At 62.3% G+C, this 453,940-nt stretch carries 437 protein-coding genes, 4 tRNA genes, 1 other RNA gene, 2 pseudogenes and 2 riboswitches (2 of these 446 cut by a window edge); of the genes and pseudogenes, 169 read left to right on the forward strand and 275 right to left on the reverse strand.

The genetic code is table 11. The annotated features are described in order from the left end of the window. Positions 1 to 279, forward strand: partial view of a phosphoribosyltransferase family protein gene (locus AYX22_RS13295; RefSeq protein ID WP_242703331.1) — the end only. Its footprint begins 405 nt before the window's first position; only the last 279 of its 684 coding nucleotides appear in the window; the start codon falls outside the window, past its left edge; its stop codon occupies positions 277 to 279. A gap of 72 nt (positions 280 to 351) precedes the next feature. Here AYX22_RS13295 and AYX22_RS13300 read toward each other — a convergent pair whose 3' ends face one another. Beyond that, entirely contained in the window at positions 352 to 1,686 is a 1,335-nt protein-coding gene (locus AYX22_RS13300; RefSeq protein WP_172326041.1) for an MFS transporter, read from the reverse strand. 140 nt (positions 1,687 to 1,826) lie between these two features. On the opposite strand from AYX22_RS13300, the gene AYX22_RS13305 reads away from it, so the two are divergent. Together AYX22_RS13305 and AYX22_RS13310 are read left to right on the forward strand one after the other, a co-directional pair. Next, the gene (locus AYX22_RS13305; RefSeq protein WP_207593863.1) at positions 1,827 to 2,564 is read left to right on the forward strand and encodes a helix-turn-helix domain-containing protein; all 738 of its coding nucleotides are present in this window, start codon (positions 1,827 to 1,829) and stop codon (positions 2,562 to 2,564) included. Between the two features lie 141 nt (positions 2,565 to 2,705). Then, positions 2,706 to 3,506, forward strand: a complete 801-nt coding sequence (locus tag AYX22_RS13310) for a MoaF C-terminal domain-containing protein (RefSeq protein ID WP_207593864.1) — start codon at positions 2,706 to 2,708, stop codon at positions 3,504 to 3,506. Positions 3,507 to 3,591: 85 nt separating this feature from the next. Here AYX22_RS13310 and AYX22_RS13315 read toward each other — a convergent pair whose 3' ends face one another. Next, positions 3,592 to 5,067: an APC family permease gene (locus AYX22_RS13315; protein WP_207593865.1), complete on the reverse strand. Its 1,476-nt coding sequence runs from the start codon at positions 5,065 to 5,067 to the stop codon at positions 3,592 to 3,594. Between the two features lie 235 nt (positions 5,068 to 5,302). Between AYX22_RS13315 and AYX22_RS13320 the strand changes: the two genes are divergently transcribed. After that, a complete protein-coding gene (locus AYX22_RS13320; protein WP_207593866.1) occupies positions 5,303 to 6,277 on the forward strand; it encodes a helix-turn-helix domain-containing protein in 975 nt (324 codons plus the stop codon). 64 nt (positions 6,278 to 6,341) lie between these two features. Here AYX22_RS13320 and AYX22_RS13325 read toward each other — a convergent pair whose 3' ends face one another. From AYX22_RS13325 to AYX22_RS13350, 7 genes and pseudogenes are all read right to left on the reverse strand, one after another. Next, a complete protein-coding gene (locus AYX22_RS13325) occupies positions 6,342 to 7,610 on the reverse strand; it encodes a sulfatase-like hydrolase/transferase (RefSeq protein ID WP_242703332.1) in 1,269 nt (422 codons plus the stop codon). A gap of 167 nt (positions 7,611 to 7,777) precedes the next feature. Beyond that, a pseudogene (locus AYX22_RS24100) lies at positions 7,778 to 7,951 on the reverse strand (sulfatase-like hydrolase/transferase); the annotation flags it as partial. Then, positions 7,948 to 8,802, reverse strand: a complete 855-nt coding sequence (locus tag AYX22_RS13330; protein WP_207593867.1) for an ABC transporter ATP-binding protein — start codon at positions 8,800 to 8,802, stop codon at positions 7,948 to 7,950. The gene AYX22_RS13330 and the pseudogene AYX22_RS24100, both read right to left, overlap by 4 nt. Beyond that, positions 8,799 to 9,578, reverse strand: a complete 780-nt coding sequence (locus tag AYX22_RS13335) for an ABC transporter permease (protein WP_207593868.1) — start codon at positions 9,576 to 9,578, stop codon at positions 8,799 to 8,801. The genes AYX22_RS13330 and AYX22_RS13335 overlap by 4 nt, the downstream gene beginning before the upstream one ends. Then, positions 9,578 to 10,351 (reverse strand): ABC transporter permease subunit, encoded by a 774-nt coding sequence (locus tag AYX22_RS13340; RefSeq protein ID WP_207593869.1) that lies wholly within the window; start codon positions 10,349 to 10,351, stop codon positions 9,578 to 9,580. The genes AYX22_RS13335 and AYX22_RS13340 overlap by 1 nt, the downstream gene beginning before the upstream one ends. Before the next feature lie 26 nt (positions 10,352 to 10,377). Further along, positions 10,378 to 11,373, reverse strand: coding sequence for an ABC transporter substrate-binding protein (locus AYX22_RS13345; protein ID WP_207593870.1), 996 nt, complete (start codon positions 11,371 to 11,373; stop codon positions 10,378 to 10,380). A 58-nt stretch (positions 11,374 to 11,431) separates the two neighbouring features. Next, positions 11,432 to 13,129 (reverse strand): amidohydrolase family protein, encoded by a 1,698-nt coding sequence (locus tag AYX22_RS13350; RefSeq protein WP_207593871.1) that lies wholly within the window; start codon positions 13,127 to 13,129, stop codon positions 11,432 to 11,434. Between the two features lie 251 nt (positions 13,130 to 13,380). On the opposite strand from AYX22_RS13350, the gene AYX22_RS13355 reads away from it, so the two are divergent. After that, positions 13,381 to 13,992 (forward strand): TetR family transcriptional regulator, encoded by a 612-nt coding sequence (locus tag AYX22_RS13355; protein ID WP_207593872.1) that lies wholly within the window; start codon positions 13,381 to 13,383, stop codon positions 13,990 to 13,992. Here AYX22_RS13355 and AYX22_RS13360 read toward each other — a convergent pair. The 6 genes from AYX22_RS13360 to AYX22_RS13385 all read right to left on the reverse strand — a co-directional run bounded on the left by AYX22_RS13360 (position 13,983) and on the right by AYX22_RS13385 (position 21,576). Then, a complete protein-coding gene (locus tag AYX22_RS13360) occupies positions 13,983 to 15,344 on the reverse strand; it encodes an MFS transporter (RefSeq protein WP_207593873.1) in 1,362 nt (453 codons plus the stop codon). The genes AYX22_RS13355 and AYX22_RS13360 overlap by 10 nt on opposite strands. A 104-nt stretch (positions 15,345 to 15,448) precedes the next feature. Then, the gene (locus AYX22_RS13365) at positions 15,449 to 18,478 is read right to left on the reverse strand and encodes an SMC family ATPase (RefSeq protein WP_207593874.1); all 3,030 of its coding nucleotides are present in this window, start codon (positions 18,476 to 18,478) and stop codon (positions 15,449 to 15,451) included. After that, the gene (locus tag AYX22_RS13370; protein ID WP_207593875.1) at positions 18,475 to 19,647 is read right to left on the reverse strand and encodes an exonuclease SbcCD subunit D; all 1,173 of its coding nucleotides are present in this window, start codon (positions 19,645 to 19,647) and stop codon (positions 18,475 to 18,477) included. Before AYX22_RS13370 ends, AYX22_RS13365 begins: the two co-directional genes overlap by 4 nt. Before the next feature lie 71 nt (positions 19,648 to 19,718). Then, positions 19,719 to 20,768, reverse strand: coding sequence for an aquaporin (locus AYX22_RS13375; protein ID WP_242703333.1), 1,050 nt, complete (start codon positions 20,766 to 20,768; stop codon positions 19,719 to 19,721). An 87-nt stretch (positions 20,769 to 20,855) separates the two neighbouring features. Beyond that, positions 20,856 to 21,206: a DUF202 domain-containing protein gene (locus AYX22_RS13380; RefSeq protein WP_242703334.1), complete on the reverse strand. Its 351-nt coding sequence runs from the start codon at positions 21,204 to 21,206 to the stop codon at positions 20,856 to 20,858. Between the two features lie 13 nt (positions 21,207 to 21,219). Then, complete coding sequence (locus AYX22_RS13385) at positions 21,220 to 21,576, reverse strand: DUF202 domain-containing protein (RefSeq protein ID WP_207593876.1); 357 nt, start codon at positions 21,574 to 21,576, stop codon at positions 21,220 to 21,222. A gap of 82 nt (positions 21,577 to 21,658) precedes the next feature. Between AYX22_RS13385 and AYX22_RS13390 the strand changes: the two genes are divergently transcribed. Next, positions 21,659 to 22,729 carry an ADP-ribosylglycohydrolase family protein gene (locus tag AYX22_RS13390; RefSeq protein ID WP_207593877.1) on the forward strand — a complete coding sequence of 357 codons (1,071 nt, stop codon included), beginning with the start codon at positions 21,659 to 21,661 and terminating at the stop codon, positions 22,727 to 22,729. Positions 22,730 to 22,735: 6 nt separating this feature from the next. Here AYX22_RS13390 and AYX22_RS13395 read toward each other — a convergent pair whose 3' ends face one another. The 5 genes from AYX22_RS13395 to AYX22_RS13415 form a co-directional block, all read right to left on the reverse strand. Next, complete coding sequence (locus AYX22_RS13395) at positions 22,736 to 23,299, reverse strand: DUF4395 domain-containing protein (RefSeq protein ID WP_207593878.1); 564 nt, start codon at positions 23,297 to 23,299, stop codon at positions 22,736 to 22,738. Between the two features lie 66 nt (positions 23,300 to 23,365). After that, positions 23,366 to 24,376, reverse strand: coding sequence for an exonuclease domain-containing protein (locus tag AYX22_RS13400; RefSeq protein WP_207593879.1), 1,011 nt, complete (start codon positions 24,374 to 24,376; stop codon positions 23,366 to 23,368). Positions 24,377 to 24,471: 95 nt separating this feature from the next. Beyond that, the gene (locus AYX22_RS13405; protein ID WP_207593880.1) at positions 24,472 to 25,158 is read right to left on the reverse strand and encodes a hypothetical protein; all 687 of its coding nucleotides are present in this window, start codon (positions 25,156 to 25,158) and stop codon (positions 24,472 to 24,474) included. Continuing rightward, complete coding sequence (locus tag AYX22_RS13410; RefSeq protein ID WP_207593881.1) at positions 25,155 to 26,087, reverse strand: ABC transporter ATP-binding protein; 933 nt, start codon at positions 26,085 to 26,087, stop codon at positions 25,155 to 25,157. The genes AYX22_RS13405 and AYX22_RS13410 overlap by 4 nt, the downstream gene beginning before the upstream one ends. Beyond that, positions 26,084 to 26,485, reverse strand: a complete 402-nt coding sequence (locus AYX22_RS13415; protein WP_207593882.1) for a GntR family transcriptional regulator — start codon at positions 26,483 to 26,485, stop codon at positions 26,084 to 26,086. The genes AYX22_RS13410 and AYX22_RS13415 overlap by 4 nt, the downstream gene beginning before the upstream one ends. Before the next feature lie 131 nt (positions 26,486 to 26,616). On the opposite strand from AYX22_RS13415, the gene AYX22_RS13420 reads away from it, so the two are divergent. Next, a complete protein-coding gene (locus AYX22_RS13420) occupies positions 26,617 to 27,378 on the forward strand; it encodes a VTT domain-containing protein (RefSeq protein WP_198318480.1) in 762 nt (253 codons plus the stop codon). 66 nt (positions 27,379 to 27,444) lie between these two features. On the opposite strand, the gene rdgB is transcribed toward AYX22_RS13420, so the two are convergent. The 6 genes from rdgB to clpS form a co-directional block, all read right to left on the reverse strand. After that, positions 27,445 to 28,107 carry an RdgB/HAM1 family non-canonical purine NTP pyrophosphatase gene (gene rdgB, locus AYX22_RS13425; protein ID WP_207593883.1) on the reverse strand — a complete coding sequence of 221 codons (663 nt, stop codon included), beginning with the start codon at positions 28,105 to 28,107 and terminating at the stop codon, positions 27,445 to 27,447. After that, positions 28,104 to 28,862, reverse strand: a complete 759-nt coding sequence (gene rph, locus AYX22_RS13430; protein WP_011775233.1) for a ribonuclease PH — start codon at positions 28,860 to 28,862, stop codon at positions 28,104 to 28,106. The genes rdgB and rph overlap by 4 nt, the downstream gene beginning before the upstream one ends. 48 nt (positions 28,863 to 28,910) lie before the next feature. Continuing rightward, positions 28,911 to 29,708, reverse strand: coding sequence for an MBL fold metallo-hydrolase (locus AYX22_RS13435; protein WP_207593884.1), 798 nt, complete (start codon positions 29,706 to 29,708; stop codon positions 28,911 to 28,913). Beyond that, positions 29,705 to 30,775 carry a glutamate racemase gene (gene murI / locus AYX22_RS13440; protein WP_207593885.1) on the reverse strand — a complete coding sequence of 357 codons (1,071 nt, stop codon included), beginning with the start codon at positions 30,773 to 30,775 and terminating at the stop codon, positions 29,705 to 29,707. Before murI ends, AYX22_RS13435 begins: the two co-directional genes overlap by 4 nt. 64 nt (positions 30,776 to 30,839) lie before the next feature. After that, positions 30,840 to 31,406 carry a DUF2017 domain-containing protein gene (locus AYX22_RS13445; protein ID WP_207593886.1) on the reverse strand — a complete coding sequence of 189 codons (567 nt, stop codon included), beginning with the start codon at positions 31,404 to 31,406 and terminating at the stop codon, positions 30,840 to 30,842. Next, entirely contained in the window at positions 31,399 to 31,761 is a 363-nt protein-coding gene (gene clpS / locus AYX22_RS13450; protein WP_207593887.1) for an ATP-dependent Clp protease adapter ClpS, read from the reverse strand. Before clpS ends, AYX22_RS13445 begins: the two co-directional genes overlap by 8 nt. Positions 31,762 to 31,798: 37 nt before the next feature. On the opposite strand from clpS, the gene AYX22_RS13455 reads away from it, so the two are divergent. Continuing rightward, positions 31,799 to 33,127, forward strand: coding sequence for a nicotinate phosphoribosyltransferase (locus tag AYX22_RS13455; protein ID WP_207593888.1), 1,329 nt, complete (start codon positions 31,799 to 31,801; stop codon positions 33,125 to 33,127). Continuing rightward, positions 33,127 to 33,753 carry an isochorismatase family protein gene (locus AYX22_RS13460; protein ID WP_207593889.1) on the forward strand — a complete coding sequence of 209 codons (627 nt, stop codon included), beginning with the start codon at positions 33,127 to 33,129 and terminating at the stop codon, positions 33,751 to 33,753. The genes AYX22_RS13455 and AYX22_RS13460 overlap by 1 nt, the downstream gene beginning before the upstream one ends. 84 nt (positions 33,754 to 33,837) lie before the next feature. Here AYX22_RS13460 and AYX22_RS13465 read toward each other — a convergent pair whose 3' ends face one another. The 8 genes from AYX22_RS13465 to AYX22_RS13500 all read right to left on the reverse strand — a co-directional run bounded on the left by AYX22_RS13465 (position 33,838) and on the right by AYX22_RS13500 (position 43,336). Continuing rightward, positions 33,838 to 35,613, reverse strand: a complete 1,776-nt coding sequence (locus AYX22_RS13465; protein ID WP_089595518.1) for a DEAD/DEAH box helicase — start codon at positions 35,611 to 35,613, stop codon at positions 33,838 to 33,840. A gap of 109 nt (positions 35,614 to 35,722) precedes the next feature. Then, positions 35,723 to 36,061 (reverse strand): DUF3039 domain-containing protein, encoded by a 339-nt coding sequence (locus AYX22_RS13470; RefSeq protein WP_089595519.1) that lies wholly within the window; start codon positions 36,059 to 36,061, stop codon positions 35,723 to 35,725. Between the two features lie 8 nt (positions 36,062 to 36,069). After that, positions 36,070 to 36,852, reverse strand: a complete 783-nt coding sequence (gene nagB / locus AYX22_RS13475; RefSeq protein ID WP_089595520.1) for a glucosamine-6-phosphate deaminase — start codon at positions 36,850 to 36,852, stop codon at positions 36,070 to 36,072. An 87-nt stretch (positions 36,853 to 36,939) separates the two neighbouring features. After that, positions 36,940 to 38,511 carry a transporter gene (locus tag AYX22_RS13480; RefSeq protein WP_207593890.1) on the reverse strand — a complete coding sequence of 524 codons (1,572 nt, stop codon included), beginning with the start codon at positions 38,509 to 38,511 and terminating at the stop codon, positions 36,940 to 36,942. Beyond that, complete coding sequence (locus AYX22_RS13485) at positions 38,493 to 39,386, reverse strand: ABC transporter ATP-binding protein (RefSeq protein ID WP_207593891.1); 894 nt, start codon at positions 39,384 to 39,386, stop codon at positions 38,493 to 38,495. Before AYX22_RS13485 ends, AYX22_RS13480 begins: the two co-directional genes overlap by 19 nt. Before the next feature lie 41 nt (positions 39,387 to 39,427). Next, positions 39,428 to 40,528, reverse strand: coding sequence for an NADH:flavin oxidoreductase/NADH oxidase (locus AYX22_RS13490; protein WP_207593892.1), 1,101 nt, complete (start codon positions 40,526 to 40,528; stop codon positions 39,428 to 39,430). Beyond that, a complete protein-coding gene (locus AYX22_RS13495; protein WP_207593893.1) occupies positions 40,528 to 41,541 on the reverse strand; it encodes a tetratricopeptide repeat protein in 1,014 nt (337 codons plus the stop codon). The genes AYX22_RS13490 and AYX22_RS13495 overlap by 1 nt, the downstream gene beginning before the upstream one ends. Positions 41,542 to 41,578: 37 nt before the next feature. After that, a complete protein-coding gene (locus tag AYX22_RS13500; protein WP_207593894.1) occupies positions 41,579 to 43,336 on the reverse strand; it encodes a hypothetical protein in 1,758 nt (585 codons plus the stop codon). 202 nt (positions 43,337 to 43,538) lie between these two features. Here AYX22_RS13500 and AYX22_RS13505 point away from each other — a divergent pair, with 202 nt between their 5' ends. Further along, positions 43,539 to 44,831 carry an AI-2E family transporter gene (locus tag AYX22_RS13505; protein ID WP_207593895.1) on the forward strand — a complete coding sequence of 431 codons (1,293 nt, stop codon included), beginning with the start codon at positions 43,539 to 43,541 and terminating at the stop codon, positions 44,829 to 44,831. A 134-nt stretch (positions 44,832 to 44,965) separates the two neighbouring features. Here the strand turns inward: AYX22_RS13505 and AYX22_RS13510 are convergent, their stop codons facing one another. Further along, entirely contained in the window at positions 44,966 to 45,760 is a 795-nt protein-coding gene (locus AYX22_RS13510) for an alpha/beta hydrolase (protein ID WP_207593896.1), read from the reverse strand. An 18-nt stretch (positions 45,761 to 45,778) separates the two neighbouring features. Then, positions 45,779 to 46,123, reverse strand: a complete 345-nt coding sequence (locus tag AYX22_RS13515) for an ATP/GTP-binding protein (protein ID WP_207593897.1) — start codon at positions 46,121 to 46,123, stop codon at positions 45,779 to 45,781. A 57-nt stretch (positions 46,124 to 46,180) separates the two neighbouring features. Here AYX22_RS13515 and nucS point away from each other — a divergent pair, with 57 nt between their 5' ends. The 3 genes from nucS to AYX22_RS13530 all read left to right on the forward strand — a co-directional run bounded on the left by nucS (position 46,181) and on the right by AYX22_RS13530 (position 48,634). Beyond that, positions 46,181 to 46,876 carry an endonuclease NucS gene (gene nucS / locus AYX22_RS13520; protein WP_026540148.1) on the forward strand — a complete coding sequence of 232 codons (696 nt, stop codon included), beginning with the start codon at positions 46,181 to 46,183 and terminating at the stop codon, positions 46,874 to 46,876. A 44-nt stretch (positions 46,877 to 46,920) separates the two neighbouring features. Further along, a complete protein-coding gene (gene nagA, locus AYX22_RS13525; protein ID WP_207593898.1) occupies positions 46,921 to 48,174 on the forward strand; it encodes an N-acetylglucosamine-6-phosphate deacetylase in 1,254 nt (417 codons plus the stop codon). Between the two features lie 256 nt (positions 48,175 to 48,430). Beyond that, positions 48,431 to 48,634 (forward strand): cold-shock protein, encoded by a 204-nt coding sequence (locus AYX22_RS13530; RefSeq protein ID WP_018776337.1) that lies wholly within the window; start codon positions 48,431 to 48,433, stop codon positions 48,632 to 48,634. Positions 48,635 to 48,800: 166 nt separating this feature from the next. On the opposite strand, the gene AYX22_RS13535 is transcribed toward AYX22_RS13530, so the two are convergent. The 25 genes from AYX22_RS13535 to argS form a co-directional block, all read right to left on the reverse strand. Beyond that, on the reverse strand, positions 48,801 to 51,317 hold the full coding sequence (locus AYX22_RS13535; RefSeq protein WP_207597588.1) for a DUF2156 domain-containing protein: 2,517 nt from the start codon (positions 51,315 to 51,317) through the stop codon (positions 48,801 to 48,803). After that, complete coding sequence (locus AYX22_RS13540; RefSeq protein ID WP_207593899.1) at positions 51,299 to 52,600, reverse strand: alpha/beta hydrolase-fold protein; 1,302 nt, start codon at positions 52,598 to 52,600, stop codon at positions 51,299 to 51,301. The genes AYX22_RS13535 and AYX22_RS13540 overlap by 19 nt, the downstream gene beginning before the upstream one ends. 5 nt (positions 52,601 to 52,605) lie before the next feature. Then, positions 52,606 to 53,037 (reverse strand): DUF2550 domain-containing protein, encoded by a 432-nt coding sequence (locus tag AYX22_RS13545; protein WP_207593900.1) that lies wholly within the window; start codon positions 53,035 to 53,037, stop codon positions 52,606 to 52,608. 10 nt (positions 53,038 to 53,047) lie between these two features. Then, positions 53,048 to 53,332 carry a F0F1 ATP synthase subunit epsilon gene (locus AYX22_RS13550; protein WP_026540143.1) on the reverse strand — a complete coding sequence of 95 codons (285 nt, stop codon included), beginning with the start codon at positions 53,330 to 53,332 and terminating at the stop codon, positions 53,048 to 53,050. Between the two features lies 1 nt (position 53,333). Continuing rightward, entirely contained in the window at positions 53,334 to 54,785 is a 1,452-nt protein-coding gene (gene atpD, locus AYX22_RS13555; protein WP_089595532.1) for a F0F1 ATP synthase subunit beta, read from the reverse strand. Positions 54,786 to 54,869: 84 nt separating this feature from the next. Further along, positions 54,870 to 55,760, reverse strand: coding sequence for a F0F1 ATP synthase subunit gamma (locus AYX22_RS13560; protein WP_207593901.1), 891 nt, complete (start codon positions 55,758 to 55,760; stop codon positions 54,870 to 54,872). Between the two features lie 76 nt (positions 55,761 to 55,836). Then, entirely contained in the window at positions 55,837 to 57,474 is a 1,638-nt protein-coding gene (gene atpA, locus AYX22_RS13565) for a F0F1 ATP synthase subunit alpha (protein WP_207597589.1), read from the reverse strand. 85 nt (positions 57,475 to 57,559) lie between these two features. Continuing rightward, positions 57,560 to 58,387 (reverse strand): F0F1 ATP synthase subunit delta, encoded by an 828-nt coding sequence (locus AYX22_RS13570; protein ID WP_207593902.1) that lies wholly within the window; start codon positions 58,385 to 58,387, stop codon positions 57,560 to 57,562. Then, positions 58,387 to 58,944, reverse strand: a complete 558-nt coding sequence (locus AYX22_RS13575; RefSeq protein WP_024817283.1) for a F0F1 ATP synthase subunit B — start codon at positions 58,942 to 58,944, stop codon at positions 58,387 to 58,389. Before AYX22_RS13575 ends, AYX22_RS13570 begins: the two co-directional genes overlap by 1 nt. A gap of 51 nt (positions 58,945 to 58,995) precedes the next feature. Then, entirely contained in the window at positions 58,996 to 59,214 is a 219-nt protein-coding gene (atpE, locus tag AYX22_RS13580) for an ATP synthase F0 subunit C (protein ID WP_011775261.1), read from the reverse strand. 79 nt (positions 59,215 to 59,293) lie between these two features. Continuing rightward, the gene (atpB, locus tag AYX22_RS13585; RefSeq protein ID WP_172322239.1) at positions 59,294 to 60,094 is read right to left on the reverse strand and encodes a F0F1 ATP synthase subunit A; all 801 of its coding nucleotides are present in this window, start codon (positions 60,092 to 60,094) and stop codon (positions 59,294 to 59,296) included. A gap of 81 nt (positions 60,095 to 60,175) precedes the next feature. Further along, a complete protein-coding gene (locus AYX22_RS13590) occupies positions 60,176 to 60,511 on the reverse strand; it encodes a hypothetical protein (RefSeq protein WP_207593903.1) in 336 nt (111 codons plus the stop codon). Then, positions 60,498 to 60,989: a hypothetical protein gene (locus AYX22_RS13595; RefSeq protein ID WP_207593904.1), complete on the reverse strand. Its 492-nt coding sequence runs from the start codon at positions 60,987 to 60,989 to the stop codon at positions 60,498 to 60,500. Before AYX22_RS13595 ends, AYX22_RS13590 begins: the two co-directional genes overlap by 14 nt. A 119-nt stretch (positions 60,990 to 61,108) precedes the next feature. Continuing rightward, positions 61,109 to 62,221: an MraY family glycosyltransferase gene (locus tag AYX22_RS13600; RefSeq protein ID WP_089595539.1), complete on the reverse strand. Its 1,113-nt coding sequence runs from the start codon at positions 62,219 to 62,221 to the stop codon at positions 61,109 to 61,111. A gap of 282 nt (positions 62,222 to 62,503) precedes the next feature. Then, positions 62,504 to 63,460, reverse strand: coding sequence for a glycosyltransferase (locus AYX22_RS13605; RefSeq protein ID WP_207593905.1), 957 nt, complete (start codon positions 63,458 to 63,460; stop codon positions 62,504 to 62,506). Beyond that, positions 63,461 to 64,246 carry a WecB/TagA/CpsF family glycosyltransferase gene (locus tag AYX22_RS13610; protein WP_207593906.1) on the reverse strand — a complete coding sequence of 262 codons (786 nt, stop codon included), beginning with the start codon at positions 64,244 to 64,246 and terminating at the stop codon, positions 63,461 to 63,463. Then, positions 64,243 to 65,088, reverse strand: coding sequence for an L-threonylcarbamoyladenylate synthase (locus tag AYX22_RS13615; RefSeq protein ID WP_207593907.1), 846 nt, complete (start codon positions 65,086 to 65,088; stop codon positions 64,243 to 64,245). Before AYX22_RS13615 ends, AYX22_RS13610 begins: the two co-directional genes overlap by 4 nt. A 12-nt stretch (positions 65,089 to 65,100) precedes the next feature. Further along, on the reverse strand, positions 65,101 to 65,973 hold the full coding sequence (gene prmC / locus AYX22_RS13620; protein ID WP_207593908.1) for a peptide chain release factor N(5)-glutamine methyltransferase: 873 nt from the start codon (positions 65,971 to 65,973) through the stop codon (positions 65,101 to 65,103). Positions 65,974 to 66,006: 33 nt separating this feature from the next. Continuing rightward, positions 66,007 to 67,080, reverse strand: coding sequence for a peptide chain release factor 1 (gene prfA, locus AYX22_RS13625; protein ID WP_014922181.1), 1,074 nt, complete (start codon positions 67,078 to 67,080; stop codon positions 66,007 to 66,009). 252 nt (positions 67,081 to 67,332) lie between these two features. Then, positions 67,333 to 69,501: a transcription termination factor Rho gene (rho, locus tag AYX22_RS13630; protein WP_207593909.1), complete on the reverse strand. Its 2,169-nt coding sequence runs from the start codon at positions 69,499 to 69,501 to the stop codon at positions 67,333 to 67,335. 302 nt (positions 69,502 to 69,803) lie between these two features. Next, on the reverse strand, positions 69,804 to 70,778 hold the full coding sequence (gene thrB, locus AYX22_RS13635) for a homoserine kinase (protein ID WP_207593910.1): 975 nt from the start codon (positions 70,776 to 70,778) through the stop codon (positions 69,804 to 69,806). Between the two features lie 2 nt (positions 70,779 to 70,780). Further along, the gene (gene thrC, locus AYX22_RS13640) at positions 70,781 to 71,884 is read right to left on the reverse strand and encodes a threonine synthase (protein WP_207593911.1); all 1,104 of its coding nucleotides are present in this window, start codon (positions 71,882 to 71,884) and stop codon (positions 70,781 to 70,783) included. Next, on the reverse strand, positions 71,885 to 73,201 hold the full coding sequence (locus AYX22_RS13645) for a homoserine dehydrogenase (RefSeq protein ID WP_207593912.1): 1,317 nt from the start codon (positions 73,199 to 73,201) through the stop codon (positions 71,885 to 71,887). After that, positions 73,194 to 74,666 carry a diaminopimelate decarboxylase gene (gene lysA / locus AYX22_RS13650; protein WP_207593913.1) on the reverse strand — a complete coding sequence of 491 codons (1,473 nt, stop codon included), beginning with the start codon at positions 74,664 to 74,666 and terminating at the stop codon, positions 73,194 to 73,196. The genes AYX22_RS13645 and lysA overlap by 8 nt, the downstream gene beginning before the upstream one ends. Before the next feature lie 4 nt (positions 74,667 to 74,670). Further along, on the reverse strand, positions 74,671 to 76,335 hold the full coding sequence (gene argS / locus AYX22_RS13655) for an arginine--tRNA ligase (RefSeq protein ID WP_207593914.1): 1,665 nt from the start codon (positions 76,333 to 76,335) through the stop codon (positions 74,671 to 74,673). 217 nt (positions 76,336 to 76,552) lie between these two features. Between argS and AYX22_RS13660 the strand changes: the two genes are divergently transcribed. From AYX22_RS13660 to AYX22_RS13685, 6 genes are all read left to right on the forward strand, one after another. Further along, positions 76,553 to 77,044 (forward strand): hypothetical protein, encoded by a 492-nt coding sequence (locus tag AYX22_RS13660; RefSeq protein WP_207593915.1) that lies wholly within the window; start codon positions 76,553 to 76,555, stop codon positions 77,042 to 77,044. 4 nt (positions 77,045 to 77,048) lie between these two features. Continuing rightward, complete coding sequence (locus AYX22_RS13665; protein ID WP_207593916.1) at positions 77,049 to 77,921, forward strand: FAD:protein FMN transferase; 873 nt, start codon at positions 77,049 to 77,051, stop codon at positions 77,919 to 77,921. Beyond that, the gene (locus AYX22_RS13670) at positions 77,918 to 79,420 is read left to right on the forward strand and encodes an FAD-dependent oxidoreductase (RefSeq protein WP_207593917.1); all 1,503 of its coding nucleotides are present in this window, start codon (positions 77,918 to 77,920) and stop codon (positions 79,418 to 79,420) included. The genes AYX22_RS13665 and AYX22_RS13670 overlap by 4 nt, the downstream gene beginning before the upstream one ends. Positions 79,421 to 79,541: 121 nt before the next feature. After that, positions 79,542 to 79,614, forward strand: a tRNA-Arg gene (locus tag AYX22_RS13675). Between the two features lie 155 nt (positions 79,615 to 79,769). Next, complete coding sequence (locus AYX22_RS13680; RefSeq protein WP_242703335.1) at positions 79,770 to 80,810, forward strand: M4 family metallopeptidase; 1,041 nt, start codon at positions 79,770 to 79,772, stop codon at positions 80,808 to 80,810. Between the two features lie 78 nt (positions 80,811 to 80,888). Continuing rightward, positions 80,889 to 81,191, forward strand: a complete 303-nt coding sequence (locus AYX22_RS13685; RefSeq protein ID WP_207593918.1) for a protealysin inhibitor emfourin — start codon at positions 80,889 to 80,891, stop codon at positions 81,189 to 81,191. A gap of 29 nt (positions 81,192 to 81,220) precedes the next feature. On the opposite strand, the gene AYX22_RS13690 is transcribed toward AYX22_RS13685, so the two are convergent. Continuing rightward, positions 81,221 to 82,189 carry a helix-turn-helix domain-containing protein gene (locus AYX22_RS13690; protein WP_207593919.1) on the reverse strand — a complete coding sequence of 323 codons (969 nt, stop codon included), beginning with the start codon at positions 82,187 to 82,189 and terminating at the stop codon, positions 81,221 to 81,223. A gap of 81 nt (positions 82,190 to 82,270) precedes the next feature. Between AYX22_RS13690 and AYX22_RS13695 the strand changes: the two genes are divergently transcribed. From AYX22_RS13695 to hrpA, 3 genes are all read left to right on the forward strand, one after another. Further along, positions 82,271 to 82,441 carry a hypothetical protein gene (locus AYX22_RS13695; protein ID WP_198318235.1) on the forward strand — a complete coding sequence of 57 codons (171 nt, stop codon included), beginning with the start codon at positions 82,271 to 82,273 and terminating at the stop codon, positions 82,439 to 82,441. 193 nt (positions 82,442 to 82,634) lie between these two features. Then, the gene (locus tag AYX22_RS13700) at positions 82,635 to 83,627 is read left to right on the forward strand and encodes a WYL domain-containing protein (RefSeq protein WP_207593920.1); all 993 of its coding nucleotides are present in this window, start codon (positions 82,635 to 82,637) and stop codon (positions 83,625 to 83,627) included. A 13-nt stretch (positions 83,628 to 83,640) separates the two neighbouring features. Further along, the gene (gene hrpA, locus AYX22_RS13705) at positions 83,641 to 87,594 is read left to right on the forward strand and encodes an ATP-dependent RNA helicase HrpA (protein WP_207593921.1); all 3,954 of its coding nucleotides are present in this window, start codon (positions 83,641 to 83,643) and stop codon (positions 87,592 to 87,594) included. 60 nt (positions 87,595 to 87,654) lie between these two features. Here the strand turns inward: hrpA and AYX22_RS13710 are convergent, their stop codons facing one another. From AYX22_RS13710 to AYX22_RS13720, 3 genes are read right to left on the reverse strand one after another with little or no spacing between them, the layout of a single operon-like run. Continuing rightward, a complete protein-coding gene (locus AYX22_RS13710; RefSeq protein ID WP_207593922.1) occupies positions 87,655 to 88,083 on the reverse strand; it encodes an HIT family protein in 429 nt (142 codons plus the stop codon). Continuing rightward, on the reverse strand, positions 88,080 to 89,228 hold the full coding sequence (locus tag AYX22_RS13715; protein ID WP_242703336.1) for an NAD(P)-dependent alcohol dehydrogenase: 1,149 nt from the start codon (positions 89,226 to 89,228) through the stop codon (positions 88,080 to 88,082). Before AYX22_RS13715 ends, AYX22_RS13710 begins: the two co-directional genes overlap by 4 nt. Beyond that, the gene (locus AYX22_RS13720) at positions 89,225 to 90,133 is read right to left on the reverse strand and encodes a sulfurtransferase (RefSeq protein WP_207593923.1); all 909 of its coding nucleotides are present in this window, start codon (positions 90,131 to 90,133) and stop codon (positions 89,225 to 89,227) included. Before AYX22_RS13720 ends, AYX22_RS13715 begins: the two co-directional genes overlap by 4 nt. A 71-nt stretch (positions 90,134 to 90,204) precedes the next feature. Here AYX22_RS13720 and AYX22_RS13725 point away from each other — a divergent pair, with 71 nt between their 5' ends. Then, positions 90,205 to 91,287 (forward strand): PLP-dependent cysteine synthase family protein, encoded by a 1,083-nt coding sequence (locus tag AYX22_RS13725; protein WP_207593924.1) that lies wholly within the window; start codon positions 90,205 to 90,207, stop codon positions 91,285 to 91,287. Here AYX22_RS13725 and AYX22_RS13730 read toward each other — a convergent pair. Continuing rightward, positions 91,284 to 91,937, reverse strand: a complete 654-nt coding sequence (locus AYX22_RS13730; protein ID WP_207593925.1) for an MBL fold metallo-hydrolase — start codon at positions 91,935 to 91,937, stop codon at positions 91,284 to 91,286. The two genes, AYX22_RS13725 and AYX22_RS13730, sit on opposite strands and share 4 nt — an antisense overlap. 94 nt (positions 91,938 to 92,031) lie before the next feature. Here AYX22_RS13730 and AYX22_RS13735 point away from each other — a divergent pair, with 94 nt between their 5' ends. Then, positions 92,032 to 92,499, forward strand: a complete 468-nt coding sequence (locus tag AYX22_RS13735; RefSeq protein ID WP_207593926.1) for a Fur family transcriptional regulator — start codon at positions 92,032 to 92,034, stop codon at positions 92,497 to 92,499. Here AYX22_RS13735 and AYX22_RS13740 read toward each other — a convergent pair. The 5 genes from AYX22_RS13740 to AYX22_RS13760 all read right to left on the reverse strand — a co-directional run bounded on the left by AYX22_RS13740 (position 92,496) and on the right by AYX22_RS13760 (position 97,884). Beyond that, positions 92,496 to 93,386 carry a metal ABC transporter permease gene (locus AYX22_RS13740; RefSeq protein ID WP_207593927.1) on the reverse strand — a complete coding sequence of 297 codons (891 nt, stop codon included), beginning with the start codon at positions 93,384 to 93,386 and terminating at the stop codon, positions 92,496 to 92,498. The genes AYX22_RS13735 and AYX22_RS13740 overlap by 4 nt on opposite strands. Further along, positions 93,387 to 94,220, reverse strand: a complete 834-nt coding sequence (locus tag AYX22_RS13745) for a metal ABC transporter ATP-binding protein (protein ID WP_207593928.1) — start codon at positions 94,218 to 94,220, stop codon at positions 93,387 to 93,389. A gap of 136 nt (positions 94,221 to 94,356) precedes the next feature. Beyond that, entirely contained in the window at positions 94,357 to 95,358 is a 1,002-nt protein-coding gene (locus AYX22_RS13750; RefSeq protein WP_207593929.1) for a zinc ABC transporter substrate-binding protein, read from the reverse strand. 106 nt (positions 95,359 to 95,464) lie between these two features. Beyond that, positions 95,465 to 96,535, reverse strand: a complete 1,071-nt coding sequence (locus tag AYX22_RS13755; RefSeq protein WP_089595567.1) for a hemolysin family protein — start codon at positions 96,533 to 96,535, stop codon at positions 95,465 to 95,467. Then, positions 96,532 to 97,884: a hemolysin family protein gene (locus AYX22_RS13760; protein WP_207593930.1), complete on the reverse strand. Its 1,353-nt coding sequence runs from the start codon at positions 97,882 to 97,884 to the stop codon at positions 96,532 to 96,534. Before AYX22_RS13760 ends, AYX22_RS13755 begins: the two co-directional genes overlap by 4 nt. A gap of 489 nt (positions 97,885 to 98,373) precedes the next feature. Here AYX22_RS13760 and AYX22_RS13765 point away from each other — a divergent pair, with 489 nt between their 5' ends. The 4 genes from AYX22_RS13765 (at position 98,374) to AYX22_RS13780 (ending at position 104,457) form a co-directional block, all read left to right on the forward strand. Next, the gene (locus AYX22_RS13765) at positions 98,374 to 102,171 is read left to right on the forward strand and encodes a multifunctional oxoglutarate decarboxylase/oxoglutarate dehydrogenase thiamine pyrophosphate-binding subunit/dihydrolipoyllysine-residue succinyltransferase subunit (protein WP_207593931.1); all 3,798 of its coding nucleotides are present in this window, start codon (positions 98,374 to 98,376) and stop codon (positions 102,169 to 102,171) included. 139 nt (positions 102,172 to 102,310) lie between these two features. Continuing rightward, the gene (locus tag AYX22_RS13770) at positions 102,311 to 102,910 is read left to right on the forward strand and encodes a GDSL-type esterase/lipase family protein (RefSeq protein WP_207593932.1); all 600 of its coding nucleotides are present in this window, start codon (positions 102,311 to 102,313) and stop codon (positions 102,908 to 102,910) included. A gap of 84 nt (positions 102,911 to 102,994) precedes the next feature. After that, positions 102,995 to 103,843 carry a DUF4097 family beta strand repeat-containing protein gene (locus AYX22_RS13775; protein ID WP_207593933.1) on the forward strand — a complete coding sequence of 283 codons (849 nt, stop codon included), beginning with the start codon at positions 102,995 to 102,997 and terminating at the stop codon, positions 103,841 to 103,843. Further along, a complete protein-coding gene (locus AYX22_RS13780) occupies positions 103,843 to 104,457 on the forward strand; it encodes a PadR family transcriptional regulator (RefSeq protein WP_207593934.1) in 615 nt (204 codons plus the stop codon). The genes AYX22_RS13775 and AYX22_RS13780 overlap by 1 nt, the downstream gene beginning before the upstream one ends. A 275-nt stretch (positions 104,458 to 104,732) precedes the next feature. Here the strand turns inward: AYX22_RS13780 and rsrA are convergent, their stop codons facing one another. Together rsrA and AYX22_RS13790 are read right to left on the reverse strand one after the other, a co-directional pair. Continuing rightward, complete coding sequence (gene rsrA, locus AYX22_RS13785) at positions 104,733 to 104,993, reverse strand: mycothiol system anti-sigma-R factor (protein WP_159707456.1); 261 nt, start codon at positions 104,991 to 104,993, stop codon at positions 104,733 to 104,735. Next, entirely contained in the window at positions 104,990 to 105,694 is a 705-nt protein-coding gene (locus tag AYX22_RS13790) for a sigma-70 family RNA polymerase sigma factor (RefSeq protein ID WP_269768455.1), read from the reverse strand. Before AYX22_RS13790 ends, rsrA begins: the two co-directional genes overlap by 4 nt. A gap of 271 nt (positions 105,695 to 105,965) precedes the next feature. Here AYX22_RS13790 and AYX22_RS13795 point away from each other — a divergent pair, with 271 nt between their 5' ends. The 7 genes from AYX22_RS13795 (at position 105,966) to AYX22_RS13825 (ending at position 113,204) form a co-directional block, all read left to right on the forward strand. Next, entirely contained in the window at positions 105,966 to 106,481 is a 516-nt protein-coding gene (locus AYX22_RS13795) for a DoxX family membrane protein (protein ID WP_207593935.1), read from the forward strand. Between the two features lie 6 nt (positions 106,482 to 106,487). Next, on the forward strand, positions 106,488 to 107,858 hold the full coding sequence (gene aroA, locus AYX22_RS13800) for a 3-phosphoshikimate 1-carboxyvinyltransferase (RefSeq protein ID WP_207593936.1): 1,371 nt from the start codon (positions 106,488 to 106,490) through the stop codon (positions 107,856 to 107,858). Positions 107,859 to 107,860: 2 nt separating this feature from the next. Further along, positions 107,861 to 108,976, forward strand: a complete 1,116-nt coding sequence (locus AYX22_RS13805; RefSeq protein ID WP_207593937.1) for a ribosome small subunit-dependent GTPase A — start codon at positions 107,861 to 107,863, stop codon at positions 108,974 to 108,976. Between the two features lie 54 nt (positions 108,977 to 109,030). Continuing rightward, positions 109,031 to 109,843 (forward strand): histidinol-phosphatase, encoded by an 813-nt coding sequence (hisN, locus tag AYX22_RS13810; RefSeq protein WP_207593938.1) that lies wholly within the window; start codon positions 109,031 to 109,033, stop codon positions 109,841 to 109,843. Between the two features lie 184 nt (positions 109,844 to 110,027). Further along, a riboswitch (SAM riboswitch) is annotated at positions 110,028 to 110,141 on the forward strand. Positions 110,142 to 110,173: 32 nt separating this feature from the next. Then, positions 110,174 to 111,583, forward strand: coding sequence for an aminotransferase class V-fold PLP-dependent enzyme (locus AYX22_RS13815; RefSeq protein ID WP_207593939.1), 1,410 nt, complete (start codon positions 110,174 to 110,176; stop codon positions 111,581 to 111,583). A gap of 73 nt (positions 111,584 to 111,656) precedes the next feature. Further along, positions 111,657 to 112,481: a class I SAM-dependent methyltransferase gene (locus AYX22_RS13820; protein WP_242703634.1), complete on the forward strand. Its 825-nt coding sequence runs from the start codon at positions 111,657 to 111,659 to the stop codon at positions 112,479 to 112,481. Between the two features lie 9 nt (positions 112,482 to 112,490). Then, positions 112,491 to 113,204 carry a metal-dependent transcriptional regulator gene (locus AYX22_RS13825; protein WP_207593941.1) on the forward strand — a complete coding sequence of 238 codons (714 nt, stop codon included), beginning with the start codon at positions 112,491 to 112,493 and terminating at the stop codon, positions 113,202 to 113,204. Between the two features lie 18 nt (positions 113,205 to 113,222). Here the strand turns inward: AYX22_RS13825 and AYX22_RS13830 are convergent, their stop codons facing one another. Then, entirely contained in the window at positions 113,223 to 114,671 is a 1,449-nt protein-coding gene (locus AYX22_RS13830; RefSeq protein WP_207593942.1) for an MFS transporter, read from the reverse strand. Positions 114,672 to 114,753: 82 nt separating this feature from the next. Here AYX22_RS13830 and AYX22_RS13835 point away from each other — a divergent pair, with 82 nt between their 5' ends. Beyond that, positions 114,754 to 115,083: a hypothetical protein gene (locus AYX22_RS13835; protein WP_207597592.1), complete on the forward strand. Its 330-nt coding sequence runs from the start codon at positions 114,754 to 114,756 to the stop codon at positions 115,081 to 115,083. Positions 115,084 to 115,090: 7 nt separating this feature from the next. On the opposite strand, the gene AYX22_RS13840 is transcribed toward AYX22_RS13835, so the two are convergent. The 12 genes from AYX22_RS13840 to istA (AYX22_RS13900) form a co-directional block, all read right to left on the reverse strand. After that, entirely contained in the window at positions 115,091 to 116,074 is a 984-nt protein-coding gene (locus AYX22_RS13840) for a trypsin-like peptidase domain-containing protein (protein WP_207593943.1), read from the reverse strand. Positions 116,075 to 116,247: 173 nt separating this feature from the next. Then, positions 116,248 to 116,616: a transfer-messenger RNA gene (ssrA, locus tag AYX22_RS13845) on the reverse strand. Positions 116,617 to 116,728: 112 nt separating this feature from the next. Further along, entirely contained in the window at positions 116,729 to 117,199 is a 471-nt protein-coding gene (gene smpB / locus AYX22_RS13850; RefSeq protein ID WP_017198498.1) for an SsrA-binding protein SmpB, read from the reverse strand. Between the two features lie 77 nt (positions 117,200 to 117,276). Then, entirely contained in the window at positions 117,277 to 118,692 is a 1,416-nt protein-coding gene (locus AYX22_RS13855; protein ID WP_089595581.1) for a M23 family metallopeptidase, read from the reverse strand. Positions 118,693 to 118,747: 55 nt separating this feature from the next. Continuing rightward, positions 118,748 to 119,662, reverse strand: a complete 915-nt coding sequence (gene ftsX, locus AYX22_RS13860) for a permease-like cell division protein FtsX (protein ID WP_207593944.1) — start codon at positions 119,660 to 119,662, stop codon at positions 118,748 to 118,750. Then, positions 119,659 to 120,423 carry a cell division ATP-binding protein FtsE gene (gene ftsE / locus AYX22_RS13865; RefSeq protein WP_017198501.1) on the reverse strand — a complete coding sequence of 255 codons (765 nt, stop codon included), beginning with the start codon at positions 120,421 to 120,423 and terminating at the stop codon, positions 119,659 to 119,661. The genes ftsX and ftsE overlap by 4 nt, the downstream gene beginning before the upstream one ends. A gap of 190 nt (positions 120,424 to 120,613) precedes the next feature. Continuing rightward, positions 120,614 to 121,732 carry a peptide chain release factor 2 gene (prfB, locus tag AYX22_RS13870; RefSeq protein ID WP_207593945.1) on the reverse strand — a complete coding sequence of 373 codons (1,119 nt, stop codon included), beginning with the start codon at positions 121,730 to 121,732 and terminating at the stop codon, positions 120,614 to 120,616. Between the two features lie 76 nt (positions 121,733 to 121,808). Beyond that, positions 121,809 to 122,261: a pilus assembly protein TadG-related protein gene (locus AYX22_RS13875; protein WP_337339729.1), complete on the reverse strand. Its 453-nt coding sequence runs from the start codon at positions 122,259 to 122,261 to the stop codon at positions 121,809 to 121,811. Beyond that, positions 122,258 to 122,848 (reverse strand): hypothetical protein, encoded by a 591-nt coding sequence (locus AYX22_RS13880; RefSeq protein WP_207593946.1) that lies wholly within the window; start codon positions 122,846 to 122,848, stop codon positions 122,258 to 122,260. The genes AYX22_RS13875 and AYX22_RS13880 overlap by 4 nt, the downstream gene beginning before the upstream one ends. Beyond that, complete coding sequence (locus AYX22_RS13885) at positions 122,835 to 123,218, reverse strand: TadE/TadG family type IV pilus assembly protein (RefSeq protein WP_207597594.1); 384 nt, start codon at positions 123,216 to 123,218, stop codon at positions 122,835 to 122,837. Before AYX22_RS13885 ends, AYX22_RS13880 begins: the two co-directional genes overlap by 14 nt. Positions 123,219 to 123,663: 445 nt before the next feature. Further along, positions 123,664 to 124,452 (reverse strand): IS21-like element helper ATPase IstB, encoded by a 789-nt coding sequence (istB, locus tag AYX22_RS13895; RefSeq protein ID WP_071416162.1) that lies wholly within the window; start codon positions 124,450 to 124,452, stop codon positions 123,664 to 123,666. Continuing rightward, positions 124,449 to 126,002 (reverse strand): IS21 family transposase, encoded by a 1,554-nt coding sequence (gene istA / locus AYX22_RS13900; protein ID WP_071416161.1) that lies wholly within the window; start codon positions 126,000 to 126,002, stop codon positions 124,449 to 124,451. The genes istB (AYX22_RS13895) and istA (AYX22_RS13900) overlap by 4 nt, the downstream gene beginning before the upstream one ends. Before the next feature lie 112 nt (positions 126,003 to 126,114). Here istA (AYX22_RS13900) and AYX22_RS13905 point away from each other — a divergent pair, with 112 nt between their 5' ends. Next, the gene (locus AYX22_RS13905) at positions 126,115 to 127,515 is read left to right on the forward strand and encodes a hypothetical protein (RefSeq protein WP_207593947.1); all 1,401 of its coding nucleotides are present in this window, start codon (positions 126,115 to 126,117) and stop codon (positions 127,513 to 127,515) included. Positions 127,516 to 127,538: 23 nt separating this feature from the next. Here the strand turns inward: AYX22_RS13905 and AYX22_RS13910 are convergent, their stop codons facing one another. From AYX22_RS13910 to AYX22_RS13920, 3 genes are all read right to left on the reverse strand, one after another. Next, complete coding sequence (locus AYX22_RS13910) at positions 127,539 to 128,891, reverse strand: recombinase family protein (RefSeq protein WP_207593948.1); 1,353 nt, start codon at positions 128,889 to 128,891, stop codon at positions 127,539 to 127,541. A 125-nt stretch (positions 128,892 to 129,016) separates the two neighbouring features. Beyond that, a complete protein-coding gene (locus tag AYX22_RS13915) occupies positions 129,017 to 129,361 on the reverse strand; it encodes a hypothetical protein (protein WP_242703636.1) in 345 nt (114 codons plus the stop codon). A 91-nt stretch (positions 129,362 to 129,452) separates the two neighbouring features. Next, entirely contained in the window at positions 129,453 to 130,313 is an 861-nt protein-coding gene (locus AYX22_RS13920) for a hypothetical protein (protein WP_207593950.1), read from the reverse strand. Positions 130,314 to 130,402: 89 nt separating this feature from the next. Between AYX22_RS13920 and AYX22_RS13925 the strand changes: the two genes are divergently transcribed. After that, a complete protein-coding gene (locus tag AYX22_RS13925) occupies positions 130,403 to 130,744 on the forward strand; it encodes a hypothetical protein (protein ID WP_207593951.1) in 342 nt (113 codons plus the stop codon). 99 nt (positions 130,745 to 130,843) lie between these two features. Here the strand turns inward: AYX22_RS13925 and AYX22_RS13930 are convergent, their stop codons facing one another. Beyond that, the gene (locus AYX22_RS13930; protein WP_207593952.1) at positions 130,844 to 131,434 is read right to left on the reverse strand and encodes a hypothetical protein; all 591 of its coding nucleotides are present in this window, start codon (positions 131,432 to 131,434) and stop codon (positions 130,844 to 130,846) included. A gap of 173 nt (positions 131,435 to 131,607) precedes the next feature. Here AYX22_RS13930 and AYX22_RS13935 point away from each other — a divergent pair, with 173 nt between their 5' ends. From AYX22_RS13935 to AYX22_RS14135, 42 genes are all read left to right on the forward strand, one after another. Further along, a complete protein-coding gene (locus tag AYX22_RS13935; protein ID WP_207593953.1) occupies positions 131,608 to 131,967 on the forward strand; it encodes a helix-turn-helix domain-containing protein in 360 nt (119 codons plus the stop codon). Further along, positions 131,964 to 132,278, forward strand: a complete 315-nt coding sequence (locus AYX22_RS13940; protein ID WP_207593954.1) for a hypothetical protein — start codon at positions 131,964 to 131,966, stop codon at positions 132,276 to 132,278. Before AYX22_RS13935 ends, AYX22_RS13940 begins: the two co-directional genes overlap by 4 nt. A gap of 126 nt (positions 132,279 to 132,404) precedes the next feature. Further along, positions 132,405 to 132,638, forward strand: a complete 234-nt coding sequence (locus tag AYX22_RS13945; RefSeq protein ID WP_207593955.1) for a hypothetical protein — start codon at positions 132,405 to 132,407, stop codon at positions 132,636 to 132,638. After that, positions 132,638 to 133,231, forward strand: coding sequence for a hypothetical protein (locus tag AYX22_RS13950; protein WP_207593956.1), 594 nt, complete (start codon positions 132,638 to 132,640; stop codon positions 133,229 to 133,231). The genes AYX22_RS13945 and AYX22_RS13950 overlap by 1 nt, the downstream gene beginning before the upstream one ends. Continuing rightward, the gene (locus AYX22_RS13955) at positions 133,228 to 133,485 is read left to right on the forward strand and encodes a hypothetical protein (RefSeq protein WP_207593957.1); all 258 of its coding nucleotides are present in this window, start codon (positions 133,228 to 133,230) and stop codon (positions 133,483 to 133,485) included. Before AYX22_RS13950 ends, AYX22_RS13955 begins: the two co-directional genes overlap by 4 nt. After that, the gene (locus tag AYX22_RS13960; protein WP_207593958.1) at positions 133,482 to 133,682 is read left to right on the forward strand and encodes a hypothetical protein; all 201 of its coding nucleotides are present in this window, start codon (positions 133,482 to 133,484) and stop codon (positions 133,680 to 133,682) included. Before AYX22_RS13955 ends, AYX22_RS13960 begins: the two co-directional genes overlap by 4 nt. 22 nt (positions 133,683 to 133,704) lie before the next feature. Then, positions 133,705 to 134,028, forward strand: a complete 324-nt coding sequence (locus AYX22_RS13965; protein WP_207593959.1) for a hypothetical protein — start codon at positions 133,705 to 133,707, stop codon at positions 134,026 to 134,028. Continuing rightward, complete coding sequence (locus AYX22_RS13970) at positions 134,025 to 135,410, forward strand: ParB/RepB/Spo0J family partition protein (protein WP_207593960.1); 1,386 nt, start codon at positions 134,025 to 134,027, stop codon at positions 135,408 to 135,410. The genes AYX22_RS13965 and AYX22_RS13970 overlap by 4 nt, the downstream gene beginning before the upstream one ends. Beyond that, positions 135,397 to 135,789 (forward strand): hypothetical protein, encoded by a 393-nt coding sequence (locus AYX22_RS13975; protein ID WP_207593961.1) that lies wholly within the window; start codon positions 135,397 to 135,399, stop codon positions 135,787 to 135,789. The genes AYX22_RS13970 and AYX22_RS13975 overlap by 14 nt, the downstream gene beginning before the upstream one ends. Continuing rightward, on the forward strand, positions 135,789 to 136,085 hold the full coding sequence (locus AYX22_RS13980) for a hypothetical protein (RefSeq protein WP_207593962.1): 297 nt from the start codon (positions 135,789 to 135,791) through the stop codon (positions 136,083 to 136,085). The genes AYX22_RS13975 and AYX22_RS13980 overlap by 1 nt, the downstream gene beginning before the upstream one ends. Beyond that, positions 136,082 to 137,338, forward strand: coding sequence for a DNA polymerase III subunit beta (locus AYX22_RS13985; RefSeq protein ID WP_207593963.1), 1,257 nt, complete (start codon positions 136,082 to 136,084; stop codon positions 137,336 to 137,338). Before AYX22_RS13980 ends, AYX22_RS13985 begins: the two co-directional genes overlap by 4 nt. A gap of 119 nt (positions 137,339 to 137,457) precedes the next feature. Next, a complete protein-coding gene (locus tag AYX22_RS13990; RefSeq protein ID WP_207593964.1) occupies positions 137,458 to 137,883 on the forward strand; it encodes an ASCH domain-containing protein in 426 nt (141 codons plus the stop codon). Then, positions 137,880 to 138,227, forward strand: coding sequence for a hypothetical protein (locus tag AYX22_RS13995; RefSeq protein WP_207593965.1), 348 nt, complete (start codon positions 137,880 to 137,882; stop codon positions 138,225 to 138,227). The genes AYX22_RS13990 and AYX22_RS13995 overlap by 4 nt, the downstream gene beginning before the upstream one ends. Then, the gene (locus AYX22_RS24310; protein WP_278251929.1) at positions 138,224 to 138,349 is read left to right on the forward strand and encodes a hypothetical protein; all 126 of its coding nucleotides are present in this window, start codon (positions 138,224 to 138,226) and stop codon (positions 138,347 to 138,349) included. The genes AYX22_RS13995 and AYX22_RS24310 overlap by 4 nt, the downstream gene beginning before the upstream one ends. Then, entirely contained in the window at positions 138,346 to 138,645 is a 300-nt protein-coding gene (locus AYX22_RS14000; protein WP_207593966.1) for a hypothetical protein, read from the forward strand. Before AYX22_RS24310 ends, AYX22_RS14000 begins: the two co-directional genes overlap by 4 nt. Next, a complete protein-coding gene (locus AYX22_RS14005; protein WP_207593967.1) occupies positions 138,642 to 138,932 on the forward strand; it encodes a hypothetical protein in 291 nt (96 codons plus the stop codon). Before AYX22_RS14000 ends, AYX22_RS14005 begins: the two co-directional genes overlap by 4 nt. Further along, positions 138,929 to 139,462, forward strand: a complete 534-nt coding sequence (locus tag AYX22_RS14010) for a hypothetical protein (RefSeq protein WP_207593968.1) — start codon at positions 138,929 to 138,931, stop codon at positions 139,460 to 139,462. The genes AYX22_RS14005 and AYX22_RS14010 overlap by 4 nt, the downstream gene beginning before the upstream one ends. Before the next feature lie 62 nt (positions 139,463 to 139,524). After that, positions 139,525 to 140,010 carry a DNA N-6-adenine-methyltransferase gene (locus AYX22_RS14015; RefSeq protein ID WP_207593969.1) on the forward strand — a complete coding sequence of 162 codons (486 nt, stop codon included), beginning with the start codon at positions 139,525 to 139,527 and terminating at the stop codon, positions 140,008 to 140,010. Between the two features lie 174 nt (positions 140,011 to 140,184). Then, on the forward strand, positions 140,185 to 140,394 hold the full coding sequence (locus AYX22_RS14020) for a hypothetical protein (protein ID WP_207593970.1): 210 nt from the start codon (positions 140,185 to 140,187) through the stop codon (positions 140,392 to 140,394). Between the two features lie 189 nt (positions 140,395 to 140,583). Beyond that, positions 140,584 to 141,636, forward strand: coding sequence for a hypothetical protein (locus AYX22_RS14025; RefSeq protein ID WP_207593971.1), 1,053 nt, complete (start codon positions 140,584 to 140,586; stop codon positions 141,634 to 141,636). A gap of 2 nt (positions 141,637 to 141,638) precedes the next feature. After that, the gene (locus AYX22_RS14030) at positions 141,639 to 141,971 is read left to right on the forward strand and encodes a VRR-NUC domain-containing protein (protein WP_207593972.1); all 333 of its coding nucleotides are present in this window, start codon (positions 141,639 to 141,641) and stop codon (positions 141,969 to 141,971) included. Next, positions 141,968 to 142,720: a hypothetical protein gene (locus AYX22_RS14035; protein ID WP_207593973.1), complete on the forward strand. Its 753-nt coding sequence runs from the start codon at positions 141,968 to 141,970 to the stop codon at positions 142,718 to 142,720. Before AYX22_RS14030 ends, AYX22_RS14035 begins: the two co-directional genes overlap by 4 nt. A gap of 48 nt (positions 142,721 to 142,768) precedes the next feature. Continuing rightward, positions 142,769 to 143,128, forward strand: a complete 360-nt coding sequence (locus tag AYX22_RS14040) for a hypothetical protein (RefSeq protein ID WP_207593974.1) — start codon at positions 142,769 to 142,771, stop codon at positions 143,126 to 143,128. Between the two features lie 159 nt (positions 143,129 to 143,287). Further along, positions 143,288 to 143,980: a hypothetical protein gene (locus AYX22_RS14045; RefSeq protein WP_207593975.1), complete on the forward strand. Its 693-nt coding sequence runs from the start codon at positions 143,288 to 143,290 to the stop codon at positions 143,978 to 143,980. 396 nt (positions 143,981 to 144,376) lie between these two features. Further along, entirely contained in the window at positions 144,377 to 145,045 is a 669-nt protein-coding gene (locus tag AYX22_RS14050) for a P27 family phage terminase small subunit (protein WP_207593976.1), read from the forward strand. Then, positions 144,999 to 146,825, forward strand: coding sequence for a terminase large subunit (locus tag AYX22_RS14055; protein WP_207593977.1), 1,827 nt, complete (start codon positions 144,999 to 145,001; stop codon positions 146,823 to 146,825). Before AYX22_RS14050 ends, AYX22_RS14055 begins: the two co-directional genes overlap by 47 nt. Before the next feature lie 18 nt (positions 146,826 to 146,843). Further along, positions 146,844 to 148,160, forward strand: coding sequence for a hypothetical protein (locus tag AYX22_RS14060; RefSeq protein ID WP_207593978.1), 1,317 nt, complete (start codon positions 146,844 to 146,846; stop codon positions 148,158 to 148,160). Beyond that, entirely contained in the window at positions 148,157 to 149,431 is a 1,275-nt protein-coding gene (locus AYX22_RS14065) for a head maturation protease, ClpP-related (RefSeq protein ID WP_207593979.1), read from the forward strand. Before AYX22_RS14060 ends, AYX22_RS14065 begins: the two co-directional genes overlap by 4 nt. A gap of 2 nt (positions 149,432 to 149,433) precedes the next feature. Beyond that, positions 149,434 to 149,793 (forward strand): capsid cement protein, encoded by a 360-nt coding sequence (locus AYX22_RS14070; RefSeq protein ID WP_207593980.1) that lies wholly within the window; start codon positions 149,434 to 149,436, stop codon positions 149,791 to 149,793. Between the two features lie 17 nt (positions 149,794 to 149,810). Further along, the gene (locus tag AYX22_RS14075; RefSeq protein WP_207593981.1) at positions 149,811 to 150,719 is read left to right on the forward strand and encodes a hypothetical protein; all 909 of its coding nucleotides are present in this window, start codon (positions 149,811 to 149,813) and stop codon (positions 150,717 to 150,719) included. 2 nt (positions 150,720 to 150,721) lie between these two features. After that, complete coding sequence (locus tag AYX22_RS14080; protein WP_207593982.1) at positions 150,722 to 151,069, forward strand: hypothetical protein; 348 nt, start codon at positions 150,722 to 150,724, stop codon at positions 151,067 to 151,069. A 14-nt stretch (positions 151,070 to 151,083) separates the two neighbouring features. Next, positions 151,084 to 151,515 carry a Gp19/Gp15/Gp42 family protein gene (locus AYX22_RS14085; protein WP_207593983.1) on the forward strand — a complete coding sequence of 144 codons (432 nt, stop codon included), beginning with the start codon at positions 151,084 to 151,086 and terminating at the stop codon, positions 151,513 to 151,515. After that, the gene (locus AYX22_RS14090) at positions 151,515 to 151,865 is read left to right on the forward strand and encodes a hypothetical protein (protein WP_207593984.1); all 351 of its coding nucleotides are present in this window, start codon (positions 151,515 to 151,517) and stop codon (positions 151,863 to 151,865) included. The genes AYX22_RS14085 and AYX22_RS14090 overlap by 1 nt, the downstream gene beginning before the upstream one ends. Then, positions 151,865 to 152,137, forward strand: coding sequence for an HK97 gp10 family phage protein (locus AYX22_RS14095; RefSeq protein WP_207593985.1), 273 nt, complete (start codon positions 151,865 to 151,867; stop codon positions 152,135 to 152,137). The genes AYX22_RS14090 and AYX22_RS14095 overlap by 1 nt, the downstream gene beginning before the upstream one ends. Next, positions 152,130 to 152,573: a hypothetical protein gene (locus AYX22_RS14100; protein ID WP_207593986.1), complete on the forward strand. Its 444-nt coding sequence runs from the start codon at positions 152,130 to 152,132 to the stop codon at positions 152,571 to 152,573. Before AYX22_RS14095 ends, AYX22_RS14100 begins: the two co-directional genes overlap by 8 nt. 66 nt (positions 152,574 to 152,639) lie before the next feature. Beyond that, positions 152,640 to 153,473: an IPT/TIG domain-containing protein gene (locus AYX22_RS14105; protein WP_207593987.1), complete on the forward strand. Its 834-nt coding sequence runs from the start codon at positions 152,640 to 152,642 to the stop codon at positions 153,471 to 153,473. 93 nt (positions 153,474 to 153,566) lie between these two features. Then, on the forward strand, positions 153,567 to 153,878 hold the full coding sequence (locus tag AYX22_RS14110) for a hypothetical protein (protein WP_207593988.1): 312 nt from the start codon (positions 153,567 to 153,569) through the stop codon (positions 153,876 to 153,878). 77 nt (positions 153,879 to 153,955) lie between these two features. Further along, the gene (locus tag AYX22_RS14115) at positions 153,956 to 154,252 is read left to right on the forward strand and encodes a hypothetical protein (RefSeq protein WP_207593989.1); all 297 of its coding nucleotides are present in this window, start codon (positions 153,956 to 153,958) and stop codon (positions 154,250 to 154,252) included. A 10-nt stretch (positions 154,253 to 154,262) separates the two neighbouring features. Further along, positions 154,263 to 157,085 carry a hypothetical protein gene (locus tag AYX22_RS14120; protein WP_207593990.1) on the forward strand — a complete coding sequence of 941 codons (2,823 nt, stop codon included), beginning with the start codon at positions 154,263 to 154,265 and terminating at the stop codon, positions 157,083 to 157,085. Beyond that, positions 157,078 to 157,860, forward strand: a complete 783-nt coding sequence (locus AYX22_RS14125; RefSeq protein ID WP_207593991.1) for a hypothetical protein — start codon at positions 157,078 to 157,080, stop codon at positions 157,858 to 157,860. The genes AYX22_RS14120 and AYX22_RS14125 overlap by 8 nt, the downstream gene beginning before the upstream one ends. A 9-nt stretch (positions 157,861 to 157,869) precedes the next feature. Continuing rightward, complete coding sequence (locus tag AYX22_RS14130) at positions 157,870 to 158,940, forward strand: hypothetical protein (RefSeq protein WP_207593992.1); 1,071 nt, start codon at positions 157,870 to 157,872, stop codon at positions 158,938 to 158,940. Between the two features lie 3 nt (positions 158,941 to 158,943). After that, positions 158,944 to 159,735: a polymer-forming cytoskeletal protein gene (locus AYX22_RS14135; protein WP_207593993.1), complete on the forward strand. Its 792-nt coding sequence runs from the start codon at positions 158,944 to 158,946 to the stop codon at positions 159,733 to 159,735. Here AYX22_RS14135 and AYX22_RS14140 read toward each other — a convergent pair. Continuing rightward, positions 159,732 to 160,175: a hypothetical protein gene (locus AYX22_RS14140; RefSeq protein WP_207593994.1), complete on the reverse strand. Its 444-nt coding sequence runs from the start codon at positions 160,173 to 160,175 to the stop codon at positions 159,732 to 159,734. The two genes, AYX22_RS14135 and AYX22_RS14140, sit on opposite strands and share 4 nt — an antisense overlap. Positions 160,176 to 160,259: 84 nt before the next feature. Here AYX22_RS14140 and AYX22_RS14145 point away from each other — a divergent pair, with 84 nt between their 5' ends. From AYX22_RS14145 to AYX22_RS14170, 6 genes are all read left to right on the forward strand, one after another. Further along, positions 160,260 to 160,748 carry a hypothetical protein gene (locus AYX22_RS14145; protein ID WP_207593995.1) on the forward strand — a complete coding sequence of 163 codons (489 nt, stop codon included), beginning with the start codon at positions 160,260 to 160,262 and terminating at the stop codon, positions 160,746 to 160,748. Continuing rightward, on the forward strand, positions 160,748 to 162,226 hold the full coding sequence (locus tag AYX22_RS14150) for a polysaccharide deacetylase family protein (RefSeq protein WP_207593996.1): 1,479 nt from the start codon (positions 160,748 to 160,750) through the stop codon (positions 162,224 to 162,226). Before AYX22_RS14145 ends, AYX22_RS14150 begins: the two co-directional genes overlap by 1 nt. Before the next feature lie 8 nt (positions 162,227 to 162,234). Continuing rightward, on the forward strand, positions 162,235 to 162,564 hold the full coding sequence (locus AYX22_RS14155; protein WP_207593997.1) for a hypothetical protein: 330 nt from the start codon (positions 162,235 to 162,237) through the stop codon (positions 162,562 to 162,564). A 213-nt stretch (positions 162,565 to 162,777) separates the two neighbouring features. After that, the gene (locus AYX22_RS14160; RefSeq protein ID WP_207593998.1) at positions 162,778 to 163,167 is read left to right on the forward strand and encodes a hypothetical protein; all 390 of its coding nucleotides are present in this window, start codon (positions 162,778 to 162,780) and stop codon (positions 163,165 to 163,167) included. Next, positions 163,160 to 164,071, forward strand: coding sequence for a M23 family metallopeptidase (locus AYX22_RS14165; RefSeq protein ID WP_207593999.1), 912 nt, complete (start codon positions 163,160 to 163,162; stop codon positions 164,069 to 164,071). The genes AYX22_RS14160 and AYX22_RS14165 overlap by 8 nt, the downstream gene beginning before the upstream one ends. A gap of 2 nt (positions 164,072 to 164,073) precedes the next feature. Continuing rightward, positions 164,074 to 164,415, forward strand: coding sequence for a hypothetical protein (locus tag AYX22_RS14170; RefSeq protein WP_207594000.1), 342 nt, complete (start codon positions 164,074 to 164,076; stop codon positions 164,413 to 164,415). Between the two features lie 15 nt (positions 164,416 to 164,430). Here the strand turns inward: AYX22_RS14170 and AYX22_RS14175 are convergent, their stop codons facing one another. From AYX22_RS14175 to AYX22_RS14190, 4 genes are all read right to left on the reverse strand, one after another. Continuing rightward, positions 164,431 to 165,270 carry a type II toxin-antitoxin system death-on-curing family toxin gene (locus tag AYX22_RS14175; RefSeq protein ID WP_207594001.1) on the reverse strand — a complete coding sequence of 280 codons (840 nt, stop codon included), beginning with the start codon at positions 165,268 to 165,270 and terminating at the stop codon, positions 164,431 to 164,433. Continuing rightward, positions 165,267 to 165,434, reverse strand: a complete 168-nt coding sequence (locus AYX22_RS14180; protein WP_207594002.1) for a hypothetical protein — start codon at positions 165,432 to 165,434, stop codon at positions 165,267 to 165,269. The genes AYX22_RS14175 and AYX22_RS14180 overlap by 4 nt, the downstream gene beginning before the upstream one ends. A gap of 76 nt (positions 165,435 to 165,510) precedes the next feature. Further along, on the reverse strand, positions 165,511 to 165,801 hold the full coding sequence (locus AYX22_RS14185) for a hypothetical protein (protein WP_207594003.1): 291 nt from the start codon (positions 165,799 to 165,801) through the stop codon (positions 165,511 to 165,513). 4 nt (positions 165,802 to 165,805) lie between these two features. Beyond that, complete coding sequence (locus AYX22_RS14190; RefSeq protein WP_207594004.1) at positions 165,806 to 166,039, reverse strand: hypothetical protein; 234 nt, start codon at positions 166,037 to 166,039, stop codon at positions 165,806 to 165,808. A gap of 175 nt (positions 166,040 to 166,214) precedes the next feature. Here AYX22_RS14190 and AYX22_RS14195 point away from each other — a divergent pair, with 175 nt between their 5' ends. Together AYX22_RS14195 and AYX22_RS24315 are read left to right on the forward strand one after the other, a co-directional pair. After that, complete coding sequence (locus AYX22_RS14195; RefSeq protein ID WP_231941989.1) at positions 166,215 to 167,549, forward strand: ISL3 family transposase; 1,335 nt, start codon at positions 166,215 to 166,217, stop codon at positions 167,547 to 167,549. Positions 167,550 to 168,834: 1,285 nt separating this feature from the next. Next, positions 168,835 to 168,963 (forward strand): hypothetical protein, encoded by a 129-nt coding sequence (locus tag AYX22_RS24315; RefSeq protein ID WP_278251930.1) that lies wholly within the window; start codon positions 168,835 to 168,837, stop codon positions 168,961 to 168,963. Between the two features lie 56 nt (positions 168,964 to 169,019). On the opposite strand, the gene AYX22_RS14200 is transcribed toward AYX22_RS24315, so the two are convergent. The 4 genes from AYX22_RS14200 to AYX22_RS14215 all read right to left on the reverse strand — a co-directional run bounded on the left by AYX22_RS14200 (position 169,020) and on the right by AYX22_RS14215 (position 172,648). After that, the gene (locus tag AYX22_RS14200; protein WP_207594005.1) at positions 169,020 to 169,262 is read right to left on the reverse strand and encodes a DUF3263 domain-containing protein; all 243 of its coding nucleotides are present in this window, start codon (positions 169,260 to 169,262) and stop codon (positions 169,020 to 169,022) included. Positions 169,263 to 169,632: 370 nt separating this feature from the next. Continuing rightward, positions 169,633 to 170,574 (reverse strand): type II secretion system F family protein, encoded by a 942-nt coding sequence (locus AYX22_RS14205; RefSeq protein ID WP_207594006.1) that lies wholly within the window; start codon positions 170,572 to 170,574, stop codon positions 169,633 to 169,635. Next, a complete protein-coding gene (locus AYX22_RS14210) occupies positions 170,571 to 171,425 on the reverse strand; it encodes a type II secretion system F family protein (RefSeq protein ID WP_207594007.1) in 855 nt (284 codons plus the stop codon). Before AYX22_RS14210 ends, AYX22_RS14205 begins: the two co-directional genes overlap by 4 nt. Next, complete coding sequence (locus AYX22_RS14215) at positions 171,425 to 172,648, reverse strand: ATPase, T2SS/T4P/T4SS family (RefSeq protein ID WP_207594008.1); 1,224 nt, start codon at positions 172,646 to 172,648, stop codon at positions 171,425 to 171,427. The genes AYX22_RS14210 and AYX22_RS14215 overlap by 1 nt, the downstream gene beginning before the upstream one ends. Positions 172,649 to 172,935: 287 nt before the next feature. Here AYX22_RS14215 and AYX22_RS14220 point away from each other — a divergent pair, with 287 nt between their 5' ends. After that, positions 172,936 to 175,674 (forward strand): GH25 family lysozyme, encoded by a 2,739-nt coding sequence (locus AYX22_RS14220; RefSeq protein ID WP_207594009.1) that lies wholly within the window; start codon positions 172,936 to 172,938, stop codon positions 175,672 to 175,674. Between the two features lie 72 nt (positions 175,675 to 175,746). Here AYX22_RS14220 and AYX22_RS14225 read toward each other — a convergent pair whose 3' ends face one another. From AYX22_RS14225 to AYX22_RS14235, 3 genes are all read right to left on the reverse strand, one after another. Beyond that, a complete protein-coding gene (locus tag AYX22_RS14225) occupies positions 175,747 to 177,093 on the reverse strand; it encodes a hypothetical protein (RefSeq protein WP_207594010.1) in 1,347 nt (448 codons plus the stop codon). A 207-nt stretch (positions 177,094 to 177,300) separates the two neighbouring features. Next, complete coding sequence (locus AYX22_RS14230; RefSeq protein ID WP_207597596.1) at positions 177,301 to 177,843, reverse strand: hypothetical protein; 543 nt, start codon at positions 177,841 to 177,843, stop codon at positions 177,301 to 177,303. Between the two features lie 86 nt (positions 177,844 to 177,929). After that, a complete protein-coding gene (locus tag AYX22_RS14235; RefSeq protein ID WP_207594011.1) occupies positions 177,930 to 178,748 on the reverse strand; it encodes a hypothetical protein in 819 nt (272 codons plus the stop codon). Positions 178,749 to 179,187: 439 nt separating this feature from the next. Between AYX22_RS14235 and AYX22_RS14240 the strand changes: the two genes are divergently transcribed. Next, positions 179,188 to 182,400 carry a chitobiase/beta-hexosaminidase C-terminal domain-containing protein gene (locus AYX22_RS14240; protein WP_242703337.1) on the forward strand — a complete coding sequence of 1,071 codons (3,213 nt, stop codon included), beginning with the start codon at positions 179,188 to 179,190 and terminating at the stop codon, positions 182,398 to 182,400. 66 nt (positions 182,401 to 182,466) lie between these two features. On the opposite strand, the gene AYX22_RS14245 is transcribed toward AYX22_RS14240, so the two are convergent. From AYX22_RS14245 to AYX22_RS14290, 10 genes are all read right to left on the reverse strand, one after another. Continuing rightward, positions 182,467 to 183,423 carry a glycosyltransferase family 2 protein gene (locus tag AYX22_RS14245; RefSeq protein WP_172324334.1) on the reverse strand — a complete coding sequence of 319 codons (957 nt, stop codon included), beginning with the start codon at positions 183,421 to 183,423 and terminating at the stop codon, positions 182,467 to 182,469. A 3-nt stretch (positions 183,424 to 183,426) separates the two neighbouring features. Beyond that, the gene (locus tag AYX22_RS14250; protein WP_207594012.1) at positions 183,427 to 183,912 is read right to left on the reverse strand and encodes a GtrA family protein; all 486 of its coding nucleotides are present in this window, start codon (positions 183,910 to 183,912) and stop codon (positions 183,427 to 183,429) included. A gap of 2 nt (positions 183,913 to 183,914) precedes the next feature. Continuing rightward, positions 183,915 to 186,023, reverse strand: coding sequence for a DUF6541 family protein (locus AYX22_RS14255; protein WP_207594013.1), 2,109 nt, complete (start codon positions 186,021 to 186,023; stop codon positions 183,915 to 183,917). A 73-nt stretch (positions 186,024 to 186,096) separates the two neighbouring features. Continuing rightward, positions 186,097 to 186,828 (reverse strand): ABC transporter ATP-binding protein, encoded by a 732-nt coding sequence (locus AYX22_RS14260; protein WP_089595598.1) that lies wholly within the window; start codon positions 186,826 to 186,828, stop codon positions 186,097 to 186,099. Further along, the gene (locus AYX22_RS14265) at positions 186,829 to 187,686 is read right to left on the reverse strand and encodes an ABC transporter permease (RefSeq protein ID WP_172324331.1); all 858 of its coding nucleotides are present in this window, start codon (positions 187,684 to 187,686) and stop codon (positions 186,829 to 186,831) included. A 2-nt stretch (positions 187,687 to 187,688) separates the two neighbouring features. Further along, positions 187,689 to 189,692, reverse strand: coding sequence for a glycosyltransferase (locus AYX22_RS14270; protein ID WP_207594014.1), 2,004 nt, complete (start codon positions 189,690 to 189,692; stop codon positions 187,689 to 187,691). Beyond that, positions 189,689 to 190,873 (reverse strand): UDP-galactopyranose mutase, encoded by a 1,185-nt coding sequence (gene glf, locus AYX22_RS14275; RefSeq protein WP_207594015.1) that lies wholly within the window; start codon positions 190,871 to 190,873, stop codon positions 189,689 to 189,691. The genes AYX22_RS14270 and glf overlap by 4 nt, the downstream gene beginning before the upstream one ends. Before the next feature lie 185 nt (positions 190,874 to 191,058). Continuing rightward, positions 191,059 to 192,045, reverse strand: coding sequence for a Gfo/Idh/MocA family oxidoreductase (locus tag AYX22_RS14280; RefSeq protein WP_089595601.1), 987 nt, complete (start codon positions 192,043 to 192,045; stop codon positions 191,059 to 191,061). After that, positions 192,045 to 193,136 (reverse strand): DegT/DnrJ/EryC1/StrS family aminotransferase, encoded by a 1,092-nt coding sequence (locus tag AYX22_RS14285; RefSeq protein WP_207594016.1) that lies wholly within the window; start codon positions 193,134 to 193,136, stop codon positions 192,045 to 192,047. The genes AYX22_RS14280 and AYX22_RS14285 overlap by 1 nt, the downstream gene beginning before the upstream one ends. After that, positions 193,133 to 193,750 carry an acyltransferase gene (locus AYX22_RS14290; RefSeq protein WP_026540062.1) on the reverse strand — a complete coding sequence of 206 codons (618 nt, stop codon included), beginning with the start codon at positions 193,748 to 193,750 and terminating at the stop codon, positions 193,133 to 193,135. The genes AYX22_RS14285 and AYX22_RS14290 overlap by 4 nt, the downstream gene beginning before the upstream one ends. Positions 193,751 to 193,941: 191 nt before the next feature. On the opposite strand from AYX22_RS14290, the gene AYX22_RS14295 reads away from it, so the two are divergent. Beyond that, positions 193,942 to 198,072 carry an FtsK/SpoIIIE domain-containing protein gene (locus AYX22_RS14295; RefSeq protein ID WP_207594017.1) on the forward strand — a complete coding sequence of 1,377 codons (4,131 nt, stop codon included), beginning with the start codon at positions 193,942 to 193,944 and terminating at the stop codon, positions 198,070 to 198,072. Here AYX22_RS14295 and AYX22_RS14300 read toward each other — a convergent pair. Further along, positions 198,069 to 198,404 (reverse strand): hypothetical protein, encoded by a 336-nt coding sequence (locus AYX22_RS14300; protein WP_242703637.1) that lies wholly within the window; start codon positions 198,402 to 198,404, stop codon positions 198,069 to 198,071. The genes AYX22_RS14295 and AYX22_RS14300 overlap by 4 nt on opposite strands. 404 nt (positions 198,405 to 198,808) lie before the next feature. Here AYX22_RS14300 and AYX22_RS14305 point away from each other — a divergent pair, with 404 nt between their 5' ends. After that, complete coding sequence (locus AYX22_RS14305) at positions 198,809 to 199,057, forward strand: WhiB family transcriptional regulator (protein WP_003804966.1); 249 nt, start codon at positions 198,809 to 198,811, stop codon at positions 199,055 to 199,057. A 107-nt stretch (positions 199,058 to 199,164) separates the two neighbouring features. Here the strand turns inward: AYX22_RS14305 and AYX22_RS14310 are convergent, their stop codons facing one another. Genes AYX22_RS14310 through AYX22_RS14325 form a run of 4 tightly spaced genes read right to left on the reverse strand, consistent with a single transcriptional unit; the run spans position 199,165 to position 207,530 of the window. Beyond that, positions 199,165 to 200,634, reverse strand: coding sequence for a PAS domain-containing sensor histidine kinase (locus tag AYX22_RS14310; protein WP_207594019.1), 1,470 nt, complete (start codon positions 200,632 to 200,634; stop codon positions 199,165 to 199,167). A 30-nt stretch (positions 200,635 to 200,664) separates the two neighbouring features. Continuing rightward, positions 200,665 to 205,521 (reverse strand): NAD-glutamate dehydrogenase, encoded by a 4,857-nt coding sequence (locus AYX22_RS14315; RefSeq protein WP_207594020.1) that lies wholly within the window; start codon positions 205,519 to 205,521, stop codon positions 200,665 to 200,667. Positions 205,522 to 205,578: 57 nt separating this feature from the next. Next, positions 205,579 to 206,889: a chromosome partitioning protein gene (locus tag AYX22_RS14320; protein WP_207594021.1), complete on the reverse strand. Its 1,311-nt coding sequence runs from the start codon at positions 206,887 to 206,889 to the stop codon at positions 205,579 to 205,581. Further along, the gene (locus tag AYX22_RS14325; protein WP_207594022.1) at positions 206,886 to 207,530 is read right to left on the reverse strand and encodes an SAF domain-containing protein; all 645 of its coding nucleotides are present in this window, start codon (positions 207,528 to 207,530) and stop codon (positions 206,886 to 206,888) included. The genes AYX22_RS14320 and AYX22_RS14325 overlap by 4 nt, the downstream gene beginning before the upstream one ends. Positions 207,531 to 207,686: 156 nt before the next feature. Here AYX22_RS14325 and AYX22_RS14330 point away from each other — a divergent pair, with 156 nt between their 5' ends. After that, the gene (locus tag AYX22_RS14330; RefSeq protein ID WP_207594023.1) at positions 207,687 to 207,908 is read left to right on the forward strand and encodes a helix-turn-helix domain-containing protein; all 222 of its coding nucleotides are present in this window, start codon (positions 207,687 to 207,689) and stop codon (positions 207,906 to 207,908) included. Between the two features lie 17 nt (positions 207,909 to 207,925). Here AYX22_RS14330 and AYX22_RS14335 read toward each other — a convergent pair whose 3' ends face one another. Further along, positions 207,926 to 208,492 carry a hypothetical protein gene (locus tag AYX22_RS14335; protein ID WP_207594024.1) on the reverse strand — a complete coding sequence of 189 codons (567 nt, stop codon included), beginning with the start codon at positions 208,490 to 208,492 and terminating at the stop codon, positions 207,926 to 207,928. Positions 208,493 to 208,641: 149 nt separating this feature from the next. On the opposite strand from AYX22_RS14335, the gene AYX22_RS14340 reads away from it, so the two are divergent. Together AYX22_RS14340 and AYX22_RS14345 are read left to right on the forward strand one after the other, a co-directional pair. Beyond that, positions 208,642 to 209,409 carry a hypothetical protein gene (locus AYX22_RS14340; protein WP_207594025.1) on the forward strand — a complete coding sequence of 256 codons (768 nt, stop codon included), beginning with the start codon at positions 208,642 to 208,644 and terminating at the stop codon, positions 209,407 to 209,409. A gap of 150 nt (positions 209,410 to 209,559) precedes the next feature. Beyond that, on the forward strand, positions 209,560 to 209,982 hold the full coding sequence (locus AYX22_RS14345) for an Rv3235 family protein (protein ID WP_242703338.1): 423 nt from the start codon (positions 209,560 to 209,562) through the stop codon (positions 209,980 to 209,982). 135 nt (positions 209,983 to 210,117) lie between these two features. Here the strand turns inward: AYX22_RS14345 and secA are convergent, their stop codons facing one another. From secA to mtrA, 7 genes are all read right to left on the reverse strand, one after another. Next, entirely contained in the window at positions 210,118 to 212,859 is a 2,742-nt protein-coding gene (gene secA, locus AYX22_RS14350; protein WP_207594027.1) for a preprotein translocase subunit SecA, read from the reverse strand. 42 nt (positions 212,860 to 212,901) lie between these two features. Further along, positions 212,902 to 214,191 (reverse strand): crosslink repair DNA glycosylase YcaQ family protein, encoded by a 1,290-nt coding sequence (locus tag AYX22_RS14355; RefSeq protein ID WP_207594028.1) that lies wholly within the window; start codon positions 214,189 to 214,191, stop codon positions 212,902 to 212,904. 29 nt (positions 214,192 to 214,220) lie between these two features. Then, positions 214,221 to 214,949, reverse strand: coding sequence for a ribosome-associated translation inhibitor RaiA (gene raiA / locus AYX22_RS14360; RefSeq protein WP_207594029.1), 729 nt, complete (start codon positions 214,947 to 214,949; stop codon positions 214,221 to 214,223). A gap of 188 nt (positions 214,950 to 215,137) precedes the next feature. After that, positions 215,138 to 216,196 carry a phosphoribosyltransferase family protein gene (locus AYX22_RS24365; RefSeq protein WP_207594030.1) on the reverse strand — a complete coding sequence of 353 codons (1,059 nt, stop codon included), beginning with the start codon at positions 216,194 to 216,196 and terminating at the stop codon, positions 215,138 to 215,140. Positions 216,197 to 216,277: 81 nt separating this feature from the next. Further along, on the reverse strand, positions 216,278 to 217,990 hold the full coding sequence (locus AYX22_RS14370; protein WP_207594031.1) for an LpqB family beta-propeller domain-containing protein: 1,713 nt from the start codon (positions 217,988 to 217,990) through the stop codon (positions 216,278 to 216,280). Positions 217,991 to 217,992: 2 nt separating this feature from the next. Then, positions 217,993 to 219,798, reverse strand: a complete 1,806-nt coding sequence (gene mtrB, locus AYX22_RS14375; protein WP_242703639.1) for an MtrAB system histidine kinase MtrB — start codon at positions 219,796 to 219,798, stop codon at positions 217,993 to 217,995. Between the two features lie 199 nt (positions 219,799 to 219,997). Then, the gene (gene mtrA, locus AYX22_RS14380) at positions 219,998 to 220,672 is read right to left on the reverse strand and encodes an MtrAB system response regulator MtrA (RefSeq protein WP_014922244.1); all 675 of its coding nucleotides are present in this window, start codon (positions 220,670 to 220,672) and stop codon (positions 219,998 to 220,000) included. Positions 220,673 to 221,121: 449 nt separating this feature from the next. On the opposite strand from mtrA, the gene AYX22_RS14385 reads away from it, so the two are divergent. The 6 genes from AYX22_RS14385 (at position 221,122) to AYX22_RS14410 (ending at position 227,402) form a co-directional block, all read left to right on the forward strand. Then, positions 221,122 to 222,237, forward strand: a complete 1,116-nt coding sequence (locus tag AYX22_RS14385; protein WP_242703339.1) for a proline-rich domain-containing protein — start codon at positions 221,122 to 221,124, stop codon at positions 222,235 to 222,237. Beyond that, positions 222,234 to 222,926 (forward strand): DUF4129 domain-containing protein, encoded by a 693-nt coding sequence (locus AYX22_RS14390; RefSeq protein WP_207594034.1) that lies wholly within the window; start codon positions 222,234 to 222,236, stop codon positions 222,924 to 222,926. The genes AYX22_RS14385 and AYX22_RS14390 overlap by 4 nt, the downstream gene beginning before the upstream one ends. Then, positions 222,923 to 224,125: a DUF4350 domain-containing protein gene (locus AYX22_RS14395; protein WP_207594035.1), complete on the forward strand. Its 1,203-nt coding sequence runs from the start codon at positions 222,923 to 222,925 to the stop codon at positions 224,123 to 224,125. The genes AYX22_RS14390 and AYX22_RS14395 overlap by 4 nt, the downstream gene beginning before the upstream one ends. Then, positions 224,122 to 225,237 carry a MoxR family ATPase gene (locus AYX22_RS14400; RefSeq protein WP_207594036.1) on the forward strand — a complete coding sequence of 372 codons (1,116 nt, stop codon included), beginning with the start codon at positions 224,122 to 224,124 and terminating at the stop codon, positions 225,235 to 225,237. Before AYX22_RS14395 ends, AYX22_RS14400 begins: the two co-directional genes overlap by 4 nt. 122 nt (positions 225,238 to 225,359) lie before the next feature. After that, entirely contained in the window at positions 225,360 to 226,652 is a 1,293-nt protein-coding gene (locus AYX22_RS14405) for a DUF58 domain-containing protein (protein WP_207594037.1), read from the forward strand. A 24-nt stretch (positions 226,653 to 226,676) separates the two neighbouring features. Beyond that, a complete protein-coding gene (locus AYX22_RS14410; protein WP_207594038.1) occupies positions 226,677 to 227,402 on the forward strand; it encodes a DUF4166 domain-containing protein in 726 nt (241 codons plus the stop codon). A gap of 51 nt (positions 227,403 to 227,453) precedes the next feature. Here AYX22_RS14410 and AYX22_RS14415 read toward each other — a convergent pair whose 3' ends face one another. From AYX22_RS14415 to AYX22_RS14440, 6 genes are all read right to left on the reverse strand, one after another. Further along, entirely contained in the window at positions 227,454 to 228,488 is a 1,035-nt protein-coding gene (locus AYX22_RS14415; protein ID WP_207594039.1) for a hypothetical protein, read from the reverse strand. 3 nt (positions 228,489 to 228,491) lie between these two features. After that, positions 228,492 to 228,881 carry a chorismate mutase gene (locus AYX22_RS14420; RefSeq protein ID WP_207594040.1) on the reverse strand — a complete coding sequence of 130 codons (390 nt, stop codon included), beginning with the start codon at positions 228,879 to 228,881 and terminating at the stop codon, positions 228,492 to 228,494. Positions 228,882 to 229,006: 125 nt separating this feature from the next. After that, positions 229,007 to 230,713 (reverse strand): ABC transporter ATP-binding protein, encoded by a 1,707-nt coding sequence (locus AYX22_RS14425; protein WP_207594041.1) that lies wholly within the window; start codon positions 230,711 to 230,713, stop codon positions 229,007 to 229,009. Then, the gene (locus AYX22_RS14430) at positions 230,710 to 231,732 is read right to left on the reverse strand and encodes an ABC transporter permease (protein WP_242703340.1); all 1,023 of its coding nucleotides are present in this window, start codon (positions 231,730 to 231,732) and stop codon (positions 230,710 to 230,712) included. Before AYX22_RS14430 ends, AYX22_RS14425 begins: the two co-directional genes overlap by 4 nt. A gap of 2 nt (positions 231,733 to 231,734) precedes the next feature. After that, positions 231,735 to 232,826 carry an ABC transporter permease gene (locus AYX22_RS14435; protein ID WP_207594042.1) on the reverse strand — a complete coding sequence of 364 codons (1,092 nt, stop codon included), beginning with the start codon at positions 232,824 to 232,826 and terminating at the stop codon, positions 231,735 to 231,737. A 128-nt stretch (positions 232,827 to 232,954) separates the two neighbouring features. Beyond that, positions 232,955 to 234,583 carry an ABC transporter substrate-binding protein gene (locus AYX22_RS14440; RefSeq protein ID WP_207594043.1) on the reverse strand — a complete coding sequence of 543 codons (1,629 nt, stop codon included), beginning with the start codon at positions 234,581 to 234,583 and terminating at the stop codon, positions 232,955 to 232,957. Positions 234,584 to 234,830: 247 nt separating this feature from the next. On the opposite strand from AYX22_RS14440, the gene AYX22_RS14445 reads away from it, so the two are divergent. Continuing rightward, positions 234,831 to 235,658: a caspase family protein gene (locus AYX22_RS14445; protein WP_207594044.1), complete on the forward strand. Its 828-nt coding sequence runs from the start codon at positions 234,831 to 234,833 to the stop codon at positions 235,656 to 235,658. A gap of 37 nt (positions 235,659 to 235,695) precedes the next feature. Here AYX22_RS14445 and AYX22_RS14450 read toward each other — a convergent pair whose 3' ends face one another. From AYX22_RS14450 to AYX22_RS24115, 6 genes are all read right to left on the reverse strand, one after another. Further along, a complete protein-coding gene (locus AYX22_RS14450) occupies positions 235,696 to 237,321 on the reverse strand; it encodes a hypothetical protein (RefSeq protein ID WP_207594045.1) in 1,626 nt (541 codons plus the stop codon). A 109-nt stretch (positions 237,322 to 237,430) separates the two neighbouring features. Continuing rightward, the gene (gene mnmA, locus AYX22_RS14455; protein ID WP_242703640.1) at positions 237,431 to 238,552 is read right to left on the reverse strand and encodes a tRNA 2-thiouridine(34) synthase MnmA; all 1,122 of its coding nucleotides are present in this window, start codon (positions 238,550 to 238,552) and stop codon (positions 237,431 to 237,433) included. Between the two features lie 144 nt (positions 238,553 to 238,696). Beyond that, on the reverse strand, positions 238,697 to 239,929 hold the full coding sequence (locus AYX22_RS14460; RefSeq protein WP_207594047.1) for a cysteine desulfurase family protein: 1,233 nt from the start codon (positions 239,927 to 239,929) through the stop codon (positions 238,697 to 238,699). Between the two features lie 90 nt (positions 239,930 to 240,019). Next, entirely contained in the window at positions 240,020 to 240,697 is a 678-nt protein-coding gene (locus tag AYX22_RS14465) for a hypothetical protein (RefSeq protein WP_242703341.1), read from the reverse strand. Between the two features lie 70 nt (positions 240,698 to 240,767). After that, the gene (locus AYX22_RS24110) at positions 240,768 to 241,031 is read right to left on the reverse strand and encodes a hypothetical protein (protein WP_242703342.1); all 264 of its coding nucleotides are present in this window, start codon (positions 241,029 to 241,031) and stop codon (positions 240,768 to 240,770) included. Next, positions 241,000 to 241,695 carry a diacylglycerol kinase family protein gene (locus AYX22_RS24115; RefSeq protein ID WP_242703343.1) on the reverse strand — a complete coding sequence of 232 codons (696 nt, stop codon included), beginning with the start codon at positions 241,693 to 241,695 and terminating at the stop codon, positions 241,000 to 241,002. The genes AYX22_RS24110 and AYX22_RS24115 overlap by 32 nt, the downstream gene beginning before the upstream one ends. Before the next feature lie 120 nt (positions 241,696 to 241,815). On the opposite strand from AYX22_RS24115, the gene AYX22_RS14475 reads away from it, so the two are divergent. The 4 genes from AYX22_RS14475 (at position 241,816) to AYX22_RS14490 (ending at position 244,905) form a co-directional block, all read left to right on the forward strand. Continuing rightward, on the forward strand, positions 241,816 to 242,760 hold the full coding sequence (locus AYX22_RS14475) for a J domain-containing protein (protein ID WP_207594048.1): 945 nt from the start codon (positions 241,816 to 241,818) through the stop codon (positions 242,758 to 242,760). A 46-nt stretch (positions 242,761 to 242,806) separates the two neighbouring features. Next, positions 242,807 to 243,274: a tRNA (cytidine(34)-2'-O)-methyltransferase gene (locus AYX22_RS14480; RefSeq protein WP_207594049.1), complete on the forward strand. Its 468-nt coding sequence runs from the start codon at positions 242,807 to 242,809 to the stop codon at positions 243,272 to 243,274. Positions 243,275 to 243,464: 190 nt separating this feature from the next. Then, complete coding sequence (gene sigK, locus AYX22_RS14485) at positions 243,465 to 244,070, forward strand: ECF RNA polymerase sigma factor SigK (RefSeq protein WP_207594050.1); 606 nt, start codon at positions 243,465 to 243,467, stop codon at positions 244,068 to 244,070. Position 244,071: 1 nt separating this feature from the next. Next, a complete protein-coding gene (locus AYX22_RS14490) occupies positions 244,072 to 244,905 on the forward strand; it encodes an anti-sigma factor (protein ID WP_207594051.1) in 834 nt (277 codons plus the stop codon). Positions 244,906 to 244,988: 83 nt separating this feature from the next. Here the strand turns inward: AYX22_RS14490 and AYX22_RS14495 are convergent, their stop codons facing one another. The 6 genes and pseudogenes from AYX22_RS14495 to AYX22_RS14520 all read right to left on the reverse strand — a co-directional run bounded on the left by AYX22_RS14495 (position 244,989) and on the right by AYX22_RS14520 (position 251,556). Beyond that, on the reverse strand, positions 244,989 to 246,392 hold the full coding sequence (locus AYX22_RS14495) for a gluconate:H+ symporter (RefSeq protein ID WP_207594052.1): 1,404 nt from the start codon (positions 246,390 to 246,392) through the stop codon (positions 244,989 to 244,991). Continuing rightward, positions 246,389 to 246,933: pseudogene (locus AYX22_RS14500) on the reverse strand (gluconokinase). Before AYX22_RS14500 ends, AYX22_RS14495 begins: the two are co-directional and overlap by 4 nt. Positions 246,934 to 247,007: 74 nt before the next feature. Then, positions 247,008 to 247,787 (reverse strand): PIG-L deacetylase family protein, encoded by a 780-nt coding sequence (locus AYX22_RS14505; protein ID WP_207594053.1) that lies wholly within the window; start codon positions 247,785 to 247,787, stop codon positions 247,008 to 247,010. Between the two features lie 5 nt (positions 247,788 to 247,792). Continuing rightward, positions 247,793 to 248,746, reverse strand: coding sequence for an electron transfer flavoprotein subunit alpha/FixB family protein (locus AYX22_RS14510; RefSeq protein WP_207594054.1), 954 nt, complete (start codon positions 248,744 to 248,746; stop codon positions 247,793 to 247,795). Between the two features lie 14 nt (positions 248,747 to 248,760). After that, on the reverse strand, positions 248,761 to 249,564 hold the full coding sequence (locus tag AYX22_RS14515) for an electron transfer flavoprotein subunit beta/FixA family protein (protein ID WP_207594055.1): 804 nt from the start codon (positions 249,562 to 249,564) through the stop codon (positions 248,761 to 248,763). A 246-nt stretch (positions 249,565 to 249,810) separates the two neighbouring features. Next, positions 249,811 to 251,556 carry a trypsin-like peptidase domain-containing protein gene (locus AYX22_RS14520; protein ID WP_207594056.1) on the reverse strand — a complete coding sequence of 582 codons (1,746 nt, stop codon included), beginning with the start codon at positions 251,554 to 251,556 and terminating at the stop codon, positions 249,811 to 249,813. 321 nt (positions 251,557 to 251,877) lie between these two features. Here AYX22_RS14520 and AYX22_RS14525 point away from each other — a divergent pair, with 321 nt between their 5' ends. Continuing rightward, entirely contained in the window at positions 251,878 to 253,938 is a 2,061-nt protein-coding gene (locus AYX22_RS14525; RefSeq protein WP_207594057.1) for a TPM domain-containing protein, read from the forward strand. Positions 253,939 to 254,036: 98 nt separating this feature from the next. Beyond that, a complete protein-coding gene (locus AYX22_RS14530; RefSeq protein WP_207594058.1) occupies positions 254,037 to 254,825 on the forward strand; it encodes a PspA/IM30 family protein in 789 nt (262 codons plus the stop codon). Positions 254,826 to 254,920: 95 nt separating this feature from the next. Here AYX22_RS14530 and AYX22_RS14535 read toward each other — a convergent pair whose 3' ends face one another. The 5 genes from AYX22_RS14535 to AYX22_RS14555 all read right to left on the reverse strand — a co-directional run bounded on the left by AYX22_RS14535 (position 254,921) and on the right by AYX22_RS14555 (position 260,606). Further along, on the reverse strand, positions 254,921 to 255,721 hold the full coding sequence (locus AYX22_RS14535) for a GntR family transcriptional regulator (RefSeq protein ID WP_207594059.1): 801 nt from the start codon (positions 255,719 to 255,721) through the stop codon (positions 254,921 to 254,923). A 124-nt stretch (positions 255,722 to 255,845) separates the two neighbouring features. After that, positions 255,846 to 255,919 (reverse strand) — tRNA-Met (locus tag AYX22_RS14540). Positions 255,920 to 256,132: 213 nt separating this feature from the next. Further along, positions 256,133 to 256,206: transfer RNA gene (locus tag AYX22_RS14545), tRNA-Met, on the reverse strand. 140 nt (positions 256,207 to 256,346) lie between these two features. After that, a complete protein-coding gene (locus AYX22_RS14550) occupies positions 256,347 to 259,343 on the reverse strand; it encodes a UPF0182 family protein (RefSeq protein ID WP_207594060.1) in 2,997 nt (998 codons plus the stop codon). Between the two features lie 126 nt (positions 259,344 to 259,469). After that, the gene (locus AYX22_RS14555) at positions 259,470 to 260,606 is read right to left on the reverse strand and encodes a S16 family serine protease (RefSeq protein WP_207594061.1); all 1,137 of its coding nucleotides are present in this window, start codon (positions 260,604 to 260,606) and stop codon (positions 259,470 to 259,472) included. A 210-nt stretch (positions 260,607 to 260,816) separates the two neighbouring features. Between AYX22_RS14555 and AYX22_RS14560 the strand changes: the two genes are divergently transcribed. Further along, entirely contained in the window at positions 260,817 to 262,289 is a 1,473-nt protein-coding gene (locus AYX22_RS14560; protein ID WP_207594062.1) for a zinc-dependent metalloprotease, read from the forward strand. A gap of 59 nt (positions 262,290 to 262,348) precedes the next feature. On the opposite strand, the gene AYX22_RS14565 is transcribed toward AYX22_RS14560, so the two are convergent. The 3 genes from AYX22_RS14565 to nudC are packed head-to-tail and all read right to left on the reverse strand — an operon-like array spanning position 262,349 to position 266,075. Beyond that, the gene (locus AYX22_RS14565) at positions 262,349 to 262,957 is read right to left on the reverse strand and encodes a YgjP-like metallopeptidase domain-containing protein (RefSeq protein ID WP_207594063.1); all 609 of its coding nucleotides are present in this window, start codon (positions 262,955 to 262,957) and stop codon (positions 262,349 to 262,351) included. Continuing rightward, entirely contained in the window at positions 262,957 to 265,089 is a 2,133-nt protein-coding gene (locus tag AYX22_RS14570; RefSeq protein ID WP_207594064.1) for an ATP-dependent DNA helicase UvrD2, read from the reverse strand. Before AYX22_RS14570 ends, AYX22_RS14565 begins: the two co-directional genes overlap by 1 nt. Continuing rightward, entirely contained in the window at positions 265,086 to 266,075 is a 990-nt protein-coding gene (gene nudC / locus AYX22_RS14575) for an NAD(+) diphosphatase (protein WP_207594065.1), read from the reverse strand. The genes AYX22_RS14570 and nudC overlap by 4 nt, the downstream gene beginning before the upstream one ends. A 171-nt stretch (positions 266,076 to 266,246) precedes the next feature. On the opposite strand from nudC, the gene AYX22_RS14580 reads away from it, so the two are divergent. Beyond that, positions 266,247 to 267,530 carry a macrolide 2'-phosphotransferase gene (locus AYX22_RS14580; protein ID WP_242703344.1) on the forward strand — a complete coding sequence of 428 codons (1,284 nt, stop codon included), beginning with the start codon at positions 266,247 to 266,249 and terminating at the stop codon, positions 267,528 to 267,530. Positions 267,531 to 267,558: 28 nt separating this feature from the next. Here the strand turns inward: AYX22_RS14580 and AYX22_RS14585 are convergent, their stop codons facing one another. From AYX22_RS14585 to AYX22_RS14595, 3 genes are read right to left on the reverse strand one after another with little or no spacing between them, the layout of a single operon-like run. After that, positions 267,559 to 271,092, reverse strand: coding sequence for an ATP-dependent DNA helicase (locus AYX22_RS14585; protein ID WP_207594066.1), 3,534 nt, complete (start codon positions 271,090 to 271,092; stop codon positions 267,559 to 267,561). Beyond that, positions 271,089 to 274,439: an ATP-dependent DNA helicase gene (locus AYX22_RS14590; protein WP_207594067.1), complete on the reverse strand. Its 3,351-nt coding sequence runs from the start codon at positions 274,437 to 274,439 to the stop codon at positions 271,089 to 271,091. The genes AYX22_RS14585 and AYX22_RS14590 overlap by 4 nt, the downstream gene beginning before the upstream one ends. Further along, positions 274,436 to 274,852 carry an MGMT family protein gene (locus AYX22_RS14595; RefSeq protein WP_207594068.1) on the reverse strand — a complete coding sequence of 139 codons (417 nt, stop codon included), beginning with the start codon at positions 274,850 to 274,852 and terminating at the stop codon, positions 274,436 to 274,438. The genes AYX22_RS14590 and AYX22_RS14595 overlap by 4 nt, the downstream gene beginning before the upstream one ends. A gap of 66 nt (positions 274,853 to 274,918) precedes the next feature. On the opposite strand from AYX22_RS14595, the gene AYX22_RS14600 reads away from it, so the two are divergent. From AYX22_RS14600 to AYX22_RS14615, 4 genes are all read left to right on the forward strand, one after another. Further along, positions 274,919 to 275,629 carry a 3'-5' exonuclease gene (locus tag AYX22_RS14600; protein WP_207594069.1) on the forward strand — a complete coding sequence of 237 codons (711 nt, stop codon included), beginning with the start codon at positions 274,919 to 274,921 and terminating at the stop codon, positions 275,627 to 275,629. A 324-nt stretch (positions 275,630 to 275,953) separates the two neighbouring features. Then, positions 275,954 to 276,904: an ABC transporter substrate-binding protein gene (locus AYX22_RS14605; protein ID WP_207594070.1), complete on the forward strand. Its 951-nt coding sequence runs from the start codon at positions 275,954 to 275,956 to the stop codon at positions 276,902 to 276,904. Between the two features lie 12 nt (positions 276,905 to 276,916). Next, positions 276,917 to 277,681, forward strand: a complete 765-nt coding sequence (locus tag AYX22_RS14610; protein ID WP_089595652.1) for an amino acid ABC transporter permease — start codon at positions 276,917 to 276,919, stop codon at positions 277,679 to 277,681. Beyond that, positions 277,678 to 278,415 (forward strand): amino acid ABC transporter ATP-binding protein, encoded by a 738-nt coding sequence (locus AYX22_RS14615; protein ID WP_207594071.1) that lies wholly within the window; start codon positions 277,678 to 277,680, stop codon positions 278,413 to 278,415. Before AYX22_RS14610 ends, AYX22_RS14615 begins: the two co-directional genes overlap by 4 nt. 66 nt (positions 278,416 to 278,481) lie before the next feature. On the opposite strand, the gene AYX22_RS14620 is transcribed toward AYX22_RS14615, so the two are convergent. Continuing rightward, positions 278,482 to 279,552, reverse strand: a complete 1,071-nt coding sequence (locus AYX22_RS14620) for a glycoside hydrolase family 3 N-terminal domain-containing protein (protein ID WP_242703345.1) — start codon at positions 279,550 to 279,552, stop codon at positions 278,482 to 278,484. On the opposite strand from AYX22_RS14620, the gene AYX22_RS24120 reads away from it, so the two are divergent. After that, entirely contained in the window at positions 279,524 to 279,769 is a 246-nt protein-coding gene (locus AYX22_RS24120) for a hypothetical protein (protein WP_242703346.1), read from the forward strand. The genes AYX22_RS14620 and AYX22_RS24120 overlap by 29 nt on opposite strands. 98 nt (positions 279,770 to 279,867) lie before the next feature. On the opposite strand, the gene hemL is transcribed toward AYX22_RS24120, so the two are convergent. The 9 genes from hemL to hemE form a co-directional block, all read right to left on the reverse strand. Beyond that, positions 279,868 to 281,187 (reverse strand): glutamate-1-semialdehyde 2,1-aminomutase, encoded by a 1,320-nt coding sequence (gene hemL / locus AYX22_RS14625; RefSeq protein WP_207594073.1) that lies wholly within the window; start codon positions 281,185 to 281,187, stop codon positions 279,868 to 279,870. A gap of 117 nt (positions 281,188 to 281,304) precedes the next feature. Next, positions 281,305 to 282,417 carry an LLM class flavin-dependent oxidoreductase gene (locus tag AYX22_RS14630; RefSeq protein WP_207594074.1) on the reverse strand — a complete coding sequence of 371 codons (1,113 nt, stop codon included), beginning with the start codon at positions 282,415 to 282,417 and terminating at the stop codon, positions 281,305 to 281,307. Continuing rightward, on the reverse strand, positions 282,417 to 283,397 hold the full coding sequence (gene hemB, locus AYX22_RS14635) for a porphobilinogen synthase (protein ID WP_207594075.1): 981 nt from the start codon (positions 283,395 to 283,397) through the stop codon (positions 282,417 to 282,419). Before hemB ends, AYX22_RS14630 begins: the two co-directional genes overlap by 1 nt. After that, the gene (locus AYX22_RS14640; RefSeq protein ID WP_242703347.1) at positions 283,394 to 284,272 is read right to left on the reverse strand and encodes a uroporphyrinogen-III synthase; all 879 of its coding nucleotides are present in this window, start codon (positions 284,270 to 284,272) and stop codon (positions 283,394 to 283,396) included. The genes hemB and AYX22_RS14640 overlap by 4 nt, the downstream gene beginning before the upstream one ends. Next, complete coding sequence (gene hemC / locus AYX22_RS14645) at positions 284,259 to 285,257, reverse strand: hydroxymethylbilane synthase (protein ID WP_207594077.1); 999 nt, start codon at positions 285,255 to 285,257, stop codon at positions 284,259 to 284,261. The genes AYX22_RS14640 and hemC overlap by 14 nt, the downstream gene beginning before the upstream one ends. Then, a complete protein-coding gene (locus AYX22_RS14650) occupies positions 285,254 to 286,477 on the reverse strand; it encodes a ferrochelatase (RefSeq protein WP_207594078.1) in 1,224 nt (407 codons plus the stop codon). Before AYX22_RS14650 ends, hemC begins: the two co-directional genes overlap by 4 nt. Then, complete coding sequence (gene hemQ / locus AYX22_RS14655; RefSeq protein ID WP_207594079.1) at positions 286,474 to 287,175, reverse strand: hydrogen peroxide-dependent heme synthase; 702 nt, start codon at positions 287,173 to 287,175, stop codon at positions 286,474 to 286,476. Before hemQ ends, AYX22_RS14650 begins: the two co-directional genes overlap by 4 nt. 72 nt (positions 287,176 to 287,247) lie before the next feature. Next, a complete protein-coding gene (hemG, locus tag AYX22_RS14660) occupies positions 287,248 to 288,717 on the reverse strand; it encodes a protoporphyrinogen oxidase (RefSeq protein WP_207594080.1) in 1,470 nt (489 codons plus the stop codon). Between the two features lie 5 nt (positions 288,718 to 288,722). Further along, positions 288,723 to 289,838, reverse strand: a complete 1,116-nt coding sequence (gene hemE / locus AYX22_RS14665; protein ID WP_207594081.1) for a uroporphyrinogen decarboxylase — start codon at positions 289,836 to 289,838, stop codon at positions 288,723 to 288,725. Positions 289,839 to 289,996: 158 nt separating this feature from the next. On the opposite strand from hemE, the gene AYX22_RS14670 reads away from it, so the two are divergent. Then, the gene (locus tag AYX22_RS14670; RefSeq protein WP_207594082.1) at positions 289,997 to 291,319 is read left to right on the forward strand and encodes a glutamyl-tRNA reductase; all 1,323 of its coding nucleotides are present in this window, start codon (positions 289,997 to 289,999) and stop codon (positions 291,317 to 291,319) included. Between the two features lie 78 nt (positions 291,320 to 291,397). On the opposite strand, the gene moeB is transcribed toward AYX22_RS14670, so the two are convergent. Further along, positions 291,398 to 292,600: a molybdopterin-synthase adenylyltransferase MoeB gene (gene moeB / locus AYX22_RS14675; RefSeq protein WP_207594083.1), complete on the reverse strand. Its 1,203-nt coding sequence runs from the start codon at positions 292,598 to 292,600 to the stop codon at positions 291,398 to 291,400. 6 nt (positions 292,601 to 292,606) lie between these two features. On the opposite strand from moeB, the gene AYX22_RS14680 reads away from it, so the two are divergent. From AYX22_RS14680 to AYX22_RS14690, 3 genes are read left to right on the forward strand one after another with little or no spacing between them, the layout of a single operon-like run. After that, a complete protein-coding gene (locus tag AYX22_RS14680) occupies positions 292,607 to 293,341 on the forward strand; it encodes a TetR/AcrR family transcriptional regulator (RefSeq protein WP_207594084.1) in 735 nt (244 codons plus the stop codon). Between the two features lie 50 nt (positions 293,342 to 293,391). Further along, positions 293,392 to 293,616, forward strand: coding sequence for a DUF3107 domain-containing protein (locus AYX22_RS14685; RefSeq protein WP_026539987.1), 225 nt, complete (start codon positions 293,392 to 293,394; stop codon positions 293,614 to 293,616). A 35-nt stretch (positions 293,617 to 293,651) separates the two neighbouring features. Then, positions 293,652 to 293,954, forward strand: a complete 303-nt coding sequence (locus AYX22_RS14690) for a hypothetical protein (RefSeq protein ID WP_207594085.1) — start codon at positions 293,652 to 293,654, stop codon at positions 293,952 to 293,954. 82 nt (positions 293,955 to 294,036) lie between these two features. Here the strand turns inward: AYX22_RS14690 and AYX22_RS14695 are convergent, their stop codons facing one another. The 4 genes from AYX22_RS14695 to thiO all read right to left on the reverse strand — a co-directional run bounded on the left by AYX22_RS14695 (position 294,037) and on the right by thiO (position 296,706). Beyond that, positions 294,037 to 294,372 (reverse strand): 4a-hydroxytetrahydrobiopterin dehydratase, encoded by a 336-nt coding sequence (locus AYX22_RS14695; protein WP_207594086.1) that lies wholly within the window; start codon positions 294,370 to 294,372, stop codon positions 294,037 to 294,039. A gap of 33 nt (positions 294,373 to 294,405) precedes the next feature. Then, on the reverse strand, positions 294,406 to 295,203 hold the full coding sequence (locus AYX22_RS14700; protein ID WP_207594087.1) for a thiazole synthase: 798 nt from the start codon (positions 295,201 to 295,203) through the stop codon (positions 294,406 to 294,408). 4 nt (positions 295,204 to 295,207) lie between these two features. Continuing rightward, on the reverse strand, positions 295,208 to 295,444 hold the full coding sequence (gene thiS / locus AYX22_RS14705) for a sulfur carrier protein ThiS (RefSeq protein ID WP_207594088.1): 237 nt from the start codon (positions 295,442 to 295,444) through the stop codon (positions 295,208 to 295,210). Continuing rightward, complete coding sequence (gene thiO, locus AYX22_RS14710; RefSeq protein WP_207594089.1) at positions 295,441 to 296,706, reverse strand: glycine oxidase ThiO; 1,266 nt, start codon at positions 296,704 to 296,706, stop codon at positions 295,441 to 295,443. Before thiO ends, thiS begins: the two co-directional genes overlap by 4 nt. Then, positions 296,702 to 296,820: riboswitch (TPP riboswitch) on the reverse strand. It overlaps the preceding gene by 5 nt. Positions 296,821 to 296,847: 27 nt before the next feature. Between thiO and thiE the strand changes: the two genes are divergently transcribed. Next, positions 296,848 to 297,531 carry a thiamine phosphate synthase gene (gene thiE / locus AYX22_RS14715; RefSeq protein WP_207594090.1) on the forward strand — a complete coding sequence of 228 codons (684 nt, stop codon included), beginning with the start codon at positions 296,848 to 296,850 and terminating at the stop codon, positions 297,529 to 297,531. A 43-nt stretch (positions 297,532 to 297,574) separates the two neighbouring features. Here thiE and AYX22_RS14720 read toward each other — a convergent pair whose 3' ends face one another. Then, positions 297,575 to 298,243 carry a ferritin-like fold-containing protein gene (locus tag AYX22_RS14720; protein WP_207594091.1) on the reverse strand — a complete coding sequence of 223 codons (669 nt, stop codon included), beginning with the start codon at positions 298,241 to 298,243 and terminating at the stop codon, positions 297,575 to 297,577. A 156-nt stretch (positions 298,244 to 298,399) separates the two neighbouring features. On the opposite strand from AYX22_RS14720, the gene AYX22_RS14725 reads away from it, so the two are divergent. The 4 genes from AYX22_RS14725 (at position 298,400) to AYX22_RS14740 (ending at position 303,830) form a co-directional block, all read left to right on the forward strand. Continuing rightward, on the forward strand, positions 298,400 to 299,341 hold the full coding sequence (locus tag AYX22_RS14725) for a TM2 domain-containing protein (RefSeq protein ID WP_207594092.1): 942 nt from the start codon (positions 298,400 to 298,402) through the stop codon (positions 299,339 to 299,341). 112 nt (positions 299,342 to 299,453) lie between these two features. After that, complete coding sequence (locus AYX22_RS14730) at positions 299,454 to 300,950, forward strand: RNB domain-containing ribonuclease (RefSeq protein WP_207594093.1); 1,497 nt, start codon at positions 299,454 to 299,456, stop codon at positions 300,948 to 300,950. A gap of 277 nt (positions 300,951 to 301,227) precedes the next feature. Beyond that, the gene (locus AYX22_RS14735) at positions 301,228 to 302,943 is read left to right on the forward strand and encodes a DEAD/DEAH box helicase (RefSeq protein ID WP_207594094.1); all 1,716 of its coding nucleotides are present in this window, start codon (positions 301,228 to 301,230) and stop codon (positions 302,941 to 302,943) included. A gap of 8 nt (positions 302,944 to 302,951) precedes the next feature. Then, positions 302,952 to 303,830: a site-specific DNA-methyltransferase gene (locus AYX22_RS14740; RefSeq protein WP_207594095.1), complete on the forward strand. Its 879-nt coding sequence runs from the start codon at positions 302,952 to 302,954 to the stop codon at positions 303,828 to 303,830. 20 nt (positions 303,831 to 303,850) lie between these two features. Here AYX22_RS14740 and AYX22_RS14745 read toward each other — a convergent pair whose 3' ends face one another. Continuing rightward, the gene (locus AYX22_RS14745) at positions 303,851 to 304,459 is read right to left on the reverse strand and encodes a MarC family protein (RefSeq protein WP_207594096.1); all 609 of its coding nucleotides are present in this window, start codon (positions 304,457 to 304,459) and stop codon (positions 303,851 to 303,853) included. Positions 304,460 to 304,472: 13 nt separating this feature from the next. Further along, entirely contained in the window at positions 304,473 to 305,318 is an 846-nt protein-coding gene (locus AYX22_RS14750; RefSeq protein ID WP_207594097.1) for a PHP domain-containing protein, read from the reverse strand. 80 nt (positions 305,319 to 305,398) lie between these two features. Between AYX22_RS14750 and AYX22_RS14755 the strand changes: the two genes are divergently transcribed. Beyond that, a complete protein-coding gene (locus AYX22_RS14755; RefSeq protein ID WP_207594098.1) occupies positions 305,399 to 306,973 on the forward strand; it encodes an aminopeptidase P family protein in 1,575 nt (524 codons plus the stop codon). A 101-nt stretch (positions 306,974 to 307,074) separates the two neighbouring features. Here the strand turns inward: AYX22_RS14755 and AYX22_RS14760 are convergent, their stop codons facing one another. Further along, a complete protein-coding gene (locus AYX22_RS14760) occupies positions 307,075 to 307,899 on the reverse strand; it encodes a general stress protein (RefSeq protein ID WP_207594099.1) in 825 nt (274 codons plus the stop codon). Positions 307,900 to 307,975: 76 nt separating this feature from the next. Between AYX22_RS14760 and AYX22_RS14765 the strand changes: the two genes are divergently transcribed. The 3 genes from AYX22_RS14765 to AYX22_RS14775 are packed head-to-tail and all read left to right on the forward strand — an operon-like array spanning position 307,976 to position 311,103. Continuing rightward, positions 307,976 to 309,259: a CBS domain-containing protein gene (locus AYX22_RS14765; protein ID WP_011775428.1), complete on the forward strand. Its 1,284-nt coding sequence runs from the start codon at positions 307,976 to 307,978 to the stop codon at positions 309,257 to 309,259. Then, positions 309,240 to 309,971, forward strand: a complete 732-nt coding sequence (locus tag AYX22_RS14770; protein ID WP_207594100.1) for a DUF1003 domain-containing protein — start codon at positions 309,240 to 309,242, stop codon at positions 309,969 to 309,971. The genes AYX22_RS14765 and AYX22_RS14770 overlap by 20 nt, the downstream gene beginning before the upstream one ends. 4 nt (positions 309,972 to 309,975) lie before the next feature. Then, on the forward strand, positions 309,976 to 311,103 hold the full coding sequence (locus AYX22_RS14775; protein WP_207594101.1) for an Mrp/NBP35 family ATP-binding protein: 1,128 nt from the start codon (positions 309,976 to 309,978) through the stop codon (positions 311,101 to 311,103). A gap of 36 nt (positions 311,104 to 311,139) precedes the next feature. Here AYX22_RS14775 and AYX22_RS14780 read toward each other — a convergent pair whose 3' ends face one another. From AYX22_RS14780 to sigE, 3 genes are read right to left on the reverse strand one after another with little or no spacing between them, the layout of a single operon-like run. Then, a complete protein-coding gene (locus AYX22_RS14780) occupies positions 311,140 to 311,544 on the reverse strand; it encodes a Sec-independent protein translocase TatB (protein WP_207594102.1) in 405 nt (134 codons plus the stop codon). A 31-nt stretch (positions 311,545 to 311,575) separates the two neighbouring features. Then, positions 311,576 to 312,490, reverse strand: coding sequence for a hypothetical protein (locus tag AYX22_RS14785; protein ID WP_242703348.1), 915 nt, complete (start codon positions 312,488 to 312,490; stop codon positions 311,576 to 311,578). A 7-nt stretch (positions 312,491 to 312,497) separates the two neighbouring features. After that, on the reverse strand, positions 312,498 to 313,121 hold the full coding sequence (gene sigE / locus AYX22_RS14790; RefSeq protein ID WP_207594103.1) for an RNA polymerase sigma factor SigE: 624 nt from the start codon (positions 313,119 to 313,121) through the stop codon (positions 312,498 to 312,500). A gap of 238 nt (positions 313,122 to 313,359) precedes the next feature. On the opposite strand from sigE, the gene AYX22_RS14795 reads away from it, so the two are divergent. Then, a complete protein-coding gene (locus AYX22_RS14795) occupies positions 313,360 to 313,992 on the forward strand; it encodes an O-methyltransferase (RefSeq protein ID WP_026539968.1) in 633 nt (210 codons plus the stop codon). A gap of 63 nt (positions 313,993 to 314,055) precedes the next feature. Here the strand turns inward: AYX22_RS14795 and AYX22_RS14800 are convergent, their stop codons facing one another. The 4 genes from AYX22_RS14800 to AYX22_RS14815 form a co-directional block, all read right to left on the reverse strand. Beyond that, a complete protein-coding gene (locus AYX22_RS14800; protein ID WP_089595685.1) occupies positions 314,056 to 314,223 on the reverse strand; it encodes a DUF3117 domain-containing protein in 168 nt (55 codons plus the stop codon). A gap of 226 nt (positions 314,224 to 314,449) precedes the next feature. Then, on the reverse strand, positions 314,450 to 315,667 hold the full coding sequence (locus AYX22_RS14805; RefSeq protein ID WP_207597602.1) for a hypothetical protein: 1,218 nt from the start codon (positions 315,665 to 315,667) through the stop codon (positions 314,450 to 314,452). Between the two features lie 77 nt (positions 315,668 to 315,744). After that, positions 315,745 to 316,077 carry a DivIVA domain-containing protein gene (locus AYX22_RS14810; RefSeq protein WP_207594104.1) on the reverse strand — a complete coding sequence of 111 codons (333 nt, stop codon included), beginning with the start codon at positions 316,075 to 316,077 and terminating at the stop codon, positions 315,745 to 315,747. A 26-nt stretch (positions 316,078 to 316,103) separates the two neighbouring features. After that, complete coding sequence (locus AYX22_RS14815) at positions 316,104 to 316,943, reverse strand: TIGR00730 family Rossman fold protein (RefSeq protein WP_207594105.1); 840 nt, start codon at positions 316,941 to 316,943, stop codon at positions 316,104 to 316,106. A gap of 163 nt (positions 316,944 to 317,106) precedes the next feature. Between AYX22_RS14815 and AYX22_RS14820 the strand changes: the two genes are divergently transcribed. From AYX22_RS14820 to AYX22_RS14835, 4 genes are all read left to right on the forward strand, one after another. Next, positions 317,107 to 317,862, forward strand: a complete 756-nt coding sequence (locus AYX22_RS14820) for an amino acid ABC transporter ATP-binding protein (RefSeq protein WP_026539964.1) — start codon at positions 317,107 to 317,109, stop codon at positions 317,860 to 317,862. 75 nt (positions 317,863 to 317,937) lie between these two features. Further along, positions 317,938 to 318,813: a glutamate ABC transporter substrate-binding protein gene (locus AYX22_RS14825; RefSeq protein WP_207594106.1), complete on the forward strand. Its 876-nt coding sequence runs from the start codon at positions 317,938 to 317,940 to the stop codon at positions 318,811 to 318,813. Positions 318,814 to 318,905: 92 nt separating this feature from the next. Beyond that, complete coding sequence (locus AYX22_RS14830) at positions 318,906 to 319,556, forward strand: amino acid ABC transporter permease (RefSeq protein WP_207594107.1); 651 nt, start codon at positions 318,906 to 318,908, stop codon at positions 319,554 to 319,556. Further along, on the forward strand, positions 319,553 to 320,446 hold the full coding sequence (locus AYX22_RS14835; protein ID WP_089595690.1) for an amino acid ABC transporter permease: 894 nt from the start codon (positions 319,553 to 319,555) through the stop codon (positions 320,444 to 320,446). The genes AYX22_RS14830 and AYX22_RS14835 overlap by 4 nt, the downstream gene beginning before the upstream one ends. Positions 320,447 to 320,519: 73 nt before the next feature. On the opposite strand, the gene dapE is transcribed toward AYX22_RS14835, so the two are convergent. Beyond that, complete coding sequence (gene dapE / locus AYX22_RS14840; protein WP_207594108.1) at positions 320,520 to 321,644, reverse strand: succinyl-diaminopimelate desuccinylase; 1,125 nt, start codon at positions 321,642 to 321,644, stop codon at positions 320,520 to 320,522. Positions 321,645 to 321,729: 85 nt separating this feature from the next. Here dapE and dapD point away from each other — a divergent pair, with 85 nt between their 5' ends. Both dapD and AYX22_RS14850 read left to right on the forward strand, forming a co-directional pair. Then, positions 321,730 to 322,755, forward strand: a complete 1,026-nt coding sequence (gene dapD / locus AYX22_RS14845) for a 2,3,4,5-tetrahydropyridine-2,6-dicarboxylate N-succinyltransferase (RefSeq protein WP_207594109.1) — start codon at positions 321,730 to 321,732, stop codon at positions 322,753 to 322,755. Between the two features lie 13 nt (positions 322,756 to 322,768). Then, entirely contained in the window at positions 322,769 to 323,611 is an 843-nt protein-coding gene (locus AYX22_RS14850) for a hypothetical protein (RefSeq protein WP_207594110.1), read from the forward strand. A gap of 6 nt (positions 323,612 to 323,617) precedes the next feature. Here the strand turns inward: AYX22_RS14850 and AYX22_RS14855 are convergent, their stop codons facing one another. Both AYX22_RS14855 and AYX22_RS14860 read right to left on the reverse strand, forming a co-directional pair. Beyond that, entirely contained in the window at positions 323,618 to 324,229 is a 612-nt protein-coding gene (locus AYX22_RS14855) for a hypothetical protein (protein WP_207594111.1), read from the reverse strand. Between the two features lie 113 nt (positions 324,230 to 324,342). Continuing rightward, the gene (locus tag AYX22_RS14860; protein ID WP_207594112.1) at positions 324,343 to 324,969 is read right to left on the reverse strand and encodes a TetR family transcriptional regulator C-terminal domain-containing protein; all 627 of its coding nucleotides are present in this window, start codon (positions 324,967 to 324,969) and stop codon (positions 324,343 to 324,345) included. Between the two features lie 80 nt (positions 324,970 to 325,049). On the opposite strand from AYX22_RS14860, the gene galE reads away from it, so the two are divergent. Then, a complete protein-coding gene (gene galE, locus AYX22_RS14865; protein WP_207594113.1) occupies positions 325,050 to 326,105 on the forward strand; it encodes a UDP-glucose 4-epimerase GalE in 1,056 nt (351 codons plus the stop codon). A gap of 103 nt (positions 326,106 to 326,208) precedes the next feature. Here the strand turns inward: galE and AYX22_RS14870 are convergent, their stop codons facing one another. From AYX22_RS14870 to typA, 5 genes are all read right to left on the reverse strand, one after another. After that, a complete protein-coding gene (locus tag AYX22_RS14870; RefSeq protein WP_090818059.1) occupies positions 326,209 to 327,492 on the reverse strand; it encodes a citrate synthase in 1,284 nt (427 codons plus the stop codon). A gap of 232 nt (positions 327,493 to 327,724) precedes the next feature. Then, a complete protein-coding gene (gene dapC / locus AYX22_RS14875; RefSeq protein WP_207594114.1) occupies positions 327,725 to 328,873 on the reverse strand; it encodes a succinyldiaminopimelate transaminase in 1,149 nt (382 codons plus the stop codon). 14 nt (positions 328,874 to 328,887) lie between these two features. Further along, complete coding sequence (gene fdxA, locus AYX22_RS14880; RefSeq protein ID WP_024817464.1) at positions 328,888 to 329,214, reverse strand: ferredoxin; 327 nt, start codon at positions 329,212 to 329,214, stop codon at positions 328,888 to 328,890. Between the two features lie 319 nt (positions 329,215 to 329,533). Then, a complete protein-coding gene (locus AYX22_RS14885; RefSeq protein ID WP_207594115.1) occupies positions 329,534 to 329,950 on the reverse strand; it encodes a hypothetical protein in 417 nt (138 codons plus the stop codon). 33 nt (positions 329,951 to 329,983) lie between these two features. Then, the gene (gene typA, locus AYX22_RS14890; protein ID WP_141285905.1) at positions 329,984 to 331,900 is read right to left on the reverse strand and encodes a translational GTPase TypA; all 1,917 of its coding nucleotides are present in this window, start codon (positions 331,898 to 331,900) and stop codon (positions 329,984 to 329,986) included. A 283-nt stretch (positions 331,901 to 332,183) separates the two neighbouring features. Between typA and AYX22_RS14895 the strand changes: the two genes are divergently transcribed. Next, complete coding sequence (locus AYX22_RS14895) at positions 332,184 to 333,026, forward strand: SGNH/GDSL hydrolase family protein (protein WP_242703349.1); 843 nt, start codon at positions 332,184 to 332,186, stop codon at positions 333,024 to 333,026. Between the two features lie 174 nt (positions 333,027 to 333,200). Here AYX22_RS14895 and AYX22_RS14900 read toward each other — a convergent pair whose 3' ends face one another. From AYX22_RS14900 to AYX22_RS14925, 6 genes are all read right to left on the reverse strand, one after another. Then, positions 333,201 to 334,910, reverse strand: coding sequence for an ABC transporter ATP-binding protein (locus AYX22_RS14900; protein WP_207594117.1), 1,710 nt, complete (start codon positions 334,908 to 334,910; stop codon positions 333,201 to 333,203). Between the two features lie 10 nt (positions 334,911 to 334,920). Continuing rightward, a complete protein-coding gene (locus AYX22_RS14905) occupies positions 334,921 to 335,865 on the reverse strand; it encodes an ABC transporter permease (RefSeq protein ID WP_024817469.1) in 945 nt (314 codons plus the stop codon). Continuing rightward, positions 335,855 to 336,784 (reverse strand): ABC transporter permease, encoded by a 930-nt coding sequence (locus tag AYX22_RS14910; protein ID WP_207594118.1) that lies wholly within the window; start codon positions 336,782 to 336,784, stop codon positions 335,855 to 335,857. The genes AYX22_RS14905 and AYX22_RS14910 overlap by 11 nt, the downstream gene beginning before the upstream one ends. A 124-nt stretch (positions 336,785 to 336,908) precedes the next feature. Further along, positions 336,909 to 338,591, reverse strand: coding sequence for an ABC transporter substrate-binding protein (locus AYX22_RS14915; RefSeq protein ID WP_207594119.1), 1,683 nt, complete (start codon positions 338,589 to 338,591; stop codon positions 336,909 to 336,911). 338 nt (positions 338,592 to 338,929) lie between these two features. Continuing rightward, positions 338,930 to 339,400, reverse strand: a complete 471-nt coding sequence (locus AYX22_RS14920) for an SRPBCC domain-containing protein (protein WP_207594120.1) — start codon at positions 339,398 to 339,400, stop codon at positions 338,930 to 338,932. A 213-nt stretch (positions 339,401 to 339,613) separates the two neighbouring features. Beyond that, positions 339,614 to 339,994 carry a hypothetical protein gene (locus AYX22_RS14925; RefSeq protein WP_207594121.1) on the reverse strand — a complete coding sequence of 127 codons (381 nt, stop codon included), beginning with the start codon at positions 339,992 to 339,994 and terminating at the stop codon, positions 339,614 to 339,616. Positions 339,995 to 340,299: 305 nt separating this feature from the next. Here AYX22_RS14925 and AYX22_RS14930 point away from each other — a divergent pair, with 305 nt between their 5' ends. Then, positions 340,300 to 340,833, forward strand: coding sequence for a hypothetical protein (locus AYX22_RS14930; protein WP_207594122.1), 534 nt, complete (start codon positions 340,300 to 340,302; stop codon positions 340,831 to 340,833). A 121-nt stretch (positions 340,834 to 340,954) separates the two neighbouring features. Here the strand turns inward: AYX22_RS14930 and AYX22_RS14935 are convergent, their stop codons facing one another. Then, positions 340,955 to 341,608 carry an SDR family NAD(P)-dependent oxidoreductase gene (locus tag AYX22_RS14935; protein WP_207594123.1) on the reverse strand — a complete coding sequence of 218 codons (654 nt, stop codon included), beginning with the start codon at positions 341,606 to 341,608 and terminating at the stop codon, positions 340,955 to 340,957. Positions 341,609 to 342,192: 584 nt separating this feature from the next. On the opposite strand from AYX22_RS14935, the gene AYX22_RS14940 reads away from it, so the two are divergent. Beyond that, complete coding sequence (locus AYX22_RS14940) at positions 342,193 to 342,396, forward strand: hypothetical protein (RefSeq protein WP_207594124.1); 204 nt, start codon at positions 342,193 to 342,195, stop codon at positions 342,394 to 342,396. 740 nt (positions 342,397 to 343,136) lie between these two features. After that, positions 343,137 to 343,526: a hypothetical protein gene (locus AYX22_RS14945; RefSeq protein WP_207594125.1), complete on the forward strand. Its 390-nt coding sequence runs from the start codon at positions 343,137 to 343,139 to the stop codon at positions 343,524 to 343,526. Between the two features lie 147 nt (positions 343,527 to 343,673). Here the strand turns inward: AYX22_RS14945 and AYX22_RS14950 are convergent, their stop codons facing one another. Continuing rightward, positions 343,674 to 343,904 carry a hypothetical protein gene (locus AYX22_RS14950; RefSeq protein ID WP_207594126.1) on the reverse strand — a complete coding sequence of 77 codons (231 nt, stop codon included), beginning with the start codon at positions 343,902 to 343,904 and terminating at the stop codon, positions 343,674 to 343,676. Positions 343,905 to 344,934: 1,030 nt separating this feature from the next. Further along, positions 344,935 to 345,165 carry a helix-turn-helix domain-containing protein gene (locus tag AYX22_RS14955; RefSeq protein WP_207594127.1) on the reverse strand — a complete coding sequence of 77 codons (231 nt, stop codon included), beginning with the start codon at positions 345,163 to 345,165 and terminating at the stop codon, positions 344,935 to 344,937. 93 nt (positions 345,166 to 345,258) lie between these two features. Here AYX22_RS14955 and AYX22_RS14960 point away from each other — a divergent pair, with 93 nt between their 5' ends. Continuing rightward, positions 345,259 to 347,277, forward strand: coding sequence for an alpha/beta hydrolase (locus tag AYX22_RS14960; RefSeq protein ID WP_207594128.1), 2,019 nt, complete (start codon positions 345,259 to 345,261; stop codon positions 347,275 to 347,277). A gap of 122 nt (positions 347,278 to 347,399) precedes the next feature. Beyond that, complete coding sequence (locus AYX22_RS14965; protein ID WP_157731655.1) at positions 347,400 to 347,795, forward strand: hypothetical protein; 396 nt, start codon at positions 347,400 to 347,402, stop codon at positions 347,793 to 347,795. 404 nt (positions 347,796 to 348,199) lie between these two features. Here AYX22_RS14965 and AYX22_RS14970 read toward each other — a convergent pair whose 3' ends face one another. From AYX22_RS14970 to istA (AYX22_RS15015), 11 genes are all read right to left on the reverse strand, one after another. Next, positions 348,200 to 349,051: a hypothetical protein gene (locus AYX22_RS14970; protein WP_207594129.1), complete on the reverse strand. Its 852-nt coding sequence runs from the start codon at positions 349,049 to 349,051 to the stop codon at positions 348,200 to 348,202. A gap of 403 nt (positions 349,052 to 349,454) precedes the next feature. Beyond that, positions 349,455 to 350,285, reverse strand: a complete 831-nt coding sequence (locus tag AYX22_RS14975) for a hypothetical protein (protein ID WP_207594130.1) — start codon at positions 350,283 to 350,285, stop codon at positions 349,455 to 349,457. Positions 350,286 to 350,444: 159 nt separating this feature from the next. Next, complete coding sequence (locus tag AYX22_RS24320) at positions 350,445 to 350,579, reverse strand: hypothetical protein (RefSeq protein ID WP_278251931.1); 135 nt, start codon at positions 350,577 to 350,579, stop codon at positions 350,445 to 350,447. An 861-nt stretch (positions 350,580 to 351,440) separates the two neighbouring features. Beyond that, positions 351,441 to 351,887: a hypothetical protein gene (locus tag AYX22_RS14980; protein WP_207594131.1), complete on the reverse strand. Its 447-nt coding sequence runs from the start codon at positions 351,885 to 351,887 to the stop codon at positions 351,441 to 351,443. After that, on the reverse strand, positions 351,877 to 352,464 hold the full coding sequence (locus AYX22_RS14985) for a helix-turn-helix transcriptional regulator (protein ID WP_207594132.1): 588 nt from the start codon (positions 352,462 to 352,464) through the stop codon (positions 351,877 to 351,879). Before AYX22_RS14985 ends, AYX22_RS14980 begins: the two co-directional genes overlap by 11 nt. Next, positions 352,454 to 352,990 carry a hypothetical protein gene (locus AYX22_RS14990; RefSeq protein WP_156424646.1) on the reverse strand — a complete coding sequence of 179 codons (537 nt, stop codon included), beginning with the start codon at positions 352,988 to 352,990 and terminating at the stop codon, positions 352,454 to 352,456. Before AYX22_RS14990 ends, AYX22_RS14985 begins: the two co-directional genes overlap by 11 nt. 98 nt (positions 352,991 to 353,088) lie before the next feature. Next, positions 353,089 to 353,373, reverse strand: a complete 285-nt coding sequence (locus AYX22_RS14995) for a hypothetical protein (protein WP_207594133.1) — start codon at positions 353,371 to 353,373, stop codon at positions 353,089 to 353,091. Positions 353,374 to 353,851: 478 nt separating this feature from the next. Beyond that, on the reverse strand, positions 353,852 to 354,628 hold the full coding sequence (locus AYX22_RS15000; RefSeq protein WP_207594134.1) for a hypothetical protein: 777 nt from the start codon (positions 354,626 to 354,628) through the stop codon (positions 353,852 to 353,854). A gap of 2 nt (positions 354,629 to 354,630) precedes the next feature. Continuing rightward, the gene (locus AYX22_RS15005; protein WP_207594135.1) at positions 354,631 to 355,716 is read right to left on the reverse strand and encodes a hypothetical protein; all 1,086 of its coding nucleotides are present in this window, start codon (positions 355,714 to 355,716) and stop codon (positions 354,631 to 354,633) included. Positions 355,717 to 356,364: 648 nt separating this feature from the next. Next, the gene (gene istB, locus AYX22_RS15010; protein ID WP_071416162.1) at positions 356,365 to 357,153 is read right to left on the reverse strand and encodes an IS21-like element helper ATPase IstB; all 789 of its coding nucleotides are present in this window, start codon (positions 357,151 to 357,153) and stop codon (positions 356,365 to 356,367) included. After that, the gene (gene istA, locus AYX22_RS15015; RefSeq protein WP_071416161.1) at positions 357,150 to 358,703 is read right to left on the reverse strand and encodes an IS21 family transposase; all 1,554 of its coding nucleotides are present in this window, start codon (positions 358,701 to 358,703) and stop codon (positions 357,150 to 357,152) included. Before istA (AYX22_RS15015) ends, istB (AYX22_RS15010) begins: the two co-directional genes overlap by 4 nt. Positions 358,704 to 359,946: 1,243 nt before the next feature. On the opposite strand from istA (AYX22_RS15015), the gene AYX22_RS15020 reads away from it, so the two are divergent. The 3 genes from AYX22_RS15020 to AYX22_RS15030 all read left to right on the forward strand — a co-directional run bounded on the left by AYX22_RS15020 (position 359,947) and on the right by AYX22_RS15030 (position 361,533). Continuing rightward, positions 359,947 to 360,252 carry a hypothetical protein gene (locus AYX22_RS15020; protein ID WP_207594136.1) on the forward strand — a complete coding sequence of 102 codons (306 nt, stop codon included), beginning with the start codon at positions 359,947 to 359,949 and terminating at the stop codon, positions 360,250 to 360,252. Between the two features lie 95 nt (positions 360,253 to 360,347). Beyond that, complete coding sequence (locus AYX22_RS15025; RefSeq protein WP_207594137.1) at positions 360,348 to 360,617, forward strand: helix-turn-helix domain-containing protein; 270 nt, start codon at positions 360,348 to 360,350, stop codon at positions 360,615 to 360,617. A gap of 4 nt (positions 360,618 to 360,621) precedes the next feature. Then, positions 360,622 to 361,533, forward strand: a complete 912-nt coding sequence (locus AYX22_RS15030) for a hypothetical protein (RefSeq protein WP_207594138.1) — start codon at positions 360,622 to 360,624, stop codon at positions 361,531 to 361,533. On the opposite strand, the gene AYX22_RS15035 is transcribed toward AYX22_RS15030, so the two are convergent. The 10 genes from AYX22_RS15035 to AYX22_RS15080 form a co-directional block, all read right to left on the reverse strand. Then, the gene (locus AYX22_RS15035; RefSeq protein ID WP_207594139.1) at positions 361,530 to 362,153 is read right to left on the reverse strand and encodes a hypothetical protein; all 624 of its coding nucleotides are present in this window, start codon (positions 362,151 to 362,153) and stop codon (positions 361,530 to 361,532) included. The genes AYX22_RS15030 and AYX22_RS15035 overlap by 4 nt on opposite strands. Positions 362,154 to 362,163: 10 nt before the next feature. Next, complete coding sequence (locus tag AYX22_RS15040; protein ID WP_207594140.1) at positions 362,164 to 362,574, reverse strand: helix-turn-helix domain-containing protein; 411 nt, start codon at positions 362,572 to 362,574, stop codon at positions 362,164 to 362,166. Further along, positions 362,575 to 362,808, reverse strand: coding sequence for a hypothetical protein (locus tag AYX22_RS15045; RefSeq protein ID WP_207594141.1), 234 nt, complete (start codon positions 362,806 to 362,808; stop codon positions 362,575 to 362,577). It abuts the gene before it with no gap. Further along, a complete protein-coding gene (locus AYX22_RS15050; RefSeq protein ID WP_207594142.1) occupies positions 362,805 to 363,227 on the reverse strand; it encodes a DUF6283 family protein in 423 nt (140 codons plus the stop codon). The genes AYX22_RS15045 and AYX22_RS15050 overlap by 4 nt, the downstream gene beginning before the upstream one ends. Then, positions 363,224 to 364,165 carry a hypothetical protein gene (locus tag AYX22_RS15055; protein WP_207594143.1) on the reverse strand — a complete coding sequence of 314 codons (942 nt, stop codon included), beginning with the start codon at positions 364,163 to 364,165 and terminating at the stop codon, positions 363,224 to 363,226. The genes AYX22_RS15050 and AYX22_RS15055 overlap by 4 nt, the downstream gene beginning before the upstream one ends. After that, entirely contained in the window at positions 364,162 to 364,335 is a 174-nt protein-coding gene (locus AYX22_RS15060; RefSeq protein WP_207594144.1) for a hypothetical protein, read from the reverse strand. Before AYX22_RS15060 ends, AYX22_RS15055 begins: the two co-directional genes overlap by 4 nt. Beyond that, a complete protein-coding gene (locus tag AYX22_RS15065) occupies positions 364,332 to 364,538 on the reverse strand; it encodes a hypothetical protein (RefSeq protein ID WP_178997038.1) in 207 nt (68 codons plus the stop codon). Before AYX22_RS15065 ends, AYX22_RS15060 begins: the two co-directional genes overlap by 4 nt. Positions 364,539 to 364,836: 298 nt before the next feature. Then, on the reverse strand, positions 364,837 to 365,820 hold the full coding sequence (locus AYX22_RS15070; RefSeq protein ID WP_207594145.1) for an AAA family ATPase: 984 nt from the start codon (positions 365,818 to 365,820) through the stop codon (positions 364,837 to 364,839). Positions 365,821 to 366,006: 186 nt separating this feature from the next. Further along, on the reverse strand, positions 366,007 to 366,288 hold the full coding sequence (locus AYX22_RS15075; RefSeq protein ID WP_207594146.1) for a hypothetical protein: 282 nt from the start codon (positions 366,286 to 366,288) through the stop codon (positions 366,007 to 366,009). A gap of 247 nt (positions 366,289 to 366,535) precedes the next feature. Beyond that, positions 366,536 to 366,730, reverse strand: coding sequence for a helix-turn-helix domain-containing protein (locus AYX22_RS15080; RefSeq protein WP_207594147.1), 195 nt, complete (start codon positions 366,728 to 366,730; stop codon positions 366,536 to 366,538). 104 nt (positions 366,731 to 366,834) lie between these two features. Between AYX22_RS15080 and AYX22_RS15085 the strand changes: the two genes are divergently transcribed. Then, positions 366,835 to 367,407 (forward strand): hypothetical protein, encoded by a 573-nt coding sequence (locus AYX22_RS15085; RefSeq protein ID WP_207594148.1) that lies wholly within the window; start codon positions 366,835 to 366,837, stop codon positions 367,405 to 367,407. After that, entirely contained in the window at positions 367,385 to 368,491 is a 1,107-nt protein-coding gene (locus AYX22_RS15090; RefSeq protein WP_242703350.1) for a site-specific integrase, read from the forward strand. The genes AYX22_RS15085 and AYX22_RS15090 overlap by 23 nt, the downstream gene beginning before the upstream one ends. Positions 368,492 to 368,522: 31 nt before the next feature. Here AYX22_RS15090 and ychF read toward each other — a convergent pair whose 3' ends face one another. Next, the gene (gene ychF, locus AYX22_RS15095; protein ID WP_207594149.1) at positions 368,523 to 369,608 is read right to left on the reverse strand and encodes a redox-regulated ATPase YchF; all 1,086 of its coding nucleotides are present in this window, start codon (positions 369,606 to 369,608) and stop codon (positions 368,523 to 368,525) included. Positions 369,609 to 369,719: 111 nt separating this feature from the next. Between ychF and AYX22_RS15100 the strand changes: the two genes are divergently transcribed. Then, positions 369,720 to 370,949, forward strand: coding sequence for a DNA recombination protein RmuC (locus AYX22_RS15100; RefSeq protein ID WP_207594150.1), 1,230 nt, complete (start codon positions 369,720 to 369,722; stop codon positions 370,947 to 370,949). Positions 370,950 to 371,036: 87 nt separating this feature from the next. Here the strand turns inward: AYX22_RS15100 and AYX22_RS15105 are convergent, their stop codons facing one another. Beyond that, positions 371,037 to 372,122 (reverse strand): 4-hydroxy-3-methylbut-2-enyl diphosphate reductase, encoded by a 1,086-nt coding sequence (locus AYX22_RS15105; RefSeq protein WP_207594151.1) that lies wholly within the window; start codon positions 372,120 to 372,122, stop codon positions 371,037 to 371,039. 24 nt (positions 372,123 to 372,146) lie between these two features. After that, entirely contained in the window at positions 372,147 to 373,004 is an 858-nt protein-coding gene (locus AYX22_RS15110) for a hypothetical protein (protein WP_242703351.1), read from the reverse strand. Between the two features lie 185 nt (positions 373,005 to 373,189). Between AYX22_RS15110 and xseA the strand changes: the two genes are divergently transcribed. Continuing rightward, entirely contained in the window at positions 373,190 to 374,467 is a 1,278-nt protein-coding gene (gene xseA / locus AYX22_RS15115; protein ID WP_207594153.1) for an exodeoxyribonuclease VII large subunit, read from the forward strand. A 41-nt stretch (positions 374,468 to 374,508) separates the two neighbouring features. Beyond that, positions 374,509 to 374,760 (forward strand): exodeoxyribonuclease VII small subunit, encoded by a 252-nt coding sequence (locus AYX22_RS15120; protein ID WP_207594154.1) that lies wholly within the window; start codon positions 374,509 to 374,511, stop codon positions 374,758 to 374,760. Positions 374,761 to 374,802: 42 nt separating this feature from the next. Here the strand turns inward: AYX22_RS15120 and AYX22_RS15125 are convergent, their stop codons facing one another. The 9 genes from AYX22_RS15125 to AYX22_RS15165 form a co-directional block, all read right to left on the reverse strand. Further along, positions 374,803 to 375,657, reverse strand: coding sequence for a polyphosphate kinase 2 family protein (locus AYX22_RS15125; RefSeq protein WP_207594155.1), 855 nt, complete (start codon positions 375,655 to 375,657; stop codon positions 374,803 to 374,805). A gap of 54 nt (positions 375,658 to 375,711) precedes the next feature. Next, entirely contained in the window at positions 375,712 to 376,932 is a 1,221-nt protein-coding gene (locus AYX22_RS15130) for a pyridoxal phosphate-dependent aminotransferase (protein ID WP_207594156.1), read from the reverse strand. Between the two features lie 120 nt (positions 376,933 to 377,052). Further along, positions 377,053 to 378,009: an ABC transporter substrate-binding protein gene (locus AYX22_RS15135; protein WP_207594157.1), complete on the reverse strand. Its 957-nt coding sequence runs from the start codon at positions 378,007 to 378,009 to the stop codon at positions 377,053 to 377,055. Next, positions 378,006 to 378,749, reverse strand: a complete 744-nt coding sequence (locus tag AYX22_RS15140) for an ABC transporter permease (RefSeq protein ID WP_207594158.1) — start codon at positions 378,747 to 378,749, stop codon at positions 378,006 to 378,008. The genes AYX22_RS15135 and AYX22_RS15140 overlap by 4 nt, the downstream gene beginning before the upstream one ends. After that, on the reverse strand, positions 378,746 to 379,486 hold the full coding sequence (locus AYX22_RS15145) for an ABC transporter permease (protein WP_207594159.1): 741 nt from the start codon (positions 379,484 to 379,486) through the stop codon (positions 378,746 to 378,748). The genes AYX22_RS15140 and AYX22_RS15145 overlap by 4 nt, the downstream gene beginning before the upstream one ends. Beyond that, positions 379,486 to 380,580: an ATP-binding cassette domain-containing protein gene (locus AYX22_RS15150; RefSeq protein ID WP_278251932.1), complete on the reverse strand. Its 1,095-nt coding sequence runs from the start codon at positions 380,578 to 380,580 to the stop codon at positions 379,486 to 379,488. The genes AYX22_RS15145 and AYX22_RS15150 overlap by 1 nt, the downstream gene beginning before the upstream one ends. 154 nt (positions 380,581 to 380,734) lie before the next feature. Then, positions 380,735 to 381,904: a ribosome small subunit-dependent GTPase A gene (gene rsgA, locus AYX22_RS15155; RefSeq protein WP_207594161.1), complete on the reverse strand. Its 1,170-nt coding sequence runs from the start codon at positions 381,902 to 381,904 to the stop codon at positions 380,735 to 380,737. A 224-nt stretch (positions 381,905 to 382,128) separates the two neighbouring features. Then, positions 382,129 to 382,581: an NUDIX hydrolase gene (locus tag AYX22_RS15160; protein ID WP_207594162.1), complete on the reverse strand. Its 453-nt coding sequence runs from the start codon at positions 382,579 to 382,581 to the stop codon at positions 382,129 to 382,131. 32 nt (positions 382,582 to 382,613) lie between these two features. Continuing rightward, positions 382,614 to 384,410: a beta-galactosidase family protein gene (locus AYX22_RS15165; RefSeq protein ID WP_207594163.1), complete on the reverse strand. Its 1,797-nt coding sequence runs from the start codon at positions 384,408 to 384,410 to the stop codon at positions 382,614 to 382,616. Positions 384,411 to 384,460: 50 nt separating this feature from the next. On the opposite strand from AYX22_RS15165, the gene AYX22_RS15170 reads away from it, so the two are divergent. Next, the gene (locus AYX22_RS15170; RefSeq protein WP_207594164.1) at positions 384,461 to 385,492 is read left to right on the forward strand and encodes a pirin family protein; all 1,032 of its coding nucleotides are present in this window, start codon (positions 384,461 to 384,463) and stop codon (positions 385,490 to 385,492) included. Between the two features lie 64 nt (positions 385,493 to 385,556). Here the strand turns inward: AYX22_RS15170 and AYX22_RS15175 are convergent, their stop codons facing one another. Continuing rightward, positions 385,557 to 386,492: a BadF/BadG/BcrA/BcrD ATPase family protein gene (locus AYX22_RS15175; protein ID WP_207594165.1), complete on the reverse strand. Its 936-nt coding sequence runs from the start codon at positions 386,490 to 386,492 to the stop codon at positions 385,557 to 385,559. 41 nt (positions 386,493 to 386,533) lie between these two features. On the opposite strand from AYX22_RS15175, the gene AYX22_RS15180 reads away from it, so the two are divergent. Then, on the forward strand, positions 386,534 to 387,592 hold the full coding sequence (locus AYX22_RS15180) for a nitronate monooxygenase (RefSeq protein ID WP_207594166.1): 1,059 nt from the start codon (positions 386,534 to 386,536) through the stop codon (positions 387,590 to 387,592). On the opposite strand, the gene AYX22_RS15185 is transcribed toward AYX22_RS15180, so the two are convergent. Further along, positions 387,567 to 388,541: a LysR family transcriptional regulator gene (locus AYX22_RS15185; RefSeq protein ID WP_207597604.1), complete on the reverse strand. Its 975-nt coding sequence runs from the start codon at positions 388,539 to 388,541 to the stop codon at positions 387,567 to 387,569. The two genes, AYX22_RS15180 and AYX22_RS15185, sit on opposite strands and share 26 nt — an antisense overlap. Before the next feature lie 133 nt (positions 388,542 to 388,674). On the opposite strand from AYX22_RS15185, the gene AYX22_RS15190 reads away from it, so the two are divergent. Genes AYX22_RS15190 through AYX22_RS15200 form a run of 3 tightly spaced genes read left to right on the forward strand, consistent with a single transcriptional unit; the run spans position 388,675 to position 391,138 of the window. Continuing rightward, the gene (locus tag AYX22_RS15190) at positions 388,675 to 389,904 is read left to right on the forward strand and encodes an MFS transporter (protein WP_207594167.1); all 1,230 of its coding nucleotides are present in this window, start codon (positions 388,675 to 388,677) and stop codon (positions 389,902 to 389,904) included. A gap of 31 nt (positions 389,905 to 389,935) precedes the next feature. Continuing rightward, positions 389,936 to 390,577, forward strand: coding sequence for a TMEM175 family protein (locus tag AYX22_RS15195; RefSeq protein ID WP_207594168.1), 642 nt, complete (start codon positions 389,936 to 389,938; stop codon positions 390,575 to 390,577). A 54-nt stretch (positions 390,578 to 390,631) separates the two neighbouring features. Further along, positions 390,632 to 391,138 (forward strand): Lrp/AsnC family transcriptional regulator, encoded by a 507-nt coding sequence (locus tag AYX22_RS15200; protein ID WP_089595726.1) that lies wholly within the window; start codon positions 390,632 to 390,634, stop codon positions 391,136 to 391,138. Between the two features lie 19 nt (positions 391,139 to 391,157). On the opposite strand, the gene AYX22_RS15205 is transcribed toward AYX22_RS15200, so the two are convergent. After that, entirely contained in the window at positions 391,158 to 392,393 is a 1,236-nt protein-coding gene (locus AYX22_RS15205; RefSeq protein ID WP_207594169.1) for an MFS transporter, read from the reverse strand. A gap of 173 nt (positions 392,394 to 392,566) precedes the next feature. On the opposite strand from AYX22_RS15205, the gene AYX22_RS15210 reads away from it, so the two are divergent. From AYX22_RS15210 to zapE, 4 genes are read left to right on the forward strand one after another with little or no spacing between them, the layout of a single operon-like run. After that, positions 392,567 to 393,091 carry an Lrp/AsnC family transcriptional regulator gene (locus AYX22_RS15210; protein WP_207597605.1) on the forward strand — a complete coding sequence of 175 codons (525 nt, stop codon included), beginning with the start codon at positions 392,567 to 392,569 and terminating at the stop codon, positions 393,089 to 393,091. A 10-nt stretch (positions 393,092 to 393,101) separates the two neighbouring features. Beyond that, positions 393,102 to 393,527, forward strand: coding sequence for a DUF1761 domain-containing protein (locus tag AYX22_RS15215; protein ID WP_207594170.1), 426 nt, complete (start codon positions 393,102 to 393,104; stop codon positions 393,525 to 393,527). 10 nt (positions 393,528 to 393,537) lie between these two features. Further along, complete coding sequence (gene corA, locus AYX22_RS15220; protein WP_207594171.1) at positions 393,538 to 394,533, forward strand: magnesium/cobalt transporter CorA; 996 nt, start codon at positions 393,538 to 393,540, stop codon at positions 394,531 to 394,533. After that, a complete protein-coding gene (zapE, locus tag AYX22_RS15225; protein WP_242703352.1) occupies positions 394,530 to 395,702 on the forward strand; it encodes a cell division protein ZapE in 1,173 nt (390 codons plus the stop codon). The genes corA and zapE overlap by 4 nt, the downstream gene beginning before the upstream one ends. Before the next feature lie 35 nt (positions 395,703 to 395,737). Here the strand turns inward: zapE and AYX22_RS15230 are convergent, their stop codons facing one another. The 11 genes from AYX22_RS15230 to galU form a co-directional block, all read right to left on the reverse strand. Next, positions 395,738 to 396,268: a ferritin gene (locus tag AYX22_RS15230; RefSeq protein ID WP_207594172.1), complete on the reverse strand. Its 531-nt coding sequence runs from the start codon at positions 396,266 to 396,268 to the stop codon at positions 395,738 to 395,740. A gap of 54 nt (positions 396,269 to 396,322) precedes the next feature. Next, a complete protein-coding gene (gene crcB, locus AYX22_RS15235; RefSeq protein WP_207594173.1) occupies positions 396,323 to 396,694 on the reverse strand; it encodes a fluoride efflux transporter CrcB in 372 nt (123 codons plus the stop codon). Further along, positions 396,691 to 397,134: a CrcB family protein gene (locus tag AYX22_RS15240; protein ID WP_207594174.1), complete on the reverse strand. Its 444-nt coding sequence runs from the start codon at positions 397,132 to 397,134 to the stop codon at positions 396,691 to 396,693. Before AYX22_RS15240 ends, crcB begins: the two co-directional genes overlap by 4 nt. After that, positions 397,121 to 397,645: a universal stress protein gene (locus AYX22_RS15245; RefSeq protein ID WP_207594175.1), complete on the reverse strand. Its 525-nt coding sequence runs from the start codon at positions 397,643 to 397,645 to the stop codon at positions 397,121 to 397,123. The genes AYX22_RS15240 and AYX22_RS15245 overlap by 14 nt, the downstream gene beginning before the upstream one ends. 41 nt (positions 397,646 to 397,686) lie before the next feature. Then, entirely contained in the window at positions 397,687 to 399,399 is a 1,713-nt protein-coding gene (locus AYX22_RS15250; RefSeq protein WP_207594176.1) for an AarF/UbiB family protein, read from the reverse strand. Positions 399,400 to 399,403: 4 nt separating this feature from the next. Beyond that, a complete protein-coding gene (locus AYX22_RS15255; protein ID WP_089595737.1) occupies positions 399,404 to 399,946 on the reverse strand; it encodes a PadR family transcriptional regulator in 543 nt (180 codons plus the stop codon). A gap of 248 nt (positions 399,947 to 400,194) precedes the next feature. Beyond that, positions 400,195 to 400,267, reverse strand: a tRNA-Ala gene (locus AYX22_RS15260). Between the two features lie 38 nt (positions 400,268 to 400,305). Then, positions 400,306 to 401,106 (reverse strand): NAD(P)H-binding protein, encoded by an 801-nt coding sequence (locus tag AYX22_RS15265; RefSeq protein ID WP_207594177.1) that lies wholly within the window; start codon positions 401,104 to 401,106, stop codon positions 400,306 to 400,308. A 6-nt stretch (positions 401,107 to 401,112) separates the two neighbouring features. Then, a complete protein-coding gene (locus AYX22_RS15270) occupies positions 401,113 to 401,994 on the reverse strand; it encodes a hypothetical protein (protein ID WP_207597607.1) in 882 nt (293 codons plus the stop codon). A gap of 145 nt (positions 401,995 to 402,139) precedes the next feature. Continuing rightward, positions 402,140 to 402,751, reverse strand: coding sequence for a GNAT family protein (locus tag AYX22_RS15275; protein ID WP_207594178.1), 612 nt, complete (start codon positions 402,749 to 402,751; stop codon positions 402,140 to 402,142). A gap of 7 nt (positions 402,752 to 402,758) precedes the next feature. Beyond that, positions 402,759 to 403,664 carry a UTP--glucose-1-phosphate uridylyltransferase GalU gene (galU, locus tag AYX22_RS15280; protein ID WP_089597525.1) on the reverse strand — a complete coding sequence of 302 codons (906 nt, stop codon included), beginning with the start codon at positions 403,662 to 403,664 and terminating at the stop codon, positions 402,759 to 402,761. A gap of 128 nt (positions 403,665 to 403,792) precedes the next feature. Between galU and AYX22_RS15285 the strand changes: the two genes are divergently transcribed. The 3 genes from AYX22_RS15285 to AYX22_RS15295 all read left to right on the forward strand — a co-directional run bounded on the left by AYX22_RS15285 (position 403,793) and on the right by AYX22_RS15295 (position 405,675). Further along, complete coding sequence (locus tag AYX22_RS15285; RefSeq protein WP_207594179.1) at positions 403,793 to 404,401, forward strand: 5-formyltetrahydrofolate cyclo-ligase; 609 nt, start codon at positions 403,793 to 403,795, stop codon at positions 404,399 to 404,401. Between the two features lie 136 nt (positions 404,402 to 404,537). Next, positions 404,538 to 404,801 carry an FmdB family zinc ribbon protein gene (locus tag AYX22_RS15290; RefSeq protein ID WP_207594180.1) on the forward strand — a complete coding sequence of 88 codons (264 nt, stop codon included), beginning with the start codon at positions 404,538 to 404,540 and terminating at the stop codon, positions 404,799 to 404,801. A 70-nt stretch (positions 404,802 to 404,871) separates the two neighbouring features. Further along, entirely contained in the window at positions 404,872 to 405,675 is an 804-nt protein-coding gene (locus AYX22_RS15295; RefSeq protein ID WP_207594181.1) for an RcpC/CpaB family pilus assembly protein, read from the forward strand. Between the two features lie 26 nt (positions 405,676 to 405,701). Here AYX22_RS15295 and AYX22_RS15300 read toward each other — a convergent pair whose 3' ends face one another. The 7 genes from AYX22_RS15300 to AYX22_RS15330 form a co-directional block, all read right to left on the reverse strand. After that, positions 405,702 to 409,865 carry an AAA family ATPase gene (locus AYX22_RS15300; RefSeq protein WP_207597608.1) on the reverse strand — a complete coding sequence of 1,388 codons (4,164 nt, stop codon included), beginning with the start codon at positions 409,863 to 409,865 and terminating at the stop codon, positions 405,702 to 405,704. A 164-nt stretch (positions 409,866 to 410,029) separates the two neighbouring features. After that, positions 410,030 to 411,619, reverse strand: coding sequence for a glutamine-hydrolyzing GMP synthase (gene guaA, locus AYX22_RS15305; RefSeq protein ID WP_207594182.1), 1,590 nt, complete (start codon positions 411,617 to 411,619; stop codon positions 410,030 to 410,032). Between the two features lie 132 nt (positions 411,620 to 411,751). Beyond that, entirely contained in the window at positions 411,752 to 412,252 is a 501-nt protein-coding gene (locus tag AYX22_RS15310; protein ID WP_207594183.1) for a DUF3817 domain-containing protein, read from the reverse strand. After that, the gene (locus tag AYX22_RS15315; RefSeq protein WP_207594184.1) at positions 412,249 to 413,115 is read right to left on the reverse strand and encodes an SURF1 family cytochrome oxidase biogenesis protein; all 867 of its coding nucleotides are present in this window, start codon (positions 413,113 to 413,115) and stop codon (positions 412,249 to 412,251) included. Before AYX22_RS15315 ends, AYX22_RS15310 begins: the two co-directional genes overlap by 4 nt. 60 nt (positions 413,116 to 413,175) lie before the next feature. Then, the gene (locus AYX22_RS15320) at positions 413,176 to 413,664 is read right to left on the reverse strand and encodes a PTS sugar transporter subunit IIA (protein WP_089595745.1); all 489 of its coding nucleotides are present in this window, start codon (positions 413,662 to 413,664) and stop codon (positions 413,176 to 413,178) included. 48 nt (positions 413,665 to 413,712) lie between these two features. Beyond that, complete coding sequence (locus tag AYX22_RS15325; protein WP_207594185.1) at positions 413,713 to 415,467, reverse strand: glycerol-3-phosphate dehydrogenase/oxidase; 1,755 nt, start codon at positions 415,465 to 415,467, stop codon at positions 413,713 to 413,715. 168 nt (positions 415,468 to 415,635) lie between these two features. Continuing rightward, on the reverse strand, positions 415,636 to 416,772 hold the full coding sequence (locus AYX22_RS15330; RefSeq protein ID WP_207594186.1) for a GuaB3 family IMP dehydrogenase-related protein: 1,137 nt from the start codon (positions 416,770 to 416,772) through the stop codon (positions 415,636 to 415,638). 248 nt (positions 416,773 to 417,020) lie between these two features. On the opposite strand from AYX22_RS15330, the gene AYX22_RS15335 reads away from it, so the two are divergent. Continuing rightward, on the forward strand, positions 417,021 to 417,671 hold the full coding sequence (locus tag AYX22_RS15335; protein ID WP_207594187.1) for a hypothetical protein: 651 nt from the start codon (positions 417,021 to 417,023) through the stop codon (positions 417,669 to 417,671). Between the two features lie 3 nt (positions 417,672 to 417,674). On the opposite strand, the gene AYX22_RS15340 is transcribed toward AYX22_RS15335, so the two are convergent. The 4 genes from AYX22_RS15340 to AYX22_RS15355 form a co-directional block, all read right to left on the reverse strand. Beyond that, a complete protein-coding gene (locus AYX22_RS15340; protein ID WP_207594188.1) occupies positions 417,675 to 419,567 on the reverse strand; it encodes an ABC transporter ATP-binding protein in 1,893 nt (630 codons plus the stop codon). A gap of 105 nt (positions 419,568 to 419,672) precedes the next feature. Then, the gene (gene guaB, locus AYX22_RS15345; RefSeq protein ID WP_207594189.1) at positions 419,673 to 421,184 is read right to left on the reverse strand and encodes an IMP dehydrogenase; all 1,512 of its coding nucleotides are present in this window, start codon (positions 421,182 to 421,184) and stop codon (positions 419,673 to 419,675) included. Between the two features lie 170 nt (positions 421,185 to 421,354). Next, positions 421,355 to 423,436 (reverse strand): acyltransferase family protein, encoded by a 2,082-nt coding sequence (locus AYX22_RS15350; protein WP_207594190.1) that lies wholly within the window; start codon positions 423,434 to 423,436, stop codon positions 421,355 to 421,357. Further along, positions 423,433 to 425,490 carry an acyltransferase family protein gene (locus AYX22_RS15355; RefSeq protein ID WP_242703642.1) on the reverse strand — a complete coding sequence of 686 codons (2,058 nt, stop codon included), beginning with the start codon at positions 425,488 to 425,490 and terminating at the stop codon, positions 423,433 to 423,435. Before AYX22_RS15355 ends, AYX22_RS15350 begins: the two co-directional genes overlap by 4 nt. A gap of 227 nt (positions 425,491 to 425,717) precedes the next feature. Between AYX22_RS15355 and AYX22_RS15360 the strand changes: the two genes are divergently transcribed. Beyond that, complete coding sequence (locus tag AYX22_RS15360) at positions 425,718 to 426,695, forward strand: DUF389 domain-containing protein (RefSeq protein WP_207594192.1); 978 nt, start codon at positions 425,718 to 425,720, stop codon at positions 426,693 to 426,695. On the opposite strand, the gene AYX22_RS15365 is transcribed toward AYX22_RS15360, so the two are convergent. The 6 genes from AYX22_RS15365 to AYX22_RS15390 form a co-directional block, all read right to left on the reverse strand. Next, complete coding sequence (locus AYX22_RS15365; RefSeq protein ID WP_207594193.1) at positions 426,608 to 427,738, reverse strand: FAD-dependent oxidoreductase; 1,131 nt, start codon at positions 427,736 to 427,738, stop codon at positions 426,608 to 426,610. The two genes, AYX22_RS15360 and AYX22_RS15365, sit on opposite strands and share 88 nt — an antisense overlap. A gap of 68 nt (positions 427,739 to 427,806) precedes the next feature. Beyond that, on the reverse strand, positions 427,807 to 428,094 hold the full coding sequence (locus AYX22_RS15370) for a hypothetical protein (RefSeq protein ID WP_207594194.1): 288 nt from the start codon (positions 428,092 to 428,094) through the stop codon (positions 427,807 to 427,809). 131 nt (positions 428,095 to 428,225) lie between these two features. Next, positions 428,226 to 429,851: a LuxR C-terminal-related transcriptional regulator gene (locus AYX22_RS15375; protein ID WP_207594195.1), complete on the reverse strand. Its 1,626-nt coding sequence runs from the start codon at positions 429,849 to 429,851 to the stop codon at positions 428,226 to 428,228. Positions 429,852 to 430,035: 184 nt separating this feature from the next. Further along, positions 430,036 to 431,649, reverse strand: coding sequence for a chaperonin GroEL (gene groL / locus AYX22_RS15380; protein ID WP_089595752.1), 1,614 nt, complete (start codon positions 431,647 to 431,649; stop codon positions 430,036 to 430,038). An 86-nt stretch (positions 431,650 to 431,735) separates the two neighbouring features. After that, the gene (groES, locus tag AYX22_RS15385) at positions 431,736 to 432,032 is read right to left on the reverse strand and encodes a co-chaperone GroES (protein ID WP_011775524.1); all 297 of its coding nucleotides are present in this window, start codon (positions 432,030 to 432,032) and stop codon (positions 431,736 to 431,738) included. 193 nt (positions 432,033 to 432,225) lie between these two features. Continuing rightward, positions 432,226 to 432,588 carry a hypothetical protein gene (locus AYX22_RS15390; RefSeq protein ID WP_207594196.1) on the reverse strand — a complete coding sequence of 121 codons (363 nt, stop codon included), beginning with the start codon at positions 432,586 to 432,588 and terminating at the stop codon, positions 432,226 to 432,228. A gap of 67 nt (positions 432,589 to 432,655) precedes the next feature. Here AYX22_RS15390 and AYX22_RS15395 point away from each other — a divergent pair, with 67 nt between their 5' ends. After that, positions 432,656 to 433,885, forward strand: a complete 1,230-nt coding sequence (locus tag AYX22_RS15395) for a class I SAM-dependent methyltransferase (RefSeq protein WP_207594197.1) — start codon at positions 432,656 to 432,658, stop codon at positions 433,883 to 433,885. 4 nt (positions 433,886 to 433,889) lie between these two features. On the opposite strand, the gene AYX22_RS15400 is transcribed toward AYX22_RS15395, so the two are convergent. The 3 genes from AYX22_RS15400 to AYX22_RS15410 form a co-directional block, all read right to left on the reverse strand. Next, positions 433,890 to 434,702, reverse strand: coding sequence for a shikimate 5-dehydrogenase (locus AYX22_RS15400; RefSeq protein WP_207594198.1), 813 nt, complete (start codon positions 434,700 to 434,702; stop codon positions 433,890 to 433,892). A gap of 63 nt (positions 434,703 to 434,765) precedes the next feature. After that, positions 434,766 to 434,888: a type B 50S ribosomal protein L36 gene (gene ykgO / locus AYX22_RS15405; protein ID WP_011775528.1), complete on the reverse strand. Its 123-nt coding sequence runs from the start codon at positions 434,886 to 434,888 to the stop codon at positions 434,766 to 434,768. A gap of 36 nt (positions 434,889 to 434,924) precedes the next feature. Then, a complete protein-coding gene (locus AYX22_RS15410; protein WP_207594199.1) occupies positions 434,925 to 436,073 on the reverse strand; it encodes a GTP-binding protein in 1,149 nt (382 codons plus the stop codon). Between the two features lie 183 nt (positions 436,074 to 436,256). Between AYX22_RS15410 and AYX22_RS15415 the strand changes: the two genes are divergently transcribed. Then, the gene (locus AYX22_RS15415; protein WP_207594200.1) at positions 436,257 to 437,411 is read left to right on the forward strand and encodes a glutamate--cysteine ligase; all 1,155 of its coding nucleotides are present in this window, start codon (positions 436,257 to 436,259) and stop codon (positions 437,409 to 437,411) included. Positions 437,412 to 437,440: 29 nt separating this feature from the next. On the opposite strand, the gene tsaD is transcribed toward AYX22_RS15415, so the two are convergent. The 6 genes from tsaD to AYX22_RS15445 form a co-directional block, all read right to left on the reverse strand. After that, positions 437,441 to 438,586 (reverse strand): tRNA (adenosine(37)-N6)-threonylcarbamoyltransferase complex transferase subunit TsaD, encoded by a 1,146-nt coding sequence (tsaD, locus tag AYX22_RS15420; RefSeq protein ID WP_207594201.1) that lies wholly within the window; start codon positions 438,584 to 438,586, stop codon positions 437,441 to 437,443. Then, a complete protein-coding gene (gene rimI, locus AYX22_RS15425; RefSeq protein ID WP_089595758.1) occupies positions 438,583 to 439,080 on the reverse strand; it encodes a ribosomal protein S18-alanine N-acetyltransferase in 498 nt (165 codons plus the stop codon). The genes tsaD and rimI overlap by 4 nt, the downstream gene beginning before the upstream one ends. 13 nt (positions 439,081 to 439,093) lie before the next feature. Continuing rightward, positions 439,094 to 439,765, reverse strand: coding sequence for a tRNA (adenosine(37)-N6)-threonylcarbamoyltransferase complex dimerization subunit type 1 TsaB (gene tsaB, locus AYX22_RS15430; RefSeq protein ID WP_207594202.1), 672 nt, complete (start codon positions 439,763 to 439,765; stop codon positions 439,094 to 439,096). Further along, complete coding sequence (gene tsaE / locus AYX22_RS15435; RefSeq protein ID WP_207594203.1) at positions 439,765 to 440,349, reverse strand: tRNA (adenosine(37)-N6)-threonylcarbamoyltransferase complex ATPase subunit type 1 TsaE; 585 nt, start codon at positions 440,347 to 440,349, stop codon at positions 439,765 to 439,767. Before tsaE ends, tsaB begins: the two co-directional genes overlap by 1 nt. After that, a complete protein-coding gene (gene alr, locus AYX22_RS15440) occupies positions 440,346 to 441,599 on the reverse strand; it encodes an alanine racemase (RefSeq protein ID WP_207594204.1) in 1,254 nt (417 codons plus the stop codon). Before alr ends, tsaE begins: the two co-directional genes overlap by 4 nt. Positions 441,600 to 441,681: 82 nt before the next feature. Further along, complete coding sequence (locus AYX22_RS15445) at positions 441,682 to 442,776, reverse strand: carbohydrate kinase family protein (protein ID WP_242703353.1); 1,095 nt, start codon at positions 442,774 to 442,776, stop codon at positions 441,682 to 441,684. A gap of 65 nt (positions 442,777 to 442,841) precedes the next feature. On the opposite strand from AYX22_RS15445, the gene AYX22_RS15450 reads away from it, so the two are divergent. Next, positions 442,842 to 444,239, forward strand: a complete 1,398-nt coding sequence (locus AYX22_RS15450) for a 6-phospho-beta-glucosidase (protein ID WP_207594206.1) — start codon at positions 442,842 to 442,844, stop codon at positions 444,237 to 444,239. Here the strand turns inward: AYX22_RS15450 and AYX22_RS15455 are convergent. After that, positions 444,220 to 444,738, reverse strand: coding sequence for a GNAT family N-acetyltransferase (locus AYX22_RS15455; RefSeq protein ID WP_207594207.1), 519 nt, complete (start codon positions 444,736 to 444,738; stop codon positions 444,220 to 444,222). The genes AYX22_RS15450 and AYX22_RS15455 overlap by 20 nt on opposite strands. A 125-nt stretch (positions 444,739 to 444,863) precedes the next feature. On the opposite strand from AYX22_RS15455, the gene mshA reads away from it, so the two are divergent. After that, the gene (gene mshA, locus AYX22_RS15460; protein WP_207594208.1) at positions 444,864 to 446,108 is read left to right on the forward strand and encodes a D-inositol-3-phosphate glycosyltransferase; all 1,245 of its coding nucleotides are present in this window, start codon (positions 444,864 to 444,866) and stop codon (positions 446,106 to 446,108) included. A gap of 103 nt (positions 446,109 to 446,211) precedes the next feature. Next, entirely contained in the window at positions 446,212 to 447,900 is a 1,689-nt protein-coding gene (locus AYX22_RS15465; RefSeq protein WP_207594209.1) for a formate--tetrahydrofolate ligase, read from the forward strand. A 191-nt stretch (positions 447,901 to 448,091) separates the two neighbouring features. On the opposite strand, the gene AYX22_RS15470 is transcribed toward AYX22_RS15465, so the two are convergent. The 4 genes from AYX22_RS15470 to treY all read right to left on the reverse strand — a co-directional run. Further along, on the reverse strand, positions 448,092 to 449,177 hold the full coding sequence (locus AYX22_RS15470) for an inositol-3-phosphate synthase (RefSeq protein WP_207594210.1): 1,086 nt from the start codon (positions 449,175 to 449,177) through the stop codon (positions 448,092 to 448,094). A gap of 171 nt (positions 449,178 to 449,348) precedes the next feature. Next, a complete protein-coding gene (gene mgrA / locus AYX22_RS15475; RefSeq protein ID WP_207594211.1) occupies positions 449,349 to 450,386 on the reverse strand; it encodes an L-glyceraldehyde 3-phosphate reductase in 1,038 nt (345 codons plus the stop codon). A gap of 81 nt (positions 450,387 to 450,467) precedes the next feature. Then, entirely contained in the window at positions 450,468 to 452,237 is a 1,770-nt protein-coding gene (gene treZ, locus AYX22_RS15480; RefSeq protein WP_207597609.1) for a malto-oligosyltrehalose trehalohydrolase, read from the reverse strand. 58 nt (positions 452,238 to 452,295) lie between these two features. Continuing rightward, on the reverse strand, positions 452,296 to 453,940 hold the 3' portion of the coding sequence (gene treY, locus AYX22_RS15485) for a malto-oligosyltrehalose synthase (protein ID WP_207594212.1). Its footprint extends 668 nt past the window's final position; the window shows 1,645 of its 2,313 coding nt (coding positions 669–2,313); its start codon lies beyond the right edge, outside the window; it ends in the stop codon at positions 452,296 to 452,298.

Here is a 453,940-nt window from a genome sequence, read left to right on the forward strand (position 1 = left end):
ACTGTGGTCCTGGCCGATGACGGACTCGCCACAGGTGCAACCATGCGGGCGGCTGTGGAAGCGGTTCGTTCTGCAGGGGCGCGCACTGTCATAGCCGCAGTGCCGGTTGCATCGCTGGAGGCCTCTACGTCGTTGGCGCGGGTGTGTGACGCGGTGATAGTCCTTCACACACCCGGTAAATTCCATGCTGTCGGCGCTTTCTATGAGCGATTCGAACAACTCTCCGACCCTGATGTGGTGAGCCAGTTGGCAGGTGCTGCCGCTGGCGGCCGCAAGTAGCCGGCGTCGCACCTCACGCAAAAGCGGGTGCGGTCCGCTATGGACCGCACCCGCTTTTTCTTCTTGCAGCTTCTAGTGGTGAACGCTGTAACCCAGCGGCCGTCCACGGGTTTCCTTGGCGAGGATCACGCCAATTGCAGAGATGACGCACAGAACCATGATGTAGATGCCCACCGAGCCGGACCATTTGGTGGTGTCCAGGAGTGCCTGGGCGATGAGCGGGGCAAAGGCACCACCCAGGATGGCCCCCAATGCGTATCCAATGGAGATTCCGGAGTAGCGGACCTGGGCCGGGAACATTTCTGCGTACATGGCGGACATCGGACCGTAGGACAGTCCCAAGCCGATGGTCAGGACGAACAAAGCGGTTCCGTAGAGCACGATGTCCTTGGAATCGATCAGCACGAACATGGGGATCATCCAGGCAAAGACCAAACCATAACCGATCAAGAACGTCTTGACGCGTCCGATCTTGTCCGACAACCAACCGCCCACCATGGTGAAGATCAGCCAGCCGAACGAGGCGATGGTGGTGGCAAGCAGGACCTGCGGGGTGGGCATCTTCAATGTACGCGTGGCGTAGGAGATGAAGAAGGCGATCAGCAGATACCCGGCGGCATTGTTGGCGATGAAGATCAACGCAGCAAGGAGAACTTCCTTTTTGTTCTTGCGGAAGAGTTCGCCCAAGGGCGCCTTGCTTTCGGCCTTGCGCTGGGCGATTTCCTTGAAGACAGGGCTTTCACCCACGGCCCGGCGGATGAGGTAGCCCACCACAATCAGGACCACCGACAACAGGAATGGCACGCGCCATCCCCATGAGGCGAAATCTTCCTTGGACATTCCCGACTGGAGCAGGAACAACAGGCCGGTGGCCAGGATCATGCCGATGGGAACACCGATCTGTGGGTAGGCGCCGAAAAGCCCGCGCTTCTTGAGCGGCGCATGCTCCACAGCCATGAGTGCAGCACCGCCCCACTCACCACCGGCGGAGAACCCTTGGACTACGCGCAAGGTAATCAGCAGGATGGGAGCCCAGACGCCGATGGTTGCGTAGGTGGGCAGCATGCCGATCAGCGCAGTAGCTGCACCCATCATGACCAGCGTCATGACCAGGACGGCCTTGCGGCCCATCCTGTCGCCGAGGTGTCCGGCAACGAAAGCCCCCAAGGGACGGAAGAGGAAGCTGATGCCGATCGTGGCAAAGGACAAAAGCTGGGCGACTCCCGGGTTGGACTTCTCCAAAGGAGAGAGGAACAGCGGCGCCAGAAGGGTCGCCGTGAGCTGGGCGAAGATAAAGAAGTCGTACCACTCAATGGTGGTGCCCACCAGTGTCCCGGCCAGAACCCGGCGCTCTTCGCGCTTGCTGCTGGGTCCTGACGGAGAGTCGACAGTGGAAGTTGCGGTCATTGGAACTCCATGGGGGTGAGGGTGACTGGTCGGTGCTTGACTTGCATTAACCGACAGAACGGTCAGTTAGGAAAGAATACTACAGTCTGTGACCCAAAGCACAGCCCCCTGGAAGTTCGCGCCAACATAGGATGGGTCGCATGAATCCCCGCAGCGATGTCCACCCTCCAACGGAAGCGGCGATACCAGCTCCGCCGTCTCAAACCCTCTCCCGGGGAATCCGTGCCCTCGAGATCCTCGCTGCGGCAGACAAGCCACTCAGTATTGCCGAACTCACCGAAGCTCTGGGCGTTCACCGCTCCGTGGCCTACAGAATCCTCCGGACACTGGAAGACCATTCCCTGCTGGTACGCGACGACTCAGGACGGGTGCAGCCCGGACCCGGATTGGCCGTCCTGGCCAGCGGCGTCTCACGGAACCTTCAAACCGCGGCACTTCCCGAACTGACCCAACTCGCCAACGCCTTTCACATGACAGCCTTCGTCGCCGTATGGGACCACCAGGAATGCGTCACCCTGGTCACCGTTGAGCCACGACACTCAGGCGCTGCGCTCGCCCAACACCCCGGAAGCCGCCACCCGGTCAGCACAGGAGCTCCCGGAATAGCCATCCAATCCACCATGACCGAGGAACGCTGGCAGCAAGTCGGCTCAGGCAACCCCTACCGCCCCGAAGCCCATGAGGCGCGCCGACTCGGCTACGCCACCAGCCATGACGAGGTCATCGCCGGCCTGTCCTCCATCGCCGCCCCCATCCAGGTTCCGGGTGGACGGCCGGCCGCGATCGCCGTCGTCTACATCCGGCTCGATCAGGACGCCGACGCCGTCGGTAAAGCGCTCGCAGCCAGTGCGGCCCGGATCGAAAGCCAGCTGGCCTGAACTTTGCCCCAGGGCTGAACCTTTCTTTGCAGGTCAAGTGACGTGCCCCACAGCACAAGACGATGGCCGCGACGAAGCGAATACTCGAAAGAAGGACCGGACACGCCGTCCGGTCCTTCATTCGAGTCCAAGAAGGAACCCATGAGCCTGAATCTCCTCGACACCTCCAACTGGCTGCCACTGGACGGACTGGCCCCCGGCTTCGACGCCTACAAGGCACCCACAGTGCAGGATCTGGCAGGAAAACAGTTCTCCGTCCGCAATGACGGTGGCCCCATGACGTTCAGCTTCGACGACGAAGAGGTCCAATGGGCTGCGGCCGGCCACTCAGGAACCGCCCCTTATGAGGCCTTCCTCGTAGCCGAGGGCCTGTACTACGCCCAATGGCAGAGTCAGGACGATCCCGATCTCGCCGTTTCCCTGGTCCTGGACCTGCTGCATGGCAGGGCGCTCTACATTGGCGCCGCACTCGGCAGGGCAACAGCCTCCAGCGTCGCCGTCCACCACGATTTCCGCCCAGGAACGCTCGACGGTCACGACACCACGGGGGCGGCAATCTCAGAAAGCAACGCCCTCATTGGTCGCCGCGTTGAATGGGCGTACAGCGAATCCCACGCTTATGAGCACATCTACCTCAGCCCCACTTGGTACACATGGCAGTGCCTGGCCGGACCGGAGCGCGGATTGGCAGACACGGATTCCAACACCGTGCTACAGATCCGCCCGGGAATTTTTGTGTTCACCTGGCGCGAGAAAGTCATACCGTGCGGCTCGGTCACCATCGCCGACCACCGCGATCCCCACGCCATCAGGTCCCACGGCAGCCTCTTCGGGTGGGACGAGGCAGGCACGGAACCCGTGCACTTCACCTTCGGCGCCCGCGGACGCCTGATCAGCATCAGCCGCCACAGCCCGGAACTCGACCCTGCTGCGGAGATGTAGCCCACCGGAACAGAACATCAACGGAAGACACGGAAGCCCCGGCGAGAGGAACACTCGCCGGGGCTTCCGTAAGTTTCGCCGGGATTCAGTCCTCGGCGCCGTGGCCAATCCGGGCGTACAGTGCCGGCTGCGAGCGCCGCAGGCGCAAGCCCCAGATGACACCAACAACTCCGGGCAGCAACACCAGCATCGGAAGGACAAACGTAGCGGCCGTGGACTCGGCCTGTCCCAGCAGGACGTTGAAGTTGGTCATGATGAGCACGAAGACGATGGCCAGAAGCACGAACCCCAGCCCAGGAGCGATCACCCTGACCCACAAGCTTGCCCCGTGCTGCTGCCGGCGGAAGAAGCCGATCACAGCCACCGACACTACGGTCATCAGCAGGACGAGGCCCATCGCGCCGCTGTTGGTGAGCCAGGTGAACATGGTCAAGACGGGGTACAGCCCGCCCAGTTCGGACCCGGCGCCGGCAATGGCGAAAGCGATGGTCACGACGACGGCAATCACCGTCTGCGCCAGCGAACCGGCGAAGGGCGCCCCGCTTTCTGTCCGCACCTTGGCCAGCACCGGCGGCAGGACACGCTCGCGGCCGAGGGAGAAGAAATAGCGGGCTACTGCGTTGTGGAAGCTGACGAGTGCTGCGAAGAGGCTGGTCACGAAGAGGACCTGGGCGATGTCGCTGAGCAGTACGCCTCCGTTGGCACCAAGGAACGCGAACATCATGTCCGGCCCGCTGGCCGCCGCTGATTCGACCACAGCAGAGGGGCCGGCGCCCACGGTCATGGCCCAGGCTGATACGGCGTAGAACACTGCGATGATTCCCACGGCTGCGAACGTCGCCCTGGCAACGGTGCGCTTGGGGTCCTTGGATTCCTCACCGTAAATGGCAGCGGACTCGAAGCCCATGAAGGCAGCGATACCGAAGGACAGGACTGCTCCGATCCCGGGAACGAACAGGCTTTCGGGGCTGAACGTTGCTGCACTCATGCCTTCGGGGGCCACAGCAAGGCTGATGACGTCATACACAATGACCACCAGGAACTCCAAGGCCACCAGAACGCCCAGCACCTTGGCGGACAGGTCTACCCGGTTGACTCCCAGCCACCCAACAATGGCGATGCAGACCAGCACAGGGATCCACCAAGGAACACTGATGCCAAGCCGCGCAGACAGGAGCGAGGACACGGTGAAACCGAACAAGCCATAGATACCCACTTGCATGAGGTTGTAAGCCATGAGGGCCATCAGTGATGCTCCCACGCCGGCCGGCCTTGAGATGCCCTGCGCAATGTAGGCGTAGAACGCCCCAGCGTTGGTGACGTACCGGCTCATGGCGGCATACCCCACAGCGAAAAGCGCCAAAATTCCACCCAGAATCAGGAAAGACAGTGGCACCCCGGTGACACCGGTGACCGCGAAAGTGGTGGTGACGCCGCCTGCGAGCACGGTCAGCGGCGCCGAGGCCGCGATGATCATGAAAGTTACTGCTGGTACGCCGAGCCGCCTTTTGGTGCCTACGGCTCCGGCCGCCCTGCCCTTGACGGGGTTGTCCACGCTCATAGTGTGCTCCTGCCTCGGTGCCGCGGGAGAATGCGCGGCACGATGTCTGTCATTCCGCAATCTTCCACCGCAGAAGCATGGCGTGACTTGTCTCACACGGCAGGGTGTTTGTCGGTCCACGCATGCACGGTCCCGGCCTGGTCCCCGGTGTAGAATCGTGGGCAAGCTCACGTCCGCCCAACCGACATTCCCGCCCCAGTGGCAGCGGCGCCGCGGGCCACTGAAAGGGAGTTTGATGACCGTCGCGGCTGATACGGGCCCCGCAACCGTGGAAACCATCGTGGCGGAGTCGTTCCAGGAGTGGAGCAAGGCAATCTCCACCTCATTCGTGCCCTTGTTGGCGACGGGTCCCACCAATTCGTCCTTCCAAGGCTCAACCTTCCACGGCACTATGCGTGCACGCGTGCTGGGGCAGATCTCCGTGGTGGAGGTTACCGCCGGACCCCATACCGTCCAGCGCACACCCGAGCTGATTGCCAGGTCCACGGGCCGCTTCTTCAAACTCAGCATCCAGCTCGCTGGATCGGGCCGCCTGGTTCAGGACGAACGCGAGGCCGTGCTGCACCCGGGTGATCTCTCCATTTATGACACCTCCCGCCCTTATCAATTGACGTTCGACGACGACTTCCGCACCTTGGTGCTGATGTTCCCGCACGTTTTGCTGGACCTGCCGGCCGAGGCCATGGGCCATGTCACTGCCTTGCGCATTCCGGGCGATGAGGGCCTAGGCCAACTCATCAGCCCCTTCCTGGTAAGACTGGCCGACAATCTTGAAGCCCTGTCGGGCACCAATGGTCTCCGGCTGGTGCATAACGCGCTGGACCTCGTGACCACACTCTTCAATGGCGAGCTTGACCAGCTGATCGAGACCGGACGGGATCCGCATCTGCTGCTGCTGGGGCGTATCCACGACTACATCGAGGCGAACCTCGGTGATCCCGAACTCTCGCCCGGAACCATTGCCGCTGCCCATTACATCTCGACCCGGCACTTGCACGATCTCTTCCAGGAAATCGGTACCACCGTGGCCTCTTCCATCCGGCAACGGCGGCTCGAACGGTGCCGGCGCGACCTGAGGGACCCTGTGCTGACCGATCGCCCCGTCACCGCCATCGCAGCACGGTGGGGGTTTACCGACGCCGCCCATTTCAGCCGCATCTTCCGGGCAGCCTTCGGGAACTCCCCCACCGGCTACCGCAACAGCCACTGACGGCCGCTGGACCCACAACCCACCGGCCGTCGTCGAACTTACAACCAAGCCGACCGAATGTCCGCTAAGCAGCCGCCGTCGGGGCCGTGCCCTGGTCCGTGAGGGCTGCCATCTCTTCGAGCATGGTTCGCAAAAGCCGCTCTTCCAATCCGGCATAAGCAGGATTGCCCGCGCGGTTCAACAGCTCCCCGGGGTCTTCACGGTGATCGTACAGTTCTGTCATCCCGGTGCCGAAGTAGCGGGTCAGCCTGCCCTCAGCGGTGATGACCGTCCGCATACGGACAGGTCCCGGCAGTCCGTCCAAGCCAAATGGTTGTTCTTCCTCCACCAGGAGCGACTCCCGATGATGGTCGGTGCCCCCCTGAAGAAGGGGCACAAGCGAGCGTCCCTGTATTCCGCGGTACCCCTTGGAGCCAGTGAGCTCAAGAAGCGTGGGGGCCAAGTCCGTGCTGGAAACCAAGGCCCTGCTTCGCCGCGGGGAGGTCCCCGGAAGGTACACCACCAAGGGAACATTGGTCACGGCGCGGTAGTGGACAAAATGCTTGAGCATGAGGCCGTGGTCCCCAAAGAGATCTCCATGATCGCTGGTAAACACCACAATGGTGTCCTCCGCCAGTCCTTGGCGGTCCAGCTCATCCAGGATCCTTCCAATGTGCTCATCCATCATGGAGATCAATCCGTACTGAGCGGCCGCCGCGAACCTGTACTGTTCCTCCGAAGCCGCCCACGTCATGGTGGGATCCGCGTTGGGCTCACCGCGGCGCTCCACCATTTTCCTGATGTGGTCCGGCGAGGCAGCGTGGTCCTGTTCGAAGCCGGGCGGGAGCGGCAGGTCCTCCGGTTTATAAAGGTCTGAATAGCCTGCCGGGGGCGAGAACGGGTGATGGGGGTCCGGGAAGGACACGAACATGAAGAACGGCTGGTCCTGGCCGGCAGCATCCTTCAGGTGCTCGATGGCTTTCTCGCTCACATAGCTGGTGGGGTGCACGTCAGCCGGGACAGCCGTCTGGTACACCTGATCCCACCCGACGTACGTCCTGGACGAATTTCCCGGACCTCCCACTGTTTCGGGATCAACGCCGCGTTCCCGGGCCCAATGCACATAATGGCCGCCGGGTCGGTCCCCATGGCCGATCACAAGGTCCACGTGCTGGTATCCGTAGTAGTCGGCGGGCAGTGCAATGAAACGGGCATCGTGAGCGTCGCGGTTCTCCCACTGATCCCACCCCGGGGCAAAACCCTGACGGCGGGCGTCACTGACGACGGCGTCCAACAACATGGGGTCGGTGGCCCGGATCTCCTCGGCCTGGTGCGGTTCAAACTCCCAGCCCATGTTTTGGTGGTGCAGCTTCCCCACGCCCACGGTGCGGTAACCACCTGCCCCAAGGATCCGGGAACAGTCCGGGTCAGTGGATCAAGGGTGATGCCGTTGCAGCGGGTCCCGTGCGCAGAGGGCCACCTGCCGGTCATCAGGCTGGCACGGTTAGGCATGCATGTAGGGTTGGCCACCGTCGCATTCTCGAAAACGACGCTCTTGGCTGCGAGTGCATCCAGGTGTGGCGTCTTGACAGTGGCATTCCCCGCAAAACCCAGGTGGTCGGCCCGGAGCTGGTCCGCAATGATAAACAGGACATTGGGCCGGCGGTTGGCGGCTGTGAGCTGCCGGCCCGTCATGCGGGCCTCTTAATGAGGGACAGCACTTCGGTTCGCTGCCGGGCAAAGTCCGGCAAGGAACGCGTAGTGATTTGATCGCGTGGTGCCGGCAGGTCCACCTCCACCACCTTGAGGACGCGGGCGGGTCGGGAGCCGAGGACCACTACGCGATCCGCGAGGTAGACAGCTTCGTCGATGTCGTGGGTGACCACCAAAATAGTCATGTTGAAGTCCTTCCGGATCTTCAAGCACAGGTCCTCCAGGTCAAAGCGGGTCTGCGCGTCCACCGAGGCGAACGGCTCGTCCATGATGAGGATCTCCGGCCGATACGCCAAGGCCCGTGCGATCGCCACGCGTTGCTGCATGCCGCCGGACAACTGCCAAGGGTACTGGTTGTCGGCATGGGACAGGCCGACGGCGGCCAGCGCGCTGTCGCAGCGCTCCTTGAGTTCCGTTGCGGGCAGCTTGAGGTGCCGCAGGGGAAGGACCAGGTTCTTCCGAACTGTGAGCCATGGCATGAGCGAGCGGTTGTAGTCCTGGAAGACCAAGGCCATCTCCGGAGGCGGGCCGCTGATGGTTCGCCCATCAATTGCTGCCCGTCCGCTGCTGGCCGGGTGAAGCCCGGCCAGGCATTTCAGGAGTGTCGTCTTTCCGACCCCTGACGGACCGACGATGCAGACAACCTCGCCGGCATTCACTGTGAAGGTGAGGTCTTCGATGACTGTGTGTGACTTATCGCCACTGCCATATGTCTTGGCGAGATGCGCCACGTCCAGCCGCGGTGTGGTCGCACTGATGCGGGTCTCTGGTTGCTGTGCCATGGTGGACTTTCTGTTGGGGGTAGGAAGAATCGGGGCGTGCCGGGAGCTCATGCGGCATGCGCCAATCGACGGGAACCGATGTACCAGGACAAAACCTTGCGCTTAAGAAGGGTGAACAGGATGTTGACCAGGAATCCGATAACACCCAGAAGCAGGATGCCCGCCCACATATCAGCGGTCATGAAGCTCTGCTGCGCCAGCAAGGTCATGGCTCCGATTCCCTGCGAACTGCCCAGCATTTCGCTGGCGATCATGACGATGAAGGCCACCTGGAGGCTCACTTGCAACCCTGAGAAAATCTGGGGCATCGCCGCCGGCAGGATGACATTGAACACCCGTTCCTTTCGGCTCAGCCGGTAAACCCTGGCAACGTCCAAGAGGTCGTTGCTGACGCTCCGGATGCCGTCCACAGTGGCGATCATGGTGGGAAACAATGCCGCCAGGGCAATGCTGGTGACGCGCATTTGGGTACCGAAGCCGATAAGGGAGATGAAGATCGGTACCAGCGCCACCGGAGGAATACCGCGGAGGAAATGGATCAACGGATCAATCATCCACCGGACCGGCGGGACCAGCGCGGTGACGAACCCCACCGCGACCCCTGCCACCGCTGCGATGGCGAAGCCCAGGAACAGGTTGCCCAGGCTGAGCAGGACATCGGACTGGAAGTGGTCAAACAGCCACAGCTCCTGGAAGCGGATAAGGATGGTTTCCAACGGAGGGAAGAACGGATCAGTGGAGTTGGCGGAAAGGAACCACCACGCTGCCAACAACAGAACAGGCGCGACGGCGCCGATCACCCAATTTCGCAGTGCGACGTTTCTCATCAGGACACCACTTCCCGGTAGGACTCATGCCAGTGCAGGACCCGGCGCTCGGCCAGCCGGGTAGCACCTTGGAACAACAGACCCAGGACGCCGAGGACGATCACCAATCCGTAGAGACTGGCGTAGTCACCTGCCGCTTGCGCCTGGTAGATGCTTTGACCCAGGCCCGGGCCACCACCAAGGAGGCCTGCCACCACCGTGACCACCAGGGCGGCAGGAGCTGCCACCCGCATGGCTGTGCCGATGTAAGGCATGGCACTGGGTAAAACCACCCGTGCCAGAATTTCTCCCTCGCCCATACCGTAGGAACGGGCCGTATCCTTCGCCACGGGATCAGTCCCCTGCACACCATCCACGGTCTGCATGACGATAGGCAGCAAGCACCCGAAAACCACCAGGAAGAGCGCCATCTCAGCAGTTGGACCAAGCACCAGCACGGCAAGAGGAAGGATAACGATCGGCGGGACCGGCTTCAGGAATTCCAAGACAGCCAAGGTGGCATACCGGACGGATTCGAAGCTGCCTATCAGCAACCCGAGCGCTACGCCCGCAAAAGCCGCTACAGCCAGCGCGAGCAATGCGATGCCGATGGTGGCGGCGACGGCGGACCAGAAACTGCCCGTACCCACAATGGTCGCCAGCACAGCGAACACGGCAGTGGCCGACGGCAGGGCGTTTCCTGCCACGTTGGCCGCAGCGAGAACCTGCCAAATGACGAAGGCTGCGGCGATGCCCAGTGCACTGAAGGCATAGGGGCGGATGGATGCTCTCATGATGAATCTCCCATGTCGCTTCCGGCCTACTTTCCGAAAATTACGTCAGCCGGCAGCTTCACAGGTGCATTCAGGAAGCCAAGCTCGGCCAGGTTCTTGTTGGCGCGCTCGATGTCTTCGAGGCGCACCTCTTCAGGCCAGTAATTCACGGCACCGGATTTGACCACGTCCAGTGGAGTCTTGGTGATCTCGGCACTGAGCTGCTGTGCTTCATCGATGTGGCCGTTGGCGTAGGCGTTGGCCTTGTAGATGGCGGCTTGAAAACCTTCCAGCGCCTTTTCCTTGGACTTCACCGTGTTTGCTCCCGCTACCCAGAGGCCAATTGCGCCCTGTTCAAAGAACTCGACGCCGGGCGAGGCCAGGAGCCTGTTGCCCTCCGAGGCGGCCTTGGACGTGAACGGGGCAACGAGCGAGGCGGCGTCGACCCGTCCGGAATTGAGTGACTGCAGTGCCGAGGACGGATCGAGGACCATCCAGTTCACCTTGGCGGGATCGCCGCCGTCGTCCTTGACGAGCTTGCTGACTGTGACCTCCAACTGTGCTTTACGCGCGGGGACGCTGACGCTCTTTCCTTCCAGGTCCTTGGGCCTGGTGATGGACGAGGCCTGCTGCACCAGGAGTCCTGTGTCGTCCACGCGGTTGAGGTCCGCCCCTTCGCTGGCACCGTCCTTGTAGCCGTCGGCTGCGGCGACGATTTTGAGCGGGACGTTCTGGCTCAGTGCATTCAGGAGTGGGATGGAGGGAGTGTAGGTGAGATCAAGCTGACCACTCTGGGCAGCCGCAATGCCGGCCGGTGGATTGGCAATGACAGAAATCTCGACGTTGAGACCCTGTTCCTTGAAGTAGCCTTTGTCAGCTGCAAGGCGGATACCGGCGTCCGAACCGATGCCGATGGTACCCACCTTCAGAGTGGTGGTCCCGTCGGCAGCGGGGGCGGCGGCCGGGTCCGGGCCGGCACCGCAGGCGGCCAACGACATGGACAAAACTGCGGCCAGGGCCAAGGGAAAAGTGCGTCGTCGCATGGTGCTCCTTGAATCACGAATGGTTGGAAGTGAATTGTCTAGCTGGTTGCTTGGTGGACTAGGTTGCATGGTGGACCACACGGCCACCGCTCAGGGTGAGCCTGACCTCTGTATCGAGGAGCTTTTCAATGTCCTCGTCCTGCGGCCAGGGGTTGGACAGCAAGCACAAATCTGCTGTCATTGCAGGCATCAAAGCACCCTTGAAGTGCTCTGCGTGGTCCTGCCAAGCTGCATTGATGGTCATGGCAGCCAATGCCTGCAGCCCGGTAATCCGCTCGGCATCGCGCGGGTTGCCGGGCCGGGAACGGGTGGCCCGGCGGACGGCTGCCACCACCGTGCGCCGCCAATCGGTACTCGTGACGGGAGCATCCGAGGCAATATTGAAATGAACTCCTGCCCCCAATGCCGACTTCAGGGGCTGATGCCGGGAGAAGCGATCCTCCCCGAGAACCTGGCGCATTATGTCACCGGCCTCTTGGCGGATGAGGGGGTTGGTGCTGTATCCAATGCCGTGGGCAGCCATGGTGTGAAGAGTCCCGGAATCACCGAAGGCGCCATGGATGATGTAGTGGCGGTTCCCTGATGACATTGGACGCGCCGCGGGACCGTCAGATGCTGCGATGATTGCTTCAACGGCGGCGGCGGTGGCCGCGTCCCCTGTGGCATGGACCCCTGCTTGCAGCCCCGCGTCATTGATCAGGCGAAGAATTTTGCGCAGTTCGGCAACCCTCTGCCCGTCGGTGGCTCCTTGGATCACCAGGCTGCCGTGCGTACACGCGCTGCCATACGGCTCACTCATCCGCGCGGTGCCGCTGCGGGGAATTCCGTCCGCGAAGACCTTGACTCCCGCGATCCGCAACTGCTCCGGATCGATGCCGCGGTGGCGGTACGCATCGGCCAGTCCGCTGCGCAGGCCTGCCTCAACCGCCTGGGCATTGGCTCCCCCGGTTCCCGTGAAGAGCATCAAGACGTTGATTCTCAAGGTCAGTTCCTTCACCGCGGCGAGGTCGCCCAGCAACTCCAATGCCGCCGTCGAACCGGCACCGTCCATGAGTCCTGCACTCGCCGGCCCCAGGCCGGGATCCGTGAGTGAAGTAATACCCAGCGAGTGCAATTGCTCCTGCAATGCCAACAGAGCCGGGCGCATGATGGAAGCCGGCACGGGCGGCATTGACCGCGACAGAAGTTCCATGGCTCCGTCCTGGAGCAGGCCCGTAGGGCTGCCGTCTGCCGCCCTCACGATCACACCGCCGTCAATATCCGGCGTTTCAGTAGTGATACCAGCCCTTCGCAGCGCCTCGCGGTTGGCCAGCAACTGATGCCCCGTGCTGTCGAAGGCCACAACGGGCGTGTCGCGCCGTGAATCGAGCAATAAGCCTTCTGCCGGGCCCAGAAGCGCCTCGTCCCAGCCATGGGCCCGGACCCAGCCGTCCTCCCCCGGCTGCGCATTTTCCACGACATCAACAACGGCCGCCCAGTCCGGCGCTACCGCCGGCTCCAGGCGCACATATCCAAAAGCGGCCATAGCCGCCGATACGAAGTGCAAGTGGGCATCGTTGATGCCCGGAATGACAGCCCCACCCGCAGCATCGATAACGTGCGTCCCAGGGCCAATCAATTGGCCCACGTCGTGGCGGCCCAGCGCCGCAATGCGGCTGCCCTTCACGGCCACGGCATCACTCATGCGCTCTGGTTCCGCCACGTCCATGGTGTGGACCGAGGCATTCACGATCACCAAATCAGCGAAATCTTCCATCGGTTCTCCTCAAGTCACCGCATCGGAATGTGATGCAGACAACGTTCTTGAAAGAAGTATGTCGCTTGACTGGGTCACTTGACTAGGTTTTGGCGTAAAATTTCTTTCGGAGGACTTTTCCGCTCCCCGGCACGGCCAAAAGCTTGCTGCGGCGGATAGCGCCTACGATCGATGAGACCACTGGGTTGGTGAACCCGATCACAGGTGACCTAACACGCTCACCGGTGGCTGAATAAGAGGAAGGTGAATGGATGGCCAGGGTTCCCGCCGAGGAAAGGCGGCTGCAGTTCGTCGAAGCCGCAGCAAGGGTGATCGCCCAGGATGGCCTCGCCTCCGCGACGACACGGCGGATTGCCAGCGAAGCCGAAGCCCCGCTTGCAGCACTCCACTACTGTTTCCGCAACAAGGATGAACTCCTTGAAGAGGTGTACAACTTCCTCAGCCGGGACTACGCCAAGGCCTTGGAGCCAGTGAACGATCCCGGGATGGGACTGCGCCACATGGTGGGCGCCCACGCCAGGCGCATCTGGAGCCGCATGCTGGAAAATCCCCATGAGCAAGTCACCACGTTCGAACTGCTGCTCCGGCGCTTCCGGGTCGAAGCAGAGGACCAGCCCCAGGCCTTGCTCATGAACCGATCAATGTACGACGGTTGGGTCAGCTCAACCCTGGAATTGTTCCGTGGAGCTGCTGAAGCCGCCGGTGAACCCGTCCCCGCCAACCTGGAGGACATCACCCGCTTGTTCATTTCGGGAATCGACGGCATCAGCATGCAGCATTTGGCTGACCCCGACGACGAACGGTCTGTGCGATTGGTTGAACTCATGGCAAAGTCGCTCGCCGGAGCGCTCGACTACGACTGAGGCCGGCGCTTCATCACCAGGGACGTCACAACGCCCAGCAGCAGCAGGCCAGCCGCGGCGGCCATGGAAACGACGAATGCTGCACCCGGCCCCTGCGTCTCGGCCAGTTGCCCAGCCAGGTACGCGCCCAGAGCCGTACCAGCGACGATTCCGCTGGCGAGGGCTGTCATGACCGTTGCCATACGGCCGGCCGGTGCCACGACGCCGCCAATGCTGAAGACCGTGACCATCACAGGCCCCACCGGAATACCCAAAATCAGCAAGACAAAGACCATCGGCCAAATACCGCCGGGCAAGAGCAGCAAAAGCGACAAGGCCGACATCGCCAGCGCGGCCGCAACCCAGCGGGAGGCCAGGCTGAACCGCTGTGGCCAGAACGCGACCGACAACGCAGCCACCGCAGAGCTCAAGCCCATCACCGCGTAGAGGATCCCCGCGATTTCGGCGGTGGCGTACTGGGCAGAGAAAGCACTCAACGCATTTTGCGTCGCCCCAAAGAAGGTACCCATGCAGACCATTGCCAGCACAGGTACGGCAACCACAGCACCGGCCCAACGATTGCGGCGCTGCGGACCAGCCTGCGCGGGCTGCTCCTCGGAAGGCACGACGCCGGAAGCCGCCTTGCGAGGCGCTGGAACCACAGCATGCTGGCTGGGGTGGACGGCGAAAGCCGGCACCAACGTGATGGTCATGACCGCAGCCAGGGCAAGTGGCAACCATGGGGCCACCATGCTGGCCAGGACACCCACCAGCGCCGGGCCAAGGACAAAGGTGACCTCGTCCGCGGTGCCCTCGTAGGACAGCGCGGTATCGAGGTCTGCGCGGTTTGCTGCCACGCTCCTGCTGCCGTGGGCTGCCGAGGGGGCAAGGTTCCGGGTAGTCAAAGCCATCCACCGCACCCTGGCCATCGGGCCGACTTGCGGGCAGCTGGCACCGGCAAGGAATGACGCGATGAGGACACCGACAGCGTCGCTTGCGGAACCGTAGGCCGGCGTCAGGTAGGCCGCCGCAAGAAGTCCGGCGACCGCCAAAGCGTTCATGACTGCGGCGACCAGGAGCACGATCCGCTGCCCTGCGCGGTCGGCCAGGGAGCCGAGGACAGGGGCACCCAGGGCCGAACCAATGCCGACAGCTCCGGCAGCCATGCCACCGATGGCGTAGGACTGGCTGACGGCCGTGACGAGGGTCAGGGTTCCGACGGTGAGCATGGCCAGCGGAAGGCGGGCGAAGAGGCCCAAGGGCAGGAACCCGGGTCCTGCAAGTTCCGGGAGCCGCGCAAAACGGCCGGGCAGGCGGGAGGGGCGTGATGGTGCAGAAGACAGAGGCTGGGAAGCCACAGAAGATTTTTCCATTAATCCGGGTTCGCTAAAGGATGCGCATCGTCCCTCCTCCCGATGCGCGCGACCCGGTGTAACGGGTTAAGTCTATCGGATATGTTCCCAGCAGGAAGTATGGCCTAGGCAGGAACCAATTCGGCGATTCGCACGGTGGATCCGTGGCGGCCCTTTACCACCTGCACCTGGCTGGTGATCCGTTGTTTCATCTCGGCAACATGGCTGACCAAGCCAACTACCCTGCCGCCGTCGCGCAGTCCTTCCAGAGCATCCATCACTTGCTCCAGTGCTTGCTCGTCGAGGCTTCCAAAACCCTCGTCGACGAACAGTGTCTCGATGTCCACGCCACCAGCCTCTTGCTGGACAACATCGGCCAGGCCAAGCGCCAGGGACAACGAGGCCATGAAGGATTCGCCACCGGACAAGGTGGAGGTGTCCCGGCGCTGGCCGGTCCACTCGTCCACCACTTCCAGCCCCAGCCCGGACTTTGCACCCCGCGCTGCTTTGGCATCCGTATGCTGCAAGGTATAGCGGCCATCACTCATGGCAACGAGCCGCTCGGAGGCGGCGATGGCTACCTGTTCCAGCCGGCCGGCCAAAACGTACGTGTTCAGGCTCATCCGGTAACTGTTATCACCGGATCCCCTCACGGTGTCCGCCAACTCTGCCAGAAGCCGTGCCTTGTTCCGCGGCTCCTTGCCGGCGTCAGCGAGTTCAAGGTAGGCCTTCCGAAAACGAGACACAGCTTCGGACGACTTTCCAGCCAGGCCCGCAGCCAGAGCTGCGGCACGGGCCTTGTCCGCAGCATCCGCTGCCAGCAGTTTTACCCCGGCAAGTTCGGTCTCCGGCAGCGGAAGCTCGCCAATACTCACTTCCTTGGCTGCCAGAACCAGGTCCTCGCCGGCAAACAGTTCATCGAGGCGGGAAGATTCAGCGTCGAAATCGGCCAGGTCCTTCTCAAGACCTACAACATCGGCGGGCGGCAGGAGTTCACGACGCGCTTCTTCGGCAGATCCGAATCCGGATTCCGGCAGGACCCGGCCGAGAGAGGCGATGGCATCTTCCTGTGCCTGCACGGCACTTTCGACGTTGCGTTCGGCATCAGTTGCTGCCTGCAGCAGTGTGCGCTCGGCGGACAAGGCGTCCAACCTTTCACGCAGGCTCGGAAAGCCGCCCCTCAAACCAGCCAGTTCCTTCTCCAGGTCAGCATGCTGTTCCTCCAGCAGGGACACCTCCGAAGACGCCTGGACTGCATTGGCCAGGGACCCGGACAGTTCTTCCTCCACGAGGTCGATGCGTTGGGCAAGGGATTGCTGCCGGCTGCGCAGCGTCTCCAAGGACGCTGCTGCCTTGCGGGCCGCAGAGAGAGCCTGCTGGGCATCCGCACGCTTGGACTCAGCCTCAGCCGCATCCGCAGACCCTCCTTGGGCCTTCAGCCCGGCGAGAACCTGGGCCGCCTCGGAGACTTGCCCTGCGAGCTCTCCCACGGCTCTCTCAGTGGCGTCGAAACGCTCCTTCAGCTCTTCCTCTTCCTGGGCAAGGGAGAGGGCTGATCGTACTGCGGCAGCTGGATTCGGGTGGTCTTCGCTGCCACACACCGCACACGGTACGCCGTCTTCCAAGGCCGCAGCCAGTTCCCCAGCTGCATTGGCGAGGCGCAGCTCCCGGATGTCGAGCCACTGCTGGCGGACGTCCTGCGACGCCGACCGTGCTTGGAGATGCTTTCCGGTGATGTCCTCCAGGTCATCGGCGGCAGCCGCATACCGACCCACGATCCCTACCAACTCGGTGGCCGCGGCAGCCTCCCTTTCAAGCTCCGACAGCTTCTCAGCAACGGGTTCCAGGGGCCCGATGTGCGACTCCACTGTGGCAACCTCTTCACGGAGCTTTTCCAACGCGGAGCGCGCCGCTTCCGATGCTGCGGCATGTTCAGCCGACTCGGCGCGTTTGGCCACCATGCGTGTTGCCAATCCGTCCAATCGCTGCTCATCGGGAAGACGAGCCTCCAGCACAGCGCAGCTTGCCTTGACGACCTCCAGGGAAGCGGTGGGGTTCACAGGGTTCACGCCTGCTTCGTCCATTGTCGAGCGAATCCCGGCTGCGAGGGCTGTAGCGGCCTGGAGCTTGCGCGCTGCGGCATCAACGGCTTCCAGTTGGCCGCTGAGCACGGCGGCGCGGCGATGCCGGCTAAGCCTCTCCCTGTTCTCATGTGCACGGGGGGCAGCCAGCTCCAGCAGGATCCGCCGCTGCATTGCGGCGCCAAGACGCCCGTGACGCAACGCTTTCTCCTGGGCTTCCTGGAATTTCCCGGCGAGTCGGGCCGCCGCGGACTCCGCTTCCGTGGCCTCGTCCTGACGACGCTGCCACACGGCAACTACCTCGGCTTCCGCCTCGGCAAGCCATTCCTCGGGCTCTTGTCCTGCCGTGATGGTGGCCGCGGTGCCTGCTGAATCCCCTGGTGCGGCTTGGTGATCGTCCAGTTGCTGACGCTCCGCGGCAACCCTGTCCAGCAGCATGGTCAGTTCCGCCGTATTCTCCTGCACTGCGCCGGCCGCGACGGCAGCTTGCTGGGCGAGGTGGCGTTCGACGGATTCGAAACGTTGCGTGCCGAAGAGTTTCTGCAGGAGTTCCAGGCGGTCGCCTGCCTTGGATCTGAGGAAGGCGGCAAAGTCACCCTGTGGCAGCATAACCACCCTTGTGAATTGCTCCCGGTCCATTCCCAGGACGTCGGAGAGTTCAGCTCCTACCTCGTCATTCCTGGAGGACTTCTCTTCCCAGGTTCCATTCACCCGTTCCCGGAGGAGGGTCTTGGCCTGCTGCGTGGTGAAGCCATTGCGCCCACGGGCACTGGGACGATCCCATGCGGGCGAGCGCGTCACTTCGAAACGACGTCCCCGGGCCGAGAACTCGCACACCACGCGTGGTTCAGCACCGGGCGCCGCGTGATCGCTGCGGAGCCGTTTGCCTTCCTGACGGGCGCCTGGAACGGACCCGTACAGGGCAAAGCAGATGGCATCCAGGATGCTGGTCTTCCCGGCCCCGGTGGCGCCGTTGAGGAGGAACAGTCCCTGCGCACTGAGTTGGTCGAAGTCGATGTGCTGGGGCGTGGCGAACGGGCCAAACGCTTCGATATCCAAGCGGTGGATTCTCACAGCTCCGCCTCTTCCAACCGGACAGCTTCAAGGGCCTCTTTCAATGCGGCTTCTTCGGCATCTCCGGAACCGCGGCCCCGGACATGTTCCAGGAAGCCGCAGCAAACGTCGAGGTCATCTTCGGCCTCGGCGAGCCGGCTGCTGTAGCTCGTCCCGGCCCGGGACTCACCGCCTTCGGGGTCGAAGGCAAGGACCAGTGTGTCGGGGAAGCGGCTGCGCACCCTGTCCATCGCCTGGGCAGGCCGCACGGCATCCGTCAACGTGATCTGGCAGTAAGCACCTTCCGCCCAGGCATGTTCCCCGGATGCCAGCAGTTCCTCCAGCGGGCCGCGCAGCATGGCCAGTGGTTTGGGCGACCCCCACAGGACCTCTTCGACTCCGACGGCGCCGCCTGGGCCGATGTCCACGAGCCAGGCACCCTTATGGTGCTTGGCTTCGGAGAAGGAATAGGCCAGCGGCGAGCCGGAGTAGCGGACGTTGGGAGCCAGCTCCTGGCGCCCGTGGAGGTGGCCCAATGCGGTGTAGGCGAAGTCCTCGAAGAGATCCAACGGCACGGCTCCCAGTCCACCGATACTGAGGTCTCTCTCACTGTCCGAGGAAATGCCTCCGCTGGCGAAAGTGTGCGCAAGGACTACTGGGTAAACAGGTCCGGCTTCCCGACGGTGCCCGACATCGCGCCGAATCCGTTCCACAGCCGCCAAAGTGACGTCGAAGTGGTTGGCGGTATCGACGCCCATGCGCTCGGCCACCAGCCGGGGCTCAAGATAGGGAATGCCGTAGATGGCGACATCCCCATTGCTGCGGTCCGATCCCAGCGGAAAAACCACAGGTTCGTCCAGGTCCTCCACCCGGGTCCGTAAGTGCACTCCCCCGCGCTCCAACAGCCGGGAGGCAAAGCCCAGCCGGATGGCGGAGTCGTGGTTGCCGCTGGTCAAGACAACGGCGGCGCCTGCCTGGGTGATCCGGACAAGCGCATCATCGAGGAGTTTCACCACGTCCAGGCCCGGCAAAGCGCGGTCATACACGTCGCCGGCTATCAGGACGACGTCAACGGACCTGGCTTCGACAACCGATACCAACTGGTCCACGAAATCGCGCTGGGCTTCGAGCATGCCTACGCCGTGAAATGATCGGCCAAGGTGCCAATCCGAAGTGTGAAGTAACCGCATATTCCCAAGTTAACCGGGTGTACCGACAATAAAGCGCAGGCAAGCCGACCGCCGTCGATCCTGTCTGGTTGCTAGCCCTTTTTGCCGTCGAAGAAGTCGCGGGCGTCATCGTCGGCGGCCGCAGCAGGTGCTGGTGCAGGGTTGACGGTGTCCTTCTTCGCAGAAGCCTGCTGCTCCTTGGCGCCACTGGTTCCGGCGCCGACCTCAGTGAGGTCGTGATCGGCGTCGAAGGCAGCATTGACGTCGTCATCATGGGCGGCCTGGAAGTCCGCCGACCCGGCACCGTTGCCTTCCGCAAGACCCTGGAAGCCACGGAAGACCAGCCCGGCCAGCGCCGCGCCCAACAGCGGTGCCACCCAGAAGAGCCACAGTCCTTCGATGGCCCAGGAAGAGCTGAAGAATGCCTGTGCCGTGGCCCGCGCAGGGTTGAAGGGAAGGTTGCCCAGAACCTGGCCGAACTGAAGCAGCACAACCATGGCCAGGCCCACAGCGAAGGGAGCCAGGGCGGGAACCGCCCTGCGGCCGGCCGTCGCCCCCAGGAAGACTGCAACGAGCAGGGCAGCACCAAGGATTTCAACCATCAGGACCCCAGCCATCTGCGTTTGGGCTGCAGCATGTTCACCGTAGCCCGGCGCCACAACGTCAAAGGCGGCGCGGGCGTCCTTCAGCACGGGGACTGTGGTGACCACAAAGTAGATCAGCGCGGCACCAACAACGCTGCCGATGAGCTGCGCCGCCAGGTAGGCCACGGCGGCTACTGCCCGGATCCGACCGGCAATCAGGTTGCCCAGGGTGATGGCCGGGTTGAAGTGCCCACCGGACACATGCCCGAACGCCAGCATGGCCACTGTCACGGTGAGCCCGGCGGCGAGGGCCACGGGTACGGGCGCCCCGCTGGGGTTGGAGAAAATCCCGACACCCACCGCCACGACCACAATGAACATCGATCCCAAAGCTTCAGCCGACAACCGGGCAGTGAGCCCCGGCTGGTGTTCGGGTGTGGCCTGTACAGGAGAGGTCATGTCGAAGGTGTCCTTACGGTTGATCTGGATGCTGGCCTTGCTGGCCCCGCAGCGTGCTGCAGGCTCTGATGTACTGCTGACGGCTGCCCGGAGCGTCAAGGGCGTTGGCAAGCCTGGCCGGAAGCCGATGGCCCTTGAGCATTGTCCCAGCCGAGTCTGGGCAGTTGCTGAATCCCGCCTCCGAGCTTATCCGCCCAAGGCTATGGCCGCGATCGCCGTACCGCCAAGGCCCATCACGGCCACGGTGCTGACCAGTACCAGCCGCGCGGAAGCAGCGTTGGTTCCGGCCTGGAGCTGGCGTGAGCGAACCCACACCGCCGAGGCCAGGACGATGGTGGCGGCGGCCGCCACGAGGGCGCAGATGCCCTGGTAGTCAAGTCCAGGGAGCCCGGCGGCGGCGCTGGCGGTGGATGGCTCGGACGTCAGCCAACTCCGCCAAATGAACAGGTCAACGACCACCAACGAAATCAAGGTCCTGCGCCAGGCCAGGGTTGTTCGCTCCGGTTGGAGACCGGGATCGCGGACTTCCACACTCACAAGATGTCCTTATTCACCGGGCAACCAGGATCAGCACCGCGAAGGCGAAGGCTGCCAAAGCCACCACGATGGTCATGAACATCATCACGCGGGAGAACGGAAGGGCTTGGTCGTTGCGCATTGCCGCTTCCATCTGCCCCCACCGGCGGTAGGACAAGGCGGCCAAACCCGCTCCAACCAGCGCCAGCAAGACGCAGAGGACCAGTCGAACGGGGGTCGGCGCGATGTTGGGAGCCAACTGGTCAACAGCCACCGCCCCGGCAAGCAGGGCCAGCGAGGTGCGGATCCACGCAAGGAAGGTACGTTCGTTGGCAAGCGAGAACCTGTAATCAGGTGTCTTGCCGGTCCGTCGCCAAGCAGGTTCACGCACGCAGTCTCTCCAGGGTTTCATCGGTGCCGGGCAGCTTCCCCACCATACCAGCGGGCGTTCGCGGGCACGGTAAGTTACTGGCATGAGTGTTGAACCTTCTTCCCCTGTTGCGCCATCCTTCGAATCCCGTGTCCACGGCTCACTTTTGGGTGGAGCCCTGGGCGATTCCCTTGGTTACGCCGTGGAGTTCGATTCCATCGCAGCGATCCGCGCGCACTATGGTGCTGCCGGGCTGACCGGGTTTGGCCAGCTCGGGGACGCGAGCCACTTTTCAGACGACACCCAGATGACGCTGTACACCGTTGACGGTCTGGTGGAAGCCCTCGAATGGGCGAACGACGGTGTGGCAGCTGACGAGATCGCCTGCCTGTGGCTCGCCTACCTGCGGTGGCTCAAAACCCAGGACGTCGCTGTCGCCTCTTCCGCCCCTGTACCCCAGCCCCGGTGGATCGACGCCCAGGAAGTGCTCCGGCACCGCAGGGCACCGGGAAACGCGTGCCTGAGCGGCCTGGCAACCGGTCAGATGGGCACGGTCGCTCGCCCGGTCAATCCCGACTCCAAGGGATGCGGTACGGTGATGCGCTCGGCTCCCTTCGGACTGATTCCGCACATCTCACGGGAGGCCGTCTACAAGCTGAGCTCCGATGCCGCATCCCTGACGCATGGGCACCCTTCGGCCCGCCTCAGTGCGGCGGCTTTCAGTTTGCTGATCCATCACATCGTGGCCGGACACGACGTCCGCAGCGCTGCCAACGAGGCACTCGACTACGTGAACGGTGTTCCCACCAAGGCCCCGGAACTTGGCGAAAGGCTGGAAGCCGCCTTGCAGTTGTCTCAGCAGTCCAACGCCCTGAGCCCCGAAGACCTGACCGCAGCGCTCGGCGAGGGCTGGATCGCAGAGGAGGCACTCGCCGTCGGGCTCTACTCCGTTTTGGCCACGAGCGGCAGTTCGCCGGCGGACCATTTCCGCAACGCGATCGCAGTTGCCATCAACCACAGCGGCGACAGTGACTCCACTGGATCCATCGCCGGCAACATCCTGGGTGCCTTCTACGGTGAAGAATGCCTCCCAGGCGCCTGGCTTGAGGCTTTGGAAGCACCCGAGGTCATCCGCGGCATGGCGGGAAGGCTCCTCGCCGTCACCACTGGCTGACGGGTACTACGTGGTGCTGCGCAGCGTGATGTTGTGGCAGGCCTCGCAAATTTCGGCCGGAATGAGGCCACGGCGCTGCAGTAAGCCGAAGATCGCGCAGCCGAGGCAAAATCCGACGAACGCTTCCAAGGACGCCGCTACGATCAGAAGCGCCAGAAGGAGCCACGCGGCCGGCTCGTAGCCGATGAAGAAGAGAACGACGGCGGCACTCGTCAACGCGGCACCGATGCCTTGCGCGAAACGCTTGGGCGGACCGGCCACCAGCTTGGCGTGTCCGATCCGTGGTGCCAGAACCTTGACAGACAGCAGCGCCAACGGAGAGATCCGGGGACCAAACAGGACGCGGAGCCAGAAGCCGGCGGCAATAATCACCAAACCCCAGCCCCAGCCGGTCAGCAGGGTTGCGACGGCCAGGACCACTACCAACCCGGCCGTGATGCGGGCGGCGTATTCGTTCACGGGGTTGGGAAACGCGAAAACAGCCCGCCAACCAACCGCAGGGCGCGCAGGACGATCATGAACATCGGCTTGCCGGCGAACCGGTGCTGGAGGAAGTGCGGGCTTGGCCATGCCCCAAGGCTAGGAGCGGATCTCCCCCAGCGGGAAGCATTGTTGCGCAGTATGACCCTTTGCGGGTCAGGCACCGCCCACCATTTGCAGGAACTCGCCCTCGGACACAACCTCGATCTGCTGGCCTTTGGCATGCAGTTCCAGGACCCGCTTGGCTTTGCCAGTGAGTCGTCCGGCGCGAAGGTCGCCTGCCACAAAGCCATCGCCAACTATGAGCACGGTGGTCCTTGCCGTCACCCGGCTTTCGGGGCGTGCTCCCATGTCCGCGGCCCGCGATTTGGCTTCCGGCCGCGTGATCGCGAGATCACCCGTGAAAACCACTGTCTGCCCGAACAAAGGATGCCCCGGCTCCGCGGCGGGATTGGGCAGGGGGTTGGGCCCTTCCTCAGGCCAGGCCGACCATCCACTGGGGCCGCCAACGGCTCGTTCCAGGGCACCCTCTGCCGCACCTCGCGTTGTGGCCGCGAGCGCGGAGAGGGTCGCTTTGGAAAGGCCCTGCGCTGGGTCGAACGCCGGCTGCTGGGGGAGGTTAAGACCCAGGGAAAGGTAGAGCTCGGCGATGCTGTTGGCGTTGTTCCGCCGGGCGATGTCCACCAGGATACCGGCGCAGGCCCGGGCGTCCTCGGCGGCATCGTGATGGTTGACCAGGGGCACGCCGGCCTCCTCCGCGGCATACGGTAAGGAGTTTGACACCAGCGAGTAGCAGCGCCGGGACAGCATCACCGTGCAGACGTAGTCGTAGGCCGGTCCGGCCAGGCCTGATACTTCAAGACCGGAACGTATGACCCCGAGGTCGAAGGCTGCATTGTGCGCGGCCAGGACGTCGCCACCTATGAAGGCGCCGATTTCCGGGAAGAGTTCACCGAACCGCGGGCGGCCGGCAACGTCCTCGGCGCGGATGCCGTGGATGCGGGTGTTGTGGAACTCGAAGTGGTCGTGGTTCTCCGGTGGGCGCATCAGCCAGGACGCTTCCTCCACTACAACCCCGCCACGGACTTTGCTGAGGCCTACCGAACAGGGCGATCCCCGGAAGCCGTTGGCTGTTTCAAAGTCGATCGCCGTAAAGTCCAATGCCACTGGACAAGGTTACAGCCGAAAAAGGCCGCCCTTCCCGATTTCCGCGGTGGGGCGGCCCTTCCGGCCTGCATTGTGGTCAACGCTACATTCGGTGCCTACGGAGTGGCCCTGCGCAGGGTTGTGTAGGAACCTGCCGCGAGGACGACGCACAGGAGCGCAGCCCATCCGCTGATGGTGAGCGGCGTCTGCTGGGCGAACCAGTTTCCTATCACTCCCCACCACTGAAGCAAGGTGGACAAGGCGGCTATACCAATCAGGACCAGCCCGGTTCCAAGGGTTGAGATCAAGGTCCCGGTTGTCCCCCAGCGCTTGAAGATGGTGGCGAACCAGAATCCGATGATGAACATGAACATCATCACTATGAAGAAGAACGCTGCGGTGGAGTACCACGGCCCGTCCGTAACCCACGGGATCTTGAAGAAGTATCCGTACACACCCCAACCGTTGGTGGCCGCTTCAATGACGCCGCCCAGAAGGTACAGCCCCGTCATCCCGAGGGCAATGAGGGAAAAGAGCCCCAACGTTCCCAGGTAGAAGGCCTTGCGGCTGATGCTCAGGCCCTGGGAGAAGGGGAACACCAAGGTCATGCTTTGAATCCCCAGGACCAGGAAGTACCACAGGGGGGCCTGGCTTCCCCCGCCGTACTTGCCTTCCTGGACCGGGATCAGGGCAAAGATGGCCAGCGACATCAGGAAGGAGGCCGCAAGGATCGTCAGCGGCCAGCCGATATACGTCCACTTATTGATCAGCTGCATCCGGGCAACTGCTGCTGTCCTGCTCATCGCCTTGCCTCCATCGTGTTATCGGCGAAGTCTGCACTGCCTGTTCCTGTTGCTCCCGCCCCGGCCATGGTCTTGCGGACCACCAGTTGCTGCAGGGAAACGGGCGACAGTTCCAGGCCCAACTCCTGCGCTTCGGTTCGCTCGCGGCTGCTGAGGGCCTCATCCACCGTCACGGAAGCCAGGGACCCCAGCGTCTCGCGGTGCAGGATCCTGCGGCCGGCCAAAAATACGTCCACCTTGTCCGCGGATCCCGAAACGGTGACGGCCGAACCACGGATCTCGTCGGCATCTGCGTCCATGATGATCCGGCCCCGGTCGATGACCACCACATGCTCCAGCAGGTTGGCCACCTCGTCGATCAGGTGGGAGGACAGGATGATGGTGCGCGGGTGCTCTGCGTAGTCCTCCACCAGGCGGTCGTAGAACAACTGGCGGGCGACGGCGTCGAGCCCCAGGTATGGCTCGTCGAAGAACGTCAGTTCCGCGCGCGAGGCCAGGCCTATGATGACGCCAACGGCGGACAACTGACCCCGTGAGAGCTTCTTGATCCGACGCTTGACGGGAAGTTGGAAGTCCCCGGCCAACCGGTCGGCGAAGTCCTGGTCCCAGTTCTTGTAAAACAGGGCTGCGGATCGGAAGGCGTGCTGGGGCTGGAAGTCATCCGGATATTTCTGTGACTCCCGGATGAAACAGAGCCGGGACAGCACGGCATCGTTCTCATAAGCGCTGGCCCCAAAGACCAGCGCTTCGCCTGAGGTCGCGAAAGCCTGGGCGGTGAGGATGGACATCAATGTGGTCTTGCCCGCGCCGTTGCGTCCGAGCAATCCGTAGATGCGGTTTGCGGAGAGTCGGAGGTTGACGTTGTCCAGCGCGTTGAGGTCTTTGTAGTGCTTGATCAGGTTACGGGCCTCGACGATGGTGTCGTTCACAGGGCCGCGCTCCTTTCCTTGTCTGTCCCGGATTCCGGGGCAAGCCCGGAGCTGCGTTCAATCATGGTGTTCAGCTGCTCCGCCGAAATGCCCAACTTCCGGGCTTCCAGCACCAGCGGCTTGACGTACTGCTCCACAAACTCTTCGGTGCGGCGCGCGATCAACTGGGCGCGGGCTCCCGTGGCAACAAACATCCCTATCCCCCTGCGTTTGTAGAGAATTCCTGAATCCACCAGCACATTGACACCCTTGGCAGCGGTAGCCGGGTTGATGCGATGGAAAGCGGCAAACTCATTGGTGGAGGGCACCTGGGATTCCTCGGCCATGGTGCCGTCCACGATTCCGTTCTCGATGAGTTCGGCGATCTGCAGGAAGATCGGCTTGGTGTCATCGATCACGAGCACCTCCGCCTCACTGGTTCATTACTCATGTAACTAACCATACAAGCAGCGAAGCAAGAGTCAAGGGTTCTCCCCCGAAAATCACGACGACGGCCGTCAAGTAGGCTTGATGGGTGATCTTTTCTGCGATAAACGACCTTGCCGTATCCACTTTCGGGGGCGCGGGACCGGTTCAGCCCTCCATGGCTTCGTTCCTGCCGGACTGGTTGAACCCCGACGTGTTCCTCCGCGACTCACCGCTGGGACCGTGGGTGGTCCTCCTGGTCTGCGCCATTGTTTTTGCAGAAACAGGCCTCCTGGTGGGCTTCTTCCTGCCGGGTGATTCGATGCTGTTCACGGCGGGACTGCTGGTCTCCACCGGCGCCATCGAATTCAACCTGTGGGCCATGTGCGGCATGATCATCGTGGCTGCCATCATTGGCAACCAGACCGGCTATCTCATTGGATCGAAGGCCGGCCCGGCCATCTTCAACAAGCCGGATTCACGGCTTTTCAAGAAGGAAAATGTGGAGAGCGCCCATGCGTTCTTCGAAAAGCACGGTGGCAAGGCGCTGATCCTCGCGCGCTTCGTTCCCATCATCCGCACTTTCGTGCCGGTGATCGTGGGCGTTGCACAGATGGATAAGCGCAAGTTCTTCCTCTTCAACGTCATCGGTGCCGTCCTCTGGGGCGGCGGCGTTACACTGCTCGGCGCATGGCTTGGCCAGTTCGAGTGGGTCGGAAACAACATCGACATCATCTTCATTGTCATCGTCCTGATCTCGGTCATCCCGATCTTCATTGAAATCGGGCGTGGATTCGTGGCGAAGCGCAAGGCGGCAGCAGCAGGCACCGACCCCGTGGAAGAGTTCATCGAGGAACACGAGGGCGGCAAGCACGGCGAGCACTGAGGCTCACCGCTCAAGTACTGCAAAAGGCACCCCGCATCGCGGGGTGCCTTTTGCGTCAGGAAAACACTAGTTTGAGCCGGACTCGGACAACGCCTCCACAATTGCGGGAAGCAAAGCACGGAATGCCTGTCCGCGGTGGCTGATGGCGTTCTTCTCCCCAGAGCTCAGCTCGGCACAGCTGCGGTCCATCCCGGCCGGCTGCAGTACGGGGTCGTAGCCGAAGCCGCCTTCGCCGCGGGGTTCACGAAGGAGCGTGCCCTCCAGCTGGCCATACTCCACGGTCTCGCGGGCGATGCCATCGGGACCCGGCACAGCCAAAGCGGCAGCACAGACGAAGGCCGCTCCCCTGAACGAATCAGGAACATCGGAGAGCTGGGCCAGGAGCAGGTTCAGGTTGGCGGCATCGTCCCCGTGGGTTCCGGACCATCGGGCCGAGAAGATACCGGGAGCGCCGCCCAGGACATCAACAGCCAACCCGGAATCATCGGCAATGGCTATCAGACCTGTCGCCTCAGCCACGGCCCGGGCCTTGAGGAGTGAGTTCTCGGCAAACGTGACGCCGGTTTCCGCAACATCCGGGGCACCAGCCGCAGCAGCGTCCACCACCTGGGTATCGACGTCGAGCCCTGGAACCTGGCCCCTCAGCAGTTCGCGGAGTTCCTTCAGCTTGCCCTTGTTGTGGGTTGCCAGGACAAGCCGGGGCTCCGCCGTGGACCCTGTGGCGCTCACGGGGCCTCAGCCAGGGTTTCGCGCTGGATGGCGGACAGTTGCGTGGTGCCCAGCAAGGCGAGGTCAAGCAATGCGTTGAGCTCGTCGCGATCGAAGGGAGCACCTTCAGCCGTACCCTGGACTTCAACGAACTTCCCTGATCCGGTGACCACCACGTTCATGTCGGTCTCAGCGCGGACGTCCTCCACATAGGGCAGGTCAAGCATGGGAACGCCGTCGATGATCCCCACGGACACAGCTGCAATAGTGTCCACCAGCGGCTCGGCGTTGCGGGCGATGAGCTTGTTCTCGCGGGCGAAACGTATGGCTTCTGCAAGGGCAACGTAGGCGCCGGTGATCGCAGCGGTGCGGGTTCCGCCGTCGGCCTGCAGGACGTCACAGTCCAGGACGATCGTGTTTTCGCCGAGCGCCTTGGTGTCAATGATGGAGCGAAGGGAACGGCCGATCAGGCGTGAAATCTCATGGGTGCGTCCGCCGATCTTGCCCTTGACGGACTCACGGTCCGAGCGGGTGTTCGTGGCACGGGGAAGCATGGCGTACTCTGCGGTGACCCAGCCGCGGCCTTCACCCTTGAGCCAACGCGGCACGCCCTCCGTCAGCGAAGCTGTGCACAGGACCCGGGTGTTGCCGAACTCGATCAGTGCCGAACCTTCGGCCTGCTTGGACCAGCCGCGGGTGATGCTGATGGGACGCAGTTGGTCAGGTGTCCGGCCATCGGCGCGGATGACGGGTGTGGCTGTAGCTTCAGAAGTCATGGTTCAAGCTTAGCCAAGCCGGGGACACCTCCCGACGCCGCTCACGTGCTAGATCGTGTAGTGGACTCCAGCGACGGCGACGGCCACGTCACCGGCAAACACGGGTTTTGCTTCGGACAGCACTTTGGTTTGGGACGTCCACACGGGAATGTGGGTGAGTAGCAGCCTCTTGGCGGCCGCGTTGGTTGCTGCCTCGCCTGCCCTCTTGCCGGTGAGATGGACGTCCTTGATGTCATCGTCCCGGCCTTCCTCGAACGCTGCTTCACACAGGAACAGATCCGAGCCTTGGGCAGCATCTTCCAGCCCCTGGCACGAGTCGGTGTCACCGGAGTACGTCAGGATTTTGGTCACGGAGACGCCGTCCTTGCCAGGTTCGGTGGCCGTCACGCGCAACGCGTACGCCTCTTCCACCGGATGGTTGACGGCATACGGTGTCACCGTGAAAGGACCCACAGTGACAGGCCGGCGCTCGGCCCAGTGCGTGAAGTCGAATTCCTCATGCATGCCGGGATCCAGGTCCAGGCCATATGCCGTGGCCATCCGGTCCGCCGTAGCAGCAGGCCCCCACACCGGCAACCGGTCCCGTCCCCATCCGCCGGGCTTCCACCGGACAGCTACGTGGAGTCCGCAAAGGTCCATGCAATGGTCCGGATGAAGGTGGGTGAGGAAAATCGCGTCGATGTCTTCAAGGTCGGTGTACCGCTGGATCGCTCCCAGTGCCCCACTGCCGAGGTCCATGACGATCTTCCACTCACGTTCGCCGTCGTGCGCCGTCACCAAATAGCACGACGCCGGCGAGCCGGGACCGGGGAAGGAACCAGTGCAGCCCACGATGGTCAGCTTCACAGTCCACGCCCCAGGGGTGTGCCTGCAGTGCCGTTAAGGGCGCGGTCCGGCTGTACGAAATACGAGCGACGGGACAACCCTGTCCCTGACCGCGCGGCTTCCAGCATCTCGGGCGTGATGCGGGCCAGGCTGCCTGTGGGGTACTGCGCCGCTACATGGTCCACATGCTTCACGGAGAGCACTTCCGGCCCCAGGAAACGCCGGGCCAGTGTCTCGAATTGGGCGGCATCCCCGGTGGCAATGAACTCGTGGCTCGGCGTGGTGGACTCGGTGCGCTGGATGCCATGGGTAGCCAGGGCGCGATAAACGTCCTTGGCGGTCTCCTCGGCGCTGGAGACCAAGGTGACGTCCTCACCCATCACATAGGAGATGACACCGGTCAGCAGCGGGTAGTGGGTACATCCCAGAACCACGGTGTCCACACCGGCGTCCTTGAGCGGTTCCAAGTATTCGTTGGCGGCGGCGAGCAGGTCAGGGCCGGTGGTGATCCCGGCCTCCACAAAGTTCACGAACGCCGGGCATGCCACTGACGTGATGGTGAGGTCCGGGGCTGCAGCAAAGGTGTCCTCGTAGGCACGCGATCCCACGGTGGCCGAGGTTCCGATGACACCGATCCGGCCTGAACGCGTAGCCGAGACAGCCCGCCGTACGGCAGGCTGGATCACCTCGATGACCGGAATGCCATAGCGGGCCGTGTAGCGTTCCCGCGCGTCCCGCAGCACCGCCGCCGATGCTGAATTGCACGCGATGGTCAGCAACTTCACACCCGAGTCCACCAATTCATCCATGACGCCCAGGGCGTTGGCACGCACCTCGGCGATGGGAAGTGGACCATAGGGTCCGTTGGCCGTGTCACCGACGTAAAGGATCGATTCATTGGGGAGCTGATCGATGATGGACCGCGCGACGGTCAACCCGCCCACTCCTGAGTCGAAAATGCCGATCGGGCGCGTCCCGACAAGTTCCCCCGTAGTGATGGGGGCGTCACTGCCCAGGGCGCCGTTTGGTGAACCCGATGCTGAAGTCATAATTATTCGAGAATAAGGCTTCCCTTGGTGTGCGGCCATTACCTGTGGCCTCCGCCTCGTGTCTGATGTGTCACAAGGCGGGAGCAAGGCCCGGCCGTCCGGATCAGGATTTCGCCTGCCTTGCAGCCATCATGGCCTGCACCAGGGACTCCTGCAGCCACGTAGTGAAGTTGTAGACCAAGGCCAGGTAGCTCTCGACGTCCTCGGCCTGGCTCCAGTCCTGCATGCTGTGGATGTGTTCCGCGTCCGCTTCGTCCCGAATGTCCAGGCGTTCGGCCAGGACCAGGCGGACATCGTTCAACGCCATGGACCATCGGGTGGCGTCTTCCGGGGTCAGGACCAGCTCGTCTCTGTCCAGCCCCATGGCCGCGGCCCTGAGGGCGCCGATCTTGTTCTCCCGCACAGAGCGTTCGGTGAGTTGCCGGAACTCCAGCGAGCCGCCGTCGTCGTCCTTCATGACGTTGGGCAGAAGCCGCAGCAGGGCGCGGTCGCTGGGCTGTTTGACGTCCATGTCCAGCCCGATAAGTGCCGCCAACGGGTCTTCGTTCTGGCGTACGTCCTGCTCCAGCATGGAAATGACGTCGTCCAGCAATCCGCGCAGGAGGTCCCGCTCGGCGGGCTCGAGGAATCCGGTGATGCCCTTGAGCCCGTACTTGAATGCCTTAGCCACGCTGTCGGCCGCCCTTTCCGGGTGTTTCGTTGCCGCTCGCAGCCTTCTCCACCGTGGCCCACAGACCAAAACCGTGCATGGCCACCGCGTGCTGCTCCACTTGTTCCTTGCTGCCGTGGGCCACGATGGACCGGCCCTTCTTGTGGACCTCCAGCATGAGCTTGTGGGCTTTGGACTCGGAATAGCCGAAGTAACTCTGGAAAACAAAGCTCACGTAGCTCATCAGATTCACGGGATCATTCCAGATCACAAGGTTCCACGGGATATCAGGGGCTGTCAGGACATCGGTGGCGGACTGCTCTGCAGCTTTGGTCCGCTCATCAATGTCCGTGCCATACGCAACGCTAGGGCTCATCTGTCCATTCTATGGCGGCTCGCACTAGAGTGAATTCGTGAGTAGAGCCACGTCCTGGGATCATCCCGCAACTTCCTTGTACACAGACCACTACGAACTGACGATGCTTCAGGCCGCTTTGCATTCAGGCGCCGCGCATCGCCGTTCAGTCTTCGAAGCCTTCGCCCGGCGGCTGCCGGACGGACGGCGCTATGGCGTGGTGGGCGGCACCGGCCGCCTGCTGGAGGGGATCGCCGACTTCCGCTTCGGCGACGCCGAGCTCGCATTCCTTGAGCAGAACAAGGTGGTCAACCAGGAAACCCTGGACTATCTGGCCGACTACAAGTTCAGCGGCGACATCTGGGGTTACGCCGAAGGTGACGCCTATTTCCCCAACTCCCCCATCCTGATCGTGGAATCCACCTTCGCAGAAGCCTGCATCCTGGAGACCTACATCCTGTCCGTCCTCAACCACGACAGCGCCATTGCATCCGCCGCTTCACGCATGACCTCGGCTGCGGGCACCCGCCCGTGCATCGAGATGGGCTCCCGGCGGACCCAGGAGGAATCGGCGACGGCGGCCGCCCGCGCCGCTGTGATAGCCGGCTTCGCCAGCACCTCCAACCTGGAGGCCGGACGACGCTACGGCATCAAGACCGTGGGCACCGCGGCGCACTCCTTCACCCTCCTGCACGACACCGAGCGGGAGGCCTTCGAAGCGCAGATTGCGGCTTTCGGCCCCGGGACCTCATTGTTGGTGGACACCTACGACGTCGAGGCAGCGGTCCGCACTGCGGTGGAACTCGCCGGCGACAAACTCGGCGCCGTGCGCCTGGACTCGGGTGACCTGATTGCACAGGCCCAGTGGGTACGGCAGTTGCTCGACGACCTCGGCAACGTCAACACCAGGATCGTGGTGACTTCGGACCTCGACGAGTTCGCCATAGCCGCACTGCAGTCCGCCCCAGTGGACTCCTACGGCGTCGGCACCTCGTTGGTGACAGGCTCCGGCGCCCCCACGGCCAGCATGGTCTACAAGCTGGTCAGCCGCACCAACGATTCCGGTGATTTCATCTCCGTGGCCAAGGCCGCCAAGAACAAAACCAGCGTGGGCGGACGTAAATACGCCCTCCGCAAGCTCAATGAGCGAGGCCGCGCCACCCAGGAGGTCGTCGGCATCGGACACCGCCCCGAAGACGACGGCAACGACCGCGTGCTGCTTCACCAATTTGTCAAGAACGGCGAGGTATTGCCGGGCTGGACCGGCCCGGAGGGCGTCATTCGTGCCAAGGAACAGCACGCGGCCACCATGGCCGAACTGCCCGCCGTCGTAAACCGCCTCCAGCGCGGCGAGGCCGCCATCCCCACCGTCTACGAGGAGAACTGATGTCCCGCGCCCTGATCATCGTCGATGTCCAGAACGACTTCTGCGAGGGCGGCACGCTGGCCGTCGAAGGCGGTGCCGCCGTCGCCGGAGCCATCACCGAATACGTGGACGCCAACCAGCAGCACTTCGACCACATCGTGGCCACCCAGGATTGGCATATTGAACCGGGCGACCACTTCTCCGATGACCCCGACATGGTGGAGTCCTGGCCTCCGCACTGCCGTGCCCGGACCAAAGGTGCGGAGCTTCACGAAGACCTGGACCCCGAGTACATCCAGGCCTATTTCCGCAAAGGGCAATACACGGCGGCCTACTCCGGCTTTGAAGGTGTCCTCGCCCCCGAAGACGACGTTCCTACCGGAGACCTGAAAGCCGGGGCGGCCGTTGCCGAAGTCCTCGACGAGGATGCCATCGGCCTCGATGACTGGCTGCAAAGCCACGACGTCGAAGACGTGGTGGTGGTGGGCCTCGCCACCGACTACTGCGTCAAGTCAACAGCGCTCGATGCTGTGCAGGCCGGCTACAACACCACCGTCATCGCCGGGCTTACCGCCGGAATAGCCGACGACCTCACCGAGGCGCTGGACGAAATGGAAGCAGCCGGCGTCGACGTCGAACGTGACTGAAACTGACCTCACAGCGTGACAGCAGAAAGCCAGGGGGCGCCGCAACCGCGGCGCCCCCTGGCTTTTCTGCAGATGAAGGTCCGCCTATTTCCTGCCGATGAACCAATCCTGGAGCTTGCGCAGGCGGGCCTGCAACTGCTCCTCATTGGCCTGCGCCACCGCCGGGCCACCACACACCTCACGAAGTTTGGTGTGCACTACTCCGTGCGGGGTCCCGGTACGGGCAGCCCACGCAGCGACGTTCTTGGCCAACTCGTTCCGGAGATCCATGAGCATCCGGTGGTCAGGCACAGCGGGTGCAGCCGCAGCCGCCAGCGGTGACTGGCGTTTCTTACGCGACTGCTGATCGTGCTGGCGTTGACGCAGAAGTGTTCCCACTTGCTCGGCGTCGAGGAGCCCGGGAATACCCAGGAAGTCCAATTCATCATCGGAACCGATATCCGCTCCCGTGCCGAACTCGCCGCCATCGAAGAGGACGCGGTCAAACGACGCCTGGGAGTCCAGTGCTTCGAACTTGCCCTTGGTGAGCTCGTCTGATGCTTTGTCCTCACGGTTGGCCTCGGCCATGAGGTTCTCTTCGGGATTGAAGAGACCGTCCTCGTCCTTCTCCGGGCGGTCCAAAGCGTGATCACGCTCCGCCTCCATGGTGTTGGCGAGGATCATCAGCGGCGGCACGGACGGAAGGAAGACCGACGCCGTCTCGCCCCTCTTGCGGGCACGCACAAAACGTCCCACGGCCTGCGCGAAGAACAACGGCGTGGAGGTGGAGGTGGCGTAGACGCCGACCGACAGGCGCGGGACGTCAACGCCTTCGGACACCATGCGGACGGCCACCATCCAGCGCTGTTCTCCTGCGGAGAATTCCTCGATCTTGCTGGAGGCTTTGGAGTCATCCGAGAGAATCACCGTGGGCGACTGACCCGTGATTTTCTTGAGTTGGCCCGCGTAGGCGCGTGCGTCGTCGTGGTCCGTCGCGATGACCAGGCCGCCGGCGTCCGGCACCGTCCGCCTGACTTCGCTGAGGCGTTTGTCAGCAGCAGCCAGGACGGCGGGGATCCATTCACCGGTAGGGTTCAACGCCGTGCGCCATGCCTGCGACGTGATGTCCTTGGTGACCGCCGCTTCACCCAGCGAGGCCGCCATTTCGTCGCCGGCACTGGTGCGCCACCGCATCTGGCCCGAGTAGGCCATGAAGAGCACGGGGCGGACCACGTGGTCCCGCAGGGCATTGCCGTAGCCGTAGGTGTAATCGGCCTTGGAACGCCGGATGCCGTCCCTGTCCTCAGCGTATTCAACAAACGGAATGGGTGAGGTATCCGAGCGGAACGGAGTACCTGTCAGTGACAGGCGCCTTGCGGCCGGATCAAATGCCTCACGGAGGCCGTCGCCCCAAGAGAGCGCTTCACCGCCGTGGTGGATTTCGTCCAGGATCACCAACGTGCGCGCCGCTTCAGTCTTGGCCCGGTGCAGCATGGGCTTGCTCGCCACTTGCGCGTACGTGACGGCCACGCCAACGAAACCGCGACCGTGCTGGCCGTCGGAGTTCTTGAAGTTGGGATCGATCGCAATGCCCACCTTGGCGGCGGCATCAGCCCACTGCCGCTTCAAATGGTCCGTCGGGGCAACGATCGTGATCCGGTTGACCACGCCGCTGTCCAGCAGTGTGGTGGCAATGCGCAACGCGAAGGTGGTCTTACCGGCACCGGGCGTCGCCACGGCGAGGAAGTCCTTGGGGTTCCGGGTCATGTAGAGGTCAAGGGCCTCCTGCTGCCAGGCACGGAGCTTGGGCGCAGTTCCCCAGGCGGCCCGTTCCGGGTACGCCGGAGGAAGGGATGGACCGCCGAAAAGTGTTTCTGTCATGCTGGCTCCCCCGGCCTGATGGCAAAGACCATTACCTCCAGCCCGGCGGGAACGCCGGGCTGGAGGACACAGTAACGATCAGAAGGGACCTGTGTTCGCTTCCCACCCACTACTTGGAGTTGCCCGGGCCGCCGTTTTTTCCACCGTCGTTGCCGGGGCGGAGACCTTCATAGATTTCCTTGCACTCCGGGCAGACCGGGAACTTCTGGGGGTCCCGTCCGGGCGTCCAAACCTTGCCGCACAAGGCAATGACCGGCTCGCCGGTCAACGCCGACTCCATGATCTTTTCCTTGCGGACATAGTGGGAAAAACGCTCGCGGTCGCCGGGTTCCACTTCCTGGCGCGTTTCCTCGCGCTCAATGGTGGCAGTGGACGTTCCGGCTCCGGAAAGCTCGCGCATGGGGTCGTTTTCGAATGGATCCGGAGGAAGCGTAGTCATGCCAAACATCTTACCGTCTAGATCCCCTGCCACTCCGGCTTGTTGTCGTACGTGTGCCGATAGTAATCAGCCAACTTCAACGATGACGCGGCAGCCTCATCCACCAGGATTGTTGCGTGGGGGTGCATCTGGAGGATGGACGCGGCACAAATCGCGGCCACGGGTCCTTCCACGAAATCACGCACCGCCTGTGCCTTTTGGGCACCGGTTGCGACCAGCACCACATGCCGGGCATCCATAATGGTCCCCAGCCCCTGGGTCACTACGTGGTGGGGAACATCGTCGATGCTGTCGAAGAAGCGGGCGTTGTCCTTCCGGGTCTGCTCAATCAGTGTTTTGATCCGGGTCCGGGAGGCCAAGGATGATCCCGGCTCGTTGAAACCGATGTGACCGTCGGTGCCAACGCCCAGGATCTGGAGGTCCACACCCCCAACGGCCTTGATGGCATCCTCGTAGTCCTGGCAGGCTGCCTCCAGATCTTTGGCGGCACCGTCCGGACCGTGCACGTTCTCCGGCTTGATGTTCACCCGGTTGGTGAATTCGCGCCGGATCACCTCGCGATAGGACTCGGGGTGTCCGGCCTCGAGGCCAACATACTCGTCCAACGCGAACCCGTGAGCCTGGCTGAAGTCCAGCCCTCCGGCATCGTAGCGGCGCGCGAGTTCGTCATAGACAGGCAGCGGTGAGGACCCAGTAGCCAGGCCCAGCACAGCATTCGGCTTACGACGGACCAATGCTTCAATGGCATCGGCTGCAAGCGCACCGATCTGCTTGGTGCCAGGGAGAATGACAACTTCCATCGTCACGGCCTTTCTTGGTAACGGACTTTGAGCTATCTGACAGAGACGTTATCCCATGTCCCATCTATGGGCATGGTTGTTACGCGGCTAACGGTTCACACTGAGCTGCGCGAACATTTCCGGACCCCGCGCGTCCAACCATTTTCCACCGAGGCGGATGCCCACGATGAAAAGGATGACACCCAGAACAGGACCTGCCACCAAATTGATCCAGCCAGCCTCCGGCCCGCCGGTGAAAGCCTGGACTGCCACCAGCGCAAGTTCCGGAACCAGCAGGAGGGCCAGAAGGCCCATCCCCACCGCTTGGACGGCCAAAGTCTGGGCAACGTTTCCCGGCGGCTTCTTGAACGGGCTGTCGCCCGGCAAGGGAACGGCAATGTTGTAGCGGGCCGAAATGACTGAAGAAAGCCCCAGACCGGTGAAGAGAGTCCCGAGGGACAATCCCAGGAGGTTGGGCAGCCACTGCCACTCCCCCGTCACGAAGAGCGGCCCCACAGTGAAGAGCAGAACGATCGGAAGCGATATGGCCAGACAGGCCAAAGCCCGCCCCAGCCTGTCGTCGACTCCCCTGACGCCCGACGCGAGGTGGAGGGCAAAAGCAGTGTTGTCGTAAGAGACATCAGCGCAGATGGACCATGCCATAACGAAAGCGGTCAGCGGACCCAGAATCATGAGCAAGCCATAGCTGCCGCTCTGTGCGCCGCCGAAGTAGAACAACACAGGAAACATGGGAACAATCACCAGGGAAGCCGCATACCTCGGATCCTTCAACCAGTAGATCAGCGCCCTGGCAGCAACCGCGCCCGCCGGCGTCCCCGGGAGCAGGCCGAACAAGCCCAGCTTTCCGCCCTTCCTTGCAGTGCCTCCCGAGTATGCCGGCGTCACCAGCGCACGCTTCAGGAGCACATGCCAGCAAAGGAGGAGCACGGCAATGGTGGCCGCCGCGATCAGGAACTTCAGTCCAGCCGCAGCGGGATTACCAGAGTCGATGTCGCCGCCAAGGGACCAGGCCGCACCCAGGGGCGTCCACGACACCGTTCGGGCGAGCACCGGAAGGTAGTCGGCGCTGCCGCGGACACCATCCACCAAGCCCACCATCATGGGGCCCAACAGGATTAAGGGGATGAAGACAATGATGCTGCTGACGTCCTTGAAACGCCTCGAAGCCGCCAGGCCGGCTGTCGCCGTCGTGACCACTTTGGACAGCACGATGCACGTCAGCGCACCGAGGACGGCCCCCAGCAAGGCGCCGGTGACCGCCGGAACACTGCGCCACCAGGTTCCGACGGTTCCCAGAGCAGCAATCAAGGTAGCCAGGCCGGGAATGCCGATGAAGCCCGCAAGGGCAAGGCCCGTCAACAGTTGTTTGGAAGGTATGGCGAAGGTGGTGAACCGCGCGGGGTCCAGGGTCATGTCCGCCGCCGAAGCAACAAGCGGGATGATGGCCCACCCAAGGATTGTCGCCGCTCCACCCAATACCACTACGGTGTGGGCGATCTCCGGATCAGCCAACCGCAGTGCTATGAGGCCTCCAACCAGGAGGACCAGCAATCCCAACGCATACAGGAGCCCCAGGGCCATGCCCACCAGCTGCCACGGGCTGCGCTTGAACCCATTAAGGAGCAGGCGCCACTTGAGGCTTAGAAGGTGCGCAACCATTCCAGGCCCTCCGTCCGGTGTCCGCCGCCCACCAACTGGACGAAGCGTTCCTCCAACGTCGAGCCATCGCGGACCTCGTCCACGGAGCCCGCTGCCAGAACTCGTCCACCAGCCACCACTGCAACGTGGCTGCACATGCGCTGCACGAGGTCCATCACATGGCTGGAAACAATAACCGTACCTCCGGAGGCGACGTATCCCTCCAGGATGCCGCGGATGTTGGCAGCCGACACAGGGTCCACCGACTCAAACGGCTCGTCAAGGACAAGGAGACGCGGTGCATGGATGAGAGCGGAGGCCAAGGCGATCTTCTTGGTCATGCCGGCGGAGTAATCCACCACCAACGAACCGGCGTCGGCTTCAAGGTCAAGGGCCGCCAGCAACTCAGGAACCCGTGCACCAACAACGTCGCGGTCCATGCCGCGAAGGAGACCGGAATACGTCACCAGTTGCTCGCCCGTCAGCCTGTCAAAAAGGCGCACACCATCAGGCAGGACCCCCATGAGCTTCTTGGCCTCCAACGGGCGGGCCCATACGTCGACCCCATGGATCAAGGCTGTGCCAAAATCCGGCCTCAGCAGACCGGTGGCCATGGACAACGTGGTGGTCTTGCCTGCACCGTTGGGACCGACCATCCCGTAAAAGGATCCGGCAGGTACTTCCAGGCTGACGCCATCCACGGCGATCTTGTCGCCGAAGCGCTTGGCCAGGCCACGGATGGACAAAGCAGCCCGGGGCGCTGAAGCAGTCGGCGCCCCGGAGGCCTGGGTTGCGGGGGTCTGTCCAGGGACCTGTGGCGGTGCGGGGAATTGTGGAGTCGGGGCATCCTGAGGTGGAGCGGACGTGGGCGTGGGTTCATGGCGTGGTTCCGTCATGTGACCAGCCTAACCTCGTCGCAGCGGAGCCGGATCCGGTTCTAGAAGCCGTGGCGGGGGACGGCCCGCTGGTATTGCGGAACCCAGGGGATGTCATGGCCGAGTTCGTACGCAGCCCTCAGCCACCAATGGGGATCGCGCAGGGCCGCCCGTGCCATGAACACGCCATCCGCCCTGCCGTTGGCAACGATGTCCTCGGCCTGTGCAGCACTGGTGAGGAGCCCCACCGCACCAGTGGGGACACCGGCGTCGCGCCTTATCTGTTCGGCGAACCCGGCCTGGTAGCCAGGCACGGCCCTGATTTTCTGGTGCGCCACAGCGCCGCCGGAAGAGACATCCACGAGGTCGACGCCGCGACCGGCAGCAGCGCGGGCCAGGCGGACTGATGCCTCAGCGTCCACTCCCCCGTCAGCCCAATCGGTAGCGGAGATCCTCAACAGGAGCGGCATGGAGTCCGGGATGACGTCGCGGACCGCGTCCACCACAGTGAGCATGAGCTTGTTCCGCCCCTCCTCGTTTCCACCCCACCTGTCCGTCCGGGTGTTGATGAGGGGGCTTTGGAACTGGTGCAACAGATATCCGTGGGCGCCGTGGATCTCCACGGTGTCGAAACCGGCAGCAACGGCCCGTGAGGCCGCGGCGGCAAAGTCGTCCACCACGGCAAGGATGTCCTCTTCGCTCATGGCAGCCGGCGCGGCATAGCCGTCAAACGGCTGGGTGGCAGGTCCAACGGTGCCCCACCCGCCGTCGGACGACGGCACGGAACCTGACTGATGAGCGAACGGCCAGTACGTCGAAGCCTTGCGCCCTGCATGGGCCAGCTGCGCGCCGATCCGGCACTCCACTGCGCCATGCCGGTGGACAAAATCGACAATGCGTTCCCAGCCCGCAGCCTGCTCATCGGAGTAAAGTCCGGCGTCCAACGGGCTGATCCTGCCCACAGCGTTCACCGCCGCGGCCTCACTCATGATCAAGGCGGCTCCACCTGCGGCGAAAGAACCGAGGTGCATCAAATGCCAGTCGTTGGGGACGCCTTCTCCGGTCCCGGGATGACAGCTGTACTGGCACATGGGCGAGACCCATCCCCGGTGCGGGATGGTCAGTGAACGCAGCTGCAGCGGGGAAAACAACGCGGAAGGCACTAGAAAAGAACCCTCGCGAGTCCCTGACGGGCCTTGGCTACCCTCTCGTCCGATGTTCCGACGACCTCGAAAAGCTCGAGGAGCCGTACGCGCGCGGTCTCGCGTTCAGGACCGAAATTCCTGCCGATGAACGTAATGATGCGGCTGAAGGCGTCCTCGATGTGTCCCCCGGAAACGTCAAGGTCTGCAACGCCCAACTGGGCGTCCAGGTTGTCCGGTTCCCGGGCGGCAAGGTCACGGAGGCTCTCTGCCTCCGGAGCGGAAAGGTTCTCCAACCGGGCCATGAGTTCAACCTGGGCAAGTCCGGCTTTGGCGTCAGCGTCGGCTGGCTGTTCAAGGAGGGCTTGCTTGTAGGACGCAGCTGCTCCGGCGTAGTCACCGGCCTCGATCGCGTCGATGGCGGCCTGGTGCAGGGGCGGGAGGGGCTCAGGCCCGGCGTCTTCACCCTGGGCTGCGGCGTCCCCGATGCTACCGGTGACCCCGTTGGCGGCAGCTACCTTGAGGAGTTCGTCCACCAGGTCCTTGATCTGCGCGTCAGCGGCAGGACCTTGGAAAAGAGGAACCGGCTGGCCTTTCACCACGGCCACCGCCGTGGGGACAGCCTGCACCTGGAAAGCCTGGGCCAGCTGCGGGAAGGCGTCGACGTCGGCCGCGGCAAGAACCAACCGCCCGGCGTAACTCGCCACCACGCGCTCAGCGGAGTCAAGGACTGCGGGTGATTCCGGTGCATAGCGCGACCAGAGAAGGAAGAGAACAGGAACCTGCGCAGACAGCTGCACCAGATCCTGGAAGTTTGTTTCGGTGGCATCCACGCGAAGGGGTGCCCTGCCGGCGCCACCATTGGTTTCATCACCGTTGGGGGTGCCGCCGTCGCGCGCAGCACCGTCCGCGGAAGCGGAGGCTGGCGGCGCGGGAGGTGCGGCCGGGCGGCGCAGTGACGAGAGGTCAACGGCGCCGCGAAGGTTGAGCTGGCTGGCAGCGGCTGGAGTGGGTCGGTATCCGGGCGAACTCATACCATCCACTCTAGCCGCTGCCCTGCAGCGGAATTGCCTATTTGAAGCTTGCCCCTACCAAGCCACGGGTGGCAGCTACGAGCTTCATGGGGTCGGCAGATCCTGCCGGCGGAATGTACACCGCCACGGACTCGGCGAAGTTCAGCACCATGCCGGTAGTAGTCTCCTTACCCCCGGCAAAGACGGCGGAATCGTCTTCAAGCAGGAGTTTGTCTCCTGCCGCCTTGGGCGTGCCCTCGAAGGCGAAGTCCAGGCGACCCACCACCAGCGCACCGCCGTCGGCAGTGCGCAGCACTACGGTCTGGTTGGGCACGGGTGTGTGGGTGAACTTGAAGTTGGCGCTGGTCCCGTTCTTCACGGTGTCTGCCTGGTAGGCAAGGGCACCGGCGATGTACGGGGACGCCTGGCCGTCGGCCAGCTTGCTCCGGTTCGGGGAATCAGGCGTGGTCAGCATTTCAGCCAGAATGCCCAAGGCCTCGTTGCCGCTGTACGCCAAGCCGGTCTTGTCGGCGGCAGGCACAGGTTCGGTTCCTTCACGGGGAACCGGGAACGACGGGAAGTTGGTGCCCGGCTGGAGCGGGGCACTGCCCCAGAGCTTGTAGTTTTCGCGCGGCGAGAGCTGAACCAGCGTCAGGACCTGCGGCACAACGTTGCCCTCGCCCTGGGTCAGGGCAAAGACTGTACGCGGCCACTCGCGCTTGGTGCTGATGACGCTGCTCTGGAGCTTGGTGGCCCGGACGGGCATACGGGCTTCGTAAGCCGACACAGCGGTGCGGACCTTGTAGTTCTGCGTACGGATCTGCAGTTCCATCTTGTCAACGCGGGGAGCCAGCTTGGCTGCATCCTTGGCAGCGTCAGCAGCATCAACCGTGCTGGCAACCTGTTCCAGGATCCGCTGCAACTGGGATTCCAGCAGCACGGGGGTGCCGCCTTCACCTTCGGCAGGAGCTGCGGCAGAAGAGGTGGGGGTCGCCTCAGGCGTGGTGGTTGCCTGGGCGGCGACAGCCGTGCCGCCTACCATGACCGCGGCCAAAGCGGCAGCAATGGCGGTCACCCGGAGCGCAGGGCCCTCGGTCTCCGGACCACGACGACGGCCGGCGTCACCTGACGTCGACTGGACGGGCAGCGTGGTGGTCTCCCCGCCATCATGCGGCTCGTCGTCCTGGCCGTCCTTGCGGCGGTTGGACAGGGCTTTGGCGATGAAGGGCAAAGCCGCTCCCACCAGGATGATGATGATGCCCAGTACGATCAGCGGCACGGCCCAAGGGGTGGTGGCGTTGTTCGGGAAGGTCATGGAAATCGACGACGGCGCAGGCTGGGTTCCGTCTGCGGCTACCAGCAGGGACCACTCGCCATCAGCAGGAGGGTTCCAGGTGTAGTCCAGCTCTCCGCTGGCGTCTTCGGTGCTGACCCACAGATCGGATCCCGCCGGGGAGGGGGCCGTTGCTTCGCCGTCCACCGAGGAGGCTTCCAGTGACTTCTGGTCTGCTGACACGCCGGTCAGCGTGGTGTGGGCAGTCCCACCCACCCAGGCTTCAACGTCGTCCGGACGTCCGGTGGCGACCATGAAATTGCCTTCGCCCTGGATCTTGATCTTCACTGGCCCCTCATGAAGGGCAATCAACTTGGGGTCGATCACCGTCAACGGGGCAGCTTTGGTATCGCTGGGAACCGAGGCGGTTACGGTCTCGGAGGGGGCCCAGAAAGTCAGCTGGCCAATGCCGGCCAGCATCGTCAGCAGGCCCAGCAGCACCAGCAAGGCTGCAGTCTTCAAACGCACAGGATCACCTATCATCAGCGGTCGTTGAACTTCAAGGGTAACCGTTTTGTTATCAGAGAGTCAGATCGGGGTGATCTCCCCAACATCGGGAAAACCCCGCCATCGCGCCGCCCCCGCGGCATTCCGAGCTCCTGATAGTGTGGCGATGATCATGATAAACGGGCCTTTCAGCGCCTGAATCAGCCCTTTACCACTAATGAAAAGGCAGCAAAACCGCGTGAAAGACCACTTGGAGCCCCGTCCCACCGATGAGCCCGGGTCAAGTGCGGTGGATGCTTCCTCGGACGGCACCGCCGCAACGGTTCCGGTCCGCACCGGACGCCTCGCCGCCCTCGGGCGCAGGTTGAAGCAGCCCATTCCCGGAGCCCGCAACCGCGTACGGTTCGAAATGCCCCCCGAAGACGAAACAGATGAGGGGGCAGGCAGCCTCCGGCCGGAGGACGACCACGGCTTCGGAGCCCCGGGGCCTCGGATGTCATCCCAGCATCCCCTCTATGTGGGCTTCATGGGGACCGCCGGCGTCGGCATTGCCCTTGCAGTCTTCTACATCGCCAGCAACACCACCCAGCTCATCCTGTGGATCGTCGCCGCACTCTTCATAGCTCTGGGCCTGGACCCCGTAGTCCGCTGGCTGGAGTCCCGAAGGGTCCCCCGGCCCGCCGGCATCCTGATCTCCGTTTCAGCCCTCGTCCTGGCCGTGGCAGGGTTCTTCGCAACCCTGATCCCCACCATCGTTGAACAGGTATCGGAAATCGTTCGCCAGGCCCCCGAATGGATCCGGGGCTTCCTCGACTCGGACTTCTTCCGCAACGCCGACAGCCAGTTCGGCGTCCGTGACCGGATCACCACCGAGCTGGATAAATTCGTCAAGGATCCCGAGGCCATGGGCGGCATCTTCGGCGGCGTGGTCGGCTTCGGCTCCACGGTTGCCAACGGCCTGTTCGGCTCGCTGATCGTGCTGGTCCTGAGCCTCTACTTCCTGGCGGCCCTGCCGTCCATGAAGAAGTGGGCCTACCGCCTCGCTCCCCGGTCCCGCCGACCCCGTGTTGAAGCTCTTTCAGAGGCGATCACCGATTCCGTGGGCAACTACGTGATCGGCCAGGCCTGCGTTGCTCTCCTGAATGCGATCTTCGCTTTCATTGTGATGACCATCCTGGGCATCCCCTTCAGCGTCCTGCTTGCCTTTGTGGTGGCCCTGCTCGCCTTCATTCCGCTGGTGGGCGGCATGATCGCCGCCGTGGTGGTCATCCTGGTAGCCCTCACCGCCGGGTGGCAGACCGCCGTTATCTACGCGATCGCCTACTTCGCCTATCTGCAGTTCGAGGCGTACTTCATCTCGCCACGCATCATGCAACGTGCCGTGGCCGTTCCGGGCGCCGTGGCTGTGATCTCGGTGATCGCTGGTGGCAGCCTGCTCGGCGTCCTGGGCGCGCTGATCGCCATTCCCACGGCGGCCGCCATCATGCTGCTCATCAAGGAAGTGTTCATCATCCGCCAAGACCGGCACTGACCTCGTCCCCTGCCTGGTTCTTGTACAGATAATGCCCCCCAACCGCGAGGTTGGGGGGCATTACCCGTACAAGAACTCTTCGCTGCAGCGAACGGACTACCCGTTCGCTACCGGACTACCCGTTCGCTACCGGACTACCCGTTCGCTACCGACCCCGCCCACTCGCGGGGCAGTCCGTCAACGCCGGCACCTGCGGGAGTGACGTCGTCGACGATTTCATTCAAGACCCGCGCCGCGTACTTCTCGCCCACCCACAGGTGCTTGGCGCCATCGACGCCGACAATCCGGGCCTGCGGCACCAAGCTGAACCGCTGTGCTGCTTCGGCAGGCTGCAGGTAGTCATCGTGCTCCGGTACCAGGACCGTGAGCGGCTTGCCGGAGACGGCCCATTCCTTGAGGTGGACATCGGTGGCGCGGTGCAAGGGCGGGGAAAGCAGCACTGCACCTTCGATCTCCGGGGCCACCGGCTCCACAGCGCCATACATCAAGGCAAGTTCGGTGCCGAAGGACCAACCGACGAGCCAACGGTTAGGCAATCCCCGCTCGACAGCAAAGCGAACTGCCGCTTCTACGTCGTAACGCTCTCCGATACCTTCTTCGAAGTGGCCATCGCTGGTACCGCGCGGCGACTGGGTGCCGCGCGTGTTGAACCTGAGCACAGCCACACCGGCCAGCGCCGGGAGCCTGTAGGAGGCCTTCCGGTAGACGTGGGAATCCATGAACCCACCGTGCGTGGGCAGCGGGTGGAGGGTAATCAACGTCGCGGTGACCTCCCCTGATTCCGGCAACGCCAGCTCGCCCAGCAGCACCTTGCCGTCCTCTGTGGTGAACTCCACATTCTCGCGGCGGGCGGGAAGGACCGTGGAAGCGCGGATCTCCGAGGGGGCAGCCTGCGGGGTAAACACGAACGAGGCGGGGTCGAAAGTCATGGTTCCCAGCCTAGCGAATCAGCGGTAGCGGTACGTCCTGCCCGTCCAACAATTGGTGTGCCAGTGCCTGCGTTCGGCCAACCCGGCCGCTTGCCCGAACAGGTGGCTGTCGGACCACACCACCAGATGCGCGATGCCGGGAACGATGGCCGTGGAGCAGCCGGGGCAGATGTACTGCTTCTCCGCTTTTTTGGCTGTCATGGTCCGGACCATCCAGTCACCATCCGGAGCACTTTCCCGCCGGGCAATTCCACCCCGTGCCCTTTCAAGGTCAAGCTCAGGTACCGGCTCGGCCCATTTGCCGCCGGCATTGCCGGAGCGTGTGCTGGACGCGTTGCGACGAGGGCGGTTGGAGCGGGGCATGCTTCCATTCTGCCCCAGCCACACTGTTGCAGATGCTGAGACGGTAATGTGGGGCGGGTGCGACTCGTCATAGCCCGTTGTTCTGTTGATTACGTTGGCCGCCTCAAGGCCCACCTCCCCCTCGCCACCCGGCTTCTGCTGGTCAAGGCCGACGGCTCGGTATTGGTGCACTCGGACGGCGGCTCCTACAAGCCGCTGAACTGGATGAGCCCGCCAGCCACACTCCGGGTGACCACGCCGGAGGAGACGGACGTGGAGGAAGGCGTAGTGGAACAGTGGACTGTCCAGTCTGCCAAGACCGATGACCGCCTGATCATCAACATCTACGAGCAACTGCATGACACCTCGCACGAGCTCGGTACCGACCCCGGCCTGATCAAGGATGGGGTGGAAGCGGATCTTCAGCGGCTACTTGCGGAGCAGATCGAGACCCTCGGTACCGGCTACTCCCTCATCCGGCGCGAATACTTCACCGCAATTGGTCCGGTAGACATCCTGGCCCGGGATGCCAACGGCGCTACAGTGGCCGTTGAACTCAAACGCCGCGGCGACATTGACGGCGTCGAACAGCTGACACGGTACCTTGAGCTGCTCAACCGCGATCCCCTCCTGGCACCAGTGCGCGGCATCTTCGCCGCGCAACAGATCAAGCCCCAGGCAAAGGTCCTGGCCAACGATCGCGGGATCGCCTGCGTGACGCTGGATTATGACGCCATGCGGGGCGTGGATGACAGCGAGTCCCGGCTCTTCTAGCACTTCCCCGGGCTCATGTGCCGCAGGCCACTAGAATCGACATCATGACTGCCGCAGATCGTTTGTCCACTTCTTCCGCGCCAAGCCACCAGATCATCAAAGGCACGATTGTCAGTGACGGCGAGGTGGTGGAGGACGGCCTTGTTGCCATCGAAGGCGACAGAATCGCCTACGCCGGAGCTGCGGGTGGCTTTGATCCGGAATCATTTGAAGGTTTCCAGAGCGCTGTCCGTTTGGGAGTCCCCAGCGGCAGCTACCTGATTCCCGGACTGGTGGATGTTCACTGCCACGGTGGCAATGGCGGCGACTTCCCTGGCGGTGAAGAGGCATCGGCGCGCAAAGCCGTCGACTTCCTGCACCGTTCGGGAACAACAACGTTCCTGGCCAGCATGGTGACCGCTCCCCCGGAGGACCTCCTCCGTGGCATCCAGCTGTATGTAAAGCTCGCGGATGAAGGCCTCGTAGCCGGAATCCACCTTGAAGGCCCGTTCCTGTCCCATGCCCGCTGCGGAGCCCAGAACCCGGACTACTTGCTGGAACCGGACCTGGACCTCATGGAGGAGCTCGTTGGCGCTGCCGCCGGCAAGCTGGCCACCATGACCTATGCCCCCGAGCTTCCTGGCGCGGCCGCGCTGGTGGACCTGATGACCTCCCACGGCGTCACTCCGTCGCTGGGCCACACCGATTGCGATGACGCCACGGCAACGGCGTCACTGGCCGCCGCCCGTGAAGGGCTGGAATCAGCAGGGTTCGACGGCGTCAGCTCACTTCCCACCGTGACCCACCTTTTTAATGGGATGCCTCCACTGCACCACCGGGCGCCGGGTCCCGTTGCTGCCTGCCTGCGGATGGCGCAGGAAGGAAAGGCTGTGGTGGAGCTCATCGCCGACGGCACACATCTGGATCCCAGCACGGTAGCCACGGTCTTCCAACTTGTAGGAGCTGCCAATATTGTCCTGGTGACGGACTCCATGGCCGCCGCAGGGCTTTCGGACGGCAGCTACATGCTGGGCCCCTCCCCTGTGACCGTCAGTGATGGTGTCGCCACGCTCGACGCCACGGGGTCAATCGCAGGCGGCACCGCCACCCTCCTGGAGGTTGTCCGCAAAACCGTAGCTGCCGGCGTCGATCTTCCCGACGCCATTTGTTCCGCGACGGCGGTACCTGCGGCTGTCCTTGGACTTTCCGACGAAATAGGCGGACTGCGCCGTGGCCTGCGTGCCGACATCGTTGTTACTAACGAAGATCTTGAACTCACTGGCGTGATGCGCAACGGCCAGTGGCTGTCACAGCGCTAATTGAATGAGCCGCGTTACCTTCTTTTTACCGAAAATTTTCCAGAATTGCCCAAAAGACCGTTGACCTCCGGCAGGGCACATGAAAGTGTTGTAGCAGTCTTTGTGTAGGTGGTTTTCATGCTCGCAAGACGAGTTGCGAGCGTGAAGCTCCTGCGAATCCAACCGGCATCCCCGGACGGAATCCAAGATCTTCTCGCGGAGTAACAAAGCCGGTACGAGGTGTATCGGACTGAAGTTCCATAATGAGGAGAAATACATGGCACTGGGAACCGTCAAGTGGTTCAACGCTGAAAAGGGCTTCGGCTTTATCACCCCGGATGACTCGGATGGGGACGTTTTTGTTCACTACTCTGAGATCCAGACCGGTGGCTTCAAGACCCTCGATGAGAACCAGCGCGTTCAGTTCGAGATCGGTCAGGGCGCCAAGGGCCCCCAGGCAACCGGCGTTACCGTCGTCTAGCCTTACCTGCTGAATTCTGCTGGTTGCAGATTCAACAAACACATTGACCCCGGCTTTCGCGTCGGGGTCAATGTGTTTAAGGGGCCAATAATGTCTGATATTTCGACAACATCTGTTACTAACCATGAAGAAAGACGAACTGGCCCCGGTGAATGGGGTTGACTATTCAAGCAACGAGGGTCCGGAGCAGCCGGGCTGAATGCCGTACCGACAATCCGGGCAGATAGGCGCGGCTTAGTGCCCGCCCCATTGCCGGAAGGTGCAACGGGTCTTGGTAATACATGTACAACGTTCGGTACTCGGGCTGGAACCTCGACTTAAAAGAAGCCAATGACCTGAATCCATAAACCGGTTCCAGTGCCTGCCCGACGGCATCCAGAATTCCCGCCAGGCCCTCAGCCTGCTGTTCGATCTCGCCCTTCTCCCTGGCCAAGGGAGAACCTGACAATGAGATGACCTCTACGGAGCCACGCAGGTGCAGGATGGCCGAGGCAATCAGGAATTCCATGACTCCCGGGAAGGTGTCCCCGCGTCGCCTCATGAAGTCCAACGTCCAACTGACAACCTGGCCCTCCTCGTAGACCGGAAGCCAACTGGTGACCCCGTAGACGAACCCCGCCTCATCAACGGCAACGCAGCACAGCACGTCGTCGTCCTCCAACTCGTCCAAGCCGCCCAGAGTGAAGCCCATCTCCGGAATTTTCTTCTGGGCCGCCCACTCCTCCGAGACCTCAGTGACTTGGGCGCGCACGGCGTGCGATAGCTCCGAGTAGCGGCCCCAGCTGGCTGTTATCCCCAGTTTTTTGGCACGGTTCAGCGATGTCCTGACGTTCTGCCACTCCTTACCCCGGAATTCCAGGTCCCTGATCCGCAGGCGGGTTTCCTGGGCAACAGCCACCCGACGGAAACCCCGCGCTTGAAGCATGGGCCACAGCTCATCCGTGCAGGAGTAGAAGCACGGTATCAACGCCTGCTGGGTGCAGAACTCGAGGAAGCCCCCAGCCGTTTCCAGACGATATCGGGCAGACCCAAACGGGCCAGCCAACGTCAAGGCCACGTGACCATGGTGCTGGTAGGCCACTCCCCCAGTGCCGTCAACGTTGAACCAATACTTGTTGGGTTCCCAGAGCGCCATCCAAGACAATGAGTCACCCCCGGATTTGACCAGGGTACGGGCTCTCTGGCGGGCCTGGTGGTCGAGTCCGCCGGAATGGTGTCCACGGATGAGCAGGATCCATACGCCCACCAGCGCCACCAACCAGAACACCGTTCCGGAATACGAGAAGAGGAACACCTCCACGACATCACGTTCGGCGAAGACCTTCCGGTAGACGCCCGGCAGTGGAACGGGAAGATACTGCCTGGCCAATTCTGCAGCCAACCCCAGCAAGCCGCCGTCGCGGTCCATGCCGCCGGACGCAAACCACACCGCGGTGTAAGCGAGGCTAAGGCCCGCCCCGGTCAGGCCTACCAACCAGAAGATTCTGCGCCGGAGTCGATCCGACGACACCACCCGGAAGTGGCCACGGTAGACAAAAAGCAGCACAGCCAGCACCAGCGGCACCAAGACGAGCGGTATCAGGTGCACCACTGCCGAGTTCAGCATGGGGATGTGGGGACGCCCCTGCAGCCTGGGCATGCCGGCAAAGAGGCTAAGGTAAATCGTTGACAACGCCACCACTACCAGTTGGACCCCGATCGCGATCCCCAAGGCCAGCCGGCGTCCACGTCTCATGCCATCGGCACAAATGAGCAGCAGGACAACGGGTACCACTGCCAGCGCCAAACCGAACGGGCCCGTGTAACCTTGGCGCCCCACCTCCAAACAGGAAACATCAATGGTTCCCCCGCAGTTGCTTTCCAACTGGCTGAGAGTGGGCAAAGGATTCAGGATGACGTCCCGCAGCAATGCGAGGGGACCGGACGGACTCTTCGCTGCAGCAGTAACGATGGGACCCACCGCGAAGATTGCCATCGTCAAGGACAGAAGGTTCCGTACTTCCCTGCCCGTCGAGCGGTGCAGATGGAGATGTCCCTGGCTGCTTTGCATCCACCACCCTGCGGCCAATCCGATCAGGGCCCCCAGGAAACCCACCACCGTCTCAGCGTGCCCAACGTAGAGAACCAGGAGCAAGGAAACCGAAAGGGCCACCGTGCGCAGGCGCCGTTGCCACAGCGTAGGGAGCAGGGCGCTGGCTGCCAACGCAGTAGCCATCGCTGCCCCGTAGGGCCCAATCAGCCGGCTATCCACCATTCGCGACAGCCAGCCGTCATTTGAGTACTGCGCCACTTGGGTGACCAGGAGGAATGCCGACACGCACGCGAACTGGGCGCCCAAGAAGACACAAGCAGTCTTGAGTGACCCCAAGTGCCGCTCGGCAAGGCCCAGAAGGAACACGATCATCAGGATCGCCGTGGCATAAGCCAAGGGATTGGTGGTGAAGAACAGCGACGTCCAAATGGACCACCATTCTCCAGACCGCAGACCATCAAGTGATACGCCGGCGAAAGCAAGCCACGGCTCCGGCGGACCGGACAGGAAACTGTCCGAAACCACGGACAACAACACAAACAAGCCCAGTACCAGCAGGGTGAACGGCGTGGCCCGCACGTGCCTGCCCGCCTGCAGCACGGCCGGCTTGATCACACCCTTGAGGGCACGGCTCACCGGGACAGCTCCCAGCGGTCGGCAAGGAAACCCAAGGCTCCGGGCATTCCCCGGACAACAGCGTCCCAAGAGTGTCCTGCGTGCTGGATGGTATGTTCTTCTGCTGCGAAGCCTGCGCGCCGGGCAGCGTCAGCGAGCTCATGCATGTAGTCGGTGAATTCGTGGTCAGTTTCGCCGGCCGTGAAGTAGGCAGCACTTCCCGCATAAGTGCGTTGCTGCATCAAGGCCAAAGGCGTCCTCGACTCAAAAGCCGCTGTATCGCCGTCGAAGGAGTCCTGAATGGTCTTGTTTCGATCCTTGGCCAATGCAGGTTCCCGTTCCGCCGCGAACGCCAGCACGGTGGGGAAGAGCTCCGGGTGGGCTGTGCCCATCTGCATGGCACATGTACCCCCAAACGAGAAACCGCCCACGGCCCACAGCCGGGGGTCATCCGAGACGTCCAGCGTGGAGGTGATCCAGGCCGGAACATCCATGGAGAGATATGTGTCCGCAGGGGCAATCATGCTGTCCATGCACATGGTGTTGGCGCCGCTTGAGCCGTTCGGATCCACCACCACCGTCACCGGAGCCAGTCCGTGGTGGGCTTCGGCGAAGCGGTCGAGTTGGGAGCGGAGCTGGCCGCCCGTCAACCAGTCGGCCGGGCCACCGGGCTGTCCTGAAAAGAGCACCAGCACAGGCAGTTTGGGGCGGGGTTCGGTTTGATATGCGGGGGGAAGATAAATGTACGCTTCCCGTGCAGTGAAACCGGAAGTGGTGCCGGGGATGTCGGCCTTGCGCAGAATTCCGTGCGCCGGCATGGCCCCGGGGGCTTTCCACTCCGGGAGGGCGGGGCCGGGCTTACTACTGTCCGGACTCCGTTGAAGGCCGGCCTCCAGCGGCTGAATGCGGGCCACTGCAGTACCCAGCAAATCTCCTACCGAGTTGTTGAGCCCGAAGTAGAGATTCACTTGGACAGCACTCAGAAGAACGACTCCCAGCATCGCCAGGACGCTGAGGGAGCGGCCTTTACCGGAGTTGCGTGGAAGGCGGGCCGCGCAGAGAAGGACAGCTGCAACCGCCGGCACAGACCATGCCAGCGTCTCAAAGGGCAGGTTCTCTGAAAAAGTGGCCATGAGATCCACCAGGATCCAGTGGATCAACGCCACGATGCCGGCAGAAACGGCGAGAGAGCCCACAACGACCAGGGGCCAGGAACGTCGTCGTCGCCAGAGCAGGTACATTCCACCGGCAGCACCGCAAGCAATGCTGAACCAGAGGAACGGACCACCAACCAGGCTGACGTCGGAAAGAAAATCCATAACGCCTAGCGCCAGGTACCGACGCCGATGACCGGACCGGCCTCCAACCAGGAGGACAACCCTGCGTAAGCGTCGAAATTCATGGCGAGCATGAACTTTTGGCCTTCGTACTGCAATTCAACAACCACAACGCCGGGCTGCACCCTGACGAGTTCATCTTCCGTGGGTTGGCGGCGGCCCAGCAGTTCGAGCGAACTGCGCGTAAATCTGTGCTTGGGGATCACGCTCAAGGACATCAAGCGGAACCACTCCAGCTCATTGTCCTGATAACGACAAACCCCCATCTGCCAGCTGTTTCCAGCCGTGCAAATGGAGGCGTCTACCGTGCCCAGGGCACGCCGCAGGTTGAAGCGGCGCACCCCGAACAGGCACAGTGAAATGATCAGCAACGTAAACGCTGTTGCCAGGGCGATGAACGGAATAAGGGAATCGTCCATCAAGGTCGTGCTATCGGATCCCCGCTGTAGCCGCTTCGCCCAATTTGGCGTTGTCAGCAACAATGACCACGCGATCGTTGTCAACGGAGAAGAATCCGCCGTCGACCACTACCGCAATACGGTCACCGGAAACCGGCTGGATTGCCAGCTCGCCCTCAGCCAGGATGGCCAGAAGGGGCGAGTGGCCCGGCAGGATTCCGATTTCACCATCGCTGGTGCGGGCCTTCACCATCTTGGCCGCGCCGGACCACACGAAGTGGTCCGCTGCGACAATCTCAACCTCGAGCTCAGCCATACTACTTGGTCTGTTCCTGGATCTTGGCCCACTGACGCTCGACGTCATCCAGGCCACCGACGTTGAAGAACGCCTGCTCTGCAATGTGGTCCAGCTCGCCGTCGCAGATGGCCGTGAAGCCTTCCACGGTGTCCTTGATGGACACGGTGGAACCCTCGACGCCGGTGAACTGCTTGGCGGTGTAGGTGTTCTGGGAGAGGAACTGCTGGATACGACGTGCACGCGACACGACGATCTTGTCCTCTTCAGACAGTTCGTCAACACCAAGGATGGCGATGATGTCCTGAAGTTCCTTGTTCTTCTGCAGGATCTGCTTAACACGGACAGCCGTGTTGTAGTGGTCCTTGCCGATGTACTGGGGATCCAGGATGCGGGAAGTCGACGTCAGCGGGTCAACGGCCGGGTACAGACCACGGGATGCGATTTCACGGGAAAGTTCCGTGGTTGCGTCGAGGTGTGCGAAGGTCGTGGCCGGGGCCGGGTCGGTGTAGTCATCAGCCGGCACGTAGATGGCCTGCATCGACGTGATGGAGTGACCCTTGGTGGAGGTGATGCGCTCCTGGAGGAGGCCCATCTCGTCAGCAAGGTTGGGCTGGTAGCCCACAGCGGACGGCATACGGCCGAGCAGCGTGGAAACTTCCGAGCCTGCCTGGGTGAAGCGGAAGATGTTGTCGATGAAGAGCAACACGTCCTGGTTCTGGACATCGCGGAAGTACTCCGCCATGGTCAGGGCCGACAGGGCCACGCGCAGACGCGTTCCCGGCGGCTCATCCATCTGGCCGAACACAAGAGCGGTGTCCTTGAGGACGCCTGCCTCTTCCATTTCAACCCAGAGGTCGTTACCTTCACGGGTACGCTCGCCGACACCGGCGAATACGGAAGTACCACCGAAGTTGCGGGCAACACGGGTGATCATTTCCTGGATCAGAACGGTCTTGCCAACACCGGCGCCACCGAACAGGCCGATCTTTCCACCCTTGATGTACGGGGTGAGAAGGTCGATGACCTTGATACCGGTCTCGAGCATCTCCGTGGAGCCCTCGAGGGATGCGAAGGCCGGAGCCTTGCGGTGGATCGGCCAGTAGGCGTCAGCCTTGATCTCGGACTCTTCGACGTCCAACGGCTTGCCGAGAACGTTGAAGATGTGGCCCTTGACGCCGTCGCCGACGGGCACCGAGATCGGAGCGCCGGAGTCCTGCACGGTGGTGCCGCGGACAAGTCCGTCGGTTGCCTGCAGGGAGATGGCGCGGACGAGGTTGTCACCCAGGTGCTGGGAGGTCTCGAACGTGATGGTCTTCGTCTGGCCGTTGAGAGTGATCTCAGTGGTCAGAGCGTTGTAAATCGAGGGGATTGCGTCAGCCGGGAATTCGACGTCGACAACCGGACCAATAACACGGGCAATGCGGCCGGTGGCACCGGCCGTTGCTACGTGTTCGGTAGCAGTGGCAGTCATCTCTCTCACTTCACTCAGTAGATGGCGTGGGGTTAAGTTTATCTGTTTGTTGCAGGTGCGGCTTGGAACCGAATCCGGTGCAGGCTAAGACGCGAGGGCGTCGGCGCCGGCAACGATTTCGGAAAGCTCCTGCGTAATCTCGGCCTGGCGGGCCGTGTTGCGAAGGCGCGTGTACTTCTTGATCAAATCCGTAGCGTTGTCACCGGCCGACTTCATGGCACGCTGGCGGGCTGCGAGCTCGGAAGCAGCGGCCTGCAGCATGGCTGCGAAGATGCGGGACTCGATGTAACGCGGAAGCAGTGCGTCAAGCACCTGCTCTGTTTCCGGTTCAAACTCGTACAACGGCAACAGCTCGGATTCCGAGGTTGCTTCCTCTTCGACGACCTCCAGCGGAAGCAAACGGATAACCGTAGGCTCCTGCGTCACCATCGACTTGAAGCGGGTGTAGACGACGTGGATCTCATCCACGCCACCCTCTTCGAAGTCAGTGGAGAAGTCTTCGAGAAGTGCAGCTCCGACTTCCTGTGCTGTTTCGAATTCCGGCGCGTCCGTGCCACCGGTCCATACGCGGGCGTATGCCCGGTTGCGGAAATCGAAGTACGCCTGCGCCTTGCGGCCAACCAGGTACGCCTTGACTTCCTTGCCTTCTGCGTGAAGAAGCTCGGTGAGACCTTCAGCCTGCTTGAGCACGCTCGCGGAGTACGATCCTGCAAGGCCACGGTCCGATGTAATGATCAGGACTGCGGCACGGCGGATCTGCTCCGGCTCGGTGGTCAGCGGGTGGTCGATTTCGCTCTGAGTTGCGACAGCAGAAACGGCGCGGGTAATCGCGTTCGCGTAGGGCAGTGAAGCTGCTACGCGGGCGCGGGCCTTACCGATGCGCGAGGTAGCGATCAGTTCCATCGCCTTGAAGATCTTGCGCATCGACGTCGTCGAGCTGATCTTCTGACGGTAGACCCGAATCTGGGCTCCCATACTTATCCTTTCCTAAGTTCCCGATGTGCTGCCCTGCCGGGGCCCTTGCGGACCCCGGCAGGGCAGGTGATCGGAACTAGCGCTTCTGCTTGACGATCTTTTCCTGGTCGACGTCGCCGCCGGAGATCGCTGCGTGCTCTTCGTGGCCGGCGCCAACCAGGTGGTTGTCGCCTTCTCCGAAGAAGCCCTTCTTGAAGGAAACGATCGCTTCCTCCAAGGCTGCAGCGGTGTCGTCATCCAGGACGTTGGTCTGCGCCAGCGTGGTCAGGATGGAGGACTTGTGCGTGAGGTGCTCCAGGAACTCGGACTCGAAGCGGCTGATGTCCTCAACCGGAACGTCGTCCAGGTGACCCTTGGTGCCGGCCCAGATGGAAACAACCTGGTTCTCAACCGGGAACGGTGAGTACTGGCCCTGCTTCAGCAGTTCCATCAGGCGTGCACCACGGGTCAGCTGCTGACGCGATGCAGCATCCAGGTCCGAGGCGAACATGGCGAATGCCTGCATGTCGCGGTACTGGGCCAGGTCCAGCTTCAAGGTACCGGAGACCTTCTTCATGGACTTGACCTGTGCAGCGCCACCAACGCGGGAGACGGACACACCGACGTCAACAGCGGGGCGCTGGTTGGCGTTGAAGAGGTCCGACTGGAGGAAGATCTGGCCATCGGTGATGGAGATCACGTTGGTCGGGATGTACGCGGAGACGTCGTTTGCCTTGGTCTCGACGATCGGAAGACCGGTCATCGAACCTGCACCGAGCTCGTCGGAGAGCTTGGCACAACGCTCCAGCAGGCGGGAGTGCAAGTAGAACACGTCACCCGGGTATGCTTCGCGTCCCGGCGGACGGCGCAGCAGAAGGGACACGGCGCGGTAGGCTTCGGCCTGCTTGGACAGGTCATCGAAGATCACCAGAACGTGCTTGCCGCCGTACATCCAGTGCTGGCCGATGGCCGAACCTGCATACGGTGCCAGGTACTTGAAGCCAGCGGGGTCAGATGCCGGGGAGGCCACGATGGTGGTGTACTCCAGTGCGCCGTGGTCCTCAAGGGTCTGGCGGACGGCTGCGATGGTGGAAGCCTTCTGGCCAACACCAACGTAAACGCAGCGAACCTGCTTGGTGACATCTCCCGAAGCCCAGTTGGCCTTCTGGTTGATGATGGTGTCCACGGCGATGGCCGTCTTACCGGTCTGGCGGTCACCAATGATCAGCTGACGCTGGCCACGGCCGATCGGGATCATGGCGTCGATAGCCTTGAGGCCGGTCTGCATCGGTTCGTGAACCGACTTGCGTTCGGTAACGCCCGGAGCCTGGAGTTCCAGTGCGCGGGTGCCTTCGGCCTTGATTTCGCCAAGGTCATCAATCGGCTGGCCCAGCGGGTCGACAACGCGACCCAGGAAGGCGTCGCCAACCGGAACGGACAGGATCTCACCGGTGCGGTGAACTTCCTGGCCTTCTTCAATACCGGTGAAGTCACCGAGGATAATGACACCGATCTCGCGGACGTCAAGGTTCTGGGCCAGGCCCAGCGTGCCATCTTCGAAGCGAAGCAGCTCGTTCGCCATGACCGAGGGAAGACCCTCAACACGGGCGATGCCGTCACTTGCGGTGGTCACACGACCAACCTCTACGCGCTCTGCGTTACCGGGTTCGTAGGACGCCGCGAACTCGTTCAACGCATTACGGACGTCGTCGGCGTTGATGGTCAATTCGGCCATCTGCAGTCCCTGCTCTCCTGTTTTCGTGATCATCGTTGCTCACGATGACCGGGTTTTATATCAGTTAAGTTGTGCTTTGATCTGGCTAGCCAGCGAGCTGACGGCGGAGTTCGGTCAGGCGGGCGATGACCGAAGCGTCGAGCACTTCGTCACCTACCTGGACACGGATCCCACCGATCAGTGCGGGGTCAACATTGAGGTTGACCTTCAGTTCGCGGCCGTACAGGGCATCCAGCCCGGCCTGCAGACGGCTGGCCTGCGTTTCCGTCAACGGACGGGTAACGCTGACAGTTGCAATCCAGCGCTGCTGACGCTTGGCTGCAAGCTTGGCGAAAGACTCGACGAGCTTGCTCGGCTTGACACCGCGCGGCTGCGTAACTGCCTGGCTGATGAGAACCTTTGCTTCCTCGCTGCTGCCAGGAACAAGCTTCTCGGCCAGTGCAATCTTTGCCGCAGGGGAACCCTGCGGCTCGGACAGAGCACGTTGTACTTCGTGGCTGGAGGCGACGATCTGGTTGAAGGCAAACAGATCGTTTTCCAGCTCTTCCAGCCCCGTGATACCGGAGGCAGAAACCGCCGACTTGTTTTCAGCTACGGCAATGACAACCGTGGCGGCAAGCGTCTCGAGTGCATCGCCGATATCGCGTGCCGATGCCCAGCGTGAGCTGGCCAGTCCGCCCGCAATTTCAGCAGCATCAGCGGAGACTTTTCCGCCAACCAGCTGCTTGACCAGCGCCGACTTTTCGTCTCCAGTACGGGACGGGTCAGTCAGGGCGCGGCGCAAGCCAGCCGAGCTGTCCACCGTTCCCAGGATTCCGAAGAGGTCCTTAGCCAACTGCAGCGAGGCGAAGGGAAGCTTGGCTTCCAACTGCGCCAGTGCTGTGGTCAGCGATTCGCTCGATATACCTGCCATTACTTAGCTGCACCTGCGCTCTGGGTCTCCAGATCTGCAAGGAAGCGGTCCACAACGCGTGCGGCGCGCTGGTCGTCGGTGAGTGCTTCACCAACGATGCGGCCGGCCAGCGTGGTGGCCAGGGTGCCTACCTCGGAACGAAGCGAGACAACAGCTGCCTGGCGCTCCGACTCGATGGCAGCGTGTGCCTGCTCGGTGATGCGGGCAGACTCTGCTGCAGCCTTGGCCTTGAGGTCCGCAAGGATCTGGGCGCCTTCGGCGCGTGCTTCTTCACGGATTCGGTTGGCTTCGGCGCGGGCGTCGGTGAGCTGCTGCTTGTACTCTTCAAGAGCTGCAGAAGCTTCCGCCTGGGCCGCTTCGGCCTTTGCAATGCCACCTTCGATTGCTTCGGCGCGCTCTGCGAAGGTCTTCTCGAACATCGGGACAACAAACTTGACCACGATGTACATGAGGACCGCAAAGCCGACGAGGACAACGCCCATTTCCCAGACGTTGGGAACGAGCGGGTTGCTCTTCGCTTCGCCTTCAGTGGCGGCTGAGATGATCAGCTGATTCATATTTCACCCGTCCTATCTACTCGTGCGTCGAATTCGCTTGGGTTCTTATTATTAGGAAAGAACGAAAGCGAAGACGAGGCCGAGGATGGCAAGAGCTTCAGTCAGTGCCAGGCCAAGGAACGCGATCGGCTGCAGCACACGCTGAGCTTCCGGCTGACGTGCAACACCGTTGATGTACGCGGCGAACACGAGACCCACACCGATACCACCGCCGATGGCCGAGAGACCGTAGCCGATGAGGTTGAGGGAGCCGTTGATGGTGCCTTCCATTTTTTCTTCCTTTCAAGATGCCGCCCGTGCGGCAGGTTGTTTGGGTTGCTTCATCCCCGCAAGGGGAAGTTTTGGGAGCCTAGTGGCTGTCGGCGTGCAGGGCGCCTTCGATGTAGATCGCGGTCAACAGGGTGAACACGTAAGCCTGCAGGGCCATGATCAGTGCTTCGAGCATGTACATGGCGATTGCGCCGACGAGGACCAGGACCGATGCGCCCTTGAGCAGGACGTTCTCCTGCATGACAAGGAACTCGATGCCGGAACCGGCGAGCATGACGATCAGGTGACCGGCCAGCATCGTCGCGAACAGACGGAGGCTGTGCGTGACCGGGCGGACCAAGAAGTTGGAGATGATTTCGATCGGTACCACGATCGGGAGGATGTACCACGGGACGCCGGAAGGAACGGTGGCGAGCTTGAAGTACTTCAGGCCGTTCTTCTTGATGCCGATGATGATCCAGGTGAAATACACGATGCCGGCCATGACGTAGGCGCCGCCTACGTGTGAGAAGCTCGGCAGCTGAATCACAGGGATGGCGCCGTAGATGTTGTTCACCAAAATGAAGAAGAACAAGCTGAACAGCAGCGGGACGTACTTGATGAAGTCCTTGCCGCCGATGATGTCCTTGGCGATGCTGTTGCGGACGAAGCCGTAAGCCATCTCGCCTGCGAACTGCAGCTTGCCGGGTACCAGCTGCTGCTTACGTGCAGCGAGGATGAAGAATGTAGCGATAATGACGACCGAAAGAATCACCAGCAGCATCTGCTTGGAGAATCCGTCGTGCGCACCCCAAGGCAGGATTGCCGGCAGGTGCATTTCGTCGATTCCGGGTGGGGTGAAGGACCCCGAATCCTGGGCGGGGAGCGCAAGCGCGATCAACGCGTTTCCTCTCTGCTGTGTCCATCATTGGGCATTGGTTGGAATCCGGAAGCGTTGGACGCATCCACAATCCATGTGAAATTATTTGGCATTACTGTCCCCGTCCGTGGACGGACCGCTGTCTGCGTTGCTCTCGCCAGCAGAGGAGCTTTGCCTGGTGAGGCCGTGCATATGGGAAAGATAGAACCCTCCTGCGGCTCCCAGCAGAGCGCCAAGGAGCACAATCCAGCGGGTCCCCCACAGATTATCCAGACCCCAGCCTATCAAACTCCAGACAATGATCCCGCCAATGATGTAGCTGAAGACGGCGATGCCGGCGTTGTATCCGCCGTCGTTTCCGGCTTCTGCGGCTTCATTGGCTTTCCCACGTTGCTGGGCTGGTGCGGCCGGGCGTGAATATCGCTTACGCGGAGACATCCGGGCCACCCTTCTTCTCTTCAGGATCGTTGTAGATCTGGAGGCGGGCCTTGCTGAAACCATGGATTTCTGCTGCCTGCCAGAAGACAACCGTGACCACTGCGCCAATCAGGAACCAGCGGTGGTGGAGCCAATCCGGCGCGCCGAGCACAAACAGTACTACGGCAAAACCGACCACTTTGATGAAATACGTAGCAACAAAGAGGCCAACGGCGCCTGAAGGGTTGTTGCGGCCCACATAGTGGCCTATCAAAAGGCTGATGCCAAAGAAGAGCATCACCAGCGCGGCGCCGAACGCCGCTGAAAGCGCACCCTGACCGCCGTTCATTACGGCCGCGATCACGCAGGTGACTGCGGTGGCCGCGACTGCGGCGGAGGCGCTCAGAAGAAGTAACCGGAGCCACAACGAGGATGCCTTGCCCATGGAACCAACACCACGTTTACCGGACGGGCGTCCGGTTTCGGCGTTGGATGTCATGGGGATACCAATCCTCGTGGCACAGGTGCCATATTCTCAAAGTGGGGTTACGGGCGAGTGACTGTCCGCAGAAAGAATTCTACATGAGATAGAACTGTGACGATAACCAGGCGCCACAACTACTCCCCCGGCCGCGTCGAGTTCCGGGTGAAGTAGGGCCACGCAGTCACGGCGGCCATGACGAGAGCCGCGACCACAACCACGATGAGCACAATCTGCCATGGGAAGACGGCGAAAGCGACGCCACCGAACGCCAGGATGCACGTCCAGACATAGAGCATGACGACGGCGGCACGGTGCGAGTAGCCGAGGTCCACCAGCTTATGGTGGAGGTGTCCGCGGTCAGCCGACCATGGCGACTGACCCCTCGCAGTCCTGCGGACTACGGCCATCCCCAGATCCAGGAGGGGCAGGGACAGAACCGCAAAGGGCAGCAAAATTGGAACGATCGTGGGGATGCCGTTGGCACGGTCATAAAGGCCCGAGCCGATCTGTCCCGTGGCTACGACACCGGCTGACGCCATGAGCAGGCCGATGAGCATGGCCCCCGAGTCACCCATGAAGATCTTTGCCGGGAACCAGTTGTGCGGCAGGAACCCGATGCAACTACCCACGAGGATGGCCATCAGGAGTGTGGCAAGGTCTGAGTTGTCGGTGGACGGATTGTTCCTGTGGACCCAATAAGCCGTGAGGAAGAAGGCGCCGCCACCAATGATGGCCACTCCCGCTGCCAAACCGTCCAGTCCGTCAATGAAGTTGACGGCGTTCATGGTGGTGACAATGAGTCCCGCCGTAAGCACAATCTGAAGGATCTCAGACTCGAGGAATATCGGCTCCGGGATGAAGGGCACCACCGACATCCGGACGCCCCACAGTGCCACGATGAGAGCGGCAGCGCCCTGGCCCAGCAGCTTGATCCACCATCGGATGTCCAGGATGTCATCTGCCACCCCCACGGCGACGATCACCACAGCACCGGCCAGGATCCCCCAGGGCGCATCGTTGTGCCTGAAAATGTCCTTCACGAAGAATGAGTTGCTGGCAACTACCAGGGCGACGAAGAAACCCGCAAAGATGCCCAGCCCGCCGAGCTTGGAAATCAGGGCAGAGTGCATGTCGCGGCTGCGGATGGGACGGTACAGGCGCAGTTTGTTTCCGGCCACGCGGGCACCCCACGTTCCCGCGTAGGACACCACTGCAGCCGTGAGTGCCATCAGCAGATACATGATCATGATGCGGCTCCCGGGAGCAGCCCGCCCACTGTTCCGGAAATGGCAATGTACTGACGCTGCCGACGCGTCGGGTGAAAGCCGGTGGTTTCCGGGCACCTTGAGGTGTGGAATTCTGTGTGTGGATAAATGGAACTACTCCGTCGCCATGCCTGCACCGGCTGTGCCGAATGTTGCGGGATTTCTGTGGACTCTAGTCACGATACTAATGCCAATGGACGTGACCACCCTGTGACGCAGCCGCAAGACCCACGCCTGTTTGACCGGGTTTTAGCTGCGCCGCTGTCAGCTGGCAGGCTCTTGGACGTTCCGCAACGCGTAGATTCCCTCAAGCACCTGCGCATTGGAACGCGGTGCTTTGAGGCTGTGGCGCAGGCCCTTGAGAAGCCCGCCCAGCAGTACTTTGCGGTTGGGCGATGCAGCAATGGTGCGGGTCCAGTTGCGCAACGACGCACCGGTGAAAAGTACCTTTTCCCACGGCGCCAAGGCACTGGAACGGGTGTAGACCCACAGCTTGTTCCGAACCTCGTAGTAGAAGCGCGGTCCGGGGTCAGCACCGGCGTCACCAAAGACCTTGGTGTGGTGATTTGCCACCGATGCTTCCGTGGTCAGTGCTGTTCCCCTGCGCGAAACCCTGGCGGTGTACTCAAGGTCGTCGTTCCAGATGAAATAGTCCGCGATGGGAAGGCCGTATTTCCTGATTTCTTCGGCTCGGATCAGGACCGACACGAAGGAAGCGCTGCGGATCTGCGTGGCACCCACACGCGCAGCAGCATTGCGTGCGTTTTCGCTGGCACCCATCCGGGGCCGCATCCGGTTCATGGGGTGGTCACGGCCATCGGTCCAGACAACGCGGCTGGCGATGAAGGCCGGCGTATCTCCTGTTTCCTGCTGATACGCCGTGGAAACATGCAGTGCTTCGGCAAGCGCGCCTGGTTGCGGCTCGGTGTCGTCGTCCATGATCCAGACGTGGTCCGCACCGTGATCCAGCAGGGCGCGCTCCATGCCCACCACAAATCCACCTGCACCGCCCACATTGGCGGTGAGCGTGACGATGTCCGTAGCCAGCGGCCCCTTATACTCCCGCAGGTACTCTGCGGTCCCATCAGTGGAAGCGTTGTCCACCACGACGACGGCGTCCGGAACCCGGGTGCCGGCTGCGATGCCCGCCAGTGTGGTCTGGAGGAGTTCACGCCGGTTATAAGTCACCACGACGGCGACCACAACAGCTTGGGACGTCATTTACTTGCCTTTGGTCTTGGGTGATTGAAAACGGCGCCGGACCAGCAGGCCGGCAAGCTTCCACGGCTCAATGAAAACTCTGTAGGCAACCCGGCCCGGGTGGAGGACCAGACGCCAGGCCCATTCGAGCCCCAGGCGCCCCAGCCAGCGCGGTGCCAGTTTCTGGATACCGGCAACCTGCTCGATCGCGCCTCCAACGGCGCAGTAGGCGGCCGGCGGCAGTTCCCCCAGCCTGCGATGCAGGACATGCTCCTGGAGCGGCATCCCCAGACCCAACAGCACCAGTTGCGGCCGGAACGTGTTCAGCCAGCCCACTACGGCGTCTTCAAGGGCGTCATCCCAACCTTCGCCGGGCATGCCGTCCACCGTGGCGCCGGGAATGATGGACCGCAGGCGGGCCACCGCTTCGGTATTGGCCTCCCTGCCGGCTCCGACCACAGCGACCCGCTGCAATCCGGGAACCTTGCCGAGTTCAGGGATCCAGTCCATGGAACCCAGACGGTACGCCATGGCCCCTTCACCCAAGGGCAGACCTTGCCGCTTCCGGGAAACTCCCCACAGCAACGTGGCGGGGGCTCCATCCAGAAGGACTATGGAGCTTGCTTCGTACAGGGCGCGGACATCCGGACATGAATGAAAAAGCGTGATGCTGTGCAGGTTGTGGCCGAGCACAGTGCTTGTGGTCCCGGCAGCAATCAGCCCGCCCATGGCGTCAATGAGTTCATGGACGCGCAACGGAGTAGCGTCGACGTCGAGGACGGGGACGCGCTGGCGGTCCGGAATCATTCGGACTTGGCTTCTCGTGGGGCCGGCGGCTCCACATGGTCGTCAGGCACCGATTGCTCATCAGGCGTGGCTTCGACGTCGACGACGGCGGCCTCGGTCACCTCAACCGGCGCGTCATCCGCCGTGGGGGTCGCCGCGACAGCAACTGCCTCTTCAGGTTCTTCAACAGCGGCGGGAACAGACTCGCCATAGCCGAGGAGGGTCGGAACGATCGCACGGAGGCTTTCCAAGGAGATGGCTCCTTGGCGCACTACCCGGAACGGGGTGGCAGTTGCGTCCACAATCGTGGACGGCAGCGCGGCAGTACCTTCCACGGGCCGGAATCCGCCCTCAAGGTACACCTCTACGGATTCGGCCAGTTGCATGCGCGCTTCCGCAGCGGTCTGGGCTGCTTCCTGGCCGGTGCGGTTGGCCGATGATACGGCCAGCGGGCCCGTGAGGCCGAGGAGTTCCAAGGCAATCTGGTCATCGGGCATACGCAGGGCAACGGTGCCTTTTGTCTCGCCCAAATCCCAGTCCAACGACGGCTGGGCATGGAGGATCAGGGTCAGTCCACCGGGCCAAAATGCCTGCGCCAGCGCGCGGGCGTCGGCCGGTACGTCCGTGGCCAGGCCATCAAGGGCGTTGATCCGGGGAATCAGCACCGGAGGCGGCATCTGCCGGCTGCGTCCCTTGGAAGCCAGCAACATCGTCACAGCCAGGGGCGAAAAGGCATCCGCGGCAATGCCGTACACAGTGTCCGTCGGCAGCACGATGCACTTCTTTTCGCTGATGGCACGCTGGGCGTGCTGAAGTCCTTCGGCACGCTGGTCATCGGAAGTGCAGTTGTAGGTTGTGGTCACAGCGCTATTCTTTCACTCATCAGGGTCAGTGCTTGCCAGCACCGCGCTGGTGGCACGTTCCTTGCCGTTCAGGTCACAATGCGTGGTGACGTTGTTCCAACGTCCGGAGCGTCGCAGCATCCCGGCGATCCAGCCGGCCTGGACTTCGGCGTGTTCCATTACGAAGTAGCCGCCGGGCTTCAGGAGCCGGGCCGCGGAGGCCGCTGCCGCCGTCGGGAGTTCCATGCCGTCCGCTCCCCCACCGTACAGTGCCTCGGGAGGATCGTGGAGCGCGACTTCAGGTTCTGTGGGTATCGCCTCAGCCGGGATATACGGCGGGTTGGAGACGACGACGTCGAAGGTTCCGTTATGTTCGGGAAGCGCGTCCCTAAGGTCGCCCTGGATGAGGGTGACGCCCAGCGGCTCCAGGTTTTTCGCAGCCCAGGCATGCGCGAAAGTACTGTATTCCACGGCGTGGACGTCAGAGCCCGGTACTTCGTGGGCGATCGAGCCGGCGATCGCACCGGATCCGGTGCCAAGATCCACCACTTTGGGGTTCGGGATTCCTGCCACGTGGTCAATCACCAACTGGACTACCGATTCCGTTTCCGGCCGGGGTATGAAGACACCCGGGCCCACACGCAACTCCAAGTACCGGAAATGGGCGACGCCGGTGATGTGCTGCAGGGGGACGCGGCCGGCCCGCTCCTGCACCAGTTCCCCATAACCATCAGGTGCGGGAGCATCGCCCAACAGCATGGCCCGCAAGCGTCCCAGCCCCACACCCAGCAGGTGTTCGGCCAGCAACTCCGCGTCCACGCGCGGCGAGGGGACACCGGCGTCGGTGAGAACGGCAGTAGCCTCGCGAACCGCGTCCGCGAGGCTCTGGCCTGGGTAAAACGTCATGGATCTACTCTGCTGTTGATATGCGGCAGGGTGCTATTCGCCGATGGCATCCAGGCGTGCTTGCTCGTCCGCCTCAATGGCCGACTGGATCACGGGCTCCAAGTCGCCGTTCATGACGGCGTCAAGGTTGTACGCCTTGTACCCTGTGCGGTGGTCCGCAATGCGGTTTTCAGGGAAGTTGTACGTGCGGATGCGCTCCGAACGGTCCATAGTGCGGATCTGTGACTTCCGCTGCTCCGAGTTGGCGGCGTCGATCTGTTCCTGCTGGTGGGCCAGGAGGCGGGCACGGAGAACCCGCATGCCGGCTTCGCGGTTCTGCAGCTGGGACTTCTCGTTCTGCATGGCCACCACGATGCCCGTGGGCAAGTGAGTGATGCGCACAGCGGAGTCGGTGGTGTTCACGGACTGTCCACCCGGACCAGAGGAACGGTAAACGTCGATCTTGAGATCGTTCTGGTTGATCTCAAGCTCTTCGGGCTCGTCCACTTCAGGGAGTACCAGCACGCCGGCAGCCGAGGTGTGGATACGGCCCTGGGATTCGGTCACGGGAACGCGCTGCACACGGTGCACCCCACCTTCGAATTTCAACCGCGCGAAGACTCCCTGCGCAGGATCGTTCGAGTTGCCCTTGATGGCCACGGCAACGTCCTTGTAGCCACCAAGATCGGATTCGGTGGCCGAAATCATTTCGGTCTTCCATCCCCGCGACTCGGCGTAGCGCATGTACATTCGCAGAAGGTCACCGGCGAACAAGGCAGCTTCGTCACCACCTTCGCCACCCTTGACTTCAAGGATGACGTTGCGGGCATCGTCAGGATCACGAGGGATCAGCAGACGGCGCAGGCGCTCCTGCGCCGCGGGAATCTGCTCCTCCAACTGCACAACCTCGGCAGCGAATTCAGGATCCTCATCAGCCATCTCTTTGGCCGCTTCCAGATCATCATTGAGCCCGCGCCACTTGTTGTACGCCTCCACAATGCCCTGGAGCTGGGCAGACCGCCGCCCCAACTTCCGGGCCGCGGACTGATCGGCATAAACAGCAGGATCACTCAACTGCGCCTGAATAGCAGCGTGCTCATCAAGCAATCCCTGTACGGACTCAAACATTTTCAAACCTCTTTCGACTTCTACAAGTCTAATAACTGCACAGTGGGGTCACGCACAGCCCATCTGGGGCCCGCTGGGCCGTTTCTGACCTCACGTGGTGTCGGGCCAAGGATTCCTTAAACAAAGACCGCTCAAAATATGCCGGCCAGGGAGTGGCTTCGGGCCTGCCGGAGCCGGGTAGCTTCCGATCGTAGATCGGAAGCTACCCGGCGTAGGGGCGGGGCCGGCATATTTTGAGCGGTTAGAGCACAGCTATTTGTCGTTGTCCGACTTCGCTCCGAGTGTCGTCTTCTGAACCTGCATGAGGAACTCGACGTTGCTCTGCGTCTCCCGGATCTTGTTGGTCAGCAGCTCAAGGCTCTGCTGCTGCTCCAGGCCGGAAAGGACGCGGCGCAGCTTCCACATGATCTTGACTTCTTCAGGCGAGAGGAGGTTCTCTTCGCGGCGTGTGCCGGACGCGTTGACGTCCACGGCCGGGAAGATGCGCTTGTCTGCCAGCTGGCGGGACAGGCGGAGCTCCATGTTGCCGGTGCCCTTGAACTCTTCGAAGATGACTTCATCCATCTTGGAGCCGGTCTCCACGAGGGCCGTTGCCAGGATGGTCAGCGAACCGCCGTTTTCGATGTTGCGGGCAGCACCGAAGAAGCGCTTGGGCGGGTACAGGGCTGCGGAGTCCACACCACCGGACAGGATACGGCCCGAGGCCGGTGCTGCCAGGTTGTAGGCGCGGCCCAGGCGGGTCATGGAGTCCAGGAGGACTACAACGTCCATACCCATTTCCACGAGGCGCTTGGCGCGTTCGATGGAAAGTTCGGCAACCGTGGTGTGGTCGTCGGCGGGACGGTCGAAGGTTGAGGCAATGACCTCACCCTTGACGGTGCGCTGCATGTCCGTAACTTCTTCGGGACGTTCGTCAACCAGCACCATCATGAGGTGGACCTCAGGGTTGTTGGTGGTGATTGCATTCGCGATGGACTGCAGGATGAGCGTCTTGCCGGCCTTCGGCGGCGACACGATCAGGCCACGCTGGCCCTTGCCGATCGGGGCCACGAGGTCAATGACACGCGGGCCGATCTTCTTGGGATCAGTCTCAAGGCGGAGGCGCTCGGACGGGTACAGCGGTACGAGCTTGGCGAACTCGACGCGGTCCTTGAGCTCTTCCGGAGTCTTGCCGTTGACGGATGTGACGCGAACCAACGCGTTGAACTTCTGTCGGGCCGACTGCTGGCTGCGGTCTTCGCCGTCACGCGGTGCACGGATGGCGCCGACAACGGCGTCGCCCTTGCGGAGGTTGTACTTCTTGACCTGTGCCAGGGAGACGTAAACGTCGTTCGCCCCGGGGAGGTAGCCGGACGTACGGATGAACGCGTAGTTCTCCAGGACGTCCAGAATGCCGGCTACGGGAAGCAGGACGTCGTCCTCGGTGACCTCGACGTCGTCGACGTCCGGTCCCTGGGCGCGGCCGCGACGACGTTCGTTGCGGTCGCGGAAGCGGTCGCTGCGGGTGTTACCGTCACGGCTGTCCTGACCTCCCCGACGGTCGCTGCGGTCGTTCTGGTCGTTGCGGTCACGACGGTTGCGGCGGTTGCGGCGGTTGCCGGTGTCATCGCCATCGTTGGTGTCTTCACGGCGGCCGCGGGTGTTGTCACGGCGTTCGCGCTGCTCGCCCGAATCCGACTGTTCACGCTGCTCACGCTGTTCGTTGCGGTCGGCGCGCTGCTCACGCTGCTCGGTGCGGTCGGCACGCTGCTCACGCTGTTCCGTGCGGTCAGCACGCTGCTCCGTGCGGTCAGCGCGCTGCTCACGCTGCTCGGCCGCGGGGGCTTCTGCCGCTTCAGCAGGTGCTGCAGCAGCTTCGCCACGGCGGCGGTTGCGGGTGCGCGGCTGGCGACGCTCGGTACCGGACTCAGCCGCTTCAGATGCTGCCGGTGCTTCAGCAACCGGCGCAACTGCGGTTTCAGCGGGCGCAGCAGCGGCCTCAACAGCAGCTACTACACCATCACTGGTGGCGCGGCGGCTACGGCCACGGCCTCGACCGCGGGGGGCTTCCTGGGCCGGAGCCTCGGAGGCAGCATCGGCAACAGCACCGTTTTCGGCAGCCTTAACCTTGGTCTCCCCTGCAGCCTTGGCATCCACGGCCGGAGCTTCCTTGGCCACAGCAGTGGTTCCCTTTGCCGGGGCACTGGCCTTGGCGGGTGCCTTGGTAGTGGAGGTGCCGGCGCGATGGGCGGAAATGGCGGTCACCAGATCCCCCTTACGCATACGCGATCCCCCGGAGATGCCCAACTGGCTCGCGAGAGCCTGAAGCTGGGCGAGCTTAAGGCCTGCAAGGCCGCTGCTCTTGGTGGTTGCTGCTGTTGACGACTCAGCAGCAGAAGATGTTGTGTCCACAGCTGAAGCCAGCTCAGTGGTTTCTGTCACGAAGGATCCTTCCCCCTCGACGGCGTCCAGAGCGAGAGCTGGACGCGATGATTTGTTCTGGGCTGCAGTTCAGATCTGCAGCCGGTGATTTGGGCCGTGCCTGATGGATTGTGGCCAACAGGGCCGGATACTGATCGTCATCACTGGATCCGGTTGCCCGGACTGCCGGCTGTAGGTTCAGGGAACAGAGAGATCTCGGCACCTGAGACTGGCCGGAAAGAGACGACACCACCAACGTTGGCACAGTTGACGAAAGGTACGGCGAAACACCGAGATCCGAAATCAGGGAACTGCCCGCGGCTTTACCGGCGGTGCACTTCCACTCTAGCACCTTGAACGTCCACAGCCAGTGTCAAAACACGCCAGCCAATGTCTGGTGTGTTGGACGCCGTGTAGGACTCAATGAAATCCGCAACAGTGGAGGCTTCACGTTCCCCGTTGGCCAGCACCATCACAGTGGGGCCCGCACCGGAAACAACGGCCGCGTGGCCTGCGGCCCGAAGCGCCGCGATGAGGTCGGCGCTGGGAAGCATAGCCTGTGCACGGTAGCTCTGGTGGAGGTAGTCCTCGGTAGCAGGCAACAGGAAGGCCGGCTGCGCCGTGAGGGCGTGGATCAGCAGGGCGGCGCGTCCGGAATTCATGGCCGCCGCATGATGGCCCACGGAGGCAGGGAGCAAACCGCGTGCCGTCTCCGTGGACAACTCAAAGTCGGGGACGGCGACTACCGGAATGACTGAAGGCGCAACGTCTGCCCTGGTACTGCTGTACTGCTCGCTGTCCTGCCAGGACAGCGCCAGTCCGCCGAAAATGGCCGGTGCGACGTTGTCCGGGTGGCCCTCCATCTCGCTGGTCAGCTGCAAGATCCAATCGCGATCCTTCCGCGATTCCTCCGGTACCAAGGCATTGGCTGCGGTCACCGCCGCCACCACGGCAGAAGCTGAGGATCCGAGGCCACGTCCGTGCGGATTGACGTTGTCCGCAGTGATTTTCAGTCCGGAGTGCTGGTAGCCAAGGCGATCCAGCGCCAGATCAATGGCGCGCACCACGAGGTGGCTGGAATCCCGGGGAAGGGTTTCGGCCCCTTCACCGGAGAGCTCAAACTCGAGCTCTCCGGTGCTGAGGGTTTCCACCGTCAAGGTGTCGTAAATCGACAAGGCCAAGCCGAGGCTGTCGTAGCCGGGGCCCAGGTTGGCGCTTGTACCGGGGACCTTGACGGTCAGCCGCTGGCCTGCCGCGACGAGCGCACGATCAGTCGCGGTGGGCTGCGTTGATTCCACTCTTACTTTTCTTCCAGTCCCAGTTCTGCGGCAACGGTGACGACATCGTTCGGCACCTTGACGGGTTGAACATCGCTGCCATCGTCAGTGCGGAGGGCCCACTGCGGGTCCTTGAGTCCGTGACCGGTAACCGTGATGACGATGGTCTTCCCGGAGGGAACCTCGCCTGCAGCGTGCTTCTTGATGAGGCCTGCGACGCCGGCAGCGGAGCCGGGTTCCACGAAGACGCCCTCCTTGGCGGACAGCCAGCGGTGGGCAGCCAGGATCTCATCATCCGTAACGGCCTCAATCAGGCCACCGGATTCGTCGCGGGCGGCAACAGCGGTGTCCCAGGACGCCGGGTTGCCGATGCGGATGGCAGTCGCGATGGTGTCCGGCTCAGTGATCGGGTGTCCGGCAACAAATGGCGCCGCCCCTGCAGCCTGGAAGCCCCACATGATGGGCGTCTTGGTGGCGACAGCCGCCAAGGTCCCGTTGGCGGTCTCGAAGGGCGCGGAATATTCCTTGTAGCCCTTCCAGTAGGCGCTGATGTTGCCGGCATTACCGACAGGCAGAACATGGATGTCAGGAGCATCGCCGAGTGAGTCGACGATTTCGAAGGCACCGGTCTTCTGGCCCTGGATACGGGCGGGGTTGACGGAGTTCACCAGGAACACCGGGTAGGACTCACCCAGTTTGCGGGCAATGTCCAGGCAGTTGTCGAAGTTGCCGTCAACCTGCAGCAAGGTGGCGCCGTGCGCGATCGCCTGGCTCAATTTGCCCATGGAGATCTTGCCTTCGGGAACCAAAACGGCACACTTCAGCCCGGCCGCAGTGGCGTAGGCAGCTGCCGAGGCAGAGGTGTTACCGGTGGACGCACAGACCACTGCCTTGGCCCCGGCTTCAACTGCTGCCGTCATGGCCATGGTCATGCCACGGTCCTTGAAGGAACCCGTGGGGTTCATGCCTTCAACCTTCAGGTACACCTCTGAACCGGTGAGCTCGGAGAGCTGCCGTGCATGGACCAGGGGCGTGCCGCCCTCGCCGAGGGTAATGACCTTGGTGGCTTCCGTTACGGGCAAACGATCAGCGTATTCGCGGATTACTCCGCGCCATTGGTGAGCCACTTAGACCCCTTCTACCCGCAGTACGGATGTCACAGAATTGATGACGTCCAGGCCCTTGACGGCCTCGACGGTTGCTGCGAGTGCAGCTTCGGATGCACGGTGCGTCACGATCTTCAGCTCAGCCGATTCAACGTTCGACTCTGCGTCGCGGTGGATCGTCTGCCGCATGATCTCGATGGAGACACCGTTTTCCGCAAAGATGTGCGCAATCCGCGCCAATACGCCGGCTTGGTCAGCTACGTCCAATCCGATGTAGTAGCTGGTGTTGGATGCGTCGATGGCCAGCGCCGGGACGTGCCCCGTGGTGGTTTCCGTGCGGCCCGGGCCACCAAGGACCAGGCGCCGCGCTGCGGAGACGAGGTCACCAAGTACGGCAGAGGCGGTAGGAGTTCCGCCTGCACCCTGCCCGTAGAACATCAGTTCGCCGGCGTTCTCCGCCTCGATGAAGACTGCGTTGAAGGCGCCGCGGACGGCGGCCAGCGGGTGTTCCCGCGGCAGCAGTGTGGGGTGGACCCGCACTGAGATGCCGCCGCCGTTTTCTGCTGAGTCGATCTTCTCGGCAATCGCCAAGAGCTTGATGACGAATCCGGCTTCCTTGGCAGAGGCGATGTCCGCCGCGCTGACCTTGGTGATGCCTTCGCAGTAGACATCGTCCAGGGAAAAGCGTGTGTGGAAGGACAGGGAGGCCAGAATGGCTGCCTTCGCCGCGGCGTCGTGTCCTTCGATGTCGGCAGTGGGATCCGCTTCGGCGTATCCGAGCCGCTGGGCTTCGGCCAGTGCGTCAGAGAACTGGGCACCGGTGGTGTCCATCTGGTCAAGGATGAAGTTGGTGGTGCCGTTGACGATGCCCAGGACCCTGGTGATGCGATCGCCGGACAGGCTGTCGCGGATGGGGCGCAGGATGGGGATGGCACCTGCTACCGCGGCTTCGTAAGACAACTGGACACCGGCTTTGTCAGCCTCTTCGTACAGGGTGGGGCCGTCCTGCGCGAGCAGGGCCTTGTTGCCGGTGACAACACATGCGCCGTTCTGGATGGCCGTAAGGATCAACGAACGTGCTGGCTCAATGCCTCCCATGAGTTCGATGACCAGGTCTGCATCCTTGACCAGGGTGTCGGCATCCGTGGTGAAAAGTTCACGCGGCAGTTCGACGTCACGCGGGGCATCGATGGTGCGTACGGCGATGCCCGAAAGTTCGAGGCGGGCGCCGCTGCGGGCGGCCAGGGCGTCGGCGTCGTCAATCAGAATCCGCGCGACCTGGGCCCCAACGTTGCCACAGCCCAGCAGGGCCACCTTCAAGGTTCGCACTTCAGACATTCGCCACTCCCATGTCGCGGTTCAAGAGATCTTCTTCGGTTTCCCCGCGGACAATCAGCCGGACAGCTCCGTCGCGTACAGCGACAACGCCAGGCCTTGCCAGGTAGTTGTAGTTGCTGGAGAGGGCCCAGCAGTAGGCGCCGGTACCCGGTACTGCGAGCAAATCACCGGCTGCCACATCCGCGGGCAGATATACATCTCTAACAACTATGTCGCCGCTCTCGCAATGTTTGCCCACTACGCGGGACAGCTGGGGAGCCGCAGAGGAGTCACGGGAAGCCAGAATCGCCGAATAATCCGCGTCGTACAGCACCGGACGGGCGTTATCGCTCATGCCGCCGTCCACTGACACATAACGGCGTGGATACGTAACGTTCTTTTGACCGTCCTCACCATCAGGGGCGTCAACCCGCACGGTTTTGAGGGTGCCTACTTCATAAAGCGTGAACGTGGTGCTGCCTACGATCGCCCGTCCGGGTTCGATGGAGATGCGCGGCGGCGTGATGTCCAACCTGGCGCATGTGGAACGCACGACGGCGGCCATCGCCTCCGCGATCTCGGCCGGTGGGCGGGGTGTGTCCACCGGGGTGTACGCGATGCCATAGCCACCCCCGAGGTCCAGTTCCGGCAGGACAATGGAGTACTTGGTCTGCATGGCCGCGAGGAAACCCAGGAGCTTCTCCGCAGCGACGGCAAAACCATCCGGCTCAAAGATCTGCGAGCCGATGTGGCAGTGCAGGCCGAGCAGTTCGACGCTTGAGTAGGAGGTGGCTGCTGCCACAGCTTCCTCGGCTGCCGAAAGACCAGCTTCCTCGGTGGAGTCTTCCGCCATGGAGAGGCCAAATTTCTGGTCCTCGTGTGCGGTGGCGATGAACTCGTGGGTATGCGCGTGCACACCAGGTGTCAGGCGCAGCATGACCTTGGCAACCTCGGCGCGGCCGGAAGCTATTTTGGCAACCCGCTCGAGTTCATCGAGGCTGTCCACCACGATCCTGCCCAGCTTCATGTCCAGGGCGCGGTTGATCTCCGCGTCCGACTTGTTGTTGCCATGCAACCCCAGATTGGAGCCGTCAATTCCCGCACGTGCAGCGACAGCTAGTTCGCCGCCGGAACAGGTATCCAGGCGCAGGCCCTCTTCCGCTACCCAGCTTGCCACGGCGGTGCACAGGAAGGACTTCCCTGCGTAGTAGACGTCCACTCCCCCGCAAATATCGGCGAAGGCGGCGTCGAAGGCATCCTTGAATGCCCTTGCACGGGAGCGGAAGTCCGATTCGCTCATGACAAACAGTGGAGTTCCGAACTGTTCCTTGAGCTCACTGACGGAAAAACCGTCAACTGTGACCTCACCGGCGTCGTTCTTTCCAACTCCGGCCGCCCACAGGGGTTCCTGCAGTGCGTTGAGGTCCTCAGGTACTGCCAACCATTCGGGAGCGAGCGGAGAAGCGTGATCAGCTGCTGTGTTCATTGCCCTACATCCGTTCCGGCGCCGAAACGCCCAGCAGTTCGAGTCCGTTGGCAAGTACCTGGCTGGTGGCGTCATTGAGCCACAGGCGCGTGCGGTTCACATCAAGGACGGGATCGTCACCCTGCGGCGACACCCGGCAGGCGTCATACCAGCGGTGGTAGGCCCCGGCAATGACTTCAAGGTGGCGGGCCACACGGTGCGGCTCGCGCAGCTCAGCAGCCTTGGCCACGATGGACGGGTAGCTGCCCAGATAGGACAGCAGCTCGTTTTCCGTGGCGTGGTCCAGGAGCGATGCGTCGAATGCATCCACTCCATCAACCTGGCGTTCTACACCGGCTTCGGCAGCGTTGCGTGCCGTGCCGCGGGACCGCGCGTGGGCATACTGCACGTAAAATACCGGGTTCTCGTTGCTGTGCTTCTTCAGCAACTCCGGATCCAGCGTCAGCGGCGAGTCGGCCGGGAAACGGGCCAGGGAGTAGCGCACGGCATCCTTGCCCAGCCAGGAAATGAGGTCCTTGAGCTCAATGATGTTGCCCGCACGCTTGGACAGCTTTGCGCCGTTTACCGAGACCAGTTGGCCGATGAGAACCTCGATGTTGGCCTCGGGATCATCGCCCGCGCAGGCCGCAATGGCCTTCAGACGGTTGATGTAGCCGTGATGGTCGGCGCCGAGCAGGTAGATCTTCTCAGTGAAACCACGGTCCTTCTTGGAAAGGTAGTAGGCAGCGTCCGCGGCGAAGTAGGTCGGTTCGCCATTGGCGCGGATCATCACGCGGTCTTTGTCGTCACCGAAGTCGGTGGTGCGCAGCCACACGGCACCACCGTCGTCAAAGACGTGGCCCTGCTCGCGAAGGCGGGCAACAGCGGATTCGATCGCACCGGCGTCGTGCAGTTCCTTCTCCGAGAAGAAGACGTCGAACTCCACGCCGAAGTCCGCCAGGGTCGTTTTGATGTCCGCCATCTGTGCCTCATAGGCAGCCGAACGGATCACAGGGAGGGCGGCCTCGTCCGTCAGTTCCCGGATGCCGGGGTGGGCCTTCAGGACTTCGTCGCCGAGCTCTCGGATGTATTCACCCGGATAGCCGCCCTCAGGGACGCCGCGGCCGTGCAGCCGGGCAAGGACAGAGTTGGCGAAGACATTCATCTGCGAGCCGGCGTCGTTGATGTAGTACTCAGCGGTGACGTTTGCACCGGAGGCGCGCAGGACCCTGGCGATCGCATCGCCCAAGGCTGCCCAACGGGTGTGCCCAATGTGCAACGGTCCTGTGGGGTTCGCGGACACGAATTCCATGTTGACCACGCGTCCCGCGAGCGCCTGGTTGGTGCCGTAGCTGGATCCGGCCTCAACGATGGCCTTTGCCAAGGCACCGGCGGTGGCGGCGTCCACTGTGATGTTCAGGAAGCCGGGACCGGCTATTTCCACCCCTGTGACACCGGGGATGCCCTGGAGGTGATTGCTGAGGATCCCGGCAAATTCGCGCGGATTCATCCCGGCCTGCTTGGAGAGTTGCAGGGCGATGTTGGTGGCCCAGTCTCCATGATCCCGGTTCTTTGGTCGCTCCACTCGCACGGAATCGGGCACGGCAGATTCCGTCAAGGTAATTTCGCCGGTAGAGACGGCGTCCTTAAGGCAGGCGGATATGGCAGCAGAGAGTTCTTCGGGAGTCACGCATCTAGCCTACCGGGGGCCCGCAAAGTCGCGGAATTGAGGGTCGCTTATGTGGACAATGTGGACACAGCCAACGCACAGGAACGTATATCGGGCGCCACAGACTGAACCATTACGCTGAATTCAACGTTGTGAAGACGTAGGAGGTGGCCTCGTCCGTCATCCCGCGAGTACCAATCCCATGACCATTTCTTGTCCAGTTGAAACGAGCAGAACCATGACTACGCCACTCCGCAAGAGCATTTACTCCGGAATTGCCGGCCTTTCACTCATTGGTGCCGTGGCGGGCTGCGCGCCGTCTGCGCAGTCCCCCTCCGCTGAATCCACGCCGGCTGCCGAGAATGGCGGCCAGGCCAGCACGTCCAGCCCCACCTCTTCCTCTACCGCGTCCGGCTCCACTGCCGCGGGCACCTCGGTATACAAGGACGGAACCTACAGCGCCGACGGCACGTACACCTCGCCCAATGGCCAGGAGACCGTGGGCGTGGAATTGACGCTTGCCGGTGACCGGGTGTCCGCGGTCAACATCACCACGCACCCTTCGAACCCCAACACCAAGAAGTTCCAAGGCGAGTTCGCCAGCGGCATTTCGGCGCAGATTGTTGGCAAGAACATCGACGAACTCAATGTCTCCAAGGTGGCTGGTTCCTCCTTGACGTCCGGCGGGTTCAACGATGCCGTGAAGCAGATCAAGTCACAGGCCAAGTAGCACCATGCCGCACGCGGACTGGAGCTCCTTCAGTTTTGACGGCATCGGGACGCGGTGGGAGATTTCGACGCCGGAGGCGCTGGCACCCGCGGTGCGGCACCAACTGCTGGAAACAGTCGGTGACTATGACGCGACGTATTCGCGGTTCAGGCCGGACTCCCTGGTGTCCGGCCTGTCCCGCGAACCCGGCAGGATTACCTTGCCCGGGCATGCCGTAGCCCTCCATGAGGTCTACGCCGCCCTGTATCGGCTCAGCGGGGGCGCCATGACCCCCCTCATCGGCAGCAGTCTGGAAAGGCTTGGCTACGATCCGGGTTACACGTTGGCCCCCTCCGGAGATCCCCTGGCCCCGCCACGCTGGGAAGACGTCCTTGAGTGGACAGATACGGCACTGACCGTCACCGAAGCAGTGGTCCTGGACATTGGGGCTGCGGGGAAGGGGCAGTTGGTGGACCTGCTGGGCGGGATCCTGCAGTCAACCGGCCATTCTGAATTCCTGGTGGATGGGAGCGGCGACATGCTCCATGCGGGCACCCACCCTGTGATGGTCGCCTTGGAACATCCCTATAATCCCGGCCAGGCCATAGGCACTGTTGAGCTCCATAATTCAGCCCTCTGCGCTTCGGCTTCCAACCGGCGCGCCTGGGGCGATGGCCTGCACCACGTCCTGGACGGGACTACAGGCCGGCCCATCCACACCATGGTGGCTACCTGGACCATGGCTGCGAGCGCATTGGTGGCGGATGCGTTGGCCACTGCCTTGTTCATGCTTGAACCGGCCCAGTTGCAGGAGGAGTTCGATTTCTCCTGGCTCAGGGTGTCCTCCAGTGGTGCCGCCACATTTTCGCACCGTTTCGAGGGGAGACTGTTCACATGATTGCCGCTAAGTCCCGCGTAGACACCTGGTTGGGCCGCTTCACGATGTACCGCTTGATTCTGTGGGTGCTGGGTGCGCTCGTGGCCTACAGCATGCTCCTCAACATTCTGGGCTGGCTGACGTTCGGCCTCCCCGAGATGCTGGTGCATCTGGCGCTCTGCCTGACGGTAACGTACGCGTCCAACCGACTGCTGGCGTTGATCTTCCGCCTCCAGCCGCACACGGAGTCCTCCCTGATTACGGGATTGCTGCTCTATTTCCTGTTCTGGCCCGCCTTCGGAGTCACTGACATGACAGGCGTGGCCCTGGCCTGCGTGGTGGCCAGCGTCTCCAAATATGCGCTGGCCTTCCGTGGGCGTCACATCTTTAATCCGGCCGCGGCCGGGGCGTTCGTCACTGGCCTGACCGGGTTGAACATCGCCACGTGGTGGGCTGCGACCCCGGCAATGCTGTGGCTCCTGGTTCCCGGCGTGCTGGCTGTGCTGTACCGCACGCGAAAGATGTTGATGGCGACGGTCTTCCTGGTGGTGGCTGCCGGCATCATCACTGTGGAGCTCCTGAGCCGCAGCATGAGCTTCGGACAGGCACTGTGGCAGTCCTTGGCGCAGAGGCCTCTGCTGTTTTTCGTGGGCTTCATGCTCTCGGAGCCGCTCACCCTCCCTCCCCGCCGCTGGCAGCAGTTGGCGCTTGCCGGTGTGGTGGGTGTTGTGTTTGCGGTTCCATATAACTTCGGCTTTGTTGCCAACTCCCCCGAACTCGCTTTGTTGCTGGGCAACCTCCTGGCCTTCTTCCTGGGCCAGCGTGGCGGGGTGGAACTGACGTTCAAAGGTTCGCGTGCCCTGACCCCGGGCAGCACGGAGTTCAGGTTTGAGCCACAGCGCCCGGTGCGGTTTGCTGCAGGCCAGTACATGGAGCTCAACCTGCCGCACCGGGCTTCCGACGGCAAGGGCCGCCGGCGGGTCTTCAGTATCACCAGTGCCCCGGGCGCCCCGGAAGTGACCTTTGGAGTTGGCACGGCCGAGCCGCTGTCCACGGCAAAGAAGGCGTTGCTGGCTTTGAAACCCGGCGACAAACTCTCTGCCACGGCCGTAGGCGGGGACTTTGTTCTACCGCACGACGCCGGCAAACCGGTCCTGCTTATCGCTGCAGGAATCGGCATTACGCCGTTCCTCTCGCACCTGTCCGCTGACGCCGCGCCCCGCGACACCGTGGTGATGTACCTCGCCAAAGGTCGCGATGAGTTGGCCGGCGTGGAGCAGCTGGAAGCCTCCGGGGCCAGGGTGATCGCCAGGCTGGCGGACGGTTCCGCTCCCCCGGCGTTCATGGTCGACGCCGGTGCCGCCAGAATCGACGCGGAACGCCTTAAGGAGTTGGTCCCCGACATTGCCGATCGCGAAGTTTTCGTTTCCGGCTCACCAGCGAGCGTTGATTCGCTGCGTGCCGCTGCCCGCACTGCAGGGGCGCGCCGTATCCACGTCGATTCGTTCGCCGGGTACTGATGCGAAGGGCCGGTCCGGTGGTCCAGTGCGGGGATTGCCGCCGGTGGGTCGGGTTTTCATTTGCGGCGCAGTGACTGCTAAGCTCTAGGACGTCCCACCGGCAACGGAGGGAACCCTGGATGCCCTCGTAGCTCAGGGGATAGAGCGTCTGCCTCCGGAGCAGAAGGCCGTAGGTTCGAATCCTATCGAGGGCACAACGAATACCCCGCCAGTGAACTGGCGGGGTATTTTTGTGTTCCGGTGCCGGCTATCAGTTCGGGGCTTGCCGGACGTTCACCGCGATATTGTCGGGGGCTGCTTTTAGGCTGAATCCAGTTGGTCTTTCCGATAGCCAAAGGGGTTTGCCGTGATGTGTTCGATCGTTCCTCCGTACATGCTTCGCAGGATTGCCGCCCAGAGCGAGCCACGGCTGCGGGCCGTGGCCAGGGCGGCAAAGGAGTCGCTGCTGCACATCAAAGACCTGCAGGCCATCCGCACAGCGCCCATCCCTGCGGCGCCGCCCAGTGCCCGCCAGGCAAAGCCGGGCCCGCCCAAGCGGACCATTTTCGATGCCGAATCCACGGAGACCTTGCCCGGCCGTGTTGTCCGTAAGGAAGGCGCCGGGCCTGTCGGGGACATGGCGGCGGATGAGGCCTACGACGGCCTTGGCAGCACACACCGCCTGTATGGGGAAATCTTCGGCAGGGACTCCATCGATGATGCGGGCCTCGCCCTCGATGCCACTGTCCACTACGGAAAGCTCTACGACAACGCCTTTTGGGACGGATCGCAAATGGTCTTTGGCGATGGCGACGGCCAGATCTTCCAACGCTTCACCAAGTCCGTCAGTGTCATCGGCCACGAACTCGCCCACGGGGTGACCCAATACACGGCCAATCTTGCCTACCGGAACCAGGCCGGTGCACTCAACGAGTCCATGTCTGACGTCTTCGGTGTCCTCGTGGAGCAGTACCTGAAGCAGGAGACTGCGTCGAAAGCCAGCTGGCTCATCGGTGAGGGTCTCTTCACGGACCAGGTCCAAGGCGCTGCCCTGCGCTCCATGAAGGCGCCGGGCACCGCTTACGACGACGACGTCCTCGGCAAGGATCCCCAGCCGGACTCCATGGACACCTACGTGCGCACCAGCGCGGACAACGGTGGGGTGCACATCAACTCCGGCATCCCCAACAAGGCTTTCTACGTGGTGGCCTCGGAACTCGGTGGCAATGCGTGGGAGGCGCCCGGCCAGATTTGGTACGGTACATTGACCAGCGGCTCCCTCCCCGCGACCTGCACCTTTGGAAAGTTCGCGAAGACCACCGTGGCCACCGCCGGGGAACTTTTCGGATCCGGTTCCGCGGAGCATGACGCCGTCCTCAAGGCGTGGGAGACTGTGAAGGTCAAGGTTTAGTCGGTCGGCGGACCGGACAGCTTGGTGCGGTCCCGCTGGCTGGCTGACGAGGAAAAGTCGAACGAGAAGCAGCCGGCCATGAAGATCACCGTCCAACGCAGTGGGGGAATTGCAGCGATGACGCGCGTCTGGAGCGTGGACGCAGTCTCCCCCGATGACAAGGAACGGTGGGTTCCCATGGTTGAGGCTTGCCCATGGGAGGAAGCCAAGAGCCAGTCACGGGCGGCCAACCAACCGGACAGGTTCATGTACTCCATCAGGGCAGGCCAACGCCGGGCCACCCTCCCGGACCGCGCCGTCACCGGGCCTTGGCAGGAACTGGTGGAATGTGCCAAAGCCGAGGGCTCTGAGTCCCGCGGCCGCCTGGGAGGCAGACGCTGACAGCCAAGGGCGTAGAACGCAGCGCGTCCCTAAATAGCCTCCGCCAACTGCCCACGGAAAGCACGGCGATAACTCTGCGGGCTGGTATCCAGCACCTTGGTGAAATGGTGGCGGAGCAGCACAGAATGTCCGAACCCCGCTTCCCTGGCAATTTCGTCGATGTTCAGCTCTGTGGTCTCCAGGAGTTCCTGGGCCCTGAGCACCCGCTGCGAGTTCAGCCAGGCAGCCGGAGTAGTTCCCGTCTCTGCCCTGAAGCGGCGGGCGAAGGTCCTCGGTGACATGTGGAGGCGGGCCGCCAACTCGTTCACGCTGTGTTCCTCGTCGAGGTGCTCAACCATCCACCGGAGGAGTTCCTCCATGGGCGCGGATCCGCATCGCGGCATGGGCCGGTCAATGAACTGGGCCTGGCCGCCATCGCGGTGCGGCGGAACCACCATGTCCCGGGCAATGGCGGCAGCTACGTTGGCTCCCAACTCGACCCGAACCAAGTGGAGGCAGGCGTCGATGCCGGCCGCCGTGCCTGCGCTGGTAATGATGGTTCCATCCTGCACATAAAGGACGTTCTCGTCCACGATGGCCCCGGGGTATCGGCTGGACAGATCCTGTGAATAGTGCCAATGCGTGGTGCACCGACGCCCTTCCAGCAATCCAGCACGGGCCAGGGCGTAGGCCCCGGAGCAGATGGACATCACCCATGCGCCCCGTGCGTGGGCTGCCCGCAGAGCGTCCAGGACCGATTCGGGGACGTCCCGGTCCCGGCCGAAAGGCGCCATGATGACGAGGTCCGCATCGGCGGCTGCTTCCAAGCCCAGGTTGACGTGGAGGGACAGCCCGGACTTCATGCGGATATCCCCCGGCTCCGGCGCGCATACCCGGAAGTCGAAGGCCGGAACTCCTACGCCCCGATCCGATCTGTCAATGCCGAAAACTTCGAAAGCCGTGCCAAATTCGAAGATCGAGAAGTCGGGAACAACGATCACCGCCACTGATTTCAACATATCTCCAGTGTGGCAGAAAATTATCTAAATGGGGCATTTCTGCCACTGTTTCTTGACCTTCCACAGGAGCAGGCTGGAGGCATGGAAATCTTCGGAATCATCCTCTTCATAGTCCTCATCACCGCCGTCGCGGCCACTGTTTCAGCCTTGCTGAAGGATGGCCGCGGCCATAACCCGCCCATCCAGTCCAAGGAGCCCTGGAGCGCTTTCGACGCTCCCAGCACCCCGTACTGGAACCCCCGCATCTACTAGGACATGCAGGCTCACTGCACACCTTCGTCAAAACCAACCCCACCAGCCAACGCCGGCAACCCACATTGTCCACCCGACGCCCGCCCGTTCACGGAATTTTGCGCAGATTCCCCGAACGGCGGGCGTCTTTCTGCCTGCCACAGGTAGTGGAACTGTCGTCCGTGCCGAAGCGACATGGACTAGATTCACTTGCATGATCCAAACCTCTGCCCGCCTCCTCCAGCTGTTGTCACTGTTGCAGGTGCGCCGGGAATGGACAGGTCCGGCTCTGGCGGACCGCATGGGCGTCACCGAACGGACCGTGCGCCGCGATGTCGACAAGCTCCGTAACCTGGGATACCCCATCCATGCGTCCCCGGGGATCGCAGGCGGTTACCAACTGGGGGCCGGTGCGCAGCTGCCGCCCCTGCTGCTGGACGACAACGAAGCCCTGGCAGTTGCACTGGGGTTGAACTCCGTAGCTGCGGGACCCGTCGCCGGCATTGGCGAGGCCTCCGTTCGTGCCCTGGCAAAACTGGAACAAGTATTGCCTTCCCGGCTGCGCCCGAAGTTCGCCATGCTGAAAGCAGCAGTCACCACCCTTCCCAGCAACGCGGCCACGGTTGACCCGCAACAGCTGACGGTGGTTTCAGCCGCGATATCGGACAGGCGCCAGATCTCTTTTGATTACGTCAAGTCCGACGGTGAATCGGCACGCCGCCTCGTGGAACCCTACCGGCTGGTGGACACCGGCCGTCGTTGGTACCTGGTCGCCTGGGATGTGGAACGGGACGACTGGCGGACCTTCCGCGCGGATCGTTTTGCTTCCCTGCCGTCCGAACGCAAAAAGTACCTGCCCCGCCCCTTGCCTGCCGAAGACCTTGCAGCCTACGTGCAGCAGTCCATCACCCGTTCCCCCTACAGGTTCGACGTCGTGGTGCGGCTCCGCGCGCCGCTCGCGGAGGTGGCCGCCGTCGTCAGTTCACAGTACGCGACGCTGGCCGCTGACGGTCCGGCAGCAACCATCCTCCGTTCCGGGTGGGACAACCTTGCTGCACCGGCCGCTTACCTTGCCGCACTGGACATGGACTTCGAGATCCTGGAACCGGAGGAGTTCAGGTCATTCGCCCGCCATCTCTCCCACCGGCTCACCGCGGCGGCGGGGACTGTGACGGACACAGCGGACGGGGAACCGCGGCCACAGTAGACTGGCAGCAGCCATGACACTTCATATTTCCTACCCCGCTGAGCTGCCCGTATCCGAGCGCCGCGAGGATCTGATGGCGGCCATTGCCGCAAACCAGGTGACCATCATCGCCGGCGAGACCGGTTCCGGTAAGACCACCCAGATCCCCAAGATGTGCCTCGAACTTGGCCTTGGAGACAAGGGCCTGATCGGGCATACCCAGCCGCGCCGCCTGGCAGCCCGTACTGTCGCAGAACGCATTGCCTCGGAACTGGACGTTGAGATCGGCCAGGAGGTGGGCTTCCAGGTCCGCTTCACCGGTGAGGTCAGTGCGTCAACCAAGATCAAGCTGATGACCGACGGCATCCTCCTCGCGGAGATCCAAAGGGACAAGCTGCTGCGCAAATACAGCACCATCATCATCGACGAAGCCCATGAGCGCAGCCTCAACATCGACTTCATCCTGGGTTACATCAAGCGCATCCTCCCCCAGCGCCCGGACCTCAAGATCATCATCACCTCGGCCACCATCGATCCCCAGCGCTTTGCCAAGCACTTCGGGAGTGAGGAAGCCCCAGCGCCCATCATTGAAGTTTCCGGCCGGACGTATCCGGTGGAGATCCGCTACCGGCCGCTGTCCCAGCCTGCCGGTGGGGATGAGGACACCTCTGACGATGAACTCGAAGAGGACCGGGATCCCCTGGATGCGGTGTGCGACGCAGTGGACGAGCTCGCCAAGGAAGCTCCCGGCGACATCCTGATCTTCTTCTCCGGTGAACGCGAAATCCGCGACGCCGCCGAGGCCATTAACGGCCGCATCCAGAGCAACCGCCGCCTCGCCGGGACCGAAGTACTGCCGCTTTTTGCGCGGCTGAGCCTGCAGGAGCAGCACCGGGTCTTCAATCCGGGGGGCAAACGGCGCATCATCCTGGCTACCAACGTTGCTGAGACGTCGCTGACCGTCCCGGGCATCAAGTACGTGATCGACACCGGCACCGCACGTATTTCGCGCTACTCCCACCGGACCAAAGTCCAGCGCCTGCCGATCGAGCGCGTCTCCCAGGCGTCGGCCAACCAACGCTCAGGCCGTTGCGGGCGCGTGTCCGAAGGCATCGCCATCCGTTTGTACTCAGAGGAGGACTTTGAGTCGCGTCCGCTGTTTACGGACCCGGAAATCCTTCGAACCAACCTCGCCGCGGTCATCCTCCAGATGACCGCCATGGGCGTTGCCCGCAGTCCCAAGGACGTGGAGAACTTCCCCTTTGTGGAGCCACCGGATTCCAGGGCAATCAACGACGGCGTGACGCTCCTGCGCGAACTCGGTGCCTTGAGTTCGCCCAAGTCAGGAGACGCAGGAGCGGGTGGCCGCGGCGGCAGCGGCCTCACCGCCGTGGGACAGAAACTGGCCCAACTGCCCGTTGATCCCCGGCTTGGCCGCATGATCGTTGAGGCAGGCAAGCGTGGCTGCGTCCGCGAAGTCATGATCCTGGCCGCTGCGCTCACCATCCAGGACCCCCGCGAAAGGCCGACGGACAAGCAGCAGCTGGCCTCGGAAAAGCACGCACGCTTCCGCGATGAGATCTCGGATTTTACGGGCTTCCTCAACCTGTGGAACTACATCCAGGAAAAGCAACGCGAGCTGTCCTCCACCCAGTTCCGCAAGCTCTGCCGCAACGAGTTCATCAACTATCTGCGGGTCCGCGAGTGGCAGGACCTCTTCACCCAGCTCCGGCAGCTGGCCAAGCCACTGGGCATCGCGCTGGACAACAAGCGTGAAGCCGATCCTGTGGGCAACTACGAGGGCATCCACATCAGCCTGCTCTCGGGGTTGCTGAGCCACATTGGGCTCCTCGATGAGCGCAAGCGCGAATACGCCGGTGCGCGTGGCAGCCGCTTCGCCATCTTCCCCGGTTCGGCCTTGTTCAAGAAGTCTCCGGCTTTTGTCATGGCAGCGGAACTGGTGGAAACCAGCCGCCTGTGGGCCAGGGTCGCCGCCAAGTTCGATCCCCTGTGGGCTGAACAGGTAGCGCCCGACCTGGTGAAGCGGTCCTACAGCGAACCTCACTGGTCCTCACGGCAAGGCGCCGTCATGGCCCACGAGAAGGTCACCCTTTACGGTGTCCCGATCATTCCCAACCGCAGGGTCAACTACGGACGGGTTGATCCGGAGCTCTCCCGCGAACTGTTTATCCGGCACGCGCTGGTGGAGGGCGAGTGGAAGACCCATCACAAGTTCTTCCACCGCAACCGTGCCCTGCTCCAGGAAATCGAAGAGCTCGAGACCCGCATGCGGCGCCGCGACATCCTGGTGGACGACCAAACGCTCTTCGAGTTCTACGACGCACGCGTGGGCAAGGAAGTGGTCTCCGAGAGGCACTTTGATAAGTGGTGGAAGGACGCCCGTCAGGCCGATCCCACGCTGTTGGACTTCGACCAATCCCTGCTGATGAGCGAAGATGCAGATGACTTGGACGACTCCGCCTATCCGAAGACCTGGATGCACAAGGGATTCGAGCTCCCCTTGAGCTACGAGTTCCATCCCGTGGCGCCAGGGTCGGCGCCCAACCCATCGGACGGCGTCACTGCCGAGGTTCCCGTGTTGTTCCTCAACCAGCTGGACGACGCCCCGTTCCGTTGGCAGATTCCGGGCCAGCGGGTAGAGCTTGTCACTGCCCTGATCAAGTCGCTGCCCAAACAGGTGCGGAAGAACTTCGTCCCGGCCCCGGATGTGGCCCGGCAGGCAACCGCGGCACTGGAAACGGACTTCGACCCCGCAACCGATGAGCTGGAGCCTTCCTTGGAACTGGTGCTCCGCCGGCTCCGCGGACACGTCATACCGCCCGGTTCCTGGAACTGGAATGCCGTACCGCCGCACCTGCGCGTGAGTTTCAAGGTGGTGGACAGCAAGGGCAAAATCCTGGACGAAGGCAAGGACCTCGCTGAACTCCAGGAAAAGCTTGCCCCCGCCACTCGCCGCGCCATCGCCGAATCCCTCGGCGCCACCCCAGCCACCACGGCACCGGCCAAGGCCGGTAAGGGAGCGGGTGCCTCTGGCCTGGCGAACGGTCAAGGGGCTGCGGCCAAGGCTTCGTCCACCGGCAATCCCGACGGCGTAGTAGCCGAACGCAGCGGAATCACTGAGTGGGACTTCGGCACCGTGGAACGGCAGGTAACACGTACCGTCAAGGGCCACGCCGTCACCGGCTTCCCGGCGGTGGTCGATGAAGGCAAGTCCGTGGCCCTTCGGGTCTTCCAGACCAAGGCCGAACAGGAGGCCGCCATGCGTGGCGGCGTCATCAGGCTTCTGGCACTGCGGATTCCGCCTCCTGACCGCTACGTGCTGGAGCATCTCAGCAATATGGAAAAGCTGACCTTCAGCCAGAATCCGCACGGATCTGTCAGTGCCCTTATCGCGGACTGCGCCCTGGCCGCCATCGACAAACTGACGCCCCAGAACCTGCCGTGGGACAGGAAGTCCTTCGATGCGTTGTATGAAGTAGTCCGTGCGGAACTGATCGACACCGTGTTTACGGTGACTGCCGTCGTCGAACGCGTTCTGGCAAGTACGCGGCGCATCCAAAAGGCGCTGAAGTCCAACGCCAGCCTGCCGCTGATCAGCGCCCTCAACGACATGAAGTCCCAGCTGGAGCAGTTGGTCTTTCCTGGCTTTGTGGCACAGACGGGCTACGCACAGCTCAGCCAGTTGCCGCGATACTTGCAGGCGATCGAAAAGCGGCTCGAAAAGCTCCCCGGCAACGTGCAGCGGGACAGCTTGAACATGGCGATCGTGCAAGCGCTGGAGGATGACTATGACGATGCGGTGTCCGCCCTTCTGCCCGGACGACGCGCAGGCACTGAGTTAACCCGGGTGCGCTGGATGATCGAAGAACTGCGGGTCAGCCTCTTCGCCGTAGAACTCGGAACCGCCTACTCCGTCTCGGAGAAACGCATCCGTACGGTGCTGAACCAGGCGCTCGCCCCGGCCTAGCATCGGTCAAAAACCCGGCGGCGCTGATTCAGCACCGCCGGGTTAACTTTATCGAAGGTCTCAGTCCTGCGGGACGGCATCCCCATGCCCGGCCGAACGCAAGGCAGCACGAAGCCTCACGGCCGTGGCATCCATTGTGGCGGGATCCGGATTGTGGTCCACGTTGTGGATCTCGAAGTCTGCAGTGGAATAAGCCGGCCACACGTGGACATGCAAGTGGTCCACCTCGAAGCCTTCCATCAGAACGCCTACTCTTTTGGCGTCAAACAGGTCCTCCTGGACCTTCCCGATGCTTTGCGCAACATCCATGACCTTGGCCAGCAGCTCGGGACGCGCGTGGGTCCATGAATCAACTTCTTCACGCGGCACTACCAGCGTGTGCCCTTGCGTCAGCGGTGCAATAGTCAGGAAAGCCACCACTTCGGCGTCCTTCCAGACGAAGCGGCCCGGAATCTCCCCGTTGATGATCTTGGTGAACAGTGTGCTCATGCGTCTGCCCTTTCGGATGGGTCCTGGAGTGTTGAGGTGTCCAGCACGAAACGGTACTTCACATCACCGGCCACCATGCGGTCGTAGGCCTCGTTCAGCTGGTCGGCCCGTACCATTTCGATGTCGCTGGCAACACCGTGTTCCGCACAGAAGTCCAGCATTTCCTGAGTTTCCTCGATGCCGCCAATCAACGAGCCTGCATAGGCGAGCCGGCGACGGATGAGCAGTCCGGGGCTGACCGGCGGCATCTCATCCGCGGGAAGGCCCAGCTGGAAGAGCGCCCCGTCCAGGCGAAGCGTGCGGAAGTAGGGGTTGAGATCGTGCGGTGCAGCAACAGTGTCAATAATGACGTCGATGCTCCTGTTGGCCGCTTCCATGGCATCGGCATCCTTGGACAGGACCACGTGGTCGGCGCCCAGCTCCCGGGCAGCGTCAAACTTGGATTCAGAGGTGGTAAAAACTGTCACTTCCGCCCCCATGGCCTTGGCGATCTTCACGGCCATATGTCCCAGGCCACCCAAGCCCACCACGCCCACGGCGTCGCCTTCTTCTACATCGAAATACCGCAGCGGAGAGTACGTGGTGATCCCGGCACACAGCAAGGGGGCTGCCGCTGCCGGATCAAGGGCTTCGGGAACACGCACCACGAAGCGACGGTCCACCACTACCGACGTCGAGTAGCCGCCTTGGGTGATGGCGTCACCGTGCCGGGGGTCTGCGGCCCCATATGTACCGATGTTGCCCCGCTCGCAGTATTGCTCCAGGCCGTCAAGGCAGCTCTCGCATTCACGGCAGGAGTCCACCAGACAGCCGACGCCGACGTAGTCGCCCGGCGTGAATTCCTTCACGGCGGAGCCCACGCGGGTTACCCGGCCAACAATTTCATGGCCTGGAACCAGTGGGTATGGAGGAACCCGCCATTCTCCGCGCGTCGCATGGACGTCGGAGTGGCACAGTCCGCAAAACTCAATCGCGATCTCTACGTCATCTGCGGTGGGTGCCCTCCTCGCAAGGGTCAGGGGCACCAAGCCGCTGTCCGGGGACGTGGCACCGTACGCAGCAGCCAGGGTGGTGCTTCCGGTGTCACCGGTGTCCAGGGTGATGGGTTTGGCAAGGGGCGGGGGAACGGGGCGTCCTGGAGTCATGCTCCGACGCTACTCCCGGCAGCTGTGCTTCTGCCACTCGGCCCCACGCCGTCCCCGGAGCCTTCCTTCCACGGCTCACTGCCCACGGCCACCGGGTTGCCGGGGTTGTTGGACCACTGCGAGAAGGATCCCGGGTACAGGGCGGCTTTGTATCCGGCGATGTGCAGTGCCGCGATTTCATGGCTCGCTGTGACGCCGGATCCGCAATAGACCGCCACAGGGGACGAGCCATCCACACCCAATTCTTCGAAACGACGGCGGAGCTCTTGGGCCGGCAGGAATGTTCCGTCGGGTGCGAGGTTCCCTGTGGTGGGGGCGCTCACGGCGCCGGGGATGTGCCCTGCCCGCGGATCAATCGGCTCTACTTCGCCCCGGTAGCGCTCCCCCGCCCGGGCATCGAGCAGGACTCTGCCCTGGTGCCACTGCGCGGCTTCGGCTTCGTTGATGACCGGCAGGCGTCCTTCGCCGAGGGAAACACTTCCGGCCACGGGCCTTGCCTCACCTGTCTCCTCCGGGTGACCGCCGGCGCGCCAGGCGGCGAGGCCGCCGTCGAGCAGGTAGACAGATTCCAAGCCCGCATTTCGCAGCATCCACCAAACGCGGGCCGCGGCCATGCTTCCGCTGTTGTCGTAAGCAACCACGGTATCGCCGTCGTTGATGCCCCATTGCCGCGCGGCATCCTGGAACCGTTCGGTCGATGGCAACGGATGCCGGCCACGGCCTGGCTGCGCATGGTCGGCAAGCTCTGTGGGGAGGTCCACGAACACGGCGCCGGGCAGGTGCCCGGCCAGGTACTCGCTGTGCCCGTCCGTCCGGCCGAGCACCCAGCGGACATCCAGAAGCACGGTCCGCTCCCCTGAATCGAGGCGATTGCGCAGTTCGGGGGGACTTATCAGCGTGGACATCTTTTCTCCTTCATTCCTGCGGCACGGGCTCCGTTGCTGCCGGCGCCCGATTTCCAGCCTAGGCTTATCCGGTGAGCAATTCGTGCATTCAGGACAGGGCATGGGCCAGCGAGGCCATCCGCAAAATCGAGGCCGAGAACAACCGATCAGCGGACACGCACCTTTATGCAGTCCCCCTCCCGGACCATTGGGGCGTCCAGCTGTACCTGAAGGACGAATCAACGCACCGCTCCGGCAGCCTCAAGCACCGTCTTGCCCGGTCCTTGTTCCTCTACGGATTGGTCAACGGCTGGATCACCGAGGGCACCACCATTGTTGAGGCCTCGAGCGGCAGCACGGCAGTCTCCGAGGCCTATTTTGCCCGGCTCATCGGACTGCCTTTCATCGCGGTGATGACAAAAACCACCAGCCCGGAAAAGATCGCCCTCATCGAGGAATTCGGCGGTGCGTGCCTGCTGGTGGACCACGCCTCCGAGGTGTACGCGGTGGCCGAAGAGACCGCGAAAACCTCCGGCGGCTACTACATGGACCAATTCACGCACGCAGAACGCGCCACGGACTGGCGCGGCAACAACAACATCGCCGAGTCGATTTTCGAGCAACTCGCGCTTGAGGAACACCCCGTCCCGGAGTGGATCGTCGTGGGAGCGGGCACCGGCGGTACCAGCGCCACCATAGGCCGCTATCTTCGGTACAACCGCTACTCCACCCGCCTCGCCGTGGTGGACCCGGAAAACTCGGCCTTCTACCCCGCATGGCGCGACGGAGACGCCGCCACGGCAACGGGCCAGCCATCCAGGATCGAAGGCATTGGCCGGCCACGATCCGAGCCGAGTTTCGTGCCCGCGGTTATCGACCACATGATCCAAGTGCCGGACGCCGCCTCGGTGGCAGCCATGCGCCACCTCCGGAAACTCACGGGCCTGCATGCCGGTCCCTCCACGGGGACCAACCTGTGGGGCGTGTGGCAGTTGGTGGCCGGGATGGTCGCCGAGGGCAGACGGGGCAGCATCGTGTCGCTGATGTGTGACGGCGGGGACCGCTACGCGGGCAGCTACTACGACGCCGGATGGCTTGCGGCGAAGGGACTGGACCCCGCACCGCACGAGGCAGTACTGGAGCGGTTCCACCGCACAGGGGTGTGGACCGGCTAGACCTCTACAGAGTCGCGTGGGGCAAGACGCCGGTAGCTGGTCCCGTAGCGGGCACCGATACGGGTCACGTGGCCTTCAACAATGCCCCGCCCCAGTTCGTTAAGCAGGGCGTCGTGCACCGGGAACGCCCGGGGAGCACGGACTGAGATGACAAAATCGACAACCTCCCCCACCTTGGACCATGGAGCATGGATGGGCACCAGGAGGGTCTTGACGTCAATTCCTTCAGGGACCACGAAAGAGTCGCCAGGGTGAAACACGTTGTCATCGATCAGGTACCCGATGTTGGCCACCACCGGGATCTGGGCGTGGATCACTGCATGCTGGCCGCCGAACGTGCGCACGCTAAACCCTGCGGCGTCGAAACCGGAGTTCGGCTCAGCCGTGTGGACGCGGACTGCGACGTCGGATTCCTCACGCAGGGCTGCGGCAACCCCGGCTGGAGCATGGACCTCAAGCCCTGCGTTGCTCCGGAGCGCGGACACCAGGGCGGGCCGGTCAAAATGGTCATTGTGCTCGTGCGTAATAAGGACGGCGTGGGCGCCGGTCAACGCTTCCCCGGACTCGGAGAAGGTCCCGGGATCGATGACTAGAACGTTCCCGTCCTTCTCCAACCGGACACAGGCGTGGGTGTATTTGGTGAGCAACATGACCAAAGCCTAGGACCACCGGCTGAGAGTTTCCAAGCCTGCCCTGCTGGTAAAATTGGGGTTTGCCAGCATCCCCAGGGAAGTGAGTCCTTCAATGCCACACGGCACCAATTCCGCCACGACCGGCCCCTCGGCGCCGGCCACCAGCGGCGTCAAGGAGCAGCGCGTTACCAAGCAGCGCTTGGCCGTCAGCGCCGCACTGGACGAATTGGATGACTTCGTCAGCACCCAGGAGCTGTACCGCCTGCTGCAAAACAAGGGCATTTCAGTGTCCCTGGCCACCGCATACCGCATCCTTCAGTCGTTGGCCGACGACGGACTCATTGATGTCCTCCGCAACGGTGAAGGCGAAGCGGTTTACCGACGCTGCAACGTCACCGGCCACCACCACCACCTGCTGTGCCGCAACTGCGGCAAGGCAGTTGAAGTGGAGGCACCCGCCGTCGAGACCTGGGCAGCACGGACGGCTGCGGAACATGGCTTTACTGAAGTGGCCCACACCGTGGAAATCTTCGGCCTGTGCCCTGAGTGCACTGCCAAGAAGGCAGCCGGGACTCTCTAGAGGGCGCCTGCCGGCTGGTCCCGCGACACCCGTCCGTTGAGGCCCCTGTTGGCCCTGACCCGTCCGATCACCCTGCACACCACGTAGATCAGGAACGACAGCGTGGTGACGTACGGGCTGATGGGAATCCGGCTGCCGAGTGCCAGCAGGATTCCGCCAACGGTAGCCGTCATCGCGAAAACCACGCTCAGCACTACCACCAACTTCGGTGAGGTGGTCACCCGAAGCGCAGCTGCTGCCGGCGTAATCAGCAACGCAAGGACCAGCAGAGCGCCAACGATCTGGATGGACAGCGCCACACTGACACCCAGCAGCACCATGAACCCAATGGCCAGGCCGCGAACCGGAACCCCCCTGGCTTCCGCCATTTCGGGGTCTACGCTGGCAAAGCTCAGCGGCCGCCAGATTGCCGCCAAGGCGATCATCACCACCACTGCAGTTCCTGCAAGAACCTGCAGCTGCACGGTGTCCACGGAAACAATCTGACCGGTCAGCAGTCCGAACTTGTTGGCCGCGCGGCCCTCATAGAGGGCCAGGAACAGGATGCCCAGCCCCAGGCCGAACGGCATGATGACACCGATGATCGAGTTCTTGTCCCGCGCCCGGACGCCCATGAAGCCCAGCAGCACAGCGGCCGCCACTGAGCCGACCAAGGAGCCAAAGATGATGTCCGCACCGATCAGCAAGGCAAACGCAGCTCCGGCGAAGGACAGTTCCGAAATGCCGTGGACAGCGAAAGCCAAGTCCCGCTTCATCACGAACGTGCCCACCAACCCGCCCAACAGACCCAGTACGGCTCCAGCCCAAATGGAGTTCTGGACGAGGACCAGCAACTCGCCGTAGTTCTCGAAGTTGAAAATGGTCTGCAGAATCGTGTCGAGGTCCATCTAGAACTCCTCCCCGGCGGTTGCATGGGCATCGTCATGGAAGTGCGTGGTTGCGTCAGGGAGACCGACGACGACGATCCTTCCGTTGGCGTGGATGACCTCCACATGGCTGTTGTACAGCTCCGAAAGGACTTCCGTGGTCATGACTTCCTGGGGCGTTCCCACACGGAACTGGCCGCCGGCAAGGTAGAGGACCCGGTCAACATAGTCGATCACCGGGTTGATCTCGTGGGTCACGAAAACCACTGCACTGTTCCGCTCGTGGCATTGCTTGTTGATCAGCGAGCTGACGCCCTGCTGGTGGTGCAGATCCAGGGAGAGGAGAGGCTCGTCGCACAGCAGCACCTGCGGCTCCGTGGCCAGTGCTTGTGCCACTCTGAGCCGTTGCTGCTCGCCCCCGGAGAGTTGCCCCACTGGCACCTTCGCATAGTCGGAAGCCCCCACCAGCTCGAGTAATTCATCTATCCTCGGGTTGACCTTACCGGCCGAGAACCGCATGCCCCACCTGTGCCCGTCGATTCCCAAGCCCACCAGGTCCCGTGCGCGCAGGGGTGTGTCTGGAGCAAACGACTTTTGCTGCGGGATGTAGCCGATCCGCTTGCTGCCTCGTTCCACCGGATGGCCGCCCAGGGAGACAGTCCCTGAATGCAGTTCCTGCAGCCCAAGGAGAACCTTCAGGAAGCTGGTCTTGCCGCTGCCGTTGGGACCCAGCACAGCGAAGAACTCGCCGGGATTGATGTCGAGGTCGAGATCCCGCCAGAGCGCCCTCTTGCCGAACTGAAGGCTCGCTCCACGGAGGCTCACTACCGGTGTCAAAAGTTGTCCTCGATCCATGCGTCGCTGGGAACGCAGTCAGTGGTGCCGCTGGTATTGGCGGCCGTGCTGGTGGCAGGCAAAAGGCCCCGCAGCCATCCTGAATATCTTAGGACGTTGGCAGGGCCCTTCACCGCATAGCGGGTGTCGGGAAATGCTACTTCTTGAGTGCGGAGGAGACCGATTCCACGTTGTCGGACATCCACTGGAGGTAATCCTTGCCATCGGGCAGCGTCTCGGTGAAGTTCACCACTGGCACGCCCGCAGCTTCCGCGGCCCGCTTGACGGATTCAGTCTGCGGTCCTTCGGTCTGCTCGTTGTACGCCAGGAACCGCACGGATTTGGCAGAGACCAGGTCCGTGGTTTCCTTCAATACCGCGGCCGGGACATCTGTTTCCTCTTCAATGGCAGCGCTGTAAGCCTCCGGGGTCTTGTTTTCCAGGCCGGCAGCTTCAAGGAGGTACAGGGGCACGGGCTCGGTGACAGCTACCGGCGCATGGTCGTTTGCGGCCTTGACGGCGTCGAGTTTTCCGGTGAGGTCGGCGAGTTTGGTTTTGAAGGCTTCGGCATTGGCTGTGAAGGTCGCGGCCGATCCCGCATCCAGGATGCCGAGCTTGGCAGCAACTGCATCGGCGAGCTTGCCCATGGTGTCCAAGCTGTACCAGACGTGCTCATTGAACTCGCCGTGGTTGTGGGTGTGGCCTTCTTCACTGTGGGATTCCCCGCTGTGGGCTTCTTCTTCCGGGGCGAGCCCGGAGATTTCCACGGCGCTGATCATGTTTTCATGGCCGACTTTGGTCTCATCAGCAATTTTGTGGAGGAACTCGTCATAGCCTCCGCCGTTCTCCACCACGAGCTTGGCCTTGGAAATGACCAGCTTGTCCTGGGCACTTGCCTCATAGGAGTGCGGGTCCTGGCTGGTCTTGGTGATGATGGCGTTCACGTTGACTTTGTCCCCGCCAATGGCCTTCACGACATCCCCATAGACATTCGTCGAGGTGACTACTTCAATGGCACTTGGCGACGATGAATCGCTTGCCCCTGCTGTCCCCGCGCAGGAAGAAAGAAACAGGGCGGCAAGGGCTGCGGAAGCAGCCATGGACAGGCGGGCGGCGGAACGACGCACGAGAACCTCGGATCTACTCAAAATGAGAATCAAACACAATTACTGGCAGATTCAAGTGTAACTCTAAATGGAAATGATTCCTATTTAGAGCCAGCCGGCGCCGATCGGGGTGCGATCGGCGCCGGCCTTTTCCGTGATGCTACTTGACCTGTTGATCTCCATAGCGGCGGATACCGGTCGCCTGGGTGGCGTCGCGGATCTCACCAACCAACTGTTCAATGACGTCCTCCAGGAAGAGGACGCCCTGGGTCTCTCCGTCGGCGCCGATGACACGGGCCAGGTGCGATCCCGTCCGCTGCATGACGGACATGGCCTGCTCGATTTCGTCGTCCGGCGCAAGGTTTGCAAAGGAACGGATGCGCCCCTCGGCGATGGGATGCCGCCGGCCCTCGTCCGGGATGGACAGGATGTCCTTCACGTGCAGGTATCCGGCGAGTTCGCCGTCGTCGTCCACCATGGGGAAACGGGAGAATCCCGTGCGGCTGACCGCCTTTTCCAGGTCCACCGGAGTAGAGGCAGTCTTAAGCACCACCAATTTGTCCAAGGGAACCATGATGTGCGAAGCCGTATGCTCCGAGAACTCCAGTGCACCGCTCAACAAGCCAGTTTCGTCGTCCACCAAACCATGGCGTGTGGACTCCTGGACGATCGACTGCACTTCCTCCAGGGTGAACGAGGAGGACACCTCGTCCTTAGGCTCAATCTTCATCAGCCGCAGGATGTGGTTGGCCAGCCAGTTCAGGGTCCAGATGATGGGGTTCACCAGGCGTGCAATGAACATCAACGGCGGGGCCAACAACAGTGCCGCCTTGTCGGCTACGGAAACCGAGATGTTCTTCGGAACCATCTCGCCGAAAGTGACATGCAGGAACGTGACGAACAGCAAGGCGATCGCAAAGGCGATGATGTCCGCCAGTTCAACCGGAACGCCCACCAGCTCAAGGGGCTCGGCCAACAAGTGGTGGATGGCCGGTTCGGCAACCTGAAGGATCAACAGGGAACAGACGGTGATGCCCAGTTGTGCACAGGCAAGCATCAACGACACGTTTTCCATGGCGCGCAGTGTTGTCTGCGCGCGCTTTGATCCGGCTTCGGCCAAGGGCTCGATCTGGCTGCGGCGTGCAGACATGACGGCAAACTCGGCACCGACGAAGAAGGCGTTGCCGATCAGGAGAACAACGAGCCAGACAATTCCTACCCAGTCGCTCATACGGCCCCCGCTTCATGACGCGGATTCTCTGCGCTCTCCGGAGTGGACTCATCCGACTCCACATGATGGAAACAGATCCGGTCTATCCTTCGGCCATCCATCCTGGTCACCGTGAGCGTCCCGCCCCCCGTGTCCACGACGTCTCCCGTCCTGGCAATACGACCAAGCTGGCTCATGACATAGCCGCCCACAGTCTCATACGCGGACTCGTCGGGCACTGTGAGGTTGGGTATCTGCTCGGAAACCTCATCCGGCCGCAAGAGCCCCGGGAAGTACCAGTCGCCGGACGCGCTCTGCAGCACTCCGGGGCGGACCTTATCGTGCTCGTCAGCGACCTCACCGACGATCTCTTCCACCAGGTCTTCCAGGGTGGTGATTCCTGCGGTTCCGCCGTACTCGTCCAGTACGACGGCCAACTGCAGGTTACCCTCGCGCAATTCGGACAGCAGTGCATCCAGGTGGATGGTTTCGGGAACCTGCAGGACATCGGTCATGATCGCACCGGCCTCAAGCTTGGCCCGGCGCTCTGCCGGGACAGCCACGGCTTTCTTGACGTGCACCACGCCGCGGATATCGTCCGTGGAATCACCAATAACAGGGAAACGTGAATATCCGGTGCGCCGTGCGGCGTCGAGGATGTCGGACACAGGCTGGTCGGCGTCGATGGTTTCCATGCGGATGCGCGGTGTCATGACATCTGCCGCCGTACGCCCGGAGAAGTTCAGGGTGCGGGCAACAAAGTTGGCGGTCCCGGCGTCCAAAGTCCCCAGCTCAGCGGAGCGCCTCACCAAGGAGGCCAGCTCTGCGGGGGTCCTTGCCCCGGAGATCTCTTCCTTGGCCTCAAGGCCGAACAGATTCAGCACCTTGTTCGAGAACCCGTTAAGAACCACGATGGCCGGCTTGAAAACGGCCGTGAACATCAGCTGCGGGCGGGCAAGGCGCTTACCCAAAGGGAACGCAAGGGCGATGGCCATGTTCTTGGGAACCAGTTCGCCGATCAGCATCGACAAGAGGGTGGCGACAGCCATCGCCAGGATCAAGGCCACTGAATGCGCTGCCTCCGGACCAAGCCCCAGGGACGCAAGCGGACCCCCAAGAAGTTGCCCCAAGGACGGTTCCATGACGAAGCCGGTCAGCAGCGTGGTCAGGGTAATCCCGAGCTGGCAACTGGAAAGCTGCGTGGACAGCGATTTGAGGCACTTCAGCAGCGGCGCAGCACCATGATCGCCGTTATCAACCGCACGCTGAACGCTGGCTTGGTCCAACGCAACCAAGGAAAACTCAACTGCTACAAAGAAGCCGGTACCCAGGATCAAGGCAAAGCCGGCGAGGAGAAGAATCCATTCCACTTAGCGCATCACTCCATGAGTGGGCGCGTGCAGTGGGGAGGGCGCCTTCAGCGGGGGGATTCGCCCCGGCGGAGGCTGGTCGGGTCCCACGGACGCATGGTCCGGAGAACCACCGGCTGTGGGCGCCGGCGCGTGATGGGCATGTGAACGGGTATTGCCGGCTCGACGGGCACGCTGTGCGGAGTTGCCAGATTGGCTCCCCCGACAGTTCCCAGGCCGGCACCTAGATTTACTGTCCATAAGACTTTCAGTCTACAGTCCAGCCGCCGGGCACCTCCAACAGCAGGCCTGGCTCCGCGACAAAAAAGAAGTGTCACCCTACTAAGTCAGCCGCAACATGATTTAGGTCACCACTATTGGCAGTTAACCAACGATCCTAACTAGACTGTCAGGGGTCTGAGTTCGCGGGACCCGGACCCTGTCCCATCGTTGCGGAAAAGCAACTTTGGCCAGCGGGAAAACAACACTCATGGAAGAGGCGTATTTCAAGTGCCAGAGCAGCCCAGCCACCGTCTACCAGAGGAATTTGGCGGAAACGAGTGGCTCGTTGACGAACTGTACGAGCGGTACCAACAGGACAAGAACTCGGTCGACACCAAGTGGTGGCCGCTCTTTGAATCCTTTGCTTCTGCTGACGGCACTTCTTCCAACGGAAACTCCGCAGCTCCTTCAGCTGCCAATCCACCCACCCAAGTACTTCCCGTGGTAGCCCCGGCTGCAGCGGCTCCGGCACCGGCGCCGGCCGCTCCTGCCGCTGCCGCGGAACCGGCTGCACCGGCGGCACCCGCCCCGGCGAAAAAAGCACCGGCCACCGTTGCCCGGGACGGAGCAAAGAAGCCCGCAGCCGGAACCACGGCACAGCCCATTCCTGCACAGCTGCCCAAGAGCACCAAGGCGCCTACGGCACCTGAGGAAGATGTCGTTTCCGTCCTCCGGGGTCCGGCCAAGGCCATCGCCACCAACATGGTGACAAGCCTTGAAGTACCTACCGCCACGAGTGTCCGCGCAGTTCCCGCCAAGCTGCTCATTGACAACCGGGTGGTCATCAACTCCAACCTTGCCCGTGCCCGCGGTGGCAAGGTCTCCTTTACGCATCTCATCGGCTACGCCGTTGTCCGGGCGTTGTCCCAGTTCCCGTCGATGAACGTCTACTACGACGAAATCGACGGCAAGCCCAGTGCTGTGCAGCCCGCACACGTCAACTTCGGCATCGCCATTGACATGCCCAAGCCCGATGGCACCCGCCTCCTGATGGTTCCCAACATCAAGAAGGCCGAGACCATGGACTTCGCTGAGTTCTGGCACACCTATGAGGACCTGATCAAGCGCGCCCGTAACGGCAAGCTGACGGCAGACGACCACGCCGGCACCACGGTCTCCTTGACCAACCCCGGTGGCATCGGCACCGTGCACTCCGTGCCACGCCTCTCCAAGGGCCAGGCCGCCATCATCGGCGTCGGTGCCCTTGACTACCCCGCGGAGTTCCAGGGCGCCAGCGAGAAGATCATCGCCCAGAACGCCATCAGCAAGATCCTCACGCTGACGTCCACCTATGACCACCGTGTCATCCAGGGCGCCGGCAGCGGCGAGTTCCTCAAGCTTGTCCACCAGCTCCTGCTCGGTGCGCAGAACTTCTATGACGAGATCTTTGAAGCCCTGCGTATTCCCTACGAACCCGTCCGCTGGAGCCCGGACCTCCAGGTGGATCCTGCCGACGAGATCAACAAGGTTGCCCGCATCCAGCAGCTGATCCACTCCTACCGCGTCCGCGGTCACCTGATGGCGGACACCGATCCCCTGGAGTACGTCCAGCGCAAGCACCCGGACCTTGACGTCCTCACCTACGGCCTCACCCTGTGGGACCTGGACCGCGAATGGCCCACCGGCGGGTTCGGCGGCAAGCCGCAGCTCAAGTTCCGCGACATCCTCGGGGTCCTGCGTGACGCCTACTGCCGCACCACGGGCATCGAGTACATGCACATCCAGGAACCTGCAGAACGCAAGTGGTTCCAGGACCAGCTGGAGCACCCCTACTCCAAGCCGAGCCGTGAAGAGCAGCTGCGCATCGTTTCCAAGCTCAACGCAGCAGAAGCTTTCGAAACGTTCCTGCAGACCAAGTTCGTTGGTCAGAAGCGCTTCTCCCTGGAGGGTGGCGAGTCGCTGATTCCGTTGCTCGACGCCGTGATCTCGGACGCTGCCGACGACGGCCTGGACGAGGTTGCCATCGGCATGGCCCACCGCGGCCGCCTCAACGTGCTGACCAACATCGCCGGCAAGACCTACGCACAGGTCTTCCGCGAATTCGAAGGCACCCAGGACCCCCGCTCCGTGCAGGGCTCCGGTGACGTCAAGTACCACCTCGGTACGGAAGGCACCTTCACCTCGGACAACGGCAAGCAGACCAAGGTCTACCTCGCCGCCAACCCGTCCCACCTCGAAGCTGTGGACTCCGTCCTCGAAGGCATTGTCCGCGCCAAGCAGGACAGGCTGGATCAGGGCGAGTCGTTCCCCGTCCTGCCCATCATGGTCCACGGTGACGCCGCATTCGCCGGCCAGGGTGTTGTGGCTGAAACCCTCAACCTCTCGCAGCTGCGTGGTTACCGCACCGGCGGCACCATCCACGTGATCGTCAACAACCAGGTTGGCTTCACCACGGCGCCGTCGTCATCGCGCTCGTCCACGTACTCCACGGACGTTGCCAAGATGATCCAGGCACCGGTCTTCCACGTGAACGGCGACGACCCCGAGGCCGTGGTGCGTGTTGCCCAACTGGCCTACGAGTTCCGTCAGCGTTTCCACAAGGACGTTGTCATCGACATGGTCTGCTACCGCCGTCGCGGCCACAACGAGGGCGACGACCCCTCGATGACGCAGCCGCTCATGTACAACCTGATCGAAGCCAAGCGCTCCGTCCGCAAGCTGTACACCGAGTCGCTCATCGGCCGTGGTGATATCACCGAGGAAGAAGCAGAGCAGTTGCTCCGCGACTACCAGGAGCGCCTGGAGCGTGTCTTCGCTGAGACACACGCAGCGCAGACCTCGCCGATTCCGATCATCACGGCGGATTCCGCAGCTGTCTCGGACATCGAGCGTCCCATCGCCCAGCAGGCCGACTTCGGGACCAACTCCCCGGCGTCCACCGCCATTTCCGCTGAGACCCTTGCCCGCATCGGCAAGGCCCACCTGGAAATTCCGGATGGCTTCACGGTCCACTCCAAGCTGAAGCAGCTGCTGGAGAAGCGTGAGCAGATGTCCCGTGAGGGCGGCATCGACTGGGGCTTCGGCGAGATCGCGGCCTTTGGCTCGCTGATCATGGAGGGCGTGCCGGTCCGGTTGGCCGGACAGGACTCCCGCCGCGGTACGTTCGTGCAGCGTCACGCCGTCTTCCACGACCGCGCCAACGGCAACGAGTGGCTGCCGCTGGGCAACCTTTCCGATGACCAGGCCAAGCTGTGGATCTACGACTCCCTGCTGTCCGAATACGCAGCCATGGGCTTCGAATACGGCTACTCGGTGGAGCGCCCTGATGCCCTGGTCCTGTGGGAAGCGCAGTTCGGTGACTTCGTCAACGGCGCCCAGACCATCATTGACGAGTTCATTTCCTCGGCTGAACAGAAGTGGGGCCAGCGCTCATCGCTGGTGCTCATGCTTCCGCATGGATATGAAGGCCAGGGTCCGGACCACTCCTCTGCACGCATTGAGCGTTTCCTGCAGATGTGCGCCGAGGACAACATGATCGTGGCCAACCCCACCACCGCTGCCTCGCACTTCCACCTGTTGCGTCGCCAGGCCTACAGCCGTCCGCGCAAGCCGTTGATCATCTTCACGCCGAAGCAGCTGCTCCGCCTCAAGGGCGCCGCATCCGCCGTCGAAGACTTCACAACGGGTGGCTTCAGGCCGGTCATTGCCGATCCCGAGGTTCAGCCGGCCAACGTGGACCGCGTCATCCTGGTCTCGGGCCGGTTGTACTACGACCTCCTGTCCAACCGGCAGAAGTCCGGCGATACCTCCACTGCCATCATCCGCGTTGAGCAGCTTTACCCGCTGCCCAAGGCTGAGATTGACGCAGAATTGGCCAAGTACCCGAACGCCGACATCGTTTGGGCACAGGACGAACCTGCCAACCAGGGTCCGTGGCCGTTCATGGGCCTGAACCTGGCACCGGACCTGGACCGCAAGCTCCGCTTGGTCTCGCGTCCGGCCTCGGCCTCCACGGCTGCCGGTTCCATGAAGCGCCACGCCGCTGAGCAGGATGCCCTGATCAAGCAGGCGTTCGAACGCAAGTAAAGCGAAACTGCCCGGTCTGAGGAGTGAATGCGCCCCTCAGGCCGGGCAGTTCTGTTTAATGGGACAGGTATCCGGTTCCGGAACCGGCCGATGATCCGGCAAACCGTGCAAGGACCGTAACGAGTGTGAAGAGGTAACCGTGGAAGACAGGAAGCTGCGTATCGCAGCTGTAGGAGATGAACTGCTCGCGGGCCTGGGGGATCCCCGCGCCTTGGGCTGGCTCGGACGAGTGCTGGCCCGAACGCCCCAGGACGCCGTCGTAGTGGAGAGTTTCCCGCTCCCCTGCCCCATGGAAGGCACTGAGGGCTTGGCCGCCCGGTGGCAGGATGAAGCCGGAAGGCGCTTCAGCGACACCCACGAGAACCGCCTGGTGATCGGACTTTCGGGCCGCGACCTCGAGTTCGGCCTGTCCACGGCGCGCAGTCGATTGAACCTGGCCAACATCCTCGACGGAGCCTCGCACAGCAGCGTGGAGGTCTTCGTGGTGGGACCCCCGCCTACGCTGGACCCGGCACGAAACAAACGGCTCGCGGAACTCAACACAGCTTTCGCCGATGTCACCACGCGGCGCAACCACCACTACGTTGACACGTTCTCTCCCTTGCTCAATCATGAGCAGTGGAGGACGGACCTTGCAGCCAATGGGGGAACACCGGGCCAGGCCGGCTACGGATTGATTGCGTGGCTCGTCCTGCACCGCGGCTGGTTCCAATGGCTTAACATCGCTCAACCGGAGTAGCCACGACAGCAGACCATTGCCTCCAGGCTATTCGCGATATATCGTGATTTTATCAAACGCGATATATCGCAATTTGGAGGGATTATGTCTGAGGAACTATGGACCGTCACCGGCCCTCAAACCATTGATGTGGACGATGTCCGCTCTCTGAAACTGGGAATCGTCAAGGGCCGCTTTGACGTTATGACCCACGACCAGCCTTCTGTCCGCGTTGAAATCAGCGAAATCACCGGCGACCCCCTCACGGTAACGCTCGTGGACGGCCGTTTGGAAGTCCGTCACCAACTGCAAGGGCCGCAAGGGTGGTTTCGCAACCTGATGGGCACCGTCAACAACACCAGTACCAACTCAGTGGTTGTCGGCATCGCCCTTCCGCCCGGTGTGGATGTCGAGGCGGGAACGGTCAGCGGCGACGGACTGGTGTCCGGAATCAGCGGACGGACACGCCTGAACACCGTCTCAGGCTCCGTTATGGCAGATGGAACCAGCGGCGAGTTGCACGTGAACACCGTCAGCGGCGAGGTCATCGTCAGGAACCACGACGGCGTCCTGACCGCCAAGAGCGTCTCAGGCGAAGTGACCGCTTCGGGCAAGTTCAAGAACGTCCGGGCCAGCACTGTCAGCGGTGACCTCAGCTTCGATCTCCAGGACTATACCAACGACCTCGGGGCGAACTCCGTCTCCGGCGACCTGACCATCAGGCTTCCCTACGACGTCGGCCTGGACATTGTGGCCAAGTCAGCCAGCGGAACCGTAGTGATCGACGACCAGATGTATGCCCAACCCGGCAGCAACGTGCACACGATTGTAGGCCCGGACGAAAAGCTCATGCTGGTGCGCACCAACACGGTCTCCGGCAAGACCTACATCATGCACGGGTCAGCACCGGCACAGGACAACAACCACCCGATCCCCGGGGAAGCGGGCCTCTGATGCCTCCCGTCTTTGCACACGGAGCCCTGCGCCTGTACCTGTTGGCGTTGCTCGAAGCAGGCCCCAAGCACGGCTATGAATTGATCAAGGCCTTAGGCGACCGGTTTGGCGGGACGTACTCCCCCAGCGCAGGGACCATCTATCCGCGCCTGGGCAAGCTGGAGGAAGAGGGCTTGGTAGCCACCGAGACCGAGGGCCGCCGCACCAAATACTTCATCACCGACGCGGGCCTCGCCGAACTTGATGGCCGCAGGGACGAGTTGGCCGACGTCGAAAACACCATTTCCGCCTCCGTCAGGCGGCTCGCCGACAACTTGCGCGAAGATATCCGCACCAATATGCGGGGCCTGCGGGCGGACCTTGCGGCCACTGCTGAAGCGGCCCGCACCACCGCAACCTCAGCACCTTTCCGGAGCCGGCCCGGCGGCTACACCCCTGAGGGCCAGCGCCTGGTGAAGGAAGCCGAGCTCATGGTCCAGTCGTTCAGGGACGATATCCGGGTGGAGCTGCGCCTGCACGGTGCCTCACAACCGCTGACGCCTTTGGCACTGGAAACAGTGCGTACGGTACTGGACCAGGCGCGCATCTCGATCAGGAACTCGCTGCGCAATTGACGTGGAGTTGGCTTCTTCCGGCGCAACAACGTTCCCGGTTCGCGACCCGGCACCCGGATGTGCGAAACTGGAGGGCAGCTCTATTGAGTATCAATCATTGAAGGAGGCCAGCTATGAGCAAGCGTGCACGTAAGCGTCGTGACCGTAAGCGCGGCGGCGCGAACCACGGCAAGCGTCCCAACACCTAAGCCAGCGGCTTAGTGTCACAGGCTTAAGAGCGAGGGCCCCGGAAACCATGCGGTTTCCGGGGCCCTTGGCGTTTGCGTCCCCTGGGATCAGGCTTCTACCGGCTTGATGGAGTGAATCCTGTCCAGAATCGAGTTCTTAAGGTTCTCCGGGGCTGACTCGGTGCACGACCGTTTGACCATGGTACGGATGAGGCACTCGAGGTCATACTGCTCGGAGCACTCCTCACAGGTGTCCAGGTGCTGCTTGATCTCAGTGAGGTCCTCGCGGGTCAACGCGCCGTCGAGGTATTCGTAGATCCGCTGCATTCGCGTATCGTCGCAATCGCCCAATCCCTGGCAGTCGCTCATTTCTCTTTCTCCTGATTGTTGCTTCCGGCCGCGGCCTGGTCTTCGGTGTGGGCCCTGAAGCCCCGTTCGGTGGCGTAGTCCGCCAGCATGTCCCGCAGCATCTTCCTGCCGCGGTGCAACCGTGACATGACCGTGCCGATGGGAGTGTTCATAATTTCAGATATCTGCTTGTACGCGTAGCCCTCGACGTCCGCGAAGTAAACAGCCAGCCGGAATTCCTCCGGGATGGATTGCAATGCGTTCTTGACGTCGGAGTCCGGCAAGTGGTCCAGCGCCTCAGTTTCCGCAGACCTCAACCCCGCAGAAGTATGCGACTCAGCCTTGGCCAACTGCCAGTCCTCGATCGTGTCCGAGTTGGACTGCAGCGGCTCACGCTGCCGCTTCCGGTAGAGGTTGATATAGGTGTTGGTCAGGATGCGGTACAGCCACGCTTTGAGGTTGGTCCCTGGCTTGTACTGGTGGAAAGCCGAAAATGCCTTGGTATAGGCCTCCTGAACCAGATCCTCCGCATCCGAAGGGTTTCGTGCCATCCTCATGGCTGCCGAATACAACTGGTCCACATACTGCATGGCGTCGCGCTCGAAACGCGCACGCCGCTGCTCGGGAGTCTCCGAAGCGACATCGACGTCGGGTGCGGCCACTGCGTCTTCCGCGCCGGCCGCCTGGTACATGGCCGCTGCGGCCGGTTCCGTGGTGCTCATCGTTGCCAAGTCTACTGTCAGCCGCGGGGAATCCGGCTGTGTGCCGTACCCGCGCTCCGGTAGAACCACACGGTCCTTAACCAAAGTCAAAAAATCAACTCCGTTCACCAAGGCGGCAACACCGTGCCGCAGTCCGGTCTCCACCGCACCACTAGTTCACAACGGCCGCCGGTGGGTAAATATTCCGCAAAGGTGCAAGACTAGAGCAGACTGCACCCCTTGAACACAAGACCCATTGACATAGTGTGGCAAGCCATCCAGGAGGCAAGACATGTCTGTTATCCGTTTTCTCGCGCGGCCCATGCTCGCGTCCAGCTTCGTCGTCGCAGGCCTTGACAAGCTCAGGAACGCAGACGATACCGCCAAGCAGCTCTCGCCCGTCCTTCGACGGGCCTCGGAATCGCTGCCCTTCAAAGCCGATGAGAAGACCCTCGCGCGCGTCCTTGGAGGCGCCCAGTTGGGGGCCGGCGCATTGCTCGGGCTTGGGAAGCTCACCCGTTTTGCCGCAACGGTGCTGGCTGTCACATCGGCGTTGAACTCCTACGTCGAATGGCGATCAGCGGATATCAGCACCAAGGAAGGGCGGAGCGCACGCAAGGCCCAGTTGCTGAAGAATATTTCCCTGACAGGCGGGGTCCTTCTTGCCTCGGTTGATACCGAGGGACGCCCCAGCATTGCCTGGCGCGCGGAGCACTTGGCTGCCGACGCCAAAAAGGTGACGGGCAAGCAGATCAAGCGGGCAGACAAAGCAGTACGCAAGGCCGTAGACAACGCAGTTGGAGCATAAGGAAGCATGACGGGGACCACCGCCGCAAATACCGGACCAAGCAAAGCCGCTGCGCTGCCTCTCTGGCCGGCGCCCTACGCCAAAGGGCCCGTGGATGCCACGGTGACGGTACCTGGTTCAAAGTCGTTGACCAACCGGTTCCTGGTGTTGGCGGCTTTGGCGGATGGTCCCTCACGGCTGCGGGCTCCGCTGCATTCCCGTGATTCCGCACTCATGATCCAGGCTTTGCGGCAGTTGGGGGCCACGGTCACGGAGGTTCCCGGCGACGGCGACTACGGCCCTGACCTTGAGATCACCCCGATGGATCCCGCCGCCCCAAGCGCCGGGACAGCCATTGACTGCGGCCTCGCCGGCACGGTCATGCGGTTCGTACCTCCGCTGGCGGCCCTGCGCAAGGGAACTACCGTCTTCGACGGCGACCCCCACGCCCGCAACAGGCCGATGGGCACCATCATCGAGGCGTTGACCGCCCTCGGCGTTTCCGTGGCAGCCGAAGGCGGCAGGACGCCGTCGGCCCTTCCCTTCATGGTGGACGGCACCGGCGAAGTCCGGGGCGGCCACTTAGTGATCGATGCCAGCGCGTCATCGCAGTTTGTGTCCGCCCTGCTGTTGGTCGGCGCCCGTTTTACCGATGGCCTCCACTTGGAGCACGTCGGCAAGCCTGTACCCAGCCTGGACCACATCACCATGACCGTGGAGGTCCTCCGCAGCGTGGGCGTCACCGTGGATGACTCCGTACCCAACCACTGGCGGGTCTCCCCCGGGCCCATCCACGCCTTTGACCAAAGGATCGAGCAGGACCTTTCCAACGCCGGCCCCTTCCTGGCCGCAGCCTTGGCAACACAGGGCACAGTACGGGTCACCAATTGGCCGGCCGGCACCACCCAGGTTGGCGATATGTGGCGGACCATCCTGGCCACCATGGGAGCCAGCGTCACCATGGAGGACGGAACCCTCTCCGTGACCGGCGGACCGGTCATCAAGGGCGCCGACTTCGACGAAACCAGCGAACTCGCGCCCACCGTTGCCGCCTTGTGCGCTCTGGCTGCCGGCCCCTCGCGGTTGACGGGGATTGCCCATCTCCGTGGCCATGAAACGGACCGGCTTGCGGCACTCGTTGCTGAAATCAACTCCCTGGGCGGTGACGCCGAAGAGACCGCCGATGGCCTCATCATCCGCCCCGCGGCTCTGCACGCCGGAGTGGTCCACAGCTATGCCGACCACCGCATGGCCACTGCCGGCGCCATCCTGGGCCTCGCCGTGGAAGGCGTCCAAGTGGAAGACATCGCCACCACGTCCAAGACCATGCCGGAGTTCCCGGAAATGTGGGCCCGAATGGTGGGGACCATCTCCAGCACGGATGGGGCACAAAACTGACCATGGGCCGCGATGCACGCTCCTGGGACGAATCCGACGTCCGGATTCGACCCAACAAAAAAGGGTCCAGGCCACGGACCAAGGACAGGCCCAGCCATGACGACGCCGTCATCGGGCGGATCATCACCGTTGACCGCGGACGGTACAGGGCGATTGTGGACGAGGATTCCGCGAACGCACGCGTCGTCATCGCTGCGCGCGCCCGCGAACTGCGGCGTAACCCGGTAGTACCCGGGGACTTCGTCGCTTTAGTGGGGGACGTCTCCGGTTCGCCGGACACGCTGGCGCGGCTGGTCCGGGTGGAAGAACGACAAACCCTCCTGCGACGCAGCGCGGACGACACCGACCCCATCGAACGCGTCGTGGTGGCCAACGCCCACCAGTTGGTCATTGTTGTTGCAGCCGCCAACCCTGAACCGCGCACCGGATTCATCGACCGCGCCTTGGTGGCAGCCTACGACGCCGGCATTGAGCCGTTGCTGCTCATCACCAAGGCGGACGTCAAGGATCCGGCAGAATTGCTTGCCAACTACCTCAGCCTGGACTTCCCCGTCATCATCAGCCGCACGGCGGACTCCGAAGCAGGCGGCATCGACGCCCGCTCCGATGACGGCCTGTCCGCACGGTTGGACCGCGACGCCGTAGCCCAGTTGCGCTCCCACCTCGGCGGCAAGGTCACCGTGATGCTCGGCCACTCGGGCGTGGGCAAGTCCACCATGGTCAATGCGCTGACAGGGGCGGAGAGGGCCACCGGCGGCGTTAACGCCGTGACAGGCCGGGGCCGTCATACGTCCTCCTCCGCTTTGGCCCTGAAACTCGCCGACGCCCCGGCCGGCAGTTGGATCATCGATACCCCGGGCATCCGGTCCTTTGGCTTGGCCCATGTGGACCCTGACCGGATTCTGCATTCCTTCCCGGATCTTGAACCCGGAACTGAAGCCTGTGAGCGGGGATGCAAGCACGACGCCACGGCCATCAACTGCGGACTGGATCCGTGGGTTAACAACGGCCATGCAGGACCTTCAGGAGCAGCGCGGTTGGCCTCGTTGCGGCGGTTGCTCGGTGCCGACCCCCGGATGGAAGCAAAAGAGACCAAGGAACTGGGCACCGTCAACTGATCGTTGCGGCTTCACGTCCCCGCTGCAGCGAACGTTTCAGGATAGTTTGGTGGCATGACCCATCCCGTTTCCACCTACAACGATGACCTGCGCCTTGCCCACGTCCTCGCTGACTCAGTCGATGCCCAGACCATGGACCGCTTCAAGGCCCTGGACCTGAAGATCGAAACCAAGCCAGACCTCACACCTGTCACTGACGCCGACAAAGCAGCGGAGGAAGCCATCCGGGGTCAGCTCTCCCGGTCCCGCCCCCGGGATGCTGTCCTTGGCGAGGAGTTTGGCAGCAGCGGACACGGCTCACGGCGTTGGATCATTGATCCCATCGACGGGACCAAGAACTTTGTCCGGGGCGTACCGGTGTGGGCAACATTGATCGCATTGGTTGATGAGGGTGAACCCGTGGTTGGCGTCGTCAGTGCACCCGCCTTGGGAAAACGCTGGTGGGCTGCCAAGGACATGGGCGCCTACATGGGCCGGTCCCTTGCCGCGGCCACCCGTTTGAAGGTCTCCAACGTTTCCCGCCTGTCCGATGCCTCCTTGTCCTACTCAAGCCTGTCCGGGTGGAAGGACCGCGGAAACCTGGATGAGTTCCTGGGGCTCACAGAGGATGTATGGCGAACCCGGGCCTACGGCGATTTTTGGTCATACTGCCTGGTGGCCGAGGGTGCAGTGGACATCGCGTGCGAGCCTGAGCTGAACCTGTACGACATGGCAGCCCTCGTCCCGATCGTTACGGAGGCCGGTGGCCGTTTCACCTCCCTGGAAGGCGACGACGGTCCGTTCGGCGGCAACGCGCTGGCCACCAACTCCATCCTTCACTCGGAAGTCCTCAAGCGGCTCAACCCGGGCCTGGACGACCTGCTCTAGGCAGGTTCGTTTCAGGGCACGCACGCTGCTTTTCACCGAATATTCGACGGCGGACGCCTCCTTTTGGAGGCGTTCGCCGTTTTTTCTTCGCCAGATCGGCGATTTACAACCCGGCGTAACAAAGTGCTTAACAAAGCGAAGTGACTTTGGAGGGGCCACTGGAGGTGCCCTAACCTTTTTTACAGGTCACGAGTGCCAGCGCTAAACCCCGGTTTGCTGGCCGGCAACCCTCCATTCGCGGCGGGGTGCCCCGGGTGACGACCCGGCCGGTCCGGAACGGATGCGGCAAGCGCGGATCCCCCTCCGGGGATCCCTCTTGAGTGAGGTCCCATGAGCACAGTTACGTTCGACTCAAACATCATTCCGTCTTTCGCCGGTGAAACCCCGTCTCAGGCAGCTCCCGCTGCACGGCCACTCGCCGCCGTCACTGGCGCTGAGCTGCAGGCACCGCTGATCCAGGGCGGCCACGTCCGCTATGCGAATCTGGACTACGGCGCATCGGCTCCGGCCCTGACCATCGTCTCGGCCTACCTCAACGAGGTCCTTCCTTACTACGCCAGCGTTCACCGCGGCGCGGGTTTTGCGTCCCAGATCAGCACCTCGGTCTATGAGAATTCGCGCAGTATTGTCCGTGAGTTCGTCGGCGGGCGTCCCGACGATTCCGTGATTTTCACGCGAAACACCACAGACTCCCTGAATCTCCTGGCAGGCTGCCTTCCGCAGATTGACGGCCGTTTCTCCGGGGAAGTCCTTTATCTGGACATCGAACACCACGCCAACCTTCTTCCTTGGCAGGGTGTCCCGCACCGCAGCGTCGTAGCGGCCTCCACGTTGACCGCCACGGTGGACAAGCTCCGCGATGAATTGGCCCAAGGCGGGGTCAGCCTGCTCGCCGTCACTGGCGCCTCCAACGTGACAGGTGAAATCCTGCCGATCGCAGAACTCGCTGCACTGGCGCACGAATACGGTGCCAGGATCGTCGTGGATGCCGCCCAATTGGCACCCCACCGCCGGATCAACATCACGGAGGACGACGTTGACTACGTGGTGTTCTCCGGTCACAAGCTGTATGCCCCCTTCGGCGCAGGCGTCGTAGTGGGCCGCCCGGACTGGCTCGACGCCGGGATCCCCCACCTGGCTGGTGGCGGCGCCGTCCGTGAAGCCCGCCTCGACTCGGTGAGCTGGGCAACGGGCCCTGCCCGCCACGAAGGCGGCTCCCCCAATGTCCTGGGTGCCGCAACCCTCGCCCGGGCCACCCAGGTCCTCGCCGGGCTGGACCAGGAGGCGTGGCACGCCCATGAAGCCGCCATCCGCAGGTACCTGGTGGATGGCTTGGAGGCCATCGACGGCGTGACCGTGCACCAGATCTTCACTGACTCAGATGACACCATCGGTGTGGTCAACTTCTCCGTGGAAGGATTCGACGCCGGACTGGTGGCGGCGTATCTGGCCGCCGAGCACGGAGTTGGCCTCCGGGATGGACGCTTCTGCGCCCACCCACTGCTCAAGCGACTCGGACTTCCCTCAGGCTCCTTGCGTGCCAGCTTTGGCGTCGGCTCCCGGTTGGAGGACGCCACGAGGCTGCTCGCAGGCATCGAGGGGCTTAAGCGCAACGGGTTGGGCTGGGACTATGTGGTGGACGAGGGCCGCTGGGTACCTGCCAACGACCACCGGATCTACCCGGAATGGGCGCCCAACACGCCCGGCACTGCAGGCGCTGCTCCTTGCACTGTTGACTAAACGCGCTTTACCGCGGCTGCGGTAAATTCGTAGGGTATCTTTTGGCGACCCTGTGAAGGAGTTTTTGGTGGCATTGCCCTCTCCGGCCGCCTCCAGCGGACGGCCCGGCGTTCCCGGACCCGCCGGACCGCGTGGTCCCAAGCTCCACGCTGACCGTCGGAACGAGTTCGGCCAGAGCTTCCAGGACGGTGGCGAGCACTACGACCGAGTGCGGCCCGGTTATCCCCGGGAGTCCGTCGAATGGCTTGTTCCCCAGGGGGCCACGACTGCTGCGGATCTCGGAGCGGGTACTGGCAAGTTCACGGCCCTCCTCGTGGAGCGCGGACTGGACGTTGCCGCCGTCGACCCTTCCACCGACATGCTGGAGCAGCTGCGCAAGTCCCAGCCGCACGTCACCGCGCTGGAGGGAACAGCTGAAGCAACAGGACTGACGGACTCAGCATTCGACGTCGTCAGTGTTGCCCAGGCCTGGCATTGGTGCGACCCACTGGCCGCGAGCACCGAGATAGCCCGTATCCTCCGGCCGCACGGGACCTTGGGACTGGTCTGGAACCAGCTGGATACCGACGTGCCCTGGGTTCATCGGCTCTCGCGCATCATGCATGCCGGAGACGTCCACAAGCCAGGTTTCCGTCCACTGATCGGCCCGGAATTTTCCGGCGCGGAAAGCCACTTCACCCGCTGGTCGGATGCCTTGACGCCCGAAGACATCATGGAGCTGACCAAATCGCGGAGCTATTATCTCCGCGCCAACGACGCCACCAGGGCGAAAGTCATGGGCAACCTGGAGTGGTACCTCTACGAGCATCTGGGGCACGCACCGGGAGACAGCGTTCCACTGCCGTACGTGACGCAGACTTGGCGGGCGTTCAAGATACGCGCTGCGCGGCCACGGTAGGCTTGAGGTGTGAAGACCAGTACGCCCTCCTCCTCGATTGAGGACTACGTCAAGGTCATCTACTCGTACACAGAGTGGCAAGACAAGCCGATAACGTCCTCCCAGCTTGCCCAGCGCCTGGGTGTGGCTAATTCCTCCGTGTCTGAAATGGTCCGCAAGCTCAAGGACCAGGGACTGGTGGACCACCAGCCCTACAGCGCCATTCGCCTGACACCGGCGGGCATGCGCCTGGCATTGGCCATGGTGCGCCGGCATCGCCTCATTGAGACCTATCTGGTGGAAGAACTCGGGTACAGCTGGGATGAGGTCCACGATGAAGCTGAGATGCTGGAGCATGCAGTGTCAGATACCTTCATCGAGCGAATGTCCGACAAACTTGGCCACCCCGTCAGGGACCCGCACGGTGATCCGATCCCTTCGGCGGATGGCTCCGTTGAACTGCCGCACGCCTACCGCATGATTGAACTGGACCAAGGCCACTCCGGCCGTATCACCAGGATCAGCGACGAAAACCCGGATCTCCTCAGATACCTGGCAGCGGAAGAGATCACCCTCGACGCCCCGGTTGAAGTGGTCGGCCGCAAACCGTTCGGCGGAGCACTGGTGGTGCGGATTGGGAGCGGCACCTCAGGCCGCGAGTTCGATCTCGCCGACGAAGTCACGTCCGCACTCTGGGTCCAGAGCGCTGAAGCCCACGAGGGCTGCGTCCTTCCCGCCCGCTGACCCAACCCCGGCGGGAGCTCAGCCGGGATGCCCGGCCGCCCCGCCGTCGTCGGACGCTGCATCAGGTTGCCCGTCAGCGGCAATCGCCGCCCCCTTGGGCGGATTTCTTATCCCGACGGCGGAAGCTACTGCCCCGGTCAGGAACAGTGCCGCTGTGACCAACAGGGCGTTGTACAAACCATCGCGGCTGAAGATCGGCCCCACGATCAGTCCCGCGAAGGCAATGGTGATCAAGCCGGCAATGCGGGCAACGGCGTTGTTGACCGCCGAACCAATTCCGGCCTCCTCGGGCGGGACAGCACCAAGAATGGCGGCTGTCAGGGGCGCCACCAAGGTAGCCAATCCCACTCCGAAAACAATCTGGCCCGGCAGTACCTGTGTCCAATAATTCAACGGCTCCTGGACCGACAACGACATCAGGAAGCCCACACCACACAGCAGCGGACCCACGGTCATGAACCATCGGGGCCCGTACTTCCCTGCCAAGCCACCAAAATACGAGGCACACAGCATGAGGATGACGGTGCCAGGCAGCAGGGCGATGCCCGCCATAGTGGCAGCCATCCCCCCAACTTGCTGAAGATAGATGCCCAAAACAAAGAACCCCAGGGAAATTCCACCGTAAATGGCCAGCGTTGCCAGGTTGCCCCACCCAAAGTTGCGGATCGCGAAGAGCCTGAGTGGCAGCATGGGCTCGGCAGTCCTTGCCTCATGGAGCAGGAAAAGCACCATGGCTGCGATGCCGGCCACCAGAGGCAACCACACCTGCACGCTCCCCCAGCCCATGCGGCTCTGTTCGATGAACGCAAACACCGGGCCACCGAGGCCCACCATGGCCAGGACGGCTCCGAGGTAGTCAATATGTTTGCTCTGGTCCCTCGCGGCGTCGGATGCCCGGAGACCTGCGAGCATGGGCCAAATGGCAACGGCGGGAATGACATTGATGAAGAAGATGACCCGCCAGGAAAGCAGGTCCACCGCCATGCCGCCAATCACCGGACCCACGATGGCCGCAGCGCTGGTCCAGCCGGACCACTGGCCGATTGCTTTGGATTGGGCCGGACCGGTGAACGAGGTAATAATCATGGCCAGCGAACTGGGGACCAGGAGGGCCCCTGCAATACCCTGCAGTGCCCGCGACACCACCAGGACTTCGCCGGACCACGCCAGCCCACACAAGACCGAGGTCACCGCGAAACCCGCCAGGCCCCATTCGAGGATTCGCGCCCTGCCAAAATGGTCGGACAACGAGCCGGCCACCAGGATCAACGCACCCAAGGTCAGCAGGTACGCGTCTACTACCCATTGTTGGATGACCAGGCCGCCACCGAGCTCCCTGCCGATGGCAGGCAGTGCGAGATTGACCACAAAACCATCGAGGATGGCGATGAACGACGCCACGATCGCCACCACCAGCACGCGTTTCTGTAGCGGAGTACTCGGCAGAAGCGCGGCAGCGTCAGTCATGAGCACAGCCTACGCCCGTGAAGTCCCGTATCGTTGAGTGGTGATCAGCAGACGTGATGCCGCATTGGCCCTTGATATTTCGATGGAAATGGCACAGCGCCACGGTATTCCGTCCAGGCTTTCCGAAGCCGAACTCCGCGACATGCAAGACAATCCCCCCGCTTGGTTGGTGCAGTCGCGCGCCAACCGTACCGGCAAACGCCCCGTCTGGGTCCATCTGACCTGTGCCGTGTGCGGCTATTCCGAGGCCATTAGGCCCAAAAAGTGGTGGCCGGACTTTTCCTTCGTCTATTGCGGTAGCCACCGGAGCAGTGACCTTCCCAAGCTCTTCCTCGGGGAAGTACGCAGCGAATACGAGGGGGTCGGCAGCCGCTTCGTGGGCGTCGTCGATGTTCCGGAGAGCAAGGCCTAGCCTCCGTTCACGGCTGGACCATCTCGGAGGGCACCGCAAGAATCTGCACTGGTTTCCCCTCCCGCAGCACGGTCAGGGGGAAGGGTTGGCCAATGGCCTCTTCGAACAACAACTTCTGCAGGCTCTCGGCACTGGACACAGCCCGTCCCTGGGCGCGGAGCACGATGTCCCCGGGTTGAAGTCCGGACAGCTCCGCTGGAGACTGTGCAATCACCTCTACCACCCGCAAGCCTTCCTTCTGCCCCGTCCGTACAACGGCACTGGCATCCAGGGGAATTGGCGTGCTCACCAAGCCCAAATACGCACGGTGCACCCGGCCATCCCTCAGCAGGGACGCGATAATGCGCTGAGTGGTGGTGTTGATGGGCACGGCCAAACCCAGGCCCAATCCTGCTACCGCGGTGTTGATGCCCACGATGCGGCCGCGGGTATCGGCCAAGGCTCCGCCGGAATTCCCCGGATTCAGGGCAGCGTCGGTTTGGATCACATCCTCGATGACCCGCTGGTGTTCGCCCGCCCTGACGGGAATGGACCTGCCCAACCCACTGACGACGCCCGCAGTCACCGAGCCGGCCAGACCCAGCGGGTTTCCCACGGCGATCACCAACTGGCCCACCTTCAGGATTTCGGCATTGCCCAGCACTGCCGGAGGCGGCGTGGACTTCACGCCACGGACCACGGCGAGATCGGATAAAGGATCCGCGCCCACCAACTCCACGTCCGTGTGTCTCCCGTCGGCGAACACAGCCCGGCCGGACCGGATACCAGCCACTACATGGGCGTTCGTCAGCATGTATCCATCCCCGGTGAAGACCACGGCCGAGCCACTGCCCTTGCGGATCTGGCCCCTCCGGCCGGTGCTGGTCATCTCGATGGCGGCGACGTGGGGTGTCACAGATTCCGCAACCCGGACCACGATCTCCGAGTACGCATCCATTGCCTGCTCGTCGTCGTCAGGGTCTTGCAGTTCGAAGTCCGGTTCAGTGCTCATCACATGCCTCCTGCCACCGCTCCGCCGTGGTTCGGCGCTTATCCAGTTCAACCGCCGGCCCTTGGCTGATAGTCCTGCGGACAGTACGCCGTGGGTGAACGTGGAAGTGTCCTGCCTTGGTGCGTTCGGGCATGGAAAAACCCCCGGATCACGATGATCCGAGGGCTTTCCGTGGGTGGAGATGGGGGGAATTGAACCCCCGTCCGATGTCGTTTTGTCAGGGCTTCTCCGGGCGCAGTTCGCGTCGGATTTTCTCGGCCCCAGCCATCCTGCGAACAGGTGGCTGATCCGGGCCCAGTCATCTAAAAGTCCCGTTTACCTCAATGACGAAGGCAAACAGCAGTGGCTATCTAAATGACGCCAGGAACCGGGGCGATAGCAACCCCGGGCTGACGGACTGTCTTACTGCTTAGGCAGCGAGAGCGAAGTCAGTGCGCTTAGATTCGGCACTTATTGGTTTGCAGACAGCGTTTACGAGATAATTCTGCATCCTCGGCCCGCTTCACCTGTCGCGACTAACATCGTCGAAACCGATCATCCCCGTATTTTGTTACCAAACCCGACTGGAACATCGACCTTGTCGAATTCCCTTCGGACTACTCATCATAACGCATGCATCCGGTGGAACATTCCACGGGTGCGGTGGGCGTGGCGCTACCGGCGGTTGCGCTCCCGCAACTCACGCAGCGATTCGCGCTTGTCCTGCTGCTCACGCAGCGTTTGGCGCTTGTCATAATCCTTCTTGCCTCGGGCAATGGCGATTTCCACCTTGGCGCGGCCATCCAGGAAGTACAACTGGAGCGGCACCACGGTGAAGCCGGACTCGCGGATCTTCTGCGAGATTTTGTCCAGTTCATCGCGATGAAGCAAGAGCTTACGACGCCGGCGCGCGGCGTGGTTGGTCCAGCTCCCTTGGTGATACTCAGGGATATGGATACCTTCCATCCACAACTCGTCGTTGTAGAAGGTGCAGAAGCCGTCCACCATGGAGGCATGGCCTTCACGAAGGGACTTCACTTCTGTTCCCATGAGGGCGATGCCGGCCTCATAGGTGTCCAGGACATGGTAGTTATGCCGGGCCTTCCGATTGGTGGCCACTACCTTACGGCCACTTTCCTTGGGCACGGTAGAACTCCTTGTTAGATGCGGATTTCAACTAGTGTACGCCAGTGCCGGGGGCCTCCCGAGCACTGCCCCACACACTAGAGGAGGTTCATGGGATCCACAGCGGAACCGTTCAACCACGTTTCGAAGTGCGCATGGCAACCGGTCGAGTTACCGGTGCTTCCCGAGTAGGCGATCAGTTGGCCGGCAGAAACGCGTTGGCCGTTCGACACCACAATGCTGCTGTTGTGGTAGTAGATGGTGGTCAGCGAATTGCCCTGGACTACGCCATGGGACAGCTTCACACGCCATCCACCGCCGTCGGCTGAGTTCCATCCTGAGTTGAAGACCTCGCCTGCAGCCGCCGCGTAGACCGGAGTGCCACATGCCGCGCCAAAGTCGATGCCGGTGTGCATGTAGCCACCCGTACCGTAGAAGTCGATGGTACCCGGGGGCGTTGCGCGCCAGCCGAATCCGGAGGTGATGGGAACATAACTGGCAAAGGGGTGACGCAGTCCGAAGGCGGACGGCGATCCTGCTGCCGGTGGAACGTACGGCTGCTCTGGTGGGGCCGGACGGCCTTGGGCCGCTGCTGCGGCTGCGGCCGCTGCGGCAGCCTCTTCAGCAAGACGGCGCTGCTCCGCTTCCCAGGCTTCCCTGAGTTTCCGGTCGCGCTCTACGATTTCAGCGGCCACGGTGTTCTGCTCAGCCTTGACGCGGGCCAGATTGGCTTCGATACCCGGTTTGGCAGCCTGAAGCTGCCCATTCAGGCGCGTGGTGTCTTCAATGAGCTTGTCGACTTCGGCTTTCTTGTTCGCAGCCTCGTCCCTTGCCGATTTCTCCCGGTCAAGCGCAGCGTCTGCTTTTGCTTTGAGATCTTGGATCTCTTCTTCGACGGCTACCAGCCGTGCCTGGGAATTCACGTTCGTGGCGTTCTGCTGGGTCAGCTTGGTCATGGCGGCGTTCTGGCTGCGCATGGCCTGGTCAGCCAAGTCCATGGACTCGGTCAGGTTGCCGGACTCACTGGACCCGAACAGAAGGGCGATGTTGGTGGGAACACCACCGGACTTGTAAGCCTGGGAGGCGATCTGACCGATCAGTTTCTTGGTATCAGTGATCTTCTGTTTATCACTTTCCAACTGCTCGGTGATCTTGGCCTTGTTTTGCTGGGCAAGTTCAACCCTGGCCGCCAGAGCTTCAACTTCCTTGACCGCACTCGCCACCCGGCCCTGCGCCTCAAGCAGCGCCTGCTGGGCTCCGGGAAGGCGGCCCTGGTAGATCACCAGGTCGCCGGCAGCCTTGGCGATGTTGGCATCGACAAACTCCAGGGATGCCTGAACCCTGGCGGCTTCAGCTTCAAGTGCGGCCTGCTGGTCTTCAAGGTTGTCGGCCTGGGCAGCGGGCGCGCCCGACAGGAGGCTGACAGCCAGACCCACAGCAAGCACGGCACCCATGATCCGAGCATTGCCCGACGCAAAGCGCCGGCGCAGGGAGATCGGGTCCAACGCGGTCATCAGGAGTCCTTTTCGGTTGTCAGCATGAAGGGTGATCGGGCTTGGGCGGTCATCGCTAGACCTTCAAATACTTGCGGAGGGTCAAAAGCGAGGATATCCCAGCCAAACCCGCACCCAAGGCAATCAGCACGGGCGCGATCACCAGCACCTGGGTGGAGGAAATAAAGGGGGTGTTGAGGAACTGTGTCGACAGCTCACCATTAAGCCAGAAGTGCGCCATCAACCAGAGCGTGACCGAGGCTAGGACTGCCCCCACAACGGCAGCGATAACACCCTCCAGGATGAACGGGAGTTGGATGACTGTTTTGGATGCTCCTACGAGCCGCATGATCCCGGTTTCCCGGCGTCGGCTGAAGGCAGAAAGCCGGATGGTGGTGGTAATGAGAAGCACTGCGCAGAAGATCATGACCACGGCTACGCCCATCGCAGCAACCGACGCACCGTTCATCCAGGAGAAGATGCGCTCCAAAACCTGCCGCTGGTCGCTGACCGTCTCGACTCCCGGCTGGGAGGAGAACGTCTCGCTGATGATCTGGTACTTTTCCGGGTTCTTCATGTTGATCCGGAAGGAAGCCGGCAGCTGGTCCTCGGACACCGAATCCACAATCGGTGAATTGGAGAACTGTTCCTTAAAGTGCGTGTAAGCCTCAGCCTGGGATTCGAACTGGAAATCGTTGATGTATTGCTTGACCGCCGGCGACTCAAGCATGGCCTGCAGGTTTTCCTGCTGCTCCTGGGTGGCCGGACCCGAAGCGCAGCCCACCGCCGTCGAACCGTCGTTGCAAAGGAAGACCGCCACCTGGACTTTGTCGTACCAGTAGCCCTTCATCTGGTTGATCTGCATCTGCAGCATGCCGGCCGCACCGACGAATGTCAGGGAAACGAACGTTACCAGGACCACTGAAATGACCATGGAAAGGTTCCGGCGCAAGCCACTGCCGATTTCCCCCAGGATGAACAGGAGCCTCACAGCTGCGCCCCCTGTGCACGGTTGAGTTCCTCGCCGCTGGCATCCCGCAGGCGGCGCGATTCGCCAACCACCGGAATCATCGAGGTGTAGAGCGCCTTGGCTTCGTCCCGAATAACCTTGCCGTTCTTGAGCTCCACCACCCGGCGGCGCATTTCATTGACGATGTCGTCGTCGTGGGTTGCCATGACTACTGTGGTGCCGTTCTGGTTGATCTTGTCCAGGACTCCCATGATTCCCATCGAGGTGATGGGGTCCAGGTTGCCGGTCGGTTCGTCAGCCAGCAGGATGCCGGGACGGTTTACGACGGCGCGGGCGATGGCCACACGTTGCTGCTCGCCACCTGAAAGTTCGTGGGGCATGCGCCGCTCCTTGCCCTCCAGGCCAACAGTCTTCAGGACCTCAGGAACGGTTTCGCGGATTATTGAACGGCTCTTGCCAATCACCTGCATCGCGAAGGCAACGTTGGCGAAGACATTCTTCTGCGGGAGCAGGCGGAAGTCCTGGAACACCACGCCGATGCCGCGACGAAGCTTGGGTACACGCCAGCTCGAAATGTTGGCAACGTTCTGCCCGGCAACATACACAGACCCGGACGAGGCTTTGTCTTCCTTCAGGATCAAGCGAAGAAAAGTGGACTTGCCTGAGCCCGAAGCACCTACGAGGAAGGTGAATTCGCCGCGGTTGATCTCAAGGCTGACAGAGTCGAGCGCCGGTCGGGCATTCTGCTCGTAGACCTTGGTGACATTCTCAAATCTGATCATGGCCCTTTAGAACCCCGCCGGACATGACATAGTCGCCCAGTCCAACAGCCGGAGCGCGGGCTTTCGATGGGGGAAGTGAGAGCACCGGCCACTCGACTATACGCACGGGCAGCCCGGATTTACCGGGCTTTGGAGGGTGTGTCGCGGAATCCAGAGCGTTGGCGCGAACCGGACTCCGCCCTTCTCCGTCCTAGCCGGCTGCCGCGTTGCGGTTGCCTGTACGCCAACGGATGCCGGCGTCAATGAAGTCATCGATGTCGCCGTCCAGGACTGCTGAGGTGTTGCCTACTTCATGTTCCGTTCGCAGATCTTTGACCATCTGGTACGGGTTGAGGACGTAGGAGCGCATCTGGTCACCCCAGGACGCCTTGACGTCTCCGGCCAAGGCCTTCTTTTCCGCGTCCTCCTGTTCCTTCTTGACCAGCAGCAATCGGGACTGAAGCACGCGCATGGCAGCGGCACGGTTCTGAAGCTGTGACTTTTCGTTCTGCATCGAGACCACAATGCCCGTGGGGATGTGAGTCAACCGCACTGCCGAGTCGGTGGTGTTGACCGACTGGCCTCCGGGCCCCGAGGAACGGAAGACGTCAACACGAATTTCGTTATCCGGAATTTCGATGGAGTCCGTCTGTTCGATCAACGGAATAACTTCCACTGCCGCAAAGGACGTCTGTCGGCGGCCTTGGTTGTCGAAGGGGCTGATGCGGACCAACCGGTGTGTTCCTGCTTCGACGCTCAACGTGCCGAACGCGTACGGCGCCTTGACCTCAAACGTGGCGGATTTCAGTCCCGCCTCCTCGGCATAGGACGTATCCATCACGGTGGTGGGGTACCCGTGGCGTTCTGCCCAGCGCAGGTACATCCGCATCAGCATCTCGGCGAAATCTGCCGCGTCAACTCCACCGGCACCCGCACGGATGGTAACCACCGCTTCGCGTTCGTCGTACTCGCCTGCCAACAGCGTGGTGATTTCGAGTTCCGCCAGAGCCTTGCGAATGGACGCCAACTCCTTGGCAGCCTCCGCCATGGAGTCTTCGTCGCCCTCGTCCTGGCCGAGTTCCACCAGGACTTCAAGGTCGTCGATCCGGGAGTCCAGCTTGGAAAGACGCTCAACTTCGGACTGCCGGTGTGACAACCGCGAAGTTATCACCTGGGCAGAAGCCGGGTCATCCCAAAGGTCCGGGGCTCCGGCTTGCTCGCTCAGTTCAGCGATCTCAGCCTTTAGTGCATCAACATCGGTAACGTTCTCGATGGAGCTGTAAGTTGCGCGAAGTGCGCGGATTTCTGCGGGAAAATCTATCTCAGCCATGGTCCTCCCAGCGTACGCTATCCATCACGCTCCCCCGACGGCTCCGTTCTTTCCTGCCGGACCATGACCCGGACCGTTACTGCGTTAAAGATGAGCGGGCGACCGATCGGGCCTCAACCAGGATCCCGTCCGGCAGGAGGAAGCTGATGACCGGAGGATGGGCCACAGCGGTAAGGACCACTACGGCTGTGCCGCCGGGCTCGCTGCCAGTGCCGGCCGCCAGGGCAAGGCGGTCATGATGGGAAGAGGCGCCAGTGCCGGAGAGGTAGGAGGCTGCCCCGGACCGCACGCGCTCATCCACCAACGACGGTTCAGGGCGGCTCCCGGCCCCTATATCCCCCACCATGAAGGAGTCGGCAGCGGCAAGCGCTGCTCCGTCCGCCAGCGACAACAGTTTCTTGTGCTCCAAATAGACCGCCGAGACGGCCATGACCACTGTTGCCAGAAGGAGCGCAAGCACAACGAAGCCAATAATGAGAACGGCGATCTGGCCGTCTTCGCGGGTTTTTCCGTTGAGCAGCGTCGTCACAGGAAGCGCCCCACTGCTTGAGTGGCCGATGCACTCAACCTGGCGGCACTCAAGCCCACTGTGTCTCCAAAGGGCATCAGGGGCAAGGGAACATCGAGGGTGACCGTCACCGTCACCTTTGCTCCAGCCGACAGACAGTCCGCTCTGTCACACGACACCTCAACCCTGGCGTTGTCCGGGGTATGCCCGTAGTCCCCCAGGGCAAGGAAGACTGCCCGTTCCGCCGCCGCCCCGGCATCGGCAAGCTCATCCCGCGCCACAAACACCTTCGCGGCTTGGTCGGCGGCCCCGACCACCGCAAAAGACCCCCCTTGGATCTGTCCCACCGTCACCACGAAATAGACCACGGGAACCATGAGCAGTACAGCCAGGAACGTAAATTCCACTACGGCACTTCCCTGTTCGCCCCCAAGCGCCCCCGCGCCTGGCCCGAACCTCCTGGCGGGCACCCCGACTCGATCCCCGGCGGGCACCCCAAGGGAACCGTCAGCGGGCACCCCGGCCGGCCCGGCAGAGAGGCATAGTGCCTGGTGCATCCTTTGCCTGAAGGCTTTGAGCAGGTTCAGGCGTGGCTCAGTGTGCTGCATGACCCTTCACCTCCAGCAAGCCACGGGGACCAACCAGCCCGACAACCGGCAAGGGCGCCGTCACCGTCACCTCCAAGGTGCGGGCTCCGTCCACCATGACGTCGCTGCAAACGATGTCCCCGGAAAAGTCACTGTTCAAGGCGGAGCGAATCAACTCCGCGGTCCGTGCCCGTGCATCTGCCGGTGTCCGATCCGCCAAGGCCCCGTAACGCGCACCGGAGGCCGCGGCATCAATCAGGGTGTTGCGGACGTGCAACACCAAGGTGAGCTGGATGATCGCCATGAAGAACAGCGTCAACAGCGCGCCGACCAAGACAAAGTCGACAACGGCGGACCCGCACTCATCGGAGGCGTTCCGCCGTTGCTTTATCCGAAGCCCTGGAACAACGGCGGTGTCCGGCCGCACTCCTACTGGCCCACTTTCTCAATCGCCTGATCGAACAAGCCCTCCAAAGCAGGAGCAGCCAGGGCAAGAAGGCCAGCGACCAGGACAGCCGACATCAGTGTGAGTAGACCCTGTTCTCCCCCACTTCGATGAGATGTAGCTTGCAGGTCCAGAAGAACGACAAGATTCGCATATGATCCACCAATGAGCGACTTGACTGGAAGTATTACCCCACTCGTTTTCAACACTGGGGACACCATTACCATTCGTGTTAACAACGTTCCGGACGGAGTAAGCGTGTCAATGGCCAGTTGTTTCTGCCCATGGACGGCCACTAAAAGTGCCCGCTGGTGGCCAGTAAAACTGCCCGGTGATGGCCAACAGATCTGCCCACTGATTGGTTCGGCGGGATTGGCCATCGTGGGGTTGATCAGTTCAGTCGGGTTACTCCTTTCCCGGCGAGGGCCTGGGTGAGGCGGACGGAATCGCCGCTGGTCTGACAGACGTGGGCGTGGTGCAGCAGCCGGTCAACGGTGGCGGTTGCGAGGGTTTTGGGCATGAGCTCGTCGAATCCGGCGGGGTGGAGGTTGGAGCTGATCGCGATGGACCGTTTTTCGTAGGCTGCGTCCACGACCCGGTAGAGACCTTCGGCGGCGTCCGTGGCCACCGGCAACAGGCCAATATCGTCAATGACCACGAGCTCCGCGCGGAGAATCCTGGCCACGGCCCGGGTGACGCTGTCGTCGGTTCGGTGGGCGCGGATCAGGACGCCGAGGTCTTCGAGCCTGAACCAGGCGACCCGCATTCCGGCTTCAACGGCCTGCTGGCCGAGGGCTTCGAGGAAGAACGTCTTCCCGGTCCCGGAGGGCCCGCAGACGACGAGGTTTTCCCTGCGGGTGATCCATTCCAGGGTCCGGAGGGCCTGCTGGGTCGGGGCAGGGATGGAGGACGCTGCAGGGTCCCACGCCTCGAAGGTCTTCCCGGTCGGGAAGCCTGCTGCTTTGCGGCGGGAAGCGAGCATGGACCGGGCCCGACCGGCGGCTTCCTCGGTGAAGAGTGCTTTGATGACCTCGGTTGGTTCCCACCGCTGGGCGCGGGCGGTCGCGATCAGGTCCGGTGCCAGTGCACGGGCGTGGGGCATTTTCAGGGACCGCATAAGGGCTTCCAGGTCCGCCGGCAACGGCGGAGCGGCGGTGTTGGCTGTGGTGACGGGGCTCATCGGGCCTCCTCCGGCGTGATTTTGGTCGTGGTGTTGGTTGTGGTGTTCAGGGTCGGGTTGCCGATCGCGGCCCACGCGCCGGTTCCCTGAGTCAGGGAGGTGGCTTCGTTGGCCGCGTGGGTGGTCGTGCGGCGGATGTTGGCGTTCAGGATCGAGGCGAGGTCCTGGTGCGCGAACCGGCCATGTAGTGCGGCGTCGCCCAGGGCCCGGTCGACCTGGTCGGTGCCGGCGATTTTGGCCAGCGTGACGGCTTCTGCCATTTTCACGTTGATCCGTGCGGTCCCGGCCGCGGCGGCCTCCATCAGCCAGGTCCTGGCGCCTTCGCCGATGGCCAGGAACGCTGCCTCGTCCGCGCTGCGGGCCCTGACCTCGTAATCGCCGGGGACCCTGGTCCGGGTTCCCGGGAAGTGTTCGTCGTTGATGGCGGGACTGCCGGGCCGGGCCCGATCATGGCGGGCGACTTCGACGGGCCCTGCAGTGCCGTGGTGGACGATGATGACCTGCTCGCCGGGCCCGGTCCCGTGGGTGCGGACGAACACCCGGGCTCCGAGCAGGTGGGCCGGGACGGAGTACTGGGCGTTTTCGAAGGTGACCATTGGGGTGTTCTCCGGAACCATGCGGGCGAGTCCGAAGGCGACCGTGTGGGCGGTGTCCGGGATACGGTGCAGCCGCGGGGCTTCCTCGGCGAGCATGGCTGCGGGTTTGCGCCGCGTCGTCCGGTGCTCACGGTGATTGACCTCGTCCATGAACGCCGTGCAGGCGGCCTCGAGCTCGGCGAAGGTGGCGTATTCGTCGCGGAGGTTGGTGTCTTTGGGCACGAGGTCGGCCTTGGCGAGCTTCACGGACGCTTCCACCCCGCCTTTGGTGGCCGGGTCCGCGGGCTGGCAGGTCAGCACGGTCACCCCGTAGTGCCGGGCGAAGTCCAGGGTCTGCTGGTTCCGCACCGGGACCCCGGCAACGTGGGAGGTGGTCACGGTCTTCTCGTTGTCCGTGAGGACATAGGTCGGTGCTCCGCCGAGGATCCGGAAGCACCGGTCCAGGGCCGCGAACACGCTCGGCGCCGTCCTGTCCTTGAGCGGGATCACGATGCGGAAGCGTGAGAACGCCAGCCACGCCACGAACAGGATCGTCTTCACCCCGCCGATCCGTGGCCCGTCGCCGAAGTCGTACTGCAACCACATCCCAGGTTCAGTGATCCACGGCCGATGGACGCGGGTGTGGCCCAGCCGCCACGCGTCCTTGACCTGCGCAATCGCCCGGCGGGTGGAGCGCTCCGAACCCGCATAGCCCAGAGCGAGGAGCTTCTCGTGGGCCTTGTCAGCGCGGATCCGGCCCTTGGAGGCTTCCACCCATTCTTCGATCTTGGGCAGGAACGGGTCGGTGACCCGGCCCCGTGCCGTCGGTTCCCCGATCGGCCGGCCTGCGTCCCGGGCGGTCACGTGTTTGGCAACAGTGTGGTGCGAGCAGCCCGTGAGCTCCGCAGTGGCGCGCAACGATCCGGTCAGGTCGTAGGCAGCAAGAATTTCCATGATTTCTCCGTCAGACTTCATACAGGGCCTCTTCCTGGTTCGCTTGGTGCGCTTAGACACCGTCATCAAACCCCAGGGAGAGGCTCCCACCGCTTAAGACGCGGTCGGTTCAGTAAGGAAGTGGGCAGATCTCATGGCCACCATCGGGCAGTTTTACTGGCCGTCAGTGGGCACTTTCGTGGCCGCCTATGGGCAGTTTTTCATGGCCGCTAACATAAGCGAACCGCAAGTACAACTTGACTACTACAACGAATATGAGAAGTCGTTCTGGATGCAGCTTGGTCTGACCCAAAACAGTTTTGGCGTCTGGGAGGCGACCGTAGAAGCATCTGAAACGGCCTGGGAGTCGGCCGTTTTCGTGTCGGCGGTGGTCACACCCGAGGCCAGGCTGGCTCTGCCAGTTGTCACGTACAGCATTTGCAACCCAAGTGACGCTCTCGGTGAGACGGTTGATGCCGTCCATGAGAGATTTACGTCAATCTTCAAAAAGCAGAGAGAACGCTATCGGACTCACTTGGGTGATCCGACAGGACAAGCCAAAGCGATATACAGAGCCGCCTTCATAATTGAGGACCTACTCATCACGACGCCGCTTGCGTTGCCAGGCATACAAATCATAGGGCTCCCCTTCCGACCACAAGGCCTTGACGCCGGAGAACTTGCCACGAAAGTCGCCATGCAGCTGAAATGGAACGCACACGTAAAGCAGCCAGATTGGTCACAGCATTATGCCAACAACCACCCGGCTGCCGTAATAGTTTGCGACAAGGTCTATGCGACCGACCTCAAAGAGGCCATTGCGCTCAGCACGATCGCTAGAGACGAGACATTGGCTCTCTTGGCGCTTATGCGCGGTGCAGCAGGTAAGCCAGGCGTGGCGATTTTACAGAAGCTCGAAAATGACAAAGCCGTTGAAACGAAGTTCTCATTTGGCGGAGGTGGATATGGCGGTAACCTATTCGGCGGCCCGTTCTCTGGCGAGTCTCAGGAGGGTCTACTTGTCGAGCACTTGGCGCTAAAACACGACCCACTACTCAAGCTCTGCGTCGACCTCTACGAGGAAGCGCTCGCGGAGACGTCAGTCGACTCCCAATATTTTCGCTTGTGGTCGGTGCTTGAGACCCTTGCCCTTAATAGGGTGCCGGAAGGACAACCGGTGACACGTTTAGACGGATCACCGTGGTCTCAAGATCCACGAAATGGAACGACCTCCGCAGCAGCTCCACGTGTTTACGAACTCATCGCGAACAACATATTTCGCACACCCGTCGCAATTAATGAGCCAAGCGTTACATCCCCGGCGACGGACCTGCACGATGCGGTAACGAAGTGGTATGCGCGCCGGAACGCTACCGCTCACTACGGGAAGTTCGTTGCCGATGACGCCGTGCAGCAGAGAAAAGGGTGGTACCAGCGCGCTCTCGCAACAACCTCTTCCGATTCGGGTATGGACCAATGGATGTGGACGTTCAAAGGGATGGTCGAGATGGTACTCAAAGCCGAAATGAACCGGCTAGGCCGAAGTCTCCTGTGATCTGAACCGCGAAGAGCTGCGACTCACCATCGCGGATGCACTGTCACGTGGGCTCGTGGACGTCCCGGCGCAACTTCAATGTGGGTGATGAGGCGGGACAGTAGATCCCGTTTCGCGTCGATGGGAATGATTTCCCAGTTCTCCAAGAGATCTGGGATCAATGATGCTGGCGGCCGGGAGGCCACGACTCGGGATTCCCTAATCGAAATCTCAAGGGCGTCACGCTGGACCAGCATCTTATCCCTCAGGCGACGGTAAGTTTCCTCCGGGATAGTGCCGTCCAGCATCTTGTTGGTGAGTTGGTCAAGGCGCGTGCCCAGCTTAACCAATTGCTTCTTGAAGTGCTCGACAGCGTCGATGGCTTTGGCTTCTTGCTCCTGGGCCCGGGAGGCAAGATCGGCTTCAGCTTCGACGTTGGCAGCCACTCCTTCGAGCCATACAAGCACGTCAGTTTCAACAGTGCTGGTCATGACATAGCCGCCCGTGTGCTTCCGCTTGTTGCCGACCGCCCCACATTTGTACTTGGGACTCTTGCTGCTGCCGTACAGTCCGGCGTGCATGGTCGCTCCGCAGGTGCACCTGATCATTCCCGAGAAGAGGTACTGGGAACGTTCGCTTCGGCGATGGACCCGCCGGGTTTCCCGCCGCGCCTGGTACTCGTTCCATTCTTCCTCAGTGATCAGTGGTTCATGGGCACCTGGTATTCGCTCACCATGGTGGGTGATGTACCCTGCGCCAAAACCTTGATCCATGATCCTTCTGACAGTCCGATCGGACCAAAGGCCGTCGCTGGAGACGCCGTAGCCAGAGACGGGCCGTGTGGGTCCGTCATTGAGCCATTTCACGAGTGAGTAGACGGATTGTCCGGAGAGGTATCGCCGGTATAGGTCCGCCAAGACCGGCCCAGTGACGGGATCCGGGCTGAAGCCATCCTCTTTGGAGTACTGATACCCGAAGCGGGGTTTGCCGTTCGCGGGAATGCCGGCCTTCACCCGTCGGGCGTGGGACTCCTTCCACTGCTCCCCCATACGTTCCGACTCGAACGCGGCCAGCTCGGCGAGCATGCCCCTGGCGAACCTGCCCGACGATGTCGTGGTGTCCATAGGCTCCGTGGCGGACTCCATGCGACCGCCGATGCCCTCGACTCGATCAACAGCTATGGCCCAGTCTTTGCGATTCCTGGACACACGACTAATCTTCCAGACCACTAGCACGTCAGCTGCGCCGGCCTCGATCATGCCAATGGCTCGCTCCACTTGCCGGCGCTTCCAAAACCGCCCGGTCATATCCAAATCAGTGATCGTTTCCACGATCTCGTAACCGCTGCGCTCGCAGTGCTGTTCGATAGAGGCCATTTGCAGCTCGGGGCTGATCATCCCGTCACGCTCTTTGGACACGCGGATGTAGGCGACAGCCCGAGAGTGCGTTGTAGGTACAGATTTGAGGTGTGCCCGACTTACGTTCATTGCTCGTGCTTTCTGGAATGGAGGGTTGGTCTGTTTCAGAGTTGCTGGAGTTCAACAGCGAGGATAATTGCCCAATCCTCCGGTGCGAGATTATTGAAGCGATCTTTGAGCACGTCTTCGGTCACCCATAGCTCGTCCGCAAGTTCGGCGAACGAGCGTGACCAGCGGAGCCCTCTGACGAGCTGATCCAGGGCAACGAGCCGGCGAGCGGTTTCAGCGCAGACTTCAGATTCAACCGCGAGGGGCTGGCAGCCGATGTGACGGCGCTCTAAGTGGACCAGCTCGTGGGTAAGGGCACAGCGCCGTTCTACTTGGTCCAATGATTTGTCGAGCCAGATAGTGCTGGTGCCGTCCGTTCTTCCGGGTGCACCGTCAGGCATGGCCACCCACGAGAGGCGAACATGCGTAAGAGCTCTAAGGATCCCCCATGGATGAAACACAGTTGGGGACATTACAAGCTGGCTATGACACTCAATCTAATTGAAGACCTGAAGTGACCTGTCCATACGAGTTTGTTACGAGATCCCGCTGACCATCGCTGCCACGATTGATGAAGGACGACAGTGAGAGCTGCTGCTCGAATGAACCCACATGAGCAACTTCAGCAAGTCTGTCCAGCAAACCCCGCGCCGCCTTCCGCTGATACGCAGTGCGAGGAACAAGATGCTCAATCACAATGAGGCGAGAGTCCATAGGCCAGCGATCTTCGCTGAGGCCAGTAAACGCGAAGTACGCGTGCTCTGCGGGCCGCTTCAAGTCCTGTACACCCCGACCTCCGGCAGCCTGAACAAGGACTTCCCGCTCGGATGTCTCAATGATGGCTGTAAATTTCTGCTTGTTACCGAATCGGTCAGAAACAGTGCTTTCGGCTTTGATGTCAAAGCCTCCCTCATCCTTCAGCCAGCTACTGAGCTTTGAGGCGAACGTTCGACGGGAGCCATCACTAAGCAGGCGAACGCTGTCCAGCGCCAGGCACACATCAGCAATGCGACCAATGAGGTCGGCAGCGGAGGCCATCGGGCCGGTCGCGTATATCCGATCCGAGAATTCCAACACACCAAAATCCTGAACGATGTCATCCCATAGCGTCTTGGCTCGACTACTAAGGTCGTCGGCAGCGTAGAGAGTGCGGCGGGAGTGAGTTAGTCCGCCGTCACTAACCGCCAGCCGGGTTACGTCAGGCTGCGGCCGGACGTAGACCTCAACTGGGTCGCCATCCGAATAATAACGACCTGTTGAGACAACCAAAGTGTTGGAGTCGAACATCCGAGAGCATCCGAACTCCGCCCGCAGGCTATCCAAGGCTGGTTTGAGAATCGTGCAATCCGTCACGGTATCTCCTCTCCGTCTGGAAGCTTTACGAACTCGGGGATGTCAATTGATGGTTTTGGTCGCCAAATCTCGTCAAGGTCACAGGTTACATGCATCATCTGACAGAACTGTTGGAAGAGCAATCGCAAATGGTCGTCAGACAGGGGCGCCTGCGAGTCATCCTCCCACGGAGCTGGAGGCCACGGGGGGTTGAACGGCGCGACCGCCTGCTCGTCGCGGTGTTCACTCGTCCAGCGATGCAGGTGGGTGCCATCATGTTGCACCCCATCGCTTCTCCTATTCGTGTGCCGACCGCGTACGCACAGGCGAAACAGATTGCCAGCCGTACTTTCCGTACAGTGCAAAGCGAACGTGGCTGCATGCAGCTTCTTGTCGCATTGTTGCCCAAAGAGCACCAGCCGCCGGCCCATATTGTTGCGTACATTCAATGAGAACTCGTAAGAGGCCGCCTTCCGACGCCAGCGGATGCCGTCCGCAACGGCTAAGCCGGCCCCTCCGGCCAAGAGCGCTTCCATCATAGGAACGTCCATCTAGTGCTCAGGCCCTTCTTGAGATCCCTCGCCGCGCTCCGACCATTCGTGCTCGCGGTTCTTATGGCTCGTCGGGCCAGTGTAGGCGGCTAGGTCTTTCCAGTTGTCGGGCAAGGGAATGTTCCCATCATCAGGAACACTCAAGGGCGTCTTCTGTCCAGCGCGAGCGTTACGGCGCTCGCCGGGACGACGGATATCGATTGGCTGTTCCTGGTCACTAGTGAGTTCTGCATCTGCAAGGCCCTGATTCATGTCCACGAGGACTCGCAGCATGTCGATGGCAGCTTTCCGCGCTTTGGGCGGGAGGTTGTCGACACCTGCGGGTAATTCCTCGGCAAACGGTGGACCGGGGACGGGTTGTCCCGCGGCCATGAACGCGACTTGCTCACTGACGCCGGCCAGCCAAGCGATGGCCTTGATGGTCACTTCTGATGGCGCGGACTTGTAGGTTCCGCTCCTCACTTGGTTGAGCGTCGTGTGAGTAACCCGGTAACCCTGCTTCTGCGCAAGGATGCTCAGCTGCCGGACAGACGTCTGATGACGTTCCACGGCAGTCTCCACAAGGCTGCGGAGGCTTGGGTTCATGTTCACGGCGGCAACTCTTCCCGGCTATGCCTCGCTATTGGTAGCGGCGGCACACCATACTCTGACAAGTGACAAGTCCATCTTTGCAGGTGAGACGCGGAAATTACCGCTTATCAGTTTGACAAGTAGTGGAATATGGAACATGATCAACTTGTCATCTTGAAAAGAGGAGAGTAGAAATGAACTCAACAACGTTCCGCCGCCGCCCACCACAAGCCAAGAAGGAGGTCTGGATGGAAATCAGGGACCCGGAGTTGATCCGCCGCCGCCGCCTAGCCAAGCGATACACGCAACGCGACGTCGCCCATCTGGCTCGGCGCTCGCAAGCAGCCGTACAGCAGGTGGAGACGGGCAAGATGAAAACGATCTCCGAAGCATTCGCCATGGGCATCGCATTCGCCCTGGACTGCGACTGGGAGGACCTCTTCATTGACCACGAGCACACAGCCACGCCCAATGTGGAAGGTGGAACGCGAAACGCTTCTCACCGCACAGGCGCGCGAAACGTGACCCCTCACCCGCGCCGGATGCACGCATGAGCGGCTACAGAGCGGTTCATTCCGTGGAAGCCGTCGTCACTCGCCCGGACCATCTATTGGGCCGCGGCAGCTATACCCAACGCCACCGCGTTGGAGTGCTCGCTTGGAACGAAGAGTCGCCGTCGCTCATTTCCGTCCAGTCCGGATACGACCACGACGTGATCCAGTTCGAGGTCGAGGATCTTGACCTTGTTATCGAGCTGCTCCAGCAGACCAAAGCTCTGCTGGAAGCCGGTCCTACAGACCCCGGCGCAGCAGCATCTTCCCCCGCTGCTGCGCCGACCCCCACTTCCTCAGCGGAGAACCGCTGAGGGCAGAAAGAAGGCGGCCCAGTGCTATTCCGCCAAGAACTCACTGGACCGCCCGTAGATAACCCAAGAGCCAGGCGCCTCATCTGAAAAGAAGCCTGGCTCTCGAATCAGGAAAGAGTCTAACAAATGGTCATCAGAAGACTCCGGCAGCTACCGCCGGAAGCACGCCCGCACATCGCCGCCGCTGGCCGCGTTCTTGCCGAGGCAACCGCCCGGCTGAACAGCATGAGCCCACGTGAGATTGCCGAGGCTGCCTACACGCCCGGCGGTCCGTCACTGGAGCAGCTGGAGAAACTGGCTGAAGCCCGCCTTATGGGCCAGTCCATCCGCAGCGTGGCAGTAGCCGCTGAGGTGGCCTGATGCCTAGCAACGAAGGGGCCGACCTCCTCCCCCGCAACTCTTACTTCCACGCCGTCGATCGGCAGATGGAAACCGAGTCCTACATCTCCAAGATCATTCCTACCGAGCAGGGCCGCCGGCACAAGCTCCTGACGATCGCCATCCAGGACGCCGAGAACCTCATTGGGGCACTCAAGACCGCCAAGCACTTTGATCGCCTGGGGAACATCGAGCACGCACTCCCCCAGATCACGGACGCGCTCGCTGACGTGATTGCCAAGGCGAGGAACTTTATTTCTGACGTGGAGGTGTCAACGGCACGCTATCGAACCGCGGTTGCCACTTCCTCCAATGAGGCTGCCGGGGGGCAGTCCTCTGATCCGGCAGCTGCCGTCGAATCCCCTGACGTGCCGGCGGCCGCTGCCTCCACTCCTGCTGAGGCTGATGAGAGTATCGCCACCTTTGAATGGGTGGATCCGAGCCGGACGCCCATGCCGAAGCCCGGCCCGCATCTGGCGTCAGTGTCGATCTTTGATCCGAACGTCTCTCAGAAGGACCAGCTGGCGGCGTTGGATGCACGCGTGGCCGCACGTTGGGGCGGGGGCAGAAGATGAAGACCAGGAAGCGGCTCTTCGCTGTCATTCAGCCCATCGGGCACCGCCCGTATAAGGATCGGGCGAACCTTCACTTCCGTGACAACTCGGAGCTGACGGCGCAGCTGACGACTTACGCGCGTACTAAGTGGCCGGTGCCGCAGAAGGTCGCTGTCGATATTCATGCGAAGCAGATCATCGTGGACGGGACTCCCCGCGCGAACTTCTCGCTGCATGAGTATCGCGGTCACGGTGACCAGGGGGTGGGCGCGTGATGCGCCCGACGGCGCGGGTCGGCCGGTATCGCCGCCGCGCCTACCTTTACGGACCCTTGGTCATTCTCGGCGCCGCCTTGGTCCTCATGACCTGCCCCACGATCAACGGCGCCTATCTCGCTGGCCTGTTGATCCTGCTGGCCGGCACCGGCGGTTTCGTTCTCGAGTCAGGGCCGCAGCCCGGGCGTAGAAGATGATGACCGGCGATTGGGGGCGCCGATGACAGATAGACCACCAGGGGCCCGCCCCGGCGCCGCTCACGTACCGCAGACAGCGGACGCTGTCCCGGTCCTTACTCAGAAGGACCAGGAGAACGTCCACCGCCAGAGGCAGGAAACAGCCACCGAACAAGCGTGGCTTGGCAACCCAGTAGTCCGTGATGACGCTGCGTTGCGCCTTCTCCGCATCGAACGCACGACCACCCGCGCCCTTTCGGCGTTGCAGGATGGCGAACTCGGTGCTGCCATCAGCCGGCTACAGGCCGCGCTGACCCTTGCCCTGGCGGAGCAAGCACTTTCCACCACTTGCAAAGGACAGCCATGACACCCGAATTCAGAATGATCCCGGTCGCGGATCTTGTAGAACACCCACAGAACCCGAGAGACGATCTTGGGGATCCGCAGAAGCTGGCCGAGCTGGCCAACGACATCGCGGAGAACGGCAACACGGAGGCCTTGCACGTCTTCCCGATCACCGAGGGCGAGAACGCAGGCAAGTTCCTACTGATCGCCGGACACAGAAGAACCGAGGCCGCCCGCCTAGGCAACGTGGCCGAGCTGTACGCCCGTCTCCGCCCGGATCTGGATTCCCTTGATAAGCAGCTCGAAACGATGCTGCGGGAGAACACCCACCGTGAGGGCCTGACCCCGATCAATGAGGCGAAGGCAATTCAGGCAATGCTCGACTGTGAGGGCATGTCGGTCAAGAAGGTGGCCAAGCGGATTCACCGCTCCGAGACGTTCATCCGTTCCCGCGCCGCTATGGTCAAACTCCCGGAGTCCGCGAAGTCGGCTATCGACGCGGGCCGGATGACGCTGGAGCAGTCACAGATCTTTGACGAGTTCGCAGACGACGAAGAGGCCACGGCCGAGCTGACGAAGAACGCCGGCACCACTGACTGGGGCTTCACAGTGAATAGGCTCCGAAATGCCAAGGTCAGGAAGTTCAAAACTGCCGCGTCGGAGCAGCTCATCAAGGACCTGGGAATCAAGACGATCAGCAGCTATGACTCCTACAGCTCCAACAAGTACAGCCGCGATTACGACCGGGACAAGACACCCGGTGAGCGCGTCGCTGAGGGCCAGGTTGCGGTCCTCGGCTCTCAGGGCGACTTGGAGTGGTACCAGGTCAAGCAGACCGGGAAGAAGCAGCTGACTGAAGCGGAGATCGCGGACAAGAAGCGTTTCAAGGACATCGGAGCTGGCCTGGAGCAGGCGGATGCTTTGTGGCTGGAGCACGTGGAGCGGAAGATCAGCGCTGCTGCGGGCCACTTCGACCGGCCTGAGGACGCCCCCGCAGTGCTCGCGCTCCGGAAGTCGATGTTCGCCGGGTACAGCGCCGACCGTGCCCGGGCCACTCGGGTGCTTGGCATAGGCGTCACGGCAGAGGGCGGGATGACTGCCGATGTGGTGGCCGCTGTTGACGCGCGAGTGGACAAGCTCAAGCTGCTGCAATTGGCGTATCTCCACGCTTTCCTGCACCTCATGAAGGACAGCCTGCACAAGCCGAGCACGTGGCACTGCAAATACGAGTGGGACCGCACCTCGTTGCAGAAGTTCCTGGACACCCGGCGGGAGATCTTCGGCTACGAAGTCACGGCCTACGAGCAGGAGGCCATCGACTACTGGGACGAAAAGGAAAGGGCAGCCACAGCCGAATCCTCCGACAACGACGAAGGGTGGGATCTCGAAGATGACGACGCATAGGCACTTCCTCAAGCGCAACGCGGACAACGAGCCCATCTGTGGTTGCGGCTTCCGTCCGGAGATCCTTGATGACCCGGCGCCCGTGGGACTTCAGTGGAAGGCCAAACGTGACGTCCTCGACCACGTGGACGCCCTTGAGGGTTACCGGCCATCGGCGCCGTTCGAGGGGAACCAGGACCGTCGGTTCCCGCGTGCCGGCGTCCGGCCGGGTGCAAGCGGCCGATGGAAGCTCACCCTGTGGGACGAACCTGACGTCACCCACCCGATCCCGAAAGAGAACCAATGGCACGACACCGCCCGGGAAGCGTTCGACTACGGGCAGCTCATCATCAGCACCCACTGGAAGTCCGGCACACGCCTGAACGGTATGGCCCGCTGATGGCATGGGCCAGCACCGACCAGCGGTGGCAAGACCAGAAAGTCAGGATCTACCGCAGCAGGTACGACGAAGCCGCCAAGATCACCGCGGCACTCACCATCCGCCGGCAGAACCTCCTGACCGAGATCCTCGCCGACGACCTTGACGGCATCGACACCACCACCAAGTCCCGCCGCCTCCGCCAAACAGACGACGAACTCGACCTGGCACGCGACAACCTCCAAGCAGCCTGGGCAGCCCTCCAAGCCGAGGAAGCCCAGCACCACATTCACGAACCACGAGAGGCCAGAAGATGACAGCCACCGCCACCAGACCCACCACTACCACCGAACCGGCGCTCGCCGATCTCTCGATCACTGCCACGGGCACTGAGTGGCTTCGCAAGCTCGCGGCCGTTGGCGTGGCGGTGTCGTCACGCCCTCCGGTGCCCATCCTCAGTTTTGTCGTGCTGGAGTGCCACAGGGGCAAGGCGACGATCACGGGCTATGACTACTCGACGTCGGCTGTGGTCAAGCTGAATCACGAAGCGGTTGGGACCCTTCACAATGCCATGGCGCTCGCTCCGCATTCCTGGCTGCTGCGGACAATCCGGGTTCTGACTGAGCGCAAGCGGGACATTCCGGTGACGGTGGCTGCGAAGACGCTGCTGGGCAGGCCCATGATCACGGTGACCGCCGCCGGCTTCACCATCCCGCGTCTTCACGACGTCCCGATCTCGGAGTACCCGGTTTTGCCAGCGCATGGGGAGTTGGACTCGTTCGAGATCGATCGCCGGGACTTGGCAGGGGCATTGGACCGTGCAGCGATAGCTGTCAGCCGTGACGAGACTCTTCCGATCCTGACGGCGATCGAGGTGCAATGCCACGGCAAGTCCCTCACCGTGCAGGCAACTGACCGCTACCGGCTCTCGTCCGAGACGTTGAAGCTGTCACGCGAAGTGCAGGACTTTAAGTTCCTCCTCCAGGCCGGCACATGGAAGGCTCTGGCAAAGCACCTCAACGGCGAGAAAATTACTGTTGGCGTCCTTGTTTCGGCTGACTTCCATGGAAAGGACGGCGGTCGTTCGACCGTCCACCTGTCTTCTGGCGATTGCGCGTTCACGCTCACCGGTGTGCTTGGCGATTACCCCAAGATCAGATCCCTATTTGATCTGGACTGCGGGATGCAGCTGGACGTCAATCGTCGGGACCTGATGGACCAAGTTCTGGTCGCTCGGGAGCTGAATGATTTCAATGAACCTGCGCTGCTGAAGATCGGCCCAGGCTCCGTAACCCTCTCGCCAACGTTCTCCGAAGGAGGGAGCGAGGCAGCCACGCCGATTCTGCTTGCTGACACGACCAACATCGACGCAGCCGATACTGCCGCCTACAACCCCACCTTCCTGCTGGAGGCATTGAAAGCGATCAAGGCCGAGGTGGTGCGCTTCTCCTTCCACAACATGGTCAAGCCGACTTGCATCTCTCCCGTCGTCGCCAAGGGCGATAAGCCCAGCACGTACCGCCACTTACTGATGCCGGTACGCCTGCCCCGCACTCTGGGCGGCGAGTAGACCATGACCGAGGCAGAGGAAGACGCGATGCTGGCCCAGATGTTGAGCCGCCCGGCCAAGCTCAAGACGTGCAAGGCCTGCGACAAGGTGCAGAACGCCCAGGGCGAGTGTGATTGCTCATGACCTACATCGAAGCGCCGGCATTGAAGGCCGTCACGGTCAAGAACCCGTGGGCGTGGTGCATCCTCCACGCGGGTAAGGACGTCGAGAACCGCTCACAGTCCATCAACCACCGCGGAACGCTCTACATCCACGCCGCAAAGAAGGACGACGAAGCTGGCTACGAGAACGAGACGTTCCGCCAGGCGCGGGACGCGGCCCCCTTGGCCGTCAAGAACGCCGTCCGCCTGCAAGGTCACGTCCTCGGAACCGTGGAAGTCATTGGCTGCCACTACTCCCTGGACTGCAAAACGGCCGATGGATACTGCTCCGAATGGGCGCGGCCCGGGATGTATCACTGGGAGCTGGCCAACCCGCGTCCGCTCGCGTGCCCGTTCCCCGAGATCGGACAGCTCGGCCTCTGGAATCTGGCGGCGACTGCATGAGCCGGCCCCTGGAACTGACCATTCACCCGCCCGTACCGGCTTTCCCGCTGAGCGTTGAACCCGGTGGCAGTCTGCTCACCCAGGCCATGCGGAGCCTCCAAGCTTCCACTGAGTGGCAAACGGATCGGTTCATGGAAGCAGCACTCTCGCGGCGAAAGCGCCTCACGGACGCGGAGTTAGCTGCTGAGTTCTGGCACGCCGCCCAGGTCGCCACCTACGCCCGCGGATGCATCGACTGGGGACTTGATCTCTACAAGCCAATGTCAGCTGACAGGGCCGAAGACATCGAACACGTCTTGAGCCGATTCGCGGAGCTGCCGCACTTCGACCAGGCCGACGAATGACAACCTCAGCCGAGGCCGCGCCCGATCCTGTGCCGGTGCTGACAGCCAAGCTCGCGCAGCTCATGAAAGAGCATCCTGACTTCTACGCCCAAATCTTCCCCACCAAAAAGGACAAATCATGATCCGTAAAGAAGGCAAAGCCCGGTGGGTCTTCGAATGCCTGCCATGCGGCTACGTGTCGCCGGTGGTTCCGGATCTCCTCCGAGCCAAGGAGTGCAACTTGAGCCATAACCGCGGCAACCTGCTCAAACACTTCGGCCAAACGTTCGCGGAAGCTTTTATGCCTTTCGTGGAGCTTGTGCAGACGTTGGCAAAGGCCGACCACTTCCAGGATGACTACACCTTGGTACCGCCACCAAAGAACGTCCCGCATGATCCCAGTTTGTTGATGGACCGTCGGAAGTGGGGTGGACGATGAGCAGCCTTGTTACGGTCGCTGATCTCACAGACGAGCATCTGGGCTTCTATATGCAGATCGAGCTCACCCCTAACCCTGACGACCTATTTCCCCGCTTCCACCGCTGCATCGAGCTTGGCGAGATTCGACGCTGGGAGTATCAGGGCGAACAACGCACGGGGCTCCTTGATCTCAGCAGCAAGGCTCCCGGTATTCGTGGCACTGAGTTCCAGTTCAAAGCAGACGCCAAGGTCACCCTCATCCGGCGAGTAAGCAAGCCCCGACGCAAGAAGGAAACCACCAAATGAGCGCACATACCGTAACCGTGACAGCGGTCCCGAACATGGATGAGGACCTACCGGAAGGCCAGTACATCGACACCGTTCAGTTCACCGTCGAATGCCCTGGTGATGGTAGCTGCTACCTGTGGTGGGAATGCAAACAGTGTGACAAGGACCAGTACGAACCTACCGACGACGAATCGAACGCAGGCGCATACACCCGCCACGGCGATGAACACCAGAACATCGAAGGCGACTGGATGACGCCGAGCACCCAGTGCGCTGCGATCCACTCCGATTCGTGCAGTGACGCCCTTCAAGAGGAAGCCGAGCACGCCGGCGTTGGGACACACCAGATCGAGCTCGACTACGAGGGCGATGGCAGCTGGTCTGCTCGCCTGATTCTGTCCGACGAGCAAAAGGCCACGGTGGACGCCCGGGCGCAGGAACTGCTGGCCGAAGCTGGTAACCGCGACTGGGACAAGGCCGGTAGCTACATCCAGAATCTCTACCGCAGTGTGGCGTGGGATGAGCTCAAGAAGGAGCGGACGGCGTGACTGATTTGCGGGCCCCCCTGCTCGATGCTCACGCATCACCGCGACGCGCACCTCGAAGGGCAATGGGATCTCACCAGTCAGCCCGCGCCGAAACGACTACGTGGCTTACTCCCCACTTCGTGCACGAGGCACTTGGTGACTTTGACCTCGATCCATGCGCGGCCCCGAACTGGCCAACGGCCGGACGCCACATCATCCTCCCGGAAGACGGGTTCGCTGCTGAGTGGAGCGGCCGGGTATGGCTCAACCCGCCATATGGCAAAGAGGTGTGGCCTTGGCTGGGGAAGCTCGCGGCGCACGGAAAAGGAACAGCGTTGATCTTCGCCCGCACGGAGACGGCCGGATTCGTGGAGCAGGTCTGGAAGAAGGCGACTGCCGTCAAGTTCCTTTGGGGACGTCTTCATTTTCACTACCCGGACGGCACTCGAGCGCCCGCCAACTGTGGTGCGCCGAGTGTACTGGTCGCTTACGGAGCGATTGATGCCGAGCTCTTGGCTAGGTCCGAGTTAGCAGGTACCTATCTGCTAATCCGTGAGGACCTCTCATGACGTCCGCGATTGCAGGGGCCTTGTGCGCAAGGTGACCCGTTGTCCGAGCTGCGGCCATTATCACGGCGCGCCAGACAACCAGTGGCCGTCATGCAACGGCATCTACTACTCAGAAACAGGCGGAGTCTGCCGGTGTTCTTGCATCGGTCCCGCACCAGAACAAGAGGAAGCACGATGAGCGATCAATTTAGCCGGCGGTCGATGCCGCTGATTCAGGTAACCAGGGACGCGGAAAACGCGAAGGCCGGCGTCACGCTGGCCGAACTGGGCCAGTTCATTCAGGAGGCTGAGAGGGCTGGCATCGATCCACGTACTCCGGTACTGGTCCGGGTGGGCTTTGCTTCGCAGATCAAGCAGGTCAAGACCGGCGGCCGCACGCGATGACGAAGCAGTCAGCCCAGCGCGACATCGTGGCCTACGCGGAGTCGGTACTTGGCGAAGAGCTGACGCCATGGCAGCGCACTTTCCTTTGCGCTGCCATGGCTGGCAGGCCTTTATTCGTGGCTTACCGTCGGCCATTCACCTACACAACACTGCCGAGAACGGCGCCAACAACGAAAGAAGGTCCATCCAGTGCCATGGCTGAAGCAGGGCGACGCGGCGGCGAATCACCCCATCGTCCTCGCAGCTGTGGAAATGGACGAGGCCGATGACAGGATCCTCAACGAATGCTTCGGTTTCGTCGCCCGCTGCGCGACCCAGGCCGCAGCGTACGAACAGGACTACATCATCAGCGTCGGCACAGCCAGGCAGATGGCCGGTTCGCTCGGGCGCTACAACGAACTGATCAAGGCGGCGAAGTTCTGCGGCTACCTCACAGAGACGTCAATCACCGTGGAGGGCGAGCAGCGTAAGGCCTTCAAGCTGGTTGAGGACAATGACCTCTTCCACATGATCCTGAAGGCCGAACGCGAATGGGACAACCAAAGAAAGAAGGACACCCGAAACAATGAACTGACGTGGCGAGTAAGAGCCCGCGACGGAGACGCTTGCAGATACTGTGGCAAGTCAGTCGCCTGGGGAGACACCAAATCCGGACGCGGCGCCACGTACGACCACACCAACCCCGGCAAAGCGGCCACAGTAGACACCCTCGTTGTCTGCTGCCGCGAATGCAACGGACGCCGCCAAGACGATCCCGAAAGCACCTGGAAGACCCTCCCAGTTCCGGCAGAGCCGATCATCGGCCCAGCAACGGCCGCTTTCATCGCCAAGCACGGCACCCCGATCGAACCCACCTACACCCGCCCCCATGCACCGGCCACCAGCACCACGGCAACGGACGACACGCGCCCCGTAGAGCAGCCCACGCAGGCCGCTCCGGGACCAGATGAGGCAACGGCTCACTCCGGCCCATCCAACGAGTCACCGGCCCACACAGCCACGGCCAAGCATCCACCGGCAGCAACGGGACACCCGGCTGCAACGGGATCCAGAACCAACACCAGACCAAATCCTGACCCAGGACACAGGTATCCCGGATCTGGATTTGTCGGGACGGGTAGGGACGGGACGGGTCTGGCAGGTAAGGGCAGTGAAGGGCAGGAAGCCCCGCACTCAACCCAAGGCAAACCCAAGAACCAAACCAAAAGAAGAAGACGCCCCCGCAACCGAGGACGGAACTGAACATGCCTACCAAACGACTTTCATCGCACAACTCACCATCAGAAGATCAGCTTCAAGAGTCAGTTCTGGAACTCGCTCAATACTTCGGATACGAACTGCGCTACCACAACCCAGATAGCCGGCGCTCACAGGCTGGCTTTCCGGATCTCGTCCTTGGCAGTTTGTCCAGGAGGCGTGTCCTGTTCCGGGAGCTGAAGACTACAACGGGCCGGGTGCGTCCTGCCCAGGTCATCTGCTTGAAGATTCTCAAGATGGCCGGCCTCGATGCTGACGTGTGGCGTCCCGAGGATCTGAAGAGCGGTCGAATCCAGCGAGAACTGAGAGGGGACAAATGACCACCTGCACAACGCCGGATTGCTACCGGGTGACGTCGCTCTACCTGTGCACGGACTGCATCATTGAGCTGGATTCTCTTCTCGCCGACGTTGGACCGCTGCTTCAGTTCATCGGCGGCGCGATCGATCAGACAGCTGTGACCAGGAGCCCGGGCGCAAGTGGAGGCGGTGGCGGACACGCGAAGTCGCAGCCGGCCATGAACGTGGATGCCTACCTGCTGCGGGCATGGCTCCACCAGCTTCCGGAACGTGCCCATGCCACCGCGATGGAAAACCCAAAGGCAGGAGAGATCTTGTTCATGGCGCGGGACTGGGTTTCGAGAGCACGTGATCTGGTGTGGGGCCCTGAGGACAAGCGCGTCTATGGTCAGTGCGAGGAGCTGCTCGACGGCGAAGGTGAGAACGATGATCCGATTCCCTGCGATGGCCGGCTGGTTGCCCACCCCGATGACGTCACCGTGAAGTGCCCGTCATGTAAGACGGTCCACCAGGTCAGTGATGTCCTGGACAGGTTGAGGCTGAAGGCCAGGGGCGAGCCGATGCCACCGAGGGCAGTGCGTGAGTACCTTCAGCGGAAGACAAAGGTGGTGATCCTCAAGAAGGACTTCGAGAACTGGGTTCAGCTCGGGAGGTTGCGTTACGTCCTGGATCGCGTGACAACAACCAAGAACCCGCAGCGGGTCTACTATCCCGGCGACGTTTTGAGGGTGTTTGAGTACATGCATGGTCGGAGACGGATGCGGGTCTGAAAATGTAGTACCCTAAATCCGAGGGGACAGCTGTCCCTACAGCTTTGAGTGAAGGCCTCGACGGATACCGTCGGGGCCTTTGTCATGTCCAGCCAAGGCGGTGAGTCTGATGTGAACGGACTGAGCATTCCATCTTGGTCAGGACGGCGGGCCGGCGAAGCGCTTGCCAAGGTCAAGGCCGAAGGGCGACGACGCAGCGATGTGTGTTGCATCTGCAAGCAGAGCATTGACTACTCGCTCACCTATCCGCATAAGCAGTCGTGCAGTGTCCAACATGTGAAGTCTCGCAAGCTGTACCCGCACCTGACTTGGGAGCCAAGCAACTGGAAGCCAGCGCATCTGGACTGCAACAAGGCAGCCGGCCCGGGTGAGGACCTCAGCATGGGGATCACCTCCGAAGACTGGTGACCCTCCGGGCCTCAATAAAATCCAGCAAGGCGGATCGCCGGACACTCCCCGCCTGCTCCGTCCTCTCCCCCCGGGTCTCTCCCCCATCGGAATCGCGCCGAAAACGTTGAATTGGCGGGGAAAACGGACCCATATCTTACCCGAAAGGCCGGTTCAGCCATGGCAGCAAACCTCGGAAATTCGACCATCGTTATCTCCGCAAGAATCGGCGATGCGGAGCCATCTGACATCGGTGAAATCGAGCTGCCCGTCATCGCAGAAGAGATCCGCGCCGTGGGGAACGTTTCCATCACGGCCCGGGTACGAGTCGATGAGGCCGAGCTGAGGAATCGGCTGGCACAGTTCGCCGCAGCGGTAACTGACGAGATGGTTTCAGCAGCATCACCGGGCGTGGATACCCAAACGCGGCAACGCATGATCGGTTTCGCCTTGGAAATTGACCCCCCAACGCCGGAGTTCGCCGCTGCCCTGGCTGATTCAAAGCGGCGGGCCGCTGAGACGCACATGCTGTATCTCTTGGACACTCCAGAACATGTGATCATCGGTGCCCGTCAGGAAGGCAAAACGCGGCTGGCTCTGAAATGGCTGGACGATGCCCCCGACAATGTCACGCGGGTGTTGGTCGTCAAAGACGGTCGCCAAGCAGAACAGCTCAACCTGGACCGCGGCCGACCGCGCAGGCACCCCAGCATCATTGGTTACAAAACGCTCATCAATCAGGGCGCACGCAAGGGTGTGGAGTACGGCGTTGACGAAACTGATCTGATCCTGAGTGACCTGCTGGGCCTGAAGGCGGCACCTCGCCTGCTGACGGTCTGCCACGCTGACACCTGGCAGACCGACAAGTCATAACATGCACGATCGCCGCGCTTTCAGGGAGGCGCACGAGGGTGGCGAGTCCATCAGAAGCATCAGCCGGTCCCGTGAGGCATCCAGGAACGCAGTACGCCGCGGGCTGCGTTCCGGCGCCCGTGACAGCTACTATCGGCCCTCGGCGATCGAAGACGCGGAACCGGCAGTCAGGGAGGTGCTGGCCGACTATCCACACATGAGCGTCGCGGACGTTGCCCTCCTGATCGACTGGAGGAAATCCCGGAGGCAACTCTCCGATCTTGTGGCCCGCTTGAGGCCCCGGTCGGCGTCTGAGTGGCCCGCGGTTCAGGCACGTTCTTTGGATTCGATCGCCGTTGGCACCCTATCCGCAAAGCCGCTCAGCTGCGGCTCGATGAAACTCGGGGAGTTGAAGCTATGACCGCTCGCGAGCAGGAAAGCTCTCCTGAACTTATAGAAGCACCCGAGCACCTTCCCGAGCCTGTGGCCGACGTCTGGCGAGAAATCGTCGCCAGCAACGACCTGGCCGGAAAAGTGGATCGCGCCGCGCTGGAAACCTTCTGCACCCTCATGGCTCGCCTCCGAGAAGCCAGGGACAGGATTGAAGAAGAGGGCATGGTGGTCACAGATCCCCGCGGCCGAGTCATTCCTCACCCGGCGCTCGCCGTGGAACGCGCCACGGCGGAGCAGATCCGTGCGTGGGGTGACAGGTTTGCGCCGCTGGTAAAGCCAGTCAGGAAGCGAGGCTACATAGCTGACGCAACCGCTCAGTCCATCGCGGAAGCCAAACACTTGGAGGGGCCTCGGTTCGCCGGTCCAGTGGCTGCTTTGAAGACGCTCGCCTGGATGGTCGATGAAGCCCAGCGCGACAGCATGGAAGCCCTCCAAAAGGCCATGACAACGACTGTGCCGCAGTACCTCAAGGCTTGCGCCGAGCTACAAGTAACTCCTGCTTCCGTGCCCTCGGGCGTCGGGGTGGTGGCTCCAGCACCTACGGAGGGCGAAGAGCCGGCCGAAGGCGAAAAGTCGGGGGTAGCAAGTGTCTCAGACCTCCAAGCTCGCGCCAGGGCACGCCGATCCGGTTAGCGGCCCGAACGCGGTAGACCCGGGCGACTACTACCGCCAGATCTGCCATGTTCCGGAGCCGGATCAGTCCGGAGCCAAGCGGAAGAAGATCTACGGATACGCCGAGCCGCGGATCTGCACCCCACCGCTGCGTGCTCTGACTCCGGACACGACGCTTGGCTATGACGTCATCGACTTCGCTCGTGACGTGCTGGGCGTCGACCTGTATCCGTGGCAGAAGGTGCTGCTCTGCAGGATGCTGGAGCTGCTCCCCGACGGCTCACTGAGGTTCCGTACCGCCGTCGTGCTGATCGCCCGCCAGAACGGCAAGAGCACCCTCTCACAAGTGCTGGCGCTCTGGTTCATGATCGTCTGGGGCTGGCCCTTGGTCATGGGCACCGCCCAAGACCTCGAAACGGCAGAGGAAGTATGGCAAGGCGCCGTTGACCTCGTTGAAGAGGATGACGAGCTATCCAAGCTGCTCAAAAAGGTCGTCAAGGTCAATGGCAAAAAGGCGCTTGAACTAAAAGCCCAGGACCCCAAGGGCAAGGCCACCGACAAAACCGGCAGTCGCTACAAGGTCAAGGCCGCCAACCGGCGCGCCGGGCGCGGTTTCACCGGCAATCTGATCATGCTCGATGAGTTGCGCGAGCATCAGAACTGGGAAGCTTGGGGCGCGATCACCAAGACGACCATGGCGCAGGCCGAGGCGTTGATTCTGGCGCTATCCAACGCCGGCGATATGACGTCAATCGTCCTGAAGTATTTGCGAAAGATGGCACACGAAGCCATCGGCGACCCGGACGGCATCTGCGAGGAGATCGGAGCCTCGGGGCCAACCGCGCTCGACGTCGCTGACCTCGTTGAGGGCGATGAAGATGATCTCGACGAAGATGAACTGGCCGAATTTGAACAGGACGAGGACACTCTCGGTCTGTGGGAATGGTCGGCCCCTCCTGGTTGCGACAAACGGGACCGTCAAGGGTGGGCCCAAGGCAACCCATCGCTCAACTGGAACCCCGGATTCACCGAGCGCACCATTGCGGCCGCCTGCCGGACCGATCCTGAGTGGGTTTTCCGCACGGAAGTGCTTTGCCAGTGGTCCGAAGGCACGCTGCTGGGTCCATTTCCGCCCGGTTCATGGGACAAGGGCAAGAACCCGCTGATTGTCTTGGATGACGGGACTAAAGGTGTCGCTGAAGAACACCGCATCGTCCCGGGTTCGCCCGTATGGGCCGGAATTGACCAGTCACACGACCGGTCAATGACTTATGTGGCCTTCGGAGGCTACAGGGCAGACGGCAAAGCCCAGGTTGAGATCGTTGCGGGGCGTCACGGGTCGGACTGGGTCAAGAAGTGGCTCATGGACGACCATCGCCGCCCTCGAATCAGGTCCGTGGCTGGTCAGTCAAAGGGAGCCCCGATCTCGCCACTGATGGAAAGCCTGACCGAGGACACAGAGTTCACGATCCCCGTCACCGAGTGGTCCGGCAGCGACCTGACCAGTGGTTGGGCTGACGTTTTTGACTCTGTAAGGGACGTGACAGTTTTCCACAACCCACAGCCACCACTAGACACAGCTGCGGCAACTGCCGTGGTGAAGGTATTCAGCGGGGGCGCTTCCATCCCTGATCACCGCGCATCCCCTGCCGAGGTCGCACCGCTGATGGCCTTCACCGCAGCGAAATGGCTGATGGGACGCCGGGAAATTGCCCCTCCTCCCCCGCCACCACCACCTGTGGCCGTCAAGGCTGAGGAAGCAACTCACGTGGCAGACAACGTCGCCCACATCGGGTTCTAACGAAAGGAGCAAGCCAGTATGAAGTGGTGGAAGTCGGCAAGCTCACGGAAGAACCAAGCCAGCCAAGCGACCGCGGCCCCGGTAACGGAATTCGGCCACGCCACCAGCGCAACAGAATGGTGGTCGGAACTCGACGGCGAGGAAACACCAGAGCTTAGGTGGCCTCACAACATCGAGGTGTACGACCGGATGCGCCGGCAGGACGCCCAGGTCATCTCCGTGCTGAGGGCGATGACGCTGCCGATCCGCCGAACGAAGTGGCGGATCGACCCGAACGGCGCCCGCCCTGAGGTCGCACGGCAGGTCGCGGATGATCTGGGGCTGCCGCTGGTCGGTGCGGAGAACGAACCGGTTCTACGGACACGTGACCGGTTCGCATGGTCGGAGCACCTGCGCCTTTCGCTGTTGATGCTCCCGTTCGGTCATTCTGTGTTTGAGCAGCAGTACCGCATCGACGAGGCAGGTTGGGCGCGTCTTCGGAAGCTCGGTTGGCGCCCCCCAAAGACCATCTCACGTGTGGATGTAGCGCCGGACGGTGGACTGGTCGCAATCCATCAACACAACGCCAAGAAGCCGATGGGCGTCGAACGGCTTGTGGTCTACGTCAACGAACGCGAAGGCGGGAACTGGCTGGGCCAGTCAATTCTGCGGCCGGCGTACAAAGACTGGCTGCTGAAGGACAGGGCGTTGCGCGTGCAAGCGCAGACACTCGACCGCAACGGAATGGGCATCCCCATCTACAAGGGGGCAAAGCTCCCGGACTCTGTCACGGGAGAAGACCGGATCACCCGTGAAAAACAGGACCTGGACGCGGGGCTCAAGCTCGCCAAAGGAATCCGCTCTGGTGACAATTCGGGTGGGTCCATCCCCAACGAAGCTGAATTGGAACTCAAGGGTGTCACCGGAACCCTTCCTGACGCTGACAAGCCAATCCGCTACTACGACGAGCAGATAGCACGCGCCGTACTGGCCCACTTCCTGAACCTTGGCACAGAGACAGGCTCATGGGCACTCGGTTCAACGTTCGCTGACTTCTTCACCCTGTCGTTGCAGACACTCGCGATGCAGATCGCGGACACCACAACTCAGCACGTGATCGAAGACATTGTGGACGTCAATTGGGGACCGAACGAGCCAGCACCGCGTCTGGTCTTTGAAGAAATCGGCTCCCGTCACGCAGCGACGGCCGAGGCAATCAAGATGCTTATCGACTGTGGCGCCATCAAGGCCGATCAGAAACTCGACGACTTCCTGCGCACCGTCTACGGGCTGCCTGGATCTGATCCGGCTACAGCTAGGGAACCCATGCCCCGAACCACAACGGAGAACAAATGACTATCCACATGCTCAAGCCCTCCGCAGCGCAAAAGCCGTGGTTTCGTATGGAAGCCCCAGCCGACAGCAACGCGGCCGACGTGTACATCTACGAAATGATCGACAGCTGGTGGGGCGTCGATGCAGCGCAGTTCGTCCGCGAAATCGCTGCCCTCGACGTCGAGACCATCAACCTCTGGGTCAATTCCCCAGGCGGTTCGGTCTACGACGGTGTGGCCATCATGAACGCGCTCCGCCGGCACAAAGCAACCGTTGTAGCCACGGTGGACGGCATGGCAGCGTCGGCCGCGTCCTTCATCATCCAGGCAGCCGATGAAGTGGTCATGGGCCAAGGCGCGGAGCTCATGATCCACGACGCTTGGACATTCGCCTGGGGCAACGCCGAAGCCTTGCAAAAGGCAGCAGGAGACCTCGACCGCATCTCATCCACTATCGCCGGGATCTACGCAGAGAGGGCTGGCGGGAGCGTCGAGGAATGGCGCGAAGCCATGAGAGCCGAGACCTGGTACACCGCAGACGAAGCGGTGGCCGCGGGTCTCGCTGATCGAGTGGCCAAAGCCGCTACAAAGCCAAACACCGAGGATGCAAGCAACCGCTTCGACCTCTCCATCTTTGCCCACGCCGGCCGCCGGAACGCACCGGCACCGGCAGTCAACAGCCGCCACGAACGCCGGCCCAAGCTCCTCAGCTTGGTCAACGGCTCGGCACTCACCGCGGCAGCCCACATGGTCGAAAAGGCCATCCCGAAACCTCCGGCCGAGCCGAAGGACAGCACCACCCCCAAAGAGAAAGGAACCGACCCAATGTCGGCAAAACTGAACCAGGGGCTCCGTGAGCGGCTCGGCATCTCCGCCGACGCGGAACTCAACGAAGACGAACTTCTGGACGCCGTGGACGAGGCGCTGGCTGAGCAGGTAACCGAACCGGCTCCTGCCGCGTCTGCTGCCCACGCTCCGGGCACCGTGGTGCTGGACGCGGCTCAGTACGAGGAACTCCGCAACGATGCCGCGGACGGGCGGATGGCTCGCCAGCAGCAGCTCGCTGACGAACGTTCCGCGCTCGTGAATGTGGCCGTGCAGGACGGGCGTATCCCGCCGGCACGACGCGAGCATTGGCTCAACTCTCTCGCCGCTGACCCGGGCGTCGCTGAAACTCTGGCGAGCCTTGAGAAGGGCCTCATCCCCGTGGCCAGCCTGGGCTACACGGGCGGCGTGGAGGAATCCACCGATGAAGCCGTTGCCTACGATCACATCTTCCCGAAGGGGGCCTAATCATGGGTCAGTACCTGCCCTTATTCCGCCCAGGCCAAACGGTGACCTTCGGTGTAACCACCGCTGTCACCGGTGGCCATCCTGTCGAGGTCGGCTCTGCTGACCGCTCTGTTGCTCCCGCTGGAGCAGCATCCACGAAAGTGGTGGGCGTTGCCGGTCATGATGCCGCTGTCGGCGACAAGGTGACTGTCGAGGTCAACAAGACAGTTCACTTGCTCACTGCTTCTGGAGCGGTCACGCGCGGCCAGCGGCTGGAAGCTGCTGGCGCTGGCAAGGTTCGCACCTTGGCCGCCGGCACGGCGTACTACATCGCGCTCACCTCTGCTGCTGACGGCGCTGCCGTCGAAGCTCTTGAACTCTAAGAAAGGACGGTAGTCAGATGAGGACTTACCCCCTCACTCCGAGCCAGCTCTCGGAAGCGACGGCAGCCCAGCTGATCGCATTTACACAGTCCCCTACCCAGCTGGCCCGTCGCCTCGGCGAGATCCTGACGGCCCAGCAGTTCGTGGGCCTGTTCCTGCTTCAGGGCCGGTACAAGGTCCAGGGTGGCGCCATTGCGGTTCCGTCCAACGAGAAGATCCGCACCGAGCGGGGTGCTGAGAAGGTCGCGCCCGGCGCCGAGTACAAGCTGACGCCGTTGAGCGCCGAGCAGTACGAGATCTACACGACCCAGAAGGACGGCATCGCAACTGAAGTCGTCGATGAGGAAGTAGGCCGTAGCCTGCGTCAGCCCATCGATGACGCGATGCTCTTCCTCCAGACTGAACTGGTGTTCAGCGCCAACGAGCTGGCATTGGGCGTCATTCAGTCCTCGGTCACGCAGACGCTGACGGCCGGCGCTACCTGGTCCAACGGCAAGCAGATCCTCAAGGACGCGCTGCGTGTCCAGGCAGCAGCCCGACGCCTCAAGCTCGGCTACGCCCTCGACACGGTTGTGTTGAACGGCGAGCAGTACGCGGAGGTCATCCCGGAACTGCTCGACGTCCTCCCGGACAACGACAACACAGCGTTGACTGGGGACTTCCCGACTATCGCCGGGCTGACATGGATCGCCAGTGATGACGATGAGTTCTCGGATCCGCTGTTTGTGGACCGTCGGCGTCTGGGCGGCATCGGGCGCGAAGACATCCCCTCGCCGGAGTACAAGCCGGTCGGCGGCGATACGGGCGTCGAGATCGCGTCTTTCCGTGAGAAGTCGGATAAGACGCGGATTCAGGCCCGCAACCCGCACGTCCCGGTCGTAGCGAACCCGCTCGCCGGCTTCCACCTCACCGGAACGGGGGCCTAACCATGGCTACGTACAAGGTAACGGCTCCGGTCGTGAAGGTTGCCGTCGGCCCGGCTGACGGCAACCGCATCGCACGCTTCATTGACCGCGGAGGAATCATCCCCGACGGCGTCGATCAGGGCCTCTTGGACCAGCTGGTGAAGTTGGGACGGATCGAACAGGTCGCGGATGAGCCCGCCAACGACACCGCAGAAGAAGATGCTGCACGTGCAGCTGCTGCAAAGGCGGCCGTGGATGCCAAGGCTGACGAAGAAGCCAAGGTGGCGGCGAAGGCAAAGGCTGACGCGGATGCAAAAGCAGCTGCTGATGCCAAGGCTGCTGCTTCGTCTAAGACAACGGCAACAAAGTAAGAGGGGTGGGCGCCATGGCTGACGATCTGGCAGACATACCGACGATCGAAAAGGCGTGGCGCCCACTCAATACTGCCGAAAAGCCAAAGGCTGAGTACTACCTGGGCATGGCGTCACGTGCGATCCGTCGCCGCTGGCCTGATGTGGACCAGCGCATCGCGAACGATGCAGACAGGCTTACAGCTGAGGACGTGTCTGACGTTGTAGTGCAGATGGTCCTCAGCGCGGTGGACAGACCGCCCGTGCGGGGCGCTAAGTCCTTCTCCGAAGGCGTCGGTCCCATGTCGCGATCAGCAACCCTGCTGGCCGGAAGCACGAACCCATCGGAGATCGAGGCATGGATGGCGGAAGTATTCGAAGGGCGCAGCATCGCCCTTCCCGTATTCCACTCGCCGCCGTCCGGGAACTACGAAGGCCTCTTTATCTGGCCGGAAGGGCGGTGCTGATGTTTCCTTTGGCAAATGGGCAAATGGTGATCAGGGAGCGTCGCCGCCAAATAACCGACCCATACTCGCAGGACAGCACGCTGGCCGACTGGTCAGACCCGCTGGAACTCACGCTGGAGGGCGTTGCAATTGCCCCGTCTTCCAGCGTCGAGTCGAACGCTGTTGACCGCAACCCGGTAGTAACGCAAATGAGTATCTACTGTGGGCCCGATGAGGACATTCTGGCGGGTGATCGCATACGCGACGGAGCTACGCTCTGGGACGTTCAGGGCGAGGTCGCCAATTGGAAAAACGCTCTCACTGGCTGGGCTCCAGGCGCCGAATTTCGCGTCAAGAAAGTGACTGGCTGATGGAGTTCAACGACAAGTTTTTTGAGGAGATCGGCAAATCAGCCGGCGTGACGCAGATGTGCCGTGACGTCGCTGACAAGGTCCTGGCCGCGGCCCAAGCCTCCGCTCCTGTGGATGAGGGCGACTACCGTGACGGGCTGCACGTCGAGGAGAAGACGGTGGAGAAACGCAACGTTGCTCTCGTCGTCGGCAGTGACCCGAAGACCATGCTCATCGAGTCCAAGACCGGCAACCTCGCCCGGGCGCTGAACCAGGTGAAGAAGAGTGGCTGACCGCGTCATCTACTCCGATCTTGAGCTGTTCCTCACCGGGTTTATCCGGCGCGAGCTTGCGGCGATGCCTGGGCAGCCGTTCCCGGGCGGCTTCATTTCGAATGAGTTCTGGGTGAATAACCCTGCCGCCCCGAAACCTGCACCGCCGTTCCAGATCATCGTCAGGGACGACAGCGGACCCCGAACCAGCAGGGTCACCAAGTCCCCCACCGTGGGAATCACCATCCTTGGCTCGGACACGGTCAACAAGATTGTCATCACGAACCTGGGGCACACGGTCTTCGCCATCATGGAGGGCTGCGCCCGCGTGGAGCCTGGCAACCCGGTTGCCGCTGTGCTGGACGCCACCGGCCCCTACAAGGTCGTGGACGAATCCGGGCAGCCCCGCCGGTACATGACTTTCGAGCTGTCCGTCGTGGGAACGCCCTTCCCGTAAGCATTACCCAAACCAATCAACCAGCCATTCACGCCTGTGGATGGTTTTTCTATTTGGAGGCAAATAATGGCTGCTGATGAACTCGGCAACGACGTTTCTGCCGTTGGTGTACCGGTAACCGGTCACATCGGCTTCGCACCTGAGGGCACGACTGGCCCGACCCCGTCCGCTGGCGCTTCCCGCTCCTACGTCCTGCCCGCAGAGTACAAGGTCCCGGGCCTGTTGACGGAGGACGGCGGCTTCGAGTGGACGCTGGAGCCTGACGGTGACCCCATCGTGTTCTACCAGGAGGGCTACTCGCTCCCCACCGGCATCGCCACCGCCGAGCTGGTCCTCAAGCTGGCCCAGACGGACGAGATTGTCCGTTCGATCATCCGCGGCAAGACCGCTGACGAGAACGGCTACATGACCGTTGACGCCGGTGGCCACGCGGTGCAGTACTCGGTGTTCACTGAGGAGATCTTCAAGAACGGTGTCATCCGCCGTCGCTGGGCTCCGAAGGTCAGCATCAAGTCCGTCAAGGAAGACAAGAGCGAACGCGGCAACGTGCTCGGCTACGAAGTCACCCTGACGATCCACCGCTCCCCGCTGGTGGGCAACGAGCACTTTGGTGAGTGGCTGCTCCCGGCTGGCAGCCCCGCAGCTGCGGCTCCTGCCATTACCGCTGTTGAGGGTGACCCCGATCCGGCTGGCGCTGGTGAGCTGATCACCATCACGGGCACGGGCTTCTTCACCGCCACTGCCGTGACTGTAGGCGGCACGCCGGTGACGGACTTCGACGTCGATTCGGACACGCAGATCACCGCCGTCATGCCTGCCGGTGCTGCTGGATCCGCTCCGGTGATCGTGACCAACCCGCTCGGCTCCTCGGCCGCAAAGGCATATACCCGCGACGTTTAGTCGCCCAACAACCTGTGGTCCTGCGCTCCGTGATGGGTGGGCGCAGGACCACAGCACCAACCCATCACCACCCATCGGATAGCGAGACAAAACATGACTGCTCCCAAAGCTTCCGCAGTAAAGCCGCGTTTCCTCGTGGTCGAGGACAAGCTGATGTGCCAGACCACCGAGGGCGAAATCGCGCTTCCGCTGCGCTTCAAAACCAAGCTCCTCCGCCAGTTCGGCAGCCTGGACCAGATGGACGCGTTCTTCCTGATCCTGGACGAAATCGCCGGCGAGGAAACCGTAGCCACCGTCGATGAGCTCGACATCATGGAGACCACCGAGATCATGGTCGAGTTCTTCAAGGTCTTCGAGAGCAAGGTGCAGGCGACCATGGGGGAATTGCAGGGCTCCTTGAAGTAGTCGAGGAGCACCGCCCCGCGCTCACTTACGACTTCCGCCACCGCCTCCACTGTTCCATCGAGGACATCGGAGGATCGGTGGGCTACCGCGAAGCCATTGACCTGATAGCCCAGCTCCGCACGGAGATGGGCTCGCACCTGTTCGCTTCCATGAGCGGCTGGGCTTTCCCGATGGACCGGGAAGGTTTCCACACGGCCCTGCTGCTCACCAGGGTCGTCAACGCGTTTGCATCCCGAGGTGACCCGCAGTTCAAACTGCAATGGCCCTGGGACGACGTCAAGACTCCCGAAGCGGAGCAGGTCACCCCCGAAGAGCGCGAGCACCTGACATCACAACTGAATCAGAGCAGCGCCTTCGGTCAACTACGCACATAGAGGAGGGCGGATGACTGCTGAGGTTGGGTCCGGCCAGGTAGCCATCTTCCCCACTTTCCGGGGGTTCCGCAGCAAGACCAATGCTGAAATGTCCGGCGCTGGCCGCGATGGCGGGAAGACGTTCAATTCCGCTTTCAACGTCGGCGCCGGCGACCCCGGGCAAGCCCTCATCAAGAAACTCAACGCCCAGATAGCGTCCGGCTCCAAGGCCTTGTCCAGTGCCCGCCTTGCCGAGCAGGACGCCGCCGGCAAGGTCCGTGTTGCTGAGACGGCACTGGCTGAGGCCCGCGCTAAGGGCGGCGAAACCAGCTCACGCGCCGTAGCTGCTGAGGAGCGGCTGGCGACGGCCCAGCGCAAGCTGGTGGACGCCCAGGCCAAGACCCGCCAGTCCACAGACCAGCTCAAAGACTCACAAGCCAAACTGGCAGACGCCACCGGCGCGGCAGGTAACTCCGGCGAACAGTCCGGATCCCGCTTCCTACGCGGCTGGCAATCGGTCAAGCAGAAGCTTTCCTCCACCGTCCGCGGCGCCGTGGATGAAGCAGGCGACGCGGCAAAGAAGTCCGCTGATGGTGCTGGCAAGAAGTCCGGCGGCGCTTTCAGCTCCGGGTTCAAGGGTGCCATGGGCGCCCTGGCCGGCGTCTTCGCTGTGGATAAGGTCTCAAGCTTCTTCTCCAGCGCTGTCCAAGGCGCCGGTGAGCTCGAACAGTCCGCCGGAGCAATCCAGTCTGTCTTCAAGGGCAGCGCTTCGGACATGCTCAAATGGTCCACCCAGGCACAGAACTCCGTAGGCCTGACGCAGAACGAGTTCAACGAACTCGGAACCCTGATCGGTGCGCAGCTGAAAAACGGCGGCACCGCCATGGACCAGCTCGCCCCGAAAACAAACGAGCTGATCGGCCTCGGCGCTGACCTCTCATCCATGTTCGGCGGAACATCACGTGAAGCCATCGAGGCCCTGTCATCAGCACTCAAGGGCGAACGGGACCCCATCGAGCGCTACGGCGTCTCGCTGACACAGGCGAAGATCGACGCTGAAGCCCTCGCCATGGGCGCCCAGAAGGTTGACGGCGCTTTCAGCAACCAGGCTCAGCAGGCAGCAACCCTGTCGCTGATCATGAAGCAGACCTCCGACGCGCAGGGCAACTTCGCCAAGGAATCGGACACCCTGGCAGGGCAGCAGCAGCGCGCCTCGGCCGGCTGGAAGAACATCACCACCTCCATCGGTGGTCTGTTCCTCCCGATCCTGACCAAGGCGTTTGGCTTCATCAACACCAGCGTCCTGCCCACCATCCAGAACCTTGTGGACAGGCTGGGCGCCGGCGGCCTTGCCGGGATCTTCCCTCAGCTTGGTGGATTCATCACCGAGTTCACCGGTGGCATCCGCGCCTTCGGTGCTGCCTGGAAGGCCAACGACGGAGACATAACCTCCAACGGCTTCCCGGGCTTCATGGAGATACTGGCCAACGGTCTCAGGACAGTGACCGGGTTGCTGGGGCCGCTGTTCCAGCACTTCGCCTCCGTGTTCGGCGGCCTGGCGCCTACAGTGCTGCAGTTCCTCTCGGCGTTCTCACCAGTTGGGCTGATCTTCGAAGCGCTCATGCCGGTCCTGCCGCAGATTGCGTCTCTGCTCAGCAGCCTGGCAACCGTCATCAGTGCCGTGCTCACGCAGGCAATGGTGCAGCTGGCGCCGCTGGTGCAGCAGCTGGTCACCATGTTGGCGGAGAACTTCGTCAGCATGATGCCGCTCGTGACATCACTGTTCACGCTGTTCGAACAGGTCCTGGCAGCGATCATCCCCGTGGTGATGGGGCTTCTGGCGGCCATCCTGCCGCTGGTCACGACCTTGCTGACGCAGCTGGCGCCGATCTTCACGCAACTGATCACGGCTGTGCTGCCCCCGCTGATTTCGATCATCGGGAACATCGTCACGGCCATCGCTCCGCTGATCACCACCATTGCCAGCCTGCTGATTCCGATCATCCAGGCACTGATGCCCATTATCGTCACCGTTTTCGGTGTCATCGTGAGCATCATCACCGCGGCCATGCAGATCGTGCAGGGCATCATTGAGGTTGTCACCGGGATCATCTCGGGGAACTGGGCGCAGGTCTGGTCCGGGATCCTGAACATCGTTGGTGGCGTCTTCAATCTGGTCATCAGCATCATCTCTGGTGCGATTCAACTGGTGATGTCGGTAGTGATCAACGGGCTGAATGCTCTGGTGGGATTCTTCTCCGCAGCGTTCACGGGCATCGTCAACTATGTCGTGACCTCGTTCATGTCCATCGTCACCGGCGCCCAGGGGATGCTCAACGACCTACTGGGCTTCTTCGGTGGGATCGGCGACGCTGTCCTTGGGGCCCTGGGCAACATCGGCAACCTGTTGCTCGACTCCGGAAAGGCCCTGATCCAAGGCTTCATTGACGGCATCATGGGCATGGCCGGCGCCATCGGGGACGCTGTCGGCGGGGTCCTGGAGGGTGTTGCGGACTTCTTCCCGCATTCGCCCGCCAAGCGCGGCCCGTTCTCCGGATCCGGGTACACCACCCATTCCGGCAAGGCGTTGGCAGGCGACTTCGCCAAGGGCATCGTCAGTGAACAGGACAAGGTCAACGCGGCCGCGAACACCATCATGACCGCGGCGTCATTGACCAGTTCACCGACCACGGCCGGCGGGCAGCGTGCCTCCCAGCCGGCCACGGGCGCTTCCGCTTTGGCTGGCGCACAAGTCACCGTGCACATGCCCATCAGGGATCAGATGACCCCTGATTCGGTGGCGCGGGCGTTCGATAACCAGTTCAACTACAAACTGAGGACAGTGAATGCTTGACGAACTGTACGTGGTGGTTGATGGGCTGGAGTTCCACGGCCGGCCAGGTTTGGGCCCGTTCACGATCACCAAGGACGGCCTAGACGGTTGGACTGACAGCGTCCCGCTGCGAGGCGAGAAACTGGCATGGCCACAAGGTCACGGCTCGCTGGTCCTACCGCGCTACCAGGAGTCGCGGTCCGTGACAATCACTGGCGCGATTCTGGGGAAGAACCTGGCTGACCGTGAGATCCAGATGAACACCTTGTCCGGGTTGCTCGCTTACGGGCAACTCGGGCGGGTGCAAGTCACTAAGGGCGGACTCACGCAGTGGACTGATGCTTCCCGCGACAGCCTCAGCATCGATGAGATCCGGGGCAGCAACAATGCTGTGTTCCAGTTGCAGCTCTGGTGCCCTGACCCGCGGAAGTTTGGTGAACCACGGGGCCCGTTCGTGGCGTCCGTGGGCTCAAATGCCCTCAACGTGCACCACAAGGGCAACGCTGGGGCAACCGCAGTCTTCGAGGTGGCAGGCAACATGCCTGGCGGTTACATCCTCACCATTAAAGGGCAGGTCTTCACGGTCACCCAGCCCCTCATCCCCGGCCAGCCGCACACGGTGGACTACGGAGACGGGAGGGTGCGGATCAACGGGGCAGTCATCCACGGCGGCATCGGATACGGCTTCACCCCGCTTGTGACGCCAGGCCTGCCCACGGCGGTATCAATCGCACCGCGGCCCCCGTTCGCTGGCACGGCCACAGCAACGCTGACGCTTTTCGATACCTACATCTAGGAGGCCCGTGTGTGGAAGTACTACTCCATCAGCACGGCCAACTGGGCTGACAAGATCGAGCTCCCAGCGATGGCGTTTAACGGTGGGCGTGCGCTGAACACGGGCAGCCGAGGGTCAGCAACATTCAAGGTCAAGGAGCCGGCCGTTGCAGAGGTCTTGAGCTTGTCTTCCATCCAGCTGATGGAACGTGCTTTGGTGGCCACCTGGAATGAGAACGCAGTCTATGCAGGCTTCCTTGTGGACGCTGACGAAGATCAAGACGCGGGAACACTGACCGTGCAGCACGAGGACATATGGTGGATACTGGCCCGCCGATACCTGCTCTCAATTCGAGGTAACGGGGATCAGTCAGCCCCGCCGATCAGGTGGAGCAACGTCACGCTTGCCTCGTTGGCGAATCTCATCGTGAACAAGCTCCTCACGGGCGACCCGGTATCCCGCTACAACCTGCCCGTCATCACCACCGCAACAGAAGCCGGCAGCGAGAGCCGGGAGTACTTCGGTTACGAATTCCTCAACGGCGCCGCAGCACTGGACGACATCATCACAGCTGACGGCGGCCCGAACGTGGAGTTCGACTGCAACTGGAACGGGCCCAGCCTTGAATGGGTGATGCGCTCCGGTCTCCTCAACGCCGGGCTGTGGGAATGGGACTCCACCGCGGCGAGGACCGAAGTGCACAAGCTGAAACTTCAGACCAACGCCCAGAACATGGTCAACAAGGTCATTGGCACCGGTGAAGGCTCCGAACGTGACCGGCTGGTGCGCGATGCAGCTGACTTCAGCCGGCCTATCCCGGCGCTTGAGCGCGTCACGAACTTCGGCAGCAAGACCATCGAGGAACTACAGGCACGCACCACGTCCGGCTTGCTGGCCAGCAACGACCCGACGCAGCAGCTCAGCTTCAGCATCCCCACCACGGGCACAGTTTCCGTGGCTGACCTCCGACTAGGCGGCACAGCGCGGGTGAAGTCTTCCGGCTTCTACTACCTTGACGCCGGTTGGCATGACTGGCGCCTCATCTCCTTCGACTTCGACAAGGACTGGATCAACCTCCAGTTCCAGCAGATAGGCGGTTGACCCGTGGCAGCGATCGACAACTTGGCTGATGCCATGAGGGCAATCCAGGCGCTGGTGCGAAGGGTTGAGCGCCTGGAGAACAACACGAACCAGAACCGTTCGGCTATCGGCCGTGGCGGCATGTCTGTGTATGACGGCGGCATGATCACCATTGAAAACGGCGGCCTGAAGGTGACGGGGTCAGCGGAGATCATCGGGACGCTTAACGCTAACGGCACCATCAACATGACGGGCATCTTCATCGCGTCCGGTGAGATGCAACTCAATGGAACCACGGTCGCCACCGGCGATTTCCACATTGACGGCCCGCTGATGGTGGACGGCAACACCACGTTCAACGGTGAGCTGAACATCACCGGCATCACTAATATCACCGGCGATACCACCGTGACTGGCAAGCTCGTCACAGACGGCCCAGTGGACATCAACGGACTCACCAAGATCACTGGAGACGTCGAGGTGTCCGGCGCCATGGACGTGACCGGCGACCTCACAGTGTCTGGGGAGCTCGACATCACCGGGCCGGCCACCCTCAATAGTGACCTGACCGTCGCCACAGGCAAGAAGATCACCTTGGGCGGCCTCACCTTGGAGAACACCGGCAACAACGGTGGCGCGGTCAACTTCCCCAACGGGTCCGTATCTTCCAGCGCGACGCTGGGAATGCTGATCGCTAGCGCAGTCAGAATCGAACTGGCTGCACCTACGATCAAGCTCAGCGGGCTCCCGCAAGCAACTGGCGTGTCAGCCAACCTCTACATGGACAACAACGGCGTCGTACGTGAGATTGTTTAGCGGAAATTGCTGTACTGGGTGCATAGATCGCGGCCGGCGTAGGCAGCAACAGCGACGGCGTTGTCTCCAGCTATCGAGTCCCCACCAGCCAGTGCTCCGATTTCATTTCGCGTCTTCCCTTGGGCGAGAAGTCCGCAAGCCACTCCACCCGCCTCGATGAGCTCTTCATCCGAAGGGATGACGCCGTCTCGCCAGGCATTCAAGGCTTTCTTCACGCCTGCGAGGTAGCGGCCGCGGGCGCTGTCGTCGTAGAACTCAGGCGGCAGGCTGGCCGTTGGAGTAGCCGAAACGCTCTCTGAAGGCATCGACAACAGCGGCGCGATCTTCGAAGCCGAAGCTGATTCGGTGGCGCTTGCTGTCGGCGCGACTTCCCCGGCAGGCGCAGAGCATGCCGTGAGTCCAAGCAAGCCGAGCAGGACGAGGCCCCCAATTTTTCGCATGCGCCGATTCTATCCGGCAGCCACCGACATTAATACATCCCAGGCCCCACAATCGGGGCCATTTTTATGCCCAGGAGGCAGCCCATGGCAACTGTAACCGTCAGTGGCAAGCTCTCGGATTTCGAGCTTGAACCCATCGCGGGTCTATCGCCGGAGATCGAGTTCCTGCCGAGTGAGCCCGCCGTGGGCAACGGTGGCCGCCTGTTGGCTACAAAGGCGATCCGTGTGCCGCCTGAAGCTAATGGTGACTTCACTGTGCAGCTGCACACGACAGACGACCTTCTTCCCTCCAACGTCTACTACCAGATTGTCATCCGGTGGCTCGACGGAAACGGGAGGTTCATCAAGGCGGACAACCCGAACTGGAAGCTTCAGGTCCCTGCTGGCGGTGGTGCCATTGCGGATTTGATTCGTCTTCCACTCGGCACAGGGATAGTCATCTATTCCCCGACCGAACCGCCCATATGGGCCGGGCTCTTGGGCGCGATCTGGTTCCAACTGGACCCCAATGACGCCAACAACCCCAGCAACCCCGCCAACACTGGCGACATCTACCAAGTGAGGGACGCCTAATGACGCTGATATGGGTGAAGATTGGCAACGCCAGAGGCCCTAAGGGTGATCCAGGTGTCGCCGGCCCCCCTGGTGCCGCCTGGAACAAGGCGGACGCAACAACGGCTGTTGGCGCTTACACCAATCTCCCGCTGGGCGTGACGCCTGTCTTGTCCGGGGCCGTCGCCACGTCCCTTGGCCTGCCTGTGGCTCGGCTCGGAACCGTGACGGTCACGCCGCATCGCGCTGACGGAACGCGCCGCAGTTACATGTTCGAGACGAACTACGTCAACGCGAACTCCCCTCGCGAAGTCTGGACCACTGTGCCGGATGGCTCAGGCATCATGCAGCCATGGGAGAAGCTCTGGCCGCGACCGAAAGCCCTCATCGATAATGGCGCGGCCCTTGCCGGTTCCACCATTTACACCCTGGCTGAGGGGCGCTGGTACGTCAGTGGCTCCATCGCCACGAGTGTCGGACTTCCTCCCTCTGGCTCGGGCCAGATCGCCCGTAACGGTTGGCTCACGATCAAGTACGCCACTGGCTCGTCAGATGCGAAACACTTCGAGTGGGTAACCGATGATGTCAACAACGACTACACAACCGAGCTCTGGACCGCTGCTAAGCGGTCGGGGGACGCGACGATCAAGGGGTGGCGTCAGGTCTACCCGGTCAAGGCGTCGCTGCCTTCCGCGCTGGATGCGGGGCTGCGGCATCAGATCGAGCGGGACCAGCTCCGCGCCTTAGTGAAGGGTCCCATATCTACCGCTGGCGCTACTCCTGTCGCTTTTGTGTGGGATGACTACCCGGCCACCATGAAAGCCAAAGTGATCGAGGAAGTCCGGCGTATCGGATTGAAGATCACCTTCGCCGTTTGCTCCCGCTCGCTTGACCCCGGCTTTGAGAACATCAAGGGTGTCGGTGAAGTGACCTGGTCTGACGTGAATAGTTGGGTTGTTGACGGGCTGGTTGAGATTGCGAACCACTCCGCTGACCACCAAGACGCGGCCACGGATGAAGAACTGTTCGACACTATTGTTACCGGCCTCACGGAACTCCGAGCGCATGTTCCGGCGGCAAATCCCCGCATGACTTGGGTGCAGCCATCCGTGGTCTATCCCAACTTCAATAATGGGGACTCGCCAAGTGCCTACGCCAACGAGAAGGCCGGGCAGCTCATCGCCGCTTACCACCCTTATTACACCGGGTTGCAGAAGCTCATTGGTAGTGGCGCGATTCCTATGAGTGGTGAACCGGTGCCCGGCCTTGCCCGCGTGTGGGTGGACTCCATGACAGAAGCGGACCGGAAAGCAGCCATCACTTCGCTCGCCGGGACCGGCCGCGGCATCATCATCTCCACCCATGCGAACGCTATCGATGCGGCCAGCCGTTGGACCCTCGCGGAAATGATCTCCTACCTCGAATGGCTCAAAGCCGAAGAAGTAGCCGGGCGCATCAAGGTCATGTTCCTCTCCAACTTCGCGTTCGCACGCCCGTAGGAGGCCCCATGATCGACGGAATTCCCGCGTGGGTAGGCCTCGCTTCTCCGGTGTCGGCAACGCTCGTGGTGTTCTGGCTGGTGTTCACTCACCGGCTGGTCACCCGGGCGGCGCACACCGAAATGGTGAAGGTTCTACAGGAGCACAACGCTGAAGTCATCAAGCAACGTGACCTGTGGCAGTCAGCCGCCAACTTGGCAAACAAGACCAACGGCGACCTTGCAAAAACCAACAGTGACTTCATCGAGAACGCGAAGTTCTCAGCACATGTCATGTCCGCTATCCAGGAGAACGCGGCAGGGGGTGGCGCCCATGCTGTTCAGCAAGCTACGGGCTAAGTGGACGGCCTCTCGCCAGCTTCCGCAGTTGGAACCGGTTGACCACACGTTGGCTGAAGCTGCTCTTGAGCAAGCCGTGGACGCTCATATGGCTGCTCAGGAGCAGCGAGCCGAAGCAACCCAGGTGGTCACGGATCTCCGTGAGGTGAACATCCGCAATGGATTCGCGCCAGCCATCGAAGCACAAATTATGAGGAAGTTAGGAGGGGCCACGTGAAGCGGACCATCTTCAAGGCGTTCACTTGGGCCCTGATCGGCGCAGCGGTTCTGACCACGTATTCGATGCTGGGCCTCCCGGGCTTGTACATCGGCTACGTGGCCGGTTCGTTCTGGGTGGCCCTGCCAATCATCTACTGGATCACAGCCCCGGACTGGTGGAAGACACGGACCGGCCGGGCACTCATGATGCTGCTGGCATCGTTGGCGTCCCTGTTCATCCTGATCATCACCAGCGGCCTGTTCGGCGCCACACCTTTGCGGGAAGTCTTCCGCCTCGTGATCTACAGCGCCGTTCTGGTGGCCGCCGTCCGGCTGGCCGTCCTGTTCTTCCAGCTCCGGATTGGCGCCGATTGGCACAACGACAAAAGGGGGAACGATGGTTAGGCCAGTTGACTTTCCTATCACCCAGACATTCGGGGAAAACCCCACCAAGGACATCCGACCCGGCAACCCTGACTACTGGATCATCGAACTGTTCGGCAACTATCAGCCAGATGGGCACGCGGGTTTCGATTGCGCGTGCCCAGTTGGGACTCCGGTGCGGGCCGTTGCAGACGGCATCGTACTCCACATCGGGTGGATGGGCGGAACGTACGCGGACAATCCGTGGTGGATCGCCCCGAACTTCGCCGGATACTGCGCGGTAATCGACCATGGCAGCTTCATAGGCATCTACGGCCATTGCAAGGACGGCTCCGGAAAGGTTGCCAACGGCGCTCGTGTGCGCGAAGGCCAGGTATTCATCCTGTCCGGAAACACTGGCGGCTCCACCGGCGCGCACCTCCACTTCGAGGCCCTGCCCGATGGGTACAACCTCAACGCCAAGTTCTACGGGCGCGTCAACCCAATCCCATACCTTGGCTCGGCCTCCCTCGGCCCGGCCGGTGAAACAACCCCAGCTAAGGAGGACACCTTGTCCGCAGCAGAAGTTAAGCAAATCAACGACCACACGACGCTGATGCTCAATCAGCTTGCCCTTGATGGCCAGACTGGCGGGCGAACTCGCGGCGGACTCGCTGACGTCGCTGACAAGGTAGGCGACGTCTGGGCATGGCTGCGTGGCGGCGAGGCTGGCAAGCGAGTCGCCGGGCCCATCCCGGCCATGCTCGCAGGCATCCAGGGCCAAAACGCTGGCCTGCTGGAAGCGCTCAAGCAGGTCACGAGCGCCCCCGGCTCCGCGCTGGACTTAGAGGCCGTGAAGACCGCTGCCAAGGCTGGCGCCGCCGAGGCTCTCGCGGATCTCGAAGCGACCGCCACCACCACCGTCACACTGAGCCAGGAAGGCTAAGCATGTTCACATCCATTCTCCGCACCATCGTCCCCGCCCTGTGGGGGTCGTTCATCGCATGGGCCATCGGCCTCCTGCCCGCCCTAGAGCCGCACCGCGAAGCCCTACTCGGGTACGGCACGCCACTGTCCGCCATTGTCGCAGCCGTCTTGATTGCTGCATGGTACGCGTTCTGGCGCTGGCTGGAACGGCGCCTGCCCAGCTGGTTCACACGCGCTGTCCTCGGCTCTGCCCAGCGTCCCAGTTACACCGGGACACCGACAAATTACGCGGACTCAGCCTTAGCTGAAGAGATTCGGGCAGGTCTGACCGAACTGAACCGCCGCGGAAAGCACGAATCGTAGAGATGCACTGCTGGGCTAGAAGAAGTCTGGTACGACGTCCGGGGCGGAAGGCCGAAGCACCACAGAAAGGCTTTCCTCCCAGGCAACTTCATCGTCGATAAGCAACTGGACTGTGGTCTGAGCGTCCCTGCCGGCTAACACGGTAAGGGCAAGGTAGTCAGTCCAAGGCTGAATATTGTTCGGGAACCATGGCGCTTCCCAGTGTCTCTCTACTGGGCCCGTGATGGAGCCTAATGCCCGATCCGTGAGCATTGCGCCATCGGAGTCATGCTTGTAGCGCAGCCGCACCGTAACTTCACGTCCGGCATCAACCGAGTACCAGTGAAGCCGGACCACAGCGTAGAGAAGCCCTCCAAAAGGCATCTCAGCGACAGACAGGATCTGAACAGGTAGCCGGTAATAACTGTTCGGTCGGTCCTTCGCGAGTCCCTCGACGGAGAGTCCAAGCGCTGCAAAATCCACACGATCTGAGGCTCGGAGGCTGTTCTCCTCTAACCACTCTGCGACCTTCGCAGGCTGGAATTTGGTTTTGTCACTGGCAACCAGCAAGATCATGGATTCGTAGGTAACCGTGGGCAGATCTCGCAGCTCACGATTATTGAGCCCAAGGAAGGCCTCCATGGCCAACCAGGCGGTGCGCTTGTTGCCGTCGCTGAAGCATTGAGTGCTGGCAATGCCGTGCAAGAGCACGGCGGCCTTTTCCCAAATGGTCACGTACTCTTCGTGTCCGCCATATCCAGCCGAGGGCCTGTCTGCGGCAGCATAAACACCATTCCGATCTAGAACACCGGCGCCTGGCCCTCCATTCTCGGCGTTGATTGCGATAATGGTTTCGGCGTCAAGGTACTTAGTCACTGCTCAGCCAAGCGGTCCAGTAGTTCTTTGCGTTTGGCCGCGATGCGTCGTACTAGGGCCAGCGCGTCGGACTGTTCCACGAAAGTGCGGCCTGCGTCCTCGTAGGTCCTTGCAGTTGCGAACTCTACGGGTGCGCCGTCGTCTCTGGACGTGATGGTAGCCATGGGAGCATGATAGCAACATCATCTCGACGTAAGAGAAGACCCCCACCCTTCACGGGGTGGGGGTCTTTTTGTCGTTTCAGAAGAGTTGCTTCAGGCGGGCACGAAGGGGTGGGCGCGTAAGTCTACGGAGGGTGTCCTGGTCAGTGGCGAGCTGTTCTGAGACGGTCGAGATGTGCTCCCACATTTCCCTGAGTTTGGCGCTGAGGCTGTGAACAATGTCCCAAACTTCCTGCGGGTCACCCAGGAACTTCGCTTCCCATGCAAAGAGATCACGGCTCGTGCCGAACTTAATGGCCTCGCGGGTGAAGTGCTGGACCTCCCGCTCGCGCCTCTTGATTCGCTCACGGAGATCCGTTTCTGAATCCACGGGCCTATCCGATTTCTTTCTGCGCTCGGATGCGTTCCACTATGGCAAGGGATTGGGCATGTGTTGGCCATCCGTCCTTGGCTGGCTCGTAGAGCTCTACATAGGCCATGTCGCTTTGGTAGCGGGTGTTCCAGTCGTGCACAACTTCCTGCGCGGCAAGGTGCGTTGAGTGGCTAGACATCACGGACTCACCGCCACCGTACCTGCGGAGCTTCGCCAGCCATGTCGGGCCGCTCATCCGAAAGCCTTCCGCGCTGAGGCCTCATCCGGGAACAGTCCGCATCCCCACATGCTCGACTTGCCGTCAGAAATGCGGTGATAGTAATCGGCGGGGTGCGTTTGTCGGCTCTTCGCGGTTGATGGTGAAACAGGTTCCGTGTCTTGAAATCTGAAGGGCTCGTAGCCCTGCTGTGATGGATGTTCTCTACGCATTCATCAAGAGTCAGGAGCTACGAGCCTTGAACGAGCCTACTTCGCCGCGCCCCGATGCTGCCACCGCCATTTTCAACCTGCCCGACTACCGGGTCACCGGCACCGAGGTCCTCGCCTTCGGGCAGCGACGGATCCGCGTCGTGGCCACCGCCGAGGCCGGCTGCCCGTCCTGCGGCGTGATCAGCACCCGCGTGCATTCACGCCGGTCACAACGCCTGCGTGACATCCCTGTCGCCGGCCCGGTCGAAGTGGTCTGGGCCAAGCGGAGGTTCTTCTGCGATGAGTACCTGTGCCCCCGCCGGACATTCACCGAGGAGACAGCCGAGGTACCGCGCCGGGCACGGTCCACCCGCCGGCTCCGTGAGGCCCTGGTGGCCGCCGTGATCGGTTCCGGGAGGGCCGCCGCCGAGGCTGCCTCTTCATTCGGTGTCTCGTGGTGGCTTGTCCAGCGGGCACTGGATTCCGCGGCGCTGACGCTGCCCGATGTCGATGCCCTGGCACCGCGGATGCTCGGCATCGATGAACACCGCTACCGGTCCGTGCGGTTCTTCCGCGACCCTGCCACGAAGGCCTGGAAACGCTACGAACCCTGGATGACCACCATCGTCGATCTCGACACCGGACAAGTCCTCGGGATCGTTGACGGCCGCGACAGCGAGGGGGTAGGAGACTGGCTGTTCGCCCGCCCGCTTCAGTGGCGGCTGGGCGTGCAGGTCGTTGCCATCGACCCCTCGGCGGCGTTCCGCAAGGCCCTGCGGATGTGGCTTCCACGCACCGCTGTCTCAGTCGACGCGTTCCACCTGGTCAAGCTCGGCAACGACATGCTCACCGAAGTCCGGCAACGACTCACCCAGCAGACCCATGGTCGGCGGGGGCGCTCCATCGATCCGGTCTGGGCCAACCGGCGACTGCTCCTGCGCGCCGGGGACACGCTCTCGGATCGGGCCCGGGACAGGCTCAGCAACGTGTTCGCGACCGACGATGTCACCGGGAAGCTGCAGGCCGCGTGGCTGGTCAAGGAACAGCTCCGGGCCCTGCTGACTACCGGCTCTCTTGCCGACGCTGCCGCCGCGAAGGACCGGCTGCAGGTCCTGGTCGAGCGAGCCGCGCAGCCGGAGACGAACCGGCTGTGGCGCACAATCTGCCGGTGGTGGAAAGAGATCGAAGTCCTCATTGTCACCGGTGCGACAACCGCGAAAGTGGAAGCCAACAACACCGCGATAAAACACATAAAGAGGACGGGTCGGGGATTCACCAACGCACGCAACTACAAAACCCGTATCCTGTTGCGCAGTGCCGCCAGAACAGCGGCATGAACATCCCTCACGGCAGAACGTTCACCACGAACCGTGAAGAGCCCGTTTGTCCGGGGTAGTCCGGCTCCCAACCCTCGGTCCTCAACCGCTCTACGTGAATCTGGACAGCTTCATCGAAATTACTTGCCGCAATTGGGTTTTCCTTTGTGAGGCTAACGGCCCCGCCCTGCTCCCCAGTGGTGCAGTAACCCTCGGCCCAGATATCCCAGAGTTTGACTTTTGCCGGCAGCCCAAAGTCCGTAAGTGCTTTGGAGACCTGCCCGAAGGGCTGGGCATTGAATGACACGAACGGTTTACCGGCTGAGTCAAACCTAAGAGGGCCGGTGCGAACCATCTGGCCTTCATCGTTGAGGTGCTTGTCAACGAAAAGCTTCAGCAGGGCCAGGGTTTACCCAGTCATCCAAATCATCTGGGATAACAAGCATGTGACGCTTTGAGATGGGCATACCCTATCCTCCCAAGAATCGGTACCAATTAAAAGCCTTGGCATGATTGGTGGATGCCGATCTATCCGCCGACGTCGTTCATCCTTGATGGCGTCACATACGAGTTTGAACATCCGGACCGTGTGGGACCCGTAGAGGACGTCCGCTCATGGGAACCTGGACAGCAACCCAAAGTACACGCAGTGGTTCCACTGAGGGCCGGCGGCAAAGTTGGAGTTTACGCACTGGCCACCCATTGGAATCGAACACAGGTTAGCGTGCAGTGGTTCGATGACGACAAGGAAAGCCTCACCGCGTGGTTGCCGAAGGACAATATACGTCCAGTCACCAATTCGGAGTGGGATATCGACGAGTACAACCGATGCCCCGAATGGCTACGTTCCATCCAGTGGGGGAAACGGGCCCCAGGCTTCCTACCTGAGTAAGAGAATAAGACTCCACGCCAGCACAAAGGCATGACAGTTCTTTGTGGATAAGCCTGTGGACTACGAAAGACACGCCCAAGTTCGAGATACATTTTTCGGGCTGGGGAAACCTCGGAAACCTCTACATTCCGCGGTGTGCAGGCCTACACGAACCTATGCAAAACGCACTAAACCGACCTATTTCGCTCGCATAGGATGACACACTCTCGCCCGCTTGTGTCAGGCGCAATCGGTAAGATCTTAAACACAAAGACCGGCTCCCCTTCGACGTCGCCAAACAGTGGAGGGGAAACCGGTCTACAGAGTAACGGGATGCCCGCTGCTCCTTTTGATCGTACCTAGATGCGAGTCTTTGACGCAATCAAGGCCGATCATCCACAGGGGCAGCGGCTCCCTCTTCCTAAGGAGACCAGAATGCCCACGCGCAAAGCCAAAGCCCGTCGTAAAGACCATCCGGAGCACAGCCGCTGGTACATCGTGAAAGAGGTGTTCCGCCTGGTCAGGGTGATCCTTCCGATCATCCTTGATGACCTTCTCCGGTAGACCTCGTCGCGGCTGGCCCACCGATCAAGACTTTCGGATGGGCCGGCTGCCCCGAACTAGCGAGCGAGCAGGCGTGAGGGAACTTGCCTGCGTCGGGCTGGAAGTTTCAGCCTTAGCCTGGCCACGACCGCAGGGCGGTACGCAACAGCAGACTCTGTCCGGAGGATCCGGTTCATTTCCTGCCAGAAGCGGGTCGGCGTCATGCCGAAGCGTTCCATGGCCGCCGTGTCCAGAGAGCCCGCATACTTGAAGTCTTCCCCAGCGAGGTTGATCATGGCTTTTTCGTGGTCGGTGAGCATCCAGACAAACCTACGCGCAGGGGCCGACAAGAAAGAGGCCTTGGGTCAAAGCCGTACCCGCGACCCCAAGGGGGAGATTAGAGCTTAGTCACTAGAGTAATCATGACCCAGCCAGGCACATCCCCTCGATCCCGGTCCTCGGCACAGGACAGTCCCCTGAACGCGACCGCCATAACCCACGAGCTGCTGACGACGCTCAGGAAGGAGGTGGCGGACAGTCTTCTTGTAATGCGGTTCATTGTTCTCCCCAGGATGAATGGATCGGCGGACGGATATGGCGTGAAGTGATGCGGTGGATTCGGTGGACCGTGCTGCATCCATGGACTGGACTGCCTCGACGGATAAAACCTGGGCGTTCTTGACGGCTGGCTTACAGGCTGATTTCCAGCGCAGCCATGGCCGGGAAGGCAGCGAAGACGACTGTCAGCGGGAGCACCCCGAAAACGAGGGGAACCATCATGGCAATTTCTTTCCTGCCTGCGGACTCCATGAGCTCGCGTTTTGCGGCGTCGCGGACGTCCGCGGCCTGCGCCCGGAGGACATCGGCCAAGGGCGTCCCCCGTTCCACCGCGACCACCAGCCCGTCAAAAAACCTGACCAAGGGCGGCAGCTCCGACCTCATGGAGAACGCGTGGAGTGCCTCCGAAAGTGACTTGCCGGACCTGGCATCAGCGAGGACCAGACCAAACTCTGCAGAAAGTTCCCCACTGGAACTGCGGCTTACCCTGTCCATGGCGCCCATGGCGCTCTCGCCTGCAGCAACGGCGAGCGCCATCAACTCCGCGAGACTGGGAAATTCGGACAGCATCGCCGATTCCCGCTTTTTGATCCGTTGTCCCAGAACATAGTCACGGAGCATGTACCCCCCTGCTGCACCAGTGACGACACAAACAACAAGGAAAGCCGGGCTGAACTGCCCTGCGGCGGCGCTTATCACGACGACAAGTACCGCCACTACGAAACCTGCGCCGGCCCACAGGAGCTGCTCGGCCCGGAAGTCCAGGGTGGATTTGGAAGAGCCAGCACGCGCCAACCTCTTTCCCAGCGCCGCAGACCCGATATTGAACCGGGACATATACGTGATGGCGTCACCAATGATGGGACGCACTATCCTCTCCAGCGGGCCGAACGGTGTGAGGTTATAGGTTGGTGTGCGCAGGAGCCGGGATTCCAGGTTCCGTGACCTCAACTGGGCCTCTATACGGTCCGAAAAGGTGTTTCCGCGCATGAAGGGGAGCCGCACCAGGATCAGCCAGCAACCCGCCCCTAGAAGCAGCCCGTAGAGCACGGCGAACGCGGTGGTAGTGGTCATCGAAGCACCCGCCGATCCTCAGGCAACGCCCCAACCCGCAGCATCACCGAGTAGCTGACAACGGATACCAGCAGCCCACCGAGCAAGACCATGGCTCCTGTGGCCGAGTTGTAGGCCAGCATCGCTTCAGGCCGGCTGGCCATGACAACCAGGACCACCCAAGGCGCCGCTACCGCAAGCCGTGCTGCATTGATGGTCCATGACTGTCGGGCTTCAAGCTCACTTCGCGTGCGCGCGCTGTCTCTCAGGAACTCGGAAAGAGTGCCAAGCATCCGGCCGAGATCCGAACCACCAACCTCGCGGGTCATTCTGAGTGCCTCGATAATACGATCCGCCACAGGATCGGCCAGCCGTGCCTTCAGCCTGTTCAGGGCAGCCTCAAACTGTCCGCCGGATCTGTAGTCCGCCCCAAAGTCCAGGAACAGCATGCGAAGTTCTTCCGGTCCCTTGTACCCCAATTGGATCAGCGCTTCCGGCAGGGCGAGACCGGCACGTATGGCTGAGCGTAAGTGGTCCACGATGTCCGGCCACAGGAGTCGAAGTGCGGCCCGACGTTTGCGCGCCCGCCAACGGACCGCTGCGAAAGGAACCCACGAAGCAAAGAGGGAAAAGCAGGCTGCAACCGGAGGCGATCCCGTGACGACGTAGAACACCAGCAAGGCGAAGAGACCGAAGCCTGCGCACGTGAGAAGAAGGCCTCCACCCGTGACTTTCTCGATTCCGGCTGAGGTGAGCAGCAGCTCAAGGCGCCCGGGGCCTGTCTCCTTCACTTCTACCTGCGGTTGTACCCACGAGGACCACCAGATGAGGAACACCCCAAGGCCGCAGAGGATGCCAAGAAGGGGCGCCATCAGTTCAGCTCCAATAGGGCGGCGACGTCGAATCCTGCCCGGGCGAACTTCTCCGCGGCAGGCATGGAGTTGGCCCGTGGCAGCAGTTGCGCGCCGACCATGCCGAACACACCCGAGGATTCGATGATTCCATTTTCGACCCTCCGTCCAAGGGAGAGGATCTCAGTCACCTGCCTCCTGCCCGTGGAGTGGCGGCTGCAGTGCACCACGAGGTCGATGCAGGATGCGACTGTGGGCACTACGAAAGCACTGGAAATATTTGCTCCTGCCAGAAGCGGGAGCGTGCAAATCTTGGTCACTGCGTCGTGTGCGGAATTCGCATGGACGGTGCACATGCCTGGCAAGCCGGAGTTAAGCGCAATCAGCATGTCGAGGCTCTCCGCTTCACGAACCTCCCCCACGACCAGCCTGTCCGGGCGCATCCTCAAGGCTTCCTTGACCAACCGCCGCAGCGGAATTTCGCCTCCTCCTTCCAGGTTGGGTTGCCGGCACTGAAGTCCCACGACGTCGCGCAGCGGGAGTTGCAGTTCGAAGATCTCTTCCACCGTAATGACACGTTCACGGGAACCAATGTGTGCAGCAAGGCAGTTCAACATTGTGGTCTTCCCGGCCTGGGTGGCACCCGATACGAGGATATTGAGACCGCTGGCCACAGCTGCTCCAAGGAACCGGGCCGCCTGCGGCGTAAGGCTTCCCAGCTCGACCAAATGCTCCAGGCGGCTTGCCCGGGCAATGAACTTCCGAATGTTGACGGCCCAGTGCTTCCGGGTGATGTCCGGGATGGCGACGTGCAACCGCGAACCATCAGGAAGGGCGGCATCGACGAACGGCGATGAAAGATCCAGCCTGCGCCCCGAACTCTTGAGCATTCGTTCTACAAGGTCCCTGACCTGCTGCTCGGTAAGGCTCATGCCCGTCAGTTCCGATTCACCGTTGCGGGCAACATAGATTTCGTGCGGTGCATTGATCCAGACCTCTTCAATCGCGGCATCGTCCAGGAGTGGCTGCAATGGCCCGAAGCCTGCCACCGCATCGAAGATGTGCCGCCGGGCAGTCTCAAGGTGGCCGAGGGAAGGAAGGGGGCCCAAAAGCGCACGTTCGTCGTAGTCGTTCACTGCCGCTTCCACCAGAAGCCTGACATCCGAAGCCTGCTCGAGGGGATCCAATCCTCTGCGCCGGATGAGCTCCCTGACTTCTCCCTCGACGATCCTTACAGCATCCACTTCTTCCCCCACCGCCCACGAAGTTTGATAAACGAGAGGAACATCTCGCCTCATTCACGCTAAGGGAGCCCCCACACCCCTTCAACCCAGAGGAGCGGGCATGTGGATAACTGTGGATCAGCAGTCACGTCAGCAACCCAAATCCCACTAGTCACTCCAGTTTCAGGATGTTATGGTAAAGCCCGTTAGGAGCTGGCCTTTGGTCTCATGCGCAAGCGCCCGCCCCGGAGCTTGGCCGCAAGCCACCCCATGCGCCGCTGAGCCGCGGTACAGGGCCGGATATAAAGATGAAAAGACGTTCAAGTGACCTGTCCCGCCGGACTCCGCTGGCCCGGGTCGGCCTGGCGCTGACGATCGCCCTGGCAGCGGGCAGTTGCCTTGGATCTCCCGCCTGGGCGGAAACGACCGGACCACGCCCAGCTCCTCTACCGGAGACCCAGTCAGCAACCCCAGTGCCGGAACCAGCAGGTACCGGTGCCCCGGCACCATCCCCCGGCAGCCCGACTCCCGCGGAGACCCAGGTGCCCGGGCAGCAGCAGCCGTTGCCCGCCGTCGGGCCTTCACCTGCAACAGTGCCGCTGCCGGCAGCCGGGTCAACGAACGATTCCCAAGCGCAGCCGCCCTCAACGATGGCCATGCCCGGCAACGCCCCGAACGCTGAAGCGATGAAGGCGGCTATGCTGGCAGCCATCCCGGCGGGCGGCGCAGAAATGGGCCAACGGTCTCCCCGGGTGCTGGCAGCCAAGCAGGGCAAAGACGCTTCGGGAGCGTCGGGGTCACGGGCAGTAGGAGGCACAGTCAACGCCGCCGTCCCCTTGGCCGCCGATCCGGGCCATTGGCGGCCCACTATCGGCATTGCAGGACAGGATGTCAGTGCCCACCAAGGAAACGTGAACTGGCAAAGCCAGTGGAACCAAGGATCCCGTTGGGCGTACGTCAAGGCATCCGAAGGCAATTACTACCTCAACGAGAACTACACACAGCAGTACAACGGATCCCGCAATGTGGGCATGGTGCGGGGTGCCTATCACTTCGCCATCCCCAACTGGTCATCAGGTGCTGATCAAGCACGGTACTTCGTAGCGAACGGTGGTGGCTGGACGGCTGACGGGTACACCCTCCCGCCGGTCCTGGACATCGAATACAACCCCTATGCCGGGCGAACCATCAACGGGTTCTACTTCGGGAACACCTGCTATGACATGTCCAAGGCGCAGTTGGGGCAATGGGCAGCTGACTTTGGGAACACCGTAAAGGCCCTGACCGGCCGCTTCCCGGTCATCTACAGCACCACCGATTGGTGGAACACCTGCGTTGGCAACACGACGTTCGGCAGCTATCCACTCTGGATTGCTTCCTATTGGAACAATCCCACCAACTCACCCGGCTCCATGCCGGTCAGTTGGAGCAACTACACCATGTGGCAGTACAGCAGCACCGGCCCCTTCGAAGGCGATTCAAACATCTTCAACGGCAGCTACGACCAGCTGCGGACCTTTGCCCGCGGGGTTTCATATCCTTCCAATCCGTCCATTAAGTCAGCCGCAGACATCCTGACCACCAGCGCGGCAGGACGTTTGGACGCTTTCCCGGCGAATGGGGCCGGCAGAATCACCGGCCCTGTGGCCATCGGCTCGGGATGGTCCGGCGCGAAGGCGCTCTACGTGGTGGACTGGAACCAGGACGGAGTCCAGGACATCCTCTCCCAGTGGTCCGACGGGACGCTGAAGGTCTTCCGGGGAGCTCCCGGGGGTTCTTTCTACGCGCCCATCCAAGTGGGTTCCGGCTGGCAGGAAATGTCCCTGACCGTAGGCTGGTGGAACGTCAAGGATGCCTATCCCGGAGTGATCGGCCAGGACTATCGGGGGAACCTGTACAGATACTCGAACAGTGGCGGCGGCGGACTCGGGAACGGTGTCCTGATAGGAACCGGGTTCAGCGGACACCAACTGAACCAGATCGACTTCGACGGCGACGGCAACCAGGACATTGTCACACGCACAACGGACGGCACCCTGCGGCTTTTCCGCTCCAACGGTGTGGGCAGCTTCATCAGCGAGCCAGGTCGGGTCATTGGTTCGGGCTGGGGTGGCATGACGGCAGTGAGCTCAGCAATCAACTTCAATGGAGCGGACTCGCAGGGACTCCACGCCCGGGCCTCGAACGGAGACCTCTACTATTACCCCGCCGGTTCCGGATCGTGGGGTAACCGCAGCCTTATCGGCGTGGGGTGGAACGATGCAAGCCTCATCAGCGGTGCAGCACTGGACGTGGAGTCCACCCTTGGGATTGACCAAGAGGACATCGTGGCAGTCCGCCCCGATGCCAATCTCTACCGCTACCCGGGAACCGGCACCACTGCATTGTTGCCCGAAGACCTCATTGGCACTGGCTGGGCGGGGTTGAAGGCGGGCTTCGTCACAGACTGGAACGGCGACGGCGCCTTGGACATCGTGGCGCAGTGGTCCGACGGGCGCTTGAACGTCTATCCCGGCAGGAACGGCAGCGGCTTTGGAGCCGCGATCTCACTGGGGAGCAACTGGAAAGACTGGACGCTGAGTGTCGGCACGTGGAAGAAAGCTGACGCACATCCCGGAATTGTGGGATATGACGCCACGGGCCGGTTGTACTACTTCAACAATCCCACCGGAAGAACCGTTTCCACCGGTGTATCCATTGGCGTCGGCTGGACGGGCCTGGAGATCACACACGTGGACTTCGACAAGGACTCCAATGCCGACCTCCTCGTCAAAACGGGCACCGGCGATCTCAAGCTGTACCGATCCAACGGGTCCGGGAACTTTATCCAGGAATCCGCCGGCGTTGTGGGCACGGGCTGGAATGTAATGTCAGATTTTGCAGCGATTCGTGGTTTCGCAGGTGCCGGTTCGCTGGGCATCATCGGGAAGACCACCGTCGGGGACCTGCGATACTACCCCGTGGGCGCCAACAGGTCGTGGGGAACACCAACCAAGATTGGTACGGGCTGGAGCAACCTGACAATTCTGGCACCGGCTGCCAGGTAGCGGCCGGGGTCATAAAGTGATGGCGGGCCTGCCCGAGGATTCCTCGGGCGGGCCCGCCAACTTTCGCACACTTTAGGCAAGCAAGGCATTCATCGCATTGACAAGCGTCGTCTCCACACCATTGGTACCCGCTTTGAAATGGGCCAAATGTCCATACACCGTCATTGAGCCACCGGCAATTCCCGGGAAATCAGGCTCCCATCCACCCTCATAGCTGCCCAGCGGCATGAACGGTGGAAAGAATTCATTGCTTGGGATATAGCAGCATGATTCATTTGCATAACCTCCAACAATAACTCCGTTGTTCCCGCCATTCCTGCTCCGGAAGTAGGCTGCGTACCCGCTGACGAGCTCCCCACCAATCATGGCAATTTTTAATTGCGGGCTTCCGTTGAATTTCCATACCTGGAAGGGTGACGGCACAGCCGTTTCAATACTGTTGCTGTCGATCCGCCCGATCATGACCTGCGCATGGCGCTGGTACCACTGGGGTTGGCCGTTGGGGTTGGCGAGCCGGGCTACATAGGAAGCGCGGACTGCGGCCAGGTTTCCTGCTGTTGGGGTTATATCCAGCGGCAACTGGACCTCCTGGTACCGCGTGACCATGGGGCCGCTCAGCGCACGCCCGGCCGATTGCATGTTTGAGTGCACCGTGGCACCCAACGCGTCCCCGTGCTGATCCCGTAGTTGCCAACTGCGGACTCCACCCGGGTCCTGGTCACCGGCCGGCCCCTGAACGAACATTGCAAAACAATTCGGGTTCCGGTTCTCAATATAATTGCAGGCACCTGCGGCGAAATCACCATCAAAAAGTGTCCGAAGCCCAGCACTGATGGGGTGGCATCCATAGCTGAAAATCACTGCAGCCGGCGTACCATTGCCCCGCCTGGCCACCAGAATCGGCACGGCAGTCTCGGTGTATGGCAACCCAACCCGGTTGGCGGAAAAATTCTGGGTCGAAACTTTATAGTCGAAAGTCACCGCCGTTTCATCCGCATCCAGCGCCTCCTGGGCAAGGTTGACTATGGTGTCTTCAAGATCGGCACTGTAGGAACGCACCAAACCCAGGTCCGCGAGCCCATACGCCATGAAGGGGTGAAGGGTATCAATCAATGCGGGTCCATTATGCGTATGGGTTGCCTGGATCAGGATGTCGCTGCTGGACCACGAGGTAAGGTCAATGATCCTGTCACGGATCCTTTGATGCATGGCCCGCGGCAAAGCCAGGACGTCCAGGCTGATAATGATGTGGGGGTGGGCGTCTTCCCAGATAAGAATCGCCCGTGCATACAACGGCTCAAACGGTGAGCTGCTGGTGGCCTCGCGTCCACCGTCAGTCGAACCATATCCGGCCATGTAGGGATTGGTGCTCAGCGACGGCGTTATGTCAGCGCTTGCAGTTCCAATTCTGAACGCCATAAAAGATCACTCCTTGATTGTGCGCAACGGGTGATCTTTGTTTTCTCTGCAACAAAGTCCGTTTCCCGGATACGCTGAACAGCCAATACGTGAGACCACTTTCATTAGACCATGTGATCCCGCAATTTTGTGTGGTTGGAAGGGATGGATATCGGCCTCTATAAGTGGCGTCCCGGCCTTGTAAATCCTGCCGGGGCCCACCCATATTCAGCTTTGCAGGGGTACTGCCGTCTTCAGCCACCTGGTGAGCTGGGCAGCCTGCGGAGCCAACGGAGCCAGCGTCAAAGCGCCCTTGACTACGGGTATGCCGTACGCGGCGAGTGAAGCTGCAAGTGTCCTGTGATCCGTGCGTGTGCAGGCCCTGATAATGAGCAGGCACAAAGCGGAGTCCTGTCCAGGCGCCGCCCCGGCCGCAACAGCCGCGTTGACGGCTGCCCGTTCTTCCGGAGTCAGGAGGTGCGGGCCGTTTCCGACGTAGACCACTTGGCAGTCAGTGACGTGCATGTACCGGGTGGAAGCCCAGACTTCCTCGAGGCTCGAAAATTTGCCAATGAGGCTGCCATCTGCCGCTGTACACGTGAACTGGTACCGGATCAGAGGTTCCGGACGCTCAATGGGGACCTTGTCGTCGCTCGCGATAACCGGTGCCATATCGAGTGCGGCTGGTTGGGAAGTATCTACTTTGGTTCCTGAACAACCGGCCAGGGCAAGACCTGCCACACCGAGTTGAAGAACACTGCGCCTGCGCATGTTCACCGAGGGATCCCCACTTCATTCGGATGCTCCCCAGCTCCGCATGCATTGGTTATTCGCCCCAAGCCGTTTCCGGCTGCGTCTTAGTACATCTTCCCCCAAATTCCGCATTTGTCACTAGTAAACTTCTGGCCCGGCTTCAGTTCCACTGCGTTACCCGCCTCTGCAAGGCCACCGTTGGCAACAACGGAGCCGTCCTGGCTCGTGACGGACCATGCGCAACCGCCCGTCTCGACGGCCGGTTTAATCAACTGCCATCGCCCCGGCTCTTGGTTCTCGCCCGCCACGTGGGTCCCATCTCCCACCCTGGCGCCCCCTGCCCAAGCGGCAATGATCTTTCCCTGTGGAGCGTCCGGACAGAATTCCGCCGCTGCCAGCAACGTCGCCCTACTTGCTTCGGCAAATCCGCCTGGCCCGGTTTCATCACTGATCCTTGTGCAGAGGCGAAGGATATCCAGCATGGTGTCCAGCCCGTCACCGGCTGCCACGCCTTGCGGCGCAGCTGTCGAAATGGCTTCAGCTTCCCGAGGCGTGGGCTCAAACTGCCCGTCCCCCTCGAACGTGACGCCACACGAATCCATGCGGGTGTAATTGGTGGCAGCCCAAACTTCCGCCAAGCTCGACAATTGGACTTCGGGCGATGCGTCAAGGCTCGTGCAGAGGTAGGAAAAGCGGCCCGGTTCGTCGTCGCCCGCTGCCGGGGCAACGCCGCTCGGTTCGCTGCTTCCCGGAGCAGTTTCGCTGCTTCCCGGAGCGGACGACGGCGGCTGGCCGGGCCCGGCGGTGGCGCTGGCATTGCTGGTCGCCGGCGAACCGGTTCCAGCGGGTGGCTCGGACGACGGCACAGTGCAGGCGGCCAGCGCCATCACTATCGGCACCGCCATCAGGAACAGTCTGCGCATTGTGACCTCCACCTCAATCGTGCGGTGCAGCCGTTGTGCGGTCAAGACGGACGGCTCGCGGGGCCCAAGGTGGACCTCTTCCGGACTTTGGTAGTGACAAATGTGAAAATTGGTGGAAGATGGACGTAGACGCAGCCGGAAACGGCGTGGGGCGAATAACCAATGCATGCGGAGCTGGGGAGCATCCGAATGAAGTGGGGATCCCTCGGTGGACACGCGCAAACGCAGTGTTCTTCAGCTTGGTTTGGCATGTCTTGCCTTCGCCGGTCGCTCAAGAACCTTTTCCAAAACTCCCCGTCACCTTGCATCCCGCAGGGCGGCCGGCAGTCGGCAACACCACAAACTCACGGCAGTCCTGGCCACAGCCAGCCTCGCAACGGCGGCACTTACCGGTGTGCTGACTGCAGGCCCGGCTTTTGCTGATCAGGCACGTCAAACCGTGGCTACCGGTCTCACCAAAGCTGCCGGCACCGTTGTAGACCCGGACGGACGCTTATGGGTTTCCGATGCACGCGCAGGATTCTGCCGCATAACAGAGGCGTCCGGCGCCACCGCCGGTAGCCTCGAAACCAGCACTTGCCTGGGCGGGACGCTGCCCGGTCACGACAGCGGTCCGGCCCTGGCCGGTACACCCGCCATGATCGATCCGTCGCCTGCCAGCCACGGCGATGGTGATGAAATCGCCTTCATTCCGGATGCCGCCGTCGGAAGTTCCGACGTCGTACGCGCGCTCTGGAACCCTGATGGTGGTGTCTTCGAATACGACGGCGCGCTGACCATCTTCGACGGGGACCTGCGCCCGAACGCCGTCAGCGACGGCCCGGACGGCAATATCTACCTGTCGTTCGCCAACGCGCGGTCAATCGTCAAGATCGTGAATCCTACGGCACTGCACCCGAGCATCGAGTCCATCGCGTCCGTCAATTCCAGTTCCCTCAGCCTTGCGGCGACGCACCGCAACAGCGCGGGCAACGTCGTGGTGTACGTTGCCGAAACCTCTGGCCTGACAGTCTTTACCGCCCCCGACGACGGCGTACTGACCAACTATGTCCCAGCACCCCTCTATAACGTCGGCAAGCCGACGGCCATCTACTATGACTGGCAGTCGCCCCTGGTCCTCTACACAGGAACCGGCGGCGGAACCACCACAGCCGACGTCGGCAAGGACACCATCACCCGCATCGATCTGAGCACGGACACGGTCAACAACCAGTGGGCCCTCGGCTTCAGCAAGGTCGGCGGCCTGGCCATGCGTGACGGCAAACTCCTGGTGATGGAAGATCCGGGACAACTGGATCCTGCCAAACCCGCTGAGCGAGGAAGGCTGCTCACCTTGGGTGGTGTTGTTCCCTCCATCGTCAGCGGTCCGACTGCGGCCAACGGAACCCAGGCAGCAAACCCGGCGTTCACCAACGACTCCACACCAACCTTCACTGTCGCCTCTACGCCTCCGGGCGGGGCCCTTGAATGCAGTCTTCAACTAAGCACAGCGACGCCGGTTTGGCAGGTATGTACCGGCGGAACCTTTACACCGTCAACTGCTCTGGCCAACGGCGCCTACACGTTCTCGGTGAGGGCCGCACCAACAGGCCTTCCTGTTTCACGGGCCTTCACGGTCGATGTCACCGCACCCGCCGCTCCGGTCATTACCTCACCCACGGCCGGTGCAACCGTCAACGGCTCGCCTGTCCTGGGTGTCACCTCCGACCCTGATTCGGCCCTGTCCTGCTCGGTGGATTCCACCACGACGTACACAGCCTGCACCAACGGCCAGGTGCTCACCTTGGCAACCGCAGGTCAGCACGTGCTGCGCGTCAGGGCCACGGACATGGCCGGCAACGTCAGCCCGGTGGCGTCGGTGACAGTCACCGCCGACCTGACTCCACCACAGGTCTCCATCAGTTCGCCGGCAGAGGGAGCAACGGTGGGCATCTCGCCGTCGTTCACCTTCGCGTCAACGGCCACGGATATTGCGGGGTTCCGGTGCAAGCTCGGCTCCAACGCCTACACTGCATGCACCTCGCCCAAGGCTTACACCAACGTTCCCAGTGGTCCCGTCACCTTCACGGTGGAAGCGAGGGACAACGCTGGAAACACGTCCACTGCCAGCAGGAATGTGACGGTGTTTGCTGCGGACACAGCACCACCAGTGGTTTCCGTGGACCCGGCTGGAGGCACCTATGGAGCCGGGAAGTCCATCACGTTGTCGGCCAACGAAGCAGCCACCATCTACGTCACCAAGGATGGCACAGTGCCTACGACGTCGAGTCCCGTGTACTCGGGCCCGATTCCGTTGACGTCGCTGACCCTGAAGTACTTCGCGCGGGACACTGCAGGAAATTCCTCGGCTGTGGCCACGCAGACGTACATACTCGACAACACCGCTCCAACCCTGACCGTGGCACCAGCAGCCGGAGGATATGCCTCGGGACAACTTGTCACCATGTCCTCGAGCGAACCGGGCAACATCTTCTACACTACCGATGGCACCACCCCTGCCACGGCCGCCTCGGGAAGCACCAAGGCCTACACAGCGCCCTTTGCCCTCACGGGCAACACCACCGTGAAGGCCCTTGCTGTTGACGCCTATGGAAACGCCTCTGCGGTGACCACACGGGCCTACACCGTACTGGATACGACACCTCCCGTGGTTACGGTGACCCCGCCTGCGGGCAGCTATCCCGCCAACCAGCAGATCACGCTGGCGGCGAATGAGGTTGGTGCGAGTATCTACTTCACCACCAATGGCACGAATCCGACCGCTACAGCCGCCAACAAGTACTCCACGGCCATCACCCTCACAGCAGCGATGACTCTGAAGTACTTTGCAGTGGACACATCCAACAACAGTTCGGCAATCGTCACCCAGGCCTACACCGTGACAGCGCCACCGGCGAACACCTGGAAGGACTACACCGGAGATGCAAAGAACGACGTCGTGGCGCGCGACAACGCCGGCACGCTCTGGCTGTACCCGGGGAATGGAGCCGGAGGTTGGTTGGCCCAACGCTCGCTCGGCACCGGGTGGAACTCGTTGAATGCCATTGTCCCCACCAAGGACTTCAACGGGGACGGACGCAGCGACGTCCTGGCCAGGGATACCAACGGCGTTCTGTGGCTCTACCCTGGAAATGGATCAGGAGGCCTCCAGACCCGCGTTCAAGCAGGCACAGGCTGGTCCGGCATGACGCTGATCCTGGCGCCGGGCGACTTCAACGGCGACGGGAAGGCAGACGTCCTCGCTAGGGACTCCGCCGGAATACTGTGGCTCTACCGGGGCAACGGTACTGGCGGCTTCGCCTCAAGCGCCCAGGTGGGTACCGGGTGGAACTCCATGAATGCCATCCTCAGTACCGGGGACTTCAACGGCGACAGCAAGACCGATGTCCTTGCCCGGGACACGTCAGGCATTCTCTGGCTCTACCCCGGCAACGGTACCGGAGGCTGGCTTAGCCGGGTCCAGGTGGGAAGCGGATGGAGTGGCATGACCGCCATCCTCGGGCCGGGCGACTTCAACGGCGACGGCAAAAATGACGTCCTCGCCCGTGATGCCGGCGGCAACTTGTTCCTGTATCCCGGCAACGGGACTTCTGGATGGCTCTCCCGGAGCCAGGTCGGCTGGGGCTGGGGAGGATTCACGTCCCTGCCGTAGGAAGGCAAAACAGGGAGGGGCCCGGACGCCAACGCGTCCGGGCCCCTCCCCTGTTTCAACGAATGCCTAGGTACGTTCCTTCATGGGATGCATAGTGGGCCTGTTGGGGCTCGCCTGGATATCCAATTGCAGGGATACCAGCAGCATCTGGACGCCCAGCACAAAGGGAACCACAGCGAGCATCACCGAACCCGCCGTCGGCGAACCCACGCTTGCGGCAAGTACCCAGATTCCGGCCACCAGGCCCATGACGATCAAGGCAATGCCTGCGATCAGCAGGAGGGCAACAGCGGAGAAGGACCACACCATGTACTTCCACCACACACGGCGCCAGAAGCCGCCAAAGAGCATGGCAAGAAGTTCAGGAATGACCTTGCGGAGCTTGATGCTGGAGACCTCGTTGCCGTAAACAGCTGGAATCGGCACATCAACGATCGGAACATCAAGAATGTTGAGGTGGATCAGGAGGTCGTTTTCGAAGCTGTAGCGCGCCGCCACCTTGTTCATGGGAAGACGGCGGAGGACCTCCGTGCGAATGGCGGTGTAGCCGTTCTGCGGATCGAAGATGTGCCAGTAACCGGAAGCGAGCTTCGTCATGAAGGACAACACGATGTTGCCGAAAATCCTGTAGCCGGGCATGCCCGCGAACGACTCACCCGAAAAGAAACGGTTGGCCTTGGCGAATCCGTAGCCATCGACCACCGGATCAAGAAGCTGCGGCAGGTAGTCGGGATCCATCTGGGCATCGCCAGCCATGACCACGTTGATGTCGGAGCCCAATTCCATCGCGGCTTTGTGGGCCGTGAGGACTGCGCCTCCCACGCCTTGGTTGACTTCATGGCGAATCAAGGTGACCCGGCCGTCGTCGGCCCGACGTGCTGCCCCCGACGTGTCGTCCGGGCTGCAGTCATCAACAATGACAATGTCATCAACAAAATCAGGCATCGTTTCGATGACCTGTGCGATGTGGTTTTCTTCTTTGTAGGCCGGTACTACCGCGGCAATTCGAACGCCTCGATACATCGATTATCCTTCGCTGCTGTTTGGTGTGAGTTTCTGTGTTGGCGCGTCGGTGCCCGACTGGCCATCTGACTGTTCGCTGCCGCTGGTCGGTTGCTTCTTTTGCGGGAAGACCCAGTGCTTGTAAATGAAGTAGTTCCACCCCATGGTCACAATGGTCGCAACCACCTTGCCTATCACGTAGCCGGCGCCGATGAACTGGAAAAGCTCAACGATGCCCATCACGGCAAGCGTGTTGAAAACCAAAAGCCCTGAGTAGCGAAGTACGCCACCCAAAGCTGTTCCACCGCCGTTGAACGCAAAATGCCGCTGCAGGAAGTAGTTGAAGAAAAAGCTGCCCCAGAAGCCCGCACCGGTCGCCAGCCACAGCGGCCAGCCGAAGACCTGGAAGCACAGGGCCAGCAGCCCCAGATCCAAGAGGAAGCTCAGGCCGCCGATCAGCAGGAACTTGAACAAACTGGACGCCAGGAACTTGGAGATGAATGCCTTCATGATCAGCAGATCCTTCCTAGCGGTGCTATTCCATCAGGGTTCCGGTTCTCAAGGATTCCCGATACGCCGTCGAGCTGGAGCCGGTCCTTCGCTGCGGCGTCGAATGCTTCCTTACCGCCAGGCAGTTGCGACCAGTCAATCTTGTACAACGCAGCATTACCTTCACGCACTACCAGCTGAAGATACGGAATCGAGTCAGGCTGCGTCAGCCCGGCCTTGGGTTCGTCCCACGCCCGGATCCTGCCATCAGCAATGTAGACCCATTCGATACCCAGTTCAGCAGCTGCGTCGCGGACCTCGGAGTCAGTGGCAAGCTCGGGGAGCTTTTGGAGCACCAGCAATTGGCGGTTGGTCGGAAGGATCTCGAAGTGGCGGATCATCGGCATCCGGTTACCCAGCGCGTACATCCATACTGACCCGTCGCAGGAATCGTTCAGAACCGTGGCATCCTCTGGCACATACTGATCGATTTTGCTGAGGAGTCCAACCTCGGATGCACTCAACGTAGCCCCATCCACCTTGGTATTGATGTTGATGCGTTGGGCGTTTTGCTTGAAGTACGGAATGGCCGCAATACCACTGACAAGGAGTACCGCTGCCGCGGCAACTGCGGTCACCACGTGGCTGGGCCTGCGCCCGGCTTTGATTCCGTCCGTAGTGGAGTTGGCCGAGCGGCTGCGTACCTTCGCCACCAGCCAGGCGATGGCTTCAGCCAACTGCGCCACTCCCAAACCCGCAAGGGGCACAAGGAGCATCACCAAGATTCCGAAGATACGCCACTGGTCGTCGTAGAACGGTGCCGTCAGAGTCATGAAGCGTGGGTTGTCGGTACCCATGGTGTAGACCGAGAGGAAGGCGAAAGCGAGGACCGGTCCGAAGTACCACCACATGCGGATCCTGAGGACCACGGCCAGGCAGCCAAGGGCCACAAGGGCCGTCAGGATCGGCATTGCCATTGAACCGTGGTTCAGGAAAATGATGTTCTGGATAGCGCCGTTGCGGTCAGTGTCCGCGGCCCAAACCTGTTTGGAGACGCGCTCGGATTCCTTCAGCATCTGGGCGATGATCGGCCACCCGAGGACGACTGCCAGAGCACCGGAGACCGCAAGGTAGACCGTGATGCCGAGGATCCTGCCCTTGCGGCGGATCAGGGCGGAAAGGAACCAGAAGATCAGAACGGGCAGGACGACGAAGGCCAGTGAGGGATGGACTGCTATGAGTCCGACTGCGCCAAAAGCGATGCCGGGGATCCAGAACTTCTGCCGCTCCAGGGCCCCCTTCACTGCCAGCAGGGCGAACGGCCCAACCAGCAGCATTCCGGCAAAGAAAGGAATCAGCGGGCCACGCCACAGGAGGTCGTAAGGGTAGACCGTGAACCAACCGGCAACGGCCGCCGCGGCCGCCAGAGCAATCGGGCGGCGGGTGACCAGCATGGTCAAGGCCATGGTGCTCAACGGCAGTTGAACTGCCATCATCACCAGGACAAAGACGTTCAGAAACACCGGGATGCTGACACTGCTCATCGGCCAGAACAGCGACAACACTGCGTGGAAGGCAATCGGGTAGCTCCGGATGGGAGCCTCAGGAATGGTGGTGTCGTAATAGGCAAAGTTGCCTGCGATACTCGGATCCCACTCGTGGTTCACGGAGATCAGTCGGATCATGTTGGCGTGCCAGGGAATGTCCCAGTCCTGGTTGATGCCTTGGAGACCTTCGGTGCCCACAATCCAAGACACAGCGGCAACCGCACCGCCAGCAACCAAACCGGCCAGGAGGATCCACCACGATCCCTTAAAAAGCTGCTTGCCAAAGACAGACGGCTGGTCAACGGTTCCGAACTTATCCGGGAAATAGCGCCGCAGAGTCAGGCGCAGGGCAAACAGGAGCGCACAAAGTACCAGCAGGACGGCAGTCACCGGGAGCAACTGCCAGCTGAGACCCAGCGCATTTCCCATGACGCCGATGACAGTCAGGACGCCCATTCCGAGCAAGGGCGCTACAACGGGCAGGAGAACCCGGCGGACGCCCAACGCTTCTCCCAGGATCCAACCCGGGCCCCACCACAACACAACGATCAGGAGTACACACAAAAGCAGCGGGCCGATACCCATTCCTACGATCGCCTTTCTTAGATGCTTCCACCAGCCATCCGTTGACAGACGACTCTTTGCAATTGGATGCGGGTTAGTTGCGTTCCCGCAGCCACGCCACAGCTTGGTCAGCCGGACCCTCGAACTGGACCGTGCCCGAAGACAACACCACTCCCCGGTCGCAGATCCGCGAAATCATGTCGAGGTCGTGACTGACCACCACCAAAGTGCGGCCTTCATCAGAGAGCTGCTTGATCTTAGCCAGGCACTTCCTCTGGAAAGGCTCGTCGCCCACGGCAAGGATTTCGTCAACGAGGAAAATATCCGGTTGGGTATGGACAGCTACCGCAAACGCAAGCCTGAGGAACATACCCGAGGAATAAAACTTGACCTCGGTGTCAATGAACTGTTCGATCTCGGAGAAGGCAACGATGTCGTCGAACTTTTCCTGGATCTCCTGCTCCGTCATCCCCAGGATGGCTGCATTGAGATAGACGTTTTCACGACCTGATAGATCCGGGTGAAAGCCTGCTCCCACCTCGATCAGGCCTGCGACCCTGCCCTTGGTGCGAACGGTCCCTTGGTCGGGCAGGATGACACCCGAGATCAGCTTCAGAAGCGTGGACTTGCCGGAGCCGTTGAAGCCCAACAATGCCACGGTCTCCCCCGGCTGGATCTCAAAACTGACGTCGTGCAGGGCGTCGAATTTCTTGGTGAGATCCCCCTTTCGCCCCTTGGCGAGCCACACCAGCGTTTCCTTCATGGAGTGCGAGTGGCGGAGGTTGAAAGTTTTCTTCAAGCCCTTGACGATTACTGCTGCACCCATTTAGACCTCCTGCGCAAAGTGGCCCTCGAGCCGTCGGAAGACGATCTGGCCAATAACAAGGAACAGTGCCGCCATGCCCAACCCGATGAAGCCGGTCACCAGGAGGTGCGGAGGCAATTCGACAGGCTGATTGACTGTTGGATACCAAAACGCCCAGTGAAACAGTTCCACCGCAACGGTAATGGGGTTGAGCTGGTAGATCGTCAATACCCAAGGCGCAGCCAGGCGGCGGATCATGGTCCAGTCGTACAAGACCGGCGAAGTCCATGTCACGATCATCATCAGCATGTCCACGATGTTCTCGGCATCCCGGAAGAACACATTGATGGCACCGGCCAACAGGCCAAGGCCTGTTGCCGTAACGGCCACAATGACAAAACCAAGAAGGGCACCGAAGAGCTGCATGATGTCCGGATGCCACCCGCTCAGCAGTGCTGCAGCCAGCAGGACAATCAATTGCGGCAGGAAGTGGACCGCAGCCACCCATACGGATGCCACTGGGAACAGCTCACGCGGAAGATAGATCTTCTTTACCAGCGCCGCATTCGAGACGATGGATCGGGTGGCATTCGAAAATGCCTCCGAGAAGAAGTTGATGACAATGACACCGGAGAACATGTAAAGCGCGTAGTTGGGAATTTGATCCCCAACCCGCAACACGATGCCCAAGGCAAAAAACAGGACCACATACTGGACCAGCGGCTTAACGTAGGACCACGCCAAACCCAGGACCGAGCCACGGTAGCGGACCCGGAGTTCCTTGCGGACAATCAGCTTAAGGAGGTACCGCCGGCGGTAGACGTCCAACAACCCGGCGCCCACCCCCGGAACAGCATACGTATCAGTGGAGTTCGACATCGCTACTTGCTGGGCTCCGACGCTTCAAAGGTTTCCCGCCAGGAGTCCATCGAAGTGATCTCTGGAAGGGCTTCCTGATACTGGGTCCGCAGGGTCTCCCAGTTCGAGAAGAGCTGGGCGTGGAGTTTTGCTGATTCCACCACAAGCTGGCGCGCCAGCTTGGGGTCGCGCAAGTGCCAGGAAGCTCCTGTGCCATCTGCATTGGAGACGACTGCACTGTCCAAGTGCGCAAGGCTCCACCATTTGCCATCCTGGTGCGCCACCTGTGCCTCGGGGTTCTCCTTGGCGGAGTCGCGCACGGGGGCAAGGGTTTGCTTCAGGACGGTCTTGACGGCCCAAGGAAGCAGACCAAGGGCACCGGGCTGCTTGTATGACTGCGGCTTCTTGGGGGGACGCTTCCGGAAGACCTCCGGGAAGGCCCCGGGATCCGTCTTCACCTGGGAGTCCTGGAATTCCTCGCGCATTGCACGGAGCTTGGGCATGGTGGTGGGCAGCTGCTGGTGCAGGTTACCCGGCCCCGCAAGGACATCCCTGAGGGCCATGATCCGCGCCTGCTCGGGGTAGTACTGCATGGACACCAAGTGCTTGACATCCGTGTTCAGGCTTTCGCGCAGGATGCGTCCGCCCTTGGGGAACGGCGAGTGCAGGAGCGTGGCGATAAGCCGGTTGCGCTCATGGTAGTAGGCCTGCCAGTCAACAGAGTCGTCCTTGTCGGCCCAGGAGACGTGCCATACAGCCGCCCCGGGAAGAGTGACAGTCGGGAATCCGGCCGCACGGGCGCGAAGTGAATACTCCGCGTCATCCCACTTGATGAAGACGGGAAGGGAAAGTCCAATGGTTTCCACCACGGTCTTCGGGATAAGGCACATCCACCAACCGTTGTAGTCAGCATCCCAGCGCCTGTGCAGCTGAGGGGTGGACCGCAAGCCCGCAGAAGAGAAGTCGTGGTTGCCGAGGCCTTCCACCGGACCCCAAAGGAAGCGGTAGAAGTTGACGACCTCCGAGTAGGCATGCAGGACAGACTTGTTGTACATGTCGAACATGTGCCCGCCGACAATGGTTGGCTTGCGGCAGAGGTCAGCGAACGCCACTGCCCGCATGACGCCCTCCGTCTCAAGCTCAATGTCGTCGTCCAGCAGCATCACGTAGTCGCTCTTATCGGAAACGACCATCTCGTACATGTTGCGGGCGAAGCCGCCTGAACCGCCCAGGTTGCCCTGGTTGATGACGCGGAGCTGGTCACCCATCGATTCTGCGACTGCGTCGAATCCGGCTTCGTCGGCGACCTTTTTGTTGCCTTGGTCCACGATGATCAGCTCGGCGAGGATCTCCCTCAGGCCGGCGTCGGCGTCAATCGACTTGATGGTTTCAAGGCAGTAGTCAGCGCGGTTGAACGTCGTAACACCGAGCGTGACGCGGCCCTGGGGGCGGCCTTCATCCGGGACTGCCCAGTGGGCGCTCTTCAGCGTCATTCCGTCGCCACCGGCAATGAGGTCGAACCAGTACCAGCCACCGTCGCCGAACGGCGCCAGGGTCAACTCAAAGTCGTTGCTGGCTGCGCCTTCCACGAGAATGGAATCAACTCGCTGCGAGGCACCACGGGCGTTGGAACGGTAGACAATGACTGTTCCTTCGCCCTCAGTCTCAAGATGCAGGACTGTCTTCGTGGCAACGGTCCACTTCCGCCAGTAGCTGGCAGGAAAAGCATTGAAATAGGAACCGAAGGAAAGCCGCTCACCACGGCGAACCTGCACGGAACCGCGGTCCAGGATGTCCTCCGGGTGCAGCTTCCGTGTCATGCCAACAGCCTGCACGACGGCGCCGCTGTCGCCGTCGTCCTTTTTCACCTTGCTGGTGTCCGGGTCGACATACAGCGGAAGAGTGTCGAGGTCGCGGTTAGCGGGGAAAACCACACGCTGAACGATTCGCAGGCTTTCTTTGGCCGGTGCCAGGTCATCCGTGGTGGTCATCGCCGTCATCTGACTTTCGTTCGTAGTAGCCGTCATGCGTCCACTCCCCCGCTTTCAAGCTTGGCGCCGCCAGTGAAGTGCGGCTTGATCTTGTTATCGAACATGGACAAGGCGGAGCCAATGGCCATATGCATGTCGAGGTACTTGTAGGTTCCCAAACGCCCGCCGAAGAGGACGGACTTCTCGCCCCGGGCGAGGTCGCGGTATGCGAGCAGTTTCTGGCGGTCGTCAGAGGTGTTGACCGGGTAGTACGGCTCGTCGCCCTTTTCCGCAAAGCGCGAGAACTCACGCATGATGACCGTTGCGTCCTTGGTGTAGTCACGCTCAGGGTGGAAGTGCCGGAATTCGTGTATGCGCGTGTAGGCGGCATCGGCGTCCGGGTAGTTCATCACGGAACAGCCCTGGAAGTCCTCAATGGGAAGTACTTCTTCTTCAAGGTCGATGGTGCGCCACGACAGGTCGCCTTCGGCGTAGTCGAAGTAGCGGTCCACCGGGCCGGTGTAGATGACCGGCACCTGGCCCAGAACAGAAGACCTGCCGAACTCGCCGTCGTCGAAGAAGTCCGTATTCAGGACAACCTCGACGTTGGGGTGATCGGCCATACGCTCGATCCAGGCTGTGTAGCCGTCAACCGGAAGACCCTCGTAAGTGTCATTGAAGTACCGGTTGTCGTAGTTGTAGCGCACAGGGAGCCGGGAAATAATCTCGGCCGGCAGGTCCTTGGGATCCGTCTGCCACTGCTTGCCTGTGTAGTGCTTGATAAACGCCTCGTACAGCGGGCGGCCAATCAGCTGGATGCCTTTGTCATTGAGGTTCTGCGGATCGGTCCCGGCCAATTCACCGGCCTGTTCCGCGATGAGGGCCTTCGCTTCGGTCGGGCTCATAGCCGAACGGAAGAACTGGTTGATGGTGCCCAGGTTGATGGGCATCGGGTAAACCTCGCCTTTGTGGCTGGTGTACACCTTGTGCTGGTAGCTCGTGAACTTGGTGAAGCGGTTCACATATTCCCAAACGCGTTCATTCGACGTGTGGAAGAGGTGTGCACCGTAGCGGTGGACCTCGATTCCCGTCTGCGCTTCGTTCTCGCTGTAGGCGTTTCCTCCAATATGGTGGCGGCGATCAAGCACCGCCACCTTCAGCCCCAACTCGGTAGCGGCGCGTTCTGCAATGGTCAGGCCAAAGAAACCCGAGCCGACGACGACGAGATCAGCGTTCACAAACTCTCCTGTGTATTGGCGTGCGGGCACAGAAATGCCCACGTCTACTGGTCAAGGCTACCCGACATGACGCGGGTTCCCGTATCCGGGGCGGTGCACGGCGGTGAGGTGCCACGCCAGGAAACGGCAAGGGGAGGTTGGCCAGCGGCCAACCTCCCCTTGGTGCCTTGCTTGGTCTGAAGTGCTCAGAGAGTGATGACTGAGCCGGATTTCGCGGATTCCAAAACAGCCTCCGCGACCCTCAGTGTCTCGAGCCCTTCCGCCATGGTGACAATGTTCAACGACTTTCCGAGAACTGCATCACGGAAGGCCTCGTGCTCCATTTTGAGGGGTTCACGCTTCGCCAAGGCAAAGCGTGTCGATGAACCCTCCGAAACACCGCGGAACGCCGCCACGGAATCCCAGTCCGTTTGGAACGTACCGTTCTCCACGAATGTGAGGTCCGCGGAAATGGTGTCGGCAATGAACGCGCCACGTTCACCAAGAACCACGGTGGTGCGTTCCTTCATGGGCGACAACCAGTTGACAATGTGGTTCGTCACAACGCCACTCTTAAGGTGACCGATGGCCGTCACCATATCTTCATGCTCGCGGCCACTGCGCGATGTGGTGTGGGCAACGACGTTGACGAAGTTGCTCTGGGCCAGCCAGGCTGTGAGGTCGATGTCATGGGTGGCCAGGTCTTTGACCACCCCGACATCGGCGATACGGGCCGGGAAAGGCCCCTGCCGCCTCGTGCTGATCTGGTAGACATCGCCCAGGTCACCGTTCTCCAACCGGTCCCGCAGGCTCTGCAGCGAGGGATTGAACCGTTCAATGTGCCCTACGGCACCGATGAGCCCCTTGGATTCAAAGGCTTCCGCGATGCGTCGTCCCGACTCGGAATCGTTCGCGATCGGCTTCTCTACGAGGCAGTGAACACCTGCCTCTGCAAGCTGCAGCGCCACTTCCTCGTGCAGGATGGTGGGCACTGCTGCCACAGCCATGTCAATGCCCTGTGCGATGAGTTCCTCAACGGTGTTGAAAACCGTCAGGCCGTCGGCGACGTTGTGGGGGTCGCCGAAGGAATCGGCAACAGCAACAAGGTCAACACCTTCAAGTTCACGAATGACACGGGCGTGGTGACGCCCCATCATTCCCAGTCCAATGAGGCCTGCGCGCAGATTCGCCACTAGCTACCCGCCTTGGCGACAGCGTTGACGGCGGCAACAATCCGGTCAAGGTCATCCTGGCTCAATGACGGGTGCACCGGAAGGGAGAGCACGCTTGCTGCCGCCTCTTCGGTGACGGGGAGGTCATCCGAGGTCTGGAAAGGCGCAAGACGGTGGTTGGGAATCGGGTAGTAGACCCCGCAGCCAACGTTGTATTCCTCGCGCAGTGCCTTGGCAAAACCGTCACGGTCCTCAGCGATGCGGATCGTGTACTGGTGGTAAACGTGTTCGTAACCTTCAGCGACCTTAGGCGTGACAACGCCTTCGATGTTCGCGTCAAAGAAGGCAGCATTTTCCTGGCGGGTCTTGGTCCAGCCGTTGACCTTGGTCAGCTGGACGCGGCCGATGGCGGCATGGATGTTGGTCATACGGCAGTTGAAGCCAACCAGTTCGTTCTCGTACTGGCGTTCCATGCCCTGGTTGCGGAGCAACCGGAGGCGGCGCTCCACGTCGGCCAGACCGGTGCTGACCATGCCACCCTCACCCGACGTCATGTTCTTGGTGGGGTAAAGGCTGAACATGGCGAAGTCGCCGAACGTGCCGACCTTGCGTCCGTTAACTGCTGCGCCATGGGCCTGGGCAGCGTCCTCGAAGACCTTGACGCCGTGCTTTGAGGCAAGCGCGCCAATTGCGTCGACGTTGAATGGGTGTCCGTAAAGGTGCACAGGCATGATGGCCGCTGTACGGTCTGTGATTTTTGCTTCGACCGAAGCCGGGTCCAGCGTGTAGTGGTCGGGATCAACGTCAGCGAAAACCGGGGTGGCACCAGTCAGTGCCACCGAGTTGGCCGTCGCCGCGAAAGTAAACGACGGAACGATGACCTCGTCTCCAGCGCCGATGCCGGCAGCCAGCAGGCCCAGGTGAAGACCCGAGGTGCCGGAGTTGACGGCGACGGCGGCCCTGCCATCGAGGAGGACCTGGGAGAATTCCTCCTCGAAAGAGGCTACCTCCGCGCCCTGGGCGAGTTGGCCGGAAGCCAACACGGCATCAACGGCCTTGCGCTCTTCATCGCCGATGATGGGTTTGGCCGGGGGAATGAATTCGGGGCTCATGCCTCTACCTCTCGAAGGGTCTCGTTCTGTTCAACATACGTTGCGCCGGTTTCCGGACACACCCAGTTCTCTCCGCTGCGCTGCAGCGGGAAACCGGCTTTGCCGACCCACCCGTGACGCTTGGCCGGAACTCCGACCATCAGGGCAAAATCCGGGACATCTTTAGCCACGACCGCGCCGGCGGCAACTGTGGCCCACCGTCCAATGGTCACGGGAGCAACGCACACGGCACGGGCACCGATTGATGCGCCTTCGCGAATGGTGACGCCAACGGGCTCCCAATCGTGAGCGCTCTTCAAGCTGCCGTCTGGGCCGACAGCACGGGGGTAGGTGTCGTTGGTCAGCACAACAGCCGGGCCAATGAACACACCGGCTTCAAGTTCCGCGGGCTCGTAAACAAGTGCGTAGTTCTGGACTTTGCAGTTGTCCCCCATCTTTACCCCGGTGCCGATATAGGCACCTCGTCCCACGATGCAATTGACGCCTAACTCGGCCTGCTCGCGGACTTGGGCAAGATGCCAAATCTTTGATCCATCACCAATTACCGCCTTGTCTGAAACATCGGCGCTCTCCGCAACCACTATCACCGGTGAAGGTCCTTCCTCATTGAGCACACGCGACAACGAGATTCATCTTAGCTGAGACACCATGCCGCGGCGTCAAGGGCCACCCGTGAAGATCGCCCGGGTTTGTCCACATACGCCTTATCCGAGGCTGCAGTACGGCGTGAAGGCCTCTAGCGTCAAGGGCAGCGGCCTACTCTGTTTGGGCAGGCGCGTGACTGATCACGGGAAGACGGAAAACCATGACTTTGGAATGCACGTTGGTGAGGGGCCCGGCGGCCGCGGAGCTCTCGGCTCCGGAGGAATTGACCATCCGGGTCCCTCCAGGCACCCCCGGAGCCCAACTTCAGTCGATTCTTGGGGAGGAGCGCGGGACTGGTCGATTGGCAGTGGATGGAAGGGATATAGCCGACCTGACGGTCGGCCGGCCTCCACTGGTGTCGGGTGCAATACTCGTCGACGGCCCCGCACCGCACCACGCCTCCGAGCCAGCGTCCCTGCCGCTCATGCTGCTTGCTCATTCTGGCCCCAGCGCCGGAGCTGTCTTCCGTATTCATCGCGGCCGCTTCCGGATAGGCCGCGGAGTCACGGAGATTTCCGTGCCGGATCCAGGCATGTCCAGGGAGCACGCCGTGCTGGATGTTTCCAGTACTGCACTGACCCTGAGTGGCGTCGCAGCCGTCAACCCGGTCCTCGTGGATGGACGCCCGTCGCGGCGCACGTCCGTGACGTCGGAATCAACCATCCTGTGCGGCAACAGCGTGTTCTCTGTCTCCACGGAGAGAGGTCCCCTCCCCGAAATTTCCAACGATGCCGGACGGTCCGTGGAGGAACCACTTGAGGTGCCGCATGCCGGACGGCAGGGAAGCCGCACGGCGATCATCCTGGCCGCCGGGCTGCCGTTGATCGCAGGCGTTGGACTGGCCATTGCCACAGGAATGTGGATGTATCTGGGATTCACCGCCATCTCCGCGGTCAGTCTCCTGATCCCGTTCATCACCGGACGGAAGAGCCGCCGGGAATGTGGATTGGCTGTGGCCCGCGCTGCTCAGGAGGATCTCGGCCGCCGGCAACGTTGCTCTCCCTCCGCGGCGGAACTGGTGCTGGCTATCTGCGGCACGGCCGCCCTGCAGGTTCAGGACGAAGCACGAGGCCAAGCCGGTTCATCGTTGTCCCCATCGCCCACAAATACCCACGGGAAAACCGTAGGCGCAGATTCCGGCAGCTGGATCCGGCTGGGCACAGCCAATGCACAGGCAAACATCCGGTTGGTACCTGACGATCCGATGTTCAGCGCACCAGACATCGGATCAGCCGCAGTGACATTGGACCCTGGACTTCCTACGGTGGCACTTGACGGACCTCCTGACCACGTTGATTCCCTGCTCCGATTCATGCTGATGCAGATGGCCGGCTACCCCCGGGCTGCGGAGTCACCGGTCATTATCGTTGGGACGGTCGGAAGGCTGCCCCTAAGCGCCAGGTTCCTCGCGAAGGTAACTCTTACGACCCAGCACGAGGTGGCCCTCACGGCCATGCAGCAACTAAGCGGCAGCGCCCATGGAAGGCTGGTCATCATCGATGAACCGGCAGGTTGGGACAAGGGCGCGTTGTCGTCTCTCCTGGTTGCCGGACGCCGGAACGGGTGGCAAGTGGTCCATTGCGGCCCATCTGCTGATCACCCCGACCCCTTTGTCGAGCTTTCCACGTCAGGGACCACCGGGACACTGACCGTGGCCGGCGAGCGCCGGTCATTCGTCCCAGACCTCGTCCCAATCAGCGTTTTCGATACGTTCTGCCGCACTATTGCTTCGCGGGTCCACCAGGAACGTGTCGACGCGCGGCAGCCCGTTCCTGAGCAGTGCACATTGGCTACTTTTCTTCCCTTCGGAACCCGAAGAGTTCTTCTTCGCTGGGAAGACAATGCACGATTGCCTGGACTAAGGGCAGTGTTGGGCCAGGGACGTCAGGGACCCGTGACTTTTGACTTTAAGCGCGACGGACCACACCTCCTGGTGGCGGGTACCACGGGCTCAGGAAAATCCGAGCTCCTGAGGACCCTCGTCGCTTCCATGGCGTTGACGTACTCCCCCGATCACACAACATTCCTCTTTGTCGATTTTAAAGGCGGCTCAGGATTACGGCCGCTCGCCGGCTTGCCTCACTGCGTAGGCCTCTTGACCGATCTGGGTGGGCGTCAGTTGGATCGCGCACTTGCTTCGCTCCGGGGAGAAATCAGGTACCGCGAGGAATTGTTCGCTGCGGCTGACGTCACGGACCTGGACCAATACCACCTTGCTGCGTCGAGCACGTGTCCTGCAGTTCCGCATTTGGTTTTGGTCATCGACGAGTTCCGCATGCTGATTGACGAAGCTCCCGGCGCCCTCCGCGAGCTCATGCGGGTCGCCACCATCGGCCGATCCCTTGGTGTCCATCTGGTGATGGCAACCCAGAGGCCTCAAGGAGCATTGACCGCCGACATCCGGGCGAACGTCGCGTCGAGTATCGCCCTTCGAGTGCAGTCAGAGGCGGAGTCCGTGGATATCATCAATTCAAAGGTGGCCGCCTCCATCAGGGCAGACACTCCGGGAAGGGCCTACCTGGTCCGGGCCTCAGGCAAGCCGGAAGAATTCCAGGCCGCGTCCCTCTCGGTTTCCCACGATGCCAGAGCCTCCGATGGCCCTGTTGATGGATCTCCTCAGCTGGTCCACTCAGCCTCCCAGATACTCAACAACGGCTCACGCCATGAGGTCCTACCGTCCCGGCCCTTGGCCGGACATCGGGATGCCCTCCCGGATGCCGGTGTCGGGCGGCTTGTTTTGGCTGTCCAGGACGCGTGGCGCCGCCAAGGGAGTTCACTCCCGCGACATCCCGTGGCGGCACCCCTGCCGTCCGCGATTGCGTGGAGTGGTGGACTTTCCCTGGCGGATGCCTCTTATGTTCCCGAAACTGCTGAAGCAGTGCCATGGCGTGTTGGGCCGCTGGCGTTGGTTGACAGACCCACACGGCAGGTTGTGGAGCCTTTGCAATGGTTGCCGGCCGAGCACGGACATCTGGCCATGATCGGAAGTGCTTCAAGCGGCATGCACGCCTGCTTCAGGGCAGTCTCGGCCATGCTGGCCATGCAAGGACCCCAGCCTTATCCCTTTGTTCTGGATGCGGCGGGAATAATGGCCGACCTCGTTGGCCAGGAACGGGTAGGTGCGCTCGTCGGTCTGCACCAACTGCCGCTTGCAGCGCGTGTGCTACAGCGTCTTGTCGAGGAAATGGACTTTCGACGCACCAGCAACGACGCCGGGAGGACCGCCAAGCCTCTGACTTTGATCATCACGGGGTGGTGCTCATGGGCCACCGCCTTCCGGGCCGGGACCTCAGCCTGGGCAGAGAGCCTCCTGCAGGACATTGTGAGGGACGGCCGTCCTCTCGGCATCACGGTGATGATTTGTGGCGACCGGGAATTGGTCAGTTCACGTTTCTTTGCCGCGATACAAAACCGGGCTTATTTTCCGTCAGGCTCCACGGAGGAAGCCCGGTTTCACTGGCCCCGCCTTCCAGAGGTGGAGCCAATTCCAGGGCGCGCCGTCGCCGCGGGCAACTTCGTCGACGGAGATACAGTGGTTACCCAGTTTCGCGGGGCTCCCGACGAGGGGCACTGGCCGTTCGCCCCTCCCCCACAAGGGAAACCGCCCTTCCGTCTGCGGCCGCTTCCCGATCGCCTGGACGAACAGGAATTTCGTGTTGGGCTCAAGTCCTCGTCTGCCCTGTTGATGACTGCCGGGCAGGAATCGGGGAACGCTCTATGGATCGGCGTTGGAGGGGACGAAGCGATGCCAGTTTCCCTGCCTCTCCGGCTGCACGGTGTCAGCATCATCCTCGGCGGCCATCGATCAGGGAAGAGCACGGCTTTGGCATCACTCCGTCGCCTGAATCCTTCAGTTGCCTGGGTTGTGCCGGCACTTGGAACATCCGCGGACTCTTTCCGGGCCTCGGCCACACAAGAAAACTTTGAGCTGGCCCCGGAGAGCGTCGTGTTGGTGGACGACGCGGACTCTCTTGACACCCAAGGGCGCCAAGCCCTCACTGCTTTGGTGGGTAAAGTCCGAGGCATCGTGATGACAGCCACTCCCGGGCCCGCACTGACGCAACAACTGCCACTCGCCCGGGAAGTCCAGACCTTCCGAATGGGTGTGGTCCTGGCGCCGGGATCGGCACACGATGGCGAACTCCTGGGAGTACGGCTGGAAACAGACCGCCCAGCCCGCCCAGGGCGTGGCTATGTGGTGGACGGAGGAGAAGTGCAGCCGTTTCAAGCAGTCCTCACAACGGACTTCCCACCGATTGCCACCGATTGTTCCCCCACGGAGGCGGGCTAGAGGACTCCAGAGGTACCGCCTGTGCGCGACACGTAGGCAATCACGTCCCTATGGAAAAGAAAGACAATGGCCGCAACGGCCGGGATGATCATAGCCAGGCCTGGCAGAACCAGCCCACCGGTCATGGTGGGGAAGCCGATGGTGAGAACAAACAACTGGGCCACCAATGCAGCGGCCCGGGTCCATCGGTATCCACGGAACAAGTAATGGCCCACCGCGAACAACCACACCGAGAAGGCAAGGAGCAGCCCCAGCGTAAAAACGGCTCCCCAAAAAGTCAGGACAGGGGCGCCAGTCAGCAATTCGTACGCGTACCAGGCGGCGGCGCCCATGAGCGCTAGGGCTTCCAACAGGACAACAGCAGAAATCACTGCCACACCCCTTGGCCGGCGGCTGCCGGTCGGGCCGCTCTTTTCTCGGTGCGCCTGCGCATCGGAATCTTCTCCCGGCTCCGGTCCGGAGGCGGGTTGGGCAGGGTTTACGGGAGGTCTTGACACACTGGCACACTACCGGACATAGTCATCTAGCAGTGAGGGCACTGGCGGCTGATGTGATGCATCGCTCACAGATTCCGGGCATTTCGACCACTAACACCCCTTGTTTACAAGGCGTTAACATGAAACGCTTGACTCAGACGACCAAGGGGGCCCATGCGGGCCCCTTTCCTTTGGAGCCTCTCGTGAATGTTTTCACAAAAGGCCCTATCTAGTTCTCACGAATGGAGTGACTGATCAGCATGGATTGGCGTAATCGCGCAGCCTGCCTCGACAAGGACCCGGAGCTCTTCTTCCCAGTCGGCAACACGGGACCAGCACTTCTGCAAATCGAGGAAGCCAAAAGCGTCTGCCGCCGCTGCCCCGTAGTGGACACCTGCCTGCAGTGGGCGCTGGAGTCCGGACAAGACGCCGGCGTTTGGGGCGGTATGAGTGAAGACGAGCGTCGGGCTCTCAAGCGTCGCGCTGCCCGCGCGCGCCGCGCTTCCTAGACCTCAAAAATAATAAGGAAGGCCGCTGACCATTGGTCAGCGGCCTTCCTTATTTAAGCATGAATGTCGGAGCGCTCCCCAGTGTCACTGGGGAGCGCTCCGACCCCTTAGGTGCGGGCCAAATTCAACACGATCTCGACGGCGGTTCCCCCACCGTCGCGATGGCTCCACTGGATTGATCCACCGAGTTCGCTCGTCACCAATGTGCGCACAATCTGTAAACCCAAGCCTTCGGTGTATTGACCGTCCGGCAGACCAACGCCGTCGTCGGCAATGGTCACGGTCAAAAATTCGTCATTTCCGTCTCCATCAGCCCGATCAGCCAAGAGCCATACCGTTCCTGTGCGCCCTTCAAGACCGTGCTCCACGGCATTGGTGACCAACTCGTTGATAACCAGGGCCAAAGGAGTCGCGAAGTCGCTGGGCAACTCGCCAAACATCCCTGAACGTTCCGTTCGTACTTGCTGGGACGGAGATGCCACCTCGGCAGACAACCGGAACTGCCGTCCGATCAACTCATCAAAATCAACGCTCTGCGTCAGCCCCTGGGACAGGGTTTCGTGGACAAGTGCGATGGTGGCCACGCGCCGCATCGCTTGCTCCAAGCCCTGCTTCGCTTCGTCACTGACCATACGGCGGGATTGCATTCGCAGCAGTGCTGCCACAGTCTGAAGATTGTTTTTCACCCGGTGATGGATTTCCCGGATGGTGGCATCTTTGGTAACGAGTTCCATTTCCCTGCGCCGCAGTTCCGAGACATCGCGGCACAGGACGAGGGCACCGAAACGGTGTTGCTCGTCGCGCAAAGGAATGGCCCGGAGGGAAAGGCTGACCCCACGCGACTCAATCTCACTGCGCCAAGGCATCCGACCAGTGACAACCAAGGGCAGTGTCTCATCCACCATCCGGCGGTCTTTGAGGAGCCCGGCAGTCACTTCCGCCAAGGACCGACCCTCCAGCGATTCAACTTCCCCGAGTCGCCTGAAGGCTGACACCCCGTTGGGGCTCGCGTACTGCACGATGCCTTCGGCGTCCAGCCTGATGAGGCCATCCCCCACACGTGGCGCCCCACGGCGGGATCCAGTGGGCGATGCGAAGTCGGGCCACAGTCCCAAAGTTCCCATGCGCAGAAGGTCATAGGCACACTGACGATACGTCAACTCCAGCCTTGAGGGCATCCGGGAGCTGGAGAGATCCATGTGGGATGTCACTACGGCCAGCGTCCTGCCGTTTCGCACCATGGGAACAGCTTCGACACGCAGTGCCATCTCGCTGCTCCAGCTCGTTTCGCTGGAACGTTCGATCGCGCGGCTGTTCCATGCCTTTTCCACCAGCGGGCGAAGATCGGAACGAATGCCCTCCCCCACGAAGTCCGCGTGAAACACCGTATGTGATGTCGACGGACGGACGTGGGCGAGGGCAATGTAACCGAACTCCGGGTGCGGGAACCACAATGCGAGGTCCGCGAATGCCAAGTCGGCGACCATCTGCCAGTCACCGACGAGGAGGTGCAGCCATTCGGCATCTCCAGGCCCGAAATCAGCGTGTTCCCTGATGGGGTCTGTAAAGATTGCCACTGCACCTCCATTTGCAACGCCGGGATTCCCCTAGCGTCGAACGATTGACCTCAAGAGCCTTAATGCTACCGACAGTGAAGCCATGTCGTCGGCTTCGAGCGCGTTGACCTCGTCAAACATGGTCTTGGCCCGGCCCAGTTGCTCGGCATTCTGTCCTTCCCACGCCTTCAGGCGATCTTCAGCCGAGGTGCCGGCCTCCGTCGACTCAAGGACCGACGTTGTCATATCCGCGACCGTTGAGTACAGGTCATCACGAAGGGCGGCCCTGGCCAACGCCTGCCAGCGGTCATCACGCGGCAGGGAACTGATCCGTTCCAGCAGCGAATCGACATGGAAGCGGTTGAACACGGTGTAGTAGACGTGAGCCACGTCTTCGACACTGCCGCCACCGGTCTGGGCAATCCGCGCGATATCCAACAGCGCGTAACTCTCGAACAACTCCGCCCACCTGTGGGCAAGGTGTTCGGGCAAGTCCCAGCCACGTGCCTTCTCAAGCCACCCTGAGATGCGGGTTTTGTCCTCGCCCCGGAGGTAGTCCAGCAGCTTGGCCCGCAACGGGGCCATCATCGGCTTGAACGATTCCACCACGGTTGAGATCGGTTGGGATGCGATCCCTTGCCCAAGAACCCATCGCACAGCCCTGTCCAGCAGACGGCGGATGTCCAGGTGGACTTCACTCCAGTGTTCTGTCGGGAAGGAGGCTGGGAGCGCGTTCAACTCCGCCACCATGGGATCGAGGTCGTAAATTTCGCGCAGCGCCACAAATGCCTTGGCAACTGCTACCTCATTTGCCGATGTTTCTTCGATGGCCCGGAAGGCGAACGTGATACCACCCAGGTTGATGATGTCATTGGCCACGACGGTGGCGATGATTTCGCGGCGCAGCGGGTGGGTGTCCAGCTCGGCGTCGAACTTCTCGCGCAATTGCTTCGGGAAGTAGTTACGGATGGTGTCCGCAAACCAGGGATCGTCAGCAAGGTTGCTGTCCCGCAGTGCTGCACCGAGTTCGATCTTGGCGTAGGCCGCCAGAACTGCCAGTTCCGGGGACGTCAAACCTTGGCCCTGCTCCAACCTTGAACGAAGCGTCTCCGTGGTGGGCAAGGCTTCGAGATCACGCTTGAGATCGGCGGACTTCTCCAACCAGTCCATCAGCCGCTCGTAGCTTGGACTCCACTCGGCAACCCGGGTCCGGTCATTCAGCAGCAGGATATTTTGGTCGATGTTGTCCTGAAGGACGAGTCGCCCCACCTCATCGGTCATATCTGCCAGGAAAGCAGCCCGTTCATCGGCCTCAAGCTTGCCGGCGGCCACCATTCGATCCACAAAAATCTTGATGTTCACTTCATGGTCGGAGCAGTCCACCCCGGCTGAGTTGTCGATGGCATCCGTATTGAGGATGACTCCTTGCAGTGCGGCTTCAATACGCCCACGCTGCGTCAATCCAAGGTTTCCACCTTCTCCCACAACCTTGACCCGCAGGTCGCGCCCATCCACACGGATGGCGTCGTTGGCTTTGTCGCCAACGGCCGCGTGGGTCTCCGTGCTGGCCTTGACGTAAGTGCCGATGCCGCCGTTATAGAGGAGATCAGCGGGCGCCAGCAAGATCGCGCGAAGCAGCTCCGGCGGGCTCAGCTGCGTGGTGCCTTCGGGGAGGCCCAGTGCTTTTCGGACCTGGTCAGAGACGGGGATGGTCTTCGCATGGCGCGCGTAGACGCCTCCACCTTCACTGATCAGTGACCGGTCATAGTCATCCCAGGAAGACCGGGGCAGTTCAAATAGCCGCTGCCGTTCCGCGAAGGATGCCGCGGCGTCGGGTGTGGGATCGAGGAAGATATGGCGATGGTCGAATGCGGCCAGCAGACGGATGTGCCGGGACAGCAGCATCCCATTGCCGAAGACGTCGCCGGACATGTCGCCGACGCCAACTACCGTGAACTCTTCGGTCTGGGTATCCAGATCGAGTTCACTGAAGTGCCTCTTGACTGATTCCCACGCCCCGCGTGCCGTAATACCCATGGCCTTGTGGTCGTAGCCCACCGACCCGCCGGAGGCAAAGGCATCGCCCAACCAGAATCCGTACTCGGCCGCGAGTCCGTTGGCGGTGTCGGAGAAGGTGGCGGTTCCCTTGTCGGCTGCCACCACCAGGTAGGAATCATCGCCATCGTGGCGAACAACGTCCGACGGCGGGACAAGCCTTTCGCCGTCCGCTGACGTCACGAGGTTGTCGGTGATGTCCAGCAAACCCCGGATGAAGGTCTTGTAGCTCTCAATACCTTCGGCCATCCATGCTGCCCGGTCAACTGCCGGGTTGGGCAGCTTCTTCGCGAAGAACCCACCCTTGGCACCCGTAGGAACGATCACGGCGTTCTTGACTGTCTGGGCCTTCACCAAGCCCAGGATTTCCGTGCGGAAGTCTTCCCGACGGTCCGACCAGCGGAGACCGCCGCGGGCTACCTTCCCAAAGCGCAGGTGCACGCCTTCAACCCTGGGTGAGTAAACCCAGATCTCGTACATGGGGCGGGGGAAGGGCAATCCGTCGATCGACGTTGGATCCAGCTTGAAGCTGAGGTATTCCTTGTTTTGGAAGTAGTTGGTCCGCAGGGTGGACTCAATCAGGTTCACGAAGGTACGCAGCACGCGGTCAGCGTCCAGTGTTGCCACCTGTTCAATGGACTCGGCGAGGGCTACCCGTGCTGCAGCCTGGCGTTCCGGCCGAAGATCCTCCGGAACAGTGGGGTCGAAGCGCGCAGAGAAGAGTGCGTTAAGTCCGCGGGCAACGTCGGGGTTGCCCAGAAGAGTGTCCGCGATGAAACCGAACGAATTGGTGTTGCCCATTTGCCGCATGTATTTGGCGTAGGCACGGAGGACCACAACTTGGCGCCAGTGCATGCCCTCACGCAGCACCAGCCGGTCAAAGTTGTCCGACTCGACGGATCCTGTGACGGCTGCTCCAAAGGAATCACCCAGAAGTTCCCCCGTAGCGAGCGGATCGACGCCGGCGGGGTATTTAAGCCCGAGGTCGTAGAGGAAGAAGTCGCGGTGATCTGCGGTTTCGATCTCGAAGGGACGTTCATCCAGAACTTCAAGACCAAGATTGTGGAAGTAAGGGAGGATCTGGCTCAGGCTCTTGGGCTCCATGAGGTAGAGCTTGACGCGGGCGTCCTCCTCCAGAGCTTCTCCGGCACCTTCTGGAAGATACACGTGAACCCCAGGTTTGACATGCCTGGTTGCTTCACCGGCTCGCTCGGCCTGTGCCCCATACTTTTCGAAGCGTTCGATGTCCTCCAAGGCGTCTTCAACTTCATAGTCCACCCGGTAGCCTGCGGGGAATGCCTCTGCCCACAGGGCAGACAGCACATCGGCACTTTCTGCCGGGCGGTGCTCACGGAGGACCTCGGCGACTCCTTCGCTCCAGGAGCGGGACGCCCTCATCAGCCGGTGTTCAAGCTCAGCAACATTGACTTCCGCCAGCTCAGCGGTGCGTGGGAGGCGGATCCTGAAGAAGACACGTGCCAAGGCAGACTCAGTGATCCGGGCCTCGTAGTCGATGCTCTCGGCCTGGAACGTTTCCCGGAGTTCCTGTTCGATCCGAAGGCGAACGCTGGTGGTGTAACGATCACGGGGCAGGTACACCACCGCAGACATGAAGCGACCATAAATGTCAGGCCGGAGGAACAACTTTGTACGGCGACGTTCCTGCAACCGCTGGATACCCGTGGCAGTAGCAGCCAGGTCCGGAATCTCGATCTGGAACAGTTCGTCGCGCGGGTACGTCTCGAGGATACCCAGGAGGTCCTTGCCGGAGTGGGAGTCAATAGGGAACCCAGCGTTCCGCAGGACGGCGTCCACCTTGTCCCGGACAATAGGGATGTTGCGCACAGAACCGGTGTAGGCACTTGTTGCAAAAAGCCCGATGAATCGCCGTTCCCCATTGACGTTGCCCTGGGCGTCGAAGCTCTTGACGCCGATGTAGTCGAGGTAGGCAGGCCGGTGGACAGTCGATCGGGAATTGGCTTTGGTGATTACCAGTGCCCGCTTTTCCCGGGCGCGCTTCCGCCCGGCGTCCGTAAGGTGCTGGACCTGACGCGTGGTGTCCCCTGCGCGCAGAAGCCCAAGACCGCTGTCTTCACGCAGTTGAAGGACGTCCTCGCCGTCCTGGTCTACGAGGTCGTACTCGCGGTACCCGAGGAAGGTGAAGTTGCCGTTGTCCAGCCAGCGCAGAAGATCCTGTGCCTGCCGGAGTTCGGCGATCTGCTCGGGGTGGGATATGCCCCCAAGGGCTTCTGCCAGTTCCAGTGCTTTGCTGCGCATCTTGGGCCAGTCCTCGACTGCTGCCCTGACATCGCCGAGGACACGGTGCAGTCCTTCGATCAGTTCTGCACGGGCGTCGTCGTTGACACGGTCAATCTCCACCGCAATCCACGACTCCATGTGCGACGAGTTGTCGCCGTCGCCCAGGAGGTGCGCCACGCTTGGCAGGGCCGCAGTATCACCGCTGGAGATCCCGACGTTGGAAGGAACCCGGGAGATGTTACGGAGCTCCCCGGATACGCGGTCGCGGGTGATCACAAACAAGGGGTGCATGACAAGCCGGATCGCGCAGTTCTGGCGAACGAGTTCTGCATTTACCGAGTCCACGAGGAAAGGCATATCGTCCGTGACGATGTACACGACGCTTCGGTCCGCTTCACCGGCGATTTCGACGACGGCGTTCCCCGGCGTCCGGGACTGCGCGACTTTCTTGTGATTCGTTGCCCGCGAGATCAGCAGCTCAGGCGAATACGCACGGGCATCCTCCTCTGCGAGGTGTTCATAGTAGTCACCGAAGAACCCTTCACGGACAACTGCTGCATCGGACCGATCCTCCACGCTGGATCCTGACGACATCTACAAACGCCTCCATCACATGTTGATTGCTGCGACTCTGCAGCCCACATTTTGAGCCTAGCGCTTAAGCAAGCGGACGGCTCTGGTACTTCGGCCAAAGGAATTTCGTTTTTGCTGGACAGGCGCACAGACCAAGTCTGCTATCGCGATCCGCAGCGCAGATTCAGGCGAAGTTTCAAGGAGGACCGAGCCGGAGAGCAAAGCGGCGTCGCAGGCCACTGGATCTGCCGGGAGGTAGGCATCAATCGCCATGCCGGGCCCGTACCGGTCCCAGGCTTCCGCCAGTTGCTGCTTGGGTGCGTGCCCAACGGCCGATCTCTTCACCTTGTTCAGCACCACACGGAGGGATGCTTGTGGAACGGCTGCTTGAAGGTCCGCCAGGCCCCGGACCAGCCTCGGTACTCCGATTGCGTCGGCTGCTCCCACCGCGAACACAACGTCAGCCATTTCCAAACTCCTGAGAGTGGCTGCGTTCCGCCGCGGGGCCATGGTGTCAAAGCTCAGTTCCTCATCTGATTCGAGGCAGAATCCGGTATCAACCACCACAACATCAGATACATGTTTGGCTCGTTCAAGGACCTGCGACAGCGCAGCTGCCCTCAGTTCCGTCCATCGATCCGCGCGTGTCGTCCCAGTCAGCACCCGAAAGGAGCCCTCTTTGGTGTAGACCGGGGTCGCCACGGCCTTCAAAGCACTGGGGTCGAGCATCCCCTGGTCCGCAAGCCTGCAGGCCTGGGCCAGTCCTGCGGCTTCGTCCAACAACCCCAGCACAGCAGAAACACTGGCACCATAACTGTCAGCATCGACGAGGATGACGGATTTACCCTCTGCTGCCAATTCGGCAGCGATGTTGACCGCCAGCAATGTCCTGCCGGGTGACCCTATGGGACCCCACACAGCAAATACCAGGCCTGAACCCTCCGGGGAGTCCTCCACAGTTTCCGGAGCGGGCATCAAAAGTGGTCCGCCTCCCGCATCAGCGAAACCTGCGTCCTGGCCCGCGCCCAGGCGGCCGCGCGCGTGCTCACGACCCACAGCCTCTGATATTTTTTCCGCGAGTGCAGACGGTTCTATTCCGGAAGCCGCCACAACGACTCCGATGGAGTCCAATCGCCGTACTTCGGCCGGGTCATCCGTCAGGGCCACGATCGTAACTCCAACAGCGCCAAGCCGATCCACCAAAGTCGTGGTCAATTCCTCGCAGCCCTCGGCGACGACGGCAGCCATGGCAAGGCCGCTTTGGCAGGCAGCCATCAGCTCAGCAAGCTCTGAACAACGGCGAACCACCGTTACCGGACCATGCAGGCCCTCCAGCCCGCCCACTACGGCCTCCTGGGCAGGACCCACAGTGACTACTGGAATACTCATGGGTTGAGGCCCGCAGGGTTCCACACGACGGAGATACTGGCCTTGTTTGCTTGAGCCCCCAACAATTTGGGCATCTGCTCATCCGTCACAAGAACCAGCACTTGAGTGGTCTTCGATGCCCCCAAGGCAGCGGCGCCTGAGACCACCTGGGCGATCTCCGCACCGGGCAGAAGCAGTTGCGGCTCATCGAAGGCTCTGCTCGCACCGGGCAAGGCAACCCAGACATCCACGCGCGCTCCCCCGACCGCTTGGGCAGGAAGTTCCCCTTCCACGGAAATAGCCACCGGTTTCCTGTTCAGGGCATCAGCTTTTCCCAGGCTTTCCTTTGGAACGAGCTGGTTTTTCGCCACCCGCTGCAGGGCTACCCGACCCTCAGGCAAGCCACCCTCCACAGTGACGTACCCGGACTCGACATCATCCAGGCGCACACTGACAATTGAGAGGTCGGCCACGGCGACCACCTGGCCGACTGCGATGTCTTCGCGTGCAGTGTAGACCTGCGTAGTCCTGTCAGCCGATCCAACCAAGGCGATGACGCCGGCAATGGACACAAGCACCAGCAGAATGCCGATGAGAAGCCGCGGGTCCTTCCACGATGGCTTCTTCAGTCTTGCTGCAGCGACCACTGTAACTTGAGCCATGTTTCTGCTACCCCCCGATGAGCTAAAGGCATGGTCGATGGACCCGCCCCCTCATTCTTACCGGCCGTTTCTGCGGGACAAAAGCCATCGACCTCAAAGGGGTCGAAACTGTGGATAAACACACCAAAGGGGAGCCAACGGTGGCAAAATGGTGCCATGCCCCGATTCCTGACTCTGGCGGATGTCGCCGAACAACTCCAAATCAACTCACCACAGGCCTACGCCTTGGTGCGAAGCGGCGAGTTGAAAGCCATCCAGGTAGGAGGTCGTGGACAATGGCGCATCGAGGAGACGATGCTTGAGCAGTACATCCAGGAGCGCTACGCAGAAGCAAGCCGCATGATCCAGGAAGCAAAAACCAAGGCGAACCAGCCCTAGGGGCTGCCCCGGAGGGATTATTCTCCGCCTGCCGAACAAAGGGCTGCAACAGCACTGAACGGGACGGTCATGACTGACGCCACGTTGCCAGCCCGCCGCACTTCACCGTCGCGGACCACAGCAATATCGAAGTGGTCCCTTCCGACCCTGTCGATGACGCCGTTGACCTTGACGCCGCCTCCGGCCCGCGTGCTCAAATGAACAACCACGGCGGACCTGTCCCTGGCCAATGCCCGCAGGACTGAGGCGATCCCCGGCAACTGCCGGACCGTGGACACAGGCTTCAGGGCCAGCCTCCCCAGGCCTTGGAAGGTAAGCACAGCAGCCAAGGGCACCAGCCATTGCCGCGACCCCTCGGACAACACCAGCCACCCGGCACCCACGCGGCCCAGCACTCCGTGAATAATGTTGCCGTCAGCGAGGAAAAGCTTGAGCCCGGAGCCGGCTGCACCACGGAGGCGATCACCCAGTTCGATCCCCGCAAGCTCCATCCTGGCCCGCTCGGTGATCTCCGATTCCGCCTCCAGGGCACGCTCGGCAGAAAATTGTGCTTCCAAGTCGTCAAAGAGAGAGTCCCATCTCATGTAAGCAGACTAGGCTGCAACATATAGGCAGGGCGAATAATGCGTGATCCGGCACCCGAATTGGACAGGAAGCCCGGGACGTGCCCACAATAGGCCTAAAGATGTCAAAACGCATCAAAATGCATCAAACGAAGCTTTGGGGGCTTTGAATGGGAAGAACGTTACGGGGCGACGCCTGCCTCGCTGCAACGATTCTGGGGCTGGGGATACTGCTCGTCCAGGTGGGTGGCATGCTCCTTGCCCAGTGGCGGTCAGCCGATCACCATCATCAGAACTTCTCATTTGAGGACCTCCTCGGTATTGTCGCGAACGGCGCCGGCATAGCGCTGGTGGCATGGTGGGTCCTTTCCTTACTGCTTGCCGTCTTCGCGTCGCTGTTGCATCGGAGCGGGCGGGAGAGAGGGGCCAACACCCTTGCCAAGTTCAGCCCTGCCTTTATGCTGCGGCTTGCTGTAGCAGTGGTGAGTGTGAATCTCCTGGGCGTCACCATGGCGCAAGCATCGCCTCCACCCGCCCCCGGCTGGGCACCTACATCTGCGGGTGTGGAAACCTCTCCCCACCCGGAGTGGAGCCCGGAGCCCGCTGCCGGGCCTGTGTCTTCATCACAGACGTCCATGGCCGACACCACAACAGGTAGGGGCGATCCGCGCTGGAAGCCTCAAGCACCCGCACCTGAACCTGGGCTTCTAAGTCGCCCTTCGTCCAGGCAAGAGATCTCCCATGACGACGCCGGCGTCGTCGTGAAGGCAGGAGACTCCCTGTGGTCGCTTGCAGCATCGCGGCTTGGTCCCTTTGCCACGGACGTGGAGGTCGCGCTGATGTGGCCTAAGTGGTATGCCGCAAACCTCACCGTCATCGGCGGCGACCCTTCAGTGTTGACTCCTGGTCAGGTCTTGCGGCCACCCGCACCTGACTGACAGTACGGGTCACCCGACCCTCCGATTTGTCGGCCCACTCAGGGGCCGTATCACCGCACCAACCAAGTTCAGCGTCATCCCAGCAGAAGCCACCAGAACAGAGTGTCCCCACGCTCCTGTTCATGTAGTGAATGCCTGAGGTGTATGACCATGACCGTTGCGACTGCAAGCCGGCCCGCGGGCCGACAGAGCACCCAACGAACATTGTCCGGCTACGGTTCGAGCGGTTCGGACATCGATGTTCGGCTGGTTGCGCGCAGTATTGCGCAGGCAGCTTTGGAAGTCCTGGCCGGAACGCGTGCTGTGAGCCAGCTTTCCCGTTCCCTCGACCCTGACTGCTATGTCGCTCTTCAACATAGGGCGGCCCTCACCCGCAAGCACGCCGCCAGAGTCCGGGGGAACCTGCAACCCCACCGCAGCCCCATGGTCCGCTCCGTTCGAGCCTGCTCCATCTCCGAGGACATTTGCGAAGCAAGCATTGTGGTTGCGGAAGAACTCAGGTGCCGGGCTGTCGCCATGAGGTTGGAACGCTTGGACGGCGTGTGGCGGGTTACGGCCCTGGAGATCGGCTAGACCTGGCGAATCCATCTGCAGACAACAAAAAGGGTGGACTCCGGACTTTTAGTCCGGAGTCCACCCTTTTGAGTTACAGATATTCGTGCCTGGCAGACCACTGAAATGGCTATCGGCCCGCCGTACGGTGTTGGGTCAGCGACGCTTCTTTTTAGCCGGCTTACGCTGCTCCTGGGCCGCCGCCTTCGCTGGGTTGCCGGATCGACCGGAAGCGCGGCCTTCGATGCGTGTTTGGGTAGCACCATCTTCGCCAGGGGCCGTGTACTGCAACTGGGCCGGCTTTTCCGGTGCCTGCAGACCCGCCGCCCGGATCTGGGGTTCATGATGTTCGGTATGCGCCCCAGCGGCGGTATCGTCGGCCACAACAACGTCTTCGGCGGGTGTTACCTCCACCTCCAGGTTGTAGAGGAAGCCGATGCTCTCTTCACGGATGGCTTCCATCATGCTCTGGAACATCACAAAACCCTCGCGCTGGTACTCCACCAGGGGATCGCGCTGGGCCATCGCCCGGAGACCAATACCCTCCTTGAGGTAATCCATCTCATAGAGATGTTCCTGCCATTTCCGCCCCAGAACAGAAAGCACAACACGACGTTCGAGCTCGCGCATGCTCTCAGAGCCAATGGCCTCCTCGCGGGCCTGGTACACCAGCCGGGCATCCGAGAGGATCTCCTCTTTCAGGAACTCGGCAGTGACGCGTGACTTTCCGCCGGCTTCCTCAATGATTTCATCGGGCGTCACGGTTGCCGGGTACAACGTCTTCAGATTGGCCCAGAGCTGGTTGAAGTCCCAATCGTCGCCCGTTCCCTCTGCAGTGGCAGCCTCGATGAGGGCGTTGATGGTGTCTTCAAGGAAGTACTGGACCTTCTCGTGAAGGTCGTCGCCTTCAAGGATGCGACGGCGGTCGCCATAGATCGCTTCACGCTGCCGGTTAAGGACGTCGTCGTACTTGAGAACGTTCTTACGCTGTTCGGCGTTGCGCCCTTCCACCTGGCCCTGCGCCGACGCGATGGCGCGGGAGACGAGCTTGGATTCAAGGGCAACATCATCCGGGACCGAACTGTTCATGAGACGTTCGGCCGCACCTGAGTTGAACAACCTCATGAGGTCGTCCGTCAGCGACAGGTAGAAGCGCGATTCGCCCGGGTCACCCTGGCGCCCTGAACGGCCTCGCAACTGGTTGTCGATCCGGCGGGACTCGTGTCGCTCGGTACCCAGGACGTATAGCCCGCCAAGGTCCAAGACCTCTTCGTGTTCATCTTTGACCGCCTGCTTGGCTGCCGAAAGGGCCTCGGGCCAAGCGGCCTCGTACTCTTCCGAGTTCTCCTCGGGATCGAGCCCTCGCTTTGCCAGCTCTGCAATGGCGGTGAACTCGGCGTTTCCGCCAAGCATGATGTCAGTACCACGACCGGCCATGTTGGTGGCAACAGTGACGGCACCTTTTCGTCCGGCCTGCGCCACGATGGACGCTTCACGTGCGTGGTTCTTGGCGTTCAGTACTTCGTGCCGGATACCTTCCTTGGCCAGCAGCTTGGAGAGATACTCGCTCTTCTCAACGCTGGTGGTGCCGACCAGCACAGGTTGGCCCTTCTCGTGCCTTTCGGCGATGTCCTGGACCACGGCGTCGAACTTCACGACTTCGTTCTTGTAGACAAGGTCCGGCTGGTCGATGCGCTGCATGTCACGGTTGGTGGGGATCGGGACGACACCCAGCTTGTAGGTGCTCATGAACTCCGCGGCCTCAGTCTCGGCCGTGCCGGTCATGCCGGCAAGCTTCGAGTACATGCGGAAGTAGTTCTGCAAGGTCACGGTGGCGAGAGTCTGGTTCTCCGCCTTGATCTCGACATTTTCCTTGGCCTCAATGGCCTGGTGCATGCCTTCGTTGTAGCGGCGGCCGGCCAGGATACGGCCAGTGTGTTCGTCAACAATCAGCACCTCGCCGTCGAGGATGACGTAATCCTTGTCCCGCTTGAACAGTTCCTTCGCCTTAATGGCGTTGTTGAGGAAGCCGATCAAAGGCGTGTTGGCGGATTCGTAGAGGTTTTGGATTCCGAGGTAGTCCTCCACCTTTTCGATACCGGCTTCGAGAACGCCTACCGTGCGCTTCTTTTCATCCACCTCGTAGTCGACTTCGGGCTGCAGGCGGAGCACGACTTTGGCGAATTCGCTGTACCAGCGGTTCGTGTCGCCCTGGGCAGGACCGGAAATGATGAGCGGCGTACGGGCTTCATCGATCAGGATGGAGTCGACCTCATCCACGATCGCGAAATTGTGGCCGCGCTGAACCAGTTCGCTGCCATCCCAGGCCATGTTGTCGCGCAGGTAGTCGAAGCCGAACTCGTTGTTGGTTCCGTAGGTGATGTCCGCAGCGTACTGCTGTCGGCGGACCGCAGGATCCTGATTCGAAAGAATGCAACCGCTGGTAAGTCCCAGGAACCTGTAAACCCGGCCCATCAGCTCGGACTGGTATTCGGCGAGGTAGTCGTTGACGGTGACGACGTGGACACCCTTGCCCGCCAGCGCGTTCAGGTACGCGGGGGCAGTAGCTACGAGGGTCTTACCCTCACCGGTTTTCATTTCTGCGATGTTGCCCAGGTGGAGTGCGGCACCGCCCATCAGCTGGACATCGAAATGGCGCATGCCCAAGGTGCGGGAGGAGGCTTCCCGGACAGCGGCGAATGCTTCCGGGAGGAGAGCTTCCAGAGTCTCGCCGTCCTGGTGACGGGACCGGAGATGGTCCGTCTCCTCACGGAGTTCGGCGTCCGTGAAGGACTTGAAGGAGTCTTCCAGGGCATTGATGGAATCGGCATAGTTCCGCAATTGCTTGAGTGTCTTTTTGTCACCCGTGCGGAGAAGTTTTTCGATTAGTGATGCCACGTGAAATTGCTCCCAGTCTCATGCTGCCGAATTCTGGCTGTTTCAGTCTACGGGAGAGACCAGCGCCACGTGGCCGCGTTCCCCTCTGAGCGGACTGTCCGCATGCAGCGGCCCGCCCCGGCCATCAGCGCGGTCCGCGACAGCCTGGGTAAGAACGCCGGCGAGGTCCCCCACGGGCCACACCACTACCTCCTGCAGCCTGAGCCAGGCGCACATGAGTTCCAGTTCGGCAGCAAGCTCGACGGCGGTATCCGCCGGAGCGCCAACCTCCGCGAACGCCGAACGCACCAGGAGCTGGCCGGACGCACGGTCAGCCTTCAAGTCCACTCTTGCCACGACATCATCCCTGAGGAGGAATGGGAGAACGTAGTAGCCGAACTTACGCTTGGCCGCGGGGGTGTAGATCTCAATCCGGTAGTGGAAGCCGAACAGTTCCTCAAGACGCCGTCGCTCAAAGACCAGCGAGTCGAACGGGCTCAGCAGTGCACGCCCGACGGCCCTGCGTGGAATCCTGGCATTGACGTGTTTGTAGGTTTCCCTGTCCCAACCACGCACAGAGACCGGATGGAGGCGCCCTGCACGGACCAATCGCTGGACCGAGTCCGCTCCGGCTTTCAGGGGCGTACGGAAGTAGTCGGAAAAGCAGCGTACAGTGCCGATGCCATGTGCCTGGGCGGCCGCGTCCATCAGGCGGTCGAGCGCTTCTTCGGGAGTGCCCCCGGGCTGTGCCATGGCAGGAACAACCTTGGAGGTCAGGGTGTACTTGCGTTCGAATTGCTGTGTGCGTGAGGCGGCAGAAATCCGTCCCTGTTCAAACAGATGTTCAAGGACCCGCTTAACGATGTTCCAATTCCATCCCCAGTTGCCACGGTCAGCTTCCTCATTGTGTCCGAGCTCGGCCGTCAGTTCGGAGGCCGTCATGGGTCGTCCGGCTGTGAGTGCAGCAAGAATACGGCCTTCCATGTCCTGACGGACAAGGGGCTCAAGGTTGTGGGCGCCCACCCAGCCCCGCTTTTGCCACACCAGGAGGTCATGAAAGTGCTCCGGGCGGATAAAGCTTGCCTCGTGTGCCCAGTACTCCATCATCCTGCGGGGTTTCCGCCCGGCCATGGCATGGAGGATGCGGGGGTCGTAGTCACCCAGACGGGAGAAGAACGGCAGGTAGTGGCTTCGTGCCACCACGTTCACGGAGTCGATTTGGACAAGCTGGAGTTGGGCAAAGGTCCGGCCCACCGCCCGTGATGTCACGGGGCCGGCGGGCCGGGTCTTTGCCAATCCTTGAGCTGCCAATGCGATCCGCCGTGCCTGTGACAGGCTCAGCGAAGCGGTCATGGAAGTCCCTTCATGCAGGAAAAGTGGGCCTACTTGGCGGTGGACGCCTCATCATCGGAACGGTAAGCGTGGATCTTCTCTTCCACAGCCTCCTCGCCCGGTTCGCAGGTGGAGTCGAGGGTGATTACTCCGTAGGTCCAGCCATTGCGCCTGTAGACAACCGACGGCGCGTTGGTTTCCTTGTCCAGGAAAAGGTAGAAGTTGTGGCCAACGAGTTCCATATTGTCCACAGCGTCATCCAGTGTCAGGGAAGCTGCGGGGAAGACTTTCCGGCGGATCAGGACGGGTGAATCGCCTGCCGGAATATCGTTCTCGATCTCATAAGGAGAACGCTCGTCTGCGGTGGGAACGGATTCCTGGTGGTTGCTCGCCTCGACGTAGAGTGGTTCGCTCGCGCTGGCTGGCTCGAGTGTTGCGGTGGCCTCCCGCACGGCTTTCGGCGTGTGGCGTCCGTGGTGCACCTTTTTCCGGTCTTTCGCACGGCGAAGCCTCTCAAGAAGCTTGTTGTACGCGAGATCGAAGGCAGCGAATTTGTCAGCGGCTGTCGCCTCGGCACGGATGACGGGGCCGCGGCCCAGGACTGTCACTTCTACGGTGAGCTGGCCTGGCGTCTGGCGCGGGTTGGTTTCCTTGGAAACCTTTGCGTCGACTCGCTGGACCTTATCCCCCAGCGATTCAATCTTTGAGATTTTCTCGCCGGCGTATTCGCGAAAGCGGTCAGAAACTGTGAGATTTCGTCCGCTGATCATGAACTCCATGGTGCCCTCCAAATAACTCAGGTGACACGACAACGACGCTGGTGGGGGCTAGTCTGACGGACAGTCGAGCCCCTTTCCGAGCCGCTATCGACAGGTACATCTGTTCTTGGTACCCACAACCGACGTTAGTTCATCGCCACGCGTTATTCATCCTTTAGTCACTTATTTTTTGATTGAGTCTTAAGGACTTAACAGGGATCGCGCCTTGCACTGTTGAAAGCATAGGCTGGTGGCCTCGTGGCCGCGAGGACAACAGCCCCGCAGACCACTCCCCCCGCGGTTTCCACCGCCCTCATCGCTTCTGCAAGGGTGGCCCCGGTAGTGAGGACATCGTCCACGAGAATGCATCTCCTGCCCCTGATCTCTTTGCGAAATCGGCTTCTCACGCGCATGGATCCACGGACCCTGCTGGCCCGCGCACCTCGTCCCAGTCCTTTTTGCCCTGCGCCGGAGCCCCCTGTCCCCTTACCGGCGAGAGAATCGGCGGCCCGGGCAAGCAGGGTCTTGATGGAATCCCTGCTGATGTAGGCTGCCGGCGAACCGCGCCTCTTCTCAAGCGCGTCAAAGCTTGGGCATTCCGGCACCATGCCCCGCATCCGCAGGCAGAAAAGCAACAGGTGCAGCGGACTGAATCCCCGCATTCGGTACGCCCGGCCGCTGGTAGGAATTGGTACGAGGCACAATCCGGATTTGCCTCCGATGGCCCGTTCGACCGCTTTGCCCAGACATGGCGCCAAGACCCCGGCCAAGCGCCACTGGCCGAAGCGTTTGAAGGACAGGAGGCACTGTGCCAGCTCATCACGGTATGGGCCCGCGGCCACCACCCCGATCCTCGCTGTGCCATCCGTCTCCACCAATGCGGGCGATTCCCGTTCCGCGCGGAAGGGTTGGCTGCAGAGTTGGCGGACGCGCTTGGCGCAGCCGCCACATAACACGGTGTCCTCCGCTGAACAGCAGACACAATCCACCGGGACCAGCAGTCCCAGCAGATCGACAGCCGTACCCTGGAGCACCACCAGCAACCGGCCGAGCCCCCGTTGGTCCGGACCACGACGACGGGCCCGTACGGGATCCACCGGGTAGAGGTCCGGGTCGCGTACCCGCAGAGGCGGCCGCCCGCGTGTCCCGATATTGGGTTCGGGAGCAGCACCCTGGTCAGAGCCTCTCCCGACGACGGCGCCTGCCCCAACGACAGAGTCAGTCCCAGTCCCAATGCCTGGCGCTGTCCCCGTATCTGGTCTGATCATGTTGCAAGCCTGCGCGGACGCAGCCCTCGCCGGAAGCCACGTTGCACCCTATGTGGACATCCGGCACGATTTGACGGCAGCCTATCCGGGGAAGGCGGGTTCCGTGGGCCCTTTGAGTTGGAGCTCCCATCCGTTCCCGACCCGTTGGAACACCCCGGCCTCGGACTGCCCATAAATCTGCTCGGAGCCGTTCCCGGCACTGAGACTGGTCAGGCCGTCCCAAGGGGCCAATTGCTGCGGCTCGCCCGATTCGAGCGAAAGCAGCTCAGGAACCACGGTTCCTGTCGCCGATCCGGACATCACAGCCACTGTGGAACTGTTGACCCAGACTCCCTGGTCAGCGGATCCGGTGCTGACCAATGTGATGGGCGATGTGAGGTCCTTGGGCACGCCGTCGGCATTCCGGACTATTCCGGTGATCTGCACCGTTGACTTTCCGTTTGCTGCAGAAATGACCAGCGCCCTGGTCCCTTCCCTGGAAACCCTGAAGTCCTTCACGGTCCGCCCGGACAGCCAGGCAGGGGTGATGGTGACATTGGGAACGGCCATGCCAGGTGCAATGCCCGTCGGTTTGAAGGCCACCACTTCGGCAGCCCCGTTGGCGCCCGGCCCTGCGGTCCATACCCAGTCGTGTGGGCTGAATGATGGCCCCGTGAGCGTGCTCCTGGTAGTCAGCTGGCGCGCGGGCTGCCCGGGTTCGATTGCGTACAGAGTTGTCTTGTCACCATTGAGGAACGCGGCCGTTTGGGACACGGGGGACTCAGCCGGCGAGTGGGGACCCAATCCGGACACGGGTTGTATGTCCGGAAGCGGAGTCATCCGGTTGTTCTCATACCGCACCAAGTCGCCGTTGCTCACGGCAATCTGGCGTGCCGGAACGCTCTTGTCCACTACGGGAGGCAACACGGTGCCGTTGTCCTCAACCCGTACCAGGTCCTGATCCGCCCGCAGTTGGACGTTGATGACATCGGGCTGGTCACGGAAAGTCAATGCCAATTGGTTCTGCATCCTTTGGCGGTCCTCCGCCGAGGCATCAAACAGTTCTTTGGCAGAGAGGTCCACCTGTGCAGATCCGGACACGACCGGAACGGATTCCCGTGCGAGTTTTATGCCGGAAGGAAAGGCGCTGACAACTGCCCCCCGGAGGTACGGAGCAGGGCCGGCCAGCACGGCAGAAGTCATGGACTTGACCGTGTTCTTCTTGATGAACCAACGGTAGTCGGGCACGGCGTAGGTAAATGTGGGGTCGTAGAAGTAGATGGGGAAGGCCCCATAAATCACCTTGAACGTCTCTTCCGGTATGGCCGTCCCGTCGGGCACCTTGGAAATCCGCCATTGGCCTTCCACCTGCTCAAGAGTCAGCGGAATGGTCTCCTTGGTACCCGGCGGGAATTGCGTTGCCACGCCATCGGCATCCACCGAATAGGCGAGGTCCAATTCGTAGAGGTACTCGTTCTCCCCCGCTGCCTTGACTACCTGCGCCTCGCGAAAAACGATGGCTCGCTTGTCTGGTTTCCAGGTGACGGACTGTGCCTGCGTCAGGTACTGGCGGGCAACAGGGTAATCGTCCTCATAACCGCTGCCTGCCATGTAGAAGTCCTCGATCACAGTCTCCGGACTCGAACCCGCGCGCGGGGCCGCCGGAAAGAAGACCGGCGCATTGGGATTGCCTGCTCCCTCATCCTTGCTCTTGCCTACAGGACCGGACCGTGGAATCTGCGCACAGGAAGCCAGCAACACCATCAGCACCGCCAGGACTGCCACAACCGCCCGTGAACGCCGGAGACTTACCATGTTCAGTCCCCCTCCCCGAATGAGCCGTCATCAGCCGCAGCTTTTCCTGCAGCGGAGTGGGACGATTGCGGGGCACTTCCGGACTCTGTACCCAGGATGAGCATGTGCCGCTCACTTGCGGTGCCGGGGAATTCGATGTCAGCAGGTTCAAGCTGAAGCGGTGATTTCACGATGGTGCCACCTTGGCGAAGGGGCAGGGTCAACCGGAAATTGGAACCGGCCCCCTTGCGCCCCCAAGCCTGAAGCCAGCCGTTGTGCAGTTTGGTGTCCTCGGCGGCGATGGAGAGGCCCAAGCCGCTGCCGCCGGTGGTCCGGGCGCGTGCAGGATCTGCACGCCAGAATCGGTCGAAAACCCTTGCAGCCTCTGCCTGGGTCATTCCGATGCCGTGGTCCCTCACGGAGACTGCCACAGCGTCGTGGTTGGCCGCCACGGATATGTGAATCGGTTTGCCTTCTCCATGTTCCAGGGCGTTGAGCAGCAAATTACGGAGGATCCGGTCAATCCTCCGGGAGTCCATTTCCACCACGATGCTCTTTTGCCGGGCGTTCAGCCTAACCTCTGAGCCGTACTCTGCGGCGACAGGCGCGGCGCCGTCCATGACGTGGGAGATGACTTGGAAAATGTCCTGGGGTTCTGCATCCAAAACAGCTGCCCCGGCGTCGAAGCGGGAAATCTCCAGCAGGTCGGAAAGCAACGACTGAAAGCGCTCAACCTGGTGGTAAAGCAGCTCAGCAGACCGTTTGTTCATGGGGTCAAAGTCGTCACGGGCGTCGAAGAGGACCTCGGCAGCCATTCGGACAGTGGTGAGCGGCGTCCGCAGTTCATGCGAGACATCGGAGACAAACCGCTGCTGCATCTGCGACAAAGTGGCCAGTTGGGTGATCTGCTCTTGGAGGCTGGCAGCCATATGGTTGAACGAGGCGCCCAATCTCGCGACCTCGTCCTCGCCCTTGACCACCATGCGCTCCTGGAGCTGTCCTGCCGCAAGCTTTTCGGAGACCACGGCGGCGTGGCTGACAGGACTGACCACATTGCGTGTGACGTACCAGGCGATCGCCCCGATCATGAGGACCAGCGCTGCCCCGCCTGCCCAGAGGACGTTCTGGATTTCGTCCAACGTCTGCTGGGCGGTATTGAGGTCGTAGATGAGGTACAGCTCATAGGACGTGCCATTGAACGTCACCATGTTTCCGACCGCTATGCCGGGGCGGTCCTCATTACCGACGGGGAACTGGGTGGAGGCCCAGAACTGCTGCTTGCCGCCTTCCTGGACGGCCTTCCGCAACTCCGGCGGAATAACCCGGACCGTCAGTTGATCGGATGCACGTGACTCGACCCAGCGGTTGCGGGGCTTGGTCTGTTCAGGTTTCGCTTCAAAGACGTAGCGGCGTTGGATGACCGAACCGCGACCTTCAACGGCGGTCAAGGTGTCGTAAACCAGGGTGATGACGCTGGACTGATCGGTGACCTGCGCGCCGTCGAACGTGTCTTGAACCTGCTTGACGTTGTAGCGCGACTCGGATTCCGCTTGGGCCAGACGTTCCTGGAAAAGGTTGTTCGCGATCTGGTTGGACAGGTAGGCGCCCACGATTGCGAAGGATGTCACCGCCAGCAGCAAGGTGGTGAGGACTGTCCGGAACTCCAGTGAGCGCCGCCAGCGCCGGAGCACTGAGCGCCAGAGGTAGCGAATTCCCGGCCTGATCTGCCGGATGCCGAGGGATACCAGCCGGGAAACCCGAAGAACCAGGATGAGTCCGCGCCGCGTCCAGATCCTCGCCCGGGTAATAATCCACGGCAGGGTCCGCATGCTCCGTACCGGTGGCCCGGAGGACGCCGTTTGCTCCGGGGACGGTGAGGCGGACTCCCCACCGGACGGATCGGGGGACGGGGCAAGCGCCGGTTCGGAGGTCGTTGACTCAGCCGGTGTCATCTGGTGGACACCGGCCCCGTCCTGCCCCTGAGTATCAGGGCCCTCTCCTGCCGCGCCGGTCTTGCCGACCGGGGACTCAGGAACCTGCTTTATATCCGACACCACGCACCGTCAAAACGACCTCGGGCGCCTCCGGGTCGCGTTCAATCTTGGAGCGCAGACGCTGGACGTGGACATTGACCAACCGCGTGTCCGCGGCATGGCGGTAGCCCCAAACCTGCTCGAGGAGGAGTTCGCGGGTAAAGACCTGCCAAGGCTTCCGCGCCAGTGCCACCAGGAGATCGAACTCCAGGGGAGTCAGGGAAATCCGCTCGCCGCCGCGGGTGACCAAGTGGCCGGCGACGTCGATGGTCACGTCGGCAATGCGCAGGGTTTCGGGGGCCTTCTGATCGCCCGGGCGGAGCCGCGCACGAACACGCGCCACAAGCTCGGCGGGCTTAAAGGGCTTGGGCACGTAATCGTCGGCACCGGATTCAAGCCCCCGGACCACGTCGGAAGTATCGGACTTTGCCGTGAGCATGACGATGGGGACGTCGGACTCGCCGCGGATTTGCCGGCACACCTCGATGCCGTCGGAGCCCGGCAGCATGAGGTCCAGGAGCACCAAGTCCGGCTTGGAAGAACGGAAGACCTCCAGGGCCTGGCCGCCATCTGCGCAGAACACCGGCTCGAAGCCATCATTGCGCAAGACGATGCCAATCATCTCTGCGAGCGCTTCGTCGTCGTCAACTACCAGAATGCGTGCCTTCATAGTTATATATTCCCTTATCACCAAGTCTTTGTCCCGTTGGGCACGGCGCACGGCATGGCGCCCCAAGGGCAACTTCCACCGTACTGCACAACAGTGGCGGCCCATCTGCCATGGCTGGCCGGGCGTCAGGCTATGAGGGACGACGGCGGGACTATAGGCTGGGTGCCAAGGTCCGTATGGGGGACGTCGGATGCCGGCGCGCCGGGTCTTATGGGGAGGATATCGTGTCACAGCCAGAGCATGGCCACCATCCATCGCCGGGCAATCAGCCCGGGTGGGGGAACCAGCCGCAGTGGGGCAACCAGCCGCAGTGGGGCGGTCCCCCGGCATGGGCAGCTCCCCAGAGCGGTGGACCATATGGCCAGGGTCAACCGGCACCCGGTTGGCCACCGGTGCCTCCTTATGGACAACCCCTCTACGTCGCTCCCCCCAAGCCGGGCATAATTCCCTTGCGTCCACTGCAATTCGGCGAGATCCTGGATGGTTCGTTCCAGACAATCCGTCGCAATGCCGCTTCCATGTTTGGATCAGCACTGATCGTACAAGCACTCGGTGCGGTGTTCATCGGGATCGTCACAGTGGGCATGTTCCAGCTGTCAATGTCCTTTGAATCCGTCAGCACTGAGGCGGAATTCACCGAAGCCATGGGTCCCTTCCTGGCCATCATGGCCGGCACTTTGGGTGTCTCGGTCCTGATCGGTTTCCTTGGTTCGGTCCTTCAAGGTGTCCTGGTGGTGCCGGTGGCGCGCTCGGTCCTCAACCGGCGCACAGGCTTCAAGCAGATGTGGAAACTTGCCGGCCGAAAGATCTGGCCGCTGCTGGGCGTTGCACTCCTGCTGACACTCGGCGGGCTTTTGGCAGCAACTGCGGTGGTGGGGATTGCGGTGCTGTTGTTCACTGCCATGGGTCCCGGAGCCCTGCTCCTTGTCTTGCCTCTGGGCCTTGGATCGGTAGTGGCCTTCGTCTGGATCGGACTGAAGGTGATGCTGGCCCCCGCCGCGATCGTGGTTGAGCGGACAGGTGTCTACGGCGGACTTCTCAGGTCCTGGCAGCTGACCAGGAACAACTGGTGGCGGATCTTCGGCATCACCCTTGTGGTCGCCATCATGGTGGGCGTCATCGCCCAGATTGTCCAGATCCCGGCTTCCCTGGCAGCGGCGGCCATTGGCGAGGTGGTTACTCCCCACCCGGACGCTGAGTCGGTTGCTTCCACCCTGGTGATCACCACTGTGATTTCTTCAGCGATCGGCGCTCTGGTGGGGTCCGTGACGTTCGCTTTCCAAGCCTCGGTGTTCGCCTTGATCTATATGGATCTGCGGATGCGCCGGGATGGTTTGGACGTTGAGCTGATGCGGCTGATGGAAACCGGCGCCGATCCTGATGGCGTGCCGGGCGGCCCGCCAGCCCAAGCCGGAAACCCGGCGCAACCCGCAAACCCGGCGCAACCCGGATACCCGTCGGCCACCCTCCAAAATCCGCCGACCCAGCCCCAAGCCCCCATGTGGCCGCCGAACGGCGGGCAGTTCCCGTCTGCGCCTCCGTCCGGGCCACGGCCGCCGGCATGACCCTGAGGCTGTTGGATGCATCCACCACCGTGGCTGCCATGGAACCGCCCGTAACGCCGGACCGCGAGGAAGGTCGGCGCTGGGCGGCCGAAGAACTCTCCAAACCCCAATACCCGGACGCCCAACCTCCTTGGCTGGAGCAGTTATGGCGCGATTTCCTCGACTGGTTGTCGTCCTTGGATGGCGACGGGATGGGCCAGGGACCAGACCTTGCTGTTCCACTGATGATCGCTGTGGCGATTGCGATCATCATCGCTGCGGTTGTTGTGGTCCGGCCCAGGTTGAATGCTCGCCGAAAAGCCGCTGCAGTGGACATCTATGGGGATGACGACAGTGTGGATTCGGAAGGCTACCGGAGGCGTGCGGCAACCGCGGCCGACCACGGCAACTACCCGGCCGCCGTCGTCGACCAGTTCCGGGCGCTGGTCCGTTCCGCGGAGGAGCGTGACATCATTGACCCGCGCGCCGGGCGGACAGCTGACGAAGCGGCAGGCCAGCTTGGACAGGTGTTCGGCGCCGCGCAGTTCCGGCTGGATGCAGCCGCCCGCCTTTTTGACGCTGTGCGCTATGGCGAGCAGGGTGCAACAGCGACTGACTACGAGGATGTTCGCGGACTCGATGCCGACCTGCTGGAGATGAAGCCAGACTTTTCCGGACAGGCACACACCGGATTCGCGGTGCCGAAATGACCACATCCATGGCGAAGGACAACATGGTCCAAGGCGAAGCCGCTGCCCTCCAGCAGCCCGCCGGCAAAGGTTTTCGCGTCTGGTTCCGGAAACATCTGGCATGGATCCTCATTGGCGCACTCTTGGCCGGCTTAGTGACCTACTTGGTCGTCTCGAGTGTCTCGGGCGCCAAGGATCCGCGGCCGCTGTCCTCCCGGAATCCGGCCCCGGATGGCGCCATGGCCTTGGCCGAAATACTGGGGCGCCACGGCGTGGCAGTGACAGCTACGGACACCCTGGCGGAGACCATGGATGCCTTGGCCGACCGGGATAACGCCACGGTCCTCCTCTACGACCCCCGCGGCTTCCTCGACCGGGCACAGTTGGAAGGCATCACCGATGCCGCGGACCACGTGGTGCTGGTCAGTCCGCGCCTCAGGACCCTCAACGCACTGGAGCAGGACTTCAGGCCCGGCGGCGTGGTTCCTGAATCAGCGAAGAGTCTCGAACCCCGCTGCGACCAGGACGATGCCGCAGCGGCGGGCACGGTCTCGGCCCAGGGCTTCATCTATTCAGGACCCGTAGTTTGCTACCCAGCCGCGGGGACGGCCTCGGGTCTCTATGCGGCATCCGGCGACGGCCGGGTGGTGGTCCTTGGCAGTACGGATGTGGTTGACAACCAGCACCTCGCCTCAGAGGGCAACGCAGCCCTCGCGCTCCGCACCTTGGGCAAGGATCAAAACCTTGTCTGGTACTTGCCCGGAGTTGGTGACCTCAGCGCGACGGATTCAACACCTACCCTGAACGAGTTGGCGCCCCGGTGGTTGGCGTTTGTGGGGCCGTGGCTGGGATTCGTGGCGCTCCTGGCCATTGTTTGGCGGGGTCGACGCCTTGGCCCGCTGGTTTTTGAGCCGCTCCCCGTTGTGGTGAAGGCTGCTGAGACCGCAGAAGGCAGGGCGCGTCTCTATCAGGACTCACGGGCAGTGGGGCGCGCGGCCGAGAATCTCCGGGCGGGCACGTTGGCCCGCTTGGCGCGGCACTTCAACCTCGGGGCGGATGCCACCCCGGAGGCAATTGGGGACGCCTCAGCCAGACATGTGGAGCGGCCCGCTTCAGAAGTCAGGTCGGTGCTGCTCGATATCCGGCCGGAGAACGAAGGACAACTGGTGCAATGGGCACAACAGATCGAACGAATCGAACAGGAGGCGACCGCCCGATGAGCAGCCAGCCGAACAGCTACACAGACAGCAACAGCCAACCCACCGGTGGTGTCCCGCCCCAGCAGGATGTCCGCCACCAGGATGTGCCCCACCAGGGCTTGCCGCAGCAGGCTGTGTCGCAAGGAGGCGATCCCTCAGGGAACGGGCACCGCTCTGCGCCGGAGGACCCCGCCCGGCAGTCGCTGCTGAACGTCCGCGCCGAAGTGGGCAAAGCCGTAGTAGGCCAGGATCCTACCGTCACCGGTATGCTTATTGCGCTGCTCTGCGGGGGCCACGTCCTCTTGGAGGGTGTCCCAGGCGTGGCCAAGACCCTGTTGGTGAGGGCGTTGTCCACGGCTTTGAGCCTGGATACCAAACGTGTCCAGTTCACCCCCGACCTCATGCCGGGTGACGTCACAGGATCGTTGGTCTATGATTCCCACACGTCGGAGTTCACTTTCCGCGAAGGCCCAGTCTTCACCAACATCATGCTCGCGGATGAAATCAACCGTACCCCTCCAAAGACCCAGGCGTCCCTCCTGGAAGCCATGGAAGAGCGCCAGGTTTCCGTGGATGGCGTCTCCCGCCCGCTACCGAGCCCGTTCATCGTGGCGGCGACGCAGAACCCAGTGGAGTATGAAGGCACATATCCCCTCCCCGAGGCTCAACTTGACCGGTTCCTCCTCAAACTGACCATGCCTTTGCCCGGAAGGGCCGAGGAAATCGAGGTCATCCGGCGCCACGCAAGCGGCTTCGATCCGAGGAACCTTGCCGCAGCCGGTGTGCGTCCGGTGGCCGGCGCCGCTGAGCTTTCCGCCGCCCAGGCCGCAGTAGCCCACGTAGCAGTGGCCCCGGAAATCCTGGCGTACATCGTTGACGTTGTCCGTGCCACCAGGTCCGCGCCGTCCTTCCACCTCGGGGTCTCCCCCCGTGGTGCCACAGCGCTGCTCAATACGTCCAAGGCCTGGGCCTGGTTGTCCGGTCGGACTTTTGTCACCCCGGACGACGTCAAGGCTTTGTCTTTGCCATGCCTGCGGCACCGCGTTGGCCTTCGACCGGAAGCCCAGATGGACGGCATCCAGGTGGATGATGTCCTCGGCAGTATCCTGGCGTCCGTTCCGGTGCCGCGGTGAGTTCGGGCTTGCAGGTTGGTTCGGGCTTGCAGGTGGGTTCGGGCTTGCAGGTGAGTTCGGGCTTGCAGGTGGGTTCGGGCGCACGGATGACTTCCGACGCGCGCTTGACCGAGGCGGCCTGAATGGCCATTACGGGTCGATTCGTGGTCATTGCCTTGGCCGGCCTCATTCCGCTGGTGCTGTTTCCGACTTGGAGCACAGTCCTGTTCGTTACCGTGGGTTTGTTGCTGTTGCTGGTCCTTGACCTGCTCCTGGCTGCGTCACCGGCACGTCTCGGCTTGGAGCGCCAGCACCCGGGAAACGTGACGCTGCAGGGCCAGGTGGAGACTGTGGTGACAGTTGCCAACCCCACCCGGCGGACGCTGCGGGCGAAAGTCAGGGATGCATGGCAGCCTTCTGCCGGCGCCATCGACAATGTTCAATCCGTGGTTGTCCCCCCGGGCGAGCGGCGACGCATGAGGGTGGCCTTGGTTCCCCGGCGCCGCGGTGACCTGGACAGCCCTCATGTCACCATCAGGTCCCAAGGGCCACTCGGCCTGGCAGCCAGGCAGCGCACGCGTGTGCTTCCCGGACATCTGAGGGTCCTGCCCCCTTTCCACTCCAAGCGCCATCTGCCGTCCAAGCTCCGAAAGCTCCGGGAACTGGACGGCAGGGCCGCCGTACAGATCCGTGGAGCCGGAACGGAATTCGATTCCCTTCGCGATTACGTGCGCGGTGATGACGTCCGCTCCATCGACTGGCGGGCTACAGCGCGCCGCACCTCCGTGGTGGTGCGCACCTGGCGCCCCGAACGCGACAGGCGTGTGGTCATTGTCCTGGATACATCCCGCACCGCTGCCGCCCGAATCGAGGACGAACCCCGCCTCGATACCGGCATTGAAGCGGCGTTGCTCCTTTCCGTGCTGGCCGAACGCGGAGGGGACCGCGTTGACTTCCTCGCGTACGACCGCAGGTTGCGTGCCAGGGTCGAGTCGGCATCCAAAAGCAACTTGCTGGGCCAGCTGGTCCAGGCCATGGCCCCGTTGGAGGCAGAACTGATCGAGCTGGACTGGCAGCAGATTCCTGGACAGGTGAGGGCGGTCTCGGCGCACCGATCGCTGGTGGTGCTGTTGACAGCGCTCGACGGCGGCGCCCCCGAAGAGGGCCTGCTCCCCACGGTGGCGCAATTGTCCCGCCAACATGTGGTGGTGGTGGCATCGGTCAGGGATCCCCTGCTCGCGGCCATGAAGGAGGAAAGGACTACGGCAAGCCAGGTATTCCGGGCCGCGGCGGCTGAACGCGCCCTGTTGGAACGTGCTGCGGTCACGGCCCAGCTCCGGCAGCTGGGCGCCGAAGTGGTGGATGCCGAACCACTTGACGTCCCACCCCTGCTTGCTGACACCTATATCCGGCTCAAAGCGGCCGGCAGACTCTAGTTCCCACCTCCAGAAAGGACTGCCATGAATGCGCCCATTTACCAGCTGGCACTCGGCGATGACTTCACCAAGCTGGCTCCCGAGCTTCAGGATTACTTTTCGCTGTCAGCAGGTTCCGGATTCTACGGGATAGGCGAAGGCGTCTTTGATGTGGTGGGCTGCCGGCAAAAATGGTTGCGGCCCCTGCTTGCCCTCACGGGCAGTGAGGAAGCATTCTTTCCTGAATACGGCGAAGGCATCCGGTTCCGGATCGAGAACCACGCTCATGTGGATCCCTTTGGACGCCCAGCCCTTACAGCACGGCGGGAGATCTACTTCCCCTCAAAGACGCGGCTGTTCCACGATACGACGAGTGCCATAGTGTCCGGTCCCGGACAGGGCAGCAACAAGCAGCGGGCCCGCCTGGTGGACCACGTGGGACGGTATCGGCGGCTGGTGACGGATCTGGATGTCAGCGTCACCGCCGAGGGCAGGCTTCGTGGTGTTTCCAAAGCGAGCCGACTGCTTCTGGGGCCTTTGCGGATTCCATTGCCGGCTGCCTTGGACGCACGTGCTTACGCCGAGCAATGGTGGGACAGCTCCGAGGGCAAACACCGTATCCAGGTCAAGGTCATCCAGCCGCAGATTGGGTTGGTACTGGTCTATGCCGGACGCTTCGATTACCGGTTGGCTCCGTATCTGCCGGGAGCCGCCCCTGGTACGACCCTCCCGCGCTACGCAGAACCGGAGCGCTGGCAACAGCGGATCTGACGGGCCGCCCAGCGCCGGGCGGCCCCTCAGGCCTCTGCCAAGTGATGCCCGTCAGCCTTGCGCCATTTGGTCCAGTCCGTCGGCCACTTGGGTGAGTTTCGTCAATACGTCCATGGCCGCCGAAGGCGTGTAACCGGCAAGTCCCGTGGACGGGGTGACGCGCAGTCCAGCCAGGCCCGCTGCGGGCAGGCCAAGCTGGCGCCACGGCTTCCAGATACTCTCCACGATGTCCGAAGTCCGCGGCAGCTGGGCCTGCGGATCGTGGGTGGGCAGCGCACCGGCCCAAACACGCTTGCCGCTTTCCACGGCGGCGGCCAGCTGTTCCCACTGGCGCATGGTCAGCGCCCTCAGGGGGACGGCCAGGCCGTCTGCTCCAGCAGCCAGAATCCGTTCGATCGGCGCTTCGATCTCCGGCACGGACACCACGGCCTCGACGACGCCAGCCGCCTTAAGTGCCTCGATCACCAACCGCCAGGCCCCTGTGACCTCTTCACCGGAAACCGACCGCAGCGTTCTGTAACCGCTTGCAGTGGGGATGGTCCCGGCCATGACAGAGGCGATGTCCGGCTCGTCCACCTGGACCACAATGCCAGCGCCCGGCACTGCTCCGGAGACCCGGCGGATGTGCTCTCCCACGCCGGCGGCCAGGGACTCAGCAATGTCGCGGCGGGCGCCGTAGTCAAGCAGCGCGCGTTCTCCATTGTGCAGGTACAGATTGGCAGCAAGTGTCAGGGGACCCAATATCCGGATCTTGAACTCAGACGCGGAGACGTCCTCGGCTCCGGCTACGTCGGCCAGGATATTGATGTCCGTGGACAGTGCAGATCGTGCACGCTGGGCGTCCTTCCCAGGCCGGTCCACAAGCCGCCACCCGTGTGGCTGGACGTCGAGGGCCAGGTCCAGCAGCAGGGAGCCCGAACGGCCCACGGCGTCCGAGCCTACTCCGCGGTCCGGAAGTTCGGGCAGGAATGGAAGGTGGGGGTCACCGAGCTCGCCGCGGATGATCCGGCTTGCCTCGGCGGGATCGGTGCCTGGCCACGGTCCCAGAGCAGTTGCGCTGGCGCGCAGGTCATTCACTGGTGCCATGGATCAAGCCTGCCGGCTGGAAATCTGGTGATCCTCGGCAATTGCCTCGTGGTGGCGGATCACTTCGCTGATGATGAAGTTCAGGAATTTCTCTGCGAACGCTGGATCCAGATGGGCATCTTCGGCGAGACGGCGGAGGCGGGCAATCTGTGCCGACTCCCGGCCCGGGTCTCCGGCTGGAAGCTTGTGCGTTGCTTTGAGGATGCCTACCTTTTGGGTGGCTTTGAAACGCTCAGCGAGCAGGAAAACAAGGGTGGCGTCGATGTTGTCGATGCTGGACCGGATGGACAGCAACTCATCCATGACGGCGCGGTCCACTTGGCCGGCCAGGGAACTCGCTGCCGGGTTGAAGGAATCGGCGTCATCGGGAAGGGCATTGTTCTGCTCGGTCATGCACCCCAGTCTATGGTGCTTGCCGGTAGCGCCGCGGGTGTTACCTTCCCGTCCGGACACCAGGAAAGGCACGCCCCTGGCCACGGAACGTGCCTTTCCTTCCTTCCGGAATTCAGTTGCCTGGCCTAGCCGCCCAGCAGCGCCCGGTGGGCTTCCCGCCGTCGTGCTTGTTCGTCCGGGTCCGGCACCGGCAGGGACGCGATGAGCCTCTTGGTGTAATCGTGCTGCGGTGATCCCATCACGTGGTTGCCGATCCCCTGTTCCACCAGTTGGCCCTTGTAGAGCACGCCCACCCAGTGCGACAACATATCCACGACGGCGAGGTCGTGGCTGATGAAGAGCGCCGCAAAGCCGAACTGCTCCTGGATGTCCTTGAACAGGTCCAGGACTTTCGCCTGCACCGAAACGTCCAGGGCGGACGTCGGTTCGTCGGCGATCAGGAGACGCGGGTTCAGCGCCAGCGACCTCGCCAGGGAAGCGCGCTGCCGCTGTCCGCCGGACAGCTCGTGCGGATAGCGTTGCGCGTACGACGCCGGCAGCTGGACTGACTCGAGCAGCTCGCCGACCTTTTTCCTCGCCTCAGCCGCGCTCGGTTTGGTGTGGATCATCAAGGGCTCGGCGACGCACTCACCGATGGTGAGATGTGGGTTGAACGAGGCAGCCGGGTCCTGGAAGACGAAGCCGATCTCTTTTCGGAGAGGGCGGAAGGAGCGTTCCTTGAAGTCCAGCATCTCGTAGCCAAGTACCTTCAAGCTGCCACCCGTCACGCGGTTCAGGCCCGCAATGGCCCGGCCGATGGTGGACTTGCCGGAACCGGATTCGCCTACCAGGCCAAAGACCTCGTTCTCCGAGACCGTAAAGCTGACGTTGTCCACTGCCTTGAATCCATGCCTGCCGAAACGGCCGGGATACTCGATGGTGAGGTTCTTCGCCTCCACCAGGACCTTGCCGTCCTGATGAAGCCGGGCCCGGGCACCTTCGGAGGCTGAATGGCGTCCCAGATGCGGAACGGCGGCCAGCAGCTTCTTGGTGTAGTCCTCCCGGGGTTCCGCGAAGAGGACCCTGGAAGGGGCCTCCTCCACTACGTCTCCCTGGTACATGACCACGACCCGGTCCGCCAGGTCGGCCACCACGCCCATGTTGTGGGTGATCAGGACAATCGAGGTGCCATAGTTGTCCCGCAAATCCCGGAGGAGTTGCAGGATTTCCGCCTGCACGGTGACGTCCAGGGCAGTGGTCGGCTCGTCGGCCACGATCAGGCCCGGGTTCAGGGCAAGCGCGGCCGCGATGACAACACGTTGTTTCTGGCCGCCGGAGAACTGATGCGGATAATAGTTGACCCGTGTTTCAGGGTCCGGGATGCCCACCTTGCGCAATGCCTCGGTGGCCCGCTGTTTGGCCTCCTTGGCCGTGACGTGTTTGCCGTCCGTCGCGTGTGCCCGGATGCCTTCGGCGATCTGCCAGCCGACAGTAAAGACCGGATTCAACGCGGTGGACGGCTCCTGGAACACCATGGCAACATCCCGGCCACGGATCTTGCGAAGCGTGGATTTGCTGACGCTGATTACATTGTTGCCGTTGATCAGCACAGCCCCGGAACTGATGGCCGTTTCAGGAAGCAGGCCCAGTATGGTCTTGGCGGTCACGGTCTTGCCGGATCCCGACTCCCCCACGATCGCAACTACCTCGCCGGCTTTCACGTCAAGGCTGACATCCTTGACGGCGTGGACGTCCCCGCCGTCGGTGGCGAAGGTGACCTGGAGCCGGTCGATGGTGAGGACGGGCTGGCCGCTGCCGGCCTGGTCCGAAACGTGTCCAAGGTTGGTTGTCATGGCTTACCTGTTTCTGCCGGCGCAGACGCCGCTGTTGGTGCTGCGGGGGTTGCCGGGGTTGGTGCTGCCGGCGTCCCGCCCGCACGCTTGCGTCCACGGATCCGGGGGTCGTTGAGGTCGTTAATGCTTTCGCCAACCAACGTAAGGCCCAAGACGGTGAGCACAATGGCGATGCCCGGGAAGACACCGGTCCACCAAATCCCGGACGAGGTATCAGCCAGCGCCTTATTCAGGTCAAACCCCCATTCAGCAGCAGAGGTTGGTTCAATGCCGAAGCCCAGGAAGCCCAGCCCCGCGAGGGTGAGGATCGCCTCGGATGCGTTGAGGGTGAACATGAGCGGCAGGGTCCGCGTGGCGTTCTTGAAGATGTGACGCCCGATGATGCGCATGCTGGAAGCTCCCAGCACCTTGGCCGACTCGACGAACGGTTCAGCTTTCAGACGGATGGTCTCAGCCCGGATCACCCTGAAGTATTGCGGCACGAAGACCACCGTGATGGAGAAAGCGCAGGAGAAGATGCCACCCCAGAAGCTGGACTGGCCCCGGCTGATGACGATCGAGATGACGATGGCAAGGAGCAAGGTGGGGAACGCATAGATGGCATCTGCCACCACCACCAGGATCCGGTCCAGCCAGCCGCCGAAGTAGCCGCTGAGCAAGCCCAGGGCAACGCCGAGGAAAATCGACATGGCGACTGACACAACAATGACTGTGACAGCGGTCTGGGATCCCCAGACAACACGGGACAGGACGTCATAGCCGCTGACGGTGGTCCCGAGCAGGTGCTTGGCTCCTGGAGCTTCCTGGGTGGGGAAGGAACCGGAAGCATCGCTGAGCTGCGAGTAGCCGTAGGGGGCAAGCAGTGGCGCGAAGATACTGGTGAAGATCAGTAGTCCGGTCAGGACGAGGCCCACTATCAACATGCCGCGTTGGAGGCCAACGCTCTTCTTGTAATGGGACACGACGGGCAGCCTGGAGAAGAACGGCTGCTTGGGTGCGGTCAGTGCAGGAATGCTCATGGTCAGTACCTCACTCGGGGGTCAATGAGCGCGGCAATGATGTCCACGATGAAGTTGGTGACGGCCACAATGATGGCCAACAGCACAACTATTCCCTGGACGGCCACAAAGTCGCGGGCATTGAGGTACTGCACCAACTGGTACCCCAGCCCCTTCCATTCAAAGGTGGTTTCCGTCAGGATGGCGCCGCCCAGCATGAGGGCAATCTGCAGGCCCATCACGGTAATGATGGGAATCAACGCCGGCTTGTAAGCGTGCTTGGTCACCAACCGGAACTCGCTGACACCCCTGGAACGCCCGGCCTCGACGTAGTCCTTACCCAGTGTGCCGATGACGTTGGTGCGTACCAGGCGCAGGAAGACGCCTGCGGTGAGCAGGCCGAGGGCAAGGGCAGGGAGGACCGCATGGGAAGCGATGTCGCCCAGGGCCGTGAAGTTGCCGCTGCGGAGCGCGTCCAGCCAGTAGATACCTGATGGTGCGGCCAGGCCGCTCATGGTCAATTCCGTTCGGGTGGAGGCACGGCCTGCCACCGGGAACCATCCGAGCCACACTGAGAACGTGAGCTTGAGGAGCAGGCCTGCGAAAAAGACCGGCGTGGCATAACAAAGGATCGCAAAGAACCTCAGCAGCGCATCCGGAGTCTTATCCCGGTGCTGGGCCGCGATAAGACCGAGGGGGATACCCACCAGGAGCGCCACGATCAATGCGTTGATGGAAAGTTCAAGAGTGGCTGCCCCGAAAGTGGTCAATACTTCCACCACGGGACGCCGGTCCGTAATGGTGGTGCCGAAATTGCCCGTGAGGAGTTGGCCGATGTATTCGAAGTACTGGATCAGAATGGGGCGGTCGTAGCCGGCATCGTGGATGCGCTGGGCCAGGACATCCGGAGGAAGCCGGCCACCTTGTGATGCCGTGATGGGATCTCCAATGACCCTCATCAGGAAGAACACCAGTGTCACGAGGATGAAGACAGTGGGGATGATCAGGAAGAACCGGATCACGATGTACCTGCCCAGCCCTCCCCCGGCTTTCGACTTGCTCTTCGGAGCGACGATCCCGGGATCGGCCTCGGGTACTTCAATATGTGTTGTCATTATTACCTGTATTTCCTGCCCGTGGATTGCGCGGGATTGGCTCATGCGTGCCGGCCAAGGTGGTGGTCAGCAAAGGAGGCGGGACACCGGATCAGTGTCCCGCCTGCCTTCTGGTCTCAGTGGTGCAGTTACTTGGAAATGACACCCAGACGGAACTTGAAGGACGGATCCAGCGTCTTGTCGACGCCGTTCACGCCACTTCCGACCACAGCCACCTGTGCACCCTGGAGCAGGGGCAGCGTGGAAATGTCCTTGGCGAGCGCATTCTGGACTTCCTTGATGGTCGACTCGCGGCTGGTCTTGTCCGCATCAGTGAGCTGCTTGCTGATCAGTTCGTTCACCGTGGCGTTGTTGTAGTGGTTCTTCAGGAAGCCACCCTCAGGGAAGAACGGCGTCAGGTAGTTATCGGCATCGCTGAAGTCCGGGAACCAGCCGAATTGGAACAACGGGTATTCATCGGCACGGCTGGCCTTGCTGTAGGTGACCCACTCGGTGGACTGCAGGTTCACTGTGAAGAGGCCGGACTTCTCCAACTGCTCCTTGACCATGGCGTACTCGTCACCTGAGGATCCGCCGTAGTGGTCCGGGTTGTACTGGAGGTTCAGGGCCACGGGTTCGGTGATCCCGGCATCGGCCAGGACTTTCTTGGCCTTGTCCAGGCTGGGCTTGCCGGCATCACCATAAGCGTCCTTGAACGACTCGTTGGCACCGAGGAATCCACTCGGAACGTTGGAGTACAACGGCAGGTAGGTGCCCTTGTAAACCTGGTCGGCAATGGCCTGGCGGTCAACGAGGTTGGCCACGGCCTGGCGTACTGCGAGCGCCTTGGCCGGGTCCGCCCCCGCAGCCTTGGTTCCGTACGGCATGGTGTCGAAGTTGAACGTGATGTAGCGGATTTCGCCACCCGGGCCCGTGAGTACCTTGACCTTGGAGTCCTTGCGGAGATCGTCGATGTCCGTCGCGCTCAGGCTGCGGAAGGCAACGTCAATGGCTCCCTGTTGGATTTCCAGCTTCAGGTTGGTGGGGCTTGCGTAGTACTTGATGGTGGCTGCGTCGTTTGCGGGCTTGCCCAGGACGCCTTGGTAGTCGGCGAAGGCCTTGAAACTGACGAGCTCATTCTTCTTGTAGCTGTCAATGGTGTACTGGCCGTGGAACGCGTTGGCCTTGATGATCTCGTCGTCAGAAAGCACTTTGTCCGCCGGGAAGACTTCGTCGTCGACGATCGGCGCGGCAGGGCTGCTGAGGATCTGGCTGAACGTTTGGTCGTTGGCGTTCTTGAGCTTGAACACCACGGTGGTGGCGTCGGGCGCCGTGACGCTCTCGATGTTGGTCAGCAACGACGCCGGACCAGCGGGGTCATTGATCGCCACCTGGCGGTCAAACGAGAACTTGACGTCCTTGGAGTCCAAGGTGTGGCCATTGGCCCACTTCAATCCGGACTTGAGCTTGACCGTGTACTCGGACGGCGTCGTGAACGACGACGATTCCGCGAGGTCGGGCACGGGTTCCGCGCCGCCGGGCTTGGAATTCAAGAGGAAGGAATAGATCTGGTTCATCACCATGAACGAACCGTTGTCATAGGATCCAGCGGGGTCCAGTGACGTGACCTTGTCTGTGGTGCCGTAGGCGATGGGGCCTGCAGCAGCCGGTGCGGACGATGAGCCGCCGCCGGAGGGTCCCGTGCATGCCGTCAGGGCGAGCGCGGAAATGCCCGCCAGCGCGATAGCGCCGTGCAGGGCCTTCTTATTCAGTGCCATCTGATGAACCTTCTGTTCGATGGATTCGGCGCGCCGCCGTGGGATATTTGTGACGGCGCACACTCTTAGTGCCTCGATTCAACCAGACTTCGCAGGCCGCGAACCGTCATTTTAGTGATTTGAGACACAAAATTTACTTTCCAGTAGCTTTCTTCGAACGCCTCCCGGCCATTGCTCCGACGGATGCGCCGGAATATCGTAGGTTCCGAGTCCCCACTCACTGAAAGACCGCCCGAAGGACACGCACATGAGCAAGGCAGCACTTTGTGTAGGGATCAACAAGTTCAAATTTCTGCCCCAGGCCAGCTGGCTCAACGGCTGCGTCAACGATGCCGAAGACCTCGCAGCGATGCTCGAAAAAAACTATGGCTTCGAAGGTTCCAACATCACTGTCCTGCGGGACGCCAAAGCGGTGAAAAAGTCAGTCATGGCTGCTCTCAATGCCTTGGTGGACGCTGCCGTGGCGGGTACCGTGACCCACATTGTGTTCACCTTTTCAAGCCATGGAACCCAAGTGCCGGACACCAGCGGCGATGAAAGCGACCGCTTGGATGAGGCCTTTGCGTGCTACGACATCAACAACTCCGGTGATCGCTGGGATCCCGGCACGGTGATCACCGACGACGAACTCGCATCCTTGTTTGCCCGGCTGCCGAAGGGAGTCCTGATGGATGTTGTGCTTGATACCTGCCACAGCGGAACGGGCCTGAAGTCATTGGACCTCCTCCCCGGACGCCGTCCCCGTTTCCTGCCGGCGCCCAGCCCCCGGGCAGCCATCGCCAATGAATCCAAGGACACCCGCAGCTTGCGGGACATGGTCAAGGCGGCCAAGCTCTCCGCACCGGTTCTGATGGCAGCCTGCCGCTCAGACCAGACTGCAGCCGACGCCTTCATAGAGGGCCGGTACAACGGCGCCTTTACCTACAACTTTGTGAAGGCCCTCATGGGTGACGGTACCGTGGCGCGGGCCGACATCCTGAAGCAGGTCAGCAAGGGCCTCAAGTCCGGCGGCTTCGATCAGATCGCCCAACTGGAAGGCTCGACGGCGGCACGCAGGGCCGCGTGGGGCGCCTGACTTGGGTGCCTGGGGAAGTCCGCCGGCTGCCGAAAGCTTAGTCCCCGGTGCCATGGAACTTGTCCCGGACCCCCGATGAGGCGGCCTCCTCAGCGTCGTGGTGCTGGTCCGAACCGAACATCTGCCCTTGGCGTTCCCTGTCCATCACTGGTTTGAGGGCCGCATACACCAGCCGGCCACCGGCGTCGAAACGCAACAGCCCTCCCCCGCGGATGTCCACGAAGTCCCTCCGGGTTTTCAACCCGAGGCGGACGTATGCTTCCCGCCGGCTCATCCGGACCGTCTGGATGAACGAGGCTCCTATCTCGGAAATAATGAATCCATCCGGGGACACACGCTCAGAGGTACGTACGCGCGTGGAACTGAGGGGTGTACGCCGCTCAAGCCGCGCCGCCTCCAGGAGTCGGGGATTTTCCCAGACAAAGCGCTGCACCTCCTGGGGGTCGGAGCCGAGGGCCGAAAGCCTGATGGGGTAGCGGAGGCCCTGGTAGTTGTCCACGCCGCTGATGTTGTTCAAGGAGACCCGACGTATTCCGATGGCGGAGAACTCGTTTTGGATCGCCTCGCGGTATCCGTGATTGTCTTCGGGAACCATGTCGAGGTCGGCTGCAATGATGCCGCGGAGGAGATCCCGCCACGAGACGTCCACAGGTGGCATGTAGGAGAGTCCGCGGATCACCATCCGCAGGACCCGGGTGGCCACAATCGAGCCTGATTCGGCTTTCTGTTGCAGACCTTGGCTGTCCCCGAACCGCGCGTTCCGCTCCGACCACAGACGTTGGACGGCCCGGAGCACCGCCCCCACCACCACGGCACCCCGTGCATGCGGCTCCAGCAGTGACTGCCAGCCATCGGGCACAGCGCCAACGAAGGGCTCGCGCAGTGGCCCGCGGGCGAAGAGGTCACGCGCAAAATCAAAAAGGGAACGCATCAGGATGGCATCATCAACTGCTTGCCCGGCCTCAAACCCACCGCCGGCCGCTTCAAGCTGCCGCGCCACCACGTCGCGGGAAGAAAAGACGGAAAGGATGGCCACGATGTCGGCCAAGGCCTCGTGCATGGCCAGCTGCTCCGTGGTGGCCATGTGGTCGGCCCACGCCGGCCGGAACCCGTCCAGGATGGCATGTGTCACTTCGTGGGCGACGATGTCCCGGTAGAGGGCTGTGGGGACTTTGTATCCCATCCGATCCACCGAACCGAAGCGGATGATGTTGGTTCCCCGTTCGTAGCCGGTGTCAGTGGCAGTGATCAGATCCCGCGCTTTGAGAACCACACGCCCTTCCGGGTTCCAGGGCATGCGCCTGCCGAGCGTCGTTTCGAAGATATCCAAGGTACTCATGGCCACACCGTAGACGTGCTGTGCCAGGAAACGTGTGTCATCCAGGAGTTCACGCAAACCCGGTGCCGGAGGTTCCGAGATCAGCTGCCAGGGATCACCTTGCTGCGTCAGCGTCACCGGGGACACAGTGGTTCCACGCCACTTCCTGATATGGACGGCGTAGCGGTGGCCGGTGGGACCACGCCTGAGGCGTTCAACCGGGATACGGACCTGTGCCGTCAGTGGAGGTGCTCCCGGGGCGCCGATAGGCCCCTCGGCCAGGACCGTCACCGAGACCATCTGCCCGGCTTTGATGTCCCCCGGGCTCTTTTTTGGATATGCCACAGTCATCGCCGTCCCGAATGCGGACCCCAAACACCGCAGCGGAAGCGCTGCTTAGCCCAGTATGGAGGCGCCCCATGGCGGAGGCAATGGGTGTGGCGGGCTAGAGCTCCTAGAGGGCCACGCGCTGAAGGGAACGGGCGGCATCGATGGTTGCCTGCCCCAAAACCCGGCTGCCCTGGTAAAGGACAACTGTTTGCCCAGGAGCCACACCACGGAGCGGATCGGTCAAGGTGACAACGAGTTCGGCCCGCTGAACCCCTGAATCGTCGACAACGGTTTCCACGTGTGCTTTCGCCGGAACGGGATCCCCGTGCGCCCGTACCTGGGCATGGCAGTCGAACTCCGCACCCGTCGCAACTTCGGCGATGGGCAAGCCTGCCCACGAAACCTTGATTCCACGGATCTCGTCGATGGCAAGCAAAGCTTCGGGTCCCACCACCACTTTGTTTTCCTTGGGACGGATCTCCAGGACAAACCGGGGCTTGCCATCAGCGGCCGGAGTTCCCAGCTTCAATCCGCGGCGCTGTCCCACTGTGAAGGCGTTGGCACCGGGATGTTCGCCTACTTTGACCCCGGTCTCGTCAACGATGTCGCCGGTGGTCATGTCAATCTTTTCGGCCAGCCAGCCACGGGTGTCGCCGTCGGAGATGAAGCAGATGTCGTGGCTGTCCGGCTTGTTGGCCACGGACAGGCCCCGCCGCTCAGCTTCCGCGCGCACTTCTGCCTTGGACGGCGTGTCCGCCAGCGGGAACATGGAGTGCTTAAGCTGCTCATGGGTCAGGACACCCAGGACGTAGCTCTGGTCCTTGGCCCAATCCGCCGCGCGGTGGAGTTCCCGGTTGCCGTCGGCGTCTTCGATCACCTTGGCGTAGTGCCCGGTGCATACGGCGTCGAAGCCCAGCGCAATGGCCTTCTCCAGCAGGGCAGCAAACTTGATGCGTTCGTTGCAGCGCATGCACGGGTTTGGCGTCCGCCCTGCAGCATATTCGTCAATGAAGTCCTGGACGACGTCTTCCTTGAAGCGCTCCGAGAAATCCCACACGTAGTAAGGGATCCCCAGGACGTCGCAGGCACGCCAGGCGTCACGGGAGTCCTCGATGGTGCAGCATCCCCGGCTTCCGGTGCGCAGGGTGCCGGGCATGCGCGACAACGCGAGGTGGACTCCGACGACGTCGTGTCCTGCCTCGACGGCGCGGGCGGCGGCCACGGCAGAGTCAACTCCGCCGCTCATTGCTGCAAGTACTCGCATGCTGGCTTTCTGTGTTGGGGGCTGTGGCAACTGTTCCGGCTCAGACCAGCCGGCGTGCCCGTCCATTCTAGCTTGCAATACCACGACTGCACTAAATTCCTTGGCCCCTCCCCACCAAGGCCACCGTTACAAGGACGTTGGCGATCCCTGCCGCGCCACTGTTGCAGCCGTCTGGATGCTGGACTCGTGGCCTGCCATTCCTGCCTGCCGCGCCCGTGAGCATGCCTCGGGAAGAGCCTTCAGCAGCGCATCCACATCCGCTTCCGTAGAGCTGTGGCCCAGAGTGAAGCGCTGGGCGCCGCGGGCAGTATCCTCGTCGAGGCCCATGGCCAACAGCACGTGCGACGGGCGCGGGACTCCTGCCGTGCAGGCAGAGCCAGTAGACGATTCAACGCCTGCCAGGTCCAGGAGGAAGAGGAGCGAATCGCCTTCACACCCCGGGAACGTGAAATGGGCATTGCCCGGCAGCCGCCGCTCTCCCGCGGCACCCCGCAGCACTGCGTCGGGCACGGCAGCGCCGACGCCATCGATCAGACGGTCGCGCAACGCGCTGAGCCGTTCCCGCTCTTCCGCGAGATTCCCAGTGACTGCTTCAGCCGCGGCGGCGAAGGCAGCAATGGCCGGGGTGTCCAGGGTTCCCGAGCGGACATCACGTTCCTGGCCGCCACCGTGCTGTACCGGTGTCAATTTCACAGCCCTCCCCAGGAAGAGCGCGCCAACGCCCACTGGGCCGCCCAGCTTGTGCCCCGACACCGACATCGCGGCTAGGCCGCTTGCCCGGAAATCCACGGGGACCGAACCGAAGGCCTGCACAGCGTCGGAGTGGACCGGGATTCCATGGGGCTTTGCGAGGTCAACGATCTCCGCGACTGGTTGGATGGTGCCCACTTCATTGTTGGCCCACATGACAGTGACGAGCGCAATGGATCCGGGATCCCGCTCGATCTCCCGTTGAAGGACCTCGAGCCGCACGGTGCCGGACTCATCGACAGGTAGCCACACAACGTCCGCACCTTCATGCCGCTCGAGCCACTCCACAGTGTCAAGGACCGCATGATGTTCGACGGCGGAGCACAAGACCCGCGTCCGGCGGGGGTCCTCGTCCCGGCGGGCCCAGAACAAGCCCTTGACGGCCAAGTTGTCTGCTTCGGTTCCTCCCGAGGTGAAAATGACCTCCGAAGGATGGGCGCCAGCTGCTGCGGCCAACATTTCACGGGCATCCTCGACGGCGCGCCGGGCGCGTCGACCCGCTCCGTGCAGCGAGGACGGATTGCCGGTTCGCGCCAACTCCCGCGTCATGACGGCGAGCGCTTCTGCCGACAGGGGCGTGGTGGCAGCGTGATCGAGGTATACAGGCACCTTGCCATTCTACCGATGGGACCTGGGACGCAGTGGTCTCTTCCGCGGCCACGACCGTGCAAGACAGGCAGCAACCTGGCGGGACCCAGCTTAACCTGGCGGGACCACCACAAGCTGGGCCGCCGCTTCAGCACGCGCCTTGTCCAAGGAACCGTCATCCGGGCAAGCCACCGAAATATACACCGACGACGCCGGAACACTGAACAACCGGGCCATCACTACAGCGGCGTTCCCGCCCGTTGCGGCTGACGATTCCAAAGCAAGGAACTCCACGTTGTGCTGCGGCTCATCCGAGTCCTGTCCCCACCGCAGCGACACCGGCTTCAGGCTTTCCACCGCAATGCCGGGATCAAGGTAACGGAAGAGTTCCTTGGTGGAGGCTGCGTCATCATCCGCGACGGTCAAGGGACCCTGGTTGACGCTGACGCGGGCTGCCAGGGTGCAGCCATCAGTCTTCCGATACCGGACTTCGCCTTGGAGGCCGGAATGCACCACAGTCCACCCCGGAACTTCTTCCAGCCGCGTAGATACCGTCACCGGATCCCCCGGAGCCAACGTGTTCCCAGCTCCCAACGGCAAGTCCTTCGCCGCAACCGCTGCCGCATCATGCCCGGGCGTGATGCGCGGCGTTGCCAGCGTGGACTCCGACGGCGACGGTTTCGGCGCCGCTGGATCCGGAACGTTAACGGTGCAGCCCGCCATCACGGCGCCAGCGGCTGCCAAGGCAGCAATCCCAGCCACCCGTCGTCGAACGTTTCGCGCCACCATCGCTCCTTATCCCCCTGCCATGCCGGAGGGCATGGCATCTGCCGCGATCGAGTCTAGCCGTCAGGCCCGCCTAGGCGAGGACCCGTAGAGCACCTGGAACAATATCGACCTCCACAGGCAACGCGCCGATGCGTTCGCCGTCCGCATATGCCACCACACCCTTCGCGTCCAACCGCACCTTCCGGACACGCCTGGTCTCCACAGCGGGGTGGCTGACGTGCCTGCCGGCAAATACTTTGGGGAAGACTGCGAGGAATCGGAGCCGTGACAATGGTTTGACCACAAAGAGGTCCAAGAAGCCGTCATCGGGCGAAGCCTCGGGGGTGATCCGCATGCCGCCGCCGATACTGCCCGTTAGCCACCGAAATCAGCAACGCCGGCTGGCGCCAGGTCACGTCATCGGCAGTCACCGTATAGTCGATCCGTCGGAACGAACCCAGCTCCATGAGCATCGCCAGGTTGTAGCGGCTCTTTCCGCGCGGCCACCGCCACGAGTTGGCCCGTTCGTTGACTGCGGCATCGAACCCGGCCGAGAGAACCCCGGCAAAATAGACGGTCCGGCCATCCGCAGCGACCCGTCCGGCATCGATGGTCCGCCCGCCTGAAACCATTGCGGCCAGGATCCGGCGGCAGGCAGCGGGTGTGTCATGCAGCGGCAAACCCAGGAGCCGGGCAACATCGTTACCTGTCCCGCTGGGAACAATACCCAGGGCAACGTCCCCTCCGGTAAGCGCGTTGACCCCCAGATGGACCATGCCGTCGCCTCCCACCACCACCAGGGCGTCTACTGCAGGGCCGGAAAGGGTTCGGGCTACAAGCCGCTGCAGGGCGTCGTAACTATCCGCTTCGAGCACGACGACGTCCCGTCCGGCGGCGCGGAACTGCGCTGCAGCGTGGTCCCCGGCATTGCGGGTCCGGCCAAAGGACGCCGCAGGATTTATCGCCACGGCGATCGTCCCCGCTTTGCTGGAGGGGTTTATGGCTGCCGGTGGGGTCACAGCGTGAATTATGCCAGTCGGGAACCACACGCCCCGATACCAACGTTCACATAGTGGCTGGATAAACTGGCCACTACCGCGCCTCCCTGGAGCGCACCACCTTGAGAGAAGGGCCCGTGCTTGGCCGAGGGCAGCAGTTCGCACTATCAGGTTCTCCGTGTGTCCGTCACAGCTACGGACAAGGAGATCAAGGTCGCCTACCGCAAGGCTGCCCGAAAGGCGCACCCCGACCATGGCGGAGAAGCAGAGATGTTCCGGCGCGTGACTCTCGCCTACGAAACCCTGATCGACCCGCAGCGAAGGGCTGAGTACGATCGCAGGTACGCCAGCGGCTCCCCGGGCCGCGGTCAGCCGCAGCCCGGGGACTACACGGGCGCCACGGCGCCGGGGCCTTTCGCCACAGGCAGCGTCAGGCGACCCCAGGCCCAGCGCAACACCGCCGGTGATCCCCCTGTCTACGTCCCGGCCTTCGACGATCCCCATGAAGTGCCGCTCATTTCTGCTGCGGACGCAGCACAGCAGGTCCATGGGTTACCGCGCAAGCGCGGCATCTTTGGTGCCGAAGCGCGGATTCAACGGGAAATGCGTACCGTCCAGCTCATCAGCAGGCAGGTCCTGCCTGCCATTCCTGCGGCCCGGCTCATCAATGGTCTTCGCTCGCCGTCGGACAACAACCACATCGACCACGCTGTCCTGTCCGGATACCGGCTGGCCCTGGTGGGTTCCATGCTCCTTCCCAAGGGTGCCTACGCTTGGGATGGCCACTCACTGCGGCACGGTGGCCGATCCGTCGCTCCCCCACAGCTTGCCCATATTGTCCGGCATATGCAGGACATCTTCCCCGAACTCAACGTCACAGGATGGGTTGTCCTGCACAGTCCCGATGGCAACCTGCACGAACCGGTGATCGACCAGTATGGCAAGGGCCAGTCCAGCAACAGTGCCGTGGAAGTAGTCAACGCGGCAGGGCTGGTCAGGGGCCTGAAGCAGTTCCTGAGCTCGGGGCCGGCGCCCAACACCGTGGTGGTTCCGGTTCTGGCGCGGCTGCTGCGCGGGATGCACTAGGCGATCGTGCCGCGGGAGGCTGGTTTGGGCTGGCTAAGATGGAACAGTGTTCCGCATCCTCTTCCACACCCCTGAAATCCCGGGCAACACGGGCAACGCCATCCGCCTGGCCGCCATCACGGGAGCCGAGCTCCATTTGGTGGAGCCCCTCGGCTTCGACTTTTCCGATGCCAAGCTTCGTCGCGCCGGCCTGGATTACCACGACCTTGCGGTGGTCACCGTCCATAAGGACATCGACGCCGCGTGGGAGGCACTGCACCCCGAACGCGTCTTCGCGTACACGTCCGACGGCGAAACGTCCTATACGGATATCAGCTACCGTGAGGGCGACGTCCTGATGTTCGGGCCGGAGTCGGTTGGCCTGCCGGACTGGCTGAAACAGGACCCGCACGTCACGGCTCGAGTCCGCCTGCCCATGAAGCCCTCACTCCGTTCGCTCAACTTGGCCAACGCTGCCTCCATCGCTGTGTTCGAGGCCTGGCGCCAGAACGGGTTCGCAGGCGCCAAGGTGTAGCCCATCCAAGCGCGCCACGGCACCGAATACCTTATGCAGGCACAGTTCCTGCATCAGGACATTCGTTGAGGGAGTATTCGTGAGCGCGCTGCAGACCAGGGTGACAACGGTAGTCCGCTGTGCCGCCACGCCCGCAACACCATATGGCCGTGCTGCCGGTTTCAAACGGGACGACATATGCTGGACAGTAATGGACATCCCCAACAACCCCGGCCCCCCGGTCTTCGAGGACACAGGCACTGCAACTGACTTGAATACGCAGTTGACTGCCTTGCTCGAACTCGTGGCTGCCGGTGATCAGCCGGCTTTTGCCGAGTTCTACCGCCTGACCTCACGGCGAGTGTTTGGCATGGCCAAGCGCGTCCTGATCGACCCGGACCTGAGCGAGGATGCCACCCAGGAAGTTTTCCTCCAGGTGTGGCAGGGCGCAAGCAAATTCGATCGCGCGGCCGGAACCCCGCTGGCATGGCTTATGACCATCGCCCATCGCCGCGCCATCGACCGCGTCCGTGCCGTACAGGCCGCCACAGACCGCGAGGCCAGATACGGCGCAGCGAGCCAGGACCCCGATCGGGACCTGGTGGCAGAGGAAGCCGACACCAACCTCGAAGCTGAAGCAGTCAGCCGATGCCTCGGCACATTGACAGACACCCAGCGCGAATCCGTCCGCCTTGCTTACTACGGCGGCCTGACGTACCGGGAAGTCGCCGAGCACCTGGGCGCCGCCGTCCCCACCATCAAGTCCCGCATCCGTGACGGTTTGCTGCGCCTCAAGACCTGCTTGGGGGTGGCTTGATATGACTGAGAACACCAGTGGAGGCTTTATCCGCAGAATGTTTGCCAATGACATCGCTACCGACCTCGCCGAGGGACGCGTCCTCGAGCTGGCTGAGATCTATGCCTTGGACGCCGTCAGTGACGATGAACGGGCCATGATCGATGACTACGTCAAGGATGCTCCCGAAGGTCCCGAATTCCTGGAGCGGGTCCGCGAAGCCCGCGAGACCCTCGCAGTCAGCTTTGCCCCGGAGGAAGCGCCACCAGCCAGGCTCTTCGATAACATCATGGAACGCATCACCACGGATGCTGCCGCCCAAGCGCCTTCTGAGCCAGTGGCGCCGCCTGCCCTGCGTCCCGCCGTCGACGACCTCGCGGCCGCCAGGGCCAAGCGCGAGGAACGCCAGCGCACCGGTGGCGCACGCAGATGGATCATCGGTGCGGCCGCAGCGGCCGTGATCGCGCTTGGAGGCATCGGTGTGGGCGCCTACGTCTCGGTGCAGAACGACCCCGTAAACCAGGTGCTGCAGGCACAGGATGTCCAGCAGAAGTCCGCGCCCGTTCCCGGCGGTGGTACGGCAACCATCTCCGCGTCCTCGGCCAAGGACTCCTTCGTGGTTCTGATGGATGGCGTTGCACCCGCCCCGGAGGGCAAGGTCTACCAGCTGTGGACCCTGCCCAAGGACGGCTCCGCCCCGGTGCCACAAGGCACCATGGACGCCCAAACACTCTCCAAGCCAGCCGTTGTCAAGGGGCTGTCCTCAGCTTCGTCCGTTGCCATCACCGTGGAACCCACGGGCGGATCAAGCGCCCCCACCACAGACCCTGTCCTGGTGGTCGCGTTGAGCGCCTGACCCTGAACGGGAATTAGCACACGACGGCGGCCGTCCCACCATGGGGACGGCCGCCGTCGAGCTTTATGGAGTCGCTTTCGCAGCTATAACACGAGCGACAGAAGCATCACGAAGCCGAAGCCGACCACGGAAATCAGTGTCTCCATGACGGACCAGGTCTTGAACGTCTGCCCAACGGTGAGCCCGAACAGTTCTTTGACCAACCAGAATCCGGCGTCGTTGACGTGGGACAGGAACAGCGAGCCTGCCCCGATGGCCAGGGCCAGCAAGGCCGCGTGCGTCGGGCTCAGGCTGCTGGCAAGGGGTGCCACGATGCCGGCGGCCGTTACAGTGGCCACCGTCGCAGACCCTGTGGCGAGGCGGAGCGCCACAGCAACGATGAAGCCGAGGACCAAGACCGACATATTGGCGCCCTCCGCCCATTTCTTGACGGAGTCCCCCACGCCGGCGCCGATCAAGGTCTGCTTGAAACCGCCACCGGCACCGACAATGAGGAGGATCGCCGCGATGGGACCCAGGCTCTCGCCGAGCTTGGCCGTGATCCTGCTGCCAGTGAAGCCCACGGCGTAGCCGAAGGTAACTATGGCCAGCAGCACGGCCAGTGTCATGGCCACCAAAGGCTGGCCCACAAAGTCAAAGAAGATCCGAATGGCAGGTGCCGTCTCAGGGTTCGGCCAGATGATGCCGCCCAAAGCCTTCAGCAGCATCAGCACCACCGGGAAGATGATGGTCAGCAGCGTTACCAGGAACGATGGCTGGCGCTTGACCTCACTCAGGTCAGCCGCGTGCTGGGTGTCGATGCCACCGGCTACGGCCGGCGCGTCAACAGGCACCCACCGCGCTGCGAGTCGGGAGAAGAGCGGACCACAGATGATGACGGTGGGAATCGCCACGAGGATGCCAAGACCGAGTGTTGTTCCCAGCTCGGCCTTAACGGCGCTGATGGCAATCAGCGGCCCCGGGTGCGGCGGTACCAGTCCGTGCAGTACGGACAAGCCGGCCAGCGCAGGGATGGCGATGCGCATCAGCTTCATCTTGGACCGCTGGGTGACCAGGACGATCACCGGAAGCAGCAGCACGAGTCCGATTTCGAAGAACATGGGCAAGCCAATGATCACGGCTACCAGGGTGATCATCCAGACCAGCTTGTTGCCGCTGGCTTTGGCCAACAAGGTGTCCACCACACGGTTGGCGCCACCGGAATCGGCCAGCAGCTTGCCGAGCATGGCTCCGAGCGCGATCAGCAGCCCGACTTCCTTGAGGACACTGCCAACCCCGTCTTCGAAGTTGGTGATGACCTTGCCCAGTTCTACTCCGGAGGCCAGGCCCACGAAGGCAGATCCCAGGACAAGCGCCAGGAACGGGTGGAGCTTCAATTTCGCGATCAGTACGACGATCAGCGCAATGCCCAGTGCAGCGACCACAAGGAGTTGGGTGTCGTGCCCGCTCCATTCCTGCACTTGCATTGCGGTATCCAGGACCTTCACGAGACGGTCGATTCGGTACCGGCACCAGCAGGCCGAAGACCCAGCCGGTCAATGACCTCGTCGGCTTCTTCGGCCGGCGATGCGGAGACGCACAGCGAGATGTGGTTCTCGTCTTCCGTCGGCTCCTCCAGGGCGTCGAATTGGGATTCAAGGAGCGACGGCGGCATGAAGTGTCCATGCCTGGACGCAAGGCGATCAGAGATCTTGTCTTTGCTCCCCTGCAGGAAGACGAACACTACGCCTTCTCCGCGGAGAACATCACGATACTTTTCTTCAGCGCCGAGCACGTGATAATGGCCGGCGTTCCAGCCTCCACGTGTTCCCGGATCCAGTCCGAAATGATACCCAGCCACGGCCACCGGTCCTCATCACTGAGGGCTTGACCAGCCTGCATTTTTGCCACGTTCGCTGCGGGATGAAGGTCGTCGCCCTCGGCCAGGTCCCATCCCAATTTGCCGGCCAGAACGCCGGCTACGGTCGATTTCCCAGAACCGGAGACTCCCATAATCACCAGTACGGGTTGTTGCGCAGTCTTCGCCATCAAAGTCTGCCTTCCTCGAATAAATATGATTTAACCGAGATCAAGCATATGACACGGGTAACACCACGGCAACGTCAGAAGCCGGCGATGGTGCTCGATCCGTTGACTGACACCACGTGGAAGCCCTCAGCGCTGGTCCCGGCAGGCAGCCCGGCACGTTCTCCATTGGCCAGCATCAAGTCCCTGACAACACGCTCCATGCCGTCAATATCGGGATGCTGGCTGGCATGGACGCGGATGGCTTCCAGCTTGGCATCGACCTGGCTTGAGACATCCACAAAGTGGTTCTCCCGGGCCTCCGGACTGGAAATAAACCACAACCACGGCAACTTGTACGCGCCCAGGCCGGCCTCGGCCAGTTCCGGGTAGGCAAAGGGATTCTCCACCGCAGGATAAGCAGCCCGGGTGACGGCCTCGCCGGCCGCGAGGTGGTCCGGATGGCTCTTCTGGAGCCGATCCCAGTTACGTTCCGGGTGCATGGTCAGCACGATGTCCGGACGGATTTCCCTGATCAGTTTCACCACCTGCTTGATGACGCCATGCGTCGGTTCAAGATAGCCATCACGCTCGTGCAGATAGTGGATGTCGCTGACGCCCACCAGGGCGGCTGCCTGCTTCTGCTCCTCCGCGCGGAGCTCGATGATCCGTTCCCTGTCCACCGGATCAAATCCTCCGGCGTCGCCGTCAGTCATGATGCAGTAGCTGACCTCGACGCCGGCCGCCGTCCATGCCGCAATGGTGCCGGCGGCCCCGAAGTCGATGTCGTCAGGATGGGCAGTAAAACAAAGCACCCGCTCAACGCGCTCCAAGGAGGCGTCGAACGGGCTCTTTGCTGACGAAACGCCAGGAGACAAAGGGATCAGCCTTTCCGCTTCTTGATCTCGGCTGTGGCCTGCGGGAGAACCTTGAAGAGGTCGCCGATGATGCCGTAGTCGGCAATTTCGAAGACCGGCGATTCTGCGTCCTTGTTGATGGCCACAATGACCTTGGAGGTCTGCATGCCGGCCTTCTGCTGGATGGCTCCGGAGATGCCTGCCGAGATGTACAGCTGGGGCGAAACCGTGACACCGGTCTGGCCCACCTGGGCATCGTGCGCGATCCAGCCGGCGTCGGTAGCAGCGCGGGATGCACCCACTGCAGCACCCAATGCATCTGCAAGCTCTTCCACCGGACCGAAGTCGCCGTCAACGCCGCGGCCGCCGGCCACGACGATCCGGGCTTCGCTGAGGTCCGGACGGCCACTGACCGGTTTTTCGGACCGCGCCGCGATGCGTGCAGAGTTCGCCAAGGCGTCCGCCGGGACATCAACCGTGACAGATGCGGGAATTCCCGCTGCGCCGGCCGGTGCAGGCTCAACGTTGTTGGCCTTGACCGAAAGAACCGTCACCGAAGTGGTGGCCTTCGCCGTGGTGTTGTAAGAGCCTGCGAGAACCGACTTATGCGCGGTGCCGTCAGCCTCCACGCCCACAACGTCGGTGATAACGCCGGCGTTGAGCTTGATACCAAGCCTGCCCGCGATTTCCTTGCCCTCCGGCGAGTTGTCCAGGAGAACTGCTGTTGCTCCCGAAGCGTGCACTGCAGCGGCAAGGTAAGCGGCCTTCGGGCCCACCAGGTAGTTGTCGAGGTCGTCCGCCGACGGCTGGTAAACGGTGGCGACGCCATAGGCACCCAAGGTGGCGGCGACGTCGTCGTGCAGCTCACCGGAGAACGCGACGGCGGTCTCGCCCAGCGAACGGGCGATGGTCAGGAGTTCCAGGCTGCTCTTCTTAAGAGCTGCTCCCGGGTTATCAATGAAAACAAGTGCATTTGCCATGGTTGCGATCCCCTTTAGAGCAGCTTCTGTGCGGCGAGGAAGTCGACCAGCTTGATGCCGGCGTCGCCGTCGTCGGTGATGATGGTGCCGGCTGTCCGCGGCGGGCGGGCCTCCGCAGACTCCACCACGGTCCAGGAGCCAGCCAAGCCCACCTGCGAGGCGTCCACACCGATGTCGGCAAGCGACAGGGAGGCAATTTTCTTCTTCTTGGCCGCAAGGATGCCCTTGAAGTTGGGATAGCGCGGCTCGTTGATCTGGTCTGTCACCGAAACAACGGCAGGAAGCTGCGCTTCAACGGTCTCAGAGAAGGCGCCGGCATCACGGCGGGCCGTGACCTGGCTGCCGGCAATGTCCAGGCTGGAAGCAAAGGTGACCTGCGGGAACTGCAAGCGCTCGGCCAGCTGGGCCGGGATCAGCGACGTCTCACCATCAGTGGACGCCATGCCGGTCAGGACCAGGTCCACAGGGCGGCCGTCGGCCGAAAGGTAGCGGATGGCGGCCGCGAGGGCCAGTGAGGTGGCCGCGGCATCCGAACCGGCCAAAGCGTCATCGCTCAGGTGCACGCCCGAGTACGCACCGATCTGGAGCGACTTCTTCACCGCGTTAACGGCGCCGGACGGACCCATGCTCAAGGCGATAACCTCATTGCCGGCCTTCGGTCCGCCGCGTTCCTCGGCCAGCTGCAGCGCTGCCTCAAGTGCGTACTCATCCAGCTCGGACAAGATGCTCTCGTCACGGTCGGTTGTGTTGCCAGGTCCGGTGATGTGCCGGTCGAACTGCGCGTCCGGGACGTGCTTGACCAGAACGACAATCTTCAATGTCTCTTCCACTGTCTTCGAAGCAGCCTTCCATGCTTGTGGACGGCCAACCGCAGCAGCGTGGCCGTGAATAGCCCAGCGCGTGGGCTCGTCCTAGCTAAGCATATTGCCCGCAGAAAACCACTCCCAGCGTTAACCCCTGTTTCAGATTCCTTTGGCCGACGTTGTCGTGTGAGTGTCGGGAACGCCACGACGGCGGGCGCCACCCGTCAGGTGACGCCCGTCGTCGTACGCTGTTCCTGCCGCCTATTGCTGGGCGGCGTCGAGGGTGACCTCGACCTCCTGGGACTGTCCACCTCGCTGAATGGTGACCTTGACCTTGGCACCGGCCGGCTGCTCGCGCACAGCGGCGGTCAGCTGGTTCGGGTCGCTGACCGTGTAATCTCCGAACTTGGTCACGACGTCGCCAACCTTGATACCGGCCTTCGCTGCGGCCGAACCAGTGGTCACCGCGGCGACCTCTGCACCCACGGAGAACCCGGAATCGCTGCCCGTAGACGACTTGGAGCGAACCGACACGCCGAACTGTCCGTGACTGGCCTTGCCGGACTCGATGATTTCCTGGGCCACGCGCTTGGCGTGATTGATCGGCACGCTGAAGCCAACGCCGATGTTGCCGGTGGAGGAATCGGAGGTTCCGCTGCCCGCGGAGGCGATGGCAACGTTGACACCAATGACTTCGCCCTTGTTGTTGACAAGCGCACCACCGGAGTTGCCCGGGTTGATGGCAGCATCAGTCTGGATGACATTGATGGCAATGGATCCTTCATTTGCCGAGCGCTGGCTCTGGCCGCCGTTGGGAGGCGCGAACTGGAAGCCCTCGTCGTCGCCTTGGCTCTCGTCAGGCGTTCCCTCCGGCACAGCCGACGAAGCGACACTGATGGTCCGGTTGAGCGTAGAGACAATGCCATCCGTCACCGTACCGGTGAGGCCCAGCGGCGAACCGATGGCGACGGCGGTGTCCCCCACGTTGATCTTGGACGAGTCACCGAGTGTTGCCGGAACCAGCCCGGAAGCGTCGCTGACTTTGATCACGGCGAGGTCTGACAACGGGTCAGTGCCCACCACGGTGGCCTTGAGAACCTTGCCGTCGTTGGTCCGTACCTCAATTGCTGCGTTGGCCGTTGCGCCATCGAGCGTCACGACGTGTGTGTTCGTCAGGATGTGGCCCTGGTCATCAAGGATGATGCCGGAACCTGTTCCGCCCTCGTTGCCGCTGGTCGCCTTAATGGTAACGACACTGGGTGAGGCCTTGGCGGCCGCTGCGGTGATGACGTTGACGTCATCCTTGTTGTTCACGATGACAGTGCTCGACTGTCCGCTGCTTGACGCTGCCGGGGCCGGTTGGTCCCACAGCACGTTGCTTCCGGCCACGACGCCGCCACCGATCAAGCCCGCCGCCAGCATGCTTGCCACGAGGGTGCCGACGCCGAACGCCGGCTTGCGCTTGGTGGCGCCATTGGCGTTGGCGGGAGCGTGCGGCATTCCAGGACCATGCTGGCCCTGAGGGCTGGCTCCTCCGCCGTAGAACGGCTGGTGCTGGGGGTAGCTGGGGCGGTGGGCCGGGTCCTGCTGTGGCACGCCGTAGTACTGCGGCCGCTGCGTGTTGGCGTTGGGCTGGGCGGACGGCTGGGCCGGGGCCGCGTGCTGGCTGGCGTGCTGCCCTCCGTGCTGTGCGGTGTACTGCTGGGGTGTGTGCTGGGCCGGGGCCGCGTGCTGGCTGGCGTTCGGCGCCGGGGCGCTCTCCTGGCCGGGCTGAGCCTGTCCGGGCTGGCGCTCCTGACCTGGTTGGGACTCCGGGGCGGCATTCGACTTGAAGGCCGGCAGCGGCGTAGTGGGCTGTGCAGAGTTCTCCGCACCTGCCCCTTGTCCTGACGTCCAGGCAGGCTGCTGCTGGGTTGCGGTGGCATCACTGTGGCCGCTGGTGGTGTCCCGCGGCTCTGATGGCTCGCGATCCTCCGGTGCTGTGCCCTGCGCTGGGTTCTCCGTCATGGGTCTTCCTTTCGTCCTCGTCTCCAACAACTATGGACCCTGTAACTGGATCAAAAGCGAACGTTCGCTGGGAGCTTCCTGAAAGGCCCTCACCGCCTCTCGGAACTCCTGCTGGATTACTCTCAACGGCTGGACAATCCAGCTCAATTCTATATTTCGCTGGTGGCATATTCACTCCTGTGGACGGGCCATGGGGTGCACCATAGAATCAAGAGGAATTGCCACAGCGACCTGCGGCTTTACACCATGCGTGGGGGCGCTGAGCATTCTGTGACGATTGGTACGCCTTGTTCCAGTCGCAGACGTGCTGAAGGGTTGCACATGCGGTCAATAGTTAAACGCGTACTCGCCGTGATCGGCCTGGCTGGAATGTTGGCCTTCCCGGCCACAGCTGCCTGGGCCACCGATCCGGTGACCATTCCGTCCGGCCAGAACATCGTCGACGACGCCAACGTCCTGGGCAGCCGAAAAGGCGAGGTCCAGGAGGCCATCCAAAAAACGCTCAAGGACCACAAGTACAACCTGTACGTGGTGACGGTGGATTCCTTCACGAATCCGTCGTCACCAACAGAGTGGACCAAGGCTGTGGCCGAGAAGAAGGGCATGGGTAAGCCGGACGCCATTCTGGCGATCTCCACGGCCGGGCAGTACAACTTTGCCCTGAACTCGGGCAGCTCCATCTACTCCAAGCAGTCAGCAATCGCGCAAAACGCCGTTGTTGCCAATCTGGCAGGCGGCAAGAAGGACTACGCCCAGGCAGCCATAGACACAGCCGCTGCCATCGGCGACGCCGCGGGCGGCGGAAGCGGGACAGTGCCCAGCGGGAATGCCGGCGTCGGTGTCCTTGTCGGTGTTGGCGTGGTGGCGGCGGGTGGCGCCGGAACTTACCTCTACCTGCGCAACCGTCGCAAGAAGGGCGGCACCAAGGCTGTCAGCGCGAGCTACGGACCGCAAGGTGAACAGCTCGATCCGCTCGCAGGGCTGAGCATCCCCGAGCTGCGCCAGAAGAGCGGCTCGCTGTTGATCGAGGCGGATGACGCCATAAAGTCCAGCGAGCAGGAACTCGGATTCGCCCAGGCACAGTACGGTGATTCCGCCATTGGCAACTTCACCAAAGCCTTGGAAGAAGCCAAGGCCCACATGACGGAGTCCTTCAAGCTTCAGCAGCAGTTGGACGACCACATACCTGACACTGAGGAACAGCAGCGAAGCTGGCTCGGCGAAATCATCCGTAGGTCAGAGGCAGCACTTGCGTCCCTGCGAGACCAGAAGGCCGACTTCGACTCTTTGCGTGAGTTGGAGAAGAATGCTCCCCAAGCTTTGGCAGCAGTTTCTGCCGGAGCCAAGGCTGCAGATTCAAAGATCGCGAACGCCGAGCAATCCCTTGAGGGTCTCCGCGCCAAATACGCCGAATCTGCCTTGACCCAGGTCTCTGACAACATCCTGCAGGCAAAGGAACGCCTCGCGTTCGTACAGAATGCTGTCACCGCCGCACAGGAAAAACTGTCCAGCGGCGAGAACAGCCTTGCCGCTGTGGCAGTTCGTGCCGCCGAGGAAAGCCTGCACCAGACCAACGTGTTGATCGATGCGATTTCCAAAACGGCCGGCAGCTTGGATGAGGCACGGGCATCCCTGGAAAGCGCAGTTGCAGAGACCAGCCAGGACCTTGCCCAAGCCCGGGCCATGATCCAATCCGGCGAACATCCGGAACTTGCCGGCCCTGTGGCCGGTGTGGAGGCAGCGTTGGCGCAGGTGAAAACCGAAATCCAGGGCGGGAAGATCGATCCCATCGCGACGCTCAGCCGCGTAGAGTCTGCCCACCAGGCTCTGGATCAGTCGTTGTCTGGTATCCGTGACCAGCAGGAGCAGGCCCGCCGTGCACAAGCGTCACTGCAGCAGACCATCATGGCCGCACAAGCACAGATCAGCGCCACGTCGGACTACATCACCGCCCGACGCGGCGGCGTAGGCACGGAGGCGCGAACCAGGTTGGCCGAGGCCCAACGCAATCTCGATTACGCGCTGTCCATCTCACGCAATGATCCTGTCACTGCACTGACCTACGCCCAGCAGGCGCACTCACTTGCTGCCCAGGCGGCCCAACTTGCACAGTCCGATGTAGACCAGTTCGGCTATGCCGACCAAGGCCAAGGCTATGGACGCGGTGGCATGTTCGGCGGTGGCGGCGGCGGAGGCGGCCTCGGCGGTGCCATCCTCGGGGGTATCCTCATCAACTCCATTCTCAATGGCGGCGGAGGCGGCTGGGGCGGCGGCAATGACGGCGGAGGCGGCGGCGGGTTCTTCGGCGGCGATTCCGGTGGCGGCGGAGACTGGGGCGGCGGCGGAGGCGACTTCGGCGGCGGAGACTCCGGCAGCTTCTAGCCCGACAGACTAGGTGGGGTCCATGCCCCGCATAGAAGCGGTACAACAACTGATCACTGATTTCAGTGGCACCACTGAGCAGGACGAAAGGCAACACCATGGTTAAGCAGTCCATTTTCGGTCGGATCTCACAGCTCGCCAAGGCAAACATCAATGCTTTGCTGGACCAGGCTGAGGACCCTCAGAAGATGCTGGACCAAATGGTCCGCGACTACACGAACAACATTGCCGAGGCCGAATCAGCCGTGGCCCAGACCATCGGTAATCTCCGGATGTTGCAGGCGGACTACAACGAGGACATCAAGAACGCCCAGGACTGGGGCAACAAGGCCCTTGCGGCATCCCGGAAGGCCGACGAGTACCGCGCTGCCGGCGACACCGTGGATGCCCAGAAGTTCGACAACCTTGCCAAGGTGGCCATCCAGCGCCAGATGACCGCGGAGTCCGAGGCCAAGGCGGCTGAGCCGAGCATCGCATCCCAGACTGAGGTAGTGGACAAGCTCAAGACCGGGCTCGACCAGATGAAGGGCAAGCTGAACCAGCTCACTGCCAAGCGCAACGAACTTGTGGCACGCTCCAAGACCGCAGCCGCGCAGTCCCAGGTACACGATGCCCTCAAGAGCATTGACATCATGGATCCCACCAGCGAGGTAGGCCGCTTCGAAGAGAAGATCCGCCGCGAAGAGGCCAAGGTCCTGGGCCAGCAGGAGCTCGCCAGCTCCAGCCTCGACGCCCAGTTCAACCAGTTGGAAGACCTTGGAGAGCAGACGGAGATCGAGGCTCGCCTTGCAGCATTGAAGTCCGGCGGTTCCAAGCCGGCCATCGGCGCCGGTGCTGCCGCTACAACTGGCTCCACCGTCGACGAAGCTGACTTCGACAAGCTCTAGCTCGCATCGGGCACGTGCCCGTGATGTACTGCTGAACCAAGCCAATGGGCCGGATCCTCCAAAGGATCCGGCCCATTTTCTCTGATGGCATTTACCTAACCCGCCGCAGTTTGAACCACGGAATCCTGCCCAGGACTTACGTCGGTAGCCACTTCAGCACGGATCTCGAACCCTTTCGGGTGGAAGTAGGTCACCGTGCATTCCAGCACCTCGCCGTGTGGGCCCAACGTGGTCCGCTCCAGTCGGGGCACCATGGGGAAGCCACGGACGTTGAGCGCGTCTGCGAGGTGCTCCGGGGGCTCATGCATGGTCACGGTGATTTCCGCCCGCTGGAGCGGCTTCAGTGTCCTGTCCTGAATAACCTGATAGATGGAATTTCGTTCGGCATCCGCAAGGCTGATATGGCGCCCGATGTGCGAAGGGATGAAGATCTCCGCAATGGCATACGGCCAGCCGGCGCTTGAATACGATCGGCGGATCACCAGAACAAGGTTGTCATCAGAAACCAGCTTTGCCGGCACTGACTTGTCCTTTTCCATCCATTTGTATTCGATAAGACCTTTGACGGTCTTCATCCCCGCCGCCGTGAACGTCTCCATGAAAGGAGCCAGGCGGTTCAGCATTTTTACCGGGCGTTGGGCCATTACGAACGTTCCCTTGCCCTGCCTGCGAACCAACAGTCCTTTGACCACGAGCGTTTCTATCGCCTTCCGGACTGTGGTGCGGCTGATGCCGTACTCGTCCATCAGGGACTCTTCCGTAGGTATCCGGGATCCTGGCTCCAGCCGGCTGACTTGGTCCACCAAAACGTCAGCCACCTGCTGATAGACAGCAACGGGACTGTCCCTCTGAAGGACTTCACGGGTGAGGCCCGGCTTGACGTCTTCATTGACCATTGGGTCCGTCCCATCCCCTTTCCTGCCTCAGCAAATCCGGATCTGATGCTAGCACCCGTCATCACGCACTTCGCTTAAACAAAAGATCCGGACCAGTAAAAACTGATCCGGATCTTTTCTCCAGTTGCGGGGACAGGATTTGAACCTGTGACCTCTGGGTTATGAGCCCAGCGAGCTACCGAACTGCTCCACCCCGCGTCGCAAGATCAACTCTACCGCACCCGTCAGGGTGCTTCTGACCATATGGCGGCAATGGTGCCGCAGATCACTTCCTCGCCTTAGGGCTCCATTCCATCTGCGTTGACCACCGCTACCCCTCCCAGAGGACACGTCGGCACAGTGGATTTCACAGGATTCCGGGGAAAACAAAAGATCCGGATCAGTAAGTACTGATCCGGATCTTTTCTCCAGTTGCGGGGACAGGATTTGAACCTGTGACCTCTGGGTTATGAGCCCAGCGAGCTACCGAACTGCTCCACCCCGCGTCGCAAGAACAACATTACCGTCCGGTGAATGGGAGACCAAATCCTGGCTGCGTGATGTGCGTCTCCCCAAACTGAAAGGGCCGGTGACCGCTCCGAAAGGAGCGGGCACCGGCCCATATCAGTCGCCTTTTTCGCCAGGCCTAGCTGCTCGGAGAAGGCGACGGTGTGGCACTGGGGCTGGCTTCCGGTGTTGCCGAAGGAGTCGCCGTGGCGCCCAGACGGGTTTCCGCATCCAGGGCCTTCTTCAGTGCCTCGGACAGCTTGGTCTGCTGGGCGCCGTAAGCGGCAAAGTCGCCCTTCGCCAAGGCGGCCTGGCCGTCCGCGATCGCCTTATTGGCTTCGTCCAGCGCTGCCTTGAGGTCAGCCTTGGCATCAGTGGGACCAGCCGGCGGCGTCGTGGTGCCCGGAGGTGAGGTGGGCGTTTGGCCGTTGTTGTCGGCATCGCCGGCGGTAGCGCCGGAGTTGCCACCGAACAGTTGGTCCAAGGCCTCGTCCAAGGTTGGCGCAAAGCCGATCTTGTCACCGAAAGCCACCAGCACGCGCTGCAACGTCGGGTAGGACGTCTCACCGGTGGACTTCAGGTAGACGGGCTGCACGTACAGCAGACCGCCACCCACGGGCAGCGTCAACAGGTTGCCGTTCAGAACGTCCGAGGCCCCCTGCCGCAGGAGGTTCAGCGCCTGTGACACGGTGGGATCGGAGTTGAACTTGTTCTGTGCCTGGCCGGGCCCAGGGACTTGGGTATCGGTAGGGAGCTCCAGGAGCCGCAGTTTTCCGTAGCTCTCCCCCTTGACGCCCTTGACGTTTCCGGCATCAGAGTCCGCAGCAAGGAAGCCGTACAGGATGTTCCTCGCGCTGCCGTTGACCGTCTGTGGAATAAAGGACGATGTCAGCTGGAAGGCAGGCTTCTCCTGGTCAGGCATCTGCAGCGACATGTAGAACGGCGGCTGCTTGACGGCTTCGGAAACTGTGGGATCGTTCGGAACGCTCCAAGCATCATTGTTCTGGTAGAAGCTGTCCGGATCCGTCACGTGGTACCGGCCGAGAAGCTCACGCTGGACCTTGAAGAGATCCTCCGGGTACCGAACGTGGCTCATGAGGTCGCCCGACATCTCCGAGTAGGGCTTGATAACGGTCGGGAAGACCTTCTGCCAAGCCTTCAGGATGGGGTCCTGATCATCCCATGCATAGAGGTTTACTGAACCGTCGTAGGCATCCACAGTGGCCTTGACCGAGTTGCGGATGTAGTTGACCGAGCTGTTCGGCAAGGCAACCGTGCGGCCAGCGCTGGTCTGCGAGTCGGCAGTGGCGTTCTGCAACTGCTGCGGCTGCGAATACGGGAAGTACTGGCTGGTGGTGTAACCGTCAACAATCCACTTCACTCGACCATCGACAACGGCCGGGTACGCATTGCCGTCAACAGTCAGGTACGGGGCGAGCTTCTCGACACGTTCACGGGGATTGCGTTCGTACAGGATCTGGGACTCAGCGTTGACACCATCGGAAAGCAACAGGTCCGAAGACTGGAACTTGATGGAGTAGAGGATCCGGTTGAGCCAGTTTCCAACGTTGGGACCGCCATTGCCGCTGAAGGTGTACTGGGTCTCTCCCCCGCCTTCCCTGCCTGCCGGCCGGTCCTGCTCACGGTTCGGCGCACCATCAGGCGCTCCCACGATGGAGTACTCGGGAGAGTTCTCGCCAAAGTAGATGCGGGGCTCGTAGGTGGTGTCATTGCCGAGGACACCATTTGACGGAATGCCGGACTGCAGGAACTCCGGCTTTCCATCAGCGGTGAACTTGTTGCCCTTGGCAGCCACAACACCGTAACCGTGCGTGTAGACAATGTGCCTGTTGACCCACGTCTGCTGGTTGGCGCTCAGGCCATCCGGGTTCAGCTCGCGAACTGCGATGACTGTGTCCTGAACCTTGCCGTCAACCATGTAGCGGTCAACATTCAAGGTCTGGGGGAACTGGTAGTACGGGCGATACTGTTCCAGCTGCGCGAACGCTGAAGAAATGAGGTTCGGGTCCAGAAGGCGGATGTTCGCAGTGGTTTGCGCATCTGCAGCGAGCGCGCCAGTCGTGGCTGTGGTGGTGGCGTTGTAGGCCGAGACATCAATCTGGTCCAGGCCATACGCGGCCCGGGTCATCTTGATGTTTCGGTCTATGAATTCCTTCTCCAACGTGTTTTCCGAGGGACGTACTTGGAACTGCTGGATAACCCACGGATAGACACCGCCGGCCAGGATGGCTGTAATGACCAACATGGCGGTACCGATGACCGGCAGGCGCCAGCGTCCGATGACCGCGGCGATAATGAACAGAATGGCCACAAGCCCCGCGGCAACCGCGAGGATCGCTTTGGTGGGAACCACCGCATTGACATCCGTATACAGTGCACCGGCCCAGCGGCCGGAATTGCTCTGCACCGTGGTGTAACGGTCCAACCAAAAGTTGACACCCAGCAGGATCAGGAAAAGTGCACCGGTCACAGCGATGTGGATCTGGGCAGCGCGGCTGGTGAAAATACCGCGCTCCATCAGGCGGATGCTGCCGTAAAGGTAGTGGGTCAGGATTCCGGCGATACCGGCCACTACGGCGATGCTGATCAAGAAGCCCGTGACGAAGCCCAGGAAGGGAAGCGACATCAGGTAGAAGCTGATGTCGAGGTTGAACAGCGGATCTGTCTGCCCGAATGGCTCCTGGTTGAAGAACAGCAAGGCCTTCTGCCACTGGCTGGCCGCCGCGCTGCCGGCAAACAGGCCAAACAGGATGGGCAGGCCGATCATGACAACCCGGCGTACAGGCTCAAGCTGGGCCTGGTAGCGGTTGAGGTTATCCCGCGACTCGGCATCCGGGGCATAAACGGGGCGGGAGCGGTACGCGATCCTGATGGCGAAGAACACAGCAGCGAACATCATGGCGAAACCGATCAGGAACGTGATGATCCTGGCCAGGTTTTCGCGTATGTACACTTCGAAGAAACCAAGCTGCTGGTACCAGAGGACGTCGGTCCACACATTGGCGAAGAAAATGAACCCGACGACGGCCACTGCCACGACAATGAGCGTCGGCGTCAGGGCACCTCGTCTCAGCGGTGATCTTCCGGGCGGGTTGGAGCTGGCGGGACGGGACAAACTCTGTACCTCATTGGTGTCAGTGAACAGTCGGTATGCGAGTGGTTGACATTCTCTGCCGCTGGGATATGGCGGAGGCCGTCATATATGCCACGAGTGGCGGTGGAGCTAAGTTCCACCGCCAGTCTAGTTGTTTGTGCAGGTGGGAAGGCCCGTCGTGTCGTCTCCCGAACCGAGCCGTTCCACAGCGGCGGTGGCATCGGCCAGGGTTTCGACCTTGACCACCTGCAAACCATCGGGAACATGGCCCACGACGTCAGCGCAATTGGCGGCCGGAGCCAGGAACATGGTGGCCCCCTGCTGCCGTGCTCCGATCATCTTCTGGGCTATCCCACCGATGGGACCCACGGCGCCATCGGCTGTGATGGTTCCGGTGCCGGCGACGTGTTTGCCGCCCGTCAGGTCGCCCGGGGCGAGGTTGTCGATGATTCCCAAGGCGAACATCATTCCGGCGCTTGGTCCTCCCACGTTCTCCAAGGAAATACTGACATCGAACGGGAATGTGAAGTCACTGGCCAGGAGCACACCCAGGACATAGCGGTCGGCCGAATTCCTGGTGGGCGTAATGGTTTCCGTCACCAGAGCCCCCTTCCGCTCGACCACCACCTCGGCCGGCGCCCCTGCACCAGCAGCCAACTCGGCCTGGATCACGCTCATGGACGTAATGGCTTTGCCGTTGATGGACTTCAGGAGGTCGCCCTCCTGGATTTTCCCGGCTGAGGGTGAAGCTTCCGAGAGTCCCGCGACATTCAGCCGTTGCTCAAACGGGATATCCAGCTCCCGCAATGCGGCGGCGAACGCATTCTCCTGGGAGGTCTCCATGGCGATCTCACCCTCTTGAACCGTTTGCTCAGCGGTGGTGCCCTTGGGGTAGATCAGTTCCTCGGGATAAATGGCTTTGGAACTGTCCAACCAAGCACGGAACACGTCAAAGATAGTGGCCGGGCTCTTTGGACCGCCGGTCATGACCACGGTGGTGAGATCCAGGTTGCCATTGGCGGGAAAGGATTCGCGTCCGGAGATCTTGATAACGGGTTTATCGCCGTCTTTGCCCAAAGTGTTGAACGTAGGCCCCGCTGACTCAATCACGTAAGGAACCGGCAGGGCGGCAGCGCCAATGCCGAGTCCCAGTGCCAAAAGGCCTGAGATCACCATGATCATGAACCTGGTGTCGCGGGGCGGTGCCGAAGGCACTGAGGAGGGATCGGCGTCGGACGTTTGACGCGGATCCAATGAGCCCTCGGGGCTGGGCGAAGTTAGCATTGAGGCCTCTCTATGCCGGCATTGCGTGACCGGTTACATGGCTGTTGCCACCGAAGACGGCGGCTGCACATACCAAACATCAACACTACGCGGTCCGGCGTTGGCGGGCTGCTTTGCCTACAGCGAACGACGCCGCATCCGGGCAGACAGCGCTACGGCCGCGGGGTACGGTGAAAGAGATCACCAGCCAGTTCGACGATCGGCGGCACCATGACATCCAACCCCAACAACCCGTCCAACGACGACGACACTCCCAAGGATCCGTTGGCAGAAATGCTGCAGAACCTGATGGGCGGCCAGGGCATGGGCAACATCGATCCCGCCGAGCTTGCCAAGGCAGCCGGCCTGCCCAACGATCCCCAACTGCTCCAGCAGATGTTCGCGCAAGTCCAGGCCATGATGAGCTCCACCTCCGAGGGCCCCGTGAACTGGCAGCTTGCCCATGAGAATGCGCGACGGGTTGCAGCGGCAAGCACCGATCCCTCAGTGAACGCCGTGCAGGCCCGGGAGATCGACGAAGCCCTCAGGCTTGCGGAACTCTGGCTGGACCCCGTGACCGATCTTTCAGCAACCGGCCTGATCGGCCACGCGTGGTCGCGGGCAGAGTGGGTGGAGGCGACTCTCGGTACGTGGAAGCGCCTGACCGAACCCGTTGCCAACAGCGTCGCCAACGCCCTGTCCACTGCCCTCACCCAGCAAATGCCCGAGGAAATGAAGTCCATGATGGGCGGTGCCTCGTCGATGCTGCAGAACATGGGTGGCGCAATCTTCGGCATGCAGCTGGGGCAGGCCATCGGTGCGCTCTCGGCCGAGGTTGTCAGCTCCACCGATATCGGTGTTCCTCTGGCTGACCTGGAAATGGCGCTGTTGCCAGCCAACGTCGCCAAATTCGGTGAAGGCCTCAGCCTCCCGGAGAACGACGTCCGTCTGTTCCTTGCCGTCCGTGAAGCGGCGCACGCCAGGCTTTTCGTCCAGGTTCCGTGGTTGCGTGGCCACCTTCTGGGCGCCATTGAGGCTTACGCCCGAGGGATCCACATAGATATGTCCCGTATTGAAGACCTCGCCCGCGACCTTGATCCCAGCAACCCTGAGGGAATCCAGGAAGCGCTCTCGCAAGGTGTATTCACCCCGGAACGGACCCCGGTGCAGACGGCCGCCCTGGAGAAGCTCGAAACCGCCCTCGCCTTGGTTGAAGGCTGGGTGGACGAGCTCACCGCGGAGGCCACGGACAAGGTCCTTCCTTCTGCCACCGCCCTCCGCGAGACCGTACGTCGTCGTCGCGCCACGGGTGGCCCGGCCGAACACGCGTTCTCATCCCTTGTTGGCCTGGAGCTGCGTCCCCGCAGGCTCAGGGAGGCCGCCACGCTGTGGGCAACGCTGAAGGAAGAACGCGGCATTGCCGGCCGTGACGCTATCTGGCACCACCCGGATCTGCTGCCCACCGGTGAAGACCTGGACGATCCCAAGGGCTTCTCCGAACGCCGCCGTTTGGCCGAAGCCAGCGACAGCGAAGTTGACGATGCCCTGCAGAAGCTGCTCAGCGGCGGCTATGACACCAACGAGGCCGGGGATGCTGATGCCCCGGATGCCCCGGATGCCCCGGAAAAGGGCGATGCTGCGGGGAAGACCCCTGGCAAGGAAACCGAAGAAGATGACACGGACACTGAGGGCCCGGCCAAGTAGGCGAGCCCCCGGAGCTTTACGTAGCAACGGCCGCCACCTACCTGGTGGCCGTTGCTGCGTTAAGCCCCTGAATCCGGTGCCGGGTTCGAATCCGGCGGAAGACCCCTTGAGGTGGCAAAGGCAACACCTTCCAGAAAGGCCTTTGCGCGCTGCGTCTCGGGGTACGACTCCACCAGCTTCCAGAAGTCGGCGTTGTGCCCCGCCACCAGCAAGTGCGCGAGCTCGTGCACCAGAACGTAGTCGATAACCCACTGCGGCATGGACTGAAGCTTGTTGGAAAGCCTGATGGTGCCGTCCGCCGGAGTGGCAGAACCCCATCGCGAATTCTGGTTGCTGACCCAACGAACGGATGTCGGGACGGCCCGCCCGCCCAAATAGGTCCGCGAAAGATGCGCGGCATGCTCCGCGAGGACTTCGTCTGTCGCCGGGCGGCGACTGCCCGGGCCTGACCGTCGCTCGCCCTGCTTCTTCAGCTTGGCCAGCATGCGGTGGACCCACTCCCGTTCCTGGGATTTGGTGAAGCTGGCCGGGATGGCAACAACGGCTTTGCCATCCTCCCAAAAAGCAGCGACCGTCCTGCGCCGCCTGGCTGATCGGCGCACGACCACGGGAGCGCCGTCGTCGGTGACCAGGGGAACGTCAGCATCCGCAGCCGATCGGCGCACCATCAGAGCTCGGTGCTCTCGGTCAAGACCGCCAGGACCGCTTCGCCGTAGCGTTCGAGTTTGGACGGCCCAATTCCTGCCAAACCGGCCAACTCCTCCAATGACGATGGCTTGGCCTCGGCGATGGCAGTGAGAGTTGCATCAGTGAAAACAACATAGGCAGGGACATCGGCGGACTTCGCTTCATCCTTGCGCCATTGCCTGAGCGCATCAAAGGTTTGTTCCTCATAGGACGGCGGGCACTGGTTGCAACGTCCCACCTTGCGTTCGGCACCGCTGGCGAGCATGGTTCCGCACACCCTGCACGACGCCGGTGCGGCGGCTTTCCGGCGAGTGGGACCTGTCTTGCTGCGGGCGTTTGCGGACGCCACTGAGTTGGGGCGAAGTCCGTCAAGGAACCTCGATGGCTTGCGGTTGGCACGGCCGCCCGGTGTGCGGGCCGTTGACCAGGACAAGTTCAGATGTTCCCGTGCCCGGGTGATACCGACGTAGAGCAGTCGTCGCTCCTCATCAACGTCTTCCGGGGTGTCTGCGAAGGAGATGGGCATAAGTCCTTCGCTCAGGCCCACCAGGAACACGGCATCCCATTCCAGTCCCTTGGCGGCGTGAAGGGAAGCAAGGGTGACCCCTTGGACGGTGGGTGCGTGCTGGGCTACCGAGCGTTCCTGGAGTTCGTTGACGAATTCGGCCAGCGTGAAAGCCTCGCCACGGCTGACGGCCAGTTCATCTGCCAAAGCGACCAATGCTGCCAAGGATTCCCATCGTTCACGGAGCGCACCCCCGTTGTGCGGCGCGGCGTCGGTATAACCGAGCGACGCGACGATGTCCCGAACGATCTGCCCCAGCGGCTCCTGCGGCCCCTCGGCGACGGCCCGGGTTGCGGCGCGCAGTTGGAGGATGGCGTCGCGGACTTCCTTGCGTGCGAAGAATCGCTCTCCGCCACGAAGCTGGTATCCGATGCCGGCTGAAGCGAGTGCTTGTTCATACGCTTCGGACTGGCCGTTTGTGCGGAACAGAATCGCGATCTCGCTGGCCTTAATTCCGGTATCAAGCAGTTCCTGGATCCGGCCGGCCACCACTGCAGCCTCAGCCTCGTCATCCGGGCATTCCATGAAGCGCGGTTCGGGACCGGCCGGCCTCTGGGCCACAAGTTTAAGCGGCGGCGCCCAGGCAGCATCCGCGACGGGCCCACCGCTTCGCCGGGACCCGAGGAGGTCGTTGGCCAACTTCACCACTTGCGGGGTGGACCGGTAGTCGCGGATCAGCTTAACGACAGTAGCGTCCGGGAATTGCGCTTTGAACCCCAACAGGTGCTTGGGTGAGGCACCCGTGAAGGAGTAGATAGTCTGGCTGGCATCGCCCACCACGCATAACTCGTTCCGGCCTCCGAGCCACAGGTCCAGGAGTCGCTGTTGCAGCGGGGAGACGTCCTGGTATTCGTCCACTACGAAGTGGCGGTACTGTTCCCGGACCGTTGCCGCCACTTTTGGATCCTCTTGGAGGATACCTACTGTGATCAGGAGGACGTCTTCGAAGTCGATGACGTTCCGGTCAGTCTTGATGTCCTCGTATGCCTGGAAAACCCTGGATACCGCCGTCAGGTCAAAACCGCCGGGCGTTCCGCGGTCCTGGGCGTTTTCAAGGTAGTTGGCGGGAGTGAGCATGGACACTTTGGCCCACTCGATTTCTGCGGCCAGATCCCTGATGGTTGCGCGGTCGGTGCTGAGCCGAAGCCTGCGGGAAGCCTCCGCGATCATATTGGCCTTGTGGTCCAACAGATTCGGCAACGTACCGCCGATGGCCTGGGGCCAGAAGAACTGCAACTGCCTCAGGGCGGCTGCGTGGAACGTGCGGGCTTGGACATTCGCCACACCAAGGTCCCGAAGCCTGCTGCGCATCTCCGCAGCGGCACGCGCTGTAAAAGTTACGGCGAGCAACCGCTGCGGACTGTAAACGCCGGAGTGGACCCCGTACGCGATGCGGTGGGTGATGGCACGCGTCTTACCTGTGCCCGCTCCCGCGAGAACGCACAGGGGCCCCGTCAAGGTACTTGCTACTTCGCGCTGTTCTTCATCCAAGCCACCGAGGATGCGTTCCTCCAGTGAACCACCGGCGTCGAAAACGTCTTCGGTCACGGCTGGAGGTCTTCGATAATGCCGCCATACCAATGTTCAATCAGTGAACGCGCAATGGAGAGGCGCGAGGAAATGGTGATCTCTCCGCTGGAAACGGCTGCCTGCAGCTCTTCACGGCTGAACCAGCGCGCCCTGGTGACTTCAATGCCATCCGGCCGGGCCACCGAGTCTTCAGTGGTGGCGGTGAAGCCCAGCATCAGCGATGCGGGAAATGGCCAGGACTGTGAACCGAGGTATTGGCATGCCGACACGCGCACACCTACTTCTTCCCCGATTTCCCGGACAACCGCCTGCTCCAGCGATTCTCCAGGTTCCACGAAGCCCGCGAGCGTCGAGTAATTCCTGGCGTCTGTGGGGCCCCCACCGCCTAGGAGAAGGCGGCCGTCCGGACCCACTACCGTGACAATAATCGCGGGATCCGTCCGGGGGTAATGCTCTGAATTGTCCTTGGGGCACCGACGTACCCATCCGCCGGCCTCGATGTCCGTGGGATGGCCACATTGCGGGCAGTGCGTGTGCGTCGCGTGCCAGTTGGAGATTGCGCTGGCCTCGATGAACAGCGCAGTATCGCTGGCGTCCAATCGGCCGGCGACTTCCCTGAAACCCGCCCATTGGGCATCCGCGGGCACCGTAGCGGTGCCCGGCACCGGTGGTTCCGCCACCGTGAACAACAGGACAGGCGTTCCTTCAGGCAAGGAAGACGATTCCAACGTGATGCCCAGGTAAACAGCCGCGGTGGAACCGGGATTTGCTCCCTTGAGGGCATTCCACAGGGACGTGGCGTCCCCGAACCACAGTCCATCAGCGGTCACGAGTGCCTTGCGCTGGGAAATAACCATGGCTTGGGCCGCCCCGGAAGCCAGGAGGTCCTCCACCATGCCGGGCTTAACCCGGACCCCGGAGCCACGATCCACCATGGCAGGGCGCACTGGAAGAACGGTCTCCATCAGGTGGTTGGCCAGCGCCGGTGACTCCGTATAGCTCATGTATCTACCGTACTGATTCGTACCGACAAATAACATTTGGGAGGGTCCCCCCTTGTGGATGCACCCCGCCGGGCGTCCATCGCCTGCAAAAATGCCCTGTTTTACGGCGGATCTGAAGACTCGCCGCACTGCATCATGGCCACAGGCCCCACTCAATCTACCGTTGAGAAGGTGAGAAGAACACCGCTCGAACTGGCCGCTATAGCAACCGCGGCGGTGCCTGGCCTGGCGCCGACGGCTACAGCCTTTTCCCCCGACGACGACGCCGACTTCGACTCGGCGTTGCTGCTCGACGCGGATGGCAAACGCTGGCGCGTCCGTTCACCGCGCCATCCGGAGGCCAGCACCCGGCTGGAAACCGAATTCATGGTGCTGCGCGCCTTCGCTCCGTCCATTCGCGCAGAGTTGCCCTTCCACGTGCCAACCATTGCCGGCACTGTGCGCCAGGGCGACCTCACCACTTTTGTCTACACCCACCTGCACGGTGCGATGCTCTCCATTGACGAGCTATCTGCCGGCAGTCCCGCCCTTGCCAGGGAGATCGGCTCAGCGCTGGCTGCCATCCATGACCTCCCGTTGACCTTGGTGACCAACGCGGACCTGCCCAGCTACTCTGCCAACGAGTTCCGGCAGCGGAAGCTCAATGAACTGGACCAGGCGGCAACCACTGGCAAGATTCCTGCCACCCTGCTCCGGCGCTGGGGGCACGCCCTGGAAGACGTTGCACTGTGGCGGTTCAATACCTCGGTGGTCCACGGTGACCTCCACGAAGACAACCTCATGGTGCAGGATGACTCCGTGACTGCCCTGACGGGGTGGACCGATCTCCGGATTGGTGATCCCGCCGACGACTTCGCATGGCTGGTGGCATCTAACGAAGCGTCGTTCGTTGAGGCCGTCCTGAACCACTACACCCAGGCACGCCGTGAGAAGCCCGACGTTCATTTGCTCCGGCGGGCAGCTTTGTTGGCCGAATTCGCCTTGGCCCAGTACCTGGTCAAGGCTATGGCTGCCGGGCACCAGAGCATGACGGCGGAGGCAGAGTCAATGCTTCAGACACTCTCCGCTGACATTGACGAGCAAGCGCGGCGTGACGAAGAAGCAGCGCAGGCCGCCGAGAATGAGGCCGCTGAAATCCTGGCTGCCGATGCGCAGGCTGCCGCCACTTCAGCAGGCCAAAACCCTCCCGTCAGTGTCGTAGCGATTCCCAACGCCGAACCAACGGTTACGGTGGCAGCCATCCCCGGGACGTCTGCCACGTCCCCGGAGCGGTCTCTGGAGTCGGCGCAGGCGGGAACAACTGCCCCGGGATCAACTGCCGACGCAGAGGAAACGGAGAAGCCCGTCCAGGCCGGGGGCGGCGATTCCAACGGCACCAACGATCCGGACGACACATCCACTGCCGCCATCAGCGTGGTCAAGGTGACGCCGCTCCATACAGCAAACCGGTCCTAGCACCAATTGGCCCCAGCACCGGTCGGCCCTAGCGTCCTTGGCCGCCGGCTTCCAACGCCTTGGCAACGATTTGTTCCAGTTCGTCGGCGGTTCCCAGATCGTGTGGCCGGACCACTGAGTCATCCGCCACGTAATAGAACGCCGCGCTGACCTCTTCCAGGGGCACACCCTTGAGCCTGGCCCAGGCCAACCGGTAAACGGCCAACTGCACGGCACGTGTTGCCAACTGTTTACCCGCTGGTCGTCGGCCGGTTTTCCAGTCGATCAACTGCCAGCGGCCGTCCGCGTCGCGGAAGACGGCATCGATGCGTCCCCGGACTACGACGTCGCCAATCCGTGTCTCCACCGGCACCTCGACGAAGGCAGGCGCGCGTTGGGCCCACTCGGACTTTTTGAACGCCGCCACCATCTCGTCCAAGCCGTATGCCTCGTCGATGTGCGAATCCGAACCCGGAGCCTCATCGAGGTCAAGCATGCCCGTCGTCCCGAAGTACTCTTCAACCCACGCATGGAAGGCCGTGCCTTTACGCGCCGAAATACCCGGTTCGCGTGGCACCGGCCTGCGGAGCTGCGAAAGCACAGCAGCCGGGTCCGCGCCAAGATCCACGAAGAGTGAGGCAGAGATGTGGCTCGGGAGATGGACATCCTGGGTGGTCTTGCGTTGCTGTTGACGGTCAAGGAGCAGGTCCGCCTCCTGGGCCCATTTCGCCGCCGGGCCCGTGAGCTCAGGGGCCGGAGTTTGGTACGGTGCGCCGGCGATGAACGCGCGGACGTTGGCCGCGGCCTGGTCCATGGCTAGCCTGCGTCCAGGAGCCAGCCTAAGACGGGCGCCAGTCCTGGGATCAGACGGACCTTCCAGGGGATCGTAAGGGAACCCGGCAACTTCAAGGGTGGTGGTCAGTGGGCTTTCCTCCGGGAGTGTTTCCTCAGCCACGGATTCGGGATGAACCACCGCTGAGCCTGTCCGGCCTGCAGGCATCCCAGTACCGTCGCCTGTGGCAACACCCGGAACTCCAGCAAGAGGCGCCAAGTCGGAGAGAAAGGCGGACATACCGGCCATTCCGGAGCGCGAACCGTTCCAGGCAGCACTGGACGCCCATAAGACGAACTTTGCCCGGGTGTAGGCCACATAGGCCAGCCGCCGCTCCTCGGCCTCACCGTGATGCTGGACCTCGGCCTTGAAAACCTTCTCCGCGTCCAGCCACCCCTTTTGGTCTGGCTGGTCCAGGTCCCACTGGGGAAGGTCGGCGCGGTCGCCACGCAACGGCCAAGGCAGCGCCGCAGCCCCACTGCTCCATCGTGAATCCCTGGTGCTGGGGAATGATCCGGCATTGAGGCCAGGGACGAAGACGACATCCCACTCCAGCCCCTTCGAGGCGTGAACCGTCAGCAACTGCACAGCTTCCCGGTTGGTCTCCACAGTGGCCAGATCCAATCCGCCTTCTTCGGAGGCCGCTGCCTCCAACCACGACAAGAAGGCCAGCAGATCAATCCGTTGGGACGTCTGCAGGAATCCGGCCGCGGCATCCTGGAACGCATCAAGGTTCCGGCGGGCCTGGTGGATGCTGATTCCAGGCTTGGCGGCCACCTCGATATCCAGGAGCATGGCGCGTTCAACCTCACCAAGGAGCGTGGTGAGATCATCCCCGATGTAGCTCCGGAGGGAACGAAGTTCCGAGGCAAGGCGGGTCAGTCGTTCCAGGGCAGCGGGACTAAGGGTGCGACCATGCCCCGACGTCCAGCCGGGCTTGGGTAGGAAATCAAGGGCCTCCACCAGGCTGGAGGCATCGGTAATGTCACTTTCAACCACCACTGCGGCCGGTTCCTCGTTGTCATCCATGGGTTCGGAAGCGGTGCCCGGATTTGCCCGGCGGCGAGCCAGGAAACGCGACCAGTCGTTGAACGCCATCAAGTCTGCCGGGCCAATACGCCATCGCGCCCCGGCCAGCAGCCTCATCAGGGCATCGGAACGCCCGGGATCAGCCAACACCCGCAAGGTGGCCACCAGATCCACGATTTCCGGGGTGTCCAACAGGCCGCCAAGACCCACGATCTCGTAGGCGATTCCCTGCAGCTCGAATTCCCGGCGGAGGCATTCCATCTGCGCCCGCCTCCGGCACAGGACAGCCATGGTCGGTTTGACCGGCGTCCCGTCCTTCTCTTCCTCGAAGACTGTCCGTTTGTAGCGCCGGATATCACGGGCAATGACTGCAGCTTCGTCCTCATCGGTGCTGAAACGACCGATTACCACACTTCCGTCCACGGCGGCCGGGCTCGGGGCCAGCGCCGGGACTGAGACATTCCCGGCTGTATCCCTGCCCCCTGCCGGGCCGTCCATGGCCGCAGCCTTGTTCAACGGCGCGGCAATGGTGTTGGCTGCCTCAAGGATGTTCCTGCCATTCCGCCAAGCGGTGGTCAGGTATGAGGTCGGAGCCACTGAATACGTCTCTGCGCCGCCTATGGTGTCCGTGTACCGGACAGGGAACTCCTGGACAAAATGGAAGAGCTGCCCGGCAGAGGCACCCCTGAATCCATAAATCGACTGGTTGGGGTCCCCTACGGCTGTCACTGCGTGACCTTGCCCGAAGAGGCGGGAGAAGAGCACCAACTGGGCATGGGAGGTGTCCTGGAATTCGTCCAGGAGTACCACCTTGTACCGTGCCCGCTCCGTGGACGCTGCGAGCGGGATGTCGCTGGCGATTCGGGCAGCAAGGGCCACGAGGTCCCCAAAATCAAGGACTCCGCGTTGCCGCTTCGCTTCCTGGTAGCGCACCACCATGTCTGCCACGCTGGCGCGGGTCCGGAGCATGGCTGCCAATGATGCTGCTGCCTGGGTGGGGTTTTTGCTGGCACCAGCTACATAGGGAAGCTGCTCGAACGTCTCCACGCGCTCCAGCACCCAGTTGCGTACTGAACCCGGGTCCTGAAGGTGCTCGGCGCACTCCCCCGCCAACTGTATGACGGCGTTGACCAACGTGGACTTGGCCGCCGTGAAATGCTCGTAGTCGCCGTCGTAGGCCTCTACTACTTCGCTGGCCAGCTGCCAGGACTGTGCCCCACCCAGCAGGACGACATCGCGCTCAATGCCCAGCCGGAGCCCATAATCGGTCACAATGCCACTTGCATAGGAGTGGTAGGTGGAAACCTTCGGTTCGAGGTCGTCAGCCCCCAGGAGCCCTTCGGGGAACCCAATGCTGCCGTCATCCTCTGCCGCGATGCGCTGGAGGGTGGCCAGTTTGCTTCGGATCCGGCTGGCCAGTTCGCCGGCAGCTTTACGCGTGAACGTCACGCCAAGCACTTCCTCCGGACGGACCCACCCATTGGCAACGAGCCACACGACCCTGTCCGCCATGGTGGCTGTCTTGCCGGAGCCAGCCCCGGCGATCACCAGCCGGGGTGACAGTGAAGAGGCAATGATGTCCGACTGTTCGGCAGTGGGCAGGTTCTTCTCGCCAAGGATGCCGGCCAGCTCAGACGGAGAGAACCGGGGTTCGGGAACATGTATGCCGTCACGGGTGCCGGGCAGGGCGCCGGCAAATCCGTCCAGGAGCTCTGTTGTCATTCGGTGACCTGCTTTCCTCTGGCGCACAACGGGCAAACATCCGGGAGGCGGCACCCGTGGCCGCCATGCCCGCTCTTGCCGGGATCGTGCCGTGCTTCGAATGAGGCTCCTGCCATGAGCGCAGCAGCGTCGTTGACCAGCTCCTCCGCCCAGTTCACTGAAGGATCCAAGGGATCCTGCTGCTGCACTGCCGGCGTCTTCGCCTTGGTTCCAAGGTGGGCCAGCACCGCGCCGCCAGGTGCGAAACCACCAGCACCGGTGCGGGACCCGGCGTCGAGCGTTTCTTCGCCGGTTCCAGCGTCCCGGAAGGCACCTTTGAGCACCGCCGCCTGGTAAGCACCCAATTGCGGGTGCCTGGCAACTTCGGCCTTGCCCGGTTGACGCTTGCCGGTCTTGAGGTCCACCACCACAAGCCGGCCTTGCGAATCAACCTCCAGGCGGTCCACCTGGCCCCGGAGCACTGCCTGCCGGGTGGCAACCGCTTCGGGATCTGCCGGATCCGAGGCATCGAGGCTGACGTCGGGAAGCTCTACTTCGAAGTCGTGCTCTACGGCCAGCAGGCTCCTTCCCTCGCTGCGCATAATGAGGATGTACTGGGCCAATTTGCGCACCATCTGTTCTGCGCGTTGGAAATCGAGCTTCCCTTCCCAGTTATCCTTCATGCCCAAGGTTGGCCACCGGCGGACGAGTTCAGCCACATATTCTGACCCCGAGGCCTCGGGCAGTTCCTGGGCAATGCTGTGGACCAACGTGCCAAGGCTTCGCGCAAAATCAGTGGCGGCCTCACCACCAGCGGCTTGGACGAACCAGTCCAGCGGTGACTTATGGACAGCTTCAACTTTGGAAGGTGAGACGGAGACTGTTCCCCCCGGAGGGACAACAGGCCCGCTGGAACTCAGCGGTGCCAAACCCCACCATGTGTCCGGGTGGGCCCCCGGAACGGGTGGATCCGTGCTGGCAAGCCGGGCCAGTATCCGCGCTGCTTCCAGCCCTGTGGCGGCAACGTTGGCGGCGTCGGCAACGGACTCCTCCGACTGCGCGTGCTGCCTCAGCTCCGCGACAAGCGCCCTGAGTGTCATGGGGCGGTCCACGGGAGTGTAGTCGCGTTTGTACTGCCCGGACTCCAATGGTGCTACGTAGTCCAGGAACGCCGAGGGCTGGTCGTCTTCAGAGGAGACGGCCGTGCAGATCAAGACTTCACGGGCCCGGGAAACCGCCGTTGAAAAGCTCCTGAGTTCGTCGTACCGAATATCGCGGAGTTTGCTCAGTGGTCCCCGCCGCACGGCGTAGTCCACTCCATGCTCCACGGCGTCGGCGTAGACGGTGCTGCCAAGCAATTCACCACGCAGGCGCGTATTCGGCCAGACGCCTTCCTGGAGTCCGGCGACTATCACCACTGGCCATTCCCGTCCCGCTGCGCTGGCGGGCGTCATGATCTCCACGCACGCCTCAAGCTGGGCTCGTGCCGCAAGAGTGTCCATGGGAAGTTCCTGGTTCAACAGATAGTCCAGGAACTGCTCGGGACCGGATCCGGGTAATTGGTCCACGAAGCGTTCGGCCGTATGGAACAGGGCCATCATGGCGTCGAGGTCGCGATCCGCACGTGCGCCGGCGTTGCCACCCTCCAGCGCCATTTCCGCCCAGCGCGACGACAAACCGGTGGCCTGCCACAAAGCCCACAAGACTGACTCCGCATTGGCACCGGGCTCGGCAGCGGCCGTGGCACCCGCCGCGATCATGCGGGCAAGACGGCGGGCGGCGCTGCCTTCAATGCCCAATGACGCCAGCGCTCCGGGTTCAAGCAGCGCTTCCACCAGGAGGGCATCGCTGGACCTGCCGCCTCCACCCAGGAGTTCCTCGCGCCTGAGTGACTGCCTAAGCCTGCGCAATTCGATGGCAGTGGCTCCGCCGACGCGGGATGTCAACAGCGAAACAGCCATCTCCGGCGTCAACTTGGCCGGGTCCAGGACAACCGCGAAGGCCTCCAGAAGAGGACGCACAGCTACTTCGTCCCGGACGGCCGAGTCTGCCACTGGAACCCGCACCGGTATTCCCTGGCCACTAAGGTAGCGCTGCATCTGTGAAATTTGTCCACCGTTCCGCACGATCACGGCGATGTCACTGAACTCCCGGTTCTCCCTCAGTTGGGCTTCCAGAATCCGCTGGGCTACGTAACGCAGCTCATGCACAGCGGATGGCAGCACATGCCCTTCCACCCTGCCATCACGGGAAGGCGGCTCACCTGCATTGCCCGGACCTGGCAGTTGCTCAAGCCGCCTGGCCAGCTGACCGCCGGAACGCTGTGAAATACGTGCCGCGACGCGCGTCCAGGCCTCTGCTACCACGGGGAGGTGCCGGTGGGTGAACCACAAAGGACGTTCAGTGACCGCGCCCTGGGTGCCTCCCAGCAGCGAAGGCAACTCGGCCACAAGGTCAGGACGGGCACCGCGGAAGCCCTGCACTACGGTATCCGGGGAGTAGGTGACCACGACGTCCTTGCCCTCCGATATATCGGCGAGGAGTTCAAAAATCGCAGGATTGGATTCCTGGGCGTCGTCCACGAGGATCAGCTGAAGGCGTTCACGTTCCGCGGCCAGGAATGCCGGCGAATCCTGGAAGATCTGGCGCGCCGTAGTGATGATTCCTGCGGGGTCAAAAGCCTCGGGCATGCGGAGGTCCAGAACGTCCCGGTATTCGCTGTACAGCTCGGCTGCGGCCATCCAATCGGGACGACCGCATTCGTAGGCGAGACCCACCAAATCCTCTGCGGTACGGCCGGACTCAATGATGCGGTCGAACAACTGGCGGATCTCGTGGCGGAAGCCCCGGGTGGGAAGGGCAGCACTGAGATCCTCCGGCCAGGGCAGCTGGAAACCCGGCCGCGCATGGCCTTCAAGGAGTTCTTTGATGATGAGGTCCTGCTCCGGACCTGAGAGGAGCTTTGGGGGCCTGGCCAGGGGTATGACGCCTTCGGCCTTCGCCCGCCGAATGACGTCGAAGGCGTACGACGCCCAGGTGCGCGCCGGCGTCGTACTGAGACTGCGGTCCAACCGTCCGGTGAAGGTGTCGCGCAAAGCTGCGGCGGCGTGGCGCCCCGGGGCGAGTATGAGGATCTGCTCCGAATTCAGCCCGTCTTCACGGACCCGGCGCACTGCGGATTCCACAAGCACTGTTGACTTGCCCGTGCCCGGACCTCCGGGCACAAGCACGGGGCCGCTCCCCTGCCGGAGGGAAACAACCGCCTGCTGGTCCGGGGACAAGACAGGTGCCGCATAGTGGGTCTCGCGCGGAGGCAGCAGGCGAAGAGCGGCCGGTGATTGGCGGGTTCTGGCGGGAGTGGCGGTCACACAGTCATTTCATCATCGGGCACCGACAATTTATGGAGTTGACGCTCCAACTGGTCAGAGATCACATCAAGTTGATCGAAGTCGGCGTCCGAAGGCGCCCATCGCGCCGTGGTCAGGTCAACCCGCCAACGGCCTTCCCCGGTCCTGAGGAAGGCCTCGTAGGCGCCATGCAGCGGCGTGGATTCCTGCAGGTAATGCTTCAAGGCATCGACCTCGTGGCCGGGAGGCGCTTCCCCGCTGGCCCGAAGGACACGCCACCAAGCCACGGAGCTTCCGTAGTGGCTCATGACTGCGCCGACCTGACGCGGTCCGCCGGCACCCAGGAGCTCTGCCACGTCGCCGTAGGAGACCGCCGATCCCGACGGCACGAGGTCCACCACCGCAAGAACCGCCGTCACATACTCCATCCGCATGTGTTCAGGGTAACGGCAGGAGTGTCGCGCCCAAAGACTGTCGGACCCAGCCGGTAACTTGAAATCATGAGCTCCTGGAACACCCTCTCCCGTGCCGCATTCGACCTCGAGACCACCGGGAAGAACTCGCGGTCGGCACGGATAGTCACGGCTTCGATCACCGTTGTGGATGCCCACGGAGAGCTCATTGCCGAACACGAATGGCTGGCGGATCCGGGCGTTGAGATCCCCCTCGAGGCCAGTGAAGTGCATGGCGTGACCACCGAGAGGGCCCGCGCGGAAGGCCGCCCCGCAGCGGAGGTTACTCGCGAGGTTGCTGCGGTTCTCCAGGAACTTTTCGACGCCGGCACTCCCGTCATCGCTTTCAACGCCAGTTACGACTTCACGGTACTGGCGGCCGAGTCCGCGCGTTATGGCGTACCGCAACTGAGCCGGTTCCCGGTGCTGGACCCCTACGTGATGAACAAGCAAGTGGACCGCTACCGCAAGGGCAAGCGCACCCTTACTGCCCTGTGCGAGGAATACGGCGTGGACCTGACCAACGCGCACACCTCTGCCGCGGATGCACTCGCCACTCTCCGTGTCCTGGACGCGATGGCCGGCAAGTTCCCCAAGCTGCACATGCCGGCAACCACCCTCCACCAACTGCAAGTAGACTGGGCGGCATCGCAGGCCGCCGATTTCCAGCAGTATTTGCGGCGCAGCAAACCCACTGCGGTCATTGAGGGCGAGTGGCCGGTTCTGCCGCCCGAGGACGCCAGCCGCGGCGGTTTCTAAGCCGGGGAGATCCCTTCGAGGCTTCGCCCTGCGACGCATGTCACATGATTCTCGGGAACTCGCGTTTTAGCCTCAGTTGCGCGCGGATTCCACAAGCCAGAGCAGCGTCGGAATAGTACGGCGCTCGATGATGCCCGGGCGGGAACAATATTCGGCGTAATCGAGCGTGAGCCACCATTTCTTCGATTCACCATGCTCCGGTGGGCTGGTGACATAATTAAGTTTGGCGGGTTGAAGTCTGCTAAGGCAGCAAACCTTCTTTCGGTTGCCACATTCCCCGCCCACCGTGAATCGTCTCCGTGACCCGATGAAAGTGATTTCTTTATGAAATTCAAAGCCCCTAAGTGGCTGTCTGTTGCCCCCGTGGCCGCAGCCCTGGTGATTTCCCTGGCAGCATGCGGCGGTGGAACTTCCGAGCCCAGCGGTTCGCCCACCGATGCACTGGCCGGCAGCGACCAGAAATCGCTCGACACGTTCACTACGGCTGAGGTGACGCCGCTGGACAAGATCGACAAGTCCAAGCTGGGCCTCATCACCGACGACACCCTGCGGGTGGGCACCCTCTCCGACGCCCCGCCGAACATCTTCATTGACCCTTCGGGCAAGTTCACCGGCTACGACAATGAGCTCTTGCGCGCCATTGGCGACAAGCTGGGCCTCAAGGTTGAGTTCGCCTCCACTGACTTCTCAGCACTCCTGTCCCAGGTAGGCAACAAGCAGTTCGACGTCGGATCCTCCTCGATCTCCACCACGGACGCCCGCCGCAAGACGGTCGGTTTCACCAACGGCTACGACTTCGGCTACATGGCCATCGTCACCAAAAGCGACTCCAAGGTCACCGGCTTCGCCGACGTCAAGGAAGGACTCCGCATCGGCGTTGTCCAGGGCACCGTCCAGGATGACTACATGACGAACACGCTCAAGATCGAGCCGGTCCGCTTCCCTGACTACAACACGGTCTACGGCAACGTGAAGAACGGCCAGATCGATGCTTGGGTTGCTCCTTCCCAGCAGGCAGAGGGCCAGGTCAAGGAGGGCGACAACACCAAGATCGCCGAGAAGGTTGTCAACACCCAGAACTTCACTGCCTACGCCGTGAACAAGGACAACCAGCCACTGATCGACGCCTTGAACTCGGGCCTGGATGCTGTCATTGCTGACGGCACGTGGGCCAAGCTCACGGCCGAGTGGTACAAGGACCGTCCGACTGCTGCCGAGCAGACCCCCCAGGGCTGGAAGCCGGGCAGCAAGGCCGTCCAGCTCCCCGCCAAGTAACCAGGGCGTTCCATGGATATCCTCAATCAACTGGCCGAGACCTTCTTTGACTGGGAGGCAATGGGCGAAGTCCTCCCCAAGATGTTCGCCGTCGGCCTGCCCAATACCATTGTCCTGGCCGTCGTCTCGGGCATCATCGGGACCGCGCTGGGGATGCTGCTCGCCCTGATGGGGATTTCCCGGAACGCAGCAGCACGGTGGGTAGCCCGCATTTACACGGACATTCTCCGCGGGCTTCCTCCGGTGCTGACCATTCTGGTGATCGGGTTCGGTTTCGGCCCCATCATTCGTGAACTGACGGGCTCCACCAGCCCGTACCCCATGGCCATCGCGGCGTTGTCCTTGATGTCCGGCGCGTACATCGGCGAGATCTTCCGTTCCGGCATCCAGAGCGTGGACAAGGGACAACTCGAAGCGACCCGCGCCCTCGGGTTCAGTTACGGCTCATCCATGCGCCTCGTAGTGGTGCCCCAGGGAATCCGCAGGGTCCTTCCTGCCTTGGTCAACCAGTTCATCGCATTGATCAAAGAATCCTCGTTGGTGTTCATGCTGGGTCTTCTTGCCACAGAGCGTGAGATCTTCCAGATCGGCAAGGATGCCGCCGCCAACAGCGGCAACCTTTCCCCGTATGTCGCTGCAGCCATCTTCTACCTCGCGCTGACCATCCCGCTCACGCACTTCGTGAACTGGATTGATGCCCGCATGCGCTCCGGCCGGCCGGAGAAGAAGGAACCGGACGAGGCAGCAGCAGTGGTAGGAAAGGGAGCCCAGGCATGAGTGAATTCGCTTCAGGAACGTTAACGGCGAAGAACATCCATTTGTCCTTCGGCAGCAACCACGTGTTGCGGGGCATTGACCTGCACGTCGAGAAGGGCACAACGGCCTCCGTGATCGGCCCCTCGGGCTCGGGCAAGTCAACGCTCCTGCGCGTAATGAACCGGCTCATCGAGCCGGACCAGGGGGACATCCTGCTGGATGGACGCTCTGTCCTCAAGGACAACCCGGACGAATTGCGGCGCCGCATTGGCATGGTCTTCCAGCAGTTCAACCTTTTCCCCCACAAGACGGTGGCGGAGAACATTTCGCTGGCCCTGCGCAAGCTCCGTGGCATGTCCAAGGAACAGGCCCGCGATGAAGCACTGGCCCAGTTGGACCTGGTGGGCTTGAAGCACAAGGCAGACGCGCGGCCAGCCAACCTCTCAGGTGGACAGCAGCAACGTGTAGCGATTGCCCGCGCGCTGGCCATGAAGCCCGAGGTCATGTTCTTCGATGAAGCCACCTCCGCACTGGACCCGGAGCTCGTCAAGGGCGTCCTTGCCCTGATGACGGATCTGGCCCAAGGCGGCATGACCATGGTGGTGGTGACCCACGAGATGGGCTTCTCCCGCAATGTCTCCGACGTAGTGACCTTTATGGACGCTGGTGTAGTGGTGGAGTCCGGCCCCCCGGAGCAGCTTTTCACCAATCCGCAAACGGAACGCCTGCAGGGCTTCCTGTCGGACGTCCTTTAGCCAAGACAACCACAAGTCTTGAGAACCCCGCCTTCGTTTCGAAGGCGGGGTTCTTTACTGTGATCATTACCCTGCTTTGACCCGCAGCACTGTCAGGGCGGCAGCATCCACCTTGGCGCGGAAGGAGGCATCTGCTGTGGCTTTCTTCACCACGGCCTGGTGCATGGCAGGAATGCTCGCAGGATCTGCACACACCAGCATGGTTCCACCGGCCGCGAAGAAATTCAGGGCGCGGTCCGCATCGGACCAGGCGCCCAATTGCGCGGCACTGCAGAGGTCGTCGGATAGGACAATCCCCGTGAAGCCGGCGTCTGAACGCAGCATCGTCTCCATCACCGTAGGCGAGAAGGGTGCGATGTTCGAGGGGTCAATCTTGTCGTAGTAGGCATTCGATACCATGACCCACTGCGTGCCTGATGCGATGGCAGCGTGGAACGGTTCCAGGGCGGGATCGTTCCGGGTGGTGGAGGTATCCCTGACATCGCTGGTGACATCCGTGTTGGGGACTACCCTGCCCAGGCCGGGGAAGTGCTTCACTACAGGGGCGACGCCCGCGTCCTTCATGCCATCGGCAAAGGCATTGCCCAGGGTCGACACTGTGCCCGGTGCATAGCCGTACTCACGTTGGAAGTGGCCAATCGGAGCATTGGACGGCGCAAACTCCGGGCTGGTGACTGTGTCCAGCACGGGCGCAAGATTGACGTTGACGCCGGCGCTTCGCAGCTCCTTGCCCCAGGTTGCAGCATCGGCGCGGAGCTTTGACTCCCCTGCCCCTGCCTGCACCAACGCTGTGGGAATTGTTGAGAACCCCGGACCCGAAAGAACCTGGACATACCCGCCCTCCTGGTCGGTCGCTACGAAGAGGGGCAAACCGCCGGTGGTGGCGGTGGAAACCGTTCCCGTCAACGACGACACGACGGCAGCGGTGGCAGCACTGCCTGCCTTGCTGCGCCCGCTCAAGTAGACGTTGCCCGCGTGGTATTCCTTCAACGCCTGCATGGTTCCTGGCTCGGCGCCGGTGGCCTTGGCCGCCACCATGAACAGTTGGCCTACCCTTTGTTCAAGACTGAGCGCCGCCAACTGTTGCTCCGCGGCCGTAGGAGCGCTGGTGGCAGGCGCAGCGGAGGGCGGAGGCACCGTGGATGGCTTTGTTGGCGCCGCTGATGTGGTGGCTGGCTGCGGAGTGCCCGGCGGTGAAGAGGCAGAAGCCGACGGCGTCGCTTCCGTTGCGGGTGGGACGGTGCCTCCGCTGCCGCTTGAGCAGCCGGACGCCATGGCGACCAAAGCTCCAGCCGTCGCGATGCTTACACCGAAGGATGCAATTGTCTGGGTCTTGCGCATGGTAAACCGTTAGTTCGTTGGGGGTGGGTTTCCACCTACGAGCCTACCCCTTGCGGACACAGCAATGCCCCGGGCAAGTGCCTTCCGCACCAGCCCGGGGCATCAGCAGGGTCAGGCCGTGGCGCCGGCAGCAGCCTGTGCAGCTGCGGGAAGCGCCTCGAAAATACGGTTCATTGCTGCGTCGTCATGGGCAGCAGACAGGAACCATGCTTCGAAGACGGACGGCGGCAGGTAAACGCCCGAGTCCAGCATGGAGTGGAAGAACGGTGCGTAGCGGAAGCTCTCCTGAGCCTGCGCGTCGTCGTAATTGTGCACGCCGTGGGCCGAGGTACCAAAGGCGACCGAGAACAGGTTCCCTGCCCGCTGGATTGAGTGGTCAACGCCTGCAGCATCCAGAGCTGACGAAAGTGCCGCGGAGAGTTCCAGCGAGCGGGCATCAACGTAGGCGTAGACCTCCGGTGTTGCATGGGTCAGCGTGGCTACGCCGGCCGCCATGGCCACGGGGTTTCCGGACAGCGTGCCGGCCTGGTAGACCGGGCCAACGGGAGCAAGGTAGTCCATGACGTCGGCACGGCCGCCGAGTGCCGCCGTCGGCATTCCGCCGCCGATGACTTTGCCGAAGGTGAGCAGGTCAGGCGCCCACCCTTCCTGGCGGCCTGTCAGGCCCCAGTAGCCGGAGTAGCCAGTGCGGAACCCGGTCAGGACTTCATCCACGATCAGGAGGGCCCCGTGCTCCTTGGTGATGCGGGACAGCCCTGCGTTGAACCCCTCTCCCGGTGTGACAACGCCCATGTTGGCGGGAGCCGCTTCCGTGATCACTGCGGCAATGTTGTTACCGTGCGTGGCGAAGGCAGCCTCAACTGCGGCGAGATCGTTGTAAGGCAGGACCAAGGTTTCAGCTGCTGTTGCCTCGGTGACGCCGGCCGAGCCTGGAAGGGCCAGGGTGGCAACACCGGAACCTGCGGCCGCCAGCAAACCGTCCAAGTGGCCGTGGTAGCAGCCAGCGAACTTGATGACCAGGTTGCGGCCGGTGAAGCCACGGGCGAGGCGTACGGCGGTCATGGTCGCCTCGGTGCCGGTGGACACCATGCGCAGGCGCTCAACGGCGGATACGCGGTCCTTGACGATCTCGGCCAGGTTGGCCTCATCCGGAGTGGAAGCACCGAAGGACAGGCCGCGGTCCACGGCGGCGTGCACGGCGTCGAGTACGGCAGGGTGGGCATGGCCCAGCAGCGCAGGGCCCCAGGAGCAGACAAGGTCCACGTACTCCTTGCCGTCGGCGTCCGTGAGGTAGGCGCCCTTGGCCGAAACCATGAACTTCGGGTTGCCACCGACGGATCCAAAGGCACGGACCGGGGAGTTCACGCCACCAGGCATGAGGGACCGGGCGCGGTCGAAGAGCTGATCGGACACAGGGGTGTTGGAAGTCATGGTTCCTATTCTTTCAGTGATTCAGGAGCAGCCGGTCTGTGATTCAGGAGCAGCCGGTCAGTGATTCAGGAGCAGCCGGTCTGCGATTCAGGAGCAGCCGGTCTGCGTCGTGTGCGCCTATTCGGAAGCAAGCAGCCGGGCAACCCGCGGGGCCACCTCGGTGCCATAGAGCTCAATGCAACGCATCATGGATTGGTGGGGCAGGGTCCCGTTGCTGTACTTCAGGTCGAAGCGGTCCACACCCAGGGTGCGTTTGAGGAGGACGATCTTCTGCGCAACGGTTTCCGGCGAACCCACGTAGAGGGCGCCTTCGGGGCCGCACATGGCCTCGAATTCACCGCGGTTTCCAGGACCCCAGCCGCGCTCAGCGCCGATCCTGTTGCGCTGGTCCAGCCAATGCGGGAAGAGCTCCTCCCGGGCGGCCTCATCCGTATCGGCAATGAAGCCCGGCGAGTGCGTTGCGATCTGGCGCATCGGGTGTCCGTACTTCGCCATCGCATCGCGGTAGAGGTTCACCAGCGGGGCAAAGCGGCGGGGTTCTCCCCCGATGATGGCGAAAATGATCGGGTAGCCGTATTCGGCACAGCGCAGCACGGACTCGGGTGTTCCGCCTACGCCAATCCAGGCCGGCAGCAAATGGTGCTGCAATTTCGGGTACACCTGGAGTCCATTGACATTGGGCCGGGTACGGCCCTCCCAGTGGACCGGCTTCTGGGCACGAACCTTGTCGAAGAGCTCCAGCTTCTCCTCGAAAAGGACCTCGTAGTCAGCCAGGTCGAGGCCGAAGAGCGGGAAGGATTCAATGAACGAGCCCCGGCCCAGCATGACTTCAGCCCTGCCGTTGGACAGCGCATCCACAGTGGAGAAGCGCTGGAAAACTCGAATGGGATCATCCGAGCTCAGCACCGTAACAGCCGAGCCGAGACGAATCCGGGATGTCACTGCGGCGGCGGCTGCAAGGAAGACCTCGGGTGCGGAGACTGCGAAGTCCCGGCGATGGTGTTCCCCTACCCCGAAGGCATGGATCCCGACGGCGTCGGCCAACTTCGCTTCTTCGAGCAACTCGCGGAGGACGCGGGCGTGTTCTTTGGGGTTCCCGTCAGCGTCGACGCCGGCATCGCCAAAAGTGTTCAGCCCCAGGAGGATGTGGTTGGCAGCTACCGGCGCGGCGGGGTCGGACGGCCCGCCGCGATCCGGGGAGGCGCCGGGGTCGGAGGGAACGGATGTCATCAGGACTCCTTCAGCCAGCCTGCCAGTTCGGAGGCCCAATAGGTCAGCACGGTATCGGCTCCGGCACGCTTGATTCCCAGGACGGATTCGGTGATGGCACCGCGCCTGTCGATCCAGCCGTTGGCCGCAGCAGCTTCGATCATGGCGTACTCGCCGGAGATTTGGTAGGCCGAGACAGGTACCGGGCTCATGGCTGCGACGTCGGCCAGGATATCCAGGTAGCTCATGGCCGGCTTTACCATCACCATGTCGGCACCCTCTTCAAGGTCCAGTTCCACCTCCAGGATGGCTTCCCGGCGGTTTGCTGCGTCCATCTGGTAGGTCCGACGATCGCCCTTGAGCTGGGAATCGACTGCTTCACGGAACGGGCCGTAGAACGCCGACGCATACTTGGCTGCGTAGGCAAGGACCGCGGTGTTCTTGTGGCCGGATTCCTCCAACGCCTGACGGATGACAGCGATCTGGCCATCCATCATGCCTGAGGGTCCCAGTACATGGGCCCCCGCATCGGCCTGGGCTACAGCCATCTGTCCGTAGATCTCCAGGGTGGCGTCGTTGTCCCCATAGCCATCGGCATCGAGGACCCCGCAGTGGCCATGGTCCGTGAACTCGTCCAGGCAAACGTCGCCCATGATGACCAAGTCATCCCCCACCTCAGCCTTGACGTCGCGGATGGCCTTGTTCAGGACGCCTTCCGGGTCGAGTGAGGCCGTGCCCTGCGCATCGCGGACGGAGGGGACGCCAAACAGCATGATGCCGCCCACTCCAAGCTCCACAGCTTCGGATGCAGCGCGTTTCAGGGAATCAGTGGTGTGCTGGACCACACCCGGCATGGAGCTGATGGGGCTTGGTTCGGTGAGGCCCTCCCGGATGAACGCCGGGAGGATCAGGTCTGCAGGTGCCAGCCGGTTCTCTGCGGTGAGCCTGCGCATGGCGGGAGTGGTGCGCAGACGGCGGGGACGATGGTTTGGAAAGCTCATTGCGGGTTCCCTTCGTTGGCGAAAACAGATTCCAAGGCGGCCACGATGCCGTCCGGGGTTGGTTCTTTGGCTGTGGCGGCCACGGTGAGGCCAAGACGCGAGGCCTCACCCGCCGTCGGACGCCCGATGGCAATCAAGTGGCACCTGCCTAGCGGCGGCAAGGTTTGGGCGATGCGGCGTGCGGCGCTGGGCGAAGCAGCCACCACGGCGTCCACAGTGCCTGCCTTGAGGCCGGCCCGTGCTTCTTCCGGGCTGAGCATTGGCAGCACGCTGTCCTCGGAAACCTCGACGGCGGGCGGCAGTTCCGCCGTCAGGCGACGTCCCGTCCCGGCCGGGTAGTCCACGGTGTGGTAGGCAACCACGGAGGTCACGTCAGCACCTTTTGACGCCAGGCCTTCCCGAAGGCCGGGTGCCGCGATATCTGCTTGGGGCAGGAGCACCCGGACCGGCGCGGGCTCCCACAGTTCCACCAGTCCGTCAGCAGACTGACGCTCCGTCGGCGCCAGGTGGACGGAGAGGCCAATGGATTCCAGGACCCGCAACGAGGACGGCCCGATGGTCGCCACCCGGGTGGCTGCCGGAACGAGGGCTGCCGGGGTTGTGCCCCGCTCTGCAGCCTTCTCAAGTAGGACTCGGGCACTGGTGATGCTGCTGATCACCAACCAATCGAATTCACCGGCAGCCAGGCGGTCGAGGGAATCGTCCAGGGGTGCCTGGTCTTTTGCCCGTTCAAAATCGATCAGGGGCAGCACCAAGGGTGCGGCGCCGAGGCTGGTCAGCAACGACGCCAGCGGCTTGGCACGGTCGGCGCTCCTGGTGATCAGGATGCGCCGACCGGTTAGCCCTCGTGGATCCTGCGGTTCAGGACGCGGCAAGGTCCGCGATCTCCGCGGCACCGGCAGCGAGCAACAACTCAGCCACCTCGATGCCGAGCAACGTGGCGCCGACTTCCGTGAGGCCATCGGTGGCTTTTTTCTCACGAACGGTCTTGGTGCCATCCACAGCGCAGACCACTGCCTCCAGGTGCAGCATGCTGCCCTTGCGGAAGGCGTAGGCACCCACCGGAGCAGCGCAGCCGGCTTCGAGCCTGGCCAACACGGCACGCTCGGCTGTCACCGCCAGCCGGGTGTCGTCGTCGTTTAATGCCGCCAAGGCCTGGGCCAGCACGCCGTTTGAACCCGCGGTGGACCCTGGCTGGCGCGGAGCATCCCCAGTTCGGCATTCGATGGCCAACGCACCTTGCCCGGGTGCGGGCAACATGACGTTGGTTTCGAAGAACTCACTGACGGTGTCCAGCCGGTCCATTCGTTCCAATCCAGCGGCGGCCAAAACCACTGCGTCGAGGTCGCAGGACTTACCCGGCACAACCTCATCCGTGATGTTGCCCGGGAGGCCGGGAACCCGGCCGAGGCGGGTATCGACGTTGCCGCGGATGTCCAAGACCTCGATATCGGGCCGGGCTGCCCGGAGTTGGGCAGCGCGGCGTGGTGAGCCTGTACCTACTTTGGCACCGCCCGGCAGCTCAGAGAGCGTCATCCCGTCCCGTGCGCAGAGAACATCACGGACATCCACCCGCTTGGGTGTTGCAGCGATGCTCAGGCCAAGGGCTGCGCCGGTGGGCAGGTCCTTGAGGGAGTGCACCGCGACATCGCACGTGTCAGCCAGCAGCGCGTCACGCAAGGCGGCGACGAACACACCTGTTCCGCCCATCTGGGAAAGGGAACCGGTTTTGACGTCGCCCTCGGTCTTGATGTGAACCAGCTCTACCGGGAAGCCGCCAACCGCGGACAACTTGTCCGCCGTCTGCTGCGTCTGCGTCAGTGCCAGCTTGCTGGCCCTGGTGCCGATGCGAACGGTCACTTGGCAGCCTCCGCAGCCGGGTAGGCGTCGTGGCCGATGCCCACCGTGGTGCCAACCTCTGAAATAGCGGGCTTCGCTCCACGGAAGTTCTCGCAGCAGTTGGGGCGGCAAACGTCGTACCACGGTCCGAGGTCCGTGACGTGGGGGCGCTCGGCGATGTTGTTCTCCACCGTGCGTTCGCAGATCAGGTCCACCAGGCCGGACACGAACGCCGCGTGCGTACCCGGGGTGGGAACACGGGTTGCTTCAATGCCCAGGTTCTTGCAGGTTTCCAGGGCTTCGGTGTCGAGGTCCCAGGCAACTTCCATGTGATCGCTGACGAAACCGAGGGGAACAATGACGACGCCGCGGACGCCATCGGGGGCGATTTCCTCAAGGTGGTCGTTGATGTCCGGCTCAAGCCACGGGATGTGCGGGGCGCCGGACCGGGACTGGTACACCAAGTCCCAGGCGACGTGGGGGGCCACGACATCCATGATGGCCTTGGCATTGGCCAGGTGCTGCGCAGCATAAGCCGAACCTTCGGCGAATTCGCGGGGCTCGTCCTCCGACCTGCCAGCGGCTTCGGCATCCCGCGTAGGGATGGAGTGCGTAGCGAACAATACGCGGATCTTTGAATCGGGATCTGACTCACCGGCAGCGGCAAGCTTGCCACGGATCTCTTCCAAGCCCGCAGACGTACCCTCCAGGAAGGGCTGGACGACGCCGGGGTGGTCGAAGTACTGGCGGATCTTGTCCACCTGGAGCTTGCCGTCCAATCCTGTTTCCGTCAGTGCAACGCCGATGTCTTCGCGGTACTGGCGGCAGCTGGAGTAACAGGAGTAGATGCTGGTGGTGAGCATCAGGAGCCGGCGATGTCCGGCGTCGTAAGCGTCCTGGAGTACAGGAGCGATGTAAGGATCCCAGTTGCGGTTACCCCAAAGGACCGGCAGTTCGATGTCGCGGCGGGCCAGCTCGGCCTCAATGGCGGCCTTCAGCTCACGGTTCTGCTGGTTGATGGGGCTGATGCCGCCGAAGGCGCGGTAGTGGTGGGATACCTCTTCCAGTCGCTCATCCGGGATGCCACGGCCACGGGTGACGTTGCGCAGGAACGGGATGACGTCGTCCTGCCCTTCAGGTCCGCCAAAGGAAGCGAGCAGCACGGCATCATAGTGCTTGGCTTCCTGGCGCCCACGCTCAGTGACGGCGTTCGTTGCGGTGGAGACAGCGGGGCTGGTCATGCGAGAACCTCGGCAATCTCGGCAGCCGTGACCCGGCGGCCGGTGTAGAAGGGGATTTCTTCGCGAACATGGTGGCGGGCTTCCGTGGCCCGCAGGTGGCGCATCAGGTCTACCAGGTCCACCAGTTCAGGTGCTTCGAGGCCAAGGATCCATTCCCAGTCACCCAGCGCGAAGGAGGACACAGTATTGGAGATGACCTGCGGGAATTCGCGTCCCAGCAGGCCGTGGTCGCGGAGCATCTTGCCGCGTTCGTCCGTCGGAAGCAGGTACCACTCGTAGGAGCGGACGAACGGGTAGACGCAGAGCCAGGTGCTCGGTTCGACGCCGCGGGCGTATGCCGGCACGTGGCTCTTGGAGAACTCGGCTTCGCGGTGCACGCCCATGGCAGACCAAACGATGTCGGTGCCGGCGAAAAGCTTGCTGCGGCGGATGGAGCGGACGGCGGCCTGCAGGTCCTCCGGCTTGGGCCCGTGGAGCCACACCATGATGTCCGCATCCGAGCGCATCGCCGAGACGTCGTAGCTGCCGCGGAGGATCACTCCACCCTCAGCGAGCTTCTCCGCAAGGGCGTCGAATTCCTGGGCAGCATCGCCGCTGCGCAGGACGTCGGCCGATCGCTTGAAGACCGTCCACAGCGTGTAGAACTGTTCTTCGGTTTCAGCAGTTTTAGTGACAGATTCGGCAGAAGTGTGGCTCATGGTTCAAGTTTGCCCCGTGCCAGCCCCTAAGTCGAAACGGATCAGTTCTACAACACGTAGAAGTGATGCAAATCACAGTTTTGAGGCATTCTCGGCTACGGCTGCGGCGAGCTGTGTCCGGGTGTCGGCCACCACGGCAGCCAGGCCATTCCCCGCCAACCAGCCTCCAACCACCGTCAAACCGGAGGCCGCGGCACACACAGCGCGCACGTGCCCGACCCGCTGTTTATGACCGACGGCGGCGAACGGCAAGGCTCCGGCCCACCGCACCACATCCCAATCCACGATGTCCGCCCGGGAGACCGGCACCGTCAACAACGCGGAGGCATCCATCAGCGCCGCGGCAAGGAGTGCCTCATCATCCAGGATGATGTCCGCTCCCCCGGCAGCTTCTTCACGCCGGCCATAGGACAGGCGCAGGACATGCGTCCCCGGCCCGGCTTCGCCCGCCAACCAGTCCCATTTGGCTGTCGCGTGGGTCAACGCCTTGGCCTTGATTCCGGGAGTTTGTGGTGCCACCAAAATTCCGGTCCCGCGGGGCCTGCTGTCAAGCTCGGGAAGGTCCACCACCATGGTCACGAGGCTCACCAGCGGTCCGGGTGCCGGACGCAAGCCGGACAGTTCCGGCAAGGACTGCTCAAGAAGCCCGACGGCGGCCGGGCCGTCGAGCGCAACCACCAACCGGCCGGCGTCGTACGTGGAACCTCCGGCGGTGACCCGCCAGCCGTCCGGGGTCTTGGCCACTGCGTCGGCGCGCTTTCCGGTCATCAGCCCGACGCCGCGTCCGCGCAGGTCCGCCACGAGCGCAGTCACCAGCGAATGCATGCCACCTTGCAAACCGGCGACGGCGGATCCAGCCTTGGCCGGGCCGGATGCGGAGCCAGCGGCGGCCCTGCGCTGGGCCGCCACAGCGGCGGCCAGTGAGCCATGCTGACGAATGCCCGCCCGCAGGCCTGGCGCAACCATGTCCACATCCAGAAGACCGGGGTCGGCCGAATGGACACCGCCCACCACCGGGGAAACCAGCCGGTCAAGGACCCTCTTGCCCATACGGCTCCGCACAAGCGCGGAAACACTGGTGACCTCCGAGGACGTACCAAAGGACGCGGGAAGCCAGGTGTCCAACGAGGCACGGATGGCTCCTGCGAGTCCCAGGGAACGGCGGACTTCCGGATCCCAGGGATTGGCGGGGATGCCCAGGATTCCCGTTTTGGGTAGTTCCTGCGGCCCGTCGGGTAATTGCACCCAGGCACCTCCGGGGTGCGGGGAAACGATTTTGTCCGCCAGGCCCAGCTCTCCGGCGAGATTGGCAACAGCCGGCGACCGGGTGGCAAACGATTCCGCCCCACTGTCAAGCTGCAGCCCGGCAACGACATGGCTTCCCACGCAGCCGCCCCAGGCGTCGCCCGCTTCCAGGATGGTGACGGCAAAGCCGGCCATGGCAAGTTCACGGGCAGCAATCAGGCCTGAGACGCCGCCGCCCACCACAACGGCGGACGGCCTGTCGGCCGGTGGCTTTGGCGTTGGGTGTCCCCCGCGCATCGGCACTACTCCGAAGGGATGGAGTGGATGAGTTCCACGACGCGGGTCAGGACGGTGGGGTCCGTTTCCGGAGGCACTCCGTGGCCCAGGTTCAGCACATGGCCCGGCGCGTGGGCTCCGGCCGCAATGACCTCACGGACATGGGCTTCAAGGACCTCCCACGGAGCGGAGAGAAGTGCGGGATCGATGTTTCCCTGCAGCGGAACGGTGCCACCCAAGCGGCGGTTGGCCTCATCCAAGGGGAGTCGGTAGTCCACGCCCACCACGTCCACTCCGACATCGCGCATCGCGACCAGGAGCTCGGACGTCCCCGTGCCGAAATGAATCAAGGGAGCACCCAGGCCACGGACATGATCCAGCGCCCGGGCGGACGCCGGCGCGACGTACTTGGTGTAATCAGCCAGGCCCAGTGAGCCTGCCCACGAGTCGAAGAGCTGCGCAGCCGAAGCACCCGCTTCGAGCTGGGCCTGGAGGAACATTCCGGAGGTGTCGGCGGCCCAGTTGGCCAGTGCCGCCCAGGTTTCAGGATCGGCGTGCATCATGGTCCGGGGTCCGAGGTGGTCCCGGGACGGCTTGCCTTCAACCATGTAGGCCGCCAAGGTGAAGGGGGCGCCGGCGAACCCGATAAGCGGGGTTTTCCCGAGTTCAGCAACAGTCAGGCGGACGGCTTCGCGGATGGGTTCCAGCGCCTCCCACGTCAGCGTGGGCAGGGCCGCTACATCAGCGGCCGTGCGGACAGGTTTGTCCAGGACCGGTCCAACACCGGGGACGATGTCCACGCCCACACCGGCCAGCTTCAGCGGAATCACGATGTCGGAGAAGAAAATGGCCGCATCAACATCATGGCGGCGAACCGGCTGGAGCGTGATTTCCGCCGCAAGTTCTGGTCGCAGGCAGGAGTCCAGCATCGCCACGCCTTCGCGTACCTTCAGGTACTCGGGCAGGGAACGGCCTGCTTGACGCATGAACCACACAGGCCTGCGGGACGGCGTGCCGCCGCGGTAGGCGGTAATCAACGGCGAGTCCGAGGTCCGGCCGTCCTTCAGCGGGTGGTTGGCGTCGAGGGTTCCCGCGGGGGCGTTGGAGGCCGTACTCTTGGATGCTGCCGAGCTAGAAGTCATGCCTTCGATTGTGCCGAAAATCCGGTGCAAAAGATAACGACAAGCTGTCACGTTGAGCGCCTCCCGGGCCTTTGTGGCGGCGATCACTCCCCTGCGTGTGGATCGCCACGGTGCCATATTGTTCTACCGGGCTACGAAAAAGCTATGATTGGGGTGCTGTGGTTCTTTTCTCATTGGTGGCGACACACGCCGACATCGACCTCGAAACTGTCGCTCAGTTGAGCAACGGTTCCTCTGAGCTTGCCTCGGCAGCTCTGACGGACTCCCCGGTGGTTTCCGGGGCCGTGGTCCTGGCGACGTGCAACCGCTATGAGGTTTACGGCGAAACGGCCAACGGGGCGGACCTCGAAGCAGCCCGCTCCGCCCTCGTTTCCCAGATCAGTGAACTGAGCGGCCTGAACGAGCAACTCGTCTCCCGTTCCTTTGCTACCCACACCGGCCCTGACGTCACCCGCCACCTCTTTGCCGTGAGCGCCGGGCTGGACTCCGCCGTCGTGGGCGAACGCGAAATCGCCGGCCAGGTCCGCCGGGCACTGATTACAGCCCAGCAGGAAGGCACCGCGAGCTCCGGCCTCGTCCGGCTTTTCCAGGCGGCTTCCAAGACCGCCAAGGATGTTGGCGCGCAAACCGCCCTCGGTTCCCGGGGCCTCTCGATCGTGTCCGTCGCCCTGGACCTCGCAACCGATCTCGCCGAGAACGATGACTGGTCCACCAAGAAGGTCGTGGTCTTCGGTACCGGGGCATACGCAGGCGCCACGATGTCCCTTCTCCGGGAACGCGGCTGTACTGATATCTCCGTCTACTCGTCGTCCGGCCGCGCCGAAGGTTTCGTCGCCACCCGCGGTGGAACAGCGCTCGACGCCGACACTCTCCCAGCCGCTGTTGCCGCAGCTGACGTCATGATCGGCTGCAGCGGATCGGACAACCGTGTGGAGGCCGCAGACCTCGCCCGTGTCCGTGCACAGTCGGGCAAGCCGTTGATCGCCATCGACCTTGCCCTCACCCATGATTTCGATCCCGCTGTGGGCGAACTCGACGGCGTTGAGCTCTTGACGCTTGAGTCCGTTCGGCTCGCCGCACCCCAGGAACAAGCAGAGTCGCTGTCCCAGGCAAGTGCAATCGTCACCGGCGCTGCCGCGTCCTTTGAATCCGAACGCGAAGCGCGTTCCGTGGACACGGCCATCGTGGCGCTTCGCCGCCACACCATGAACGTCCTGGACGCCGAGATGGAAAAGGTCCGCGCCCGCCACGGTTGCACGGCCGCCGCCGAAGAAGTGGAGTTCGCACTCCGCCGCATGGTCAAGCAGCTCCTCCACATCCCCACAGTCCGTGCACGCGAACTTGCCGCCAACGGACAGCAGGATGACTACGTCGCAGCCCTCGAGGCACTCTACGGAATCCAGGTGGAACAGCCCCAGGCTGCAACCCCGGCCGCCGAATGCCCCGTGGACCACCAGCAGCTCCGCTCAGAGAGCGCCTGAGCAGACGGGGCCGTGCCCTCGAGCCCCAGGCATCCGCTCATGTGGGACTGCCAGGCACGGCTGGGGGCGAAAAACGACCTAGTAAACGGGTTTCGCCGGCTCGACGTCGCGCACCCAGGCGAGGATACCGCCGTCGAGGTGGCTGACCCGCGTGTAACCCGCTTTCCGCGCAGCCTCCAACACAGCAGCCGAGCGCGTGCCGGCCTTGCAGTGGAAAACGATGTCCTTGTCCTGGGGCAACTCCACCCACGCTTCACCCGAGAGAATACGGCCCTGCGGGATGAGGACTGAACCGTCAATACTGACGATGCTGTGCTCCCCCGATTCCCGGACATCCACCAAGTCGAAGTCCCGCTCCCCCGCCTCCCGCTCTGCGAGCATCGCTGCAAGGTCCTTCGCGGACACAGTGTGTTCCTGGTCGGTTGCTGCCAAAGGCGTCACACCGCAGAAAGCTTCGTAGTCCGTCAGCTCCGTGATGGGTTCGGCTTCCGGGTCCTTGGATACCCTGATCTCGCGCCAGCTGCCGCCAAGTGCGTCAAAAAGCGCTACCCGTCCCAGCAGTGAACGCCCGACGCCGGTGATCAGCTTCACGGCTTCGGTCACCATGAGCGAACCAACCGCTGCGCATAACATGCCGAACACTCCGCCCTCGCCGCAGGAAGGCACCGAACCGGCGGGAGGAGCTTCAGGGTAGAGGTCCCGGTAAGTGGGTCCGTGCTCGGCCCAAAACACGCTGACCTGGCCGTCGAAGCGGAATATGGAGCCCCAGACATAGGGCTTGCCGAGGATGGCGGCGGCGTCGTTGACCAGGTAACGCGTGGCGAAGTTGTCCGCGCCATCGAGGATGAGGTCGTACTGCGCAAACAACTCCAAGGCGTTGGATGAGTCCAGCCGGATGTCGTGCAGGACGACGTTGACCAGCGGATTAAGTTCGTTGATGGCGTTGCGGGCCGACTCGATCTTGGGGATGCCCACGTCCTTCACGCCATGGATGACCTGGCGCTGCAGGTTGCTGAGGTCCACTACGTCGTCGTCAACGATTCCGAGTGTGCCAACGCCGGCCGCAGCCAAGTACAACAATGCCGGAGAACCAAGTCCGCCGGCGCCTATGACCAGCACTTTGGCATTCTTAAGCCTGCGTTGGCCCAGGGCACCGATTTCGGGAATGATGAGATGCCGGGAGTATCGCTCCACTTCGGCCGGCGTGAGTTCGACGGCCGGTTCAACAAGGGGCGGCAGGACAGCGGGCGCAGCAGGGCGGGCAGCAACAATTGAGGCCATACCCCAATGTATGCCTGCCGATGCCGCCCGGTCATATTACCCACCGGTAGAGTGGTCATAACTGCAAAGGAAAGGCGGCAGACTGTGGCTGACGGCACAAGGGCACACGATGGGGCACCGGCCAAGCAGGAACGGGCTGTTTCAACGCGTTCACCAAGGTTGCCGCGCGACGAGCGCCGTGCGCAGTTGCTGAATGCGGCGTTGGAAGTTTTTGTCTCCAACGGATTCCATGGTGCCGCCATGGACGAGATCGCCGAGGCTGCCCACGTGAGCAAGCCGGTGCTGTACCAGCACTTTCCGTCCAAGCGTGAGCTCTACATGGCCCTTTTGGACAGCCACCTGGCCGCGCTGACTGAACTGATGCTCAGCGCCTTGAACTCCACCTCGGACAACAAGGAACGCGTGAAGGCCGTGATGCGGGCCTACTACCGGTTCATCGCTGATGACGACCAAGCCCACCGGCTCGTCTTCGAATCTGACCTCATCAACGATCCCGATGTCAGTTCCCGTTTGGAGACGTTCAACAAAACATTCGCTGATGCGGTGGCCCATGTTATTGCCGAGGACACCAAGCTGCCTCCCTTGGAGGCGCAGCTCCTGGGCCGTGGTCTGGCCGGGATGGCGCAGGTCAGCGCACGCTACTGGCTTGAAACGGACGGAAACCTTGACCTCGATGTGGCCAGTGATCTGATCTATCGTTTAGCTTGGCGCGGAATCAGTCGATTCCCCAAAGAGTCCTAGGCTACAAATAGAGGACTGACTTAATACTTGATTGGCTTGGAGGCCTTGCTGTGGAAGTAAAGATCGGCATTCAGAACGTTGGCCGTGAAATCGTGCTCGAATCCGCTTTGGATGCAGACGCGGTGGCCAAGATCGTGGCAGAGGCCGTGTCCAAGGGCTCGGAATTGCGCCTGACCGATGAAAAGGGCCGCCAGATCATCGTTCCCGGCAGCGTCCTGGGATACGTGGAGATCGGCGCAGAGGAAGTCCGCCGCGTCGGCTTCGGTGCCCTCTAGGCCCTCCGCATAACGCAGTCCGCAAAGGAGTCTTCATGCTTTCACTCGTCGTGGTGGTTCTGGCCACCATAGCCACCGGTTTCATCGTGTGGGCCAACGACAAGAGGCACGGCAAGTACGGCATCGCTTTGCCGGCCGGTGTTTCGGTGGCTGTGGGCACCCTGGGCTGGATTGCGTTCATCAGTGCCGGCCTGGGCTACCAGCCCGGGGCAACCTGGATTCCCTGGGTCTTGCCGATCGTCCTGGGAACTGCCGCCGCCGCAGCGGTGGTGGTCTTCCTGGGCCGGACCCGCACCCGGCACGATACTGCGGCGCTCACCAAGGCGCTCAAGCTCTAGCAGCAACAAGAACACACGACAGTGACCGCCGCCCTCGGGCGACGGTCACTGTCGCTTAAAGCCTTGTCACAATGGTTCGGGTTCAGGGTTCCGGATACCGCTCCGGCTGGGCGGTTGCACCCAGCGCCGCTGCGGCTTCACTCACGGAAGCCGCAGCGGTGATGTCGCGTTGGGTGACTTTTCCGCCTGCGTCGTGGGACAGGTACCGCAGGTGGACCCTGTTGTAGCGCCATTCCAGATCCGGATGGTGGTTTTGGTGTTCGGCGATTTCTCCGATCGCTGCAATGAGGGCCAGCGCTTCGGCCGCCGTCGGAGTTTTATAGACGGTTACCAGGCCGCCCTGGTACTTCCAGTGGCGTAGCTCCCGGAGGGCATCGTCGACATCCGCCTGGGTCAGATGGTCATGGTTCCCTGCCACTGCTGCTCCTTCTCCCGGAGACCCGGCGGACACTTAGAGAAACTCTGCCCGGCCCTCCATGGCCGACGACGCCAAAGCGTGCTCACGCCTCGGAATCCGTCCTGCCTGCTTGGCCAGCCTACCGGCGATCACGGCGTGCTTGAAGGCCTCACCCATTTGCACCGGGTTCTGCGCCCGGGTGACAGCGGTGGCCAGAAGCACGGCGTCGCAGCCCAATTCCATGGCGAGGGCGGCATCGGAGGCGGTTCCTATTCCGGCATCGAGCACCACGGGTACTGAGGCCCGGGACACGATGAGTTCAATGTTGTGCGGGTTCAGGATCCCCAGACCGGTTCCGATCGGCGAGCCCAGGGGCATCACTGCGGTGGCACCCAGGTTTTCGAGGCGCAGTGCCAGGACGGGATCATCGTTGGTATAGGCGAAGACTTTGAATCCACGATTCACCAGCTGTTCCGTTGCCTCGACGAGTTCCACTGCGTCTGGAAGGAGCGTGTGTTCATCGGCGATGACTTCCAGCTTCACCCAGTCGGTTTCCAGTGCCTCGCGTGCCAGTTCAGCGGTCATCACGGCGTCTCTGGCAGTAAAGCAACCGGCGGTGTTGGGCAGCACCCGGATTCCGTGGTCCACCAGGAGTTGGAAGAGGGATCCTGTTTCAGCGGGTGAGTAGCGCCTCATGGCTACTGTGGTGAGCTCAGTCCCGGACGCCAGGAGCGCAGCGCCTAGACCGTCCAGGCTCGGGGCACCTCCCGTCCCCATGATCAGGCGGGATCCGAAGTGGACGCCGTCGATCACCAAGGCGTCAGTAATGACCTCTGTGTTTGCTGTCGTCATGATGTCAGCCTCCTTGGACTGCGGTAACAAGTTCGAGTTCATCCCCGTCGGCGAGCGCCGTTGCGGACCATTGGCTGCGTGGCACCACCTCGGAATTGCGGGCGACGGCGACGCCCAGCTTGCCACCGTCGGCTGCCTGTCCGCGGTGGTCCAGGGCGCGGCCGGTGACGGCCGTGACCAGGGTGCTGACTGAAGCATCCTCCGGCACGGCGTGATCGGATCCGTTGAGTTTGATGTTCATGCTGTTTCCTTGCTGGGAGCGTGTGCCGGCGTAAGCGCCCGCGCTGTGGATGAAGTGGCCGCGAAGCGGTCCGGGGAAAATGATGCCCACCGGGGGTCCGACGTGCCGTTGATCAGCCCGCCCACGATCCGTGCGGCCGCGGGCGTCAGGAGGACACCATGCCGGAAGAATCCTGTGGCGATCACCAGACCATCAACATCCCCCCGGGGGCCAACGACCCGTCCAAGCAGCGGTGCGTTGTCCGGAGTGCCGGGGCGGGCCCGGGCCGTTGCTTCGAGCAGCTCAAGTTCCGCCACTGCGGGGACCAGGGCCTGGGCGTCCCGCAATAACTGGTAGACGCCCCCGGCTGAGACCGCGTTGGACGCTGCCGACAGTCCGTCCTCGCGCTGGGTGGCCCCGATGACTACAGTGCCGTCGTCCCGGGGCACGATGTAGACGGGCACTCCACGGACCATCCCACGGACGGTGGAGGTGAGCAGGGGCCGGAGGTGTTCAGGCACCCGAAGCCTGAGGATGTCGCCATATACCGGCCGCAGGGAAAGGTTAAGCCCGTCGGGGAGCCCTTCCAGGTCTGCCGCACCCAGCCCGTTGGCGACCACCGTTTCGGTGGAGTGGACAGCGGCGCCGGACTCGAGTTCCACTCCTGAGACCCGCCCTCCGTCCCAGAGCAAGCGGCGCGCCGTGGAAGTCACGGCAAACCCATCGTCGGCGCCCGAAACCCACGTGTAGTCGCTGGCCGCGTGGCGTGCCAGTCCCGAGAGCAGGCATGCCGCCAGCTTGCGGGGATCGACCTGATGGTCGGCGGGAACGTCGAAGGCACTGGAAATTTGGGGGCTGAGGAGGGGTTCGCGATCCCGGGCGTCGCGCAGGGACAACGGCTCGACCCCCAGGCCCGCAGCAAGCTGTACAGCACGGAGGTCTGCCAGTGCCCTGCGGTCCGCGGCATCGGCACCCACGGCAAGTGTCGGCGTCGTGCGGTATCCGGTGTCTTCCCCTCCGCGGGGCAGGCTTGCCGCGAAAGACGGCCACAGCCTGGACGATTCGAGCATCAACTCCAGGAGATCTTCCTCCTGGTAGTGAAATTCGCTCACGGGGGCAAGCATTCCGGCGGCAGCAAACGTAGCCCCCGAAGCCGGTGCGGGGTCGATCACCACCACGGAGCGGCCAAGTCGCCGCGCTTCGCGGGCGATGCCCAGCCCGATGACGCCGCCGCCAATGACGGCCACGTCGGCCTGGAGCGGGGTTTGGCGGGGAACTGCCATTGCGCGTTTCCTTCCCTACGCCGGTACTAGCCGGATCAGGTCAAGCGGTCGGCTCTTAAGCCCTCTCAGCCGGACAGTCATATGACGAACGTCGCGGCTCCCGCAGTACGTGCCCAGTTTAGAGGAACTACTCTGGGTTCCATGACCCAGACTGATGCCCTCGCCACCGCCCGCTTGTATCTGTGCACCGATGCGCGGAAACGGCAAGGCGATTTTGAAGACTTTGTGGACGCCGCGTTCGAGGGCGGTGTGGACATCATCCAGCTGCGCGACAAGACCCTCGAAGCTGCCGAGGAATTGGAGTTGCTGGCGGTCCTGCACGGAGTTGCGCAACGTCATGGACGGCTGTGGGCTGTCAACGATCGAGCCGACGTTGCCAGTGTTTCCGGGGCTCCGGTGTTCCACATCGGGCAAAAGGACCTCCCGTTGAAGGTGGCCCGGACATTGCTTCCGGAGTCCGTCACGATCGGTCTTTCCACCCACTCCCCCGAGCAGGTGAATGCCGCCATCGCGGCATCACCGGGACAGGGGGGCCTGGACTACTTCTGTGTAGGACCCGTCTGGGCGACACCCACCAAACCCGGCCGCGAAGCCGTGGGACTGGACTTGGTCACATATGCCGCAGAAGCGAGCAAGCGTGCAGTCGAGACCACCGACGGCGCCGTGAACCTGCCATGGTTCGCCATCGGAGGGATCGATCTCAGCAACGTAGAGCAGGTGCGGGCCGCAGGAGCCACCCGGATCGTCGTGGTCCGCGCCATCACCGAGGCTTCGGATCCGACGACGGCAGCCAAGTCGCTGCTGGAGGCGCTGGACGCAGCCTGAGCCTGGCCGTTGGAGCCTTTCAGGCATAAGCCCGGTCATACCGCTAGGCAGTGAGGCCCAGCGCCGTCATCCGGCGGGCATGACGCCCGGCGAGCTCGCCTGTCAGTCTTTTAATTGCGGCGCGGGCATCGCCACCACTTTTTAGTGCCGGCCCCAACTGTGGGTGCTCAGTCCCTACCCTCTGCGCCTGTGTCAGCGCTTCCCCCACCAGCCGCCGGCCCCACAACGCCAGCCGTGAGGCCAGTCGTGGGTCATCGGCCAAGGCCCGCCGCAGCAGGACACGAAGTACCTCGGTTGCCTGGTCGGGGGAGGCAACCCGGTCCACGAACTGCTGCGTTGTACCATCGAGGAAAGTGGCGACAGCCCGGTAGAAGTCCGAGGAAACGGTGTCGATGACGTATGCCTTCATCACGGATTCGAACCAGTCCCCGGGCTTGGTGCGTTCATGGAAGTGGTCAAAGGAACGCTGGAACGGCAGCATGGCTTCCTCCGGATCAAGGCCCATTTCAGCGAGCCGATCGCTCAGCAGCGCGAAGTTTCCGTACGCACCGACGGCAATTTTTGCCAGCACTGAACGGTCATGGAGTGTGGGGGCGTATCGGGAATCGAACGAAAGCCGGCCGAAAGCCGACAACTCGCCGTAGGCCATGGCGCCCAGGAGTTCCGCGGCGAGTTGTCCGGCAGAAGGTGCGACGTCCGTCGAAGTGCCCATAATCCAAGACTATCCCCGGCTCTCCACACCCCGCCCGCGGAGATTGCCTTCAGCAGCGTTGGTCCCACTAGGCTGACTGGAAGTGAGTTGACTGTCTGGCCTGCCCGCAGGCCGCGTGTCCTCCTCCTCGCACCCACTCCCCCCGAAGGATGATCAATGACTAATCCGAGCTACCCGCCCGCGCCCCACAACGGGAACGGTGCCCCACCAGTTCCCCCTGCACCCGGTGCTTTCGACGCCCAGTACCAAGGCGGACCCCAGACGTACCAGTCCGGCCCGGATTCCAGCCCTTATGGTGTTCCCGGCACGGGTACTCCGGCCAAGTCCTTCATGGTCACGTGGATCCTCTCCTTGCTCCTTGGTGGCCTCGGTGTTGACCGCTTTTACTTGGGAAAGATCGGGACCGGCATTGCCAAACTGCTCACTGCGGGCGGACTCGGCATCTGGTCCATCGTGGACCTCATCATCACGCTGACCGGCAACGCACGTGATAAGGAAGGCCGCCCGCTGCAGGGTTATCCGGAAAACAAGAAGAAGGCCTGGATCATCACGCTCGTTGTCTGGTTCGCCGGCCTGGTTGTTGGGATCGTGTCCACGGTGTTGTCTTTGACGCTGGTGGCTGCCGCGGTCCAGGGACAGGCCACGCCTGTCCCTGCCGCACCGTCAGCTTCACAGGAGGCCACTGCCCCTTCCCAAGGCACCGCCACCGATGGCAACGCTTTCGAGGTCACGGTGTCAGAGGGCAACACCGTTAAGGTCACCGTCCTTAACTCCGGATACGCTACCGAAATCCCGGAGATGGCTTACATGAAGCCGCTCAACGGCGGGTTCCTCCTGCTGGAGGTTTCCTGGGAGACCATCGCCGGATCCAGCTTCGCCGCGCCCAGCAACTTCGATGCCTTCGATGCTGACGGCAACGAGGGCGACCGGATCTTCCTTGACAACGGTCTGGGCGGTCTCGTCTCCGGCGATGTCGCAGCCGGAGACGTACAGCAGGGCGTCATCGCCTTCGACATCAAGAATGGTCCCACCACAGTGGTGATCAACAATGACTTCGGAGACAAGGCAGCCACCTTCACTTTGACACCGGCAAGCTAACCGCCTGTTTGGTCAGAACCAGCTTTACCGAAAGCCCGTTGCCCCTTGGGGCAGCGGGCTTTTGCGTGCGGCTGCCAAGACTATCCGCCGGTTTCGGGCTACCCTGATTTTCGTGTCACATCATCGGATAGCACCCAACGTCGACGATTCGTCGGACCAGCTCGCTGAAGCACTTGCGGCCTTGAGGACGGAACTGGAACTCCCCACCGCGTACCCTGCCGAGGCAGTACAAGAGGCAGAGCGGGCCGTGGAAAACCTCAGGCTGCCGGATCAGGACCTGCGGGAGATCCCCTTCGTCACCATTGATCCCGCTACCTCGACTGACTTGGACCAGGCCCTGTTCATTGAACGTTCCGGAGACGGCTACAAGGTCCTCTACGCCATCGCCGACGTGCCGTCCTTTGTGGCTCCCGGAGGAGCCTTGGATGCCGAGACCCGGCTACGCGGACAAACGTTCTATGCACCTGACGGCCGGATCCCACTGCACCCCGAGGTCATCAGTGAAAACGCCGGAAGCCTGCTGGCCGAACAGGACTGCAGTGCCTTTGTGTGGAACTTCGAACTCGGCGCTGATGCAGAGGTCATGTCCGTGACCGTTGCCCGGGCTGCTGTCCGCAGCCGGGCCAAGCTGAGCTACAAAGGCGCCCAACAGCAGATCGACGACGGCACCGCCCCGCCTGTTCTTCAGCTCCTCAAGGAAGTGGGACTGAAGCGCGTCGAGCTGGAACGGTTGCGCGGCGGCGCAAGCCTCAACATGCCGGAACAGGAAATCGTCCAGGCGACCGACGGCGGCGGGTACAGGATCGTTGCAGCCCCGTCTTTGCCGGTGGAAGACTGGAACGCACAGATCTCTCTGATGACCGGAATGGCTGCCGCACAACTGATGCTGGAAGGCAAAGTTGGCATCCTCCGCACGATGCCCGCCCCGGACGAACGCTCACTGCAGCATTTCAAGCGGCAAACCACTGCGCTGGGCAAACCGTGGGATGGCCAGGTCAGCTACGGCGAGTACTTGCGCACCTTGGATGCGTCCGACCCCCAACAGCTGGCCATCCTGCACTCGGCCGGGACGCTGTTCAGGGGCGCCGGTTACACGCCCTTCGACGGCGAGGTGCCTGACACAGTGATCCAAGCGGCCATCGGGGCTCCCTATGCCCACACCACAGCACCGCTGCGACGCCTGATTGACAGATTCGTCCTGGTCATCTGCGAGGCCCTCAGTAACCACAAGGACATTCCGCGGTGGGCCCGTGACGCACTGCCCTCGTTGCCGGAGATCATGGCAGCCTCGGACCAAGTGGCCGGTCGGCTTGAGCGTGCGGCTCTGGACACGGTGGAAGCAGCACTGGTAGCCAACCACGTGGGCCAGGAGTTCGATGCCGTGGTGATTTCAGGGTCCAAGCCTGCCAATGGAAACAGCAACGGCAACCGAGGCAATGGCAATAAAGCCAACGGAAACGGGAGCGGTCCGTATGGGGTCGTCCAGATCGCGGAACCGGCCGTCACCGCACGCTGCGACGGCGAATTGGAGTCCGGAACCAAAGTGCGGGTACGCCTTGTCACGGCGGATATTGCCAGCCGGGAAATCAGGTTCGAGCTGCAGCACTGACCCCGGTGAACCCATGATCCGGGCTTTATGGCTCCCAGAGGATAGACTGGGCCTGTAGTAATGGATGCCCGGTCGTTGATTCAGTTAATTTTTGAAGTCAACAAGCCCGCCCCTACGCGATCTTGAGATGTACCAACTGGTCACCAGTGCCAGTACTTAGATAGCCCGCGATCGGCTTCCACTGGATATGCTTGCGCGCCAGTTCGTGCTCCGGTACGGCTTCGCCGCCCCCGTTGAGCACGCAGCGCCAATGCCTAAATGAATAAGGAAACTCCCTGTGAGTGAATTGCACACCCATGAAGTCCTGACCGACCCCACCGGAACCGAAATTCTTGAACCCGAGGAAACGATCGTCTCGGATGAAAAGCCCCACGAGATCGAAGAAAAGTCCTTCGCCGACTACAACGTCCGCGCTGACATTGTTGAGTCCTTGGCCGATGCCGGGATCACGCACCCCTTCCCCATCCAGGCGATGACCCTGCCAGTGGCCCTGAGCGGCCACGACATCATCGGCCAGGCCAAGACGGGTACCGGTAAGACGTTGGGCTTCGGCATTCCTGCGCTCCAGCGTGTAGCCGGCCGCGACGACGCCGGCTATGAGAAGCTTGCCGTCCCGGGTGCACCCCAGGCCTTGGTGATCGTTCCCACGCGTGAACTCGCGGTGCAGGTTGCCAACGACCTCCAGACCGCGTCACGCAAGCGCAACGCCCGCATCGCCACCATTTATGGTGGCCGCGCTTACGAGCCCCAGGTCGATGCCCTGCAGAAGGGCGTCGAGATCGTGGTCGGTACCCCCGGGCGTCTGATCGACCTTTACAAGCAGAAGCACCTGAGCTTGAAGAACGTCAAGATGGTGATCCTTGATGAGGCTGACGAAATGCTGGACCTCGGCTTCCTTCCGGACGTTGAGACCCTGATCGCCGGCACCCCCGCCGTTCGGCAGACGCTGCTCTTCTCCGCGACGATGCCCGGCCCGGTGATCGCGATGGCACGCCGTTACATGACGCAGCCCACCCACATCCGTGCTGCGGATCCGGACGACGAAGGCCTGACCAAGCGCGACATCCGTCAGCTGATCTACCGTGCGCACAGCATGGACAAGTCTGAAGTAGTGGCCCGCATCCTCCAGGCTCGCGGCCGCGGACGGACCATTATCTTCACCAAGACCAAGCGCACTGCTGCCAAGGTTGCCGAGGAACTCGTCGACCGCGGTTTTGCCGCTGCCGCCATCCACGGAGACCTCGGCCAGGGTGCCCGCGAGCAGGCTCTCCGTGCTTTCCGCAACAACAAGGTCGATGTCCTGGTGGCCACTGACGTTGCCGCCCGCGGCATCGACGTTGATGACGTCACGCACGTGATCAACTACCAGTGTGTTGAAGACGAAAAGATCTACCTGCACCGCGTTGGGCGTACCGGCCGCGCGGGTAACAAGGGCACCGCTGTCACGTTCGTCGACTGGGACGATATGCCGCGCTGGGGCCTGATCAACAAGGCACTCGGACTGAGCGTTCCGGAACCGGTGGAGACGTACTCGTCCTCGCCGCACTTGTACGCGGATCTCGACATCCCCGAGGGCACCAAGGGCAGGTTGCCCCGCAACAAGCGGGTCCTCGCCGGCGTCGACGCGGAGGTTCTTGAGGATCTCGGCGAGACCGGCAAGAAGAACGCGCGTTCCGGTTCAGGCCGCGATGGCGGTCGAGACAGCGGACGGGGTCGCGACGGCGGACGAGACAGCGGCCGCGGACGGCAAGCCAAATCCAACGACTCGGACTCCAGCGAATCCAAGGGCGACGGCGGCCGCAACCGTACGCGCCGCCGTCGTACCTCCGACACCGAAGCAGCCCCGGCTGCCGGTGCGTCGGAAACCCGCACTGCCACTGCCGACAACGCAGACAAGCCTGCCCGGACGCGTCGTACCCGCACGCGCCGCCGCAACGGCGAAGTGGTTTCCGGTGAGACCGCAGCTGCCCAGTCCGGCAGCACCGAGGGCTAAAACCCTCAATGACTGAAACTGTTTGGGCGCCGGACGGCGGCAATGTGGTGGTGCACGCGGACAACGCGGAATTCCTCCCTACGCTGCCGGACGGCGCCTTCACACTCATTTACGTCGACCCGCCCTTCAACACAGGCCGGGTACAGCGCCGCCAGGAAACCCGCATGGTCCGGAACGCGGACGGCGACGGCGATCGCGTCGGTTTCAAGGGGCGTTCCTACGACACCATCAAGGGTGCCCTTCACAGCTACGACGACGCCTTCAGCGATTACTGGTCCTTCCTGGAGCCCAAACTCGTCGAGGCGTGGCGGCTCTTGTCAGACGACGGCACCCTGTACCTGCACCTCGATTACCGGGAGGTGCACTACGCCAAGGTGATGCTGGACGCCATATTCGGCAGGGAGTGTTTCCTCAACGAGATCATCTGGGCCTACGACTACGGCGCGCGCGCCAAGAACCGCTGGCCCACCAAGCACGACAACATTCTGGTGTATGTAAAGAACCCCACGAAGTACCACTTCGACAACGCAGAGGTGGACCGGGAACCGTACATGGCCCCCGGCCTGGTGACTCCTGCCAAGCGCGAGCTCGGCAAGCTGCCCACTGATGTTTGGTGGCACACCATCGTTTCCCCTACCGGCCGTGAGAAGACCGGCTACCCTACCCAGAAACCCGAAGGCCTGGTCCGGAGGATCGTTTCCGCATCCAGCCGCGAAGGTGACTGGTGCCTCGATTTCTTTGCCGGATCAGGGACCCTCGGAGCCGTTGCAGCGAAGCTCGGCCGCAACTTTGTGTGTGTCGACCAGAACGAACAGGCCATCGAGGTCATGCGGAAACGGCTGGGCAGCAAGGCTGTGTTCCACGAGATCCAGCCAACCGGCCTTTAGCCCGCAATACCAAAGCGTGCTCAGGCGACGCCCTTCACGAAGGCCGTCACGGAGTCCGCGATCATCTGCACGGCAATGGCCGACAGAAGCAGGCCGGCAATCCGGGTGACAAGCTCGACGCCGTTTTCACCCAGCACGCGCTGCACGACACCCGCGAAGCGCATCGCCAGGTACAACGAGCCCAGTACCACGGCAATGCCCAGCCCCACAGCCAAGTACTCTGACAGCTGGCTGGACTGCTGAACGAAGACCATCACGGCAACGATCGCACCAGGTCCAGCCATGAGTGGCGTCCCCAAAGGAACAAACGCCACATTTTTGTACTTGGCCGCATTTTCCTCGCCGCTGGTGGAACCGGTCAGCAGCTGCAGGGCAATGAGCACCAGCAGCAGGCCACCCGCGCCCTGCAAGGCCGCCAGCGAGATATGCATGTAATTGAGGATTGACTGGCCGAAGATGGCGAACACCACAATGACGCCGGTGGCCACCAGCAGTGCTTGGAAAGCGGAGCGGTTCCGGTCCCTCGCCGTCATCTGGGCCGTCAAGGACATAAAGATCGGGACGGTACCCGGTGGGTCCATAATCACGAACAAGGTGACGATCACCGAGGCGAGCAGCTGCAAATCCACTAAAGGACCCCTCTCAACGAACCACCGTGCTGCCTGTTGCCATCTCCTCAATCCGGGCCAACACCGCGGGCGAGGTGGTGTTCTCACCCAACAGGTTCGGTTTCCCCGCTCCGTGGTAATCGGAAGATCCAGTGATGAGCAGGCCATGCTCTGCAGCCAACATGCGCAGGAAGTCGCGCCCCTCCTCGGGGTTGTCACGATGTTCAACCTCAAGGCCCATCAGGCCGGCATCAATCATCTCCCGGTAGGTCCGATCCCCCACGATGCGTCCTCTCGACGACGCCACGGGATGGGCGAATACGGGAACGCCGCCTGCGGCACGGACAAGCTCGACGGCGACCGCCGGGTTGGGTGCGTAGTGCTGAACGAAGTATCGCGAGTGTGAGGTGAGGATGGAAGTGAAGGCCTCCGAACGGTCGGCCACTACGCCGGCAGCGACCAAGGCATCCGCAATGTGGGGACGCCCCACGGTGGCGCCCGGAGCTACGTGATGGATGACGTCGTCCCAGGTCAAAGGGTAGTCCTCGGACAACAGGGTGACCATATGCTCCGCACGGGTAAGGCGGGCATCCTTGGACTTGGTGATTTCCTCCAGCAGACCCGCATGGGCGGGGTCATGCAGGTAGCTCAGCAAGTGGACACTGATGCCCTGTTCCGTCCGGCAGGAGATCTCCATTCCCGGAACAAAGGCGATGCCATGGTCGCGGGCGGCTGCTGCGGCCGGATCCCAGCCATCCGTGGAGTCATGGTCGGTCAGCGCCACCGCATCCAAGCCTGCCGCCACAGCGGAAATGATCACCCCGGCGGGTGTCTCGGTTCCGTCGGAAACATTGGAGTGCGCATGCAGGTCTATCCTCACTTTCCCAGCCTAGGGGATGCGGGCGGGCTTGGCGGGTTGCGCCGTTGGCCTCCTCAACGAACTGGTGGGACGATGTAACGGTGAACGATGCCGAAAACACCCAAAACTCGTCCTCCCAGCCGCTGCAGGAGCGTGTCAACAACCGCTCGCAACGGCCCACATCCGATGCCTTCAAGGCATTCATGGCCAGCAACTGGGCGCCCGCCCCGCAGGTGATCCCTGCGCGTGACGCCGTCGCAGACCACGCCGCCCGCCGCCGTCGTACTATTTCAGAACAGTTCAAAGGCGAACGTCTGGTCATCCCGGCAGGTCCTTTGAAGGTCCGGTCCAACGACTGCGACTACCGTTTCCGCCCGCACTCGGGATTCGCCCACCTCACCGGTTTGGGTTTGGACCACGAGCCTGACGCCGTCCTCATCCTGGAGCCGGTGGCTGAAGGAAAGGGCGACGACGGCGGTCACCATACCGCCACGCTGTACTTCCGCCCCTTGGCCGGCCGCGATACCGAACAGTTTTATGCGGACTCCCGCGCAGGCGAGTTCTGGATCGGCGCCCGCCCCACCCTGGCCGAGTTCGAAGCCCGGCTTGGCCTGCCCACCGCGCACATCTCCGAACTGGAAATGGCCATCACCAAGAACGTGGGTGCACCCGAAATCGGCGGCATTTCCATTCGTTTGGTCCGCAAGGTGGACGAGAACATCGACGCCCTGGTGGACACCGCCCGGTACAACACTGCCAAAGATCCCGAAACGCTTGACCTCGGTGAACTGGATGCCTTGGATGAAAAGCTCAGCGAAGCACTCTCCGAACTGCGCCTGATCAAGGACGAGTGGGAAATTGAGCAGATGAAGATCGCCGTCGCTGCAACCGTGGAGGGGTTCGCCGACGTCGTCCGTGCCCTCCCCCGCGCCCTGACACACAACCGCGGTGAGCGTGTTGTGGAAGGTGCTTTCTTTGCCCGCGCCCGTGAGGAAGGCAACGAGCTCGGCTATGACACCATTGCAGCGTCCGGCAACAACGCCACGGTCCTCCACTGGAACCGCAACTCCGGCACCGTCAACGCCGGCGAACTCCTGCTCCTGGATGCCGGGGTGGAAGCCGATTCCCTGTACACCGCAGATGTCACCCGCACCCTGCCTGCCACCGGAACGTTCACCGATGTCCAGCGCAAGATCTACGAAGCCGTGCTGGACGCCGCCGACGCCGGATTCGCAGCAGCCCAGCCGGGCGTGAAGTTCCGCGACATCCATACGGCCGCCACCACGGTCCTGGCCGAGCGCCTCGCTGAGTGGGGCCTGTTGCCCGTTTCCGTGGAAGAGGCCATCAGCCCCGAAGGCCAGCAGCACCGCCGTTGGATGCCGCACGGTACCAGCCACCACCTTGGCCTTGACGTCCACGACTGCGCCCAGGCCAAGCGCGAGCTCTACCTCGATGGGATCCTCACCGAGGGCATGGTGTTCACCATCGAACCGGGCCTCTACTTCAAGAACGAGGACCTTGCCATTCCGGAGGAGTACCGCGGGATCGGCGTCCGGATCGAAGACGACATCCTCATGACCGCAGACGGCCCCGTGAACCTCAGCGCCGCTTTGCCGCGCAAGGCAGAGGACGTCGAGTCATGGATGGCCGGCATCTACCAGGACGCGCAGGGCTAAGCGGCTCCGCTGTCAACCACGACCACAGCAAAAAGGGAAGGCTACCGGGGATCCGGTGGCCTTCCCTTTTTGCTGGTCAGCTGAAATCAGTCGCAGGGAGCCTACTGCTTGGACGAACCCTCGGAGCCGGGCTGTTGTCCGTCCTCCTGCGGCGCGTTCTGCGGTGCGTTCTGGCCATCGGTGACGCGAACGCCGTACTGCGGACGGCCGTCAGGGAGGTCCGGGTAGCGAACGGCCGCGGGTGCCGGCTGGGGAGCAGGCGCCGGGTTTCCGGCGGGCGCGTTCTGGCCCTCCGGAACGCCCGCGGTGGATTCGGGTCCGCGCTGGCCATAGGGGTCGTTCCAGGTGGAAGGCCGCTCAGGCGCCTGACCGGGCTGGTGAAGCGGGGCGTTCTGTGGGTTGTAGTTGGCGGGCTGCGCCGTGGCTGCCTGCGACGGGTTCATGGGCAGCTGCTGGAGCAGTCGGCGGGCTTCGTGGGCTGCTTCAACGGCAACAATGACGTCATAGTTGGTGGCCACCACCTGGCTGGTGGAGGTGAAGTCACGCTTTCCGCGTTGGGTGGCGTACGTGACGATCCCGAACAGCATGAAGAACGCAGCACCCATCAGCACTGAAGTGATGATGGAGAACGGCCCACCTGCCGGTGTGAAGAAGGAGAGCATCACGCCGACAAAGAGGCCAAACCACATGCCGCTCAAAGCACCGGACAATGCCACCCTCGGATAACTCAGCCGGCCAGTCACCCGCTCTACCATCTTGAGGTCGTTGCCCACGATCGACACAAGCTGCACAGGGAACTGCTGGTCCGCGAGGTAATCCACCGCCTTTTGGGCATCCAAATACGAGGTGTATGAGCCCACCGTGTCACCTTGCGGGACGCTGCGGGCTTCCTCAACGGCTTTGGGGGCACCAAAAATGTTAGACATAGCCCCATTGTGTCTCATGGACATGTGAACAGGCTGGAATTCAGCTAAAAGAGAGCAGACTCGGTAGCCTGTAAACATGAGCACACATCCTTCACGCGTCTTTGTCGCGCGCCTGCTCGGTTTGGACGTCTTCGACCCATTGGGCGATCGTCTGGGCCGGTTGCGCGACGTCGTGGTGCTCTCCCGCGGGACCCGCGGGGCGCCGCACGTGGTGGGCATCGTGGTGGAGGTGCCGGGGAAAAAGCGTGTCTTTGTCCCCATGACCCGGATTACGTCCATTGACCAGACGCAGATCATTTGCACCGGCCTGGTTAATTTGCGCCGCTTCGAGCAGCGGGGCGCCGAAACGCTGGTGGTTGCCGAGATGTTCGACCGCCGTGTGACCCTTGCCGACGGCAGCGGCGATGCCACCATCGAGGACATCGCCATGGACCAGCACCGGTCCAAGGACTGGTTTGTCAGCAAGCTGTTCGTCCGCCGTGGACACTCACTCTCACCGTTTGGCAGGCTCCGCCGCAACGAGACGTTGATCATCGATTGGGCCGACGCCCAAACCGGCGCCCACAACGAGCCCCAGGCTGCCACCCAGTTCGTTGCCACGCACGAAGACCTTAAACCCGCCGACTTTGCCGAAGCCCTTCAGGAGATGAGCGATAAGCGGCGTTTTGAAGTGGCCAGCGAGCTCCAGGATGAGCGTTTGGCAGACGTCCTCCAGGAACTGCCGGAGGATGACCAGGTGGAGATTCTCTCCGCCCTCGACGTGGAGAGGGCCGCAGACGTCCTCGAAGAGATGGACCCTGATGACGCCGCCGACCTCCTCGCCGAGCTTCCCTCGGCCCAGGCGGAAGAGTTGCTGCAACTCATGGAACCCCAGGAAGCCGAAGACGTCCGACGCCTCCTGGAGTACGACGAAGACACCGCCGGCGGCCTCATGACTCCAGTCCCGGTCATCCTGCCCCCGGAAGCAACCGTGGCCGAAGCGTTGGCCCACGTCCGCCGTGAGGAGCTCTCCCCCGCCCTGGCATCATCAATCTTCATCGCGCGGCCTCCCTTGGAGACACCCACGGGGCGTTTCCTGGGGGTCGTGCACATCCAGCAGCTCCTGCGTTTCCCGCCGCCCGAACCGCTGGGCAACCTCGTTGACAAGAATCTTGAACCCCTTTCGGACCAAGCCCACATCAGCGAAGTCGCCCGGACTCTTGCCACGTACAACCTTAATTCCCTTCCAGTCGTAGACGACGACGGCCGCCTTGTGGGGGCGGTGACTGTTGATGACGTGCTGGATCACCTGTTGCCGGATGACTGGCGCGCCCACGAGGACGACGCCCCTATAAGGAAACTTGGAGGCCGCATTGGCTGATAACAACGCCGCACGATCCCCCAAGTCGGCAGGACGCGCAACCAGCAGCCTCGACACCCCACTGAGTGGCCGGCAACGGATCCTGCCAAAGTTCTCTCCCAACCCGGATGCTTTCGGCAACGCAACCGAAGGCTTCGCGCGGTTTATGGGCACGCCGACGTTCCTCGTCTACATGACGGTGTTCTGTGTGTTCTGGCTTGCGTGGAACTCTTTCGCCCCCACAGACTGGCAATTCGACCGCATGGAGCTGGGCTTCACCCTGCTGACGCTGATGTTGTCTCTCCAAGCCTCGTATGCGGCACCACTCCTGCTGCTGGCCCAGAACCGGCAGGATGACCGGGACCGTGTCTCACTCCAGCAGGACCGCCAGCGTGCCGAACGCAATCTCTCCGACACCGAGTACCTGACACGGGAGCTGGCGTCTCTCCGCATCGCCCTGCGTGAGGTAGCCACCCGTGATTATGTCCGGACTGAACTCCGGAGCCTCCTGGAGGACATCATCGATGCCCAGGAAGAGCTCCGCGAAAGCGAATCCGCCGCGGACGGCACTGAGTCTCCTGGCGAGAAGGTCAAGGAGAAGCTGAAGGAGAAACGCGACAAGTCCCGTAGCCCCCGCACACAGCAGATACCCAAGGTCCGCCAGCCGCGGGCCACAGGACCGCAGCACTCCACTGCAAAACCGTCGCCTGAAACCCCTGAAAGCCGAGCCTGACCCTATGAGCACCGCATCTGCCGAGGCGCTGCATGCTGCCCTGGCTACAGTCATCGATCCCGAACTCCGCCGCCCCATCACGGAGCTGGGAATGGTGGAATCGGTGTCTTGCGACGACGCCGGCACAGTCCGTGTCGCCGTCCTTTTGACTATTGCCGGCTGCCCCCTTCGCGAAACCATCACTCAGGACGCCTCTGCGGCTTTGTCGCAGGTGGAGGGCGTCACGTCCGTGGACGTGGAGCTGAAAGTCATGTCCCCGGCACAGCGGGAAGCGCTCAAGGAACAGCTCCGCGGTCCAGGCGGCCAGCGCGGCATACCCTTCACCAAGCCGGGCTCCCTGACCAAGGTCTACGCCGTAGCCAGCGGAAAAGGCGGTGTGGGGAAGTCCTCGGTCACCGTCAATTTGGCCTGCGCATTGGCCGCGCAGGGTCTTCGGGTAGGCATCGTTGATGCCGATGTCCACGGGTTCTCAGTGCCCGCTTTGATGGGTATCACCCAAAAGCCCACCCAGGTGGATGACATGATCCTGCCGCCGGTGGCCTACGGCGTGAAGGTCATCTCCATTGGCATGTTCGTAGCAGGCAACCAGCCGGTAGCCTGGCGCGGTCCCATGCTGCACAGGGCCTTGGAACAATTCCTCACGGACGTCTATTTTGGCGACCTCGATGCCCTCTTCCTCGATCTGCCACCCGGCACAGGCGACATCGCCATTTCCGTTGCCCAGCTGCTCCCCAATGCCGAGATTTTGGTGGTGACCACGCCGCAAGCCGCTGCCGCGGACGTCGCCGAGCGCGCTGGAACCATCGCCACCCAGACGGGCCAGAAAGTGGCCGGCGTCATCGAGAACATGTCATTCCTGGAAATGCCCGACGGCGGCAGGATGGAATTGTTCGGAAGTGGCGGCGGCGCTATCCTGGCCGGGCGGCTGAGCGCTGCCGTTGGCAGCGAGGTTCCTTTGTTGGGCCAGATTCCCTTGGATATCCGGCTGCGGGAAGGCGGTGACGCCGGGAAACCCGTGGTCCTGGCTGCCCCCGAAACTGCGGCCGCGAAGGCTATGCAGGACGTGGCCTCGGCTTTGGCCTCACGACCCCGCGGACTGTCAGGCCTGTCACTGGGGATCGAACCGCGCTGACGCTTAGCGCTTGCGGGCGCGGCACTATCAATCGGGTCAGGTGGCTTCGGAATCGAAGGGGGCAGCTTCGCCCTCAGCCAGCCGCTCGATGACCCGGGCGGGGGCCTTTGGCTTGGTCTCCACCGATGCAGCCGCAGCAGCAGCTGTTGCGGCAACGGCAGGTGCTCCAGCGCTCACGGGCTTGGTCTCATCATCCAGCAGTGCATCCTTGATGATGCGCCGGGGATCATATTGCCGGGGATCATATTTCTTCCAGTCGACGTCATCGATATCGATGCCGACTTCTTCCTTGATCTGCTCCCGGGCACCCGACGCCATCCGGCGGACTTCCTTGACCAGGTTGGCAAGCTTTTGAGTGTATTCGGGCAAACGGCTGGGACCGATGACGAGTACGCCGATAATCAGAAGGAGTACGAACTCCGGGCCGTTGATTCCAAGCACGCTACGAAGATTACCTTGTCTGTGGTGCCGCTCATAAACCGGCGGGTCGGAGAAGGGTCTGGAGCCCGCGCAGCAGCCTCGCGTACCAGGCTTCGGCCCCTTCGCTGGGCTGATCAGCCGCCATGGATTCGCCTGCCCGGACGATTTCAGGTACCGCGTCATCCGCAGTGTCTGCGGGAAGGTCCGAAGCATAACTGATCACTGCAGCGGGCATGGTGTACACGGCCTTCCACGGGCTCCCCTGCGTGACAGAAAGCCGTGCCGACGTCGTTGGTCCCTGGGCCGGCTGGTCAGCCGGCAGATGCTCCTCCACAATGATGGCGTAGTGGCCGTTGCTTTCCAGCCTCATTTCCACCGCCGGGTGCCCGTTGTGCATAGTGCCGTGGGCCGAGACCACGGTGAAGCCCATTCCCGCCAACTCAGGGCACGCCCACCCTTCTTCCCGCAGAGCGTCCAGCTGGGCAGAGCTCAAGCTGACAGTGCTGCCGGCCCGGAATACAGGTCCCGCCATGCTTTCCACCGGGTTCCCTGTCCACGCTCCGGCAAGGGCGCCGACGTCGCTGGTTCCGGCACGGACCTGCGGGATGTCGTCACCGGCCACCACGTACGCGGACACCCCCAGGGCACCGGCGCTGACAGCCAAGGTGCCGGCTGCGACGCCCGCGACGCGAAGTCCCCGGCGGATGCCGTTGGAGGAAGTCCGGGCGGCAAATTCCTGGCCCGTCTCGTTGGCAAGGCGCTCAGTATGCTGGATCAGCCGCGCGGCAAGGTCCTGGCTGGCTTCGGGCACTGAAGCACCCCGAAGACGTTCCAGGTACTGCCGTTCCCGGCGAAGGGCGTTACTGCAATCGGCGCATACCTGAACATGGTCCGGGTTGCGGGTATGGCGCAGGGCAGCCAGTTTGCGCCGGGACAACAGTCCCGGACGACGAGGATGTCGAGGCATCGACGTCCTAAAGGATGCTTGCGATGCGCGGCATCTTCAGGCGCGGCTTGCGGGCCTCGGCCGGACGGGGATCGCGGTGGGCGAGTTTCTCCCGCAGCATGGTCCTGCCGCGGTGGATACGGGACCTTACGGTTCCCAGCTTGACGCCCAGCGCCTCTGCAACCTCGTCATAGGAAAGGCCTTCGAGATCGCACAGCACGACGGCGGCGCGGAAGTCCGGCGGCAGTTCTTCCAATGCACGCTGGACATCCAGGTCAAGGTTGTTGTGTTCGAAGCTCTGCTCCGGACCGGGCTCGCGGCCGGGCAGGCGGGACTCGGCATCCTCAGCCAGGGCATCGAAACGGATCCTGCTCTTGCGCCGGGCCTGGTCCAGGAACAGGTTGGTGGTAATGCGGTGCAACCAGCCGTCCAATGTTCCCGGCTTGAAATTCTCCAACGACCGGAACACCCGGACAAAGACCTCCTGGGTGAGGTCCTCGGCGTCGAACTTGTTGCCTGTCAGGCGATAGGCGAGGCGATATACCTTGGCGGAGTGGTTGGCCACCACTTCCTCCCAGCTGGGCATGACCCAGTCGGCAACGCCGTCAATGCTTTCCGATGTTTGGACTGGCGCAGCATGCAATGCCGGCATCGTCCACTCCCCTCAAACTGTGGTTCACCGAATCCTTCGGCGCCGGCCACCTCATGGATGATCGGACCATTATCATCCCAAGGTTGTCTGGGAATTTCCTGACTGGCGCAGGTTTTTCCCGCAGGGCTGAAGAGGGGGCTGGACACAGCTGCAGGACGGCTGCCCAACAGCGGGTTTACGCGTGCTTACACAGTAGTCTTGGTACAAACACCCCTACCCGCGGAAAGCGAAACCCTTCATGAGTGCCGACAAGTCAAGCAGCTGGTCCTATGCAGAAGATCTGCCTGCTGAGGATGACGTCTTGTTGCGCGCCAGGGAGCGGTCTTTCGAGCTTGGAGTCACACCCATCAGCCCCGGTGTGGGCGCGGTGCTCACGGTCCTCGCTGCCGCCTCCAAGGCACAGACAGTGGTCGAAGTTGGCTCGGGAGCCGGAGTGTCCGGCGTCTGCCTGCTCCGCGGACTGAGCCCCCAGGCAGTCCTGACCACCATCGACGTTGACGTTGAACACCTCAAAGCGGCCAGGGAAGCGTTCCTGGAATCCGGCAGCCCTGCCAACCGCACCCGTACCATTTCAGGGCGTGCGGCCGACGTCTTGCCGCGATTGACGGACTCGGCCTATGACCTCGTCTTTATCGACGCCGACAAGCCCAACTTCCCCAAGTACGTGGAACAGGCCATCCGCCTCCTCAAGTCCGGCGGCACGCTGGTGATCAACGACGCCCTGGACAAGGACCGGGTGGCCAACCCGGCCGCACGCGATTCCACCACTGTGGTGCTCCGCCAGATCGGCAAGGCAATCCGCGACGACGATCGGCTGGCGTCGGCGATGCTGCCCACCGGTGATGGACTGCTGGTGGCCGTCAAGAGGTAGGGCGCCAGCCTTCCTTAAACCAAAAAGCAGGGCCCCGGCTCAGCCGGGCCCTGCTTGGTAAATCTATCCAGTCACGCCTACGAGGCATTCCTTGAGGTTCTCCGCCTCAGCGGCGTTGAGCTCGACCACAAGCCGTCCCCCGCCTTCGAGCGGCACACGCATGATCAGGCTGCGTCCCTCTTTGGTCACTTCCATCGGGCCGTCGCCAGTACGTGGTTTCATCGCCGCCATTAGGAAAATCCCCTCCATTTGTCCCAAGTCACGCCCAACCCGGCCGGGCTGGATCCGCGTCGCAATTGCAGCCGGCGGCAACGCTTGGGAGGCCGCCTTGGCCGGGCACTTTTAGGTGCTTTATCCTTGCTCTTGGTCCATTATCCCGTACTTAACCGTCCGTAGCGAATCAGCACGCCATTTGTCCGGCCTTTGTACATATTGCCATTCCCGGCAAAGCTGCACGTCAGGGCGGATAGTCGCCTCCCCCGGGCAGCTGGGCCCACGCCCACAGCCATACCACCCAGACAATCTGGAGCAGGATGAACATGGCCACCACGGTTCCCCGGTACGCCTTGGATTTGGACAGCAGGGCTGCACCGAGCGCCAGCGGAAACAGCGGCAGGAGCATACGGAAGGTGCTGGTTTGCGGGTGCAGGAAAACCAGCAGATAGCCCATGTAACAGGCACACCACAGCCGCAACTCCATTCCAATGGCCCGGACCGGCCTGGACATCATCACCAGCACAAACACTCCGGTGAAAACGAAGGGAGCCAGCACTCCCAGCACCGGCCCGAACAACATCCGGCCAGTATCAAACCAGGGCTTGAAGGGAACAAGGTCGTGACCACGCCACGCCGTTTCAGTACGGGTGTAGGCCGCCGGATCCCCTGTCACGGCCCAGGCAATGGCAGGCCATGCCAAGGCCGCAAGACCCGTGGCGAACACGAGGACTGCCAGTGATACCAGGCTGCGCGTCGACGTCGGGTCCGTTGCCTTGCCGGCATGTCCAGCAGTGCCAACCGCCGGCAGCGCCATAGGTGCCTCCCGGAACCGTTGCCACAACCGCCACAGGAACAGCAGCCCCAGCATGGCGGCGAACGGCACGCCGGTGGGCCTGGACAGGCACATCAGGAGCACCACGGGAATGGCCGTAAAGTAGTGGCGCCTGACCACAAGGAGCAGTGACGATGCCAGAAGCAGCAGGTTCAGCGATTCGGCATAGGGGACCTGCAGGATGGGAGAGACGGGGAACGTGGAAACGAAAATGACGCCCCACATGGCGGTACGCCGGCCCGCGAACTCCCGGAAGAGCAGGTAAATGACCAGCGGTGCACCGAGGCCCGCCAGCATTGCAATGGCCGTGAGGGCGGGCAAAGTCCCCATCCCGGTGATGGCGGACAAGCCCCGGCCCAGGAAGGGAAACAGTGCGTAGAATGCCCAGGCATTCTCCTTGACGACGCCGTTGGCGTCCACGGGAAGCTCTGCAGGATAGCCCTTGTCCGCCGCCTCCTGGTACCAGCGCCCGTCCCAAATGGTGATGAAGTTCCAGTAATCCGGCGCCGGCGGAAACCACGGGTTGATGCCTTGGTGGATGGCTGCGGCCATGAAGATACACGCGCTGACGAGCCTGGCCACCACGAAGAGCAAGGAAACCTGGAGCCACCATGGCCACACCGACATCCGTGCGGCCAGGGCTGAGGCAGAGTTCGAAATCCGTTCCGTGGGCCCTTGCCCTTCCTTGCTCCCGGTCTGTGGACTCACGGCTTGATCCGGCCGGGTTCGCCGTCCTCAAGTCGCGGCTGCGCCTGCGCGCTGAGCCGTTCGATCTCCTGGTCTTTGGCATGCAACTGGTCCCGAAGGTCATCAAGGACCTGGTCAACCTGGTCCATGCGGTATCCCCTCAACCCCAGGGCGAAACGCAGGGAATCGACGTCGGACGGCTTGGCCTTGGACGGCAGCACCACCGGAGGCAGGCCGGCTACGGGGTCGTCAAGGCCAGCGCCGATCGAGCGTCCCCGGACCATCCCGGCTCCGAGGTACAACACAGCGCCGATGAGGACAATCGCGAGAAACACCAGGAAAAAGCTCACAGGTCCATCGTGCCAGAAACGGCCGGCTATTCCGGGCGCTGGTTTCCGTTGGGAGTGGGAGGGAGCGGCGCCCCGTGCAAAACGCGGTGCACGGCGTCCGCGGGGTCATCCACCAGTTGGATCAGGTCAAGGTCCTTTTCGGACACCATTCCCTCCGCCACCAGGGTCTCCCGGATCCACTCGATCATGGGCCCCCAGAACCTGACTCCCAGAAGCACGATGGGGAACGATGTCACCTTGCGGGTCTGGACCAAGACCATGGCTTCGAACAGCTCATCGAGAGTCCCGAGGCCGCCGGGCAGGACGACGAAGCCCTGCGCGTACTTGACGAACATGGTTTTACGGGCGAAGAAATACCGGAAGTTGATGCCCAGGTCCACCCACTGGTTGAGTCCTTGCTCGAACGGCAGTTCGATGCCCAGGCCTACGGAGACCCCGTTGCCTTCCACGGCACCTTTGTTGGCCGCTTCCATGGAACCGGGACCTCCACCGGTGATCACTGCGACGCCGGCTTCGGCGAGCTTGCGTCCGACGTCCACGGCCATTTCGTAGTACTCGGTCCCAGGCTTTGTCCGTGCGGAACCGAACACGCTGACGGCCGGGCCCAGGTCAGCGAGCGCTCCGAAGCCCTCCACGAATTCGCTCTGAATCCTCAGGACACGCCAGGGATCAGTGTGGATGAACTGTCCGGCGCCACTCGTATCCAGCAAATGTTGGTCAGACATCCCCGTATCCGCTTGTTTACGGCGAAGCTCCAAGGAGCCCTTGTGCTTGGCCGGCGCGATCTCCGAGGGCAGGGGAACATGACTGGCCCTAACCTGGCCGTTGGCATCCGGGTGGGGTACTGGGTGCTGGCTGATGCTCATTGCCCAAGGCTAGCGCTTACAGCTGCCTGCTCCGTCGCTGCGACCCGGTTCTTGCATTGCAGTCTGGTATATCGCTGTGGGGCAGGTTTCTGTTCAGTCACGATCTTGGGGAAGTTGCCGTGACCGTGGTCATATTTGCTTCTTTGTTCGCTAGATTCGTCGTATGACTACTCAAGCGTCCGGCGATGCCCTCGTCTCCCTGAATGGCGTCAACAAGCATTACGGTCAACTGCACGTCCTCAAGGACATCAACCTTCAGGTCAAGAAGGGTGAGGTGGTAGTGGTAATCGGCCCCTCAGGTTCCGGTAAGTCCACACTGTGCCGTGCCATCAACCGTTTGGAAACCATCGACGACGGTGACATCGCCATCGACGGGAAGAAGCTTCCCGAAGAAGGCAAGGACCTCGCACACCTGCGTGCCGACGTCGGAATGGTCTTCCAGTCCTTCAACCTGTTCGCCCACAAGACGATTCTTGAGAACGTCACGTTGGGTCCCATCAAGGTCAAGGGGGTGGCCAAGGGCACGGCCGACAAGGAAGCCATGGCTCTCCTTGAGCGCGTTGGCGTTGGGCACCAGGCTCCCAAGCTTCCTGCCCAGCTCTCCGGTGGCCAGCAACAGCGTGTTGCCATCGCACGTGCTCTTGCCATGAAGCCTAAGGTCATGTTGTTCGACGAGCCGACGTCCGCGTTGGACCCCGAAATGATCAACGAAGTCCTTGACGTCATGATCCAGTTGGCAAAAGAAGGCATGACCATGATCGTGGTCACCCACGAGATGGGCTTTGCCCGCAAGGCTGCCGATCGTGTGGTGTTCATGGCTGACGGCCAGATTGTGGAAGACGCTACTCCCGAGGAATTCTTCACCAACCCGAAGAGCACCCGAGCCAAGGACTTCCTGTCCAAGCTTTTGACCCACTAGCTCTTGACCGCCCGCACCCAGGCCGTTAGAGACCGCACCCAGGCCGTAAGACGGCCAATCTATGAAAGGAATGTCATGAAGGCTTTCATTACCCGGAGGAAATCACTCCTGGTGGCCGCTTCCGCAGCCCTCGCCCTGTCGCTGAGCGCATGTGGCGGCGGCACCACCACCACTCCCCCGGTTGCTTCGGCGACCTTCGAGGCCGGCACCACCATGGAGAAGCTGAACAAGGCCCAGAAGATCACCATCGGCACCAAGTTTGACCAGCCGCTGTTCGGCCAGAAGGGCCTGGATGGCAAGCCTGTCGGTTTCGACGTCGAAATGGGCAAGGCGATCGCTGCCAAGCTGGGTATTCCCGCTGACAAGATCGAATGGGTAGAGACTGTCTCCCAGAACCGCGAATCGTTCATCGAGCAGGGCCGCGTTGACTTGGTCATCGCCACCTACACCATCAACGATGCCCGGAAGGAAAAGGTTGCCTTCGCCGGACCGTACTACGAAGCGGGCCAGGCACTCCTGGTGAACAAGGACGACACCTCCATCACCAAGCCTGAAGATGTCGCCGGCAAGAAGGTCTGCTCCGTCACGGGCTCCACCCCGGCAAAGACCATCGCCGAAAAGTACAACGCCGAGGTTGTTCCGGCTGCCACGTACACCGCTTGCCTGGAGCCGCTGCGCAACAAGCAGGTTGTTGCAGTAACCACGGACAACGTGATCCTCGCCGGCTACGTGGACAAGGAACCGGATGCCTTCAAGCTCGCTTCGGATGAGACCTTCACCAAGGAGCCTTACGGCATAGGCCTGAAGAAGGACGACACCGTCTTCCGCAACTGGATCAACGACCAGCTCGAGGCATTCCAGAAGGACGGCGACTACAAGAAGGCTTGGGAAGCCACTGCAGGCAAGGTCATCAAGACCACTCCTGAACTTCCTGCGATCAACCGCTACTAGTCGGGATCCGTTGACTGCCGCCGCCCAACCGGACGGCGGCAGTTGACGACTCCAGGACCCTGTTCCCTGATTAGCTGCAGCCAAAGGAAGCCATGGACGCCGTCATAACAAGCCTCCCCGAATACTGGGACGGATTTCTCCGGACCCTTTATCTTTCCGTCATTTCAGGAATCATTGCCCTCGTTGTCGGCACACTCCTGGCGGCCATGAGGGTCTCCCCCGTGGCTGCACTCCGCGGTTTCAGCATGTTCTATGTTGAAGTCGCGCGTAACACCCCGTTGACCATCATTTTCTTCTTCGCAGCCATCGTTCTCCCGCGGCTGGGCGTCAAGTTCGAGCAATTCGAAGTGGCCGCCATCATCGCGCTGAGCAGCTACACGGCAGCCTTCATCGCCGAAGCAGTCCGTTCCGGTGTCAACAGCGTGCCCGTGGGCCAAGCAGAAGCTGCCCGCAGCATCGGCATGACCTTTACCCAGGTCCTGGGCTTCATTGTCCTTCCCCAGGCCGTCCGTACCGTCGTCCCCCCGTTGATCAACATCCTGATCGCCTTGGTCAAAAACTCTTCGGTGGCCGGCGCGTTCTTCGTCCTCGAGCTTTTCGGTTACGGCCGCCAGCTCTCCAACGACTACGGTGACCAAGTCCTGTGGATCCTGCTCGGGGTGGCCTTCTTCTACCTCCTGATCACGGTGCCCTTGGGCCTTCTGGCGCACTTTGTTGAACGAAAGGTGGCGATTGCCCGATGACCTCGGTCCTGTACGACGTCCCCGGGCCCAAGGCCCGCCTTTACTCGCTCCTGGGATCCGCAGCCGGAATCCTGATCATCCTTGGTGTCCTTGCCATCGCCGTCACCACGCTGGCACAGCAGGGCATCTTCGATGCAGACCGCTGGGAAATCTTCTACGGTCCCCTGGCCCCGGATGTCTGGAGCCTGATCGGCCAAGGCATCCTCTCGACGCTGGCGGCAGCCGCGGTCGCGGCAATCATCGCCTTCCCTCTGGGCATTGCTCTCTGCCTGCTGAGGATCTCCCTGATCGCCTGGATCCGCATCCCCACCCAGGTGGTCCTTGAGTTCCTCCGCGGCATGCCCGTGGTCCTCATGATGTTGTTTGTCCTGCTGGTCTTCGCCACGGGACAGTTCCAGGCCGTCGTCGTGGGCCTGGTCCTCTACAACGCCGCCATCTTTGCCGAAATCCTCCGTGCGGGCATCCAGTCGCTGCCCAAGGGTCAACGCGAGGCCGGACTGGCCATTGGCCTGCGGAGCTTCCAGTCGCGGATGTCCATCGAGTTCCCGCAAGCTGTCCGCCGGATGCTGCCATCGCTGGTCGCCCAGCTGGTGGTCCTGCTCAAGGACACCTCGCTTGGCTACATCGTGGGCTATGAGGAACTGCTGCGGAAGATCCAGATCATGGCCGACTTCCTGGGTCCGGACTTCCTGTTCCCGGCCTTCTTCGTCGGCGCGGCCATCTACATCCTGATCAACCTGACCGTGTCACGGATTGCGATCATGATTGAGCGCCGCGGTTCCAAGAAGGCCGCCGGCGGCGTGGCTCCGCCCAGTCTCCGGACCGGGCTCGTGGTGGGCGGTAACGACCCCATCGCCAAGGATTCCATCGAAGGCCCCAACAAGGCGTAGTCCTGCACCAACTCAAGAAGGTCCGCAGCCACCAGGCTGCGGACCTTCTTTATGCTGCGGGGAAGCTCCTAAACTACGGCGCCAGCCACGTCCTGAGTGCCCGCAGGCACTCACGGATGGCATCGGCGTCGACGTGTTCGTTGTCCTTATGTGCCAGCAGCGGGTCGCCGGGTCCGAAGTTCACCGCCGGGATTCCCAGCTCGCTGAAACGCGCGACGTCGGTCCAGCCGTATTTGGGTTTGGGCTCGGCACCGACTGCGGCCACGAAGGATGCGGCCGCGGGATGGTTCAGACCGGGCCTGGCGCCGGCAGCAGCGTCGGTGCGGACGACGTCGAATCCTTCCAGGAGTTCCCGGACATGGGCCTCGGCCTGGTCCGGCGACTTGTCCGGGGCGAAGCGGTAGTTGATCTCCACCACGCACCGGTCCGGGATGACGTTGCCGGCTGTCCCGCCGTTGATCTTTACTGCGTTCAGGCTCTCGCGGTAATCGAGGCCGTCCACGTTGATGGTCTGCGGCTCGTAGGCGGCGAGCCGCGCCAGAATGGGGGCAGCACCGTGGATGGCATTGATGCCCATCCAGGCGCGGGCTGAGTGCGCCGTTTCGCCGATGGTAGTGGCCTCAAAACGGCTGGTCCCGTTGCATCCACCTTCCACCGTGCCGTGGGTCGGCTCAAGCAGGATGGCGAAGTCGCCCTGCAGCAGGTCACCGTGGTTGCGGACCAACCTGCCCAAGCCGCTCTTCACGGCTTCGACTTCCTCGTGGTCATAGAAAACGAAGGTGACATCCTTGTCCGGTTCCCGGCCGTCGTCGAACATGGTCGCCGCGAGCGCCAGCTGCACAGCGACGCCACCCTTCATGTCCGTCGTCCCACGGCCGTACAGCACACCTTCGCCCGGAACGCCGGATTCCCACGTGGCTGGAACGGTGCCCAGCGAACCCTCCACGGTGGGCAGGGGCACGGTGTCCAGATGTCCTGCCAGGATGACCCGTTCGGGACGGCCAAGCTCGGTCCGGGCAATGATGGCGTCGCCGTCGCGGACCACCGTATAGGCGGGTATGGCCCGCAAGGCGGACTCGACGGCGTCGGCGAGCTCGGTCTCATTGCCGGACACGCTGTTGAAGTCGATGATCGCGGCGGTCAGCAGGGCAACGTCCTGGCGCAGGTCGAGGAGGGCGGGGGCTGGATTCAGGGTCACCCGTCCAGCCTAATGCCCGCAAATGCGACCTTTATGGCATGAGACGGGTTTTAACCGACCTCCGGGTGCTGGATACACTTGCCCCATGACTGAAACTGCTTCCTCTGCTGTGCCCACCGACGCGCCCGCCAACCTCCGATCAGCCTACGGATTCGGCCTCGCCACCATTGCTACCTCGGCTTCCGGGGAAGCAACCGTGCTGGATGTCTGGTACCCGGCTCCCGCATTGGGCGTTGCCGCCGAGACCCTGCGCGACGTTGAGAACGCCGATCCCGCGCTCACTGCACTGGCCAACGACGGCAAGGACACCGACCGCGGTACGGAACAGAAAGTGGTTTTCGCCCAGATCGACCTCGACGCCGCCCCGGCAGACACCGCCGACGCGTACCTCCGCCTGCACCTCCTCTCGCACCGCCTGGTCAAGCCGAACAGCATCAACCTGGACGGCGTCTTCGGCAAGCTTCCCAACGTGGTGTGGACCAACTTCGGTCCGGCAGCCGTGGACGGCTTCGAACTGACCCGCGCCCGTCTTCGCAAGCGCGGCAACGTTGTGGTTTACGGCGTGGACAAGTTCCCGCGGATGGTTGACTACGTTGTCCCCACCGGTGTGCGCATTGCCGACGCCGACCGCGTCCGCTTGGGTGCACACCTGGCAGAAGGCACCACCGTGATGCACGAGGGCTTCGTGAACTTCAACGCCGGCACCCTGGGCACTTCCATGGTGGAAGGCCGTATCTCTGCCGGCGTCGTGGCCGGTGACGGCACTGATGTTGGCGGTGGAGCGTCCATCATGGGAACGCTCTCCGGTGGCGGCAAGGAAAAGATCGCCCTGGGCGAGCGTGTCCTCCTCGGTGCCAACTCCGGCGTTGGCATCAGCATCGGTGATGACTCCGTGGTGGAGGCCGGGCTGTACGTCACCGCCGGTACCCGCGTCCGCGTTCCGGGTCCCAAGGACGAGAACGGCGAGGACACCAGCAAGATCATCAAGGCCGTGGAGCTCTCCGGGGTCCCCAACCTGCTGTTCCGCCGCAACTCCACCACGGGCGGCGTGGAAGTTCTTCCGCGCAAGGGCCAGACGGTGGAGCTCAACGAGGCCCTTCACGCCAACTAGCAGGAGGACATCCGTGCGCCGGTTCCGCCGCGCCATCGTTGCGGTGCTGGCTTTGGCCCTCGTAGCAGGTGCCATCTACGCGATCGTTGCTGTGCTGCAGCGCTCCGAGACCTTGGTCACGGAGCGCTGCGTCGCCGTCGTCGGCTCTGAAAGCCACGAGCTCGCCACGGACCAGGCAGCGAATGCTTCCCTCATCACCGCCATTTCCGTCCAGCGTGGGCTGCCTCCCCGGGCTGCGAGCATTGCCCTCGCCACAGCCATGCAGGAATCCCGGATGCGGAACATCAACTACGGCGACGACGCCGGTCCCGACTCCCGCGGGCTTTTCCAGCAGCGGCCCTCGCAGGGCTGGGGCACTGAGGCTCAAGTCATGGACCCCGTCTACGCCGCCAATGCGTTCTTTGACGGCTTGGTCAAAGTCCCCGGCTACGAGTCAATGGAGATCACCCAGGCCGCCCAAGCGGTCCAACGATCGGCCTTCCCCCGCGCCTACGCGCAGCACGAAGGCATGGGCAGGGCCTTCGCTTCTGCACTTACAGGACATTCCGAGGCGGCGCTGAACTGCGAACTGCGCATGCCCGAAGCGGCCGGTGACCCTGCCGCCGTCGTCGATGAACTCACGACGGCGTTCGGCACCCAAGCGGCCACCGTTCAGGGGCGCTCGGTGCAGCTGGACATCACGGGGACGCAGGCATGGGCCGTCGCCCACTGGGCCGTGGCGAACGCCAAGACGCTGTCCATCACCCAGGTGGATGTAGGCGGCCGGGCCTGGAACCGGGAGAAGCGTGACGGATGGCAGGCCTCACCGGCTCCCTCCGGAGCGGTCACCATCACTGTCTCAGCCCCTGCCACCTGATTTTTCTCAGGCGAGGATCTCCACCACCGGCTGGACGTAGCTCCGGAAGACGTCGGGCTCGGCCAACAGCCTGTGGCTCATAATCATCGTGCTGGGTTCCAGATACCACGCACGTGGTTCGTTCAAGGGGAGCTCAATGATGGTCAATTCGAAGTCGCGGGAACTGCGCCCGACTTCCAGCAGCCTGTCTTCCACCATCTCGTTGAGGACCTGGGTCACACCGTTGGCCTCACGGGCAGCTTCGAGGTCGGCGTACTCGTCGATCCTGTCAGTGGCCCATCCCAAAGCCGAGCCGAAGTGGGCCTGCAGGACACGTTGAAGTGCCGGCGAGTTGCCGAAGGCCTTAAAGCTGGGTGGCGCCAGTTCCGAGGCGGGCTTGGGGTAGGACTTCACCAGGCTTTCCCACCAGGCTTCCCACTCGGTCTTGAGGGCGTGGATACCCCCGACGTCGGAGGTCAGGTGGCTGTGGTCGGCATGCCGGACTTTGGGGGCTGCGTGGGACAGGCTGGGTTTGCCGGCACCATCCAGTCCGGCGACGTCCCGCAGGTACAGGGCGATGAGCATCGGCCCGGACGTGTCCATGGTGATGCGCCATCCCGGGCCGCCTGACTCGTGCATCCGAATTCCTCCCTTGGCAGGTTCCCGACATCTCCCAGTCTATTCCCGTTGGGTCTGGACGGTAGGGGCGTGGGGCATTTGCCTTGTGGCGGCACTGGTTGCCGGAGAAGCCCTTAGTGGGCAGCGGGCATCCCGGCCAGGGATCCCAGATGGGCGGTGAGGACGTCGCTGCACATCTCGGCCGTCATCCATTCGGGCTGCAACAGCGCGTGCATGCACAAGCCGTCCATGGTTGCCAGGAGCCGCTCCGCCTCCGTGACGAGGGTTTGTTGGGCCTCGGCTCCCTTGGGGCTCAGGTGCATGATCAAACGCCCGACGACGGCCGCTACAGTGCGGTGGCTGCGCCCGGCTTCGGCTGCGAGGACGGGCTTGATACGGGCTGCGTGCCTGAACGCCATCCATACGCACGCATCCACCGCGAGTTCCTCGTCCAGAGGCAGGAATTGGCCCAGAAGGTTCAATACTGCAGCTTGCTGTTCCGGACTGCCCGGCGCCTCTTGCTCGACAGCTGCCATTGATGATTCAAGCCGCCCCGCGATCCGGTCAATCACAGCACCAAAGGAAAACACCAGGAGGTCGTCGCTGCTGGCAAAATAGTGCCGGACAGAGCCCACTGCCAGTCCGGCCTCATCCGCTACTTCCCTGAGCGATGCCCGTTCCAAGCCATCGCTGGCAATGATCCGGAACACGGCTTGGACAACTTCCTGGCGCCGGGCTTCGGCATCAACAATTTTGGGCACCAGTAGTTTTTAGCACGAACGTGCTTCAACACCGCTCAACACAGAGCGGCGTGGCTCCAATTTCCGCTAGCGTAGAGACCATGAAAATTCTTGTCACGGGTGGCACCGGCTATATCGGTTCCCACACCGTTTTGTCCCTTCAGGAAGCCGGCCACGACGTCGTCGTGCTTGATAACCTCGTGAACTCCAGCGAGGAATCCCTCCGCCGGGTTTCGGAGCTTACCGGCAAGACCGCGGCGTTCCACAAGGTTGACCTGGTGGATGAGCCCGCAGTTGAGGCCGTGTTCGACCAGCACCAGATCGACGCCGTGATCCACTTCGCTGGCTTGAAGGCAGTAGGAGAGTCCGTCCAGGAGCCCCTCGCCTACTACTACAACAACATCGTTGGCACCCTGAACCTGCTCCGCGCCATGGACAAGCACAATGTGCGCTCCATCGTCTTCAGCTCTTCAGCCACGGTGTACGGCGAGCACAACCCCATCCCGTACATCGAGAAGATGGAAATCGGTGCCAACAACCCGTACGGCCGCACCAAGGAACAGATCGAGGACATCCTCTCGGACCTGGGCAACGCGGACGACCGCTGGCATATCGCACTGCTGCGCTATTTCAACCCTGTGGGCGCACACCCGTCAGGCCGCATCGGCGAGGACCCCCAGGGGATTCCCAACAACCTCGTGCCGTTCATCGCCCAGGTGGCCGTGGGACGCCGCGAGAAGCTCATGGTCTTCGGCGGGGACTATGACACCCCCGACGGCACGGCACAGCGCGACTACATCCACGTGGTGGACCTGGCCGACGGCCACGTAGCAGCCCTGAACTATATCGCTGGGCGCCCGGGCGTCCGGCGCTGGAACCTTGGCTCCGGCCGCGGCTCCTCAGTACTGGAAGTGCTGCGCTCCTTTGAGAAGGCCGTCGGCCAGCCGATTCCGTACGAGATCACTGGCCGCCGTGCCGGCGACCTCCCCGCATTCTGGGCCGACGCTTCCTCCGCCCTGGCCGACCTCGGCTGGTCCACCACCAAGAACGTGGACCAAATGTGCGAGGACCACTGGCGCTGGCAGAAGAACAACCCCTACGGGTACAACGCCGCCGAGCCTGCCGCAGCCGGCAACGCCCAGGCGTCCGGCGCTTAGGCGACCAACCGCTGAGGCGACCAACGCCCCGGTAACCAACGACGGCGGCCGCCCACCTCGCGCGAGGTGGGCGGCCGCCGTCGTTATTGACGATATTGCCGTATCAGTTGGCCGGGTAGTTGCGCTCCGGCTCCCCTGTGTAGAGCTGCCGCGGGCGGCCGATCTTGGTCTGGGGGTCGTTGATCATTTCGCGCCACTGGGCAATCCAGCCCGGAAGGCGTCCGATGGCGAACAGAACGGTGAACATCTTCTCCGGGAAACCCATGGCCTTGTAGATGAGGCCGGTGTAGAAGTCGACGTTCGGGTAGAGCTTGCGCTGGATGAAGTAGTCATCAGCCAGGGCCTTCTCTTCGAGGCGCATGGCGATGTCCAGCAGTTCGTCGTTGCCGCCGAGCTTGCCGAGAACTTCGTGGGCCGTTGCCTTGATGATCTTGGCGCGGGGATCGTAGTTCTTGTAGACACGGTGTCCGAAGCCCATGAGGCGGACGCCGTCTTCCTTGTTCTTGACCTTCTCCATGTAGTCCTCGGGCTTGATGCCGTCGGCCTGGATCTGGCGGAGCATCTTCAGCACGGCCTCGTTGGCGCCACCGTGGGCAGGGCCGAAGAGGGCGTTGATGCCTGCGGACACCGAAGCGAAGAGGTTAGCGTTGGACGAACCCACCAGGCGAACGGTGGACGTGGAACAGTTCTGTTCGTGATCCGCGTGCAGGATGAGCAAGAGGTCCAGTGCCTTGACCACTACCGGATCCATTTCGTACTGCTCGGCGGGAAGGCCGAAGCTCAGTCGAAGGAAGTTCTCCACCAGGTTCATGGAGTTGTCCGGGTAGAGCATCGGCTGGCCGATGGACTTCTTGTGGGCGTAAGCGGCGATGACAGGCAGCTTGGCCATGAGGCGGATGGTGGAAACTTCCACGTGCTCCGCGTTGAACGGATCCAGCGAGTCCTGGTAGAACGTGGACAGCGCCGAAACAGCAGAGGAGAGCACCGGCATGGGGTGGGCGTCGCGCGGGAACCCACCGAAGAAGCCCTTGAGCTCTTCGTGCAGGAGCGTGTGGCGCCGGATCTTCTGATCGAATTCTTCCAACTCCGTGGGGGTGGGAAGGTTGCCGTAGATCAGCAGGTAGGAAACTTCGAGGAAGCTCGAGTGCTGCGCGAGCTGCTCAATCGGGTAACCGCGGTAGCGCAGGATGCCTGCGTCGCCGTCGATGTAGGTAATGGCCGAGGTGGTGGCCGCTGTGTTCATGAAGCCGGGGTCATAGGCAACGGCGCCCGTCTGCTTCAGCAGCTTGGAAACGTCGTAGCCTTCGTTTCCTTCTACAACCTGGATGCGCGGCAGTTCGAGTTCGCCGCCGGCATGGCGCAGTGTTGCGCTGGTGGTCTCAGTCATGGAGTCCCCTTCATGAGGCCTTTGGGCCTCTATCGAACGCTTGTCCAACCAACTTCTGGTGCCGCCGCCTTCGGCCCTACTGTTGCAGGGCTCCAACGGCCGAAGTGCTTTCTTAGAGAAGGCCACCATTGATAGTCAGTTAAAAAGCTACCGCCAGTAACCTCCCGGAACTAATCCGTACCGTCCGGTTACTGGCGGAATGACGCTGTTAGTGGTGCAAGTCACAGCATTGTTATGAGGCTGTGGCAAGCCGCTCAACTGCAGCGTCGATGCGTTCGTCGCTGCCGGTGAGGGCTACGCGGATGAAACCATTGCCGGCATCCCCATAGAAGACCCCGGGACCCACCACAATTCCGAGGTCGGCGAAGCGTGCCACCGTGTCCCAGGTGGCTTCGCCTGCCGTGGACCAAAGGTACAGCCCGGCCTTGGATTGGTGGATCTGCAGTCCGAACTTCTCCAGCGCAGGAACCATCTTTTCTCGCCTGCCGCGGTAGAGGTCCTTCTGTGTCAACACGTGGCCGGCATCACCCAAAGCAACGCGCATCGCTTCCTGCACGGGGTAGGGCACGATCATGCCCGCATGCTTCCGGCTGTTGACCAGATTGGCCATGATGGCGGAGTCTCCCGCCACGAATGCGGCACGGTAGCCGGCCAGGTTGGACTGTTTGCTCAACGAGTACACGCACAGCAGTCCGTCGGTGGAACCGCCGGTAACGCGGGGATCCAGGATGCTGGGGACAGCTTCTCCCCCGCGTTGGGCATCCCATTCGCCCCAGCCCAGCTCGGCATAACATTCGTCCGAGGCCACCACGGCGCCGAGCTCGCGGGCCTGGCCTACGATTCTGCGGAGCGACTCGACATCGCGAACGCTGCCTGTGGGATTACCCGGCGAGTTGATCCAGATCAACCGGACTTTGGCGCGGGTGGCCGGATCAAGTTCGTCCAGGTCATCAGCAGCAACAGCTGTGGCCCCTGCCAATGAGGCGCCGATGTCATACGTCGGGTAGGCAACGGTAGGCCGCACCACGACGTCCCCGGCGCTGAGGCCAAGCAAGAAGGGCAACCAAGCGACAAGCTCCTTGGAACCCACCGTAGGCATGACGTCCCTGGGGTCCAGGCCTGGCACGCCGCGTCGGCTGGCGAACCAATCCACCACAGCCTGCCGCAGGGCCTCGGTTCCGTGAACCGTGGGATAGCCGTGGGCATCCGCCGCGGCCGACAGGGCGTCGCGGATCAGTCCTGGAGTCGGATCCACCGGCGTTCCGATGGAAAGATTCACTGCGCCACCGGGATGCTTCGCCGCCGTGGCAACATACGGTGCCATGGCCTCCCAGGGGTAGTCAGGCAGGTTCAGGCCGAACGCCGGTGCCGCGGAAATCAAAGAAACTACCGCCCTTAGTGGTCTTGGTTCTGCGGGGGCAGTGCGGAGATGAACGGGTGATCCTTACCCGTGTTGCCGATCTTGGCCGCTCCACCCGGGGAACCGAGGTCATCGAAGAACTCAACGTTGGCCTTGTAGTAGTCGGCCCATTCCTCCGGGGTGTCATCCTCGTAGTAAATGGCCTCAACCGGGCACACAGGTTCACAGGCGCCACAGTCGACACATTCATCGGGGTGGATATAGAGGGAACGCTCACCTTCGTAAATGCAGTCGACAGGGCACTCTTCAATACATGCCTTGTCCTTGACATCCACACACGGCTGCGCGATTACGTACGTCACGTCCCAGACCTCTCCACGGTTTGTCCCGGCGATGGCCGGGGTAATACGGCCGGCATCATGCCGGGCACTCAACTTCCGAGCCTATTATCCAACAGTGCAATGACGCCAACCTAGCCCGCGTCTTAGTATGAAACGGTGACTCCCCCGCATTTGCCGCCCAGAGAATTCCTACTCACCGCAGAGCCAGGCATCCGGGTGGTGGTCCGCTACAGGATTGACGACGGCCTGACAGACGCTCTCGGCTACCTCCTGGACACCAGCGACAACAGTTGCACTGTACGGACCCGCACGTCCGACGTCGAAATTCCCTTGGCGATGGTCATCGCGGCGAAAGAGGTTCCACCGCCACCGCCGCGGCGGCAGGCCGTCCGGCGCGCAGGCGGCTCGCTGCCACCAGCATGACCAGGGTGACTGCAGCGATGCCGAAGACCCACACGTTGCCGGCTGCGTCGCCCAGGACCAACTGCTTGGCGGCTCCGGCTGATGAGAAGACGCCGACGGCGGCATAGGTCACCACGCCCGCTACCGCCGTCGGGATGATCGAGCGAGACCACGCTGCAAGCCACAGCTGCACTGAGGCCAACAGCAACAGTGCCGCCGCAACGCCCCACGGAACCTCGACGCCGGCCACCGGCCCTGCTTGGCGGTGCAGGGCCGTCCCTGCTGCAGCAACGAAAAGAGCCGCCAGCACGGCCGCAGCAATGCCACGAACCGTACCGGCGGCTCCTCTCTTCATTCAGCTGTTCCTGACTGTTTCAGTCAGTGCAGGCTAGGACTTGGCGCGGGCGCGGTTGGCCTTGGCGCGCTCGTTGGAGTCCAGGATGACCTTGCGGATACGGATGGCCTCCGGGGTTACCTCGACGCACTCGTCTTCGCGGGCGAATTCGAGGGACTCTTCGAGGGTGAGATCGCGCGGCGGCGTCAGGTTTTCGAAGGTGTCTGAGGAAGCGGCACGCATGTTGGTGAGCTTCTTTTCCTTGGTGATGTTGACGTCCATGTCATCAGCGCGGGAGTTCTCGCCAACAATCATGCCTTCGTAAACCTCGGAGGTGGGCTTCACGAAGAAGGAACCGCGCTCCTGCAGGTTGATCATGGCAAAGGGGGTCACAACGCCGGCGCGGTCGGCGATCATCGAACCGTTGGTACGGTATTCGATCGGTCCGGCCCACGGCTCGTAGCCTTCGGAGATGGAGGCAGCGATACCGGCGCCACGGGTGTCCGTCAGGAACCGGGTACGGAAACCAATCAGGCCACGCGCAGGGACGATGAACTCCATGCGGCACCAGCCGGTGCCGTGGTTGGCCATGTTGGTCATGCGGCCCTTGCGGGCAGCCATGAGCTGGGTGACGGCACCAAGGTATTCCTCGGGCACATCGATGGTCATGTGTTCCATCGGCTCGTGCAGCTTGCCGTCGATGGTCTTGGTGACAACCTGCGGCTTGCCCACGGTCAGCTCAAAGCCTTCGCGACGCATCTGCTCAACCAGGATGGCCAGCGCGAGCTCGCCACGGCCCTGGACTTCCCAGGCGTCGGGACGCTCGGTGGGGAGGACCTTGATGGAGACGTTACCGATCAGTTCCTTGTCCAGGCGATCCTTCACCTGGCGGGCCGTGACCTTGGCGCCCTTGACCTTGCCGGCCAGCGGCGAGGTGTTGATACCGATCGTCATGGAGATCGCGGGATCATCCACAGTGATCAGCGGCAGCGGCTGCGGGTTCTCGGCATCGGTGAGGGTTTCACCAATGGTGATTTCCTCGATACCGGCCACTGCGACGATTTCGCCCGGGCCTGCGGATTCGGCAGGAACACGCGTGAGAGCCTTGGTGGCGAGCAGTTCGGTGATCTTGACGTTCTTGAGCTCGCCGTTGGCGCGGGCCCAGGCAACGGTCTGGCCTTTGCGGAGGGTTCCGTTGTAGATGCGGAGCAGGGCGAGGCGGCCAAGGAACGGCGAAGCGTCCAGGTTGGTCACGTGTGCCTGCAGCACGCCGTCCGGGTTGTAGGTCGGAGCCGGGATGTGCTCAATGATGGTCTTGAAGAGAGGCTCGAGGTCCTCGTTCTCCGGGGCCGAGCCGTTGGCCGGCTGGTCCAGTGACGCACGGCCAACCTTGGCGGCGGCGTAGACGACGGGAACTTCGAGGACCTTGTCCAGGTCCAGGTCCGGAACTTCGTCGGCGAGGTCCGAGGCGAGGCCCAGGAGCAGGTCCATGGACTCGTGGACAACTTCGTCGATGCGGGCGTCGGGACGGTCGGTCTTGTTAACCAGGAGGATGACCGGCAGGTGCGCAGCAAGGGCCTTGCGGAGCACGAAGCGGGTCTGGGGCAGCGGGCCTTCGGAGGAGTCGACCAGAAGGACGACACCGTCAACCATGGACAGACCGCGTTCTACCTCGCCACCGAAGTCGGCGTGGCCGGGGGTGTCGATGACGTTGATGGTGATGGTCTCACCGTTGGACGACGGGCCGTTGTAGGCGACCGTGGTGTTCTTCGCGAGGATGGTGATGCCCTTTTCGCGCTCCAGGTCACCGGAGTCCATGACACGGTCCTCAACCTCACCATGGGAAGCGAAGGAGTTGGTCTGCTTGAGCATGGCGTCGACCAGCGTGGTCTTGCCGTGGTCAACGTGTGCGACGATCGCGACGTTGCGCAGATCGCTCCGCGACGCAGTGTTGGTGATGGTTTCAGACATGCGTTAATGACTCGTTTCAGTGGTGAAGTCAGCTGTTTGTATCCGCGCGCATACCTGATCGACTTGATCGGAACACACAGCGAAAAGACCCCGGGACACAGGGCACCTGCATCCAGTCTAAACGCAGTTGCATTTCCCAGCCTAAAAAGCAAGCCATTCGCCGCCTGAATGTGGCCCGGCTCACATCGTGTCACGCTTTAACAACCGCTACTCCAGATGCTGGATTTTCCTGGCTCCGTGCCCCATGATTGCTGCAGAACCAGTGCCACACGGAGAACCATCGATGCGACAATCTTCGGCCGCGTTCCGCTTGCTCGCACCATTGATCGCCGTCGGCGTTCTGGCAGTAGGCTGCGGACCCAGCCCAGCTACCCCTGTTTCCACCCCCACGCGCTCCGCCGCGCCCGGGCCCGCCCAAACGGCTGCAGCTCCGCCGCTGAGGACGGCCCCGACTCCCAGCGCCCTGGACCTGCCGGTTGGTTCTCTCTTCAAGAACCCGGCGAACAACCGCAATGAACTGGTGCTGGCCGATGTACGCCACACGGCTGTCCTGATCGGTGATTCCCAGGCCATGCCCAAAGACTCCTGGCCCCAGCAGGGCATCGCTGCCCTGGGATACAAGTTGCACGTGGTGGGCATGGGTGGCACCGGCTTCGTGGCCGCCAACGGCAAGACAGGCAACTACATCGATGCGTTGCAGCGTGGAGACTGGATACTCCCCTACGGAGATCCGCCCCTGATTGTGGTGCAAGGCGGCGGCAACGATGCCTCGCAGAAGGCTACGGATGCGCAGATCACCAGCAATGCCGAGCGTCTGCTCGCGGCCCTGAAGAAGCGCTACCCCGGGGCCACCGTGGCCATGATCGGAACCTTGGCACGCGGCGCTGACCACGGAGGCGGCCGCCGTACCGAAGTGGATGCGCTGCTGGGACGCGTTGCCGCGAAGCACGGTGTTCCCTTCGTCAGCACTGGCGACTGGCTCACCCGTTTCAACGCTGTTGGCGATCTCCAGGACGGCGTGCATCTCAAGCCGTCCGGGCACGTCAAGCTTGGCGCCGTCCTGGCCCGCGAACTCACAGCCCTGGGCCTCACGGCCCGCCCGGACAGCATCGCCCCGACGAAGTAGCCGCCGCCGCCGTCGTCCTATCGGGCGTTGTGAGGCCCGCTCTGCGTGCTTAGGGAGCGCTTTGGCGGGCAGAGCGGGCCTCACAACAAGTCTTTATGAACGGCAAGAGCCGGTGGTTTCCTTTCGGGAACCACCGGCTCTTGCGTTATCCAACCGTCAAGCGTTCGACACCGGTCAAGCCACCGCGGGCGGGAGCAGGAGCGATCCGCCAGGGATGGCATCCAGGAGTGCCTGGGTGTATGCCTCACGGGGGTTGTCGAAGACATCATCCGTGCTGCCCGTCTCCACGAGCTTGCCCTTTTCCATGACGCAGACATGGTCCGCAATCTGGCGGACCACGGCGAGGTCGTGGGTGATGAACAGGTAGGTCAGGCCAAGGTTGTCCTGGAGGTCTGCCAGCAGGTTCAGCACCTGTGCCTGCACCAGGACGTCAAGGGCCGAGACCGCTTCGTCGCAAATGATGACTTCCGGATCCAACGCCAGCGCGCGGGCAATAGCGATACGCTGCCGCTGACCGCCCGAGAGCTCGTTGGGATACCTCTGCATCATGGACTGGGGCAAAGCCACCTGGTCCAACAATTCGCGGACCTTCTTCTCGCGGCTGGCCGCATTCCCGATCTTGTGCACGCGCAGCGGCTCTTCGATGGTTCTGAAGATGTTGTACATCGGGTCCAGGGAACCGTACGGATCCTGGAAGATGGGCTGCACGCGGCGACGGAACTTGAAGAGCTCCTTGCCCTTCAACCCAGCAGTATCCACGCCGTCGAAGATGATCTGGCCCTCAGTGGGCTTCTCAAGCTGGAGGACCATCTTGGCAACAGTGGACTTGCCCGAGCCGGACTCGCCCACGATCGCCGTCGTGGTTCCGCGCTTGACGCTGAAGCTGACATCGTCAACAGCAGCGAAATCCGACGTCTGACCCAGTCCCTGACGCAATTTGTAGATCTTGCGCAGGTTCTTGATCTGGAGGACCTCGTCCTGGACCCGGCTCTGTGCGGCAGCCACGGGCGCCAAGAGATCGCCGGCCTCCACACCCTGCTCCTTGGCCACCTGGATACGACGCGATGCCAGGGAAGGCGCCGATTCAACCAGGCGACGGGTGTAGGGGTGCTGGGGATTGCGGAGGAGTTCCAGCGAGGGACCGGCTTCGACCACGTTGCCCTGGTACATCACGATCACTTTGTCAGCGCGTTCGGCGGCGAGGCCGAGGTCGTGCGTGATCAGCAACACCGAGGTGCCGAGTTCAGTGGTCATGGTGTCCAAGTGGTCCAGGATCCTGCGCTGCACCGTGACATCCAATGCCGAGGTCGGTTCATCGGCAATGAGGAGCTTGGGCTGGCAGCTCAAGCCGATGGCGATCAGGGCGCGTTGACGCATGCCGCCGGAGAATTCGTGCGGATACTGCTTGGCGCGGCGTGCAGCGTCGGGAAGTCCGGCTTCGGAGAGGACGCGGGCAACGTCTTCCGGGCCATCAGGGCGGCCGTTGGCCTTCAGGGTTTCCCGCACCTGGTAACCGATCTTCCAGACCGGGTTCAGGTTGGACATGGGGTCCTGTGGAACCATGCCGATGTGGCTGCCGCGGAGCTCGATCATCCGCTTCTCCGAAGCGTGGGCGATGTCTTCGCCGTCCAGGAGTATCTGCCCGGATGAGACGCGTCCGTTGTTGGGCAACAAACCGATGGCGGCCAGCGCCGTCGTCGATTTTCCCGACCCCGACTCCCCCACAATGGCAACAGTCTCGCCCGGCATGATGGACAGGTGCGCGTTCTTGACCGCCTTGACCTCCCCTGAGCCGGTCTTGAACGTGATGGCCAGGTCCTTGATTTCCAAGATGGGCCGTACTGGTGCCGTGGCTTCATCAATTCTGATGTCTGCAGAAGTCATGTTCGCCTCCTTAGCGCTGACGGCTCTTGGGATCAAGAGCATCGCGGACGGCGTCGCCAAGCATGATGAAGCTCAGGACGGTGATGGACAGGGCTGCTGCCGGGTAGAGCAGGATTCCCGGGTTGGTGCGGATCGAGGCGTTGGCCGCTGAGATGTCGTTACCCCACGACATCACGCTGCCGGGCAACCCGACACCCAGGAAGGACAGGGTGGCCTCAAGGACAATGAAGACGCCCAGCTCGAGGGTGGCAAGGACAATCACGGGCGCCAGGGCGTTGGGCAGCGCATGCTTGACGAGCGCACCAAACTTGGACACACCCAGCGACCGGGCCGCGGTGACGAAGTCCGCATTGCGTACTTCGATGACGGCGCCTCTGGTGATACGCGCCATCTGTGGCCATGCGAGAAGGGAAATTGTCAGCACCACAGTCCAAACGCTCCTGTTCTCACGGAACAGCGGAAGCTGCGTGATGACCAAAGCGCCGAGGATGATCGGCAGGGCGAAGAAGATATCGCCGAGACGAGCGAGAACAGAATCCAACCAGCCACCGTAGTAACCGGCCAATGCACCGAGGGTGACACCAATGATGACTACAGCGAGCACGGACAGAACGCCGACAGACAGCGAGGCCTGCGTACCGTGGATCACGCGCGAGTAAACGTCGCAACCCTGAAGTGTGAAACCGAGCGGATGGCCCGCAGTGGGACCGCCCTCGGAATTAGCCAACTGGCAGTCGTTATCGGGTGCCACGCTGGTGAAGAGGCCCGGGAACAGCGCAACGACGACTAGCAGCAGGATCAGCAGCGAGGAAACGATGAACATAGGGCGCCGGCGAAGCTTGCGCCAGGCGTCTGCCCACAGGCTGAGCGGCGCCTGATCTGTTTTCACGGCATCGGTGGCCAGAAGGGGTGTCTCCTCGACGGGAGCTACGAAGTGTTCAGTATTACTGGTCATAGCGGATCCTCGGGTCAAGCCAGGCGTACAGGAGGTCAACCAAGAGGTTGGTGATAACAAAGACCAGCACCAGAACACTCACGATCGCGACGATGGTAGGGCCTTCGCTGCGCTGGATGGCCTGGAAGAGTTTGTTACCCACTCCGGGGACGTTGAAGATACCTTCGGTAACGATGGCACCGCCCATGAGCCCACCAAGGTTGGCGCCCAGATAGGTCACGACCGGGATCAGCGAGTTCCTGAGGATGTGGGCCATCACGACGCGGGGCCGGGACAAACCCTTTGCTGTAGCCGTGCGCACGTAGTCCGCGTTCATGTTCTCGCTGACGGAAGCGCGGGTCAGCCGGAGGACATAGGCGAAGGACACCAGGCCCAGGACGACGGCAGGCAGGATCAGGTTGCCCCAGTCGGCGTTGGCGCCGACCGTCGGTTTAGCCCAGCCCAGTTGGACACCGAACACCAGCTGGAAGACGAAGCCCAAAACGAAGGTAGGTACGGCGATCACCAGGAGTGAAACAACCAGAACGGTCGAGTCGAAGAGCTTGCCCTTTTTCAGGCCTGCGAAGACACCGAAAGCGATGCCGAACACGGCTTGGATGATGAGGGCTTCAATGGCGAGCATTGCCGTCACGGGGAAAGCCCTCGCCAGCGAGTCAGCGATGGGCTGCTGGGTGAAGTCAACGCCAAGGTTGAAAGTAAACAGGTTTTTGATGAAGAGCCCGTACTGGACCCAGAACGGCTGGTCCAGATTGTACTGGGCCCTCAGGGCGTCGATGACGCTCTGAGGCGGCTGGCGATCGCCGAAAAGGGCGGCAATCGGGTCACCGGGTAGTGCGAAGACCATGTAGTAGACGAGGAGCGTGGTCCCCAGGAATACCGGGATGACCTGAAGGAGTCTACGGAGAATGAAACGAACCACGGGTCACCCCTCTCCGGTGGTGGGGCATTGGTGTGTCATGTGTGCCTTCCTGCCAAGCAAGCAAGGGGGGCCCGGCACTGTGGCCGGACCCCCTTTGCCCTAAGGCAAGTTCAGATCCTGGAGACTACTTGGCCTCGATGTCGAAGTAGCGGACTCCGCCGTTCCAGCCGGTTTCAGCTGAGACAACGTTGTTGCTCCATACGATCGGGGTCGCCCGGTACCACAGGGGCAAGCCCGGGAGTTCCTTGAACAGGATCTCCTGTGCCTCGTTGAACTTCTTGTTGGCGTCTTCCGGAGTCTTGGCTGCAAGGCCTTCCTTGAGGAGCTTGTCGAACTCGGCGTTCGAGTACTTCTCGTAGTTGGACGATGCGTTGGTTGCCCACACCGGTCCGAGGAAGTTGTACAGCGACGGGTAGTCGCCCTGCCAGCCGGCGCGGGTGAGACCCGGGAGGGACTGCGACTTGCGCAGGTCCAGAACTTCAGCGAACTTGGCGAAGGGCTGGATTTCGGCCTGGATACCAAGGTTGTTCTTGAAGGCGTTGGCAACGGCGTCAATCCATTCCTTGTTGCCACCGTCTGTGTTGGAGGCAATCAGGAGCGGCTTCGAACCGTCGTACGGCTTGATCTTCTCAGCCTGGGCCCAGAGATCCTTGGCCTTCTGAGCGTCGAACTTCAGGACATCGCTGCCCGGGATGGCGTCGTTGTAGCCGTCGAGCACGGGAGCCGTGAACTCGGTGGCCGGGGTACGCGTGCCGTTGAAGATGACCTTGGTGATCTCTTCGCGGTTGATCGCGTGGGACAGAGCCTGGCGACGCAGGAGACCGGCTTCACCCTGGAAGTTCGGGTTGTAGCCCGGGATGTTCAGCGTGGCGTTGTTGGCGTTCGGACGCGTGGAGTTACGGTCCGGGAAGTCCGTGGTGTAGGTCTTCAGTGCGTTCGACGGGACGACGTCCGTGATGTCGAGGTTGTCAGCCTGGAGATCCGTGTATGCGGGGCCCGGATCGGTGTAGAACTTGAAGGTCACGCCGCCGTTCTTGGCAGCACGCGGGCCGGTGTAGTCAGCGTTCTTGACCAGGGAGATGGACTGGTCGTGTACCCAGGCACCTTCCTTCTCGAACTTGTACGGGCCGTTGCCGATGGGGTTCTCGCCGAACTTCTTCGGGTCCTTCAGAGCCTCGGAAGGCAGCGGGTAGAAGGCGGAGTAACCAAGGCGCAGCGACCAGTCAGCCTCCGGCTGGGACAGCTTGACCGTGATGGTCTGGTCATCCGTTGCTGCCAGGCCGGACATGGTCTGGGCAGTGGGAGCCGGGGTGGAGGTCTTCTTTCCGTCGGCGCTGGTGGTCTCAGTGACCGCGCTGACGTCGGTGTAGCCTTCGATGGATTCGAAGAAGAAGCCGTTGTTCTGGAGGTTGGTGCTCAGCGCGGCGAAGTTCCAGGAATCAACGAACGTCTTGGCCGTGATGGCCTCGCCGTTGGTGAACTTGGCGCCGGTCTTGACCTTGATGGTCCAGTTCTGCGAGTCGGTTGTCTCAATCGACTCTGCCAGAGCGTTGACGGGCTTGCCGTCAGAGTCGTAGGCGCGAAGGCCTTCGAACAGCAGCTCGACGACGCGGCCACCGTACACCTCGTTGGTGTTGGCCGGAAGCAGCGGGTTCTGCGGTTCGTTGCTGTATGCGGAAATGACCTTGTTCGGGTCAGCTGCGGCAGAGCTGTTTGTGCTGGTGCCGCCACCGCCGCCGCAACCGGTCACTGCGAGGGCGATGATCGCCGCTACGCCTAGAGCTTTGGAAGTGCGCGAGAAACGCATTCCGCCTCCTATGAGTCGTGGAGTTGAGCAGGGAAAATTCGTGATTTCCCCCAGGCACAGGCACAGTTTCCTACTGTGACGTTGCCTACATGTGTGTGTAAGCCTACCCACATTGTGTCCGGATGTTGGGACATGGTGGCCAAACTGTAACCGTTCCGCAACCTACACATGCCTAAATTGGCGGGAATTTCAAGTCAAACCCTACTCGGTGGTAGCATTCGCTGTCTGACAGCAGGACAGGACGATTTTTGGGGAAAAATAGAGTCCCGGTTCCGTGGAACCGAGACTCTTTCCTCATCTATGGCGGGTCACCGACCGCCGGGTGATTGGCACCTCTGCTAGTCAGCACCCTCAGCCAGCGCTGCCAGTTGATCCGTGACCAGGCTCCAGCCCTCCTGCAGGCCAAGCTGTTCATGCTCGGCAAGCGCCTCCGGGCTACCGTGACGCGCCACAATCCGGTACAACGTTCCATCGGTGTGATCGGCAAAAGTGACCTCTCCCGTCACAGGGACGGGCCTAGGGCTGGCGGGCCGAAGGCTGCTGTCCACGGCGTTGGTAAACACCACTCGCTCTCCCGGGTCAACGACGAGGAAGGCGGCGTCCATGTGTGGCACGAAGGCCGAACCGTCCTCGCTCATGGATGTCACGAAACCGCCGCCTGCGTGCGGCTCAAATGACTCAAGCCTGCAGGAATATGGTTCGGGGATCCACCACTTCTCGAAGAGCTCCGGCGTTGTCCAGGCACTGAATACCCTGGCACGGGGCGCACGGATGACCCGTTCGACCACGAGGTCAAGATCACGGTTCACGGTTCTCCTTGAAGTTGCTGGTCTGGGCTTTGCTGCACCCGACCCATTATGGGTGTCGCGCGTACTGGGCGGGAGTGCGTCGATGGATTCGTCAGCCCCCGAAAAGCGGACAAGGCTTCTCTTGGCAGGGCGTTGTTGCCGTCATCAAAGATCAGCACGGGTTCGGGTGCCTTGGTGCCGCTGGGCATCCGACCCCGTGCCGACTGCCTACTACTAAGCGGCTGTGGCTACCCAGGCCGAACAACCATAGATGCCGGTGCCGGCGCTGCGGTTGTTGAGGCATGCCCGCACATAAACCGTGCCACTAAGCCCACTGCCTTGAGTTTGGCCAACAGAACCGTACCCAGCGCTGTTTGTCAGCGTCGCAATATAGGTGGTCCCGTTCGACACATACCTGAGCTGGGCGACTGATGATACGCCGTCCGACTTTGTGTCCTTGCTTGTCAGGACATTGCTGGACGAGTTGTAGTAGGCATATGAGCCGGTTACTGACGCCCCTGCGCTGGCTGAAGCCATAGGCGCGGTAGCAAGCATTGCGATTGCCATGGCACCCGCTGCTGCAACTCCGGAGATAGCCAACCGTGATTTACGCATGTAATAATTCCTTCCCCATTTTTTCGTGAATTATTAGCCTCACACTCGCCCCCTAACGTGGTGGCGGTCACACTGCGGAGCCGCTCTGAGTCTCAAGTGGTCGATTTCTGGTGTCAAGTCACATGACTGTCGAATCGTTCTATTGCGCCTCTGTCCACCACCCAGGCAGCAGCGGAGAAGATTGCCAGCAATTTCGCGTCACGTTTCCGTGATTCAACTCACGTACTAATCAGCAGCCGTCATGTTGCCGCTGCCATCGCTTGGGGTCATTCGACACCGGGCTTTCCCGCTTGAAAGGTCCATTGATGAAAATGTTCGGACGCTTTTCAGACCACTCAGGAGATTCCACAGTTTCTGGCGAAAACGCAGCAGCGATGCCGTCGCGACGTAACGCGGCAACCAGAAGAGGAATCTCCAAACGACCGCTCAAGAAGCTCACGGCAGCCGCCGCCATCGGCGCCGTGCTGTCATTGACCATGGTGGCAGCACCTGCCAATGCCGCCGGAACCAAGCTGTCGAGCAATATCAAGTACTGCAGCCAGTTCCCTCATAACGGATGGGGCGGCCAGCTCTATTACAGCGACGGACGCTCAAAATGTGCGCAGGTATACACCAACTACAACCTGAACGTCAGGAAGGGACCCGGCACCGGCTACGCCTACGCCGGGTGGATGCTCAGCAGTGGCAAGGTCTACGAATTTGATTGTTGGACAACCGGCACCTGGGTCGACGGTGACAACATCTGGCTCAAGCTCTATTCCAACTCCGGTCCCAGTTACGTTTCTGACCGCTATGTCTACACCGGGCCCAGCGTTACGACCTTTCTGCCGCACTGCTGAAAGGCTCTAGAAATAAGGGGTCTGGCGCCGAAGCGCCAGACCCCTTATTTACGTCGGGACAATGAATGCCAGGATTCCAGAGGTTGGTCGGAATGTCTCAGTTACAGGACCTTGGCCGAGTCTAAAAAGCGGTGCTGGGTAGATCCTTCTCGCCATCGACGATCGCGGTGACGATCCGCGCTGCAACCACGTCCGGATCAAGCCCCACTCCGAATCGCGGCGCTGACCCGGCGATCGGATGCTCGGAGAGTGCGGTACCAGTGTGGCCTGGACGGGCATCCAGGATTCGGATGCCCGTCCGGCGATACTCGCGCGCCGCTGCGACAACGAAGGACGCAAGCCCGGCCTTCGACGCCGAGTAGGCCGCCAGACCGGCCACGGGTGCCTCGGCAACAACGCCGCTCAACGTGACCACGAATGGCTCTCGTCCCTCACGTGCCGAGGCCGTGAGATAGGGCTGGCTCTGGGTAATGAGCTGGATTGGACTGATGGTGTTCACAGCGAAGAGTTCATCAACCGTGGCGGGTTCAAGGTCAGATGCGGCGCCGAAAGCGACGACCCCGGACGCCACGACAAGCCCGTCGAGGCGTCCATGCTGCGCATTCGTGTCTTTCAGGACTTCCCGGATCACGGAAGGTTCGCGCAGATCGTACCCAGCAGACTTTGACGACCGGGCGACCACAGCACCGGCGCCCTCCAACTGAGCGGCTATGCGCGAACCAAGTCCGCCAGTGGCGCCGACCACCAGCACAACCGCACCCTGAAGAGTCATCATGGGTAGATCCTAGGTCATGCGCTGCAGGCCCGGACCCGTTCACCTGTCATTGCGCACTTCTTGCCCTGAACCTGAAGATCAACCGGTCAGAAACTATACGTTGAATCTAAACTCCACCACGTTACGTAACCGGGTAACCTGTGCAGAGCCTGCCCATTTCTAGTCGGCTTCTCGCTGTCGGTCTCCGGCCTACCGGTCGTCTGTCCGCCGCGCCACTTCATCATGCTCACCCGGAGTCTTCTTCGGAATCCCTGGCGTCTGCGAAGGCTGTGTCTGGGAGACGTTCGTCAGAGACAGCGGGGCGGAGAGCGGCGTGGGCATCGCATCTCAGTATCGGAGGACGCCCTCAGTAGAATCGCTCATCGACATCCACGATGTCATAGCCAGCCGCCTTCGCCTGCTCAAAGACGGCATAGCAGGGTTGACGACTAGCGAACCCGTTCCTGCCAGTGTCTGACAGGCGTATGCATGCTAGCCGCGACAGATATCACTACTATGGCGTCGCGCAAATCGAGATCCCGGCTCGCTTGACATCTGGCAATAGCCGGGGTCATCGCGACCTGGTCCTCTGGGAGAGCACCGCAATGGCTATTCGGGCAACAATCGCGATTGGCGACGACAGATGGGCGACGCGCCCCTATGGCGTGGAGTTCGACGACGCAGTGTGTGATCGCCTGTTTGCGGTTTCCTTCATCGAGCATCTCCCTTTGCTGTCGGAGCCAGGAGCTGACGTTGTTCTTCTCCTGGGACCAAAGATGAAAGCGCAGTACGAACAGTTCTACCCGTAGATCAAGCTCACGGCGCAGCTGCGCCGCGCCAAACTGAATCTTCCGCCCCGGTATGCCGGTCAGCGGCCCCTACTTCGGTAAATGACACGGCCCCATGCCGTCAACAGCAACCTAGTCGAGGGCTCGTTAACCGATCCTTCACCGGGCAGCGATGCGTCAAGGAGACGGAAGTCCACAATAGACATTGGTATGACGAGCAGGCCGGAAAGCTGCGTTGTTCATTGACCTCGCAAAGCCAGTTGCCCTTCGGAGGCCGAATCCGCACGACCACTGATTCAGCCCTGGTCATAGACCGGATACTCGCAGACCAAAGCCCCGGATTCATCAGCTTCGATAGGCTGCGAGAAGTACCCTTTTCCTCAGCCTTCACGGAGGAGACCTCGCACGGCGAGTTTCTCGTATGGGCCGTCCTCGTTTGAGCAGCCAGCAGAACGGAAAGCACTCAATCTCGGTTTCTGCGGCCTCCAGCTGTGCCCAAGGAAGTAACGCACAGGAAGGGCCGGCAGAGGATCCCTTACCGGGCGGGCCGTTGCATGCCGTCTGGCAGAATAATGGCAGCCATTATCACCCAGGTCCTACCGGAACTACATGGTGCACTGCGTAAGCGAGCTACAACAACAGAACGGAACTCCCGGCGATGAAGCGACGGAACATTCTGCGAATATCGGCGTTGGCGCTTTCGTTTGCCGTTGCCGCCTCCACGGCATCGTGCTCAGCGCCGATTGCTCCCGTTCCGCATCATGACCAAAATGGTAGTGACATGGAAGTTCTCCCCGTCTGAAAGCGACGACCTGAGGAAGACCGACTCATCCTCGGCCATCGTGGATCTACGGCCCGACGGCACAGCGTCCATCCAGGATTTTCCTGCTGATGGCTTCTCTGACTCCGTGATCTTTGGCGAAGGGCGCTCCACTACCGGAAGATGGGAGATAGTCCCGCAGCTTGACAAGTACAGCGGCGCCCAGGGTCACCCCGGGATCCAATTGAGCCTGATCAATCCCGCCTCACCAACGAATACCCTCACAGGAGTGAACCTGGTCGTTGTTGGGGATGAGAAAGACTTCCGCATCATGATCAAGCTGAGTGAAATTTCGGAAGTGAGCATTCGGTATGTCCTGCGGCGAGACTGACAGCGCGACCAGATTGCCGGGCCGCGGACTTGACCGAACCGTTGGCGGCAGCGTGTGCTCGCTCGGTCCCGCGTGCGGCGGATCATTGCTATGGCGCCCGCTGAGGTATCCCTTAGCGGGCGCGAGCTCGTCGAATCGACCTGCGGTTCAAGAGCTGTCTCTATTGAAGAAAACAGCGGCGGCCTCGTCTGTTGCCGAAAACCGCACCGAAATGGCCCCTGCCGCAGGCACTCTCCAGACATCGCCGGTGCTAAGCAACTCGAAGGCCTTGGCATCAGGAATCAGCCTCATCTCGCCGTAAGGCTCCTGGCAGTAGTAGAGCTGAACAAGTCCCATGGTGAGGAGTTCAGAGACGACCTTCGTTGCCTCCAGGACCAAAGATTCCTCACCGGCCAGAAGGGTAAAGTGCCCGGAGTTCCGAAGGCGATTCCCACAATCCTCCATAATTCTCGACTGCCTGCCACAAAAGGATGCGCTGGCTTGCAGAAAGGTCCGGAACCGTCATAACTGGATCATACGGCCGTCTCCCTCGAAAGCGTCTGTAAGCCGATCCTTTACCGGGCGTCCCCTTCGCGATCGCCGGATATATGGTTCGCCGCCTGACGCTTCAGGCTTGTTAGGGGTTTACTGTGGCTCTTGATGTCGACGTCGTGGAAGGATGAACTGTGAATGCGCATGACCGGGTTCAGTTCGACCTCGATGAGGATGAGCGAGGGGTCCTGCGTCGAGGCCTCACGGAATGGGCTGGGCCGGCGGCCCCTACGGAAGCAATGGCCTTAGCTATGGGCTTTCGCGACGTTGGTGATTTGTTTGCCGAAGGCGAGCGAATCGCCGCGTCCATCCAGGCCGGTCGGTCCTTGACGAAAATTGATTGGCGCCGTGCCCTGCTGGCCACCGAGACTGTTTTCTCGAGCAACACTGTTGGCGCTGGGCTGGACTGGTCTACCGTCACCGGTTATCAAGACGACGAAACCATAAGGATTCTCAGGGCCATCCAACGCAAGTTGGGTGGCAGTAGAACGTGGCCCGACAATGGGCCTTCGACGATCGAGTCTCCGAAACGCGATGTGGAGTGGACAAGACCGCTGTTCCCTCCACCGGCCAGTTGGAGGGTGCCGGTGCGCCCGCAGCTGGAGCCGACTGTGGCTCTGCCTGAAGTGGCGGGGCAGGCTGACGGGCATGTCGCTGGTGTGGGATCCGTGGCAAAGCGTCAACGGACCAGGCGGATAGCTGAAGGCTTGGCGCTGGGTGTCCTTGCATACGGCGTAGTAAGAGTGCCCAACGAAAAGACAGCCCTTGAAGCGGCTTTGAACAGTGCGTGGAAGTCTTGGCCTAGAGCCGTGGACTTCGGGAACGTGCACGGTCCAGAGGCCGGGCCAGGCTTTCATGCCTCGCATCAGCAAGACTCTCACTCCGGTAGTTCGCCGGCGGCGATGCGCTCAGCAGTGACCCTGTACGCCTCAGCGATGTAGCTCTCCACATCGGTGGCAGCAATGCGCCAGACGTTCCGGCCTCCGACCTGGATGCCCCGTAGATCGCCTGACCTGAGCAACGCCCTGATCTGGTTCACTGACACATTCAGTTCCTCGGCAACCTGCTCCGTCGTCAGGAACCGGTGCTTCTTGGCATCCTCTGGCACCCATCCTAAAGTCGTCGAACACAACGAACTTCCGATTGAGCAAACAATGGTTATGCTAGTCGTTGGATTTATTGTTCTGCTTGGGGGCCTTGCATGGGAATTGCTTTTGATGACGACGCAGCCGACGCGTTGATCCGTGCCGCGAACTCTGCCGACGACGTTCTGCGCGCCGAAGGAGGCTTACTGAACGAGGCCGAGCACCAGGCAGTGCAGGACTTCAGCGGCGGCTACGGGCGTCTGTTCAAGGAAGCCTGCGGCATCAGGTCCGATGATCGCGGCAAGCTGGCAGGTGTCCTCGCGGCTCTGGCCGAGGACGTCGGCGAGGCCAAGCACAGGGCACAGCAAGAGAAAGCCCGGCAAAAGAACATGGACGCCTGGCAGCAACGCGACAACATCCGCAAACAGCACCTGCTCTCCGGGAACATCGCAGAAGCATCCGCAACAGTCGCCACCATCGTCCTGGACCCCATGCCCGAGAGCACACCGGTCCCTGCACCGGCTGTTTCAGCTGTGTTTTCTCCGCGGGACCGGCCCCGGTTCGCCGGCGGACCAGGAACTGGAACCACCTCGGCTGACCCGGGCAAGCTGCGCGGCTTCGCATCAGTATCCCGGACTGCCACGAACACCTTGAACTCACACTTTGTCGCAGTCCGGAATGCCTGGAGCAGTTTCACAGCATCGTGTTCCTGGGTGACCATCGAGACTGAATCGTTTGTTGCTGGTTTTGAGCAGCTGCTCGCCGCCAACGCAGCAGACGCCGATTGGATAGAGCAGGTCTCCACCGCATTCGAAACAGCAGGCAACGGCTCTATCGCGGACAGCATGCTCAACGGGCTCTTCATCCAGTACGCAGCACCAAACCAAGTCGGTTTGAACGACATCGGAACCATGAGTGCAGCGCAACTGAAGGTTTGGCTGGGTAATGGTGGCAGCGCCAGGCTGCGGGAACTCCTGACCCAACCAGGACTGGACCCCGTAGCCACAGCCACGTGGTGGTCTGGCCTCGGCCACACCGTCGAGCCTGCCACCGGGAAAGTCACCGTCGGTGAAGAACAGCAGCTCCTGATCGATGCTCTTCCAGATGTTATCGGAAACCTGAACGGTGTCACCGCGACCGCCCGGGACCTCGCCAACCGCAAAAAGTTGCTGCAGATGCACGACTACTGGAAGAAGTACCGCGACGAGCATGGCGGAGACGTTGATGAAGGCTCCCAGGAAGGCATGGTCAACAAAGTCTGGGAATCCCTCTACGACAGCCAGGGCAAGCCGAAAACCAATCCTCAGGATCCATCCGACATCCGGCAACTGATCAGCTTCGCTCCCTTTAGTCTCGGGACAGGTTCGGAGACCGGGTTCGGTGCATCTATTTCCGTGGGGGACCTCGACGCCGCCAAGCACATCAGCTACCAGCTCCCCGGGCTGGACACCACCATCGGCAAGGACATGGCATCAAAGACCAAGCAGGCCAATGATCAGCGGCTTGATCAACGCAAACTCGCCGGTTCCAACGGGCTGGATAAGAACCGGATTGCTGTCGTTGCCTGGATTGGTGTCGAGCCGGCCCAGGGTCTGGGTGTGTTCAGCAACGACCAAGCAAAAGTCGTGGGTCCTGCCCTTCGCAACTACGCGACAGGGGTCAACGCCGTTCACCAAAACCTCGACAACGCAGCCATGACAACAGCAGTCGGGCACTCCATGGGTTCCCTCGGGGTCATGGAGGCGGCAAAAACCGGGCTGCCTGTCGATAACCTCGTTCTCGTCGGTGACGTTGGTGCCCCTGATAACGTGACCTCCGTGAACGATCTCCATCTGAACCCCGGTGGAACTGTTTACCGGGGAAGCTACGACTGGGACCACGTAGCCGAGGTCGGGCATGGAGTCGGCTGGCAGCGTAAAAGCACCGACGACTCCGGATTCGGCGCCGTCACCTTCGGCACGGACGGCACCACAGGACCGGATGGTGCCACAGAACTCCCAACGAAAACCCACGACGGACAAACAGGCGGCAAGGACGGCATCTACGGGTACTTCGACAGGAGAACCCAGTCAAGCTATAACCAAGCCAGAATCGCCCTCGGCTTGAATGACCAACTCACGAATGCGACACGATGACAACCATGCACCGCCCCCTTAACAGGCGCATCCTTCCCGCCGCAGCCATCCTTCTAATCACCCTTGCAGGGTGCGGAACAACCCCTGGAACCAACCCACCTACCAGCACCGCGGAGCAAACCATGGACCCAGAACAAGCCCGCACAGAGTACTTCAACCTCTTCAACAAGATTCAAGCCCTCGCCCCGGGCGACTGGGATGTCGCGCCACCCTCCGAATATCAAGGGGATGTCTGCCGGCTCCCGGACGGGTCTGACGGTACCCAATTCTCAATCGATACCAGTCGAAGTCCGCTGAGCCGGGAAGAAATGGACGCTCTGCACGACAAGGTAAAAACTGTCTTCGTGTCCACGGGGTTCACTGTGAAGCAAGAATCCGATGGCGGCCCGAACTTCGTCAGACACACCGATGTGTTCGGGCCCGACAAATTCGTCATGGGGCTCACCACCGGAAAGTACGAAATAAACCTCGGCGGAAATACCCGCTGCGTTCCCGACCCGGAAGGCAAATTCCGGTAGGAAACGATGACCACCATGCACTGCCGCCGATACTGGCGCGCCCTATCCACGAGCGCCGTCCTGCCTGCCAAGAGCTCTTGGTCGCCGGCCTCGCCGGCCACCTCACGAACAACGAGATAGCCAAAACTTGGGGATCAATCCCCGCACAGTCGAAGGGCACATCCCCCGCGGCCTTCATAAAACAAGAACACATCCCGGCATGACCTACACGATCTGGTTGTGGACGCCCTGACCCGCTGATGCCCGGTGTACGAACCCTGCCCCCCAGCCCAACCTGGTGCCGCAGTCGCCCCGTCAATGTTCATGCTACGATGATGCGCTTTCTTGCAAACTGGATGGAACCGACGTGGCAACTCACTGGGCCGCCCAGACTGAGCGGGACCGCAGTCTTCTCTGTGCCACTGCTATGAAGCTTGAACCGTTAGGCTGCCCTGGCCGTCACTGGTTTTGGCCTCGCCGTCCTTGAGCTTCCCTTCTTCATCTTTTTCGTCTTTGGATTCCGGATCCGTTCCGAGCTGCTCGAACAGGCTGTCCTTGATCGCGTAGATGAACCGAAGAGGCTCGTTCCCCGCCTGCCAGTTCGCGGAAGCATTGACGAGGGTGTTCAGTTCCCGGAGCGAGTCGAAGATCTGCGGATCCTCGAAGCGGTCCAGATCTTCGAAGATCACGAACTTCGGCTTGACGGTGTCAAAGAAGGCAACGATCTCGTCAAGAAAGCTGTCAAAGTAGGTGGTCGGGCCTTCGCCCAGGGCGATTTTCGTGCCGGCAGTCGTGACCTCCGAGACGATCCGGTCGCCGATGATCCACCGTGCCGCCCACAGCGACGCCAGAACAAGGCCGAATAGCATTCCAGCCCGTACGAGGTACCCGGGCAAGTCCGCTGCGGCGTCCGGCCAGCCGGGCCCGGAACGCACCCCCAGCACCCACAGAAGCCCCAGACTCACAACACTGACAAAGAGGGCGTGCAGGAACGCCCTGAACTTGGTCGCGGGTTTGGGCCGGGCGAACCGGGATCGACGGATCGTCCCTGGTGCCAACCGGTAGACAAGTTGCTTGACCAGTCCCTTCTGGATCCGGTTGGTCAGGTCCTCGTCATCTTCATCCGGGCCGAGGGTGTTGATACTGATGCGGATAGTGTCTTTGTCGTGCTTCTTCTGAAAGTTGTCCAGCACGCTGGACTTGCCGGCTCCGTAGCGGCCGGTGAGGGCGATGTTACGGTTCCTCTTGTCGAGGACCGCCTCTTCAATGTGCCGCACGTAGATCTTGTGCTGCCACTCTTGAATTCCGGGGCGAGGCTGTGCAGCTTGATAGGCTGCTTCGGCGCCACTGGCTCCTGCAGCTGCTTCGGCGCCTCGGGCTGACTCGGACGTTCCTCGGCCACGGTTCCTCTTCCCCCAAAAGCGTTACACGTCAGTGTCCAGCTTCAGAGGCGCGGTCGGGCATGCCTCTGAAGCTGGACATCAGTGATTCTGTGAACTACTTCTTCCACTTGCCGAAGAAGTAACGCGCGACTCACACGTTGAAGCGGAACGTACCTTATATACTCGCCCGCCGTTGAGGGATGTTGGGAACCGCGAATTCTAGGGCCCAGCGGTGTTGGGTAAAGCTGCGGCGAGTAGTCCTTTTGCGGACCTCTTGCGGACTTTCTGCGGACTGGGCTCATGACTCTGCACCCAAGTTCCGCCGCAAGGTCTCGGCTGACGCCTTATGCCCAAAACCTGCCAGCTTGCCAATCCCCCACTCAACCAGCCCACGCAACCTCTCTAGCTCCTGTTCCGCCTCAAGAGCCTGCTTCCGTAGGTCGTTGCTTTCCTTGCCGACCCATTCACGTAGCAGGCGGCAGGTTGTTTCCGTGCTTTCCCAAGAGATTCGAGTCGCGGGCCACGGCTCGGCACCTGGACTCAACTGTTCCCAGTGCTTCTTCTTAGCCTTGAGTTGCCGTTCATCATCTTCCACGTGCCTAAGAATCACTTCCGGCTCCCGCGGGGCCAGCCTTTCAGCTATGGCGTAAGCGGTGTTGGCCGGCACCACCCAGGAATCCCCTTGCTGGAAGGATAAGGGGTCGCTGCGTAGATCCGCCAAGGTGAGCCCGGTAAGGTCTGCCAGTTTTTGCAAGTCTCTCAGCGCAAGCCACTTTTCTGCATGGTCGGGCAGGTGGGCAGGGGGCTCCGCGTCTCCCAAAATCTCGTCAGGTAGGGCAACCTCCAGCACCAGGCCAATCGCGGCATTGGTGCCCCAGTCGATATCAGAGGCCTTGATTAGCGGGATCCACTTTCGTTCCTCCGCCTCAAAATCTTTCGCCTCACTCCAGTGGCACTTGAGCCGCCCGTCAGGCACCCATTCTTCGCGCCCGTCAGCGTCTTCAGCCTCAAATCGAACCAGCGAGTATTTATGTTTGGGCTGATCGCCGCGCCGGTGCCGTAGGTAGGTCACGGGCTCTAAGGGATCGACCGCTCTTTTACGGTAGGCCCACAGCTCTCCAGGTTCCATGTAGCCTATTCTGCCTGAGCGGCCCTCGGATACGCTGAAGGGTCCGCGCCTACCACGGCAACGGACCCTTCAAAGCGTTTTCATCAAACCATCACGTCTGATCTGCAATTACATTAACACATCTGCACACTCACGCAAGTCGATCTGCAAAAATGTGCATTATCTGGGCCGTGGCAGGTAGTCCGGGTCTGGTTCCAGATCCTCATACGGCGACCGCACAACCACGGCGCCGCGGTCCTCCGCGTTGAGTTCAGCCATCATCTTCTGGAAACCGTCTCTATCAAACTTCGCCATGCGCCAGAGGCTACTGGCAACCACTGACATTCAGTCCCCCTGCATGTGGATATTCTCTTCTGGTGACTGAAACCAAGGCCAGCATCCTCATCCCCACAGCAGCGGCGCTCATAGGTGCACTGATAGGCGGCGGCTTTACAGCTTGTTCGGCCAATATCGCAGCGGACAGTCAACGAGACATGCAGCAGACCCAATTCCAGCAGGAGCAGTCGCGTCTTCTACGTGAGAAGCGTGCCCCTTACTATGCGGCCTATGACGCTGCCGTTAACGGATTCGCGACTAAAATGCAGACACGATATGAGTGCGAGACAGTCAAAGCCCCCACTTGCAGGTACTCGTTAGAGGATGTCCAGTCGGCTCGATATGAATTACAGGGCGCCATCAATGACATTCACGTATACGGAAGCCAAAGCATGCGGGACGCCGTAGAACGGATCGCAAATACGATGCCGACTGCCCTTACAGGTCTGACTGGGTACGTCCAGGTAGGCCCGGTTGATGCAGAGCGTTTCCGGGACGAACTTACACGGGTCCGCTCTGCCATCTGCTTTGATGTGTCGCCAGATGTTAGTGGGTGCCCCGCGCCAAGCTCCTAGCCTGTGGCTGCACAGGTCGGGCGAGTTCACTGGTTGACGGGGAAGCTCCGAGCCTTCGGCATGTCCTGCGAGAAACGTTGCCCAGGCCACGTGACGCGTCATATGTGAATACGCCTGCCTATAACAGCCCTCCGCAAATAGGGTTGCCGCCAAAAGATAGAAGGGTCCGTTCCGCTGTGGGAACGGACCCTTCTGGGGTCTATCCGAGTAAGTCTATTTGATCGGACTAGTCGGTGGTTTGCTGCGGAGGTCTCAGCGAACGACTCTAATCGGCGCTCTGGCTCTCAGAGTCTCTCAGCCATAGGTCGTCAGGGACGGCCGGCAAGAACGTCGGGCGTAGACCCAGCCTCCCTGTCATCTCCGAGATGAACTGCCGGTGATATGGATAAGATATCCGCGCGGCGGCCACGCGTAGCTCGTCATCAATATCTTGTAAATCGTCCGACTCCGAGACAGAGAAATTTACCTTATATGTGCATTTAAGAGTTACTGCTGCTTCATCATCGGAATCGAGAAGCTCCACAGTTGTACTGGTTAAACGAAGCAGTGGATAGCCTTCTGCGTTCGAGCCAGAAAATTGGAACCGCACGCGTTTGGTTCGTGGGAGATCGAACGTATTTGTCTCAACAGACATTTCATCGAGTAAGACGTTAGTAACTCGGTATTTCAGGTCATCGGGGTTCAGGGCTACGGACAGCTCTTCACTTGACATGCGTTTCCTCCTTTCGGGAACCGGGAGCAGAGGGATTCAAAGGAGCATCCCAATTGACCTCATCCCAATCGATTTCCCACGTATCTAACGCTGGCCGACGGGTAACGGCATGGAGTCCGGTGGTTTCATAGAAAGCTTCGTTGTCTTCGACCGGCACCAGGAAATCGATCGTGGCCGTGCTCACTCCGCTACGCCCTCCACGCGTTACCGTTACCGTGTCGGTGTGCATCTTTTTGCCCCGCCTCCGATTCCTGCGAGTTTTAGGGTCCCGCAGTGGAGGCACGGAGTCATCAGCGGGAACGACGAGAAGTTCAACACTGTAGCCGATAGCGCGCAGCATCTTCGCGAAGGTGGAAACTTGGACATTTCCATTCCCACTGAGGATTTGGGATACTCGACTTTCACCCACATTGAGTCGTTCTGCTAAGTCCTTTTGGGAAATTGAGCTTGCTTCCAGCGCGCGGTGAAGAACGGCCCTAACTTGCATCGCCAAACGAGCAGCGGCGAGCCCTTGCTGCCCTACAGGCGTCGACTCTCGCTCCTGGATGAGCGTTTGCGAACTCTGGCTATTTGTCATGAAGCAGATCCTCCTGCCTAACTATTCTTGTGAACTTCTTGTCCGGCTCGCGGGTTTGATTTCCATCTTTGCCCCAAAAGCATGCGAGACGAATGTGTTCATCAAATATCGGTATTTCATCCCAGTCCGGGTTCTTTGACAGGCTGAATCGGCTCGTCTTAGCTACGTAGTGGCCCTTGCCGTCAGTGTCGTAGAAAGCTGCCCGAAGCCAGCTAGCACGAAACTCCCAGACCCCTTGCTCGAGTTGATTCAACTCGTGCAGGACAGCAGGCTCACCGTTTTGAGCAAAATATTCGCAAATTACGAAGATCTCATCTATCAAATCAATCTGGTCAAGATCGGGAAGGGTCTTAGAGTGTCTATTCTCAAATTTGCCCTCCTTGAGCTCGTCCCAAGCTGTCGAAGAAGGTGACGTTACGCCGTCACTTCGCAGACCACACTCGATGACGTGCTCTGCGCCCTGAACGATCTTCCTTCGCACCACTTTACCCAATCGTAAACCCCCAAGGGAGAAACTAACAGTCACGCTTATTATGCGCGAAGCAGGGACTGTAGTGCTTACGCCGCGCAGTCATCGCCCCGCAGATCGTCCCAGGGGCCACGAGCACGCCAAACAGCAGCGGATTATGAAGCTGAGCCGGCGTCATCGGTTGACCACTTTACGAAGTCGTTCAAGCTGTCATCTGAGAGATTGGGCTCGTGCCCGTCCAAAGGGTCGCTGACGATCCCAATGGGGATACCAGGGCCCACCATGAGCCGAACGCGCTTGGGTTGCGTGCCTTCGAGGTCGAGAGTCACGTAACTGTAGCCACCAGCGTTCTGCATGGCTTGGATTGCGTTTGCCAGTTCATCGATCTTCACATTGTCCGGGATCGCTATATTTTGGCCCTGATAAATGATGTACGCCACGTTTGACTCCTTCGCTGCGCTTTTAATTGGTAGGTGTTCCGATTAGTATGCGGAACATGAGGAAAAATTGGGGGCTCATCCTGCTCGTGGTTGTTGGGCTGCCAGGATGTTCAACTGCTGCTAGTGAGTCCGCGCCGGCAGTATCTGCCCCGGCTCCTAGCCAAACTTCATCCACTGCTGTGGCACCTCTGTTAGCTTCGCCTGCTCCAACCGTGACGCTCCCGCCTGAATACTCTGACGAGAGCGCCCGGTCGAAGTTTCTCGAAGGCGTAAAGAAGAACTGGCGCGGTGACGCTATGCCCACCGATGATGCATTAGTACAAAGGGGCGCTGAGTCCTGCGCACTGTTCGGTCAAGGCCTCACGATGGGCGAGATAGGTGAACGCGGTGGTTCCACCGAAGTGGAGTGGGACAACGCGGGCGCTATCGCCGTGTACGCAAGCCGGACCTTTTGCACTGAGCACAACACAGACAACCTTTAGGGAATGATCTTCCTGAGGTTCCCGGATCCGTCCATGTAGACGTTCGGGGTGACTCCGGTCGTGGTCCCAGGGCTAGTGACTCTTAGTCCGCCTTGAACCTCCACAGCCCCTATGAGGTCGATGGCAGCGGCCTGCAACCCTGCTTTGCCACTCCTGGTGAAGACAAACGAGTTCCCAGCGGGGCCAGTGAGCTGCGGACCCGACGCCGTGCCCGACAGATAACCGCCCGCGCTAAACTGCACGCTCCCGCCGAACAATCCGGGATCGATTGTCATACCGCCTGCCTTAACCTTGCCCGTGGTCACGTTCAGATCATTCTTGAGCGTCGTCACACCCTCAACAGAAAGCGTGCTGGTGGTCTTCATCGGCCCGTTAACATTGAAGTCACCCGTAACAGTGGTGTCACCCGCAACCGTTGTCGTGCCATTCAAGTCAGTCGGGCCAGTCTGCGTGAAATGACCGGCAGAAGTGATGTCACCAGTGATCGTGGTCGGCCCGTTGATATCCGTTGGCCCGTTCAGGTTCACGTCACCTGTCGCCGTGAACGTGCCCGTCATGTTGATGACCCCAGAAGCGTTCAGCGTCCCTGAGACGGTAGCGGAACCGCTCACTGACAGCCCGCCATTTTCAATGGTGATCCCGCCGCCGCTATGCACGCGGATCCCACCGCGCCCCACGGCCATGTTGTTCTGATTCGAGGCAGCTTCCAAGGCTCGCAGGCGCCGCCACAGTTCGTCAAGGTTGCCCTGTGCCTGGTTATTGATTTTTCCCATGGCTAACCTCCAATCTGCTGGAACTGCAAGGTGATCCAGTCGCGGTCAAAGTCGAACTGGATGAGCCGCCAGTCATGCCAGCCAGCGGATAGGAAGCGCAGCCCGGAGGTCTTGAGATGTGCATTGCCGCCCAAAATAAACTGCCCGATCTTCACATCGCCGCCTGCCGGGATCTTGAAACTGATCTGCTGCACCGGCTCGTTCGCCGCGTTGAGGGCGCCTGTCACACGTGATTGGAGCTGCGCCGCGTTAGATGTGCCTGAGAAGCTAGGAACACTTTCCAAGGCTGGTGCGGTCCCGGTGAATGAGTCGGCAGCCCGGACTAGGATGTCTTCCCCGGACCCCTCACCCCTGCCGATTACCCGGTTAGTTACGTCTTCCGCCGTGGTGTCGAGTTTGAGCCCGTGAACTTCCATGTGAGTCGCTGTCGCGTCCCATTCCCACTCGCCCGAAGTCAACGAGCCGGAACGCATCACCCACCGGAACGACCCAGTGCCGCTGTCCCACTGCACATCAAAGTCGATGTCTGGTCCGCCGTCAGTGTCCATGAGTTCCTGCAAGGCATCGGCAACAGACTCAAACTTGTACCCGTAGTAAGTCCGTGAGTGAGGCCCCGCCACATCAGCGTTCATGATGAGCGGCAACGCGTACCGTGCCGCTGGTGTGCCGTTCATGCCGCGGGCAACCACCAGGTTCGCCAGAGTGGCTAGCGTCCTGTTGCTGTAAGTCATAGCCGGCGCGGACTGGGCGCCGTCGCCACGCACACTAAGCACGTGCCGGCGTTGCCACAGCCACCAAATGTCCTGATGGGTGACTGTCACGGTTTGCTCATCCTGGTCCTCTGCAACGCTTGTTATGAACCCGGCATAAACCGCGTTCCCATCCCACTCAGCAACAAGGATCCGCTCAAGCGGGGTAATGGATGCAGCCGTGACGACCTCAGCAACAGACGGATCACCGACCTTGAATGTTGCCGTGCCACCAGTGCCACCGTTGAGCCGGCGCCCACCCGTGAAGTTGAACGCAGGCAGCTCAATCTTGCCGCCCCACGTACCTGTACTAACGGAAAAATACCGCCATCCAGCCATTTGTGATTCCTCTATCTCATGATTTTGGGTACAAAAAAGCCCGCCATGAGCGGGCAAACATAGGTACTGCTATTCAGTTTTGGACTACCGTTGGTTGTGCTTCCCAAAGTCCCTAGGTCGGAAAGTTCCATCCAGAACCGCAGCCCATACTTCGACTTCTTCACCCCAGCCGTAATTGACGCCTTGGATCTTCACTCGTTTACAGACCCCGCCTTTGAACCAAGCTCGAGCAACCCCATGCGGAGTATCAAGGGATTGCTGAGTAACTCGATTCGGATCGGAATCAGCAGGCTTGACGGGGGCAATGGCGTTACGCCTCGCTAAGCGCCTACTGCTCATGTCGGATCACCCAGCCAAGAGACAGCATTCCAGCAGGTGTCAGACCAAGTTGCCCGCCTAGATGACGCATCTCTTGAGCCTGCCAAGCACTAGCCCCACCCTCGTAGACCGCACGGGCATGACACACGTAGGCAGCAACAGCAGGGATAAAACTGTCATCCCACTCATTCGCTTGCGTGTCAATGGCCAGTTGTTTCTGCCCATGGACGGCCACTAAAAGTGCCCGCTGGTGGCCAGTAAAACTGCCCGGTGATGGCCAACAGATCTGCCCACTGATTGGTTCGGCGGGATTGGCCATCGTGGGGTTGATCAGTTCAGTCGGGTTACTCCTTTCCCGGCGAGGGCCTGGGTGAGGCGGACGGAATCGCCGCTGGTCTGACAGACGTGGGCGTGGTGCAGCAGCCGGTCAACGGTGGCGGTTGCGAGGGTTTTGGGCATGAGCTCGTCGAATCCGGCGGGGTGGAGGTTGGAGCTGATCGCGATGGACCGTTTTTCGTAGGCTGCGTCCACGACCCGGTAGAGACCTTCGGCGGCGTCCGTGGCCACCGGCAACAGGCCAATATCGTCAATGACCACGAGCTCCGCGCGGAGAATCCTGGCCACGGCCCGGGTGACGCTGTCGTCGGTTCGGTGGGCGCGGATCAGGACGCCGAGGTCTTCGAGCCTGAACCAGGCGACCCGCATTCCGGCTTCAACGGCCTGCTGGCCGAGGGCTTCGAGGAAGAACGTCTTCCCGGTCCCGGAGGGCCCGCAGACGACGAGGTTTTCCCTGCGGGTGATCCATTCCAGGGTCCGGAGGGCCTGCTGGGTCGGGGCAGGGATGGAGGACGCTGCAGGGTCCCACGCCTCGAAGGTCTTCCCGGTCGGGAAGCCTGCTGCTTTGCGGCGGGAAGCGAGCATGGACCGGGCCCGACCGGCGGCTTCCTCGGTGAAGAGTGCTTTGATGACCTCGGTTGGTTCCCACCGCTGGGCGCGGGCGGTCGCGATCAGGTCCGGTGCCAGTGCACGGGCGTGGGGCATTTTCAGGGACCGCATAAGGGCTTCCAGGTCCGCCGGCAACGGCGGAGCGGCGGTGTTGGCTGTGGTGACGGGGCTCATCGGGCCTCCTCCGGCGTGATTTTGGTCGTGGTGTTGGTTGTGGTGTTCAGGGTCGGGTTGCCGATCGCGGCCCACGCGCCGGTTCCCTGAGTCAGGGAGGTGGCTTCGTTGGCCGCGTGGGTGGTCGTGCGGCGGATGTTGGCGTTCAGGATCGAGGCGAGGTCCTGGTGCGCGAACCGGCCATGTAGTGCGGCGTCGCCCAGGGCCCGGTCGACCTGGTCGGTGCCGGCGATTTTGGCCAGCGTGACGGCTTCTGCCATTTTCACGTTGATCCGTGCGGTCCCGGCCGCGGCGGCCTCCATCAGCCAGGTCCTGGCGCCTTCGCCGATGGCCAGGAACGCTGCCTCGTCCGCGCTGCGGGCCCTGACCTCGTAATCGCCGGGGACCCTGGTCCGGGTTCCCGGGAAGTGTTCGTCGTTGATGGCGGGACTGCCGGGCCGGGCCCGATCATGGCGGGCGACTTCGACGGGCCCTGCAGTGCCGTGGTGGACGATGATGACCTGCTCGCCGGGCCCGGTCCCGTGGGTGCGGACGAACACCCGGGCTCCGAGCAGGTGGGCCGGGACGGAGTACTGGGCGTTTTCGAAGGTGACCATTGGGGTGTTCTCCGGAACCATGCGGGCGAGTCCGAAGGCGACCGTGTGGGCGGTGTCCGGGATACGGTGCAGCCGCGGGGCTTCCTCGGCGAGCATGGCTGCGGGTTTGCGCCGCGTCGTCCGGTGCTCACGGTGATTGACCTCGTCCATGAACGCCGTGCAGGCGGCCTCGAGCTCGGCGAAGGTGGCGTATTCGTCGCGGAGGTTGGTGTCTTTGGGCACGAGGTCGGCCTTGGCGAGCTTCACGGACGCTTCCACCCCGCCTTTGGTGGCCGGGTCCGCGGGCTGGCAGGTCAGCACGGTCACCCCGTAGTGCCGGGCGAAGTCCAGGGTCTGCTGGTTCCGCACCGGGACCCCGGCAACGTGGGAGGTGGTCACGGTCTTCTCGTTGTCCGTGAGGACATAGGTCGGTGCTCCGCCGAGGATCCGGAAGCACCGGTCCAGGGCCGCGAACACGCTCGGCGCCGTCCTGTCCTTGAGCGGGATCACGATGCGGAAGCGTGAGAACGCCAGCCACGCCACGAACAGGATCGTCTTCACCCCGCCGATCCGTGGCCCGTCGCCGAAGTCGTACTGCAACCACATCCCAGGTTCAGTGATCCACGGCCGATGGACGCGGGTGTGGCCCAGCCGCCACGCGTCCTTGACCTGCGCAATCGCCCGGCGGGTGGAGCGCTCCGAACCCGCATAGCCCAGAGCGAGGAGCTTCTCGTGGGCCTTGTCAGCGCGGATCCGGCCCTTGGAGGCTTCCACCCATTCTTCGATCTTGGGCAGGAACGGGTCGGTGACCCGGCCCCGTGCCGTCGGTTCCCCGATCGGCCGGCCTGCGTCCCGGGCGGTCACGTGTTTGGCAACAGTGTGGTGCGAGCAGCCCGTGAGCTCCGCAGTGGCGCGCAACGATCCGGTCAGGTCGTAGGCAGCAAGAATTTCCATGATTTCTCCGTCAGACTTCATACAGGGCCTCTTCCTGGTTCGCTTGGTGCGCTTAGACACCGTCATCAAACCCCAGGGAGAGGCTCCCACCGCTTAAGACGCGGTCGGTTCAGTAAGGAAGTGGGCAGATCTCATGGCCACCATCGGGCAGTTTTACTGGCCGTCAGTGGGCACTTTCGTGGCCGCCTATGGGCAGTTTTTCATGGCCGCTAACACTTGCGGTGATTTCCATAGATTTCGCCACAATTTGCGGTCTTCTGGGGACCAGGTTCCCGATTTTGGGAGCTGTGGCACAGGAAAGTCACAGCCGTCGGCAGGCAATTCGATGAGTCCAGAACGCGCGCCAGGACTGCGATGCCGGGAATTCGGTTTGGTTGGGTTAGGTTTCGGGCCAGGCACTCTGGCCTCCTTTCAGTTGGGTCTATCCGCTTGCCGCGCACCTTAAAGCCCTCACCGGCGGGTAGGAGCAGGGCACCCCTTAGGAGGGAGGGGGTGGGGTATGCGCCCTTTATTGGTGGGCTGCTTTGCCTGCTGCGCTTCTGTTGCAGCGTTGGTGTTCTGGGCCTCTGACTATGCTTCGGTCATGGTCGTCGTGCCCTAGGTCGAACGGTTCGCCGGGATGTATGGGTGTGAGGCAGCGCCAGCAGTTGACTTCGCCGGTAGCTACCATGCGTACCCACATCTTGCGTTCAGCCTGGAACTCCCTGCCGTACCCTCGCTCAGCTTTCGTTCCTCGTGCCTTGTCGGCTGCTCTTGCATGGGTAGTGCAGCGTGAGGCTGTGGTGATTGCTGGGCATCCGGGTTGAGCGCATATCTTCTTGGCTCTGGCCATGGCGAGTCTTTGCCTTTCAGTAATGATTTGGAGAGAAGCCGGTGGACGCTGGCACTGGCTGTAATCTGTGCTTAGTTTGTTGGTGTTGATGAGGGGGAACTGTGCAGTTCAAGCGTTCTGCTGGGTTGTTCATTACAGGTGTTTGGCTCTCAATTGGCGGCACAGTTGTCAGTTGGTTTGGCGTGATGACTGGTATCTCGTCATCGAATTCATATTTCAGTAGTGGGCCGGATGCTGGTTCTGTGTTTGCGATGCTGCTTGGCGGTGCTGCCGGGCTCGCTGGTCTCATATGTTTGGCCGTGGCAGCGCACCGGGCCTTGTACAAGATCGATGCCCTCTACGTGCCGGTAAAGATGGATGGCGTGTACGTTCCCGCCCCGCAGCAGCACGTACCTAACCAGGCGCCGTATCCGCCTGCTTATCCACCTATGCATGGCCAGGGTTTCCAGCCATAATCAGGTCCTCATTGATGCAGATAGAGAGGATCCTGCTATGGCCCGTTATCGAATCACCGTTACTCAGGTGATTGAGATTGAGCAGGAGAACTTGCAAGCCGCCGCGATAGGGTTTCCTACCGTTCTTTCGAAGATTACCGATCCAGATATGCGGATGGCCCTTGCTTCTGACCCGGAGCAAGCTGCCCTTCTGTTGTCTCTCGAGCTGTATGACCAAGCACTGATGGTGTTGCCTGGCGCCCAGGTGAGGGTGCCACCAGAGTTTCACATGGAAACTATTTAGACAGTTGGAGGTTGTGCCCGTAACTGCCTTAACCCAGCTACGGACACAACCACAGAGGATCCATTCTTTGTTCGCAGGATCTATATGGTGGTCAAGTGAATAGTGATGATGCATTGCCCAAGCGCCTACGGTTCCTGACTGTGGAGCAGGTAGCTGATGAGCTATCGGTGGGAGTTCCTACGGTCCGCCAGTTGTTGAAGTCCGGTGAGTTGCGTGGGTTGCAGATCGGTGGTCGGGGAATCTGGCGTGTTGGGGCTCAGGACGTGGAGGACTTCATTGAGCACGCCTACCGGATTACGGCGGATCGAATAGCAGCGGGCGAAGTGCCAGACGATGAGCCCCCCGTTGGATCGGAGCAGAGGTAGCGGCATGGGGCCAGAACTGTCGTTCAACATGGCTTTGGCAGCTTTACTCTTAACTCTCGGGACCATCATCGTCACCCTGATGAACTTCCATAAGTCAGCGGGGCGCGTCACTGTCGAAATGAATGCTGCACTCCTCGATCCGGCTAGAAGCCTGCTATCCAACAACAAAGGAAAGTGGGGACTGGACACGCAGGATCATGGTCGAAGGGGAATTGAGCTAGCCAAGATCGTCATAGAAAATCCGGGTCGCACCGGCGCGACTATCACCGGTGTCGCGTTTCGCATTGAAGGAGCCAAAGACCCTGACCTGGCCATGGGCGTTGTCCCGCTTGAAACGAGGCACCTCGGACACACAACCACAGCCATCGGCATTCCCCACAGACTGGAGCCTTACGACCAGGTGGTCTATCTTGTGGATTTCTGGTCAGCCGTGCGGAGTACCTTTGCAGACGAACCCAACCTTCGACAATTGAACATATTGGCTACCGTCAAGGTCGCCGGACAACCCCACCCCTATACCTCCACTAATCACGGCTATTGGACTATCCGTAGGGAGTGGGCATCGGTAGTGGCGCCATATCAAAAGCAGACGGCCCAAAACGTCATCCTAGAGGCGCTGACGAACGTGTTTAGCAACTCAGGGCAGAATTCGTACCTGATCGACATTGCCTCCGAAGTCGAGCGAAGGCTTAACGCTGAAAGCTCGTCAACTGACATCACAACCACTTTGCAGAACGTACTTGGCCCCGGCGGACCGTACAACAACCGCGAGCTTCTGGGTGATTACGATGTGCTCTCACTGGTGTGGTTTGGCAATGATGTCAAGCAGCGCTTCGAAGAAATAGGGGCCAATTTGATCTGGTCAGTCCCGCTTACAGTCCCGAAGAACAGCGCGCCTGAGGAGGTAACACCTTAGGCTTCAGCGGCGATGGCTTCAATTTGTGATTCGATGTGGATGTTGCCGATTTCGTGGGGCTTTTCGAGGTGGAAGGCTAGGGAGTTTTCGAAGGCCTTGCCGAGATTGGTTTCGTTTTCGGGGCTGTCCTGGTTGAGGTACCAGAGTTCTTCGACCATTGAGCCGTAGTAGGGGTGGGCTTCGATGTAGGAGTTGGCAACGTTGACCCAGCCGGCCTCGAGTGCACGGTTGACTACGGCGGCGGCAAGAATGTTGTCGCCGGAGAGCTGTGCGCGGTCGAATAGCTGAGCGGCTTTGGCTTCGTCATCCGTTCCGAGGTTGCCTACACGGTCCTGCGCGTCACGGTATGAGATGACATCCTGCGGGCCAGGGTTCCCGGAGAGGCCGAATACCGTTTTGCGGATGTGGTTTATCCGGTTGGTGCGGGTGGCGGCTTCCTGCTTTTCGAGCTTGCTTACCTCCTTCTTGTTGCGTAGGTAGAGCGCGGCGATCTGTGCGCGTTTGCCGGCGGGGCTGAGATTGCGGTCGTTGCGGATTGATTCGAGCTGTTCCCGCTGCCCGCTGCGGAGCTTTTCGGCTGCAAGGGCTTCGGTGGTTTGGGTGATGTCGTACTTTGCCATTGTGGTTCTCCTATGCCGCTTTGGCGGCTTTGAAATGTTCGATGTCTTCGGTGGTGATGCGCCAGCGTCCGTCCAGGTTGGTGGCGTGCAGGCGTTTCTCTTGGATGGCTAGGCGTACAGCCCTGTCGGTGATGCCGAGCCGTTCGGCGGCGTCTGTGGTGCTGTACCACTTTGATTCTCGCGTGGCTTCCGGTTCGGGCGCTTGGCTGCTTCCGGTGGCGGCAGTGCGCCATGTAAGTGCCGCGAGACGTAGAGCGTTCAGGACACTATCCACTTCCGGATCCGCGCCGCGGGCATTGATACGGATTTGGTTAAGGCTGGCGTTTCTCTCAAGCCACGCTGCTACTCGGGCCGGGACGATGACGACCGGGGCGCCTACACCATGCACATAGGCCGCTGGTGGACGGATGGGCGTAGTCATTCAGCAGATCTGCCTTTCGGTTGCGTCGATGAGTTCGTTTGAGAGTCTTATGGCGTCTTCGATGGTGAGGACGGACAGGACGTGTCTGTCTCGGAAGACGATGACGGCAGGTGCTACTGTTCCGTCGGGCTTTTGGATGATGCCGGGGCGGGAGAAGGTGCGAAGCGCGCCTTCCATGTTTTGCGAGTACCGTTCGGGTCGTGCGCGGAACGGGTTGTCGTAGTGGTGGGTCATGCGGCTCCTTCTTGCCTGGCTTCGAGGATCCGCATAATGACGCTCTGTGGGTCTGCTACGGGTATCTTTCCCTTGTCCCGACCGCTGAACTTGGCTAGAAATGGGCCGATCAGTTCGGGAGCTAGTCCGAGGGGGTTTTCTTCGTGGTACTGATCCCAGGTTCCATAGCTTCGGAGCTTTGCGAGTTCATTGACGATCATGTTCACGCTGCCGGCGCATACTCTTTGGGCCATGTGGCAGCCGTAGGTTTGGCCTTCGCGGCTGATGTCCCACCAGATACGGGCAAACTCATTGACCCCTTCTACTTCGAAGCTGATCTGTTTGTGTTCGTTGGTGGTGCGGAAGGGGCATTCGTAGCAGGGTTCGGCGGCGGCTGGCTTGTCGGGGATGTCCGGGTCGACTTGTGTTCGCCTTGTCATGTCGTTCTCCGGTTGGTCGCGGCGATTTCAGTGAGGGGCAGCAGGTCGGTGAGCGGAAAGTCGATTTGTGCCACGTCACCTGACTGCTGGGCGGCGACTGCTTCTCGTTGTTTCGACGCTGAGAGGAATTGCTGGGCCGCCGTTGTGTTGATCTGGAAGCGTACGTAGGCGCCTGCCGTCTCCATTGCGGTTTTGTAGTGCACCTGGAATTCCTCTGGGTCGGGTCCCACGAGGAACGGCAGCCGCTCGGGGAATCTCGCATCTATGACTTCACGGAAGTTCTGGCACGAACTGATTGTCTGAATTCCGGCGTTACTCATTGCTGCCAGGAGTGGGCGTATCCGAGTGTCCACGGTGGTATCTGTTCCGTCTGCCAGCCGTAGAGAACTAGCCCGGTGCATAGCTTCATATGTTGGCGGTTCGCCCAGAACATTGAACATACGTTCTACGCCTGCGATACCGAACACCCAGTAGGGCGAGGTCACGTCAACGTCCGTTGCTGGGTCTCGTATGAGGTCAGAATCGAAGCTTTCGGGGGTGATGAACTCCGGTCCGGTTTCGCCCTTGATTCGGCTACTCAGAGTCTTTAAGGCTGTCTGGGAGAGGCCTGTAGGGCGTGCCTGAATGTACTCGTTGTGGCTGCTGTAGGTGGCTGCTATTTCCAGCTCCCGCGCGATAGCTAGGGTCGAGCCTGCGCATTCTGGACGTGCCCCTGTTTCGATGGGTGTCACGTATCCCATGGCTTTCGTGCTTTCGTCATGGAGGTGAATGTCCGGGGCGAATATATGGCAGGCGAAAAATCCGCCGTTCGCGATACCGCGCCAGTCAGCTATGAACTGGTCGTCATAGTTGCCGCTGGTATGTTCCCTGCCGGCGTTACTCTTCCGGAACGGGCACTCCTGGCAAGGGTTGCCGGCTGCGGGGGTGCATTCAGTCATGCTCGCCTCTCTCGCTGCTGGTACATGGATAGTTGGGCTTCTGCGGCCCTTGCACGGCGCATCCAGTGCGTGGCTTCCTGCTGGGCGTGTTCAAATTTGAGGCGGTAGGTTTCGGCCTGGGCGGGCCAATCCCATTGCTGTAGAACTTTGGGCTCGTAGTCGTAGCTCATGGTCGGCCTTTCAGGTGTTTGCGTTCGCGGTCTACGTTGGTTGCTGCTTGATTGCCCACGGGATCCTTGTGGAGCGTGGTTTTCCCGTAGTGGCGTTCGGGAGTGGTCTTCGTTGCTAAGAGCTGCTGCAAGTAGGTATTAGAGAGGTTGCGGTAGTGGATCGTTTGCCGCTTCCAGTACTCAGCTAGTTCAGCGTCGGTCATTTGTTGTTGATTCATTCCGCCGCCGCGTCCCCTCGGTTCGTTGGCTGGTTGGTGTCGATGACCTCTAAGAGCTTCACAAGCTCGCTGTGGAGGTCGGATAGGTGTTGCAGTGCCTCGGACTCGGTCAATCCCGTCGCTTTGGTCTGTGTTGAGTTGAGCAACATCGGCGGCGGAAAGAAGATCCCATTTTTGAGTGTGTGACCGTAGCCCACCGTGTCCCCACCGTGTCCCGGCACACTGGGGAGTGTCTGAGTGTGTGTGTCCCGTTCCGATTCTTTAGAACGGGACACGCTTACACTCACGCTGCGATCAGTTCTGTTGAAGGCTTAGCCCTAAAGGGCTTTATGAGGTGATGCTCGTGAGCGTTCCGGGCGCCAGGGATGATGCTTAGGTATCCGTCTGCTTCGAGGAGGGATATAGCGGCACGCTTGTTCTCGTCCTTGCCCGAAACCAACTGGTTGATCTTGCGGAAGCTGGGTGGTGTAGGTGCATCTTCTACACACTTGGAAATAGCCTCCATCAACTCGACTGGGAGGCCGTTGCTGTCAGCCTTCCTCTGCGGTGGATCGACAGTGAACAGGATCCTGTTGGAAACCGTTGAATCGATCGTCACTATGGCTGCTTCTTGCGTGCGGTCACTCTTGCGCCACTCTCCAGACATCGGACGGACCTGACCGGGCCTGTCTTTGCCAACTCGCAGGGCTACCTTGCCGATCATTCCCACGCCCACAGGACTGATGATTTCGATCATGTACGCGGCGCCTGTGAGATACGACATCTTGGCCTGAGCGCCGATAGCGAAACGCCCCCTACCCTCCGCGGACTTCGTTACGTGATCCACGACCACCACCGCGGCGCCGGTCCTGGCAGCTATCTGGCGTGGAACCTTCCGGCCCCATGCGGTCACTTCATCGTTATCAATCGACTTCACCCCGAAGACCGCGAAGGCCTCAGTTACGCCGTCAATGACAGCCAAGGTGTACTTGTTTCTCAGGAGCTGTTGCCACTCTGAGTTCTCATCGGCAAAAGATACGGGGTCTACATCGGGCCGAATGTAGTCGAGGTTGTCTTTGATGTCCTCGGGGCTAGCACCCAGCATCAAAAGGCGGGCAATTACTGATGCTGCGTCGGATTCGAAGTCGATGTACAGGCAGCGGTTGCCAGCCATGATCTGCCGTGCCGTTTCGGCTTGGGCAGTCATGCTCTTGCAGGATTCGGATTCCCCGTTGAAGGCGTGGACCATGCCGGCGTAGAGCAGGCACCTTCCATCCGTCCGGGCCATGATTGACGGCCTTAGCGGCTTGTGAGCCCCATTGAGGTATGCGGTGAGGTCTAGGGGTTTCCATGACGGGGGTGTTGGGAGCAGTTGGTCATTCGGCATTCGCTGTCCTAGTCGTCTTGTGACTGGCTTATGAGTTTGTTGTGGTGTTCGGCCCCTGCTGCTCCCAGGGGCCGAACGTTCAAGTGGTCATGCTGCTTTGAGGTTGGGGACCTCTCCCATAAGTCGGAGGATTCCGGTTAGTTGTTCCTTTTCCTCGTCAAGGCGCAGCAACTTTGCTTTGGCTTGTTCGAGGGTGAGGGTTTCGATGTGTTCGCCGTTGTCAGCAACCAGTTGTATAGAGAAGCCAGAGAAGTCCCAGGAAGCTGAGGTGCTGCCGTACTCGGGGCCGTACCAGACAGGTTCTGTGTGGTCGAAGCTGAGTTCGTATCCAGCCGGGACGGAAGTGAATTCGTGCTGCGTTGAGATCATTTGAATTGAGGCCTTTGGTAGTCAGACTGTGATGGGTTTGTATTGCGTCCTGTTCCGCTCCCCCCTCAGAGGGCGGTTCAGGGGTTTCGCGTCAGCTTGGTGGGCTGATAGCCGCGAGTATTTCGCTGGTCCGGTACAACTGCTGCGATCCGTCTTCCAACATGATCAGCACCAGGCCCGGGCCAACGAGGTCAAAAGTGATGGGGCTCGTCCCCGTGGTGCTCCTGACCGTGGTAGCCATCGAGCATCACGCGGCGCTTTGCTCGAATGCTTGGTTGATGTAGTCGCTGATGTCCGATTCGCGGAATAGTCGGCGCCCCCCGATTTTGGCGGAAGGGGGCGCTGTGCCGTTGTGGATCATCCAACGCAGTTGTGATTCCGACTTGCGTAGGCGGGCCGCAGTCTCTGAGAGCGTAAGCAAGGTGGCGATTGCCAATGTCATGGGAACCTCCTTCTCATAAGAAACACTTGTTGTTCCTTACTTGATTCCATTATGACCATTGTTTCTTGTTGTCGTCAACTATGGATTCTTGTAGGCTGTCGTACATGTCAGTTAGAGATGAGCAGATCGGCCAAAATATAGTGCGGTTGCGGGGTGAACGTTCCCAGCAATGGGTTGCAGACCGGATGCGAGAAAAGGGCTGGAAGTGGGCGCAAGCAACTGTCTGGAACGTTGAGAAAGGCGAACGTCCTTTACGCCTAGCAGAGGCAGAGGGGTTGGCGGATATCCTGGCGATTAGTGTTGAGCAGATCCTGCAAGCTCCCGATGTGCTTGGGCACGAGGATCAACTCCAAATCTGGACAAGGGACATCGAAAGCTCGTTCCTTAAGATCGCCGACCTGACAGAGGAACTGCTTGGACAACTGGAGCTGTTGGGTTATGCCCTGGAAGACCTGCCTGACAGCATGGACTCTTCGAACTACTGGGTAGATCTAGCCGTAAAGGCGCAACTCAAAACCCCCGAGCAGGCTGTGGTGAGGGGCCGTGCGGAGCGTGAAATGCAAGCTAGAGGGCTCAAACCCGTCGATGTGATTGCCGAGTTTGGCTCTGTCGAGAATTGGTTCAGCACCAGCACTTCATCTCGGGAGGGCAGAGATGGCGAGCATCCAGAAGCGTGAGAATGGTTCATGGCGAGCCCGTTACAGAGATGAAGCCGGCAAGGAACATGCGCGGCACTTCCCGCGGAAGATCGACGCTCAGCGCTGGTTGGACGAGGTAACCGCGTCCGTCGTCACTGGCAGCTATGTGGATCCGAAGTCGGGCCGCGTCACCCTAGCATCGTTCTTTGAAGATTGGTCCACTAGGCAGCTCTGGGCGGCTGGAACGTCCAAGGCCATGAGCTTAGCTGTCCGCTCGTGCACGTTCGCTGATGTGGAATTCCGCAACCTGAAACGCTCACACGTTGAGGCGTGGGTGAAGAAGATGAGTCAGGACGGTTTAGCGCCCGGAACGGTCAAGACTCGCTATAACAATGTCCGCTCTGTGCTGCGTGGTGCACGCAATGACCGAATGCTGGCTACGGACCCCGCTGACGGCGTCTCGCTGCCCCGTGCACGCAAGGCCGAGCACGCGATGAGCATTCCCTCCCCCGCGGACGTTGGCGCCCTCCTAGGGTCTGCTGAGTCGTGGTTCAAGCCGTTCGTTGCAATGTGCGCTTTTGCAGGCCTGCGCTTGGGTGAGGCAGCGGCAATCCAACTCGGAGATATTGATTTCCTGCGCCGCACGCTTGCTGTTCAGAGACAGGTCCAGCGGGCAGGCAAGGGCGAGGTGAGCATCACGTTGCCAAAATACGGTTCTGAGCGTCTGGTGCACATCCCTGATGGGCTCGTGCAGATCCTCGCCGCCCATGTGCAGCACGTCGGCGTGCATGGAGAGCAGCAATGGTTATTCAGCGGAGAGCAGGGTCTACCGCCGCATCAGAACACTTCGGGCTATTGGTGGCGCAAAACAGTAAAGGCCGCAGGTCTTGAAGCTGTGAGACTCCATGACCTGCGGCACTTCTATGCGTCAGGGTTGATTGCTGCCGGCTGCGATGTCGTCACGGTTCAGCGGGCGTTGGGCCACTCCAAGGCAACGACCACACTTAACACCTATGCGCACCTTTGGCCCACCGCCGAAGACCGAACCAGGTCTGCTGCCGGCGCCATGATGGATGACGCCCTCGGCATTTCTGCGGACTCCCTGCGGACTCAACAAGCCTGACCCCAGCAAACAGGCCGGAAAACGGGCTAAATCACACGTTGAAGCGGAACTCCACCACATCGCCGTCGGCCATCACGTACTCTTTACCTTCGATCCGGACCTTGCCGCGGGACTTTGCCTCCGCCATGGAACCGGCGTCGATCAGGTCATCGAAGGAGACAACCTCGGCCTTGATGAAGCCTCGCTGGAAGTCGGAGTGGATCACGCCGGCTGCCTGGGGAGCGGTGTCACCCTGACGGATGGTCCACGCACGGGTTTCCTTGGGGCCTGCCGTGAGGTAGGTCTGCAGGCCGAGGGTGTGGAAACCGACGCGCGCCAGCTGGTCGAGGCCGGATTCGGACTGACCGTTCATTTCCAACATTTCGCGGGCCTCTTCCTCGTCCAGTTCCACGAGGTCGGATTCCAGCTTGGCGTCAAGGAAGATTGCGTCAGCAGGGGCAACCAGGGCACGGAGTTCGTCCTGCTTCGCCGGATCGCCAAGGATGCCTTCATCCGCATTGAAGACGTAGATAAACGGCTTGGCGGTAAGAAGGCCCAGCTCCTTGAGGTGACCCATCTCCAGCTTGTCGCTCTTGATCGAGGAGAAGATGGTGTCGCCGCGTTCCAGGACAGCCTGTGCCGCCTTGATGGCTGCGAGCTCGGCAGCTTCCCGTTTCTTGATCTTGACTTCTTTTTCGATGCGCGGAATCGCGTTCTCGATGGTCTGGAGATCTGCCAGGATCAGCTCTGTGTTGATGGTCTCCATGTCGGAGCCCGGATCAACCTTGCCATCGACGTGGATGACGTCGGGATCGTCAAAGACACGGACGACCTGTGCAATGGCCTCGGCCTCGCGGATATTCGCCAGGAACTTATTGCCCAGGCCTTCGCCCTCGGATGCACCCTTCACGATGCCGGCGATGTCCACGAAGGACACCGGAGCGGGAAGCATCTTCTGGGAACCGAAGATTTCGGCCAGCTTTGCCAGGCGGGGATCCGGAAGATTCACGACTCCGACGTTGGGTTCAATCGTTGCGAACGGATAGTTCGCTGCGAGCACCTGGTTGCGGGTCAGTGCGTTGAAAAGAGTTGATTTGCCGACGTTGGGCAGTCCGACGATGCCAATAGTAAGAGCCACGAGCATTGATTCTACCCGTTGGAACCTTGTCCTTGCTTGTTACTGCCCACGATGCGCGCCCACCGCGGTGGCCTCACCAAAACTGTCGTACCCCTGTGACAAGGTTGCTGCATGGATGGATTTGGATTGGTTTTGGCCCTGCTCATGCTGTTGATCGGCGCCGCCATAGGTCTGGCAACGGGCTATGTTGTCTTTCGACGCCGGGGCGCTGGCTTGGAGGAAGACTTCGACGCCGTGTCGGCGCGCCTCTCGGAGGTGACCGCGCAGCTGGCAGCCGCCGACGCCGAACGGCGGCTTTTGTTCACGCAGAACCGCGAGTTGACGGCGTCCAGGAACTCGGATGGCAGTGTTTTACGGGCGTTGGGCCCGGTTGCTGAGAAGCTGACAGCGGTGCAGCAACAAGTCTCGCTGCTGGAACGTGACCGGGTAGAGCAATACGGCCAACTTGCCCAGCAGTTGCAGGATGCCCGGTTGTCTGACGAGCAGCTCTTGCGGTCCACACACGCCTTGGCCTCGGCCCTGCGCTCCAACAGTGCACGCGGCCAATGGGGCGAAGTACAGCTCCGCAGGGTCGTGGAGGCTTCAGGAATGCTGAGGCACGTGGACTTCCATGAACAGGTGCATTCAGGCCGGACCGAGACCACGCTTCGGCCGGACCTCGTAGTCCAATTGCCAGGTGGCAAGCAATTGGTAGTGGATGCCAAGGTCCCGCTCGCCTCTTACCTCGCAGCGCAGGAACAACTGCACGAAGACGGTGCTTTTGGGGAGTCGGTGGCACCTGCCAGCAACCATGATTCAAAGACCTTGCTGTCACAGCACGCCAAAGCGCTGAAGTCCCACATCGATGCTTTGGCGGGCAAGAAGTACTGGGACATTCCCGGCAACTCCCCTGAGTTGGTGATCTGCTTCCTCCCTGCTGAGTCCATCCTGGCGTCAGCCCTCGAGGCAGATCCCGCGCTGTTGGAGTACGCCCTGTCCCGCAATGTGGTGTTGGCGTCTCCCGGGACCCTGCTGGCGGTCCTGAAGTCGGTGGCCTTCACTTGGCGCCAGGATGTCCTCACAGACAGCGCCCACGAACTGTTCGAGCTCGCCAAGCAGCTGTACGAGCGCATGGGTACTTTGGGTGAAAATGTCGGCAAGCTGGGCAGTTCCCTGAAGACGTCCGTGGACCGCTACAACGCGATGGTGGGCACGTTGGAAGCCCGGGTCCTGCCGACCGCGCGCAAACTGAACACCATGGAAGATGCCGGCCTTGCAGCGCCGATGTCCGTTGAGGCAGTCCCCCGCGCTTTGGCAGCTCCTGAGCTTCTGGCTGAGGAGAACGAAGAGTCCGCGGCATAGCGAAACCGGCCCGCAGCACCGCTTCCCCTGTGGAAGCCGATGGCTGCGGGCCGGTTTCTTTGAGTTCGTAGTGTGGAGCGAGGGGCGTTAGGACGTTGCCCGGTTCCCGCGGCCGCCGAGCGCACGCGTCACATCGCCGGCTTTCTTCAACGTGGCCCTCAGCTCCTTGGGAAGTGAGAAGAGGAGATCTTCCTCTGCCGTCACGATTTCCTGCACTTCGCCATAGCCGTAGTCAGCCAGCAGCCGCAGGACATCCTTGACGAGTACTTCAGGGACAGAGGCACCCGAGGTCACACCGACCGTGGCGACGCCCTCGAACCAGGCTTCGTCCACTTCGTTGGCGAAGTCCACGCGGTATGAGCTCTTGGCGCCGTACTCCAAGGCAACCTCAACCAGGCGCACGGAGTTGGACGAGTTGGCTGAACCCACCACGATCACGAGGTCAGCTTGGGGGGCAATCTTCTTTATGGCCACCTGGCGGTTGGTGGTGGCATAGCAAATATCGTCGCTGGGCGGGTCCTGGAGGGTCGGGAACCGGTCCTTGAGGAGACGGACCGTCTCCATGGTTTCGTCCACGCTCAGCGTCGTTTGGGAGAGCCAGATGGTCTTCTCGGGGTCGCGCACGGTGACCTTGTCCACCTCGTGCGGGCCGTTGATGATCTGGATGTGATCCGGTGCTTCACCGGCTGTTCCTTCGACTTCCTCGTGGCCTTCGTGGCCGATCAGGAGGATGTCGTAGTCATCCTTGGCGAAGCGCACAGCCTCCTTGTGAACTTTAGTGACCAGCGGGCAGGTGGCGTCGATGGTACGGAGACCGCGGTCTTCAGCAGACTGGACCACAGCCGGAGATACACCGTGCGCGGAGAAAATGACCAAGGCGCCCTCGGGGACCTCATCTGTTTCCTCGACGAAGATGGCTCCCTGTTCCTCAAGGGAGCTGACCACATGGACGTTGTGCACGATCTGTTTGCGGACGTAGACCGGAGGCCCATAGTGCTCAAGGGCTTTTTCTACAGCAATGACTGCCCTGTCCACTCCGGCGCAATAGCCGCGCGGCGCCGCCAGCAGAACCTTCTTGGGACCCGTGACGGGTGCCGCTGCCTGTACCTCTTCCGGAGATCGCCGTCTGCGCGGCACCGTGGGCATAGGAATGGAAACTGCTGTGCTGGTCATGTCTCCATGCTACCGGCCCGGCCTTTAACTTCGGGCCGAACGTGACCCTCGTCGCCCTGAGACCACTCCCGCTATGACGCCCACCACCAGGACGGCCCCGGACACCAACGCTGCGATCCATACCCACTGGCCAAAACCGTTGCGGGCCGTGGTGAGGAACTCGTTCTTGAACAGTTCTGCCACGCCGTTGGCGCTGGCAAGGCTTCCGACCATTCCACCAGCGAGGTCTGCTCCCGCCGTCCAGAGGGCTGCCAGCGCCAATCCCCCCAGCCCAAGGAAGACCAAAGCCAGCGACCGTCGTCGTGCAGCCGCCAATGCCAGAAGGGCAGACACCAGCGCCCCGGCAGCGGCTATCCACCACAGCGGCGCGAAGGCTGCCACGCGTTCCACGAGTTGCCGGTGCGAAGGCTCCCCCAGAGAGACAAGGCTCTCCGCGGGGACATTGAGCCTGATCCGCGTAGCCTCGGCAAAATGATCACGGATCAGCCGCACAAGGGGCCCTATGTCCAACACGAGTGCTGTGGACGCCGCCGATTCTTCCGCCCGGGCGACCGTCCCAAAGTTCAGCCTGTGGCTGTTCCGTACGGTTTCCTCCCAGGCTTGCGGATAGTCACTCCACGACTGCATGCCCGTGGCCGCGTTCCGGAGCGCGTCGGCCGCCAGGGATTGGATGGGGCCGGGCAGATCCACGGAGGGCTCAAAGGTGCCCACTGCGGCCGTAGCCAAACGGTTCTGGAATTCGGGATCGTTGCCCAGCGAGCCGGCGATCCGAACGAATCCCTCTTCTTTGACAATGTTCTGGTCCACCCACGCCGCAGGAACAGCGACGGCTGTGAGCAGAAGGGCGAGGATCACTCCCAGTGCTGAAACAAAAGTACGCAACGTCGTCCTCGGGGTCGTGGGCTGTGCCACCATCCTAGGTCTGTCCACATGATCGGAAAAATGTCAGGGTCGGCATGGAAGCTATGGATAGAGTTGGAAGGCGGCCGGCAACCAAGACCGCATCCCGGAGCGAGGACACATCATGCAGCAGCAATCACGGAGACTGGAACAGGCACGGACCGCCCATGTCCGCTGAAGCGACTCCGGAATCAACATTGCCCGGGACGGCGGCCGAAACCAGCCCCGATAACCCCTGGCCGCTCCAACTGCTGTCCCGCAAGCTGAAAGCCCACATCGAGCGTGCGCCGGCGGCGTGGATCGAAGGCCAGGTTATTGAGCTGAACCGCCGGGGCGGCAACGCCTTCCTGACACTGCGTGATGTTGACGCCGAGATTTCCCTGCCGGCGTCGGTGTGGTCCACGGTGTTGGACCGTCAAAAAATACCCCTTGAACGCGGATCCCGCGTGGTCGCACTCGTCAAGGCGGATTTCTGGGTCAAAACAGGGCGCCTGAACATGTCCGTCAAGGACATCCGTCCGGTGGGCCTGGGTGACCTGCTGGCGCGGATTGAACGGCTGAGGCAAGCCCTCGCGGCCGAAGGCCTGTTCGCTGACTCCCGGAAACGCAAGCTGCCGCTGCTCCCCCACCGCATCGGCCTCATCACCGGCCGGGACTCGGACGCCAAGAAAGACGTCCTGCGTAATGCTGCGTTGCGCTGGCCGGCGGTTGAGTTCGATGTCCACGAAGTCGCTGTCCAAGGCAACACCGCTGTCTCTCAGATCATCGCAGCATTGAAGAAGCTCGACGCAGACCCTCAGGTAGACGTCATTGTCATGGCACGCGGCGGTGGGGCGTTGGAAGACCTCCTCCCGTTCAGCAACGAGGACCTCATCCGCGCAGTATCTGCCGCCACCACTCCGGTTGTCAGTGCGATCGGGCACGAAGCCGACCGACCCATCCTTGACGACGTGGCGGACCTTCGCGCGTCAACGCCCACCGATGCCGCCAAGCGGATAGTTCCTGACGTAGCCGAGGAACTGGCCATGGTCCGTCAGGCCAGGGATCACCTCCGCAGAAGCATCGGCAGGATGGTGGACCGGGAGACGGACCGCCTCCATGCCTTGAAGTCACGGCCGGTCCTGGCGACGCCGGCTTCCATGGTGGACGCCCGGGCGGATGACATCCACCGGCTGCAACGGCGCTCCCATTCGGCAGTCAACACGGCCGTCGTCCGGGCCCTGGATCAGGTCCACCACTTGCGCGCACAGGTCAGGGCCCTGTCTCCGCAAAAAACACTGGACCGCGGCTACGCCGTGGTCCAGATTGTTGGTGAGGACCAGGCCGGGCACACAGTAGTGAGCAGTCCAGAGGAAGCCCCCGACGGAACCGCACTGGCGATTCGAGTAGCCGAAGGTCGCTTCAGGGCAGTTTCCACGGGCCAAGGACACATAGTGGACCGTTGATGAACCGGTCACCATCATCATCACCGAACACAAAGGACATCATGACCGAGAACAACTCATCCGCAGCTTCACCGGAATCCCTCGACTCGTTGAGCTACGAGGAAGCCCGGGAGCAACTCATGGGCGTCGTTAGCCGCTTAGAGGCAGGGGGTGCCAGCCTGGAAGAATCCTTGGCCCTGTGGGAACGGGGCGAAGCACTGGCCAAACGCTGCGAGGACTGGCTGGAGGGCGCCCGCAAACGCCTGGCTACCGCCCGGGACGCAAGCAACGACGCCGGTGCTGCCGCGCAGTAACGCCCAAGCAGGACCGCATCGAGCAGCCCAGGGTGCGGATTCCTAGGAAGCCACCACCAAAGCGCGTTCCGCAGCGACGTCGAACTCGGCCTTGGGCCAGTCCAACTGGAGTCCTTCAAGGGCATCCAGCAGCAGCTGTTGCACTGCGATGCGCGCGTACCACTTCTTGTTCGCCGGAACCACGTGCCAAGGTGCTGTATCTGTTGACGTTTTCTCGAAAGCAACACCGTAGGCGTCCATATAGTCGTCCCAGAACGCACGTTCAGCAAGGTCGCCGCTGCTGTACTTCCAGTGTTTGCTGGGATCGTCCAAGCGGGCGACAAGCCGTTCTTTCTGCTCGTCCTTGCTGATATTGAGCATGACTTTGACGATGGTGGTGCCCTGGTCTGCGAGGCGGGCTTCGAAGTCGTTAATGGCTGCGTAACGGCGTTCCAACTCCGAATCGTCCGCCCAACCATGCACGCGATGGATCAGGACGTCCTCGTAGTGTGAGCGGTCAAAAACCCCCACCATTCCGGCTGCGGGAGATTGTTTCTCGATCCGCCACAGGAAGTCGTGCGACTTTTCCTCGTCCGTGGGCGCCTTGAACGCCGACACTTGAACGCCTTGCACGTCCATGGCACCCACCACATGGCTGACAATGCCACCCTTGCCGGCGGTATCCATCGCCTGCAGGATCAGCAGGAGCCTCTTGGGGCTGCCAAAACGGCCTTGGGCAAAGAGCTTCTCCTGCAGTTCTGCCATCTGCGCGTCCTGGGCTTCAAGCAACGCCTTGCCGTCAGCTTTCGCGCCGGGATACCCGGGGGTTGAGTCCGGGTCCACGCCGGCCAGCGAGAACCCGGGCCCGACCCTCAATACCTCAGCGGGACTCTTGGCAAATTCAACTGCAACAGCCATGGGGTGTGCCTTTCCGCAGGGCCGCGCCCTCATGGAACGACCATGGACCTCAGGCTAGTTGCCCGGGTACCTCGACAGGAAGTCCGCCATGCGGCCAATGGCCTCTTCAATGTCTTTGACGTTGGGCAGGGTGACCATCCGGAAGTGGTCCGGGCGCACCCAGTTAAAAGCCCGGCCGTGGGAAACCAGGATTTTCTGTTCCTTCAACAAATCGAGGACAAACTTTTCGTCGTCCCGGATGTGGTAGACCTCGGGGTCCAGTTTCGGGAACAGGTACAGTGCGCCCCTGGCCTGCTGGGTGCTGACACCGGGAATGGCGTTCAACAGGTCGTAGGCCTTGTTTCGCTGTTCCAGGAGCCTGCCGCCGGGCAGGATGAGGTCGTTGATGCTTTGGTATCCACCGAGGGCTGTTTGGATGGCATGTTGCGCGGGAACGTTGGCACACAAACGCATGTTGGCCAGGAGGTTGATGCCTTCGAGATAGTCGGCGGCGTCCTTCTTGGGCCCCGAGATAGCCATCCAACCGGCGCGGTATCCACAGACCCGGTAGGCCTTGGACAGGCCACTGAACGTCAGGCACAGGACGTCGTCACCGGTGAGCCCGGCGAGGTTGGTGTGGACGGCGTCCTCGTAGAGGATTTTCTCGTAGATCTCATCGGCAAAGAGCACCAGGCCGTGTTTCTCGGCGAGAGCGACGATTTTCTTGAGCGTTTCTTCCGGGTACACCGCGCCGGTGGGATTGTTGGGGTTGATGACCACAATCCCCTTGGTGCGCGGAGTGATCTTGGCTTCCATGTCCTCAAGATCGGGCTGCCAGCCGGAATCCTCGTCGCAGAGGTAATGCACGGGTCGCCCGCCGGCCAAAGCAACGGAAGCAGTCCACAGCGGATAGTCCGGTGTGGGAATCAAGACCTCATCGCCGTCTTCCAGGAGCGCCATGAGGGACATGGTGATGAGCTCGCTGACGCCGTTGCCCAGGTAGATGTCATCAACGTGGATGTTCTGGATGCCACGGGTCTGGTAGTACTGCGATACAGCGGTCCGGGCCGAGAAGATCCCGCGCGAATCGCTGTAACCCTGGGCGTTGGGCAGGTGGCGGATCATGTCCACCAAAATGGCGTCGGGCGCTTCAAAACCGAAGGGAGCCGGGTTTCCGATATTCAGTTTGAGGATCCTGTGACCCTCTGCCTCCATCTGTTGGGCGGCCTGAAGAATCGGTCCACGGATGTCGTAAAGGACATTATGAAGCTTGGTGGACTGCTTGAATTTCGCCATCCCTCAAATATGCCACACGGGTGATGGACTTCAGCTGAGACTTAACTCACAGAAACGACGACGGCGGTGACGGTCCCGCGTGGGGCCGTCACCGCCGTCGTACGCAGCTCTGGTCGGACGTTACTTGACGATGCCCTTGTCCTTCAGCCAGGCGGCTGCTGCGTCCTTGGGTGCCTGCTTCTGGTCGCCGCTGACCGCACGGTTCAGGTTGATGAGGTCATCCGTGGTCAGGATCTTGGAGACGTTGTTGAGCGCTTCCTTGGCCTTGTCCGTCATCTTGGCCTCCTTGACCAGCGGAAGTACCTGCTGGGCCTTGAAGTTGTTCTTCGGGTCTTCCAGGACCACGAGGTCGTTATCTGCGATGGACGGCGTAGTGGTGTAAATGTCCGCTACCTGCACCTTGTCCTCCAGCAGAGCCTGGAGCGTCAGGTTGCCGCCGCCGTCGCTGAAGGGCTGGAGGCCTTTGAGCTCGCAGTTGTAGTTGGCCTTCAGGCCCGGGAAGCCGTAGGCACGCGTCTCAAACGTGGCCGGAGCTGCCATGGTGAAGTCCTTGCAGACCTTGGCCAGGTCCTCGATGGATTTCAGTTGGTACTTCTCCGCAGTCGCTTTGGTGACCACCATGGCGTCCTTGGACTCGGCCTTTGCCGGTTCCAAAACCGCGAGGCCATCCGGAAGCTTGCCCGGGAGCGCTTTGTAGACGTCCTCCGCGGAAACTTCCTTGGCTTCGGTGTCCACGTAGGACAGGAGGTTGCCGGAGTAGTCCGGGACGAGGTCGATGGAGCCGTCCTGGACTGCCTTGAAGTAAATTTCGCGCGAACCGATGTTCGGCTTGGAGGTGGCGGTCAGACCCGCGGCGTTGAGCGCGCCAACGTAGATCTCGGCAATGACCTGGCTCTCGGGGAAGTCGGCCGAACCGACAACCAGCGAGCCACTGGCAGCGGATCCGCTGGGTGCCGAGGTGGACGGCGTGGCCAAGGGGCTTCCGCCACACGCGCTCAACGCGAGGGCCACACCCAGTCCGGCTGCGAGGCCGCCGAGACCACGGCGTGTAAGGGTCATGGGGACGGGGTTCTTCATGGTGTACCTCCTTGAACGGCAGCCCCGGCGGGAGCTGTGGCTGTGGGATCGTCGGACGCCTTCTGGCGGCCGCTTGAGTCGAGGGTCAGGCCTGGTGAGATGACGAGCCGCTGTACCCCGGCCAGGATCAGGTCTACGGCGATGGCGAGCCCGGCAATGAGCAGGGAACCACCCAGCATCCGGGGAAAATCCTGCAGGACGAGGCCGTCAAACAGGTAGCGCCCCAGTCCGCCCAGAGGCAGGTAGGCCACCACCGAGACGGTGGCGATGACTTGCAGGACCGCGGTGCGGATGCCACCAAACATCACCTGCAGTCCGTTGGGCACTTCCACCCGGAAGAGGATCTGAAGTTCGGTCATGCCCATGGCTCGGGCAGCATCTACCACGGTGGAATCGACGCTGGAGATCCCGGCGTACGTACCGGCCAGCAATGGCGGCACCGTGAGAATGACCAGAGCCCAGACGGGCGGCATCAAGCCGCTGCCTGCGAGCAAGGCGAACAGCACCAGCAAACCGAGGGTCGGGAGTGCACGCAGCGCACCGGCGACGGCGACCGCAACCACCCTGCCACGGCCGGTGTGCCCGATGTAAAGACCAATGGGTACGGCGATGGCCGCGGCGATCAGGAGAACGAGTCCGCTGTATTGCAGGTGTTCCATCAATCGGGTGGGGATGCCACCGCTTCCGGTCCAGTTCTTGGGGCTCGTCAGCCAGGCTATGGTCTCGGCGAAGATGTTCATGCAGAGGCCCCCGGATCCGGGCGAAGGCCAGCGTGTGGAGTGGCCGGCCCGGACTTGGGTTCGGTGAGAAGCGCAGTTCCGTCCTGCCGTGGAGTCTTTCCGCCGGCGGCACGGGTCCACGGAGTCAGGAGCCGCTCAAGAACCACCAGGACAGCGTCCATCAGCAAAGCCAGGATAAGAATGGCGATGATTCCAACCACCACAACGGTAATGAAGGTACGCTGCAGGCCGTCAGTGAACAGAACTCCGAGGTTTCCCACCCCAAGGAGTGCGGCGACGCTGACCAACGAGATGTTGCTGACCGACACCACGCGCAAGCCTGCGAACAACACCGGCAAGGACAAGGGCAGGTCAACCTGGAAGAAACGCGCCAGGGGCTTGAACCCCATGGCAACGGCAGCATTGCGGAGGTCGTCGTCCACGGAATCGAACGCATCAATGGCCGCGCGGACCAGCAGCGCCACCGCATAAATGGTCAGCGCCACCACGACGTTCAGCGGATCCAGGATCCTGGTGCCAAGGATGGTGGGCAGAATGATGAAAAGTGCCAGCGAAGGAATGGTGTACAGCAAAGAGGTAGCGGTGGTCAATATCGACCTGAGCGTGCTGTTGCGCCTGGCCAGCTGGGCCAACGGGATGGAAATCAGCAGGCCCAGGATCATGGGAATGATGGCGAGCACCATGTGCTGGCCAGCCAATCCCAGGACCATGCCACTGTTGTCGAGGAACCACTCCATCAGGTGGCGTCCTCCCTGTGGTGGCGGACTTCTTCGATGAGTGCCAGGACTTCCGGCGCCTTCAAGACTCCGGCCACGCGGCCGTCGTCGTCTACTGCCACGCCAAGACCCGACGGCGACGACAACGCCGCGTCCAGGGCGCGGCGCAGTGTGTCTCCCTTGCGGAACAGCGATCCGCCCGGGATCAAACCTGCACCGTCGCGCGGCGAGGACCATCCCAACGGGCGGGAGTCGGCGTCGACCACCAAGGCCCACTCCCCCGATGCCCGGCCCGCATGATGACCGTCGGAAGGACTAACCATGGCGACAGGGTGCAGGGTCACTGCGTCAGCTGCGGTGAAAGCCAGGTGCCTGAATCCGCGGTCGCGTCCCACGAAGGAGGCCACGAAATCGTTGGCCGGTGCCCTCAGGATTTCTTCCGGCGCAGCATACTGGGCCAGTTTCCCTCCAACGGCGAAGACCGCAACCTTATCGCCAAGAACCGTTGCTTCGTCGATGTCGTGCGTGACGAAAACAATGGTCTTGGCCAGTTCACGCTGGAGGCGCAGGAGTTCCTGTTGCAGTTCGTCACGGACCACCGGATCCACCGCGCTGAAGGGTTCGTCCATCAGCAGGACGGGCGGATCAGCAGCGAGCGCCCGGGCCACCCCGACGCGCTGCTGCTGACCACCTGAGAGTTGCGACGGATACCGCTTGCCGAGGGCCGAAGCCAATCCGACGACGTCCAGGAGTTCCACTGCGCGCTTCCGCGCATCCGCTTTGGAAACACCGTTGAGGCGCGGGACGGTGGCGATGTTGTCCAGGACGGAGCGGTGCGGCAGGAGGCCGGAAGACTGCATGACGTAGCCCATGGAGCGGCGGAGCTCAGGCGCAGGAACCTGTGAAACGTCCCTGCCCGCCACAGTGATGGTCCCGCTGGTGGGCTCCACCATCCGGTTGATCATGCGCAGGGATGTGGTCTTGCCGCAGCCCGAAGGCCCAACGAACACCGTGATGGAGCCTTTATCGATGGACATACTGAGGGCGTCCACCGCCGGCTGCCCGCCCTGGTATTGCTTGGTGACGCTCTGGAACTCAATCATGGCTTCGGCCATACCCGGGCTTACCTATCTGTGGTCGAGAACATCGGCAGAGCCACACGATCATATGCACTCTTATTACTTGGCTGCAAAGCAATCTTCACCCAGCCTAGCCAGCACCACGGGCGATGTCAGCGCCGCCACGTTTTCCGTAATGAATCGGCAATGTTCAGCGTTTCCGTCGCTTGTTGCCTTTCCCGGCCCGCTCCTCAGCTTGGTCGTGCCTGTACCGTTCCGCCGCGCGTTGGCCCCTTTCTGCCGACACCACCTTTTGATGCCACTCACGCTGGTAGGCGCGGCGGGCAGCGGCGTCATGTTTCCTGGCCAGGGCAGCCAGCTCACGTTGCAGTTTCAGGTAGCTTGCCCACCGCCGGGGATCGAGTGTTTCTTCCGCGAGCGCCTCCTGGACCGCACATCCCGGCTCGGCCTGGTGGGCGCAGTCCGCGAAGCGGCACTCGGCGAAGAGTTCTTCAAGGTCGCCGAACATCTCCTCCATCCCCTCGTCTGCGTCGAACAGGGCGAACCCGCGGACCCCGGGGGTGTCCATCAGCACAGCACCACCGGCCAACGGCACCAGCTCCCGGGACGTGGTGGTGTGCTTACCTTTGCCGTCACCGGCCCGCACCTCTCCTGTCTGTTGGACCTCACGTCCGGCGAGCGCGTTGATCAGGGTTGATTTCCCTGCCCCGGAGGGCCCCAGGAAAACCAGGGTGGCCCCTGCGGGGATGTGCTGCCTGAGTTCGTCCAGCCCGTCGCCTTGCTCCGCCGAGGTAGTCACGACATCCACGCCGGCTGCCTGCAGGATGACCTCCCCCACGACGTCGTCCGCCAACCGGGCAAGATCGGCTTTGGTGATGACCACCAGTGGCGTGGCGCCGGAATCCCAAGCGGCAACCAAGGTCCGTTCCAAGCGGTTGTGGGTCAGAGGACGGTCCACCGGAACCACTACGGCGACGATGTCGATGTTGCTGCCCAGGATCTGCTCCTCGGAAGAGGCTTCGAAGGCACGCTTGCGGCTCAGCGCCGAACGACGCGGCAAAACCTCGACGACGGCGGGCTCACCCGCTGCGTTGTGGCCGAGCCACACCCAGTCTCCGGTAGCCGGCACAAGCCCGTGGGATGGATAGGGCAGGTGGAGCAGGCCGTCGTCCGAAGCGACCAGCACCCGGTTCCTGTCCAAGCGGACCACGCGGCCCGGTCTGGCGTTTTGTTGGAGGTGGGAAGAGGCGTTGGCGCGGAAAAATCCGGCAGTTTCCTCGGTGAAGCCGTAGTCGACGGGACCACGAAGGTGCAGGGTGGAACTGCTTAAGGGGTTGCTTGAAGAAGCGAAAGTGTTCAATGGAAGCCTCTGCTGAGGCCCGGCCACCTAGCTCTGGCAGGCTGATGCCGGGACAGGAATGATGGGCTGATGACGGCGCACCGCAACTGGGAGCGGGGCGCGCAAGATCGCTGCAATCATCAAATCCACCCCCTCGGCATCCTGGCCGGCAACTGAATAGCCGACAACGTTGTACAGCGTAGCCAAGCAACCGGGGATTTGGCTAGGCCTTGCGGCAAACTGGTTTAGCTGGGTTTCCCGTCTGCCGGGCGCTCCCTGTAGAGGCGCAGCGCCGTGTCGACCAAGGAGACCCGGTTAAGTTTTTGGATGTCCTCCACGGGAATCCATGCAGCATGGGTGGTGCTTCCATCCACCTCGTGGGTCAATTCGCCGCCTACCACCGTGGCCTCGTAGACCAGCCGCAGTGCTTGGAAGTCTTTCACCGAACCATCCGGGCGGATATCGCCGGGCCAGTGGCCGACGTCGATCCCCAGCATGCCATCAATACGCGCTTCGTAGCCGGTTTCCTCGAAAACTTCCCGCTTGCAGCCGTCAACGGGGTGTTCGGCAAGATCCAGGCCTCCGCCCGGCAGCGTCCACCCTTCCTTGCCGTCTTGCTTCCAATAGGCCAGCAGGATCTTCCCGTCCCGGACAATAACGGCGTACGCGGCTGGGCGGGTATCGAACTGCAGGGTCATGGAGCCAGCATAATTCCTTGGACCAGATCCCCTTAGGGAAGTTCGGCCGCCGCGATGGGCCCGGCTTCGACGGGGCCCAGATCAGGTATTTCGCGAAGTTCGACGACGGTCCCCGGCTTCCCAAGCTCCAGCACCTTGATGCTGTTTTTGCCGGGCCTCAGCAACGGAGCGGGCGCGTAGAGGGTCACTTGTGGCCCCTTCTCCCAGTACCTGCCGAGCAGGAAGCCGTTGAGCCAGACGAAGCCCTTCCCGGAATCAGGCAGGGCGAGGTAGGTGTCGGCCGGTTCGCCAATCTCGAAGTCGGCTCCGGCCAGTCCTTCCAGGTCTTCCTGCTTCCAGTCGGCCAGGGGCACCGGTGTCTGCGTCCAATGGAACGTGTACCGCTGGTTGATGAGGACACCGCCCAGGATGCCTTTGCCGCGGCCTGTCAATGGGCCGTAGTTGATGCGACCCAGGTTCTCCACGAGGATCTCCAGCTTGGCGGGAACTCCGGTGCCGGTGACGACGAGCCCCTCAGCACCGGTGACATCGTCGAGCACACCGACGAAGTCACCGTCTACCCACACGTAGGCGCGGTCGTTCAGGCCGGTAATTTTTAGCCGGCTCTCGGTGGGATCGCCGGTTCGTCCGGGCAGGATGGCTTCGGCAGCGTATAGGACCATCCCGGCGTCGAGTCCAAGCTGCTCGAAGCTCAGCGGCTTGACGCTGCTGACGGCTCCGCTTGCTTTCCTGACCAGACCGAGCAGCGCCGGCCCCTCGGATAGGGGCAGGGACCGGGCCGGAAGTACCGGGGCGTCGGCCAGCAACTCCGCAGGGAGTTCCGGCAGCTCTTGGATGCCTTGGGCGTGGAAGAATTCCCGGCGGAAGGCGTGAAATTTGGGCGTCAGGGCGCCGTTCTCTGCGATGGGCGCGTCGGAATCGTAGCTGGTGACCGTGGGCTGGAGCATGGTGCCATCGTGGTTGCTGCCGGACGTCAGCCCAAAGTTGGTCCCGCCGTGGGCCATATAGGCGCAGAGCGAACCGCCCAGATCCAGCATCTTGCGTGCTTCCCGTGCGGCATCATCAGCGTCTCGTCGGTGGTGCAGTTCGCCCCAGTGGTCGAACCAGCCGCCCCAGAACTCAACATTAAAAAACGGCTCGCCGGGCCGGCGTCGCTGCCACGTCGTTATGGCTTCGTCGCCCCGGCTTCCCAACGTAGCAGTCGCCCACGTTCCTTCGATCGAACCGCCGTCGAGGAAGTAGTCGTTGCCGCCGTCGGCTGTGAAGAGCATCTCCGTGATGCCGCGCTCTTCCAGGACGCGCCGGTTCCAACGGATGTACTCGTGGTCGTCGCCGTAGCTGCCGTATTCGTTCTCGATCTGCACGGCGACCACGGGCCCGCCTGCTGATTCTTGACGCGATGCGACGACCGGCATGAGGTGGTCGAACCACTCCTCAACGGCCGCCGTGAAGACCGGATCCATGCATCGCAGGCCAATGCCGGGGACACCGGTCAGCCAGGCGGGAAAACCGCCGTTGTCCCACTCGGCACAAATGTAGGGACCGGGGCGGACGATGACGTCCAGTCCCTCTTCCGAAGCGAGGTCGATGAACCTCCCGAGGTCACGCCATCCGCTGAAGTCGGGGGCCCGATCGCGCTTAGGCTGGTGGAAGTTCCAGGCGACGTAGGTGTCGACGGTATTGGCGCCCATCGCCTTCAGCCGACGCAGACGGTCCTGCCAGAGATCCGGATGGATCCGAAAGTAGTGGATGGCTCCGGCGAGGATACGATACGGTTCACCCGAACGGTAAAGGATGGCGTCGTGGTAGCTCAAAAGGGCGTTGTTCACACGGAACAGATTAGCTCAATTTCCAACATTTATGCACAGGTGATGAACACATGACCAATCTTGATACTTCTCCGGCTCAGGAAGTCTGCCCGGCCGCCCACGAAGGTCAAGGGCCTTGCGTTCAGTTGTGGCCCGAACGCGAAGTCCCCCTGGGCGGTGTCCGGGCCATGAACGTCCTCCGGACGCTGCCCCAGCGTGGCCTGCCCACCGTGGGAGCGTGGTGTTTCCTGGATAGTTTCGGTCCGGACAGAGTGGCCATGAGCGTCCTCCCCCACCCGCACTGCGGACTCCAAACAGTGACGTGGCCACTCGAAGGAGCCGTCCGGCACCGTGACAGCGTGGGCAGCGATGTGGTGGTCCGGCCGGGCGAGCTGAACATCATGACAGCAGGCCACGGCATCTCACACTCCGAATTCTCCGTGCTCCCCGCGACCACCGGTACGGGATCGAGCCCCGTAGTGGAAGAACTCCCGGTGTCGCGGGGCCTGCAATTGTGGGTCGCACTGCCCGACGAACACCGCCACCGCGCGCCATCCTTCGAACAGGTCCGGGACCTGCCGGTGGCCGTGGGCGAAGGCTTCACCGCCACCGTCATGGTGGGCGAATTTGCCGGCCACCGCTCCCCTGCCACCATGTTCAGCCCGATTGTTGGGGTTGACATCACGGGCACGGGCTCCCTGGACCTCCCTTTGCGACCGGACTTCGAGCACGCCGTGTTGGTCTTGGACGGTCACCTGGTGATTGACGGTCAGGACATTGAGGCCGGGCCCCTGGCTTACCTCGGTGCCGGCAGGACCAGCCTTGCTGTGGAAGCAAAGCCGGACACCCGCTTCACGCTCCTTGGCGGCGAGCCGTTCGGCGAAGACCTGCTGATGTGGTGGAACTTTGTGGGGCGGACCCACGAAGAAGTGGAAAAGGCCCGCGAGGAATGGGAGGCGGAGGGATTGCTCGACGACGCTGCTGCCGCCGCCTCACGCTTCGGCTTCGTCCAAGGCCACGGCCCCGACGCCGGGCCGGAAGCAGGCCGCATACCCGCTCCACCACTTCCCGGAGTCAAGCTGCGCCCGAGAACCCGGGGCTGAGTTTTTGTACAGCTGATGCCCTCACTGAGACGTTCCAGGGACGTCAGCTGTACAAAATCCCCGGCTAGGACCGCTGCTCGGCCACCAATCGCGGTACGCCAAACACCGGATCCTGTTGCAGGATGCGGACGTCCACAATCCCGTCCTCTGCCAGTTTGGCTTTGAAGGCTTCCTGCAGCCGGGGGACGTTCATGCCAAGTCCGCTTCCGAGGATTACCGGACCATCCATTCCCAGCTGGCGAACGGCTTGCCGGGCGAGGTCAGCGAGGTCCCTGCCGGCCTGTTCCACCATCGCTTGGCTGATGTCGTCTCCGGCGTCCGCGGCTTCAACAACCAGCCTCGCCTGCTGTGCCCAATAGCGGCGGCCGGTGTCCGGTGAGTGGAACATGGCAATCAGCTTTCCCGGTTCATCCACTCCGCAGGAGTCCAGCAGCGCACGGCTGAGCGCATCCGGCTCCAAGCCTTGGTTCATTCGCCTCAGACTGTGTCGGACGGCTTCACGCCCCAGCCAATAGCCGCTTCCTTCGTCGCCCAGAAGGTAGCCCCAGCCACCCGCCCGGGCCTCTTCCCCGGCGTCATTCTTTCCCCACGCAGCTGAGCCCGTACCGGCAATGACGGCAACGCCCGCACTCGCGCCGCCAGCCGCCAACAGCAGGCGGGAATCATGAACCACGGTGATGTGGGCCCCGGGCGCATGGGGGGCGATCAGGTCCGCGAGCGCCTGCGCGTCTTCCTCAGTGTCGATCCCGCCGGCGCCTGCATAGACTTCGTCAATTTCACCGCCGCCGATTTTGCCGAACAGTTCGGCGAGGTTGGCTGCTGCCTGTTCCCTGCTGACGTTTTGCACGTTGGAACTTCCGGCGCTTTCATCACGGACCGGCGCGCCATTTTGGAACCGTACGCCACGGGTCTTGGTGCCGCCGATATCGAGCCCGATGACCGTTCCACTCAAGGCCTCCGATGGGGCAGGGGAATGCTGGGCAGAGTCAAGATTGTTCACCGTGAAAGACTAGCTTGGAGCGTCCGGAGGAGAAACTGTCAATGCCACATCCCCTGTTCAACACACCGTTTATTGCTGCTCCCATGGCGGGCGGAACCTCCACACCGGATTTGGCTCGGGCCGTTCACGAGGGTGGTGGTCTGGGTTTCCTCGCTGCCGGCTACAAGAGCGCCGAGGCCATGTGCGCCGAGATCGCAGCGGCCAGGTCCCTCGGCATTCCCTTCGGCATGAACGTCTTTGTACCCGACCCACGCCAGCTCCCTCCCGGCCCGGAGGCAGTGGAAAGGCTTGAGGCCTACCGGGCAGAGCTTGAGCCTGAGGCCGCCCGGTACGGCGTGGCCTTGCCTCCCTTGCGCCTTGATGACGACGACGCCTGGCAGGACAAAATCGACGCCCTCCTCGCGGACCCGGTGGAGTTCGTCAGCTTCGCTTTCGGTCTTCCTGGCAAACAGGTGGTGACCGCGCTCCAAAAGGCCGGAACAACCGTCATTTCCAGCGTGACCAGCGTCGCTGAGGCCTTGGCTGCCGCCGAAGACGGTCCGGACGCCCTCGCCGTCCAGCACACGTCCGCGGGCGGACACACGGCTGCCTTCCTGCCGGGCACTCCGGAACCAGCGGGAGCCCCGGGCGCCGGAACCCCCGCAGCCCGGACGACGGCGGAACTGGTCGCCCAGGTGCGTGCCGCCGTCGCAGTTCCCCTGATCGCGGCAGGGGCCGTCATGGACGGCCGCGGCCTACGGGAGGTGCTGGCGGCTGGGGCGTCAGCGGCCCAAATCGGGACCGCCCTGGTTCGGACCGACGAGAGCGGTGCCCGGCAGGCGCACAAGGATGCCTTGGGTGACTCCGTGTTCACACAAACCGCGATGACCCGGGCCTTCACCGGGCGCATGGCCCGAGCCCTGGTCAACGATTTCGTCCGCGACCATCAGGACGCACCGGAGGGCTACCCTGCCATCCATCACCTCACGGCACCGGTCAGGGCGGCCTCTTCCGCGGCCGGCGATCCGCAGCGGCTCAACCTCTGGGCAGGGACGGGTTGGCAGCGGGCCCGGGAAGGGTCAGCGAAGGATGTGGTCAGGGAGTTCCTGAGCGGGCTCTGACGAGTTCCGCGAGCAACTCTCCGCCCTCGGTGACCACCAGTTCACGGAAGAGCCGCACAGCGTCCGGTTCGAAGCTTCTCTCCCGCCAGGCGAGGCCGATCTGCCGAAACGCCAGGTCGGATTCGATGGCCACTTCAACCAGTCCAAGTTCGGCTTTGGGCAGGAACTGTCCCGTGCCTGAACCGGGACCGGCGGGCGGAAGGATGCTGAACCCCAGTCCGGCCGAAACCAGCCCGCGGGCCGAGGTGGATTCCTGGACTTCAAAGGCGATCCGCGGGCGGAAGCCCGCCTCCCGCAGGAGTGCCTCGCCGAGTGCCCGCAGCCCAACTCCGGCTGGAAGCGTGATGTAGGGGTCGTGGCGCAGCTCTGAAAGGTGCACGCTGGCCCGCGCGGCAAGGGGGTGCCGATAGTGCAGGACCACCCTGAGTGGCTCCCGGTAGAGCGGAAGGGAACGGATGCCTTTGCCTTCGGGCGCAATGGGTGCGGTCAGTGCGAAGTCCATCTCGCCGCTGGCCAACTGCTGCAGGCAATCGTCGCGCGGGCCTTGCCAGAGTTCGAACACCGCATGGGGGTGGAGCCCGCGGAACGCGCTGATGAGCAGTGGAAGCGTCGCCTCTCCGAACGTGTGTTGGAAGGACACACCGATCCGGCCCCTCACCACGTCAGACTCGTGCCTGACCCTGTCCAGGCCGGCCTGGAAACTCTCCAGCGCTGCTTCGATGTAGGGCAGAAGTGTTCTGGCCTCGGGGGTGAGCCGGATGCCGCGGCCGTCGCGGATCAGCAGGTCCGCTCCTACGATTGCACTGGCCCTGGCCACTGCACGGCTCACTGTCGACTGTGGAACGCCCAGGATCTCCGCTGTTTCGGTCATGTGTTCCGTGCGGCCAAGTTCCGCCAGGACAGGCAGGAGCGGAAGAAGCTGAATGAGCTGGTGGTGGTCCGGCTCCATGGTGTTCTCCCTTCCGCCTTCCGCAGCAGCCCGCCGCCGCCAAGGTGCCGGTCCCGGATTCATGCTGTGATGCATCAATTATAAGCAACCCATGCATTGGAAAGCCGAGTCACTGGCGCCCTACTCTTGCCGGGTGACCAACACCATCGCCAGCGGCAGCGCAGAAACGTGGGACGGCCATGCCAGGGGTTCCCGCGGATACAGCCGGATTCTCGCAGCGCTGGCTCTTGCCGGAGTTGCAACCTTTGCCCAGCTGTACTCGACACAGGCTGTCCTGCCCCTCATGGCCCACGACCTCAAGATCACTGCAGCCGAGGCCGCACTCAGCATTTCCCTTGCCACCGCAGGTCTTGCCATCACCGTGCTGCCGTGGTCGTTCGTGGCGGACAGGATCGGCCGCGTGCGCGCCATGGCCATTGGCATCGCCGTGGCAACGCTGCTGGGGCTGCTGGTTCCCCTGGCGCCCACCGTGCCGATGTTGATGACGCTGCGCACGTTGGAAGGCATGGCTTTGGGCGGCATCCCCGCCATTGCCATCGCGTACCTCAACGAGGAAGTGACCAAGGTCCACACGGCGTTGGCGGCCGGGACCTATGTAGCCGGAACTACGTTGGGTGGCTTGGCCGGGCGCCTGGTGGCCGGCCCAGTGGGCGAGCTCTGGGGCTGGCGTGCCGCGACCCTTGCCGTCTCCTTGCTGGCCACTGTGTCCGCTGTCTTGTTCCTGGTCCTCGTGCCCAGGCAGCGACGCTTTAGTCCAGCCCCGGCGCTGGGATTCCGGGGTGCACTCAAGACGTTGAAAGGCCACTCGAGCAATCCCAAACTGGTGTCTTTGTACCTTCAGGCCTTCCTGCTCATGGGTGGCTTCGTAGCGGTTTACAACTACCTGGGGTTTCGACTGCACGCAGATCCGTTCCGGCTCCCTGCAACTGTAGTGAGCCTGATCTTCCTTGCGTATCTGTCCGGCACTGTCAGCTCACGGTGGGCCGCTGGACTGACCACGAGGTTTGGCAGGCGCAACGTCCTGGTGGCCGGAATTGCCATCATGTCCGCGGGGCTGGCGCTGACCTTGGTGGAGAACCTGGCAGCCACCCTCGCCGGGCTGGTGATTTTCACAGGCGGCTTCTTCGCCGCCCACAGTGTTGGTTCAGGCTGGACGGGGGCCATCGCCACGACGGGCAGGGCGCAGGCGGCATCCCTGTACAACCTGTCCTACTACCTGGGCTCCAGCGTGATCGGCTGGGCCGGCGGCCTGGCCTTCCAGGCGTTTGGCTGGCCGGCCTTGGCGTTGAGCGTCATCGTCCTTTCGTGCACGACGGCGGCAGTCACCTTGATAGTGCACCGCACACCAAACCAAGCCCGCTGATTTCCAGCCGCCTGCCCCTAGAATCAGAGGCATGACACAGGTCACGAAAAGCCGGGAACTGTCGTCACCGGAGCGTTTGCAGGCGTTTACGGATGCCGTGGTGGCGATTGCTTTGACGTTGTTGATCCTCCCGCTGATGGAGAGCGTGGGTGAGCTTGCAGACCACAACGGCACCACGGCCGAATGGTTGGCCGAAGAACAGTACGCATTGCTCGGATTCGTGCTGAGCTTTGTCCTCATTGCCGTGTTCTGGGTGCACCACCACAAGCTCTTCCGCAGCGTCAAGCACGTTGACCCGGGCCTGCTGTGGCTGACTGTGGCCTGGATGTTCACCATCGTGGTGATGCCGGTCGCCACATCCCTCTCCACCCAGATGCCCTCCGACTGGGCCCAACCGCTGATCTACATCGGCACCCTGTTTGCCACCAGCCTCATGCTCCTCCTGGCCCGCGCGTACTTGCGGTCACACCCCGACCTCCACACCATGGGAGATGCGGAATCGGCGTCAGGAATTCGAGCGAGTGGCATCATTTCCGGGCTCTTCCTGGCAGCCCTGGTTCTGGCCGTAGCCATTCCGGGTGCAGGCAACTGGCCCCTGCTCCTGATGCTGCTCAGTGAGCCACTCCAACGGCTGGATCGGCGACGGGCCCGCCGCGCACGGGTAAAGCGATAGTCACCTGAAGAATTCACCGATTAGGATGGATGGAAGGCAATTTCAGGAGGATCCGTGAGCAACCCCACGAAGAATGTTCGGTCAGGCACGGGCAGCGCTGAGCCGCTGGACGCGATTGATGAACGAATCCTCGCCGCGTTGGTGGATGACGCCCGGATCTCGAACAAGCAATTGGCAGAGCTTGTGGGGATCGCCCCCTCCACGGCCCTCATGCGGACCAGGGCTCTTTCCGAACGCGGAATCATCGAAGGCTTTGAGGCCGTGTTGAGCCTGCCGGCCATCGGCCGCTCCGTCCAAGCCCTCATCGCCGTCCGTCTCCGCGCCCACGACCGCGATCAGATCGACCGTTTTACGGCCCGCGTTCCCAAGCTTCCGGCGGTGATCTCCACTTTCCACACCACCGGTTCCGTTGACTACTTGCTGCACATCGCCGTCGCCAATACCGATGACCTCCGCAACTGGCTCCTGGACAACCTCGCCACGGATCCCGTAGTGGGCCACACGGAAACCACCATGGTCTTCCAGCACATCCCGGGCAATCGCGGACCGCTGCCGGAGTAGAACGACCAGGCGGCGCAGGTCAGGAACGCACTGCGCTCCGCAGCGAGATTGCCGCCAGCGTCAGCGCCGCAACGCCGCACAGGGCCGTGAAACCCACGACGGCGGCCTGGAGCCCCAGTGCCGAGACAGCCAGTCCCAGCCCGATCACCGGAACGGCACTACCCAGGTACGTGATGACGTAGACGGTACTGATGACCTGGGCGTGGCGGGAAGCCTCAACCTTTCCGGCAACTTCGTTGAAGACCTGCCGGAAAGCGATGCCTTGACCCATGCCCGCCGTGACGCTCGCAGCCACCAGCAGCCACGGGCTTGACCATGCGGCCGCAGCGCCCACCAGGACAACCGAGACCCCCAGGACCACCAAGGCCACGGGCACAACCCAACGGCCACGGGTACCCAAAAGCTGGCTCAGCGCCGAGGCGCCCAACGTGACTCCTGCCAGCAAGCCGATCAGCGGCCGCGAATCTGCATGGACCACACCGGCGAAGTACCCCGGCGCCAATGACAGGCAGAAGCCGAACACTGCGAAGCTCAGGAACCCGGTGGCAGCTGCCATCCAGAAGGCTCCGCGGGCATCACGGGAGATGGAAGGCTTCCGTGGCGCCAGGACCTTGAGGGGCTTCGGGCCCTCCGCCGGAGCGATGGCAGGCCTGGCTTTGAGGAGCCACAGGGGAATAAGGGCAGCTATCAGCACCGCCGAATGGACGTAGTACGGGGTGCGCGTGGGGTCCGGCAAAAGTGACAGGAGGCCACCGATTGCGGGGCCTGCCGCCACACCACCTGCCGAGGAGAGCAAAGTGAATCGGGAGGCCCACTCAGGCCGCTGGGGCAACAGTTCACGCAAGGCAGCTGAGCTGGCTCCGGTCGCCAGCCCCACTGCCACTCCCTGAAGTGCCCTCCCCATGGACAAGGCAACCAGTGTGTCCGCGTTTGCAAACATCACACCACCCACCAAACCGACCAGGACAGCCAACACCAATGCCGCACGACGCCCGATGTGGTCCGACCAATGTCCTGCCACCATGAGGACACCCACCAGTGCAAGGACGTAGCTGGAGAAAGCAACTGTCACGTCCAGCGATGTCATACCAAGCCTGGCCTGCAGCAAGGGATACAACGGAGTGGCCAGGTTGGCGCCTACCAGCAGCGTAAAGATGACGACGCCGGTCAACACCAGCCTGGCGGTGGTGGAGGCATCCCATCCCCAGCGGTTGGCGGTAACCGGACGCATGCGGAGTTCGCTCAAGACAGTCATTTCCATGCCTTCGGGCTCGGTGGCCGGGCTGATTGGTTCCTTGTGGGAAGCGCAGTCCGACTAAGTATTGGTGGCAACAGAATGCAGCAGGATTGATCTGAACATGCTGCAATAGTTTGAGAATTGAGCAAAAGACTCAAACTGGAATGACCCAAGTGAGCTGGAGTGACCATTTGAACACCCTCGACCCTATGGACCTGAAGATCCTCCTGGAACTCATCAAGGATCCCCGCATCCAGATCGCCGAGTTGAGCGACACCTTGGGTATTGCGCGCAACACTGCCCAGAGCAGGGTCAAGCGCCTCCTCCGGTCCGGGGTGCTGCACGCCGCCGGACGGGAGGTAGACCTCGAAAAGGTGGGGTACGACGTCGTCGCTTTCGTGACGATCGAAGTCACCCACCGCGAACTCGACGGCGTCATTGGTGCGCTGCGCTTGATCCCCCAGGTCCTGGAGGTCCACGAAATTTCCGGCCGGGGCGATCTCTGGTGCCGGGTAGTGGCAACCGACACCCACAACCTGCAGTCGGCACTGCGATCGGTCCTCCGCACCAAAGGCGTGATCCGGACGGAAACGGTGTTGGCCCTGCATACTCACATCCCGTACCGGACTGAACCACTGATCGAAAGGATGTCTGCCGCGCCAACACGGCCAAGGCTTGAGAGTCAGAGCCCCGGGTCACAGGCCCGAACCGACTAGGATTTCAGGAATGGATTGGCTCTCACACATCTCCCAGATCAACTGGTTCGCTGTACTTCTGGCCTTCGTTTCAAGCATGGTCATCGGCTTCGTCTGGTACATGCCGGCCGCCTTCGGACGCAGGTGGATGAAAGCGATCAACAAAACCGAAGACGACCTCAAGAATATTGAGGGCGGCGCCGGCATCTGGGTTCCCATGATGGTGGCCGCAGCGCTGACCAGCATTCTCCTGGCGGTCCTCATCAGCGCGCTGGAACTCAACACTTTTTGGGCCGGCGGATTCTTCGCGCTGATCCTGTCCTTGGTGATCCGCGCCGGCGGCCACGTCATCCACAACGGCTTCGCGGGGCGCCCCTCCGCGGTGACCGTCATCGATTCCGGCCACGACATCGCGGCCATGACCATTGCGGGCGCCATCATCGGAGCCATGCAGTAGCGTTCAACCAGTGACAATCATTGATAACGCCGTATACGTAGACGGCGTCCGCACAGCAACCCCGCACAGCCTCGAGCAGACGTTTGAGACCTTGGCGGAACACGGCGGCATGGCCTGGATCGGCTTGTACCGGCCCACGAAGGACGAGATGGCCGCCGTCGCCCAGGAATTCGGCCTCCACGAGCTCGCCGTGGAGGACGCCGTCTCGGCACATCAGCGGCCCAAGCTTGAGCGCTACGACCACAACCTGTTTACTGTCCTCCGCCCAGCCAGGTACCTCGATGAAACCGAGACAGTGGAGTTCGGCGAGCTGCACATCTTCACCGGACCAAACTTTGTGGTGACCATCCGGCACGCTGAGACCGGTGGGGTGGCCCGGGTCCGCCACCGGCTGGAGACACGACCGGACCTTCTCTGCCATGGGCCCGAAGCCGTGCTCTACGCTCTCCTGGACCAAGTGGTGGATGACTACGCGCCGGTAGTGGCAGGTCTTGAGAACGACATCGATGAGATAGAAGACCAGCTTTTCAGCGGCGACAGTACTGTGTCGCGCCGCATCTACGAGCTCGCCCGTGAAGTGATCCAGTTCCAACGGGCCATCCAGCCCCTCCCGGACATGATGGCCCTGCTGGAAAAGGGCTTCGAAAAATATGGCGTGGACATTGAGTTGCAGCGCTCCCTGCGCGACGTCGAGGACCATGTCCAGCGCGTCATTTCCCGCGTGAACTCCTTCCGGGATCTGTTGCAGAACGCGCTGACCCTGGATGGCACCCTGACGGCCAACCGCCAGAACGAAGCCAGCGCCGCGCAGAACGAGCAAGTCAAAAAGATCTCCTCCTGGGCTGCCATCCTCTTTGCCCCTTCCTTCGTGGCCGGCGTGTATGGGATGAATTTTGACCATATGCCGGAGCTGCATTGGGACTTTGGCTACCCCCTGGCGGTGGGGCTCATGTTCGGTGCAGCCCTGCTCATGTACGTCATTTTCAAGCGCAAAGGCTGGCTGTGACGCCACTGTCGAGGCCTGCTCCCCGCACTGCGCGGGACACTGTCCGCGCTTTGCTGGCGGGGATGGAGCACGACGCCGGACTGGCGGGTTTTGCGCTTGAGCCAAGTCAGCGACAGGCAGCCGAGCGGTTGGCGGCCTTCGGCGCCCAACTGACGGGCCGTCGTCGTCCGCTTCCCCGCAAGGCGCCGCGGAGCCTGTACTTCCACGGACCGGTGGGCCGCGGCAAGACATGGCTGATGGACAGCTTCTACGGACAGCTTGACGCCCGGAAACGCCGTGTCCACTTCCACGACTTCTTCCGCAGGCTCCATGCGGGAACCCACGTCTTTGAAGCCAACAGCGGAACTGCCATTGAGCAGTCCGTGGATGCATTGCTGGATGGAATCGACGTGCTGTTCTTCGACGAATTCCATGTCCATGACGTTGGCGATGGCATGTTCATTGCCCGGTTGTTGCGGTCTGCTGCGCAGCGCCGTATCCCCCTGGTGGTGACCTCGAACTACGCCCCGGACGACCTCCTGCCCAATCCCCTGTGGCACGACCATTTCCTGCCCACCATCGAGGCCATCAAAGAGATGATGGACATCGTGGAGATCGAGGGGCCCACGGATTTCCGCCGTTTTCCCGCCGCTGGAACTGCCCCTGCCGAAGGGTTTGCCGCGTTCCGCTCAGGTCGGATCGTCTCTCCCGGCACGCCCGCACAACTGGGGCGCCTCGGTCTCTTCCGGCCAGCACCATCCCAAGGCCGCGTTTTGCAACCGACAACCCAGCCGATTGTGGTCAGGAACTCCGACCCCGATGTGCTCTGGGTCGGTTTCGAGGAGCTCTGCGGTGGGCTCACCTCAACAGCGGACTTCCTGGTGTTGGCGGAGACCTATAAAACGTGGGTGATCGACGACGTTCCCTCCCCTGCAGGAAACGATTCGGCATCCGCACCCTCATGGCAGCGGTTCAGCAATGTGGTGGACGTGCTGCACGACCAGGACATCACGCTGTTCCTGATCGGCGAGGGACCGATGGAATGGGACATCGACGCATCCGGCAGTGATCTTTCGGTTTTGCCGGTGGATCTGGCGCGGATAGTGAGTCGTTTGTCCCTCTTGGGACGGTCAGAGCACCACGATGGCGTGGACAGTGCTGTCCACAGTGAAGAGGCCGCCGGAAGCTAAGCTTCCGACGGCCACAGCATGGTAAGGGTCCGGCCTTAGATGACACCGCCGGCTGCGGACGGTGCACTGGCATCGTCGCCGCCATCGCCGACCGTTTCGCGGGCGACGTAGTTCTCGATGTCGAAGAGGTTCTCAGCCCGTTCCGTGATGTTGAGCAGCGTGGTCATGGAAGCAACTTCCTCAACCTGCTCCTTCAGGAACCACAGCATGAACTGCTCGCCCAAAGCATCTCCCTCTGCACGGGCAACGCGGAACATCTCTTCGATGTTGCGTGTGACTTCCTTTTCCTGCTCCAACGCCAACGCGATGGGCTCCTTGGCGTTGGAAAAGTTGTTGCGAACAGGGGCGATGCCCGGGATCTCAACGTGCACATTGCGGTCCAGCATGTACTGGACCATCATCATGGCGTGGTTTCGCTCCTCGAGCGACTGACGGTAGAAGTGCCGGGCGAGCTGAGGCAAGTCTTCGCCATCAAAGTACACAGCCACTGCGATGTATTGCTGGGAGGCTGCAAACTCATTCGCAACCTGGGCGGACAACAGCTCATTGAAAGTCTTCTTAGCCATGGCTCGATCCTACAGGCGGACAATACCGGTTCCGGTGGTGAGATTCGCCACTGCTCAGGGCAGCAGCAGACTGATCCACACACCCGCAGCGGCCGCCACGACGCTGACTGCCATGGTCCCCAAGCCGTTGATGACCGCCAATGCTGTACGCCCGCTTTGAACGAGCCGGATGGTCTCAAGGCTGGCGGTGCTGAAGGTGGTGTAGCCGCCCAGGAAGCCCGTACCGAGGATGAGCAACAAGGACTCCGGTGCCTGGCCACGCATGACCAGGCCCGCCAGGAAACCCAGCAACAGGGAGCCCGAGATATTGATGATGACGGTCCCCCATGGGAAGGCAGTCTTCAGGCGTGCACGGACGAACCCGTCCACCACAAACCGCACTGCCGCACCCAGCCCACCGGCCAGAGCAAGAAGGATGACTGTCACAAGCGTCGTCCGGTTGCCCGCCGGTGATGCCAGGCGCCCAGCCAAATTCCTGCGGTGGCAGCGGCGGCCCCGCCTATTAGGCTCGCAGCGAGGTACACCGCAGCGGCTGGAGCAGCTCCAGCGGTGAACAGGTGCACCGCGTCCAGGGCCAACGTGCTGTAGGTGGTGTAGGCGCCCAGGAATCCCGTGCCCAAGGCGAGCCGCAGGACCCGGCGATTGCCGACGTCGGGCCCCCGGCGTGAAAGTCCCTCCAACAGCGCGCCCAACACCAGAGCACCCGAAAGGTTGATGACCAAGGTGGGAAGCGGCCACGCGCCGGGCGCTGGGATGACCAGCCCCAAACCGTACCGTGCGAGTGCTCCGAACACCCCGCCGGCTGCCACGATCGCGATGAAACCCCAATGGAGGTGGACGGGGTTATTGGCCTCAGTCGTCGTCATCGTCAGTGGGGACCCTGGGATTAACGGGAACAACGAGCACCGGCCGGGCCTGGCGGTGGAACAGGTGCCGCGCCACCGAGCCTGCCGTCAGTTCTTTCAATGCAGCAGCCAGTTTGTGCTCCCGGGTACCCACCACGATCATGGAGGCTCCAATGTCCTCAGCCTCACGGGCCAAAGCGCGGGCGGGTTCCCCGGCCAGATGGACCAGCGACCATTCAACGCCGTTGCCGTCCAAGTGGTCATGAAGGGTTTGCACCAGTGATTCGGGGATCCTGTGAAGATCCGCATCAATGCCGTCCGGATCGATCGGCGCTGCCAGCCCTCCGGTGCTGCCGTCCACCGGGTACACCGTGACGTCGGCATAGGCGCACACCAGCGGCAGCCGGGCACTGGCCGCCACAGTGGCTGCTTGTTGGAGGACCACTGGATGCTGCCCCGGCATGACGCCTACCAGGATGGGGCCGGCCGCACTGGTGGAAGCCTCGGAACGCGGGGCGGGAGTCTCTGTCACAAGGAAAGTCTACGGCGCGGTACTGGAGCCCGCGGTTGTTCTCAGGACTGTCGCCGGCCCGACCACAGGCCGTAGAGCAACGGGACCACTGAGCTGATCATCAGCACATTGCCCAGTCCGGGATCGTCCGTCCGCAGAACGGCTCCGGCGATCAGGAGAGCGCCGAAGATCAACGCCGCCACTGCACGCCGCGCCATCAGGATGAGACTCGCCATCTGCCGCTCCAGGCGCCGGTTGCCCACTTGGAGGGATCCTTCTTCCAGTCTCGAGACCAGCCCGTCCAGCCTCTTGGGCAGGCGAAGGGCGATGGCGGCGGCTTCGAGAGTTTGGGACGCGACATCGTTGATCAGGTTGCCGCGCTCGTCCCGCAGAAGTTGGGCCGCATATGGTTCCACCGAGTCCCACAGGTTGAAGCGGGCATCCAGAGAGCTGCACACACCCGACGTCAGGGACATGGCCCTGATAATGAGCAGGAAATTCTCGGGCAATTGGAAGGGCAGTGAGCGGATCACGCTGCCGAATTCAGTGCCGAATTCACGGAACTCCCGTGGGTCAACATCGCGAAGCTCGGCGAAGCCCATGCCACCGAAACGCGCAAAGAGCTGCGTCATCGCCCGCTCAAGCTCTGGGGTATCGGCTGACTGCATCAGCACCCCTACATCGCTGATGGCGGTGACCAGTCCCTTGCCGTCACGAGAGGCAGCGGCGATCAGGAGCTTCCGCAGGCCGCTTCGCGTCTCCACGGGAACCTCGCCCATCATTCCGAAGTCTATGAAGGTCAGTTTCCACGGATGTTCACTGGAAGGATCATTGGCCGGAGTAACGAAGATATTGCCGGGATGGGGATCGGCGTGGAAGAAACCCTTGGTGAACAACTGGTCAAACATCACCGAGGCGAAGACCGGTGCCACTTCGGTGGGGTCTATGCCGGCCAGGCGAAGCGAGTCCGCGTCCGTAATCTTGATGGCCGTGACATCTTCGAGGGTGAGCACGCGGCGGGTGGTCCGCTCCCACACCACCGCCGGAACGGTCACCCGAGCGTCATCGGCGAAGTCAGCAGCAAACCGCTCTGAATTGGCCGCTTCATTCAAGTAGTCGATTTCCTCGAGGCTGGTCTGCGCGAATTCCTTGATCAGCGCAGGAACGTCTGCACGGTTCGAAACGAGGCGGATGCGGCTGAGCCAGCCTCCCACTTTCCGCAAGGCAGCGAGGTCGACGTCTACTATTTCGGCGATGCCAGGCCGCTGCACCTTGAACACGACACTGCTGAGACCTGTGTCCTCGGCGTTACCGGAGAGCAGTTTCGCCCGGTGTGCTTGTCCCAGTGAAGCTGCCGCGATGGGAGTCTCCTCGACCGAAGCAAACACTGCCTCCAGGGAAGCCCCAAGTTCGGCCTCAGCCAAGGCCCGGATGGCGTGAAAAGGGACAGGTGGAACTTCGTCCTGCAGCCCCTCCAGCTCCGAGGTAATTTCCGGCGGGAGCACATCGAGCCGGGACGACATGAACTGGCCCACCTTGATCATCAGCCCGCCGAGCTCCACCGCGAGGCCATGAAAACGCCGGGCGAAGCGCCGCATTCTGTTGGCCCGGTTCCGTTCAGTCAGCCTGCGCAGGCCCACTCTGGGCAGGAACAGCTCGAACCACCAGGTCACCGCCAAATGCCATGCGGCGAATCGCAGGATTCGACGATAACGGGCACGGGGGTTCCCAGCTCCCCTCAGGGAATCAGCCCGTTCGCGCCGAATCGACGTCACCCCTTCAGTCCTGGGCGAGGATCGAGTACAGGCGGCGGCGTGCCTCCTCAAGCACCGTTACAGCCTCCTGCACTTGCTTGGGTGTCCCGGTACGGCCGACCTGCGCCGCAGCCTGCGCCAGGTCCACACCGGCCTTGGGCAGTGCAGCGAAACCCGGGCTCGATGACGTTCCCAGGGAATCCCATGGCGCTGACGTTTCGGAACCAGCCACGTCCTCCCGGCCCGCTTCGGTCAGGGAGTAGATTTTGCGCCCGTTGGACTCCTCGGCACTGACGAAACCTTCGTCCGCCAACAGCTGCAGGGTGGGATAGACGGAGCCGGCACTCGGCTTCCAACTACCGCCGCTGCGCTCTTCGATTTCATGAATGATCTGGTAGCCGTGCATGGGACGCTCAGCAAGCAGGGCAAGGATCGCCGATCGCAGCTCGCCCCGGCCCGCACGGGTTCCGGAACGCTTTTCGAACCGGGAACGGAACTCCTCAACGGCTTGCCACATGCCGTCCAGGTTGTTGCCCATGAATCCGTTTGCAGGGAATGAATTGTGCATCAAGCTCACCTCAATCAGTCGCGAACGATACTAAACGATAGTTAACGATATACCTTCACGCGGCTTAGGAACAACGGAGGGATGGCCGGTTCATGCTGGCGGGTATGGCTGCGCTGACTAACCATGGAAAGGAGATGAGGTGTTTGGCCATCGAGTTCCTTCGAGGCACACGAGTAGTTGGTACTCGTCTTTGCTTGTGCTTGAAAGATCCACTACTTGCCGGGCACGATAGCTGGCGGGCTGAATTGTGGAGCTAAGGAGATTCGAACTCCTGACCTCTTCGATGCGAACGAAGCGCTCTACCAACTGAGCTATAGCCCCCTGGGCCAGACCGTAACCGTCCGGCCAGTGTCCCTAGGCTACAAACTTTCGCGGCGCTTTTCCAACCACGACACGAACGTCTCCACGCCATCCTTTTGCCCGGGGATCAGGTTGTTGCCGGATCGCAGGAATGCACCCATCGCCCCAGGCAACGGCACCTCCACAATCGTTCCCCGCGCGCCGGTAACCGCCTTCCACGACTCCGCCATCTGCCGCATGGTGAGCACTTCCGGACCACCCACCGTACGCAGGCGGTGACGTTCAGGAGAGGCGCTCTCCATGGCAGCGTCCAGCAGTGCCCGTGCAACGTCAACTGGCGAGATGGTCTGGAATCTTGTGCGCTTGAAGACAGGAATGAGGCGCACCTTGGCCCCGGCAGCGAAGATCATTGCCACCAAGCCGTGAAACTGTGTTGCGCGAACCACCACGGTCTCAAGCGGAGATGCAGAGTACTTCCGCTCTTTCCCAACCTTGGAGACGTAATACGAATAACTGCTGAGGTCGCAGTTAATGATGGACAACGCCACCGCCCTGCCGACCCCGGCACGGTGAGCCGAGGCAAGAAGGCGGGCACCGCCGTCGGCGAATTCTCGTTGGGCTTTGCCGAACTGAGCTTCAAGGCAGTCAATCACGACGTCGACGCCCTCCAGTGCGGCCGCCAGCCCTTCTCCTGTGGTGACGTCGCCCGCAACGTAGGTGGCGCCGTCGTGATGCTTCTCCGAGCCGGGAGGCGGCACGTGGCGTGACAAAGAGGTCACCTCATGACCCGCATCCAGAGCAAGCCGGACAACCTCGCGACCTACCTGGCCGGTACCGCCTGCTACGCAGATACTGGCCATGCGTGGCTAGGCGCGGCGGCGCTGCAGGACGTCGTCCAGGTTACTGAGCGCGCTCTGCCCCTTGGCGGAGACGGCAGCAGATGCCTCGGCCTGCTCAGCACCTTGCTTCAGGACGGGCTTGCCCACGGGTTTGGGAGCCTCAGGGAGGTCCAGCGGCTCGGGGGCCGGCCTTGAAGCCTTGGCGGCTTCAACATACGTGGGCTTGGGAACTGCAACAGGCTCCCAGCTGGCACCTTTGGAATCGGTTGCTTGCGCTGATGTGTCTCCTGCGGCAACGGCAACCGCCAAAGCAGCCTGGCGAAGCTCAACAGCGGACAAGCGCGCAGCTTCACGGCTGGTGGCTTCGGCGTCGAAAACCGTGGTTTCCTTCGCTTCCACTGCTGGTTCCTTGGGCAAGTAGCGTGCGGGCGTCGGGATGGGCGCTGCCTGCGCCGCACGGCGTGCCCGGCGTTCGCGAAGATCCCTGAGAGCGAGCTTCCGCAAGGTGACGACGGCGAGCACCGCACCGATGAAGGACACCAGCGGCAACCAGAATGACCCGACGCCAAAGGTGAGGAGGATGCCCGAAACGGCCGCCGTCACCAGCAAGGCAAGGCCTGCCAAGGCCAAAGTGAGCCGGGCATAGCGGATGGTGAATGGAGTGGTGGGCGCTTTCCGCACGGACGACTCAGCCGCGCGGGATTCCTGGGGCGACGCCGGTGCTTTGCTGTGCATGGTCTCCATCGGTTTCTCCTGCTGAGGTGCCAAAGTCAGTACCACCCCTGCCTGCGGTTCGTCTGGTTCGTCGTCGATTGCCCCTGCTGGAACAGCGGCCGTTTGGACTTGTTGGCGCCTGTTCCGGAGAACGTAGGGCGCCACCCAGACCATCCACAGCGCAACTGTGACCACGAGTATCACTGAGCTGCTGAGAGGGAAGTCCACATTCAAAACCGTAGAAGCAAATCACCGGGCGCGGCGGCATTGCGGCCGGTGTGTCGTCGTCGAGTCCTCAAATGACTGGATATACGGACAAAATGGCCTATGACCTGCCCATTTATCCTCTGAGCCACCGACGCAGCAGACCCTCAGGAACCTCGTCCGATGTCAGGGCAAAGGACCGGTGGTCAGCCCATTCGCCGTTGATGTGCAGGTACCGTTCCCGATACCCCTCATCCCGGAATCCAAGCTTCTCCACCACCCTCAGGCTGGGGGCGTTTTCGGGCCTGATATTGATCTCCATGCGGTGAAGGCCCAACACCTTGAAGCAGTGGTCCGTTGCCATGGCCACCGCCGTCGGAGCAATACCGTGCCCGGCCCGCTCCTTATCCACCCAGTACCCCAACGTAGCCATCATGGCCGATCCCCAAATGATGGAGGAAACGGTCAACTGCCCGACGATGAGCGGCTCACGGAATCCAGGGGTCCGCTCGACAATGAGGAAAGGCAATGCCGTGGACTGTCGGGCTTGGTTGTTCAGCGAGGCCACCATCTGCCGATAACTGGGCAGGCGCCCACCCGGTGCCGGGTTGGACGCCTCCCAGGGAGCAAGCCATTCGCTGTTCCGCGAACGGACTTCAGACCACTCCCGCTTGTCGCGGTATCGGATGGGGCGAAGAAGCAGGTCTCCGCTTTCCAGCGTCACCGGCCAGATCGCAGAACCGTACATCCTGAGGTTACTTGGGAAGCGAAGCAGTGAAGGTCGGCAGCCACTCACGCAGTTCAGGACCGAGGTCCTCGCGTTCGCAGGCCAACTCGATGCAGGCCTTGAGGTAGCTGAGTTTGTCACCGGTATCGTAGCGACGGCCCCGGAAAACAACGCCGTACACGCCGTAGCCTTCACCTTCGCCGGCTGCCAGCACCTCGAGGGCGTCGGTCAGCTGGATCTCGCCACCACGGCCCGGCTCGGTCTTTTCGAGAACATCGAACACTGCCGGATGCAGCACGTAGCGCCCGATCACGGCAAGGTTGGACGGCGCTTCTTCCGGAGAAGGCTTTTCCACCAGCTGCTTAATGCGGACGTAGCCGTCTTCACCGATCTCCTCGACGTCGGCGCAACCATAGGCACTGATCTTGGAGGGCTCCACCTCGATCAGGGCAACCACGGAACCGCCGGTCTTTTGCTGGACGGCGATCATGTCGCTCAGGAGGTTATCCCGGGCATCGATCAGGTCATCGCCGAGGAGTACGGCAAAAGGCTCGTGCCCGACGTGCTGCTTCGCACGAAGGACAGCGTGGCCCAGGCCGTTGGGGTCGCCTTGGCGGACGTAGTGGATGTCACCGAGGTTGGTGGCGGATTGGATGGCCTCAAGCTTGGCGGTATCGCCCTTTTCGGCCAGCGTCGCTTCCAGCGCCGGCACACGGTCGAAATGATCCTCCAGGGCGCGCTTGCTGCGCCCAGTGATCATCAGGACGTCGTGCAGGCCAACCTTGACCGCTTCTTCGACGACGTACTGGATGGCTGGCTTGTCAACCACGGGCAGCATTTCCTTCGGCATCGCCTTTGTTGCAGGCAGGAAACGGGTACCAAGACCCGCTGCGGGGATGACGGCCTTACGGACAGCATTGTTATCGAGAGTCACCGGACTAATGTAACGGAAGGAATACATCATCGGCTAAACCCTCGCCGCGCCGGGACAACATTTCTGTGGACTGAACCGCAGCTTTTGTCGCCGGACCGGCATCAGACGAACCTCACGATCGGACATCCATGGCATCGAAGGAAGACATCCGCAGCAGCCGCCGCCTCCAAAGGCGCGCCCTCTCCCCCGAACAGATCGCTGCTGCCGGTGCGTCGATCGCGCAGCATGGAACGGAATGGGCGGCTGCAGCTTCCTCCGGCACGGCGGCCACTTTTGCCGTCTATGTAGGTGTCGCGTTTGAGCCACCCACCATGCCGCTCATCCATTCCCTGCACGAGGCCGGACACAGGATCCTCCTTCCCGTGTGCGAGCCCGGCCGGCAGCTGAGCTGGGTCTATTGGACCCCGTCGACAGTTTTCGTCCGTTCCTCCTACGCCCCTATCGACGAACCTGAGGGCGAACGCATGGAAAGCCAGGTGGTGGCAGGCGCGGCGGGGATCTTCATGCCAGCCACGGCAGTGGACAGGGATGGCAACCGGATCGGCCAGGGCGGCGGTTACTACGACCGGCTCCTCCATGGGCTCGACGATTCCGGCCAGCGGCCGCCCACCATTGCGGTGGTGTACGACGCCGACCTGTTGCCTTCAGGTTCGATTCCCGCCGAAGCATTCGACCGCCCCGTGCGGGAAGTGCTGACTCCCTCCGGGGTGGTCCATCTCGACGAGAGAGCCCCGTGAGGTCCCGCACATCCACTGGCGCATGCACTGTAGACCGATGATAGAATTGGCACTCAGGCCCTGCGACTGCTAATGCGAAGCGAAATCTCCGCCGTTGCTGCACAGGACCTGACCTTTGTCCTGAAGGAGGAACTCAGTGCCCACATACGCATACGCCTGCAAAGACTGTGACCATGCCTTTGACATCGTCCAGTCCTTCTCTGACAGCTCCCTGACGGAGTGCCCCGAGTGCAAGGGCGCCCTTCGCAAGAAGTTCAACAGCGTCGGTGTCGTCTTCAAGGGCTCTGGTTTCTACCGGACTGATTCCCGTGATGCCAAGGGCAGCACTGTTTCAGCCGCACCCGCCGCCGCGCCGTCCGCTCCCGCAGCCGCCCCGGCACCGGCAGCTGCAGCAAGCTAACTTCCCCACTTTTCCACATAGCGCTTCAGGCCGCTGTTATCCGGCCTGTCCGGCTGGCTAACGTGGCGGCATGCCACAACAGTCTCGAAGCGCCCTCCTTGCCCGCGCCCGGCGTTCAGCGTCGCCTGCCGGCCCTTGGCCCCCGGACCCGTTTGGTGCGGGAGGGCAGTCGTCCCGGCCCCGCAAAAATGCCACAAGCTTTCACCGGCAGCTGAATTATTCAGCCCGCCAAGGCAGAAGGCAAAGGATCGGCTCCTGGATCGCCCGCAACCGCCGTCTCACTGTTGCCCTCCTGCTGTGCCTGGCCGCCGGCATCGCCGTCCAACAGCTGACTCCGGCTTCGGAGCTGCGAATCAGTGTCATGGTGGCCGCCCGTGACCTCCCCACGGGAACCACTCTCACAGAAGCCGATTTCACCCGGGTGGGAGTGCCCCAGGACCTCGCCGTCACCGGAGCCCTCTCAGATGGCGGGGACCTCACAGGCAGACAGTTGGCCGCTCCCTTGAGCCGGGGGCAGATCCCCACTGAGTCCAGCCTCCTGGGTCCCGGGCTTCTCACTGGATCACCCGTGGGCACCGCAGCCGTTCCCCTGCGGATGGCCGACCCGTCGTCCATCCAGCTCCTCTCCCCCGGCCAGTTGGTCACGGTGGTCCTCACGGCAGCCGGATCCTATGACGAATCCAGGGAAACACAAGTACTCGCCGGTCCCGTCCCCGTGCTCTGGACCTCAGCCCACGGGGGCAAGGCAGGCGAATGGCTGGGCACCAGCGACACCGAAGGCTTGGTGGTGGTTGCTGCGGATCCACAGCAAGCAGAAAAGCTTGCCGGCGCATCAACGCACGGCAAGCTTTTCTTTGTTTTGGTCAACCCGTGATGGGTGGTTCAGATGGCGGTGGACGGTTAGCCCCAGTGCGGCGGCTTTTGTTCCTTAAGCCACTGCTCATGGTCGTAACCGGACTCATCGCCCCAGCGCCGGGGATCGTCTTCCGCTGCTTTGGTGGGCAGAATGCCACTCACGCCTGGTTTGGCTGCGGCGGCCGTGGCGTCCGCAGTTTCTTCAGTGGTGTCGGCGCCTGGCGCGGAGGATTCGGTCTCGGATCCGCCTTCAGGACCAGTTGCTTCTTCCATCAGTGGTACTTCTTTCCCGTTCTCTGCTTCGCTGTCTGCATCATCGGCAGCGTCGTCAATCTGGTCTGGTGCCTGCCGTGCCGGACTTGGAGCGAACGTTTGCTGCCCCTTGTCCACACTCAATTGTTCAACGTCCATGTCCAGGAAGCCATGCTCAGGCGACGTCGACCGCGGAATGTGATTCTCCAGCCCAAGGTAGGATCCGATGCGATCCGCGCAGGACGAAGGATCAGTGAAGACCTCAATGGTCCACAGGGACATGTAGCGCCATCCCATGCGCTCCAGCAGCTGCGGACGCAGCCGGCTGCGTTCCCGGACGCTCATCCGCCGGTAGCGTTCAGTGCCATCGGATTCGATCGCGACAGGTGTGGGGATTTCTGCTCCCTCCCGGCCGATCGTGTGGACGGGATCCGCCGCAGCTGCGATGTCCAGAACGCCATCGTAGAGATGCCAGACCCGGGCTCCCCGGGCCCGCAGGCGTTCTCCAAGGTCAGCAACCAAGGGATCCTCACCGAGCGCCTGCTCACTGGCAACAGCACGGGACGCGGGTGTACCGAGGTTGCTGTTTCCCGAGAGTTCCCGGTCCAGCAGCTCGTAGAAGTCCACTGCACCATGAGCCAGCCGATCGAGGTCAAGGTCCTCGGGACGGAAGCAGCTCAGGACGTGCATGGAACGCCGTGCGCGGGTCATGGCCAAAGCGAAACGGTTCCGGCCACCCTCGGCGGACAGCGGACCGAACGAATGGAGTGCCCGGCCATGTGGTGTGCGGCCGTAGCCAAGCGAGAAGATCACGTGGTCCCGTACCAGGCCTTGGGCCCGCTCCAGATCCACCACACGGAAGGACTCGGGACCGGCGCCAAAGAACGTGGACAGCAGGGGGTGGTTGGGCAGTTGAAGCCTGATGGCCTCGCCGATGCGGGCAGCATGGCGCAAGCTGGCAGTTACCACCGCCAGGGACGTGCGGGGACGCAGCCTTGCGTGTTCGAACACAAGGTCCACCACGCGATTGACCTCGGCAGTGACGGACTCGACGCCCTCATGGTCTGCACCCGGAAGCCCGGTGCCATCGGGGATGTACTCCACCAGGATGGAACGGTCCAGTCCCGTGACAGAGTTGCCGTCGGGCAGGCGGCGCAGGCCACCGTCGTAGTAATTCTTGCTCAGCTGAAGGATCAGGTCCTCGTCTACGGCGCGGTAGACCCAGTTCAGTTGCCAGGTCGGAAGGACCCTGGCCAGCGCCTTGAAGGCGCTGTCAACATTCTCGTGGCTGGCAACACCGGCTACAGGCGGTTCCACAGCAACGCTGAAGGTCCGTGCATGCGCAATCTTCGCATCACCGAAGGCCACCACCTGCTTCGCCCGGGCGATGGCAGGAAGTACGGCCTGCAGCGAGGTGGATTCGGCGTCGATGACCACCACGGCGTCAAACTTTTGCTCGGCCGGGAGGACACCAGTCAAGAGGTAGGGGCTGACAGACCAAACGGGCACCAGGAGTGGCACAAGCTCAGGCGCCTGGGCGCTCAGCGCCGGCAAAGTAACCCGGCCATCCTTCAGCAAGGCTCGCAGCAGTTCCGCCTGCCGGGGGTGCTCAAGCAGGCCTTGGCGCCATTTCTGTGCCAACTGCCAGCGGAGACGGGCAGCACCACTGGCGATGTGGGCCTGGTCAGCAAGCCGGTATTCGGCTTCCAGGCGGCGCAGCGAATCGCCATCGGACATCGCAAGGTAGTCGTCGCCGCTGATCATGGCTTCCAAAGCGGATTGCCACCAGGCCAGATCCAATTCGGCGGCCACGGAGCCGGCAGGAACCTCGCGGGCAGCCAGGTCGGACAGCAACTCACCAAGGCCGTGCTCGCGCATTTCCTCGATCAGGAGGGTGCGTTCGGGAAGTGTCTCCAGTGTTGCCGTGTCAGCAACAAGCCGTTCCAGCCGCTCCATCAGTTCCAAGTACGGTGTCCCGTGCAGGGAGCCACCAGCGCTGGTGTGCTTGAGGGCAGCACCGAGGCGGTGCAGCTCGCCATCCAACTCCCGGTACAGCGCACCAAGATCGGCGAGCCCGGAGGGCACTGCCGGGTGGCGCTGGGTGGTGGCGTATCCGGCCCACAGAGCCCGCTGCTCCTGAACCAGGACGAGGGAGCTGTGAAGGTCGGCGATGTGGACTCCGGGCCGCACATATTCCTTGGCTACCCGGCGCAGGCGGGAACGCTGCATGGAAGGCATCTCCAAGTTGCGCTCACGGCGCCACGCGGAACTGGCAGTCGCGGAAATGAGGTCGTGCACCGGCCGGTCAAAGATGTCCGGGGTGAACTTATCCAGGCTCTCCCGGACGGCGATGAGCAGTTCGAGCTGCGCACCCCACTCGGTGAAGGTGTCCCCCAGCCGGATTTCAGCGTGATCGGACACCTGCTTCATCCGGTCCCGCAGGACGGGAAGCTTCTCCTCGGCCAGACGGGCGAGGTGTTGGGCTTCCTCGGTCTCCTTGCGCGTCACCAGTCGCGCTCCATACCAAGGGCTGGAAGTGGACGCCCTGCTGAAGCTGCCAAGCTCCGCTGCCCGGCGCAGGCGGCCGGCCAGTTCTTCACGGTCCTTGATGTTGTCCAGGACGCTGCGCTTCAGTCGGACCGTGGTGGAAGGCGCGGGATGGATGGACGTCAGTTCTGCCAGCGACTGCATGGCCTGGTACGGCGAGCAACCCCACCGCTCACGGACGTTGTGCAGCGAGGCTACATGGTCCATTAAGGCGTGGCGGTGTCCGGTGAGCGTCTGGTGCAAGTTGCCCAGTTGAGGCTCAAGCGCTTTTTCGTTGCGCATGATGGCGCGGACCAGCTGGCCTTTGAGCTGCTGCGGCGTGGTCCCGTTACCCGGGCGGAACAGCATGGAGTCGAGGCCGAGCGATTCCAAGTGGGCGGAAAGTCCCGCCAGGCTGGACTGCCTGTCCCCAACCACCAGTACGGATTTGCCTTCGCTGACCAGCGCACCGATCGCGTTGATGGCCGTTTGCGTCTGTCCGCTTCCCGGCGGGGTGCTCACTACCAGGGAATCTCCGGCCCGGACGGCATCCACCACGTACTGCTGGTCCGTGTCGGCGTCCAGCAGGAGGAGCTCATCTGCCGGATCTCGCAGGTCAAGGCTCGGGAACCGGCCCGCCTTAATGGGCTCAGGCTCAATGTCACCACCGTTTGCCGCAACAGCAAGCGCTGCCACGGTGGGGTTGTTCATGTTGATCCAGGGATCATCAAGGTTTCCCGAGAGGTCAGCCAGGGTGGTGACCAGCAAGTTGAAATCCACCTCGGCGCCGTGAATCGGCTGGACGAGTGTGGCCAGGCGGTCAAGTACCGGCTGGGGATCGAACCGGGCCGTGTTGTAGGCCATGCGCGCCACGGCGTTGACGTCAAAGACTATGCCGTGGACTGACTTGAGGTGGCGCACCAGGGCAGGGTTCATGCGTGCCTGCTCGGTGAGCTGGAGTTCAAAGTCGTCTTCACCCGGCCTGATGGTCAGGATGATGGAAGCGAGCATCACAGGGGCCGACACACGCTGCGGTTTTCCGCCCACGGCAGAGGTCCACACCACGGTGCCCGCAGACAAATATCCGGCTTCAATGCCGCGATCATTGCTCAGCTCAAAGATCTTGGACCTGATGTTGCGGGCGGCACGGGCCGCCACCAAGTATTGCTGCCGGTCCCGGATCAACGTGGACAGACGGGTTCTGCGACCTGCCAGCAACTGCGCCAACCCCGAGGGGTGTGCGTTGCTCAAATCGATGGCGCCTTCGGGCGTCTTGACGAAACGCAGCATCGTGTCCGCCCCGGTGACGGGTTTAAGACCAGACAGCCATTTGCGGAGCTCTTCGGAGCCCTCTTCCTGGCCTTGACCTAATGACACAACTTCTGCCTTCTTTTCTGTACTAGCTTTAGACGCCTTGGACCATACCGGCATACCTTCGAGGGTAGCGGGAATACCTTGGCAGTCCGCTCCGCAACGCTGTTCCGACGCGAAATTCGCCGTCATTTCACAGGTGCCTGCCGATTTCACAGGCCGCGGCACCCGGTGGGTTCAAGCACAGTGGCCGGCCTCCCAGAGGAAGCCGGCCACTCAGAATGCTATTCCCACTCGATGGTTCCCGGTGGCTTGCTGGTGACATCCAGCACCACGCGGTTCACGCCGTCGACCTCATTGGTGATGCGGTTGGAGATCCGGGCAAGGAGGTCGTAAGGCAGTCGCGACCAGTCCGCCGTCATGGCGTCTTCGGAGGACACCGGACGCAGCACGATCGGGTGGCCGTAGGTACGGCCATCACCCTGGACACCAACGCTTCGGACATCGGCCAGGAGGACTACCGGCATCTGCCAGACGTCGTTGTCCAAGCCGGCAGCCGTGAGCTCCGCACGGGCAATGGCATCCGCCTTGCGCAGCAGGTCCAGGCGTTCCTTGGTCACTTCGCCCACGATGCGGATTCCCAAACCGGGGCCAGGGAACGGCTGGCGGCCGACGATTTCCTGCGGCAGCCCAAGCTGGGCGCCGACTGCGCGTACTTCGTCCTTGAACAGTGCCCGCAGCGGCTCAACAAGCTCGAACTGCAGGTCCTCGGGAAGCCCGCCCACGTTGTGGTGGCTCTTGATGTTGGCAGCACCTTCGCCGCCACCGGATTCGACGACGTCCGGGTACAGGGTTCCCTGAACCAGGAACTTGATCTTCTCGCCTTCGGCAGCAGCCTGGGCGATAATGGCCCGCTCCGCTTCCTCGAAGGCACGAATGAATTCGCGGCCAATGATCTTGCGCTTGGTTTCGGGATCGCTGACCCCGGCCAATGCTGACTGGAAGCGTTCCTGCTCATTGGCTACGTAGAGGTTGACGCCCGTGGCTGCCACGAAGTCGCGCTCAACCTGTTCGGCTTCGCCTTCACGCAGGAGTCCGTGGTCGACGAAGACACAGGTCAATTGGTCGCCAACGGCGCGCTGGACCAAAGCCGCAGCAACAGCGGAATCAACGCCGCCGGAGAGACCACAAATAACCTTGGAGTCCCCGATCTGCTGACGGATCCGCTCCACCTGCTCTTCGAGGATATTGCCCGTAGTCCAGTTGGGGCTCAGGCCCGCACCCTTGAACAGGAAGTTCTCCAGGACGTGCTGGCCGTGGACTGAATGCTTGACTTCGGGGTGCCACTGGACACCGTAGAGGCGCTTCTCGTCGTTGGCGAAGGCAGCCACCGGCGCACCAGCCGTGGAGGCGAGGACTTCGAAGCCCTCAGGGGCCTCGTGAACGGAGTCACCGTGGCTCATCCAGGTGTTCTGTGAGGAGGGGACGCCGTCCAGGATGGACCGGGCGTCGCCTACGACAAGGGCTTCAGTAGCGCCGTACTCGCGGAGACCCGTCTGGGCCACCTTACCGCCCAACGCGTTGGCCATCGCCTGGAAGCCGTAGCAAATGCCAAATACAGGCACCCCGGCTTCGAAGAGATCAGCGCCGACGCTCGGGGCTCCCTCTGCGTACACGCTGGAGGGTCCTCCGGAGAGGATGATGGCTGCCGGGTTCTTGGCCAGAAGCTGCTCGGTGGTGAAGGTGTGCGGAACAATTTCCGAATACACATTCGCTTCGCGGACGCGGCGGGCAATCAGCTGCGCGTACTGGGCACCGTAGTCAACAACCAGCACCGGCTTCTGGGAAGTTTGGGGTGCGGTGGGAGTAGTCACCAGACAAGACTACTTTGCCGGGCCGCCCCGGTGCACGTTGACGAGGGCGGCCAGAGGCCAAAAAGGCCGCGTCGTTAGGCATCTCACAGTGCGTCAGGTCGCGTAGCCCGCAGCGGGACGCTGTGGGCGGTCCTAATAGCCCTTGGACGCCTGCGGGTTGGCTGCCAGTTCCGCTTCAACTTGCGCGTGGAATTTCTTCTCCACGATGAAGGACAGCAACGGAATGACACCACCCAGGGCCAGGAGGACCATCTTGGAGAACGGCCAGCGCATGAGGGACCACAAGCGGAAGTTGGAGACCAGGTACACCACGTACATCCAACCGTGCAGGATCAGTACCGACGTGGAGATGTTGAACCCGCCGATCACGCCTTTGGGCTCGGACTCAGCGAAACCGAAGCCGAAGGGCTGGCCGGTGACGGCGTTCGTGCCGCCGGCGAAGAGCGAGACTCCAAACCCATAGCGGGCGATCAGTTCCGCACACAGCAGGAGCAGCATGGCGCCGGTCAGGTACGCCATGACTTTGTAGAACTTCAACGCCGAACGGATCTGGGCTTCCGTTCCGCCGAATCGGCGCTTCTTGGGCTTGGATCCGGATTGCTCTGGCTGGATGGCCGGTTTTGGCTCAATCATTGCTGCACCTTTTGTTCTGGCTCTGGGGTTGTAGTTTCTTGGGCATCCACGGGTTTGGCAGGCTCCGCCTCGTGGTCATCCCCGTATTCGTCATCCTCGTCCTCTTCGAGGTCGCGCCGGTAGTCGTCCTTGACCAGACGCCACCAGATGAAGATCGAGAACCCGGCGAACACCACCCATTCCACTGCGTAGAAGAGGTTCAGCCAGTTGATCTGCTCTGCAGGCGGCTGGGGCGGGATGTTGAGGGCCTTGACGTCATCGCCAAGGGGAATGGCCACGCCGTCGGAAACCTCCGACGTCGCGGCGACAAAACCCGGGTAGCTGGACACTTCCCACAGGTTGATGAGCTCCGCGGCAGACACAGCGGACGCACGGCCTGGACCGGCGTCGACGTTTGGAACGGGCGCTTCAGAAGGAATAAGGCGACCAGTCAAGGTGATGGTGCCCGACGGCGGCGGGCCGGCCTGGTCGGCATCTGCCACCCAGCCGCGCGCCACGGGGATCCACGTCTGGGGCGAGGCAGCAACACCGTTGAGCGTCGGAGCGTCGTTGACAGCGAAAGCCGAGACTATCCAGAAGCCTTTTTGATTGTTGTACAGGCGACCCTCTACAAGAACCTGCTTGCCGGGATCATAGGCCCCGGTGGCGGTGACCATCTGGTCAGAGACCGAACCCGGGAAGAACTGGCCGGGTTTGAGGACGTCCACCAGCGGTTTGACTTCTTCGATGCTGGACGGCGCCGGGGGCTCGTGCTGGGCGGACCGGCTGAGCTGCCACTGGCTGAGCAGCACAAACACCCCGGATAACAGAAGCGCAAAGACCAGTCCTGCGATCCAGCGGGGTTTCAACGCGGTTTTCAACACCCCTTAACCGTACTTCGTCCGGCTGTAGAACAACGAAACGGCTGAGGCCAGCCCCGCCCTCTAGTGATCGAAGAACACCAGGCTGGAGTTGATGAGTTCAGAGATGACCTCGGGATCGTGGGCCCGCCGGAGGGACTCACGGAAAGACTCCTTGGACAATGAACGGGCCAGGGTAGCCAAAACCTCAAGGTGGTCGGAGAAGGAACTGGCAGGAGTGGCGATGAGGAGGATCAACGTCGCCGGGCCGTCGGTTGCCCCGAAGTCCAGGGCGTGGCCGAACTTGGTCACACCCACCGCGATGGAAATCCTGTCCACGTATTCACTGCGCGCATGCGGGAGGCCGATGCCGCCCGGAAGTCCCGTAGCCAACTGGTGCTCACGGGAGTGCACCTGCTCCAGGAATCCTTCAAGGTTGCTGATCCTGCCGGCAGCGTGGAGCTTATGGGCCAGTTGGGCAGCGGCGTCGATCTTGTCCTCGGCGACGAGTTCAAGGATGACGGTGTCCGGGGTGGTCAGTTCCGCGTCATACCGGTCAAGTGGTTCAGCCAAGTCGTGTTCCCTCCAGTGTGGCCTTCCGGCCGCATTTTCCTGAGCCGGTCAGCGAAGGGGAACGATGTCATCCACTCCCATGCGCGCGGCATCTGCCGATTCATCGTCAGGCTGCTGCTGACTGAGCCGTTCAGCTTCCACGCGTGCCAGGTAGTGCTTGATCTCGCTTTCGCGCTGAGTCTCGCTCCAGCCAAGGATTTCTCCCATCAGCTTAGCCACTACGGGGAGGGCTGCCACACCCCGGTCCCACGATTCGATCGAGATCCGGGTCCGACGCGTCAAAACGTCGTGGACATGGCGGGCTCCCTCGTGGGTTGTCGCGTAGACGACTTCCGCGGCGAGGTAGTCATCGGCTCCGGGCAGTGGTTGCCCCAGTTCCGGTCGCTTGGAGATCAGTTCCAGCACTTCGGGGGTCATGGACCCGTAGCGGTTCAGCAGATGCTCAACCCGGGCGACGTGGACCCCGGCTTCTTCAGCAGAACGCCCGCGGCGGTTCCAGGCAGCCTTGAAACCTTCGGCTCCCAGGAGCGGAATGGTCTCGGTGCAGCTGGAGGGAACACGCTCGTCCATGGCCCTGGTGGCCTCATCCACGGCGTCCTTGGCCATGACCCGGTAAGTGGTGTATTTGCCCCCGGCCACCACCACAAGCCCGGGAACGGGATGTGCCACCACGTGCTCGCGGGAGAGCTTGGCCGTGGAGTCGTTCTCACCGGCCAGCAAGGGCCGGAGGCCGGCATAGACGCCTTCCACATCCTCACGGGTCAGGGGACGCTTGAGGACCTTGTTTACGTGCTCCAGGACGTAATCGATGTCCTTGCTGGAAGCGGCCGGATGCGCCTTGTCCAGCGTCCAGTCGGTATCTGTGGTGCCGATGATCCAGTGGCGGCCCCAAGGGATCACAAAAAGCACCGATTTTTCCGTGCGGAGGATCAGGCCCACTGTCGATTGGAAGCGGTCACGCGGCACCACCAAGTGAATGCCTTTGGAGGCGCGGACCTTGAGTTGGCCGCGATCCGTCACCATGGCCTGCGTTTCGTCCGTCCAGACTCCCGTTGCATTGACCACTTGCTTGGCCCGGACTTCGAAAACGCTGCCGTCTTCCTGGTTCTCAAGCTTTGCCCCCACCACGCGTTCACCCTCGCGAAGGAAGTCCACCACCCGAAGCCGGTTGGCGGCATGGGCGCCGTAATGGGCCGCGGTCCTGACCACGTTGACCACCAGACGGGCATCATCCACTTGTGCGTCGTAGTAGCGGATGGACCCCACGAACGCGTCATCCTTCAGGCTGGGAGCCGCGCGCAGGGTTCCGCGCTTGAAAAGGTGCTTGTGCATGGGAACGCCGCGGCTGTGCCCGGAGGTCAGGCCCAACGTGTCGTAAAGCATGATTCCGGCACCAACGTAGGGACGTTCCCAGAACCTGCGCGTCAGTGGATACAGGAAGGGCACAGGGCGGACCAGGTGGGGAGCGATCTGCTGGATCAGCAGTCCCCGTTCCTGCAAAGCCTCCTGGACGAGGCCGAAATCAAGCATTTCCAGGTATCGAAGACCTCCGTGGATGAGCTTGGAGGACCTGGATGAGGTGCCGGACGCCCAGTCCCGGGCCTCCACAATGGCTACGGTAAGGCCGCGGGTCACGGCATCAAGGGCAGCTCCGGCCCCCACCACGCCGCCACCAACAATCAGGATGTCGAGCTCTTTGCCAGGTTCGGCAGTGGCTTTCAGGACTTCGATCGATGCGGCACGGGCTTCCGGGCTCAAGGCTCCCGGAGAACCGGCATGTGGACCGCCTGCGACATTGCTCATCGGACCCCTCCTCAAACGCAACAGCTGGTAGTCCCCTACCCTACTTGCTGCCCGCCGCATTGGGCAGGGCAATGGCAGGCAGCCATGACGCGGGAATTGCCCCAAACGAAGAAAGCCCCTGTTGCGCCGACAGGAATCGGCGGCTAACAGGGGCTTTCAGGGCAGTTGTCAGTTGCCTGCGTAAGGCGACACAACGACGTCGACCCGCTGGAACTCCTTGAGGTCCGAGTAGCCGGTGGTTGCCATGGACCGGCGCAGGGCACCGATGAGGTTGGAGGTGCCATCGGTGTGGTGGCCGGGTCCGAAGAGGACTTCCTCCAGTGGACCGACAGTTCCCACGTTGACGCGGTCGCCACGGGGTGATTCCAGGTGGTGTGCTTCCGGACCCCAGTGCCAGCCACGGCCGGGTGCCTCTTCCGCGCGGGCCAGGGCACTACCGAGCATGACGGCGTCGGCGCCCATGGCGATGGCCTTGACGATGTCGCCCGAGCTGCCCATGCCGCCGTCGGCAATGACGTGGACGTACCGGCCGCCCGACTCGTCCATGTAGTCGCGGCGCGCCGCAGCGACGTCGGAAATCGCCGAGGCCATGGGCGAATGGATGCCCAGGGCACGGCGGGTGGTGGTGGTCGCGCCGCCGCCGAAACCCACCAGGACGCCAGCCGCGCCAGTGCGCATGAGGTGCAGGGCAGGAGTGTACCCGGCTGCGCCACCAACGATCACGGGGACGTCGAGTTCATAGATGAATTGCTTGAGGTTCAGCGGTTCGTGGTTCTTGGACACATGCTCAGCTGAGACCGTGGTTCCACGGATCACAAAAATGTCGACGCCGGCAGCCACCACTGTCTTGTAGTGTTCCTGGGTGCGCTGCGGGGTCAGGGAGCCGGCCACAGTAACGCCCGCGGCACGGATTTCCGCGAGGCGGGAACTGATGAGTTCCGGCTGGATGGGTGCTTGGTAAAGGTCCTGCATGCGGCGGGTAACGGCAGTGCTGCTGGTCTCATTGGCCAGGGCGGCAATTTCGTCGAGCACCTTCTGTGGGTCCTCATAACGGGTCCAGAGACCTTCGAGGTCCAGGACACCGAGACCACCGAGCCGACCAAAAGCAATTGCCGTGTCAGGGGACATCACGGAGTCCATGGGGGCAGCGATCACCGGGGTGTCGAACTTATAGGCGTCGATCTGCCAAGAGACAGAGACGTCCTTCGGGTCGCGCGTCCGGCGGTTCGGGACGATCGCGATGTCATCCAGGGAGTAGGCACGACGCCCACGCTTGCCACGGCCAATCTCAATCTCATAAGTCACGGCTCTTACTTTACTGGACCCCTCCCGGAACCCCGATTCGACACAAATAAGTGAACACTTCAGACAATGCTCGAAAGGACCCGAGGATGGCTCACATGATCGTGCCACTTCGTAAACTGGACGCAGAACCGCTAAGAGAAGGCACAAATGACCGCCCTGACCGAAGAATTCCAAGGCATACCGAACGCCGGACATGAGCTCATTGCCCTCGGCTCCCCTGTCCGCGCAGGCCTGGAGCTATACACAAGGTGAGCTATCAGACAGGCCCCGCGCCTCTCCCCCACGCCGCCCGGCCCCTCGACTATTGGCTATCGACCGAACTCGCCGCAATAACGCCGGCCGGTGCGCGCTCCCGGCTTCGGGAGATCGCTGATGCGCGAGGTTCCTCCATGGGCGCTTGGGCCGCCGGCATTGGCATGGGCGCAGTCCTCATCCTCCTGGGTGTCATCCTCGCCCTCCGGTGGGGCACGCTGGTGCCGGTTCCTTCCCTCGGCCTTCCTGGAGCGGCAATCACCGTACTCTGCTGCGTCTTCTACGCACGGGCGCGCGACCGGTTGCCGCGAACAAGCCGGTTGATCGTCAATCGTGGGCCCGGGAGCTTGCGTAGTGCACTTTCCTTCGTGGGATTCATCCTGCTCGTCTTCATAGGACTGTTTGCCCTCACGGCGAAACCAACGGCCTGGGAGGATCCAGCCCTCCTGCAGACGCTGGTCACCGTTCTTGCATTCCTCGTCTGCCTTCTGGTGGCCGCGATCATCGTCCCGGCAACCATTGTGGGCCGTTCCAGTGAATCGCTTCGCAGCAAGGCTGCGAATGATCCTCGCTTCAGGGCGCTCCTGGAACAGGACCTCGCCACCTGGCGTGACCCCTATGGCGAGGCCGGATACGGTCCGCTCTAAGTCTCAGGGTGTGTTCTGGCTGGTTTCGTCCGCGGAGAGCTGGGATTCGAACATCCGGAAGTAGCGACCCCTCAATGCCACCAATTCCTTGTGGGTCCCCTGCTCCGCGATCCGGCCGTCTTCCAGCATGTACACGATGTCTGCCTTCTCTATGGTGGCAAGGCGGTGGCTGATGGCGATGATGGTACTGCTCCTGTCAGCGAAGAGCCGCGTGAAGATGCGGTGCTCGGCCAAAGCGTCAATGGCCGAGGTGGGTTCATCCATGACCATGAACGAGGCGTCGCGATAGAAGTTGCGTGCCATGGCCAAACGCTGCCATTGGCCCCCGGACAGGCCGCTGCCCTTGCGTCCGCGAGGGTCCTCCATCCAGTTGCTCACATGGTTTTCCAACCCATTGGGCAGTTTGTTGATGAACTCCATGGCTTCTGCGTCCGAGGCTGCCCGCCGGATACGGTCGTCATCGCGTGGCTGGTCCACGTCGCCGAGGTAGATGTTCTCCGCGGCAGTCGCGAACTCGTACTTCAGGAACTCCTGGCTCAGCACGGCCAGGTGCCGGTGCCAGCTGGTGACATCGATCCCGGCAAGGTCCACGCCGTCCAGCAGCACTTGGCCAGAATCGGGACGATACAAGCCCGCCAGGATACGGATCAGCGTGGACTTTCCTGCCCCGTTCTCGCCAACGATCGCAATGTGCTGGCCAGCCTGGATAGTCATGGAAATACCCTTGATGACTTCGATGTCGCTTCCGGTATAGCTGAACCGGATGTCCCGCAGCTCCACCGTTCCGGGCGAGGAAACGAGGGGCTTTTCGTTGCCACTGGGAACTGGCAGGGCCATGAACAGCTCATAGTCCTTGAGGTTGGCGAGGTCCTCGTCAATGGAGCTTAGCGAAGATACGAGGCTGTTGGCCGTGGACAGCGCCCGGCTGACGATCTGCTGCACGTAGAGGAACTGACCCACGGGTTGTGCCCTGGCGATGATCTGACCAACGACCCAAATCAAGGACACCACCTCGGCGCCGTACTGCAGTGAGTCGGCAGCCAGCTGTTTGGGAATGTACCGCTTCTGGAAATCCAGGCGCCGCCGCTCGTCAGCATCCCGGAGCCGTGACCGGAGGTCCATGAGGTAACCCACGATTCCGTAAAGACGCATCTCGGCAATATGTTGGGGCCTCAGGAGGTTCTGTTCAATCATTCGGCGTTGGCGGCGCGAATCCACTTGGGTGTTCCAATGCGCGATTTGCTCGCGGGACAGTTTGAACTGCAGGTACACACTGGGCACGATCGCCACCAGGACAATGACAGCGATCCACCAACTGACCAGGACCAACGCCCCGATGGCGAGGATCACAGAGACCAACTGGGTGAAGATTGCGGCAATCCTGTCCAGGACCCGGGCGTAGCTATCCGAGAACCGCTTCGCACGGTCGTAAAGGTCCACCGTTTCTTTGTCGTCATAACGCCAGAACTCCAGCGCCAGGAATCGCTGGTACATCATGTCGCCCACAATCGCTCCCACCTTGAAGCTCATGAGCTGTTGGATGTAGCGGTCAACACTGCTGAAGGCACCCCAGAACAACCCCAGCGCGGCGGTGATGATGACGTACAGGATTGCCTGCGGACCGGCGTTCGGATCTCCCGCATACCCGGCCGCCAAGGCGGTGGTGGTCAGGGCAGCAAAGTAGGTGGTGACCAGCGGAAGCGTGGCAGAGATCAGCGAGCCAAGCACCTTCATGATCACCGCGACGGGCGAAGCTTTGAAACTCACCTTCAGGACCTGCCCGACGGCGCGTGCGTACGGCCGCAGCGCCAACTTTCGGGGCGGCGTCTTGCCCGGTTGGGCTGGGTTCAGCCGGATGGATTCCGGATGCCGCGGTTGCGCGGGCTTTTCAGACATGACCCCAGCCTATTCTCACGGGCCGACATTTCTGCCCGGGCGGTTAAACAGCTGTTCCCCGCGGAGGTGCCTACGCGGGGAACAGCTGTTAAGACAGGTGATGGATCAGCGTGAACCGTAGTTGGGTGCTTCCACCGTCATCTGGATGTCATGGGGGTGCGACTCCTTCAGGCCTGCCGGCGTGATCCGGACAAACTTGCCGCGAGCCTTCAGCTCGGGGATGGTGGGAGCGCCCGTGTAGAACATGGTCTGGCGGAGGCCGCCCACCAACTGGTAGGCCACTGAAGCCAACGGCCCGCGGAAGGCCACCCGGCCTTCGATGCCTTCAGGGATGAGCTTGTCATCTCCGGAGACGTCAGCCTGGAAGTAGCGGTCCTTGGAGTAGGACGTGTTCTTGCCACGGGACTGCATGGCGCCCAGGGAACCCATGCCGCGGTAGCTCTTGAACTGCTTGCCGTTGACGAAGATGAGATCGCCCGGGGATTCCTCGCAGCCAGCCAGCAGGGAACCGAGCATCACGGTGTCGGCACCGGCAACCAGTGCCTTGCCGATATCGCCCGAGTACTGCAGGCCGCCGTCGGCAATCAGCGGAACGCCTGCCGGGATGGCGGCCTTGGCGGATTCGTAGATGGCGGTGATCTGCGGAACACCGACGCCGGCAACAACGCGGGTGGTGCAGATGGAGCCCGGGCCCACGCCTACCTTGATGCCGTCGGCGCCGGCGTCGATCAATGCCTGGGCACCCTCGCGGGTGGCAGCCTGACCGCCGATGATGTCCACGTGGGCAGCAATCGGGTCCGATTTGAGGCGGCGGATCATGTCCAACACACCTTGGGAGTGGCCGTTGGCGGTGTCCACGAACAGCGCATCCACACCGGCGTCGATCAACTTCATGGCGCGTTCCCAGCCATCGCCAAAGAAGCCGATGGCGGCACCCACGCGGAGGCGGCCTTCGTCGTCCTTGGTGGCCAACGGGTACTGCTCCGCCTTGGTGAAGTCCTTGGTGGTGATGAGGCCCTTGAGGCGTCCCTGCTCGTCAACGAGGGGAAGCTTCTCGATCTTGTTGGTAGCCAACTTGTGCGAGGCTTCTTCGCGGCTGATGCCCACATGCCCGGTGATGAGCGGCATTTTGGTCATGGTGTCGCTGACGCTGCGCAGCGGGAATTCTGATTCCGGAATGAAGCGGGTGTCGCGGTTGGTCACGATGCCCAGCAGGCGCCCGTCGGTGTCCACTACGGGAAGGCCGGAAACGCGGTAGCGGGAACACAGCTCGTCGAGTTCTTCCAGCGTGGCCTGGGGGCCGATGGTCAGCGGGTTGGTGATCATGCCCGATTCGCTGCGCTTGACGCGGTCCACGTGCTCGGCCTGGTCGTCGATGGACAGGTTGCGGTGGACAACGCCCAAACCGCCCTGACGTGCCATGGCGATGGCCATGCGGGACTCAGTCACAGTGTCCATCGCTGCAGACAGCAGCGGGGTCTGCACGGAGATCCGCTTGGAGATACGGGAAGACGTGTCGGCGTCGGACGGGATGACGTCCGTGTGGCCCGGGAGCAACAGGACGTCGTCGTACGTCAGGCCAATAAAGCCAAAGGGATTGTGTTCGGGCTGGGTCATGAGTGTGCGCCTCTTACCTGGGTTCTGGGGGCTTAACTGGTAGGGGTTGCAACTGATGACCAGCCCGTCATTACGGGACTGGCCTGTGCAGAAGGTATTGGATAAATACTAGAACCTCCGCGCCGATCGCCATATTCCGCGACGCCCCAGTGTGAGCAAGAGCACTGGACTTAGCCGCCGGACCACCCGGTGGCAGCAAGGAGCCGCTCTTCGAACATGGGGATCATGCTCTGCACGTAGGTTTTGGTGAGGTGGTTATCGTCCTTATAGACGTAGACATTGCCCACCACTGCCGGACAAGTGCCCTGTTCGCAGATGAAGTCGCTCATATCCATCAGGTAGAGCCTGTCCACTTTGCCCACATAGTCGTCCAACGGCGACGACGCGGCCAGGGACTCTTCCAGCGGGGCGTTGCAGTCAGGCGAATCAGGACCCTTTTTCTGCACGCACTCCGGCATGTTGATGCTGAAGCGGGGGTTGTCTCGGACGCCCACAACGTCGATGCCTGCATCGGTGAAAGGCTGGATGCCTTCAAGGTAGCCGGGGACTTCGGTCTCAAAGGGCGCTGTGGCATGGGTCAACGACGCTACCGTGAACACAGCATCCGGTTGGTGTTCCATGACGTAGGCGGCGCTTGCCTTGTTGAACTCGTTGCATTCGTCGGACCGTTCAGGGGACTCGGCGCCGAACCGGCAACTGCCTTTCAGGAGCGTCACCACTTCCCACCCGTGCTGCTTGGCGATGGGGCCCAGTGCAGCCATGTACTGCTGGGCGTGTGAATCACCAAGCACCACGATCTCCTTGGTCACTTCCTCGGGTTCATCGTTTTGGAGGCAGCCCTCCAGCAAAGGGTCCGTGGGCACGTTGTCCCCACTGCACAGACCGTCAATGTCTGCCCATTCGTCCTTCATCGCTCCCGGCGCCGGGATGATCATCGCTTCCTGGGTGGGTTCCCCCATGAACTCCGGGGACAATGCGGCTGCCCCCGGGGTCAGCTCCTTGGGCTGGCCGGCGATCGCCGCGCTTTCGGAAGCGATGGCACCCTGCCAGGCAGTAACGGGGATCGCCAGCAGCGCACCGCAGGCGGCAATCACGACGGCGGCACGCCAGGACCGCACGTCGGGCCACTTCCAGCGGCGCATGGGGACCTCCACGTATTTGGTGGTGGCAACGGCCAGCACCATGGAGAAGGCCATGATCCCCAGCCCTTGCAGGAGGTTGGGCGTGGTGGTCCCGGAGACCAACAGGAAGAACACCAGGACCGGCCAGTGCCACAGGTAAAGGGCGTAGGAGTTATCCCCCACCAGGACCAGCGGCCGCGAGCTCAGGATACGGTCCACGCCGAAACGGCTGGTGCTCTGCCCGGCGATGATGACCGCCGCCGCGGCAAGCGTTGGCCAGAGCGCGATGAACCCGGGGAAGGAGCGGTCCACGGTGAGGACCAGACCGCAAGCGAGCATGGCGGTGATACCGGCCCACCCCAGGAAGACGCGGAGCCGGCGTTGGGGCTTCAAGTACGGAAGAGCGAGGGCGAGCAACGAGCCCAATGCGAACTCCCAGAGGCGGGCACGGGTGTCAAAGTACGCCACTGCCTGGTTGTTGGTGGTCTGCTCGATGGAGTACATCAGTGATGCCACGAAGACGGCCCCGAAGGCCCCGACGAGGAGCGTCCGGTGGGCTATGGCCTTCCGGTCCGGGAAGAGCTTGGCCAACTGCGGCTGGATCAAGGCAACAGCGGCAAAGACCAAGGGCCACAGGATGAACACCTGGCCCTGGACGGACAAGGACCAAAAATGCTGGAGGGGGCTCGCTCCCGAGTGGTCCTGGGCGTAGTAATCCACAGCGGTGTCCGCCAGCTGCCAGTTCTGTCGGTAGAGCAGCGATGCCCAGGCCTCAGCCAGGACATCCGGCCAACGGCTCTGCGGGATGAAGGCCCAAGTGGCGGTCAGGACCCCCAACAGGACCACGACGACGGCGGGCAGCAGCCGCTTGAAAACGTGCAGCCAGTGCCGCAGGAGCCTCAGTGGCTTCCCGTTCTCGAGTTTGCGTGTGAAGGACAAGGTCAGCAGGAAAGCCGAAATGAGCAGGAAGACGTCAACACCGCCGGAGACCCGGCCAAGCCAAATATGGTAGGCGGCCACCATCAGCACAGCCAAGGCGCGCAAACCCTGGACCTCCGGGCGGAAGCCGGGCTTCGCCGTCGTGCGTTTCTCCTGAACAGGTGCCGTCACCGCAGTTGGAGCGTCCATCATCGCTGCCACCCGGTCGCGGCAAACCACCTTTCCTCAAACATCTCAGCCATGCTGGTCACGTACGTCCGGGACAGGTGGTTGTCATCCAAATACACGAACACGTTTCCCACCACGCTGGGGCAGGTGATGCCGTCGCAGAGGAGGTCGGTCATGTCCAGGAAGGCTGCGTTGCCGAACGTTCCCTGCACGGCTGCGAAAGGGCTCTCCGCGGCCAGGACCTCGGGCTGGTCGGACCTGCAATCGGCGCTGTCCACGCCTTTGGACAACGCACATTCGGTGACGTTGTAGTCAAAGCGGGGGTTGTCGCGGATGGCCACCACCTCGATTCCGAGGTCATTGAAGTTGGTCACCGTCTGCTCAAAGCCGTACACCAACTGCTCGTCCGGTGACGACGGGGACGCCATGGTTCCCACCATGAAAACAGTGTCAGGCGCCTTCTCCGCTGCGTAGCGGAAAGCGGCGGCGTTGAAATCATTGCAACCGGCATCGGCATCCGGGTTCTCCGGCATGAAATGGCATCCGCCCAGCAAGAGGGCAGTCACCTTCCAGTGTTCAGCCTCGGCAAGGGGCCCAAGCGCGGCCAGCCACTGCTGGGAGTGGGAGTCGCCCAACACCAGGATTTCCCTGTCAGCGTCCTCCCCCACGCCATTCTGCTGGCACTTGTCCCGCAGTTGCTTGTCCTCCGGCTTGGCATCGCCCTCGCACGGACCCGACAGCGTTGCCCAATCTTCCGGAAGTTGCTCGGCGGTGGGCAGCGTCTTGGCGCCATCGCTGACCAGATCCACGTAACCGGGGACCAGAGCGTGGGCACCGGGGTTGTCGTTGAACGCTTGGGCCTGAGCGGCTTTGAGGTCCATGTCCTGCTTGTACTGGAACCCCAAGAGCGGCGTGCACGCCACGGCGAGGCAGGCCGCGATGGCGATGGCCGAACGGCGGCGCTTGACCTCGGGCCACTTCCATTCCCGGAACGGCTTCTCCACATACTTGGTGGTCAGGAATGCCAGCACCAGCGACAGGGCGATGATGACGGTTCCAGACAGCCAGCCAGCATGATCCTTGCCGCTCCATGCCAGGGCGATCACCAGGATGGGCCAGTGCCACAAGTAAAGGGCATAGGAGTTGTCGCCCAGCCGGACCAGGAACTTAGAACTCAGGATCCTGTCCACGCCCAAACGGCTCCCGGTTTGGCCGGCGGCAATCACGGCAACAGCAGCCAGAGTGGGCCACAGGGCAACAAAGCCGGGGAATGCCGTCTGTACCTGCAGCAGAATGCCGCAGCTGAGCATGGCGGCCACGCCGATCCATCCCATGATGACCCGGACTGGCTTGGAGAAATTCAAACCCGGAAGAATCAGCGCCAGCAATGTGCCCAGGGCGAATTCCCACAGGCGCGCAAACGTATCGAAGTAGGCCACAGCCTGGTTGGTGGCCGTGAAAATGATGGAGTAGGTGAGGGAGAGGACAAAAATAATCGCAAAGACATACGCGAGAGTTGCCCGGTACCTCAAACTGAACCGGCGGCAAAGAACTGCGACGGTGGCGAAAATGACCGGCCACAGGATGAACACCTGGCCCTGGATGGAGAGGGACCAGAAGTGCTGGAGCGGACTGGCGAGACTGTGGTCGGTTGCATAGTAATTCACAGCCAGGCCCTGCAGGAGCCAGTTTTCGAAGTAGAACAGCGAGGCCCACGCCTGGTGGACCACCTCCACCCACCGGGTGGGCGGAAGGAAGGCAAACGTCGCCGCGAGCGTGGCCAGAAGAACCACCACCACGGCGGGAAGCAGCCGCCGGAACAGGTGCAGCCAGTGACGCACAAGGTCCATGGGCCGGCCCTGTTTATAACGGCCGGTGAACTGCAGCGTCATAAGGAAGGCGGAGATCAGGAGGAACACATCCACGCCGCCGGAAACCCGTCCGATCCAGATGTGGTAGCTGACCACCATCAGGACGGCCAGTGACCTGAGGCCTTGGATCTCGGGGCGGAATTTCGACTTTGCAACGGGTCCGGAAGACCGCCTGCCGGCGCGGGCAGGGGCTGGGATCGTTGGCATAGTCACGTTAGGCAGTTCCTCAAAAGCTGTGGCACAAAGCATCAATCATACGCGGTTCAGCGGCCCCACCCCAGTCGGGACCATCTCGTGGACCGTCTTCCGAAGGTCAATTAGCCCAGGTCCAGCTATGCATTTTCCCAGTCCTGCCTGTGCGTGGCCTATGCCCGAATCACAGCCAAGCGCACGTGATGCAACTACGCTGGAGCCGGGTCGGAGGAAGGAAATCCATGATCGTGCAGCTGCGCCTTTGCGTGCCAACGGAGTTGTCCGAGGCCGTCGTGAAATGTTGCACCGATAACACCGGAGCCGCCGAGGTGGCCGTCCACAAAGATGCTTCTGTGGTGCCACCTGGCGACGTGATCACCGTTCAGCTGGCCCGGGAATCCGCGGAAGAACTGATCGAGCGGCTTCATGGGCTCAAGGTTCCGGACCTGGGCTCCATCTCCATATCGTCGCCGGACCTCGTCCTGTCCAAACGCGCTGACGACGCTGAGGCAGCCGCCCCCGGAGAATCGGCCGACGCCGTCATTTGGGACGAGGTTTCCAGGCAAACCGGCGAGGACTCGAAACTGACGTGGAGCTTCCTGGCATTCTTGGTCATAGCGGCCCAGTTGGCGGCGATCGGCATTGTGACCGATTCAACGATCGCGATTGTGGGCGCAATGGTGGTGGGACCCGAGTTCGGACCGCTCGCCGCGTTGGCCGTGGGGCTGGTGGAACGTAAGTGGCGATTGGTACGTGCATCGATGCTCGCACTGGGTGTCGGTTTTCCCCTCGCGATGCTGGTCACGGCCGTTGCAGCCTGGCTCTCAGTGCCCCTCGGATTGTTTCCCGAGGACGCACTGGATCGGGGATCAGCCGTGGAGTTCATCTACCATCCGGGTCCCTACTCGCTGATCGTGGCCGCACTCGCTGGAGCGGCGGGAATGCTGTCCATGATCAGCCACCGGTCCTCAGCTCTGGTGGGTGTGTTTATTTCCGTCACGACTGTTCCGGCTGCAGGATACGTCGCCGTTGCGTCGGTTCTGGGTGAATACAGCAAGGCGGCCGGATCAGCGATGCAGCTGGCACTCAACCTGGTGGGCATCGTGTCAGCTGCAGCTGCGGTCTTGGTATTCTACCGGCTTGTCGGCATGCGGGTCTCCTTGGCCCGGCGACCGTCGGGCTCCGGACGCCGCTCCGTTGCCAACCGGCGGGCCAGGTAGCGGGCGTCCCGACAGACTCCGGGAAGTGTTGCCGAGGCTGCCGCGAAGAGGAATTCCTGACCGATGAAGAACACGCCGGGAACGTCCTCGGCCACTCCCCTGCTTTGCCTCGGCTCTCCCTGTTCGTCAAAGACCGGCAGTTTCACCCACGAGTACTCCTCCTGATACCCCGTGCACCAAATAACGTTCGTGGCCTCCACCTTTGTCCCGTCTTCCAGGACCGGCAAGCCTTCCGAAACCCCCGCCAGCCTTGGAACCAGCTGCACACCCGCTGCGGCCAGGTCCTTGGTCTTGGTCCGGATCAGCGGCGCCGCCATGGATTTGAAGCCCGGGGCGGCCTTGCGTCCGATCGGCGTGTTGAGCGTTAGGACCCGGACGCCCAGGAATTTCACTATTGGCAGGGCGAAACGTGCTGCGGTACGGCCGTGCTTCATGGGCATTTCGCCGCTTGGCTTCCCTGCAAGAACGGTGGAATGCGACCCTGAAACGTCAAGGGCGATCTCCGCCCCCGAGTTTCCGAGACCTACCACCAGCACTGTTCCGTCCCTCAACTGCCCTGGGTTCTTGTAGGCCTGGGAATGCAGCTGGACTATGTCCGGATCAAGCTCTCCTGCGAAAGCGGGCCGTTTCGGAAGATGGTGTCCGCCGGTCGCAATCACCACGTTGCGCGTGCGCCAGAGCCGGTCCCCTGCCGCGACAACAAACCCCCCATCCTCGGAGCTGATTTCCTCCACATGGACATGGGACACGAAGGGGAGGTCAAAACGACGCACATACTCCTCCAGATAGTCAGCCAGTTGATCTTTGGTGGGAAAGGCAAGACGGTCTCCTGGGAAAGGCCAACCCGGAAGCCCGTCATATTTGGCGGGTGTGAACAGCTTGAGCGAGTCCCAGCGTTGACGCCAGGCATCCCCTGGCCTTCCGTGCTGATCCAGAATGAGGAAGTCACGGCCTTCCTTGGCCAACCAGTATGCGAGCGCGAGCCCGGCCTGGCCACCTCCCACGATGACGGTGTCTACCTCTTGAAGTTGGTTCGATGTCATGATGCGCTCCTTTCGTGTTGCAGTGGATCCTTTGTTGTTTGGTCCAATTTGTTGTTTGGTCCAACCGGTCAATGCACCTCATGCGGCCCGGCCTCGGGCGTCTTCCGGTACCGCAGGCACCACGCGAGCATCAGTGCGGATGCCACCACATAGAAGGCGTGCAGAAGCCATACAGGGCCGGCCGGAAGATCAAAGACATAGAACGAGTGCACGGCATTGGCGATGTTGGTCAGGGCAATGTTCCCCAGGCTGTAGGACGCCACATCCTTTGTTCGGACCGCCTTGAGAAGCATGGGCAGCATGCTGGCGGCGAAGAGCACGGTTGAAACGGTGCCGGCAAGCAGTGGAATGTTCATAGGGCCAAGCTATGAGCCCAGCCCCTCCCGTCGCGTCGGCAGAATGACGCATTAGATTCCACACGGTATGGGTATTTCTGCGCAGCAGGTGACAGAGGGTCCTGTGGAACGGTGCGGGAGGTGACGGGGGTTCAGTGGATCAGGCCATGCTCGAAGGCGTAGCCCGTGGCGGCGGTCCTGGACGGCACAGCAAGTTTGGACAGGATGTTGCTGACATGCCTGGCCACGGTCTTTTCGCTGAGATACAGCTCCCTGGCGATGGTACGGTTCGCGTGGCCACTGGCAACGAGCTGCAAGACTTCCAGCTCACGGCTGGTCAGCGGAAAACTGTTCTGACGTTTCTCGCCCGTGAGCTCCAAAACATGGGCCACTGCAGGCGCCGCTCCGAGATCGGCAAACTCATCTTTGGCAGCTTCAAACTCCATGGCAGCCGAGTCCGGATCTCCCAGCTGCGAGCAAGCACGCCCCGCCAGGACCCTGCAACTGGCCGCGCCGTACGGAGCCTCCAGGCTGTACCAAAGACGCCACGCCTTTCTCGCCACTGACAGGGAAGCGTGCGGTTTGCCCTCCGCAAGCAGCACAGTGGCTTCCGCCTGGCCAGCGAGCGCCTGCTCGAGGGGCATGCCGCCGCCTTCCGGGGACCCGAACTCGTCTGCGGCGGCCCGAGCCGCCTTGACGTCTCCGGCAGCAAGTTCGACGTCGACGACGGCCGGGAGGAGTCGACGGCGGTTGGCTGGGTCAGAAAGGGAAAGGGCACGGCGAAGCATGGACTGGGCTTGTGGTTCTTTGCCCTGCCCGGCCAGGACGAGTGCCAGCCCTGGCAGGGCCTCGAATCCGGTCTCAGCGGCCTTGGCATAAGCTGCCATGGCTTCATCGTCACGGCCGGTCAGGCGAAACAGCTCGCCCTGGAGGTACCACGCGCCCCAGACTGCTTCCGGGTCGCCATGGCGGGAACGGTCCTGGGCGATTCGGAGTGCGGCCGTGGCATCCTCCCAGGCACCGTGCAGGATGAACAGTTCGGCCCTGTGCGACTGGCACTGCCCGCTGAACATGACCATGTCCGGTTGCTGTCCGCACCACCGGGCAAGTGCAGCTGTCCACTCGTGGGCACGCTTGACGTCCAAGGTCAGGCGACAGCTTCCGATGACTGCGCAGTAGATAATGCCGGACGGAATGGGCGACACTTCGCCGGCGGTCACGGAAACCATGACGTCGTCCAGGAACTCCAGGCCCTCAGCGGGAAAACCCAACGCGATCCGTGCTGTACCTACGCCCAGCTGGCCCAAGGCCGTCAGGTCCCGGTCGTGGAAGCGCTGCCCCACAGCCAAGGCACGGCCAAAAAGCTCGTTGCCGGCTTCCGGGTTTCCCCCATACAGCGCGCCCAGCGCCGATGGGATCAAAAGGTAGCCCTCCGCTTCGGTGGGGTCATCCATCCCATCCACCAACTGCTTGGCCCTGGATAACCAGCCGGAACCACGTGCGGGTTCCCCGAGGTTCATAAGGTACAGGACCAGCCACGCAGCACAGCGGGCCGCTCCGGCAATGTCCCCCATGGTCACGTACTCGTCATGTGCCCGCGTCAGATAGGCCACACCTTCCGATTCCTTGCCCAGGAGCATGGCAACCGAGGCAACAAGCTCAATGTCCTGGGGAGGCAGGCCGCCTTCGGTATCCGCCCGGGCGAGGCAGTCCAAGGCATCGCTCCAGCGATGCTCGAAGAACGCCGAGCGTCCGAGATCCAAGGTTGTGGCCGGCATAGTCGTTACTCATCCCGCGACCGGGAACAGCCCGGTTGGCGCACCCAAGCCGCCGTATAAGCGTCAGGTTACTGCCGTCGTCGAACGCTCACAATAGCTGGAGAAGGCGTGCCTGCCGGCAGCCTCCAAGACGCACGAAGCCCCGGCCACGCGAACGTGACCGGGGCTCCAGTGAAACAGGCTGCTAGTGGCTGTGGCCTGCGTGTGCGTCTTCTTCCTCAGCCGGCTTCTCGGCAACCAGGGTCTCGGTGGTGAGAACCAGGGCAGCGATGGAAGCGGCGTTGCGGAGAGCCGAACGGGTGACCTTGACGGGGTCGATCACGCCAGCGGCGATCAGGTCCTCGTACTCGCCGGACTTGGCGTTGAAGCCGTGGTTGGCTTCCAGCTCGGACACCTTGGCAACAACAACGAAACCGTCGAAGCCGGCGTTCTGGGCGATCCAACGCAGCGGCTGGACCAAGGCGCGGCGGACGATGCCCACAGCAGCTGCTGCGTCACCTTCCAGTGCCTTGACGGCCGGGGACTCGTCCAGTGCCTTGAGGGCGTGGATGAGGGCGGAACCGCCACCGGAAACGATGCCTTCTTCGAGAGCTGCGCGCGTAGAGGACACAGCGTCCTCGATGCGGTGCTTCTTTTCCTTCAGCTCAACCTCGGTGGCAGCGCCAACCTTGATCACGCCGATGCCGCCGGCCAGCTTGGCCAGGCGTTCCTGCAGCTTTTCCTTGTCCCAGTCGGAGTCCGTCCGGGTGAGCTCAGCGCGCAGCTGGGCAACGCGGTCAGCCACGTCCTCAGCCGTGCCGGCGCCGTCAACGATGGTGGTGTTGTCCTTGGTCACCGTGATGCGGCGTGCGGTACCGAGTACCTCAAGGCCAACGGTGTCCAGGCTCAGGCCAAGGTCCGGGGAAACAACCTGGGCGCCCGTGAGCGTGGCGATGTCCTGGAGCATGGCCTTGCGGCGGTCGCCGAAGCCCGGAGCCTTGACGGCAACAACGTTGAGGGTGCCGCGGATGCGGTTGACGATCAGCGTCGAGAGGGCTTCGCCTTCGATGTCTTCGGCGATGATGAAGAGCGGCTTGTTGGCCTGCAGTGCCTTCTCCAACAGCGGCAGGAAGTCCTGCAGCGATGAGATCTTGCCCTGGTTGATCAGGATGAGGGCGTCCTCGAGGACGGCTTCCTGGCGCTCTGCGTCGGTGACGAAGTACGGGGACAGGTAGCCCTTGTCGAACTGCATGCCTTCGGTGAGGACCAGCTCGGTCTGGGTGGTGGAGGACTCTTCAATGGTGATGACACCGTCCTTGCCCACCTTGCCGAACGCTTCGGCGAGGAGCTCGCCGACTTCGTCGCTCTGCGCGGAGATGGCTGCGACGCTAGCGACCTGGGTGCCTTCAACTTCGCGGGCGTTCTCAAGGAGGCGGGCTGCGACGGCTTCAACGGAAACCTCGATGCCGCGCTTGATCTCGCCCGGAGCGGCGCCGGCGGCAACGTTGCGCAGACCCTCCTTGACCAAAGCCTGTGCCAGCACGGTGGCCGTGGTGGTGCCGTCGCCTGCGACGTCATTGGTCTTGGTGGCTACTTCCTTGGCCAGCTGGGCGCCAAGGTTTTCGTAGGGGTCGTCAAGCTCAACTTCACGCGCGATGGTGACGCCATCGTTGGTGATCGTGGGAGCGCCCCACTTCTTGTCCAGCACGACGTTGCGGCCGCGCGGGCCAAGCGTCACCTTGACAGTGTTGGCGAGCTTGTCGATACCGGCCTCAAGAGACCGGCGGGCAGCATCGTTAAAAGCAAGCTGCTTTGCCATGGTTGTGTCCTTTCAAGACAGAAAACCCGCACCGCTGACGGTCGGAAATGATTTCCAACGCGACGGCGGTGCGGGGCTCCGGGAAGTTACTTTACGACGATCGCAAGGACGTCGCGGGCGGACAGAACGAGGTACTCGTTGCCGCCGGTCTTGACTTCGGTTCCACCGTACTTGGAGTAGATGACGACGTCGCCAACAGCTACGTCAACCGGTACGCGGTTGCCGTTGTCATCGAAACGGCCGGGGCCGATTGCAACAACTTCGCCTTCCTGCGGCTTTTCCTGTGCGGAGTCCGGAATAACCAGGCCGGAAGCCGTGGTCTGCTCTGCTTCGAGCGGGCGAACAACAATACGATCCTCAAGAGGCTTAATCGAGACCGACACTCGGACTCTCCTTTTCATGAGCTGATTCATGGACTAAGAACTAGGGTGCCGGAGCGTACATCCGCCGTCGCGGTGCCGGAAGACGCTTGGCATTTATTAGCACCCTCCGGGGGAGAGTGCTAACTAGACTCTATGTAAATCGTTAGCACTCGGTCAAGGTGAGTGCCAGCATTTCGTCATGGGTGAACGCAGGTCACCGTCCCGTGAGGTCATCCAGGTCATAGTCCTGGCCGTCGTCATCCTCGTCCAGCGGGGCATTGCCGCGGTTCAGGTACAGGAGCACAGCGGCCGCAACAGCAACGACGCCGGAAATCACCAAGGTGATCATCCCACCGGTGCGGGCGCCGCTGTAGAGCTCGCGGATGTCCCGTGCTTCGTCGGTAGCATCATTGACGCTCTTGCCGGCGACGGAATAGGTGGCCGCGTTGAAGGAATCCAACGCGAAGATGATGATCAGCAAGCCGATGCAGACCACAGCGATCACGGCCCCCGCTATGAGGGCGGGTCGCGCGAACTTCATCATGGTGGAGGGTTGCGGGGCTGCGGTGTCTTCCATGAAAACAACCCTATCCGGCTGATTCGCCCGTCACGTTGTCAAGTGCCGCGCCGTTAGGCTTGATTCCATGCCTCACGCACCGCAGGAACAGATCGCCCCCTTGCTGACCACTGAAGGATGGGAACTCCTGGCCTCCTTGGGGCCCTACCGCGAGGCCGATGCTTTCAGCACCAACGCGGATCTCCGCAAAGCCGGCCACTCCGCCGAATTGGTGGCCGCAGTCCTGACGCAATCACGGTTGCGTACCCGAGCCGAGGCAAAGTTCGGCGAGTTCGCGCGGCAAATGCTGTTCACCCAGGCAGGCTTGGAGCAGGCCACACGGTTGAACGTCGCAGCCCGGCATGCCGAACGCTTCGCCAAGGCCGGCATTTCCCATGTGGCCGACCTCGGATGTGGCCTCGGCGCCGATTCCATGGCGATGGCGTCCATGGACATCTCAGTGACAGCCGTTGAAATGGATGAAACCACCGCTGCCTGCGCCACCATCAACCTCATCCCGTTCCCGCACGCCACCGTGGTGCACTCGGATGCCACGTCCGTGGAGCTGGACGGGATCGACGGCGTGTGGCTGGATCCTGCACGACGCACCACGTCCACGTCGGGGACCAAGCGGATTTGGGACCCTGAGGCTTTCTCTCCCCCCTTGTCCTTCGTGGAGAAGCTGGCAGCCACCGGACGTGCCATTGGCGTCAAAATGGGGCCCGGCATCCCCCATGATTCCGTACCCTCAGGCTGTGAGGCCCAATGGGTCTCGGTGGGCGGGGACGTCACCGAAGTGACCCTGTGGTTCAACGGCGTAGCCCGCCCCGGCGTGCGGCGGGCGGCCCTGGTCATCGGCAGCCAGGGCGCCGCTGAAATCACCAGCGGCGAAGACTTCGACGCAGGTCCCGCAGCCGCCGTCGGGCCTGTTGAAGGTTTCTTATACGAACCGGACGGCGCAGTCATCCGCGCAGGCCTGGTAGCCGACATCGCCGAAAGGCTGGGCGGGCACCTGGTGGATGAGCACATCGCCTACATCTGCGCGCCCGAACTGCACGACACTCCGTTTGCCCGGGCCTATAAGGTGCTTGAGGTGATGCCCTACAACGTCAAGGCCTTGAAGACGTGGGTAAAGGCCAACGGCATCACCGTGCTGGACATCAAGAAGCGCGGCACGGCCGTGACTCCCGAGGAGCTGCGCAAGCAATTGCTTCCCGCCAAACCATCAAAGGGCAAGGACGCAAAAACAGCCACCCTGGTCCTCACCAGGATCGGTGAGGAAAGAGTGGCTGTTGTGGTGGAGCCGGTGACCGGCTAGCACCTCATCGACGGGAGAACTCCGAGGCTTCGCGGACCTGCCCGGCACTGGGGCGCACACCCGTGTACAGCACAAATTGTTCTTCGGCCTGGATGGCGATGACCTCGGCACCGGTGATGACCTTCTTGCCGGAGTTCCTGGCGGCGGTGATGAGCGGCGTCTCAGAAGGCAGCGCTACGACGTCGAAGACCACCTGGGCAGCGGCGACCGTGGCGTCGTCGAAGGACTGCGCGGTCTCATCCGCACCCGCCATCCCCAGCGGGGTGACGTTGATGATCAGGTCCGCTGCTGAGCCGTTGACGTCGTCCTGCCACCTGAATCCGTAGAGATCCGCGAGTGCTCGTCCAGTGGTTTCATTGCGCGCCACGATAGTGACGGCGGTGAACCCTGCGTCCCGGAGCGCTGCGGCAACTGCTTTTGCCATGCCTCCGGCACCCCTGAGAAGGACAGTGTGGCTGCTGGGAACCTGGTGGTCCTTCAGGAGCCGGGCAATGGCGATGTAGTCCGTGTTGTAAGCAGTGAGGACGCCGTCGTTGTTCACGATGGTGTTCACCGAATCGATGGCTTTGGCTGAAGGGTCCATCACGTCAACCAGCGGGATCACGGCTTCCTTGTACGGCATGGACACCGCGGCACCCCGGATGGGGAGGCCGCGGATCCCCGCTACCGCGAGGGTGATGTCAGTGGGCGCGAATGCCTTGTAAACAAAGTTCAGGCCGAGCAGATCGTAGAGATAGTTGTGGAACCTGGTCCCGATATTGCTGGGCCGGGCCGCAAGCGAAATGCACAGGGACATGTCTTTGTTCAGGATTGGCATTCCCCCATTAAACGCCCTGTTGGTAGAGCCGTGTATTCATTGCACTATTTACCCTGCCGCGGGTTAGCCCTGGCGCGCCTTCATCCTGGGGTTGTTCTTGTTGATGACGAAGGTACGCCCCCGCCGGCGCACGATCTGGGCGCCGGGGATCTTCTTGAGGGCACGCAGTGAATTCCTGACCTTCATGGTGTTTCTCCTTTGATATGGGTGTGGGTCTTCGGTTTAGAGGGCGTCGCTGAGTTCCAGGGGGTCGTCCCAGACGCCGGAGTCCAGTGTCATTTCGGCCTCCGTCAGTTGGCAGCCATCCAGGAGCTCGCGGATTTCCGTGGGGTCGATGTCCTCTGAGCGTCCGGTGATGGCAAGGACGGTGCCGCGGTCGCCGTGGTGTGGGTGCCAGTCCAGGAACGCATCGACGTCGGCGCCGGCCTTAGCGTTTGCCTCGCCAGGGCCGGACCCTGCAGAGTCGGCCAGCCAGCTCCCGGTACTTTCGAGCCAGACCCTGGGGCCAATGCCCTGGACGGCGATCCGCCGCGTGGGCGCGGAGGCGATCCATAGGCGGCCGCGCAGCCAGTGCGTACCGATGGCCAGCTGTGGCAGGGCATCCCGGAAGCGTCCGGGGTGAAGGGGACGGCCCGCTTTGTGCAGCACGGTCCGGAAGGGACCAGGTGTTTCCCTCAGGGGCACACGCACGACGCCGGGCCGGTTACGTGCCGCTGCTTCAGCATCGTCGAAGCAACCCGGCCGGAATTCCCCGGCCGAGCCGACGGCATTGGCATGGGGCGCCAACTGGCCCAGCAGTTCCAAGCCGATCAGCCACGCCTCCGATCCTTCCCGCGGATCCCCGGTCAATACCGCTCCCAGACCCGGGGAAACCATCACGGTGTCCACCTGGCCGAACTCACCAATCAGGAATTCGCCACTGGTGCGCTCATCCTGGGGCATGGAGGTGAACCCGGATTCGAACAGGGTGTGTCGGTCCCAGATGTGGTCATCCAAATCCGCCGGGTCCATGGCCAGCACCGCATTGTCCATGACAGCCGGCTGGCTGAGTCCACGGCGAAGTTCTGCGACGGCCATGCCTGCGGCAACTCCCGGCGGGAGGCCCAGGACCACGTGGTCGAAGCCGCAGGCGGCGAGGCGTTCCGCCGTCGGGACTACGTCAAGCCGGACGGTGCAGCTGAGGCAACCATGCTCCAGGACCGTGGTTTCGCGTTCGAACAGCTGACCGCCCCGATAGACGCGTCGAAGGACCAACGAACCGTCCAGGAGATCGTGGAGGACAACCACGGAGTTCTCATGGGTTCGGCCGAGCCTTGCGGCGGCTGCCTCCCGGCATTGGCTGTCCAGGGAACTGACGACTGTGAGGTGCATGGCTCGAGTCTAATGCGAACAGTTCTCATTAGCAAATGACGGCATGCTGCGACGTCGGTTCCTGTCGATATCACCGGTGTTCCTGCTGCATTAGACTTGATCCGACCGCTGGCGGCCCCGCAGCGGGGAACCATGCCCGGCTGACACAACACAAGGCCGGAAAGTACAAATTGAGGGGACTACTTGCAGATTGATTTTGCGCCATCCAGGCAATCGACACTGGGTGTGGAATGGGAGTTGGCGCTCGTCAATGCACGTACCGGGGAACTGGTATCGGTGGCGAACGATGTCCTGAAAGGCGTCGCCGCCAACCACCCGGACCTCAATGAGGACGACGAACACCCCCACATCAAGCGCGAGCTGCTCCTCAACACCGTTGAACTTGTCACCGGCATTTGCGAGACCGTCAAGGACGCCAAAGAGGACCTTGGCCGTTCCCTCGCCGCGGTGCGCGAAGTCACCGATCCCATGGGCGTTGAAGTGTTCTGCGCAGGCAGCCACCCCTTCAGCCCTCCCCTGCTCCAGCCCGTCACGGACAAAGAGCGCTACGCCAAACTTATTGAGCGGACCCAATGGTGGGGACGCCAAATGGTCATCTACGGCGTCCACGTCCACGTAGGCATTGACCGCCGGGACAAAGTCCTCCCCATCCTCGACGGCCTGGTCAACTACTTCCCGCACTTCCAGGCATTGTCCGCCTCCAGCCCTTACTGGGCAGGGGAAGAAACCGGGTACGCCTCCCAGCGTGCCCTCATGTTCCAGCAACTCCCTACCGCCGGGTTGCCCTTCCAGTTCGAAACCTGGGAGGCGTACGAGTCCTACGTCCAGGACATGTTCACCACCGGAGTCATCGACTCAACGTCAGAGATCCGCTGGGACATCCGCCCCGTCTCAAACCTGGGCACCATCGAAATGCGCATCTGTGATGGCTTGGCCACACTTGAAGAAGTAGGCGCCATTGCGGCGCTGACCCAGTGCCTCGTGGACGAGTTCTCCTCCATCCTGGACGCCGGCGGCAGCATCCCCACCATGCCGCCATGGCATGTGCAGGAGAACAAGTGGCGTGCCGCGCGGTATGGCATGGAAGCCATCATCATCCTCGACGCCGAGGGCAACGAACAACTGGTCACCGAACACCTTGCAGAAACCGTTGCGCGGCTTGAACCTGTGGCAGAAAAGCTGGGTTGCTCCGAGGAACTGGCAGACGTCCTGAAGATCATCGAACGTGGAGCCAGCTACCAGCGCCAACGGCGTGTTGCTGCCGAGCACAACGGGGACCTGCAGGCAGTGGTCATGGACCTCGTTCAGCAAATGCGCAAGGGACCGGACGCCTCGTAGTTGGAGACTGTGCCTGCTTGGGCGCGAACCTAGGCAGGCACAGAAACCGTAGTTACCGGCATGGAGGAATCCGGCGCAAACGCTATTCCGCTCGGTCCAACTCCGGCCATGATCAGCTGGGCACCGAGGGCCGCCACCATGGCACCGTTGTCCGTGCAAAGGTCCAGCGGCGGAACGTGAAGCGTGATCCCGGCCGACGCACAGCGTTGCCCGGTCAGTTCCCGAAGCCGTGAGTTGGCTGCAACTCCCCCACCCAGCAACACATCGGTGATGCCGTGCTCTTTGCAGGCGAGGACCGCCTTGGAGCTGATCACGTCCACCACGGCTTCCTGGAACGCTGCGGCGATATCCGCCACGGGCACTTCCTCGCCACGGGCCTCGAACTGTTCAACGCACCGGGCCACCGCCGTTTTCAGGCCGCTGAAAGACCAGTCATAGCGGTGCGGGCCCTTCTCCTCCGCCGTACCCATGTATTTGGGCTGTGAGAGGCCGCGCGGGAAACGGATGGATTTGGGATTGCCTTGGCGTGCCAGTTTGTCGATGGCAGGTCCACCCGGGTAGCCGAGGCCAAGGATGCGGGCCACCTTGTCATAGGCTTCACCCGCGGCGTCGTCGATGGTTGAGCCCAGCAACTCAACGTCATCGGTGATGCTCCGGATCCGCAGGATTTCCGTGTGCCCACCCGATACCAGCAGGGCTCCGAGATTTTCAGGCAACGTTCCGGCACCCAGTCCGGCGGCAGCACCGGCGTCGTGCTTGCCATCCGGTGATGTCCGCGCATCCAGCAGCCCCACGCCAACGTGCGCCACCAAGTGGTTAATGGCATACAGCGGCTTACCCGTGGCAACGGCCAAGGCCTTCGCCGCACAGACGCCCACCATGAGCGCGCCGGCGAGGCCGGGTCCCGACGTGACGGCAATGGCATCAATGTCGTCCAACGTGACACCAGCCTCATGCAGGGACTCCTGCAAGGTGGGGACAAACGCGTCCAGGTGCGCACGCGAAGCGATCTCCGGGATCACGCCACCAAAACGTACATGCTCTTCCATGGACGAGGACACCGTGTTGGTGAGCAGGGTGGTGCCCCGCACGATCCCTACGCCGGTCTCGTCGCACGAGGACTCAATGCCGAGCACCAATGGTTGCTGGGGCTGTTCCGGATGAGCGCCGCTCACGCTGTGTCTCCTTCATGGGGTTTGTTCAGTTCCAGACGCATGATCAGTGCATCCGTGCCGTCCCGGTAGTAGCGGGGTCGGACGTGGATCTGCTCGAAGCCGAACCGCACATAGAGTTGCTGGGCCCGGGGGTTGTCCGCCCGGACCTCCAGCAGGACGTCCGCCGCCCGGCGCCGCCGGGCTTCGTCGATGAGTTCGGTCAAGACGGCGGAGCCGATGCCCTTACCTTCAAACTCAGGCACGACGGCGATCGTCTGGACGTCCGCGATCGGCTCGATGCACATCAACCCTGCATAAGCCACGATCTCTCCGGCGACCTCAGCCACCACATAACGGCGGGTCTCGGGCTGCGCCAATTCATCGAAGAACATCTGCAACGGCCAGGCGTCCACGGGGAACAACCGGCGCTCCAGGGTCTCTACGGCCGGGATATCAGCTTCCGTCATGTCGCGCAGGGAAACCCCTGCGAGCTCCAGCTTGGGTGACAATTTCACAGTTCGCCTCCCCTCACAGCGCACGCTTCCGGGGCCCGGGAACCTGCGCGTCGGATTCCCGCAGGTACAGCGGAGTGGAGTCCAGCAGCGCCTGCCCGGCAGTGAGCCTGGCCAAGGCAAACTGGCCCAGCGATGCTGCGTCAGGTTGGGTCTGGGCAAAGTCCTCGTTGGCCTTCAGGACCTCGGCGTACAAACCTGCGCCGGCGCCGAACACCGGCAAATCCGGAAGCCCGGATGCGAAACCCACATGCGGCCCGTCAACAAGCTCCGGCAGTTGGCCGTCTGCCAAGGTATAGCGCGCCCAGTAAACCTCCTTGCGCCTGGCGTCGGTGGCCACCAGGAATTCAGGAGCAGCGGACGTGGACTCGGCCACCTCAAGGGCGATCGCGTCCAGGCTCATCAGGCCATACAGGGGCTTGTTCCAGACGAAGGCCAAGGTTCGGGCGGTCGCAATGCCGGACCGCAGGCCCGTGAACGGGCCCGGTCCCACTCCGGTGACAATTGCATCGATATCGGCACCCGTGACGCCCGCTCCGGCCAGGAGCTTTTCGATCCCGGGAGCCAGGACTTCGGCATGGCTGCGGGTGTCCTCAGTCGCGAAGGAATCCACCACGCTTTCCATGGCGTCGTCGGAAATCAGTGCGGCACTGGCCACCGCGGAGGTGTCTATGGCCAGGATCAGCATCAGTTGCCTTTCTCTGGTGCCGGGGTTTCAAGAAGCCGTGGAGCTTCGGCCCAGCGCGGACCGTATCCACGGAAAACCAGGGTGCGGGGTTCGTCGTCGTCATCGGTATCGAAGTCCATGACGTCACCGGCTGCTGCGGTGGCGGTTGCCGGGCTTTCCCCACCAACTGACCTGTGCAGGTCAACCTCCAGGCGGCTGTCCGAGAGGTGCTCCACCCGGTCCCTGCCCCATTCCACCACGGTCACCGCGGTGTCCATGGTGTTCTCCAGATCGATGTCGTCGATCTCCGCGGCCGATTCCAGCCGGTAGGCATCCACATGGACCAGGTCCGGGCCGCCGGGCCTGGGGCCATCGGCCAGATTGGGGTGGATCCGGACCAACACGAACGTGGGGGAAATGATGCCGGCCCGGACGCCAAGGCCTTCGCCCAGCCCCTGGGTGAACGTCGTCTTTCCCGCACCCAGTTCGCCGGTCAGGACCAGGAGATCTCCGGCCTCAAGCACCCCGCCCACGGCTGCTGCGAGCGCATGCGTCTGCTCCGCCGTCGTGACCGTCAGCGTGCGCTCCCATTGGGGTTCACTCACAGTGCTGCCGCCTCTGTCGCATGACCGGCAGCCTTGTGGGCCTCTGCCTGCGCACTTACCTCGTTGAGGTAAGTGCGTGGCACGCGCGGGCTGATGCGGGTAACAATTTCATAGTTGTTGGTCCCCGCGGCCGCGGCCCAATCGTCAGCCGTGGGACCACCGTTGGCACCGTCTCCGAGCATGACGGCTTCCGCGCCCTTGAAAGAAGCTGCCTCTTCGGGCGTCAGCGCTCCGAGGTCGATGACCATCTGGTCCATCGCGATCCTGCCCACTACGGGGTAGTTGGTGCCGTTGACGCGGACCGGCCCGCCGGTGGCAATGCGCGGGACACCGTCGGCGTAGCCCAACGGCACCAGGCCCAGCGTGCTTTCCCCGCTGGTCCGGTAGTTGAGGCCGTAGGAGACGCCCTGGCCCTCGGGTACCTTCTTGCAGTTGGACAGCAGTGTCCGGACCGTCATGGCAGGATGCAGGCCAAGCTCGGCGGAGGTTGCCCCTTCGAAGGGCGAGAGTCCGTAGATGCCAAGGCCCACACGCACAAGATCGAAGTGCGAGTCCGGGCGGGACAGCGTGGCGGGGGTGTTGGCGATGTGCCGGACTTCCATGTCCACTCCGGCGTCCTCGGCCATGGCGATTGCCTCACGGAAGACGGCCAGTTGCTCATCGGTTTCCGGCCTGTGCGGCTCGTCAGCCACAGCGAGGTGCGAGAAGATACCCACCACACGCAGCAGGCCTTGATCCTGGTACTCCATGGCCTGGCCAACCAGTTGGTCCCAATCGGCGATGGGGCAGCCGTTACGTCCCAGGCCGGTGTCCACCTTGAGGTGGACGCGTGCGGGCCGTTCCTGTTCGCGGGCTGCAGCGACCACGGCGTCCAACTCCCAGCCGGAAATTCCGACGTCGATGCCGGCGGCTACTGCCGCTTGGAAGTTGCTTTCACGGGTGTGCAGCCAGGCGAGCAGGGGGGCATCCACTCCGGCGGCGCGCAAGGCCAGCGCCTCGGAGATATGCGCGACACCGAGCCAGGCGGCACCGGCGTCGAGTGCTGCGCGTGCCACTTGGACGGCTCCGTGACCGTAAGCATCCGCCTTCACTACGGCCATGACCGTAGCAGGGGACGCAATGGCGACGAACTGACGTACGTTGTGCCGCACGGCTTCGAGGTCAATCACAGCGGAGCGTTCCAGCACCGCCGACTTTGTTATGGAGGCTTTCGACCCGATACCGATATCTGCAGCTGCTTCGTAAGTCACCCTAGAGATTCTAGTGGTGCCGGTGAATTCGGGTTAACTGCCGGCCAGCCGATTCCCTGCTGCGCGTCGGGATTGCGCGTCATTACTGCGCGTCCGACAAATGCGCGATCGTCGCCCGTGCGCGGCGCTGGGCTTCCGCCGGGATGTCCTTGACGATAGGTTCCAGGAACGCGAAACGCCGAAGCCACTGGCTGGATTGGCGTTCCTTCCGCGCATTGGCCCGCTGCCACCAGTCGGCGATGTCTCCCCACCCGGGGGCGGCCAGGGAACCGCCTACTTCCTGGACGGCCAGGGAGGCACAGAGGTTCGCGAACCGGAGCCGGTCCCCCAACCTCCACCCCGCCAGGCACCCCACAATGAAGGCCGCCCCAAAACAATCTCCCGCACCGGTGGGATCGTAGGCGGACACCGGCAGGGAAGGCACCCATTCTTCTTCGCCGGTCTCGGAGTCCACCGCCACGGCACCCTGTGGGCCGAGCGTCACCACGGCAACGGGGACCCGGTCTGCCAGGGCGTACAGCGCCGCCCAAGGGTCCGCCTTACCGGTGAAGGCCATGGCTTCGGGCGCGTTGGGCAGGAAGGCATGGAAGTTCTCCAAAAGATCCAGGCGCCTTTCGGACCACTCCCCCGTGGGATCCCAGCCCACGACGCCAAAAAGCCTGGTGCCCGCTTCCTTCGCCGCCAGCATCCACGGTTCCAGTTCCTCACCCAGGTCAGCGACGGCTGCGAGCGCCTTGGGCGGTTGTCCTATCAGCTCGGAGGAACTCACGGGGGCGGGGTGCCCGTGGGTGACCATGGACCGGTCCTGGTTGACGCAGAGCGACACGGTAACGGGTGAGTGCCAGCCCGGTATCTTTCTGGACAGCGAGAGGTCCACGTGTTCCTGGCTTTCAAGGATCTGCCAGTTGTAGTCGCCGTAGCCGTCGTCCCCGAAGGTCGCGGCGAGGTTGGTGCGCAGGCCCAGGCGCGCAGCGGCGATGGCCTGGTTGGCTACGCCACCCGGGCAGCTTCCCATTCCTTCGCTCCAGATCTCCGTGCCGGGCTCAGGCGAGTGCGGAAGACCCGTGAAGATGATGTCCTGGAAGACGGTTCCGGTCAGGAGGAGGTCGCACTGCTGGTCCGTGGGGGACCGTAGGGAGGCAAGGGGATCAAACCGTCGCTGGGGCATAGCGTCCATGCACCGCAGACTACGCTGCACCGTAGTGGGCTGCATAGATGTTGAGGCCTGCATAGACTCGGGTCATGCGGCTCATGATCGCCGGTGGTGGCGGCTTCCGGGTACCCCTTGTCTACCGGGCTTTATGCGCGGGCCCGTTCGCCGGACTGGTGGACGAGTTGGTGCTGTACGACGTCGACGCCGGACGGCTCGCAGCCATCGAGGCCGTGATTGGGGACATGCCCCCGGCAGGCGGTTCCACTCCCGTCGTCGTGGTGTCCACGGACCTGCGGGAGGCCCTCACTGGGGCGGACATGGTCTTTGCTGCCATCCGGCCCGGTGGCACCGCCGGCAGGATCGCCGACGAACGCGTGGCCTTGGACCTCGGTCTGCTTGGCCAGGAAACCACAGGCGCCGGCGGCATCTCCTATGCCCTGCGTTCGATCCCCCGCATGCTGGAACTGGCCGAGGCGATGCGACGCCACTGCCCCGAGGCGTGGCTTATCAATTTCACCAACCCCGCCGGCATGGTCACCGAAGCACTGGAGCCGGTGCTGGGGCGCAAAGTAATCGGTATCTGCGATTCCGCCGGTGGCCTGGTCCACCGGGCGGCGCGGGCTGTTGGCGCGCCGCTCACAGAAGGAACGCTCGACGGCGTGGGCTACTTCGGCCTGAACCACCTCGGTTGGCTGTATCGGCTGGCACCCGGCGGGCAGGATCTGCTGCCGGGCCTGCTTTCCGACCATGCGGCCCTTGAGTCCCTGGAAGAGGGCAGGCTGTTTGGGCAGCACACCTTACTGCAGCTTGGCTGCCTGCCCAACGAATACCTTTACTACTACTACCAAACGGCGCAGGCTACCGACGCCATCCGCCGGCAGCAGGAAACGCGTGGAGCGTCCATACACCACCAGCAGAGTGCCCTGTATCCAGCCCTGGCAAAGGCCCCGCACGCCTTTGAGCTGTGGGACGGCGCCCGCCGGGCCCGCGAGGAAGGTTACCTGGCCGAGGCGCGTACGCGTGGAGAGCAACGGGACGAGTCTGATCTCGCAGGCGGCGGCTATGAGCGCGTGGCGTTGTCCGTGATGCGGGCACTGTCCGGCGGCGGTTCTGCCCAGCTGATTTTGAACGTGCCCAACGCGCCGGTGCTGCCGTCAGGCGCCCTGGCCACAGCGGAGGTGGCCGTGCCCGGGCTGCCGCCGGACGCCGTCGTCGAGGTTCCCTGCGAGGTAACGCCCGACGGCGCGTTGCCGCTTGCGCAAGCACGGCCCGGCGGGCAGTTCCTCACGCTGATGCAGCACGTCAAGGAGGTGGAACGGCTGACCATCCGCGCTGTGGCCCATGGAGAGCGCAGCGCTGCCGTGGGTGCCTTCGCGGCGCATCCATTGATCGGATCGGCGGAGCTGGGCGAACTACTCCTCACAGGGTACGAGGCAGCCTTTCCCGAACTGGCGCAGTTGTGGGGCCCTAAAGCTTCCGATACATGACGTGCAGGCCGACGTACCCGATCTCCGGGTGGTCAAAGGCCTCCGGGACCGTAGCGAGGATCCGGAAGCCCATGGACTGCCACAGCCACACTGCCCGGACGTTGCTCTCCACCACGGCGTTGTACTGCATGGCGTAGAAGCCCGCCGCCTTGGCCTCACTCAGCGAATAGGCGCAGAGGGCGCGGGCGATGCCTTGGCCTGAGTTGTTGGCCCCCACCATGTACCCGGCGTTGGCAATGTGGTTGCCGCCACCGGCTTGGTTTGCGTGGAACTCTCCTGTTCCCAGGATCTGGCCCGTGTCCTTGCCCACGGCCACGAACGTCTGGCCGGGAGCGTCCTTGGTCCACTTGTTCCTGGCCGCTTCCTCGGAGGTGTCGCGATCCCAGGTGAAGGTCTCGCCGGCCCGGATTACCGGCTCCAGGATGGCCCAGATACCGGGCCAGTCTTCAGGGGTGGCTTTGCGGATGTCGAAAGTCTGTTCTTGGCTCACAGCGGCCACGCTAGCAGCCTTGTCCAGAACACCGGGTTGCCGTGGGGTGGCTTTGATCAGCAGGAGTAGTGTTTTCTGCAGGGCAAAGGCGTGTTGGCTGTTTGCTGTTTGCTGTGAGTGTCAGGAGGAATGCGGTGCCGTTGATCCGTCGTGTGGCGTTCCTGTCCTTGCACACCTCCCCCATGGAGCAGCCGGGTGCCGGTGATGCCGGTGGAATGAACGTCTACGTCCGGGCGTTGGCCATGGCACTCGCGGAGTCCGGGGTGGAGGTGGAGATCTTTACCCGTTCCACCAAAGCGGGCCAAGCCGCCGTCGAGCATCCAGGTCCCGGCGTCTGCGTCCACAACGTCATGGCCGGGCCGCGCCGGAAACTGCCCAAAGAAGAATTGCCTGCCCTCCTGCATCAGATGGTGGAAGAAATCGACAGGATCCGGGGAAGCCAACTTCACGGCCGCTACGATGCCATCCATTCGCACTACTGGGTTTCCGGGGTGGCAGGGCTTGAGTTGGCCCAGCTTTGGGGTGTTCCGCTGGTCCACACCATGCACACCATGGCCAAGGTCAAAAACCTGGTCCTCGAATCCGGCGAACGCCCCGAGCCCCGGCGCCGCGAGGAGGGTGAGCAGCGGATTGTGGATGGCGCAGCCCGGCTGGTGGCCAACACTCCTGCCGAGGCCGAAGAACTGGTGTCACACTACGGTGCCGATCTTGACCGGATCGACGTCGCGCCGCCGGGCGTGGACCTCAAAGTGTTCACACCGTCTTTTCGGCGGAAGTCGCGATCCTTGCGGGGTGTCAGGCCGGACAGTTTCCATATCCTCTTCGCCGGCCGCATCCAGCGGCTCAAGGGCCCCCAGGTGTTCGTCAAAGCCGCGGGAATCCTGCGCAAGCGCAGGCCGGACATTGACCTTGAGATGACCATTCTGGGATCTCTTAGCGGGGCCAAGGATTTCAACCTTCAACACATTATCGAAGACGCCGGACTGGCCGACGTCGTTACTCATCGGCCGCCTGTCGTGGCGCCGGAGCTGGCCAGTTGGTTCCGTTCAGCAGACGTCGTTGTCATGCCCTCGTTCAGCGAATCCTTCGGTTTGGTGGCCTTGGAAGCACAGGCGTGCGGTACACCTGTGGTGGCCACCAATGTGGGTGGCCTGTCCCGCGCAATTTCCGACGGGCGCACGGGCATGCTGGTGGACGGGCACGACCCCTCCGACTGGGCAGACGCCCTGGAAGACCTCTACGATGACGTCCAGACCCGGGAAGACATGGGCCGGTTGGCGGCCACCCATGCCGAATCCTTCGGATGGCAACGGACGGCAGCCATCACCTTGGAAAGCTACCGCGAAGCAGTAGGTGGCCTGCTGGTTCCCCGGCGCTGAGTCTTCGCCGGATCCCCCGCAGGGACTGATAGATTGTCGCGCACAGCGAACCAACGCCTGCAGCACCAACCCCGCTGCGGGGACACCCAGCCGAAGGACAACGATGTCTGAGAACAAGGTCATGTCTGATCTTGAAATTGCCCGCAACGCCACCATCCTGCCCATTGTGGACATCGCCCAACGCGCGGGCATCACAGTGGATGCCCTTGAGTTGTATGGGCCCTATAAGGCCAAGATCAATCCAGCCAAGCTGGTCCTCCCGGCACGCACAGTACCTGGCAAGGTGGTCCTGGTGTCTGCCATGTCCCCCACCCCGGCGGGTGAAGGGAAGTCCACCACCACCGTGGGGCTCGCAGACTCGCTGGCACGCGCGGGACACAAAGTGATGATCGCCCTGCGCGAGCCATCCTTGGGTCCCATCCTGGGCATGAAGGGCGGAGCCACCGGCGGTGGTTACTCGCAGGTGTTGCCGATGGATGACATCAACTTGCACTTCACCGGCGACTTCCATGCGATCACTTCCGCCAACAACGCCCTCATGGCACTGGTGGACAACCATATTTTCCAAGGCAACGAACTCGGTATCGATCCCCGCCGCATGACCTTCAAACGCGTGCTGGACATGAACGACCGTGCCCTGCGGGAAGTAGTCATCGGCCTCGGCGGGCCTGTGCAGGGCGTGCCCCGGCAGGATGGCTTCGACATCACTGTCGCGTCCGAAATCATGGCGGTCTTCTGCCTGGCCACGGACTTGGACGATCTCCGCTCGCGGCTGGGTCGGATCACCTTCGGCTACACCTACGATCGCGCGCCGGTCACCGTTGCCGACCTCGGCGTTGAGGGTGCCCTGACCATGCTGTTGAAGGACGCCATCAAGCCCAACCTCGTCCAGACCATCGCCGGGACACCGGCTTTGGTCCATGGTGGCCCGTTCGCGAACATCGCCCACGGCTGCAACTCGTTGATCGCCACCAGCACGGCCATGCAACTCGCAGACATCGTGGTCACCGAAGCGGGATTCGGAGCAGACCTCGGCGCCGAAAAGTACATGGACATCAAGGCGAGAATCGCCGCGGTGGCGCCATCCGCCGTCGTGGTGGTTGCGACCATAAGGGCCCTCAAGATGCAGGGCGGGGTCCCCAAGGACCAACTCAGCCGACCGAACGTCGAAGCCGTGGCCGCCGGGGTGGAGAACCTCCGGAGACACGTCCGGAACGTCGCCAAGTTCGGCATCTCCCCCATTGTCTCCATCAACAAGTTCGGCACGGACACCCCCGAAGAACTGGAGTGGCTGCTCGCCTGGTGCGCCGCGGAAGGTGTTGAAGCCGCCGTCGCCGACGTCTGGGGCCGGGGCGGCGGAGGCGACGGCGGTGACGACCTCGCTGCCAAGGTCGCAGCTGCGCTTGACGCGCCCTCCGATTTCCACCACCTCTACCCGCTGGAAATCCCTGTGGAGGACAAGATCAGGACCATCGTGCAGGAGATCTACGGGGCCGACGGCGTCGAGTTCTCGGTTCCCGCCCTGAAACGCCTCGCGGAGATCGAAAAGAACGGTTGGTCCGACTTCCCCGTCTGCATGGCCAAGACACAGTATTCCTTCACGGACGATGCCTCCCGGCTGGGGGCGCCCAAGGGATTCACCGTGCACGTCCGCGAGCTGATCCCCAAGACCGGCGCCGGGTTCATTGTCGCGTTGACCGGCGCTGTCATGACCATGCCCGGACTGCCCAAGGAGCCGGCCGCGATGCGCATGGACGTGGACGCCGAAGGACAACCCACCGGCCTCTTCTAGCGCTCTCTCACATCCCGCGCCCTTCCAACCAACGCTCTCTCACATCCCGCGCCCTTCCGGCCAGCGCTCTCTCACTCTTTTGAGAAAAGTGAGCGAGCGTCCGCACCAAACCCAAGGGACGTGAGAGAAGGTTCGGAGAATGGCAAACGCCCCCGTATCGGATACGGGGGCGTTTGGTGTGACAGAGGTGTTTAGCGCTCGATGTCGCCGCGGATGAAAGCCTCAACCTTCTCGCGGGCGAGGTCGTCGTTGAACTGCTCCGGCGGGGACTTCATGAAGTAGCTGGAAGCAGACAGCAGCGGGCCGCCGATGCCGCGGTCCAGGCCGATCTTGGCGGCACGGATGGCGTCGATGATGACACCTGCGGAGTTCGGGGAATCCCAAACCTCGAGCTTGTATTCGAGGGACACCGGGGCATCACCGAAGTTGCGGCCTTCGAGGCGGACGAAGGCCCACTTGCGGTCATCGAGCCAGGCAACGTAGTCGGACGGCCCAATGTGGACGTCATCGGCGTGCAGCTCGGCCTCAACATTGGAGGTCACAGCCTGGGTCTTGGAGATCTTCTTGGATTCGAGACGATCGCGCTCCAGCATGTTCTTGAAGTCCATGTTGCCACCGACATTCAGCTGGTACGTGCGGTCCAGCGTAACGCCGCGGTCTTCGAAGAGCTTGGCCATGACACGGTGCGTGATGGTGGCACCGATCTGGCTCTTGATGTCATCGCCCACGATCGGGACACCGGCCTCAGTGAACTTGTCAGCCCACTCCTTGGTTCCGGCGATGAAGACCGGGAGTGCGTTCACGAACGCAACACCGGCGTCGATGGCGCACTGGGCGTAGAACTTTGCAGCCTGGTCCGAACCGACGGGCAGGTAGCAAACCATGACGTCAGCCTTGGCCTCGCGCAGCGCTGCGACGATGTCCACCGTTTCGTCCGGTGCCTCAACAATGGTCTCGCGGTAGTACTTGCCCAGGCCGTCCAGGGTGTGGCCGCGCTGGACGGTGACACCAGTGGCGGGGACGTCGGCGATCTTGATGGTGTTATTTTCGCTGGCGCCGATGGCGTCGGCCAGGTCCAGTCCAACCTTCTTGCTGTCGACGTCGAAAGCAGCAACGAACTGGACGTCGTTGACGTGGTACTGGCCGAACTCGACGTGCATCAGACCCGGGATCGTGGCCTTGGGGTCAGCGTCGCGATAGTACTGAACACCTTGGACCAGCGATGCGGCGCAGTTACCTACGCCGACAATGGCAACACGAATCGGATGTGAAGACACGGAACTCCTTTTGAGAACTAAACCTCATGTGCCAGGCGCAGCCCTGACTGAGTCCAGGGCACGACTGATTGGCACGGCGCCATTCGGCGCACTCTTGCATTGTAACCAACACAGCAGGGGCCGGCTTTGTTCCCGGCCGGCCCCTGCTGTTTTATGGCGAAACTTCCGAGGCTACTTCTGGGCCCACCGGTTGATGTCCGACTCCACAGCGAACTCGTCGATCGCCGTCAGCTCATCAGTGGTGAACTTCAGATTGTTGATGGCGCTGAGCGTGTCCTCCAACTGGGCCACGCTTGAGGCACCCACCAATGCGGAGGTCACCGGCGAGCCCTTCGGCTGGTCGCGCAGGATCCAGGCGATGGCCATCTGGGCCAGCGTCTGCCCGCGACCTTCGGCGATGGCGTTCAATCCCCGGACCCGGTCCAGCTTCTCCTCGGTCAGCTGTGCTTCGGACAGGAACCGCTCCTTGGCGGCCCGTGAATCGGCCGGTACGCCGTTGAGGTAGCGGTTGGTGAGCATTCCTTGGGCGAGGGGCGAGAACGCGATGGAACCGGCGCCTACTTGGTCCAGTGCCTCGTAGAGATTGGGCGTGCCGTTCTCCGTCCAGCGGTTCAGCATGGAGTAGCTGGGCTGGTGGATGAGCAGCGGGGTTCCGAGCTCCTTGAGGATCCGGGCAGCTTCAAGGGTCTGCTCCGGGGTGTAGGAGGAGATGCCAGCGTAGAGCGCCTTGCCTGATCGAACAGCGTAGTCCAAGGCACCCATTGTTTCTTCCAGCGGAGTCTCGGGGTCGGGACGGTGGCTGTAGAAAATATCCACATAGTCCAGGCCCATGCGCTCCAGCGACTGGTCCAGGCTGGAAATCAGGTATTTGCGGGATCCCCACTCGCCGTACGGGCCGGGCCACATGTAGTAACCGGCTTTGGTGGAGATGACCAGTTCGTCACGGTACGGCTTGAAATCATCCTTCAGGTGGCGCCCGAAGTTGGTCTCGGCTGAGCCGTCCGGCGGTCCGTAATTGTTGGCGAGGTCGAAGTGGTTGACACCGAGATCGAAGGCGCGGCGCAGGATGGCACGCTGTTCGTCAAAACGTTTGTCATCGCCGAAGTTGTGCCAGAGTCCCAAGGAGATGGCGGGGAGCTTGAGTCCACTGCGTCCGACGCGGCGGTAGGGCATGGTTTCGTAGCGGTTTTCCGCGGCCGAATAAGTCATACGTACTATCCTGCCACTGCACAATCCAGGGTGACGGCGGTGTCCGCCATGTGGGCGCCGTCACCCCGGATTGTGTATGGCTTAGTTGACGCGCACGACGGCGGCGCTCCCGCCGGGAAGCGTCAGTGTTCCCTCATCGAGGACTGCTTCATGGTCAGTGGCCAACAATATGGAGCCGCTGAGGGGTGTCCCGAGTGCCTCGTCACCGAAGTTGCACACCACCCGGACAGTGCCGCGGGAGATCTGCAGCCAGTGTTCGTCGTCGTCGTATTCCACCACTGTGCTGCCGAAGCCACCGTCCACCAACTCGGGGGTGTTTCGGCGCAGTTGTGCTAAATCCTTGTACAGCTGGAGCAGGCGTGCATGGTTTCCCTCGCCGGCTTCTTCCCACTTGAGTTTGGACCGGAGGAAGGTTTCCGGGTCCTGTGGGTCCGGCACCACCGCGGGGTCCCACCCCATGCGTTCGAACTCCTTGATGCGGCCCTCTGCGGTAGCCTTCCCGAGCTCGGGCTCCGGATGGGAGGTGAAGAACTGCCACGGCGTAGACGCACCGAATTCCTCGCCCATGAAGAGCATGGGCGTAAATGGAGATGTCATGGTCAGCACAGCACCGATGGCCAGCTTCCCATAGGACAGCGACGCGGTGAGGCGGTCACCGATGGCGCGGTTGCCGATTTGGTCGTGGTTCTGGAGGCAGACAACCAAAGCTGACGGGTGCGCCAGATCCCTGCGGATGGGCCGGCCGTGGTGCCGTCCGCGGAAGCTGGAGTAACTGCCATCGTGAAGGAATCCATGCTCCAGCACCTTGGCCAGGACCGCCAGTGAATCGAAGTCCGCGTAGTAGCCGGTGGTTTCCCCGCTCAGGTTGACGTGAACGGCGTGGTGGAAATCGTCGCTCCACTGCCCATCAAGTCCGTAGCCGTTGTCCTTGCGTGGATATATGAGGCGCGGGTTGTTCAAGTCCGACTCAGCGATCAAAGTCCGGGGAATTCCCGTCTCGGCCTCGATCTGATCGCCCAGAGCCCCGAACTCCTCCAGAATGTGGACGGCCCGTTCGTCACGCAGCGCGTGGACGGCATCGAGGCGGAGACCGTCCACATGGTAGTCACGGAGCCACATCGCCGCGTTCTCCAGGATGTAGCGCCGGACGTCGTCCGAGCCTGGGCCATCCAGGTTGACGGAGTCACCCCACGTATTTCCCTCCCCTGATTTCAGGTAGGGGCCGAACTTGGGCAGGTAGTTTCCGCTGGGTCCAAGGTGGTTGTAGACGACATCCTGGATGACGCCCAAGCCGGCAGCATGCGCGGCGTCCACGAATCGCTGGTACGCCGCTGGGCCGCCGTAGGGCTCATGGACGGCGTACCAAAGCACTCCGTCGTAGCCCCAATTGTGGACACCGTTGAAACCGTTGACCGGAAGTAACTCGATGAAGTCCACGCCAAGGTCCACCAAGTAGTCCAGCTTGGCAGCGGCGGCATCCAGCGTTCCTTCCGGTGTGAAGGTACCCAGGTGAAGCTCATAGATGACGGCTCCCTTGAGCTGCCGTCCCTTCCAAGCCGAGTCCTGCCACTCATGGATGGAGGGATCGAACGTGGCGGACAACTCGTGCACTCCGTCCGGCTGCCTCCGCGAGCGCGGATCAGGGAACGGACCCTCTCCGTCCACGATGTACCCGTACGGTACACCGTCACTTTCCTGGCCAGCCACATCAGCCGGCGCCCGCCACCAGCCCGGGGCGGCGGCGTCGTGGTGTTCCATGGGGTACTCACGTCCATCGGCAACAAGCCGGACCGAGTCGGCGTTCGGCGCCCAGACGTCGTAGCGGTTTTTTCCAGCAGCGTGCTCCAGCATCATGCTCCCTTATGCGTGTTCAAGCGTGCGTTGCAGTGATGGTTTGCGGTGGTGGGGATCAGTCCGTAGGCACCAGCAGTGCCACGGGGTACTGCTCCAACAACGTGGCCAATTGGACAGTGCCGGCACTGTATGTGTGTCCGGTGAGTTCGTCCCGGGCGTTGACGGACAATTCGATGATTGTGTCCCGCCAGCCGCCTTCCCGCGCAAGCCGCTTGGGCAGTCGGGTGGCAACCGTGAGGGCACCGCGCCGATCAGCTCCGCGGTCGAAGGCCACTACGTGATCTGCGGCCGCACCTTGTGCGACCACCGGCAGGTATCCGCCGAAGAGCTCAGGCCGATCGCGCCGCAACCGCAGCGCACGGGACACCACCAGCAGCTTGGCTGCCTCATCCGTGAACTGTGGCGCAGCGCCGTTGTCCAGCTCCGCCAAGGCAGTCATACGGGCCTGGAAGTCAACGGGCCGCCTGTTGTCAGGATCAGTCAGGGAGCCGTCGCGGAATTCCGTGCCCTGGTAGACGTCAGGAACCCCGGGCATGGTCAGCTGGACCAGCTTGGCCGACAACGAGTTGGACGTCCCGTACGGTTCGAGCTCAGCGACAAAGTTGGCCAGCGCCGCTGCAACCTCCGGCACATCAAAGACAGAGTCGACGGCGGCAGCCAAGTGGCGCTCGAAGTCCTGGTTGGGGTCGGTCCAATTTGTCGAGTTACCGGCCTCGCGCGCCGCCTTCAGGGCATACGACTGAAGACGCCCGCGGTCTGCCGGCCACGCACCAACAATTGACTGCCACACCAGCGCGGCCAACGGGCCGTCCGGAATCGGGGCCAACTCCTGCACTGTCCCCAAGAAGAGTTCCCACTCCGGGACGGCCTCGGAAATGACCGAAATACGCGCCCGGGCGTCCTCGCTTCGCTTGGTGTCATGGGTGCTCAGCGTGGTCATGGACAACGGCAGGACCTGCTGGCGGCGGGCCATGCGCTCATGGAAGACCCCGCTGGACACGGCGAATTCGGTGGGATCGGCCCCTACCTCGGTGAGGGTACCCAGACGGGTGTAGCGGAAGAAGGCTGTGTCCTCCACACCCTTGGCCATCACCATGCCGGAGGTCTGCTGGAAACGCCGGGCCAAGGCGCCGGTGGAATCGAGCAGCAACGGCGTCAGGTCTTCCAATACCGCCTTGAGATCTGCACGGTTTTCCGCGGCATGGCGGATGGATTCCACCAGGACGTCCTGACCGTACGGGAGGTAGGTGCGGTAGATCGGGAAGCAGCAAATGACTTCCGCGATGGCATCGGCCACCTTGTCCGCCGGCAAGTCCATGGAAGGAGGCACCAGGCGTGCGAGCCTCAGAATCTCTGACCGCAGGATGCCATCCGCAATACGGCGCTTGGTCCCGTGGATCATCTCCTCGTAGTCCGCCGGGGCATCCGCATCCCGCAGCCTGGCGTCGAGGGAATCGAGGTATTCCTCAGCTGCGGGGTCCACGAAAAGCCGGTCCACGTCAGCGAGGGCGTCATAACCGGTGGTACCTTCGCAGTCGAAGGTGTCCGGCAACTGCTCCCCCGGCTCCAGGATTTTCTCGACAAGCAGGTACGCGCCGCCCGTTGCTTCCCGCAGCCTGGCCAGATAGCCCTCGGGATCCGCCAGGCCGTCCGGATGGTCGATCCTGAGCCCATCCACCAGTTCCTCACGGAACCACCGG

The organism is Arthrobacter sp. D5-1 (assembly GCF_017357425.1).
Classification (GTDB): Bacteria; Actinomycetota; Actinomycetes; order Actinomycetales; family Micrococcaceae; genus Arthrobacter.

What these genes read in the sequence shown, in the direction of transcription:
- AYX22_RS14800 (WP_089595685.1), bottom strand. Translation starts at nt 314,223, where the DNA reads ATGGCGGCGATGAAACCACGTACTGGCGACGGCCCGATGGAAGTGACC.
- AYX22_RS13545 (WP_207593900.1), bottom strand. Translation starts at nt 53,037, where the DNA reads ATGGACGATTCCCTTATTCCGTTCATCGCCCTGGCAACAGCGTTTACG.
- AYX22_RS15450 (WP_207594206.1), top strand. Translation starts at nt 442,842, where the DNA reads ATGCGGCTCATGATCGCCGGTGGTGGCGGCTTCCGGGTACCCCTTGTC.
- AYX22_RS15240 (WP_207594174.1), bottom strand. Translation starts at nt 397,134, where the DNA reads ATGACGACGACTGAGGCCAATAACCCCGTCCACCTCCATTGGGGTTTC.
- lysA (WP_207593913.1), bottom strand. Translation starts at nt 74,666, where the DNA reads ATGAACACAGCAGCTGATCACGCTTCTCCGCTCGCTCCCGAATGGTTG.
- AYX22_RS15295 (WP_207594181.1), top strand. Translation starts at nt 404,872, where the DNA reads ATGCCACAACAGTCTCGAAGCGCCCTCCTTGCCCGCGCCCGGCGTTCA.
- AYX22_RS13830 (WP_207593942.1), bottom strand. Translation starts at nt 114,671, where the DNA reads ATGACTGACGCTGCCGCGCTTCTGCCGAGTACTCCGCTACAGAAACGC.
- mtrA (WP_014922244.1), bottom strand. Translation starts at nt 220,672, where the DNA reads ATGAAGGCACGCATTCTGGTAGTTGACGACGACGAAGCGCTCGCAGAG.
- AYX22_RS14020 (WP_207593970.1), top strand. Translation starts at nt 140,185, where the DNA reads ATGAGCGATCAATTTAGCCGGCGGTCGATGCCGCTGATTCAGGTAACC.
- AYX22_RS14190 (WP_207594004.1), bottom strand. Translation starts at nt 166,039, where the DNA reads ATGAGCGGCCCGACATGGCTGGCGAAGCTCCGCAGGTACGGTGGCGGT.
- AYX22_RS14315 (WP_207594020.1), bottom strand. Translation starts at nt 205,521, where the DNA reads ATGTCGTCAGGATCCAGCGTGGAGGATCGGTCCGATGCAGCAGTTGTC.
- prmC (WP_207593908.1), bottom strand. Translation starts at nt 65,973, where the DNA reads ATGACGTTTTACCCAGGCCAGAGCCTCGCGGACGCGGTTCGCGAGGCT.
- AYX22_RS13590 (WP_207593903.1), bottom strand. Translation starts at nt 60,511, where the DNA reads ATGTCTCCGCGTAAGCGATATTCACGCCCGGCCGCACCAGCCCAGCAA.
- AYX22_RS15360 (WP_207594192.1), top strand. Translation starts at nt 425,718, where the DNA reads ATGATCGTGCAGCTGCGCCTTTGCGTGCCAACGGAGTTGTCCGAGGCC.
- AYX22_RS14690 (WP_207594085.1), top strand. Translation starts at nt 293,652, where the DNA reads ATGCTTTCACTCGTCGTGGTGGTTCTGGCCACCATAGCCACCGGTTTC.
- AYX22_RS14405 (WP_207594037.1), top strand. Translation starts at nt 225,360, where the DNA reads ATGGCCATTACGGGTCGATTCGTGGTCATTGCCTTGGCCGGCCTCATT.
- AYX22_RS14400 (WP_207594036.1), top strand. Translation starts at nt 224,122, where the DNA reads ATGAGCAGCCAGCCGAACAGCTACACAGACAGCAACAGCCAACCCACC.
- AYX22_RS13735 (WP_207593926.1), top strand. Translation starts at nt 92,032, where the DNA reads ATGCCACACGGCACCAATTCCGCCACGACCGGCCCCTCGGCGCCGGCC.
- AYX22_RS13670 (WP_207593917.1), top strand. Translation starts at nt 77,918, where the DNA reads ATGATTGCCGCTAAGTCCCGCGTAGACACCTGGTTGGGCCGCTTCACG.
- AYX22_RS15080 (WP_207594147.1), bottom strand. Translation starts at nt 366,730, where the DNA reads ATGACATTGGCAATCGCCACCTTGCTTACGCTCTCAGAGACTGCGGCC.
- AYX22_RS14820 (WP_026539964.1), top strand. Translation starts at nt 317,107, where the DNA reads ATGACTACTCAAGCGTCCGGCGATGCCCTCGTCTCCCTGAATGGCGTC.
- prfB (WP_207593945.1), bottom strand. Translation starts at nt 121,732, where the DNA reads ATGGCTGAGATAGATTTTCCCGCAGAAATCCGCGCACTTCGCGCAACT.
- AYX22_RS14125 (WP_207593991.1), top strand. Translation starts at nt 157,078, where the DNA reads ATGCTTGACGAACTGTACGTGGTGGTTGATGGGCTGGAGTTCCACGGC.
- AYX22_RS15090 (WP_242703350.1), top strand. Translation starts at nt 367,385, where the DNA reads ATGGCGAGCATCCAGAAGCGTGAGAATGGTTCATGGCGAGCCCGTTAC.
- rph (WP_011775233.1), bottom strand. Translation starts at nt 28,862, where the DNA reads ATGACTTCTGAAGCTACAGCCACACCCGTCATCCGCGCCGATGGCCGG.
- AYX22_RS15100 (WP_207594150.1), top strand. Translation starts at nt 369,720, where the DNA reads ATGGATGGATTTGGATTGGTTTTGGCCCTGCTCATGCTGTTGATCGGC.
- AYX22_RS14370 (WP_207594031.1), bottom strand. Translation starts at nt 217,990, where the DNA reads ATGGTAAGTCTCCGGCGTTCACGGGCGGTTGTGGCAGTCCTGGCGGTG.
- AYX22_RS14945 (WP_207594125.1), top strand. Translation starts at nt 343,137, where the DNA reads ATGACCAAAATGGTAGTGACATGGAAGTTCTCCCCGTCTGAAAGCGAC.
- thiE (WP_207594090.1), top strand. Translation starts at nt 296,848, where the DNA reads ATGACCCAGACTGATGCCCTCGCCACCGCCCGCTTGTATCTGTGCACC.
- AYX22_RS15005 (WP_207594135.1), bottom strand. Translation starts at nt 355,716, where the DNA reads ATGGCTGGATGGCGGTATTTTTCCGTTAGTACAGGTACGTGGGGCGGC.
- AYX22_RS24110 (WP_242703342.1), bottom strand. Translation starts at nt 241,031, where the DNA reads ATGCGGATCACCCCCGAGGCTTCGCCCGATGACGGCTTCTTGGACCTC.
- AYX22_RS14085 (WP_207593983.1), top strand. Translation starts at nt 151,084, where the DNA reads ATGGCTGACGATCTGGCAGACATACCGACGATCGAAAAGGCGTGGCGC.
- AYX22_RS15030 (WP_207594138.1), top strand. Translation starts at nt 360,622, where the DNA reads ATGGGGCCAGAACTGTCGTTCAACATGGCTTTGGCAGCTTTACTCTTA.
- AYX22_RS13720 (WP_207593923.1), bottom strand. Translation starts at nt 90,133, where the DNA reads ATGTCCACGCTGATAAGTCCCCCCGAACTGCGCAATCGCCTCGATTCA.
- AYX22_RS13690 (WP_207593919.1), bottom strand. Translation starts at nt 82,189, where the DNA reads ATGTTGAAATCAGTGGCGGTGATCGTTGTTCCCGACTTCTCGATCTTC.
- AYX22_RS14900 (WP_207594117.1), bottom strand. Translation starts at nt 334,910, where the DNA reads ATGACTTCTGCAGACATCAGAATTGATGAAGCCACGGCACCAGTACGG.
- AYX22_RS14265 (WP_172324331.1), bottom strand. Translation starts at nt 187,686, where the DNA reads ATGTCGAACTCCACTGATACGTATGCTGTTCCGGGGGTGGGCGCCGGG.
- AYX22_RS15170 (WP_207594164.1), top strand. Translation starts at nt 384,461, where the DNA reads ATGACCAATCTTGATACTTCTCCGGCTCAGGAAGTCTGCCCGGCCGCC.
- AYX22_RS13940 (WP_207593954.1), top strand. Translation starts at nt 131,964, where the DNA reads ATGAGCGGCTACAGAGCGGTTCATTCCGTGGAAGCCGTCGTCACTCGC.
- AYX22_RS13330 (WP_207593867.1), bottom strand. Translation starts at nt 8,802, where the DNA reads ATGAGCTCCCGGCACGCCCCGATTCTTCCTACCCCCAACAGAAAGTCC.
- AYX22_RS14965 (WP_157731655.1), top strand. Translation starts at nt 347,400, where the DNA reads ATGGACCCAGAACAAGCCCGCACAGAGTACTTCAACCTCTTCAACAAG.
- AYX22_RS15035 (WP_207594139.1), bottom strand. Translation starts at nt 362,153, where the DNA reads ATGGCAAAGTACGACATCACCCAAACCACCGAAGCCCTTGCAGCCGAA.
- AYX22_RS14725 (WP_207594092.1), top strand. Translation starts at nt 298,400, where the DNA reads ATGACTAATCCGAGCTACCCGCCCGCGCCCCACAACGGGAACGGTGCC.
- AYX22_RS15140 (WP_207594158.1), bottom strand. Translation starts at nt 378,749, where the DNA reads ATGAACATCTTCGCCGAGACCATAGCCTGGCTGACGAGCCCCAAGAAC.
- clpS (WP_207593887.1), bottom strand. Translation starts at nt 31,761, where the DNA reads ATGAGCCCTAGCGTTGCGTATGGCACGGACATTGATGAGCGGACCAAA.
- AYX22_RS15055 (WP_207594143.1), bottom strand. Translation starts at nt 364,165, where the DNA reads ATGACTGAATGCACCCCCGCAGCCGGCAACCCTTGCCAGGAGTGCCCG.
- AYX22_RS13390 (WP_207593877.1), top strand. Translation starts at nt 21,659, where the DNA reads ATGAGTGTTGAACCTTCTTCCCCTGTTGCGCCATCCTTCGAATCCCGT.
- AYX22_RS14345 (WP_242703338.1), top strand. Translation starts at nt 209,560, where the DNA reads ATGACCGTTGCGACTGCAAGCCGGCCCGCGGGCCGACAGAGCACCCAA.
- AYX22_RS14005 (WP_207593967.1), top strand. Translation starts at nt 138,642, where the DNA reads ATGAGCAGCCTTGTTACGGTCGCTGATCTCACAGACGAGCATCTGGGC.
- istA (WP_071416161.1), bottom strand. Translation starts at nt 126,002, where the DNA reads ATGAAGTCTGACGGAGAAATCATGGAAATTCTTGCTGCCTACGACCTG.
- AYX22_RS15445 (WP_242703353.1), bottom strand. Translation starts at nt 442,776, where the DNA reads ATGGACGCTATGCCCCAGCGACGGTTTGATCCCCTTGCCTCCCTACGG.
- AYX22_RS14985 (WP_207594132.1), bottom strand. Translation starts at nt 352,464, where the DNA reads ATGACAAATAGCCAGAGTTCGCAAACGCTCATCCAGGAGCGAGAGTCG.
- AYX22_RS14395 (WP_207594035.1), top strand. Translation starts at nt 222,923, where the DNA reads ATGACCACATCCATGGCGAAGGACAACATGGTCCAAGGCGAAGCCGCT.
- prfA (WP_014922181.1), bottom strand. Translation starts at nt 67,080, where the DNA reads ATGTTTGAGTCCGTACAGGGATTGCTTGATGAGCACGCTGCTATTCAG.
- AYX22_RS15230 (WP_207594172.1), bottom strand. Translation starts at nt 396,268, where the DNA reads ATGGCTAAGAAGACTTTCAATGAGCTGTTGTCCGCCCAGGTTGCGAAT.
- AYX22_RS14140 (WP_207593994.1), bottom strand. Translation starts at nt 160,175, where the DNA reads ATGCGAAAAATTGGGGGCCTCGTCCTGCTCGGCTTGCTTGGACTCACG.
- AYX22_RS15040 (WP_207594140.1), bottom strand. Translation starts at nt 362,574, where the DNA reads ATGACTACGCCCATCCGTCCACCAGCGGCCTATGTGCATGGTGTAGGC.
- AYX22_RS14120 (WP_207593990.1), top strand. Translation starts at nt 154,263, where the DNA reads ATGACTGCTGAGGTTGGGTCCGGCCAGGTAGCCATCTTCCCCACTTTC.
- AYX22_RS13495 (WP_207593893.1), bottom strand. Translation starts at nt 41,541, where the DNA reads ATGAGTTCGCCCGGATACCGACCCACTCCAGCCGCTGCCAGCCAGCTC.
- ftsE (WP_017198501.1), bottom strand. Translation starts at nt 120,423, where the DNA reads ATGATCAGATTTGAGAATGTCACCAAGGTCTACGAGCAGAATGCCCGA.
- AYX22_RS13945 (WP_207593955.1), top strand. Translation starts at nt 132,405, where the DNA reads ATGGTCATCAGAAGACTCCGGCAGCTACCGCCGGAAGCACGCCCGCAC.
- AYX22_RS14980 (WP_207594131.1), bottom strand. Translation starts at nt 351,887, where the DNA reads ATGTCAAGTGAAGAGCTGTCCGTAGCCCTGAACCCCGATGACCTGAAA.
- AYX22_RS14045 (WP_207593975.1), top strand. Translation starts at nt 143,288, where the DNA reads ATGGCAGCAAACCTCGGAAATTCGACCATCGTTATCTCCGCAAGAATC.
- AYX22_RS14325 (WP_207594022.1), bottom strand. Translation starts at nt 207,530, where the DNA reads ATGGCTCAAGTTACAGTGGTCGCTGCAGCAAGACTGAAGAAGCCATCG.
- AYX22_RS14390 (WP_207594034.1), top strand. Translation starts at nt 222,234, where the DNA reads ATGACCCTGAGGCTGTTGGATGCATCCACCACCGTGGCTGCCATGGAA.
- AYX22_RS13660 (WP_207593915.1), top strand. Translation starts at nt 76,553, where the DNA reads ATGACTACGCCACTCCGCAAGAGCATTTACTCCGGAATTGCCGGCCTT.
- AYX22_RS15150 (WP_278251932.1), bottom strand. Translation starts at nt 380,580, where the DNA reads ATGGCCGAAGCCATGATTGAGTTCCAGAGCGTCACCAAGCAATACCAG.
- AYX22_RS15350 (WP_207594190.1), bottom strand. Translation starts at nt 423,436, where the DNA reads ATGATGGACGCTCCAACTGCGGTGACGGCACCTGTTCAGGAGAAACGC.
- AYX22_RS14145 (WP_207593995.1), top strand. Translation starts at nt 160,260, where the DNA reads ATGGCAACTGTAACCGTCAGTGGCAAGCTCTCGGATTTCGAGCTTGAA.
- AYX22_RS14195 (WP_231941989.1), top strand. Translation starts at nt 166,215, where the DNA reads ATGGATGTTCTCTACGCATTCATCAAGAGTCAGGAGCTACGAGCCTTG.
- AYX22_RS14155 (WP_207593997.1), top strand. Translation starts at nt 162,235, where the DNA reads ATGATCGACGGAATTCCCGCGTGGGTAGGCCTCGCTTCTCCGGTGTCG.
- ykgO (WP_011775528.1), bottom strand. Translation starts at nt 434,888, where the DNA reads ATGAAGGTCAGGAATTCACTGCGTGCCCTCAAGAAGATCCCCGGCGCC.
- AYX22_RS13990 (WP_207593964.1), top strand. Translation starts at nt 137,458, where the DNA reads ATGACCTACATCGAAGCGCCGGCATTGAAGGCCGTCACGGTCAAGAAC.
- AYX22_RS13680 (WP_242703335.1), top strand. Translation starts at nt 79,770, where the DNA reads ATGTGTTCGATCGTTCCTCCGTACATGCTTCGCAGGATTGCCGCCCAG.
- AYX22_RS15400 (WP_207594198.1), bottom strand. Translation starts at nt 434,702, where the DNA reads ATGCCAATCCTGAACAAAGACATGTCCCTGTGCATTTCGCTTGCGGCC.
- AYX22_RS15075 (WP_207594146.1), bottom strand. Translation starts at nt 366,288, where the DNA reads ATGATCTCAACGCAGCACGAATTCACTTCCGTCCCGGCTGGATACGAA.
- AYX22_RS13530 (WP_018776337.1), top strand. Translation starts at nt 48,431, where the DNA reads ATGGCACTGGGAACCGTCAAGTGGTTCAACGCTGAAAAGGGCTTCGGC.
- AYX22_RS14560 (WP_207594062.1), top strand. Translation starts at nt 260,817, where the DNA reads ATGACATCCAACCCCAACAACCCGTCCAACGACGACGACACTCCCAAG.
- AYX22_RS15310 (WP_207594183.1), bottom strand. Translation starts at nt 412,252, where the DNA reads ATGATTGAGCCAAAACCGGCCATCCAGCCAGAGCAATCCGGATCCAAG.
- AYX22_RS14830 (WP_207594107.1), top strand. Translation starts at nt 318,906, where the DNA reads ATGGACGCCGTCATAACAAGCCTCCCCGAATACTGGGACGGATTTCTC.
- AYX22_RS14915 (WP_207594119.1), bottom strand. Translation starts at nt 338,591, where the DNA reads ATGCGTTTCTCGCGCACTTCCAAAGCTCTAGGCGTAGCGGCGATCATC.
- AYX22_RS13950 (WP_207593956.1), top strand. Translation starts at nt 132,638, where the DNA reads ATGCCTAGCAACGAAGGGGCCGACCTCCTCCCCCGCAACTCTTACTTC.
- AYX22_RS14960 (WP_207594128.1), top strand. Translation starts at nt 345,259, where the DNA reads ATGGGAATTGCTTTTGATGACGACGCAGCCGACGCGTTGATCCGTGCC.
- atpD (WP_089595532.1), bottom strand. Translation starts at nt 54,785, where the DNA reads ATGACTGCCACTGCTACCGAACACGTAGCAACGGCCGGTGCCACCGGC.
- AYX22_RS14080 (WP_207593982.1), top strand. Translation starts at nt 150,722, where the DNA reads ATGGCTACGTACAAGGTAACGGCTCCGGTCGTGAAGGTTGCCGTCGGC.
- AYX22_RS14335 (WP_207594024.1), bottom strand. Translation starts at nt 208,492, where the DNA reads ATGAGATGGGACTCTCTCTTTGACGACTTGGAAGCACAATTTTCTGCC.
- hemE (WP_207594081.1), bottom strand. Translation starts at nt 289,838, where the DNA reads ATGACTTCTAGCTCGGCAGCATCCAAGAGTACGGCCTCCAACGCCCCC.
- AYX22_RS13595 (WP_207593904.1), bottom strand. Translation starts at nt 60,989, where the DNA reads ATGACATCCAACGCCGAAACCGGACGCCCGTCCGGTAAACGTGGTGTT.
- AYX22_RS24315 (WP_278251930.1), top strand. Translation starts at nt 168,835, where the DNA reads ATGCCCACGCGCAAAGCCAAAGCCCGTCGTAAAGACCATCCGGAGCAC.
- AYX22_RS14510 (WP_207594054.1), bottom strand. Translation starts at nt 248,746, where the DNA reads ATGGCAAATGCACTTGTTTTCATTGATAACCCGGGAGCAGCTCTTAAG.
- AYX22_RS14105 (WP_207593987.1), top strand. Translation starts at nt 152,640, where the DNA reads ATGGCTGCTGATGAACTCGGCAACGACGTTTCTGCCGTTGGTGTACCG.
- AYX22_RS13980 (WP_207593962.1), top strand. Translation starts at nt 135,789, where the DNA reads ATGGCATGGGCCAGCACCGACCAGCGGTGGCAAGACCAGAAAGTCAGG.
- AYX22_RS14250 (WP_207594012.1), bottom strand. Translation starts at nt 183,912, where the DNA reads ATGAAGGCATTCATCTCCAAGTTCCTGGCGTCCAGTTTGTTCAAGTTC.
- AYX22_RS13320 (WP_207593866.1), top strand. Translation starts at nt 5,303, where the DNA reads ATGACCGTCGCGGCTGATACGGGCCCCGCAACCGTGGAAACCATCGTG.
- AYX22_RS15255 (WP_089595737.1), bottom strand. Translation starts at nt 399,946, where the DNA reads ATGCACAATTCATTCCCTGCAAACGGATTCATGGGCAACAACCTGGAC.
- AYX22_RS13515 (WP_207593897.1), bottom strand. Translation starts at nt 46,123, where the DNA reads ATGCCCCGCTCCAACCGCCCTCGTCGCAACGCGTCCAGCACACGCTCC.
- AYX22_RS13480 (WP_207593890.1), bottom strand. Translation starts at nt 38,511, where the DNA reads ATGGTTGCGCACCTTCTAAGCCTCAAGTGGCGCCTGCTCCTTAATGGG.
- AYX22_RS13780 (WP_207593934.1), top strand. Translation starts at nt 103,843, where the DNA reads ATGCCTCCCGTCTTTGCACACGGAGCCCTGCGCCTGTACCTGTTGGCG.
- xseA (WP_207594153.1), top strand. Translation starts at nt 373,190, where the DNA reads ATGTCCGCTGAAGCGACTCCGGAATCAACATTGCCCGGGACGGCGGCC.
- AYX22_RS14285 (WP_207594016.1), bottom strand. Translation starts at nt 193,136, where the DNA reads ATGAGCCCCGAATTCATTCCCCCGGCCAAACCCATCATCGGCGATGAA.
- AYX22_RS13970 (WP_207593960.1), top strand. Translation starts at nt 134,025, where the DNA reads ATGACACCCGAATTCAGAATGATCCCGGTCGCGGATCTTGTAGAACAC.
- AYX22_RS13345 (WP_207593870.1), bottom strand. Translation starts at nt 11,373, where the DNA reads ATGCGACGACGCACTTTTCCCTTGGCCCTGGCCGCAGTTTTGTCCATG.
- AYX22_RS13685 (WP_207593918.1), top strand. Translation starts at nt 80,889, where the DNA reads ATGAAGATCACCGTCCAACGCAGTGGGGGAATTGCAGCGATGACGCGC.
- AYX22_RS14940 (WP_207594124.1), top strand. Translation starts at nt 342,193, where the DNA reads ATGGCTATTCGGGCAACAATCGCGATTGGCGACGACAGATGGGCGACG.
- AYX22_RS13570 (WP_207593902.1), bottom strand. Translation starts at nt 58,387, where the DNA reads ATGGCAGGTATATCGAGCGAATCGCTGACCACAGCACTGGCGCAGTTG.
- AYX22_RS14165 (WP_207593999.1), top strand. Translation starts at nt 163,160, where the DNA reads ATGGTTAGGCCAGTTGACTTTCCTATCACCCAGACATTCGGGGAAAAC.
- AYX22_RS15120 (WP_207594154.1), top strand. Translation starts at nt 374,509, where the DNA reads ATGACCGAGAACAACTCATCCGCAGCTTCACCGGAATCCCTCGACTCG.
- AYX22_RS14520 (WP_207594056.1), bottom strand. Translation starts at nt 251,556, where the DNA reads ATGACGGAGAACCCAGCGCAGGGCACAGCACCGGAGGATCGCGAGCCA.
- AYX22_RS14205 (WP_207594006.1), bottom strand. Translation starts at nt 170,574, where the DNA reads ATGACCACTACCACCGCGTTCGCCGTGCTCTACGGGCTGCTTCTAGGG.
- AYX22_RS14355 (WP_207594028.1), bottom strand. Translation starts at nt 214,191, where the DNA reads ATGACCGCTTCGCTGAGCCTGTCACAGGCACGGCGGATCGCATTGGCA.
- AYX22_RS14305 (WP_003804966.1), top strand. Translation starts at nt 198,809, where the DNA reads ATGGATTGGCGTAATCGCGCAGCCTGCCTCGACAAGGACCCGGAGCTC.
- AYX22_RS15215 (WP_207594170.1), top strand. Translation starts at nt 393,102, where the DNA reads ATGGATTGGCTCTCACACATCTCCCAGATCAACTGGTTCGCTGTACTT.
- AYX22_RS13335 (WP_207593868.1), bottom strand. Translation starts at nt 9,578, where the DNA reads ATGAGAAACGTCGCACTGCGAAATTGGGTGATCGGCGCCGTCGCGCCT.
- groL (WP_089595752.1), bottom strand. Translation starts at nt 431,649, where the DNA reads ATGGCAAAGCAGCTTGCTTTTAACGATGCTGCCCGCCGGTCTCTTGAG.
- AYX22_RS14630 (WP_207594074.1), bottom strand. Translation starts at nt 282,417, where the DNA reads ATGACATCCGTTCCCTCCGACCCCGGCGCCTCCCCGGATCGCGGCGGG.
- AYX22_RS15020 (WP_207594136.1), top strand. Translation starts at nt 359,947, where the DNA reads ATGGCCAGGGTTTCCAGCCATAATCAGGTCCTCATTGATGCAGATAGA.
- AYX22_RS13610 (WP_207593906.1), bottom strand. Translation starts at nt 64,246, where the DNA reads ATGATTCCGGACCGCCAGCGCGTCCCCGTCCTCGACGTCGACGCTACT.
- AYX22_RS15070 (WP_207594145.1), bottom strand. Translation starts at nt 365,820, where the DNA reads ATGGCCCGGACGGATGGAAGGTGCCTGCTCTACGCCGGCATGGTCCAC.
- AYX22_RS14975 (WP_207594130.1), bottom strand. Translation starts at nt 350,285, where the DNA reads ATGGAACCTGGAGAGCTGTGGGCCTACCGTAAAAGAGCGGTCGATCCC.
- thiO (WP_207594089.1), bottom strand. Translation starts at nt 296,706, where the DNA reads ATGGCAGTTCCCCGCCAAACCCCGCTCCAGGCCGACGTGGCCGTCATT.
- AYX22_RS14035 (WP_207593973.1), top strand. Translation starts at nt 141,968, where the DNA reads ATGACCACCTGCACAACGCCGGATTGCTACCGGGTGACGTCGCTCTAC.
- AYX22_RS15050 (WP_207594142.1), bottom strand. Translation starts at nt 363,227, where the DNA reads ATGACAAGGCGAACACAAGTCGACCCGGACATCCCCGACAAGCCAGCC.
- AYX22_RS13540 (WP_207593899.1), bottom strand. Translation starts at nt 52,600, where the DNA reads ATGGATTTTCTTTCCGACGTCAGCCTGGTTGGTGGTCCGTTCCTCTGG.
- AYX22_RS14930 (WP_207594122.1), top strand. Translation starts at nt 340,300, where the DNA reads ATGAAAATGTTCGGACGCTTTTCAGACCACTCAGGAGATTCCACAGTT.
- AYX22_RS15135 (WP_207594157.1), bottom strand. Translation starts at nt 378,009, where the DNA reads ATGAAGAACCCCGTCCCCATGACCCTTACACGCCGTGGTCTCGGCGGC.
- murI (WP_207593885.1), bottom strand. Translation starts at nt 30,775, where the DNA reads ATGGCCGCACACCAAGGGAAGCCTTATTCTCGAATAATTATGACTTCA.
- AYX22_RS14150 (WP_207593996.1), top strand. Translation starts at nt 160,748, where the DNA reads ATGACGCTGATATGGGTGAAGATTGGCAACGCCAGAGGCCCTAAGGGT.
- AYX22_RS13405 (WP_207593880.1), bottom strand. Translation starts at nt 25,158, where the DNA reads ATGAGCAGGACAGCAGCAGTTGCCCGGATGCAGCTGATCAATAAGTGG.
- AYX22_RS13315 (WP_207593865.1), bottom strand. Translation starts at nt 5,067, where the DNA reads ATGAGCGTGGACAACCCCGTCAAGGGCAGGGCGGCCGGAGCCGTAGGC.
- AYX22_RS13305 (WP_207593863.1), top strand. Translation starts at nt 1,827, where the DNA reads ATGAATCCCCGCAGCGATGTCCACCCTCCAACGGAAGCGGCGATACCA.
- AYX22_RS14060 (WP_207593978.1), top strand. Translation starts at nt 146,844, where the DNA reads ATGAAGTGGTGGAAGTCGGCAAGCTCACGGAAGAACCAAGCCAGCCAA.
- AYX22_RS14785 (WP_242703348.1), bottom strand. Translation starts at nt 312,490, where the DNA reads ATGCCTCGACATCCTCGTCGTCCGGGACTGTTGTCCCGGCGCAAACTG.
- treZ (WP_207597609.1), bottom strand. Translation starts at nt 452,237, where the DNA reads ATGCTGGAGCACGCTGCTGGAAAAAACCGCTACGACGTCTGGGCGCCG.
- AYX22_RS13880 (WP_207593946.1), bottom strand. Translation starts at nt 122,848, where the DNA reads ATGCAGCACACTGAGCCACGCCTGAACCTGCTCAAAGCCTTCAGGCAA.
- AYX22_RS13715 (WP_242703336.1), bottom strand. Translation starts at nt 89,228, where the DNA reads ATGACTCCAGGACGCCCCGTTCCCCCGCCCCTTGCCAAACCCATCACC.
- guaB (WP_207594189.1), bottom strand. Translation starts at nt 421,184, where the DNA reads ATGACCCAGCCCGAACACAATCCCTTTGGCTTTATTGGCCTGACGTAC.
- AYX22_RS15340 (WP_207594188.1), bottom strand. Translation starts at nt 419,567, where the DNA reads ATGTCTGAAAAGCCCGCGCAACCGCGGCATCCGGAATCCATCCGGCTG.
- AYX22_RS13955 (WP_207593957.1), top strand. Translation starts at nt 133,228, where the DNA reads ATGAAGACCAGGAAGCGGCTCTTCGCTGTCATTCAGCCCATCGGGCAC.
- AYX22_RS14490 (WP_207594051.1), top strand. Translation starts at nt 244,072, where the DNA reads ATGACTGAGAACACCAGTGGAGGCTTTATCCGCAGAATGTTTGCCAAT.
- AYX22_RS14855 (WP_207594111.1), bottom strand. Translation starts at nt 324,229, where the DNA reads ATGCACGAGTCAGGCGGCCCGGGATGGCGCATCACCATGGACACGTCC.
- AYX22_RS14180 (WP_207594002.1), bottom strand. Translation starts at nt 165,434, where the DNA reads ATGGCTACCATCACGTCCAGAGACGACGGCGCACCCGTAGAGTTCGCA.
- AYX22_RS13310 (WP_207593864.1), top strand. Translation starts at nt 2,706, where the DNA reads ATGAGCCTGAATCTCCTCGACACCTCCAACTGGCTGCCACTGGACGGA.
- AYX22_RS15300 (WP_207597608.1), bottom strand. Translation starts at nt 409,865, where the DNA reads ATGCCGGTATGGTCCAAGGCGTCTAAAGCTAGTACAGAAAAGAAGGCA.
- hisN (WP_207593938.1), top strand. Translation starts at nt 109,031, where the DNA reads ATGACCCATCCCGTTTCCACCTACAACGATGACCTGCGCCTTGCCCAC.
- AYX22_RS13550 (WP_026540143.1), bottom strand. Translation starts at nt 53,332, where the DNA reads ATGGCTGAGCTCGAGGTTGAGATTGTCGCAGCGGACCACTTCGTGTGG.
- AYX22_RS13985 (WP_207593963.1), top strand. Translation starts at nt 136,082, where the DNA reads ATGACAGCCACCGCCACCAGACCCACCACTACCACCGAACCGGCGCTC.
- rsrA (WP_159707456.1), bottom strand. Translation starts at nt 104,993, where the DNA reads ATGAGCGACTGCCAGGGATTGGGCGATTGCGACGATACGCGAATGCAG.
- AYX22_RS14010 (WP_207593968.1), top strand. Translation starts at nt 138,929, where the DNA reads ATGAGCGCACATACCGTAACCGTGACAGCGGTCCCGAACATGGATGAG.
- AYX22_RS14720 (WP_207594091.1), bottom strand. Translation starts at nt 298,243, where the DNA reads ATGGGCACTTCGACGGACGTCGCACCTTCTGCCGGACAACTCGCCGCG.
- AYX22_RS14200 (WP_207594005.1), bottom strand. Translation starts at nt 169,262, where the DNA reads ATGCTCACCGACCACGAAAAAGCCATGATCAACCTCGCTGGGGAAGAC.
- AYX22_RS14650 (WP_207594078.1), bottom strand. Translation starts at nt 286,477, where the DNA reads ATGACCAGCCCCGCTGTCTCCACCGCAACGAACGCCGTCACTGAGCGT.
- sigE (WP_207594103.1), bottom strand. Translation starts at nt 313,121, where the DNA reads ATGCCGGCATTGCATGCTGCGCCAGTCCAAACATCGGAAAGCATTGAC.
- AYX22_RS14410 (WP_207594038.1), top strand. Translation starts at nt 226,677, where the DNA reads ATGAATGCGCCCATTTACCAGCTGGCACTCGGCGATGACTTCACCAAG.
- AYX22_RS15355 (WP_242703642.1), bottom strand. Translation starts at nt 425,490, where the DNA reads ATGCCAACGATCCCAGCCCCTGCCCGCGCCGGCAGGCGGTCTTCCGGA.
- AYX22_RS13500 (WP_207593894.1), bottom strand. Translation starts at nt 43,336, where the DNA reads ATGATAGGTGATCCTGTGCGTTTGAAGACTGCAGCCTTGCTGGTGCTG.
- AYX22_RS14065 (WP_207593979.1), top strand. Translation starts at nt 148,157, where the DNA reads ATGACTATCCACATGCTCAAGCCCTCCGCAGCGCAAAAGCCGTGGTTT.
- AYX22_RS13645 (WP_207593912.1), bottom strand. Translation starts at nt 73,201, where the DNA reads ATGTCTGAAGTGCGAACCTTGAAGGTGGCCCTGCTGGGCTGTGGCAAC.
- AYX22_RS15125 (WP_207594155.1), bottom strand. Translation starts at nt 375,657, where the DNA reads ATGGCTGTTGCAGTTGAATTTGCCAAGAGTCCCGCTGAGGTATTGAGG.
- AYX22_RS13560 (WP_207593901.1), bottom strand. Translation starts at nt 55,760, where the DNA reads ATGGGAGCCCAGATTCGGGTCTACCGTCAGAAGATCAGCTCGACGACG.
- AYX22_RS13665 (WP_207593916.1), top strand. Translation starts at nt 77,049, where the DNA reads ATGCCGCACGCGGACTGGAGCTCCTTCAGTTTTGACGGCATCGGGACG.
- AYX22_RS13710 (WP_207593922.1), bottom strand. Translation starts at nt 88,083, where the DNA reads ATGAGCACACTGTTCACCAAGATCATCAACGGGGAGATTCCGGGCCGC.
- AYX22_RS13470 (WP_089595519.1), bottom strand. Translation starts at nt 36,061, where the DNA reads ATGTTTGGCATGACTACGCTTCCTCCGGATCCATTCGAAAACGACCCC.
- AYX22_RS14445 (WP_207594044.1), top strand. Translation starts at nt 234,831, where the DNA reads ATGAGCAAGGCAGCACTTTGTGTAGGGATCAACAAGTTCAAATTTCTG.
- AYX22_RS13925 (WP_207593951.1), top strand. Translation starts at nt 130,403, where the DNA reads ATGCATCATCTGACAGAACTGTTGGAAGAGCAATCGCAAATGGTCGTC.
- sigK (WP_207594050.1), top strand. Translation starts at nt 243,465, where the DNA reads ATGGACATCCCCAACAACCCCGGCCCCCCGGTCTTCGAGGACACAGGC.
- AYX22_RS14110 (WP_207593988.1), top strand. Translation starts at nt 153,567, where the DNA reads ATGACTGCTCCCAAAGCTTCCGCAGTAAAGCCGCGTTTCCTCGTGGTC.
- AYX22_RS14760 (WP_207594099.1), bottom strand. Translation starts at nt 307,899, where the DNA reads ATGTCTAACATTTTTGGTGCCCCCAAAGCCGTTGAGGAAGCCCGCAGC.
- AYX22_RS13935 (WP_207593953.1), top strand. Translation starts at nt 131,608, where the DNA reads ATGAACTCAACAACGTTCCGCCGCCGCCCACCACAAGCCAAGAAGGAG.
- AYX22_RS15065 (WP_178997038.1), bottom strand. Translation starts at nt 364,538, where the DNA reads ATGACCGACGCTGAACTAGCTGAGTACTGGAAGCGGCAAACGATCCAC.
- AYX22_RS13910 (WP_207593948.1), bottom strand. Translation starts at nt 128,891, where the DNA reads ATGATCAGCCCCGAGCTGCAAATGGCCTCTATCGAACAGCACTGCGAG.
- AYX22_RS14835 (WP_089595690.1), top strand. Translation starts at nt 319,553, where the DNA reads ATGACCTCGGTCCTGTACGACGTCCCCGGGCCCAAGGCCCGCCTTTAC.
- AYX22_RS15085 (WP_207594148.1), top strand. Translation starts at nt 366,835, where the DNA reads ATGTCAGTTAGAGATGAGCAGATCGGCCAAAATATAGTGCGGTTGCGG.
- AYX22_RS13325 (WP_242703332.1), bottom strand. Translation starts at nt 7,610, where the DNA reads ATGGGCTGGGAGTTTGAACCGCACCAGGCCGAGGAGATCCGGGCCACC.
- AYX22_RS14765 (WP_011775428.1), top strand. Translation starts at nt 307,976, where the DNA reads ATGAGCACACATCCTTCACGCGTCTTTGTCGCGCGCCTGCTCGGTTTG.
- AYX22_RS13355 (WP_207593872.1), top strand. Translation starts at nt 13,381, where the DNA reads ATGGCCAGGGTTCCCGCCGAGGAAAGGCGGCTGCAGTTCGTCGAAGCC.
- AYX22_RS14090 (WP_207593984.1), top strand. Translation starts at nt 151,515, where the DNA reads ATGTTTCCTTTGGCAAATGGGCAAATGGTGATCAGGGAGCGTCGCCGC.
- AYX22_RS14535 (WP_207594059.1), bottom strand. Translation starts at nt 255,721, where the DNA reads ATGGTCAATGAAGACGTCAAGCCGGGCCTCACCCGTGAAGTCCTTCAG.
- AYX22_RS14680 (WP_207594084.1), top strand. Translation starts at nt 292,607, where the DNA reads ATGTATGCCTGCCGATGCCGCCCGGTCATATTACCCACCGGTAGAGTG.
- AYX22_RS15180 (WP_207594166.1), top strand. Translation starts at nt 386,534, where the DNA reads ATGCCACATCCCCTGTTCAACACACCGTTTATTGCTGCTCCCATGGCG.
- AYX22_RS14585 (WP_207594066.1), bottom strand. Translation starts at nt 271,092, where the DNA reads ATGACAACAGAGCTCCTGGACGGATTTGCCGGCGCCCTGCCCGGCACC.
- nagB (WP_089595520.1), bottom strand. Translation starts at nt 36,852, where the DNA reads ATGGAAGTTGTCATTCTCCCTGGCACCAAGCAGATCGGTGCGCTTGCA.
- AYX22_RS15105 (WP_207594151.1), bottom strand. Translation starts at nt 372,122, where the DNA reads ATGACCAGCACAGCAGTTTCCATTCCTATGCCCACGGTGCCGCGCAGA.
- AYX22_RS14615 (WP_207594071.1), top strand. Translation starts at nt 277,678, where the DNA reads ATGAGTGAATTCGCTTCAGGAACGTTAACGGCGAAGAACATCCATTTG.
- AYX22_RS13370 (WP_207593875.1), bottom strand. Translation starts at nt 19,647, where the DNA reads ATGCGGTTACTTCACACTTCGGATTGGCACCTTGGCCGATCATTTCAC.
- AYX22_RS13600 (WP_089595539.1), bottom strand. Translation starts at nt 62,221, where the DNA reads ATGATCATGTATCTGCTGATGGCACTCACGGCTGCAGTGGTGTCCTAC.
- AYX22_RS13755 (WP_089595567.1), bottom strand. Translation starts at nt 96,535, where the DNA reads ATGAGCGACTGGGTAGGAATTGTCTGGCTCGTTGTTCTCCTGATCGGC.
- AYX22_RS14925 (WP_207594121.1), bottom strand. Translation starts at nt 339,994, where the DNA reads ATGCGTAAATCACGGTTGGCTATCTCCGGAGTTGCAGCAGCGGGTGCC.
- AYX22_RS24310 (WP_278251929.1), top strand. Translation starts at nt 138,224, where the DNA reads ATGACAACCTCAGCCGAGGCCGCGCCCGATCCTGTGCCGGTGCTGACA.
- AYX22_RS14815 (WP_207594105.1), bottom strand. Translation starts at nt 316,943, where the DNA reads ATGAGCATCAGCCAGCACCCAGTACCCCACCCGGATGCCAACGGCCAG.
- AYX22_RS14595 (WP_207594068.1), bottom strand. Translation starts at nt 274,852, where the DNA reads ATGCGGATGGAGTATGTGACGGCGGTTCTTGCGGTGGTGGACCTCGTG.
- galE (WP_207594113.1), top strand. Translation starts at nt 325,050, where the DNA reads ATGAAAATTCTTGTCACGGGTGGCACCGGCTATATCGGTTCCCACACC.
- AYX22_RS14030 (WP_207593972.1), top strand. Translation starts at nt 141,639, where the DNA reads ATGCCTACCAAACGACTTTCATCGCACAACTCACCATCAGAAGATCAG.
- AYX22_RS14075 (WP_207593981.1), top strand. Translation starts at nt 149,811, where the DNA reads ATGAGGACTTACCCCCTCACTCCGAGCCAGCTCTCGGAAGCGACGGCA.
- atpE (WP_011775261.1), bottom strand. Translation starts at nt 59,214, where the DNA reads ATGGAAGGCACCATCAACGGCTCCCTCAACCTCATCGGCTACGGTCTC.
- AYX22_RS14260 (WP_089595598.1), bottom strand. Translation starts at nt 186,828, where the DNA reads ATGGGTGCAGCAGTAATCGTCAAGGGCTTGAAGAAAACTTTCAACCTC.
- hemG (WP_207594080.1), bottom strand. Translation starts at nt 288,717, where the DNA reads ATGCGCGGGGGACACCCAACGCCAAAGCCACCGGCCGACAGGCCGTCC.
- mtrB (WP_242703639.1), bottom strand. Translation starts at nt 219,798, where the DNA reads ATGCGGACCCTGCCGTGGATTATTACCCGGGCGAGGATCTGGACGCGG.
- AYX22_RS14805 (WP_207597602.1), bottom strand. Translation starts at nt 315,667, where the DNA reads ATGTCGGTGTGGCCATGGTGGCTCCAGGTTTCCTTGCTCTTCGTGGTG.
- AYX22_RS14700 (WP_207594087.1), bottom strand. Translation starts at nt 295,203, where the DNA reads ATGACGACAGCAAACACAGAGGTCATTACTGACGCCTTGGTGATCGAC.
- AYX22_RS13855 (WP_089595581.1), bottom strand. Translation starts at nt 118,692, where the DNA reads ATGACCGCGTTGGACCCGATCTCCCTGCGCCGGCGCTTTGCGTCGGGC.
- AYX22_RS15060 (WP_207594144.1), bottom strand. Translation starts at nt 364,335, where the DNA reads ATGAGCTACGACTACGAGCCCAAAGTTCTACAGCAATGGGATTGGCCC.
- AYX22_RS13300 (WP_172326041.1), bottom strand. Translation starts at nt 1,686, where the DNA reads ATGACCGCAACTTCCACTGTCGACTCTCCGTCAGGACCCAGCAGCAAG.
- AYX22_RS13605 (WP_207593905.1), bottom strand. Translation starts at nt 63,460, where the DNA reads ATGACGTCCCAAGCTGTTGTGGTCGCCGTCGTGGTGACTTATAACCGG.
- AYX22_RS14095 (WP_207593985.1), top strand. Translation starts at nt 151,865, where the DNA reads ATGGAGTTCAACGACAAGTTTTTTGAGGAGATCGGCAAATCAGCCGGC.
- AYX22_RS14440 (WP_207594043.1), bottom strand. Translation starts at nt 234,583, where the DNA reads ATGGCACTGAATAAGAAGGCCCTGCACGGCGCTATCGCGCTGGCGGGC.
- AYX22_RS15195 (WP_207594168.1), top strand. Translation starts at nt 389,936, where the DNA reads ATGACACAGGTCACGAAAAGCCGGGAACTGTCGTCACCGGAGCGTTTG.
- AYX22_RS14465 (WP_242703341.1), bottom strand. Translation starts at nt 240,697, where the DNA reads ATGGTGGCGCGAAACGTTCGACGACGGGTGGCTGGGATTGCTGCCTTG.
- mgrA (WP_207594211.1), bottom strand. Translation starts at nt 450,386, where the DNA reads ATGACTTATTCGGCCGCGGAAAACCGCTACGAAACCATGCCCTACCGC.
- mnmA (WP_242703640.1), bottom strand. Translation starts at nt 238,552, where the DNA reads ATGAGCGGCGGAGTTGACTCTGCCGTGGCCGCCGCCCGCGCCGTCGAG.
- AYX22_RS14740 (WP_207594095.1), top strand. Translation starts at nt 302,952, where the DNA reads ATGACTGAAACTGTTTGGGCGCCGGACGGCGGCAATGTGGTGGTGCAC.
- AYX22_RS13775 (WP_207593933.1), top strand. Translation starts at nt 102,995, where the DNA reads ATGTCTGAGGAACTATGGACCGTCACCGGCCCTCAAACCATTGATGTG.
- AYX22_RS15375 (WP_207594195.1), bottom strand. Translation starts at nt 429,851, where the DNA reads ATGCCGGCCACAACCTTGGATCTCGGACGCTCGGCGTTCTTCGAGCAT.
- AYX22_RS15265 (WP_207594177.1), bottom strand. Translation starts at nt 401,106, where the DNA reads ATGGCCAGTATCTGCGTAGCAGGCGGTACCGGCCAGGTAGGTCGCGAG.
- AYX22_RS14340 (WP_207594025.1), top strand. Translation starts at nt 208,642, where the DNA reads ATGGGAAGAACGTTACGGGGCGACGCCTGCCTCGCTGCAACGATTCTG.
- AYX22_RS14420 (WP_207594040.1), bottom strand. Translation starts at nt 228,881, where the DNA reads ATGACCGAGCAGAACAATGCCCTTCCCGATGACGCCGATTCCTTCAAC.
- AYX22_RS14435 (WP_207594042.1), bottom strand. Translation starts at nt 232,826, where the DNA reads ATGACAACACATATTGAAGTACCCGAGGCCGATCCCGGGATCGTCGCT.
- AYX22_RS14295 (WP_207594017.1), top strand. Translation starts at nt 193,942, where the DNA reads ATGACTTTGGAATGCACGTTGGTGAGGGGCCCGGCGGCCGCGGAGCTC.
- aroA (WP_207593936.1), top strand. Translation starts at nt 106,488, where the DNA reads ATGACGGGGACCACCGCCGCAAATACCGGACCAAGCAAAGCCGCTGCG.
- AYX22_RS14825 (WP_207594106.1), top strand. Translation starts at nt 317,938, where the DNA reads ATGAAGGCTTTCATTACCCGGAGGAAATCACTCCTGGTGGCCGCTTCC.
- AYX22_RS14895 (WP_242703349.1), top strand. Translation starts at nt 332,184, where the DNA reads ATGCGACAATCTTCGGCCGCGTTCCGCTTGCTCGCACCATTGATCGCC.
- AYX22_RS14070 (WP_207593980.1), top strand. Translation starts at nt 149,434, where the DNA reads ATGGGTCAGTACCTGCCCTTATTCCGCCCAGGCCAAACGGTGACCTTC.
- AYX22_RS15185 (WP_207597604.1), bottom strand. Translation starts at nt 388,541, where the DNA reads ATGGAGCCGGACCACCACCAGCTCATTCAGCTTCTTCCGCTCCTGCCT.
- AYX22_RS14430 (WP_242703340.1), bottom strand. Translation starts at nt 231,732, where the DNA reads ATGAGCATTCCTGCACTGACCGCACCCAAGCAGCCGTTCTTCTCCAGG.
- nudC (WP_207594065.1), bottom strand. Translation starts at nt 266,075, where the DNA reads ATGAGCTATACGGAGTCACCGGCGCTGGCCAACCACCTGATGGAGACC.
- istA (WP_071416161.1), bottom strand. Translation starts at nt 358,703, where the DNA reads ATGAAGTCTGACGGAGAAATCATGGAAATTCTTGCTGCCTACGACCTG.
- AYX22_RS14245 (WP_172324334.1), bottom strand. Translation starts at nt 183,423, where the DNA reads ATGTATCGAGGCGTTCGAATTGCCGCGGTAGTACCGGCCTACAAAGAA.
- AYX22_RS15275 (WP_207594178.1), bottom strand. Translation starts at nt 402,751, where the DNA reads ATGTACGGTTCTGCGATCTGGCCGGTGACGCTGGAAAGCGGAGACCTG.
- AYX22_RS24320 (WP_278251931.1), bottom strand. Translation starts at nt 350,579, where the DNA reads ATGGCGAAGTTTGATAGAGACGGTTTCCAGAAGATGATGGCTGAACTC.
- hemB (WP_207594075.1), bottom strand. Translation starts at nt 283,397, where the DNA reads ATGAGCTTTCCAAACCATCGTCCCCGCCGTCTGCGCACCACTCCCGCC.
- tsaB (WP_207594202.1), bottom strand. Translation starts at nt 439,765, where the DNA reads ATGCTGATCCTGGCCATAGACACCTCCGCGGTGGCCAGTGCCGCACTG.
- AYX22_RS13460 (WP_207593889.1), top strand. Translation starts at nt 33,127, where the DNA reads ATGTCCCGCGCCCTGATCATCGTCGATGTCCAGAACGACTTCTGCGAG.
- AYX22_RS14555 (WP_207594061.1), bottom strand. Translation starts at nt 260,606, where the DNA reads ATGCTAACTTCGCCCAGCCCCGAGGGCTCATTGGATCCGCGTCAAACG.
- AYX22_RS14935 (WP_207594123.1), bottom strand. Translation starts at nt 341,608, where the DNA reads ATGATGACTCTTCAGGGTGCGGTTGTGCTGGTGGTCGGCGCCACTGGC.
- AYX22_RS13395 (WP_207593878.1), bottom strand. Translation starts at nt 23,299, where the DNA reads ATGGCCAAGCCCGCACTTCCTCCAGCACCGGTTCGCCGGCAAGCCGAT.
- thiS (WP_207594088.1), bottom strand. Translation starts at nt 295,444, where the DNA reads ATGAACATCAAACTCAACGGATCCGATCACGCCGTGCCGGAGGATGCT.
- dapD (WP_207594109.1), top strand. Translation starts at nt 321,730, where the DNA reads ATGACTGAAACTGCTTCCTCTGCTGTGCCCACCGACGCGCCCGCCAAC.
- AYX22_RS13695 (WP_198318235.1), top strand. Translation starts at nt 82,271, where the DNA reads ATGGAAATCTTCGGAATCATCCTCTTCATAGTCCTCATCACCGCCGTC.
- AYX22_RS13840 (WP_207593943.1), bottom strand. Translation starts at nt 116,074, where the DNA reads ATGAGCACTGAACCGGACTTCGAACTGCAAGACCCTGACGACGACGAG.
- AYX22_RS14605 (WP_207594070.1), top strand. Translation starts at nt 275,954, where the DNA reads ATGAAATTCAAAGCCCCTAAGTGGCTGTCTGTTGCCCCCGTGGCCGCA.
- AYX22_RS13965 (WP_207593959.1), top strand. Translation starts at nt 133,705, where the DNA reads ATGACAGATAGACCACCAGGGGCCCGCCCCGGCGCCGCTCACGTACCG.
- AYX22_RS14230 (WP_207597596.1), bottom strand. Translation starts at nt 177,843, where the DNA reads ATGCGCAGGCGCAGTGTTCTTCAACTCGGTGTGGCAGGTCTTGCCCTG.
- AYX22_RS14330 (WP_207594023.1), top strand. Translation starts at nt 207,687, where the DNA reads ATGCCCCGATTCCTGACTCTGGCGGATGTCGCCGAACAACTCCAAATC.
- AYX22_RS14000 (WP_207593966.1), top strand. Translation starts at nt 138,346, where the DNA reads ATGATCCGTAAAGAAGGCAAAGCCCGGTGGGTCTTCGAATGCCTGCCA.
- AYX22_RS15000 (WP_207594134.1), bottom strand. Translation starts at nt 354,628, where the DNA reads ATGGGAAAAATCAATAACCAGGCACAGGGCAACCTTGACGAACTGTGG.
- AYX22_RS14300 (WP_242703637.1), bottom strand. Translation starts at nt 198,404, where the DNA reads ATGGGCGCCGCCGCCTGGTACGCGTACGAATTGCTGACTGGCGCCCCT.
- AYX22_RS15365 (WP_207594193.1), bottom strand. Translation starts at nt 427,738, where the DNA reads ATGACATCGAACCAACTTCAAGAGGTAGACACCGTCATCGTGGGAGGT.
- AYX22_RS14565 (WP_207594063.1), bottom strand. Translation starts at nt 262,957, where the DNA reads ATGGTGCGCCGATCGGCTGCGGATGCTGACGTTCCCCTGGTCACCGAC.
- AYX22_RS14270 (WP_207594014.1), bottom strand. Translation starts at nt 189,692, where the DNA reads ATGACGGCTACTACGAACGAAAGTCAGATGACGGCGATGACCACCACG.
- AYX22_RS14775 (WP_207594101.1), top strand. Translation starts at nt 309,976, where the DNA reads ATGAGCACCGCATCTGCCGAGGCGCTGCATGCTGCCCTGGCTACAGTC.
- AYX22_RS13835 (WP_207597592.1), top strand. Translation starts at nt 114,754, where the DNA reads ATGGAAATGGCACAGCGCCACGGTATTCCGTCCAGGCTTTCCGAAGCC.
- AYX22_RS13340 (WP_207593869.1), bottom strand. Translation starts at nt 10,351, where the DNA reads ATGAGAGCATCCATCCGCCCCTATGCCTTCAGTGCACTGGGCATCGCC.
- AYX22_RS13795 (WP_207593935.1), top strand. Translation starts at nt 105,966, where the DNA reads ATGTCTGTTATCCGTTTTCTCGCGCGGCCCATGCTCGCGTCCAGCTTC.
- AYX22_RS13740 (WP_207593927.1), bottom strand. Translation starts at nt 93,386, where the DNA reads ATGGACCTCGACACGATTCTGCAGACCATTTTCAACTTCGAGAACTAC.
- AYX22_RS13360 (WP_207593873.1), bottom strand. Translation starts at nt 15,344, where the DNA reads ATGGAAAAATCTTCTGTGGCTTCCCAGCCTCTGTCTTCTGCACCATCA.
- AYX22_RS14795 (WP_026539968.1), top strand. Translation starts at nt 313,360, where the DNA reads ATGAGTGCCGACAAGTCAAGCAGCTGGTCCTATGCAGAAGATCTGCCT.
- AYX22_RS13350 (WP_207593871.1), bottom strand. Translation starts at nt 13,129, where the DNA reads ATGGAAGATTTCGCTGATTTGGTGATCGTGAATGCCTCGGTCCACACC.
- raiA (WP_207594029.1), bottom strand. Translation starts at nt 214,949, where the DNA reads ATGGAGTTCATGATCAGCGGACGAAATCTCACAGTTTCTGACCGCTTT.
- nagA (WP_207593898.1), top strand. Translation starts at nt 46,921, where the DNA reads ATGACTGCCGCAGATCGTTTGTCCACTTCTTCCGCGCCAAGCCACCAG.
- AYX22_RS13465 (WP_089595518.1), bottom strand. Translation starts at nt 35,613, where the DNA reads ATGACAGAAACACTTTTCGGCGGTCCATCCCTTCCTCCGGCGTACCCG.
- hemL (WP_207594073.1), bottom strand. Translation starts at nt 281,187, where the DNA reads ATGACTTCCAACACCCCTGTGTCCGATCAGCTCTTCGACCGCGCCCGG.
- AYX22_RS13995 (WP_207593965.1), top strand. Translation starts at nt 137,880, where the DNA reads ATGAGCCGGCCCCTGGAACTGACCATTCACCCGCCCGTACCGGCTTTC.
- AYX22_RS15370 (WP_207594194.1), bottom strand. Translation starts at nt 428,094, where the DNA reads ATGAACATTCCACTGCTTGCCGGCACCGTTTCAACCGTGCTCTTCGCC.
- hemQ (WP_207594079.1), bottom strand. Translation starts at nt 287,175, where the DNA reads ATGAGCCACACTTCTGCCGAATCTGTCACTAAAACTGCTGAAACCGAA.
- AYX22_RS14225 (WP_207594010.1), bottom strand. Translation starts at nt 177,093, where the DNA reads ATGGCGTTCAGAATTGGAACTGCAAGCGCTGACATAACGCCGTCGCTG.
- AYX22_RS13575 (WP_024817283.1), bottom strand. Translation starts at nt 58,944, where the DNA reads ATGAATCAGCTGATCATCTCAGCCGCCACTGAAGGCGAAGCGAAGAGC.
- AYX22_RS14885 (WP_207594115.1), bottom strand. Translation starts at nt 329,950, where the DNA reads ATGAAGAGAGGAGCCGCCGGTACGGTTCGTGGCATTGCTGCGGCCGTG.
- AYX22_RS15145 (WP_207594159.1), bottom strand. Translation starts at nt 379,486, where the DNA reads ATGGAGTGGTTCCTCGACAACAGTGGCATGGTCCTGGGATTGGCTGGC.
- AYX22_RS15465 (WP_207594209.1), top strand. Translation starts at nt 446,212, where the DNA reads ATGTCTGAGAACAAGGTCATGTCTGATCTTGAAATTGCCCGCAACGCC.
- AYX22_RS14210 (WP_207594007.1), bottom strand. Translation starts at nt 171,425, where the DNA reads ATGGCGCCCCTTCTTGGCATCCTCTGCGGCCTTGGGGTGTTCCTCATC.
- AYX22_RS15205 (WP_207594169.1), bottom strand. Translation starts at nt 392,393, where the DNA reads ATGACTGTCTTGAGCGAACTCCGCATGCGTCCGGTTACCGCCAACCGC.
- AYX22_RS14050 (WP_207593976.1), top strand. Translation starts at nt 144,377, where the DNA reads ATGACCGCTCGCGAGCAGGAAAGCTCTCCTGAACTTATAGAAGCACCC.
- AYX22_RS13700 (WP_207593920.1), top strand. Translation starts at nt 82,635, where the DNA reads ATGATCCAAACCTCTGCCCGCCTCCTCCAGCTGTTGTCACTGTTGCAG.
- AYX22_RS15130 (WP_207594156.1), bottom strand. Translation starts at nt 376,932, where the DNA reads ATGGCGAAATTCAAGCAGTCCACCAAGCTTCATAATGTCCTTTACGAC.
- AYX22_RS14425 (WP_207594041.1), bottom strand. Translation starts at nt 230,713, where the DNA reads ATGACAACCAACCTTGGACACGTTTCGGACCAGGCCGGCAGCGGCCAG.
- AYX22_RS14600 (WP_207594069.1), top strand. Translation starts at nt 274,919, where the DNA reads ATGAGCTCCTGGAACACCCTCTCCCGTGCCGCATTCGACCTCGAGACC.
- AYX22_RS14320 (WP_207594021.1), bottom strand. Translation starts at nt 206,889, where the DNA reads ATGAGTATTCCAGTAGTCACTGTGGGTCCTGCCCAGGAGGCCGTAGTG.
- hrpA (WP_207593921.1), top strand. Translation starts at nt 83,641, where the DNA reads ATGACACTTCATATTTCCTACCCCGCTGAGCTGCCCGTATCCGAGCGC.
- istB (WP_071416162.1), bottom strand. Translation starts at nt 124,452, where the DNA reads ATGAGCCCCGTCACCACAGCCAACACCGCCGCTCCGCCGTTGCCGGCG.
- AYX22_RS13790 (WP_269768455.1), bottom strand. Translation starts at nt 105,694, where the DNA reads ATGAGCACCACGGAACCGGCCGCAGCGGCCATGTACCAGGCGGCCGGC.
- AYX22_RS15160 (WP_207594162.1), bottom strand. Translation starts at nt 382,581, where the DNA reads ATGACCCTGCAGTTCGATACCCGCCCAGCCGCGTACGCCGTTATTGTC.
- AYX22_RS14530 (WP_207594058.1), top strand. Translation starts at nt 254,037, where the DNA reads ATGGTTAAGCAGTCCATTTTCGGTCGGATCTCACAGCTCGCCAAGGCA.
- AYX22_RS15325 (WP_207594185.1), bottom strand. Translation starts at nt 415,467, where the DNA reads ATGAGCAATGTCGCAGGCGGTCCACATGCCGGTTCTCCGGGAGCCTTG.
- AYX22_RS14870 (WP_090818059.1), bottom strand. Translation starts at nt 327,492, where the DNA reads ATGACTGAGACCACCAGCGCAACACTGCGCCATGCCGGCGGCGAACTC.
- AYX22_RS13915 (WP_242703636.1), bottom strand. Translation starts at nt 129,361, where the DNA reads ATGCCTGACGGTGCACCCGGAAGAACGGACGGCACCAGCACTATCTGG.
- AYX22_RS15285 (WP_207594179.1), top strand. Translation starts at nt 403,793, where the DNA reads ATGGCATCGAAGGAAGACATCCGCAGCAGCCGCCGCCTCCAAAGGCGC.
- AYX22_RS14610 (WP_089595652.1), top strand. Translation starts at nt 276,917, where the DNA reads ATGGATATCCTCAATCAACTGGCCGAGACCTTCTTTGACTGGGAGGCA.
- AYX22_RS13745 (WP_207593928.1), bottom strand. Translation starts at nt 94,220, where the DNA reads ATGGATCGAGGACAACTTTTGACACCGGTAGTGAGCCTCCGTGGAGCG.
- AYX22_RS15395 (WP_207594197.1), top strand. Translation starts at nt 432,656, where the DNA reads ATGCCTCACGCACCGCAGGAACAGATCGCCCCCTTGCTGACCACTGAA.
- AYX22_RS13510 (WP_207593896.1), bottom strand. Translation starts at nt 45,760, where the DNA reads ATGACTTTCGACCCCGCCTCGTTCGTGTTTACCCCGCAGGCTGCCCCC.
- AYX22_RS14235 (WP_207594011.1), bottom strand. Translation starts at nt 178,748, where the DNA reads ATGCGCAGACTGTTCCTGATGGCGGTGCCGATAGTGATGGCGCTGGCC.
- AYX22_RS14220 (WP_207594009.1), top strand. Translation starts at nt 172,936, where the DNA reads ATGAAAAGACGTTCAAGTGACCTGTCCCGCCGGACTCCGCTGGCCCGG.
- AYX22_RS15045 (WP_207594141.1), bottom strand. Translation starts at nt 362,808, where the DNA reads ATGACCCACCACTACGACAACCCGTTCCGCGCACGACCCGAACGGTAC.
- AYX22_RS13975 (WP_207593961.1), top strand. Translation starts at nt 135,397, where the DNA reads ATGACGACGCATAGGCACTTCCTCAAGCGCAACGCGGACAACGAGCCC.
- AYX22_RS24365 (WP_207594030.1), bottom strand. Translation starts at nt 216,196, where the DNA reads ATGATCAGACCAGATACGGGGACAGCGCCAGGCATTGGGACTGGGACT.
- atpA (WP_207597589.1), bottom strand. Translation starts at nt 57,474, where the DNA reads ATGGCCGAATTGACCATCAACGCCGACGACGTCCGTAATGCGTTGAAC.
- AYX22_RS14415 (WP_207594039.1), bottom strand. Translation starts at nt 228,488, where the DNA reads ATGGCACCAGTGAATGACCTGCGCGCCAGCGCAACTGCTCTGGGACCG.
- AYX22_RS13485 (WP_207593891.1), bottom strand. Translation starts at nt 39,386, where the DNA reads ATGACGGAACCACGCCATGAACCCACGCCCACGTCCGCTCCACCTCAG.
- AYX22_RS13730 (WP_207593925.1), bottom strand. Translation starts at nt 91,937, where the DNA reads ATGTTGCTCACCAAATACACCCACGCCTGTGTCCGGTTGGAGAAGGAC.
- AYX22_RS13905 (WP_207593947.1), top strand. Translation starts at nt 126,115, where the DNA reads ATGGCCACCATCGGGCAGTTTTACTGGCCGTCAGTGGGCACTTTCGTG.
- moeB (WP_207594083.1), bottom strand. Translation starts at nt 292,600, where the DNA reads ATGGCCTCAATTGTTGCTGCCCGCCCTGCTGCGCCCGCTGTCCTGCCG.
- AYX22_RS14170 (WP_207594000.1), top strand. Translation starts at nt 164,074, where the DNA reads ATGTTCACATCCATTCTCCGCACCATCGTCCCCGCCCTGTGGGGGTCG.
- AYX22_RS13805 (WP_207593937.1), top strand. Translation starts at nt 107,861, where the DNA reads ATGGGCCGCGATGCACGCTCCTGGGACGAATCCGACGTCCGGATTCGA.
- AYX22_RS14525 (WP_207594057.1), top strand. Translation starts at nt 251,878, where the DNA reads ATGCGGTCAATAGTTAAACGCGTACTCGCCGTGATCGGCCTGGCTGGA.
- istB (WP_071416162.1), bottom strand. Translation starts at nt 357,153, where the DNA reads ATGAGCCCCGTCACCACAGCCAACACCGCCGCTCCGCCGTTGCCGGCG.
- AYX22_RS13815 (WP_207593939.1), top strand. Translation starts at nt 110,174, where the DNA reads ATGAGCACAGTTACGTTCGACTCAAACATCATTCCGTCTTTCGCCGGT.
- AYX22_RS15410 (WP_207594199.1), bottom strand. Translation starts at nt 436,073, where the DNA reads ATGCACCTCACAGTCGTCAGTTCCCTGGACAGCCAATGCCGGGAGGCA.
- AYX22_RS14015 (WP_207593969.1), top strand. Translation starts at nt 139,525, where the DNA reads ATGGGATCTCACCAGTCAGCCCGCGCCGAAACGACTACGTGGCTTACT.
- AYX22_RS14905 (WP_024817469.1), bottom strand. Translation starts at nt 335,865, where the DNA reads ATGACCAGTAATACTGAACACTTCGTAGCTCCCGTCGAGGAGACACCC.
- AYX22_RS15390 (WP_207594196.1), bottom strand. Translation starts at nt 432,588, where the DNA reads ATGGAAGACACCGCAGCCCCGCAACCCTCCACCATGATGAAGTTCGCG.
- typA (WP_141285905.1), bottom strand. Translation starts at nt 331,900, where the DNA reads ATGTCTGAAACCATCACCAACACTGCGTCGCGGAGCGATCTGCGCAAC.
- AYX22_RS14255 (WP_207594013.1), bottom strand. Translation starts at nt 186,023, where the DNA reads ATGGGTATCGGCCCGCTGCTTTTGTGTGTACTCCTGATCGTTGTGTTG.